The organism is Hymenobacter sublimis (assembly GCF_023101345.1).
GTDB lineage: Bacteria > Bacteroidota > Bacteroidia > Cytophagales > Hymenobacteraceae > Hymenobacter > Hymenobacter sublimis.
Genome location: NZ_CP095848.1, coordinates 247,501 through 708,873, shown reverse-complemented (window position 1 = coordinate 708,873; position 461,373 = coordinate 247,501). Strand labels below are relative to the sequence as shown.

The 461,373-nt window shown below is 57.8% G+C and carries 389 protein-coding genes, 3 tRNA genes, 2 rRNA genes, 1 other RNA gene and 2 pseudogenes (2 of these 397 cut by a window edge); 192 read left to right on the top strand and 205 right to left on the bottom strand.

Annotated elements, in window-relative coordinates; translation table 11 throughout:
• The 3 genes from MWH26_RS03070 to MWH26_RS03060 form a co-directional block, all read left to right on the top strand.
• Positions 1 to 94, top strand: partial view of a hypothetical protein gene (locus MWH26_RS03070; RefSeq protein ID WP_247976002.1) — the 3' portion only. 911 nt of this gene lie to the left of the window's left edge; 94 of the gene's 1,005 nt are visible here — the last part of the coding sequence; its start codon lies off the left edge, out of view; it ends in the stop codon at positions 92 to 94.
• A 189-nt stretch (positions 95 to 283) separates the two neighbouring features.
• Positions 284 to 1,351, top strand: coding sequence for an SDR family oxidoreductase (locus MWH26_RS03065; protein WP_247976001.1), 1,068 nt, complete (start codon positions 284 to 286; stop codon positions 1,349 to 1,351).
• A gap of 177 nt (positions 1,352 to 1,528) precedes the next feature.
• The gene (locus MWH26_RS03060; protein WP_247976000.1) at positions 1,529 to 1,936 is read left to right on the top strand and encodes an ACT domain-containing protein; all 408 of its coding nucleotides are present in this window, start codon (positions 1,529 to 1,531) and stop codon (positions 1,934 to 1,936) included.
• A gap of 130 nt (positions 1,937 to 2,066) precedes the next feature.
• Here MWH26_RS03060 and MWH26_RS03055 read toward each other — a convergent pair whose 3' ends face one another.
• Positions 2,067 to 2,483 carry a TerB family tellurite resistance protein gene (locus MWH26_RS03055; RefSeq protein WP_247975999.1) on the bottom strand — a complete coding sequence of 139 codons (417 nt, stop codon included), beginning with the start codon at positions 2,481 to 2,483 and terminating at the stop codon, positions 2,067 to 2,069.
• Positions 2,484 to 2,679: 196 nt separating this feature from the next.
• On the opposite strand from MWH26_RS03055, the gene MWH26_RS03050 reads away from it, so the two are divergent.
• Positions 2,680 to 3,096, top strand: a complete 417-nt coding sequence (locus MWH26_RS03050; RefSeq protein WP_244695171.1) for a hypothetical protein — start codon at positions 2,680 to 2,682, stop codon at positions 3,094 to 3,096.
• 33 nt (positions 3,097 to 3,129) lie between these two features.
• Here MWH26_RS03050 and MWH26_RS03045 read toward each other — a convergent pair whose 3' ends face one another.
• Positions 3,130 to 4,101: a pectinesterase family protein gene (locus tag MWH26_RS03045; RefSeq protein WP_247975998.1), complete on the bottom strand. Its 972-nt coding sequence runs from the start codon at positions 4,099 to 4,101 to the stop codon at positions 3,130 to 3,132.
• A gap of 210 nt (positions 4,102 to 4,311) precedes the next feature.
• On the opposite strand from MWH26_RS03045, the gene MWH26_RS03040 reads away from it, so the two are divergent.
• A complete protein-coding gene (locus tag MWH26_RS03040; RefSeq protein ID WP_247975997.1) occupies positions 4,312 to 5,520 on the top strand; it encodes a porin in 1,209 nt (402 codons plus the stop codon).
• Between the two features lie 12 nt (positions 5,521 to 5,532).
• On the opposite strand, the gene MWH26_RS03035 is transcribed toward MWH26_RS03040, so the two are convergent.
• The gene (locus MWH26_RS03035; RefSeq protein ID WP_247975996.1) at positions 5,533 to 6,483 is read right to left on the bottom strand and encodes a pectinesterase family protein; all 951 of its coding nucleotides are present in this window, start codon (positions 6,481 to 6,483) and stop codon (positions 5,533 to 5,535) included.
• A 315-nt stretch (positions 6,484 to 6,798) separates the two neighbouring features.
• Positions 6,799 to 8,136, bottom strand: coding sequence for a CYP152 family fatty-acid peroxygenase CypC (cypC, locus tag MWH26_RS03030; protein ID WP_247975995.1), 1,338 nt, complete (start codon positions 8,134 to 8,136; stop codon positions 6,799 to 6,801).
• Positions 8,137 to 8,252: 116 nt separating this feature from the next.
• Here cypC and MWH26_RS03025 point away from each other — a divergent pair, with 116 nt between their 5' ends.
• On the top strand, positions 8,253 to 8,864 hold the full coding sequence (locus tag MWH26_RS03025; protein WP_244695167.1) for a DUF3885 domain-containing protein: 612 nt from the start codon (positions 8,253 to 8,255) through the stop codon (positions 8,862 to 8,864).
• Positions 8,865 to 8,919: 55 nt separating this feature from the next.
• Here the strand turns inward: MWH26_RS03025 and MWH26_RS03020 are convergent, their stop codons facing one another.
• The 8 genes from MWH26_RS03020 to MWH26_RS02985 all read right to left on the bottom strand — a co-directional run bounded on the left by MWH26_RS03020 (position 8,920) and on the right by MWH26_RS02985 (position 17,179).
• Positions 8,920 to 9,750, bottom strand: coding sequence for an enoyl-ACP reductase FabI (locus MWH26_RS03020; RefSeq protein WP_244695166.1), 831 nt, complete (start codon positions 9,748 to 9,750; stop codon positions 8,920 to 8,922).
• A gap of 131 nt (positions 9,751 to 9,881) precedes the next feature.
• Positions 9,882 to 11,555, bottom strand: a complete 1,674-nt coding sequence (recN, locus tag MWH26_RS03015; protein ID WP_247975994.1) for a DNA repair protein RecN — start codon at positions 11,553 to 11,555, stop codon at positions 9,882 to 9,884.
• 151 nt (positions 11,556 to 11,706) lie between these two features.
• Positions 11,707 to 12,636 (bottom strand): type IX secretion system protein PorD, encoded by a 930-nt coding sequence (gene porD / locus MWH26_RS03010; protein ID WP_247975993.1) that lies wholly within the window; start codon positions 12,634 to 12,636, stop codon positions 11,707 to 11,709.
• Complete coding sequence (locus tag MWH26_RS03005; protein ID WP_247975992.1) at positions 12,629 to 13,279, bottom strand: phosphopantothenoylcysteine decarboxylase domain-containing protein; 651 nt, start codon at positions 13,277 to 13,279, stop codon at positions 12,629 to 12,631. The genes porD and MWH26_RS03005 overlap by 8 nt, the downstream gene beginning before the upstream one ends.
• 131 nt (positions 13,280 to 13,410) lie before the next feature.
• Entirely contained in the window at positions 13,411 to 13,962 is a 552-nt protein-coding gene (locus MWH26_RS03000; protein WP_375374028.1) for a flavoprotein, read from the bottom strand.
• A gap of 150 nt (positions 13,963 to 14,112) precedes the next feature.
• Entirely contained in the window at positions 14,113 to 14,460 is a 348-nt protein-coding gene (locus MWH26_RS02995) for a DNA-directed RNA polymerase subunit omega (protein WP_247975991.1), read from the bottom strand.
• A gap of 121 nt (positions 14,461 to 14,581) precedes the next feature.
• Positions 14,582 to 15,409 carry an outer membrane protein assembly factor BamD gene (locus MWH26_RS02990; RefSeq protein ID WP_244695164.1) on the bottom strand — a complete coding sequence of 276 codons (828 nt, stop codon included), beginning with the start codon at positions 15,407 to 15,409 and terminating at the stop codon, positions 14,582 to 14,584.
• An 87-nt stretch (positions 15,410 to 15,496) separates the two neighbouring features.
• A complete protein-coding gene (locus MWH26_RS02985) occupies positions 15,497 to 17,179 on the bottom strand; it encodes an OstA-like protein (RefSeq protein WP_247975990.1) in 1,683 nt (560 codons plus the stop codon).
• Between the two features lie 178 nt (positions 17,180 to 17,357).
• Between MWH26_RS02985 and tilS the strand changes: the two genes are divergently transcribed.
• Positions 17,358 to 18,686, top strand: a complete 1,329-nt coding sequence (gene tilS / locus MWH26_RS02980) for a tRNA lysidine(34) synthetase TilS (protein ID WP_247975989.1) — start codon at positions 17,358 to 17,360, stop codon at positions 18,684 to 18,686.
• 146 nt (positions 18,687 to 18,832) lie between these two features.
• The gene (mdh, locus tag MWH26_RS02975; protein ID WP_247975988.1) at positions 18,833 to 19,774 is read left to right on the top strand and encodes a malate dehydrogenase; all 942 of its coding nucleotides are present in this window, start codon (positions 18,833 to 18,835) and stop codon (positions 19,772 to 19,774) included.
• 75 nt (positions 19,775 to 19,849) lie between these two features.
• On the opposite strand, the gene MWH26_RS02970 is transcribed toward mdh, so the two are convergent.
• From MWH26_RS02970 to mutL, 4 genes are all read right to left on the bottom strand, one after another.
• Positions 19,850 to 20,425 (bottom strand): DUF4468 domain-containing protein, encoded by a 576-nt coding sequence (locus MWH26_RS02970; protein WP_247975987.1) that lies wholly within the window; start codon positions 20,423 to 20,425, stop codon positions 19,850 to 19,852.
• A 109-nt stretch (positions 20,426 to 20,534) separates the two neighbouring features.
• On the bottom strand, positions 20,535 to 21,434 hold the full coding sequence (locus MWH26_RS02965; RefSeq protein WP_247975986.1) for a rhomboid family intramembrane serine protease: 900 nt from the start codon (positions 21,432 to 21,434) through the stop codon (positions 20,535 to 20,537).
• Between the two features lie 109 nt (positions 21,435 to 21,543).
• A complete protein-coding gene (locus MWH26_RS02960) occupies positions 21,544 to 22,329 on the bottom strand; it encodes a rhomboid family intramembrane serine protease (protein ID WP_247975985.1) in 786 nt (261 codons plus the stop codon).
• A gap of 112 nt (positions 22,330 to 22,441) precedes the next feature.
• Positions 22,442 to 24,496, bottom strand: coding sequence for a DNA mismatch repair endonuclease MutL (mutL, locus tag MWH26_RS02955; RefSeq protein ID WP_247975984.1), 2,055 nt, complete (start codon positions 24,494 to 24,496; stop codon positions 22,442 to 22,444).
• Positions 24,497 to 24,814: 318 nt separating this feature from the next.
• Between mutL and MWH26_RS02950 the strand changes: the two genes are divergently transcribed.
• Together MWH26_RS02950 and bshA are read left to right on the top strand one after the other, a co-directional pair.
• A complete protein-coding gene (locus tag MWH26_RS02950) occupies positions 24,815 to 27,766 on the top strand; it encodes a serine hydrolase domain-containing protein (protein WP_247975983.1) in 2,952 nt (983 codons plus the stop codon).
• A gap of 248 nt (positions 27,767 to 28,014) precedes the next feature.
• The gene (bshA, locus tag MWH26_RS02945; RefSeq protein ID WP_247975982.1) at positions 28,015 to 29,157 is read left to right on the top strand and encodes an N-acetyl-alpha-D-glucosaminyl L-malate synthase BshA; all 1,143 of its coding nucleotides are present in this window, start codon (positions 28,015 to 28,017) and stop codon (positions 29,155 to 29,157) included.
• 214 nt (positions 29,158 to 29,371) lie between these two features.
• Here bshA and MWH26_RS02940 read toward each other — a convergent pair.
• From MWH26_RS02940 to MWH26_RS02925, 4 genes and pseudogenes are all read right to left on the bottom strand, one after another.
• Positions 29,372 to 29,713 (bottom strand): annotated as a pseudogene (locus tag MWH26_RS02940) (5' nucleotidase, NT5C type); the annotation flags it as partial.
• Between the two features lie 15 nt (positions 29,714 to 29,728).
• Positions 29,729 to 29,902: an HAD family hydrolase gene (locus MWH26_RS02935; RefSeq protein WP_247975981.1), complete on the bottom strand. Its 174-nt coding sequence runs from the start codon at positions 29,900 to 29,902 to the stop codon at positions 29,729 to 29,731.
• 3 nt (positions 29,903 to 29,905) lie between these two features.
• Positions 29,906 to 30,295 (bottom strand): Imm63 family immunity protein, encoded by a 390-nt coding sequence (locus MWH26_RS02930; RefSeq protein WP_247975980.1) that lies wholly within the window; start codon positions 30,293 to 30,295, stop codon positions 29,906 to 29,908.
• 30 nt (positions 30,296 to 30,325) lie between these two features.
• A complete protein-coding gene (locus tag MWH26_RS02925) occupies positions 30,326 to 30,862 on the bottom strand; it encodes a DUF7935 family protein (RefSeq protein WP_244695153.1) in 537 nt (178 codons plus the stop codon).
• Between the two features lie 267 nt (positions 30,863 to 31,129).
• Here MWH26_RS02925 and MWH26_RS02920 point away from each other — a divergent pair, with 267 nt between their 5' ends.
• The gene (locus MWH26_RS02920) at positions 31,130 to 31,483 is read left to right on the top strand and encodes a HesB/IscA family protein (RefSeq protein WP_244695152.1); all 354 of its coding nucleotides are present in this window, start codon (positions 31,130 to 31,132) and stop codon (positions 31,481 to 31,483) included.
• Positions 31,484 to 31,592: 109 nt separating this feature from the next.
• Here the strand turns inward: MWH26_RS02920 and MWH26_RS02915 are convergent, their stop codons facing one another.
• Positions 31,593 to 31,946: a hypothetical protein gene (locus MWH26_RS02915; RefSeq protein ID WP_244695151.1), complete on the bottom strand. Its 354-nt coding sequence runs from the start codon at positions 31,944 to 31,946 to the stop codon at positions 31,593 to 31,595.
• 137 nt (positions 31,947 to 32,083) lie between these two features.
• Here MWH26_RS02915 and MWH26_RS02910 point away from each other — a divergent pair, with 137 nt between their 5' ends.
• Positions 32,084 to 34,279, top strand: a complete 2,196-nt coding sequence (locus tag MWH26_RS02910; RefSeq protein ID WP_247975979.1) for a penicillin acylase family protein — start codon at positions 32,084 to 32,086, stop codon at positions 34,277 to 34,279.
• 68 nt (positions 34,280 to 34,347) lie between these two features.
• On the opposite strand, the gene MWH26_RS02905 is transcribed toward MWH26_RS02910, so the two are convergent.
• The 6 genes from MWH26_RS02905 to MWH26_RS02880 form a co-directional block, all read right to left on the bottom strand.
• Entirely contained in the window at positions 34,348 to 35,232 is an 885-nt protein-coding gene (locus MWH26_RS02905) for a 3-keto-disaccharide hydrolase (protein WP_247975978.1), read from the bottom strand.
• 201 nt (positions 35,233 to 35,433) lie between these two features.
• Entirely contained in the window at positions 35,434 to 36,831 is a 1,398-nt protein-coding gene (locus MWH26_RS02900) for an alpha-amylase family glycosyl hydrolase (protein ID WP_247975977.1), read from the bottom strand.
• A gap of 109 nt (positions 36,832 to 36,940) precedes the next feature.
• The gene (locus MWH26_RS02895) at positions 36,941 to 39,046 is read right to left on the bottom strand and encodes a glycoside hydrolase family 97 protein (RefSeq protein ID WP_247975976.1); all 2,106 of its coding nucleotides are present in this window, start codon (positions 39,044 to 39,046) and stop codon (positions 36,941 to 36,943) included.
• A gap of 100 nt (positions 39,047 to 39,146) precedes the next feature.
• Positions 39,147 to 40,004, bottom strand: coding sequence for an alpha/beta hydrolase (locus MWH26_RS02890; protein ID WP_247975975.1), 858 nt, complete (start codon positions 40,002 to 40,004; stop codon positions 39,147 to 39,149).
• A 61-nt stretch (positions 40,005 to 40,065) separates the two neighbouring features.
• Positions 40,066 to 40,986 (bottom strand): MBL fold metallo-hydrolase, encoded by a 921-nt coding sequence (locus MWH26_RS02885; RefSeq protein WP_247975974.1) that lies wholly within the window; start codon positions 40,984 to 40,986, stop codon positions 40,066 to 40,068.
• A gap of 63 nt (positions 40,987 to 41,049) precedes the next feature.
• Complete coding sequence (locus tag MWH26_RS02880; protein ID WP_247975973.1) at positions 41,050 to 41,496, bottom strand: GNAT family N-acetyltransferase; 447 nt, start codon at positions 41,494 to 41,496, stop codon at positions 41,050 to 41,052.
• A gap of 132 nt (positions 41,497 to 41,628) precedes the next feature.
• Between MWH26_RS02880 and MWH26_RS02875 the strand changes: the two genes are divergently transcribed.
• A complete protein-coding gene (locus tag MWH26_RS02875) occupies positions 41,629 to 43,251 on the top strand; it encodes a glycerol-3-phosphate dehydrogenase/oxidase (protein ID WP_247975972.1) in 1,623 nt (540 codons plus the stop codon).
• 96 nt (positions 43,252 to 43,347) lie between these two features.
• Here the strand turns inward: MWH26_RS02875 and MWH26_RS02870 are convergent, their stop codons facing one another.
• Complete coding sequence (locus MWH26_RS02870) at positions 43,348 to 43,983, bottom strand: hypothetical protein (protein ID WP_247975971.1); 636 nt, start codon at positions 43,981 to 43,983, stop codon at positions 43,348 to 43,350.
• A 48-nt stretch (positions 43,984 to 44,031) separates the two neighbouring features.
• Positions 44,032 to 44,415 (bottom strand): winged helix-turn-helix transcriptional regulator, encoded by a 384-nt coding sequence (locus MWH26_RS02865; protein ID WP_247975970.1) that lies wholly within the window; start codon positions 44,413 to 44,415, stop codon positions 44,032 to 44,034.
• Between the two features lie 85 nt (positions 44,416 to 44,500).
• Here MWH26_RS02865 and MWH26_RS02860 point away from each other — a divergent pair, with 85 nt between their 5' ends.
• Positions 44,501 to 45,133 carry an NAD(P)-dependent oxidoreductase gene (locus MWH26_RS02860; RefSeq protein WP_247975969.1) on the top strand — a complete coding sequence of 211 codons (633 nt, stop codon included), beginning with the start codon at positions 44,501 to 44,503 and terminating at the stop codon, positions 45,131 to 45,133.
• 53 nt (positions 45,134 to 45,186) lie between these two features.
• Here MWH26_RS02860 and MWH26_RS02855 read toward each other — a convergent pair whose 3' ends face one another.
• From MWH26_RS02855 to MWH26_RS02795, 13 genes are all read right to left on the bottom strand, one after another.
• Positions 45,187 to 46,068, bottom strand: a complete 882-nt coding sequence (locus tag MWH26_RS02855) for a ChaN family lipoprotein (protein ID WP_247975968.1) — start codon at positions 46,066 to 46,068, stop codon at positions 45,187 to 45,189.
• 196 nt (positions 46,069 to 46,264) lie between these two features.
• Positions 46,265 to 47,014 (bottom strand): hypothetical protein, encoded by a 750-nt coding sequence (locus tag MWH26_RS02850; RefSeq protein WP_247975967.1) that lies wholly within the window; start codon positions 47,012 to 47,014, stop codon positions 46,265 to 46,267.
• A gap of 18 nt (positions 47,015 to 47,032) precedes the next feature.
• Positions 47,033 to 48,403, bottom strand: a complete 1,371-nt coding sequence (locus MWH26_RS02845) for an ABC transporter permease (protein WP_247975966.1) — start codon at positions 48,401 to 48,403, stop codon at positions 47,033 to 47,035.
• A gap of 56 nt (positions 48,404 to 48,459) precedes the next feature.
• Positions 48,460 to 49,401, bottom strand: coding sequence for an ABC transporter ATP-binding protein (locus MWH26_RS02840; protein ID WP_244698966.1), 942 nt, complete (start codon positions 49,399 to 49,401; stop codon positions 48,460 to 48,462).
• Between the two features lie 79 nt (positions 49,402 to 49,480).
• Complete coding sequence (locus MWH26_RS02835; protein ID WP_247975965.1) at positions 49,481 to 50,110, bottom strand: hypothetical protein; 630 nt, start codon at positions 50,108 to 50,110, stop codon at positions 49,481 to 49,483.
• Positions 50,110 to 50,583 (bottom strand): RNA polymerase sigma factor, encoded by a 474-nt coding sequence (locus tag MWH26_RS02830; protein ID WP_247975964.1) that lies wholly within the window; start codon positions 50,581 to 50,583, stop codon positions 50,110 to 50,112. The genes MWH26_RS02835 and MWH26_RS02830 overlap by 1 nt, the downstream gene beginning before the upstream one ends.
• Positions 50,584 to 50,828: 245 nt before the next feature.
• The gene (gene dnaJ / locus MWH26_RS02825; protein WP_247975963.1) at positions 50,829 to 51,971 is read right to left on the bottom strand and encodes a molecular chaperone DnaJ; all 1,143 of its coding nucleotides are present in this window, start codon (positions 51,969 to 51,971) and stop codon (positions 50,829 to 50,831) included.
• 148 nt (positions 51,972 to 52,119) lie between these two features.
• A complete protein-coding gene (locus tag MWH26_RS02820; protein ID WP_247975962.1) occupies positions 52,120 to 52,707 on the bottom strand; it encodes a nucleotide exchange factor GrpE in 588 nt (195 codons plus the stop codon).
• A gap of 159 nt (positions 52,708 to 52,866) precedes the next feature.
• A complete protein-coding gene (gene obgE, locus MWH26_RS02815; protein ID WP_247975961.1) occupies positions 52,867 to 53,865 on the bottom strand; it encodes a GTPase ObgE in 999 nt (332 codons plus the stop codon).
• 225 nt (positions 53,866 to 54,090) lie between these two features.
• Positions 54,091 to 54,714, bottom strand: coding sequence for an adenylate kinase (locus MWH26_RS02810; protein ID WP_244695137.1), 624 nt, complete (start codon positions 54,712 to 54,714; stop codon positions 54,091 to 54,093).
• A gap of 121 nt (positions 54,715 to 54,835) precedes the next feature.
• Positions 54,836 to 55,375: a hypoxanthine phosphoribosyltransferase gene (gene hpt, locus MWH26_RS02805; RefSeq protein WP_247975960.1), complete on the bottom strand. Its 540-nt coding sequence runs from the start codon at positions 55,373 to 55,375 to the stop codon at positions 54,836 to 54,838.
• A gap of 129 nt (positions 55,376 to 55,504) precedes the next feature.
• Positions 55,505 to 57,721 carry a sodium-translocating pyrophosphatase gene (locus tag MWH26_RS02800; protein WP_247975959.1) on the bottom strand — a complete coding sequence of 739 codons (2,217 nt, stop codon included), beginning with the start codon at positions 57,719 to 57,721 and terminating at the stop codon, positions 55,505 to 55,507.
• A gap of 202 nt (positions 57,722 to 57,923) precedes the next feature.
• Positions 57,924 to 58,838, bottom strand: coding sequence for a M20/M25/M40 family metallo-hydrolase (locus tag MWH26_RS02795; RefSeq protein WP_247975958.1), 915 nt, complete (start codon positions 58,836 to 58,838; stop codon positions 57,924 to 57,926).
• 111 nt (positions 58,839 to 58,949) lie between these two features.
• Here MWH26_RS02795 and MWH26_RS02790 point away from each other — a divergent pair, with 111 nt between their 5' ends.
• Together MWH26_RS02790 and MWH26_RS02785 are read left to right on the top strand one after the other, a co-directional pair.
• The gene (locus tag MWH26_RS02790) at positions 58,950 to 60,203 is read left to right on the top strand and encodes a tol-pal system protein YbgF (RefSeq protein ID WP_247975957.1); all 1,254 of its coding nucleotides are present in this window, start codon (positions 58,950 to 58,952) and stop codon (positions 60,201 to 60,203) included.
• Between the two features lie 22 nt (positions 60,204 to 60,225).
• The gene (locus MWH26_RS02785) at positions 60,226 to 61,590 is read left to right on the top strand and encodes a hypothetical protein (RefSeq protein ID WP_247975956.1); all 1,365 of its coding nucleotides are present in this window, start codon (positions 60,226 to 60,228) and stop codon (positions 61,588 to 61,590) included.
• Here the strand turns inward: MWH26_RS02785 and MWH26_RS02780 are convergent.
• Positions 61,542 to 62,609, bottom strand: coding sequence for a glycosyltransferase family 4 protein (locus MWH26_RS02780; protein ID WP_247975955.1), 1,068 nt, complete (start codon positions 62,607 to 62,609; stop codon positions 61,542 to 61,544). The two genes, MWH26_RS02785 and MWH26_RS02780, sit on opposite strands and share 49 nt — an antisense overlap.
• Before the next feature lie 158 nt (positions 62,610 to 62,767).
• On the opposite strand from MWH26_RS02780, the gene MWH26_RS02775 reads away from it, so the two are divergent.
• Together MWH26_RS02775 and rffA are read left to right on the top strand one after the other, a co-directional pair.
• Complete coding sequence (locus MWH26_RS02775) at positions 62,768 to 63,703, top strand: glycosyltransferase family 2 protein (protein ID WP_247975954.1); 936 nt, start codon at positions 62,768 to 62,770, stop codon at positions 63,701 to 63,703.
• Positions 63,700 to 64,869, top strand: a complete 1,170-nt coding sequence (gene rffA / locus MWH26_RS02770; RefSeq protein ID WP_247975953.1) for a dTDP-4-amino-4,6-dideoxygalactose transaminase — start codon at positions 63,700 to 63,702, stop codon at positions 64,867 to 64,869. Before MWH26_RS02775 ends, rffA begins: the two co-directional genes overlap by 4 nt.
• On the opposite strand, the gene MWH26_RS02765 is transcribed toward rffA, so the two are convergent.
• The 21 genes from MWH26_RS02765 to asnB all read right to left on the bottom strand — a co-directional run bounded on the left by MWH26_RS02765 (position 64,870) and on the right by asnB (position 90,329).
• A complete protein-coding gene (locus MWH26_RS02765) occupies positions 64,870 to 66,009 on the bottom strand; it encodes a glycosyltransferase family 4 protein (protein ID WP_247975952.1) in 1,140 nt (379 codons plus the stop codon).
• 27 nt (positions 66,010 to 66,036) lie between these two features.
• On the bottom strand, positions 66,037 to 67,275 hold the full coding sequence (locus MWH26_RS02760; RefSeq protein WP_247975951.1) for a glycosyltransferase: 1,239 nt from the start codon (positions 67,273 to 67,275) through the stop codon (positions 66,037 to 66,039).
• Between the two features lie 46 nt (positions 67,276 to 67,321).
• A complete protein-coding gene (locus MWH26_RS02755) occupies positions 67,322 to 68,416 on the bottom strand; it encodes a glycosyltransferase family 61 protein (RefSeq protein ID WP_247975950.1) in 1,095 nt (364 codons plus the stop codon).
• A 115-nt stretch (positions 68,417 to 68,531) separates the two neighbouring features.
• Positions 68,532 to 69,437: a glycosyltransferase family 2 protein gene (locus MWH26_RS02750; RefSeq protein ID WP_247975949.1), complete on the bottom strand. Its 906-nt coding sequence runs from the start codon at positions 69,435 to 69,437 to the stop codon at positions 68,532 to 68,534.
• 50 nt (positions 69,438 to 69,487) lie between these two features.
• A complete protein-coding gene (locus MWH26_RS02745; RefSeq protein WP_244695121.1) occupies positions 69,488 to 70,387 on the bottom strand; it encodes a glycosyltransferase family 2 protein in 900 nt (299 codons plus the stop codon).
• 12 nt (positions 70,388 to 70,399) lie between these two features.
• Positions 70,400 to 71,434, bottom strand: a complete 1,035-nt coding sequence (locus MWH26_RS02740) for a glycosyltransferase family 4 protein (RefSeq protein WP_247975948.1) — start codon at positions 71,432 to 71,434, stop codon at positions 70,400 to 70,402.
• Between the two features lie 275 nt (positions 71,435 to 71,709).
• Positions 71,710 to 72,909 (bottom strand): glycosyltransferase family 4 protein, encoded by a 1,200-nt coding sequence (locus tag MWH26_RS02735; RefSeq protein ID WP_247975947.1) that lies wholly within the window; start codon positions 72,907 to 72,909, stop codon positions 71,710 to 71,712.
• Between the two features lie 67 nt (positions 72,910 to 72,976).
• Positions 72,977 to 74,470 (bottom strand): ABC transporter ATP-binding protein, encoded by a 1,494-nt coding sequence (locus tag MWH26_RS02730; protein WP_247975946.1) that lies wholly within the window; start codon positions 74,468 to 74,470, stop codon positions 72,977 to 72,979.
• An 857-nt stretch (positions 74,471 to 75,327) separates the two neighbouring features.
• Complete coding sequence (locus tag MWH26_RS02725) at positions 75,328 to 76,290, bottom strand: glycosyltransferase family 8 protein (RefSeq protein ID WP_244695116.1); 963 nt, start codon at positions 76,288 to 76,290, stop codon at positions 75,328 to 75,330.
• Between the two features lie 293 nt (positions 76,291 to 76,583).
• Positions 76,584 to 77,510 (bottom strand): glycosyltransferase, encoded by a 927-nt coding sequence (locus MWH26_RS02720; protein WP_247975945.1) that lies wholly within the window; start codon positions 77,508 to 77,510, stop codon positions 76,584 to 76,586.
• Between the two features lie 45 nt (positions 77,511 to 77,555).
• A complete protein-coding gene (locus MWH26_RS02715) occupies positions 77,556 to 78,659 on the bottom strand; it encodes a DegT/DnrJ/EryC1/StrS family aminotransferase (RefSeq protein ID WP_247975944.1) in 1,104 nt (367 codons plus the stop codon).
• A 150-nt stretch (positions 78,660 to 78,809) separates the two neighbouring features.
• Complete coding sequence (locus MWH26_RS02710; RefSeq protein ID WP_247975943.1) at positions 78,810 to 79,766, bottom strand: glycosyltransferase family 8 protein; 957 nt, start codon at positions 79,764 to 79,766, stop codon at positions 78,810 to 78,812.
• 239 nt (positions 79,767 to 80,005) lie between these two features.
• A complete protein-coding gene (locus MWH26_RS02705; protein ID WP_247975942.1) occupies positions 80,006 to 80,992 on the bottom strand; it encodes a glycosyltransferase family 8 protein in 987 nt (328 codons plus the stop codon).
• 184 nt (positions 80,993 to 81,176) lie between these two features.
• Complete coding sequence (locus MWH26_RS02700) at positions 81,177 to 82,682, bottom strand: glycosyltransferase family 39 protein (RefSeq protein WP_247975941.1); 1,506 nt, start codon at positions 82,680 to 82,682, stop codon at positions 81,177 to 81,179.
• 36 nt (positions 82,683 to 82,718) lie between these two features.
• Complete coding sequence (locus MWH26_RS02695) at positions 82,719 to 83,666, bottom strand: glycosyltransferase family 2 protein (RefSeq protein WP_247975940.1); 948 nt, start codon at positions 83,664 to 83,666, stop codon at positions 82,719 to 82,721.
• A 163-nt stretch (positions 83,667 to 83,829) separates the two neighbouring features.
• The gene (locus tag MWH26_RS02690) at positions 83,830 to 84,777 is read right to left on the bottom strand and encodes a hypothetical protein (protein ID WP_247975939.1); all 948 of its coding nucleotides are present in this window, start codon (positions 84,775 to 84,777) and stop codon (positions 83,830 to 83,832) included.
• Entirely contained in the window at positions 84,762 to 85,169 is a 408-nt protein-coding gene (locus MWH26_RS02685) for a sugar 3,4-ketoisomerase (RefSeq protein ID WP_247975938.1), read from the bottom strand. The genes MWH26_RS02690 and MWH26_RS02685 overlap by 16 nt, the downstream gene beginning before the upstream one ends.
• 17 nt (positions 85,170 to 85,186) lie before the next feature.
• Complete coding sequence (locus tag MWH26_RS02680; RefSeq protein ID WP_244695101.1) at positions 85,187 to 86,173, bottom strand: UDP-glucuronic acid decarboxylase family protein; 987 nt, start codon at positions 86,171 to 86,173, stop codon at positions 85,187 to 85,189.
• Between the two features lie 45 nt (positions 86,174 to 86,218).
• Positions 86,219 to 87,556 (bottom strand): UDP-glucose dehydrogenase family protein, encoded by a 1,338-nt coding sequence (locus MWH26_RS02675; protein ID WP_247975937.1) that lies wholly within the window; start codon positions 87,554 to 87,556, stop codon positions 86,219 to 86,221.
• Positions 87,557 to 87,612: 56 nt separating this feature from the next.
• On the bottom strand, positions 87,613 to 88,344 hold the full coding sequence (locus MWH26_RS02670) for a glycosyltransferase family 2 protein (RefSeq protein ID WP_244695099.1): 732 nt from the start codon (positions 88,342 to 88,344) through the stop codon (positions 87,613 to 87,615).
• 74 nt (positions 88,345 to 88,418) lie between these two features.
• Positions 88,419 to 90,329 carry an asparagine synthase (glutamine-hydrolyzing) gene (asnB, locus tag MWH26_RS02665; protein ID WP_247975936.1) on the bottom strand — a complete coding sequence of 637 codons (1,911 nt, stop codon included), beginning with the start codon at positions 90,327 to 90,329 and terminating at the stop codon, positions 88,419 to 88,421.
• A 127-nt stretch (positions 90,330 to 90,456) separates the two neighbouring features.
• Here asnB and MWH26_RS02660 point away from each other — a divergent pair, with 127 nt between their 5' ends.
• Positions 90,457 to 90,990, top strand: a complete 534-nt coding sequence (locus tag MWH26_RS02660; protein ID WP_244695097.1) for an acyl-CoA-binding protein — start codon at positions 90,457 to 90,459, stop codon at positions 90,988 to 90,990.
• A gap of 142 nt (positions 90,991 to 91,132) precedes the next feature.
• Here MWH26_RS02660 and MWH26_RS02655 read toward each other — a convergent pair whose 3' ends face one another.
• The gene (locus tag MWH26_RS02655) at positions 91,133 to 92,542 is read right to left on the bottom strand and encodes an FAD-binding oxidoreductase (protein WP_247975935.1); all 1,410 of its coding nucleotides are present in this window, start codon (positions 92,540 to 92,542) and stop codon (positions 91,133 to 91,135) included.
• A gap of 153 nt (positions 92,543 to 92,695) precedes the next feature.
• On the opposite strand from MWH26_RS02655, the gene MWH26_RS02650 reads away from it, so the two are divergent.
• From MWH26_RS02650 to MWH26_RS02635, 4 genes are all read left to right on the top strand, one after another.
• On the top strand, positions 92,696 to 93,268 hold the full coding sequence (locus MWH26_RS02650) for a C40 family peptidase (RefSeq protein ID WP_244695095.1): 573 nt from the start codon (positions 92,696 to 92,698) through the stop codon (positions 93,266 to 93,268).
• Positions 93,269 to 93,411: 143 nt separating this feature from the next.
• Entirely contained in the window at positions 93,412 to 96,936 is a 3,525-nt protein-coding gene (locus MWH26_RS02645; protein WP_244695094.1) for a TonB-dependent receptor, read from the top strand.
• A gap of 141 nt (positions 96,937 to 97,077) precedes the next feature.
• A tRNA-Ala gene (locus MWH26_RS02640) sits at positions 97,078 to 97,151 on the top strand.
• 36 nt (positions 97,152 to 97,187) lie between these two features.
• Positions 97,188 to 97,261: transfer RNA gene (locus MWH26_RS02635), tRNA-Ala, on the top strand.
• Positions 97,262 to 97,398: 137 nt separating this feature from the next.
• On the opposite strand, the gene cysK is transcribed toward MWH26_RS02635, so the two are convergent.
• Positions 97,399 to 98,319, bottom strand: coding sequence for a cysteine synthase A (cysK, locus tag MWH26_RS02630; RefSeq protein ID WP_247975934.1), 921 nt, complete (start codon positions 98,317 to 98,319; stop codon positions 97,399 to 97,401).
• A gap of 88 nt (positions 98,320 to 98,407) precedes the next feature.
• Entirely contained in the window at positions 98,408 to 99,244 is an 837-nt protein-coding gene (locus MWH26_RS02625) for a serine O-acetyltransferase (RefSeq protein WP_247975933.1), read from the bottom strand.
• Between the two features lie 172 nt (positions 99,245 to 99,416).
• Between MWH26_RS02625 and MWH26_RS02620 the strand changes: the two genes are divergently transcribed.
• Entirely contained in the window at positions 99,417 to 99,758 is a 342-nt protein-coding gene (locus MWH26_RS02620; protein WP_188558863.1) for a cupin domain-containing protein, read from the top strand.
• A gap of 80 nt (positions 99,759 to 99,838) precedes the next feature.
• Here MWH26_RS02620 and MWH26_RS02615 read toward each other — a convergent pair whose 3' ends face one another.
• Complete coding sequence (locus tag MWH26_RS02615; RefSeq protein WP_247975932.1) at positions 99,839 to 101,824, bottom strand: peptidylprolyl isomerase; 1,986 nt, start codon at positions 101,822 to 101,824, stop codon at positions 99,839 to 99,841.
• A gap of 167 nt (positions 101,825 to 101,991) precedes the next feature.
• On the opposite strand from MWH26_RS02615, the gene MWH26_RS02610 reads away from it, so the two are divergent.
• The 5 genes from MWH26_RS02610 to MWH26_RS02590 all read left to right on the top strand — a co-directional run bounded on the left by MWH26_RS02610 (position 101,992) and on the right by MWH26_RS02590 (position 106,633).
• Positions 101,992 to 102,291, top strand: coding sequence for a hypothetical protein (locus MWH26_RS02610; protein WP_247975931.1), 300 nt, complete (start codon positions 101,992 to 101,994; stop codon positions 102,289 to 102,291).
• 80 nt (positions 102,292 to 102,371) lie between these two features.
• A complete protein-coding gene (locus MWH26_RS02605) occupies positions 102,372 to 103,748 on the top strand; it encodes an ATP-binding protein (protein WP_247975930.1) in 1,377 nt (458 codons plus the stop codon).
• Between the two features lie 49 nt (positions 103,749 to 103,797).
• Complete coding sequence (locus MWH26_RS02600; RefSeq protein ID WP_247975929.1) at positions 103,798 to 104,196, top strand: response regulator; 399 nt, start codon at positions 103,798 to 103,800, stop codon at positions 104,194 to 104,196.
• The gene (locus MWH26_RS02595) at positions 104,186 to 105,232 is read left to right on the top strand and encodes an adenylate/guanylate cyclase domain-containing protein (protein ID WP_247975928.1); all 1,047 of its coding nucleotides are present in this window, start codon (positions 104,186 to 104,188) and stop codon (positions 105,230 to 105,232) included. The genes MWH26_RS02600 and MWH26_RS02595 overlap by 11 nt, the downstream gene beginning before the upstream one ends.
• Positions 105,233 to 105,403: 171 nt before the next feature.
• Complete coding sequence (locus tag MWH26_RS02590) at positions 105,404 to 106,633, top strand: TPR end-of-group domain-containing protein (RefSeq protein WP_247975927.1); 1,230 nt, start codon at positions 105,404 to 105,406, stop codon at positions 106,631 to 106,633.
• Positions 106,634 to 106,645: 12 nt separating this feature from the next.
• Here the strand turns inward: MWH26_RS02590 and MWH26_RS02585 are convergent, their stop codons facing one another.
• The 3 genes from MWH26_RS02585 to MWH26_RS02575 form a co-directional block, all read right to left on the bottom strand.
• A complete protein-coding gene (locus MWH26_RS02585; protein ID WP_247975926.1) occupies positions 106,646 to 109,333 on the bottom strand; it encodes a cyclic nucleotide-binding domain-containing protein in 2,688 nt (895 codons plus the stop codon).
• 203 nt (positions 109,334 to 109,536) lie between these two features.
• A complete protein-coding gene (locus MWH26_RS02580) occupies positions 109,537 to 110,601 on the bottom strand; it encodes an MJ1255/VC2487 family glycosyltransferase (protein ID WP_247975925.1) in 1,065 nt (354 codons plus the stop codon).
• Positions 110,602 to 110,728: 127 nt separating this feature from the next.
• Positions 110,729 to 111,679 carry a hypothetical protein gene (locus tag MWH26_RS02575; RefSeq protein ID WP_247975924.1) on the bottom strand — a complete coding sequence of 317 codons (951 nt, stop codon included), beginning with the start codon at positions 111,677 to 111,679 and terminating at the stop codon, positions 110,729 to 110,731.
• 315 nt (positions 111,680 to 111,994) lie between these two features.
• Between MWH26_RS02575 and MWH26_RS02570 the strand changes: the two genes are divergently transcribed.
• The 4 genes from MWH26_RS02570 (at position 111,995) to MWH26_RS02555 (ending at position 117,433) form a co-directional block, all read left to right on the top strand.
• On the top strand, positions 111,995 to 113,437 hold the full coding sequence (locus MWH26_RS02570; protein WP_247975923.1) for an FAD binding domain-containing protein: 1,443 nt from the start codon (positions 111,995 to 111,997) through the stop codon (positions 113,435 to 113,437).
• A gap of 184 nt (positions 113,438 to 113,621) precedes the next feature.
• The gene (locus MWH26_RS02565) at positions 113,622 to 115,943 is read left to right on the top strand and encodes a xanthine dehydrogenase molybdopterin binding subunit (RefSeq protein WP_247975922.1); all 2,322 of its coding nucleotides are present in this window, start codon (positions 113,622 to 113,624) and stop codon (positions 115,941 to 115,943) included.
• Entirely contained in the window at positions 115,892 to 116,389 is a 498-nt protein-coding gene (locus MWH26_RS02560; protein WP_244695081.1) for a hypothetical protein, read from the top strand. The genes MWH26_RS02565 and MWH26_RS02560 overlap by 52 nt, the downstream gene beginning before the upstream one ends.
• A 48-nt stretch (positions 116,390 to 116,437) precedes the next feature.
• Entirely contained in the window at positions 116,438 to 117,433 is a 996-nt protein-coding gene (locus MWH26_RS02555; RefSeq protein WP_247975921.1) for an XdhC family protein, read from the top strand.
• A 242-nt stretch (positions 117,434 to 117,675) separates the two neighbouring features.
• On the opposite strand, the gene MWH26_RS02550 is transcribed toward MWH26_RS02555, so the two are convergent.
• The 4 genes from MWH26_RS02550 to MWH26_RS02535 all read right to left on the bottom strand — a co-directional run bounded on the left by MWH26_RS02550 (position 117,676) and on the right by MWH26_RS02535 (position 121,601).
• Positions 117,676 to 118,278 carry a DUF4136 domain-containing protein gene (locus MWH26_RS02550; RefSeq protein ID WP_247975920.1) on the bottom strand — a complete coding sequence of 201 codons (603 nt, stop codon included), beginning with the start codon at positions 118,276 to 118,278 and terminating at the stop codon, positions 117,676 to 117,678.
• Between the two features lie 108 nt (positions 118,279 to 118,386).
• On the bottom strand, positions 118,387 to 118,863 hold the full coding sequence (locus tag MWH26_RS02545; protein ID WP_247975919.1) for a GNAT family N-acetyltransferase: 477 nt from the start codon (positions 118,861 to 118,863) through the stop codon (positions 118,387 to 118,389).
• A 364-nt stretch (positions 118,864 to 119,227) separates the two neighbouring features.
• Entirely contained in the window at positions 119,228 to 119,623 is a 396-nt protein-coding gene (locus MWH26_RS02540) for a putative quinol monooxygenase (RefSeq protein ID WP_244695074.1), read from the bottom strand.
• A 100-nt stretch (positions 119,624 to 119,723) separates the two neighbouring features.
• Entirely contained in the window at positions 119,724 to 121,601 is a 1,878-nt protein-coding gene (locus MWH26_RS02535; protein WP_247975918.1) for an ABC transporter ATP-binding protein, read from the bottom strand.
• Positions 121,602 to 121,725: 124 nt separating this feature from the next.
• Here MWH26_RS02535 and MWH26_RS02530 point away from each other — a divergent pair, with 124 nt between their 5' ends.
• Positions 121,726 to 122,913, top strand: coding sequence for a thioredoxin family protein (locus MWH26_RS02530; protein WP_247975917.1), 1,188 nt, complete (start codon positions 121,726 to 121,728; stop codon positions 122,911 to 122,913).
• A 24-nt stretch (positions 122,914 to 122,937) separates the two neighbouring features.
• On the opposite strand, the gene MWH26_RS02525 is transcribed toward MWH26_RS02530, so the two are convergent.
• Complete coding sequence (locus MWH26_RS02525; RefSeq protein ID WP_244695069.1) at positions 122,938 to 123,198, bottom strand: hypothetical protein; 261 nt, start codon at positions 123,196 to 123,198, stop codon at positions 122,938 to 122,940.
• 198 nt (positions 123,199 to 123,396) lie between these two features.
• On the opposite strand from MWH26_RS02525, the gene MWH26_RS02520 reads away from it, so the two are divergent.
• Positions 123,397 to 124,947, top strand: a complete 1,551-nt coding sequence (locus MWH26_RS02520) for a hypothetical protein (protein ID WP_247975916.1) — start codon at positions 123,397 to 123,399, stop codon at positions 124,945 to 124,947.
• A gap of 185 nt (positions 124,948 to 125,132) precedes the next feature.
• Here MWH26_RS02520 and MWH26_RS02515 read toward each other — a convergent pair whose 3' ends face one another.
• Positions 125,133 to 126,806 carry a catalase gene (locus MWH26_RS02515; protein ID WP_247975915.1) on the bottom strand — a complete coding sequence of 558 codons (1,674 nt, stop codon included), beginning with the start codon at positions 126,804 to 126,806 and terminating at the stop codon, positions 125,133 to 125,135.
• A 207-nt stretch (positions 126,807 to 127,013) separates the two neighbouring features.
• On the opposite strand from MWH26_RS02515, the gene MWH26_RS02510 reads away from it, so the two are divergent.
• From MWH26_RS02510 to MWH26_RS02490, 5 genes are all read left to right on the top strand, one after another.
• A complete protein-coding gene (locus tag MWH26_RS02510) occupies positions 127,014 to 128,216 on the top strand; it encodes an MFS transporter (RefSeq protein WP_247975914.1) in 1,203 nt (400 codons plus the stop codon).
• Between the two features lie 95 nt (positions 128,217 to 128,311).
• Positions 128,312 to 130,348: a DUF3858 domain-containing protein gene (locus tag MWH26_RS02505; protein WP_247975913.1), complete on the top strand. Its 2,037-nt coding sequence runs from the start codon at positions 128,312 to 128,314 to the stop codon at positions 130,346 to 130,348.
• 175 nt (positions 130,349 to 130,523) lie between these two features.
• Positions 130,524 to 132,572: a DUF3858 domain-containing protein gene (locus MWH26_RS02500; RefSeq protein ID WP_247975912.1), complete on the top strand. Its 2,049-nt coding sequence runs from the start codon at positions 130,524 to 130,526 to the stop codon at positions 132,570 to 132,572.
• The gene (locus MWH26_RS02495; RefSeq protein WP_247975911.1) at positions 132,572 to 134,533 is read left to right on the top strand and encodes a DUF3857 domain-containing protein; all 1,962 of its coding nucleotides are present in this window, start codon (positions 132,572 to 132,574) and stop codon (positions 134,531 to 134,533) included. The genes MWH26_RS02500 and MWH26_RS02495 overlap by 1 nt, the downstream gene beginning before the upstream one ends.
• 250 nt (positions 134,534 to 134,783) lie before the next feature.
• Entirely contained in the window at positions 134,784 to 138,353 is a 3,570-nt protein-coding gene (locus tag MWH26_RS02490; protein WP_247975910.1) for a reprolysin-like metallopeptidase, read from the top strand.
• 122 nt (positions 138,354 to 138,475) lie between these two features.
• Here MWH26_RS02490 and MWH26_RS02485 read toward each other — a convergent pair whose 3' ends face one another.
• From MWH26_RS02485 to MWH26_RS02475, 3 genes are all read right to left on the bottom strand, one after another.
• Positions 138,476 to 140,587, bottom strand: coding sequence for a helix-hairpin-helix domain-containing protein (locus MWH26_RS02485; RefSeq protein ID WP_247975909.1), 2,112 nt, complete (start codon positions 140,585 to 140,587; stop codon positions 138,476 to 138,478).
• The gene (locus MWH26_RS02480) at positions 140,584 to 141,480 is read right to left on the bottom strand and encodes a hypothetical protein (protein WP_247975908.1); all 897 of its coding nucleotides are present in this window, start codon (positions 141,478 to 141,480) and stop codon (positions 140,584 to 140,586) included. The genes MWH26_RS02485 and MWH26_RS02480 overlap by 4 nt, the downstream gene beginning before the upstream one ends.
• Before the next feature lie 137 nt (positions 141,481 to 141,617).
• Entirely contained in the window at positions 141,618 to 143,912 is a 2,295-nt protein-coding gene (locus MWH26_RS02475; RefSeq protein WP_247975907.1) for a S46 family peptidase, read from the bottom strand.
• A 134-nt stretch (positions 143,913 to 144,046) separates the two neighbouring features.
• Here MWH26_RS02475 and yidD point away from each other — a divergent pair, with 134 nt between their 5' ends.
• The 3 genes from yidD (at position 144,047) to fbaA (ending at position 146,749) form a co-directional block, all read left to right on the top strand.
• Positions 144,047 to 144,268: a membrane protein insertion efficiency factor YidD gene (gene yidD, locus MWH26_RS02470; protein ID WP_244695047.1), complete on the top strand. Its 222-nt coding sequence runs from the start codon at positions 144,047 to 144,049 to the stop codon at positions 144,266 to 144,268.
• 338 nt (positions 144,269 to 144,606) lie between these two features.
• Entirely contained in the window at positions 144,607 to 145,491 is an 885-nt protein-coding gene (locus tag MWH26_RS02465; RefSeq protein WP_247975906.1) for an SdiA-regulated domain-containing protein, read from the top strand.
• 169 nt (positions 145,492 to 145,660) lie between these two features.
• Positions 145,661 to 146,749: a class II fructose-bisphosphate aldolase gene (fbaA, locus tag MWH26_RS02460; protein ID WP_244695045.1), complete on the top strand. Its 1,089-nt coding sequence runs from the start codon at positions 145,661 to 145,663 to the stop codon at positions 146,747 to 146,749.
• 96 nt (positions 146,750 to 146,845) lie between these two features.
• Here the strand turns inward: fbaA and lgt are convergent, their stop codons facing one another.
• The 5 genes from lgt to MWH26_RS02435 form a co-directional block, all read right to left on the bottom strand.
• Entirely contained in the window at positions 146,846 to 147,844 is a 999-nt protein-coding gene (gene lgt / locus MWH26_RS02455; protein WP_247975905.1) for a prolipoprotein diacylglyceryl transferase, read from the bottom strand.
• Between the two features lie 165 nt (positions 147,845 to 148,009).
• The gene (gene nadE / locus MWH26_RS02450; RefSeq protein WP_247975904.1) at positions 148,010 to 149,944 is read right to left on the bottom strand and encodes an NAD(+) synthase; all 1,935 of its coding nucleotides are present in this window, start codon (positions 149,942 to 149,944) and stop codon (positions 148,010 to 148,012) included.
• A gap of 190 nt (positions 149,945 to 150,134) precedes the next feature.
• Positions 150,135 to 150,884 (bottom strand): ribonuclease III, encoded by a 750-nt coding sequence (rnc, locus tag MWH26_RS02445; RefSeq protein ID WP_188558829.1) that lies wholly within the window; start codon positions 150,882 to 150,884, stop codon positions 150,135 to 150,137.
• Positions 150,884 to 152,137 (bottom strand): beta-ketoacyl-ACP synthase II, encoded by a 1,254-nt coding sequence (fabF, locus tag MWH26_RS02440; protein WP_247975903.1) that lies wholly within the window; start codon positions 152,135 to 152,137, stop codon positions 150,884 to 150,886. The genes rnc and fabF overlap by 1 nt, the downstream gene beginning before the upstream one ends.
• A gap of 185 nt (positions 152,138 to 152,322) precedes the next feature.
• On the bottom strand, positions 152,323 to 152,559 hold the full coding sequence (locus tag MWH26_RS02435) for an acyl carrier protein (RefSeq protein ID WP_019948606.1): 237 nt from the start codon (positions 152,557 to 152,559) through the stop codon (positions 152,323 to 152,325).
• Positions 152,560 to 152,721: 162 nt separating this feature from the next.
• Between MWH26_RS02435 and MWH26_RS02430 the strand changes: the two genes are divergently transcribed.
• On the top strand, positions 152,722 to 153,150 hold the full coding sequence (locus MWH26_RS02430) for an IPExxxVDY family protein (protein WP_244695042.1): 429 nt from the start codon (positions 152,722 to 152,724) through the stop codon (positions 153,148 to 153,150).
• Positions 153,151 to 153,310: 160 nt separating this feature from the next.
• Positions 153,311 to 154,750, top strand: a complete 1,440-nt coding sequence (gene pyk / locus MWH26_RS02425) for a pyruvate kinase (protein WP_247975902.1) — start codon at positions 153,311 to 153,313, stop codon at positions 154,748 to 154,750.
• 209 nt (positions 154,751 to 154,959) lie between these two features.
• On the opposite strand, the gene rpsT is transcribed toward pyk, so the two are convergent.
• Positions 154,960 to 155,217: a 30S ribosomal protein S20 gene (rpsT, locus tag MWH26_RS02420; RefSeq protein ID WP_073287339.1), complete on the bottom strand. Its 258-nt coding sequence runs from the start codon at positions 155,215 to 155,217 to the stop codon at positions 154,960 to 154,962.
• Between the two features lie 212 nt (positions 155,218 to 155,429).
• Positions 155,430 to 156,185, bottom strand: a complete 756-nt coding sequence (locus MWH26_RS02415; protein ID WP_247975901.1) for a DUF4142 domain-containing protein — start codon at positions 156,183 to 156,185, stop codon at positions 155,430 to 155,432.
• Positions 156,186 to 156,464: 279 nt separating this feature from the next.
• Between MWH26_RS02415 and MWH26_RS02410 the strand changes: the two genes are divergently transcribed.
• Positions 156,465 to 157,451 (top strand): YheT family hydrolase, encoded by a 987-nt coding sequence (locus MWH26_RS02410; protein ID WP_247975900.1) that lies wholly within the window; start codon positions 156,465 to 156,467, stop codon positions 157,449 to 157,451.
• An 80-nt stretch (positions 157,452 to 157,531) separates the two neighbouring features.
• Here the strand turns inward: MWH26_RS02410 and rsmG are convergent, their stop codons facing one another.
• The 3 genes from rsmG to MWH26_RS02395 form a co-directional block, all read right to left on the bottom strand.
• The gene (rsmG, locus tag MWH26_RS02405) at positions 157,532 to 158,167 is read right to left on the bottom strand and encodes a 16S rRNA (guanine(527)-N(7))-methyltransferase RsmG (RefSeq protein ID WP_244695038.1); all 636 of its coding nucleotides are present in this window, start codon (positions 158,165 to 158,167) and stop codon (positions 157,532 to 157,534) included.
• 333 nt (positions 158,168 to 158,500) lie between these two features.
• The gene (locus MWH26_RS02400) at positions 158,501 to 159,118 is read right to left on the bottom strand and encodes an RNA polymerase sigma factor (RefSeq protein WP_188558823.1); all 618 of its coding nucleotides are present in this window, start codon (positions 159,116 to 159,118) and stop codon (positions 158,501 to 158,503) included.
• Positions 159,109 to 160,266, bottom strand: coding sequence for a glycosyltransferase (locus MWH26_RS02395; protein WP_247975899.1), 1,158 nt, complete (start codon positions 160,264 to 160,266; stop codon positions 159,109 to 159,111). The genes MWH26_RS02400 and MWH26_RS02395 overlap by 10 nt, the downstream gene beginning before the upstream one ends.
• Before the next feature lie 174 nt (positions 160,267 to 160,440).
• Between MWH26_RS02395 and tgt the strand changes: the two genes are divergently transcribed.
• The 4 genes from tgt to MWH26_RS02375 all read left to right on the top strand — a co-directional run bounded on the left by tgt (position 160,441) and on the right by MWH26_RS02375 (position 164,424).
• On the top strand, positions 160,441 to 161,571 hold the full coding sequence (tgt, locus tag MWH26_RS02390; protein WP_247975898.1) for a tRNA guanosine(34) transglycosylase Tgt: 1,131 nt from the start codon (positions 160,441 to 160,443) through the stop codon (positions 161,569 to 161,571).
• Positions 161,529 to 162,278 (top strand): hypothetical protein, encoded by a 750-nt coding sequence (locus MWH26_RS02385; RefSeq protein ID WP_247975897.1) that lies wholly within the window; start codon positions 161,529 to 161,531, stop codon positions 162,276 to 162,278. The genes tgt and MWH26_RS02385 overlap by 43 nt, the downstream gene beginning before the upstream one ends.
• A gap of 10 nt (positions 162,279 to 162,288) precedes the next feature.
• Positions 162,289 to 163,365, top strand: coding sequence for an LptF/LptG family permease (locus MWH26_RS02380; RefSeq protein ID WP_247975896.1), 1,077 nt, complete (start codon positions 162,289 to 162,291; stop codon positions 163,363 to 163,365).
• 123 nt (positions 163,366 to 163,488) lie between these two features.
• On the top strand, positions 163,489 to 164,424 hold the full coding sequence (locus tag MWH26_RS02375; RefSeq protein ID WP_247975895.1) for a DMT family transporter: 936 nt from the start codon (positions 163,489 to 163,491) through the stop codon (positions 164,422 to 164,424).
• A gap of 287 nt (positions 164,425 to 164,711) precedes the next feature.
• Here MWH26_RS02375 and ispE read toward each other — a convergent pair whose 3' ends face one another.
• Positions 164,712 to 165,524, bottom strand: coding sequence for a 4-(cytidine 5'-diphospho)-2-C-methyl-D-erythritol kinase (ispE, locus tag MWH26_RS02370; protein ID WP_247975894.1), 813 nt, complete (start codon positions 165,522 to 165,524; stop codon positions 164,712 to 164,714).
• 85 nt (positions 165,525 to 165,609) lie between these two features.
• Here ispE and MWH26_RS02365 point away from each other — a divergent pair, with 85 nt between their 5' ends.
• The 3 genes from MWH26_RS02365 (at position 165,610) to MWH26_RS02355 (ending at position 168,211) form a co-directional block, all read left to right on the top strand.
• Positions 165,610 to 166,266 (top strand): sugar transferase, encoded by a 657-nt coding sequence (locus MWH26_RS02365; RefSeq protein WP_247975893.1) that lies wholly within the window; start codon positions 165,610 to 165,612, stop codon positions 166,264 to 166,266.
• A complete protein-coding gene (locus MWH26_RS02360; protein WP_247975892.1) occupies positions 166,263 to 166,958 on the top strand; it encodes an acetyltransferase in 696 nt (231 codons plus the stop codon). The genes MWH26_RS02365 and MWH26_RS02360 overlap by 4 nt, the downstream gene beginning before the upstream one ends.
• A 104-nt stretch (positions 166,959 to 167,062) precedes the next feature.
• Positions 167,063 to 168,211, top strand: a complete 1,149-nt coding sequence (locus MWH26_RS02355; RefSeq protein WP_247975891.1) for a DegT/DnrJ/EryC1/StrS family aminotransferase — start codon at positions 167,063 to 167,065, stop codon at positions 168,209 to 168,211.
• A 174-nt stretch (positions 168,212 to 168,385) separates the two neighbouring features.
• Here the strand turns inward: MWH26_RS02355 and MWH26_RS02350 are convergent, their stop codons facing one another.
• From MWH26_RS02350 to atpD, 3 genes are all read right to left on the bottom strand, one after another.
• A complete protein-coding gene (locus MWH26_RS02350) occupies positions 168,386 to 169,507 on the bottom strand; it encodes a trans-sulfuration enzyme family protein (protein WP_247975890.1) in 1,122 nt (373 codons plus the stop codon).
• A gap of 113 nt (positions 169,508 to 169,620) precedes the next feature.
• Positions 169,621 to 169,860: an ATP synthase F1 subunit epsilon gene (atpC, locus tag MWH26_RS02345; protein WP_188558813.1), complete on the bottom strand. Its 240-nt coding sequence runs from the start codon at positions 169,858 to 169,860 to the stop codon at positions 169,621 to 169,623.
• Between the two features lie 104 nt (positions 169,861 to 169,964).
• Complete coding sequence (atpD, locus tag MWH26_RS02340) at positions 169,965 to 171,470, bottom strand: F0F1 ATP synthase subunit beta (RefSeq protein WP_244695026.1); 1,506 nt, start codon at positions 171,468 to 171,470, stop codon at positions 169,965 to 169,967.
• Between the two features lie 266 nt (positions 171,471 to 171,736).
• Between atpD and MWH26_RS02335 the strand changes: the two genes are divergently transcribed.
• The 4 genes from MWH26_RS02335 (at position 171,737) to pth (ending at position 174,544) form a co-directional block, all read left to right on the top strand.
• Positions 171,737 to 171,809: transfer RNA gene (locus MWH26_RS02335), tRNA-Gln, on the top strand.
• 94 nt (positions 171,810 to 171,903) lie between these two features.
• Positions 171,904 to 172,833: a ribose-phosphate pyrophosphokinase gene (locus MWH26_RS02330; RefSeq protein ID WP_188558811.1), complete on the top strand. Its 930-nt coding sequence runs from the start codon at positions 171,904 to 171,906 to the stop codon at positions 172,831 to 172,833.
• A gap of 372 nt (positions 172,834 to 173,205) precedes the next feature.
• Entirely contained in the window at positions 173,206 to 173,778 is a 573-nt protein-coding gene (locus MWH26_RS02325; RefSeq protein ID WP_188558810.1) for a 50S ribosomal protein L25/general stress protein Ctc, read from the top strand.
• Between the two features lie 196 nt (positions 173,779 to 173,974).
• Positions 173,975 to 174,544, top strand: coding sequence for an aminoacyl-tRNA hydrolase (pth, locus tag MWH26_RS02320; RefSeq protein WP_247975889.1), 570 nt, complete (start codon positions 173,975 to 173,977; stop codon positions 174,542 to 174,544).
• Positions 174,545 to 174,912: 368 nt separating this feature from the next.
• On the opposite strand, the gene metG is transcribed toward pth, so the two are convergent.
• Complete coding sequence (metG, locus tag MWH26_RS02315; RefSeq protein ID WP_247975888.1) at positions 174,913 to 176,958, bottom strand: methionine--tRNA ligase; 2,046 nt, start codon at positions 176,956 to 176,958, stop codon at positions 174,913 to 174,915.
• Positions 176,959 to 177,259: 301 nt separating this feature from the next.
• Here metG and MWH26_RS02310 point away from each other — a divergent pair, with 301 nt between their 5' ends.
• On the top strand, positions 177,260 to 177,907 hold the full coding sequence (locus tag MWH26_RS02310; protein ID WP_247975887.1) for a hypothetical protein: 648 nt from the start codon (positions 177,260 to 177,262) through the stop codon (positions 177,905 to 177,907).
• 94 nt (positions 177,908 to 178,001) lie between these two features.
• On the opposite strand, the gene MWH26_RS02305 is transcribed toward MWH26_RS02310, so the two are convergent.
• The 3 genes from MWH26_RS02305 to msrB all read right to left on the bottom strand — a co-directional run bounded on the left by MWH26_RS02305 (position 178,002) and on the right by msrB (position 179,969).
• Positions 178,002 to 178,352 carry a hypothetical protein gene (locus tag MWH26_RS02305; RefSeq protein ID WP_244695022.1) on the bottom strand — a complete coding sequence of 117 codons (351 nt, stop codon included), beginning with the start codon at positions 178,350 to 178,352 and terminating at the stop codon, positions 178,002 to 178,004.
• Positions 178,353 to 178,427: 75 nt separating this feature from the next.
• Entirely contained in the window at positions 178,428 to 179,222 is a 795-nt protein-coding gene (locus MWH26_RS02300; RefSeq protein ID WP_247975886.1) for a DUF3050 domain-containing protein, read from the bottom strand.
• Positions 179,223 to 179,396: 174 nt separating this feature from the next.
• The gene (msrB, locus tag MWH26_RS02295; RefSeq protein ID WP_247975885.1) at positions 179,397 to 179,969 is read right to left on the bottom strand and encodes a peptide-methionine (R)-S-oxide reductase MsrB; all 573 of its coding nucleotides are present in this window, start codon (positions 179,967 to 179,969) and stop codon (positions 179,397 to 179,399) included.
• A gap of 252 nt (positions 179,970 to 180,221) precedes the next feature.
• Between msrB and typA the strand changes: the two genes are divergently transcribed.
• Both typA and MWH26_RS02285 read left to right on the top strand, forming a co-directional pair.
• Positions 180,222 to 182,030 carry a translational GTPase TypA gene (gene typA / locus MWH26_RS02290; protein WP_244695018.1) on the top strand — a complete coding sequence of 603 codons (1,809 nt, stop codon included), beginning with the start codon at positions 180,222 to 180,224 and terminating at the stop codon, positions 182,028 to 182,030.
• A gap of 164 nt (positions 182,031 to 182,194) precedes the next feature.
• Positions 182,195 to 182,575, top strand: coding sequence for a hypothetical protein (locus MWH26_RS02285; protein ID WP_247975884.1), 381 nt, complete (start codon positions 182,195 to 182,197; stop codon positions 182,573 to 182,575).
• A 124-nt stretch (positions 182,576 to 182,699) separates the two neighbouring features.
• Here MWH26_RS02285 and MWH26_RS02280 read toward each other — a convergent pair whose 3' ends face one another.
• Together MWH26_RS02280 and MWH26_RS02275 are read right to left on the bottom strand one after the other, a co-directional pair.
• Positions 182,700 to 183,032, bottom strand: a complete 333-nt coding sequence (locus MWH26_RS02280; protein WP_247975883.1) for a DMT family transporter — start codon at positions 183,030 to 183,032, stop codon at positions 182,700 to 182,702.
• A gap of 2 nt (positions 183,033 to 183,034) precedes the next feature.
• Positions 183,035 to 183,316: an acylphosphatase gene (locus MWH26_RS02275; RefSeq protein ID WP_247975882.1), complete on the bottom strand. Its 282-nt coding sequence runs from the start codon at positions 183,314 to 183,316 to the stop codon at positions 183,035 to 183,037.
• A 365-nt stretch (positions 183,317 to 183,681) separates the two neighbouring features.
• Here MWH26_RS02275 and nagA point away from each other — a divergent pair, with 365 nt between their 5' ends.
• Positions 183,682 to 184,812 (top strand): N-acetylglucosamine-6-phosphate deacetylase, encoded by a 1,131-nt coding sequence (nagA, locus tag MWH26_RS02270; RefSeq protein WP_247975881.1) that lies wholly within the window; start codon positions 183,682 to 183,684, stop codon positions 184,810 to 184,812.
• A 248-nt stretch (positions 184,813 to 185,060) separates the two neighbouring features.
• Positions 185,061 to 185,627 carry a hypothetical protein gene (locus MWH26_RS02265; RefSeq protein WP_244695014.1) on the top strand — a complete coding sequence of 189 codons (567 nt, stop codon included), beginning with the start codon at positions 185,061 to 185,063 and terminating at the stop codon, positions 185,625 to 185,627.
• Here MWH26_RS02265 and MWH26_RS02260 read toward each other — a convergent pair.
• Positions 185,593 to 186,399, bottom strand: coding sequence for a TrmH family RNA methyltransferase (locus MWH26_RS02260; protein ID WP_247975880.1), 807 nt, complete (start codon positions 186,397 to 186,399; stop codon positions 185,593 to 185,595). The genes MWH26_RS02265 and MWH26_RS02260 overlap by 35 nt on opposite strands.
• Before the next feature lie 147 nt (positions 186,400 to 186,546).
• Here MWH26_RS02260 and MWH26_RS02255 point away from each other — a divergent pair, with 147 nt between their 5' ends.
• From MWH26_RS02255 to MWH26_RS02205, 11 genes are all read left to right on the top strand, one after another.
• Positions 186,547 to 188,031 (top strand): sensor histidine kinase, encoded by a 1,485-nt coding sequence (locus MWH26_RS02255; RefSeq protein ID WP_247975879.1) that lies wholly within the window; start codon positions 186,547 to 186,549, stop codon positions 188,029 to 188,031.
• A gap of 250 nt (positions 188,032 to 188,281) precedes the next feature.
• Positions 188,282 to 188,692 carry a response regulator gene (locus MWH26_RS02250; protein ID WP_244695009.1) on the top strand — a complete coding sequence of 137 codons (411 nt, stop codon included), beginning with the start codon at positions 188,282 to 188,284 and terminating at the stop codon, positions 188,690 to 188,692.
• 29 nt (positions 188,693 to 188,721) lie between these two features.
• The gene (locus MWH26_RS02245) at positions 188,722 to 189,123 is read left to right on the top strand and encodes a hypothetical protein (RefSeq protein WP_244695007.1); all 402 of its coding nucleotides are present in this window, start codon (positions 188,722 to 188,724) and stop codon (positions 189,121 to 189,123) included.
• A 261-nt stretch (positions 189,124 to 189,384) separates the two neighbouring features.
• Entirely contained in the window at positions 189,385 to 190,338 is a 954-nt protein-coding gene (locus MWH26_RS02240; RefSeq protein WP_247975878.1) for a hypothetical protein, read from the top strand.
• Positions 190,339 to 190,440: 102 nt separating this feature from the next.
• A complete protein-coding gene (locus MWH26_RS02235; RefSeq protein ID WP_247975877.1) occupies positions 190,441 to 191,181 on the top strand; it encodes an endonuclease III domain-containing protein in 741 nt (246 codons plus the stop codon).
• 95 nt (positions 191,182 to 191,276) lie between these two features.
• The gene (locus tag MWH26_RS02230) at positions 191,277 to 191,477 is read left to right on the top strand and encodes a hypothetical protein (protein WP_247975876.1); all 201 of its coding nucleotides are present in this window, start codon (positions 191,277 to 191,279) and stop codon (positions 191,475 to 191,477) included.
• Positions 191,478 to 191,480: 3 nt separating this feature from the next.
• Positions 191,481 to 191,759, top strand: coding sequence for a DUF167 domain-containing protein (locus MWH26_RS02225; RefSeq protein ID WP_247975875.1), 279 nt, complete (start codon positions 191,481 to 191,483; stop codon positions 191,757 to 191,759).
• A gap of 106 nt (positions 191,760 to 191,865) precedes the next feature.
• A complete protein-coding gene (locus MWH26_RS02220; protein WP_247975874.1) occupies positions 191,866 to 192,666 on the top strand; it encodes a ZIP family metal transporter in 801 nt (266 codons plus the stop codon).
• Between the two features lie 92 nt (positions 192,667 to 192,758).
• The gene (locus tag MWH26_RS02215) at positions 192,759 to 194,159 is read left to right on the top strand and encodes an ATP-binding protein (protein ID WP_247975873.1); all 1,401 of its coding nucleotides are present in this window, start codon (positions 192,759 to 192,761) and stop codon (positions 194,157 to 194,159) included.
• A gap of 18 nt (positions 194,160 to 194,177) precedes the next feature.
• Complete coding sequence (locus MWH26_RS02210; RefSeq protein WP_247975872.1) at positions 194,178 to 195,383, top strand: tetratricopeptide repeat protein; 1,206 nt, start codon at positions 194,178 to 194,180, stop codon at positions 195,381 to 195,383.
• Between the two features lie 42 nt (positions 195,384 to 195,425).
• On the top strand, positions 195,426 to 196,634 hold the full coding sequence (locus MWH26_RS02205; RefSeq protein WP_247975871.1) for a tetratricopeptide repeat protein: 1,209 nt from the start codon (positions 195,426 to 195,428) through the stop codon (positions 196,632 to 196,634).
• A gap of 144 nt (positions 196,635 to 196,778) precedes the next feature.
• Here the strand turns inward: MWH26_RS02205 and MWH26_RS02200 are convergent, their stop codons facing one another.
• The 3 genes from MWH26_RS02200 to MWH26_RS02190 form a co-directional block, all read right to left on the bottom strand.
• Positions 196,779 to 198,161, bottom strand: a complete 1,383-nt coding sequence (locus tag MWH26_RS02200; protein ID WP_247975870.1) for an ammonium transporter — start codon at positions 198,159 to 198,161, stop codon at positions 196,779 to 196,781.
• A gap of 434 nt (positions 198,162 to 198,595) precedes the next feature.
• Positions 198,596 to 199,792, bottom strand: coding sequence for a threonine synthase (locus MWH26_RS02195; RefSeq protein ID WP_247975869.1), 1,197 nt, complete (start codon positions 199,790 to 199,792; stop codon positions 198,596 to 198,598).
• Between the two features lie 65 nt (positions 199,793 to 199,857).
• Entirely contained in the window at positions 199,858 to 200,763 is a 906-nt protein-coding gene (locus MWH26_RS02190; protein WP_247975868.1) for a LysR substrate-binding domain-containing protein, read from the bottom strand.
• 260 nt (positions 200,764 to 201,023) lie between these two features.
• Between MWH26_RS02190 and MWH26_RS02185 the strand changes: the two genes are divergently transcribed.
• Both MWH26_RS02185 and MWH26_RS02180 read left to right on the top strand, forming a co-directional pair.
• A complete protein-coding gene (locus tag MWH26_RS02185) occupies positions 201,024 to 205,532 on the top strand; it encodes a DUF2339 domain-containing protein (protein ID WP_247975867.1) in 4,509 nt (1,502 codons plus the stop codon).
• 270 nt (positions 205,533 to 205,802) lie between these two features.
• Complete coding sequence (locus MWH26_RS02180) at positions 205,803 to 206,162, top strand: hypothetical protein (protein ID WP_247975866.1); 360 nt, start codon at positions 205,803 to 205,805, stop codon at positions 206,160 to 206,162.
• Between the two features lie 120 nt (positions 206,163 to 206,282).
• On the opposite strand, the gene MWH26_RS02175 is transcribed toward MWH26_RS02180, so the two are convergent.
• The 3 genes from MWH26_RS02175 to MWH26_RS02165 all read right to left on the bottom strand — a co-directional run bounded on the left by MWH26_RS02175 (position 206,283) and on the right by MWH26_RS02165 (position 208,634).
• Complete coding sequence (locus MWH26_RS02175; RefSeq protein WP_247975865.1) at positions 206,283 to 207,263, bottom strand: M28 family peptidase; 981 nt, start codon at positions 207,261 to 207,263, stop codon at positions 206,283 to 206,285.
• A gap of 92 nt (positions 207,264 to 207,355) precedes the next feature.
• Positions 207,356 to 207,880: an RBBP9/YdeN family alpha/beta hydrolase gene (locus MWH26_RS02170; RefSeq protein WP_247975864.1), complete on the bottom strand. Its 525-nt coding sequence runs from the start codon at positions 207,878 to 207,880 to the stop codon at positions 207,356 to 207,358.
• 112 nt (positions 207,881 to 207,992) lie between these two features.
• Positions 207,993 to 208,634, bottom strand: coding sequence for a hypothetical protein (locus tag MWH26_RS02165; protein WP_247975863.1), 642 nt, complete (start codon positions 208,632 to 208,634; stop codon positions 207,993 to 207,995).
• A 113-nt stretch (positions 208,635 to 208,747) separates the two neighbouring features.
• On the opposite strand from MWH26_RS02165, the gene MWH26_RS02160 reads away from it, so the two are divergent.
• Positions 208,748 to 214,369 carry an alpha-2-macroglobulin gene (locus MWH26_RS02160; protein ID WP_247975862.1) on the top strand — a complete coding sequence of 1,874 codons (5,622 nt, stop codon included), beginning with the start codon at positions 208,748 to 208,750 and terminating at the stop codon, positions 214,367 to 214,369.
• A 226-nt stretch (positions 214,370 to 214,595) separates the two neighbouring features.
• On the top strand, positions 214,596 to 215,372 hold the full coding sequence (locus MWH26_RS02155; protein ID WP_247975861.1) for a protease inhibitor I42 family protein: 777 nt from the start codon (positions 214,596 to 214,598) through the stop codon (positions 215,370 to 215,372).
• Positions 215,373 to 215,470: 98 nt separating this feature from the next.
• Here the strand turns inward: MWH26_RS02155 and MWH26_RS02150 are convergent, their stop codons facing one another.
• A complete protein-coding gene (locus MWH26_RS02150; RefSeq protein WP_247975860.1) occupies positions 215,471 to 218,218 on the bottom strand; it encodes a S8 family peptidase in 2,748 nt (915 codons plus the stop codon).
• A 344-nt stretch (positions 218,219 to 218,562) separates the two neighbouring features.
• Here MWH26_RS02150 and pbpC point away from each other — a divergent pair, with 344 nt between their 5' ends.
• The 5 genes from pbpC to MWH26_RS02125 all read left to right on the top strand — a co-directional run bounded on the left by pbpC (position 218,563) and on the right by MWH26_RS02125 (position 228,297).
• Positions 218,563 to 220,881, top strand: coding sequence for a penicillin-binding protein 1C (pbpC, locus tag MWH26_RS02145; protein WP_247975859.1), 2,319 nt, complete (start codon positions 218,563 to 218,565; stop codon positions 220,879 to 220,881).
• Positions 220,882 to 221,237: 356 nt separating this feature from the next.
• Complete coding sequence (locus MWH26_RS02140) at positions 221,238 to 222,590, top strand: TolC family protein (protein ID WP_247975858.1); 1,353 nt, start codon at positions 221,238 to 221,240, stop codon at positions 222,588 to 222,590.
• 66 nt (positions 222,591 to 222,656) lie between these two features.
• Positions 222,657 to 223,808 (top strand): efflux RND transporter periplasmic adaptor subunit, encoded by a 1,152-nt coding sequence (locus tag MWH26_RS02135; protein WP_247975857.1) that lies wholly within the window; start codon positions 222,657 to 222,659, stop codon positions 223,806 to 223,808.
• A 170-nt stretch (positions 223,809 to 223,978) separates the two neighbouring features.
• Complete coding sequence (locus MWH26_RS02130; RefSeq protein WP_247975856.1) at positions 223,979 to 227,200, top strand: efflux RND transporter permease subunit; 3,222 nt, start codon at positions 223,979 to 223,981, stop codon at positions 227,198 to 227,200.
• A 182-nt stretch (positions 227,201 to 227,382) separates the two neighbouring features.
• Entirely contained in the window at positions 227,383 to 228,297 is a 915-nt protein-coding gene (locus MWH26_RS02125; RefSeq protein ID WP_247975855.1) for an alpha/beta hydrolase, read from the top strand.
• Here MWH26_RS02125 and MWH26_RS02120 read toward each other — a convergent pair.
• Entirely contained in the window at positions 228,294 to 228,599 is a 306-nt protein-coding gene (locus tag MWH26_RS02120; RefSeq protein ID WP_247975854.1) for a hypothetical protein, read from the bottom strand. The two genes, MWH26_RS02125 and MWH26_RS02120, sit on opposite strands and share 4 nt — an antisense overlap.
• Before the next feature lie 200 nt (positions 228,600 to 228,799).
• Here MWH26_RS02120 and MWH26_RS02115 point away from each other — a divergent pair, with 200 nt between their 5' ends.
• The 3 genes from MWH26_RS02115 to MWH26_RS02105 all read left to right on the top strand — a co-directional run bounded on the left by MWH26_RS02115 (position 228,800) and on the right by MWH26_RS02105 (position 231,667).
• On the top strand, positions 228,800 to 229,330 hold the full coding sequence (locus MWH26_RS02115; protein WP_244694971.1) for a YMGG-like glycine zipper-containing protein: 531 nt from the start codon (positions 228,800 to 228,802) through the stop codon (positions 229,328 to 229,330).
• Between the two features lie 98 nt (positions 229,331 to 229,428).
• Positions 229,429 to 229,905, top strand: a complete 477-nt coding sequence (locus tag MWH26_RS02110) for a DUF4440 domain-containing protein (protein WP_247975853.1) — start codon at positions 229,429 to 229,431, stop codon at positions 229,903 to 229,905.
• Positions 229,906 to 230,431: 526 nt separating this feature from the next.
• Positions 230,432 to 231,667 (top strand): MFS transporter, encoded by a 1,236-nt coding sequence (locus MWH26_RS02105; RefSeq protein WP_247975852.1) that lies wholly within the window; start codon positions 230,432 to 230,434, stop codon positions 231,665 to 231,667.
• A 162-nt stretch (positions 231,668 to 231,829) separates the two neighbouring features.
• Here the strand turns inward: MWH26_RS02105 and rfbD are convergent, their stop codons facing one another.
• The 5 genes from rfbD to MWH26_RS02080 all read right to left on the bottom strand — a co-directional run bounded on the left by rfbD (position 231,830) and on the right by MWH26_RS02080 (position 236,343).
• On the bottom strand, positions 231,830 to 232,690 hold the full coding sequence (gene rfbD / locus MWH26_RS02100; protein ID WP_247975851.1) for a dTDP-4-dehydrorhamnose reductase: 861 nt from the start codon (positions 232,688 to 232,690) through the stop codon (positions 231,830 to 231,832).
• Positions 232,691 to 232,769: 79 nt separating this feature from the next.
• A complete protein-coding gene (locus MWH26_RS02095; RefSeq protein ID WP_247975850.1) occupies positions 232,770 to 233,738 on the bottom strand; it encodes a TIGR03915 family putative DNA repair protein in 969 nt (322 codons plus the stop codon).
• A 134-nt stretch (positions 233,739 to 233,872) separates the two neighbouring features.
• Positions 233,873 to 234,739 carry an alpha/beta fold hydrolase gene (locus MWH26_RS02090; RefSeq protein WP_247975849.1) on the bottom strand — a complete coding sequence of 289 codons (867 nt, stop codon included), beginning with the start codon at positions 234,737 to 234,739 and terminating at the stop codon, positions 233,873 to 233,875.
• A 56-nt stretch (positions 234,740 to 234,795) separates the two neighbouring features.
• Positions 234,796 to 234,981, bottom strand: a complete 186-nt coding sequence (locus tag MWH26_RS02085; RefSeq protein WP_244694960.1) for a hypothetical protein — start codon at positions 234,979 to 234,981, stop codon at positions 234,796 to 234,798.
• 93 nt (positions 234,982 to 235,074) lie between these two features.
• A complete protein-coding gene (locus tag MWH26_RS02080) occupies positions 235,075 to 236,343 on the bottom strand; it encodes a putative DNA modification/repair radical SAM protein (RefSeq protein WP_244694959.1) in 1,269 nt (422 codons plus the stop codon).
• Positions 236,344 to 236,555: 212 nt separating this feature from the next.
• On the opposite strand from MWH26_RS02080, the gene MWH26_RS02075 reads away from it, so the two are divergent.
• The 4 genes from MWH26_RS02075 to MWH26_RS02060 all read left to right on the top strand — a co-directional run bounded on the left by MWH26_RS02075 (position 236,556) and on the right by MWH26_RS02060 (position 241,123).
• Positions 236,556 to 238,460 carry a BamA/TamA family outer membrane protein gene (locus MWH26_RS02075; RefSeq protein ID WP_247975848.1) on the top strand — a complete coding sequence of 635 codons (1,905 nt, stop codon included), beginning with the start codon at positions 236,556 to 236,558 and terminating at the stop codon, positions 238,458 to 238,460.
• 279 nt (positions 238,461 to 238,739) lie between these two features.
• Positions 238,740 to 239,573 carry a CvfB family protein gene (locus MWH26_RS02070; protein ID WP_247975847.1) on the top strand — a complete coding sequence of 278 codons (834 nt, stop codon included), beginning with the start codon at positions 238,740 to 238,742 and terminating at the stop codon, positions 239,571 to 239,573.
• A 250-nt stretch (positions 239,574 to 239,823) separates the two neighbouring features.
• Positions 239,824 to 240,495: an NAD-dependent epimerase/dehydratase family protein gene (locus MWH26_RS02065; protein WP_247975846.1), complete on the top strand. Its 672-nt coding sequence runs from the start codon at positions 239,824 to 239,826 to the stop codon at positions 240,493 to 240,495.
• Between the two features lie 58 nt (positions 240,496 to 240,553).
• On the top strand, positions 240,554 to 241,123 hold the full coding sequence (locus MWH26_RS02060) for a hypothetical protein (RefSeq protein WP_247975845.1): 570 nt from the start codon (positions 240,554 to 240,556) through the stop codon (positions 241,121 to 241,123).
• A gap of 165 nt (positions 241,124 to 241,288) precedes the next feature.
• Here MWH26_RS02060 and MWH26_RS02055 read toward each other — a convergent pair whose 3' ends face one another.
• The 7 genes from MWH26_RS02055 to MWH26_RS02025 all read right to left on the bottom strand — a co-directional run bounded on the left by MWH26_RS02055 (position 241,289) and on the right by MWH26_RS02025 (position 247,042).
• A complete protein-coding gene (locus tag MWH26_RS02055) occupies positions 241,289 to 241,573 on the bottom strand; it encodes a hypothetical protein (protein ID WP_247975844.1) in 285 nt (94 codons plus the stop codon).
• 355 nt (positions 241,574 to 241,928) lie between these two features.
• Positions 241,929 to 242,585, bottom strand: a complete 657-nt coding sequence (locus MWH26_RS02050) for an OmpH/Skp family outer membrane protein (protein ID WP_247975843.1) — start codon at positions 242,583 to 242,585, stop codon at positions 241,929 to 241,931.
• 116 nt (positions 242,586 to 242,701) lie between these two features.
• The gene (locus MWH26_RS02045) at positions 242,702 to 243,784 is read right to left on the bottom strand and encodes a succinylglutamate desuccinylase/aspartoacylase family protein (RefSeq protein ID WP_247975842.1); all 1,083 of its coding nucleotides are present in this window, start codon (positions 243,782 to 243,784) and stop codon (positions 242,702 to 242,704) included.
• A gap of 172 nt (positions 243,785 to 243,956) precedes the next feature.
• The gene (gene rimK, locus MWH26_RS02040) at positions 243,957 to 244,901 is read right to left on the bottom strand and encodes a 30S ribosomal protein S6--L-glutamate ligase (protein ID WP_247975841.1); all 945 of its coding nucleotides are present in this window, start codon (positions 244,899 to 244,901) and stop codon (positions 243,957 to 243,959) included.
• A gap of 80 nt (positions 244,902 to 244,981) precedes the next feature.
• Positions 244,982 to 245,443: an ATP-dependent zinc protease family protein gene (locus tag MWH26_RS02035; RefSeq protein WP_244694941.1), complete on the bottom strand. Its 462-nt coding sequence runs from the start codon at positions 245,441 to 245,443 to the stop codon at positions 244,982 to 244,984.
• Between the two features lie 124 nt (positions 245,444 to 245,567).
• Positions 245,568 to 246,695 (bottom strand): PQQ-dependent sugar dehydrogenase, encoded by a 1,128-nt coding sequence (locus MWH26_RS02030; RefSeq protein ID WP_244694939.1) that lies wholly within the window; start codon positions 246,693 to 246,695, stop codon positions 245,568 to 245,570.
• Between the two features lie 62 nt (positions 246,696 to 246,757).
• Positions 246,758 to 247,042, bottom strand: a complete 285-nt coding sequence (locus MWH26_RS02025) for a 2TM domain-containing protein (RefSeq protein ID WP_244694938.1) — start codon at positions 247,040 to 247,042, stop codon at positions 246,758 to 246,760.
• 211 nt (positions 247,043 to 247,253) lie between these two features.
• Here MWH26_RS02025 and MWH26_RS02020 point away from each other — a divergent pair, with 211 nt between their 5' ends.
• Positions 247,254 to 247,823, top strand: coding sequence for an O-acetyl-ADP-ribose deacetylase (locus MWH26_RS02020; RefSeq protein ID WP_247975840.1), 570 nt, complete (start codon positions 247,254 to 247,256; stop codon positions 247,821 to 247,823).
• Here MWH26_RS02020 and MWH26_RS02015 read toward each other — a convergent pair.
• The 6 genes from MWH26_RS02015 to MWH26_RS01990 form a co-directional block, all read right to left on the bottom strand.
• Positions 247,815 to 248,609 carry an alpha/beta fold hydrolase gene (locus MWH26_RS02015; RefSeq protein WP_247975839.1) on the bottom strand — a complete coding sequence of 265 codons (795 nt, stop codon included), beginning with the start codon at positions 248,607 to 248,609 and terminating at the stop codon, positions 247,815 to 247,817. The genes MWH26_RS02020 and MWH26_RS02015 overlap by 9 nt on opposite strands.
• A 159-nt stretch (positions 248,610 to 248,768) precedes the next feature.
• Positions 248,769 to 249,323: a DUF502 domain-containing protein gene (locus tag MWH26_RS02010; protein ID WP_247975838.1), complete on the bottom strand. Its 555-nt coding sequence runs from the start codon at positions 249,321 to 249,323 to the stop codon at positions 248,769 to 248,771.
• Positions 249,324 to 249,467: 144 nt separating this feature from the next.
• Positions 249,468 to 250,352, bottom strand: a complete 885-nt coding sequence (locus tag MWH26_RS02005) for a 4-hydroxy-3-methylbut-2-enyl diphosphate reductase (RefSeq protein ID WP_247975837.1) — start codon at positions 250,350 to 250,352, stop codon at positions 249,468 to 249,470.
• Between the two features lie 135 nt (positions 250,353 to 250,487).
• A complete protein-coding gene (gene cmk, locus MWH26_RS02000) occupies positions 250,488 to 251,204 on the bottom strand; it encodes a (d)CMP kinase (RefSeq protein ID WP_247975836.1) in 717 nt (238 codons plus the stop codon).
• 41 nt (positions 251,205 to 251,245) lie between these two features.
• Positions 251,246 to 251,638: a hypothetical protein gene (locus MWH26_RS01995; protein WP_247975835.1), complete on the bottom strand. Its 393-nt coding sequence runs from the start codon at positions 251,636 to 251,638 to the stop codon at positions 251,246 to 251,248.
• 10 nt (positions 251,639 to 251,648) lie between these two features.
• A complete protein-coding gene (locus tag MWH26_RS01990; RefSeq protein WP_247975834.1) occupies positions 251,649 to 252,299 on the bottom strand; it encodes a hypothetical protein in 651 nt (216 codons plus the stop codon).
• Positions 252,300 to 252,599: 300 nt separating this feature from the next.
• On the opposite strand from MWH26_RS01990, the gene ade reads away from it, so the two are divergent.
• Positions 252,600 to 254,255: an adenine deaminase gene (gene ade, locus MWH26_RS01985; protein ID WP_247975833.1), complete on the top strand. Its 1,656-nt coding sequence runs from the start codon at positions 252,600 to 252,602 to the stop codon at positions 254,253 to 254,255.
• A 226-nt stretch (positions 254,256 to 254,481) separates the two neighbouring features.
• Here the strand turns inward: ade and MWH26_RS01980 are convergent, their stop codons facing one another.
• Positions 254,482 to 254,901: a response regulator gene (locus MWH26_RS01980; protein ID WP_188558738.1), complete on the bottom strand. Its 420-nt coding sequence runs from the start codon at positions 254,899 to 254,901 to the stop codon at positions 254,482 to 254,484.
• A gap of 52 nt (positions 254,902 to 254,953) precedes the next feature.
• Positions 254,954 to 255,928: pseudogene (locus tag MWH26_RS01975) on the bottom strand (PLP-dependent cysteine synthase family protein); the annotation flags it as partial.
• Positions 255,929 to 256,420: 492 nt separating this feature from the next.
• Between MWH26_RS01975 and sucD the strand changes: the two are divergent.
• On the top strand, positions 256,421 to 257,302 hold the full coding sequence (gene sucD, locus MWH26_RS01970; RefSeq protein ID WP_244694929.1) for a succinate--CoA ligase subunit alpha: 882 nt from the start codon (positions 256,421 to 256,423) through the stop codon (positions 257,300 to 257,302).
• 173 nt (positions 257,303 to 257,475) lie between these two features.
• Here the strand turns inward: sucD and MWH26_RS01965 are convergent, their stop codons facing one another.
• Positions 257,476 to 258,120, bottom strand: coding sequence for a hypothetical protein (locus tag MWH26_RS01965; protein WP_247975832.1), 645 nt, complete (start codon positions 258,118 to 258,120; stop codon positions 257,476 to 257,478).
• Between the two features lie 225 nt (positions 258,121 to 258,345).
• On the opposite strand from MWH26_RS01965, the gene MWH26_RS01960 reads away from it, so the two are divergent.
• Positions 258,346 to 259,746, top strand: coding sequence for a mercuric reductase (locus MWH26_RS01960; RefSeq protein ID WP_247975831.1), 1,401 nt, complete (start codon positions 258,346 to 258,348; stop codon positions 259,744 to 259,746).
• A 9-nt stretch (positions 259,747 to 259,755) separates the two neighbouring features.
• On the opposite strand, the gene MWH26_RS01955 is transcribed toward MWH26_RS01960, so the two are convergent.
• The 7 genes from MWH26_RS01955 to radC all read right to left on the bottom strand — a co-directional run bounded on the left by MWH26_RS01955 (position 259,756) and on the right by radC (position 267,233).
• Positions 259,756 to 260,439 (bottom strand): hypothetical protein, encoded by a 684-nt coding sequence (locus tag MWH26_RS01955; RefSeq protein WP_247975830.1) that lies wholly within the window; start codon positions 260,437 to 260,439, stop codon positions 259,756 to 259,758.
• 213 nt (positions 260,440 to 260,652) lie between these two features.
• Positions 260,653 to 262,350, bottom strand: a complete 1,698-nt coding sequence (gene rny, locus MWH26_RS01950; protein ID WP_244694923.1) for a ribonuclease Y — start codon at positions 262,348 to 262,350, stop codon at positions 260,653 to 260,655.
• A 134-nt stretch (positions 262,351 to 262,484) separates the two neighbouring features.
• Positions 262,485 to 262,775: a cell division protein ZapA gene (locus MWH26_RS01945; RefSeq protein WP_188558731.1), complete on the bottom strand. Its 291-nt coding sequence runs from the start codon at positions 262,773 to 262,775 to the stop codon at positions 262,485 to 262,487.
• Between the two features lie 32 nt (positions 262,776 to 262,807).
• A complete protein-coding gene (locus MWH26_RS01940) occupies positions 262,808 to 263,107 on the bottom strand; it encodes a hypothetical protein (protein WP_139924494.1) in 300 nt (99 codons plus the stop codon).
• A 103-nt stretch (positions 263,108 to 263,210) separates the two neighbouring features.
• The gene (gene pheT, locus MWH26_RS01935) at positions 263,211 to 265,646 is read right to left on the bottom strand and encodes a phenylalanine--tRNA ligase subunit beta (RefSeq protein ID WP_247975829.1); all 2,436 of its coding nucleotides are present in this window, start codon (positions 265,644 to 265,646) and stop codon (positions 263,211 to 263,213) included.
• A 145-nt stretch (positions 265,647 to 265,791) separates the two neighbouring features.
• Positions 265,792 to 266,433, bottom strand: a complete 642-nt coding sequence (locus tag MWH26_RS01930; RefSeq protein WP_247975828.1) for a DUF1684 domain-containing protein — start codon at positions 266,431 to 266,433, stop codon at positions 265,792 to 265,794.
• A gap of 47 nt (positions 266,434 to 266,480) precedes the next feature.
• Entirely contained in the window at positions 266,481 to 267,233 is a 753-nt protein-coding gene (radC, locus tag MWH26_RS01925; protein WP_247975827.1) for a RadC family protein, read from the bottom strand.
• A 113-nt stretch (positions 267,234 to 267,346) separates the two neighbouring features.
• Between radC and MWH26_RS01920 the strand changes: the two genes are divergently transcribed.
• From MWH26_RS01920 to MWH26_RS01900, 5 genes are all read left to right on the top strand, one after another.
• Positions 267,347 to 268,594: a metallophosphoesterase gene (locus MWH26_RS01920; RefSeq protein ID WP_247975826.1), complete on the top strand. Its 1,248-nt coding sequence runs from the start codon at positions 267,347 to 267,349 to the stop codon at positions 268,592 to 268,594.
• Between the two features lie 164 nt (positions 268,595 to 268,758).
• Complete coding sequence (locus MWH26_RS01915; RefSeq protein ID WP_244694917.1) at positions 268,759 to 269,424, top strand: hypothetical protein; 666 nt, start codon at positions 268,759 to 268,761, stop codon at positions 269,422 to 269,424.
• A 152-nt stretch (positions 269,425 to 269,576) separates the two neighbouring features.
• The gene (locus MWH26_RS01910; protein WP_247975825.1) at positions 269,577 to 270,248 is read left to right on the top strand and encodes a carboxypeptidase-like regulatory domain-containing protein; all 672 of its coding nucleotides are present in this window, start codon (positions 269,577 to 269,579) and stop codon (positions 270,246 to 270,248) included.
• Between the two features lie 152 nt (positions 270,249 to 270,400).
• Positions 270,401 to 271,309 (top strand): UV DNA damage repair endonuclease UvsE, encoded by a 909-nt coding sequence (gene uvsE, locus MWH26_RS01905; protein WP_247975824.1) that lies wholly within the window; start codon positions 270,401 to 270,403, stop codon positions 271,307 to 271,309.
• Positions 271,310 to 271,333: 24 nt separating this feature from the next.
• Positions 271,334 to 271,684, top strand: a complete 351-nt coding sequence (locus MWH26_RS01900) for a hypothetical protein (RefSeq protein WP_244694912.1) — start codon at positions 271,334 to 271,336, stop codon at positions 271,682 to 271,684.
• 70 nt (positions 271,685 to 271,754) lie between these two features.
• Here MWH26_RS01900 and MWH26_RS01895 read toward each other — a convergent pair whose 3' ends face one another.
• The 6 genes from MWH26_RS01895 to MWH26_RS01870 all read right to left on the bottom strand — a co-directional run bounded on the left by MWH26_RS01895 (position 271,755) and on the right by MWH26_RS01870 (position 281,489).
• The gene (locus MWH26_RS01895; RefSeq protein ID WP_247975823.1) at positions 271,755 to 272,132 is read right to left on the bottom strand and encodes a hypothetical protein; all 378 of its coding nucleotides are present in this window, start codon (positions 272,130 to 272,132) and stop codon (positions 271,755 to 271,757) included.
• A 337-nt stretch (positions 272,133 to 272,469) separates the two neighbouring features.
• A complete protein-coding gene (locus MWH26_RS01890; protein ID WP_375374027.1) occupies positions 272,470 to 273,684 on the bottom strand; it encodes an aldose epimerase family protein in 1,215 nt (404 codons plus the stop codon).
• 72 nt (positions 273,685 to 273,756) lie between these two features.
• Positions 273,757 to 275,412 (bottom strand): family 43 glycosylhydrolase, encoded by a 1,656-nt coding sequence (locus MWH26_RS01885; RefSeq protein ID WP_247975822.1) that lies wholly within the window; start codon positions 275,410 to 275,412, stop codon positions 273,757 to 273,759.
• Positions 275,413 to 275,465: 53 nt separating this feature from the next.
• A complete protein-coding gene (locus MWH26_RS01880; RefSeq protein ID WP_247975821.1) occupies positions 275,466 to 276,530 on the bottom strand; it encodes a glycoside hydrolase family 43 protein in 1,065 nt (354 codons plus the stop codon).
• A 159-nt stretch (positions 276,531 to 276,689) separates the two neighbouring features.
• A complete protein-coding gene (locus MWH26_RS01875) occupies positions 276,690 to 278,294 on the bottom strand; it encodes a RagB/SusD family nutrient uptake outer membrane protein (RefSeq protein WP_247975820.1) in 1,605 nt (534 codons plus the stop codon).
• 36 nt (positions 278,295 to 278,330) lie between these two features.
• On the bottom strand, positions 278,331 to 281,489 hold the full coding sequence (locus MWH26_RS01870; RefSeq protein WP_247975819.1) for a SusC/RagA family TonB-linked outer membrane protein: 3,159 nt from the start codon (positions 281,487 to 281,489) through the stop codon (positions 278,331 to 278,333).
• Between the two features lie 467 nt (positions 281,490 to 281,956).
• Between MWH26_RS01870 and galK the strand changes: the two genes are divergently transcribed.
• Complete coding sequence (gene galK / locus MWH26_RS01865; protein WP_247975818.1) at positions 281,957 to 283,123, top strand: galactokinase; 1,167 nt, start codon at positions 281,957 to 281,959, stop codon at positions 283,121 to 283,123.
• A 204-nt stretch (positions 283,124 to 283,327) separates the two neighbouring features.
• Positions 283,328 to 284,392 carry a UDP-glucose--hexose-1-phosphate uridylyltransferase gene (locus MWH26_RS01860; protein ID WP_247975817.1) on the top strand — a complete coding sequence of 355 codons (1,065 nt, stop codon included), beginning with the start codon at positions 283,328 to 283,330 and terminating at the stop codon, positions 284,390 to 284,392.
• A 257-nt stretch (positions 284,393 to 284,649) separates the two neighbouring features.
• Here MWH26_RS01860 and MWH26_RS01855 read toward each other — a convergent pair whose 3' ends face one another.
• Positions 284,650 to 285,705, bottom strand: a complete 1,056-nt coding sequence (locus tag MWH26_RS01855; RefSeq protein WP_247975816.1) for a glycoside hydrolase family 43 protein — start codon at positions 285,703 to 285,705, stop codon at positions 284,650 to 284,652.
• 138 nt (positions 285,706 to 285,843) lie between these two features.
• Complete coding sequence (locus tag MWH26_RS01850) at positions 285,844 to 286,941, bottom strand: cellulase family glycosylhydrolase (protein WP_247975815.1); 1,098 nt, start codon at positions 286,939 to 286,941, stop codon at positions 285,844 to 285,846.
• Positions 286,942 to 288,240: 1,299 nt separating this feature from the next.
• Here MWH26_RS01850 and MWH26_RS01845 point away from each other — a divergent pair.
• From MWH26_RS01845 to MWH26_RS01835, 3 genes are all read left to right on the top strand, one after another.
• Entirely contained in the window at positions 288,241 to 289,314 is a 1,074-nt protein-coding gene (locus MWH26_RS01845) for a glycoside hydrolase family 43 protein (protein WP_247975814.1), read from the top strand.
• Positions 289,315 to 289,503: 189 nt separating this feature from the next.
• Positions 289,504 to 290,529 (top strand): LacI family DNA-binding transcriptional regulator, encoded by a 1,026-nt coding sequence (locus MWH26_RS01840; protein WP_247975813.1) that lies wholly within the window; start codon positions 289,504 to 289,506, stop codon positions 290,527 to 290,529.
• Between the two features lie 217 nt (positions 290,530 to 290,746).
• Entirely contained in the window at positions 290,747 to 293,335 is a 2,589-nt protein-coding gene (locus tag MWH26_RS01835) for a PAS domain-containing protein (protein WP_247975812.1), read from the top strand.
• A gap of 192 nt (positions 293,336 to 293,527) precedes the next feature.
• Here the strand turns inward: MWH26_RS01835 and ssrA are convergent.
• Positions 293,528 to 293,898: a transfer-messenger RNA gene (ssrA, locus tag MWH26_RS01830) on the bottom strand.
• A 256-nt stretch (positions 293,899 to 294,154) separates the two neighbouring features.
• On the opposite strand from ssrA, the gene dnaX reads away from it, so the two are divergent.
• The 7 genes from dnaX (at position 294,155) to MWH26_RS01795 (ending at position 309,081) form a co-directional block, all read left to right on the top strand.
• Positions 294,155 to 296,332, top strand: a complete 2,178-nt coding sequence (gene dnaX / locus MWH26_RS01825) for a DNA polymerase III subunit gamma/tau (RefSeq protein ID WP_247977050.1) — start codon at positions 294,155 to 294,157, stop codon at positions 296,330 to 296,332.
• A 280-nt stretch (positions 296,333 to 296,612) separates the two neighbouring features.
• Entirely contained in the window at positions 296,613 to 299,582 is a 2,970-nt protein-coding gene (locus tag MWH26_RS01820; protein ID WP_247975811.1) for a M16 family metallopeptidase, read from the top strand.
• Between the two features lie 169 nt (positions 299,583 to 299,751).
• Positions 299,752 to 301,014, top strand: coding sequence for an NADP-dependent isocitrate dehydrogenase (gene icd, locus MWH26_RS01815; protein ID WP_247975810.1), 1,263 nt, complete (start codon positions 299,752 to 299,754; stop codon positions 301,012 to 301,014).
• A gap of 891 nt (positions 301,015 to 301,905) precedes the next feature.
• A complete protein-coding gene (locus tag MWH26_RS01810; RefSeq protein ID WP_247975809.1) occupies positions 301,906 to 303,093 on the top strand; it encodes a DNA/RNA non-specific endonuclease in 1,188 nt (395 codons plus the stop codon).
• A 47-nt stretch (positions 303,094 to 303,140) separates the two neighbouring features.
• Positions 303,141 to 307,454 carry a T9SS type A sorting domain-containing protein gene (locus tag MWH26_RS01805; RefSeq protein ID WP_247975808.1) on the top strand — a complete coding sequence of 1,438 codons (4,314 nt, stop codon included), beginning with the start codon at positions 303,141 to 303,143 and terminating at the stop codon, positions 307,452 to 307,454.
• Positions 307,455 to 307,622: 168 nt separating this feature from the next.
• A complete protein-coding gene (locus MWH26_RS01800; RefSeq protein WP_244694878.1) occupies positions 307,623 to 307,922 on the top strand; it encodes a DUF3817 domain-containing protein in 300 nt (99 codons plus the stop codon).
• 304 nt (positions 307,923 to 308,226) lie between these two features.
• Positions 308,227 to 309,081: a M12 family metallopeptidase gene (locus MWH26_RS01795; RefSeq protein ID WP_247975807.1), complete on the top strand. Its 855-nt coding sequence runs from the start codon at positions 308,227 to 308,229 to the stop codon at positions 309,079 to 309,081.
• Positions 309,082 to 309,238: 157 nt separating this feature from the next.
• On the opposite strand, the gene MWH26_RS01790 is transcribed toward MWH26_RS01795, so the two are convergent.
• The 3 genes from MWH26_RS01790 to MWH26_RS01780 form a co-directional block, all read right to left on the bottom strand.
• Positions 309,239 to 310,102, bottom strand: a complete 864-nt coding sequence (locus MWH26_RS01790; protein WP_247975806.1) for an SDR family oxidoreductase — start codon at positions 310,100 to 310,102, stop codon at positions 309,239 to 309,241.
• Between the two features lie 68 nt (positions 310,103 to 310,170).
• On the bottom strand, positions 310,171 to 310,605 hold the full coding sequence (locus tag MWH26_RS01785) for a hypothetical protein (RefSeq protein WP_247975805.1): 435 nt from the start codon (positions 310,603 to 310,605) through the stop codon (positions 310,171 to 310,173).
• A 105-nt stretch (positions 310,606 to 310,710) separates the two neighbouring features.
• Positions 310,711 to 311,244: a DinB family protein gene (locus MWH26_RS01780; RefSeq protein ID WP_247975804.1), complete on the bottom strand. Its 534-nt coding sequence runs from the start codon at positions 311,242 to 311,244 to the stop codon at positions 310,711 to 310,713.
• 208 nt (positions 311,245 to 311,452) lie between these two features.
• On the opposite strand from MWH26_RS01780, the gene MWH26_RS01775 reads away from it, so the two are divergent.
• The 3 genes from MWH26_RS01775 (at position 311,453) to MWH26_RS01765 (ending at position 314,016) form a co-directional block, all read left to right on the top strand.
• The gene (locus MWH26_RS01775) at positions 311,453 to 312,649 is read left to right on the top strand and encodes a pyridoxal phosphate-dependent aminotransferase (protein ID WP_247975803.1); all 1,197 of its coding nucleotides are present in this window, start codon (positions 311,453 to 311,455) and stop codon (positions 312,647 to 312,649) included.
• 225 nt (positions 312,650 to 312,874) lie between these two features.
• Entirely contained in the window at positions 312,875 to 313,363 is a 489-nt protein-coding gene (locus MWH26_RS01770; RefSeq protein ID WP_247975802.1) for a hypothetical protein, read from the top strand.
• Positions 313,364 to 313,398: 35 nt separating this feature from the next.
• Positions 313,399 to 314,016 (top strand): hypothetical protein, encoded by a 618-nt coding sequence (locus MWH26_RS01765; protein ID WP_247975801.1) that lies wholly within the window; start codon positions 313,399 to 313,401, stop codon positions 314,014 to 314,016.
• A 67-nt stretch (positions 314,017 to 314,083) separates the two neighbouring features.
• Here the strand turns inward: MWH26_RS01765 and MWH26_RS01760 are convergent, their stop codons facing one another.
• Positions 314,084 to 315,124 carry an NAD(P)-dependent alcohol dehydrogenase gene (locus MWH26_RS01760; RefSeq protein WP_247975800.1) on the bottom strand — a complete coding sequence of 347 codons (1,041 nt, stop codon included), beginning with the start codon at positions 315,122 to 315,124 and terminating at the stop codon, positions 314,084 to 314,086.
• A 133-nt stretch (positions 315,125 to 315,257) separates the two neighbouring features.
• Between MWH26_RS01760 and MWH26_RS01755 the strand changes: the two genes are divergently transcribed.
• Positions 315,258 to 315,932, top strand: coding sequence for a cytochrome b/b6 domain-containing protein (locus tag MWH26_RS01755; RefSeq protein WP_247975799.1), 675 nt, complete (start codon positions 315,258 to 315,260; stop codon positions 315,930 to 315,932).
• A gap of 41 nt (positions 315,933 to 315,973) precedes the next feature.
• Positions 315,974 to 316,915, top strand: a complete 942-nt coding sequence (locus MWH26_RS01750) for a multidrug resistance efflux transporter family protein (RefSeq protein WP_247975798.1) — start codon at positions 315,974 to 315,976, stop codon at positions 316,913 to 316,915.
• Positions 316,916 to 316,924: 9 nt separating this feature from the next.
• Here the strand turns inward: MWH26_RS01750 and MWH26_RS01745 are convergent, their stop codons facing one another.
• Positions 316,925 to 317,650, bottom strand: coding sequence for a DUF1990 domain-containing protein (locus tag MWH26_RS01745; protein WP_247975797.1), 726 nt, complete (start codon positions 317,648 to 317,650; stop codon positions 316,925 to 316,927).
• Positions 317,643 to 318,212 (bottom strand): peptidylprolyl isomerase, encoded by a 570-nt coding sequence (locus MWH26_RS01740; protein WP_247975796.1) that lies wholly within the window; start codon positions 318,210 to 318,212, stop codon positions 317,643 to 317,645. The genes MWH26_RS01745 and MWH26_RS01740 overlap by 8 nt, the downstream gene beginning before the upstream one ends.
• Before the next feature lie 125 nt (positions 318,213 to 318,337).
• Between MWH26_RS01740 and nfi the strand changes: the two genes are divergently transcribed.
• The 3 genes from nfi (at position 318,338) to MWH26_RS01725 (ending at position 324,335) form a co-directional block, all read left to right on the top strand.
• Positions 318,338 to 319,024, top strand: a complete 687-nt coding sequence (nfi, locus tag MWH26_RS01735) for a deoxyribonuclease V (RefSeq protein ID WP_247975795.1) — start codon at positions 318,338 to 318,340, stop codon at positions 319,022 to 319,024.
• 481 nt (positions 319,025 to 319,505) lie between these two features.
• Complete coding sequence (locus MWH26_RS01730) at positions 319,506 to 322,649, top strand: SusC/RagA family TonB-linked outer membrane protein (RefSeq protein ID WP_247975794.1); 3,144 nt, start codon at positions 319,506 to 319,508, stop codon at positions 322,647 to 322,649.
• Positions 322,650 to 322,670: 21 nt separating this feature from the next.
• A complete protein-coding gene (locus tag MWH26_RS01725; protein ID WP_247975793.1) occupies positions 322,671 to 324,335 on the top strand; it encodes a RagB/SusD family nutrient uptake outer membrane protein in 1,665 nt (554 codons plus the stop codon).
• Positions 324,336 to 324,443: 108 nt separating this feature from the next.
• On the opposite strand, the gene MWH26_RS01720 is transcribed toward MWH26_RS01725, so the two are convergent.
• The gene (locus MWH26_RS01720) at positions 324,444 to 325,349 is read right to left on the bottom strand and encodes a glutamate--tRNA ligase family protein (RefSeq protein WP_247975792.1); all 906 of its coding nucleotides are present in this window, start codon (positions 325,347 to 325,349) and stop codon (positions 324,444 to 324,446) included.
• A 33-nt stretch (positions 325,350 to 325,382) separates the two neighbouring features.
• Positions 325,383 to 325,721: a winged helix-turn-helix transcriptional regulator gene (locus MWH26_RS01715; RefSeq protein WP_247975791.1), complete on the bottom strand. Its 339-nt coding sequence runs from the start codon at positions 325,719 to 325,721 to the stop codon at positions 325,383 to 325,385.
• 157 nt (positions 325,722 to 325,878) lie between these two features.
• Here MWH26_RS01715 and MWH26_RS01710 point away from each other — a divergent pair, with 157 nt between their 5' ends.
• The 9 genes from MWH26_RS01710 (at position 325,879) to MWH26_RS01670 (ending at position 334,357) form a co-directional block, all read left to right on the top strand.
• Positions 325,879 to 326,592: a pirin family protein gene (locus tag MWH26_RS01710; protein WP_247975790.1), complete on the top strand. Its 714-nt coding sequence runs from the start codon at positions 325,879 to 325,881 to the stop codon at positions 326,590 to 326,592.
• A gap of 197 nt (positions 326,593 to 326,789) precedes the next feature.
• A complete protein-coding gene (locus tag MWH26_RS01705; protein WP_247975789.1) occupies positions 326,790 to 327,368 on the top strand; it encodes a nitroreductase family protein in 579 nt (192 codons plus the stop codon).
• Between the two features lie 4 nt (positions 327,369 to 327,372).
• Positions 327,373 to 328,083, top strand: a complete 711-nt coding sequence (locus MWH26_RS01700) for a pirin family protein (RefSeq protein WP_247975788.1) — start codon at positions 327,373 to 327,375, stop codon at positions 328,081 to 328,083.
• A gap of 200 nt (positions 328,084 to 328,283) precedes the next feature.
• Positions 328,284 to 330,731 carry an alpha/beta hydrolase family protein gene (locus MWH26_RS01695; RefSeq protein WP_247975787.1) on the top strand — a complete coding sequence of 816 codons (2,448 nt, stop codon included), beginning with the start codon at positions 328,284 to 328,286 and terminating at the stop codon, positions 330,729 to 330,731.
• Between the two features lie 190 nt (positions 330,732 to 330,921).
• Positions 330,922 to 331,215 (top strand): YMGG-like glycine zipper-containing protein, encoded by a 294-nt coding sequence (locus MWH26_RS01690; RefSeq protein ID WP_247975786.1) that lies wholly within the window; start codon positions 330,922 to 330,924, stop codon positions 331,213 to 331,215.
• Between the two features lie 153 nt (positions 331,216 to 331,368).
• Positions 331,369 to 332,301: a D-2-hydroxyacid dehydrogenase gene (locus tag MWH26_RS01685; protein ID WP_247975785.1), complete on the top strand. Its 933-nt coding sequence runs from the start codon at positions 331,369 to 331,371 to the stop codon at positions 332,299 to 332,301.
• Positions 332,302 to 332,380: 79 nt separating this feature from the next.
• Positions 332,381 to 332,896, top strand: a complete 516-nt coding sequence (locus MWH26_RS01680) for an LVIVD repeat-containing protein (protein ID WP_247975784.1) — start codon at positions 332,381 to 332,383, stop codon at positions 332,894 to 332,896.
• A 19-nt stretch (positions 332,897 to 332,915) separates the two neighbouring features.
• Positions 332,916 to 333,680 carry an LVIVD repeat-containing protein gene (locus MWH26_RS01675; RefSeq protein WP_247975783.1) on the top strand — a complete coding sequence of 255 codons (765 nt, stop codon included), beginning with the start codon at positions 332,916 to 332,918 and terminating at the stop codon, positions 333,678 to 333,680.
• Entirely contained in the window at positions 333,680 to 334,357 is a 678-nt protein-coding gene (locus MWH26_RS01670) for a hypothetical protein (protein WP_247975782.1), read from the top strand. Before MWH26_RS01675 ends, MWH26_RS01670 begins: the two co-directional genes overlap by 1 nt.
• 159 nt (positions 334,358 to 334,516) lie before the next feature.
• Here the strand turns inward: MWH26_RS01670 and MWH26_RS01665 are convergent, their stop codons facing one another.
• From MWH26_RS01665 to MWH26_RS01650, 4 genes are all read right to left on the bottom strand, one after another.
• The gene (locus MWH26_RS01665) at positions 334,517 to 334,657 is read right to left on the bottom strand and encodes a hypothetical protein (protein WP_247975781.1); all 141 of its coding nucleotides are present in this window, start codon (positions 334,655 to 334,657) and stop codon (positions 334,517 to 334,519) included.
• 101 nt (positions 334,658 to 334,758) lie between these two features.
• The gene (locus MWH26_RS01660; RefSeq protein ID WP_247975780.1) at positions 334,759 to 335,529 is read right to left on the bottom strand and encodes a DUF72 domain-containing protein; all 771 of its coding nucleotides are present in this window, start codon (positions 335,527 to 335,529) and stop codon (positions 334,759 to 334,761) included.
• A gap of 3 nt (positions 335,530 to 335,532) precedes the next feature.
• The gene (locus tag MWH26_RS01655; RefSeq protein ID WP_247975779.1) at positions 335,533 to 336,030 is read right to left on the bottom strand and encodes a DUF2243 domain-containing protein; all 498 of its coding nucleotides are present in this window, start codon (positions 336,028 to 336,030) and stop codon (positions 335,533 to 335,535) included.
• Entirely contained in the window at positions 336,023 to 336,259 is a 237-nt protein-coding gene (locus MWH26_RS01650) for a hypothetical protein (RefSeq protein WP_247975778.1), read from the bottom strand. The genes MWH26_RS01655 and MWH26_RS01650 overlap by 8 nt, the downstream gene beginning before the upstream one ends.
• Before the next feature lie 323 nt (positions 336,260 to 336,582).
• Between MWH26_RS01650 and MWH26_RS01645 the strand changes: the two genes are divergently transcribed.
• On the top strand, positions 336,583 to 336,933 hold the full coding sequence (locus MWH26_RS01645; protein ID WP_244694841.1) for a hypothetical protein: 351 nt from the start codon (positions 336,583 to 336,585) through the stop codon (positions 336,931 to 336,933).
• 316 nt (positions 336,934 to 337,249) lie between these two features.
• Here the strand turns inward: MWH26_RS01645 and MWH26_RS01640 are convergent, their stop codons facing one another.
• Positions 337,250 to 338,011, bottom strand: a complete 762-nt coding sequence (locus tag MWH26_RS01640) for a DUF72 domain-containing protein (RefSeq protein WP_247975777.1) — start codon at positions 338,009 to 338,011, stop codon at positions 337,250 to 337,252.
• A gap of 198 nt (positions 338,012 to 338,209) precedes the next feature.
• Here MWH26_RS01640 and MWH26_RS01635 point away from each other — a divergent pair, with 198 nt between their 5' ends.
• Together MWH26_RS01635 and MWH26_RS01630 are read left to right on the top strand one after the other, a co-directional pair.
• Complete coding sequence (locus MWH26_RS01635) at positions 338,210 to 340,333, top strand: prolyl oligopeptidase family serine peptidase (RefSeq protein ID WP_247975776.1); 2,124 nt, start codon at positions 338,210 to 338,212, stop codon at positions 340,331 to 340,333.
• A gap of 90 nt (positions 340,334 to 340,423) precedes the next feature.
• Positions 340,424 to 340,825 (top strand): NUDIX hydrolase, encoded by a 402-nt coding sequence (locus MWH26_RS01630; protein ID WP_247975775.1) that lies wholly within the window; start codon positions 340,424 to 340,426, stop codon positions 340,823 to 340,825.
• Positions 340,826 to 340,900: 75 nt separating this feature from the next.
• Here MWH26_RS01630 and MWH26_RS01625 read toward each other — a convergent pair whose 3' ends face one another.
• Positions 340,901 to 341,287, bottom strand: coding sequence for a DUF3037 domain-containing protein (locus MWH26_RS01625; RefSeq protein ID WP_247975774.1), 387 nt, complete (start codon positions 341,285 to 341,287; stop codon positions 340,901 to 340,903).
• Positions 341,265 to 342,056: a HipA family kinase gene (locus tag MWH26_RS01620; protein WP_244694832.1), complete on the bottom strand. Its 792-nt coding sequence runs from the start codon at positions 342,054 to 342,056 to the stop codon at positions 341,265 to 341,267. The genes MWH26_RS01625 and MWH26_RS01620 overlap by 23 nt, the downstream gene beginning before the upstream one ends.
• 218 nt (positions 342,057 to 342,274) lie before the next feature.
• Here MWH26_RS01620 and MWH26_RS01615 point away from each other — a divergent pair, with 218 nt between their 5' ends.
• Complete coding sequence (locus tag MWH26_RS01615) at positions 342,275 to 343,228, top strand: 1-phosphofructokinase family hexose kinase (protein ID WP_247975773.1); 954 nt, start codon at positions 342,275 to 342,277, stop codon at positions 343,226 to 343,228.
• A 125-nt stretch (positions 343,229 to 343,353) separates the two neighbouring features.
• On the opposite strand, the gene MWH26_RS01610 is transcribed toward MWH26_RS01615, so the two are convergent.
• Positions 343,354 to 343,605, bottom strand: coding sequence for a hypothetical protein (locus MWH26_RS01610; RefSeq protein WP_244694830.1), 252 nt, complete (start codon positions 343,603 to 343,605; stop codon positions 343,354 to 343,356).
• 470 nt (positions 343,606 to 344,075) lie between these two features.
• Between MWH26_RS01610 and MWH26_RS01605 the strand changes: the two genes are divergently transcribed.
• The 7 genes from MWH26_RS01605 to clpB all read left to right on the top strand — a co-directional run bounded on the left by MWH26_RS01605 (position 344,076) and on the right by clpB (position 352,845).
• Positions 344,076 to 345,665 carry an ABC-F family ATP-binding cassette domain-containing protein gene (locus MWH26_RS01605; RefSeq protein WP_247975772.1) on the top strand — a complete coding sequence of 530 codons (1,590 nt, stop codon included), beginning with the start codon at positions 344,076 to 344,078 and terminating at the stop codon, positions 345,663 to 345,665.
• 131 nt (positions 345,666 to 345,796) lie between these two features.
• On the top strand, positions 345,797 to 346,732 hold the full coding sequence (bla, locus tag MWH26_RS01600) for a subclass B3 metallo-beta-lactamase (RefSeq protein WP_247975771.1): 936 nt from the start codon (positions 345,797 to 345,799) through the stop codon (positions 346,730 to 346,732).
• Positions 346,733 to 346,813: 81 nt separating this feature from the next.
• On the top strand, positions 346,814 to 347,389 hold the full coding sequence (locus MWH26_RS01595; RefSeq protein ID WP_247975770.1) for a hypothetical protein: 576 nt from the start codon (positions 346,814 to 346,816) through the stop codon (positions 347,387 to 347,389).
• Between the two features lie 50 nt (positions 347,390 to 347,439).
• Positions 347,440 to 347,895: a hypothetical protein gene (locus MWH26_RS01590; protein ID WP_247975769.1), complete on the top strand. Its 456-nt coding sequence runs from the start codon at positions 347,440 to 347,442 to the stop codon at positions 347,893 to 347,895.
• A gap of 282 nt (positions 347,896 to 348,177) precedes the next feature.
• Positions 348,178 to 348,789, top strand: coding sequence for a hypothetical protein (locus MWH26_RS01585; protein ID WP_247975768.1), 612 nt, complete (start codon positions 348,178 to 348,180; stop codon positions 348,787 to 348,789).
• Between the two features lie 75 nt (positions 348,790 to 348,864).
• A complete protein-coding gene (locus MWH26_RS01580) occupies positions 348,865 to 350,091 on the top strand; it encodes an ATP-binding protein (protein ID WP_244694820.1) in 1,227 nt (408 codons plus the stop codon).
• A 135-nt stretch (positions 350,092 to 350,226) separates the two neighbouring features.
• Positions 350,227 to 352,845 (top strand): ATP-dependent chaperone ClpB, encoded by a 2,619-nt coding sequence (gene clpB, locus MWH26_RS01575; RefSeq protein ID WP_247975767.1) that lies wholly within the window; start codon positions 350,227 to 350,229, stop codon positions 352,843 to 352,845.
• A gap of 174 nt (positions 352,846 to 353,019) precedes the next feature.
• Here the strand turns inward: clpB and MWH26_RS01570 are convergent, their stop codons facing one another.
• Entirely contained in the window at positions 353,020 to 353,841 is an 822-nt protein-coding gene (locus tag MWH26_RS01570; protein ID WP_247975766.1) for a hypothetical protein, read from the bottom strand.
• 295 nt (positions 353,842 to 354,136) lie between these two features.
• Here MWH26_RS01570 and MWH26_RS01565 point away from each other — a divergent pair, with 295 nt between their 5' ends.
• The 7 genes from MWH26_RS01565 to MWH26_RS01535 all read left to right on the top strand — a co-directional run bounded on the left by MWH26_RS01565 (position 354,137) and on the right by MWH26_RS01535 (position 364,647).
• Positions 354,137 to 355,105: a gluconolaconase gene (locus MWH26_RS01565; RefSeq protein ID WP_247975765.1), complete on the top strand. Its 969-nt coding sequence runs from the start codon at positions 354,137 to 354,139 to the stop codon at positions 355,103 to 355,105.
• Between the two features lie 339 nt (positions 355,106 to 355,444).
• A complete protein-coding gene (locus tag MWH26_RS01560; protein WP_247975764.1) occupies positions 355,445 to 359,461 on the top strand; it encodes a T9SS type A sorting domain-containing protein in 4,017 nt (1,338 codons plus the stop codon).
• A gap of 174 nt (positions 359,462 to 359,635) precedes the next feature.
• On the top strand, positions 359,636 to 360,241 hold the full coding sequence (locus MWH26_RS01555) for a HupE/UreJ family protein (RefSeq protein WP_247975763.1): 606 nt from the start codon (positions 359,636 to 359,638) through the stop codon (positions 360,239 to 360,241).
• A gap of 219 nt (positions 360,242 to 360,460) precedes the next feature.
• Positions 360,461 to 362,821: a M1 family metallopeptidase gene (locus MWH26_RS01550; protein WP_247975762.1), complete on the top strand. Its 2,361-nt coding sequence runs from the start codon at positions 360,461 to 360,463 to the stop codon at positions 362,819 to 362,821.
• Between the two features lie 196 nt (positions 362,822 to 363,017).
• Positions 363,018 to 363,758 carry a hypothetical protein gene (locus MWH26_RS01545; protein WP_247975761.1) on the top strand — a complete coding sequence of 247 codons (741 nt, stop codon included), beginning with the start codon at positions 363,018 to 363,020 and terminating at the stop codon, positions 363,756 to 363,758.
• A 58-nt stretch (positions 363,759 to 363,816) separates the two neighbouring features.
• Positions 363,817 to 364,191, top strand: coding sequence for a PH domain-containing protein (locus MWH26_RS01540; RefSeq protein ID WP_247975760.1), 375 nt, complete (start codon positions 363,817 to 363,819; stop codon positions 364,189 to 364,191).
• A 72-nt stretch (positions 364,192 to 364,263) separates the two neighbouring features.
• Entirely contained in the window at positions 364,264 to 364,647 is a 384-nt protein-coding gene (locus tag MWH26_RS01535) for a hypothetical protein (protein WP_247975759.1), read from the top strand.
• 76 nt (positions 364,648 to 364,723) lie between these two features.
• Here MWH26_RS01535 and MWH26_RS01530 read toward each other — a convergent pair whose 3' ends face one another.
• The 3 genes from MWH26_RS01530 to MWH26_RS01520 form a co-directional block, all read right to left on the bottom strand.
• Entirely contained in the window at positions 364,724 to 366,763 is a 2,040-nt protein-coding gene (locus MWH26_RS01530) for an alpha/beta hydrolase family protein (RefSeq protein WP_247975758.1), read from the bottom strand.
• 333 nt (positions 366,764 to 367,096) lie between these two features.
• Positions 367,097 to 368,479: an NAD(P)/FAD-dependent oxidoreductase gene (locus tag MWH26_RS01525; RefSeq protein WP_247975757.1), complete on the bottom strand. Its 1,383-nt coding sequence runs from the start codon at positions 368,477 to 368,479 to the stop codon at positions 367,097 to 367,099.
• 319 nt (positions 368,480 to 368,798) lie between these two features.
• Entirely contained in the window at positions 368,799 to 369,482 is a 684-nt protein-coding gene (locus tag MWH26_RS01520) for a carboxypeptidase-like regulatory domain-containing protein (protein WP_247975756.1), read from the bottom strand.
• A gap of 123 nt (positions 369,483 to 369,605) precedes the next feature.
• Between MWH26_RS01520 and MWH26_RS01515 the strand changes: the two genes are divergently transcribed.
• From MWH26_RS01515 to MWH26_RS01500, 4 genes are all read left to right on the top strand, one after another.
• Positions 369,606 to 370,004 carry an ArsR/SmtB family transcription factor gene (locus MWH26_RS01515; RefSeq protein ID WP_188559456.1) on the top strand — a complete coding sequence of 133 codons (399 nt, stop codon included), beginning with the start codon at positions 369,606 to 369,608 and terminating at the stop codon, positions 370,002 to 370,004.
• 42 nt (positions 370,005 to 370,046) lie between these two features.
• A complete protein-coding gene (locus MWH26_RS01510; protein WP_244694804.1) occupies positions 370,047 to 370,373 on the top strand; it encodes a (2Fe-2S) ferredoxin domain-containing protein in 327 nt (108 codons plus the stop codon).
• Positions 370,374 to 370,451: 78 nt separating this feature from the next.
• Positions 370,452 to 371,147: a YjjG family noncanonical pyrimidine nucleotidase gene (locus MWH26_RS01505; protein ID WP_244694803.1), complete on the top strand. Its 696-nt coding sequence runs from the start codon at positions 370,452 to 370,454 to the stop codon at positions 371,145 to 371,147.
• A 143-nt stretch (positions 371,148 to 371,290) separates the two neighbouring features.
• Complete coding sequence (locus MWH26_RS01500; protein ID WP_244694802.1) at positions 371,291 to 371,839, top strand: hypothetical protein; 549 nt, start codon at positions 371,291 to 371,293, stop codon at positions 371,837 to 371,839.
• Positions 371,840 to 371,901: 62 nt separating this feature from the next.
• Here MWH26_RS01500 and MWH26_RS01495 read toward each other — a convergent pair whose 3' ends face one another.
• Positions 371,902 to 372,903: a glycoside hydrolase family 43 protein gene (locus MWH26_RS01495; RefSeq protein ID WP_247975755.1), complete on the bottom strand. Its 1,002-nt coding sequence runs from the start codon at positions 372,901 to 372,903 to the stop codon at positions 371,902 to 371,904.
• A 205-nt stretch (positions 372,904 to 373,108) separates the two neighbouring features.
• On the opposite strand from MWH26_RS01495, the gene pruA reads away from it, so the two are divergent.
• Positions 373,109 to 374,779: an L-glutamate gamma-semialdehyde dehydrogenase gene (pruA, locus tag MWH26_RS01490; protein WP_247975754.1), complete on the top strand. Its 1,671-nt coding sequence runs from the start codon at positions 373,109 to 373,111 to the stop codon at positions 374,777 to 374,779.
• A 60-nt stretch (positions 374,780 to 374,839) separates the two neighbouring features.
• On the opposite strand, the gene MWH26_RS01485 is transcribed toward pruA, so the two are convergent.
• Both MWH26_RS01485 and MWH26_RS01480 read right to left on the bottom strand, forming a co-directional pair.
• The gene (locus tag MWH26_RS01485; protein WP_262921990.1) at positions 374,840 to 375,199 is read right to left on the bottom strand and encodes a Uma2 family endonuclease; all 360 of its coding nucleotides are present in this window, start codon (positions 375,197 to 375,199) and stop codon (positions 374,840 to 374,842) included.
• Between the two features lie 6 nt (positions 375,200 to 375,205).
• On the bottom strand, positions 375,206 to 375,433 hold the full coding sequence (locus MWH26_RS01480) for a Uma2 family endonuclease (RefSeq protein WP_247975752.1): 228 nt from the start codon (positions 375,431 to 375,433) through the stop codon (positions 375,206 to 375,208).
• Positions 375,434 to 375,566: 133 nt separating this feature from the next.
• Between MWH26_RS01480 and MWH26_RS01475 the strand changes: the two genes are divergently transcribed.
• The 12 genes from MWH26_RS01475 (at position 375,567) to MWH26_RS01420 (ending at position 386,622) form a co-directional block, all read left to right on the top strand.
• Positions 375,567 to 375,959 (top strand): NADH-quinone oxidoreductase subunit A, encoded by a 393-nt coding sequence (locus MWH26_RS01475; protein ID WP_244694798.1) that lies wholly within the window; start codon positions 375,567 to 375,569, stop codon positions 375,957 to 375,959.
• 69 nt (positions 375,960 to 376,028) lie between these two features.
• Complete coding sequence (locus MWH26_RS01470; RefSeq protein ID WP_308428074.1) at positions 376,029 to 376,583, top strand: NADH-quinone oxidoreductase subunit B; 555 nt, start codon at positions 376,029 to 376,031, stop codon at positions 376,581 to 376,583.
• 93 nt (positions 376,584 to 376,676) lie between these two features.
• Positions 376,677 to 377,240 (top strand): NADH-quinone oxidoreductase subunit C, encoded by a 564-nt coding sequence (locus MWH26_RS01465; protein ID WP_247975751.1) that lies wholly within the window; start codon positions 376,677 to 376,679, stop codon positions 377,238 to 377,240.
• Positions 377,241 to 377,258: 18 nt separating this feature from the next.
• Positions 377,259 to 378,527, top strand: coding sequence for an NADH-quinone oxidoreductase subunit D (locus tag MWH26_RS01460; protein ID WP_247975750.1), 1,269 nt, complete (start codon positions 377,259 to 377,261; stop codon positions 378,525 to 378,527).
• 22 nt (positions 378,528 to 378,549) lie between these two features.
• Positions 378,550 to 379,119 (top strand): NADH-quinone oxidoreductase subunit NuoE family protein, encoded by a 570-nt coding sequence (locus MWH26_RS01455; RefSeq protein WP_247975749.1) that lies wholly within the window; start codon positions 378,550 to 378,552, stop codon positions 379,117 to 379,119.
• Between the two features lie 111 nt (positions 379,120 to 379,230).
• Positions 379,231 to 380,571, top strand: a complete 1,341-nt coding sequence (nuoF, locus tag MWH26_RS01450) for an NADH-quinone oxidoreductase subunit NuoF (RefSeq protein ID WP_247975748.1) — start codon at positions 379,231 to 379,233, stop codon at positions 380,569 to 380,571.
• A 138-nt stretch (positions 380,572 to 380,709) separates the two neighbouring features.
• Positions 380,710 to 381,711, top strand: coding sequence for an NADH-quinone oxidoreductase subunit G (locus tag MWH26_RS01445; RefSeq protein ID WP_244694794.1), 1,002 nt, complete (start codon positions 380,710 to 380,712; stop codon positions 381,709 to 381,711).
• A 92-nt stretch (positions 381,712 to 381,803) separates the two neighbouring features.
• Positions 381,804 to 382,886: an NADH-quinone oxidoreductase subunit NuoH gene (nuoH, locus tag MWH26_RS01440; RefSeq protein WP_375374026.1), complete on the top strand. Its 1,083-nt coding sequence runs from the start codon at positions 381,804 to 381,806 to the stop codon at positions 382,884 to 382,886.
• 59 nt (positions 382,887 to 382,945) lie between these two features.
• Complete coding sequence (locus MWH26_RS01435; protein ID WP_244694793.1) at positions 382,946 to 383,521, top strand: NuoI/complex I 23 kDa subunit family protein; 576 nt, start codon at positions 382,946 to 382,948, stop codon at positions 383,519 to 383,521.
• A 70-nt stretch (positions 383,522 to 383,591) separates the two neighbouring features.
• Positions 383,592 to 384,104: an NADH-quinone oxidoreductase subunit J family protein gene (locus MWH26_RS01430; RefSeq protein ID WP_247975747.1), complete on the top strand. Its 513-nt coding sequence runs from the start codon at positions 383,592 to 383,594 to the stop codon at positions 384,102 to 384,104.
• A 71-nt stretch (positions 384,105 to 384,175) separates the two neighbouring features.
• Positions 384,176 to 384,703, top strand: a complete 528-nt coding sequence (locus MWH26_RS01425) for an STM3941 family protein (protein WP_247975746.1) — start codon at positions 384,176 to 384,178, stop codon at positions 384,701 to 384,703.
• 164 nt (positions 384,704 to 384,867) lie between these two features.
• Positions 384,868 to 386,622, top strand: a complete 1,755-nt coding sequence (locus MWH26_RS01420; protein WP_247975745.1) for a serine hydrolase domain-containing protein — start codon at positions 384,868 to 384,870, stop codon at positions 386,620 to 386,622.
• A 58-nt stretch (positions 386,623 to 386,680) separates the two neighbouring features.
• Here the strand turns inward: MWH26_RS01420 and MWH26_RS01415 are convergent, their stop codons facing one another.
• The 3 genes from MWH26_RS01415 to MWH26_RS01405 all read right to left on the bottom strand — a co-directional run bounded on the left by MWH26_RS01415 (position 386,681) and on the right by MWH26_RS01405 (position 388,353).
• Entirely contained in the window at positions 386,681 to 387,058 is a 378-nt protein-coding gene (locus MWH26_RS01415; RefSeq protein ID WP_247975744.1) for a DUF1682 domain-containing protein, read from the bottom strand.
• Between the two features lie 63 nt (positions 387,059 to 387,121).
• A complete protein-coding gene (locus tag MWH26_RS01410) occupies positions 387,122 to 387,727 on the bottom strand; it encodes an RNA polymerase sigma factor (protein WP_244694788.1) in 606 nt (201 codons plus the stop codon).
• 152 nt (positions 387,728 to 387,879) lie between these two features.
• A complete protein-coding gene (locus MWH26_RS01405; RefSeq protein ID WP_244694787.1) occupies positions 387,880 to 388,353 on the bottom strand; it encodes a MaoC family dehydratase in 474 nt (157 codons plus the stop codon).
• Between the two features lie 272 nt (positions 388,354 to 388,625).
• Between MWH26_RS01405 and nuoK the strand changes: the two genes are divergently transcribed.
• The 5 genes from nuoK to MWH26_RS01385 all read left to right on the top strand — a co-directional run bounded on the left by nuoK (position 388,626) and on the right by MWH26_RS01385 (position 394,222).
• Entirely contained in the window at positions 388,626 to 388,958 is a 333-nt protein-coding gene (gene nuoK, locus MWH26_RS01400) for an NADH-quinone oxidoreductase subunit NuoK (RefSeq protein WP_045687923.1), read from the top strand.
• A gap of 107 nt (positions 388,959 to 389,065) precedes the next feature.
• Positions 389,066 to 391,021 (top strand): NADH-quinone oxidoreductase subunit L, encoded by a 1,956-nt coding sequence (nuoL, locus tag MWH26_RS01395; protein WP_247975743.1) that lies wholly within the window; start codon positions 389,066 to 389,068, stop codon positions 391,019 to 391,021.
• A gap of 4 nt (positions 391,022 to 391,025) precedes the next feature.
• Positions 391,026 to 391,295 (top strand): superinfection immunity protein, encoded by a 270-nt coding sequence (locus tag MWH26_RS20225; protein ID WP_375374025.1) that lies wholly within the window; start codon positions 391,026 to 391,028, stop codon positions 391,293 to 391,295.
• Positions 391,295 to 392,764, top strand: a complete 1,470-nt coding sequence (locus MWH26_RS01390; protein WP_247975742.1) for a complex I subunit 4 family protein — start codon at positions 391,295 to 391,297, stop codon at positions 392,762 to 392,764. The genes MWH26_RS20225 and MWH26_RS01390 overlap by 1 nt, the downstream gene beginning before the upstream one ends.
• Before the next feature lie 51 nt (positions 392,765 to 392,815).
• Complete coding sequence (locus MWH26_RS01385; protein ID WP_247975741.1) at positions 392,816 to 394,222, top strand: NADH-quinone oxidoreductase subunit N; 1,407 nt, start codon at positions 392,816 to 392,818, stop codon at positions 394,220 to 394,222.
• 77 nt (positions 394,223 to 394,299) lie between these two features.
• On the opposite strand, the gene MWH26_RS01380 is transcribed toward MWH26_RS01385, so the two are convergent.
• Together MWH26_RS01380 and aspS are read right to left on the bottom strand one after the other, a co-directional pair.
• Entirely contained in the window at positions 394,300 to 395,640 is a 1,341-nt protein-coding gene (locus tag MWH26_RS01380; protein WP_247975740.1) for an OmpA family protein, read from the bottom strand.
• Between the two features lie 476 nt (positions 395,641 to 396,116).
• A complete protein-coding gene (gene aspS, locus MWH26_RS01375) occupies positions 396,117 to 397,880 on the bottom strand; it encodes an aspartate--tRNA ligase (protein WP_247975739.1) in 1,764 nt (587 codons plus the stop codon).
• A 313-nt stretch (positions 397,881 to 398,193) separates the two neighbouring features.
• On the opposite strand from aspS, the gene MWH26_RS01370 reads away from it, so the two are divergent.
• The 6 genes from MWH26_RS01370 (at position 398,194) to MWH26_RS01345 (ending at position 403,489) form a co-directional block, all read left to right on the top strand.
• Positions 398,194 to 398,646 carry a T9SS type A sorting domain-containing protein gene (locus MWH26_RS01370; RefSeq protein ID WP_244694781.1) on the top strand — a complete coding sequence of 151 codons (453 nt, stop codon included), beginning with the start codon at positions 398,194 to 398,196 and terminating at the stop codon, positions 398,644 to 398,646.
• A 123-nt stretch (positions 398,647 to 398,769) separates the two neighbouring features.
• The gene (locus MWH26_RS01365) at positions 398,770 to 399,387 is read left to right on the top strand and encodes a hypothetical protein (protein WP_247975738.1); all 618 of its coding nucleotides are present in this window, start codon (positions 398,770 to 398,772) and stop codon (positions 399,385 to 399,387) included.
• Between the two features lie 102 nt (positions 399,388 to 399,489).
• A complete protein-coding gene (locus MWH26_RS01360; RefSeq protein WP_247975737.1) occupies positions 399,490 to 399,936 on the top strand; it encodes a nucleoside deaminase in 447 nt (148 codons plus the stop codon).
• 109 nt (positions 399,937 to 400,045) lie between these two features.
• On the top strand, positions 400,046 to 400,654 hold the full coding sequence (locus MWH26_RS01355) for a superoxide dismutase (protein WP_244694778.1): 609 nt from the start codon (positions 400,046 to 400,048) through the stop codon (positions 400,652 to 400,654).
• A gap of 262 nt (positions 400,655 to 400,916) precedes the next feature.
• A complete protein-coding gene (locus MWH26_RS01350) occupies positions 400,917 to 402,200 on the top strand; it encodes a nucleoside permease (protein WP_247975736.1) in 1,284 nt (427 codons plus the stop codon).
• 212 nt (positions 402,201 to 402,412) lie between these two features.
• Complete coding sequence (locus MWH26_RS01345) at positions 402,413 to 403,489, top strand: AAA family ATPase (RefSeq protein WP_244694777.1); 1,077 nt, start codon at positions 402,413 to 402,415, stop codon at positions 403,487 to 403,489.
• A gap of 187 nt (positions 403,490 to 403,676) precedes the next feature.
• On the opposite strand, the gene MWH26_RS01340 is transcribed toward MWH26_RS01345, so the two are convergent.
• Positions 403,677 to 404,096, bottom strand: coding sequence for a nucleoside-diphosphate kinase (locus MWH26_RS01340; protein WP_110978668.1), 420 nt, complete (start codon positions 404,094 to 404,096; stop codon positions 403,677 to 403,679).
• A gap of 264 nt (positions 404,097 to 404,360) precedes the next feature.
• Between MWH26_RS01340 and MWH26_RS01335 the strand changes: the two genes are divergently transcribed.
• The 7 genes from MWH26_RS01335 (at position 404,361) to MWH26_RS01305 (ending at position 410,326) form a co-directional block, all read left to right on the top strand.
• Positions 404,361 to 405,404 (top strand): DHH family phosphoesterase, encoded by a 1,044-nt coding sequence (locus tag MWH26_RS01335; protein WP_247975735.1) that lies wholly within the window; start codon positions 404,361 to 404,363, stop codon positions 405,402 to 405,404.
• 47 nt (positions 405,405 to 405,451) lie between these two features.
• On the top strand, positions 405,452 to 406,501 hold the full coding sequence (locus MWH26_RS01330) for an FKBP-type peptidyl-prolyl cis-trans isomerase (protein ID WP_244694776.1): 1,050 nt from the start codon (positions 405,452 to 405,454) through the stop codon (positions 406,499 to 406,501).
• 98 nt (positions 406,502 to 406,599) lie between these two features.
• Positions 406,600 to 407,103, top strand: a complete 504-nt coding sequence (locus MWH26_RS01325; RefSeq protein ID WP_247975734.1) for an FKBP-type peptidyl-prolyl cis-trans isomerase — start codon at positions 406,600 to 406,602, stop codon at positions 407,101 to 407,103.
• 109 nt (positions 407,104 to 407,212) lie between these two features.
• Positions 407,213 to 408,118 (top strand): FKBP-type peptidyl-prolyl cis-trans isomerase, encoded by a 906-nt coding sequence (locus MWH26_RS01320; RefSeq protein WP_247975733.1) that lies wholly within the window; start codon positions 407,213 to 407,215, stop codon positions 408,116 to 408,118.
• Positions 408,119 to 408,167: 49 nt separating this feature from the next.
• The gene (locus MWH26_RS01315; protein ID WP_247975732.1) at positions 408,168 to 408,731 is read left to right on the top strand and encodes an FKBP-type peptidyl-prolyl cis-trans isomerase; all 564 of its coding nucleotides are present in this window, start codon (positions 408,168 to 408,170) and stop codon (positions 408,729 to 408,731) included.
• A gap of 1 nt (position 408,732) precedes the next feature.
• On the top strand, positions 408,733 to 409,224 hold the full coding sequence (locus MWH26_RS01310; protein WP_247975731.1) for an FKBP-type peptidyl-prolyl cis-trans isomerase: 492 nt from the start codon (positions 408,733 to 408,735) through the stop codon (positions 409,222 to 409,224).
• Between the two features lie 130 nt (positions 409,225 to 409,354).
• Complete coding sequence (locus tag MWH26_RS01305; protein WP_247975730.1) at positions 409,355 to 410,326, top strand: FKBP-type peptidyl-prolyl cis-trans isomerase; 972 nt, start codon at positions 409,355 to 409,357, stop codon at positions 410,324 to 410,326.
• 94 nt (positions 410,327 to 410,420) lie between these two features.
• On the opposite strand, the gene recO is transcribed toward MWH26_RS01305, so the two are convergent.
• The 4 genes from recO to MWH26_RS01285 form a co-directional block, all read right to left on the bottom strand.
• Complete coding sequence (recO, locus tag MWH26_RS01300; protein ID WP_247975729.1) at positions 410,421 to 411,143, bottom strand: DNA repair protein RecO; 723 nt, start codon at positions 411,141 to 411,143, stop codon at positions 410,421 to 410,423.
• A gap of 169 nt (positions 411,144 to 411,312) precedes the next feature.
• Positions 411,313 to 413,664: a type IX secretion system anionic LPS delivery protein PorZ gene (porZ, locus tag MWH26_RS01295; protein WP_247975728.1), complete on the bottom strand. Its 2,352-nt coding sequence runs from the start codon at positions 413,662 to 413,664 to the stop codon at positions 411,313 to 411,315.
• Positions 413,665 to 413,782: 118 nt separating this feature from the next.
• Entirely contained in the window at positions 413,783 to 414,406 is a 624-nt protein-coding gene (locus MWH26_RS01290; protein WP_247975727.1) for a thymidine kinase, read from the bottom strand.
• Positions 414,407 to 414,675: 269 nt separating this feature from the next.
• Positions 414,676 to 414,999, bottom strand: a complete 324-nt coding sequence (locus MWH26_RS01285; RefSeq protein ID WP_244694762.1) for a 2Fe-2S iron-sulfur cluster-binding protein — start codon at positions 414,997 to 414,999, stop codon at positions 414,676 to 414,678.
• A 34-nt stretch (positions 415,000 to 415,033) separates the two neighbouring features.
• Between MWH26_RS01285 and MWH26_RS01280 the strand changes: the two genes are divergently transcribed.
• Positions 415,034 to 416,245 carry a DUF8457 domain-containing protein gene (locus MWH26_RS01280; protein WP_247975726.1) on the top strand — a complete coding sequence of 404 codons (1,212 nt, stop codon included), beginning with the start codon at positions 415,034 to 415,036 and terminating at the stop codon, positions 416,243 to 416,245.
• A 189-nt stretch (positions 416,246 to 416,434) separates the two neighbouring features.
• Positions 416,435 to 417,511 carry a hypothetical protein gene (locus tag MWH26_RS01275; protein ID WP_247975725.1) on the top strand — a complete coding sequence of 359 codons (1,077 nt, stop codon included), beginning with the start codon at positions 416,435 to 416,437 and terminating at the stop codon, positions 417,509 to 417,511.
• Here the strand turns inward: MWH26_RS01275 and MWH26_RS01270 are convergent.
• The 7 genes from MWH26_RS01270 to MWH26_RS01240 form a co-directional block, all read right to left on the bottom strand.
• Positions 417,483 to 418,838, bottom strand: a complete 1,356-nt coding sequence (locus MWH26_RS01270) for a hypothetical protein (RefSeq protein WP_247975724.1) — start codon at positions 418,836 to 418,838, stop codon at positions 417,483 to 417,485. The genes MWH26_RS01275 and MWH26_RS01270 overlap by 29 nt on opposite strands.
• Before the next feature lie 44 nt (positions 418,839 to 418,882).
• Entirely contained in the window at positions 418,883 to 420,181 is a 1,299-nt protein-coding gene (gene rodA, locus MWH26_RS01265) for a rod shape-determining protein RodA (RefSeq protein WP_247975723.1), read from the bottom strand.
• A 35-nt stretch (positions 420,182 to 420,216) separates the two neighbouring features.
• On the bottom strand, positions 420,217 to 420,582 hold the full coding sequence (locus tag MWH26_RS01260) for a four helix bundle protein (protein WP_247975722.1): 366 nt from the start codon (positions 420,580 to 420,582) through the stop codon (positions 420,217 to 420,219).
• 38 nt (positions 420,583 to 420,620) lie between these two features.
• Positions 420,621 to 422,459 (bottom strand): penicillin-binding protein 2, encoded by a 1,839-nt coding sequence (gene mrdA / locus MWH26_RS01255; RefSeq protein WP_247975721.1) that lies wholly within the window; start codon positions 422,457 to 422,459, stop codon positions 420,621 to 420,623.
• 160 nt (positions 422,460 to 422,619) lie between these two features.
• A complete protein-coding gene (locus tag MWH26_RS01250; RefSeq protein WP_247975720.1) occupies positions 422,620 to 423,132 on the bottom strand; it encodes a hypothetical protein in 513 nt (170 codons plus the stop codon).
• 20 nt (positions 423,133 to 423,152) lie between these two features.
• The gene (gene mreC / locus MWH26_RS01245) at positions 423,153 to 424,079 is read right to left on the bottom strand and encodes a rod shape-determining protein MreC (RefSeq protein ID WP_247975719.1); all 927 of its coding nucleotides are present in this window, start codon (positions 424,077 to 424,079) and stop codon (positions 423,153 to 423,155) included.
• 90 nt (positions 424,080 to 424,169) lie between these two features.
• Positions 424,170 to 425,195, bottom strand: a complete 1,026-nt coding sequence (locus MWH26_RS01240) for a rod shape-determining protein (protein ID WP_188559408.1) — start codon at positions 425,193 to 425,195, stop codon at positions 424,170 to 424,172.
• 272 nt (positions 425,196 to 425,467) lie between these two features.
• On the opposite strand from MWH26_RS01240, the gene MWH26_RS01235 reads away from it, so the two are divergent.
• Positions 425,468 to 426,844 carry a PAS domain-containing protein gene (locus MWH26_RS01235; protein WP_247975718.1) on the top strand — a complete coding sequence of 459 codons (1,377 nt, stop codon included), beginning with the start codon at positions 425,468 to 425,470 and terminating at the stop codon, positions 426,842 to 426,844.
• A gap of 101 nt (positions 426,845 to 426,945) precedes the next feature.
• Here MWH26_RS01235 and purH read toward each other — a convergent pair whose 3' ends face one another.
• Entirely contained in the window at positions 426,946 to 428,481 is a 1,536-nt protein-coding gene (gene purH / locus MWH26_RS01230) for a bifunctional phosphoribosylaminoimidazolecarboxamide formyltransferase/IMP cyclohydrolase (protein WP_247975717.1), read from the bottom strand.
• 422 nt (positions 428,482 to 428,903) lie between these two features.
• Here purH and MWH26_RS01225 point away from each other — a divergent pair, with 422 nt between their 5' ends.
• From MWH26_RS01225 to MWH26_RS01215, 3 genes are all read left to right on the top strand, one after another.
• On the top strand, positions 428,904 to 430,085 hold the full coding sequence (locus tag MWH26_RS01225; RefSeq protein ID WP_247975716.1) for an acyl-CoA dehydrogenase family protein: 1,182 nt from the start codon (positions 428,904 to 428,906) through the stop codon (positions 430,083 to 430,085).
• 84 nt (positions 430,086 to 430,169) lie between these two features.
• Positions 430,170 to 430,922 carry a PIG-L deacetylase family protein gene (locus MWH26_RS01220; RefSeq protein ID WP_247975715.1) on the top strand — a complete coding sequence of 251 codons (753 nt, stop codon included), beginning with the start codon at positions 430,170 to 430,172 and terminating at the stop codon, positions 430,920 to 430,922.
• Between the two features lie 37 nt (positions 430,923 to 430,959).
• Positions 430,960 to 431,571, top strand: coding sequence for a class I SAM-dependent DNA methyltransferase (locus tag MWH26_RS01215; RefSeq protein ID WP_247975714.1), 612 nt, complete (start codon positions 430,960 to 430,962; stop codon positions 431,569 to 431,571).
• A 3-nt stretch (positions 431,572 to 431,574) separates the two neighbouring features.
• Here the strand turns inward: MWH26_RS01215 and MWH26_RS01210 are convergent, their stop codons facing one another.
• The 8 genes from MWH26_RS01210 to MWH26_RS01175 form a co-directional block, all read right to left on the bottom strand.
• Positions 431,575 to 432,741: a glycosyltransferase family 2 protein gene (locus MWH26_RS01210; RefSeq protein ID WP_247975713.1), complete on the bottom strand. Its 1,167-nt coding sequence runs from the start codon at positions 432,739 to 432,741 to the stop codon at positions 431,575 to 431,577.
• A 206-nt stretch (positions 432,742 to 432,947) separates the two neighbouring features.
• Positions 432,948 to 434,207, bottom strand: a complete 1,260-nt coding sequence (locus tag MWH26_RS01205; RefSeq protein WP_247975712.1) for a BamA/TamA family outer membrane protein — start codon at positions 434,205 to 434,207, stop codon at positions 432,948 to 432,950.
• A gap of 181 nt (positions 434,208 to 434,388) precedes the next feature.
• Positions 434,389 to 435,300 carry a geranylgeranylglycerol-phosphate geranylgeranyltransferase gene (locus MWH26_RS01200; RefSeq protein WP_247975711.1) on the bottom strand — a complete coding sequence of 304 codons (912 nt, stop codon included), beginning with the start codon at positions 435,298 to 435,300 and terminating at the stop codon, positions 434,389 to 434,391.
• A 143-nt stretch (positions 435,301 to 435,443) separates the two neighbouring features.
• Entirely contained in the window at positions 435,444 to 435,638 is a 195-nt protein-coding gene (locus tag MWH26_RS01195; protein WP_125421751.1) for a cold-shock protein, read from the bottom strand.
• A gap of 109 nt (positions 435,639 to 435,747) precedes the next feature.
• Positions 435,748 to 436,254, bottom strand: coding sequence for a KdsC family phosphatase (locus tag MWH26_RS01190; RefSeq protein ID WP_247975710.1), 507 nt, complete (start codon positions 436,252 to 436,254; stop codon positions 435,748 to 435,750).
• Between the two features lie 54 nt (positions 436,255 to 436,308).
• A complete protein-coding gene (iscX, locus tag MWH26_RS01185) occupies positions 436,309 to 436,545 on the bottom strand; it encodes a Fe-S cluster assembly protein IscX (protein WP_125440131.1) in 237 nt (78 codons plus the stop codon).
• A 94-nt stretch (positions 436,546 to 436,639) separates the two neighbouring features.
• Positions 436,640 to 436,969 (bottom strand): 2Fe-2S iron-sulfur cluster-binding protein, encoded by a 330-nt coding sequence (locus MWH26_RS01180; RefSeq protein WP_247975709.1) that lies wholly within the window; start codon positions 436,967 to 436,969, stop codon positions 436,640 to 436,642.
• Positions 436,970 to 437,032: 63 nt separating this feature from the next.
• Positions 437,033 to 437,848 carry a Rossmann-like and DUF2520 domain-containing protein gene (locus MWH26_RS01175; protein WP_247975708.1) on the bottom strand — a complete coding sequence of 272 codons (816 nt, stop codon included), beginning with the start codon at positions 437,846 to 437,848 and terminating at the stop codon, positions 437,033 to 437,035.
• 361 nt (positions 437,849 to 438,209) lie between these two features.
• On the opposite strand from MWH26_RS01175, the gene MWH26_RS01170 reads away from it, so the two are divergent.
• On the top strand, positions 438,210 to 440,927 hold the full coding sequence (locus tag MWH26_RS01170; RefSeq protein ID WP_247975707.1) for a T9SS-dependent choice-of-anchor J family protein: 2,718 nt from the start codon (positions 438,210 to 438,212) through the stop codon (positions 440,925 to 440,927).
• 269 nt (positions 440,928 to 441,196) lie between these two features.
• On the opposite strand, the gene ccsA is transcribed toward MWH26_RS01170, so the two are convergent.
• From ccsA to MWH26_RS01130, 8 genes are all read right to left on the bottom strand, one after another.
• Positions 441,197 to 443,800, bottom strand: a complete 2,604-nt coding sequence (ccsA, locus tag MWH26_RS01165) for a cytochrome c biogenesis protein CcsA (RefSeq protein WP_247975706.1) — start codon at positions 443,798 to 443,800, stop codon at positions 441,197 to 441,199.
• A 66-nt stretch (positions 443,801 to 443,866) separates the two neighbouring features.
• Positions 443,867 to 444,868, bottom strand: coding sequence for a hypothetical protein (locus MWH26_RS01160; protein WP_247975705.1), 1,002 nt, complete (start codon positions 444,866 to 444,868; stop codon positions 443,867 to 443,869).
• Between the two features lie 9 nt (positions 444,869 to 444,877).
• On the bottom strand, positions 444,878 to 445,306 hold the full coding sequence (locus tag MWH26_RS01155; protein WP_247975704.1) for a cytochrome c maturation protein CcmE domain-containing protein: 429 nt from the start codon (positions 445,304 to 445,306) through the stop codon (positions 444,878 to 444,880).
• Between the two features lie 194 nt (positions 445,307 to 445,500).
• Entirely contained in the window at positions 445,501 to 445,749 is a 249-nt protein-coding gene (locus MWH26_RS01150; protein WP_244694734.1) for a CcmD family protein, read from the bottom strand.
• Positions 445,730 to 446,401 (bottom strand): cytochrome c biogenesis protein, encoded by a 672-nt coding sequence (locus tag MWH26_RS01145; protein ID WP_244694733.1) that lies wholly within the window; start codon positions 446,399 to 446,401, stop codon positions 445,730 to 445,732. Before MWH26_RS01145 ends, MWH26_RS01150 begins: the two co-directional genes overlap by 20 nt.
• A 120-nt stretch (positions 446,402 to 446,521) precedes the next feature.
• Entirely contained in the window at positions 446,522 to 447,163 is a 642-nt protein-coding gene (locus tag MWH26_RS01140; RefSeq protein ID WP_244698940.1) for a heme exporter protein CcmB, read from the bottom strand.
• A 221-nt stretch (positions 447,164 to 447,384) separates the two neighbouring features.
• Entirely contained in the window at positions 447,385 to 450,738 is a 3,354-nt protein-coding gene (locus MWH26_RS01135) for a TolB-like translocation protein (protein WP_247975703.1), read from the bottom strand.
• Positions 450,739 to 450,747: 9 nt separating this feature from the next.
• Positions 450,748 to 451,860: an NAD(P)/FAD-dependent oxidoreductase gene (locus tag MWH26_RS01130; RefSeq protein WP_247975702.1), complete on the bottom strand. Its 1,113-nt coding sequence runs from the start codon at positions 451,858 to 451,860 to the stop codon at positions 450,748 to 450,750.
• 220 nt (positions 451,861 to 452,080) lie between these two features.
• Here MWH26_RS01130 and MWH26_RS01125 point away from each other — a divergent pair, with 220 nt between their 5' ends.
• The 5 genes from MWH26_RS01125 to MWH26_RS01105 all read left to right on the top strand — a co-directional run bounded on the left by MWH26_RS01125 (position 452,081) and on the right by MWH26_RS01105 (position 460,176).
• The gene (locus MWH26_RS01125; protein ID WP_247975701.1) at positions 452,081 to 452,716 is read left to right on the top strand and encodes an MBL fold metallo-hydrolase; all 636 of its coding nucleotides are present in this window, start codon (positions 452,081 to 452,083) and stop codon (positions 452,714 to 452,716) included.
• 58 nt (positions 452,717 to 452,774) lie between these two features.
• Positions 452,775 to 453,467 (top strand): CDP-diacylglycerol--serine O-phosphatidyltransferase, encoded by a 693-nt coding sequence (pssA, locus tag MWH26_RS01120; protein WP_247975700.1) that lies wholly within the window; start codon positions 452,775 to 452,777, stop codon positions 453,465 to 453,467.
• Positions 453,468 to 453,698: 231 nt separating this feature from the next.
• Positions 453,699 to 457,634, top strand: coding sequence for a type IX secretion system sortase PorU (gene porU, locus MWH26_RS01115; protein ID WP_247975699.1), 3,936 nt, complete (start codon positions 453,699 to 453,701; stop codon positions 457,632 to 457,634).
• A 57-nt stretch (positions 457,635 to 457,691) separates the two neighbouring features.
• Complete coding sequence (porV, locus tag MWH26_RS01110) at positions 457,692 to 458,879, top strand: type IX secretion system outer membrane channel protein PorV (protein ID WP_247975698.1); 1,188 nt, start codon at positions 457,692 to 457,694, stop codon at positions 458,877 to 458,879.
• Positions 458,880 to 458,892: 13 nt separating this feature from the next.
• Entirely contained in the window at positions 458,893 to 460,176 is a 1,284-nt protein-coding gene (locus tag MWH26_RS01105) for a M16 family metallopeptidase (RefSeq protein ID WP_247977048.1), read from the top strand.
• A gap of 333 nt (positions 460,177 to 460,509) precedes the next feature.
• Here the strand turns inward: MWH26_RS01105 and rrf are convergent.
• A 5S ribosomal RNA gene (gene rrf / locus MWH26_RS01100) occupies positions 460,510 to 460,621 on the bottom strand.
• Positions 460,622 to 460,716: 95 nt separating this feature from the next.
• Positions 460,717 to 461,373: ribosomal RNA gene (locus MWH26_RS01095) — 23S ribosomal RNA — on the bottom strand (it continues 2,245 nt past the right edge of the window).

Here is a 461,373-nt window from a genome sequence, read left to right as displayed (position 1 = left end):
GGGCATGGCCGCTTACCAGGGTGGATATTTCCTGATTAACGACAAGTACGGCCCCTCCAACCAGTCGACCTTGCTGTACCTGCGCAAGAAGTAGGCGGAGCCGGGTAGCGCAGTCAGGGAATTTAGCCGCGAAATTGCCCTTACGCCTAAATAGCTGACCTACCTTGTTTTGGGTAGACCCTTCCGGCAAGCAAGCTCGTCCGGACGGGCCTATTTTGCTTTTCGCCTGTTGTAGAGGCTTCCGCCGCATTACCTGCGGCTTCCTGAAACCTGATTCTGCAACATGGAAAAAATTGCCCTGATAGTTGGTGCTACTGGCATCATTGGCAGCAACCTAGCCCAAGAGCTGTTGGCTCATGGCTGGACCACGTACGGTTTGGCCCGTAATCCGCGCCCCGATGCTGCGGGCCTGCTGCCCGTAGCCGCCGACCTGCTGAACCCGGCCGGTTTGCAGGCAGCCCTGGCCGACCTCGCTCCTACCCACGTGTTTCTTACCACCTGGATGCGGCAGGACACTGAAACTGAGAACATCCGGGTGAATAGTGCCCTGGTGCGCAATATGCTGGAGGCCCTGAGCCCCAAAAAATCGGTGCGGCACGTGGCCTTAGTAACGGGCCTCAAGCACTACCTCGGGCCGTTTGAGGCCTACGCCAACGGCGGCGCACTGCCGCCTACTCCGCTGCGGGAAGAGCAACCCCGCCTACCCCTCGACAACTTCTACTATGCCCAGGAAGATGAAGTATACGCCGCCGCCGAGCGGGACGGGTTTAGCTGGAGCATTCATCGGCCCCATACCATCATCGGTAAGGCCGTGGGCAACCTAATGAACATGGGCACAACCTTGGCCGTGTACGCTAGCATCTGCAAGGAAACCGGCCGCCCGTTCCGCTGGCCCGGCTCAGAAGCCCAGTGGCACGGCCTCTCCGACGTGACAGATGCCCGCATCATTGCCAAGCAACTGCGCTGGGCCGCTACCACCGAGGCGGCCCGCAACCAGGCTTTCAACATCACCAACGGCGACGTATTTCGCTGGAGCTGGCTGTGGCCCCGCCTGGCCGCGTGGTTTGGGGTAGAAGCCGCGGGGTTCGATGGCACTGTGCACCCTTTGGAAGCCGAGCTAAGTCAGGATACGGCGGTGTGGCGCGAAATAGCCGAGCGGCACCAGCTTACCGAGCCTGATCTGAACCGGCTGGCGTCGGCCTGGCACACCGACCTGGACCTGGGCCGTCCCATTGAGGTCATGACCGACATGAGCAACAGCCGCAAGCGCGGCTTCCTGGAGTATCAGGCAACGGAAGACTCATTTTTTGATCTGTTCGAGCAATTACGCGCCGACCGGCTGATTCCGTAACCACCAAACCGCCAGCAGCTCTGTACTACTGGGGCTCACTGAACTTCATCAGCGCCTGAGTGGCCAGTACTATGCGGGGTAGTGGGGCGCTGGTGGAGTTTGGGTTGGGTAGCGCCTGGCCTTCCTGGCCAGGCGGCTACCTGCAGTCAAACTCCGTGTACTTCCAACCCAAACCCTATGCCCGGCGAGACCGACCTCACCCGCCTTCTGCGCACCATGCAGCCTGAATTGCAACCGGGCAACTACGTGTTCTGCACAGTAGCTTCTCTGGATGGCTTGGCGGTAGCCGACATGGTTGGCCTGTTCCGCGAGCGGGAAGGCCTAACCGTTATTCTACCCCAAGCCACCGCCGACCGACTGCAGCTACCTTATTCCTTTGTGGCAGCTTGGCTCACGCTTATGGTGCACTCTTCCCTAGAGGCCGTGGGCCTGACGGCGGCCGTTGCGCGCGTACTAGCGCAGGCCGGGGTGAGCTGCAACGTGGTAGCTGCCTATTACCACGACCATATCTTCGTGGCCGCCACCGATGCCCACAAAGCCCTGGGCCTGCTGCAGCAACTAGCTGCTACCGGGGAAGCAGAATAGCCGTCTAGAAACCGACTTGGCTGCTACCTGCCCCTCCCCCGACACCGTGCTGGTACAAGTAAACGAGCTACCGTTGCGCAAACAGTAGCTCGTTTCTCGGTGCTTTACTGGGCCTGATCTGGAGAGTAACTTAGCTTACCGTGGGCGGGTTGCGGTTGACAACGGGTCCCGCCCCGGCCAGCTGGCTAACCATGTCATCCAGAATGTCTTTGCTATAGCCGATACGGTTGGCGTACTCCATGCACAGGCCGTACTCGCGGGGGTCAATTTGCCCGTCCTGGAGCATCATTTGCACCAGGGTCTGCAGCTCCAGGGTGCGCTGTAGGCCGTCGGCGGGTACAATAAAGCTCAGCACGCTCAGGTTGTCGGCAATGGGCTGCACCTGCTCGGAGGTAAGGCCCAACCGTTGCCCGATTTGCAGCAGAAACGCGCTTTCGTTCTGGTCTAGCTGCCCGTCGGCGGCGGCCAACAGAATCAGGTTCTGGTAGAAGGCCAGCTTTTTTTGCTCGGTATTTAAAACGTCTTCGAGGTTGTGTTGCGCCTGCATATGCGTAGGAAAGGGTGGTGGCGAAAAAAGCCCGTTAAAGGCGGTAGCCTGTTTCAACGCGGCCCCCACCGGAAGGTTATTCCCAGCTTGGCACAGCCAAGCTCCCAAAACAATACCAGTAAGAAGCCGTTAATTGCGGCGTCCTTCGCGGCGGAGGGCCTTTTACCCAACCTCATTTCTTCTTACTTATTTATTCATGGTTACTTCGTTGCGTCGGGGAGATGACAGTACCTACCTGACGGTAGAGCGGAACGTACGCGAGAACTGGATTCATGCCCGCTGGTATGGCCGCCAAACCCTGGGCACGGTAATGGACGGGGGCCTAACGTACTTGAACATGCTACGCGAGAAGCCCTGCCCCTACCTACTCAACGACCACAGTGAACTAGTAGGCACGTTTACCGAAGCCAATGAGTGGATTCAGCAAGTCTGGACGCCGCTTATCATGGGGGCCGGTTTGCGCTACATTGCCCAGGTAGTGTCGCCGGATATTTTCGGGCAGCTGTCCATCGAAAATCTACAGAGCCGCATTGCTGACCAGCTCGATCTGCACTTGTTCGAGGACGTGGCCGCGGCCCAGCAGTGGCTACGCACCCGGGCCCAGGAAGAATAGTTTGTTCCCGCCCCTACCGCGCCACGGGCGCCTCTAACGGCGTGCCGGGTGCCAGGTGGGCGTCCCGGCGAAAAGGTGGCGTAAGGTGTAGCGCCGCGCCTCCCGCGCTGGCAACTGTCGCGCCCAGACTACTCGCTGAGTGGGAGTTGCGCCCGGGCCAGTCGAACGGTACTCGGCGTAGCGGGCCGTTTTTTCGCTTTCGGGCTTTTTCCAGTTGTCCCAGCCGGAGGACCGGATGTGGCGGCCCATGTAGGTGTGCAGGTAGGCCACGTGGGCGTGTGGCTGCCAAGGCCGGCCCAACGACACGTTGGTGGCCAACGTGGTATCGGCTGTGAGCCGGCAATGCCGAAAAACAAAGCCGTAAGCTTGATCTGGAGGCGTGGCCGCGGCCGTAATGTGGGAGTTCTTCTTGCTGCGAATGGTGCAGTGGTCGAACACGGCCGTGCTGCTGCCGAAAATAAAATCGGTGGTACCCTCAATGAAGCAATGCCGGAAATACTGACGGGTGTGACCAGTGGCCAGAAACAGCGTGTCCTGGTCGCCGAGGATGCGGCAGTTGCGGAAAGTGCACCGGTCGGCGGCTACGTGCAGGGCCACGGCCTGGCCGGCGGTACGGCCCGCCGTATTCTGGAAGGTGAGGTTCTCGGCCGTAAAATCAGCCCCTTCCACCAGCACCGAGTAGGATGTGTAGGTGTTGATAGCGCCCTTGCCGCTGTGGTCATCAAAGGTTAAGATGGTGTGGTCCCGGTCTTCGCCCCGCAGGGTGAGGTGGGTTTTGCTGGCCGGCACCACCAGCTTTTCCCGGTACGTGCCCCGCCGGATGCGAATCACCACTGGCCGCCCCGACTGCGCGGGCGCCGCATCAATGGCCTGCTGCACCGTCCGGAACTGCCCGCTTCCATCTTTGGCTACTACTAGTTCCGCACCCATTGCCCGGCCCACCACCAGCCACAACATGCCCATCAGAGCCAGGCACAAGCCCTGTATCGTCTGCCGAGTAAACATGCTGACAACTTACGCTGATGGCCGCTAGCTACCACTGCTAGCCACCGGGAATTTCTGCGCAAACGATGTCGGCAACGTTGCCACGCTGCCTGCTACGGCGAGGCGGACCCCTACCGCCGGGTAATTTCGGTCATTGATAACATTGTCGTAATACGTAGGTAACATTGAAGTAACATCCAATGCCGCACTTTGCGTCAGCATTATCATTCTATGAAAAAATTGTTAACCAGCCTGTTGTTGCTGACAATGGGATATGCCCAGGCTCAGTCGGCTGACTCCCTAGCGAAGCCGAAACCTGAGGCGAAGAAATGGTTTGAAACGTTTGCCATTCGGGGCTACGTGCAGGCGCGCTACAACCGGCTGCTGGAAACCAACCCCGACCTCACCTGTGAGCAGTGCGACCGGTCCTGGGGCCGTAATGGCGGCATTTCTCTGCGGCGCGTTCGGATAATTTTCTACGGGCAGTTGCATGAGCGGGTATATTTCTACTTGCAGCCCGATTTTGCCAGCACGCCCAGCGGCAGCACTTCCCTGCAATTTGCCCAGCTCCGCGACGCCTACCTCGACCTGGGCCTCGACAAAGCCAGCCAGTTCCGAATTCGGGTGGGGCAGAGCAAGGTACCGTTTGGCTTTGAGAACATGCAATCGAGCCAGAACCGGCTTCCCCTCGACCGGAACGATGCCCTTAACAGCGCCCTCTCGAACGAACGAGATTTGGGCGCTTTTTTATACTGGGCGCCTACCTCCGTACGACAGCGCTTCAGCCAACTCGTGAAAGACGGCCTGAAAGGCTCCGGCGACTACGGCATTGTGGGGCTCGGCGTCTTCAATGGGCAGACGGCCAACCGCCCCGAGCTGAACAACCAGCGCCATGTGGTAGCGCGCATAACGTACCCACTGGCTATTGGCGGCCAGGTGCTGGAGCCGGCCCTGCAAGCCTACACCGGCGAATACGTGGTAGGCAAAGACCAGCTTTCCAACGGCGTCAAGCACCGGCCCGACCTGCGCTACCCCGACCAGCGCGCGGCTGCTACGCTGGTGCTCTACCCCCAGCCCTTTGGTATCCAGACGGAATACAACGTAGGCCGCGGCCCCGAATTCAACTCGGCTACCGACAGCATTGAAACCCAACGCCTGCACGGGGGTTACGTGTTGCTAAACTATCGGGTGCGCTACCAGCAGCAGCAGTTTTATCCCTTCCTGCGCATGCAATACTACAACGGAGGCAAGAAGCACGAGCGGGACACGCGCAGCTACCACGTGCGGGAGGCTGAATTGGGCGTAGAATGGCAACCCGTTCCTAGCTTCGAGCTGGTGACCATGTACACGCTTTCCTCCCGCCGCTTCGAGGATTTTCAGAAGCCCGATAACCGCCAGCGCGGCGGCCTGTTGCGCCTACAAGCGCAGCTGAATTTTTAGCCGGCTGCTGCCTTAGTCCTTAGTTGGGTCCCAGCCGCGCAGCACGGTTTGCAGGGTGTAGTGTTGGGCTTCGGCATCGGAAAGCTGGCGGGCCCACCCCACGCGCTGCCGGGGGGCCGCGCCGGGGCCGCGGCTCTGGTACTCGGCGTAGCGGGCGGTTTGCTTATTGGTTTCCTTGTCCCAATGGTCCCAGCCCTCGGACCTGATCTGCTTGCCCAGCTCACAGCACAGGTACACCGTTTTGGCGTAGGGCCGCCAGGGCCGCCCCAGGTAGAAGCTACCCGCGGGCGCGTCGCCGGTGATGCGGCACTGATTGAACACGTAGCCGTAGCGGGTGGTATCGGGAGTAGAGGCAGCCGTGACAAAGCCCCCCGTTTTGCAGAAGATGGTACAGCCTTCAAACCACGCCGTGCTGGAGCCAAAAATAAAATCGACGGTGCCTTCGATGTAGCAGTTCTGGTAGTATTGGCGGCTGCCGTAGCCGTAGGTATACAGCGTATCCTGAAACCCCAGGAAGCGGCAGTTTCTAAACCGGGCCTTGTCGCCGGCTACCCACAGGGCCACGGCCTGCCCCACGGGTCCGGAGGAGTTCTGAAAGGTCAGGTTTTCGGCCGTGAAGTCGGAGCCGTAGATGTAACAGCTAGCCGAGCCCGAGGTACCCTTGTCTTCCCCAAAGATGTTTTTCTTCTGGTTGTAGTCGTCGTAGGTCAGAATGGTTTTCTCGCGGTCCTCCCCGATAAGCGTTACCAAGTTTTTGGAACCGGCCAGCAGCAGCTTTTCCTTGTACACGCCCTTCTTGATGAAGATGGTAGTGACTTTCTTCCGGAAATCAGGCACGGCGTTGAAGGCTTCCTGCACCGTGCGAAACTGGCCGCTTCCGTCCTGGGCCACCACAAAATCGTAGCCAAAGGCGCGGCCCAGCGTCAGCCAAGCAAGCAGGAAGAAAAGCAGAACAGGTTTCATGGCAAGCGGGCGGGTAGGCTGGCAACTTATCCCTATTCTGCTGAACTCGGCCGTTTTCGCCCACCTATCTCCGCGCAAACGTTATCGGGAACGTTGTCACCCACTGCTTCTTATAGCATATGCAAACCACTCCCTATGCTTAAGCAATGGCCGAAAACTGAACTGTCATTCCGAGCAGCGCGAGGAATCTGGATTTAGCTTCTAGTATGTAACTCAGATTCCTCGCGCTGCTCAGAATGACAGTTTGGGAAGCACTTTTTAGATACCAGCCGGTAGCGCTAGAACTTGATGCGGTTACGACTAGAGCGGCACTTACTACCCCTTATGATGAAACGGGCAGCTCATAGCTGCGGCGCTCTGGCGGCTACCGGCGGCCGGCATGGGTAGTACGGCCAGGGCACCTTTGCCGGTGGCACGCACGTTCGTCATCACGAAGCCGCTGGCGGGTAGGGTTGGCATTCGGGTGAGGTCATAGGTGAGGTCTTGGGCGGGCACATCGTAGCGGATACCATCGTTAAGGAAGGCCACGGCCTGCTTCAGGGCCTCAATAGTAATCCACTCGCCGGCGCAACGGTGGCCGGTTAGAAACTCGCCCCCACCCTGGGGAATAAAATCGTAGGGGCTCCGCTGCCACTGCCGGAACCGCTCGGGCCAGAACACCTCCGGGTCTTGCCACCACCGCTCGTCGCGGTTGGTGCCGTACACATCCAGCAGCACCAGCGTACCCTTCGCAAACTCAAAGCCGTGCCAGGAAAAGTCTTCGCGCACCAGGGCTCCAACAAACGGCGTGAAGGGAAAGTAGCGTCGCACTTCCTGCACGAACAGCTCGGGGTAATCTTCGGCCGGGTTGCGGAGTAGCTGCCGGTACGGCGGATACTCGTGCAGGGCTAGGGCTGCGAAGGTGATATAGGTAGCAATAGCCACGATGGGTCGGATGGCGTTAACCAGCTCGATGGCGGCCATCTGTACATCCAGCAGTTCGCCGTTGGGCTCCCGGTGCCAAGCCACGGTGTGGGCGGCTGTGCCTTCCTGCACAGGTAAAGCTCCTTTCCGGATGGCGCGAATAATGCCCCGCATCCACTTCTCGCCCCGGCGGCGGGCCTGCTTGCCGCGCCAGTGCCGCGGCCCTACCCCTCCAAACCCGTCCACCATGGCCCCAAAGTCGCGGGCGCGCTTGCTGACTTCTGGTTCCGGCAGCGGCACCTCGGCCCACGCGCAGGCCGCCCGGCACAGGATTTCCTGGGCTTCCCGAAACAGCACCACCCGGTCTTGCTGCTCCCAGCGGTGGGCGTAGCGCTGCCACTGCTCCGCCAGCAGGCTCATCAGCCGCTCCCGGCTCTCTGGCCCCATCAACGACATGAACATTTCTTTGCGGCAGCGGTGCTCCCCATTGTCACGGGTTTGAATGGCATCAATTCCCATGAGGGTAGTCTGCACCCGGCGCGGCACGGCTCCCTTCCGGACAAAGAGCCTGGGGTTGTAGAAGAGCTCAGCGGCCTCGGCTCCGTGCAGGCAAATGGCCTTCAGGCCCATCAGCCGAATCTGGAAGATATCAGAATTGAAGCGCTGACTGCGGCAGTAGAGGAAGGGGTAGCCTTCGCGCAGCACGTCCAGGGTGCTGTCGAAACTTGGGTCGCGAAAAATCTGGGGCATATCGGGTAGTAGTCGAATAGGTCGCCAAAATGAATGCCTTTACCTTACGGCTCGTTGACACGGAGGATATTGTGGAGCCGGTAAAAAGGTCTACTTTACTTAGTTACTGATAATCAATGACCTCAGCCTTAACCCGCTTTCTACAGCAGCATTATCCAAGCCTGACAACAGCCAAGCCTTTATTCGACTGCTGGCTTATCTCACTCCGATTTAACTTACAAAAGGACACCCTTTCTACTTCTGATGAGGCTTACTTCCAAGAGGTAGTTCATAGAGCTTCTTTGTTATTCCGAGCCGTTTTTGCGCCCGATGAGCCTGCTTTGCTTGTATATGAGCAATGGAGGTCCAAACGGCATCGGATTAGAAGCAGCAATTATTTGCTGCGTCAACTTCCGGTTTCCCAAACAGCTATCCACTTTCAGCGAATAACCAACCCCTATTCAGATACCCTGAAATGGATGAGAATGCACTTTCCCACCATTTCACAAATACCTTACACTGAAATTTTAGCTGCTATCAGTAACCAAGATTTTGGAAGAAGGCCCGCCCTCCATGGCCGCCTATTCTTTCTCAATCAACGCACGGGTCTTGCGTTTCACATGTACGACGATCGGGGATTGGACATCATCGGCCCTGACGTAGCATCTCTTCGCTACCTATATGAGGAGTTTAATGAGTTGATACTGGACTACGACCGGCCACATATTGACGCATTATTTGCTACATAAAACGAAAAAAGCCCGACCTGCAGGCCGGGCTTTTTGTAAGCAGAGAAGAACACACCTACGAGTTCTGCGACATGCTGGCGGTAATGGCCTCCACAATCTCCTCCGAAATACCGGTGGTGCTGAAGCCACCGTCGTGCATGAGGTTCTGCATGGTCACGTAGCGGGTCAGGTCCGAGAACAAGCTGATGCAGTAGTCGGCGCATGCTTCGGCGGGTGCGTTACCCAGGGGGGAAAGTTTGTTGGCGTACTCGTAGAAGGCATCGAAGCCGCTGATGCCGGTACCGGCCGTGGTTTTGGTGGGGGACTGGCTGATGGTGTTCACGCGTACTTTCTTGAGCTTACCCAGGCGCTGACCGTAGCTGCGGGCAATGCTTTCCAGCACAGCTTTGGCCTGCGACATGTCGGTATAATCAAGGAAAGCGCGCTGAGCGGCAATGTAGCTCAGGCCCACTACCGAACCCCATTCATTCAGGGCATCCTGCTTTTCGGCTACGGCCAGCATCTTGTGAAATGACAAGGCCGATACGTCCAGCGTCTTCTGAAACCACTCATAGTTCAGCTCGCCGTAGTGCTTGCCCTTGCGGATGTTGGCGCTCATGCCAATGCTGTGTAGCACGAAATCAAGCTTGCCGCCGAGCTGCTCTTGGGCGCCGCTAAACAGCTTCTCCAGGTCCTCCATGGAGGTAGCATCGGCCGGAATGATGGGCGCGTTGCACTGCTCCGACAGCTTGTTGATTTCGCCCATGCGCATGGCCAGCGGGGCATTAGTGAGCACAAAGCGGGCCCCTTCGGCGTGGGCTTTCAGGGCTACTTTCCAGGCAATGGAATCCTCGTTCAGCGCGCCCGAAATGATGCCGACTTTGCCAGCGAGTAAGTTATTAGACATAGGGTGAGAGGTGAAATGGTGAAATGGTGAGTTGATGTTCTTGACTCCACTACACCGTTTAGAACTCCAGGTTAGCGGCTGGCAAGTTAGCTATTCACAACGCACAATTTCACCATGTCATAATTTCGCCCCTACCCTACCAATTCCTCGCCGCGCATGGCTAGCAGCTCGCGGGCGCTTTGGTAGGCGTGCTGGCTGGGGTTGGCGCCGGAAATCATCTGGGCAATTTCCTGAATTCGCTCCTCTAGGTTCAGCACCCGTATATTGCTCACGGTGCGGTCGGCGCGGTCTTCCTTATACACGAAGTAGTGCGCGTCGCCGGCAGCAGCCATCTGGGGTAGGTGGCTAATGGTAATGAGCTGGTGCTTGCGGGCCATCTGCTGCATCATGCGGCCTACTTTCACGGCAATTTCGCCACTAATGCCCGTATCGATTTCATCGAATACGATGGTCGGCAGGGCAGTTTTATCGGCCAGCATGTACTTGATGCACAGCATCAGGCGCGAAAATTCACCCCCCGATGCGGCTTTGCTCAGGGTTTGAGGCTGGGCGCCTTTGTTGGCCGTGAACAGGATGCTTATTACATCAATGCCACTGGTAGCGGGCGGGCCTTCCTGGTGCTGCACCACAACGCGCGAGTTGGGCATGCCCAGGTCAGCCAGCAAAGCCACCAGTTCCTTTTCGAACTTCGGAAACACCTTGCGGCGGGCCTCGGAAAGGCGGCCCGCCTGCTTTTTCACGGCCGATAGGGCTCCTTCCGCGTCGCGGCGCAGGCGGTTGATTTGCTTGTCTAGGTTCAGGACGGAGCCTACCTTGTCGCGCAGGTCGGAGCGCACGGCTAGCAGGGCTACCACGTCGCGCACCTGGTGCTTGCGCTGCAAGTTGTAGAGCACGTTCAGACGGCCCTGTAGCTCATCAATGCGGGCGGGGTCACCTTCGGTGCGGCGCTCCACTACCTCAATTTCGTCGGCAATGTCGTGCAACTCAATCAGGCAGCTGTCGAGGCGGTTTTTCAGCTCCCGGGCTTGCTCCGAGTAAGAAGTAATCTGGCCGAGCAGGGTGGCAGCTTCCTTCATAGCGCTGGTGGCGCAGTACTCGCTTTCCGTCAGACTCTGCAGGGCCGAAGTCAGCTTGAACTTGATTTCTTCGGCGTGCTCCAGCTCTTTTACTTCCTGCTCCAACTCGTCCTGCTGCTCATTATCGAGGCGGGCGTCCTCCAACTCACTGAGCAGAAAGCTATGGTAGTCCAGCTCCTTATTGGCTTGAGCCACCTGGTCTTCCAGCGCTTTCAGGTCGGCTTCCAGCTTGCGGTACTGGCGGTAAGCATTGCTGTACTGGGCGCGGGTAGGCACTAGGCCAGCGTACAGGTCCAGCAGGTTTAGTTGAAAAACAGCATCCCCCAGTAGCAGCGTGTCATGCTGTGAGTGAATGTCCATAAGGTTGGCCCCGATGTTCCGCAGGGTTTCCAGCGTCACGGGCGTGTCGTTCACAAAGGCCCTGGACTTCCCGGCTGGGCTAATTTCGCGGCGCAGAATGCACTGGGTGTCGTAGTCGAGGTCTTCGGCTTCGAAGATATCCTGTAGTTGGTAGCTGCTGATGTCAAATTGGCCCTCAATCACGCACTTCTTTTCCGTGTCGAAGAGCATGCGCGAATCGGCCCGGTTGCCGAGCAGCAGGCCAATGGCTCCGAGCATAATGGACTTGCCCGCGCCAGTCTCGCCGGTAATAATATTGAGTAGGGCCGAAGGTTGCAGCTGTAGCTGCTCAATTAGGGCGTAGTTTCGGATGCGCAGGTCAACGAGCATAGCAATCCAAGGTGAAGGCCGAACAGCCGGCCGTAGCAAACAAAAGGGAAACGCTACGGTCCAGGCGCAACCTAGTCTAGTAGCTTTAGCAAAGCTACTAGCTCACTTAGTTAATTGCTAACTATTTTCGCTGAATCTTTTTCAGGGCTATTTACGGCTGCCGTAAAATTGCCTGGTACTTAGCCGAGTTCGTCGGATCGGTTTCCGACAGGATGGTAACCACTTGCGTCTTCTGCTGCTGATCGGGGCTGGTGCGGAAGATGTTGGCTATTTCGTCGGCTTTGGTGGTGAAGAAGGCGCGGGCCAGTAGCGTACCCGGCCGGCGCTGCACGGCTTGTTGCACACCTTGTAAGGCGGTAGTAATGGTGGTGCGGGCTTCCTCGGGCTTGGTAATGAACACGTCCATGCCTTGCCGATAGTAGGCGTACATGCCACTGCGAAAGGCTTCCAGCTGTGGGTCCTGCAGGTTGTTAAGCAGCCAGTAACGGTTGCCGTTGTTGCCGTCCTTCCAGCCTTCGTCGGCTTCGTTGGTCACGTTCTGGGACGAGGCGTTAGTCAGGATATTACGGGCTCGGTCGTAGTAGACAGAGCCACTCAGGGGCGAAAAGCTGTCCTGATCCATGCCAATGATGATGTAGGCGTAGAAGGCCAGCAACGACGATAAATTTCCAACGAAGGTATTCTCGGAGTAGTCAATCGGGTTCTGGGGCGAATAGTTGAAAATCCAGCCCCGATCGGCAAAGCTGAGCACGTTGGTTTCGTAGCCGGTGCCGTACACCGGCCGCGTGCTCAAAACGCGCACCGTAGCCCGGTAGGTGCCGTTCTGCGGAATTTCGGTGATACCCACGAAAAACTTACACCGAATTCGCTCCTCGGGCCGGTAGGTTTGGTTGGTGAAGGAGCGGGTGTTCAGGAAGGCCTGCATGTCGTTGCGCATCTGCTGCACCAGCTGCCGGTCGGCAATGGTCACGTTTTCCGTCGAAATGGCTACCTCCGCCTGCAGCTCCTGGGCTTGGGCAGAACGGGTCAGCAGCAACGCGGGTAACAGAAGCAGAAAAGGCAGCAGGATAAGGTTACGCATGGCGAGACAGGCGGGCTAAAACGGTTTGCACAATGTCGTGGGCTACTTCGGTTTTGGGCTTCAACTCAAAAGTAGTTACGCTTCCGTCGGCTTCCAGCAGGGTTATTTTATTGGTGTCATGGCGGAAACCAGCCCCGGCGTCGCGCAGGGAATTGAGGACCACCAGATCAAAGTTCTTACGCTGCAGCTTTTCCAGGGCGTGCGCCCGCTCATTGTTTGTCTCCAACGCAAAACCGACGGAAAATTGTTCGGGCCGCTTGCTTTTGCCTAGGATAGCGGCAATGTCCACGTTTTTCACCAGTTCCAGGGTAAGCGTGTCGCCAGCTTTCTTGATTTTGTTTTCTGCTACCTGCGCCGGCTTATAATCTGCCACTGCCGCTGCAAACACCCAGATATTGGCGGTGGGTGCCAGGGCAGCGGCAGCGGCGTACATCTCGTCGGCCGTTTGCACGCGCTGCACCCCAATGTTTGGGGAAGCTGGGTCGGGTAGGCTGGTAGGGCCGCTGATTAGGTCTACTACCGCACCGGCCGCAGCAAAGGTTTCGGCCAGCGCGTAGCCCATTTTACCGGTGCTGTGGTTCCCGATAAAGCGGACGGGGTCCAGGGGTTCGTAGGTAGGACCGGCAGTAATCAGAACGCGCATACCAAATGGGTTGGAAGGAGGCGAAGGAGTAAGGTACTACCCCCTGTCAGACCTTAAAGGTAAGGGCTCCTTGATTTGCTACCCCTACCACAGCCGTGAACTGGCCCAAGCAGGCAGGGCTATCGAGAGTTCTAACTAAAAAACTGCGCCAGCTCGACCACAATCTGCTCGGGTTCCAGCATACGGCCCGGACCGCTCAGCCCACTAGCCAGTTCCCCGGCCGGCGACTCCCATACCGTATTACCGTACTCGCATAGGCGGCTCAGGTTAGCCTGGGTAGCGGGGTGCTGGTACATATCAAGGTCCATGGCGGGGGCCAGGAACACCGGGCAGCGGGCCGAGAGGTAGACGGCATCAAGCAGGGTGTCGCAGAGGCCGCCGGCGAGGTGGGCCAAGGTATTGGCTGAAGCGGGGGCTACCACCAGGGCATCGGCCCACAAGCCCAGGTGCACGTGGTTGTGCCACTCCCCGCCCCGCTCATCCTTCAGAAAACCTTGTAGCACCGGATTTTTCGATAAGGTAGCCAGCGTAAGCGGGGTTACGAAGGCCGTGGCCGCAGGTGTCAGAATCACCTGCACTTCGGCCCCAGCTTTCACCAGCAGCCGCACCAACGCGGCCGATTTATAGGCGGCAATGCTTCCACTTACGCCCAGCAGAATCTTACGTCCTTGCAGTTCAGCCATGAAAAAGGAAGGCTACATACCATGAAAGCGCCATGCTGAGCCCGGGAAGCCCGGCGCGCAATCGTCGGAGGGGGTTTCCAACGAGGCGGGCACAGGGCTTCCCGGGCTCAGCATGGCGCTACTTATCGTGTCGTGCGAAACAGAAGCGGACTACTCGGCCTTGCGGGTCTCGGGCAGCTGCTCTTCTTCGGCGGGCGTGCGGAAGTGCACTTTGCCTTCCAGGAACTCCTCAACGGCCAGGTTGGTAGGCTTGGGCAGACGCTCGTAGTGCTTCGAAATTTCGATTTGCTCGCGGTTTTCGAACACTTCTTCGAGGTTGTCGACGGTGGTAGCAAACTCGGCCAGCTTGCCGTTCAGCTCCTCTTTCAGCTTCACGGAAATCTGGTTGGCGCGCTTCGAGATGATGGCAATGCTCTCATACACGTTGCCAGTCTCGTGGGTGAAGTCCGACATGTTGCGGGTCACGATAGAAGCGGGTACGTTGTTCGGAGTCTTCATCTTATGGTAAGTAGTGAATGTGCAAAATGGAGAAAAATGCAGACAATGAAAGAATACCCCAATAGGCTTGCCCGGAGGGCTACTGACCGTTCCGGCTATTCCTTCTTCTCTGCCGGGCAAGTTACTTAGCAGCCGTTGATTCCGCGGGCTTGAGCTTGGCTACTGCGTCGCGGGCCGTGTCGTACATACGCTCGGCATCCTTCAGGTTTTTGCTCTGCGGGAAGGCGTCAATGAAATTCTGGTAGAAGGCAATGGCTTCGAGGTACCGCTCGCGCTGCTTCTCCTCTACGCTTTCCGTGGCCAAGTCAAACTGAGCGCTGAGCTTGAGGAAAGCGGCCTGCTCGCCGAAGGCCGAGGCCGGGTACTGCTGCTGAAAGCCCGTGAAGGCCGTTACCGCCGACTGGTAATAGCGCAGGTCGTAGTAGAGGCGGGCGCCACGGAAGGCCTTGTTTTCCAGTTTCTTCTGCAGCTCCTGCGACATGCCGTCGGTTTCAGCCCGGAAGCGGCTTTCGGGGAAGCGATTCAGGAAATCCTGAATGACTTCCAGGGCCGAGTAGGTGTTGGTTTGGTCCAGCTGGAAATCCGGGGAATCCCGGAACAAGGACTTGGCCTGCATAAACGCAGCTTCCTCCGCGAACGAGGAGTTCGGGTACGTCTCGTAGAACGTTTTAAAGTAGTAGGCGCTCAGCGTGTAGTTGCGCTGGCGGAAGTTGGTGTTGGCAAAGTAGAACTGCGCCTTTTCCGCTTCCGGGCGGCCTTTCAGCAGCGGAATCAACTCTTCGAGCAAGGTACCAGCCTTGAAAAAGTCGCCTTTCTCATAGTACTGAATAGCAGCTTCGTACTTCTTGTTCACGTCGGTGCTCTTGAGCAGCTTCTGGTAGCCAGTGCACGAGCCGAGTAGCAACGTGCTTAGCAGCAGAACAAAGAAGGTAGGGCGAAAAGACAGCATAAGGGGCGCAAAGGTAAGGATAATCAGTGAGGCAACGAGTACCGCGGCTTGAGCAAGTAAAACTACTACCCTTCAGGCCACTGGTAGCTACTTTTTCACCACCGGCTTTTGGGCGGCAGGCGCCGCTTTTTTCTTTGGTGGCGCTGCTTTTCGGGGAGTAGCGGCGGGCTTCTTTTTGGGGGTTGCTTTCTTCTTGGGCTTGACCGGCAACGCGAAGTGCTTGCCTAACGTCTGGCGGCGGGTAGGGCGTTCCTTGGGCCGCCACCGGAAGTCTTTCAGCTTGGCATCTTCAGGCTTAAGTTCGTTGGGCGGGATAAAGCTGGCTTCGGGGTTGGTTAGGAAGCTGATGGTCTGCAGCTTGCTGTCGGCAAACCGCAGGGCCATGGTCGCCGAAACGGATTTGTTGACCCCGGATACAGCCGTGTCGCCCTCAAGAGCATAGTAGAGGCTCTCGGCGTTGCCAAGCACGTCAATTTTTTTTATCGACTTATCCCGGAAGTAGGCCACCATGTAGCGCCCCTTCACCTGGTTGAAGTTTAGCAGCGTGTCCTGCCCAATGCTGAAGGCGTGCCCGTACAAGCGCATCTGGTCAATCTGGCCCTTACGCTGCTGAATCTGCATGGAGTCGGCGGTGAGCTGGTTTTTGTTGTTCCAGAGCACCGGGTCGTGGCTGAGGTAGATGACGGAGTCCTGCCGGTCGTAGGTCAGTGAATCGCAACGGCCCTGCAAATCGGCGCGGAAAATGCCCACCTTGCGGTAGGCGTAGATAACGCCGGCCTTGTTCTGGGGCGGGCGGCCCTCCAGGCTTACCAGCGTATCGGCGGTGAGGTAGAGTGTGTCCTTGTCGTTGATATTGCGCATCACGGGGCGGCTGCCGTACACCTTGGCCCGGCCCTGGGCGCGCCAGTAACGCCCCACGTCGCCCCGGATTTCAATGTTGTCCTTCTTCGAGGTCATCGAAACGTGGCCGGTAGCCACGCCGTACTGCCGGGCTTCGTCGTAGAAAATCTTGTCGCCGCCGAGCAAGTAGTTAGGGGTTTCAATTTTGGCGTTGCGGGCAAAGTTGGAAACCTTAGTAATAGTGTTGTAGGTGCCGTTTTCGGCGTAGAGGTTGCCCTGCTTACCCCGGATGCGCGTCGGCCCGAAGAAGTAGGCAATTTTGCTGATGGTGTTGTACTGCAGCGTATCCGTATCGATGTTGTTTTCCTTGGTCACTAGCTTCACGTTGCGCTTGAAGCTAAACACTTTGCTCTGGGTGTTGTAGTAGCCAAACTGACTGTCGAGCGTGTTTTCGGGGTCCTGGAGGTGGCCGCCGGTGCTGTAGTAGGCCAAGTTGCGGTTCAGGTCGTAGTCGAGCAGCTGGGTAGTCAGGGTCATGCGCGGGTCGCGCATGGTCACGTTGCCGGTCATGCGGGCCTTGCGGGTGTCGCCGTCGTAGGTGCCCCGGTCGCCGGTAATCGTGATGGTGTCGTTCTGAATGATGCGCACGTTGCTGAACGCTTCCAACGCATTTCGCTCAGTGTACTGGTAGGCTGAGTCACAGTAAAGCAGCGTGGTACCCTGCTTGAAGCTCACGTTGCCAATCAGCTTACGAATTTCGACTCCGTTAAACGTGCCGCCTTGCAGCCGCCCAGCGCCGAGTAGCTCGATGCGCTGACCTTGTGTAGGAGTAGGCTGCGCGCCGGGGCGGTCGGCGGGGCGTTGCTGAGCCCAGGTGAGGGTAGGCAACAGCAGGAGCAGAAAGAGAAAAAGAGGCTTTGGGAACGACATTTACTAGCAAAGGTACAGAAGGGCCGTTGCTAACGGTTTTCTTTGTGGAATATTGAAGACAGCTGCTAGCCGATAGCAAATTGCTGTTAGCTATGACCCGTTAACAGCTCCCGTCTCCTTAATGCTCCCGTACCCAGGCGAATAGCCAGTAGCTACTTGCCAGTTGCTTTTTAACCTCATGCTCGACCGAATTCAAGCCTATATTCAGGAACACGCCCTCTTCTCCCCCACCGATAAGCTGCTGGTAGCCGTCAGCGGCGGCCTCGATTCGGTGGTCTTGGCCCACGTGCTGCACAAGCTGGGCGTGGAGTTTGCCGTGGCTCACTGCCACTTCGGGCTGCGGGCCGAGGAGGCAGATGCTGATGAGGAATTCGTGCGCAAGCTAGCGGGGCAGTACAAGGTGCCCTACTTCGTGGAGTTCTTCCAGACCAAGCAATTTGCTGAGCAGGAAGGCATTTCGACCCAGATGGCCGCCCGCACCCTGCGCTACGAGTGGTTTGAGCGCATCCGCCAGACCCAGGGCCTCGACTACATTGCTACCGCCCACCACCAGCGCGACACGGCCGAGACCATGCTGCTCAACCTCACTCACGGCACCGGCCTGGCTGGCCTGCACGGCATCCGGCCCAAAGCCGGCTACCTCGTGCGGCCCCTGCTGGCCGTAAGCAAGCCCGACCTGTACGATTACGTGGTAGAAAACCGCTTGGTCTGGCGTGAGGACGCTAGTAACGACTCGCCCGTGTACCAGCGCAACCGCCTGCGCCTGGAAGTACTACCCGTGCTGCGCGACATCAACCCCAACCTTGATCAGACCCTGAGCATCACGGCCGAGCGCGTGGGCGGGGCCGAGGAAATTGTGCGCCGCTACGTGGAGGAAACCGCCGCCCAAGCCCGCCGCGACGAGCCCGAGGCGACCTATCTTGACATCCGGATGCTGCAAAAAACGGCCGCTACCACCGTGGTGCTGCACGAGTTGCTCCGGCCCTTCGGCTTTTCCTACCTCGTGGTAAAGGATATTGTGCTGAGCTTCGGGGCCGAATCGGGCCGCCGCTTTGAGTCGCCAACGCACCGGCTGGTCAAGGACCGGGAGCAGCTGGTCATTACCCCGCGTACGCTCACCAAATTTGGCACTCACCAACTGCAAGCCGGCCAGGAAGCCCTTAAGATAGACGGCCTGCACCTGCGCACCGAGCTGGTGGAAATACCCGAAGGCTACGAGGTGCCCCGGGGCAAGGCCGTAGCCGCGCTGGACGCCGATGCCCTGAAGTTCCCGCTCACGGTGCGGGCCTGGCAGGAAGGCGACTGGTTTATGCCCATCGGCATGAAGGGCAAGAAAAAGCTCTCCGATTTCCTCATTGACCAGAAAGTACCCCTCAACCTCAAGGACAACGTGCAGGTACTAGTATCGGCCGATGGCAAAATTGCCTGGGTTATCGGCTTCCGCCCCGATGACCGGTTCAAGGTAACCGAAGAAACCGAGCGGGTACTGGTGGTGAAGCGCATGTAGTGCCCCGCTTTGCAGCTGGGCAAACTTGCAGCCAAGGGAATCAGATGGGCGGCCCGAGCGAAGTTTCGCCTTTTTGGGTTTGCCAGAAAGCGTTTTGGGTTAGCTTTACGACCTCATCCCATAGTTCACACCCAATTCCTCACCCAATGAAAGTTACCGTAGTTGGAGCCGGCAACGTAGGGGCAACCTGCGCCGATGTACTGGCCACCCGCGAAATTGCCAACGAAATTGTGCTGGTTGACATCAAGGAGGGCTTCGCCGAAGGCAAAGCCCTCGACATCTGGCAGAAAGCCCCCATTATCGGCTACGATTCCCGCACCGTAGGCGTCACCGGTGACTACGCCCGCACCGCCGATTCGGATGTGGTAGTAATTACCTCCGGCCTGCCCCGCAAGCCCGGCATGAGCCGCGACGACCTGATTTCGACCAATGCCGGCATCGTGAAAACGGTAACCGAGCAGGTAGTAAAATACTCGCCCAACGCCATCATCATCGTCGTTTCGAACCCACTGGACGTGATGACCTACCAGGCCCACCTCACCTCGGGTCTGCCCCGTGAGAAGGTGTTCGGCATGGCTGGCATCCTGGATACGGCCCGTTACCGCGCCTTCCTGGCCGAGGCCCTCAACGTAAGCCCCAAAGACATTCAGGCGGTGCTCATGGGTGGCCACGGCGACACCATGGTTCCCCTGCCCCGCTACACCACGGTAGGTGGCATTCCGGTTACAGAACTGATTGGCAAAGCTGAACTGGACGCCATTGTGCAGCGCACGGCCGTAGGTGGCGGTGAGCTGGTGAAACTGATGGGAACATCAGCTTGGTATGCTCCCGGCGCCGCGGCTGCTCAAATGGTAGAAGCCATTGTGCGCGACCAGCGCCGCGTATTCCCCGTGTGCATTGAACTGCAGGGCGAGTATGGCATCAATGGTGTGTACCTGGGCGCTCCGGTTATCCTCGGCCGCAACGGCATCGAGAAAGTTATCGAGCTGCAGCTGAACGACGAGGAAAAGGCTCTGCTGGAAACCTCCCGCGGCCACGTGAAGGAAGTAATGGAAGCCCTCGACAACATGAGCAAGGCTTCGGCTTAATTCTCCCTAGTAAAAGAAATACAAAATGGCCTTTCTACTGCGGTAGAAAGGCCATTTTGTATGGTATGGACAGGGTTACCAGGTAACCGTTTTGTTTACCCGTCCGTAGGTCATGGCCCCGTCCAGCGAGCTAATCAGCTGCTTAATCTGCTCGTCGAGGTATTTCGCCCGGTCCTCCACGTAGTAATTCTGCCGCAAAGTGTACAGGTGCTCAATGGGATGAGTAGTTGGACCGTGCACTACCTGTCCGCCGATATTCATCGTGCTGGACGTCCACTGAATCTGGTCAATTCGATATTTGTACTTCCCATCTTTTACCTGCACAGTGCAGGTATAGGCGTAGCTGTTGGGGTCCTTGAATGCCCCAATGGGTGGTTGTTGCAACAGGCCGTGTACTACCAGCGTACCGGCCGCGGCATCACGCGTGCGGGTAGTGTCAGAACTGCCGGTTACTACGCTGTTGGCCCACTGCCGAGCCCGGGCGAACAGCTCCGCCTGACTGATGTCAGCTACCGGCATCACATTAGTATACACCACCTTACCCTCGACGAGAGGCAGGCGGTTATAGGCATATACTTTCTCACTTTTCTGCGCCAGGCAGGCGCCACTGCTAGTTAGTAACAGCACGAGGAATACGTAGAATGCTTTCATGGCCGCTAGATACACAAAGGGTTTTGAGTGTGCAGCATTGTTGTTGAGCTTAGGCTCATAAAAAAAGCCCACCGACTTTTCGGTGGGCCACATTGCGGAGTTGCTTTCACTACCGTTGGCTGGCTCGAAACAGTTTCTGTTTCTCGTCTTTCGACAAACTCTCATAGCCGGAGCGCGAAATTTTGTCCAGGATGAGGTCGATTTCGTCTTGCTCTGGTTTCGCCAGTCCGCCTTTTTTGGGTGCAGCCGCGGCGGGAGCGGCCGTTGCGGCCCCGCCCCGCGTCACGCGCAGATTGGGCCGGCCGGTAGCTAACCGCGTCACCCAATCACCGACGGCTTGCACGGGTCGGCCCAGGTCGCGGCCCGCTTGGAGCTGCTTAATGAATAGAAAGCCTAGTAGAGCCCCGCCTAAGTGAGCAATTTCGCCGCCCGGGTTACCCCCATTGATGCCGGCAATACTTAGCAGCACCACCACGGCCGCTATGTACTTAATGCGGACCGGTCCAATCAGAATAATGCTGAATGTATAGTCGGGTAGGAGGGTAGCGGCGGCCAGAATAACGGCCGTTACACTGGCGGAGGCCCCGTACAGAATAGCCGGCGAATCGCGGAAGGCGGGAATCAAATTAAACGCCAGCACATACAAGATGGCCCCGGCACAAGCTCCCAGCACATATAAGCTCACCAAGCGCCGGTCGCCGAGGTATTCGCGCACCAGCGACCCGAACCAGTACAGGTTCAGGAGGTTAAAGAGGATATGCAGAAACTCAAAGTGGATGAAGCTGTAGGTGAGCAGCGTCCAGGGGCGGGTGAGCAAGGTGCCGGGCACTGAGGGTACGGCCAGCCATTCAAGCACCGGCAAGTGCCCGTTGCGGTCCTTGGTAAGGATGAACAGCACCGTCCGCAGTAGAATAAAGCCAATGAACACCAGCACGTTCAGCAGCAGCAGCTGGTTCAGGGCATTGTCCCGCTTACTAAAGGCCGTGCGGATGTCGTTGGCAATACTCATGGGTAGGGCAGATTTGGAACTAGACCGGTGCAGTAACAGCGCGCCGGCGCCGGGCGGTAATTTCTACAATTTTCAGGCAAGCTTCGTGCCCCCTGCTACCACCTGACACTTAGTACAGGCGGGTGCGGTTGCGCTGCCAAATCAGCAACACCACGAGCCCAACCAACATTCCGCCCAAGTGGGCAAAGTGCGCCACATTGTCGCCCGGTACGCGGTGCACCCCAAAGTAGAACTCGTACAGCCCGTACAGCAGTACAAAATACTTGGCTTTGATAGGAATGGGGATAGGGAAAACCATCAGCTCGGTATTGGGAAAGAAGAAGGCAAAGGCCAGCATAATGCCGAAAAGTGCCCCGGAGGCGCCCAGCATCGGGTAACGTAGGTTGTCTTGGTAGCCTTGCTCCATCGACGTCAGTATCCCCTGGATTAACTGCTGATCTTCGGGCGTTTTGTGCAACTGGCTGATAATGGGGTCGTAGGCCTGGGGATTTTCCGTCACGTTGTGCTGCACGTAGTCCTGCAGGTGCAGGTCGGTGGGCTCCTGGCGAAACACCTCCGTATCGTGCTGCATCCGGCGCAGCTCGTAGGTGCGCAAGCCGTTGTAGAGCATGCCCGCCCCCAGCCCGCAAATCAGCCAGTACGTCAGGAAGCGCTTGGCCCCCCACCGCTGCTCCAGCATAGGCCCCAGGGCCATCAGCCCCAGCATGTTGGAGAAGATATGGCCAATGTCGGCGTGCATGAACATGTGGGTCAGAAACTGCCACGGTCCGAACAACCGGTTATCAATGGGATACAAGGCCAGAAAAAGCAGGCGGTTGCTCACTAGGGTACTCAGAAAAAACACCGCCACATTGGCGATAAGCAGGTTGCGGACCGCAGGGGTAAGCTGGAACATGAAGGGCAGGTTGGAACGAAGTAATAAGCGCAGGGCAGAACCCAGGCTCCGACGGCAAAGAAACTACGTAAGTGGCGCCAACACGGCTATACCAGCTCACCGCGCTTTTCAGCTACCGGCGGAACAGCTCCTGCACCTGGCCCAGCTCTAGCAGTACAATGGTGCGGCGGCCATCGGGGGTGTAGTTGGGCACCTGACAGGCGAAGAGCTTGTCAACCAGGGTAGTCATTTCCAGCTCCGAGAGGCGGGCGCCGGCCGCCGTGGCCGCCACGCGCCGGGCCAGTACCCGGGCCATCTGCTCGCGGCGGTCCAGCTTCATGGGGCCGGCGTGGGTACGGAACTGCTCAATGAGGCCCTCCAGCAGCTCTTTCTCGTCGCGGGCGGGCACATCGGCCGGAATACCCTCCACGGCAATGGTATGCTTGCCGAAATCGGTGAAGCGGAAGCCCAAGGCCCGCAGGGGTTCTTCTACCTCCCGCAGAATGGCGAAGTCCTGGGGCGTGAAGGTGATGGTGCGCGGAAACAGCAGGGTCTGGGAGGCGCTGGTGTCGCGCTCCAGGTTCTGGGCGTACTGCTCAAACAGAATTCGCTCCCGCGCCGCTACCTGGTCAATCAGCATCATGCCTGACTTCACGGGCACCAACAAGTACTGCTGGTGCAGCTGCAGGACCTTGTTGCCCGGCCCCGTGGACGACTCACGCAGGGGCAACTCGGGGGTTGCCGTAACCGGGGCCGCTATAGGTTCTACCAGCGCGGGCGGAGTAGCAAAGGCAGCGGCAGCCGGTAGTTCCGGAGCTGGCGCGGCCGTGGCTTCCGTCGGCAATTCGGGCGCCGCCGGGCGAGGCCCTACGGCCGCGGCGGAGGGTACGGGCACTCCCGCCGCCGTGGCCTCGTGCTCCACGTCGGGCACACTAATTTGGCTTAAGCTCTTGTAGAAATCTTCTAGCTCCCGCTTGGCTTGCTCGGTAGGCCGGGGCGGTAGCTGCCGCTCGTAGGCATCGGAGCGGGGCGTTTTTTCCTTGGAGGTAGCCGGGCTGCCCGCCGCCCGAGCCGCCGCCGAAGCCAGGGCATCGGGCTTGAAATCGTCGGCGAAGGGGTTGCGCTCCTGGCCCGAAAGGCGCAGGGGCTGAATAGGGGCAAAATTCACGTCGCCATCAAAATCCAGGGAAGGAGCCATGTTATGCAAGCCTAGGCTTTGCTTTACAGCGGCTCGCACAATGGCGTACACGGTCTTCTCGTCCTCGAACTTGATTTCCGTTTTGGTGGGGTGCACGTTAATGTCAATGGCCTTGGGGTCGAGCTCCAGGAACAGCACGTAGAACGGATGCGTGTCCTTGGGCAACAGGCCCTCATAGGCTGCCAGTACGGCGTGATTCAGGTAGGCCGAGCGGATGAAGCGGTTATTAACGAAGAAAAACTGGTCGCCCCGGCTTTTTTTGGCTGACTCCGGTTTGCCGATAAAGCCCTTCACGCTGATAAACGGCGTTACTTCCTCTACCTGCGCCAGCTGTTCCTTGTAACCATTGCCCAGCAAACTCACAATGCGCTGACTGAGCTTGCCGGCCGGTAGGTTGAACACTTCCAGGTCGTTCTGAAACAGTGAGAAGCTGATCTGCGGATTGGCCAGGGCTACGTGCTGAAACTCGTCGAGAATGTGGCGCATTTCCACCGCATTGCTCTTGAGGAAGTTGCGACGGGCTGGCACGTTAAAAAACAGATTCTTAACGCTGATGCTGGTGCCGTCGGGGCAGGCTACGGGCTGCTGGCTGCTCACCTGCGAGCCTTCCACCAGCAGCAAGGAACCGGTATCCTGGTCGCGCTGCTTGGTCCGGATTTCTACCTGGGCCACGGCGGCAATAGAAGCCAGGGCCTCGCCCCGGAAACCCAGGGTGCGGATGCGGAACAGGTCGTCGGTAGTGCGAATTTTACTGGTGGCATGGCGCTCCAGGCTCATGCGCGCGTCCGTCGGGCTCATGCCCGAGCCGTTATCGACTACCTGCACCAGCTGCTTGCCCGCTTCCTTCACGATGAGCTGCACCTGGGTAGCGCCAGCATCCACGGCGTTTTCGAGCAGTTCTTTCACCGCCGAAGCGGGCCGCTGTACTACCTCGCCGGCGGCAATCTGGTTGGCTAAATACTCGGGTAGCAGCTGAATAATATCGGCCATATACTATCAAAATCAAGGCAAAATCAACGAAAAAACCGGTCCCGCTTCCGGGCCCTCCCGCGGTGCTATCGGCCTGATAACAACCAGCGTCGGGAAATTATCCGTAAGTTTGCGGCCAACTTTTGTGTGTGCAGCGTGAGACGTATTACCCGTCTTGTGCGTTGGAAGGTGAGGAAGGCAACAAGGCAAAGGCCAGCATGAGCGGCCCGTAGCGTGGCCTACCTCAGTAGCCGGCACCGTTTTTGGAACCGCAAAAGTAGGGCTTTTCACCTCGCCTTCCTCTTACCTATCACCCCTCAGCACGAACGACCGGAGCCGATGCTCAAAGACTTTCGGATTGGAATATTCCTGCTAGTACTGGCCATTACGGGTCTGCTTATTTCCTCAGCGACCCCGCGCGAGGAAGGCGCGCGGCCCATGTCCGTGGCCGAGCAAAATTGGGTCGACAGCGTATTCAATTCGCTTACTCCGGATCAGCGCCTCGGGCAGCTATTTATGGTGGCGGCCTACTCCAACAAGGACCGCAAGCACACGCAGTACACGGAGTTCCTGATCAAGAACTATAACATTGGGGGGCTGATGTTCCTGCAGGGCGGCCCGCGGCGGCAGGCCAACCTCACCAACCGGTACCAAGCCGCCGCCAAAGTGCCGCTGCTGGTGGCCATGGACGCCGAGTGGGGCCTGGATATGCGTCTGGATTCCTCCATGCACTTTGCCAAAGGTATGACCCTGGGCGCCATGGACGACGACCAGTACGTGTACCAGATGGGCCGCGAAATTGCCCTGAAGATGAAGACGTTGGGCGTGCACGTGAGCTTTTCGCCCGTCATCGACGTTAACTCCAACCCCGATAACCCGGTGATTGGCAACCGCTCCTTCGGCGAAAACAAGGAGCAGGTAGCCAAGCGCGGCGTGAGCTACATCCGGGGCCTGCAGGACCACGGGGTGCTGGCTGTGGTGAAGCATTTTCCCGGCCACGGCGACACCGACGTGGACTCGCACGTGGCCCTGCCCGTTATCAACTCCGACCTGGCCCGGCTGATGAACGTGGATCTGTACCCGTTCCAGAAGGCCATTGACCAGGGCGTGATGGGCGTGATGGTGGGGCACTTGTACATGCCGCTGTTCGATACAGTGCGTACCCTGTCGGCTACCATTTCCAAGAACCTGGTAACGGGGCTGCTCAAGGAGAAGATGAACTACCGGGGCCTCGTGTTCACGGATGCCTTGAACATGAAGAGCGTGTCGAGCCTGTATAAGCCCGGCGAGCTGGATGCCTTGGCGTTGGCCGCCGGCAACGACGTGCTCTTGTTTCCGGAGGACGTGCCCATGGCCGTGCAGAAAATCAAGGAAACGATTGAGGCCGGTAAAATTGACCAGGCCGACATTGACCTGCGGGTGCGCAAAATGCTCCGGGCCAAATACTGGGCGGGCCTGAACCGCTACCAGCCCATCGACGTGCCCAATCTGATGACCAACCTGAACCGGCCTTTAAGCCGCATGGTGCAGCAGCAGATTTACGAGCACGCCACCACGGTAGTGAAAAACGAGGACGACCTGCTCCCCTTCCACCGCTTGGACACCTTGCGCATTGCCTCGGTAACCATTGGCTCAGATGCGGCTACCTACAAGGAAATTATGGGCAAGTACCAGAACGGCCCGGTGTACGCCGTGCCCAACCGGTACGCCGTCGACTCGACCTTCGCCCGTATTGCCGGCAGCCTGACGCCCTACAACGTGGTAGTGGTCAGCCTACACAACATGAACAACACGCCCACCCACAACTACGGTATTGGGGAGGGCGCCCTGAAGTTCCTGAAGGAGCTGCAGGCCAATAAGCGCATCAAGACGGTAGTGGTAGCCTTTGGCAACGCCTACGCCCTGAAGTTTTTAGAAGGCAGCCGCAACTTAGTGTGCGGCTACGAGGACAATTACGCTTCCCAGCTGGTGGTCCCGCAGGTGCTATTTGGGGCGCTGCCAGCCAAAGGCCGCCTGCCCGTCACGGTGTCTGAGAACCTAAAAGCTGGTATGGGCCTGCCTACCCCCGACTTCCGCCGCCTGCGCTACGGCACGCCCGAGGAAGCTGGCCTCGACTCCCGCATCCTGTCCCAGATTGACAATGTGGCCCTAGAAGCGGTAGCCTACGCCGCCGCGCCCGGCTGCCAAGTGCTGGTGGCCAAAGATGGCATGGTGGTGTTCGACAAAAGCTACGGCTACTGCACCTACGACAAGTCGCAGCCCGTCAATAGCAGCACGCTCTACGATTTGGCTTCCGTAACGAAGGTAGCAGGCACCCTGCAAGCCATCATGTACCTCAAGGATCAGGGCAAACTTAACCTCGACGAAAAGGTAGCCGGTTACCTGCCCGAGCTGAAAAGCACCAACAAGAGGGACATGACGGTGCGGGAGGTACTCATGCACCAGGCTGGTCTCAAGCCGGGCATTCCTACCTGGGAACGGACCATCACCAAATCCGGGCCCAAGCCTACGTTCTACGCCAGCATTGAGTCGCCGCAGTTTTCGCAGGAAGTAACCCCGCAGCTCTACAGCATCTCTACTTCCGAGGATTCCGTGTGGGCGTGGGTACAGCGTTCCTCCCTCCTACCCAAGGTCAAGGGCAAGTACCCAGTGGAGTATTCTGACCTAAGCTTCATCATTCTGAAGCGGGTAGCGGAGAAAGTGCTCCAGCAGCCCATTGAGCAGTTCTTGCAGAAGAATTTTTACCAGCCCCTGGGCCTGGGCACCATGACCTACAATCCGCTGGCGAAATTTCCGAAGTCGTGCATCGCGCCCACGGAAAACGACACCTACTTCCGGCGCACCCTGCTGCAAGGCACCGTGCACGACCAGACGGCTGCCATGATTGGGGGCGTAGGCGGGCACGCTGGGCTGTTTTCCAACGCCAACGACCTGGCTATTCTCATGCAGATGAATCTGCAGAATGGCCGCTACGGCGGGCAGCGCTACTTCCAGACGCCTATTGTCACGGAGTTTGCCCACAGCACGGAGGCCGGCAACCGCCGTGGTTTGGGGTGGGACAAGGGCGACCCAAGCAAGCCTGAAGGCCCCACCAGCAACCTCTCGCCGGCCAGCACGTTTGGGCACACTGGCTTCACGGGTACCTGTGTGTGGATGGACCCCGAAAACAAAATCCTCTACATCTTTCTTTCTAACCGCGTGTACCCCGACGCTGGCAACAACAAGCTGCGGCAGTACAACATCCGAACCCGTATTCACGACGTGATTTACAAGTCGTTACAGAAAACATGATCTGTTGTCCGGCTTTTCTGCTCTCTTGAACCGCCCTGGCGGCAAGGCATCCGAACGGGGTGACTTGCCGCCGGTTTTTTTATAGCTGGTCCCAAAAACCGGTGGTTCGTAACCAAAATTTAACGCGGAGCTTCGCGGCGCCCGCAACGGTTCTGCTCAGGTAGTGTCCGTTGCATATCCCTTTGCTTCCCCATTGTTCTCCCCTCCTATCCGTACCGTAATTGGTACGGCCTCAGCTGAAGCCACCCATGAACATCGGCATTGTTTGTTACCCTACTTTCGGCGGCTCGGGCGTCGTGGCAACTGAACTAGGCAAGGCGCTGGCTCTGAAGGGCCACCGGGTCCACTTTATCACGTACAGCCAGCCAGTTCGCCTCGACTTCTTCAACGAGAACCTGTTCTACCACGAAGTTTACATTCCGCCCTACCCCCTGTTCCAGTTTCCACCGTATGAGCTAGCCCTGGCTAGCAAGATGGTGGACATTGTGCAGAATGAGAAGCTGGATGTGCTGCACGTGCATTACGCCATTCCGCATGCCTCGGCGGCCTACATGGCCAAGCAGATTCTCATCACGAAGGGTATTCGGGTGCCGGTTATTACTACCCTGCACGGCACCGATATAACCTTGGTGGGCAAGGATGCCAGCTACGAGCCAGTGGTAACGTTTAGCATCAACCAGTCGGATGGTGTGACAGCCGTTTCGGCCGATCTGCGGCGGGAAACCTACGAGTACTTCGCCATCGAGAAGGACATCGAGGTTATTCCGAACTTCATTAACCTGGACCGTTTTCAGAAGCAGAACAAAGGCCACTTCAAGGCCGCTATTGCCCCGGATGGCGAAAAGCTGCTCGTACATACCAGTAACTTCCGCTCCGTAAAACGGGTGGAAGACGTGGTGCACATCTTCGATGGCGTGCGCAAGCAGATTCCGGCCAAGCTCCTGCTGGTAGGCGACGGGCCGGACCGTCCCCGCATCGAGAAAATCTGCCGCGACCTGGGCCTACTTAGCAACGACGTGCGTTTCCTGGGCAAGCTGGAAGCCGTGGAGGAAGTCCTGAGCGTGGCCGATCTGTTCCTGATGCCGTCCGAGAAGGAAAGTTTTGGCCTGGCCGCCCTGGAAGCTATGTCGTGTGAGGTACCGGTTATCAGCACCAACGCCGGCGGTATTCCTGAGCTGAACGAACACGGCATCACGGGTATGGTCAGCAACATCGGCGACGTGGAGGACATGGTCAAAAATGCCCTCTACGTGCTCAGCGACGAAAACCTACCCCGCTTCAAAGCCGCCGCCCGCGCCCACGCCGAAACCTTCGCCGTAGAAAAGATTGTGCCTCTCTACGAAGCCTGCTACCAGCGCGCCATTGATGCTACCTTGGTAGCCACGGTGTAGCTGTAAGTTCTATCTACCGCAAATGAAAAAGCCCTGGCAAGTGCCAGGGCTTTTTCATTTGAACAGCTGTAGAGACGCGACACTTCGCGTCTCGTCGTTGAACGATCTGTAAGGCGCGGTTATAACAACCTCAGCAACGATTGAGACGCGAGGTGTCGCGTCTCTACAGCTGTTCTGCCGAAGCAGATGCTTGTGAGAGTACTCAAGAGCGGTCCTACAAAAACAACTCCCCTACCTCCTGCCAGTTGTGCACCCGGCGGTGGCGGGTTTCGTGGGCGTTGTGGGGGGCATCGAACAGGATGCCTTCGCCGCGGAAGTTGTCGAAATTAAAGGCGTTGTCGTCGATGAGGTAGTCGGCGTTGAGGATGCTTTTGTCGCCGCAGAACACCACGTTGCGCCAGGGAACAAAGGGGAAGTGCCGCCGAAGCCACTCGTACTTGTCGAGGAAGAAATTCGGGAATTCCATGGCGGCCGAGGCAATGAACAGCTCGTAGCGCTGGTTGATTTCGCGCAGTACGCGCTGGCTGTCAGCAATTACGGTCAGGTCTTTGAAGAAGCCCGGACGATTGGGTTACTCCCGCAGTGCCGCTTGGTGCTCGGGCGCTACTGCCTCGTGAAAGTTTTTACCACGCAGTTGGTCCAGCGTCATCGTCAGCTGAAAACCAACTCCATACCATTCCCGAAAGCGGGCAATGGAATCGGCAATAACCTCATCCATGTCCACGGCAATGCGCTTTTTCGTCATGTGCTAGTTGTCAAAGTCAGTTGGTCTCTTCTGCAGAAGCTTCTGCAGCCGCGCCTCCTGTTGGTGAGCAAATACCGGGTCGATCTGCTTTAGCAACTCGACTTGTTTTGCAAACAGCAAGATTCGGCAATCCTGCCGTTCAATCCGGTTCTCTAGTTCGTACTGACCCGCCATTGAGAAGGTCACTCCCTTGAATATCCACAGCAATAGCTCCCGCAAGTCAAGCGTAATGGCGTGCTGTAGCTCTTGCCCACGCTCCACTATTATGAAATGATAGCCAGCCGCATCAACTCGAACTTCGGGGCGGGCAAAATCCTCGTTGTAACCAAAGGTAGGCAACAAGTAAGGAGGCGCCAGAATCAGCTCCCCCAGGCTGCGAACAAGTGCCTCCACGGCGCGTAGTGTCAGCACCTTTCGGTCTGCTTAAAACATAGCCACCGCCTCGCGCTTTACGGCCAGCAAGGCCGCGGCGGTGGGGTCGAACTGATTGGTCATGAGGCCTTCCAGAATATGACGCGCTAGCTCTGGGCCGCGCGCTTCCTGGTGATTGGGCAACGCCTGATAGTGGGTGCTGATCAAATTTACGACGGTTTCCTGAGCCTGCTTCACGGCGGCCCAGGTTTCGGGCTGCATGTAGAGCTGCTGGCTCAGGTTGTGCTCTACCTCGGCCCGCACTTCCTGCAGGAGCAGACGGTGATAGTCGGCGGCGGAGAGGCCGGCGCTGCTCACACGCACCAGCAGGTTGTTGGGCGTAATGCGCTCCAGCAGCATGGTAACGCGCTCCAGAGCCTGCAGCCGCAGGGGTAAGGTAGTTTTGCTGGATTCCAGACGCATTTCAATTAGGCGGCGCTGCTGCTCTTTCTCCAGGAATTGCTGAAAGAGAAAATAAATGGCACCAGCTACAATCAGAGCGGGCAGAATAATTTTGAGCAGGTCGAAAAAATATGCGGATGAATCCATGAAGAGCAGATTAAGCGGCAAAAAGGTTGGCAGAAAGAGCCAGCCGGATGGCAGGCATACCAAGGCACAAATGGATACGCAACTACGTGGCCTTGCGCTACCCTGGCTGGCAAATATAGGTCGTGAACCGCGGGGGCCCAGCCGTTGTTATACTGCCAAACGACGCTACGGCTCGGTGTAGTACGGCAGTTGCCCCGCGGGCAGCATGCTACTACTACCGCTGACTTCGTATCTTTGTCGCCTTACTTTCCTAACGACGAACACACTATGGCAACGGCCGTCTCCACGAAACTTGCTCCCATCAGCCTCACTCCGCGTGCACTGGAAGAGGTTCGGAATATTCTGATTGAGAAAAACGTGCCCGCCGAGTACGGCCTGCGCGTCGGGGTTCAGGGCGGAGGCTGCTCCGGCATGAGCTACCTGCTCGGCTTCGACAAAGCCAAGGACCAGGACGAAACCTTCGACCTGGACGGCGTTCTGCTCATCATGGATAAAAAGCACGCCATGTATGTGCTGGGCATGGAGGTCGATTTCCAGGATGGCCTCAACGCCCGAGGCTTCGTTTTCAACAACCCTCAGGCTAAGAGCACCTGCGGCTGCGGCTCTTCCTTCTCTTCCTAACCGTGTAGCGTATACGGACTTCTGTTTGCGAAGGCCGCAGTTACCGAAAAACAAAAGCCCTGACTTAATGGTCGGGGCTTTTTGTTTTTCGGGGGTTGCTGGTAGTGCCTTAGGCGCGGGCGGGGCTCAGTAGCTCCATCACGGCGGCCGGATTCTCCACCTCGATAATTAGCTCGTTGTACTCATCGTGTTCCAGCTCGATGATGAGGGCATTTTCAGCGTGGTGCACATCCCAGAAGATGCGTTTGCCATCCTGCAGGAAAGTACCCGCCGCAATAAGGCCGGGAACGTGGGTGCCGGGCATCCGAAACCCCTTCCACCATCCTTTCAGAATCTCGGGGTCTTGCCGGATATTCTTGATGTGGCTGAGCGGAATTTGCAGCTGACTTTTGAAAGCCCACAGCTTGTGCAAGCCCTTGACATTGAACAAAACGGTGTTGCCCTCTTTCGTTACTTCAACCATGATACTTTTTTGTATTACTAGGATGGAAGATATTGGCGGTAAGTTAGCATTTCGGCCGAACCAGACGCGGAGCCAATAGCCCGTAAGCGGCCACCACTCCCGCCCGACATGACGAGCTTCCACCCTACCCCTTTCCCATGCGTTACCGTGTTCTTCTAGGCTTACTGCTGCCGGCTGCCGGCGCCCAGGCGCAGGCGTTTACTCCCGCTGAAATTGCCCGTTGGCAGCAGCAGGCCAAGCAGGTGACCATCACCCGCGACACCTGGAGCGTGCCGCACGTACAGGGCAAAACCGACGCCGACGCCGTATTCGGGCTGCTGTATGCTCAGTGCGAGGACGACTTTCCGCGGGTAGAAACCAACTACCTCGATGCCATTGGGCGGCTGGCCGAAGTGGAGGGCGAATCGGCTATTTACCACGACTTGCGGGCCCGCCTGTTCATGGACAGCACCCAGGCCATCAGTCTCTACAAAAAGAGCCCGGCTTGGATGAAGCAGTTGCTCAACGCCTTTGCCGACGGCACTAACTACTACCTCTACTCGCACCCAGCTGTTAAGCCCCGGCTACTGCGCCGCTTCCAGCCCTGGATGCCACTGATGTTCAGTGAGGGCAGCATTGGGGGCAACATCAGCGTGGTACCCCTGGAGCGCCTCAAGAATTTTTACGCCAACCGCAAGTCTACCTCTTGGCAGCGGCCCGACTTTGAAAAGGCAGAGCGGGAGCCGGTGGGCTCCAATGGCTTTGCGGTGGCGCCAGCTAAAAGCGCCAGCGGCCACGCCCTGCTGCTGATTAATCCGCACACGTCGTTCTACTTCCGCCCCGAGGTGCAGGTAACCAGCCAAGCTGGCCTGAACGCCTATGGTGCCGTGACTTGGGGTCAGTTTTTTGTGTACCAGGGCTTTAACGAACACTGTGGCTGGATGCACACCTCCAGCCAGGCTGATTCCATGGATGAATACCTGGAAACCATTGAGCTGAAGGACGGCAAGCCCCACTACCGCTACGGCGCCAAGCTGCGGCCCGTGCAAGTAGCTACCATTTCCATTCCCTACCTGCATGAGGGCAAGATTCAGCGCAAGCAGTTTACTACCTACCGCACCCACCACGGCCCCGTAGTGGGCCAGCAGGCGGAAAATAAGTGGGTGACGGTGCGCATGATGGACACCCCGCTGCAGGCGCTGGAGCAGTCGTTCCTGCGCACAAAGGCCACCGACTACGCCAGCTTCCAGAAGACACTTAAGCTCAACGGCAACGCCTCCAACAATACCGTATTTGCCGACAGCAAGGGCACCATTGCCTACTGGCACGGCAACTTCATGCCCAAGCGCAACTCGCAGTTCGACTGGAGTCAGCCGGTGGACGGTAGCAACCCCAAAACCGAGTGGCAAGGCCTGCACAAGGCCGCCGAGCTGGTGCAGGTGATGAACCCGGCCAGCGGCTGGATTCAGAACTGCAACTCCACGCCTTTCACCGTTTCGGGCCCGAGCAGTCCGGCCAAGGAAAAGTATCCGGCCTACATGGCTCCTGATGCGGAAAACTACCGTGGCATTAACGCCGTGCGCGTGCTCAGCCGCAAATCAGTTTTCACGTTGGACACGCTGATTGCCGCCGCCAAGGATCCGTATCTGGCCGGTTTTGAGGAGTTGATTCCGGCGCTAGCCAAGGACTTTCAATTCGTGGTGGACAGCCCAAACCCGCCGGAGGGCGAGGTAGTGGAAGCTATGAAGGTGCTGCAAGCCTGGGACAAGCGCTACGCGAAAGCCTCCGTTGGGCAGACGCTGGCCACGTACTGGGGCGAGAAAATACTGCGCTTGGCCCGCCCCCGGGTGCCCGCTAACCAGACGCTGGACTACATCAGCCTGACCAAATTCGCCATTGCCAACACCACTCCACAGGAAAAGGTAGCGGCCCTAGAAGAAACCATTGAGGAGCTAACCCGCGACTTTGGCACCTGGCAGAAGCCTTGGGGCGAGGTGAACCGTTTCCAGCGCCTCACCGGCAACATTCAGGAAACCTACGATGACCAGAAGCCCAGCCTGCCCGTCGCCTTTACCTCTTCGGCTTGGGGCTCCCTGGCCGCCTTCGGCTCCCGCGCCTACCCCGGCACCAAAAAGCGCTACGGCAGCGTCGGGAACAGCTTTATTGCGGTAGTCGAGTTTGGCCCCCGGGTTAAAGCCCGGTCCGTACTGGCCGGCGGTAATAGCAACCAGCCCGCCTCTGCTCACTTCACTGACCAAGCCGGCTTGTATGTCGAAGAAAACTTCAAAGACGTATTCTTTTACCCCGAGGACATCAAACAACACACCGAGCGCACGTACTCGCCAGGGCAGTAACCCTCTCTACTACAGCAAAAAGCCCCAGCTACGTAGCTGGGGCCTTTTGCTGTAGTAGAGAGGGTTTTCTACTTGAAGTATCTGGCATACTGGGCGGGCATGGCATCCAGTGGCTTGATCATAATGTCCTTATAAAACACCTCGGCGGCCTCGCTTTGCAGCTGAATTTTGCCGTGGGTAAGGGGCTGGCGCTGCCCATTCACGACAGCGGCGGAGTTGTTTAGGGCCAGCACTACGTGGCCGTTCACGATGTGCACACTTTGGCCGTTCACGCTGATAAGCTCCAACTCATTCCACTGTCCGTTCGGCACTTCGTAGTTACCAGATGCCTGGCAAAACCCCGGTCCGCCGCGGCCCATAGTTATGGGAGCGGCGGCAGGGTTGTAGCGTAGGGTATCCTTGGTTGGGTTATAAGCGGCGTTGATTTCGGCGGTGGAGTTGGCAATACACCAGAAGTCGCCCATGGCATTGCCCCGCTGCCCCTCCGATACCTGAAACTCCTGGCTCAGCATCCAACTGCGCCAATAGTCCACGCCGCACTCGCCCTGACTGTTGTAGAGGATGCCGCTGTCCAGGGGCTCATCTAGCCGGGGCACCCACTTTTTCGTGCCCCATTTCACCTTCAGCTTCAGGTCGTAATTGCGAAAATCCTGCTTGGTGAACACGCACCCGTAGATTTCGCCGCTGATGCGCAGTACTGGTTTGCCCTCCTGCATCAGCACCGAGAAAACGTTTGCCTCGTTCTTGTTGTAGCCAATGGGCGGCAGCGGTTGGCCCTGGGCATCAGTGGGCGGCTGCCCTTTGTAGCCGAGCTGATGACGGTAGCTCTGATAAATCTGCCACTTACTCAACTTCTTATCAAGAAGGGGCTCCCAACCCCTAGGAGCAACCGACGATGAGGTAGCCGTGAACAGCAGGGTTGCTCCGCACACAAGGGCAGGTAGTTTTCTCATTGCTTGAACTGGATAGTTGGTTGGGTAGCGGCTCCCAATCTAGTCATTTCAAGCAATGATTTTACGGCGCCCAGCGCCGGCCCTACTTCCCTACGGGCTTGATACTCACCGCCGCCCCGCCCCCCGCAGCTAGCTACAGCTTCACGGTGTACGAGCGGACTTGCTTGCTTGGGATGAAGCTCAGGCCGCCTTCTTGCTACCTTATTTCTTCAAGACCACATACCCGTAAGCGGGCAGCGAAATCTGGGTGCCCAGCGTGAGGGAACCTCCTTGCAGGGCATTGGTCCAGGTAGTGTTGGCTAGTGCGGCAGGCAGCACGTACTGCTTGGCGCTGTTGCGCACATTTACCAGCACTAGGGCCTGCTCAGTACCGGCCGTTTTGGTGAAGGCGCATACGTCCGCCGTGCTGTAGGCCGTGGGCATGCCCCGCCGCAGGGCCGCACTGCCGGCGCGGGCGGCCAGTAGCTGCTTGTAGGCTTTGGTTACATCGGGTTGGCTACCCCAGTTCACTTTCACGAAGGTGAATGGAAAAGGAATGGCCGTGGTCATGCCTACTTCCTGACCATTGTAGATCATAGGCACTCCTTTGTAGCAGGAGGCAATAACGAATGCCGACATGGCTCCGGCTTTGCCGCCGAACAACGCTACGGGGGTGCCATCGGAGCCGTTTACATCGTGGTTAGTGATGTAGCGCACTACCTGCTGGGTACCCATAGCTCCCGCATATTCGCTGGTATTAAGCTCATCGAAGGTAGTGGCGGCAGCGTTCCGGCGATATACATCCCAGAAGCCGCCGTAGAAATTGAAGCCGAAGGTATAATCGAAGCCCGCCGAGAAGTTGGCGTTCCGGTTGCCTTCGGCCAGCAGCAGCAGCTTATGAGACTTCACGTTGCGCAGCGTATCCACGGCTTGCTTCCAGAAGTCAAGAGGCGGCGCATCGGCATAGTCGAAGCGGAAACCATCGACGTTGGCCGTGTATACCCACGATTTCATGGCCGCAATCATGGCTAGGCGCATGGGGGCGCTGGCAAAATTGAGCTGGGCTACGTCGGTATAATTGGTATTGGGCGGGCTCTGGATGACGCCGGTGGCATTGCGCAGGTACCACTCCGGGTGCTGCGTAACCCAGGCATTATCCCAGCTGGTATGATTTGCCACCCAATCCAACAGCACACTCAGGCCCCGACTGTGGGCGGCGTCAACCAGCGTCCGCAGGTCGGTGAGCGTACCAAACTCGGGGCTCACGGCGGTGTAGTCCTTTACGGCGTAAGGCGAGTTCACGCTTCGTACATCCCCAATCGGATAAATGGGCATCAGATACACCACGTTTGCGCCCAATGCCTTAATGGAATCCAGGCGGGCTGTTACGCCCGCGAAGTTGCCGCTTTGACTAAACGCGCGCATGTTCACCTGGTATAGCACGGCATCCTCGCGGTTAGGCACGCCCGTAAAAGGAGTCCCGTATTGTGGGGGCGTAGTGGCTACGGGCGGGGTAACGGGCACTGGCGCATCCGGCGTATCGGATTTGCAGCTAGTCAGCAGGCCAGTAGTAAGGAATACAGCCAGGCTGCGTTTGAAAGCTGTTTTCAAAAAAGACATTACGTGATAATTACACTAGGTACAAAGGGGTAGCAGCAATATACCGAACTGGTTTCCGCCGCTGGACACTGCTGCTTTCTCAGCGTTCAAGGGGTTGCTTAAGTCTAAGCTATTTCCCTACGGGCTTGATACTCACCGCTGCCCCGCCCCCCGCAGCTAGCTGCAGCTTGAGCACCGACTTGCTATCCACTTTCTGCTTGCGGATTTGGTAGGCCATGGGGTTCTTGTCCCAGGAGGCACTTTTAGCGTCGGCATAAATGGTGGCTTCGTACCGGGTACCGGGGGTAAGAAAGTCTAGCTTCACGGTTTGGGTGCGGGCCTGTTCGTCGGTGATGGAGCCTAAATACCACTCCTCCTTGCCCTTGGCTTTGCGGGCCGTGGTGAGGTAGTCGCCGGGCTCGGCCAGCAGAATGCGGGTGTCATCCCAATCCACGGCTACGTCTTTGATGAACTGGAAGGCGTCGAGGTGTTGCTCGTAGGCTTCGGGCAGATCGGCGGCCATTTGCACGGGGCTGTAGAGCGTTACGTAGAGGGCCAGCTGCTTAGCCAGGGTGGTGTGCACTTGCTTGCCCTGGTTGCGCTGCGGGTTCCAGCCTTCCAGCTTGATTTGGAAGATACCGGGGGTGTAGTCCATGGGGCCGCCCATGAGGCGGGTAAAGGGCAGAATGGTTTCGTGTTCAGGTGGGTTGCCCGTGCTCCAGGCGTTAAACTCGTTGCCCCGGGCCGCTTCGGAGGCTAGCCAGTTCGGGTAGGTGCGGTGCAGACCCGTCGGGCGCACCGACTCGTGCATGTCCACCATGATCTGGTTTTCGCCGGTTTTCTGGGCGGTGCGGTTGTAGTGGTTGACCATCCACTGGCCGTCGTGATGCTCTCCGCGCGGGATGATGCGGCCCACATAGCCGGTTTTTACGGCCTCGTAGCCGTACTGCTTCATGAAGCGGTAAGCGGCATCCTGCCGACGCTCATAATTAGTGACGGAGGAGCTGGTTTCGTGGTGCATCATCAGCTTCACGCCCTTGCTGGCGGCGTACTGCTGCAATTCCGGCACGCTGAAATCGGGGTAGGGCGTTACAAAGTCGAATACCTCCTCCTTCCAGTTGCCGGCCCAGTCCTCCCAGCCCACGTTCCAGCCCTCCACGAGCACGCTCTGCAAGCCATGCTTGGCGGCAAAGTCGATGTAGCGCTTTACGTTCTGGGTGTTAGCGCCGTGGTGGCCGTTGGGCTTGAGGCGGCTCCAGTCGGTGCCAGCCAACTTGATATTGCTGGTATCGGCGTAGTTCCAGCTGGCTTTGTTGACGTGCATCTCCCACCACACGCCCACGAATTTCTGGGGCTTAATCCAGGTGGTGGTGGCGAAGGCAGTGGGCTCGTTCAGGTTCAGAATCAGCTTGCTGGCCAGTACCTCGGTCGCCTTGTCACTTACTACAATGGTGCGCCAGGGCGTATGCTCCGGCGCTTGCAGGTAGGCGGCTGCGCCGGTAACCGAGGGCACTAGGTGGCTACGCAGCCCAAAGGTTTGGGTGTCCACGTCCAGCATCATAGCTGGGTAATTGACCAGGGCCGCCTCGTGCAGGTTCACGTACAGCCCATCATCAGACTTGAGCATGAGCGGGGTTTGCACGCGCTTCGGGTCCGACTTCAACTGAATGGCCTCGATGGGGGCGCTGTTGACCTGGCTGAGGCGGGACGTGGTATAGGTGTACTCGTTGGAGTCGTAGTCGCCAGGAATCCAGAAGGTCTTGTGGTCGGCGGGTAGGTTAAACTCGGTCAGTTCCTGTTGCACCACAAAGTAGCTCAGGCCCGGTTGCTGCGGAAACTCGTAGCGGAACCCTACCCCGTCGTCGTAGAGGCGAAAGCGCACTACTACCCGGCGGCCGTTGCTGGCGGGCTGTTGCAGGGTCACGGCCAGCTCTTTGTAGCGGTTCCGGATGTGCTTGACCTCGCCCCATACCGGCTGCCAGGTATCATCGTGCTGGCTGGAATCAACCCGCGCAATGGTCAGGCCCTTGTCCAGAGCCGGCTGCCCCTGCAAGAGCATTCCGAGGCGGCTGGGCTTGAGCACGGGTTTCGCCCCGAACCGTACCTGGTAAGTTGGCTCGCCGCTAGGGCTGAGTTGAAAGTTGAGCGTAAGCTTGTTTGTGGGCGAATGAACGGTTTGGGCCTGAGCAGCAGTACCCATGAAGCCCGCAAGCAGCAGGAAGGAAAGTCGTTTCATAAACCGGCAAGAATGAACGGGAAAGATACGCCGTCCTTCTCCACGTCTGCTAGGCCGGTGTTGCCCGCTACTGGTCTTGTATTGGCCAACGGCTACGCGCTTATTTCGGCTTCTTATACAAGGTTTCGAATGCTTTGTATACTGCCCGGTGCAGAATGGTCGCGTGGGTTTCTTCCGGAAAGGGCACGTACGCAACGCGGCCAGCTCTGGCCGGTGCGGCCCGCAGAAGGGCAACCATAGCCTCCGTGGCCTTCTTCATCTCAGGTCCTTCGTTGCCGAGGGCCACAAACACGTTGGCCGGGGTAGTAGGAGCAGCTTGCTTCAGCAAGGCAGGGGCCTGGGTTACCAGTGATTCATTGTCCCACCACAGGCTGGGGCTAGCAATGATGTAGGTGTTAAACAGTGCCGGCTTTTTTAGCAGCACTTCCGTGGCCAACAAGCCGCCCAACGACTGGCCGATAAGGGTTTTCTGGCCGTTGGTGCGGTAGGTTCGCTCCACGTACGGTTGTAGGTCCTGCTCGATAAAGCGCATAAAAGCCGCCGATTTGCCCGTGGTCGGGAAGTCTTGCAAGTCTTTTTTGTTGCGAGTTGGGAAGGTGAAGTCTCGCCTTCTGTCAACCGTGCCAATGCCCACCACAATGGACTTGGGTAGCACATCAATCCAGGGAAACGTGAGGTATTGCACCAGGCCCACGATGTGGATGAAGTCTTCGTCCGCGGACCCATCTAGCAGGTAAATCACGGGGTACGTGACTTTCGGATCATTGGCGTAACCCTCTGGCAGATAAATATTCAGCACGCGCTCCTCCTGCAGCTGAGTCGACTTAATACGGTCAGTGTGACCGAGCACGAACGGCTCCTTTTGGGGCGGCTGACTTTGGGCGTAAGCTGCCGGGGCGAGCAGCAGGAGCAGCCAGCCATAGCGCAGGGCTACGTTGCACAGGTGGAGTAAAGCCATGGCGCTAAGCTAGTACGGTTGGAACGAGTGGTGCGAGAAAGTCTACCTGCTGAACACATCTTCAGAACTCCAGCCGCTGCCCTTGCTCCGGAAATAGTAGCTGTAGGTGGAGCTTGTTGGCGTCGGTGAGTTGCTGTTTGATGGCGGCTTCATTGCCGGGCGAAGGCTTGAGATGGGTGATGACCACCGGCAGCCCCCACAAAGCCGCTGGGCCGGTCAACTGACTTAGCACCTGCATTTCCTGCATGAGCAGCGCCGGAGTGAGGTGGCCAAACAGTTGTTTTACTGGCTGAGAATTCGGGTAGGAAGCTTCGATGAAGATGGCCTTGAGCTGGCGGGCTTTAACCAAGGGCTGCACGGCCTGCCACACCGCGCGCAGATGCTGGCTTTGCTCCACTGCATCGGCACCGGTGTCGCCGAGGTAGAGCAGGTAGCTACGGCCGTTGCGCACCAGAAACGCCGCACTTTGGTAGGGTTGGCCGTGACTGAGCGCAAAGGCCTGCACCCGGAGCGGCGTGTTTTCAAGGGCCGTTTCCTGCTGAAGTGGCAATTCTCGCAGCTGGTATTTCTTCAGGGCCGGCGGGCTGCCCCCGTCGCCGAAGTTGGGCCAGGCCCGCCAGTTGAAGTAGTCATTCTGTAAGGTGGCCAGGCAGCTTGGCAAGCCATAAATACTTTTCGGCGTGTCGTCGGGGGCCCCTAGCAGCAGGCCGGCTATGTGGTCGAGGTGGGCATGGGAAATGAGGTAGGCTCGAATCTGAGTGCGCACTACCTCGCCGGCAGGAACAGAGAACACCCGGTTGCTGATGGCTTTTTCTACGCCGCTATACACTGTTCCGGCATCCAGGCAGACGTAGGCACTCGAGCCGGCCGCTGCCACCAGGTAGGCCGAAAGGTTGTCCTCCTGCAAACCACCTTTTACGCCTAACGGTACCACAGTGAAGCTGGATTGAGCAATGCCCGAGTGGCTTAGCAGTAGTGCCAATAGCGGTAACAAGTAACGGCTCATAGCTTGGTTCATCTCATTGGTTTGTGGAACTCACAAAGGCTATAGAGGCTTTCGATTATTCCACTCACCTACCCCCATTTCAAACCGCACTTCTCCGCTTGTCGTCCGTCCGGTATTCTGCCAGCCTTGACAGTGATAAAACTCTTCGGCGCGGGTGCCGGGAGCCGTGCTGAGCCAAACGGTTTCGGAAGATTGGGCAAAGTACCAGTCTAGCATCAGCTCATGCAGCTTTTTACCAATGCCTAGCCCGGCAAACTCCGGCTGCACGAATAGGGCCCAGATACTGTGGCCCAGCAAGTCGGCAATTCCGAAGCCTACGATGGTCCCGTTGACCTCACATGCCCAGCCTTTGCCGCGCCGGGTAAGGTAGTCCACGTAATCCGGGCCCGTAACTAGTCTAGGGTCGGATAAGCGGTTTTCCTGCACGGCCAGGCGCACCACCGTGAGTTGGGGAATATCTGCTACCTGGGCCTCGCGAAACAACATAGGGTGGGCATTCATAGGGCGTTAGCGCAGCGTGCCAATAGTCGGGCACGGCTGAAATTATCTATTTCGGCGGCAATCCGTTGATGCAAGGAAAGTAACCTGGACCGTTGAGCTAGGGTTACGGCCACAGCTATGCAGCACAACCACCCTGAACTCCTCTTCCAGCGTGAGCACTTAATCCGGCAGCTTACCGCGCAACCACTCTGGGACTTACTTATAATTGGCGGCGGGGCCACGGGCCTGGGCATCGCCCTGGATGGCGCCAGTCGGGGCTATAAAACCCTGCTGCTGGAGCAGATTGATTATGCCAAGGGCACCAGCAGCCGCAGCACCAAGCTGGTGCACGGCGGGGTGCGCTACCTCGCGCAGGGCGACGTAGGCCTAGTGCGCGAGGCCCTGTATGAGCGCGGCCTGCTCCTGAAAAACGCGCCCCACCTCGTCAAGAACCAGAACTTTATCATTCCAAACTACAGCTGGTGGGGCGGTCCGTTTTATACCATTGGGCTGAAAATGTACGACTTGCTGGCCGGGGAGCTTAGCCTAGGCGCCTCAAGGCACCTGAGCAAAAACGAAACCCTGCTGCGCCTGGGCAACTTGAAAGCCGCCGGCCTGCGCGGGGGCGTACTATACCATGATGGGCAGTTCGACGACGCCCGCTTGGCTGTCAACCTGGCGCAAACGGCTATTGAGCAAGGTGCGGTTCTGCTTAACTACTGCGGGGTGCAGGGGTTGCTAAAGGATGCGCACGGCCAGGTGGTGGGCGTGCAGGCTACCGACCACGAAACCGGCACTACCTATGCGCTACGGGCGAAAACCGTGGTGAATGCTACCGGCGTTTTTGTGGATGACATCCGGCAAATGGACCAGCCCGGTGGTCGCAAGCTGGTGCGGCCCAGCCAGGGCGTACACATTGTGGTCGACAACTCGTTTCTGCCCGGCAATGATGCCCTCATGATTCCGAAAACCGAGGACGGCCGCGTGCTATTTGCGGTGCCCTGGCACGGCCGCGTGGTGCTGGGCACTACCGATACTCCCCTCCACGAACATAGCCTAGAGCCCCAGGCCCTGGAAGAGGAAATCGACTTCATTTTGCGTACTACGGCCCAGTACCTCACCCACGCGCCCCAACGGAGCGACGCGCTGAGCATCTTCGCGGGGCTGCGGCCCCTGGCGGCTCCGCAGAGTGGGTCTGAAAAGACCAAAGAGATTTCGCGCAGCCACAAAATTCTGGTTTCCCCGGCTGGCCTCCTAACCATTACGGGCGGCAAATGGACTACCTACCGCCGGATGGCCCAAGACACCGTCGATAAAGTTATTGCACTTGGCAAGCTCGCTCCGGCCCCCAGCCAAACCGCCCACCTTGCCCTTCACGGCGCCCAGCCTACCCCCGACCGGAGCAGCCACCTCTCCGTTTACGGCTCCGACCTACCGGCTCTGCAGCAACTCATTGCCCACCGGCCCGAACTTAGTCAGAAGCTAGATGAAAACTTGGAGTTTGTGTGGGCGGAGGTGGTGTGGGCCGCCCGCTACGAAATGGCTCGCACCGTAGAAGACGTACTGGCTCGGCGGGTTCGGGTGCTGTTTCTGGATGCCCGCGCCGCCCTGCGCATGGCCCCCACGGTAGCGGCACTGCTGGGCCAGGAGCTAGGAAAAGACCAGCAGTGGCAACAGCAGCAAGTAGCGGCTTTTACCGCAGTAGCGCAGCAGTACGTACTAAAAGACGCACCGGCAACAGCGCCAGCAACGGCTACCTGACTCAGTAACTCCTCAAGGCCGCTCTGCTGGCGCTGGCGTCCGCGGACCTCAAGCATCCTCTACCTTACAGGGGCACTTAAGTAGAGCTCCTTAGCCTTAGCTGAAATTGTAGGGGTAGCCAATGGCCTGCAGGTCAGCTTCCAGCTGCGACCAGTCTTCCAGCGGGTCTATCAGCTCCTGTACCAGTTCTCGGGTCAGGGGCTCGTGCTGGTAGATGCGGGCTACGGTAGCTTCATCAATCGGGTCCCGGTCGGTTTCATCAATGAAATACTCGTTGGCCCATTCCGTATAGGTAGCGGGCCGGCCATCGAAGATGAAGAGCAGCTCTTCCGAACCGTCGTCCTCACTTTCCACTACCCCCGTTTGCCAGCCGTGCGCGGGCGTGTACCACAGGCAAAAGGTAGTGCCAATGGAATTTACCGGCTCGCCGAAAATAAACTCATCGAAAGCCTCCGGGAGTCCGCGCGTTACCTGGGCCTTGTCGGGTTGGTCGTACCCCTCCAGGTAGCCGTTGATGCAGCAGCCTTCCGGCCGAAACAGCACCAGCATTTGGTCGCCCTCACCGTCGCTCATCTCGAAAAGCGCCTCGTTTTCATCCCAGTTAGGATTGTATGTATAATAGCGGTACTCCAGATCCTGGGAGTTAACGGCGTCCAGCACGGCCAATGATTGGCATAGGCGCTGCAAGGCGGCAGCATCGGGTAGGGCAGTATAGTTGAGGGTGGAAATCATGGCGAGCTATACGTTAGAAGGAAGACAAGTCAGACGAGTCAATGGAAGTTATTCCTTCGCCGGGCCTGGGGGTAGCAACTGGTGGTCTGGGCTCTGGTTATGGGGCAGGGTACGCAGGTAATGCTGACCGAAGGTGGCAGCGGCGGCTACTAAGGGTAGCGCGGCCTCGCCCGTGGGCGTTAGGGCGTACTCCACGCGGGGCGGCACCTCGCCGTAGTTACGCCGGCTAAGCAAGTCAGCATCCGTGAGCAGACGCAGCTCCTGCACCAGCATTTTTTCGCTAATACCCGGCAGCAGGCGCTTCAACTCGCCAAAACGTAGGGGCCCGCCGCTCAGTTGGTGCAGCACTAGCAGGCGCCATTTGCCGCCTACCAATTCCAAGGTAGTCCGGATGGGACAGCGCGGGGTGATGGATACGGGCAAAGGCGTCATTTCTTACCTGAAGGTTAGTACCAGCCATGGCAACCAGTACCCCGAAGCTACGGTTCTTTGCCTGAAACATGCTGTTTTTGCGCTTATGAAACGTATTGCCCTCTTTGGCGGCTCCGGCCTCACCGGCCAACAATTCTTACCTCTGGCCCTGGCCCAGGGCTACTCGGTGCGCGCCCTGGCCCGCAACCCGGCTAGCATCCCGCAACAATCCGCGCAGCTGGAAGTGATTCCCGGCGACGTGCTCAACGCCGCCGACGTGGCGCGCACCCTGCAGGGCACTGATGTGGTCGTGAGTTTATTTGGACAGGTGAAAAACTCGCCCAAAGACGTGCAGACGCGCGGTACAGCTAATATCATTGCCGCCATGCAAGAACAGGGCATCCGGCGTATCATCAGCCTTTCGGGCGGGGGCCTCCCCTACCCCGCCGATCAGCCCAAGCTAGCCGACAAGCTCATTCGGGGCATCATGCGCCTAGCCGTACCTCACGTACTAACCGACGCCCAGGGCCACGCCGACGTGTTGCAAGCCAGCGGCTTAGACTGGGAAGTGGTACGAGCCCCCCGCCTGACCACCGGACCCGCCCGCGGCCAGTACCGCGTAGGTTGGGTAGGCGTAAACGCCAGCACCAGCATTAGTCGCGCCGATTTGGCCGACTTCATCCTCAAGCAAGTAGAAAGCGAGGAATTCGTGGGCCAAATGCCCTTCGTGAGTTACTAGACTTGATCTGCACAGCCGTTCTAACGGTTTCCCGTCCGACATTTAGCGGCAGCCTAGTAAGTCTTAATCATGTCGGTGGGCACGACAAGCACGAAATCTGCTTTCTGCGCATTATCCGGGTCCAGCCGGCTTAACTGCTCCTGCGAAACAGTGCTGATGGTCAGCACCTTCAGCTTAGGGTTTTGCTGGCGCAGGTAGGCCAGAATGCCGTCGTGGTTGTCGGAGTGGTAGGCGCCGTTAAGGTGGAGCAGCAAATGGCCTTCGGGGCGGGCCTGGTTGAGGAAGTAGGCCATGGTGGCATCCTTTAGCGCCTGGGCCTGAATAATATGCTGCACCCCTGCCGCGTGGGCAGCGTCGCCCCCGAACATCTTTGCCATGTTTTTATAGCCGGGCAGTTTGTAGTCTACCGTTAGGGGTAGCGGCGCGAGCCAGGCTTTTTCCGCGGCAGGTAACTCGCTTAGGCTTGCTAGGCTGCCTTTTGCTACCTGGGAAGCGTAGCGGCGCGGTACATTGGTACCTACCACCCGAAATTTCTGCTGCTTAGCCAGTTGCAGCAAGGGCTTGTAGTCGGTACTGTAGTTGGGCCAGGGGCGGCTTTGCTCCTCAAAGGCCTGGTCCGATAACTCACCCGTTGTGTACTGATCGACCAGGGGCTGCACGTCGCGCTCAAACATCTCCAGGCCCAGCACCAATTGGCCCTGCCGCAGGCGCAAAAGGTCTTTGGTAACTTGCAGCTCCAGCCAGTGGGCCAGGGGGTCGTTGTGCTGCTCCCCGAAAAACACCACATCGGCAGCGGCCAGCTCCTTGAGCATTTTGTCGTAGGTGGCAGCCTTGCCAGCGGCCGTGAACAGCCGATACGCGGGTTTGTCGGCGGCGCGCAAGGGTAGGCTCAACAGCAAACAGAACAGCGGCAGAAGCAGAAATTTTTGAGTCATTTGATTCATGGGAAGAAAGCCAGCTTTTGGCACTACGAGAAAACGACGGACTTCATTAACGGTCGAGCATCCGAAAAAGCCCATCGGCCAGGCGTCAGCTGACGCCTGGCCGATGGGCTTTTTATAAACTGACTTGATGGAAGTTGGTTTCGATTACGCTGTCCAGTCAGCACTTTCCGGCCTGAAGTCTACTCGTTCACAGGCTTCCTGCTGCTAGCCTGCCTACCGGTACCGTCGCCCGCATCAGTTGCCGCAGTGCCACCAGATGCCCAAACAACACCAAAGGCACCACTACGCTGGGCAGCCACACGAAGGGAAATTTTAGCACGGCTACATTAGGTTGGTCGAAGGCAACCTGCTGCAACGGTAAGGGTGAGGCCATAATAGCCCAACCCACAATGTTCAGGAGCAGCAGTAACGCGGCGCCATGCCACAGCAGTAAAACAGGGCGCAGCAGCCGACCTCGGGTGAAGCCCCAGAAACCTACTAGCGGCGCCGTTAGCCCGGCCAGCATATCGGGATTACGACCAGTAAATGTCATGAGCTCCGGTACTTGGCCCGAGATATACAAGCCGTACAGCACCAGTTCTACCGGTACGCGCACCACATTTAGGTAGGTGAGCGAGCCTAGCGGCAGAGCATCCACGAAGCGACGACCCCGCACCGTAGCAAATATGCCCCCTATGACTAGCAGCGTTGGCAGAATACCTAGCAGCAACAGGTACGGCGGCCGGGCCTCAAGATGAAGGTAAAGGCCTTGAACAGTCAACCCAGCCTGTATTGCTAGCCAAGTCAGTAGGCCTAATAGGATGCTTCCAGAGCGGTGCGGCATGGCTTGACGCGCAGCCCGCCAAAACCATATTACCGTTACCAGGGTGGTCAAGCCAAACGCTAAGGCCAGGCCCAGCGGCGGCGCATCATAGAGGTGGGAAGGAAGCAGGGCCATAAGTTGAAACCGACTGCCCTACCCTTTATAGAACATCCACTTCGACAGCTCTCCGTAGGTTACTTTCTTGCCGTACATCAGAATGCCGACGCGGTAAATGCGGGCTGCCACCCACGTGGTGAGTACGAAGCCGGCTACTAGCAGCGCCCCGGAAAGCAGCAGCTGCCACATCGGAACGCCAAAGGGCAGGCGCATGACCATGGCAATGGGCGAGGTCAGCGGAATCATGGACAGCCAGAAGGCAAGCGGGCCGTTCGGGTCCCCGTTGATGATGACATTGATGCTTACGATGTAGCTCAGAATCAACGGAATTGTAATCGGGAACATGAACTGCTGGGAATCGGTCTGGTCATCGACGGCGGCCCCGATGGAGGCAAACAGCGCCGAATACAGCAAGTAGCCGCCCAGGAAAAAGAAGAGGAAGCCGCCAATAATAGTGCCCACGGGCAGGCCGCTCAGAAAGCCCCAGGGGCTGGCGGTAGCCGCGGGGGCTACAGTGGCGGCATCATCTGAGGTGGCCGTAGCGGCGGCCGGAGCCTTGTCGTAGGTAGTGGCCTGCTGCATGCCTGTTACGGCCGCTGCGGGCGGCGACTTCACATTGGACTTCATCAGCAAGGGAGCCGCCAGGGTAGTTAGGCCCCAGGACAGCACCATCCAGAGGGCAAACTGCGTGAGCACCACGGCAGCAATACCCAGAATCTTACCCATCATCAGCTGGAAGGGCTTCACCGAGGAAATCATTACCTCCATAATGCGGCTCGACTTCTCCTCCCCTACCCCGCGCATCACCTGCACGCCATAGATGAAAATGAACATGTACACCAGAATGGAAAGGAAGTAGGCGGCGGCGGTGGTAGTGCCCACGTTGTTTTTGCGCCCGCCCTGCTGGGTCAGGTCCACGGCGTCCAGTTCCACCTTGGCCTTAAGGTTGTCGATGGTGGTTTGGTTGAGGCCGGAGCGGCTCAGTTTCAGCTCACCCACGGCCTTTTCCACGGCTTTCCGGATTTTGCTCTGCCGATTCAGGCTCACGTTGCCATTGGCCAGCAGCTGAATGCCCGTGCTATTGTCCAGCGTAAAGCTCGGTGGGAAGTACAGCAGGGCGTCTTGCTTGGGCTTAGCTTTTTTGAAAGCTGCCGTAGCGGCCGCCAGGTTAGTACCAGTGGCCGGCACAAAGCGCACTTCCTCCGTGGCCGTCAGGTGCTGGAGCATCTGCTGGGCACTGTCGTCGCGTACGGCTACCACCTGCGTTTCTGAGGAGCCCGAGAATTTGGCGATGCCCACCAGGCTGCCCGCCAGCAGCAGCGGCGCCAGCAACGACATGATGAGGAAGCTTTTCTTGCGCACCCGGGTTAGGTATTCGCGCTGAATGATAAGCCAGATTTTATCCATGAGAAGGAAGCCGTAATCGTGCGTTCAAGTTGATGGAAGGTTGCAAGGGTAGGGCGCTAAGCAGAAACTGGTTCCACTAGGCTTTCGGGCATGGTTTCGCGCACCCGCCGGATGAAGATGTCGTTGATGCTCGGAATCAGCTCCCGGAAGGCGTGTACCTCCACGTTGCTGATCAGGTAGCGCAGCAAATCGTTGGGCGTGGTGCCCGCGTGCAGCCGAATTCGGTCGTAGAAGTGGCCGTTTTCGCGCTCCTTGTGCTCTAGCACCTCAAAATCGGGGTGCATTACCATCAGGCGGCCCTTGCCTTCTACCTCGTAGGTCTGGGTTTTGAACTGGTCTTTGATGGCACCCACGGGTCCGTCGAGCACTTTGTGGCTGCGGTTAATCAGGGCAATACTGTCGCACATCTCCTCCACCGACTCCATGCGGTGCGTTGAGAAGATGATGGTAGCGCCCCGCTCCCGCAAGTCCAGAATTTCGTCTTTGATGAGGTTGGCATTGATGGGGTCGAAGCCCGAAAATGGCTCATCCAGAATAATCAGGCTGGGTTCGTGCAGCACGGTAGCAATAAACTGCACTTTCTGCTGCATGCCCTTGGAGAGGTCCTCCACGTTTTTCTCGGCCCAGGGCTTGATGTCGAAGCGCGTCAGCCAAGCCTTGATGCGCTCCGTGGCGTCGGCTCGGCTCATGCCACGTAGGCGGGCCAGGTAGAGCAGTTGCTCGCCTACCTTCATTTTCTTGTACAAGCCGCGCTCCTCGGGCAGGTAGCCAATTTCGGCAATGTGGGCGGGCTTGAGCCGCTCACCCCGGAACCGAATTTCGCCTTCGTCAGCGGCCGTTATCTGAGTAATAATGCGGATAAGCGACGTTTTGCCGGCTCCGTTAGGGCCGAGCAGGCCGAAGATGCTGCGCTCCGGAATATCGAGGCTGACACCGTCGAGGGCAACGTGCTGGGCGTAGGCTTTGCGCACGTTCAGGGCTTGAAGAATAGGTTGCACGGCAGGTGAATTGGTTAGGTGGCAGCAATGTAGAATTTTTACTATGCTCGGAATCTGGTATTTCAACCAACCGGCTGCTTTACTCCCCCAACTCCCGCAGGGCCGCTTCCAGCCGGTCGAGATGCTGGCCGTAGAGTCCGTACAGGTAGCGTTTAGCCAACCAGCGCATAAGCAGGAAGGCTCCGTACCCAAGTATAGCATAGAATACCACCGATGCACCAAAAACCACCATTTTCCGGTTGGTGGCCATTTCCCGTGCTAACCCTACCAGGGAGAAACTCATAGGGATACCCAATGAAATTACCAGTGACCACAAGGATGAACGCAAAGAGAGACGCAGTACCTCGCGCACACGTTGAAGCTGGTGCGTTAATTGGTCACGCACCGATGCTTCCGCCGTTCTCATGTCCCCTAGTCCTTTCAGCAAATAGCGGTGGTAAGACACAATGCTGACCACGCATAGAAGAACCATCCACCCCATCACTAAGCGGTCAACCAGCCTTTCGGCGTACAGGAAACCGGTGATGCCTGCAGCCAAGATTAGAATGCTAAAGCCAATTTCCAGCCTCGCGTTGTGCAGCATAGTGGCCACGGAGCTTCGGGAAGCCTGCTTGAGCAGCTGAGCCAGGGCAGCCGCCTCCAGGGCGCTTGGTTGCTCCGTAGCCACGAGCTGCTGCTGCCACTTCCGGCGAAAATCATCGAGTTCCATTAGGCAAGCTGGGTTAGCAGGTGGCGAAGCTTCTCCTGGATGCGGTGCATCTTGACCCGCACATTGTTTTGGGTGATGCCGAGGATGTCGGCCATTTCCTCGTAGGTGCGCTCTTCCAGATACAGCAGCACAAAGGCCTTTTCCACGTCTGAAAGCCGCGCAATGGCCCGGTGCAGCAACCCCAGGTCGTCGGCATCGGGGCCCAGGTCCGGCGGCGCAGCTACCTCGGGCAGCATGGAGCCAAGACGCTGGGACGTGGGCTGACGGGTGCGCTGGCGCAGGTCCGAAATGGCTATGTTCAGGGCAATGCGGTAGAGCCAAGTGCTAAACGAGGCCCGGGCCTCGTAGCGAGGGTAGGCCCGCCACAACTGCAGCACCATTTCCTGGTACAGATCCTGCCGGTCGTCGGCATCGGGGCAGTACATCCGGCAGATGCGCAGCAGCAGGGGCTGATGGGCATTGATGTGAGCCACGAAGGATGCGGAAACAGCGGAAACAACCACGAGACCAGGCCAAGATTTAACTACACTGCATTAGTCGCCCATTGTGGATTTGCATTACAGCCTAACCTAAAATTATTTTCCACGCCGAGGCTCACGCTGGTTCCGTTTGCCCTTTTTTTTCTACCCCTTATCCTCCTGCTCTAACTTTCCGCTACGCAAAAAGCCCGCTTTCCTTCGAGGAAAGCGGGCTTTTAGAGATAATAACTCGTACCGGCTTACTGGAAGTACTCCTTTACTTTCTCAAAGAAGCCTTTGTCGTTTTTGCCGGGGTTGGGGGTGAAGTTGCGCGAATCACGCAGTTTTTCCAGCAGCTCGCGCTCCTCGCCCGTCACGTTTTTCGGCGTCCAGACGTTGAGGTGGATGAGCTGGTCGCCGCGGCCGTAACCGTTGATGTCCTTGATGCCTTTGCCGCGCAGGCGCAGGATTTTGCCGGGCTGGGTGCCGGGGTCTACCTTAATCTTGACCTTGCCTTCAATGGTCGGCACCTCAATGCTGGCGCCCAGCGAGGCATCCACGAACGAGATGTACTGCTCGAACATGATGTTGTTGCCGTCGCGCTTGAGTAGCTCGTGCGGCTCCTCCTCAATCTGAATGAGTAGGTCGCCGGGTACGCCGCCGCGCTCGGGGTAGTTGCCTTTGCCGTTCATGCTCAGCTGCATGCCCTCGGCTACGCCCGCCGGAATGTTGATCGGAATAACCTCCTCGTGCAGCTGCCGACCTTCGCCGTGGCACACATCACATTTGCTGGTTACTACCTTGCCCTCACCCTCGCAGGTAGGGCAAGTAGAGGCGCTAACCATCTGGCCGAGCATGGTTTGCACCACGCGCTTCACCTGACCCTGGCCGTTGCAAGTGCCGCAGGTTTTTAGGTCAGTGCCGTTTTTGGCGCCGGTGCCCGAGCAGGTGTTGCAGGCCACGTAGCGCTTCACCTTGATTTTCTTCTCGACGCCGTTGGCCACCTCTTCCAGGTCCAGCTTCAGCTTGATGCGCAGGTTGGAGCCCTTGCGCACGCGCCGGCCGCCTTGCTGGCCGCGGCCACCGCCCCCGAAGAAGCCCTCGAAGCCGCCGCCCCCGAAAATGTCGCCGAACTGGGAGAAAATGTCCTCCATATTCGGGCCGCCCCCGTTACCGCCGCCAGCCTGGTGGCCAAACCGGTCGTAGCGGGCGCGCTTCTGTTCGTCGCTCAGAATTTCGTACGCCTCAGCAGCTTCCTTGAACTTGTCTTCGGCGGTGGGGTCGTCGGGGTTTTTATCGGGGTGATACTTGATGGCCACCTTGCGGTAGGCCTTCTTAATCTCGTCGCCCGAAGCGTTTTTGGCTACGCCCAGCACCTCGTAATAATCTCGCTTCGTTGCCATGATCTTACTATACTTGGCTGTCATGCAGAGGCGCAGCCGAAGCATCTCGCGTGCTGACGTATGGAGTTACTGTGTTAACGATGCCACGCGAGATGCTTCGGTCACTCGCTTGATGCGCGACATGCCTCTGCATGACGTTCTGGTTTTTCTACTGCCCCAGTACCACTTTGGCGTGGCGAATTACCTTGTCGCCGAGGTAGTAACCTTTCTCCACTTCATCTACAATCTTGCCCTTCAGGTCTTCCGAGGGAGCCGGAATCTGAGTAATGGCCTCGTGCAAATCAGGGTCAAAGGCGCCACCTTTGGCTTCCATCGGGGCCAGGCCCTTCTGGTTCAGAGTCTTCTGGAGCTTGTTATGAATGATGTCGATGCTTTCCCGCACCGTGCCGGCATCCTCGGTATCCTTGGTGTGGTGGCGGGCCCGGTCAAAGTCATCCAGCACGGGTAGCAACGCCACCATCAGCTCCTGGTTAGCGGTTTTGAACAGGTCGGCGCGCTCCTTAGTGGTGCGGCGCTTGTAGTTCTCGAACTCCGCCACTAGGCGCAGGTACTTATCTTTCAAATCAGCCAACTCAGCATCTGTCTTCGAGCCAGTCGTGGCGGTAGTGGCACCTTCTACTTCCCCAACCTCGGGGGCAGTGGGCTCTTCCGTCAACTCGCCGGCTACGTGGTCGGCGGCAGCGTCCGTCTGGTCGAATTGGGATTCGTTGGATTGGGGGGTTTTATCGTCAGCCATTTTCGCTTGGAATCGTCGGAATGGGTTGAATCGGGAAGACATACAGCCGGGTTCGGGCACAAGGAACCTGCCAAACCCTACTTGGCTGTCATTGTGGCACTGAAACTTCAGTTGCCAGGTAGTTAGTTCAGCCGTCTTGGCGGACCAGGATGTGTTGGCCTACTTTTCGGCGTGCAGGGCCTGCCAGATCATATCCTTCAGGGGCTGAATATTCTTGTTGGTCAGGCTGGAAATGAAGATGGTGGGCAGGTCGGTGGGTAGCGTTTCCCGGATTTCCGCTTCCAGCTCCTCATCCAGCATGTCGGATTTGGTAATGGCCAGCAGGCGCTTCTTGTCTAGCAGCTCCGGATTAAACTGCTCTAACTCACTGAGCAACACTTGATATTCGGCATTTATATCCGGCGAGTCGCAGCTGATCATAAACAGCAAAATGGAGTTCCGCTCTACGTGGCGCAAGAAGCGGTGCCCCAGGCCCCTACCCTCCGCAGCTCCCTCAATGATGCCCGGAATATCCGCCATCACAAACGACTTATAGTCGCGGTAGGCTACTACCCCCAAGTTGGGCGTGAGGGTGGTGAAGGCGTAGTCGGCAATCTTAGGCTTGGCCGCCGATACTACCGAGAGCAAGGTGCTTTTGCCGGCGTTCGGGAAGCCCACCAGGCCCACGTCGGCCAGCAGTTTCAGCTCCAGCACTACCCATTCGTCAATGCCGGGCTCACCGGGCTGGGCGTACTGGGGTGCTTGGTTAGTGGCGGATTTGAAGTGGTCGTTGCCGAGGCCGCCGCGGCCGCCGGGCGTCAGAATCAGGCGCTGGCCGTGCTCCGTAATTTCCAGCTTTTTCTCGCCGGTTTCGGCGTCGCGGGCGATGGTGCCGAGCGGTACCTGAATGATGATATCGTCGCCCTGAGCGCCGGTGCGCAGGTTTTCGCCGCCGTTTTCGCCGGCCTGGGCAATCAGGTGCTTTTGATACTGCAGGTGCAGCAGGGTCCAGAGCTGAGAGTTACCCTCCAGGATGATGTGGCCCCCGCGGCCCCCGTCGCCGCCGTCGGGCCCGCCGTTGGGCAAGCCTTTGGCGCGAAAGAAATGGTGCGAACCTGCCCCACCCCGCCCCGAACGGCAATTTATTTTTACGTAGTCGATGAAGTTATTAGAAGCCACTTGTTGAATGAAGAATGAAGAAGTAGGAATGAAGAACGAACATTCTTCCTCGTCCCTGCCTCTGCGGTGGGGTAGTAAAACAACTGTCATCCTAAGCGTAGCAAAGGACCTTATTCCGGAGGCACGAGTCGTAAAACGAACATCGCCCTAAGGGGATAAGGTCCTTTGCTTGAGCTCAGGATGACAGATGATTCTGCCGCTACCGATGGGGTAGCAGCCGCAAAGTTACGCTTTTACTTCGTCGGTAGCCTGCCGGCTGCTTTCCGTAGTGGCGGGCTGGTGCTTGTCGAGAATGGCACAGATCTGGCCGAAGATGTCATCAATGGCACCAATGCCGTTTAGGGAATGGAATTTCTGCTGCTCGGCGTAGTAGCCGGCTACCTGGGCGGTTTCGGTGTTGTATACCGTCACGCGCTTGCGAATTTTCTCCTCGTTCTGGTCGTCGGGGCGGCCCGAGGTTTTGCCCCGCTCCAGCAGGCGCTTCACCAACTCCTCCTCCGCTACCTCCAGCGCCACCATGCACGACACGCCGGTATCGTGCTGGGCCAGCAGTTGGTCGAGGCTGGCGGCTTGGGGCACGGTGCGCGGAAAACCATCGAAAATAAAGCCCGCGGCCTGTTTATTGTCGCTGAGGGCACTGTTGATCATGCCAATTACCACCTCATCGGGTACCAACAGGCCTTCGTCCATGAGCTTTTTGGCGCGCAGGCCAAGTTCCGTGCCCTGCGTAATCTGGGCGCGGAGCAGGTCGCCGGTGGAGAGGTGAACCAGATTATAGCGGGCAATAAGCTTCTGGCTTTGCGTTCCTTTGCCGGCACCGGGCGGGCCGAAGAGCACGAGATTCAGCATGAGTAGCGGGGAGTTACGCGGGGGAAGGAGAAAACGGGTGGTTTTGGAAATATAAGCAACGAACGGGAAAGCCTCTACGCAGGCCAGCGAATTTTAGCTAGCCTCAGGCGCAGGACTCTTCCTACACGGCTTTGTACACATCAGGGTAATTACGGCCCAGTCCGTCGTAATCGAGGCCGTAGCCCACAATAAAATCGTTGGGGATGCTCAGGCCTACGTAGCGAATTGGCAGCTCGTACTGCAGGCATTCGGGCTTTAGAAACAGGGTAGCTACCTCCAAGGAAGCCGGCTGCTTTTCGGCCAGCGTGTCGAGCAGCATGCGCATGGTGTGACCGGTATCCACAATATCCTCCAGAATAACCACGTGGCGGCCCGCTAGCTCTTCGGTGAGGCCCAGCACTTCCTTCACCTCGCCAGTGCTGCTAGTGCCCTGGTAGGAGGCCACCCGAATAAAGCTCACCTCACAGGGCAGCGTTATTTCCTTGAGCAAATCGGCGGCAAACATAAAGGAGCCGTTGAGCACGGCCACGAACAGAGGAGTTTGGCCGTGGTAGTCGTGGTTGAGACGAGCGGCTACCTGCTGGATGGCACTGGCTAGCTGAGCGGCCGACAGGTAGGGCTCAAACTGCTTGTTATGCAGCGAAATATGGTCCGGGGTCATCCGTTTGGGGTTGGGCCGTAGGTGAGCGGGCGGGCAAAGGTAGCAGAAAAAAGCCGCCCTCCTGGGGAAGGAAGGCGGCTTTCGTGCCTATCTGGTTTCGGCAAGTTGCTGCCGGTGGCTCCGCACAGCTCACCGCACACGGTTGAGCGGCAGCTGGGCGGTAGCAAGCGCAGCTTCGGGGTTGCTACCGCTCAGCTGCTGCTCAACCGTGCGTGCTGGCGCCGTAGTTAGGGCGCGCTCGGGGGCAGCAATGTGGGGCGCAATAACCAGGGAAACGATGCTCATGAGCTTGATGAGGATGTTCATGCTGGGGCCAGAAGTGTCCTTGAACGGGTCGCCGACGGTGTCGCCTGTGACGGAGGCCTTGTGGGCGTCGGAGCCTTTGTATTCCATCTTGCCGTCAATCATTACGCCTTTTTCAAACGACTTCTTGGCGTTGTCCCAGGCGCCGCCGGCGTTGCTTTGAAACATGGCCATCAGCACGCCCGATACCGTAACGCCAGCCAGCGTGCCACCCAGCACCTCGGGACCAAACGTGAAACCTACTAGCACCGGCACTACCAGCGCAATAGCTCCCGGCAGCATCATCTCCCGAATGGCGGCTTGAGTGGAAATAGCCACGCATTTCTCGTATTCCGGGCGGCCGGTGCCTTCCATAATGCCCGGAATTTCCCGAAACTGCCGCCGCACTTCCTGCACCATGGCCATGGCCGCGCGCCCCACCGCCGAAATAGCCAGGGCCGAAAAGATGAAGGGAATCATGGCCCCCACGAACAGGCCGCCCAGCACCCGGGCGTCACTGATGTCAATGGAGCTAATGTTGGCCGTGCCCATAAACGCGGCAAACAAGGCCAGGGAAGTCAGGGCCGCCGAAGCAATAGCAAAGCCTTTGCCCGTAGCGGCCGTGGTGTTGCCCACGGCATCCAGAATATCGGTCCGCTCGCGCACTTCTTTGGGTAACTCGCTCATTTCGGCAATGCCGCCGGCGTTATCGGCAATGGGCCCGAAGGCATCAATGGCCAGCTGCATGGCGGTGGTGGCCATCATGCCAGCGGCGGCAATGGCTACCCCGTAGAGACCCGCGCACTCGAAACTCAGGATGATGCCGGCCGCCAGCACAATAATGGGCAGCACGGTGCTTTCCATGCCCACAGCCAGGCCGCCAATTACGGTAGTAGCGTGTCCCGTGCTGCTCTGACGCACAATGCTCAGTACGGGCCGCTTGCCCATGGCCGTGTAGTACTCCGTGATAATGCTCATTAGGGTACCAACTACCAGCCCCACCAGCACGGCATAAAACACGTCCATCGAGTCGAAAGTGGTACCTCGAATGGTCAGATCCTCGGTGGGTAGCATCCAGCGGATGATAAAGTAGGAAGCCACTGCCGACGCAATGACCGATACGTAGTTACCCAGGTTCAGAGCGCCCTGCACGTTGCCGCCTTCTTTCACCCGCACCATCAGAATGCCGATGAGGGAGGCGATAATGCCCATGCCGGCAATTACCATGGGAAGCAGAATGGGCGAGAGACCCTCAAACTGGTCGCCGCGGGCCACTACCTCCCGGCCCAGCACCATGGTAGCCAGAATGGTAGCTACATAGGAGCCGAATAAGTCGGCGCCCATGCCGGCCACGTCGCCCACATTGTCGCCCACGTTGTCGGCAATGGTGGCGGGGTTGCGGGGGTCGTCTTCCGGGATGCCGGCCTCTACTTTGCCTACCAAGTCAGCGCCTACGTCGGCTGCTTTGGTGTAGATGCCGCCGCCTACCCGGGCAAAGAGGGCAATACTTTCGGCCCCGAGCGAGAAGCCCGTCAGCACCTCCAGGGCCCGCTCCATGTGCACGTCGTTGGCTGTGCCGCCAGCATTCACCACGAAGATTTTGTAAAACACCAAAAACAACGAACCTAACCCCAGCACGGCCAGCCCAGCCACGCCCATACCCATTACCGAGCCGCCGGAAAACGACACGTTTAGGGCCCGGCTCAGGGAGGTACGGGCGGCCTGGGCCGTGCGCACGTTGGCCTTGGTGGCAATCTTCATCCCAATAAAGCCCGCCAGCGCCGAAAACACGGCCCCGATAATGAAGGCTATTACAATGATGGGACTCGACTTTTCGCCGGTGCTGCCCAGGTAAAACAAACAAGCTGAAGCAATAAGCCCAAAAATGGCTAGCACGCGGTACTCGGCCCGGAGGAAGGCAATGGCGCCGTCGGCAATGTAGCCGGCAATGGTGCGCATCCGCTCGTCGCCGGCATCCTGCCGACTCACCCAACCCGAACGCAACCACGTGTATATTAAAGCCAGCACCCCCAGGGCCGGCACTACGTACAGAATGTTCATCATAAGCGGTGGGAATAGGTTAAGGTGGTTGGGAAAGAGAAAGGTGAGAAAGAACGATTGGTGGGGTAAAATAGAATTTATTAGCTAATAGTCAAGCAGTAAGCTGTAGCAGTGCCGACGCCATAGCACAAAAGCCGGGCGGCCAACACGCAAGATTCACGCATTGACCGCCCGGCTTTCTCCGGTTCTTGAGCTTGAGTTCTGACTAGAGCTTGCGCATCAGTTCCTGGTACAGAGCTAGCATGCTTTCAATGTCCATTTTGGCCACGATTTCGTCGGGGGAGTGCACGTTATCTTCGGGCGCCCCCACAAAGCACCAATCCCAGGGTTGGGCGCTGAGCTGCAGTTCCTTGGCATCGGAGCCTCCGCTGGCTTCTACCTCTAGTTGATGCGCAATACCAGCTTCCCGGGCGATGCGCCGGATGCGCTCCACGTAGCTGCGGCGCGGAATCAGGGAGTCGCGCAGGGAAATAGCCACGCCTTGGCCCGGCCGAACCCCTTCCGTCACCCACGTAATGTCAGAAATTAGGGCCTGTCGCACGCCGTAGGTTTCGTAGATGTGGCGGGCCAGGTACGCCACGGAGCCCCCGCCGTGCTCTTCCCAGCACGAGAAAGCCACGATGCCATCCTGCAAGGTTTCGCACAGACGCAGGGCGTTCCAGACCCCCAGCCGATTGTCGAGATAGCAGCTTTGCACGGTGGTTTCGGTTTCCCGAAAGTCACACCGGAAGGTCAGCTCTGTGCCGCGCTCAATCTCGCGGTGAAAATCGTAGCTCAGGGCCCCCGTTTCCTCGTTCACCTGCAACGTGCACTCAATCTCACCCTGCGCGTCGCGGCCCACTAGGCGGTACCCGGTTTCAGCGTCGGGGCCGCCGATGCGCACCAACTGCTTGCCGTAGCGCACGGTAAAGCCTATACTGTCAAGGTGGGCAAAAACCGCCGTGCGGGGCTTTCCAAATATAAGAATAATGCAATCTTGGAACTCACCGCCTGCTACTACGGTTGGCAGGGTGCGCCAATTGGCTTGGTGCTGCTGTATGTACCGGAGCAAGAATTCTGTTAGAGGAGCTTCATTACCAGAAGGGGCCGCTATCTGGCACAGGGCTTGTAAAAGCTGCATATGGTGTATCTTATTTGTCCAAAACTAGGCCAAATGTTCTACTTTAGCTGTTGCAATGCATAGTATGGGACATTTGTTCAGTCGTGTTTGAAGCCGCAATTCGTTATTCTTATGTTTAAACGACTCCAATTTGTCCTGTTGCTGCTCCTGCCCTTAGTGGGGCTGGCTCAGCAACCCGACACGGCCCGCCCGCCCCTTCTTCAGGACTCATTGCGGCAGGTACAATTGGAAAACGTAGATGTTGCTCCCGGTGCCATTGACACCAAAGGATGGCTCCTGCTTGATAAAGACATTCAGACAGAGCTAGAAGGAGCCGTTTTTAACCTCTACAACTTCAAGTACGACAAGGCCGAGCGGCAATTTCGCAGCTTACGCCGCCGCTACCCCAACCACCCCATGCCCTACTTTTTGCTGGGGCTGAGTACGTGGTGGAAGATTATGCCGGCGGGTATCCAAACTACGCAGTACGACAAGCTTTTCTTTGCCTACATGGATACGGCCATCACCAAGGGTGAGGCCCTGTACAAGGCGGATAACAGAAATTACGAAGCGTGCTTTTTTCTGGCGGCGGGTTATGGTTTTGATGCCCGCCTGCACGCCGAGCGTCATGACTGGCGCAAAGCCACGGTAGGCGCCAAGCGCGCCCTAGACTACCTCGATAAAAGCAAGGAAGCCAATGGGCTAAGCCCAGAGTTTCTGTTCGGACAGGCCCTCTTCAACTACTACGCCGTCTGGATTCCTGATAATTATCCGCTACTCAAGCCCGTGCTGCTGTTTTTCCCCAAGGGCAACAAGCAGTTGGGGCTGCAGCAGCTGCGCAACGTAGCCGACAACGGGTTTTACGTGGGCCCCGAAGCCCGAGTGTTTCTGATGCGCATTCTTATCAACGAGGAGGACAAGCCGGAACAGGCCATGCCCATTGCCCGCTACCTAGCCACCACCTACCCCGATAACGGCTACCTCCAGCGCATTTATGCCAACGCCTGCTTTCGGCAGGGCGAGTTCCGGGAGTGCGAGCGGGTAAGTCGGGACATGTTGGACAAACTAAACCGAGGCCTGCCGGGCTACGAAGCCAACAGCGGCCGCTACGCCACGTACTTTCTGGGCTACTTGATGCAGAATCGCTACAAGGACTTAGCTAAGGCCAAAGAGTATTATCAGCGCTGCATCGTATTCGCCGAAACCAATGGCGAAACTAAATATGGATTCTACGTTTTTGCTAACCTGGCTCTGGCCCGCCTCGCTGATCGAGGCAAAGATGTAACGGCCGCTCGGCGCTATTACAGCGTAGTTCTTGATAAATCCGACCATAATTCGGAACAATACAAGGAGGCCAAAACGTACCTTAAGACGAAACGGAAGTAGGGAAGGCTACCGCGCACTGTGTATGGAACTCAAGGACCTGTTTTTAACTCCACTCTACCTCGGGATATTCTACGGGATAGCCTTCGCCGTGCGCAAGCGGTTCACCAACCCTCTAACCAGGAAGTATTTCATCCCGGCTTTATCGGTAAAGTTTCTAGGCGCCATTGGCCTGGGCTTGATTTACCAGTTTTACTACGGCGGAGGAGACACGTTTAACTACTTTTCGCACGTAAAAGTAATATACCGGGCTTTCGGCGACTCATTCAGCACAGGGGTAAAGCTGTTGTTAGGAAAACACCCTGCTGACGCGGACATGCTGCGCTATACTGGCCAGATGTATTGGTATGATGCTCCAACGGAGTACTTCGTGGCCCAGGTAGCTAGCGTATTTGCCCTCATCGGCTTTGGCAGTTATACTGTCATTGCTCTCGGCTTTGCCTTTTTGAGTTTTTGCGGCATGTGGGCTATGTATGTCACATTCCTACGCATATATCCTCTGGCTTATAAGAAACTGGCTATTGCCGTTTTCTTTCTACCATCTGTTTTCTTCTGGGGGTCGGGGCTGATGAAGGACTCCTTGTGCATAGGAGCCTTAGGGTGGACTTTTTACGGGTTTTATCACGCCCTTATCCTAAAAAAGAATATACCGACCGCCGTAGTGCTTGGTACTCTAGGTGCCTACATCCTCCTTTCTGTAAAGGTCTACATTTTGCTTTCCTTCTTGCCCGCAGCTCTGTTGTGGGTGTTTAATGAAAACAACCAACGGATTAAGTCAGCGGCTTTGCGCATGCTGCTCAAGCCCTTGTTCCTCCTGCTAGGAGCTGGAGCTGGCTACCTAGGAGCCACAGGCTTGACTGCCGGCGACGAGAAGTATGATGTTGAAAAATTGGGGGAACGGGCCCGCATCAATCAGCAGTACCTAACTACCTATGCAGCTAACGGCTCAACCTATAACATTGGGGAGTTCGACGGTTCATTGAGCTCTACTTTGAAAGTAGCGCCACAAGCCATCATAGTCTCTATTTTCCGTCCTTTCCTATTCGAGGTAAGAAACCCAGTAATGCTGCTCTCCGCCCTGGAAGCCTCCCTGTTTATTTGGCTGACAGTTAGCCTTTTTTACAAAACTGGACTCGGAAAGGGTTTTGCCTTGATTCTTGGCACTCCCATTCTGCTCTTTTGCTTTCTGTTTGCCATCATCTTTGCTATCGGGGTAGGTATCAATAGTGGCAATTTCGGCACGCTAGTGCGCTACAAAATTCCCCTAATGCCTTTTTACTTAGCAGCACTTTACATTATGCAGGCCAAGGCGCAGCCAAAACGGCGCGTAGTCGCCAAGCCTCAACTAAATAGCGCCAGGAAGTTCTCGCGGTTAGCTACCACGGAGTAACGAGCTTCCACTGTCTGGCGGGCTGCTTGACCCATGCGGGACCGTACCGCTGGGTTGCTAAGTAGGTTGCGCAGGGCCGCCTCCCATTGCTCGGGCGTGGCACATACGTTCCCATTCACATCTTCCTGTACTACTTCCGTGTTCATACCCACGGGCGACACTAGCGCGGGCTCACCTAAAGCCATGTATTGCAGGGCTTTAAAGGCGCATTTACCTTTCGCCCAAGGGTCATCTTCGAGCGGCATTAGCCCCACGTGAAACCTGAGTAAATCTGCTATTTCAGTTTCCTTTTGCCAAGGCTGATACACTAAGCTGCGCAGCGGCAATTCTGGCGGCTGATTGGAAATCACCCGGAACTCGAAATCGAACTCCTGCTCCAGCTTCGCTAGCACGGGTACTACCTGCTCAATATATTTCAGGGTTGAGTGCGTACCCGTCCAGCCGATAACCAGTTTCCCGGGGGCTTGCTGGTCGCGCACTTGGTTGTGCAGATTGACTGTATCAATGGTGGTAGGGTTCACAACTGCCTTCTGGTTGAACTGCCGGGCATAGTCACGCAGGTAGGCGTTGCCGCAACTAACCTTATAGGCCCAGCGGCAGATGCTGCCCACTTTGTGGTGCCACTTTACCCCGGCCACTATCTTGTTGGCCTCCGAGGTGTTCGGAATCCAGATGGCATCGTCGAAGTCATAGATAATCTTCTTACCCAACACCTTGGAAATCAGCCACTCAAATACGGGCGGGCCAATGGGAGAAGCTTCGCGGTGAATGAACACGTAGTCGTACTTCGGCACCACGAAGAGCAGCCCAAACCGGCGCAGAAATCCACCCAAAATGCCGGCTACTTTTTGCAACTGATGCCCTGGCTTGTACAGAATGGCCCAGGTAGCTTCCGAAATAAACGGGGCGACCCAGTAACGGTGGCCGGCGGCCGTCAGGAAATCGAAGTATTGTTCAAAACGGAACCGTTGGGAAGGAGCCTTACCCGTAGGATAGGGCACCAGGAAAAGAATCTGCATACGGAAAAGCTAGGGAATGTCGGGCGAAGGAGTTGGCGCCACCTTCTGCCAGCCGCAAAGGTACACTGACCAGTTGCTTCCCGTACTTACTACGCACGATTCAGCTATTATCTTTGGTGGCTTTTATTTCTCGGCCGGCTTGCTCCATTGCTTACCTTATGCCTTTTACTACCGCCCTGCCCCTGCTTTCGGTTGTTAGCCCGGTCTACCAGGCTAGCGCTGTGCTGGACGAGCTGGTCAGACGTCTGGAGCACACGCTAACCGCTTTACCGGTTCGCTACGAAATCATTCTCGTCGATGACGGTAGCGCCGATAGCAGTTGGGAGCTGATTTGCCGGCAGGCGGCCCGCACCCCGTGCGTACGCGGCCTCCGCTTATCCCGCAACTTCGGGCAGCACCACGCTATTACAGCCGGCTTGGAGCAGTGCCAGGGCGAGTGGGTGGTGGTAATGGATTGCGACCTGCAGGACCAGCCCGAGGAAATTACGCGGTTGTGGGCCAAGGCTCAGGAAGGCTACGAAGCCGTGCTGGCCCGCCGGGGCCGCCGGACCGACTCGGCGTTTACCGTGTGGCGGGCCCGCGCCTTTTACGCCGTGCTGGCCTACCTGACGGGCCAAGCCCAGGATGCGGAAGTTGGCAACTTTGGCGTGTACCACCGTCGCCTGATTGATACCGTACTGCAACTGCGCGAAAGCACTCGCTACTTCCCTACTATGGTCCGCTGGGCCGGCTTTCGCCAAACCTCCCTGCCCGTAGCGCACGGCCACAGCGGCCGCGCTACGTCGTATTCCTTATCGCGCCGCCTGCAACTCGCCCTCGACATCATCCTGACCTATTCCGACAAGCCCCTGCGGCTGACCGTGTATTTTGGTCTGGTGCTGGCTTTTATAGCATTCGGACTGGGTTTGGTGATGCTGATTCGGGCGTTACGGGGGCAGATTGTGGTACTGGGCTACGCCAGCCTCATTGTTTCGCTCTGCTTTTTCTGCGGCGTTATCATTACCGTCCTGGGGGTAGTAGGCTTGTACGTCGGGAAGACCTTTGAGGGAGTGCGGGCCCGCCCCCTGTACGTGGTTGCCGACCGCACCGTATGATTCCCTCTCCCCTCCCCCCCGATTTTATTCCTTTCAACCGGCCCCATTTGGCCGGGCCCGAACTGGAGTATATCCGCCAGGCAGTAGCCGCTGGTAAGCTGTCGGGCAATGGCGAGTTCACGCAACGCTGCCAACGGTTTCTGGAGCAGCGCTACGGCTTACTCAAGGCCCTGCTCACCACCAGCGGCACCGATGCGTTGGAAATGGCCGCGCTGCTGCTGAACCTGCAGCCCGGCGATGAGGTCATTGTTCCCAGTTACACCTTTACTTCTACTGCCAACGCTTTCGTGCTGCGCGGAGCCCGCATTGTTTTCGCCGATAGCCATCCGGATTATCCCAACCTGGATGTACGCCAAGTGGCGCAGTTGCTGACGCCACGGACGCGGGTTATTGTGTTGGTACACTATGGTGGGCAGCCAGCTGAGCATATGCTAGAACTGCTGGCGTTGGCAGAGGAGCACGGTATTTGGGTGGTAGAAGATGCGGCCCAAGCCATTGAGGCGCGGTTTCAGGATCGTCCGCTCGGCACCTTCGGGCACCTAGCGGCATTCTCCTTCCACGAAACCAAAAACATCAGTGCCGGTGAAGGCGGTATGCTGGCTATCAACGACCCGCGCTTTGTGGCTCGGGCGGAAATCATTTGGGAGAAAGGCACCAACCGGGCGGCATTCTACCGGGGCGAAGCAGCCCGCTACGAATGGGTTGACCTGGGTTCTTCTTTTCTGGCCTCGGAGCTGAATGCCGCCTACCTCTGGGCCCAACTCGAAGCCATTGATAGGATTCAGGCCCGGCGCCGCTACCTCTGGGAGAGGTACGCGGCAGCCCTTGCCCCATTAGCGGCTAGTGGTGTCTTTGATTTGTTGCCTCAGCTGCCTAACGCCCAACCGAACTGGCACCTGTTTGTCTTGCTCTGCACCGATGAAACGAACCGGGACGCGCTGCTAGCCTACTTGCGTCAGCGGCACATTCTGGCCGTATTCCACTACCTACCGCTGCACCTGAGCCCCTACTACGCCACTCAGCACGACGGGCGGCAGCTACCCCACGCGGAGCGCTATGCCCAAACGCTGGTACGCTTACCCCTGTTTCATGACCTCACCGATGAGCAGCAGGACCGCATCATCAGCGCAGTGCAGACTTTCTTCCGCCTCCGCCTTGGCAGCTAGCTAGACCTTAGCCAGAACTTCGTGGTAGAGCTGACCCAGCCGGTTGTAGGTAGCGGCCGGCTGAAACTTGTTGCGCACGAACGCACGACCGGCAGCCGCAAACCGTTCCCGCATTTTTGCATCGGCAGCCAGGGAAGTAATAGCCAAGGTCATGGCCGCTACGTCACGGTTGGGCACCAGCAACCCGGAACGGCCGTTTTCAAACAGCTCCGCCGGGCCACCGCAGTCCGAAACAATGAGAGGGGTGCCAAAGTACAGGGCATCGAGACAGGTAAGGGAAAACGATTCTGACTCGGAGAAATTCAGCAGGATATCGGCGTCCTTGATGGCCCGCTCCACGTCGGACACAAACCCTTGAAAGCTAACTACCTCTACCAGCCCAGCTTCTTGCACCCTGGCCTCCAGCTGCTGCCGAAACTCCCGGTTCTTGGCCATGCCCATGTCGCCACCCACAAACTTCAGACGTAGCCGGTTGTCCTGGGCATACGCTTTTTGGAACGCCTCGACAGCGAAATCCTGCCCCTTCCCTTGAATGTAGTTGCTCAGGTAGAGGAGCTGCACCGTATCGTCGGGGCGGGACGCTGGCACTACCGGAGCCGGGTAGCGCTCCGCCCCCGGAATGGGGTCAAATACCACCTGCACGTTGGCCGCCCCGCCGAAGTAGCGACGCACCGCCTCGGAAACGCATATTACTCGGTCGGCATACCGCTCGCCCAGCCATCGCCACGTACGGGCCAGGGGCTGCATCAGGCTTTGGGGCAAAAAGCGCACGTGCGTTATTACCCGCAAGCGCCCCAAGCTCAGCGCCTTAGCTACGTAGCCCGTCAGGTTATAAAAGTCGTTCAGATCGATAACCTGAGCACTCCGCTGCCGGGCCAGGCGGTATAGGCGCCAACCATTCAGCAGTAGCATGGGCCCGTAGCGCAGCAAGTCGCCCTTGCGCCGGCTGATTTCCACGAAAGGCAACTCGTGCACCACGTAACCGTCCTGCTCTAGCACGGCGCGGGCCGTACTACCTGTTGGCACCACATATTCGAAGGCAAACTGCTCGCGCAAGGGCCCCGTAGCGTGCCGCATGGCATTCAGTGCCCCCGTCACGGCCCGGGAATTGTCTACTACAAGAATTAGAGGCTTTTTCACCAGAACCTTTCCTTAAACGTACGCTGCCTACTCAGCTAGTACCTCGTCGATTAGCTTCTGCCAGCGGCGAAAGGTATTGGCGTGGGTAAAATCGTTGGAGCGCAGGCGGGCTGCCTCACCTAGTTGCGTGCGCTTAGCAGCATCTGCCAATAAGGTATGCAGGGTTGAGACCCACATTGTTTCATCCGCTGCCAGTGTGGCGGCATTAGTCAGCATGGGCATCAAAATGCCGTAGTCAGCCCATTCCGCTGCCCGGATGGGGTGCGTCGGCGTGGCGGAGCCAGGGGCTAGCATTTCGCGAGGGCCGGTAGGGCAATCGGTGCTTACTACCGGCACCCCACAGGTCATGGCCTCGCCGAGAGCCAGCGGAAAGCCTTCCCAGGCGGAGGGAAACACGAAGGCAGTAGCTGGACGAATGTACTGAAACGGGTTGTGCTGCAGCCCCACGAAATACACATCAAAGTCCGGGGTCAACGGCACGTCAGCCCAGGCTTCGTACACGCGCAACCCCAGACCGCGGGCATGTTCCACTAACTCAGTCCGCAGTTCGCCGTCGCCGATGAACACTAGCTTGGCCGGCTGAGTTTTGCGAAGCTCAGCGAAAATAGACAGCAGGGGCTTCTGGTTTTTCTGAATGGCTAAGCGGCCGGAAGTAACCAGAATAGGCGCCGACGCATACACGGTCTGCATAGCAGCCGGCAAGGGCTCCTGCGCTTTTTCCCATACACTTTCCACTTCGAAGGAATTATTAATGGCGCTTAGCTTGCGGCGGTCTACGCCGTAATCTTCTACCATTTCGGGAATAATATCCCGGCTGACGCACACAATTCGGTCGGCCCGCTTGTAGAGCAGAGGCATTAACACGCCTTTGCGCAACCAACCAGTTAGGCCACTGATGTTGCGGTCGTGCGACTTGGAACCCTGAATTAGCAGGATTACCTTTTCCCGGCCCTTGCTGAGCAAATTCACATAGTCCGCCCCTTCCAGATGGCTAATGCAGATATCAGTGCCTAAGCGCTGCTTGAGCTGCTTAAGCTGGCTGACCCGCTTAAAGAAGTTTGACACTTTCTGCATAGGTCCGCCGCCCCCCGTTACCTGTAAGCTCTCCAGACGGTTGCCAGAGGGATACAGATTTTCAAGGTCGAGGTCGAACACAGCTTCCGTGACGTCGTAGTATTTGCTTAATTCCACACTGTGGTCGTGAAACGCTCGTTGAGCGCCTCCCAGCCCTAGGTTAGGAATTACCATTAACAGCTTCTTACGCATAGATTTTCAAGAAAAACTGAGTTTGCCTGTTGGAAGCAAAGCGAATCTACACCTGGGTTAGGAGCGCGTGCATGCGCTGGCGGAACTCTTCCGGCTTCACGTAGAACCCACCTGAGTATTTGTTCTGGCTAGGCTCCCCAATCAGGCTATCATACTGATAGCCATGCTGGGCCGCCATCAGCATGTAGTGGAACGGGTAATATTCGCCGGGCGGGAATATCTCAAGCAAACCCATGGGTTGGCTCCCCCGAAACATCATGTTCACCAGACCAGCACCGTGAATGCCCAATACGTAGCGTGATTCGCTCAGCATGTGAGCTTGTTGAGCTAACGTCATGGTATCAAAGTCCACTACCTCAAAGCCTTCGGCCTGACAAATAGCTTCTATTTCGGCGCTATTCTCAATGAAGCGTAGCCGCTTTGGGCTGCGGGTGATAAAGATCCGGCGCTGCCCGCTGCCAGCAGGCGCTAGGTCCTGCGGCTGTACCATCTGGCGAATCCGCTCATAGTAGGACGCCGTATGGGTAAGCGGTTTGCAGAAATAAGTCTTCTTACTCCGGATGTACTCGTTTTCTTTTTGAATAACCCAGGTACGGTTTTTCAGATATGGATGCTGCAGGAAGTACTGGAAAAAGGATTTTTTGTACAGTGCCTCTGCAATAAGTAGGGGCGTTTCGTACGGCAGTTGCAGCTTTTCTTCCAGGAAAAAAAGCTTGGCCAGCACGTCATTGTAGAAGTGGTAGTAATTCTCCTCCCCCGTATCACGCAACGACACCAGCACCTCATGGGCAGGTAGCTTGTCAAGCTGCATCTTCCGAATCTGAGTAGAGGGCTTGGGCAGATAAGAAACGCGGCTGAAACCTAAAGAGGGATAAATCAACTGCTTGTCAGCTGACATGGCCCAGCCGTACTTAGGCTCAATAATGCACTCCTTGTCGTACACCAATAGGTACTCGTCCTGAGTCCAGTTTTCATAGAGTGAAATTTGGTGCTGGAGCCGGGCATCCAAGTGGTCCTTCCGCACGGGAGTTATCCGGAAAGGATAATCATCCCGCTTTATAACGAAATCCTGATCAGCAAACTGCTTTTCCGGAAACAAAACTCTGTCAATTGTATTGATGCGCAGTATGTTATACTGCAAATGCGCTTTTTTAAGCAATACAACAGGAAATACTTTTTTTAATATCTTTTTCAAGGCCTGCAATACAAAAAGTTAAGCGGGTACTCTTTTACTGGCAAACTAGGATGATGGCTATTTAAAGCAGATGCTTGACCGATGCCAGAAAACGCCGCCGCCATAAAACTGTTGGGTCTTGTTGCACCGCTTTCCACAGATAGCGCATAGTTTCAGTACGGTGCTGCTTGCTCAGAGCTAGCGTTAAAGAAATAAAGGTGTACCGGTCGGCGACAAACTGCCCGGTCCGATTGGGGAAACGGCGGGCGAAATCTGGGTTACGCTTAATCAACTCAGCAAACAGCTCGTCCCGTCTCCGAACGGCTTCAGGCGCAATGGTATTCAGGCTTCGCCCGTCATGCTCGCGCAAGCAGAACGTCTTTCTTCGGATGGGATGAAAAGTGTATTTGCTAGCTAAGCGCACCCACAGTTCCCAGTCTTCGGCGGAAGCCAGGCGGCGGTCTTCCTCAAACGGATTGGCTAGGGCAATATCGCGCCGCACGAACACCGTATTACACGCCAGCGGATTGTCGTGTAGCAGTACCTCGTTAGTACTTTCCTTGAACTCATACACCTCGCTAATGACGCGGTCTTGTCCGTCGAGGCGCTCGTACCCGGTATGCACGACTTCCACTTGCCCGTTCTGGTCGAGAAACTCCTTCACCACTAGCAGGTGGTTTGGGTACATTTCGTCGTCGGAATCGAAGAAATTAATATAGGAGCCCCGGGCTTGCCGGGCGCCGTAGTTTCGGGCCGCGCCCCGCTCACCGTTTTCCTTGTAGAAGTACCGGACCCGCGGATCGGTGACCGTAGCTACTACCTCCCTGGTATTGTCCTTACTTCCATCATCCACCAGCACTAGCTCAAAATTCTGATACTCCTGTTTGAGAACGGAGTTCACGGTATCCAGCACAATGTCAGCCCGGTTGTAGCAGGGAACTACAATGGTGAAAAAAGGCGATGAGGAGACGAAAGTGTCCACGGACATACTGATACTGAAAAGAAAAGTGAAAGGCGGGCAGCAGAAAGCCGCAAAAATCAAAGGGCTTTGCCGCGCAGCAGCTTACCATACTGCTGCAACATGTGCTGCCGGTGCTCAGAGTTGCCGCGCATTAGCAAAAAATTAGCCATTTTAGCCAGGTAGTACACTTTGGTAGTAGCCCAGCCATACTCGCGGTTCAGGAAAATGTCTTCGTTCTGCAGAATCATATTGCCCTGATTCAGCCGCTTTTCCTTTTTGGTGCTTTGCGAGAAATGGTGCATTACCCGCGCTTCGGGCACGTATTTGATAGTATACCCCAGCTTGCGCACGGTGTAGCTCCACTGCAGATCCTCGGCGTACATGAAGAAGTCATCGGCGAGCTGCTGGCCGGGCATTTTCTCAATCACCTCCCGCTTGATGTGGAAGTAAGTGCCCCATACCCAGTCGGGGTAGAGCGGTTTGTCGTAGGTAAAGAAAGCACCCTGCAAAATATTGCCGCGCTGTTCTGCCGACATAAATTTCTGCAGCCGCAGCAATTCAACCAGCTGCAGATTAATAGACGGGAAACGTCCGCAGGAGTGCTGCACGCGGCCGTCAGGATATTCCAATCTAGCTGTGGTTAGGCCTACTGTCTTATTCGCTGCCAACTCCTGGTACGTCAGCGTCAGGGCATCGTTCAGGCAGGCCGCGTCACTGTTAAAGAGCAGAATGGTTTCCCCAACAGAGTGTTGAATACCCAAGTTGTTGCCTTTAGCAAAGCCCGAGTTATTGGGGTTGCGCACCAGCTTAATAGAGGGAAAACGTTGCTCAAACAGGCCAGGGTCGCACTCAGTGGAGGCATTATCTACTACAATAATTTCGTAGCTAACGCCGTGCGTGTGCTTGATAATGGATTCAACCGCCTCGCTAGTAAGCTGAAAGGTATTGTAGTTGATGATGATAATGGAAACCTGCATTACTCTGAGTGGTTACTTCGAAGAAAACAGCACCTTGGTGTATAACTGCTCATGGGCCTGCACGAACTCCTCTACGTCAAACATTTTACGAATCGAGAGGGCGGCCTGGGCGTGCTCTTCCCACAGCTCAGGCTGGGTAACGTAGGCCTCCATATTCTTCAGCAGGCTGGCAATCCGGGGAGTCAGGTCTTCTTCCATTTCAATCAGCAGGCCGCCCGGCTCGTGGTTGGCCGGAACTATTACCTCCGGAATACCGCACAGGTCGCTGGCGATAACGGGCACCCGGTGCTCGAAAAACTCTACAATCGTTAGGGGTAGCCCCTCGTTAAAGCTGGAGGGTACCAGCCCTACCCGGCAGGCCGACATGTAGTAGTGGGGGTTCTGCACATTGCCCAGAAATATGATATCGGGGGCAGTATCTCCCAGCTCATGCTGCATAGCCGTCAGACACGGGCCTTCCCCCATGCACAGCCAGGCAAACTTACGGGTTGGGTGCCGCTGCTTTAGCTGCTGGTACGCCGCCAAGGCATAGTGCCACCCCTTCTGCTCAGTTCCCCGGCCTCCCATTCCAAACACAAAGCTCCCCGGGGCAATGCCTAGTTCCTGGTGAATTACCTCAGGCGGCGGCAACGTACCTTGGTGCCGTAACACCCCATTGTAAATTGTGGCGACCGGTACGGTCAGCGGCTCATCCTGACCAGTAGCTAGCTCTTTGTGCTTTAACGTTTCGGCTTCCGTATGATAATCGGAGGCAATGATTTTCTGGCCCAGCGCCCGCGCCTGCTCAGATACCCCGCTTTGGTCGCCATAAAGCAGAGCTTTCGCTGCGTACTCCGAGACGGCAATAATTGCTCGGGCTTTATTGGCGTAGGGAATAAACGAGACGTCCTGCACTTTACGAAGCATTGTGTACCCACTATGATCTGTAACAACAATGGGCACGGACAGAAATCGTAGCACGGCATTGAGGCGCGACTGTTTGGTTAGGATTTCATGGCTATGCACCACCTCAATCTTGTGGCGCACGATGGTGTATAAGAACATCATCGTTTTGCAAGCCTCGTGAAAGCCAGCGTACCCAGTAAGCCGCTGCAACAAGCCGTTTAACTTCCAGGCCAGCTTATTTACCAATGGATAGCTGTTCATGTCCACTAGCTTCACCTTTGGCGACAGGTACCGGTCGACCATGCCCTGGTCGACTAGCTGTTCGCCTTGATTAAAGAAAAAAGCCTCATGCCGTTGCGCAATTCCGGAAGCAAGCGTTAGGGCTACTATATGAGAGCCGGCCTTCTCCAAGCAGAAGGTTGTAAATAGCACCTTCATTATGTAGCAGAATTAACAGTAGAATGTAAAGCGGCGCTAAAGGCCTGTTCGTAGTGCTCGGCGCAGGCGGCCATGGAAAACTCTTGGCTGGCCTGTCGGCAGTGCGCCGCGTGAGCTGCGTACAGGACTGGCTCGGTGCAGTACCGGACCATAGCCTCCGTAAGCATGCGTAGCTTGGGAGTGTAGGTTTCGGCTTCTATATCCACCAGCTGCCCCGTGTGCCCCGCGCTGGGCTCCAGCAGTTCCGGAATACCACCGACGCGGGTAGCAATGGAGGGTTTGCCGCTCACCATGTACTCGATGATAGCCAGTGGCAACGCCTCTGCGCGGAAATAGGTGGGCAACAGCCCCACATCAAAGCCTGCCACGTAGAAATCCGGGTTAGGCACTTGTCCGGTAAAGATAATATCTGGGTCCGTCGCGTACTCGTCGGCCAGCGTTTTCAGGTAGGGACTGCCTCCCACCAACACCAACCGCAGGGCGCGAGCTGGCAGAGCGGCTTTCACCTGCTGAAACGCTTGTACGGCGTACCGCCAGCCTTTGTCCTCAATCCCCCGCGCCACCATGCCGAATACAAATGCTTCGGCCGGAATAGCCAGCGCACGACGAGTTGTCTCGGCAGCATGAGCTTCCGTAATAACGCCATTGTACACTGTCTGCACGGGGGGTAGGCTCGGGAATGCCCGTTCCAGTTTGTGGCGGCAGTAGTCAGATACAGCCAGAATTCGCTTTGCTACCTGAAGTACCGGCAAAAAGTCCCGACGACCTTCCTGCAGAAACTTGGTGTATTCGCCGTGCTCGGTAATAACCAGGGGTAGGCCGAGGCGTTCAACAACGGGGGCACAAATGTCATCCGAGACGGTAGCGTGGCTGCTAACTACATCAATCTTGTACCGCAGCAGGCACTCGACCAAGTACGCTTGCTGCCGCTGGTTGTAGAAGGTTGCCGGCCGGCCCAGCAGACCTTGCAGGGCATTTATCTTGTAGGCCCAGAACGTGCTTTTCGGGTTATCAGCCATCGAAAGAACCTTCACTTGCGGGGGTAACAAGCGAGCTACCAAGTCATGATCAATCAGCTCAGCCCGCTGATTGAAAACATATACTTCATGCCCCCGGCGCTGCAGTTCTGCCGCCAGGTTCATGGCCAGCACTTCGCCCCCGCCTACCTGCAACGACCATGTAGAAATTAGAATTCTCATTGCGCTTGTACTACTATTGACATCTCATGCCGCTACGTGGCCAGCCGGTGAGTGCTAGCCTGTAGCTTTATACGTGCCGGGCAATTAGCTCGTCGTACGTATGCACAGCAACAATGCGTCCGTCTTTCAGCTCGTAAATTCGGTCGCATTGACGCAGGGTAGTAATCCGGTGCGCAATGATGAAGATGGTAATGTCCGTGGCCGAAAGCTTGTTGATGGCTTCGCTGACTTCTCTTTCTGTTTGGGTATCCAACGCGCTAGTGGCTTCGTCCATCACCAGAATCTGCGTCTGCTTATATAGAGCTCGGGCAATACCGATGCGCTGGCGCTGACCACCCGACAAACGAGCCCCCCGCTCTCCTGATACTGTATTCAGCCCTTCCGGCAGCGAAGACACAAAATCGGCCAGGGAGGCTTGCTCCAGCGCGTACTGTAGCCGTTGCGGATCAGGGTTGGTTTCTCCGAGGGTGATATTGTCCTGCAAAGAGGCCTGCATAAGGAAAGTATCCTGCTTCACGTAACCTACCAGCCGGTGCCAGGCTTCTGTATTCTCCAACTGTAGCGGTACACCATCAACTAGGATTTCTCCTGTCTGCTGGCTGTAAAAACGTAGCAGCAAGTTCATCAGCGTGGTTTTACCAGATCCGGAGCTGCCGATAAATCCTATTTTCTCTCCTTTACGAACGGTAAAGCTTACTCCCCGCAACACTGGGGTATCACTTCCTGGGAAGGCAAAGCTGAGGTTATTAAACTCCACCTGGTGGTGAAAGCTAATAGCAGGAACTTGCTTTACCTTATGCTCCTGCCATTGCGACTCCTCATACGCTTGCAGGGCCTCCAGCGTGTACAAGTGCTGCTTCATAGTGACCATACTGGCCAGAATCCGATTCACGGAGGGCATCAGCTTATAGGCGGCGGCGGCAAACAAGCCCACAATAGTTACCAGGCTGGCCGTGTCACCGGTAATAAGCAGCGCGTACAGAATAATAGTGATAACGGCCAGGATGGACACCATCTCAATGATGCGCACGGGCAGCAGCCCGTATACGTACGCCTTGGCATCCAGGCTTTGCATCAGTGCCTGATTGGTGTTGATTCGCTGGCGGAACAGTTGCAGCTTATGAGCTAGCTTTAGCTCGACATAGCCGGCAAAGGTGTCGCTTACAATGCCGTACGCTTTCGGTGCCTGCAAATCCCGCTCGTGGCCTAGCTGCTGAGCCCGGTTACGCAGGACTTTGTAGGTGATTACGGTAGCCGGAACCAGAGTAACGGCCAGAATTACGAACAGCATGGGCTGGTAGAACAAGATGCCCAGCACCACAATCAACACGATAATTATTTCGGAAAGCACGACGAATACCTGCCGTATTATCCCGTTCAAATAGGCATTGGGGACAGTCAATACTTCGTTCACTACTTCAAACGTGCCGATTTCTTGAAACTTCCAGAAAGGAAGACCAATGTATTTTACGTACTGGCTATCAATAATTTTAAGAGCAACCTTAGCCGTAAATCGAACCTGCTTGTAGTTTATCCAGCTGATAAACAAATTCTTAGCCAAGAAAAACACAAATATTGCTAAGACGGCAGACACGAAGAATGCAGTTTCCGATTGAAAGCCCAAGCTTTTATATAGGAAGGCAGACCACTTATGCTCCTGCACTGCTCCCGGTCGCGAGGCCAGGGTAACCACCGGAATGAGCGAGGCTAACCCAAATACATCCAGGAAAGAAGCAAATATCTGTAGCAGGAACATAACTGTTGCCTGTTTCTTCTCCGCCGGCGACAGATACCGCAGAATACTTTTGATGGATTCTGCTACTATGTTACCTGTTAGCATTTTAAGCTGGAAACTTGATGGAAAGCGCCTAGAAACGAGCGACTTGCACCGCATTCGTTTCTATACGCCATTGATTAAGGCTGCAAAGGTACGGGATAAATGCTTGAGATATTCTGGTCAGCAATTTGGTTATTACTCAATTACGCAGTAGTGACTACTACCATTCGTTCCGTTTAAACTACTTAGTAATCAACCTTTCCATCTTGCAGCAGCGCAGCATCTAACTCAGACCAGAAAAGCTCCGGGCGGTGCGCTGGCTTGCTCTGCTAGGTTGCATTTTTGCTGATGCTGGATGCCGTACTTACACCGCAGCCGACCTGCATTTGTACAAGTCGGCTGCGGTGTAAATCTGGACGTGAACTCGCTCCAGATAGAAGAATAGACAAGTGGTATAAATCAGCGGCGCCCAAGCAGGTGCTGCGCCTTCATCACGGCGCTACCCGGTATACCCAGCCGGGCGCACATATACAATACCCAGCTCGTGAGTGAACGGTCATCCTGCCACCGTACCCGTAGCCAGTGCGCCGCCTGCGGACTGCCGATTTGGTAGAGCAGCGTTAGTCTCTATAAATAGCACTTTAGGGGTTGCCGTTTAATTTAGGCACAATGGCGCGTTTTATCTTACCTAGATATGGCCTATTTAAATAGGCTTTAAGTGCATGCTTATAAATAAACGTTTTAATAAAGCTTTTAGAGAATTTGACATCAAAATATTTAATAAATGATTTGACCGGAGACATCTCATAGTACTCGAACCACTTATATCGATAGACATGGTTACAGTCAGTGAGCATGTTCCAGGGCTTAGGTCCACTGAAGTGAATTATCACCTTGTCCCTTAAGTAATCTTCCAATATAGTCTTATCGTTTGTTGAAGGACAATGTACCCCTGTTAAATTATAACCCACATCCAACTTATACCAGTCGTTGAGCAACACCATATTCAGAGCATCTTGATCAGGGAATTGCTTAATTCGCTCGGGATAGGTCATAATGACTTCCGTCGTGCGTTCGGTTACTCGCTTCTGGTTCCATTTAGGAATATTAATAAGCGTCACTCCTGAATTAAAATACTGACCTTCCTGAGTGATTCCTAGCTCTTTACGAATAGGCATCCAATCGTCGGCTACGGCTGCTAGAGGGTGCCCACCTATATCTAGACTGGATAGGCTGCCTAGGTCTCCTACAACTATCGTATCGATATCCATATAAATAATGGTTTCGACCGAGGCAGGTACAAGCTTGGCAAAAAATAGACGATAAAAAATTGTCTCGGTAAAATAGCTACCCGCATGATCTGGTAGCACAAAGTCTTGCACTAAGGAGGGCTCTACGACATAGAAAAAGATTCTACCTCCATTTCCCTCCACATATTGTACTAATGCATCCTTATCAGCTTCCGTTATGCCTGTAGCAATAGCGTGTATCACAATGCTATGAGCACGGTTATGATGAAATACGGAAGCTAAAAGCACGTAAAAGGGTGGAAGATAACCCTTATCGAAACAAAAGCCTAAATGGATAATAGAAGAGGTGGACATGCTTGAAAAAGCGAGTAAGAACTTTATTTATAATTAGTCTTTTAACTTTCTGTTATTAGTTTTTAAACTGAAACAGTAAAGCAAGTGCATCTTGCAGGCAGAAAGTAAAGTCTATCCCGGGTAGCCTTAGGTCCACCTTTGGCTCTGCAATTTAGTAGCGTATGATGGGTCTGTGCAAACTTATAGTAGAGCTTGGGTAAATTATCCTTTGAGTCGCATGCTCATCGTCTTGTAATTTACTCGAATGGATAGAATAGCCTTGGCCCGTTTAATATTGCAACAGTCATTACGAATCAGCGGCGCCCAAGTAGGTGCTGCGCCTTCATCACGGCGCTACCCGGTATACCCAGCCGGGCGCACATATACAATACCCAGCTCGTGAGTGAACGGTCATCCTGCCACCGCACCCGTAGCCAGTGCGCCGCCTGCGGGCTACCAATCTGGTAGAGCAGCTCCGAACGCAAATGCGTCTGACGAATAATAGCAGCGTCAGCCTCTGAGCTTACTCCCCTATTTTTGTTTAGGAGCATCAAGGAGCCTTCCTCCATTTGACGGCGGCGCGAATTAAACACGGCATTAGCATGCCGACGATACCGAGCACTAACTTTAGGAGAATATAAAAACTTGTATTCCCTAGCTATGCGCAACCACATATCCCAGTCCTCGAAGGGCAAGCTTTCATCATAAAGGCCAACCCTCTCATAGCAAGAACGCCGCACCAATGTACTCATGGCCGCAATGACGCAAGAGTTAAGCAAGGTCACGTACACTTCTTCGGGATGCGGAATAGCAAAATCATCCGGCTGAGGAATGGTATTGCCTTCACTGTCCATAAACTCGATGGCGCTGGTAATTACTCCTACCTCGGGCGGGGCGTTGAGCAGCAAGGGCACCTGCACGGCCAGCTTGTCGGGCAGATACACGTCGTCCGAGCCGATAAGGCAGATGAACTCCCCCTGGGCCTGGGTCACCAGCGTGTTGCAGGCCGGGCAGATGCCGCGGTTGGTCGGATGTTCAATGAGCCGGCCCCGTACCTGCGGATGCTCCGCCAGCCAGGCCCGGGCCACGGCCGCGGAGTCGTCGGTGGAAGCATCATCCACGATGAGCACCTCGACATTCGGGTAGGTCTGCCGCCGGATGCTCTCTAGCGTCTCGCGCAGATACGATGCATTGTTGTACGAAAGAACACCTACCGTTACTACAGAAGCTTCTTGAATCACGCTACCAACAGTTTGCGAACTATCTTGTGCCACTTTAGCATCCATTTATCTGAAGTAGGTTTGCATACCTTTTACTACGGCAGCAACGTGCTCTTCAGTCATACCAGGCCACATGGGCAGACTTAAGCTAGTATTTGCCAGGTCCTCCGCAATAGGATAAGCTCCCTTCATAATACCCATGTGGGCGTATGCCTGCTGCATATGCGGAGGCACGGGGTAGTGAATGAGGGTCCCGATTCCTGCGCTGGTGAGGTGCTGCTGAAGCGCGTCTCGCTGAGTTGTGCGCACTACATACAGATGGTAGACGTGGGTGCTACCTTCTACCGTCACGGGAAGCTGCAAATCGCCAATGCCTTGCAGGTGTTCATCGTACCAGCGTGCTACCTGCTGACGCTGGCGTGTCCATTCGGGCAGGTACTGCAGTTTTACCTGTAACACAGCGGCGTGCAATTCGTCCAGCCGTGAGTTGTAGCCAATTACCTCGTTGTAATACTTCTGCTGCGAGCCATAATTGCGCAACGTCTGAATTTTCTTAGCTAGCGCCTCATCATTGGTCGTTACGGCTCCGGCATCTCCTAACGCACCCAGGTTTTTGCCCGGGTAAAAGCTAGTGCCATTGGCATGGCCAAAGCTACCCGTGACACCTCCATCAGCCGTAGCGCCCTGAGACTGCGCGTTATCTTCTACCACAAATAGGTTGTGTCGGCCGGCAATTTCCATAATAGCCGTCATCTCGCAGGCTTGACCATATAGGTGTACGGGCATGATGGCCTTCGTGCGCGGCGTAATGGCAGCTTCTATCCGGCCCGGATCAATATTATATGTTGCCGGATCGGGCTCCACCGGTACGGGAGTTGCGCCTACGTAGGAAATAGCTAACCAGGTGGCAATGTATGTGTTGGATGGTACGATTACCTCATCGCCAGGCCCAATACCCAGTGCTACCAACGACAGGTGCAAAGCATCAAGTCCATTAGCGACGCCTATACTGTACCGTGAGCCTGAAAAGGTGCTATACGCCGCCTCAAAGTCGCGCACGTGCTGACCAAGTACATACCATTGTGCATCATACACCTGACCCAAAGCGGCCATAACTTCCTCACGAATGGGTTCATGCTGAGGAGCGAAAGAGAGAAAAGGAACCGTCATACCACGTATTGGAAGAAAATATCGATGCCCCAAAATTAGGGAATGTTCTCCAGTATCATTTTAGAGCCCACTGAGGTCATAACAGGGTGCTTGCTGCCCCTGCCATCCTACTATTATTCATCCGCACGCTGTCTTCTTGATATGTTCCCTCTACTCTTTGCCTAAAGCACCTTTCACCCGACGCCACACCCTTCCCACTTCTGGATAGTTAAAGTAGGTTTCCAACACGCGGCTACACAGAAGCTTTTTCATTTCTAGCCGTGTCATGGGCTTAGGCACGAACTGCGCTTGCTTTGCCCGGGGTGATTGACGCAAATATTCAAGGTATAAGAATCTCAGCTTATTCTCACAGGCACGGTGCCAGGGTTTGTTGCGGCCATTGTAATGGATGATGACCTTGTCGGCTAGGAACCGGCGGTAGTCGCGCTTGGCCAGGTCATGGGGAATGTAGGCCTTCATCAGGTTGTAGCGGCAGTCCAGCCGGTGCCAGCGGCCCTGGAAATGCATATTTAGCGCATCCTGGTCACAGTACTCCAGTTTTTCCGGGTGCGCAGCAATAATTTTCATTATCTGCGCGGTGGTGCGTTGCTCCCGCCACTGGGGCAGATTTATCAGCAGGATGCCCGCGTTGAAGTAGTCTTCGAGCCGGTATATACCCAACTCTGTGCGTAAGGGCATCTCAGCTTCCATCACGGCTCCTATTACGGCAGAACCAATGTCGGCTTGGTAAACTTCGGTTAGGTCGCCAACTACCAGCGAATCAATATCCAGATACAACAGGCGCTCAACATCCGGGGGCGCCAACTGGGCGAAGAAAAGGCGATAGTACGTGGCCAGAGTAAGCCATGCTTCGCTCTTATCGGGCACGGGAAAATTCCTGGTGGTGTCGGCGTCAAGCTCGTAGTAATGGAGTTGTGCGCCTTGCTGGCGAACATACGCGGCTATAGCTTCCTTATCGGCGACGGGCACGTCGGAAGCAATGGCATGCAGCTCTATCTGCTGACCAGCGTTATGATGGAAGATGGAGGTTAACAACACATAAACTGGCGTGATGTACCCTTCATCAAAGGCAATGGCCAAGTGTACGGTTGGTTTCTGCTGTTCCATGTGCAAAGCAGTTTTGAGTAAACAAAATCACTTTAGTAACGGCCTGAAAAACCAGAACGTATATAGTGCCCCCAAGCTCGGAACCAAAAAATGGCGAATGGTTCTGCTTGTAAAGCAGAACCATTCGCCATTTAACCCGCAGACAGCCAGTTTGTTGCTTATATTATAAAAGCCATATTAATTTCTTGTGTCAAATTTCAATCGGCACGCGACACTGCTGAGCTAGCCCCTTGCCCAGGCTAGTTTACCAAGCCAGTGTTATTATCTCTCGTGCGCCGTCTTTTAACCCGGCGCCATAACTGCCCTACCTCCGGATAGTTGAAGTAGGTTTCCATAATACGGCTATGAAACAGCTGCTTAAGCGCCTCACGGGTAGGAGGCTTGGACATATACTGGCCAAAACGGGCTACCGGCGACCTGCGCAGGTAGTACGGATACAGGAAGCGCAGGCGGTTTATGCAGGCACGGTGCCAGGGTTTGTTGCGGCCATTGTAATGGATGATGACCTTGTCGGCTAGGAACCGGCGGTAGTCGCGCTTGGCCAGGTCATGGGGAATGTAGGCCTTCATCAGGTTGTAGCGGCAGTCCAGCCGGTGCCAGCGGCCCTGAAAGACAACGTTCAGCGCATCCTGGTCGTGATATTGCAGAACATCTTTAGGCGTGCGTACAATGACCTCAATGGCACGCTCGGAAATGCGCTGAGCACGCCACGGCGGCAAATTCATTAGCAGCATACCCGAGTTGAAGTAGTCCTCCAGGCTGCGCATTCCTATTTCGGAGCGTAACGGCACTTCGGCTTCCATCACAGCGCCAACCGCAGTGTCACCTAAGTCAGCCTGATACATTTCCGCCAAGCTGCCAACTACCAGCATATCAATATCTAGATACAACAGATGCTTGATATCCTGAGGCACTAAGCGCGGAAAGAACAGGCGGTAGTACGCCGCCATTGTAATGTAGGCCTCCGGCTCATCGGGCCCAGGCACCGGAAAGCCCTGCGTTACCTCCGGACTAATCACGTAAAAGTGCATATCGCCCCCCTGCTGCCGGGCATACTCTACCATGCGCGTCTTTGCAGCTTGCGGTACATCGGTGGCAATGGCGTGCACCTGCACCTGGCAGTCCCGATTGTTCAGGAAGATAGAAGTTAGCAATACAAAAACGGGGTTCACATACACCTCATCAAAAGCTATGGCAATGTGAATTACGGTAGAACTGGTTGACATGAATTACGAAGCTGTGCACACTGTCTAAGTAACCTAATATGCAAGAATTAATCCGGACTATAAATTTTATCTATGATATCAGGTATTTATATATCACAACCAAATCATAATAAAATCAATTTTCTTGCACTGATAGTCGATATTCGCCAAAAATTTAAGATTACGGCTTACTGCGCAGTATTTACTATATATTATATATATTTACAAAACCATGATTTTTGAAGTACACACCAATATACTTTAAAGTAATGGCAAAATTTATTAACATGAATGGGTAAGCTACAGCAAAATACCTTTGCTCAGGTTGCTGAAACACAATACCTATAATAATTATTGTATACAGCGGCACGATTTTTACAAGTATATTTTTTTTCTTATCATGTTTCCAAATGAATAAAACAGAAATAAAACCTAACCCTACTGTCAACACATAGAATATGTATGAGAGTACTTTAAAAATTCTATGAATCATAGGCAGGTCACTAAATGATCTAGTAAAAATAACTGCAACAGCATTCTTAAATACAAGAATATAAAGTATCTTAATTCTATTGATAATATGGTATCTGACTGGTTTTTCTTCTTTATAAGAGTCCTTGTAAGCATTAATTCTATTAACTAACATAGAATCTTGACGGTGTTGGATTCGATTTTGTTTAGACGGAAGAGGTAAATTTCTATACGTTTCTTTTATAACCTGCAAAGTATCCATATTATACAAACGAGTGAAATCGTTTTGACTCCAAACGAATTTAGGGTTAGGTGAGCTATAACCTACGAACCAATCCATCGCAGAATTTCTCTCCCAAAAGGCAGCTTCGTAGCCAAGCGAGGTACAGAGACCCACTAATGATTTATAGCTTTCCTTTGTATCATATCCAGCCCATACAGTGGACTGCAACGGTATGATCCTTTTATATATTGGCCAGTTTCGCGCTACCCAAAGTGAATCTAAAATGATAAAAGGCAAAGAAAAGATTGATAACATAAGCAAAATACGCTTGACATCTTCTCCAAGAGTATGGAAATGCCAGATAAGATAAAAACCTACTGCTGGGAAAATCAAAACCAAAAAAGGCCTAAAAAATACAGCTATTGCTAACGTGACACCTATAAAAAAAACATATGTTAATCGTCGATTATTTAATACTTTGCATATAAAATAAAAGCTTGACAATACTGTGATTACCGCAAAACTTTCACCCAAAACAACTACGTCATATTTTAACAAAAAGGTACTCAAAGCAAAAAGCATCATAGCAATGAAAGCATAATATTTTCCGTAATCTAGCCTTAACATAATTTTACCAACCAGATACATACTAACAAATGAGCACAAATACTGAGCTAAACAGTATGCAACCATTGAGTGCAAGGGATTCAAAAACAACCTAAAACACAAATAAACAGCTCCAACTGCAGGCATACGGCCTGCATAAGAGTCAATAAGTTTCTTATCACCTACATAGTTTCCATATTTTAATAAGTTGTCGATTGGCTCTGTATAAGACAGTGTATCACCTTCTATAAGAAAGTATTTCCCATCTCCAAAATACATATTAGTTCCATAAACAAAGAAAGAAATTATTATTTTTATAAGACAGCAAAACAAAAATGCTTTCGAAAACGGAATTAGCTGTATTTTTTTCTTGACAGAATCAAGCAGCAACAAAGTCGTTATTTTTTTCATGTCTATAAAACCAATCATTATCTTATAAAGCAATACTTAAGATTTACTCTTTGTGAAACCATAAATTTCACTGACAACATACAAGGGGCGACTACGGGCAGCATCCATAGAGCGCCACACATATTCACCTATTATACCTAGCGCGACCATTTGAAAGGCAGATATAAATAGCACAACCACCATTAATGTGGTCCAACCTTGCGGGCCTTGAGGATCCAATATTTTTAATCCTATAATGTATATACCATAGATTAGAGCAATAACTCCTAGCCCTAAACCAGTTACAGAAATAGCACGTATTGGAAAAAAGGAAAAAGAAAGCAGTGAATCAATTAACAGCTTTATTTTTTTTGAAATAGTCCACCGTGAAGTTCCTATTTGGCGTTTGCGACGCACATACGGAATGTTAACGTATGCGAACCCTAACCAAATCATGAGGTAGAACACATTGCTATTGCGTTCATGCATCTTAGTAACCTCGTCGGCTACTTGCCGATCAAAGAATACAAAATCAAACCCGCCGTCTGGAATATTGCTTAAGGCTAATCGCTTCATCAGCCAATGAAAGGCTTGAGCAAACCACTTGGAAAAGCCAGTTTCCTCTCGGTCTTGTCGGTTACCTATCACCAGTTTGAAACCCTTTTGCCAATAGTCATACATCTGTACCATTAACTCAGGTGGATCCTGCATATCGGCAGTAATTACAGATAAACAATCGCCAGTAGCATGAGCAATACCGGCAACAATAGCGTTGTAAGAACCAACGTTGCCAGCTAATTTTATCACTCGTATGCGGTCAGGATATTGATCGTGAGCCGCTATCAAAGCCTGTAGCGTCTGGTCGCCCGAACCATCATCCACGAATATGTATTCAAATTCTACCCCAGTTGGAAAACGGACTTCATTGTCGATTAACTCTTTGACCGTAACGGGCACATTTGCCTCATTATAATAACAAGGGATGATTACTGACAACTTGGGCATGAGCTTTTTTAGTGGCCGTATGTTGGCTAAAACAGATGAATAATGACGGTAAGAAAGACGGATGTACTTATTGAGCTAGTGAATAATTTGTACATAGCACAAAGAATAATATAAGACATAACAGCGACGTCACATTTCCTGCTAACAATAAGCTAGATTATTGTTAAAAAGAGCAAGCCAAAACACAGCTTGAGCCCCCAAGTTTAAAGCCAAGTTTCTCGCTAGTGCGAAACACAGCCCGATTGGTGACCTGAGTAGTCATCAAAACGTACTCCACTTCCTTTTGTCGAGCCCGCTGCACAGTTTCCGACACCAGCTTCAGGTGCCAGCCCCGGTTAGAGGGGCCTACGGCGGTGAGCACTACACGTGACAAACCAGTGTTGAGTTGCTGGCCATGTGCCTGCAGATCGCTGATAGCTAAGAAGGAATCGAGGGGCAAACCGGCCTCATTCGGTACCAACACGGCGTCGCAATAACCTTCGACGGAAGCCGAAGCATAACGCGCCAGAAACTGGTCACCTAACTCATCACCGAACCACCGGTCAGCGTGAAAGCGGTCGTATTCATTGCGGGCCGCTGCCGAAATTTGACCTATGGCAGCGGCTTCCTCAGGCCGGGCCACGCGAACGGGATAGCGGGGCTGATTAAAAGAGGCTACTTCATCGTGAAAGAACAACAATCGAGTTTCTATCAAGCGCCAGCCCGTGTCGCCCAGTGCCTGAGCGACACGGGTATCTTCAGCGGGCAGTTCAGCAAAACAGTAGGCGGCTCCTTGCTGTCGAAGGTGTTGGCGAAACGCATGCCCGGCGACAGCTAAAACCGCAGCTGAAACAGTATTAGTAAAAAGAGCTGTAAATACCTTATATATCTCCGCTTTGAAAAATGCACTGTCCCAGGCCAGATAGGCGTACAAAAATTGAACAGTAACTCCCTGATGTTCAAATTCGAAAATACGATGCGACGCGTCAGTAGCGTACTGCTCGGCTAAACCGGTACCGAACAGCCGCTGCTGCGTATCTACATCAAGCTTGCGCAGGAAATTGTAAGGCGAATAGAAGAAGAGCTTATCAGCCCGGGCCGCTATTAGGTCGACCCTTACTTGTGGCCCCATATCCGCTTAAAGTCTTCGTATTGGCGGATATAATCATGCTCTTGGTAAGAGGTAGAGGCAAATACTACTTGTACGGCGGTATGTGAGTACTGCATAGTGTGCCAAGCATTGGGGGGAATGTACACGCCTACATGTGGCGACTCTAGCACAAAAGTTTGCACTTCGCCGTCGGGCATTTCCGTCGTGACAATAATCCGCCCAGCTACTGCAATAAGTACCTGTTCGGTCGCATGGTGTGCATGACGGCCTCGTACAATATTCTCAGGTGTAAAGTAAGTCCAGAAAGTACGTTCTATTGGGAACGGAATAAGCCCGTTAGCTTCCCCAACGGAAATGTAGCCGATATCGGAGGCACCCAGCTTTGGAAACTCAATTAGATGTGGCTTCTGCATAAACGTCGGGGAAGGCTCTAGAACGTGCGTGGGGTGTTATTTACCTGACCAGTAATCACACCGGGCACATGCTCCCGGAAGTACTCTAAAGTACGACGCAACCCTTCCGCACGGTCTACCTTCGGCTCCCAGCCCAGCACCTCTTTGGCTTTGGTGATGTCAGGCCGGCGCTTCATAGGGTCGTTTTCCGGCAGAGGCCGGTAATCGGGCTTGAACTCCACGCCAGTAAGGCGGGCAATTTCCTCGCCGAACTCCTTAATGGTGATTTCCGACGGGTTGCCAATGTTCACAGGCAAGTGATAGTCGCTCAGCAGCAGACGGTAGATGCCATCTACTAGATCATCCACGTAGCAGAACGAGCGGGTTTGCGAACCATCGCCGAATACCGTTAGGTTCTCGCCACGCAGGGCCTGCGAGAGGAAAGCCGGCAATACGCGACCGTCGTTGAGGCGCATGCGCGGGCCATAGGTGTTGAAGATGCGCACAATGCGGGTCTCCAGGCCATGGTGGTTATGATAAGCCATGGTGATGGCCTCCTGGAAGCGCTTGGCTTCATCATAGCAACCGCGGGGTCCCACGGGGTTTACGTTACCGAAGTATTCTTCAACCTGGGGGTGAATTTCTGGGTCGCCGTACACTTCCGAGGTGCTGGCAATTAGCATCCGGGCACCCTTTACACGGGCTAAGCCCAACAGGTTATGGGTGCCTAGTGAGCCCACCTTCAGCGTCTGAATGGGAATCTTAAGGTAGTCAATGGGCGAAGCAGGTGAGGCGAAGTGCAGAATGTAATCCAGCTTGCCGGGTACAAATACAAACTTTGATACATCATGATGATGAAACTCAAAGTTCTCTTTGCCAAACAAATGCTGGATGTTTTCTAAATCACCCGTCACGAGGTTATCCATGGCAATGACGTGGTAGCCTTCCGCCAAGAACCGGTCGCAGAGGTGGGAGCCTAGAAAGCCTGCCCCGCCGGTGATTAATACGCGTTTCTTATCTGACATGTAAGTAAGAAGTAACCGAGGTAAAAAAAGATGCTTATCCGCAGATTAAGCGGGCTCGTGGTGAGCCGTTTTGATGCCGATGCAATGGTAAGCGTAACCAGCAGCCCGCAGTTCAGCGGCATCGTAAATGTTGCGTCCGTCGAAGATAACCTTCTGTTTCAGCAAGCGGCTCATTACATCGAAGTTTGGCACGCGGAACTCAGGCCACTCCGTAACCACGAGCAGAGCGTCGGCATCAATCAAGGCCTCCATTTGGTCCTTGGCGTAAGTTATCCGGTCGCCGAGGGAGTGCTTGGCCTCTTCCATAGCTACTGGGTCATAAGCTGTAACTGTGCAGCCCTCAGCTAGCAACTTGTCGATGATTACCAAGGAAGGTGCTTCGCGCATGTCGTCCGTTTTGGGCTTAAACGACAAGCCCCAAATGGCTATTTTCTTTCCGTTCAGGTCGCCGCCGAAGTGGTTTTTTACCTTATTAAACAGTACCTCCTTTTGGGCTTCGTTGACACCTTCTACGGCTTGCAGCACTTGCATTTGGTAGCCATTTTCTGCGGCGGTTTTAATCAGAGCTTTTACGTCCTTAGGGAAGCAAGAACCACCATAGCCGATACCAGGGTAGATGAATTTGGTGCCAATTCGGGCATCAGAGCCAATACCCTTGCGGACCATGTTCACGTCAGCGCCCATGATTTCGCACAGGTTGGCGATGTCGTTCATGAACGAAATTTTGGTAGCCAGCATGGAGTTGGCCGCATATTTCGTCATTTCAGCCGACGGAATATCCATGAAGATAATGGGATGACCATTAAGCAAGAAGGGCTTGTACAGGCGGCTCATTACCTCCTCAGCCCGCTCCGACGAAACTCCTACTACAATGCGGTCAGGCTTGAGGAAGTCGTCAATAGCAGCACCTTCTTTTAGGAATTCGGGATTAGAAGCAACATCAAATTCGATGTTTTCGCCGCGCTTAGCTAAGGCATCTTCAATTTCCTTGCGCACCTTGGCAGCCGTGCCAACCGGCACCGTACTCTTGGTCACGATAACGCCGTAGCTGTTCATGTTTTCACCGATGCTGCGAGCCACGGCCAGTACGTACTTCAAGTCAGCCGAACCATCTTCGCCAGGAGGCGTGCCTACCGCAATAAAGGCCACATCGCAGCCTTTGATGGCCTCGCTGATGTTAGTGGAGAAGTGCAGGCGGCCTGCAGCCACATTGCGCGACACCATTTCTTCCAGGCCCGGCTCATAGATGGGCAAAATACCTTTGTGCAGGTTGTCAATCTTGCGCTGATCAATGTCGATGCATGTCACATCGATGCCTACCTCGGCAAAACAAGTGCCTGTTACAAGGCCGACATAGCCGGTGCCTACTACTGCGATTTTCATATGAAGAAGAGGTATGTAAATTTTAGAATGCTACTGTGATGAGAGGGCGTGTAGGGTTACGCAAACAGGCCGTACTTGAGAATGCAGTAGATGGCACGAAACCCGTCGCGCCACCCTATTTTTTTACCTTCGGCGTAGGTCCGGCCGTAGTAGCTGATGCCTACTTCGTAGATGCGCACATTGGGCACCCGCGCCATTTTGATGGTTACTTCCGGCTCGAAGCCGAAGCGCTTTTCTTCCAGTTGAAGTCCCTGTACAATATCGCGCCGGAAGAGCTTGTAGCAGGTCTCCATATCGGTTAGGTTCAGGTTGGAGAAGGCATTGCTGAGCATAGTTAGCCAGTGGTTGCCGATGCTGTGCCAAAAGAATAGAATCCGGTGCGGCTTACCGCCAATAAAGCGGGAGCCATACACCACATCTGCCACGCCCCGTAGCACGGGACGCAGTAGGACGTTGTATTCCTCCGGATCATACTCCAAGTCAGCGTCTTGGATGATGATGTAGTCACCGGTGGCTTTTCGAATGCCGGTATGCAAAGCCGCGCCTTTTCCCTGATTTACGTCGTGCTTATAATACTGTATTGCCAGCTCTGGGTTGCTAGCTACGTAGCGCTGAACCGCTTCTTCTGTGTTATCCCGGGAGCAGTCGTTTACAATCAGCACTTCTTTGGTAAAGCCTCCCAACAATTGCACCTGCTTAATCTGGTCCAGAATAAGGTGGATAGTTGCTCCCTCGTTGTAGGCCGGAATGATGATGGAAAGCTTACGCGCGGGGACTGTTGGAGCCATACTCAGAAACAAGGAGAAACGTAGTGCGATACAATAACGCTAGGTGACAGATTCAAGAGAGACTGTATAAACTACTAGGCAGCCATCATATGCTTTTTCCACCACCACTGGAACACAATCAGGGCCCAAATGCGGGCGTGCACGTCGCCGGGGCTGGAGGAGAAAAGCTGCCTCTTCAGCCCGCGAATAGCTTCGACATCGAACACGCCTTGGGCCTCAATGAACCCGTCGGAAAGCAAGTCGTCCTCAATTAAGGGGCGAAGCTCCCCACGAAACCACTTTAGCAATGGTACCTCGAAGCCGTGCTTAGGCCGCTTGTACAACTCCCCGGGCAGCATAGGCCGGAAGGCATCCTGCACAATCTTCTTTTTCATCTTCCCATCGATTTTGCTGGAAACGGGGATGGAAAAAGCGAAGCGTACGACATTAGGGTCGAGGAAGGGCGGGCGCACCTCCAGGGAATTAGCCATGCTCATCAGGTCTACCTTGGTGAGCATGTCGTAGGGTAGCACCAGCTTGGTATCCGTGAGCAGCACCTCGTTCAGGTCGCCGTCGGCATGCAGATCTTCAAGAATATCTTTCCGGCGCTTCTCAGCCAGCTTCTTGCCAACTTTGCGTTTGGCTGCTGGGCTCAATAGGGCGCGCGCATCCTTCTCGGACGCAAACGAAGCCCAATCCCAGTACCGGTCCTTGGGGCCAGACAGCATGCCGCGCGAGAAGCGCTGAAACTGCCGCACTTTGTTGCCAAAAAATGAATTGCGTGACTTAGGTAGCACGTCCCACAGCAGGTTTAAGCCTGTTACGGCTTCGGCCTTAAAGCCGCCCTGACGCACCTGAAACTCCCCCATGTGCTTATTGTAGCCGCCAAACAACTCATCAGCCCCGTCGCCCGACAACGCTACCGTGGCTTTTTCCCGGGTGCGCTTGCTGAGGATATACACGGCCAGCGCCGAGGAGTCGGCGAAGGGCTCGTCGATGTAGTTCAACACATCGAAAATATGGTCGTAGAGGTCCTGGTTAGTCAGGGAGAAGACCGTATGATTGGTCTTGTACTTATCTGCTACGAGCTTGGCGTACTTGGTTTCGTCGAAGAAGGGCTCGTCGCGGTAGCCAATGCTGAAGGTGTTTAGGTGTTGGGTGTGGCGCGTGGCTAGGGCCACGATTACTGAGGAGTCGATGCCGCCACTAAGGAAGGCGCCCACGGGCACGTCGGCTACGAGGCGGCGGGCCGTGGCATCGTCGAGCAGGTCTACCAGTTTGGCTTGCTGCTGCTCATAGCTGAGCTTGTTCTTCTCGGCTTTCTTGGCGTCGTAGGGAATCTTGTACCACCGCTTGCGCACTACCTTCTTGCCCTTCACGTACAGGTAGTGGCCAGGCAGCAGCTTCTTTACGCCTTTGAAAATAGTGGCGGGACCCGGAATATAGTTGAGCTGAAGGTAGTGGCTCAAGGAAACGTAATCCAGCTTGCGCGGCACGCCCAAGGCTAGCAATGACTTCATTTCGGAGGCAAACAAGAGCTTGTCCTCGTCGCGGTAAATCAGCAGGGGCTTCTCCCCCATCCGGTCACGGGCCAAGAAAATAGAGTCCTCTTCCTTGTCGTAAATGGCGAAGTCGAAGAAGCCATTCAGCTTTTTCAGGAAGTTGCGGCCCTCGGAAATATAGAGGTGCAGCACTACCTCCGTGTCGGTTTGGGAGTGGAAGCGGTGTCCCTTGCTGACTAACTTTTGGCGCAGCTCCTTGAAGTTGAAGATCTCGCCATTAAAGACAATCGTGTAGCGGCCCGACTCATCGGTCATGGGCTGGTTGCCGTCGGCGGTCAGGTCAAGGATGGCGAGCCGCCGAAAACCAAGACCACACCGCTCGTAAGCAAAGTGGCCCTGCGAATCAGGACCACGGCTAACGATGGCGTCGGTTGAGGCGCGCAGGGAGGCCAACGAGTTGCGGCCTGCATCAGTAAAAGCAAATACTCCGGAGATTCCACACATAAGGCGGGCAAAAGTACGAACTATCGGGACTTGAGTTTCTAAAAACTACAAGGCCGCGCCCGCAACCAAAGCCGTGCCACGTTAGTACACAAGGCAGGAATAGTTGTTTCCCCAATCTTGCCCCACCATGAATCTACAAGATCAACTAAGTCTTCAGCGAGAATTTGAAGCCGCCGTATCCCGCGTTGACAATATGCCTGGCGACCAAGCGGCCGCTCACATGACTGACCTCTACGGCCTCTATAAACAAGCTACCGAAGGTGACCACGACACGTTGGACCCACACAATGTAGGCGACGATACGCCGGACGACCCCAGCGGTAAGCCCGGTATGTCACAGGCCCAGTGGGATGCCTGGAGCAAGTTTAAAGGTGTTAGCCAGGACGATGCCCGTCGGCAGTACATTCAGAAAGTTCAGGAAGTAGCCGGCCCCGTCGGCGAAAAGGCAACCATCATTACAGGCAATGGCCAGCCCGCAACTGGTTCCCAGGTAGGCGGCGCAGATGCTGCTTCCGGACCTGAGGTGCAAGCCAACGACAATACAACGCTTGCGCAACAGCCTACTACCCAGCCGGGCGTTTCGCAGGGAGGCCTACGCGGTGATATTACGGCCGGCGCACCCTACGGCGGTGAGGATAAACTGAAAGGCGACCAAAGCTAAATCCCGGATTTAACCAAATTAATCAGATTCAACAGCAAAGGCCACTACCCTCAGGTAGTGGCCTTTGCTGTTGGTAATTAGCATGAGTGAAACCGAGCTAAGGCGGTTGGCTATTCTGAATGTTGCTTGGCTTGATCCGTGACTAAAATATTTTGCCTGGATTCATAATGCCATGCGGATCGAAAACTTGCTTAATGCCCCGCATCAGATTAAGTTGGGTTTCGCCGATGGCAATACCAATGAATTGTTTCTGCACCAATCCGATGCCGTGCTCCCCACTGATGGTGCCACCTAGCTTCACGCACAGCTCAAAAATCTCCCGGATTGGCTGGCGCAGACCCACATTCCATTGCTCATCGGTCAGTTCGCCCCGGATGATATTCACGTGCAGATTACCGTCGCCGGCATGACCGTAGCATACGCTTTTGAATCCGTAGCGGGCCCCAATTTCCTTGACACCTTTAAGTAGGGTGGGCAGCTCGGCCCGGGGCACAACGGTATCCTCCTCTTTGTACACCGAGTTATAGCGGACTGAATTACCAATGTTGCGCCGAATCTTCCACAATTCATCTTTCTGGGTAGCGTTGTCGGCTAGCAGAATCTCGCCCACGTCGTAGCGTTCTAGTACGGCATACACTTGTTCGGCTTCCTTATACAGCTGCTCCAGGTCCTGCCCGTCCAATTCAATGAGTAGGTGAGCCAAGATGTCCTCGGGCAAAGTGAGTGGAATTTTCAGGTAATCCGACGACCAGGCAATTGCTTCCCGTTCCATGAACTCCATGCCGGAAGGAATAATACCCGCCCGAAACACCGCCGATACCGCTTCGGCAGCCTGCGCCTCCTGCCGGAAAGGCACCAGCATCAAAATGGTGTGCTGGGGGTAAGGCAAAAGCCGGAACACTACTTTGGTGATAATCCCGAGTGTGCCTTCCGAACCAATCATCAGCTGGGTGAGGTTGTAGCCGGTGGAGTTTTTCAGGGTGTTAGCTGCCGTCCAGATGATGTCGCCCGTGGGCAGCACTACCTGCAAGTTCAGCACGTAGTCGCGCGTGGTACCGTATTTCACGGCTTTGGGGCCGCCGCTGCTGTGCGCCAGATTACCTCCCAGAAAGCAGCTGCCTTTACTAGCCGGATCCGGAGGGTAGAACAACCCAACCTCTTTTACGGCATTTTGAAACACTTCATTAATCACGCCCGGCTCCACGGTAGCCTGCAAATTGCGCTCATCAATTTCAAGAATGCGGTTCAGCCGCTCCGTACTCAGTACCACTCCGTTATGAATGGGCAATGCCCCGCCGCTTAGTCCGGTACCGGCTCCGCGCGGGGTAACAGGAATGTGGTTTTCGTGGCACAGGCGCATAATAGCGCTGATCTGCTCGGCGTTAGCGGGGCGCACTACTACATCGGGAGCAAAGTGCAAGTCTTCCGTATGGTCGCGGCCATAGTCGGCATATACTTCCGCCTCCGCCCGCTGAGCCGTTAGCAGGTGCTGAACGCCTACTACTGCTTCAAGCTCAGCTAGCAAGGCCGGAGTCAATACTTGGTATTCCATATATACAAGGGTGAAATGACCACTTCGCTTATCTTTGCCCCGATGCGGGAACACGTTACGAAGGTACGGCATTCGGCGCAGTGGCAGCGGCCACTTCTAGTAGCCTTATGGTTGATCTTAGGAAGTTGGCTGGTGGCTTGTAGCAGCAGCAAGGTGAATTACCGAAACGGGCGTTACTACTCGGCCCGCGACATGGCGCGCATGAAAGCTGCGGACCGCCGCCGGGGCGCTAGCCCTGCGCTGGTCAAATCTAAGGTCAAGACATCAACACCCGCCGGAAAAAGTAAGGTAGTGGCCCGTCGGCCTACCCCGGCTCGCCCCCTGCCGGCCAACGTACCCCGCCAGATGGCTATGGTCATTGAAACGGCTCGTTCCTTCCAAGGCACTCCGTACAAGTTTGGTGGCACCACAAGGCTAGGCATGGACTGTTCCGGACTGCTGCACGAGTCTTTTGCGGCTATTAACGTGGCTATTCCCCGCTCCAGCAACGAGCAAGCCGTGTGGGGTGAGCCCATCAGGCCGCAAGATTTGCGCGCCGGCGATTTGGTATTTTTCGGAGCTTCACCTGGCAGCCCGGTAATTACCCACGTGGGGTTAGTTACTGAAGCCTCAGCGGAAAGCGTCCAGTTCATCCACTCCTCCAGCTCTTTAGGTGTTGTGGAGAATGCCTTAGAAACTGATTACTACTTAAGCAGATTCATTAAGGCAGTACGACCAATATTGTGAATTTCCCCCTTACCTTTGCGGCGGAAAGTGGCGGCAGGTCGGTTGGCTTTAATAACACTGACGTAACACAACCCGGTTATTGAGACCGTAATTTTGTACCTCGTTTTTCTCAGCACACCCCTTTTTTTCACCAATCCCCCTTTATGAGACGCAATCTTTACGCCTCTGTAGCCTTAGTGCCGCTGGCAGTTTTGTCAGCACACATGAGCTGGGCGCAGGGCACCACCACGTCGGCAATGAACGGTGTCATCACCGACAAGTTGGGTGAGGGCTTGCCCGGGGCTACGGTCATTGCCGTGCACACGCCCACCAACACGCAGTACGTGGCGCCTACTAACTCGGAAGGTCGCTTCAACCTGCAGAATATGCGTGTAGGGGGGCCCTACACCATTCGGGTGTCTTTCGTAGGCTATAAAGAGGCCGTGCGTGAAAACATCTTTTTGACCTTAGGTCAGAACCAGCGCCTCGATATCAACTTGAGTGAATCAGAGCAAACGCTGGGTGAAGTAGTAGTAACTGGTCGTCAGGATCCGGTTATCAACGCCGGCCGCACCGGCGCAGCTACTACGGTGCAGCGTGAGCAGATCGAACGCCTTCCTACTCTGAACCGTTCGTTTAATGACTTCACGCGTCTCACTCCCTCGGCCAACGGTCAGAGTTTTGGCGGTCGTAGTGGTGCATTCAACAACATTACTATCGACGGGGCGATTTTCAACAACTCGTTTGGTCTTTCATCTACAGTAGGTGGCCAAGCTGGGGCGCAGCCCATCTCGCTAGATGCTATTGACCAAATTCAGGTAAGTATTGCGCCTTTCGACGTTCGCCAGGGTTCCTTTACAGGAGCTGGCATTAACGCCGTAACCCGCTCGGGCACTAACAAAGTACAGGCGTCTATCTATGGTTTTTACCGTGACCAGAACTTGGTAGGTAACAAGGTAGGTGATGTAGAATCGGATTATCCTAAGTTTGATCTTAAGAACTATGGCTTCCGAGTTGGTGGTCCCATTATCAAGGACAAACTATTCTTCTTCCTAAATGCGGAGAAAGAAACTCGCAATGACCCACCCAGTGGCAACTTCATTGCGCGTCGTCCTGGTCAAACACCTGAGCCTGGTGGCAACTCGCAGACTTCCCGTGTTTTTGCGTCCGACCTGAATACGCTTAGCACTTTCCTGCAGGAGAAATATGGCTTTAATCCTGGTAGCTACGAGGGCTACAAGCAGCGCTCGAACAGCGAAAAAGCAACGGCGCGCTTAGACTGGAACATTTCCAATAACCACCGCCTGAACATCAAATACAACTACCTCCGTTCGTTGTCAGATGTTCCACCTAGCACTTCTAATGCTATTGGCGGGGTTCGGGCACAAACCCAATTTGGTCTTCCTTTCTTCTCGTCGTACTATACTATCAACAACAACCTCGACTCCTATATTGCTGAGTTGAACAGCACGTTTGGAAGCCGATTCTCCAACAATTTCACTGCTGGTTACTCTCGTTTCCGTGACTTCCGTGAGAGTTCCGGTGGCATTTTCCCGCTGGTTGATATTGGTAATGGCGACAACTTGAGCACGGGTAACAACTTAGCGGCCATTACTGCTAGCAACACGCTTACGTCGTTTGGTTACGAGCCGTTCTCGGCTTTCAACATTCTGAACTCCGATGTGTACCAGTTCGGTGACAACTTCACCGCATATCTAGGTAAACACAACGTGACGGTGGGTACCTATAATGAACTGTACGAGTTCAGCAACGGTTTTGCGCCAAACTACTACGGTAACTACCAGTTCAACTCTCTCGCCGACTTCTATGCTTCGGCTCGCACGGCGGAGGCTCCAAATGGGTACGCCATAGTGAATGGTGTTCCTACCCCGCGTGCTACCGGTGCAGGTGCACCTCCTTTGCAAGGCCCTCAGCGCTACCAGTTGCAGTATTCGACTAGTCCTGATGGTTCCTTCCCATTCGCGGTGACAAAGGCAGCCCAATTCGGCCTGTATGCGCAAGATGAATGGTCACCACTCAATAACCTCAAAATAACCGTCGGCATCCGCGGTGACCTGCCGGTTATCTACTCCGATATTGCTCGCAACGAAAACGCAGCCAATCTAGTCTTCCGTGATGGTGTACGGTTAGAGACGGATAAGCTTCCTAACCGCACTGTGCTACTTTCTCCTCGAATCGGCTTCAACTGGGACCCGAACGATGATAAGAAAACACAGGTCCGTGGTGGTACGGGCATCTTCACTGGCCGTATTCCTTTCGTGTGGTTGTCTAACCAAGCAGGCAACAATGGTGTGCAGTTCGGTTCTTTCGACCGCCGGGGCGCAGTAGCTACCACTACGGGCACCACAACAAACCCGAACAACTCTGTTTTCCCCTTCGATCCGAATGTAGATGCTTACCGTCCGGTTGGTGGAGCTGCTAACACCCAGTATAACTTGGCTGTTACTGACCGAGACTTTAAATTCCCGCAGGTTTGGCGTTCTAACATCGCCATTGACCAGGAATTGCCCGGTGGCATCATCGGTACGATTGAGGCCCTTTACACCAAAGACCTCAACGCCGTGTACCAGCAGAACGTAAACCTGCCTGGTACTGAAGCTGCACCTTTCGCCCGATCCAACGGTGCTGACACACGTCCAATCTTCTATACCTTTAGCGGCACTCCGTCAAACGGCGTAGTTGTATCCACGGCTAATAACCGCATCTACGGCTCTGTACCGGCAGCGCAAGGTGGCAACACGGCAGCTCGTCCGAATATCACCGATGCTATTCTGATGAAGAATACCAACAAGGGTTATTCGTACTTCGTGACTGGCCAGTTGCAGAAATCATTCGCCGGTGGCTTCTACGCCAGCGCCGCGTACACTTACTCGGACGCTCGTTCGGTGAATGATGGTGGCTCAATTGCTCAGTCTATCTGGCGCGACCGTCAGGTATCGGGTGACCCCAACGCCAATGTACTAGGCTATTCAAACTTCCTGCAGCAGCATCGAGTAGTAGCTTCGGCTTCGTACCGTCGGGAGTACCTGAACCACTTGGGTACGACTATCTCGTTGTTCTACGAGGCTGCTCCAGCTGGGCGTTTCAGCTATGTGTACTCGGGTGACATGAATGGTGATGGCCAAAACGCCAACGACCTGATGTACATTCCTCGCAACCAGAGCGAAATCAACTTACGTCCAATTACTACCAACGGGGTAACATACAGTGCAGCGCAGCAGTGGGCTGACCTGGATGCTTATATCAGCCAAGACAAGTACTTGAGCAAAAACCGTGGTCAATATGCTGAGCGTAACGGGGCATCTCGTCCGTGGCAGAATCGTTTGGATGTGCGACTGTTGCAAGACATCTTCACCAACATTGGTCAGAACCGCAATGCGTTGCAGATCAGCATTGATATTTTCAATGTTGGTAACCTAATCAACTCTGACTGGGGCACTTTCCAGACGGCTAACCGGGTAAACCCGCTGACTTGGGCTGGGTACAATGCGCAGGGTCAGCCGGTATTTGAGTATCGTTATCTGACGAATCCCGCTACTACTACCACTGGAGGCGTTACTACCGTGGTAACGCCCGGAACCCCGCTGTCGAGAACTTTCCGCGACGACACTGGTGGTATTGGTTCACGCTGGCAGGCTCAGGTAGGGCTGCGCTACCTGTTCAACTAATTTTCAGCCACTTATCCACCTAAAAGTGGGCTGCCGATATCGGCAGCCCACTTTTTTTTACCCGTTTACTTGTAGAATCGAAAACCTACCGTACTTTTGCCAAACCAAATACAAAAGGTTGTTTGGTATTAACTGTGTCTTGGGGGATTAGCTCAGCTGGCTAGAGCGCTTGCATGGCATGCAAGAGGTCATCGGTTCGACTCCGATATTCTCCACTGCTACTCATAATTGATGAGTGGTTTTTACCTGTCGGGGGATTAGCTCAGCTGGCTAGAGCGCTTGCATGGCATGCAAGAGGTCATCGGTTCGACTCCGATATTCTCCACTCCCATTTATAAAAGCCTGACCTGCCGGTCAGGCTTTTTTGTTTTAAGCTTTATCTACTTTTTGATAGTGAAAAAGTAGAAGGCCGCTTCCATTAGCGGGAAGCGGCCTTCGTGTTATCAGGAGGCTAGCTATTGTTTATACAAATAACCCTTCTACCGAGAGATACCGCTCGCCGGTATCGTAGCAGAAGGTAAGTACGCGCCCCCCTTGGGGTACTTCAGCGAGCTTCTTGGCAACAGCGGCCAGGGAGGCGCCGGAAGAAACACCAATGAACAGGCCCTCCTCCCGCGCTGCGCGTCGGGCGTACTCAAAGGCTTCCTGCTGGCTTACTTGAATGGTGCCGTCCAATATTTCGGTGTGTAGGTTATCGGGGATGAAACCTGCTCCAATGCCTTGGATGGGGTGAGGGCCGGGCGCGCCGCCGCTGATAACGGGCGAGAGTTCCGGCTCCACGGCAAAGGTTTTCATCTGGGGAAAGTGAGGCTTCAGAACTTCCGTTACGGCCGTGATGTGGCCACCGGTGCCTACCCCCGTAATGTGAAAGTCAAAGCCCTCGGGGGCATCACGTAGGATTTCTTGGGCAGTAGTATCAGCATGCACTTTGATGTTGGCGGGGTTGCTGAACTGCATGGGCATCCAGGCGCCGGGCGTATCACGCACCAGTTCGTGGGCTTTTTCAATGGCGCCCTTCATGCCTTTTTCCCGAGGGGTAAGCTCTAGGTTAGCGCCGTAGGCAGCCATCAGGCGCCGGCGCTCAATGCTCATGCTTTCGGGCATCACCAACGTCAGCTGGTAGCCTTTTACGGCCGCTACCATGGCCAGGCCCACGCCCGTGTTGCCCGAGGTAGGCTCCACAATCATACTATCGGGCGACAGGATACCGTCTCGCTCGGCCTGCTCAATCATGCTCAGGGCAATCCGGTCCTTGATGCTGCCGCCGGGGTTGGCGCGTTCCAGTTTGACCCAGACCTCCACGTCGGGGCGGTGGGCGAACAATTTGTTCAGGCGCAGCAGCGGCGTGTTGCCGATGGTATCCAGAATGGAAGTGGCTTTCATGGTAGTTAAGAGAAGTAAGGAGGAAAGAAGAAGCTCGCTACTACAGTCTAACATAGCGACTGCTAAGTGGCCAACTGATGAAGGTTCGTTAAATCGAAAAGGTGATGTCTTCGGTGGGGTCTTGGGAGCGGGTGACGTGGATGTGCGCCTGGTGGTAAACGCGCGAGTGCGAGGGTACACTCTCAGTTAGCCACACGTTGCCGCCAATGATGCTATGGCTGCCTACCGTGGTGCTGCCGCCCAAAATAGTGGCTCCGGCGTAAATCACGACGTTATCTTCGATGGTAGGATGGCGCTTGATGCCCTGCAAATGTTTGGCTACGCTTAAGGCTCCCAATGTCACGCCCTGAAAAATTTTGACGTGGGCCCCAATTACGCAGGTTTCGCCAATGACCAGGCCCGTGCCGTGGTCGATGCAGAAGGAAGGCCCGATGCGGGCGCCGGGATGGATATCAATGCCCGTGCGCTGGTGGGCGTATTCGCTTAGGATGCGGGGTACGCGGGCAATGCCACGCTGGTGCAGCCCGTGGGCGAAGCGGTGCATGGCAATGGCGTAAAAGCCCGGATAGGTTGCTACTACCTCAGCCAAACCCTGGGCGGCCGGATCGGCGGCCAGAATAGCGGCGGCATCCTGGAGCAGCATAGCACGCAGAGCCGGCAGGGAGTTCATCAGGTTGCCGGCCAGCTCGGCTGCGGGTTCGGGGGTAGGCACGGCCCGGAGCAAAGCCGTCAGATCGTTCTGGAGTTGGTCGAGGGTAGCAGCTACAGCGTCGGGGTTGCGCAAGGGACGGGCCGAGCGCTCCGGGAACAGTACCTGCAACAGGTGTTCGGCTAACTGGCAAAAGCCCTCGGCAGGCAGGGGCACCGCTGTGTGGGCGTGGGCCTGGGTCAGGGCCTGAATAAACTGGTGGTTGGCAGAAAGCATGGGCAACGTGGGCCTGCGAGCAGGCGGCAAAGCGGCGGGCAGCACCGAGCCGCGACATTTTTCAACCGCCGACGGGACGGAAGGTTTAGGATTCGGGCAAGGTAGTAACCCGACCTCAATTGGCCGCGTTAGCAAAGCAGTTACCCCTCTTTCACTTTACCTTTCCTTTCTCATGGCTGATACCACCATCACTAAAGTTGATTCCCGCTTCTCCCCTACCGGCGCCGATGGCGAAAAATACCTGGCTTCTGGCGTACACGTGGCCATGCGCCTCTGGGAAGACGAGCAGCCCAGCGAGGCCAAAGAGCCCAGCGCCCGCCCTTACGAAACCGTTGGCTATGTGCTGAAAGGCCGGGCCGAGCTGCACATTGAGGGCCAAATGGTGGTGCTGGAACCCGGCAACTCCTGGGTAGTGCCCAAGGGCGCCTCGCACACCTACAAAATACTGGAAGCCTTTTCTGCGGTGGAAGCCACTACCCCGCCCGCTCAAGCCCACGGCCGCGACGAGGAGTAATTCCTACTAGCAGCTATACCAACGGCCCCCACTGCATGGCGCAGAGGGGGCCGTTTTTATTACGACTGGCCTACCGTGACTCATTTAATCAGCTCTACTCGGTCAATTCGGTCCCCAATGTCGAGGCGGCTGACAACATCCATGCCTTGTACTACCTGCGCGAAAATGGTGTAGCGCCCGTCTAGGTGGGGCGTGGGGGCGTGAGTGATAAACCACTGGCAACTCTCGGTGTCCTTGCCGGCCGAGGCCAACCCCACGGCCCCTTCCCCATAGCGCACATCAGCAAACTCGGAGCGTAGGTTGTAATCGGAGCTACCCCAGCCGTCGCCGCGGGGGCAGCCGCCCTGGGCCACAAAGTTGGGCACGACGCGGTGAAAGTTTTTGCCATTATAAAAGCCCCGTCGGGTAAGCTCCACGAAGCTAGCCACCGAGCCGGGGGCCTGCTCCACCAGCAAGCGTAGCACCACGTCGCCCTTGCTGGTGCGCACTGCCACCCGCTGCCCGGCCGGAATAGTGCTGACGAGGGCCCAATCAATGGGGTGCGTAGCGGCTTTGGCTACAGGGGCAGTAGTGGCGGGCTGGTTCTGCAGAAAGTCGATGGTTTGCTGCAAGGACTGCCAGGCCTCCAAATCTCGGGGTAAGGTCAGTTGGTCGCGGGCTTGAATCAAAAAATCAGGGCTAGGCAGCAGCTTGCGCAGGTTCAGCTTTGGGTCGCGGATGGCCTCGGCGGCCGTGCCCATTACGGCTACATCTCGGCTGAGCACTCCCCGGCGCAGGGCCAGGGCCAGATCGGGGTAGCGGCCGGCCGGGAAGGTAGGCTGCCGGCTCATAGCTACCAGGGCTTCCATGCCGTAGGTACCCACCACCAGGGGTTGCCCTGGGGTGAAGGTGGCCCGCTGCACGAAGTCGAATGCCGCCGGGTCTTCGCCCAGAGCTTTCAGCAAATAGCCTTTCTCGTAGGGGTCCGGGGTGGCAGCGTAGCGTTCCTGCACTGCCCCCCGGATGGCAGCCTGCTCCGGGCTGGACTGGTGCAGGGCAGCCGCTAGCAAGGTAGCCCGCACCCGCCACTGCTCCAGCCGGTTGGCTTTTCCCAAAAACATGGAGCCCGGCTCATTCGTGGCGTGGGTCAGAAAGAATTCGGCGGCCGACAAAGCTACCTGGGCGTTAGAATCCGTCAGGGCCTGCCAGGCGGCTTCTTTTACCGGGGCGTACATCTGCGCATTCATGGCCCGCAGTGCACTCACCCGCACCCGGTAATCTGGGTCGCGCCGGGCCAGGGTGGCCAGCAGAACTGGCACGGTGGGCGCGGTAGCGGCTTTGCTGAGGGCAGCCGTAACGGCGCTGCGCACCGCATAGTGGGCATCTTGCTGGGCCACCGTGCCAAGGGTAGCGGCATAAGAAGTTAGGTTGATGCCGCGGGTGCGGGCCAGGGCATTGGCCGCGGCCAGCCGGGAGCTTACCGGGTTGCCGCGCCCTACCAGCTGCACCAGCCGGCTAACGGCCGCCTCCGAAGTCAGGCCCCGTAAGCCGGCCCGGTACAGGCCCCAGGCTTGCCCACTGAGGGTGGCCGTGTCGGTGGCCAGCGCGGGGGGTAGGCGAGTGAGCGTCAGCAGCCCCGCCCGGGAGGTGCAGCGCCCCAGGGCCTCCAGCACGTAGCGGCGTACTACCCCGTCGGGCTCGGTGCTGATGCGTTGGGCAAGGCCGGCTTCCGCCGTGGAATCAGCGGTTTGCCCCAGGGCGTAGGCGGCTGCCCGTCGCACGGTAGCATCCGCATCTTCGCGCAGCCGGGTGAGCAGTGGGGAGGTAGCCTCCTTGCTCTGGACTGAGGCCAGGGCTTCGGCGGCGGCGCGGCGGTAGGTGGCCTCGGGGCGGTTGAGGTAGGGTAGCAGCGCGGCCGCGCGGCGCTCATCCTGGGCCGTGGCAATGCGACGCAGCACGCTGTCGGCGGCAAACTGGTTGAGGGCAACCGGACTGGTAGAGGAAAGAGTATGGGGCGCGCAGGCAGTAAACAAGTAGCCGCTGGCCGCTGCTGCGGCAGCGGCTCGGCACAGGGCGAAGTAGGTCATGGTCGGCCTAAGTTAGAAATTGCAATGACAAGCAACTACACCGCGGCCCTCGGCATCTGCATAGTACTGGCCTCCCTACCCATGCCTGCTATGGCCCCGCTATTTCCGCATCAGCATGTAGGGAAACCTATTTATAGTAGCATCTTTACGGCAACACTACCTTATCCATGCCCGGCTCTAAACCATTCCTACTGGCCTGTATTCTGCTGCTGAGCGCGGGAAACAGCTGGGCCCAGAGCCGGCCACCGGAGCCTTTACCCGCCAGCTCCACGCAGAAGGAGCTTACTGTACGCGTAACGCTGCCAACCGTTGTAGGCGTCATTGGGGAGTACGCGGGCATTCTTTCTTCTCGGGAGAAAGGCAAGCTCAAAACACTTGCTACCCCTAGCAAGGCCCGCACCAGCAATCCGGTATTGATTCTGACCATTCCGCTGCCCAAAATCTGGGCCGACCGCAAGCCGAAGTAAACCGACCAGGCAGCTTGCTTTTCTTTGTCTGACTTCTACCTTTCACCCCTCTTCCGGCCCTCTCCGAACTGCTTTTGCCCATGGATCTTAATGCGGACGTGTTGTTGAGCGTGGTGGTGGCGTTGTTTATCGCGCGCGGGTTGCGCCGGTTTCTGGATTTACCTACCCGGCTGCCTCGCATCAACCGCCTGCTCAACTGGATCTGGGCCCCGGGCCTGGCCCTGTTCGTGGTGGCGCGGGCGGTGCACTGGAAGTCCGACCAGCTGGATGAGCTGTATATGCTCTTTGTGCTGGGGGTCGTAACAGTTATCCTGAGCAATTTGCGCCACTACCGGCCCGCCCGTACGCTGCTGCTGGCCGTGGCTCCTTTCGTGCTGTATTCGGTTCTGGAGTTGCTGCTCCCGGCCCTGAGCAGCAGCATTCTGGAGGAGTACGACGACACGTTTGAAAACTCCAAGGGCTTTGCCTTTATCTGGTTGTTTACGTTCCTGCTCATTGCCCGCAGCCAGAAAAAGCAGTTGGAAAAGGAGCGGTTGGAGCGGGAAGAAGAGGAAAAAGCCCGGCAGCTGATTGCGGCCCACAACCAGGAGCTGGAACGGCTAGTTGCCGAGCGCACCGCTACCCTCACCCAACAAGCCGAAGAACTGCGCGAGGCCCTGACGGAGCTAAAAACCACTCAGGCCCAACTTATTCAAGCCGAGAAAATGGCTTCCTTAGGCGAGCTGACCGCCGGCATTGCCCACGAAATTCAGAACCCGCTCAACTTCGTCACTAACTTTTCTGATGTTAGCGCAGAGCTGATAACGGAGCTGGAAGAAGAACAGCAGCGCCCTACCCGCGACCCGGAGCTGGAAGCCGAACTGCTCGTTGACCTGAAGCAAAACCTACTGAAAATCACCCACCACGGGCAGCGCGCCGCTAGCATCGTGCGGGGCATGCTGGAGCACAGCCGGGCCAGCACCGGCGAGCGGCAAGCCACCAACCTGAACGGGCTGGCCGACGAGTACCTGCGCCTAGCTTACCACGGCCTGCGGGCCAAGGACAAGAGCTTTAACGCTACCCTCGTCACGAACTTTGACCCCAACCTTGGAACCGTAGAAGCTGTGTCGCAGGACGTGGGGCGGGTATTGCTCAACCTGTTTACCAATGCGTTTTATGCCGTGCAGAAACGCAAGGAGCTTAACCAGCCCGGCTACTCCCCCATCGTGACGGTGAGCACGCGCCACTTGCCCAACGGCGACGTAGAAGTACAGGTGCGCGACAACGGCATGGGTATTCCGCGGGCCGTAGTAGACAAAATATTCCAGCCATTTTTCACTACCAAACCCACGGGTGAGGGCACGGGCCTGGGCCTTTCCCTGAGCTACGACATCATCACGAAAGGCCACGGCGGCACGCTCACGGTAGAAACCACCGAGGGTAGCGGCACTACGTTTATTATCACGCTGCCGGCCTAGGCCCGCGCGGCGGCTTCCCTCCTTCCCGATTCTGCTAGCTTTGTTTCCGATGAAAATACTGGTTGTAGACGACGAGACCGACGTGCGGACGCTATTTGAGCAGCGCTTCCGGCGGGAAATCCGTAGCGGGGTGCTGTCCTTTTCCTTTGCCTACTCCGGCGAGGAAGCCCTGACCTACCTGCACGAGCACGCCTCAGAAGTAGTGCTGATTCTGTCCGACATCAACATGCCCGGCATGAGTGGCCTGGAGCTGCTCAAGCACATCAAGCAAGAGTACACCGCGCCCCCACCTCCCGCCTCGCCCCTGGTCATGATGATTACGGCTTACGGCGACACGGAAAGTCGGGAGCAGGCCCTGGCCCTGGGCGCCAGCGACTTCCTGACCAAGCCCGTAGATTTTGCGGCCCTCAAGGACAAACTTCTCGTACTGGCTAGCCATGAAAACTAAGATTCTGGTTGTGGATGATGAAGCCGATTTGGAGCTTCTCATCAAGCAGAAATTTCGGCGTAAGATCCGGGAGAATGTGTACGAATTCGTGTTTGCCAGCAATGGGGAGGAAGCCCTGACCAGCGTGCGCAACCACCCCGATCTGGACATCATCCTCTCCGACATCAACATGCCCGTGATGGACGGGCTTACGCTGCTTACCAAGCTGCAGGAAACCAACCCGGTGCTGAAAACGGTCATGGTATCGGCTTACGGCGACATGCAAAACATCCGCACGGCCATGAACCGGGGCGCTTTCGACTTTGTCACGAAGCCCGTGGATTTTCAGGACCTGGAAGTAACCATGGAGAAAACGGCCCACCACGTGCAGCAGCTGCGCCAAACCCTACGGGCCATCCAGGAAAACAACATTCTGAAGATGTACGTGGACGAGACGGTGCTCAACTTCGTCGGCCGCCCCGATTTTGAGAACACGCTCATGGCCAGCGAAACGGTGGAAGCCACGGTAGTTTTCATCGACATCTGCGGCTTCACCTCGCTTTCGGAAGTACTGCCGGCTTCGGCCGTAGTAACCATGCTCAATACCTACTTCGACCAGATGGTGAAGGAAATTATTGCCCAAGGCGGCTACGTAGACAAGTTTATGGGCGACGCCGTCATGGCCGTTTTCCGGGGCGAATACCACCTCGACCGCGCCGTGGACGCCGCTCTGGCCGTGCGCGCCGTGGTGCAGGCCAACCAGCATACCCTGCCCAACGGCCAGGCTTACCAACCCGAGGTCAGCATTGGCATCAACACCGGCGAAATGGTATCGGGCAACATCGGCTCAGCCTCGCTTAAGCGCCTGGATTACACCGTTATCGGGGATAATGTCAACGTCAGCCAGCGGCTGCAGTCCGTGGCCCAGCCCGGGCAGGTAATTGTTACGGAGGCTACCTACCAGCACCTGCGCGAGTCGTTCCAGTGCCGGCCCATCAAGGAAGTAACCCTGAAGAACAAGGCCCAGCCCGTCATGATTTACGAGGTGGTAGCCTAGCCCTTTCCGGTTCTTGCGCCGACGTTGTCCTGCCAGCAGGTTTTCCAATGCTAGCAGGACGACGTCGGTGTAGTATTACCTAAATATTTATATTCGAAGGCGGCAGGCAATTGATGCCGAAACGGGCTCATCCTTTACTTACTTATTTCCTTCGCTTATAGAATATTGCGCATGAAACGCTTCTTAATCGTACTGCTTGGTTTGCTGCTAGGTGGCTCGGGGCTGCGGGCCCAGCAGGCTACTACCCCCCAAGAGTTCCAGGCGTACTCGGCCGGGATGCACGCCAAAATCAAGCCCCTGACGGCCGCCAAACAGTATCAGCAGGCGCTGGTTTTGTACGGGCAGTGGCACCAGGCCTATGATGCTCTACCCCAACCTACCAAGCAGGAGTTCCGCGGACTGAAGGCCAACCTGTACTATAACGAAGCCTGCTATAATTCCCTGGCCAAAGACCGGGCCACCGCGGTAGCCAAGTTTCAGGGCGCCGTGGCAGCTGGCTATCAGAACTACGCCCACGCTAGTTCCGATACTGACCTTGATTTTATCCGGGCGGACGAAAGGTTTCAGCGGGCTTTGCTGGCCGTGCGGGAGAAGGGCGACTACCGCTACATTCTGCAACAAACGCAGGGCTACGCTACCCAGGGCGGCCCCGCGCTACCGGCTTTCCGCTACCAAAGCGCCGGAGAAGCGCACTTGGCTCAGCTGCGCAAAACGTATAAGCTAGACTCGATTGCGGGCGCCGGCACAGACGTATCGCAGATGATTAACCTGATGCACTGGGTGCACGAGCTGGTGCCCCACGACGGCAACCACGAAAACCCGCGCCTGCGCAACGCCCAGGATTTCATTACGGTCTGCCAGCGGGAAAAGCGCGGGCTCAACTGCCGGGGTCTGGCCACGGTACTGAACGAGGCCTACCTGGCCATGGGCTTCAAGGCCCGCTTTATCGGCTGCCTGCCCAAAGACACGGCCGATGTGGATAGCCACGTCATCAACTCGGTGTACTCCGTGAGCCAGCAGAAGTGGCTGTACATGGACCCTACCCACGACGCCTACGTGATGAACGAGCAAGGCAATCTGCTCAGCATTGAGGAAGTGCGTGAGCGGCTGCTCAACGGCAAGCCCCTGCTGCTAAACCCCACCGCCAACTGGAACCACAAGCAAACCACGACCAAGGAGGAATACCTGTACAGCTACATGGCCAAAAATCTCTACCAGCTAGAGACGCCCGTGAGCAGCGAGTACAACGCCGAAACCCGCGCCGACGGCAAGCGCATCGAGTACATCCGGCTGGTGCCGCTCAGCGCCAAACCACAGCCGCTCAGGGCTATGCAAGTCAATAAGACCACCCTTACCACCTACGCCACCAGCAATGCGGCTGCGTTCTGGCAGAAGCCCTAAGCACTGCTCTCCTCAGGCCTGCACCTTTTCGTTTTGCAGGCGCAGGCGCTGGCAGAGCACGCGCAGAATGTTACGTAGCACTTCGCCACGCTCCTCCATCACGTCGTAAAAGTCTTCCTGATCTAGGCGGAAGGCTACCACCGGAGTTTGCGCTACAGCGGAGGCCGAGCGAGGCTCCGCATCTAACAGAGCCAGCTCACCGAAAAATTCGCCCTTGCGGAAGGTAGCCAGCTGCTGGGAGCCAGTAAAGATGCCTACCTCGCCCTCGTGCACAATAAAAAGCGAAGTACCCAGGTCGCCCTTGGCGAAAATCTGGTGGCCCGCCGCAAACTCCACCTCCTTCATGATGGGCACAATGCTGCTGAGCACGTTGGCCGGGGTGGCCGCAAATAAGGCGGTGCGCTGCAGCACGGCTACCCGCTCAGTGGCCGGTATATGCGCGGTGGTAGTAGCGGAATGGCTCATAAGCGAAGAGGCAAGGTCAGGGTGATGGGCCAATAAGTGCGTATGCGCTGCGGGTTGCTGCTGGGCCAGCCTGGCCAGCACGCCCAGCGCCGTTTCCCGGATTAGCAGGTTAGGGGTGTGCAGGTGAGGTAGCAGCAGCGTTGTCGTGGCGGCAGTGGGCTGCCAGTGTTGCAAAGCCAAACTGATGGTCCAGTCGGTGAAGGCGGCTTCTCCCCGCTGGATAATGGTGATGGGCAAGGGCTGCGGAGCGGCGGGCGGGCCCAGCAAGGCATCAAAAGCGCGGGCTTTTTCCGCGACGGTGGCTACCTCCAACAGGATTTGCAGGCCCTGGTACACGGGCCGCGGAATCAGGTTGTCGAGTACCTCCAGGGCGTTGGCCTGCCGCTCCCGGGTAGCGTGAGCTACGCCGCGCTGGGCATCAGCAATGAGGTGGGGCGGGTACAACTGCTGGAGCAACCCGAACATTCGCTGCTGCACGCGGGCTACCTCGTAATCCAGGCTGGCCCGCACGGCTTTGTCGTGGGTGGCGGCCAGGCCGTGGAGCAGCTGTTGGGCGAGGCGCAATTCCTCCTGTACGAGGGCCTGAAAAATGGGCGCATCGGCGGGGGCTGGCGCAAAGCCCCGCAGAACCCGCAATGCCGCCTCGCGCCGGAACAGGTGGGGCTGCCGGGCCAGTGTTACCAGCCCCCGCCGGCTGGCCGGCAGCCGCAAGTGCCCGCACAACTGCGCTACCCGCCGGATAGTCGTTTCATCGGTGCTGGTTTGCAAGGTTGCCAGCAGCTCCGGCAGGGCCTGCTCCCCCAAAGTAAGCAGAGTGTCGGTGGCTGCCGCGCGGGTTGCTTTATCGGCCAGGGCCGCAATGTGCAGCTGAATATCCGCGGAAGTTACTACCGCTTGGGTTCCATTCAGGGGCGCTTTCTCCTTGATGTCCAATCCATCTTCCGCCGCGCCAAACCGGCGACTAACGGCATGTTGCAGTTCAGCCAGGTAGTGGCCGTAAGTGCGGTGCAGAAAAAACAGAGCCACCAGCACCAGCAGGCCCATCCAGCCGAAGGTAAGGCCGCGCTGGTTGGACAGCAGAAACAGCAGCACCCCAGCTAACCCCATGCCCAGCGGCTCATACAAGCCCTTGGCCAGGGTATGGGCTTCGAGGCGCTCCGCTGCGGGCAGAGGCTGAAACAGCACCAGAAACACCGGATCGAAGACGGCGCGGCGCAGCACTTCCAGCGTGATAAACAGGCCGCAGAAATACAACACCAACGTATCGGGTGCGGCGGAAGGCAGCAGGCCAAACAGACCCAAGCCAGCCAGTAGCACTGCCGGCAGGGCCAGTAACACCCCGCGCACCCCTACCCTATTCAGTACCTGACCGGTTAGCAGCAGCTTTACCACCAGGGCCAGCAGATAGGCCACAGCCAGCACGCCGCCCACGTAGCGCATTACCAGGGCTTGGTCGTGGAAGCGGTGCTTTACATTCACAAAAAACGAGTACTCAATGCCCGTAGTAACGGCCGCCAGCGCCAGCATGCTCAGGCACATCGTCAGGACCAAGCGGCTGCTCCCGAACCAGCGCTGCAGGCGCGGGGCCACGGCTTCGGTGCGCAGGGCGCGGGCCGCCGAGCGAGCTTCTACTAAATGGGAGCGGTTGGTTTGCTGTAACACCAGCAGAGCGCCCATGTAAGCTCCAAAAGCAGTCAGTAGCAGCCACAACAGCTCCGTATGATGATGAATCAGGATGGCTAGCACGGCCCCGAGGGCCTTGGCGGGCATGTCGCCGGAGCTGATGACACTGAACAGGCGCCGGCCCTGGCGCACATCGAACACCACCGCCGACACCCCCCAGAATTCCAGGTTAGTCAGCAGGTAAATCACGCGGTAGCCCGCCATAATCACTACGGCGGCCAACACGGAGTGGCCCACCGCCACCAGCACACCCAGCACGGCTGTGAGGGCTACCACGGCCAGCAGCACCCGCACCGCTACCCGTTGCAGCCCCAGGTGGTGCTCAAAATGGGCGTACAGTTTGCCGGCTGCAATCATGAGCACGGCAGCCGCGCCGTAGGCCAGGGGCAAGTTGCGCTCCGGGTGGTTTTCCAGCAGAATGACGTTGGCCGAAACGTACACCAGAATGGTACCGATGCCCAGCAGGAAGTTGTGCAGAAAGAACAACCCCACCGTGCGGCCTTCCTCAGGACGAATGCCCAATAACTGCTGCCAGCGTGCAAGTAGTGTCATTCCAAATTCGAGGGTAAGAACTAGAAGCCGCAAGATAGAACCCTGGCGCGGCACAACATGGGTTTTTCGGGTGGTGAGTTTATATCGGAACAGCCGAAATCAGCCCAGTTGTCATTCCGAGTGCCGGGAGGAATCGGGGTTAATGGTTAAGAAGCTGAACCGGATTCTTCCTGCGCGCGAAATAACAGCGCAAAAGCACTGGCTTACGGCTCCACCAGCACCTTGGCCAGCACGTGTTCCAGGGCCTCGAACAGCTCCTCATTACCCTGTTGCGCGTAGGTACTCAGCGCGGCCTCAAAGCGGTTGATATCATACAAAAACGCCTTCAGGTTGTCGGGGGTAATGGCGTCGAAGTGGCGGCCATAACCGAGCTTTTGCACTTGGGCGGCGTTCAGAAACTGCTCAAACTGCGCCGGAATGGGCACAGCGCAGATGGGCTTGTGCAGGTACACGGCCTCGCTGATCAGGGAAAAGCCCCCGTTGGTTACTACGGCGCGGGCACTGGCCAAATCTTCTAGGAAGCCCTGCTCGCTGAAAGCCCGGAGCTGCACGTTGCCGTGGTTTTCCTCTTTGTTGAAGCCGTATACCCGAAACTCCTGGTCGGGCAGCTGCTGCAATTGGGCAATGAGGTCTTTTTGGGTGGTAGCCGATTGATACACCAGCACATGAGCGCCGCGCGTGGGCTGGAGCGCCAGCACCTCGGGCCGCAGAATGGGCGCTACCAGCGTGGTGCGCTCCTTACTCAGGGGCAGGCGGAAGAAGGTGGAAACTAGGTAGTGGCGGCTGCCCGGCAGCTTGGCCCGCACAATCTGCCGGGCCAGGGCCAGGTTTTGCCGCTCCTGGGGCGGCACCGGCACATCTAGCTGGGCTCGACTGATAATCTGCATGTTATCAATGCTGATAACGGGTAGGCCCTTCCACTTGGCAAACAGAAAGCTGAACGACTCGAAATCGGAAATAACCACCTCGGGCTCGAAGTCGCAGAGTAGCTCCCGGTACTTGCGAAAGTTCACCCGCAGGTTCTCAGGGGCTGAGCGCAGGGTAAGCGTCGCCGTGCGCGACTTAGACACCGTCAGGTCTTTATAGGCCAGGTGGAAACCCCGGATTTCGTGAACCCGGCCGGGAAAGTTGGCCGCTAGCATGTGGTAGGCCCGCGAGCTGCTCACCACGCACACGTTGTGGCCCTGGCTGAGCAGGTGACCGATTACTACTTTGCTGCGGGTGGCATGGCCCAGCCCTTCGCCGGGCACTCCGTACAGAATATTCATTGCGTAACTCCTAATATGATGCAGCGAAAGTACTGCAACCGGGGTAGAGGTAGGGAAGCGGCGCCGATGAGTTGTGCACAAAAAAGCCCGACCAGTAGGCCAGGCTTTTTTGTGCGCCATAAGGCCGTTAGCGGCGGCCCGAGGGCACACGGAACTGCAGGCCCAGGCTCGGAATGAAGGTAAAGCCGCTGAGCTTGGTGGTTTTGTTGTTCAGCAGCTGGAACTCGCCGTAGTTCTGGTAGTACACCGAAAGGGCCGGAATGACGTAGGCGTAGCGGTAGCCCAACTTGGCATTAAAGAAGGCCCCGAAGGAGCTGAAGTTGCGCCGGGCCGTGGGCAGCTCCGGCACTTTGCCCGTCACGTAGCTGCTGCCGGGGCCGTTGTAAAGGTTGCCCGGCGTGAGTCCGTAGCGTAGAAACGTATGCGCGTACACCAGCCCGTAGGAAATAGCCCCAATTTCCTCTTCCACGCCCAAGGATTTGCTAAATACCAGTGGCACCAGCACATCGTGGCGGGTAGCCTTGAAGCCGAGGAGCGTGTTCACATCATCCAGAAACGGGATGTTGGGCAGCTTGGCCCGCTGCGTGGCGTACTGCAGGCCAATGCTGCCGTAGGTGGCGCCCGCCTCCCGGCTGCCGGGATTTTCAGGCGTGCCCGTGGGGCCCATAAACTGATACATGGCGTCGAAAACGTGGGAGCCGAAGGCATATTTGTAGCCCACATCGATGCGCTCGACAACCCCGTAGCGCAGGTAGAGGTCGGAGGATGGCCGCACTGGGTCGAGGGCGTAGGCAATGGCGGCCACCTGCAGCTTTTCTACCGTCTGGTTGTAGTTTACGGTGTCGTTAGCCGCTTTATTGGCCAGGTTCTCGGCGGCCGATTTTAGGGTTGATCCTACCTTGCCAATGGTTTGGGTAGGAGCGTTAAAAGAAACGTTGCCGCCCACCCGGAACTCGCCCCGGGGCGTTACCTTACCCGTACTCACGATGGCGCGCGGGGCAGTGCAGGAGGCGGAAAACAGCAGGCTGGCCCCGGCGGCCAGGCTCAGGGCGGAGCGGAAGGAGGAGAAAAAATACATAGGGCAGAAAGGCTAGACGCGACGAATGCTGGCTCAGGGCCAAAACCAAGCCGAAAGTAGACAAAAGAGCCCGAGGTAGAACGCAAGCATGAGGAACACTGACTCGCTACGGGTTTCTGCCGCTCTTCTTCGCTCCCTGCGCTTTGGCCACAGCCAGGGTGTAGAGCCGGCGGCGCGGGCCGAAACTGAGCTCGCGCCGCTCGAAACACCAGCTTCAACTACCTGCGCGAATACTGCCCACCCTGTTACCGTAATGTTACACCACCGGCCAAAAAACCGTAACTTTCCTGTCCGTTTCTAGCTTTCGGTGCCTCTATGCTCCACTTTTATCTCAACAACCAGCTCATCCAAACCACCCAGCCTGCTGGTAGTACCCTGCTGGATTTTGTGCGCTACAACCAGCACCTGACGGGTACTAAAATTGGGTGCCGCGAAGGCGACTGTGGGGCCTGCACGGTGCTGGTAGGAGAGCTGACGCCGGGCGCCGATATAATCAGCTACCAGTCGATGACCTCCTGCCTGACTCCGCTCGGCAATGCTCATGGCAAGCACGTGGTAACGGTGGAGGGCATTAACGCGGCGCGCGGCGCGCTTACGCCCGTGCAGCAGGCTATTGTGGCGGAAGGCGGCTCCCAGTGCGGTTTTTGCACCGTGGGTTTCGTCATGTCCCTGACTGGCCACGCCCTTAGCCCCAAGCCCAGCACTCCAGAATCGGTGCGGGCGGCCATGGACGGTAACATCTGCCGCTGCACCGGCTACAAAAGCTTAGAACGGGCCGCTCAGCACTTGCAGGAGCAGCTAACCCAGCGCCCGGCGGCTACCTCCCTACCCTGGCTAGCGGCCCAAGGCTTCGTGCCCTCCTACTTCGCCGACATGCCCGGCAAACTTGCCACTCTGCGCGACTTAGCCGCGCACGGCAACGGCGCAACGCCTACCCCAGCGCCAACCGGGCCCGCTGGCCAAGCCGAAACCCGGCCCCAACTGCTAGGCGGCGGCACCGATTTGCTGGTGCAGCGCCCGGAGCAGGTGCGCGCCGTGCCGGTGGAGTTGCTGTACAACCAGCCAGCCCTGCGCGGCATCCGGCGCACGGAGGCAGGCACCATAGTGCTGGGAGCCGCCACCACGGCCCAGCAGCTCCTGGAGTCGGAGGTGATGCTGGCGGCGCTGCCGGCCCTGCCCCGCTTTCTGAAGCTGGTCAGCAGCACTCCTATTCGGCAGATGGGTACCGTGGCGGGCAACTTCATTAACGCCTCTCCCATCGGCGACCTGACTATTCTGTTTCTGGCTTTGGGCGCTGAAATCGAACTGGAAAATGCCACGGGTCAGCGCCGAGGCTTGCCGCTGGCGGAGTTGTACCAGGGCTACAAGCAGCTGGCCAAAGCCCCCGACGAGCAGGTGCGGGAAATCCGGTTTGTGGCCCCTACCCCCACCGATGTATTCAACTTCGAGAAAGTATCGAAGCGCACTCACCTGGATATTGCCAGCGTAAATACCGCCGCCTGGCTGCGGATTCAAGACGGCGTTATCCGGGAGGCGCGGCTGTCGGCCGGCGGCGTGGGGCCCATTCCGCTGCTGTTGCGCCGCACCAGCGAGTGGCTGGCGGGCCAACCTCTATCGGCCGAGACGGTGCAACAAGCCCTGGCGCTGGCCCAACAGGAAATCAGCCCCATCAGCGACGTGCGCGGCACCGAGCACTACAAGCGCCTGCTGCTCCGGCAGTTGCTCACCGCCCACTTTGGTGAGATAGTGAATGAGTGACTGAGTGAGGTAGATCAATCATTCTGAGGCGGTAGCCCAAGGATCTTACCGCGCGTGAACATGTCGTTGTACCGATTATCGTGCTGCCGTAGCAAGGTCCTTCGCAGGCTCGGGATGACAGCTGGTTGATCTACTTTACTCAGTCACTTATTCACTGCCTTACTCATTCACTATTTCACCGTCCATGAACCACCTCGATCCGGCCCGCCACGTGCGCGGCGAGTCTCAGTACCTCGATGATATTCCGGTGCAGCACGGCACCCTGTACGCGGCGGTGGTAGAGTCGCCGGTGGCACATGGGCAGCTGCTGAGCGTTGATGTAGCGGCCGCGCTGCAGCAGCCCGGCGTGGTGCGCATCATCACGGCCCAGGACATTCCGGGCGAAAACCAGATTGGTGGTATCGTGCCCGATGAGCCCCTGCTGGCCGAGGGGCACGTGCACTTCCGGGGCCAGCCGGTGGCCCTGGTGCTGGCCGAATCAGAACACGCCGCCCAGGCCGCCCTGCCCCACATCCGGCTAGACATTGCGCCCCTGCCCGTGACCGTTGACCCGCGCACCGCCGCCGCCCAGGGCGAGCTGATTGTGCCGCCCCGTACCTTTCGCCTCGGTGACTCCGGGTCCGCCTGGGCCGGGTGCGCGCACGTGTTTGAGGGCGTGGCCGAATCGGGTGGGCAGGAGCACTTGTACATTGAAACCCAGGGCGCTTACGCCTTCCCGACGGAAATGGGCGGGGTGCGCATCGTGTCCTCTACCCAGGGTCCCACGGCCGTGCAGCGCCACACCGCGCGCGTGCTGGGGGTAGGCATGCACCAAGTGGAGGTCGACGTTACCCGTCTCGGGGGCGGCTTCGGCGGCAAGGAAGACCAGGCCACGCCCTGGGGCGCTCTGGCTGGCCTGGGCGCTTTCGTGGTCCGCCGCCCCGTGAAGCTGGTGCTGGACCGCATGGCCGACATGCGCATGACCGGCAAGCGCCACCCCTACTCCTCCGACTTTAAAATCGGGCTGGATGCCGACCTGAAGATTGTGGCCTATGAGGCGACTTTCTTCCAGAATGCCGGCGCCGCCGCCGACCTTTCCCCGGCCGTGCTGGAGCGCACCCTGTTCCACGCCACCAATACCTACTTCATCCCGAACGTGACGGCTACGGCCTACAGCTGCCGCACCAACCTGCCGCCCAACACGGCCTTTCGGGGCTTCGGTGGGCCGCAGGGCATGTTCGTTATTGAGTCGGCCATTGCCTGCGCCGCCGAGCAGCTGGGCCTGGCCGCCAGCGAGATACAGCGCCGCAATTTGCTGCGCGAGGGCGACCTGTTTCCGTACCGCCAGCCCACCGAAGGCTGCCACGCCGAGCAGGCCTGGGACACGGCTGCTACGCTCTACAACTTGCCTACCCTGCGCCGCGAGGTGGAAGAGTTCAACCGGGCGCATAAGCTGGTGAAGAAGGGCCTGGCTGTGATGCCCATTTGCTTTGGCATTTCCTTTACCAAAACGGCCATGAATCAGGCCCGGGCGTTGGTGCACATTTACACCGATGGCTCCGTGGGCGTGAGCACCGGGGCGGTAGAAATGGGCCAGGGCGTGAACACCAAAATTGCGCAGGTAGCGGCCCGCACGCTGGGCATCTCCGAGAGCCGCATCAAGGTAGAAAGCACTAATACTACCCGAGTCGCCAACACGTCGCCCTCGGCCGCCTCCGCTACCGCCGACCTCAACGGCAAAGCTACTGAGCTGGCCTGCCTAGCTCTGCGCGAGCGGCTGCTCCGCCTAGCGGCCACCGAGCTGAAACTGGATTACGAAGGCCTACACATCGAGAACGAGCAGGTGCTGGCCGCTGGCCGGCCCGCCGACTCAACCTGGGAGAAACTGGTTTCGGCGGCGTATTGGCAGCGCATCAGCCTGTCGGAAAACGCGCACTACGCTACCCCTGACCTGCACTTCAATGCCGACACGAACCAGGGCTACCCCTTCGCCTACCACGTATACGGCACGGCCCTGACCACCGTGCGGGTTGACTGTTTGCGCGGCACCTATGAGGTAGAGGCCGTGCGCATTGCCCACGATTTCGGCCAGAGCCTCAACCCAGCCATCGACCGGGGGCAGATTGAGGGCGGCGCCGTGCAAGGCATTGGCTGGATGACTCTGGAGGAGCTCGTGTATAACGAGGAAGGCCGTCTGCTAAGCAACTCTTTGAACTCCTACAAAATCCCGGACCTGTATTCGGCGCCTAAAGTGCTGGATGTGCATTTTCTGGATACGCCCGGCCACCCGCGGGCCGTGCTGCGCTCCAAAGCCGTGGGCGAACCGCCGCTCATGTACGGCATCGGTGCGTATTTCGCCCTGCGCGACGCCGTGCGAGCCTTCCGCCCCGACGCTCCTTTGCCTTTTTCGGCCCCCATGACGCCCGAAAAAGTTCTTCTTAATCTGTACCCCGACGCCCCTAGTACCCCCGCCGCTTGGACCTCACTCGCTCAACCCAACTACGCAACCACCTCCGTGGATTCCTGATTTACGCCGCCGGCGACACGGCCGCGGCGCTTTTACTACACGAGTTTTCCTGGGGCCGCCTGCTGGGCATGGCCCTGGTTGGGGGCCTGCTCTATTCCTGGGAAGTGCCCGCCTATTTCCGCTGGCTCGACCAGCGCATTCCCGCCAGCGCCTCCGCCAGCCTAAGCGCCAAATGGATGCGGGCGGCCTTGTCGTTGGCCTACTTTAATCCGCTCTGGATTGCCCGCCACTACGTGTTTCTCCGGTTTTTTTCGGGCCAGCCGGAGCAGATTACCTGGGACCTGGTGCCGCTGGCTACCCGCTCGTTTGTGCTGAATATTCCGGTTTCGCTGGTGGTAAATTACTACATCCAGAACCGAGTATCGGCGGAGTGGCGCTTTGTAGTTAGCGCAGTATTTTCCGGGGTAATGGCCGTGTACTACGCCCTCAGCGCCGCCTGGCTCTAGAGCGGCCGCTGCTTGGTTGCTCCTATTTTCTGTACTTTTTCCACCCTAATGATTTCTGCTGCTGCTTCCTTCGCCTCCGTTCCCCGCGACTTGCCGGTGTGGGAGCACGCGGCCGCCTGCCTGCGGCAGCAGGTAGGGGTAGCACTGCTCTGCGTGCTTGACAGCCAAGGCAGCAGCCCCGGCCGGCAGGGGTTCAAGATGGCGGTAACGGCCGATATGCTGGTTGGCTCTATTGGTGGAGGTATTATGGAGCACAAGTTCGTGGAGCTGGCCCGTACCTTGCTCGTTACTCCTGAGGCGAAACCTGTACTGCGCCACCAGATTCATCGGAAAGAAGCTCCCGCGAACCGCTCCGGGCTTATTTGCTCTGGCGAGCAGTGGGTGCTCGTTTTTCCGCTCCGGGCAGCCGACCTAGAAACGTTGGAACGTACAGTACGCGCCCTGCGCACTCACGCGGGCGGGCAGCTGCAGCTTTCGGCCGGCCGGGGGCTGGAACTGCATCCCACTACGTCCGTCGCCGACTTTCACTTTACCAGCAACGGCCCCGATTGGCAGTACACCGAGCGCCTCGGCTTCCGCGACCACGCCATTCTTGTGGGGGCTGGGCACGTAGGGCTGGCCTTGTCCAGGGTGCTGGCTACCCTGAATTTTGAGCTGACCGTTCTTGACGACCGGCCCGGGCTAAACACCCAGTTGCAAAACCCTTTTGCGCATCATAAGCGCACGATATCCTATGAAAGACTGGCCCAGGAAATCCCGGAGGGCTCCGCGCAGTACGTGGTGCTGATGACCTTTGGCTACCGCACCGACCTGATAGCACTGCGGCAGCTCTTGCAGCGGCGGGTGCGGTATGTGGGCGTAATGGGCAGCGCGGCCAAAATTCAGGAGCTGCTAACCACGCTACGGGCCGAAGGCGTACCCGAGAACGTGCTGGCGCGGGTGCACGCTCCCATCGGCCTGCCCATCCATAGCCGTACGCCCGAAGAAATAGCCATCAGCATTGCCGCTGAGCTGATTCAGGAACGCAACCGGCCGCTTGGGTAGTAGCACGAGGGGTATGTTAATAGTTTTGCTGGGGTTCTGCCATGCCGAGCCGGAGGCGCAGCATCTCGCGGGCTGACGTTGCAATAACAAGCAGACGACTTCATGCGAGATGCTTCGCCTCCGGCTCGGCATGACGTGCTGATATACTTTATAAGCCCTGACTGTTCACACGATCTGGCTACCAGGGTTGGCGTTATTTTAGCGCCGTAACAAACGCGCATGAGCAGCCTCCTGCGGGTTGTTTAGTTGCCTTCCTCAGCCGCATTATTGCCCTGTAGGTAGCCAGCCGTGAATACGTGGTATTGGTCGAAGATAGACCGCACGGAACGGCGAAGCACGATTTCACCCTGCGGGCCAGACGGTACGCTCACGCCCGAAGCATAGCCATTCCACACGGCCCGGTTCGTGCGGTTATCAATCAGGGTAACTAGTAGGGTGCCTTCAGAGAGGAGTAACCGCACGGGCTGGTAGCCTTTGCGGGCGTCCTTGGGGGTGTCCTCATCTTCCGTGTTGCCGTTTTGCACCCACTTCGTGAAGTCATCTTGGCTGTAACCCCGAAAGCGCATATCTCCCTCAAATAAGCGGAAGTTCACTAGCAGGTCGGGGCGGCGGCGGGTGGGGCGGTACCCCTGAATCTTCATGCGCGTGCGAATGGCGTCGCGGACGGCTTCGCCCAGCCGGCTGGAGTCGGAGTTGATTCCATCCCCGCTGATAAACTCGTAGGTCCGATAATGCCGGAACTGGCCGGCGTAGCTGTAATCGGATTCTACGCGCGCCTCCCGCGACATAAGGCACCCCGACAGCAATAGGCTGCCGCTGGTCAGCAGAGTAACAAGCAGTTTCATAGGCCCAGAAAAGTTAAAGCATCGCAGCCCTAAAATACGAAACCTAGTGCGCTTGTCTACTGCTAGTTAGTTTAAAATTATGGGTCGGGTTCCAAAACCCCGCGGCCGTTACAATCCGCGGCTTTCAGCCGGCAGAATACTTTTCTCCAGCACGAGCGTCAGGCCCCGCTCGCCCTGCACCGTTCCTACAATATCGAAGCCGGCATGCAGGTTCAGCAGCAGCATGGCCCGCCAGCGGTTCAGCGTCTGAGTTCGGATGGAACGGTAGCCGCGCTGCTGGCACCAGGCGTGCTGCCGTTGCATTAGCTCCTGGGCCAACCCCCGCCGCCGGAAGTCCGGGTGCACGCCGCCCAGCCAGCTGTAGTAGTGCCCGGGTTTTCGTTCGTAGCCTAACTTGCAGGCTACTAGTTGTTCCTCGGCCCATGCCAACCAGACTTGCACGGGCTGCCGATTCTGCTGGTACTGCAATTCGGCAGCCAACTCGGCAGTAGGAGTATCGGGAAATACCTGGTGCAGCAACTCCGCCAACGTGCTTTGGTCAGATTCGGCAGATAAGTCGGCTAGCAGTTGAAAGGTATGGTTCATGCGCAGCAAGGTAGACGCAGCAACCATAATACGCCGCGTACTAGAATGGCTATTCACTATTCTAATAATTCCAAAATAGACAATACTTGTTTTTCAACAAATACAGGAGTACAGACTCTTTATATCGTTATTTAATTATATCATATAAAATAACATTCCTAAGCATAACCAGACCGTCATGCAGAGCGCAGCGAAGCATCTCGCATGGTATCGTTGCAGTCGTCAGCACGCGAGATGCTTCGCTGCGCTCTGCATGACGGTCTGATTAGTTACATTGTTTACTTAGTTCGATTTACAACATACAATTAATATTTACTTATAAGATAATCATTTAGACTAATAATAGCTACACAAATCACAGATCTCACTTTTTCATCTTTCGAAACACTTCAGACATAGTTTCTGGGTCTATGGCTTCCATATCGACAAGCTTTAAGGATTTAACCATATTGAGTGTTGTAGTTTTATATGTTTGAAAGTGAGGTGTTTTTAAGTGCGCCTGGTAAGCTTCTTTGCTAGCGTATATCTCTAGTATTCTTACCTGTGTAGAATCACTCTTCTGATACATTGGATAAATTGAAATAACACCTGGCTCTAATTTTACGGATGCGCGCGATTCTTCTCTGAGAATACTCTTGTATTCTTCAAGATATTTTGGGTAAATTTCTATTTCTGATAAACGAATTATCATAGCGTTTTTCTGAGCAAAAGCACTACTGCATGACAGCAGGAAACCTAGTATAAGCAAGTGCATTTTCATGAGATTTACTTTTACGATTCAGTCAAAAACCCTAGTGCTGTTTATCAGCAAGCTACTGCTAAATTAGCATGCTCTTGAAGTCAAATATACTTCACTTATTCTATTGGTAGCCAGCAGCTTGTAGCTGAAACAGCTCAGCGTAGCGGCCGCCACGCTCCAGCAGTTCTTGGTGGCTCCCAATTTCCACGAACTGTCCGTTTTCAATAACCAGAATCCGGTCGGCCATGCGTACGGTGCTGAAGCGGTGCGAGATAAGCACAGCGGTTTTGCCCTGGGTTAGGTCTTTAAAGCGCTGGAACACCTCGTATTCGGCGCGGGCATCAAGGGCGGCGGTGGGCTCGTCGAGGATAAGTAGCTGAGCGTCGCGCATGTAGGCGCGGCCCAGGGCAATTTTCTGCCACTCGCCCCCGCTCAAGTCTACGCCGCCATTGAAACGGCGGCCAATCATCTGGTCGTAGCCCTGGGGTAGCTTGGCAATGACGGAATCGGCTAGGCTTTGAGCGGCGGCCTGCTCAATGCGCGGCTGATTGTCCTTCTGCTCAATGCGGCCCACGGCCAGGTTCTGGCCCGCCGGCAGCTGGAAACGCACAAAATCCTGAAAAATCACTCCGATTTCCTGACGCAGCTCGGCCGGATCATACTCGCGCAAATCGTAGCCATCAAGCAAAATCCGACCTTCAGTGGGGTCGTAGAGCCGGGACAGGAGCTTGACCAGGGTTGTTTTGCCGGCCCCGTTTTCGCCAACTAGGGCCAGTTTTTCGCCGGCTTGCAGCGTGAAGTTGAGGTTACGCAGGGCCCATTTTTCGGCGTTGCGGTACTTAAAGCCCATGTTCTCGAACCGGAAGCCTTCCCGAATGGGATGCGGAAACGGCCGCACCGGCTGGGTTTCGTCGCGGCGGATGCGGGGCTGGAGGTGGAAAAAGTCGAAGAAGTCCTGCAGGTAAAGGGCCCCTTCTGCTACCGAGCTAAAGCGGCTCAGAATGCCTTCCAGCAGCCCGCGCATGCGGCCAAACGAGCCGGCCAGAAACGTGAGCTGCCCAATGGAAATCTGCCCGCGCACGGCCTGGCTGATGATGTAGACGTAGGCGGCGTAGTAACCGCCTGCCCCCACCGCTGCGAAGAAAGCGCCCCAGCCCGCCCGGCGCATCACCAGGGACTTGTTCTGCTGGTAAAACTGATCTGACAGCGTCCGGAACCGGTCAATGAGAAAGCCCGACAAGCCAAAAATCTTGACTTCTTTGGCCGTTTCATCGGAAGCACCGGTTTGGCGCAGGTAGTCCAGCTCGCGCCGCTCGGGCGTCCAACCATGCACCAGGGAGTAGCTACGCTCATTAAAGTGCGACTCGCCCAGGAAGGCGGGCACCACCGCCACCAGCAGCAACAGCAGCAGCCAAGGGTTGAACGCCGTGAGGCCTACGGCCAGAAAAACCATGGTAATGAAGTCCTGGGCCTGACTGAGCACCTGGGCCATGAGCACCGTGCGCGACAACGTCTGGCGGCGGGCTCGTTCCAGCTTGTCGTAGAAGGCGCTGTCCTCGAACTGGTCGAGGTCCAGTTCGGCCGCGTGCTGCATAAGCCGCACCGAGGTTTGGTTGGCAAACAGGTCACCTAGCAAGGAGTCCAGCAGGGCCACGCCGCGTCCCAGCGCATCCGAAAGAATGGCCAGCCCAAACTCCAGGGCTACCAGGGTGAGAACCGGCGTAAGAATCCGCTCGGAGGCTGGCTGCCGACTCAGCTGCACTACCGTGTCGAGGATGAGCTGCCCCACGTAGAGCATGGCTACTGGCAGAGCCGCCCGCAGTAGGCGCAGCCCCACGTTGCCTAGGGTAAGCGCCGGGCTGGTCTGCCAGATCAGGCGCAGAAACTCCGGCAGATTTTTAAGAGCCGAAAACCGCTCTTTTACCGTCAGACTGGGCTTGCCATCGGGACGCGGCTTTTTGGCCGATATAGTGGAGAGAAACGAATCAGAACGAGCCATAGATGGGCTATACGTCACACTCCGCGCCGAAGTGCCGAGGCCGCCGTTTTGGCAGAACAACGGTTAACCTCTATATTTCAGCCGTTACAATCACTATCTGTCTGTTATTCATTTATTTATTAAGATGAAAGTCCTGCTGCTCACTATCCTTCTCTGCTTTTGCTATGGCCTTACTCAGGCCCAAAACCAAGGCATATCGTTCCGGAACACTTCGTGGGAAACGGTGCTGGCGCAGGCCCAACATGAACGCAAGCCCATTTTTGTGTACGCTTACTCCCCCGAATGCCATTTCTGTCAGGAAATGGCTGCTACTACTTTCCGGGAATCTAGCGCTACCGCATACTACAACGCTACGTTCGTCTCTTACCAGGTGGATATTACCGCTGACACGGCTTTTGCCAAGTGCCACGATATCGTTTCCTTTCCTACCTATCTGTACTTCGATGCTACGGGAAAGCCCCTGCACCGCAGCTTAGGCGCTAAGCCCGCGGCCGAGTTTATTGCTGATGGCCAGGCAGCCTTTCACCCGAAACAGGCTTTCTATACCCTTCAGCGCCGATACAACGCCGGCAACCGCTCGGTCAGAACGCTGTATGCCTACAGCACGGCGCTTACTTCCTCCTCCCAGAAACAGAACCTGCAGGCCCAGGTGATAGACGAATACCTGGCTACCCAATCGGCAAAACAGCTCCGCTCCGAGCGAAACCTGCGCTACATCTATACGCACGCCAGCCCACGAACCGACTTGTTTCTGATCCAGCACCAGGACCTGTTCCAGCCGTGGTACAAGTCGCTTGAAATTCAGAAGAAGGCGGAACGCACACTTACCAACATGGCTTTTACGGCCGGGCGGGCCAATGATACCGCAACACTCCGCCGGGTAAGGCAACTAGTGTTGGCCAGCTTCCCTGACACTGTCCGCGCCAATAGCTTAGCAACCATTAACTTCCTGGAAGGCCAGCGCAATTGGGTGTCTTACGCGCGGGCTACGTTGCGTTTTGCCCAGAGTCCGCACGCCGATTTATACACGCTGCGCAAAACGGCTACCTACGTAAAGTACTTTGGCAAGGAACAGGGCCCAGCACGTGAGCAGGAGTCGTTACAGCTGGTAGCGGAACTACTGCCCTTGCTTCTGCAGCGGCAGAAAGACTACCAAAACACGCTGCTGTACGCCCAGGTTTTGCATTTGCTACACCAGGAAACGCAGGCCCTATCCGTGGTTCAAGAGGCCCTGCGGTTGGCCCAGGCCGAGCAGGAGCCAGCGGAAGAAGCCAGTACGTTATTGGTCGAAATACAAGCCGCTCAGAAGTAGCCGGCTGCCGTTCAGGCTCGGGCCTCACGCATTCATGATCTTACCCTGGTTGTCCCAATGGCTGTGCTTTACTACCATGCTGCCCGGCTCCCGCTTGATGGTGCGCGTGAACCGCTCGCCTACAATCTTGCCATCGGGGCGGCGCTTGCCGAAGAATAGGGTGACTGGCTCCCCGTTTTCATTGGTTAGAAAGGTGATGTCGTAGCCTTTGAACACGTCGTTGATGGTAGCGGAGGGCTCGTAAATCTTGCTTAGCTTCTTGTCGAGTTGTTCGTGGAGGGGCATGGTCGTGCGTAGGTGGTTTCAGGAAAGTGTACGGGTGATTTCAGCAAGCGGTATAGTGTTGAGGTAGCCGCCCAGCTCAGCAGGAGCAGCACAAAGGAGGCTAACAGAAGCGGCAGCACGTTACTTTACGGCACAAATCAGCTGCTTTGCGTACCTAGTGGTTCGGCTTGCGTTATCAGCAGCCTAGTTGCATTTCCCATGCTGCATAGCCTTCTACTCTCTTCTTTCGATGATTCAGCGCGCCGAGCGCAATACGAAGCCGTGCAGGCTGCCTTGGAAGCGGAGCCCACTACCTTCCCTACCATTCTGCTCGGCAACTTCGAGGTAGAAGGCGAGGTAGTGGACGCGCTGGTGGTGCGCCCGCACAGCATTACGGTGCTGCTGTTTGTACCCCAAGGAGGCCTGTTAGATATTGCCCCTTCGCAGGAAGGCGCTTGGCAGCTGGGCCCCTACCTGCTTCAGGGCGACGAGCACGCGGCCAATCCCTTCGAGCAGTTTTTGCGCCAGCAAGAGGCCGTAGCTACCTGGCTGAGTGGGCAGCTTCCCACGCCGGCAGTGCCTCCGGAGCTAATTACCGGGCTGGTATTGTTTGCTGGTCCTGTGCAGTTTGGGCCCGGCGTGGAAACCTACCTGCGTCGTCAGCCCGGAGCCGAGAACTTTCAGCTGCTCAGCGCCCTGGCCCAGCTACCGCGCCGCCTGCGCCAGCTGCACAACCCAGAAATCAGTTTTGCAGCCGACGACCTGCTGGCCTGGATTCAGACGCTGACCATTTCCCCGGCTTCAGCGGAAGCTCCGGAAAACGAGCCGCCCGTGGGCGAGGGCAACTACTGGGAGCAGAAAGCCCGGCAACTGTGGCGCTGGCTTGGGGCCGAGGACATTCCGCACGATGCCCCTTACGGCTCGGCGGCCGAGGCGGTAGCGGCCAGCCAGCAGGAAATGCAGCGTCTGGAGCAACTCAGCCAGCAAGTGCGCACCGAGCTAACCCAGCAGCGCCAGGAAATGGAAGCCCGCGAAGCCGAGCGGGAGCACCGCATTGAGCAGCTCCGGGCCCAGCTGACCCAGCCTCCAAACGCGGCGGCTGAGGTAGCAGCCCTGCAGGCGCGCTTAGCCACCGAAACCCGGGAGAAAAACCTGCTGGAAGATGCCATCCGGGCAGCCCAACTGGAGTCGGCGACGCGCAACCAGGAGATGGACGCCCGGATTCAGCAACTAAGCCACCTGATTCAGCAGCTGCAAGCGCAGCCCGCGCCAGCCGCCCCGGCAGTGGTAGCTGCTGCCCCTGCGGCGGCACCCGTTACGCCAGCTCGCGCCGCGCTGCGCCCGGCTCCCACCCCAGCCACCCAGCCCCCTAGGCCTACGCCGCATACGGGGCGGAATCTACTGGACCGGCCTTCGTGGCGGGTGCAATGGCCCCGGGTGGCCGTCGTAGCGGCGGTTATTCTGGGCGGGGGCTTGGGCGTGTGGGGTCTGGTTCACGTGGTAAGCCGCCGCTCTGAACCTGAACCCACTACCCAAGCTCGGCCCAACCGCTCCTCCGACGCCGAAGAACCGTTCCAAGCCCAGGCACCTACCCTTACCGACATTCAACCGGACACGGTGGTGCTGGAGCAAGACACGGAAGACCAGGAAACGCAGATGATGGCCGATTCTCTAGACCAGGTTGCTACCACGCCTCCGGCCGAAGAAATCGATTCGACCGACGTCTCCGTACCTACCACTACCGACTCAACAGGCACGCAGACGCCCTAACACCCTTCCTGCTTCACATAAGCCGCGCCGGCGCTGAACGCAACAAGAATGTACACTTCGCTACCATTCTGTCAGCCGTTTACTATGCTGCCGCCCATATGCCTCAGGTGTAGCAGAGAGAACAAAAAAAGACTCCAACCACAATGGTTGGAGCCTTTCTTATGGCGTCACGGTACTTGTGTTAGTTAGTACGGCTTGGCTTCGTGGCCTACTGCTTCGGCTTGCGCCACGGCGTCGGCTGCTTTGCTTTGGTTGTACTGGTTGCCACCTTCAGGCGTCTTGCCGCTGCGGGCTTTCTGCAGGCCGTCGGCTAGGCGCTGGCCCCAGTCCGGGTCGCAGTTAGTGCACAGCTCCACCATCTTGTCGCTCACCTTGCGGTCAGCGTCGGCCAGGGCACCCACCATGTTGCTGATCAGGTCGTCACGCTCCCAATCCTCGTGCAGGCGGTACCGTTCACCGGCCTGCTTGAAGTTGTTGGTACGGTCCAGGGTCTGGCGAACCAAGCGGCCAGTATAGAGCGGCGTGTGCTCGGGAGCCGTGCGTGGGGCTTCCTTCAGGCCGTTCAGGCTGCTGGGCTCGTAGTTGATGTGCGCGTTCTGGCCCGGAGCCGTATCAACGTGGTAGGCCATCTGGCCGTCGCGCTGGTTGGTGGCCACGTGCTTTTTGGGCGCGTTAATGGGCAGCTGCAAGTAGTTGGTTCCCACACGGTAACGCTGGGTATCCGAGTACGAGAAGGTGCGGCCCTGCAGCATCTTGTCGTCGGAGAAATCGAGGCCATCGACCAGCACCCCGGTACCAAACGCCGACTGCTCTACCTCGGCGAAGTAGTTTTCGGGGTTCTTGTTCAGGGTCATTTTGCCCACGGGCAGGAAGGGGAACTGATCCTGGGGCCAAATCTTGGTGTCATCCAAGGGGTCGAAGTCCAGCTCAGGGTGCTCATCATCCGACATAATCTGCACACACAGCTCCCACTCGGGGAAGTTGCCGGCCTTGATGTTGTCGAACAGGTCCTGGGTAGCGTGGTTGAAGTTCTTGGCCTGAATGGCTTCGGCTTCCTGCGCTGTCAGGTTTTTGATGCCTTGCAGCGGCTCCCAGTGGTATTTCACCAGCACGGCCTGGCCCTGGGCGTTAATCCACTTGTAGGTATTTACCCCCGAGCCCTGCATCTGGCGGTAGTTAGCCGGAATGCCCCAAGGCGAGAACAGGAAAGCCACCATGTGCATGGCCTCCGGCGTGTTCGAGATGAAGTCGAAGATCCGCTCGCCGGTCTGGCGGTTGTGCACCGGGTCAGGCTTCTGAGAGTGAATCAGGTCCGGAAACTTCATGGCATCCCGGATGAAGAACACCTTCAGGTTGTTGCCTACCAGGTCCCAGTTGCCGTCTTCGGTGTAAAATTTCACCGCGAAGCCGCGCGGGTCGCGCAGGGTTTCGGGCGAGTGGCCGCCGTGGCCTACCGTGCTGAAGCGCACGAATACTGGGGTCTGCTTGCCGGCCGTGTTGAACAGCTTGGCACGGGTATACTTTTCAATGGGCTCGTCGCCTACCTTACCATAGGCTTCAAACACACCGTGGGCACCAGCGCCCCGGGCGTGTACCACCCGCTCCGGCACCCGCTCCCGGTCGAAGTGGCTGATTTTCTCCAGAAACTGGTAGTTCTCCAGCGTAGCCGGACCACGGTTGCCTACGGTACGCAGGTTTTGGTTGTTGGTGAGTGGGTGGCCCTGGCGGGTGGTAAGGGTCTGGGCATTTTCGCCTTCGGCCGTACGCTGGTCATGCGACGTTCCGGCGCCGGTGACGGCCGTCCCGGTACCGTTGCCGGAGGTGCCGTTCTGGGCTTGATTCTGCTGGTCTTGTGCCATACCTGATAACGTGTAAGTGATGGGTGTACTACAACGAAGGTACACGGTTGGTTGGTGCTAGTGGAGAATTTTTCTCCGAAAGAATTTTGGCCTTTTTGCTTTCGCTCTCGCGTGCAGTCCTTGCACATGCTTGCAACGCGGCGAGTATCAGCATATTTACCCTCTGGTAGGGCCGGGCCGCACTCCTGGGGCTACCTTTGCCTTTCCATGCTTGTACCTTCCGCTACTGCTCCCGCCCGGGTGTACACTCCCGGCTTCTGGCTGATGTGCCTTTCGTCGCTGCTCTTTTTCATGAGCTTCAACATGCTGCTGCCCGAGCTGCCCGACTACCTCACGCGCCTGGGCGGGGCCGAGTACAAGGGTTTCATTATTGCTTTGTTCACGCTCACGGCTGGCCTTTCGCGCCCCTTTAGCGGCAAGCTGGCTGATACCGTGGGCCGGATTCCGGTAATGGTGTTTGGCTCATTAGTGTGCTTTGTGTGCGGCTTCTTCTACCCTTTCACGGCCACCGTGGCGGCATTTTTGGGACTGCGCCTGCTGCACGGCTTCAGCACGGGCTTCAAGCCCACGGGCACCGCCGCCTTTATTGCCGACATCATTCCGTACGCTCGCCGTGGCGAGGCCATGGGGTTGCTGGGGGTAGCCGGCTCCCTGGGCATGGCCGCGGGCCCCATGCTAGGGTCCTTCCTGGCCGAGCAGTTTTCCCTAAACACGATGTTCTACTGCTCCTCGGGCCTGGCGTTGCTGAGCTTGGTGGTGCAGGGCACCATGACGGAAACCCTACCTCCCGACCAGCGCCAGCCTTTCCGCTGGAGCCTGCTGCGCCTTGATTGGAGCGAGGTGCTGGAGCCGCGAGTACTCAAACCGGCCCTCGTGACGCTGCTGTGCTTGTTTCCATTTGGGGCCGTGCTCACCGTCATTCCCGACCAAAGCCGCCTGCTAGGCCTCACGCACGGCAGCAAAGGCCTGTTCTATACCTGTTACACCGGCGCTTCCCTGGTGGTGCGGCTGCTGGCCGGCCGGGCCTCCGACCGTTACGGCCGCGTGCCGGTGCTCATTGGCTCCTCGGCCCTAATGGCGGTGTCACTGGCCCTGATGGCGCTGGCGACCTCAACGCCGGTGTTCCTGGGTTCGGCCATCCTGTTCGGACTAGCCACGGGCCTGAATTCGCCTACCCTCTACGCCTGGACCGTAGACCTGAGCCACCCGGAGCGGCGGGGCCGGGCCGTGGCCACCATGTACATCGCCCTGGAAGCTGGTATTGGCTTGGGGGCCCTGCTGGCCGGTTGGCTGTACGCCAATGAGCCCGCCCATCTGCCCTTCGTGCACGCGCTGAGCGCCCTGGCTGTAACTGCTGCCTTGCTCTACCTGCTTGGGCAGCGGCATACTGCCGCGCCAGTAGAAGAATAGCCACAGTTGGTAGCTCGACGGCATTTCAATAGTTTTACTACGCTGCCGGGCTGCCCGGCCGGTTTATTACTTGGTAATTAGTTATTCGTAGTCGAATGATTACTCGTGTTGTGCCTGCCCATTGGTGGGGTGCAGTGGCAAGCCTGCTGCTTTGCTTTCCGGCGCTGGCCTGGGCTCAGGAAGTTCCCGTTCGTTTTGGCAAGCTGGATGCGCAGGAAGCGGCCCAGCTTCTGGCCCGCCCGGCTCCCGATTCGGCTACGGCCGAAGTGGTCTGCGACTTTGGGCAATCAACCATTAAGGGCGGGCAAGATGGGTTTGAGCTGCGGTTTGAGCGCACGGCCCGGCTACTGATTCGGCGGCGGCCGGGGTATGAGCACGCTACCGTGCGCGTGGTGCTTTACCACGACCCCAAAAACGGCAATCGGGAGCAGATTCAGCAGCTGAAAGGCATTACCTACAACCTCACGGGCAAGGAGCTGAGCAAGGATTTGCTGCGCACGGAGGCCGTGTTTAGCCGCAAGCTCAACGACCGTCTCGATGAGTATGCTTTTACCTTGCCTAACGTTCGGGAGGGCTCCATTCTGGAATTTACCTACGTCATCCGCTCCCCGTTTCTGTTCAATTTGCAGGACTGGCAGTTTCAGCAGGAAATTCCGGTGCGCTGGAGTGAGTATCGGGTCCAGATTCCGAGCTTCTACCGCTACAAGGAAATGACCCGCTCCTACTGGCCCTTCGCCGTGAATACGAGCGGCGCGGCGCCTTATACCACTACCTACCGCGAGAAAGTACAAGACTCATATGGCGCAATCAGTGCCGGTAGCGCCGACAAGTCTTATCAGATCAGCACCCAGGCCCTTACCCGGCGCTGGGTTCAGCAAGATATTCCGGCGTTCCGGCCCGAGCCTTTCCTGACCACGGAACACGATTATCTGAGCCGCGTTGACTTCGAGCTAGAACGCATTCAGTTCAACCCTGAACGGGACCCGCAATTTGTAGTAAGCTCCTGGGCCCAGATTGAAAAGGAGTTGCTCGAGAAAGAAGACTTCGGGCAGTATGTAGCGCAAAATTCTGCGCTGGCTACGGCGGCAGCCGCCCTGCGTTCCATCCCGGATCCAGGAGCCCGCGCGGCGGCGGCCCGGCAACTGGTGCTACAGGCGGTGGGATATAGCGGTACGGCTTCGCTTTACGCCCGAGCTACCCCCAAACGGGTGCTGGAAACTCGCCAGGGCAACGCGGCCGAAATCAATTTGCTGCTGGTGCGCCTGCTGCGCGAAGCCGGCCTGGAGGCCCAGCCCTTGCTGCTGAGCACCCGCAGCCACGGCCGTATTCAAACGGAGCTACCTGTGCTAAGCCAGTTTAACTATGTAGCGGCCCACGTGATTCTACCCGGCAACAAAGAGCTGGTGCTGGACGCCACCGACCCGACCCTACCCCCAGAGCTGCTGCCGGAAAACTGCCTGAACGACCAAGGCCGACTGCTCGGGCCGGCGGGGCGCTGGGTTTCCCTTACAACGGCGGTTCCGCACTTACGCTACACGCACGCTCGCCTCACGCTCGCTGCCACGGGCGCCTTGCAAGGAACTGTGCGCCAGGAATACGCGGGTTACGCTGCTTCTGAGCACCGCCAACCCGTGGCAGCTTTGCGTCAGCAGTGGCAGCAAGCCCACCCCGACTGGCAAATTGAAAAAGCGGAAGCCGTAGCCGATGACCTAACCCGCCCCGTGGCTCTCACGGTGGCAGCCCGCCTGCCCGGGGCCGAGGCCCCAGCCGCTACGCTCTACGTGCGCCCAGCTGCACAGCTGGGGCTGCCAGCTAACCCCTTTCGCCACCCCGACCGCCTCTACCCGGTGGACATGGCCAGCACCCAGCGGCTGGAGTACATGGTGGAGCTTACCCTGCCCGAGGGCTACACCGCCGCTGAACTACCGGCTGCTACTAGCCTGGCGTTACCCAATGAAGGTGGCCGCTTTGTTTTTAGCGTAAGCCAGCCCACGGCCCAAACCCTGGCTATTACCAGCCGTCTGCATCTAGCTAAAACCCATTATTCGGCCGAAGAATACCACGCGCTTCGTGAGCTGTACGCCCGGGCACTGGCCAAAATGACTGAGCCTATTGTAGTGCAGCGCCAATAATCTGTACGGGGCCATTTGTTTGGGCAGCGCCGAATAGTGATATTTCGATTCCGTTTCTTTACCCTGTTGCAACTGTAGTATTTCTCCCTTCTTGGCGCTGGCTGCGGCCAGGCAGTCCAAAGCTCGGGAATAGCTATTCTCCATTCGTCACGTTACTACACCTACCCCTGTTGGTATGATTCAACCTTTACTCCGCCGGCTGTTTCTGGCCGGTATTTGCTCTGGCGCGTCCGTATCACTGGCCCACGCCCAGGCTGACCCCATAAAGTTCGGTAAGATTGACGAGCGGGACCTGACAGGCCAGAACTTCGTGGCCGACAGCGCCGCGCCGGCCGTGGTACTCTGCGACTTCGGCCGCTCCCGCTTCGATTACAGTGAGGGCGGATTTCGTGTGATATTTGAACGGGTAGCGCGCATCAAAATCCTGAAGAAAGCCGGTTACGACTACGCCACGGTGAAAGTACCGCTCTATCACCGGGGCACCAACGAGGAAAAACTCACGGCCTTGCGCGGCTTCACTTACAACCTGGTAAATGGGCAAGTAGTCAAGGAAAAACTCAATTCTGAGTCGATATTCCGGGAGGAAAGCACGCCCAACATCACCATCCGCAAATTCACGATGCCCAACGTGCGGGAAGGCTCCATTGTGGAGTTTACCTACTCAGTGGCCTCGGAGTTCACCTTCAATTTTCAGGACTGGACCTTCCAGTCGGACATTCCAGTGCGCTGGAGCGAGTACCGCGCCGCCATTCCGGAGTACTTCGACTACAAGATGCTGATGCAGGGCTACGAACCCTTAGAAGTGCAGGAGCGCACGGAAGGAACTACCCAGTACACCATCCGGTGGTCCTCGTCTATTGAGGCGGGTATGCAAGGTGGCCGGCAGCCGGGCGGCTCAGAGACGATTACGCCCCGCGTGACTAATTACCGCTGGGCCATGAAGAACCTGCCCGCCATGCGCGAGGAGCCCTACATGACCACCACCAACGACTACATTGCCAAGATTGACTTCGAACTGGCCGGCACCAAATGGCCCAATGAACCTTATAAAGCAGTAGCCAATTCCTGGGAGAAAATTGACCAGGAATTACTTAACGAGGACAGCTTCGGAGCCCAGCTCAGCCGCGGCAGCTTTCTGAAGGAGCAGCTCGCGCCCCTGGTAGCCCAACACCCGGACCCCGCTACCCGCGCCGCCGCCGTGCACGATTTAATCCGGCGGGCCGTGAAGCATAACGGCAACAACGGCGTAACCTCCTCGGGGAATATCCGGCGGGTGTACGAGCAGAAATCGGGTTCAGCCGCCGACGTAAACCTGCTGCTGATTGCCGCCCTGCGCGAGGCCGGCCTGAATGCCAACCCCGTGGTGCTGAGCACCCGCACCCACGGCCGCATGGAAACCAATGTGCCCCTAATGAGCCGTTTCAATTACGTGGTGGCCCACGTGGCCCTGCCTGAAGGCAAAGAGTTGCTGGTAGATGCCACCGAGGAGCTGGCACCTTGCGGCATGCTGCCCTACCGTTGCCTGAATGGTGTAGGTCGCCTGGTGCTGCCCAAAGCTGGTGAGTCGCGGTGGGTGGAGCTCAAGCCCGCTGACCGGCTCGTGACCTACCGGCAGATTAACCTGACGGTGGATGAGAAAGGTAGCCTCAGCGGTAAGGTGCACCAGGAGCACGGCGGCTACCTGGCCCTGAACCAGCGCGAGAAGCTGCGCAAGCTGGGCGAGAAAAAGTACGTGGAGGAAATCGTCACCGACCACGAGGGCTGGAGCATTCCGAAGTACACCTTCAAGGAGCGCGACAATCTGCACAAGCCCCTGATGCTGGACTACGAGTTTGCCACTACGGGCGGAGAAACGCCGGTAGGCACTATTTACCTGAACCCCCTACGCTACTTCGGCACCGACAAAAACCCTTTCCTGCACGAGGATCGGCGCTTTCCCGTGGACTTCGGCACTGCCCTGGATGAGACCATTCTCCTGACCATTTCGCTGCCTGCCGGCTACGTGCTGGAAGAAACCCCCAAGGGTATGTCAGTGGAGCTGCCCGAGGGCGGGGGCCGTTTTCTCTACAACGTGCAGCCCGGCGAAGGCACCATTCAGATTATGAGCCGCATGAGCCTGGCCCGGCCAGTTTACTCGGCCGAAGAATACGCTTACCTGCGGGAGTTCTTCACCCACGTGATGACGAAACAGGGAGAGAAATTGGTGCTCAAGAAGAAGGCCTAATGCGTAGCTACCTCCTCGCCTTTGTAGCCGGTTGCGCGGCCTGGCTGAGCGTAGCGGCCGGTCCGGCCTGGGCCGCCTACGGCCCCGCGCCCAAATACGCGGTGGCTGCCCTGCCCGGCGCCCTGCGCGAAAACGCCCACGCCGTAGTGCGCCGCCACGAGGAAACCCTGCTGGTAAAGTCGGTGGGCCGCACGGTAGAAACAGTACGTCGGGCCGTTACGGTGCTCGATGAGGCTGGGGCCCGGTGGGCCACGGAACTAGTGTACTACAGCCAGCTCAACAGCATCAGCTACTTCCGGGGCAGCGTGTATGACGCCGAGGGCCGACTGCTGCGCCAGCTCCGCCCGGCTGACATCCACGACATTAGCCTCTCCGACGGCTTTAGCCTGGCTTCCGATGCCCGCGGCCGGGTAGCCGATTTAAGCCAGCCCTCCTACCCCTACACGGTGGAGTTCGAGTACGAAGTCGTATCCGATAACCCACTGTTCTACTCTACCTGGCGGCCTCAGCCTGTGGAACAGCTTAGCGTGGAGCAGGCCTCGTTTCGGGTGCTGATGCCCACGGGCTTGGCCTTGCGCTATCAGGAGCTGCACCTGCCGGCCGGGGCCGCGCAGGCCCGCCGCGCCCAGGGCAGTCAGGAAGTGTATGAGTGGCAGGTGCACGATTTGGCCGCCCGCGAGGAAGAGCCCGACGGGCCCTCCATAGCCGACGTGACGCCAGCCGTGCTAACGGCGCCTACTGAGTTTGAGGTGGAAGGCCACGCCGGCAAACTTACTTCCTGGGCCGACCTGAGCCGCTGGACCTACGAGCTGAACGCCGGCCGCGACGCGCTGCCGCCGGCCTTGCAAGCGCGCATGGCTGCCCTGATGCAAGGCGAAACCGATGAGCGGGCCCGCATCCGGAAGGTGTACGAGTTTCTGCAAGCCAACACCCGCTACGTTTCCATTCAATTGGGCCTGGGCGGCTGGCAGACGTTCCCGGCGGCCTCCGTGGCTGCCAACGGCTACGGCGACTGTAAAGCCCTGACCAACTACTGCAAAGCCCTGCTGGGCGCGGCCGGCATCACGGCCCACGCCGCCCTGGTGCGCGCCGGCTCCGATGAGCAGGATATTCGTACGGACTTTCCCAGCTCCCAATTCAACCACGTGGTACTGTGCGTGCCCCTGGTGAAAAGCACCCGGCCCGATACTGTGTGGCTGGAGTGCACCAGCCAAAGCAACCCGTTCGGGTACATGGGTGGGTTCACGGGCAACCGCCACGCCCTGCTGCTACTGCCCCAGGGTGGGCGCCTGATTGCTACCCCGCGCTACGGCGCCGCCGAAAACCGGCGCGAGCGGCTGGCCGACGTGTACCTGGACGCCCAGGGCAATGCCACGGCTACCTTGCGTACCCTGCGCACCGGCCTAGAGTATGACGCCGTAGCTTCCTTACCGAGCCTAGACTTGGCCGAGCAGAAAAAGCACATCAGCAGCCGGCTTCCCTTGCCCAACTTCACCCTGACCAAAGTGGCCCTGCGGCCTACGCCCCCCGGCGCGGCGGTGCCCGGCCTCACGGAAAGCCTCGCCCTGACCCTGCCGGCCCTGGCCCCACCCAGCGGCAAGCGTGTGTTCCTGACGCCCAATCTGCTCAGCCGGCTTTCGGCCCCGGCCGCCAGCGTGGGCGAGCGGCAAACCGACCTCTGGCTGGACCATGCCCTCACCCAAACCGACACGGTGCGCCTGCACGTACCGGCCAGCTTGCGGCCCGAGCAGCTGCCCGCGCCCGTGCAACTGAGCACCCCGTTCGGCACCTACTCCAGCCAGCTGCAAACCCTGCCCGATGGCACCATCCAGTACATCCGCCGGCTGCAGCTGCCGCGCACCCGCTTTGCCCGCACCGATTACCCCGCGTACCTAGAGTTTCGGCGCAAGATTAGCGCGGCAGATAAAGCCCAGCTAGTGTTGCTGAAAACGGACGCGTAAAGGCCCCTGGCTTATGCAGTAGCGCGCCTACCCCGGCTGGGGTAGGCGCGCTTTTTTTGTGCCTGGCCCCTGGCCGGGCGCGGGTTGCAATTCCTGGCGAATAAGTACTTAGGGTCACATTTCACGCTCCCGTTCCGGGCTGGCGGAGTCCACAATTATATGCTCTTCGGTGAAGAGCTTCGGTAGGAAAACTGCCTACCTTAGGGCTTCACCTTTTTGCATTTCCTCGACTTTACTTTGCCTGTCTGCTATGCCTGAACCCTCTACTACGCGCCGGCCGTGGCACTGCTTTCTGACCGGTGGCCTCTTGGCGGCGGCCCTGGGCGCTACCATTCCCACGGCTGAGGCGCAGCGGGTCCTGTGGGCCGATGCTCCCGCGCTGTCGGCAGCGGCCCGGCCCGCGGCGCAGCCCCTGGCCCACTTCCGGTCGGTGAGCTTTCAGCTGACTACCCTGCGGAGCGTGTTGCAGAGCGCACCGGCGGGGCGGGGCGGGGCCGCGGCCACGTCGGCTACCGTTATATCCTTGCCCCTGCCCGATGGCAGCTCCCAACGGTTTCGGGTGGTGCAGGCGCCCGTCATGGCCCCGGAACTGGCCGCTAAATACCCAGCTATTCAGACCTACGCCGCCCAGGGCATTGACGACCCCACGGCCACGGCCCGCCTGGATATCAGCCCCGATGGCTTTCACGCCCTGATTCTGGCTGCTGATAAGACGGTGTACATTGATCCGGCCGTGCGTGGTACGGAGGCACATTTGGTGTTTGAGCGCCGGGCCATGAACCGGGCGGCGTTTCCCTTCGTGTGCGCTACCCCTTCGGCCGAGGCAGTAACAACGCAGGCCCGCGCAAGCCTCGTCGCCCGGCCGGCAGTAGCCAATGGCACCACCCTGCGCACATACCGGCTGGCCCTGGCCTGCACCGGTGAGTACGCAGCCTTCCACGGCGGAACCAGGGCGGGCGCGCTGGCTGGTATGGTGGCTTCCATCAACCGGGTTAATGCCATTTATGAGCGGGAGCTGGCCGTGCGGCTCGTGCTGGTGCCCAACAACGACCGGCTGATTTTCCTCAACCCAACCACCGACCCGTACTCCAATACCGATGGGGAGGCCATGCTCGAAGAAAACCAGACGGTGGCTGACTCCCTAATCGGGCCCAGCAACTACGACATCGGGCACGTGTTTAGCACGGGCGGCGGCGGCATTGCCCAGCGGCCCTCCGTGTGCATCGACGGCAAAGCCCGCGGCGTTACCGGCTCCCCTTCCCCAATTAACGATGCTTTTGATGTGGATTACGTGGCCCACGAAATGGGCCACCAGTTTGGGGCTGACCACACCTTTAACAGTACGGCGGATTTCTGCAGCGGCAACCGGGAGGCTTCCTCGGCTTACGAGCCGGGCTCGGGCTCTACCATCATGGCCTACGCGGGCATCTGTGGGGCCGATAACCTGCAGCCGAACTCCGACCCCTACTTCCACTCCCACAGCTTCGACCAGATTGTGGACCACATTACGGGCCAGGGCAACTGCTCCGGGAACACCGCCACCGGGAACACCCCGCCCGTAGTGAATGCCGGCCCGAGCTACGCCATTCCTGTTCGCACGCCCTTCGTGCTGACTGGCTCGGCCACTGATGCCAACGCCGACGCGCTTACCTACGTGTGGGAAGAGTACAACCTAGGGCCCAACGGGGCCCTGAACGCGCCCACCGGTGATGCCCCCATTTTTCGGTCCTTTACGCCTACCCCCAACTCCAGCCGCACGTTTCCGCGGCTGTCGGACCTGCTCAACAACACCCAGACGCCCGGCGAATTGCTGCCTACCTACGGGCGCCGCCTGATCTTCCGGCTGGTAGCCCGCGACAACCGCGCTGGGGGCGGGGGCGTCGATTACGACTCCATGCAGGTGGTGGTGGTGCCCACGGCCGGGCCCTTTGTGGTGCGCAGCCCCAACAGTGCTACCTCCTGGCTGGTAGGCGCTCCGCAGCAAGTCATTTGGGATGTGGCCAACACCACCCAGGCGCCCATCAACGCGGCCACGGTCAACATTCTGCTGTCCACCGATGGGGGCCTGACCTACCCTACGGTGCTGGCAGCCAACACTCCCAACGACGGGTTCGAGGCCGTGACGGTGCCTGCCAGTGTAGCGGCAACCTCCTCGGCCCGGGTACGGGTGCAGGCCAGCACTGGCATCTTCTTCGATATTTCGAACCAAAACCTAACATTAACCGCCCCCTCCGGCCCCACTTTTTTCCTGCAAACGGCTGACGCGGCCACGCTGGCTTTTTGCCCGGGCAACTCAGCTACGATTCCCGTCAGCCTGGGCCAGCTGCAAGGGTTCAGCGGCAACGTAACGCTTTCCGCCACCAACCTTCCGGCCGGAGTTACCGTCACGTACGCGGCCAACCCCGTAGCGGCGGGCGGGGCTACCACGGCTACCATTGCGGCCGATGCTAGCACAACGGCCGGCACCTACACCCTGCAACTGACGGGCACCAGCGGGGGCGTGACGCGGGTACTGGATGTGTTACTGACCATTCGGCCCTCCGCTACGCAGGCCGCTACGGTTACTACCCCCGTTGCGGGCGGAATATCTACGCTGCGGCCCCGCATTACCTGGACTGCCGTGCCAAATGCCATTTCCTACGAGGTGCAGGTAGCCACGGATGCGACGTTCACCAACCTGGTCGTCAACCAGACGGGCATCACGAGTACTACCTTTACTACCCTGCTGCTGCAGCCCACTACCACCTACTACGTGCGCGTGCGCGGAGTAAGCGCCTGTGCAACGGCGCCTTACTCCGCTACCCGGCAGTTACTGACGGGCACCCATACCTTGCGCACAGCCACGGCTACTCAAGTGCCCCGCCCCATTGGCAACACGGCCGGCGCTACCACTACGTCCACCATCGTTATTGGGAACACGGAGCGGGTATCTGACCTTCGCATCCGGGACCTCACCCTCACGCATCCGGATATAAGTGAGCTGGAAATCACGCTCACCAACCCCGTCCGTCGCCAAACGGTGCTGCTGGCCCAGGCTTGCCCCGGTACCAATGGCCTAAACCTGAGCTTCGTCGATGACGGCATAGCCCTTGCCTGTCCGCCCGCCGCGGCGGGCACAGTGCGCCCGGCGGGCTACCTGGGTGATTTGTTGAACGACCCGGCTTTTGGCAACTGGACGCTGAGCATTCGCGACACGAGGGCGGGCAACGGCGGAACCCTAACGGGCTGGAAGCTGGAGCTTTACACCCTGAACGAACCACCAGCAGCCCCCACGGGCCTGAGTGTACTGGCCCCCGTCGTGACCAACAATATGGCCAGCCTGGATTTGGTATGGCTAGACAATTCGGGCACTGAAACCGGCTTCGAGATTGAGCGCGCTCAGTTCGGAAGCCCTTTCACCCGCATTGCCACGGTAGGCGCCAACGTCACGGGGTATACGGATCAGGTTCGCCTTAACGGCACGTATTGCTACCGGGTGCGGGCCATCAACGCCTTTGGGGCTTCGGGCTACTCCAACGAAGGCTGCCAGACAGTTTCTACGGTTACTGGCCTGGCCAGCGCGGCGTTGCTGCAGGGCGTGGAAGTGTACCCCAACCCTAGCACCGGACTGTTCAACGTGAAAATCGACAACGCCCACCGCGGCCCCATCACGCTGCGGGTGACGGATGGGCTTGGCCGCAACCTGTCAACCCAAACGCTTAAGAAATCCGCCGCCCTGCTTCAGTGCCCTCTCGACGTAAGCCTGCTGGCCCCCGGCGTCTACACGTTGCACCTGGACATGCCCGATGGTTCGGCCGTGGTGCGCTTGCTGAAACAATAACCCCTGCCCAAACAAGTGGCCTCGAAAGGCGGCTCTCATAATTGAGAGCCGCCTTTCTGCTTCTCTAACATATTCTTTACCAGCCAACTAGACTGCATAATATTTAAATAAACGGGCCATGATTAGAACCGGTAGCGCAGTTGCGCTTTTACCTCGGAGCGGGTGGCGCCCTGAATTTCTTCCAGCCCGGAGCCGATGGTGCGCTGGTGGCGGTAGTGGGTAGTGGCGTAGCGCAGCCACAGGGTAAGGTGGCGGTTGATGTCGAATTGGGTTAAGAGGTAGGCGCGGGTGCCCTGGCCCGATAAGGCCGGCACGGAAAAGGCATACAGCACATCCTGCTCGAACACGTACTGGCGCGTGTCATAATCATCAGTGTCAAAGAGGGCGTAGCGGGCCGAGAGGCGCAGGCGGCGCAGGGGCTGCACTGTCACGTCCTGGGCCAACACGTACCCGCGGCGGGTGGGGCGGCCGTCATCTTCCCGGTAGCTGGTACCCTGCACGCGGGTGCGCAGACTGAGCGCCGACGTGGGGCTGGCATCGTAAAACAGTAAAATGCTCTGCCGCCGGGTAGGTACGAGCAGGGGCGCCGGGCGCAGCGTGTCGGCGTTGTAGGCTTTGGTGCGCTGGCGCAGCTGGGCGTAGAGTAGGCTGGTTTTGGTGGGGCTGAAGGTGACGCGCACCAGCCAGTCGTGGCCGGGGCTGGGGGCGCCGGCTTGGTAGCGCAGCCACGGAAACCGGAACCGGTCGTAATACGCCGACACCTCCCAGCGGGCCACCGGCCGCACTTTCAGCCCCAGGTACACCCCGTTTTCGTTGATGTTGCGGGTATTTTCGCCCAGCGCATTGCCGTACAGCGTATGGAAATTCCGGTCGTAGCGGCGGTACAGCAGGGCGGCGTCTACGGTCGGGGCCAGGCTGGCCAGTAGGCCGTTGACGGTGCCTAGACCTCCGCTACTGCTGCGCGCCGTTTCACCGAACAGCAATACGTTGTGCCATACGTAGCTGTAGTGAGCCCCTAGCGCCAGGTTGCGCCGGCCCCGCAATTCAAAGGCGTTGTAGGGCTCGTCGCGCCGCTGCAGGGGTTTGTCGAACTGAGTGTGCACGGCGGTAGCGCCTACCTGCAGGTCGCCGCCGGAACTATTGTAGCTGACGTTACCGCCCAGCACGGTTTCGCCCAGGGCCTGGCGGTTGGCCAGTTCGGTGGGGGTGCGGTGAAAACCCGTCAGGAGCAGACCGGAGGAAAACTCGCTGAAATCCGCCAGTGAATCCGAGGCCTGCTGCACGGAGGCATCAATGCGTTTGCGTGACCCGAACGCCGTGGCCCGGACCGCTGTGGTAAGAGCCACAGTGGCGGCAACTCCGCGAAAAAACGTGTTTTCCAGCACCGAGGAGTAGGGCCGCACGCCCACCGAACTGCGGCGCAGGGTGGTAATGGTTTCGGCCCCCTTCCCCACGGCTAGCCCTGAGGACAGCAGCAAGCCTTGCCCGAACTGCAACTGGTAGTCGCCCAGAGCCAGAGTTTTCAGCCGGCCTCGCTCCTGCACTACCAGGTGGGCCGAGTAGAAGTCGGCGCCGTAGCGGCGGGTAGTGGGGTCCCAGCGGAACTGCTCGCCGGCATCTTTTTCGGCCGTAAACCCCAGGCTAAAGTCCTTGCTGTGGCTGACCCGGTAGCGCACCAGCAGCTTATCGGGCGAGCCCAGGTAGCGCGTGGCGGGCCCACCGGTGCGGGTAGTATCGGGCGGGGCGTAGCCGGGTCGGCCCTGCAGTACCCGCTCGTAGCGCAGGAATAAGGCGTTATTTTCCTCGCGGGCTATGCGCTGCCAGAGGTTGCCGCGGCCGGCGTTGGGGTTGGCAGTAGTCGCCGCCACGAAAGGCGCGGCGCGGTAAATTGTGCGTAGGTCGAAGCCCTCAACGCTTTGCAGCTCATACAAACTCAGCAGTGGGCCATTGCGCTGGCGGTGTTCCAGCAGGCTGGTTATCTGGGTTTCCGAAAGCAAGAGCAGGCCCCGCAGCTCCTCGCGGGAAGCGGTATTGAGGTTGAGCGGCGTCTGGTAATACTGCAGCAGCGTTTCGTAGAGGTCTTCGTAGGGCACCTGGTCGCTCTGAATCTCGGCGAACAACTCCTGGGTTAGCCGGTCGAGGTCGGGCACGGCGGGGCGCGGGTACTCCTGAGCCCGGGCCGACAGGGCTGCCGCCAGCCCAACCACTACCCCCAACAAATACTTCAGCTTCATGGCTGCTTGGCTTCCCAGTGCCAAGCCACGCTCAGCTGCTGGCTTAGCCCCAGCGCCTCGTGCCAGGCGGCGGCATAGTCCAGCTGAAACTGTCCGGCCCGAAACCCGGCTCCACCCGTGAGCTGACTGGTTAGGGAGGACAGCCCAATTCGTAACGCTAGCACGGATATAGGCTGGTATTCCAGGCCCGCCTTGAAGTCGGCAGCCTGCTCCACATCCTTTTCGGTTTCGGCTAGTAGGAGCACTTTCTCGGCGGCCCGCCACGCCAGCCCGGCCCGTAACACAGTAGGAAGTCGCTCATCCTGGTAACGGGCCAGGCGGGCTTGGTTGAGATTGTAAAGAGTAGCGCCGAAGGTGAGCTTGCGCGGAATAATATCGGCCTGTCCTCCCAGGGAAGCTGCTACCACCCGCCGGCTCCCCAAGCCTTCCAGGCTGGTTTGCAGCACTTCTACCCGGGCCCCTACTCTCACCGTGCCCAGCCGGTAGCCGTACCCCAGCCCCAGCCGCTGCTCTGAGTAAAGCCTCCCTCCAAAGCGATGCGCCGTGAGGCCCACTACCCCATAGCGCGGCGCATCGGGGGCGGCTACCGCGGCCGGCACATTCGGCACGGGAGCCACCGAAGCCCGGTACCCCAGCGGCACGGCAGCCGCTACCGATACCGTATTTAGGGTCGGCAGCAGGTAGCGGTTTTCGGCCCCGAACCCAACCGTAGGCTGTTGCAAGCTACCCAGAGCCGCGGCGTTGTTGGCCCCGGCCCATACGTCGTCTTCCAGTACGCTCCCAATCTGCCCCAGGCCGGCGCTACGGGCTCCCCATAAGCCCGGACCGTTACCCTGGGCACACACGCATTTACTACCTAATAAAATAGCCAACCAGAAGTATATTTTCACCATACGCAGGATATATCACATGTATACTATCGAAAGATAGGGCGCCCCTTGCAGCGCGCCAAATTTCCTAGTGTATGCTCACGAAAAAGCCCCGGCACCATATGGTACCGGGGCTTTCAATAGGCGCTACAGGCCAGTTCTTACAGCATGGCCGCGTCCTTCTTTTTCTTGATTTTGACTTTGCCGCCTTGCTCGGTTTTAACTTTCATCTTCTCCACGTCACTCATATCGGTGCCGGAGGAGGCGGCCGCAGCGGGGCCCACGCCGGGGTTCGGGCCGTTGTTGACGATGGTCATTTCATCGACGAGGTGCTTGGCGCCGCCCAGCTTCTCCACGCACCAGAGCACGTAGCGAATATCGGCGTTGATGCAGCGCTTCAGCTCGGGGTCGTAGGCCAGGTCACCGGTCATGGCTTCCCAGTTGCCGTCGAAGGCCAGGCCAATCAGCTCGCCGCGGCCATTAATGACGGGCGAGCCGGAGTTGCCGCCGGTAATGTCGTTGTCGGTGATGAAGGCCACGGGCAGGTTGCCCTGCTTATCGGCGAAGCGGCCGTAGTCCTTCATCTTCAGCAAGTCTAGCTCCTTTTGGGGCACCACAAACTCGGGGTTGGTGGCGTCCTCTTTCTCCAGAATGCCCTGGGCCGTGGTTTTGTAGTCGTAGGCTACCGCGTCGCGGCCGCGATAGGGGCGCACCGTACCGTAGCTCAGGCGGATGGTGGAGTTAGCATCAGGCGAGTACACCTTCTGGGAGTTCTTCTCGCGCAGGGCGGCCACGTACAGGCGGTTGGCACGACCCAGGCCAGCCTGCAGACCTTGCAGCTTGGGCACAATGTTCTGCACGTAGTTCTGGTACACCGACTGGTAGGTTTTGTAGCCGGGGTCAGCCTCCAGCTTGGCCAAGGTAGGCGCGGCCAGGAAGGCGTTCAGTTTGGCTTCCGAAGCTAGAAAGGAGTTGCTGAACACGTAGTCGGCGTACTTTGGCATGGAGCCGCCGTACTGTTTCTGCACCGTCTGGAACACGTCGGGCTGCTGGTCTTTGGGCACATCCTGCATGTAGAGCGCCATCAGGGCCGCGAATACCTTCTTGTCGGTGGGGGCGCTGTAGTCCTTGAAGTGGTCGGCTAGCGGGCCTTTCAGGTCAGCTACGGCTTTATCAACGGCGGCTTTGTCATTGGCTTTCAGAGCCGTAGCTAGGGGCATCAGGCGGGCAGCCAACGGAATGATTTCGGTGCCAAAAGCCGCCTCGTTCACGTACTGGGTGCTCAGGTTGTACTGCCGGATGCCGGCGTACGACTGATTGATGACGTTGAGCGCGTCGCCGTACTGCTGGGCGCGGGCGGGGTCTTGGGCAATCCACTGCAGCAGGGCGTTTTCTTCGGCCTTCTTGGCGTCCACCGTTTTCAGGCGCTTCATACCTTCGTTCTGCCCGATGTAGTACTTCCAATAGTTGGCAATGCCGGCGTACTTGGAGGCGTATTTCAGGCGCAGGGCCGCGTCCTGGTCCATATCCTCTTTCCAGAGTTTCAGGCGGGTGTCGCGCAGCTTAATGCGGGCGGGGTTGGTTTGGTCGAGGGTGAGCTGGAGGCCGGCGGCGGGCAGGAAGCGCTGGGTGCGGCCGGGAAAGCCGAGCACCATGGCAAAGTCGCCCTCACTGACGCCCTGCAAACTCACGGGCAAGTGCTTTTTGGGTACGTAGGGTACGTTGCCGGGCTGGGGGGTAGCGGTGGGCTGGTTGTTTTTGTCGGCGTAGACGCGGAACATGCTAAAGTCGCCGGTGTGGCGGGGCCACATCCAGTTGTCGGTGTCGCCGCCAAACTTGCCCACGGCTTCCGGCGGCGCGCCTACTAGGCGCACGTCGCCAAAGCGCTGGTAGATAAAGAGGTAGTACTCGTTGCCCCCGAACATGTCGCGCACGTAGGCCACGTACTTGCCGTTTTCCTTGGCGTTATCGGCTAGCTCGCGCTGGCGCTTTTGCACGGTAGCGGTACGCTCCTGCTCGGGCGTGGTGGGCGTAATGCCCTCCAGCACTTTGCCGGTTACGTCCTCCATGCGCACCAGAATATCCACGAACAGGCCCGGATTCTGCTTTTCTTCCTGGCGGGTAGCGGCAAAGAAGCCGTTCTGCAGAATGTTGTTCTGGGGCGTGCTGTGGCTCTGAATGGCGTCGTAGCCGCAGTGGTGGTTGGTTAGCAGCAGGCCCTGGCTGCTCACGAACTCGCCGGTGCAAAAGCCGCCGAGCTGCACCACGGCATCCTTCAGGGAGGCATTATTGACGTCGTAAATTTCTTCGGCCGTGAGCTTGAGGCCTTTCTTCTGCATGTCGGCCTGGTTGAGGCGCTTCACGAAGAGGGGCAGCCACATGCCTTCGTCGGCGTGGGCTGCCAGGGGTAGGAGCAGCGTCAGCAGCAGGGCCTTGGCCCAGTGGGTAGTACGCATAAGGAGGGTGGAATTAAGGAAAGAAAACACGCCGATGGAATTGGTTGGCGAATTTACTAAATGCCGTGCAGGGTAGCGCTGTCAGGCTTTTCCCGGCGCAACCATTCCGCCGGCTTTTACGGTTCTTTGCAGGTATGTCGTACCTGTTTCGCCAGTTGCTGCTGGGTTTGCTCTGGGTGTACCGCCACCTGATTTCGCCGCTTACGCCGGCCAGCTGCCGCTACACCCCTACCTGCTCCGCTTACGCCGTAGAAGCCGTCACGAAGTATGGCCCCTGGCGCGGCGGCCAGCTGGCCCTGCGCCGCATCAGCCGCTGCCACCCCTGGGGCGGCCATGGCCACGACCCCGTACCGTGACGGTGATTCAGTGAGTTCGTGGAATGTGTCGATGTGTCATTGCGAGGAGGCACGACGAAGCAATCCTTCCTGGCCAACGTGCTACCTGTAGAAATGTGACAAGCCCTTACCTCCGTGCTGGAAGTAAGGGCTTGTCAGCATTAATAGACTTGTCACGGATGAGAGAAAGGATGGCTTCGTCCTGCGTCCTCGCCATGACAGAACGGCCAACTCACTGAATCACTGAATCACTCATTCGCCATTTCACCACCTCACCATCTCACCTTCCGTATAAGCCCAGGTATTGCTGCGGTGGCCCTTGGCTGCGGCAGCTTTTTTTTCAGCTAGTTACTGCCTGTATGCGCACGTTATCCTTTGCCGCCGCCGTGGTTGGCTTGCTGCTTAGCAGCTGTTCGGAAGCCCAAACCAAGGAATCGGCGGGTGAGCCCAAACAAGAGAAATCGGGGAAGAAGAAAGGAAAGAAGGGCAAAGGGGCCGCCGATATTGCCAACCTCACTCGCCTGGGTTCTATGAACGATGTGCCGGAAAGCTCCGGTTTGGCCCTGGCCGAACAAGCCGGCACCTTTTACACCCACGGCGACGAGGGCGCGCGCCCTACCCTATATAAGGTTGACGCTACCGGCCGCACCCTCGCGGAACTGGAAGTACCCGTGCAAGGCGACGACTGGGAAAGCATCACCCGCGACACCCAAGGTAACCTCTACATCGGCGACGTTGGTAACAACAACAACCACCGCCGCGACCTGGTCATCTACCGCCTCAACCCACGCAACGTGCAGCAAGTGCAGGAAATCAAGCTGAAGTACTCCGACCAGCAAGATTTTCCGCCCGCCAAGCAGGACCAGAACTTCGACTGTGAGGCTACGCTTTGGCACGCCGGTAAAGTGTACCTCTTTACCAAAGACCGAGGCCAGAGCCAGACCAGTAAAGTGTACACTGTGCCCGACCAGCCCGGCACTTACACGGCGCAGCTCCTCACCAAACTGGCCATTCCGGGCGAAGTAACCGACGCCGCCCTCAGCCCCGACGGGCGCCGGCTGGTGCTGCTGGCCCGGCAGGAAATGTTTGTGCTGGAAGGCGGCAGCCTAGCCGAAGCCCTAAAAGCAACGCCCCGGCAAATTTCCTTAAAAGGAGCCGGCCAGACGGAAGGAGCTACCTTCACCGATAACGGCACGCTCTATATCAGCAGCGAGCAGGGCGCCCTGTACAAATACACTTTCTGATACTAGCCACAGAAAAACGTCTGGGAGGTGCGGTGCTGAGCCGTATGCAGCGAATTTTCGCCAGGATAAAACTTACCTGTGGGTAGGCCCTGTTCTTTTCCTTAAGTTTGGCCTACGATTCCGAAACCCGGCGCGGCCTTTCCTTAACCACGTCATTACTACCCAGCAAATGGCTGAACAAACCACTCTCACCGGCCTGCGCGCCGGCGTGCTGCACGGCGACGAAGTGCAGCAGCTCTTCGACCACGCCAAAGCCAATGGCTACGCCCTACCTGCCGTGAACGTAACGGGCACCGACACGGTAAACGCCGTACTGGAAGCCGCCCGCGACCTGAACTCGCCGGTTATTATTCAATTCTCGAACGGTGGTGCTCAGTTTTTTGCTGGCAAAGGCCTGCCCAACGATAAGCAGCAGGCCAGCATTGCCGGTGGTATTTCGGGGGCTCAGCACGTGCACCTGATGGCCGAGGCTTACGGCGTACCCGTCATTCTGCACACCGACCACGCCGCCAAAAAGCTGTTACCCTGGATTGATGGTTTGCTGGAAGCCGGCGAGAAGCACTTCGCTCAGTACGGCCAGCCCCTGTACTCTTCTCACATGCTGGACCTCTCGGAGGAGCCAATTGAGGAGAACATTGAAATCTGCAAGCAGTACCTGGAGCGCATGGCCAAAATGGGCATGACCCTGGAAATTGAGCTGGGCGTAACGGGCGGCGAGGAAGACGGCGTAGATAACTCCGACGTGGATTCCAGTAAGCTCTACACTCAGCCTTCGGAAGTGGCCTACGCCTACGAGGAACTGAGCAAGGTAAGCCCGCGCTTCACGGTGGCCGCTGCATTCGGCAACGTGCACGGCGTGTACAAGCCCGGCAACGTGAAGCTGCAGCCCGTTATCCTGAAAAACTCCCAGGATTTCGTGAAGCAGAAGTACGCGCTGCAGGCCGAGCGGCCCATCAACTTCGTGTTCCACGGTGGCTCGGGCTCCTCGCAGGAGGAAATCCGTGAGGCCATCAGCTACGGCGCCATCAAGATGAACATCGACACGGACTTGCAGTGGGCGTTCTGGGACGGTATTCGCGGGTACTACCAGAAAAACGAAGGCTTCCTGCAAAGCCAGATCGGCAACCCTACCGGCGAGGATTCGCCCAACAAAAAGTACTACGACCCGCGCGTGTGGTTGCGCAAGGGCGAGGAAAGCTTCATCACCCGTTTGAAGTCCGCTTTCGAGGATTTGAACGCCGTAAACCGCCGCTACTAGCCGCCCGGGTTACTTAAGCTTAAAAAAAGCCCCGCTCTCGGCTGAGAGCGGGGCTTTTTCATGTCATTCCTCGCTCGGCTCGGAATGATGCAGCATCTACTTGCGGGGGCTAAGGGTAGCAGCGGCTGCGGCCGGAGATTCCTCCAAGTCGCGGGGGGCATAGCCGTAGGGGTTCTGGGGGTCCTTGCCGGCACGCCACACTACCCACAGGCCCACAAAAATCAGCGGGACGCTGAGCCACTGGCCCATGTTCAGGCTCATGTTCTGCTCAAAGGCTACCTGATCTTCCTTCAGAAACTCCACCAGAAAGCGGAACGAGAACAGCAGCACTACAAACAAGCCGAATAGCTGCCCGCGCGGGGTGCGCTCTTTGGTGCGGTTCCACATGCCGTAGAGCAGCACAAACAGCACCACACAAAACAGCGACTCGTAAATCTGGGTGGGGTGGCGGGGCACGGCTACCTCAGTGCCGGGCACGATGGTAGCGCCAACGGGCTGGGTATCAAACCGAACCTGGCCATCAGACTCCCGGGTGCGCTGCACGGCTACGGCCCCGGCCGGCACCAGGCTAGTGGTGGCTTCCTGCAGGTGCTCTACGTCGCGCGGGAACACGAAGGCCCAGGGCACGTCGGTGGGGCGACCCACAATCTCGGAGTTCATCAGGTTACCGATGCGGATCAGGGCTCCGCCCACGGCCACCACCAGCACAATCCGGTCGAGGGTCCAGAGCCAGTCGAACTTATTATTGCGGCTGAACAGCCACACGGCGAAGATGATACCAATGGTGGCACCGTGCGAGGCCAAACCACCGTGCCAGATTTTCAGGATTTCCCAAGGCTGGTCCTTGTAAGAAGCCCAGTCGTAGAAGAACACGTGCCCCAGGCGCGCGCCCAACACCGTGCCCAGCAGCACATAAATCGTAATAACGTCAACCCAGCGCGGCGACACCTTCTCGGATTTATAAACGTGGCCCAGGATAAAAGTACCCACCACAAAGCCCGACATAAACAACAGCCCGTACCAGCGCAGGGTAAGCGGCCCAATTTCCGCCAGGATGGGATTGGCAGTCCACAGTATAGCGCTCAGCAAACTCATAAGCAGAAGAAAAAAATGAGAGCCCGAAAGTACGGAAAGGGTTTTAGCCTTACCTAACGGCACGTGTCATTCTGAGTAGGGCGAGTAATTCGAGTTACTTGTTCGAAGCCAACGCGGATTGCTCGCCCTACTCAGAATGACACGTGCTATTGAGCAAAGTGCCTTTTACAGGCTATTGAGCTCTTCCGTAAAACCGCCGCTCAGAATGGGAAAGCGCAGCCAGGAGCGAGGATCCACGTTGTAATCATCGAGGTGAAAGGCCGGAGCAAACCGTTCCCGCTTCCACTGGTTGCGGCTCCAGAGGCTGTAGAAACGCTTCACGTAGGTTTTCAACTGTTCGGCATCAATGGTGGTTTCTTCTTGCGTTAGAGCGGCTAGCACTGCCTTCGGGCTGAGGCGGTTGTAGAAGGCCAGGCGCTCAATGCGGTTCAGCAAGGGGTAGGGCATCAGGTCCCGCTCGTCGGTTTGCTTGTCTTCCAGGGGGCGCAGTTCGGCGGTGGGCTGCAGGTTGTTCACGTGGCGCAGCGCAGGGTAGTTCAGTTCTGTTTCGGCCCAGCGCAACCACTCTTTCACAAACGCCTTGTCCACGCCGGCAATGGGCGAGATAGAGCCGGCCGTGTCGCCATCCATGGTACAGTAACCCACGCTGGCTTCCGAGCGGTTAGAGGTCGTTAGTAGCAGGCAGTTCTGCACGTTGGCCAGCATCCAGATGGCCGGGGCGCGCACCCGGGCCTGAATGTTCTGCAAGGTCAAATCGTCCGTTTTCCAGGTTAGCTCCCGGCCCAGCGCGTGTTCGATCTTACCCACGTAGCCGGTCACCTCGTCGTCAATAGTCCAGCTGTAAAATACGGCACCAATAGAATCGGCTAGCTCCTTGGCCGAGTTGAACGTATCGTCGGAGGAGTTGACGGTACCCTGGTAGGCGCAAGTTAACAGGCGCCCCGTCAGCTCTTTATTGATGGCCACTTGCTCGGGGCTGGGTTCCGTGTTCGACGCATCTTTCGGGCCGGGTGTAGCTTGGTCGGGAGTTGGCACTGCCGGACCGGCGAGGCGCTCAATGTCGTCCGTGGTAAAGCAACCGGCCCGCCGCATAAACTCGGCCGTACCAATTTCGGTGGTGCCCAGGCGCACTAATTCTGCCACGGCCACGGCGCACATCACCGAGTCGGCCCCGCCGCTGAGGCTGAGCACGAAGCCCCGGCTGCGGGCCTTGCGCAAGTAGTCAAACAAGGCCAGGCTTAAGGCTTGGTTTAGTTCCCGGTACTCGTCGGGGGTAGGCAGGGGCTGAATTTCTTCGGCGCGGACCTGCTCCGTAGTGAAATCCACATCCACACATTCCATGTCTACTTCCTTGAAGCTCATGAGCTGGTTGCGCAGCAGCAGGTGGCCGTTGCGCGCCACCAGAATCTCGCCGTCGTACACAATGCGGCCGGCTTCATTGCCCAGCAGATTGGCGTAGAGGTAGGTGCAGTTGAAGTTGCGCGAGGCGTTAAGCACCAGCTTGTAACGTAGGTCCGTTTTGCTCATGGCAAAGTGGCTGGCCGAAGGATTCACAATTAAATCTACCCGACCGGCCAGCCGGGCCGCGGGCCGCAGGTCATCGGGCCGCCAAGCATCCTCACAGATTTCAAAGCCGAACTTTACACCCTTATGCTCAAAAATCATGTCGCCCAGGGGCCACTCCTCCCCTTCCCACTGCACGGTAATAATTTTGCCCGCAGGCCAAGGCGTAAAGAAGCGCGGCTCGTAGTGCACACCGTCATTGGCTAGAAACTGCTTGGCCGCGAAACCCAGAATCTGCCCGTCGCGGAGCACAGCGGCGGTGTTGTAAGTGCTGTGATTCAGCCGTACTGGCAGGCCCACGGCCACGCAGATTCCCTCGGTCCAGGGCCGAATTTGCTGCAAATGGGCCAGCGCCGACTCGGGCATCCAGTCACTTAAAAACAAATCTTCGCAGCCGTAGCCCGTGAGGCAGAGCTCGGGCAGGCAGAGCAGCTCCACGCCGGCTGCTTTGGCCTGTTCAATGGCCTCGCGGATGGTGCGCAGATTATGGGTCCAGTCAATGGGTATTTGGTTGAGGGCGGCGCCGGCTATTCGCATGAGTCAGGAAGGAAGTTTGTTTCGCAAATCAACTCCATTTCTCTGGTTCAGGTTGCCCTTTTGTTGTAGCTATTACTGAAGTCCCATCCCCTTTCACAGGAGTAGCCTGTGCCCGACAACGCCATAAGCTCCTAACACCAGAATGGGCATCAGGAGCTTGACAACTACATTAACTTAGGTAAGCGGCGGCCTATACTCCCAGCACTTCTAGTGCCCGCTCAGCAGCGAGCTGCTCCGCTTGTTTTTTGGAGAGGCCCATACCCGTAGCCACCGGACTTTCATCGACGATGACCGTGGCCGAAAACTCCATGACGCCGCCCGGCCGAGGCTCCCCGGTCAGGTCGTAGCGCATGATTTTGCCGTTACGCTGAGCCCATTCGATCAACTTGCTCTTGAAGTTGGTAGTCGTTTGGGTCATGGCCTTCACATCCACGTAGGGCTTGATCAGGCGGTGAAGCACAAACTTGCGGGCCGTTTTGTAGCCTTGGTCCAGGTACACGGCGCCCACCAGGGCCTCCAGGGCGTTGCCGTTCACGGAGCGGGACCGGGCGGCACGGCCCTGGCCGGCATCCAGCTGCACCAGCTTATCGAGGCCGATTTTCAGGGCAATGGCGTTAAGGCTTTCCCGGTTCACGATGCGGCTGCGCATCTCCGTCAGGAAACCCTCCTGCTCGTACGGAAACTTACGGAATAGGTATTCCGCTACCACCGTGCCTAGCACGGCGTCGCCGAGAAACTCCAACCGCTCATTACTTTGGTGACGGGCCTGCTCGCCCTGCTGGCGCACCACGGAGGAGTGGGTAAACGCTAGCTGGTAGAGCCGCACGTTATCGGGCGTGTGGCCGGTAAGCGTGGCAATGGCTTGCCGGAAGGCCCGGTCACGACCCAGCAGTCGGCGGAAAAAGCCGAACAACGGCAGGGGCTGACCGGGCCTGGGCATTAGTCGCGGAGTTTACGGAAGATGACCGACGTGTTGTGGCCCCCAAACCCGAAGGTGTTGCTCATGGCTACGTTCACCTCGCGGGCCTGGGCCTTGTTGAAGGTGAAGTTTAGCTTGGGGTCCAGCTCGGGGTCGTCGGTGAAGTGGTTGATGGTAGGCGGCACGATGTTGTGCTGCATAGCCAGAATGCAGGCCACTGCTTCAATAGCACCGGCCCCACCCAGCAAGTGCCCCGTCATGCTCTTGGTAGAGCTGATGTTGAGGTTGTAGGCGTCTTCGCCGAACACTTTCTGGATGGCTTTCACCTCGGCTCCGTCGCCCAGCGGGGTGCTGGTGCCGTGGGTATTGATGTAATCCACGTCGGCGGGCGAAATACCGGCGTCGCGCAGGGCGTTTTGCATCACCAGCACTACCCCATTGCCTTCCGGGTCAGGAGCCGTGATATGGTAGGCATCCGCTGACATGCCGCCGCCAATCAGCTCGGCGTAGATTTTGGCACCACGGGCTTTAGCGTGCTCGTACTCTTCCAGAATTAGCGAGGCCGCGCCTTCACCCAGCACAAAACCGTCACGCTCCTTGTCGTAGGGGCGGGAAGCCAGCTCGGGCGCGTCGTTCCGCTCGCTCATGGCCTTGAGGGCGTTGAAGCCGCCTACCCCCGACTCGGTGATAGCTGCTTCCGAGCCCCCGGTCACGACCACATCGGCCATGTTCAGGCGGATATAGTTGAAGGCCGAGATAATAGAGTCAGAAGATGAGGCGCAGGCTGAGGTAGTAACGAAGTTGGGCCCGCGGAACTTGTGACGAATGGAGATGTTGCCCGACGCGCTGTCGGCAATCATCTTCGGGATAAAGAACGGATTGAAACGGGGCGTACCGTCGCCGTTGGCGAAGGCAATGCACTCCGCCTGCAAGGAGGTCAGCCCCCCAATACCGGAACCCCAAATAACGCCGACCCGGTCTTTGTCAACACCTTCTTCATCCAGACGGGCATCTTTGATGGCCTCATCGGCCGCAATCAGAGCGAACTGGGTGAAGATGTCCATTTTCCGGCCTTCCTTGGTGGGGAAGTACGTGTCCGGGTTGTAGTTCTTTACTTCGCAGGCGAAGCGGGTCTTGAACTTGCTGGCATCGAATCGGGTGATGGGGGCGGCCCCACTCACGCCGGCTTGCAGGCCTTCCCAATAGGTAGGGGCGGTGTTGCCCAGCGGGGTAATGGCACCCAGGCCGGTCACGACAACTCTCCGAAGAGACATAGGCTGGCTCAGAGAAGCGAAAGAAAGGAATCAGTAAAAAAGCAAAACGGCCGGCGGCAGGCCGGCCGGTAAGCAAAAAGTAAGGCGCTCAGTAGCGAGTACAGAGTAGATAGTATTGAGTAATGAGGTAGCGGGTATTTCCTGCGGCGGCTAACTACTCAATACTAAATACTCGATACCTACTACTACTTAGCGTGCTCTTCGAGGTAGCTGATGGCCTGGCCCACGGTACCGATATTCTCGGCCTGGTCGTCGGGGATAGACACGTTGAATTCTTTTTCGAACTCCATGATGAGCTCAACGGTATCCAGCGAGTCAGCGCCCAGGTCGTTGGTGAAGCTAGCCTCCGGAGTAACTTCCGAAGCTTCTACGCCGAGTTTATCAATGATGATGGCCTTTACTTTTTCTGCAATTTCAGACATTTCCGTGGGGGTTTAAGGAAAACTCGGCACAAATAACACCATCTTCGCTAACATTGTCAAACTTCCTCCCCCGATTCTTCCCAGTGTAAGATTATGGCCCCGGAAGTTCCGTGGGGGTACTGCGGTGCCTATTTTTGCGTTTCCTTTCCTTTGCCGCCGCCCATGAAAACCCTTACGCTCGATGTGGAATACGACTGCGAGTTCGACCTGTTCGGTCTCGTTTCGTCGACGCGGGAGCACACGCTGGCCTGGATTCTGAACCGCACGCTTAACCTGCGGCTGGTGAAACAGCAGGACCTAATTTACGACCTGTTCAACAAAGGCCGGCTCGTCATTAGCAACTACCTCTACGCCACCGAGCACTTCACGCTTCGTTTGCTGCGCAACCGGTCCGTGGACCCCTCGCCCCTGAAAAAGCCCTTCCTGGCCCCTGATATCAAGGAGTACGATTATTTGCTACAGGTCAGCAACGGCACGGGAGCCCTCACGCCGGAGGAGCTGCTGGTGCAGCTAACGGCCCTGCCGGAAGTTCAGTTGGTTAGTCAATTCGACCCTAATGACCTTAAATTCAAAGAAAATCTGCTCTTTTGAGGCTACGAACTCGCTTTCATCCTGAGTAGCGCGAAGAATCTTCCCAAAGCCAAGGCACGTGGTAACACGTTTGCTGCTCGCTCGCCGGAGGCTCATGCGCCCGCTCAGGATGACTGCTGTTTACGCTTGTAACTAAGAATTTCCGAACCAAAATCGTCCTATGGAATCTCGACCGCACTTTAATAGAACCAAGATCATTGCCACCGTGGGGCCCGCCTCCAACACCTACGAAAAGCTGGGCATGCTCATGCGAGAAGGTGTCGACGTGTTCCGGCTTAACTTCTCCCACGGCAGCCATGAGGACCACCTATCAGTAATCAACACCGTGCGCCGCCTCAACAAGGACATGCGTATGAACGTGGGGCTGCTGCAAGATTTGCAGGGCCCTAAAATTCGGTTGGGTGAGGTAGAAGGCGGCGGAGTAGAAATCAAGGCCGGCGATAAAATCAAGCTGGTTTGCGGTGAGAAGGAGATTACCACTGCTACCCGCCTGAGCACGATTTACCTAGGGTTGGCCCGCGACGTGAAAGCCGGCGACATGATCCTCATCGATGACGGCAAAATTGAGCTGCGCGTGCTGGCTACGGACCGCGACAAGGAAGTAGATGTAGAAGTAATTTATGGCGGCTTGGTAAAGCCCCGTAAAGGCATCAATCTTCCTGACTCCGAGGTGTCGGCCCCGTCCATGACGGAGAAGGACATTGAGGATTTAAAGTTTGGGTTGGAAAACGAGGTAGACTGGATTGCTCTGTCGTTTGCCCGCCGGGCCGAGGATATCCGTTTCATCAAGAGCCTGATTGCGGAAAGCGGCAAGTCGGCCCGCGTGATTGCTAAGATTGAAACCCCGGAAGGCCTCCGCAACCTCGATGAAATCATTGCCCTCACCGACGCCGTAATGGTTGCCCGCGGCGACCTAGGGGTGGAAGTGAAGATGGAAGAGGTGCCAATGGCCCAGAAAATGATTGTGGAGAAGTGCAATAAGGCTGGCAAGCCCGTTATCGTAGCTACCCAGATGATGGAGAGCATGATTACGGCCCCCCGCCCCACCCGCGCCGAAACCAGCGACGTAGCCAACGCAGTAATCGACGGCGCAGATGCCGTCATGCTTTCCGCCGAAACGGCCGTGGGCGCCTACCCCGCCGAAGTAATTCGCTCCATGGTAGGCACTATCACGAGCGTGGAGAGCCGCATGCCTAGCCTGTACCACCACTGGTACCCCATCACGCCTGACTCGCCTACCTTCATGGTTGACAGCGTACTGTCGGCGGCCTGCCACTTGGCCAAGAACACGGGGGCTAAAGCCATTACCGGCATGACGCACCGGGGCTACACGGCCTTTCAGATGGCGAAGTATCGGCCCAAAGCCAACATCTTCATCTTCACCGATAACCGTGCCCTGCTTACTACCCTAAGCCTGATCTGGGGGGTGCGTGGCTTCTACTACGACCGGATGGTCAGCACTGATAGCACCGTATCGGATATTAAATACGCCCTGACCACCACAGGCCATTTGCAAAAAGGCGACGTGTTCATCAACACGGCCTCCATGCCCATCAACGAGAAAGGCAAAACCAACATGGTGAAAGTAAGCGTGGCATAACTGCTACCTAACTCCTTGCTCTACCACTAAAAAGGCCCGTGCAGTTGCTGCACGGGCCCTTTTATGCACCATCAGGTTAAGCTGGGACTTTACAGCTGAGCAAGAACTGTGCGCAGCCATAAGTAAAGTACCCATTTATTCAACGAACTAAGGCCCCAAGCATAAGCTCAGGGCCTTAGTTACTATAGAGCAGAGTGCCGGTTGACTACTTAAGCAGCCAGCGACTTCACGAACTTAGCCAGCTTCGACTTATTGTTAGCGGCTTTGTTCTTGTGAATGATGTTCTTCTTGGCCAGACGGTCCAGCATCGACGATACTTTCTTCAGCAGCTCCTGAGCAGCCGTAGCGTCGGTGGTGCCACGCAGCTTCTTGATAGCCGTGCGGGTAGATTTAGCCTGGTAACGGTTCAGCACGCGCTTAGCTTCGTTGGAACGGATGCGCTTGAGGGCCGACTTATGATTTGCCATGGGGTATGAAAATGGTCTTCTGCTCGAATTCAGTTCAATTGGGGAGTGCAAAGGTAAAGCTTTGCTTTGAAATAGCAAATAGTGTGTAAAAGGTAGCAGCGCATTAACAGCCTGGCAGCGCCCTTCTCGCCTGTACTCAGCAAAAAGGCCCCTCGTAATTACGAGGGGCCTTGTTTTGGATTGCAACGTTATTTCGTTGCCAAGCCAGAAGGTTAATCGACCTTCTTCTCCACTTCGCTAGCCATCTTTTCGTGGGAGCGAAGCATGGGTAGCGTTTTCGTAGCAAAGGCTTTTACCGTGGGGGTTTCGGCAGCGTTGCTTTTTACTTCGAACATGGCAATGTCCATCTTATGCGCCGTTTCCATGGCATCCATATAGTCCTCGTCGAAAGCTTTACCGGATTTCGCCATTAATCGGTCGGCCATAGCCTGATGGACGGGCATCATGGTTTGAGGTAGCGTTACGCCCAGCGGAGTAGCCACTGTTTTCAGCTCCTGCGTGGCGCGGGTGTGGTGGTCTACCATCATCTGACCAAACTTTTTCACGTCGGCATTTGATGCTTTTTGGGTTGCCATTTGCCCCATTTGTATCTCTAGCAGATTGCTGCTAGCCGCCGTCATCAGGAATACGGGGTCTTGCATGGTAGAGAAGGTGGCCATAAAGGCAGTCATATCAGCAGCTCCACCGGTACCGGCCGTGGCATTGCTACCGCCCGTACCGCTAATGGTGGCCGTGCTGCTAGTACCAGCCGAGCCAGTAGCCCCAGCGCTACCAGACGACATTCCGGCGCTAGAGCTAGTACCCATGCTGCCACTGCTCCCGGTAGCATCCATGCCTGAATTGCTACCCATACTGCTACCGGAGGTAGTACCGCCGGCGGAGGTACCTGTGTTGGTGCTGCTACAAGCGGTAGCGGCCAGCAAAGAGCCAGCGGCAAAAAGGCTAAAAAGTGCTTTTGTCGTTTTCATAGTAGTAAATGTGGGATGGAGTCACTTTTATACGCAGCTCAGGCAAATCGTTTTACTTTTTTTGTCTTTTAGCGGATGTTTAATTCCAAGCTCAACTATTGACAGCCAATCAATTAGCACAGCATTCACCCTCGTTCACACACCAATTACGCCCAATAGTGCTAGGCATATGAGCTCGTGTTTCTAGAGAAGGAGAATGAGACGAACGTATGCATGCCTACTTGTTTTGGCGTATATTTAATTACCAAAACAAGCGTCCTCCTTTTTGCTTGTTGCCCTATGCCTCTTGTTTCGCACTCTTCTTATCAGCCGCCGTTCTACCTCTTTAATGGCCACCTGCAGACAATCGTACCTAGTTTATGGCGCTCCGTGCCGGAGGTGCGCTACCAACGGGAGCGAGTTGAAACGGAAGACGGTGATTTCCTAGACCTAGACTGGTCCCGCCCGCCTGCCGAGTTACCGACTGATACCTTAGCCATCGTTTCGCATGGTCTGGAAGGAGATGCCAGCCGACCCTACGTGCGCGGTATGGTGCGCGCACTCAACCAGGCCGGCATGGATGCCCTGGCTTGGAACTACCGCAGCTGCAGCGGCGAAATGAACCGCCTGCTTCGCTCCTACCACCTCGGCGACACCGACGACCTGGACTTTGTGGTGCGCTACGCCTTGGGCACTACCCGCTACCGTCGAGTCTTCCTCACGGGCTTTTCAGCTGGAGGGAATGTTACCTTGAAGTACCTGGGCGAAAATCCAGACCGAGTGCCGCGGCAGGTGCAGCGGGCCGCTGTTTTCTCGGTACCCACTGACTTAAAGTCCAGCTCCTACCACATTGCCCGCCCAGAAAACCGCATCTACCTCAAACGGTTCATGAAAACCCTGCGGGCTAAGATGCGCCAGAAAGCAGACCTTCTCCCCGGGCAGGTTGATCTCACAAACATCGACGCCTTGCAAGATTTCCCGCAGTTCGATGACCGGTTCACGGCTCCCATGCACGGGTTCACGTCGGCGGATGAGTATTATGAGCATGCCAGCTCTGGTCGCTACCTGGCTGGTATTCAAATTCCTACCTTACTGGTTAACGCCCTAAACGACCCCTTTCTGCCTCCCTCCTGCTTCCCGCGGGAGGTAGCAACCCGCAGTGCCTTCGTGTACCTAGAAACGCCGGCCGATGGTGGTCACGTGGGTTTTGGAGAGGGCAGCCCCGATGGCGCCTACTATTCGGAGCGCCGAGCCGTGGAGTTCCTGACGGCAGAGGTGCCCGCCTAGCCCTAACTGTTACTAAAACGAGTGCCCTGCTTACCGAACAATAAGCAGGGCACTCGTTTTTAAAGCAACTACCTGTTTGTTCAGCGGCCGCTATAAGTAGCCGGCACTACCACTACTTTTTTCGTTTCGAAAAACTCTTCTGTGTAGAAATCATGTAAATCAAGCACGGTTGCCTGCAGGCCCGATTCTTCTATCTCTTCGGCTAAGTCGCCTCCTTTGAGGTAGTAAAGGCCGCTGTTGGGAGCGGCTTCGTTGCGGGGCTTAAACCGGTGGGCAATCCAGGTGTGGAAGGTAGCCAGGCGGGCCACAGCGCGACTTACTACGTAGTCGTATTTCGGGCGAAGTTGTTCGGCCCGGGTTTGTTCGGCGGTTACGTTGGGTAGGTGCAGGGCGTGGGCCATTTCCTGCACGGCCCTGATTTTCTTGCCGATGCTGTCAACCAAGTGAAACTTTACCTCCGGAAACAGAATGGCCAGTGGCAGCCCCGGCAAGCCACCTCCCGTGCCCACATCCAACACCGACGAGCCGGGCGCAAACTCCACTACCTTGGCAATACCCAGCGAATGCAGAAAATGCCGCTCCGCAAGGTTGTCGACATCCGTACGGGCCACTAGGTTGAGGCGCTCATTCCAGCTCCGGAACTCGGTTTCGAGCTGCTGAAACTGCTGGCGCTGGTGGTCGGTAAGATTAGGAAAGTAGTGGGTGATAATATCCATGGTAGCGCAAAGGTAGCGGCACTACGTTCAGCCCATGAATACTTATTACCTTTTGGGACAGAAAGAATTTATTATTGATCAGCTTCAGTAAACGCTAAGTGCTAATAACTAGCAAAGAGATTAATCAGTGTGACGAATGCACGAGCCTGTTTTTCGCTGGCTCCTCCGTGATGCGTGGGCTATGTACTGAGTGCGCTCATCATTTGTATGGGTACCCAAACTGTCAGCACATTTTTGAAAACGGCAGATGTACGAAATGCCATTGGGACGGTAGCACTACCTACTTCATAGAAAGTCTTAAATAAAAAAGCCCGCCTGGCGGCGGGGCTTTCACTAGATGATTTCCTTTTTGTTCTTCACCATGTCATAGAGCAGCTCCCGGGCGCGGTGCAGCTGAGCTTTCACGGTACCGAGTGGGGCTTTTAGCTCCTGGGCAATTTCCTCGTAGCTCAGTTCATCGAAGTAGCGCAGGGTTACGAGGCGCTGGTATTTCTCGGGCAGCCGCGACACCACGTGCTGCATAATCTCGATTTTCTGATTCTTGATGGCTGACTCCTGCGGGTTCAGGTTCTGGTCGCGGAAGTCAATGGTGATTTCGTCGCCGTTGTCAATCTTGATGGCCGAGTCAATCGACATCGTCTTGATTTTATTCTTGCGAATAAAGTCAATGCAGTTGTTGGTGGCAATGCGGAACAGCCAGGTGCTGAAGGCAAACTCCGGGTTGAACTTGTGCAGGTTGCGGAAGGCTTTGGCAAAAGCCTCAATGGTGAGGTCCTCCGCGTCGTCGGGGTTGCGCACCATCTTCAGCACGACGTGGTACACCGGCTTCTTGTAGATCTGCATCAGTTCGGCGTAGGCTTTTTCGTCGCTCTGCTCAACGGCGGCCCGAATCAGCTTGAAGTCGTGCTTGGCTTTGGCGGAGAACTGTTTTTCCTGATTGTTTACTTCCATCGGAGGGTACGGTAGAGGAACAGCGACATTCCCAGAGCGAGATAATAAAAAAAATACACAGCGTCGAGGACGGGTAGCCACGCCAGCGGCAGCCGATCCTCGAGCCGACGACCGAGCTGGTAGTACACGGCCATCATCGCCACGGTGCGCACGAGCCACACTGCGGCCAAAGGTACCCAGTCGGGGCGGGAAAACAGCAGGCCGATTGCCGTGCTGTAGAATAGCAAATTTACGCCAATAAATGTTCCAATCCGAAGACGATCTACGAACCGGTATTGCCGGCCCGCGGAAAGGTGCCGGCGCTTTTGGCGCCACCACTCGCCCCATGTCTGGGCTGGTTCACTAAGAGTATGGGCTCCCGGGTCGGCTATTACGGCTACCCGGGCCCCGCGGGCCACGGCGTCCTGCACCAGCAGGTCGTCGTCGCCGGAAAGGCTGCGGATGTGGGAAGCGAAACCTTTAGTCAGTTGAAAGACCTGCCGGGTATACCCAAGGTTGCGCCCCACCCCCATGTAAGGTTGGCCGCGCCACGCGAACGACAAATACTGTGCCCCCGTCAGGAAGGTTTCAAACCGAATCAACTTATTCAAAAAGCCGTTTTCCTCCGCGTAGGCCGAATACCCCAGCACCACATCGGCCGGTTTATCGAAGCCGCGTTGCATGTACCTGAGCCACTGGTTAGTGGCCGGAATGCAATCTGCATCGGTAAACACCATGCGCTCGTAGCGGGCTACTTTAATACCGAGCGTAAGAGCGTATTTTTTGGGTGCCAATCCGTCAGGTGTCTTATTGACGGTAACCAGCCGCACGTGGGGGTAGTACTGGGTGAGCTGCTGCACGAACAGGTACGTATCGTCCTCGGAGCGGTCATCAATGAGCAGTAGCTCGAAGCCAGCGGGGTAGTCTTGCTGCAACAGCAGAGGTAGCAAACGACGCAGATTTTCCAGTTCGTTGTGGGCGCACACCAGCACGGACACGGGCTCCGCGTCGGGGCCGTTGGATGGCTCCGGGGGACGGCGGGCGAAGGGCAGAAAGTAGTAGGCCGCGTAGAAAAGCTGTATCAGCCCGCAGGCCAGCAGCAGCCACAGAGCCGGAGAAAGATGGAAAGGCAAGGCGCAGGTCGTGAATCGAGTTGCAAAAGTAGGCATTCGGGGTGGGGCGAGTACCTTTGTAAAGAGAAGCCAGGAGGTAGGAGCCAGAAGCCAGGAGGTAGAAGTATAGAGTTGTTAGCTCAGACGCAGTTCTGACTACCTATTTTACTCCTAGCTTCTAGATTCCAACTCCTATTTCTTGGCTTCCAGCTCCTAGCTTCTTCCCGCAGAATGACCTTCGACCTCATAGCCAACGACCCCCATAGTAAAGCCCGCGCCGGCGTCGTACACACCGACCACGGCGCCATTGAAACGCCTATTTTCATGCCTGTGGGCACGGCCGGCACCGTAAAAGCCGTGCAGCAGCGCGACCTGAAAGACGATATTCAGGCCCAGATTATCCTCGGCAACACCTACCACCTCTACCTGCGCCCGGGCCTGGAGGTGCTTAGCAAAGCCGGCGGCTTGCACAAGTTCAACGGCTGGGACCGGCCAATTCTGACCGACTCAGGTGGGTACCAGGTGTACTCGCTGTCGGGTACGCGCAAAATCAAAGAGGAGGGCGTGAAATTCCGCTCCCACATTGATGGCTCGCAGCACTTATTTTCGCCCGAAGGGGTCATGGACATTCAACGCACCATTGGGGCCGACATCATCATGGCCTTCGACGAGTGCACGCCCTGGCCCTGCGAGTACGACTACGCCGCCCGCTCCCTCGACATGACCCATCGTTGGCTCCAGCGCTGCATCCAGCGTTTCGACAGCACCGAGGGCCACTACGGCTACTCCCAAACCCTTTTTCCGATTGTGCAGGGTAGCACTTTCAAGGACCTGCGCGTGAAATCGGCGGAGTTTATTGCCGAGCAGGGTCGCGAGGGCAACGCCATTGGCGGCCTGAGCGTAGGCGAACCGGCCGAGCTCATGTACGAAATGACCGAGCTAGTCTGCGACATTCTGCCCCAGGACAAGCCGCGCTACCTCATGGGGGTCGGCACGCCGGCCAACATTCTGGAAAACATTGCCTTGGGCGTGGATATGTTCGACTGCGTGATGCCCACCCGCAACGCCCGCAACGGTATGTTGTTCACTACCCAGGGCATTATGAACATTGCCAACAAGAAGTGGGCCGACGACTTCACGCCGATTGACGAGGAGCTGGGCGGCTACGTCAGCACGTTTTACTCCCGCTCCTACGTGCGCCACCTCTTCCACAGCAAGGAAATGCTGGGCCCTCAAATTGCTTCCATTCATAACCTGACCTTCTACCTCTGGCTAGTAAAGCAGGCCCGCCAGCAAATCCTGGCCGGCACCTTCCGGGAGTGGAAGGACCGGATGGTAAAGCAGGTGATGACGCGGTTGTAAGCCCCGAGAAAATGTCAGGTTTTGCTAATCGGCTAGGATGCCTTGGCCTGTGGTGGTTGTTAATAGGCTTCCCAATCATGTATTGCTTGCTGTTTATTGCAAGTGACTTCGGCCATACGTTCGGGTGGCCCTCATCCAATTCATTTGACATATATATTGACGGTCAGCCATTGGATATTCAGGAACAAGCAGCTGGTGCTCATTATAACTCGTGGCAGTCTTTTTTAGCAGTGTCCTTCACATTACTTGTACGCCTCTACCCAATGTGGATTGCGTTTGTAGTAGCAGGTGTGTTATTGCTGTTAGTGACCGTAGTGGCGCGACAGACCGAAAAGAATTTTCTATTTAAACCTGCATCATCTCTCAGACACCTAACCGTTGAGTTAGTCAAAGTTTTGCTGGTAGCCTATTTTTTGGGCTGCATCGTTCACATTATCTCCTACCCTGTGTTTCAGGCGCTAGACCATTCAGGCCTGTCAATGCCTTTTAAGCCTGAATATTGGTGGCCTTATTATGGGTGGCCTGTGCCGGATTCAAGTTTACAAGGCTGGACTATTTATCCACCATTAGGCATTATGCCTATGTTGCCTGGAGCAGAGGCTGCCTGTGTAAAGCTGGGTGCTTTATTGGCCGTATTATCGGCCCGGCAGATGTGGCTCCGACGGCAGCGCACGTTACGTATGCGACATCCGTTGAAACAGCAGTAATATGCCACTCATGAAGCTGCTCGATAAGTACATTATAAAGAAGTTTCTCACTGCGTTTTTCTTCACGGTGGTGCTGCTGGTGTCGGTTATCTGCGTGATTGACTTCACGGAGAAAAACGACGATTTTCTGAAGCACGACCTGGGCGCCTGGCAGATTGTATCGGAGTACTATGTGAACCTGTTTCCGTACTTCGCCAACTTGCTCTCCCCCATCACGGTGTTTATTGCGGTGGTGTTCGTGACGGCCCAACTGGCCTCGCGCACGGAGGTAGTGGCCATGCTGGCTTCGGGCATCAGCTTCAAGCGGTTTTTGCTGCCCTACATTATGGGTAGCGCCATTTTGGGAGTGCTGACCATGGCCATGACGGGCTGGCTAATTCCGATTGCCAACAAAACCCGGGTGCAGTTCGAGAAGGCCTACATCAAAAATCCCTACCGCTTTGATGCGCGCAACGTGCACATCAAAATCGGGCCGAAGAGCTACGCCTTCATGGAGAGCTACGACAACGTGAACAACGTGGGCTACAAGTTTGCGCTGGAAACCATTGAAGGCACGCTGCTCAAGCGCCGCATGACGGCCGAAGCCATCACCTGGGACTCCACCAAACGGGCCTGGAAGCTCACGCCCCAGGTAATCCGCACTTTCAACGGCGACAAAGAAACCCTGCAGAGTCTGCCCGCCCGCGACACCACCCTCAACCTCTACCCCAAGGACTTTGCTAGCACCTACCGCCTGGCCGAAACCTTGACCCTACCCGAGCTCAACCGCTACATCAACCAGAAAATAGCCCGCGGCGCCGACGATACCCAGGTGTACCTCAGCGAAAAATACGAGCGGTACGCCTACCCCTATGCCATGTTCATCCTGACGGTGATTGGGGTGATTATGAGTGCGCGCAAGAGCCGGGCCGGCGTGGGCGGGCAAATTGCGTTGGGTTTCGTGTTGGCCTTCGTGTTCATCATTTTTGTGATTCTGAGCCGCAACCTGGCCGCCGTAGGTACCCTCTCGCCATTGCTGGCGGCCTGGGTGCCTAGTTTAGTTTTCACCCTGATCGGGCTGTTCCTCTACCGGGTAGTTCCGCGCTAACGGTGAACTGGTGAGATGGTGAACTGGTGAGTTTGATGTTTTGTCGGCGCTATCGGCGCAGGTAGCGCCAACCGCACGTCAAACTCACCCTTTCACTATCTCACCAGTTCACCACCTCACTATATGCTCAAAGACTACCTCCGCCTGCATTTTATAGTATTGCTCTGGGGCTTCACGGCCATTCTGGGCAAGCTCATTTCCCTGCCGCCGGTAGAGCTAGTGTTCTGGCGCACATTGCTGGCGGCCGCGGGGCTGGCCGGATTGGTTGTGGCGCGGCGGCAGTCCCTGTGGATGCCGGCCGGCGAAGCCCTGCGCCTGCTGGGTATAGGGGCGCTGGTGGCCACGCACTGGATTACTTTTTTCCTCGCGGCCCGCATGTCGTCGGTGAGCGTGTGCCTGGCGGGTTTGGCCACGCTGGCCCTCTGGACTTCCCTGCTGGAACCCCTGCTGCTGTGGCGGCGGGTGCGGTTTTACGAGGTAGGGCTGGGGCTGCTAACCATGGTGGGGCTCTACCTCGTGTCGCAGGCCGAGCTGGACCAGTTGGCGGGCCTACTGGTGGCCATTGTTTCCGCGGGACTGTCGGCATTGTTCAGCGTGTTTAACTCTAAGCTGGTAAAGCGCCACACCCCGCTCCGCCTGACCTTGTACGAAATGACCGGAGCCTGCCTGAGCATTGCCCTGTTTATGCCCCTGTACGGGCGTTATTTCACGGAGGGCCGCGGCGTACAGTTGGCACTTTCGGGCTTGGACTGGCTGTGGCTGCTGGTGCTGGCCGGCGTGTGCACGGTGTATGCCTTTTCTACTTCCGTGGAGTTGATGAAGCGCATTTCGGCCTTCGTAGTGAACCTGACCATTAACCTGGAGCCGGTGTACGGCATCATCCTGGCCGTGCTCATGTACACGCTGCGCATTCCCGGCTTCGGCCAGGAAAAGCTCTCCACCAAATTCTACCTGGGCACTGTCATTATTCTACTGAGCGTGCTTATTCACCCCATCATCGAGCAGTGGAACCGCCGCCGCATTCGCCCCAAAGAAGCCGCCGACGTGCTGGTAGGGTAGGCGGTGAGTTGGTGAATGAGTGCAGCGGTGCAATGTTCTGGCGAGGAAGCCCGACGCCGCCATCCGTCCTGGCAAGTGTACTACCCCTACTAACGTAATAAGTCCTTACCCCCAGCACGGACGTAAGGGCTTGTCATGTTGGTAGGTTGGCTAGAAAGGAAAAAAGGATGGCTTCGTTCCCCTCGCCATGACACTTCACTCACTCACCGCTTCACTATTTCCAGAGGGTAAGGCGACTAGCGGAACGCAGCACGAGAGCAAATTTCTTCACGCAGACGCTGTGCCTGTTACAACTGCCCGTCCCAGACCTGGTACCCGGCTGGCAGCTGCATAGTGGGTGGCACCTGTAGGCCCGGAAACAGCCCGTACACCGCCGATCCAGAGCCCGACAGGCTGGCGTAGGCTGCGCCAGCCGCGTACAGCGCCGACTTAAGTTCACCGAGCACTGGGTAGTGTGGCGTCAGGGCCTCTTCAAAATCATTACTGACGGTAGCGCGCCAGGTTTCCAGGGGCTGAGCCAGGGTCGCACGTAGGTCGTGGCGTGGGGTGCGAGCTTGTACGCGGGCGTAGGCTTCGGCAGTGCTGATGTGCAGGCCGGGGTAGATGACTTTACAGGCCGTACCGCTCAGGTTCAGGCTGATTTCCTCGAACACGTCGCCCTTTTCGTAGGCAAAAACCGGCTTATTGCGAACGAAAAAAGCACAGTCGGAGCCCAGGCGGCGGGCGTAGCTTTCCAGTGCCTCGGGGGGTAGGCCCAACTGAAACAGGTCACTTAACGCCCGCAGCGCAAATGCGGCATCAGCAGAGCCGCCGCCCAATCCGGCCCCGATGGGCACTACTTTATGCAAATGCAGGTGTACCGGCGCCAGGTTGAAATCGGCGCGGAGCAGCTCGTAGGCCCGCAAACACAGATTGGTTGCCGGCTCACCGGGAATAGGAATTCCGGTGAGCGTCAGGGTAGTTTCGGGGGCGGGCAGCACTTCCAGCGCGTCGGTCCAGGGTAGGGGCACAAACACCGATTCGAGGTTGCGAAACCCGTCGGGGCGCTGGCTGGTGATGTAGAGGCCCAGGTTGAGCTTGGCGTTGGGGAAAACGAGCATACGGGAAGGCGGAATATAGCGCAAGCTAAAGCCCTGGCCGGCGAGAAGTCAAACGCCTACTACAATTCCCCGTATTTTCGTCCTTATGTCTGCCGCCGCAACTTCCTCCTGGTACGCCCGCCGCGGCAAGCGCCTGCTCGACGTGCTGCTGGCCGCGCCGCTGTTGCTGTTGGCCGTGCCCGTGCTCTTGCCGCTGGCCGCCGCCCTGGCCGCACAGAACCGGGGAGCCTGGCTGTTTCGGCAGCGCCGACCGGGGCTGCACGGCCGCGTGTTTCTGTTCTACAAGCTCCAAACCATGACTGGGCAGCGCGATGCTCAAGGCCAGCTGCTGCCCGATGAGGCGCGCCTACCCCGCCTGGGCCGCTGGGTGCGGGCCACCTCTCTGGATGAGCTGCCCCAGCTCTGGAACGTGCTTCGCGGCGACCTAAGTCTGGTGGGCCCGCGGCCGCTGCTGGAACAGTACCTGCCGCTGTATTCGCCAGAGCAGGCGCGCCGCCACGCCGTGCGGCCGGGCATTACAGGATGGGCTCAAGTGAACGGCCGGAATGCCATCAGCTGGGAGCAGAAGTTTGCCTATGATGTCTGGTACGTCGACCATTTGTCGTTTCGCCTTGACATGCGCATCCTGTGGCGTACTTTTCGGCGGGTGCTGAGTGCCCACGGCGTTACCGCGGCCGGCCAGGCCACTACCACCGCTTTTACGGGCACTGCCGTTTCTCCTGATCATCCGCCTGCCGCATGAGTACTGCTTCCGCTGCTTCCGCTCCTACTTCGTTGCCTACCCAGTTGCCGCGCTTAGCTATTGTGGGCGCGGGCGGCCTGGGCCGGGAGGTAGTGGTGCTGGCCCGGCAGATTAACGCCGTGCGCCCCCACTGGCAGCTAACTGGTTTCTATGATGACCGCGCCCCCGCTACCCCTGCGGTGCACGGGCTACCCTACCTCGGAACCATTGCGGCCCTGAATGCAGAACTCGAGCCCCTACACGTAGTCGTGGCCGTGGGTAATAGCCGCAGCCGGGCCGCTGTGGTAGCCCGGCTCACCTCACCAAGACTCACATTTCCGATCCTCATCCACCCTGGTGTGGCGCTGCAGCCGGAGCAACGGGTGCAGATCGGGGCCGGCAGCATTATTAGCCAGGGCTGCATCCTGACCTGCGACATTGTGCTGGGCCGGCACGTGCTGCTCAACCTGGGCTGCACCGTGGGGCACGATGCCGTGCTGGAAGACTTCTGCTCCTTGATGCCCCACGCCAATGTGGGCGGAGAAGCGTACCTGGAAACGGGCGTGTACTTGGGCACCAATGCTACAGTCATTAACCAAGTACGAGTGGGAGCTAACGCCATTATAGGAGCCGGAGCAGTGGCTGTGCGCGATGTTCCCGGGAATTGCACGGCGGTAGGGGTGCCGGCCCAAGTAATCAAGTGGCATGAATAGTTGCCGTTCATGCTCGGCATCATGTCTGGTCCGGTTTTTTAACCGTTCTTTTGCGCTAGCGAGTTCTGGCTGCTTTGCCAGCGGCCGCTTTTCCTTCTTTCCTTATGCGCAGTCAGGATTACGACCGATTATTCCTCTCTCCTCCCCACCTCGGCCGTCATGAGCTTAACTACCTGCATAAGGCTATAGAGGATAATTGGGTGGCTCCCGCGGGCCCCAACCTAGATGGGTTTGAGCGCGACATCTGCGAGTTTACCGGGGCCCAGCACTGCGTAGCCCTCACCTCCGGCACGGCCGCTATCCACCTGGGCTTGCGGCTGCTGGGCGTAGGCCCTGGCGACGAGGTGCTCTGCCCGTCCTTTACATTCGTGGCCACGGCCAACCCTATTCTGTATCTGGGTGCTACGCCCGTTTTCATCGACAGCGAAGCCGAAACCTGGAATATCTGCCCCCAGCGGCTGCGGGAAGCATTAGAAGAACTACGCCGCCAGAACCGTCGGCCCAAGGCCCTTATCCTGGTGCACCTCTACGGTATGCCGGCCCGGCTGCGCGAGGTGCTGGCCATAGCCGCTGAATTTGAAGTGCCCGTTCTGGAGGATGCTGCCGAAGCCTTGGGCTCCCGCTACGAGGGGCAGCCTTTGGGCACTTTCGGGCAGGTAGGCGTTTTCTCCTTCAATGGCAATAAGATTCTGACGACCAGTGGTGGCGGTGCCTTGGTCACGAACACCTCAGATTGGGCCCGCAAAACCCGCTTTTGGGCCACGCAAGCCAAAGATGTAGCCCCCTATTACCAGCACTCGGAGCTCGGGTATAACTACCGCCTTAGCAACTTGCTCGCGGGCATCGGCCGGGGGCAAATGGAGTTGCTGGAAGACCGAGTAAAAAAGCGCCGCGAGATTTTCGCCTGGTATCAAAAGCACTTAGCCAACATCCCAGGCCTGCGTTTCGGGCCGACTGAACCCGCTGGCGGCCGCTCCAACCGCTGGCTTACTACCCTGCTACTCGACCCCGAAGAAACCAGCGTCACGCCCGAACAACTGCGCCTGCACCTGGAAACGCACAACATCGAAAGCCGCCCGCTTTGGAAACCCCTGCACCAGCAGCCGCTTTTTGCGGCTACCCCAGTTTTCGGCGGAAGCATTAGCGCTGACCTCTTTGCGCGGGGGCTGTGCCTGCCCTCTGGTACGGCCATGATAGATGCCGATTTACAACGGGTAAGTTCTGCTATTCGGGCCCTCTTCGAAGCTAGTTAGACCAGCCCAAATGGTATATAAAGTTCAATGCACAGTATTTAACGCACAAAAGCTGAGTGGAGTAGTATAAAACAAAATCTCAGGAAAACGTCTGCCTTAGCCTTGCGCGGGCCTTTTCCAGAGATTTTGATTCTAGCAGCTTGCTAGGCTACCTTCTTTTTAACTATTTATACCCTACCGAAGGGCTTGTTCCAGATCAGCCAGCAATTCCTCTACCGGCTCTATACCTACTGACAACCGTACTAGCCCTGGGCTGATGCCTAGTTGCTGCTGCTGTTCCGGCGTCAGGTAGCGGTGCGAGGTACCCAGGGGGTAGGACATGGATGAGTCGACTCCCGCCAGGGAAGGCGCGAAGGGGAAGCGCTGGCTCCGGTGCATGAAGCGGTTTACTACCTCAGTCTCATCGGCTAGCAGGATGGAGAGCATGCCCCCAAATAATCCGCTACCCTGGGCCAGGGCCAGGGCATGCTGTGGATGGTCGGGTAGCCCGGGGTAGTAAACGGCCCGCACAACTGGCTGCTCTTGTAAGAACTGAGCAAGGGCGAGGGCATTGTGACTGTGCTCACGCATACGCAGGCGTAGGGTTTTCAGGCCCCGTACGGCCAGCCAGCTTTCCATTGGGCTTAGAGTCAAGCCGTAAAGTATGCTGATCTGCTTTAGCCGCGCGGCCAACTCGGGGTCAGTGGCTACCACTACCCCAGCGGTTACGTCGGAGTGGCCAGCTATGTATTTGGTTACGCTGTGCATCACTAAATCAGCGCCCAGGGCCAAGGGGCGAGTCAGCACCGGAGAGGCAAAGGTGTTGTCAACAACCAGCTTCAGCCCGTGCTGATGACACTCAGTAGCAAGCCGCTGCAAGTCTGCCACTCGCAGTAGCGGGTTGCTGATGGTTTCGGCCAACACCACCCGCGTAGTAGGCTGCACGAATTGCTCCAACTCATACAGCTGCTCAAACGGCACATACGTCACAGTAATGCCCATGCGGCTCAGTTCCTGATTCAGCAGCGACGAGGAGCCCCCGTAAATGTCGGCGGCACACAGCACATGGTCGCCCGCCTGGCAGCACGCAGCTAAGGCAGCGAAAATGGCAGCCATTCCGGAGCCAGTAGCAATGGCCCCGGCTCCACCCTCCCACTGGTTTACCGCCTCCGCTAGCTCATCGGAGTTGGGGTTGCCGTTGCGCGAGTACATGTACCGGCTGCCTGGCTCCCCAAAGTACTGTTCCAGCTCGTTCAGGTCTTCGAACTTGAACACGGAAGTTTGGTAAATCGGGGTGATTTTGGGGTGGATGTGCATGAACGGAGCAGGCTGGGTGGGCCGTAGAGAAAAGGAGGTGGGAAGGGATGTACTTGAAAAAGAAAAAGCCTTTCCCGCAAAGGAAAGGCTTTTTCTAGAGGAGTTTGCCAGCGTTACGCCGAAGCGCCTTCAGCCAGCACAATTACGTTGTTGCGCAGCACTTCGACTACCCCGCCTTCAATGCGAAAAGTAGTAGCGCCGCCGTTCAGCACGATGTCGCCAGGCTGCAAGGCTGAAATAAGCGGGGCGTGGTTGTTGAGAACCTCAAACAGGCCATCGGCACCCGGAAACCGGGCCGACGTAACCTCGCCTTCAAACACTTTCCGGTCCGGCGTGATGATTTCCAGATGCATCTTTTTGGAATTATAAATTAAAAATGAAGAATGAAGAATTGACGGTTAAAGCTCGTTCGACCATCCGTTCTTCATTCTTCATTTTTAATTCTTAATTGATAATTCTACTTGGCTTCCGACATCAGCTTCTCGCCTTTCACCACGGCATCCTCAATGGTACCAACCAGGTTGAAAGCCGCCTCGGGCAAGTGGTCGTACTTGCCGTCGATGATTTCGTTGAAGCCTTTGATGGTGTCTTTGATGTCAACCAGCACACCTTTCAGGCCGGTGAACTGCTCAGCTACGTGGAAGGGCTGCGACAGGAAGCGCTGCACGCGGCGGGCGCGGGTTACCGTCAGCTTGTCTTCTTCGGAGAGTTCGTCCATACCCAGGATGGCGATGATGTCCTGCAGTTCTTTGTAGCGCTGCAAAATCTCCTTTACGCGCTGGGCGGTACCGTAATGCTCCTGGCCTAGTACCTCTACCGACAGAATGCGCGAGGTCGAGTCCAGCGGGTCTACTGCGGGGTAGATGCCCAGCTCGGCAATCTTACGCGACAGTACGGTGGTAGCGTCCAAGTGAGCAAACGTAGTTGCCGGAGCCGGGTCAGTCAAGTCATCGGCTGGCACATATACTGCCTGCACCGACGTGATGGAACCGCGCTTGGTAGAGGTAATGCGCTCCTGCATGGCACCCATTTCGGTAGCCAGCGTGGGCTGGTACCCTACGGCCGAAGGCATCCGGCCCAGCAGAGCCGATACTTCCGAACCCGCCTGGGTAAAGCGGAAAATGTTGTCGATGAAGAACAGGATGTCGCGGCCAGCACCGGTGCCATCACCGTCGCGGAAGCTTTCGGCTACCGTCAGGCCCGAGAGGGCTACGCGGGCCCGGGCTCCGGGGGGTTCATTCATCTGGCCGAACACGAGGGTAGCCTTCGAGTCTTTCAGGGCTTCGGCGTCCACTTTCGTGAGGTCCCAGCCACCTTCTTCCATCGAGTGCTTGAAGCCTTCGCCGTACTTAATTACGTCCGACTCCAAGAATTCGCGCAGTAGGTCATTGCCTTCGCGGGTACGCTCACCCACGCCAGCAAACACCGACAGACCACCGTAGGCCTTGGCAATGTTGTTTACCAACTCCATGATGAGTACGGTTTTGCCTACGCCGGCACCCCCGAACAAACCAATTTTGCCGCCCTTTACATACGGCTCGAGCAAGTCAATTACTTTGATACCCGTGAACAGTACTTCCGAGGAAGTAGCCAGGTCTTCGAAAGCCGGGGCATTGCGGTGGATGGACAGGCCACCCTCGCTCTGGGGCTGCTCGATGCCGTCGATGGCATGACCAATCACGTTAAACAGACGGCCGCGCACACCTTCGCCGGTGGGCATGGTGATGGGCGAGCCGAGGTCACGAACTACTGCGCCGCGGGTCAGGCCCTCGGTCGAGTCCATGGCGATGGTGCGCACACGGTCTTCGCCCAGGTGTTGCTGACACTCCAGGATAACTACCTGGCCATTGTCTTTTGTCACTTCGAGGGCGTCGAGGATGTTGGGAAGCTTGGAGCTTTCACCCGCGAAGCTTACGTCCACGACGGGACCGATAACCTGGGTGATTTTGCCGGTATTCGCCATTGCGTTTTGTATATGGGGATGGGTGCAACGTTTCAGGACGCAAAAGTACAGCTTAATCCCGGCATTGCCAAAGCGGGTTAAAACCCAGCTTCGCCAACTTTTTTTTCCGGCTCTGAATACCTGAAAATCAGCCAAAAAACTCTGCCCTTGCCGAATCAGAGGGCTACTTGAAAGAAAAATTTTCTCCCAGAAATTTGCCTTGAATAAAAGCTGCTGTACATTTGCACAACCAAACGGCACACCCACACCGGTTACTGCTTGGAAATTGTCCGATGGTGTAACTGGCAACACGCTTGATTTTGATTCAAGAAAGTCCAGGTTCGAGCCCTGGTCGGACAACCGACAACCCCAACGCGAAAGGCGCTGATTCTTCCTGCATCGGAAGAGTCAGCGCCTTTCGCTTTTTCCATTTCCTCCCTCTTCCCTTTCCGTCATGTCACAGCAGGTAAAGATTTTTGCGGGTAATGCTTCCCGAGAACTGGGCGAACAGATTGCAGCCGCTTACGGCACTCCCCTCGGCGACCTGAGTATTCAGCGCTTCGCCGATACGGAGCTGGGCCCCAGCTTCAACGAAAGCATCCGGGGCTGTGCCGTATTCCTGATTCAGAGCACTAACCCGCCCGCCGAAAACCTGATGGAGTTGGCCTTAATGGTGGATGCGGCCAAGCGGGCTTCGGCCTATAAAGTCAACATCGTGATGCCCTATATGGGCTACGCCCGCCAGGACCGCAAAGACAAGCCGCGCGTGAGCATTGGCGCGAAAGTGGTAGCTAACATGATTCAGAGCGTGGGCGCTGACCGCATGATGACCTGCGACCTGCACGCCGGCCAGATTCAAGGCTTCTTTGATATTCCCGTGGATCATCTGGATGGGGCTACCGTCACGGCACCCTATATCCAGTCTCTGAACCTTGACAACCTCATTTTTGCCTCGCCCGATGTAGGCGGGGTAGTACGCACGCGGGCTTTTGCCAAGAAGTTTGGGGCCGAAATTGTCGTCTGTGACAAGATGCGCCTGCGAGCCAATGAAATTGCTTCCATGCAGGTTATCGGCGACGTAGCTGGCATGAACGTAGTGCTCGTGGATGACATCGTGGACACGGCGGGTACCATCTGCAAGGCGGCCGAGTTGCTCATGGAGCGGGGCGCCAAGTCAGTACGCGCCGTTATTACCCACGGCGTACTCAGTGGCCCAGCCCACGAGCGAATTCGCAATTCCGTTTTGGAAGAGCTTGTAATTACCGACACGATGCCTCTAAAGGAAGAGAATCCTAAAATCAAGGTGATTTCCGTGGCGGGTCTGTTTGCGCAAGCTATTCGTAATGTCGTAACTCACGAATCCATCAGTTCGCTGTTTGTGTAAAAGCCAAAGTCTGTTTCGTTATTCCTGATTATATGGTATTACTATATGGTGTGTCGCCTCTTATCCTCTTCTACCCCTTTATCCTGGCTATTCTGGCAGTAGCCGGGTTCCTGGCCTTGCGTTGGCTGAGTGCAGTTACTTCTCTGCGGGAACTGGCCCGACGGCTACTTATTCTTGCCGCGATTTGTGGCGCCTTCTACTGGTCAATAATCGGCTTGGTGATATGGTCTAACTGGTAAGTTAACAACAGTTGCCGGTCCGCTCTTTCACTTTTATTGGTGTAAGGCAAGTAGAAAATCTATGATAACATCTTATCTTTGCGGCCCGTTTACCTGCTGTGGGTAAGCGTTTTTTCTTCAAAAGAACACGTTTATGAAAAGCCTCGAGATTGTAGGGTTTAAAAGAGCGAATCTCGGTAAGAAGGATGCCAAGGCCCTGCGCCTAGAGTCCTACGTACCGTGCGTACTGTACGGCGCTGGTGACCAAGTGCATTTTTCGGCCCCGGCCATCCTGTTCCGCGAACTGCTGTACACCCCCGAGGTGCACATCGTAGAGCTGAACATCGAAGGTGACATCCGTCGCGCCATTGTGCAGGACTCGCAATTCCACCCCGTGAACGAAATGCTGCTGCACGTTGACTTCCTGGAGCTGCAGGAAGGCAAAGAAGTGAAAATGGACGTTCCCGTGAAGTACGTTGGCGTATCGCCGGGCGTACTGGCCGGTGGTAAGCTGGTAAGCAAGCTGCGCAAAATCCGCGTGAAGGCTTCGCCCGAAAACCTGCCCGACTACGTGGAGGTTGACATTTCAGACCTGGGCCTGGGCAAATCCATCAAGGTGAACAAGGTTGAGCCCAAGGGCTATTCCATCCTGACCAACCCGCTGGCTCCCATTGCTACCGTAACCATCCCGCGTGCTCTGAAAGGCACCCTGCAGGCTGACAAATAAATCACGGATTCAGACGGATTTCTCGGATTACACGGAGTTCGTGCTGAGTAATACCGTCCATTGAAAAGCCGTCCTGCTGGCAGGACGGCTTTTTTTGTGAGCCGACCTACCGTGTTTAGTGCGGCTCGAGCAGCGGGGCTGAATATATTTCGGCCCCAGAATTTGTGTGAATTCGACTTTTAATCCGCGACAATCCGTGAGCAAGTTTCTTGTGCTGTGCCTGGGCAACATCGGGCCGGAATACGCCGACACCCGCCACAACGTAGGGTTTATGGTGGGCGACTACCTGGCCCGCAAGCACGAGGCCGCGCCGTGGGCGTTGGGGCGTCATGCCTTTACCACCGAAATCAAGCATAAGGGCCACACCTTCGTGCTGGTAAAGCCCACTACCTACATGAACCTCAGCGGGAAAGCGGCCGCGCACTGGCTTAGTGCCCTCAAGCTGACTAAGGAGCAGATGGTGGTAGTAACCGACGACCTGGCCCTACCCTTCGGCAAGCTCCGGTTGAAAGGCAAAGGCTCCGCGGGCGGGCAGAACGGCCTCAAGCACATTCAGGAAACACTAGGCACCGACGAGTACGCCCGCCTGCGCTTCGGTATTGACTCCAGCTTTAGCAAAGGCCGGCAGGTAGATTACGTGCTCAGCCCTTTCTCCGCGGATGAGCAAATTGACCTCGAAGGCCGTCTGGAAAAAGCCGCCGAAGCAGTGCTGCTGTTCGGTACAGTAGGCTTGGAGCGGGCCATGAATGTGGTGAACGTTAAATAAACAGGCTTAAGACAGGAAATTAATCACTTTCACTACCCCTACCACTACGTAGACTGACAGTAATAATAACAGCATAACACCAAGGAATCTGGTTATCAATTGGTGCCTTTGTTCGTCGTTGGAACGCAATAGTTTGACACCACCCCATATTATCACTATTGGTAAAATCAAGTATAAAAGGATTACTAAGATCACAGCAATCAAAAACGACCCTGCTTCCATTGTAGCCAGTAACAATAAGATGGTGTTTAACTGATCTGTTTTAATAGAACATAGTCAAGTATCGTAACCCAATCCGTTCATAAAAAAGCCGGTCGCCAAGTTGAATACCTCGGCGACCGGCTTTTTTATAAGCTTAAACGGTAGAACTATGCCACGCCCGAACCCGGCCGTACGTGGCTGCTCGGCTGCATCAGGCTTAAAGAGCCATCGGCGTTTTCGGCCATTAGGAGCATGCCTTGGCTTTGGATTCCCTTGATTTCGCGGGGAGCCAAGTTGAGCAGCACTTGTACCTGCTGGCCCACCAGGGCTTCGGGCAGGAAATGCTCGGCAATGCCCGACACGATGGTGCGGGGCTCTTCAAAGCCTAGATCAACGCTGAGTTTGAGCAGCTTCTTGGTTTTAGCGACTTTCTCCGCAGCCACAATGGTACCGATGCGCAAGTCCATGGTCTGGAACTGCTCGAAGCTGATGTCGTCCTTGGCCGGGGCCGAAACGGCAGCGGCTAGCTCGTTGGCTTTCTTGGTATCTAGCAGCTTTTGCACCTGGGCTTCTACAGTAGCGTCTTCGATTTTGGTGAACAGCAAAGCAGCCTCCGCTAGCTGATGACCAGCAGCTAGGTTCTCGAGGCGGCCAGCTTGCTGCCAAGTACCTTTTTCGATGTTGAGCATGGTACCGAGGCGGCTGGCGGCTGTGGGTAGGAAGGGCTCTAGCAATGTTACGAGGCTAGCGGCCAATTGCAGAGCGACATGCAGCACCGTACCCGTGCGCGCCTCATCTGACTTAATTAGCTTCCAGGGCTCCATATCGGCGAGGTACTTATTGCCCAGGCGCGTCAGGTTCATCAGCTCGTTTAGGGCGTCGCGGAAGCGGTAGTTGTCGATCAGCTCCCCGATGCGTTGCGGAAACTCCTGGAGCTGGCGCAGCACGTCCTCATCTTCGGTAGTAAAGCCCACGGCGGCGGGCACTTTTCCCTCAAAGAACTTGTGCGTCAGCACCACGGCCCGGTTCACGAAGTTGCCCAGGTTAGCCACCAGTTCGTTGTTGTTGCGGGCCTGAAAGTCCTTCCAGGTGAAGTCGTTGTCCTTGTTTTCGGGAGCGTTGGCGCAGAGCACGTAGCGCAGCACATCGGCCTGGCCGGGGAAATCCTGCAGGTACTCGTGCAGCCACACGGCCCAGTTGCGGCTCGTGCTGATTTTGTCGCCTTCCAGATTCAGAAACTCATTGGCGGGCACGTTGGTCGGCAGAATATAGTCGCCGTGGGCCTTGAGCATCGCCGGGAAGATGATGCAGTGGAATACGATGTTATCCTTACCGATAAAGTGCACTAGCTGCGTGCCTTGGTCTTTCCAGTAGGTTTCCCAGGTGTCGGGTAGTAGGTCTTTGGTGGCGGAAATGTAGCCGATGGGCGCATCAAACCACACGTAAAGCACCTTGCCTTCCGCCCCTTCCACCGGCACGGGTACGCCCCAGTCCAGGTCGCGGGTAACGGCGCGGGGCTGCAGACCCTGGTCGATCCAGCTCTTGCACTGGCCGTACACATTGGTTTTCCAGTCCTGCTTGTGACCTTCCACAATCCACTCGCGCAGCCAGGGCTCGTACTGATCCAGGGGTAGGTACCAGTGTTTGGTTTCGCGCAGCACGGGCTGGTTGCCCGAGAGCATGGAGCGCGGGTTGATCAGCTCGGTGGGACTGAGCGAGGTGCCGCACTTCTCGCACTGGTCACCATAGGCGTTGTCGTTGCCGCAGTTCGGGCAGGTGCCCACGATGTAGCGGTCGGCCAGGAACTGGTCGGCCTTTTCATCATAGTACTGCTGCGAGGTCTGCTCAATGAACTTGCCTTCCTCGTAGAGCTTCTTGAAAAAACCGCTGGCTACCTCGGCGTGCGTTTGGGAGGAAGTGCGGGAGTAGATATCGAAGGAAATACCAAAGTCCCGGAACGAGTCGCGGATGATGGCGTGGTACTTATCCACTACCTGCTGGGGCGTGACGCCTTCCTTCTGGGCCCGAATAGTAATCGGTACGCCGTGCTCATCAGAGCCGCAAATGAATTTTACGTCGCGCTGCTGGGCGCGTAGGTAGCGGGCATAAATGTCGGCCGGAATGTACACGCCAGCCAGGTGGCCGATGTGTACCGGACCATTGGCGTAGGGCAGCGCGGCCGTAACGGTGTAGCGTTGGGGAGCAGAGGGCATATCGAGTAAAAACTATTTTTCAGGAAGCGCCCGGTAGTACCTACCGGACAAGGGGAGTGCAAAGGAACAAGTAAAATGAGGAAAGATGCTGCGGCAGCGTGATTCCGTGGACGTCAGAATGCGGCCGTTTACATCAGGTGAGCGGCTTATGTAGCCGCAAAATTCGGGGTCCTCTACGGAAATAGCTACGAGCTTCTCTTTTCAACAAACAAGTCAGGCTATAAATCCTTCTATATTTAGGCTACCTACTGTAGCGTTCCACCGTATTTGAGCTAGCACTTCTCTCCTCATTTCTGCAGTCATGAAAAACTCCGATCAGGAACAGCCCGCCAAAAAGGCTAAAAAGGAAAAAGACCCCACTGAAAAAGCGCAACGCAAGGCGGCCAAAGCTGCTAAGTCGGCCACTTCGGTTATTACTGATGCGCGCCCCAGTAAAAAGGCGACTCAGAAGAAAGCACTCAAAATTGCCGCCAAGCAACTTCAGAAGCAGCTTGACAGCCGCATTGACGAGGTAGTAAAACGGATTCGCAAGGAAACGAAAGCCAAGCTTAAGGAGGTAGTTCAGGATGCTACCCGCCGGCTGGATGTAGACATGGAGCAGCTATTTGAGCAAGCCTTGCACACCATCGTTCGTCATCATGAGGGCGGTACGCTCGCCGCTTCCGACAGCGTTTCTACTTTCTCGGATTCACTCACGTCGGAGTCCGCCCCTGCTGCTACCCCTTCATCAGGGGTTGGGGCCCGCCCCACCGCACCACGCGCCCCCCGGCCTAACGGAGCGGTAGCAGCTAACGGCTCAACTACCCAAGCCGCTGCGGCCCGACCTAACACTAAAGTAGCGGCCGTACGACCAGCGCCGACCCGCTCGCGCCCTGCCGTGAAAAAAAACGCACCTAACGCTACCCCCGCTCCAGACTCCGACACGAATTCTGATGGAGTAAGCCTGTAAAAATCTGATTTCTACACCGAAAAGGCCCTGCAACTAAACTGAAGTGCAGGGCCTTTTCGGTGGGTGTACTGGCGTGTAGTAGCCTTTTTCCGGCTCACTGCCGGGGCAGGCGCAGGGTGTCGGCTGGGGCGCCGTTGAGGCGGCGCAGACGGGTTTCCGGCGGGGTTGTGTTGTTGTCGTTGGTATTCAGGCTTTCGGGGCGCTTGCGCGAATTGATGCCACTGGCCTGCTCCCGAATGGCTACGCGGCCGGGAGTGGCATCGGGGACGGAGCCACCGTAACCGGCATTGCTGTTGTAGGCAGCCTGGCGGTCGGCATCGGTTACAATGCGGGTAGGTGGCCGTTGCACGGCGCTTTCCTCGCCGGTAGTTTCCTGGGAGGCAGTGCAAGCCATCAGCAGGGTTAGCAGGGGTAGTAAATAGCGGCTGGAGGCAGACAGGTTCATAACAAAAAGCAAAGAAGCCCGCCTGGCATAGGTGGACTTCTTTGCTAACGAACTAGCGGCCGGGAAGTTGACCCGCTACCCCTGAGTTGCCGCTAAGTCGGCCTGAATTCCGTTCCAGAGGGCCACGCGGGCCTGCATACAGCGCGTAGCCACCGTGGCAGCTTCCTGCCAGCGTTGGGCATCATCACCGCACAGCTCGCGCACCATCTGTTGGGCCAGTGGAGTGTGCACTTCCTCGTCAAGCTGAATATGACGGTCGAGGTAGTAGGTGAAGGTATCGAGCTGACCGGGGAAGCGCTGGCGCAAATCGTGCACGAGATGACGGAACATATCCGGAATTACATCCTCGCGGCCAAACGTAAAGGCGGCTGCCACCGCGTGGGGCTGGCCCGAACTGATAATGCGGAAAGTGTCCAGCACAAACTCCCGGACCGAAGAGGGCGCCTGAGCCTGCTCTAGGGCCGCCGCCACGGAAGCTCCCTGGGCCAACGCCGCCAGCAGCCGTTCAATTGGGGCCGTATCGGCGCCACATTCACGCATGGAGCGCAAGTACAGCTCAAAGTGGCTGGTCGGGTTGCCCTCGGGGTCCACGTCAGTTTCTTCCTCCAATACAATGTCGTTGATCAGCCGACGGGTAGCGGGGTTGCCGCGCGGTACCCACGGCACGTTCACGCAGGTCAGCTCCCGCTGCAAGGCCTTCAGTAACGACATGAAATCCCATACGGCAAACACGTGGTGCTGCATAAACACGCGCAAGTCGCTTAGGGAATGCAGCGACTGGTAGACGCCGTGTGCAACAAGCTGCGCGCGGGCCGGGGCCAAAGTCTGCTGCAAATCAGCAATAGAATCAGAGGAAAGTTGAGTTGACATGCGTAGAAGAAATTGGGCGGAGCTGCCGCCTTGGCGCCCAAACAAACGAAATGGCCCGCTGGCTTGGATTGCCAACGGGCCACTACAAAAGTACCGGAAGCGGCAGCCTTGGGGTATAAGGATGGGTAGTCGGCCGTTTTGCAGTCTTGCCGACTGCCAGCCCGGGTTCATTTTTTACTTCGTCTTTTCGAACACCATGCCATCGGAGTCCATGCAGTAGCGCTGGCCGGTGGGCTTAGGGCCGTCGTCGAACACGTGGCCTAGGTGGCCACCGCACTTGGCGCATACCAGCTCGTCGCGGCTCATGCCCAGGGTGTTATCGGCGGTTACTTTCAGGCTATTTTCGGTGGCGGGGGCCCAGAAGCTCGGCCAGCCCGTGCCCGATTCGAACTTGGTTTCTGACGAGAACAGCAGGTTGTGGTCGGCGGCGCAGTAGTAGTTGCCCTTCTCGTGGTTGTTGGCATACTTATTCACGAACGGCCGCTCCGTACCCTGCTGGCGCAGAATAAAGTATTGGGCCGGCGTGAGTTGGGCCTTCCACTGTGCATCGGTTTTCCGAATGGGAAACTCATCGGGCTTGCCGGTTACGAGCCGAGGCTTGGGGTAGGCTTTACCGGCTGCGGAGGCCGTGGTAACGGGCCGAGAAGATTCGGCTAAGTCCATTTTCGCGTCGCGGCTTTTTTTCTGGGAACAAGCCGAGTTCAGCGTCAGGAAGGACAACAGCACAATTAAAAGGGAGGAGCGCATTAGCAAAACAAAGTGAGGTGTAAGCAAGCCGCCTACCCCCGTGGGCAGGCTGACAACACAACATACGCAGCTAGCCTACGGTTCGGTCTTACGGCCGGGGCAAGCGGATGAAATAAGCCGGGGCGGAACCTCAGCAGCCCAAGGAGTTGTCTGTCTTCTCACCACCTGTTTCTTCCCCTCTCAGTAACAATTAATTACTGTCAGTTTTTTGCGCTAAACATTCCGTACCTTTGCGCCCGGAAAAACCTTTGTATGCAGAACATTCGGAATATCGCCATCATTGCGCACGTTGACCACGGCAAGACTACGCTCGTGGACAAGATCATTCACGCCTCGAAGCTTTTCGACGAGCACCAGCAGTTCGACGACCTGATCCTCGACAACAATGATCTGGAGCGTGAGCGGGGCATTACTATCGTTTCCAAGAACGTATCCGTACGTTACAAGGACGTAAAAATCAACATCATCGACACGCCTGGTCACGCCGACTTCGGCGGTGAGGTGGAGCGGGTACTGAAGATGGCCGACGGCGTATTGCTGCTCGTTGACGCCTTCGAAGGTGCCATGCCCCAGACCCGCTTCGTACTGGGCAAAGCCATTGACCTGGGCCTGAAGCCCATCGTGGTAGTCAACAAGGTAGACAAGGAAAACTGCCGCCCCGACGAGGTGCACGAGCAGGTGTTCGACCTCATGTTCAACCTGGGCGCTAACGAAGACCAGCTGGACTTTGTGACCCTGTACGGCTCCTCGAAGCAGGGCTGGATGAGCACCGACTGGAAGGAAAAAACCGACAGCATTATTCCGCTGCTCGACGCCGTAGTGGCTTCCATTCCGCCCGCTCCCCAGCTGGAAGGCACCCCGCAAATGCAGGTTACCTCCCTGGACTACTCCTCGTTCGTAGGTCGTATCGCCATTGGCCGTGTGCACCGCGGTACGCTGAAGGAAGGCGCCAACATGAGCCTGATTAAGCGCGACGGCACCATCAAGAAGGTGAAGATCAAGGAGCTGCAGGTGTTCGAAGGCCTCGGTAAAAACAAGGTTTCGGAGGTTAGCTCCGGCGAAATCTGCGCCGTAACCGGCATTGAAGGCTTCGATATTGGCGACACCCTCGCCGACGCCGAAAACCCCGAGGCGCTGGCTACTATCAGCATCGACGAGCCGACGATGAACATGCTGTTCACCATCAACAACTCGCCTTTCTTCGGTAAGGAAGGCAAGTTCGTGACCTCGCGCCACCTGCGCGACCGTCTGTTCAAGGAAACTGAGAAAAACCTAGCCCTGCGCGTAAAGGAAACTGACCGTGAAGACACCTTCCTGGTGTACGGCCGCGGCATTCTGCACTTGTCGGTACTCATCGAGACCATGCGTCGCGAAGGGTTCGAGTTGCAGGTAGGCCAACCCCAGGTTCTGTTCCGCGAAGACGAGAACGGCAACCGTCTGGAGCCCATTGAGCACTTGGTAGTTGACGTGCCGGAGGAAACGGCTGGTAAGGTTATCGAGCTGGTGACCATGCGCAAGGGTGAGCTGACCATCATGGAGCCCAAGGGCGACCTGCAGCACCTGGAGTTCAACATCCCGGCCCGCGGCCTGATCGGCCTGCGCAACAACGTGCTGACCGCCACCGCTGGTGAGGCCATCATGAACCACCGCTTCTCGGCCTACGAGCCCTACAAAGGCGTGATTCCGGGCCGTATCTCTGGTTCGCTGATTTCGATGGACACCGGTGCCGGTACCGCCTACACCATCGACAAGATGCAGGACCGCGGCGAGTTCTTCGTGGATCCGGGCGAGGAAGTGTACGCTGGCCAGGTTATCGGCGAGCACACCCGTCCTAATGACCTGACCATCAACATCCAGAAGGGCAAGAAACTGACAAACATGCGCGCTTCGGGCTCGGATGAGAACGTGAAGATTGTGCCCAAGCGTCAGTTCTCGCTGGAGGAAGCCATGGAATACATCCAGAAGGATGAGTACCTGGAAGTAACCCCGAAATCGGTGCGGATGCGCAAGATCCTACTCGACGAAAACGAGCGTCTGCGCTCAGCCAAGAAAGTCGACTAAACTCGCGGATGCTAACGGGTGGCTCGCCGCTTAAAATGGGAGCCATTTGTCGAATCACGTACGGAAAAAGGCGCGGCCCCAGGGTCGCGCCTTTTTGCTTATGGGCCTCATCGAATGCTAAGCCGGTTCCGTATCTTCGCTAACTGACTATCTATCTACTCCCTATGGATTCTGAAAACCGCAATAAGCGCGACATACCCGAAGTAGTAGCCGACATCCTGATTACGTTGGACAAGATTTCCGTGCGTCAGGATAGAATGGAACAAGAACTAGGCGGCCTGCGCCAAGAAGTGGGCGGTCTGCGCCAGGAAGTAGGCGGCTTGCGCCAGGAAGTGGGTGGCCTGCGCCAAGAGATGAACCACGGCTTCACGCGCATGGAGAGTGCCTTCAACAACATGACGACGGCCGTGCTGGATGCCATGAACCGACAGACCGACCGTTACGACAAAGTGCAGACCACGCAGGGCACCCAAGAGGCCGAGGTACGGGAGTTGCGGCAGCGGTTAGAAAACCTGGAAAAGGTGGTATACAACAAAGCTAGCTAGAGGAACAATTACCGAATTCAATGAGCAGGGCGCGGTGCAAGCTGCGCCTTTGTGCTTTTGGACAGTATCGGATGACAAGTAACGCTAAATTGCCAGGCGCCCGATGTGGTAGGGGGTAGTACAACTAGTGCGCCGAGGTTTTGGAGAAGAGGTTGATTATAATAACGCCAGCTAAAATCAGCCCGAGCCCTAACAGGGCGGGGGCATCCGGAATCTGCTTATAAAATACTACCCCGGCTAAAGTAATCAGCACGATACCGATACCTGACCACACGGCGTAAGCAACGCCCACCGGAATGCTTTTCAACGTCAGGCTCAGAAAGTAGAATGCTACCCCATACCCTACCACAACCACTACGCTCGGCCAAAACCTCGTGAATTGGGCCGAGGCCTTAAGCGCCGTAGTAGCTGCCGTTTCAGCCAAGATAGCCAACAACAGAAAACCCCAGTATTTCATGGCTAGCCGCGTTGAATAGCAAATTCCTTATAGCCCTGCACCGAGCCGGTGCTGACTACTACCTGCTCCACCCGCGCTGCTGGCGGCCCCTGTCGGCACCACACTTCCAGCGCATCTAAGGCGGCGGCTGGTCCTTCGGCTTCGATGGTTACGGTGCCGTCCTTGTTGTTACGGACGTAGCCCGTCAGTCCTAGCCGGCAGGCTTCCGTGTAAGTACTTTGCCGGTAAAAAACGCCCTGTACTACTCCAGAAACTTGAAAAGTTCGGTGTTTACTAGCTGACATAGAAGAGTACGGTTGTAGAGTTTGGCAGCAGATTTCAATGTCCCACGCCGGGCAGTTTTATCAGGCCCCTCCTGCATACGCCCGCCTTTGGTAGGCGTTGCTGCTAATGGCTGGTTAGGCCCTATAAGCGAGAGGATAACGGCGGCACTTTGCCCTACTCATCATTGCCCAGGTCAGGGCAACAAAATGGGGTAGCACTACAAACAAAACTGCCTCGCAGGTGGCCGCCGGGGCAACTTGTACCAGCAGGCAGGGTCTAAGCCGCTTCTGCAGGTGCTTACGACAACAGAAGTCAGTGTGCGTACCCTGAGCAGGCCAGCTGCCGTACCTTAGCGTCCTTTCACGCCTCATTACTCCCCTGCTTCGTGCGTTATTTGCTCCGCAATTGCATTATCCACACCGGTCTTACCTTGTTGCGTCATCATGCACTACTCGTGGCCGATGGTCGTATTGAAGCCGTTGTTCCTGAGGTAGTTGCTCCCGACGATGTACCCGTTGTAGATGGGCAGGGACTGAACGTGGCGCCGGGGCTGCTGGATCTGCAGGTGTATGGGGCCGCCGGTAAGCTTTTTTCGGTAGAGCCCAGCCTGGAAGCTCTGCACGCCCTGACGGACCACGCGTTTCGGCAGGGTACCACGGGCGTACTAGCCACCATGCCAACTAACTCCCTCGGCATGATGCGGGCCGCTTTGGAGGCGGGCCGGGAGTTTCAGCGGCAGTGGCCGGGCCTGCTGGGTATTCACCTGGAAGGCCCCTACATCAACCCCGCCAAGAAAGGGGCGCACCAGCAGGAGTTTATTCACGCGCCCTCGGTAGCAGAGATTGACACGCTACTCAAGATGGCCGATGGGGTGTTGAAAATGATGACGCTGGCCCCCGAGGTGGCCACGCCCGCTGTGGTAGCGCGGCTGCGCGAGGCGGGCGTGGTGCTGTCGGCGGGGCACTCCAACGCTACCTACTCGCAGGCAGCCGAAGGTTTCCGCGGCGGCTTCGCGGCGGCAACCCATTTGTTTAACGCTATGTCGGCGCTGCATGGGCGCGAGCCAGGCCTAGTAGGCGCCATTTACGACGATTCAGCGGCCCAGGCCAGCATTATTACCGATGGCGTGCACTGCAGTTTTGCCGCCGTGCGCATCAGCAAAAAGCTGCTGGCGGAACGGCTGTTTCTGATTACGGATGCCGTAACTGAAAGCCAGCAGGGCGCCTACCGGTTCCGACGGCAAGACAACCATTTCGTGGACGAGCAGGGCACGTTGGCGGGCTCGGCCCTTACCCTACCCCTGGCCGTGCGTAACTGCGTGGAGCAGGTGGGAATCCCCCTAGCCGAGGCCCTGCGCATGGCCTCCCTCTACCCCGCCCGCGTGCTAGGCCTTGACGACCAACTGGGGTACTTGGAAGCCGGCTACACGGCTGATTTCTGGCTGTTTGATGACCACCTGACCTCAATGGCTACGGCCCGGGCCGGGGAACTAGTTTGGCACCTGGAAGGCCAATAATTATTGGCAGCCTCCTCAGGTTCAGCCCAGCATCCACATGCTTCCTACTCTTACCTACTACCCAATTTTTACGGTTTGCAGAGTGGCCCTACCCCAACTTCAGCTTCTTGGCCAGTTGGTGACATGCTGAGTTGACGACCATATTGCACAACAACAAGTAGTCTGGTACTTTTGAAGGAAGAGTTCGGTTCAGCAGTCCAGGAGGAAGCTGGCTGAACTCACTTTATATACCTACTGCTGAATTGCCGGTGCTACAACGTGTACTCGCTAGTGCTACCCTTAGCTTTCTAATCAGCCTGACGGCCGCCCAGGCCCAAGATGCCGCTGCTACGGCCGCGGCCATGACGGACAAACCTGGGCAGTACGAATATCGGCTTTCGGAGCTGGGTTTCGAGGAAACCTTTGGTTTCAACGATACGGCCCGGGCGGTTATTCGACTCTACTACGCCAAGTGGAAAACCGGCCGCCAGATTATGCAGTTTGCTGGCGCGCCGATACCCATTGTAAGCGTGCTGGGCAAGCACTACAACCCCGATCCGCGCACGGGCGGCGTGGCTCCCAACTACAGCTCCTACTACTACGACCCCTGGGTAGCGCCGGTAGCGTACAGCCTGTTGGGCGTATCGGCTTTTGGGCTGGTGAAGGCTACCGTCTGGAACCGCAAGCAACTCTACCACACCATTCGCCAGTACCGGGCCAGCCGGCAGCTACCCTCGCAGGTGACGCCCGCTTTGCTCGCGCCCTACCTACGGGCCGTAGCTGAGGAAGATAACCGCCGCCTTACGCCTCCCGTTGCCGTACCGCCTCAAAAGTAAGAATGGCTGTGGCCGTGCTTACGTTCAGTGAGTCAATGGCCCCGCGCATGGGAATAATGATGGTTTGGTCGCAGGCCTGCAGCAGGGCGGGAGTCAGCCCATCGGCCTCGGTGCCCATCACCAGCGCGGTAGGCCCCCGGAAGTCGCAGGTGGTGTAGGCCACGGCCCGCTCAGTCAGAGCCGCGGCGTAGGTCCGGATACCGTGGCGGCGGCACCAGCCCAGCAACTCGTCGCGGGTGGTGGCAATGGTGGGTACCGTGAACGAGCAGCCAATACTGCTGCGAATGGCATTGGGGTTGAACAGGTCCGTACGCGGGTCGCAGACGATAACGGCCGTAGCCTGGGCCGCGTCGGCGGTGCGTAGAATGGCGCCCAGGTTGCCAGGTTTCTCCACGGCCTCCAGTACCAGCAAAAGGGGAGCGGCGGGCAGGGGTAGCTCTTCCAGGGTCAGGCGCGGGGGCACGGCCAAGGCCAATACTCCGTCGGAACCTTCGCGGTAAGCAACCTTCTCGAACACGGCCTTCGATACCTCAAACCACTCCGTAGCCCCGCCCCCAAACAAGGTGCGTAGCTCCTGCTGCCGCCCGGCGCCGGCCAGCTCGGGGCACACAAACAGCGCCGGCACGGCTACCCCCGCACCGTGGGCAATGGTCAGCTCCCGCAGGCCCTCAATAATGGTCAGCCCCTGCGCGCGCCGCTCCGAGGATTTTTGCTGGAGCTTAAGCAGGTTTTTGATGCGCGGATTCTGGGGGCTGGTTATCAGGTCGGGCATGAGTGCAGGGTAAGGACGAGCGGAAAGCCGGGCCCCCCGGGGAACCGGTCTTTCGCCGCGAAGATACGCACCGAACCCACCGCGGGCTGCGTACCGGCAGAGCCCGTACCTTGCAAGCCCCTACCCTTCCCTGCCGAATCAGTCTTTATGAGGCTTAAGCTAAACACCAAAATTGTTCTGGGCTTTATCATTGCCGTGGGCGTGCTGCTGCTTACCTCCGCTGCCTCCTGGTACTGTATCCAGCAGCTGGCTTACTACACCCAGCGCGTAGAGCATACCTACCAGGTGCTGCAGGGCACGGCCAACATGCGCTCTAACATCCGCGACGCGCAGAGCCACATCCGCAGCTACCTGCTGCTTAACGATACGGCCGCCCTAACCAGCTTCCGCAAGACGTTGCCCGAAATTCATACCAACTTCGAGTTGCTGCGGCAGCTTACCCTCGACAACCTCAACCAGCAAAGTCGCCTCGATACGCTGGAGCTGGCTACGGAAAACGAAATTGCCTACCTCACTACCTGGACGAAGCGCCTGCCCGGCACGGCGGCGGTGCGGGAGTTGGTTCTCGGCGACCGGGACCGGCAGTTGCAAGTACGGGCCCTGCTAGAGCGGGTGCGCCAGGAGGAAGAAACGCTGCTGCTGGAACGGCGCCGCCGCCAGGATTTCTTTGAAACCACTACCCCGGCCGCCATTGTGGTATCGGCGGTGCTAGCGGCTATTATTGTGCTGTGGCTGTTCACCAAAATAACGCGGGAAGTGCGGGCCAACGAGGAGTTGCAGCGCGAACTGGCCTACAACAACGAGCAGGTCGCGCACCGCATCCGCATCATTGAGTCGTTGGCTAATAAGGTAGTGCAGGGCGACTACACGGTGAAAATATCAGACCAAGAGCAGGACAGCCTGGGCAACCTGGCCACGGCGCTCAACCACATGACCCAAACCCTGGACACCAGCTTCACGGCCCTGGAAAACCGTAACCGGGAGCTTGACCAGTTTGCTTACGTGGCCTCCCACGATTTGAAAGCGCCCCTGCGCGGGGTTGTTACGGTGGTTAAATGGATTGAGGACGAGCTCAGCCAGGAGCTCAGCCCCCAGATGCGCCAGTACTTGGAAATGATTAAGGGCCGGCTGAACCGACTCGAGGACCTGATTAATGGCCTGCTGGCCTACGCCCGCGCCGGTCGCACAGAGCAAAAGCTGGAAGAAGTGTCCGTCGGTCAGCTGGTGCAGGACATCACGGAGCTGGTTGTGCCGCCTACCTTCCGGGTAGAAACGCCTACCCCACTGCCCACCTTTGTTACCGACCGCCTGAGCCTGCAGCAGGTATTCACGAACCTGATGGGCAATGCCACCAAGTACCACCACCGCCCCGACGGCCTGCTGCGCATCAGTTGCCGCGACTTGGGTGAATGCTACGAGTTTCGGGTGCAGGACGATGGCCCGGGCATTGCGCCCCAGTTTCACCAAAAGGTGTTTCTGATGTTCCAGACCTTGCGCGACCGAAACTCGGCCGAGAGCACCGGTATTGGGCTCAGCATCGTAAAGCGCATCGTCGAAGAAAAGAAAGGCACTATTCACATCGAGTCTGAGGAAGGCAAAGGAGCCGCCTTCATCTTCACCTGGCCCAAGTAAGTGAATGAGTAATTGAGTGAATGAATGAGGGGTTATAGCGAGGTGAAGTGTAGGCCATGGTTCTTTTCTTTTGCCTCAACGCTCATTAACCCAACACGCTCTTACGCCAGCACGGACGATGAGGGCGTGTCACATGCCAGAGGGCAGCACGTTGGTCAGGAAGGATGGCGGCGTGCCTCCTCACTATGACAATTCACTCAATCCGTCATCCACCAGCTCACTAGTTCACCGTCTTACCATTACCTTCCTTATGCGTTCTGTACTGCTCGTTGAAGACGACTTTTTCGATACCATGACGGCCCAGAAGGCCTTCGAGAAATTCAGTGTGCCGCACAAGCTCTACACGGCCTTTAATGGGCTAGAGGCGCTGGATTTGCTGCTGGGCACGAATGGTGTGGAGCCCATTCGGCCGCTGCCCGAAGTGATTCTGCTGGATTTGAACATGCCTAAGATGAACGGCCACGAGTTTCTGGCCGAAATCCAGAATTTCCCCGAGCTACGCGCAATTCCCGTGTTCGTCACAACCACCTCGGGCATGGACGTCGACCGGCTGAATGTCCAGCATTTGGGCGTGCGCGGCTACATTCTCAAGCCCCTGGACTTTGAAACCAGCCCGGATATGGTAGACAGCATGAATCTGCTGGAGAAGCTTTTGCGTTAGCTTTCTTTTACTACCCCCTGAGCTTGCGCATGGAACTGGCTTTTGAGAATCCTTACTGCCACATCTATTTTGATCCGGCCGGTCCCATGCTGGTCCAGACCTGGAAGGGCTTTGTGGCGGGGGAGCCCCTGCGGGAAGCGCACGAGGCCACGCTCCGGCTACTCCAGCAGCACGGGGTCGGGAAGGTGCTGGCCGATACCCGGCTCATGCGCGTCATTCCGCCCGCCGACCAGCGCTGGATTGCCGACAGCTTTCTGCCACGGGCCCGGGCGCTGGGGTATCGGCTGGTGGCCGTAGTGCTTTCCGCGGACATGTTTAACCAGATTTCCGTGCAGAACATCCTGGCCCCACTGGCCGAGGAAAACACCCTAACGGTGGAATATTTCGGCAACCTGGAAACGGCCCGCGCCTGGTTGCTTAAGGCGCGGTAGCGTAGTGGTTGCTTGGGGGCGTGCAACCAAAAATAAGCGGGCGGAATCAACAGTAGTAGCGCAAGAATTTCTCCCTCCTGTGGCAGCCCAGAGCCGAACATACGGGCGAAACGGATTATTTCGTTTGCTTAGCAGGCCGGGCACCTTCAGGGGGTTTCCCCTGTTGGCAAATCCGGGCACTAGCCGGCGCGAGAAGGACCTTTCACGGCCTGCTCACGCCCAAAAACTGCTCTTCCCGACCACTCTGCTTTACTAGCTTATATGCTGATTCGTTCTCTCTCCCTCTTCCTACTTTGCGCGGTAGCCGCTCCCAGTCTGGCCCAACAAACGCCGCGGGAGCTAAACACCCTGCCCGGCGCACCTGCTCCCACACCGGCGCCCGCTCCTACTGCACCCCCCGCCCCGGCCGCGGTAGTACCTGCCAGCCCTGCCGATACTACCCGGCGCGCGCCCCGGGCCCTGGCCGCCCCGCCTACCGTCCCTGACTCAGCCCGACGGCGGCCGGCGCAAGCCCAGCTGCCACCCGCCAACACCACCCGTTATGCCGTGGGCCTGAAAAGCGGCCAGGTAGTGCGCGGCTACGATGTGGAGCTGAAGCAGCCCCTGCTGGGCCGCACCTTTGTGCTGGTAGATGGGCAGCAGCGCTTCGAGCTAAACGACGTGCGGTACTACGAAGACGAAACCGGCTTTTATGTGCGCACTACCCTGCCGGGCCGCTCCAAGCGCGAAAGTACCCTGCGCCGCGACCGGGTAGGCCGCATCAGCCTGTACTCCATCACCAATCAGCAGTACGTGAACAACCCCTACGGCTACAGCCCCTTCGGCTACGGCCGGTATGGGTACGGCAATCCGTACGGGGGCTACGGGGGGTATGGCGGCTACCGCACGGTGCGCCAGGAGTATTTCAGCAAGGACAATGGCCCCATCGAGGACCTGAGCATCCGTAACTTGCAACTGGCCACCACGGACAGCCCCGGGGCCCAGCAGCTCCTGGCTAATGCCCGCCGCTACCAAACCTTTACTACCCTGAGCTACGTGGGTGCCGGAGGCCTGCTGCTGGCCGGGGTGCTGTCCAGCTTCAGTGGTAACAATAGCTTTTCCGTCTCGCCCCTGATGTACGCCGCTATTCCCCTGGCCATTGTGCCGCTGGTTATTGGCGGTAAGCAGCAGAACAACATCAAGCAGGCCATTCTGCTCTACAACCGCGGGCAATAGCCATTGGCTTGGCTGCTCTTATACAAAGCCCTGACCGGTCTGGTCGGGGCTTTTTTGTGGGCCAACTTAACCTCGGCAGCGGCAAGTTGCGTAGGCGTAAGCGTGACTGCTTCCCTCCTACCTCCCGCTCCCGACCCTAGCCTGGCTGCCCGCCGGGAGCTGGCGTTGTGGGCGCACGAACGCCTCTGCGCTGAATACGGGGCTCCTTTCCCGTTCTTCAGCTCCAAAGATCCGCTCAGTGAGCTTATTAGCTCCATGCTTTCCCACCGCACCCGTAACCAAGACTCGCACCGCGCCTACCAGCAGCTGCGGGCCCGCTTCCCGACGTGGGACCAAGTGCGCGAGGCCCCTACCGCCGAGGTGGAAGCTGCCATCAGCCCGTGTACCTGGCCCGAGCAGAAGGCCCCGCGCCTGCAACAAGTGTTGCAGGAGGTAAGCCAGCGCTGCGGTGGCCCCTGCGACCTGCAGTTCCTGGCTGAAATGCCAATTCCGGAAGCCCGGGCCTGGCTGGAGCAGTTGCCGGGGGTCGGCCGCAAAACCAGCGCCGCTGTGCTGCTGTTCAGCACCCTACGCCGCCCCGCCATGCCCGTCGACAGCCACCACCACCGGGTAGCTCAGCGTTTGGGGTTGATTGGTCCAAAGGTAGGCGAGGCTGCCGCCCATGCCTTGCTGGAGGATTTATTGCCGCTTGGCTGGGATGCCCAGCAGGTATACGACCACCACGAGGCCCTGATGTTTCACGGGCAGAAGTGCTGCTACTTTCACACCCCAGCCTGCGGGCGGTGCGTGGTACTGGCGCGGTGCCCCTTCGGGCAAGCCCGCGTGGGAAAAGTAGCGGAGTAACACAGGGGCTGAATAACCGTTTTGGCAGGGCTGAAGGTAGCCGCTCTGCTAGCTGCTTTTTTGCCATCTTACCGGCCTACCCTTATTGCTTTGCTATGAAAATGACGTACGGTTTGCCCGCTTTGCTTTCCGCCTTCTTTCCCGGCCTGGGCCAATTAGTGAAAGGCCAAATTCTGAAAGCCATTGTGATTTGGATTGTGGGCGGAGCCATTGGCTTTTTACTAGGCTGGACGATTATTGTGCCCGTAGCCCTCTGGGCCTGGAATGTGTACGATGCCTACAACGACCCCGCCTAAGCCGTGCCCGTTCTTCACCTGAAAGCCAAGCCCAGTGGCCGACGCAATCAGCTGGAACTAGCCCCCGACGGCAGCGTAACGGTCCGGCTGAACGCGCCCGCCCAAGATGGCAAGGCCAATGCTTACCTGCTCAGCTACCTGGCCGAGGTGTTTGGGGTAGCAAAATCCAGCCTAACGCTGCTGAATGGGCACGCGGCGCCTTTCAAAAAAGTAGACGTAGGTGGCCTTTCACCCCAGGCATTCCACATGGTGCTGGAGCGGTTTCGGGTTACGAAGGAGTAGCCCGGAGAGGTAGCAAGCACATCCTTCAACAGGGAGGTTGCGTTGGGCAGTTTAGCCCTAGCGTTGCATTAGCGCCGACTGCTTCAGCTCTTTTCTTTACTTCAATATGATGCATTTTCCTACCTGGGCCGTAGCTGGCTTTTGGGGGCTGGTATCGGGCTCCGCCCTGCTGCTGGGTGCCGCCGTAGGCTACTTTGCCCACGTTCCGCAACGCCTGATTGCCGCCGTTATGGCCTTTGGCAGCGGCGTCCTGATTTCTACGCTCTCCTTCGAGTTGATGGCGGAGGCGTACGAAAAAGGCGGCTTCGACTCCACGGCCATCGGCTTTGTGGGCGGCGCAGCGGTGTACACGCTGGCCAATTGGCTGCTGGCCCGCCACGGAGCCAAACACCGCAAGCGCTCCGGTGAGCACCAGAGTCAGGAGCGGGCCGCCGTGCAACAGGGCCAAAAGGAAGCCAGCAGCGCCGGCGACGATAACGGCATGGCCCTAGCCATCGGGGCCCTGCTCGATGGCATACCGGAAAGCATTGTCATTGGCCTGAGCATGCTGGCCGGAGGCGGCGTGAGTGTGGCGGCGGTGGTAGCCATTTTTATGAGCAACTTACCTGAGGGCCTGAGCAGCGCCGCCGGCATGCGTAAGGCCGGCCGCACGCCCACCTACGTGCTGGGCCTTTGGGCCAGCATTGCCCTTATTTCGGGCCTGGCTTCCCTGGCGGGCTACTCCCTGTTCAGCGGTTTTTCGGCGGAGGTAGTGGCCGCTACCACGGCCGTGTCGGCGGGGGCAGTACTGGCCATGATTGCCGACACCATGATTCCGGAAGCGTTTGAGGTAGCCCACAATTTCACGGGCCTTATCACCGTACTCGGCTTTTTGGTATCGTTTGTACTAAGCAAAATGGGTGGGTAACACTGCGGATTTTCGGCAAGAATCAAGGCCTATACGTCTGCTACGCGCGGTAAATCTGCGTAGCTTGCAGCTACCGTCTACTTCGCTTGCATATGTCCGCTACCCCCAACTCGTCCGCTATTCAACCGCTACTGGAAGCCCTATCCTTCTCGCCCGATAACCTCCCCTTGCGCAAGCACGTGGCCAGCCTGCTCACCCAGGCCGGGCGCTTTGCCGAGGCCGAAGAACTATACCGCACCGGCCTGCGCCAAGCCCCCAACGACGCCGAGTTGCAGTTGGGTTTGGCCGAAGCATACGCCGAGCTAGGCAAATCCTCGGCCGCCTTTGTGGTAGTAGAGGAGCTGTTGGGCACCCACCCGGAGCACGCCCGAGCCCACCTACTCCACGCCCGCCTGCTACTAGCCGCCGACCAGCTGCCGGCTGCCCGCGAGGCCTACGCTACCGCCCTTACCTACAACCCCACCCTGGAAGACGCCGAGCTAGCCAGCCGCTTGCGGGGGGGCCAAACGGCGCAGCCGGCCCACGGCGGTGCACCCGCTACTTTTCCGGGCGGCCTGGGCAGTACTACCCCTGAAGACGACGACTTCAGTGCCATTGAGCACACCCTGTTCAGCGGACTGGAGCGGCCCAAAATTACGTTTGCCGACGTGGGCGGTATGGAAAGCATCAAGGAGGAAATCCGGCTGAAAATCATTCATCCGCTGCAGTTTCCCGAACTGTACAAAGCCTACGGCAAGGCGGCCGGTGGCGGCATGCTCCTGTACGGCCCGCCCGGCTGCGGCAAAACCTACCTGGCAAGGGCCACGGCCGGCGAGGTGCAGGCCAGCTTTATCCACGTCGGTATCAACGACATTCTGGATATGTGGCTGGGCAATAGTGAGCGAAACCTGCACCAGCTATTCGAGCAGGCCCGCTTGCAAGCGCCGTGCGTGCTGTTTTTCGACGAAGTGGACGCCCTAGCCGCCAACCGCCACGATTTGCGCCAGAGTGCGGGCCGCACCGTCATCAACCAGTTTCTTTCGGAGCTGGACGGGGCTACCCGCTCCAATGAGGGCGTCCTGATTCTGGCCGCTACCAACGCCCCCTGGCACCTCGATTCTGCCTTCCGCCGCCCCGGCCGCTTCGACCGGATTCTGCTGGTTACGCCCCCCGATGAGGCGGCCCGCGAGGCTGTGCTGGGCGTATTGTTGCAGGGTAAGCCGGTAGCGCCATCCGTAAACCTGCGCAAGCTGGCCGGCCAAACCGCTGGCTTTTCCGGCGCCGACTTGCAGGCCGTAGTAGACGTAGCCATTGAAACCCGCCTGCGCGAATCGATGAAGGCCGGCAAGCCCCTACCCCTCGAGCACGCAACCTTAGCTGAGGCAGCCGGCAAAGTGAAGCCCAGCACCCGCGAGTGGTTTGCCACGGCCAAAAACTACGCGCTGTACTCCAACGAAGGTGGCATCTATGACGACATTCTGGTGTATTTGGGCATCAAAAAGCCCTCGGCATAGCTGCAGGACCAGAAAGCCATGAAGCACGCCGAGCATACCCGGTGGCAGGAAACCGTACAGCACCTACTAGCCGTGCGCCGGCCGGAGCAAGCGGAGCAACTCTTGCGGCACCGGCTGGCCATCAACCCCCAGGAAGCTGCCGCGCATGAGTTGTTGGGCCTAGTGCTACTCAACCAGCGTAACCGCAACGCGGAGGCCCTGGCCGCTATTCGGGAGGCTATTGCGCTTGACCCGCAACAACCCGACGCGCATTACTTCCACAGCGTCTGGTTGCTGCGTAACGAGCAACCATTCGAAGCCTTGCGGGCTATTGAGGAAGCACTGCGACTTAATGCCCGCAATGCCACCTATTTAGGGTACAAGGCAGTTATTCTGAATGCAAGGCAGCACCCAGAAGCGGCGCTTGAAACAACTGCCCAAGGCTTATTCCTAGATCCGGGCCACGTTGAATGCCTCTACCAACGCATCCGGGCGCTCAAAGACCTGGGTCGTTATGAATTAGCCGTTGTTACGTTACAGCAGCTAGTGCGCTGGCATCCTAACCTAGCAGTAGCTCACGCACAGCTCGGCGAGGAAGCGCTTCGGACCCACCAATTAAAGGTAGCAGAGGGCCATTTTCGCGAAGCCATTCGCTTGAATCCTACCAATGAACGCACTCAGCGGAAGCTACTGCCGCTACTAGCACAACTAGGCCAGGAAGCTCAGCGGCAGCGGAAGCCGGATGAAGCGCGCCGGTATTTTCTGGAGTTATGGCGGCTTGCGCCCCATGAGCCAGCTGCCCACCACGGCTTGGAGCAACTGGCGAAGGAAAGCTTTTGGCTGAAACGGCAGCTGCTGCGCCTTGATGCGTGGTCGGAAGCGGTGCAGCAGGATCTGAAAAAGGGCCAGCTGCGCGCGTTTCTGCAGCTGTATCTGGTCATGGTACCGCTGATGGCCCTGTTTTGCCTGCCCTTGCTCCTGGTTATGCTTTATGCCACCCTGCAGTGGCGTCTGCATCCTGACGTACAGCGGCTGCGGCAGCACTCGCGCCAGGCAACTATTGGCCGGGTGGCTGTGGAGGTGGGAGTAGGACTACTTGGGCTAGGGCTGATTGTGGCATTACGGCTGTGGCTTAATACCGTATCGGATGAGGTTATCCTGGTTCTGCTGGGACTGCTGGCCGTTAGCGTAGGCGTCAACGTGCTCCGCCAGCGGAGAAAAGCTTCTTCCTCTCTACCCAAATAACGTTTCTCATTTTTATTACTCCCGACGCTCCCTACTCTTTCCATGGAACAAGCCAACTGGCCCGACCGGATTTTACTGCTACTGCGCCAGGGCCGGGCGGCCCAGGCTGAGCAGGAGCTGCGCCGCATTCTGCACCAGGAGCCCAATGATGCCCTGGCCCACGCTTGGCTCGGCATGGCCTTGCTGGATTTGGGACGACTGCCGGAGGGGCAAGAACACATTGAAACAGCCATTGGCCTGGCTCCCGAGTTCGACTTTGCCTACTACCTGCTGAGTTTGGCTCACCAGCGCCAGCAGCGCCTACCGGAAGCGCTGACGGCCATTGAGCAAGCCCTGGCCCTCGACCCAACCGACCCAAATTACCACCACACCCTGGGCCTGATCCGGTTTCAGCGCGGCCAGTGGGAAGGCGCCCTGCGCTCCGCCGAGCTAGGCCTGGCCTACGACCCCGAGCATGTTGATTGCCTGGGGCTGCGGGGCCGTTGCCTGGCTCGCCTCGGGCGCGCCCAGGATGCGGCCGATTCGCTGGAAACCGCCCTGCGCCACGACCCCGACGATGCCGGCACCCACGCCGACGCCGGCTGGGTGGCCCTGGAAGCCGGCCGGCACCAGCAGGCCCTCCACCACTTCCGCGACGCCCTGCGCCGACAGCCTACCTCCAACTACGCTCGCGAAGGACTGGTAGAATCATTGAAGGCTCAGTACTGGCTGTACCGCGCCTTTCTGCGCTTTACCGTCTGGACGGAAAAGCTGGGCGGGGCCACCCGGCGCCTGCTCTTCATTGGGCTGTACGTGCTGGTGCGGTTCGTACCCGTGCTATTACCCATTTACCTGCCTCTGGTGTTTATGAGCTGGTTTTCTGACCCCATGTTCAACGGCTTGCTGCTGCTGAACCCCTACGGTCGGCATGCTCTTTCAGCAGCCCAGCGGCGGCAGGCCCTGGTTTTTGCCGGCGTTCTGCTAGCCGCTACCCTCCTGCTGACTGCGGCAACTTTCGCTCACCTGGCGGGGGTAGGCGTGTTAGGCGGCAGCTTGCTGGCGGCCTTATTTCCGGTTACGGTAGCCCTGCGGCCCTACAGCACCCGCAAAGCCCGTGGGTGGGCCGTGGCAGCCACCGTGGTGCTAGTAGGGCTAGGGCTGGCCGGATTGGTGGCGGGGTTGTTTTTTCCGGAAGAAAACCTGCAAAAGGGAATTGTGGGGGCGCTGTTCGTTACCTGGCTAGCCTACCTCTGGTCTACAGCCTTGCTGTAAAACTTACCGCCGAAAAGCAAAAAGGCCACCGGATTCCCCGCCGGTGGCCTTCACGTAGTTGCCTCTCATTCCTTCTAAACTCACCTGCTACTTGAGAGGCACCCCGGGGTTTTCAGGCCCGAAGCACGAATAGCAGGTGTTGCTCTACGCATTTTCCGGGGCAAACTCCCGCCGATACGTGCGTTCAAATTCCTCGTCGATGTGGTAGGTTGATTCCTCGTGCTGGCTTAAATCGAGCCCCAACTCTTCTTCTTGAATTTTTACGCGCAAGCCGAAGATGCGGTCGGTAATTTTCAGCAGAATCCAGGCGCCCACGAAAGAATAGGTAATAACAATCAGCAGGCCCAGCAGGTGGTAGCCGAAGGTGGTGAAAGTGCCGTGGATTAGCCCAACTTTATCAGCAAACACGCCCGTCAGGAGCATGCCCACAATGCCGCCCAGGCCGTGGCAGGGAAATACATCCAGGGTATCGTCGATGGTGGTGCGGGAGTTTTGCCAGTGCACGGCGGCGTGGCTGATTAGGGCGGCCAGCACCCCGAACAGGATGCTTTGCCCGTACCCGATGTAGCCGGCGGCCGGGGTAATGGCCACTAGGCCCACCACAGCACCGGTGCAGGCACCCACGGCTGTGGGCTTGCCACCCCGGGCTACCTCAATGAGGACCCAGGCAATAAGAGCCGCTGCCGAGGCTAGGTTGGTGTTCACGAAGGACAAGGCTGCCAGCTCGTTGGCTCCCAGGGCCGAACCCGCGTTGAAGCCAAACCAGCCAAACCACAGCAAGCCCGTACCGAGTAGTACGTAAGGCACGTTCGGGGTTGAAAAGGAGGAGGTACGCAGATTGGCCGAGCGGCGCCCCAGCACCATGGCCCCGGCCAGGGCGGCCACGCCCGCCGAAATATGCACCACGGTGCCGCCCGCAAAATCAAGCACGCCCCATTTGCGCAGGAAGCCTTCGGGGTGCCAGGTCCAGTGGGCCAGGGGGCAGTAGATGAACAGGCTGAACAGCACCATGAACGCCAGATACCCCTTAAAGCGGACCCGCTCGGCGAAGGAGCCGGTAATTAGGGCCGGGGTGATAATGGCAAACTTGAGCTGAAAGGCGAAGTAGAGGATGAAAGGAATGGTGGCAGCAAAAGCTGGGTTGGGCGCCGTGCCTACGTTGCGCAGGAGGGCAAACGTGAACGGGTTACCAATCAGTCCGTACCAGGAGTCGCCGTAGCAGAGCGAGAAACCTACGAAATAGAACAGTACGGAAATAACGCCCAGGGCCACAAAGCTTTGCAGCATGGTACTGATAACGTTTTTGGGCCGCACCATACCCCCGTAAAAAAACGACAAGCCTGGGGTCATAATCAGCACGAAGGCCGTGGCCGTGAGCATCCAGGCTACATCGGCGCCGTTGAGCGAGCCGGGAGTGGCGGCGGGGTGTGGCACGTCCACAAAAGCGGCAACAAGGGCCAGCACCAGTAGGACACCTAGCGTGAACAGGCTGAAACCAGGATGAAAGGGAGCTACTTTAGAAGTCATATTGTCTTTTTCAGTATACCACTGTTATTTCTAGGGTGAATATACTGAAAACGTGTACTTATTTTCAAATCACACCTTCACACGAATAGTCTTTTTTGGTTTACAAACATGTTTTATCATGAAATGACATCCAAAACTACAGTCTAGCATAACATCAGTTTACTGCATAATAAACCCTTCGATTTCCTTCACTATCGGTGGGAGAAATCGAAGAGCATAAGACAAGCACCAATGCGGATCGACGTTGGGCAACTGCGGGGCAGTGACTATTAAGCCGTCATTCCGAGCGAAGCGAGGAATCTGGGTTAGCCTCTCGTGAGTAACCTAGATTCCTCGCTTCGCTCGGAATGACAGCTGTTTCTTAATTGTTTTTTTGAGGCAGCTTAGCCGGTTAGCTACGCTGGCATGCGTAGCAGGCGCAAGCGCCTCGCTGTTTAGGCTAGGCCAACAATGTTTTCGAGGTACTTCTGGGCGGAGCCGGTATTCAGCAGGAGCACCTGCTCCTCAGGGCGAATCCAGCCGGTGCGTAGCAGTTGACGGGCGGCCATCCAAACGGCGGCACCTTCCGGGGCCACGAATAGCCCTTCTTCCTTACCCAGCTCCCGGAGCCCTTCCAGCATCTGCTCATCGGTAATTGCCAGGGCTAACCCTTCCGATTCATCCAGCACGTCCAGCATTAATGGCTCGCCGAGGGGGCGGGGCACAGCCAAGCCGTTGGCAATGGTGGGCTTGCCTAGGTAGGCCTGGCAGTTAAGCTGGCGGCCTTCCCGCGTTTCAACCAAGGGGCAGCAGTTGGCAGCTTGCACAGCCACCATGCGCGGAAGCTGGGCCGTAGCGGGCAGCCACCCCAAGGCCTGCATTTCGCGCAGGGCTTTCCAGATGCCGATGAGGCCGGTGCCGCCGCCGGCCGGATACAGCAGCACGTCGGGCAGGCGCCAGTTGAGCTGTTCGGCCAGTTCGTAGCCCATGGTTTTCTTGCCTTCGAGGCGGTAGGGCTCCTTTAGGGTAGAAACATCGAGCAGCTCTCCGGCCGCATTCAGCTCCCGCACCCGGGCGGCGCAGTCGTTGATAAGGCCATCCACGAGGTGCACCTCGGCCCCGTACCAGTAGCATTCCTCCCGGAAGGCCTGGGGCGTGTGGCGCGGCATAACTACTACTGCCCGCAACCCGGCCCGCGCGCAGTAGGCAGCCATAGCTACCCCAGCATTGCCGGCGGTGGGAATAATACAGCCCGTAACGCCCAGTTCCTTGGCCTTAGAAATGGCCATGCTCAGCCCACGGGCCTTAAACGAGCCCGTTGGGTTCTGACCTTCATCCTTGAGGCGCAGGTCCTGGAAACCGTAATGGGCCGCCAGTCGGGGCAGAGCCAGCATCGGGGTCCAGCCCTCGCCCAGACTGACGCGGTTAGTCTCGTCGAGCAGGGGTAGCAAGGAGGCGTAGCGCCACATGGAGTTTTCCGTGGTTTGAATGCCGGCGGCACGGGTGAGCGGCTCACGTAGGTCGTAGTCGGCTACGAGGGGCTGGGCGCAGCAGCTAGAAACCCGTTGCAGCGAGAAGGCCGAGTACGGGGCGTGGCAAGCGGCACAATGCAGCTGCTGAAGACGGGAGGCGGTAGCGAGGAGGGTTGACATAGTGCGGAGTTCAACGCAAAACTCCCCGTCAGCTATTCCAAACCCAAACGGCCATTTGGAATAGGCTATTCCGTTTTGGAATAATGGCGCCGGGCAAACTGCACAAAACTCTTATAAGGCATGTTGTTTTCGGTGCCTTTGCGCTGCACAAAATCGAAGTGGCGGACCAGGTTTAGGCCGTGTACGGGCACTTCTACCAGCTCGCCAGCCGCCAGCTCTTTCATTACGGACTGTCGTGGTAGGAAGGCCAGGCAGGTATCTACTCGCACGAAGTTTTTGAGGGCTTCGGTGCCGCCCAGTCGCACTTTTACGGGCAGATCAGCGAGGCGAATTCCTTTCGCGGCCAGGGCTTCTTCCAGCACGGCCAGTGTGCCGGAGCCAGCTTCGCGCAAAGCCACCGGAATCCGGCGCAGGTCCTGGGCTGTCAGCTCCTGCCGGTGCAGGGGGTTGCGCCCGGAGCAGACGGCCACTACCTCGTCGGTCAGGAGGGGCGTGTAGGTAACGTTGCTGACTTTGTGAATTCCCTCAATGATGCCCAAGTCAATTTCGTGCTCCAGCAAGGCTTTGAGGATGTTCTCACTGTTACGGTTTTTGAGCGTCAGTTGGGTATGCGGGTACTGGCCGAGGTAGGCGGAAAGCACCGGCGGAATAACATAAAGCGAAATGGTAGTGCTGGCCCCAATAACCATGCGCACCTGGGGCGAGAAATCGGGGCTGAGGGCCGTGAATTCCTGGTGCAGCTCGTGCTGGAGCTGGCGGGCCACGAGCAGCTTCTGATAGAGCAGTTCCCCGGCCGGCGTGAGCTGAATGCTGTTGCCCAGGCGCTCAAACAAGCCCGTTTTGTAGTGCTCCTCTAAGGCCTTCACCTGCTTGCTCACCGCCGATTGGCTCAGAAACAGCGTGTGGGCAGCCTTGGTGAAGCTAAGCTGCCGGGCAACTTCCAGAAATACTTCGTGCGGGTGGGAAAGCATGCCGACAAGGTAACGAGGTAGGCGGTTAGGGCAAGCAGGCAAAACGGCTTGCAAGGCCTGAAAAACGCCAATAATAAAAATATGTGTAAAATTTTGTCATTCATTTGGTAGTTATCCGCCGAGCAATCTGTATGTTTCGGTCCCTATGCTACTGTGGGCTAGGGGCAGCGGCCTGTAGGTTATCCGCCGCGCCCCGCCCACGCCATTATGGGTCGCTTGCCGGCGGCCGGTTGTGTTTTATCACTTAATCAATCATCTCTATGGGTACTTCCCTGTTGGTGCTGGTCGTCGTTGTGGTGGCCATGCTGTACCAGGACCTTACCAAGCGCGTGCGGGAGCTTAGCCAGCGCCTGCAGCAGCGCGAGGACGAGCACCAAGCACTTCAGGCTACCGTGGAACGCCTGCGGCAGGAACTGCAGCTACCACATCCTGACTCACCGCCTGCAGCCGCTGCTCCTGCCCCACCTCCGGTAGCCGCGCCGGTACCGGCAGCACCACCTACGCCACGAGAGTGGTACCGGGCATCGGCCCCGGCTGCCCCCCCGGCTGCGGCGGCCGTACCGCCAATGGCCCCAGCTAGTGCCCCGCCGGCGGTAATTCCACCGGCCCCAGCGCCGGCCGCTCCTCCGGCCCAGACCGAGGCGGCTTTACCTACACCGGCGTCACCCCTACCGCCCGTGGCCGCTCCCACTGCTACCCCGGAGGCAACCCCAACAACGCCGGAAACAGCGCCAGTCCCGCAGCCATTCCAAGCCCCGATAGCGCCAGAGCCAAGGCTAGTTGCACCGCCCACAACCTCAGCGACTTCAACTACCCATTCTCAGCCTGCAAGCCAAGCTCCGGTCCGGGCCACTTCGGTGCCGGCGGAGGCAGCACCGGTAGGTTCCTCACCGGTAGCTGCTTTCACTACGCCTGCTGAACCGAAGGTAGGGCCAGTTAGCCCGCCCGTGCCTCCGCGGCGGCCGCCGTTGCCCCAAGAGACGGAGCCCAGCGGCCCTACCTGGTGGGACCGAGCCGAACAAATGATTCTGGACAACTGGACCGGTATTCTGGGGGCAGTGGTGCTCGTAACGGGTATTGGTTTTCTGGGCGTTTATGCCGCTTTGCGGGTAAGCGCGCCGCTTCGCTTCGGCATGATAACGTCCTTTGCGGGGCTGTTGCTGGGGCTGCATTATTACCTGCGGCCTAAGCCTTTTGCGGCCCGGTTGCACGTGTGGCTGCAAAGCAGCGCGGCGGCGGTTTTTCTGTTTGCTTGCGTGGGCTCCGTGAGCGTGCCGGGCCTGCAGTGGGCCGAAGCGCCGCTCAGCTACCTGCTGTTGCTGGCCGGCGTGGCGGCCAACCTGTGGCTGGCCTGGGACGCCAGCCGCGAATCGGTGGCGACCTTGCACGGGGTGCTGAGCTTGGTAGCCCTGGCGGTACTGCCGCCTACCCTACTCCCCCTGGCAGCGGCGGCGGGCGTAACTGCGTTCAGCATCGGCATTACCTACCGGCAGCGCTGGAAGTATCAGCTGCTGTTGAGCATTCTCAGCTTTTTCGTTTTTCACCAGTACTGGCACTACTCCCTGGCGGCTACAGGTCCGCTCGGCAACAGTCTGCGGCTGAGCGCTATGGCCCTGGTATTGCTGACAGGAGTAGCCGCCGCCGTGGTGCAGTACCGCAAGGTGTACGCCACTACTCGTTTTGACGGGCTACTGTTCTCGGCGCACGTGTTGAACTGGACCTGCCTGGGCATCAACCTCTACCAGTACAGCACTGGCTCGCCTTGGAAAACCGTACCGCTGGGGCTAGGAGCCCTACTAACGTTCGGGGTGGCCCGCCGGGCCCGGCAGCTTGGTATTCCGTGGCTTTTCCGCACCGATAGTATCATTTCCTTGGCTCTGGCGCTGTTTGCAACCTTCTCCTTGCAAGGCTGGCACGCTTCGGGCAGCCTGATTCTGCTCTTTATGCTACTGGAAACCCTACTCGTGGCCTTTATCATGACGCGGGAGCAGGAAAAAATTGTGTCGCAGGTGGCTATGGTTGGGGCGCTAGTGGCGGCGGGGTGCCTGTTAGCCCTCAATATTGGTCAAATCACGGTGTATTCGCCCGCTGAGCTGCACCGTAACGCCTTTCTGCTGCTGCTTTCCGGTTTGCTGGGCGCGGGCTATTTCTACCTGGTGGGGCAGCAGCTTCGCCCCGATGAGGAGGGTAGCTTCGCTGGCCGAGAGTTGCACCAGGGCTTTGGCGGTATGGTGGGGGGCCTGTATGCTGGGGCGGCGCTGCTGCTGTTGCGGGCCTTATTTGGGGTTCTGAATCCGCCGGTAGCGGCGCTGCTAAGTGGCACGCTGGCGGCATCGGGCGCCTTATTCGGGGCAGCCTGGTGGCTGCGCCGCTCTCCGGGCTGGTTTCGCAGTCTGCACTTTCTTAGCGGGCAAGCGCTGCTCATGGTTACCATCGTAGGGTTACACAAGGCCGGTTTGGGCTGGCCCGCTACCACGGCCCTGCTGTACCTAGAAACCCTGCTGCTGGCCGGGGCACTGGGCTGGCTTGGCGAGCTACTGCTTTACCGGGTGCTGGTCAGCGTTTCTCTGGTGGGAGGAGGCTGGTTTCTGCTCATCACTACCCACGCATTTCGCCTACTGCCGGCGCCGGAGCTACACGGGCGGCTACTGCTACTGGTAGTGCTGGGCGTAAGTAGTAGCGGCCTGCTGAGCCTACCGGCGCGACTGGCCCGCTTCACTGCGCTGCTGGCTACAACTTCCCAGCGGGGTTTGCATACCGCTTTGCAGCTATTCACGGTGCTGGTATACCTGACCGGGACCGGGCTGCTTGCTCAGGCTTTGTTTGGGCTGGCGCAGCCGCCGGTGGGCCTCTTACTTGCTGGCGCTGTGGGAACGGCAGCCGCGCTGGGCAGCCTAGCAACGGGGCTGCTGGGTAGGGCCGGCTGGTTTAGGGCGGCTCATCTTCCACTGAGCCAACTGCTGCTGCTGGTCGCCATACTCGGGCTGCACGAAGCGGGCGTATCATGGCCCGCAGTTAGCACGCTGCTATACGCGGAAGTGCTGGCATTTGCCTTGTGGCTAGCGTGGCAGTCCGAATCGGGGCTGTACCGGGGGCTGGTGTACTTCGCCCTGGCGCTGGGGGCCGCCTTGCCGGCAGTTGTGTACCAGACTGGCTACCTGCCAGATTCGTGGCGGGCAGCGCTGCTCGTAGGAGCCGCACTAGCCTCCCTTGGAACTCAACTGCTCCTGAGCTGGCGCCAGGCTCCGGCCCACGATGTTCTTCCCCTTTCCTACGTTGCCATTTACCGGGTGCGCTTGCTGAGTTTGCTGGTAGGCGTGCAGATGCTGGCCGCGGGTGGGCTGGTGTATGAGCATACCTGGGCTGGGTGGCTGGCGGCCGGCTTAGGCGGCGCCCTGCTGCTGGCGCGGCGGACGCTGAAAGTTCCGGGCCTGTGGTTAGGAGTGGTGGTGGCCGCCGTGGGGTATCAGGGGTTGCAGTGGAGCCAGGTGCTACCAGCGGGCAGTGCGTTCCGGCCAGGCTCGGTGCTTGTATACTTGCTACCCTTGCTGGCGTTGCCGATGGTAGGCCTGTTCTGCTCCTGGTGGGAAGGGCGGCAGCAACACGTGCGCTGGCCGTGGCTGTATTTAGGCGGCGCCCAGTTGCTGGTGGCCGCTTGGGCAGCACTGGCCCCGCGCTCCGAAGCCCTCCCCATGCTGGCCTGGACGCTGCTAGCCGCCGGGCTAGCCTGGGCGGCGCAGGTAGTGCGAGGTCGTTTTGCCAGCGCCGAAGCCCTCATCCGGGCCGGCTCGCCCGACCGATTCCTGCTTCACCTGACCTACGGGTTGCTTTCTCTGGCTTTGCTGGGGCACTTCACGCTGTTGGCGACTGATTCCGTTGACCTGCTGGCGGGCATCCCGGCGCGCCGGTTCACGGCGGGGGCGCTGCTGCTAGTGCTGGCTGGCTGGGCCGCATTCCGCCCGCCCGCTACGGCTCCCGTGTACACTTCTTGGCGTTACCTGCACCCGCTGCTGCCGGAAGTTACCCTGCTTTTTGGCAGCTTCACGGTGTGGGATGAGGTGCAGCTGGAGTGGCACTCCCTGCTCTGGATTGCGGCGGCTTTCACGCTCACACTGGCGGGCCGAACACTGCCGTTGCGCCTACGACGGCTGCGGGTGTACGGGCTGCTGTTTTTCGGGGCGGCCGTGGTGGCGGGAAGCTACGTAGCCCTCACCCGCCTCGCGGAAGGACAACTGCTCACGCTAGCGGGCCTCACAACAATGGCCACAACCATTGGACTTTTTGCGTACTCAGCGGTAGCCCTGCAGCACTTCCCTAGCAACCAAGCCGCTACCTGGCCGCGCCTGCTGGCCCCACTAGCCGCCCTGGGCCGCCTACCGGCTCGAGTACTTATCCCTGTGCTGCTGTACCCGTCCTTCACCCTGCTGACCCTGCTGCTGCTACAATCCTTCGACCGGTCGGTGCTTACCGTGCTGCTGATGCTGGAAGTGGTGGCCGCCTTTATCAGTAGTCTGCTGCTACGGCGCCAAGATTTACGCTATGCGGCTCTGGCGGGCACGGCGCTATGCTTCGGCCGCCTGCTACTGGTTGATTTAAAGCAGCACGGCACCATCACCCGGGCCATTGTTTTCATTCTGATGGGGGTGCTACTGCTGGGCATGAATGCCCTGTATGCGCGCTTTAAAAGCCGCTTCGCACCCTTGCCTCCCGATGAGGAGGAGCCGGAACCCACGGCCTCAGAAGAGAACATAGCGGATTCACTGACTTAGCGCGGGCCGTTACCACAGTAGTAGCCGGGGGCGGAAAAGCAGCTTGCTTTTCTGCCCCCGGTGTGCTGGCTGGGTTCAACCTTTTGTTCACGATGCGCACCCAGTATGGCAGAACAACGTCGTGCGGAGTTCATTTTGGCAGCTTACTTACGGTGGGCCCCAACGGGTGTGGGTATACTCGCTTAATTTTTCTCACCCCGAAAAGTGCAAACATGCGGCAACTTTTCGGAACCTGCTTATCTTAGCCACAATCTATATTCTTCACGATTTATGGAAGTTACCGAACAGCACTCTGTTGAACAGGTGTACGAATATGCGGCTAAACTTATGGCGCAGGGAAAAACCGACGAGGTTATTCAGGCGGAGCTTATCGACCAGGGCCTTGATTCGGAAAGTGCAACTATCGTCACGCAAAACCTCCGCGACCAGTTCCAGCACCTGCACCGGGAGGAAGCTAAGAAGAACATGCTCCACGGCGGGCTCTGGTTGCTAGGCGGCTGCGCTGTCACGGGAATTACCTTCGCCCTGGCCTCCGCCGGAGGAGGTGGGTACATCATGACCTGGGGCGCCATCATTTTTGGTGGTTTTCAGCTACTGAAGGGCATCTACCAATATTACCGCCTGAGCTAACGTCTCCTTCTCCGCTCCTCTTTCAGCCCACTAGCGCCCTGCGCTACTTCACTGTTCCCAATCGGGGGCACGAGGTAGCACGGGGCGCTAGTAGTTTCCCGATGGCGCACCCTGGCCGCGCTACAATCCTAGCAGCACGGCGTACACCCCGTTCACTACCTCAGCCATGCGCCGGAAGTCCAGGGTGTCGATGGTGTCGGAGGGTAGGTGGTAGTTGGGGTTGCGCAGGAAGGCCGTGTCGTTGATCATCAGGGCTTCGTAGCCGTATTTCCAGTAGCTGCGGTGGTCCGAAAGACCGGCCAGGCCCATTTCCGCGGGCAGATTGATGCGCTGCACATCTACGTCGGCCTTGGTTTGCATAAGCGCTTGCACCTGCTGGGTGAAGGCTTCCTGACCAGTGCGGCCTACTACCGTAATAAAGTTGCCGGTGTTGGGGTAGCGCGCCGCCAGCTGCTCATTAGGGAAGCGTTGCGAGCCTGGCTCGTCGCGGAAGTAGCCAATCATTTCGTAGCAGAGCATGGCCCGCACCGGCACCTTGGCTTCATACAACGACTTGGCGTGCACGGCGCTACCCATGTACTCGGTGGCGAAGTACGGCGGCTCCTCGTTGGGATAGGCCACCAGCTCCACCCGGTACTTGAGGTTGGAGCCGAGCTGCTGCAACAGGCGCGCGGTTTCCAGCAGCCCCGCCACGGCGCTGGCGTTATCATCGGCCCCGGGCGTATCGCCGCACACGTCATAATGCGCGCCCACAATTAGCCGGGGCGCATCAACGGAGCCGAAGGATACGATAATGTTGCGGTACTGCCGGCCATCGGCGCGGAAGGGCTGTTCTTCCACCCGGCCGTCATCCAGCTTCTCAAATTCGGTTTTGATATAGTCCGCCGCTTCGTTCAACGACTTCAGGTTGCGGTAGTGGCGCGCGGGCTGCAGCGAGGTCAGAAACTTTACGTCGGCGTAGAGGCGGTTTTGGTCGGCACCCATGGGAGCAGTAGCGTTAGAAGGGGAAGCAGCCGGCGGCGTAGCGCGGCGGGTATCGCAGGCCCCCAGGCTTAGCAGGCTCAACAGCATCCACCTTGTACTGCTTCGGAACAGAGACATAGCTTCCTAAACGGCTCCGCGCCCCGGAGGGTCATCGGATACTGACTTTCTTTCCATCACTCTACGAGCCGTTCCGGTGCCAGCTCAGCCCTCTAGATCAGCTCCCGCAACAGTTCTTGCCCCTGTGGCCACTGCCCCAGCCCAGAGGCCGAGTTGATATGCCCCCGCGGCCCCATATTCACCAGCCGGCTACCCCAGGCGTGGGCAAATTGCTGGGCCCGCGCCAAGGTCACGTACGCATCATCGGTACTCGCTACCACGATGCTCGGAAACGGCAGGCGCGCCAGCGGCATGGGCGCAAAGCCCGTCACTTCGGGCGGAAGGTCGGGCCGGTCCACGTCGGCGGGCGCTACCAGCAAGGCCCCTTTGATAGGGTGCTGCGTAACGCTGGCCCAGTGAGCAATGGTGGCGCAAGCCAAACTATGCCCTACCAGTACCACCTCCGGAACCGCCGCAGCCACGGCCGCTTCAAGTGCTGCTACCCACTCCGAGCACACCGGATTATGCCAGTTGCGCTGCTCTACGCGCCGGTAGCCGTACTGCTGTTCCCAGCGGGTTTGCCAGTGCTCCGGGCCGGAACCGCCTAGGCCGGGCACGGTGAGGATGGTAGGAGGCATAGAGCAAATGGTTATCCGGCGAAAGTAGCACCGGCACGTGTCTTTACTACTGCGAGAAGAGCGTGACGGTGTACGTGCTGCAGGACGGCCGCTACCAAGTGCGCGGCGAGTTCTACACGCCCGGCCTCATCCCGGTGCACACGTTACCGGAATTTGGCATTAAGTGGGCGGAAGTGTTTGAGGGGGTGTAGAGGCTGTTATTTTTCCTAAACAACGCCTCAAATCCTTTGCACAAAGCATCAAAGGATTTCGTGTATCTATTTGAAGGGTTCAGAGTCCCTACTGTTATTTCAACATGACTGTATCTGGTTTGCATGGCCATTCTTCCATAACCATATGCATCTTCTGGCCAAAGATTCCCCGGCTTGGGCTCTGCATAAACAGTATCAATATTCGAAACTACTACAGATTCGAACATTGCTTTTGCCAAATTGAACAAGCTATCAGCTTGATGCTTTGAAACTACCACCTCTACAGTATCATGTGAGTACCCGGAGCTATTCCCCTTTCTAAATCCGCTTGTTATATAGTACGCATACATTGCAGCATCCGGCCGGGCAGGTTGTTTCATAAACCTCCTATTTCTTCTTGAAACAGGCACCACCTCGAAATTGTCACTACCCATCATATATGATAATGACACTTTAATAGAGAAGGCGTAATTACGCTCCAATGTAAAATCAGGGCGGCATTCGGTGAGTAGTGGTAGCAAAATGATTGATAGTAGCGGTAGATACCGGCGGATCATTTTCATATTAAAGAGCATTTCCAATAATTAAATATCTCCTCTCCCCAAACCTATACATAACATAGCAGAAACGCCGTTTTTCTATACCTTCCGGCGTCCCTTTTAGCTCCTCCCTATCCATGTTACTCCGCACTCTTTCCCGCCTGCCGTTGCTGGTGTTGCTGGCCTTGCTATGCGCTTGTTCTAAGTCGGGCTCTGATGCCGGCCAGGACCCCAACGGCGAGGAAATTGACCCCTACCAGAATCTGGTGTTTCAGTTTGCAGATGCCGTGGCCGACAAGGACCAGCAGGACCGCTGGGATACGGTGCAAGTGGTGAAGTTCGAGCCGGCCGTGCGCGGCAAGTTCAAATGGACTTCGGATCGGGAGTTGATTTTCTCGCCCAGCACGCCCTTTAAGCCTAGCACTGCTTTCAAGGCCACGCTACATAAAGAGGCGCTACCGGAAGGCAAACGCAACGTGGAGCTGCCCGAGAACCGCCAGAAATTCCACACGCCTTACTTGCAGCTACAGGAACCGCAGGCTTTTTGGGGCCGCTCAGAGCGTGCGGCAGGCACGGCCGAAATGCGCGTGGAGTTACCCTTCAACTACCCCGTAAAGCCCGCTGACGTAAAGCCCCTGCTGCGCGTGACGCAAGATGGGCAGCCCGTAGCCTTCGAGGTGAGCGGGGAGCCGGGCCAGGTGGTGCGCGTGAGCCTCAACCAGCAGGTACGCCCCGGCTCCCCCCTGACGGTGGCGCTAGCCCAGGGCCTGCGCGCCCAGGGCAGCGACCAAGCCTCCACTTCCGACTACGAAAAGCAAGTGCAGGTTCCCGACCCGGAGGCCCTGGATGTGCGCTCCATCACAGGCACCCTGCAATCGGCCGACCCTGTCATCACCATCCTAACCAACCAACCGGTCACCACTACTGATTTGCAGAGCGCCTTGTCGATGTCGCCGCAGGTAGCCTACGAGGTGGAGGAGTTGGAAAGCGGCTTCCGGCTCAAGGGTGGTTTCGAGGTAGGCAAGAGCTACCAGGTGAGTCTGCGCCAGGGGCTGCGCGGCAGCTTAGGTGGGCACTTAAACGAGAACTTCACCCAGACGGTGAGCTTCTCCGATGAGCGGCCGACCATCAGCTTTGCCAGCGCCGAGAAGGCCATGTACCTTGATGCGCTGGGTTCCCGCAACCTGGGCGTGCGCATCAACGAGGTAGGCCAGGTGAAAGTGACCATTGCCAAAGTCTACGCCAACAACATCCAGCAACTTCTGCGCAGCGGCACCCAGTACGACTACCCCAGCTACGACGGCGAAGATTCCGGCGAGGAAGAGCAGGACGAAAACGGCGAATACGTGGACCGCTCCTACCAATATTACGACGTAGAAAACCTGGGCAACGTGCTCACGGAGCGCACCTACACCGTGTCGGGGCTACCGAAGGCGCAGGGGCTGCGGCTGCTGAATCTGAACCTAAAGGACCTGGAATTTGCGGGTGGGTTGAAGGGGCTGTACATCGTGAAAGTGCAGGACACGGAGCGCCAGTGGCTGCAGGTGAGCAAGCTGGTGGCCGTGTCGGATATCGGGCTAATTGTGAAGCAGGGCAAGGCCGGCAGCACGTTGGTGTTTGCCAACTCCATTCGCAACGCCAAGGCCCTGAGCGGCGTGGAAATGCGCTTTATCAGCACCAATAATCAGGTGATGGGGACCGGCCTGACCAACGGGGATGGGGTAGCAAAATTCGATAGCACCGCCCAAAACGGCCGCTTCCGCCTGGGCATGGTGATGGCCCAGCAGGGCAACGATTTCACTTTCCTCGACCTGAGCCGCAGCCGCGTAGAAACCTCCCGCTTCGAGGTGGGCGGCCTCCAAAGCAACGCCGCCCGCTACCAAGCCTTCCTCTACGGCGACCGGGACCTGTACCGCCCCGGCGACACCATCCAGACCAATACCGTCATCCGGACCGAGGACTGGCAGGCGCCGCCCAAGGGCTTGCCGGTGAAAATCAGGCTGCTGCTGCCCACCGGTAAGGAGTACGCCAGCCTGCAAAAAACCCTGAATGCGGCCGGCTCTTTCGAGGCGCGCTTCCTCCTACCCCCCGCCGTGATGACCGGCCTCTACACGATGGAAGTACTCACCGGCAATGATGTACTACTGACCTCACGCCAGATTTCGGTGGAGGAATTCATTCCGGACCGCATGAAGGTGACCGTGAAAGCCTCTAGGCCAGTCGTGAAGCCCGGCCAGACTATTTCGGCGCAGATTACGGCCCAAAACCTATTCGGTCCGCCCGCTGCTGATCGTAAGTTTGAGGTCGAGTTTTCGCTCAAGGAAAAACCCTTCACCCCAAAAAACTACGCCGATTACACTTTCGCCATCAACAGCGGCGACAAGCAGCGCGGCACCTACGGCGACCAGGTTTCCACGCCTATTTCCGACCGTTTCGAGAAGACCACCCGCGAAGGCACCACCGACGCCGCCGGCCGCGGCACTGCCACCTACGAGGTACCCGATTACAGTGACCTGGGCATTCTGGAAGGCGCAGCCTTTACGACGGTATTCGACGAAACTGGCCGCCTGGTGAACCGCCTGGCTACCTTCGAGGTGCAGACCCAGCCGGTGCTGTTTGGGGTGAAGAATATGGATGAGCTGGTGCAAACCCGCCAAGCCCTGCCGGTGCGGCTGGTGGCCCTCACGCCTGCCGGTACACCCACCTCGGCCCAGGCCACGGTGCGCGTGGTGCGCCTGCTCTGGGAAACCGTGATTGAGCGCCAGGGCGGCCGCTACATCTACAACTCGCAGAAGCGGGAGCAGGTAGTCCTAAGCCGCACCGTGACGGTAGCCAGCGGTGGCTCCGATGCCGGCCTGGGCTTCACGCCTACTTATTCCGGCGAGTATGAAATACGGGTTTCCAGGCCCGGGGCCGTGACCTACGTGGCCCAGCGCGTGTATGCCTACGGCTACGGCGACACCCAGAGCAACTCGTTCGAGGTGAACAACGAGGGCGAAGTGACCATTGAGGCCGACAAGCCCAAATACCAGCCCGGCGAAACCGCCAACCTCCTGCTAAAAACGCCCTTCCCCGGCCGCGTGCTCGTGACGGTGGAGCGGGACCGGGTGCTGGACCACTTCTACGTGAACACCGACGAGAAATCGGCCCGCGTGAGCATTCCCATCCGCACCGGCCACGTGCCCAACGTGTACGTAACGGCCACCGCCATCCGCGAAATCAAGGACAACCGCCTACCCCTCACGGTGGCCCGAGGCTTCGTGCCACTGACGGTAGAAAAGCCCGGCGCCAAGCTGCAGGTAGCCATCAAAGCGCCTGCGCAAAGCCGCTCCCAAACTGCCCAAACCATTGAAGTCACCACCGCCCCCGGCGCCCAGGTGACGCTGGCCATGGTGGACGAGGGCATTCTGCAGATGAAGGACTACCGCACGCCCGACCCCTACGGCTACTTCTACCAGAAGCGCGCCCTGGAAGTGCAGGCCTACGACGTGTACCCCTTCCTGCTGCCCGAACTCGGGACCAGCTCCACCGGCGGCGACGGCTACGACCTCTCGCGCCGCACCACGCCCGTGCCCAACCGCCGCGTAAAGCTGCTCGCCAAATGGAGCGGCGTGCTCACCGCCGATGCCAGCGGCAAGGTGCGCTACAAGCTGCAAGTGCCCCAGTTCAGCGGAGCCGTGCGCATCATGGCAGTGGCCTACAAGAACGACGCCTTCGGTTCCGCCGAGCACACCATGCGCGTCGCCGACCCAATAGTAATCAGCACCGCCCTCCCCCGCTTCCTCAGCCCCGGCGACACGATTGACGTGCCCGTAACGCTAACGAACACGACAGATAAGATTATTTACGTTGCCGTAAGCCAAGTGACGGAAGGCCCTATTAGATCTACGGAACAAAGTCCACCACCGCCGCGCCTAACAGGTCAAGATAAATCTACTGACCAACCTGTCCCTAAACCGTCATACTCTAATGCCTCTGCACCTATTTTGGGGACAATAGAGCGAGTTAGAAAGATTGCAGCCCATACGGAGATTCGAGAGACATTCGGATTTACTACAAAAGGGATAGGCAATAGTAAAGTTAAAATAGTTGCGAAATGGCTTTCTGGCATGGATGGTAAATCGGAGAGAAAAACCACAGAAACCTTCACCGAAACCATTGAGCTTCCCATCCGTCCTGCTTCGCCGCTGCAGAAGCGCACGGGAGCGGGCGTGGTGGCGGGTGGCGCTGCCCAGCAGTTGAACCTGCGGACCGACTTCCTGCCTTCGTCGCTGCGGAGCCAGCTGGTGGTGAGCCGCTCCCCAATGACGGAGTTTGCCAAGGACCTGCGCTACCTGCTGCAATACCCTTATGGCTGCCTGGAGCAAACCGTGTCGGCCGCTTTCCCGCAGCTGTACTACGGTGATTTAGCCGCCACGCTAGGCCAGAAAACCGGTAAGCCCGGTAAGTCAGGCCTGTTTAATCCCAACTACCATGTGCAGGAAGCCATCCGGAAGGTGGAAGCCCAGCAGATGTACAACGGCTCCCTCAGCTACTGGCCCGGCGGCGACTACGACAACTGGTGGTCCACCGCCTACGCCGCCCACTTCCTGCTGGAAGCCCAGCAAGCTGGCTTCGATGTAAACAAGAACGTCCTCGACCGGGTGCTTCGCTACCTGCAAGCCCGCGTACGCAAGCGCGAAACCGACACCTACAATATCATCCAGACCGGCGGCGTGATTCAGCCCGTTACGTTGGCCAAGAAGGAAGTGGCTTACTCGCTCTACGTGCTGGCCCTGGCCGGCCGTCCCGATGCCGTCGGCCTCAACTACTACAAAGCCAACCGCCCCCAACTGGCCGAAGATTCGCGCTACCTGCTGGCGGCAGCCTTCGCCCTGAGCGGCAACCAGCGCGGCTACCAGAGCACCGTGCCCACCCGGTTCGGCGCCGCGCCCCGCATTGCCGGCCGCCAGCTCGACGGCGCTTTCTCCTCCCCCATCCGCGACGAAGCCCTGGTGCTCAACGCCCTGCTCGCCGCCGACCCCGCCAACCCGCAGGTAAGCACCCTGGCCCGTCAGCTCAGCCGCCAGGTGAAACAAGCCGGATGGCTCAACACCCAGGAGCGGGCGTTTGCCCTGCTGGCCCTGGGCAAGCTGGCGAAGAAAAACGCCGGCAGCACCGTAGTAGCTAGCCTGCTGGCTGATGGCAAGGCTATCGGCAACTTCTCGGGTAAAGACCTCACGGTAAGCAACGTGGCCAACCGCCAGCTGCAGCTGCGCACCAGCGGCAAAGGCAGCCTGTACTACTTCTGGGAAACCGAGGGCATTTCGTCTACCGGTCAGGTCCGTGAGGAGGATGCCTACCTGCAAGTCCGCCGCCAGTTTCTGGACCGCAACGGCGCGCCCGTAGGCAGCACCAGCTTCAAGCAAAACGACCTAGTAGTAGTCAAAATCACCATCCAGTCAGCTGAAACCGCGGGCGAAGTCAAGAACGTGGCCATTACCGACCTGCTGCCCGCCGGCCTGGAAATCGAAAACCCGCGCATCGGAGCCGTGCGCGACCTGACCTGGGCCACCGACGCCGCCCAACCCGACTACCTCGACGTACGCGACGACCGGATCAACCTGTTTACTACCGTTACGCCCCAGCCCAAGTCGTTCTACTACCTCTGCCGCGCCGTGAGCAAAGGCACCTTCAAGCTCGGCCCCGTCATCGCCGACGCCATGTACAACGCCGAGTACCATAGCTACGCCGGCAGCGGCGTGGTGCGGGTGCGGTAGAGGCACCTATTTGTTTCTCTCGTTGCTGAAGTCGTTTGTGGGGTGCTGTGCTAGGCCGGTACAATTCTCGGCCAGCGGTTCGTCGAAGAGACACAAGCAGGTGGCTCTATAGCTCAACCGCAGCTTTTCCCTTGTCACCTCGTACACTTCCTTTACCGCTTTTCGCGCAGCCGGCACTTGTTAAGTAGCCGGCTGCGTTGCTATTACACACTTCCGTTACGAGACGATGAAACTGACTTCACTGACTGCTGCCGTATTGCTGCGCTTTTCCATACTACTGCTGCTTGGGGTAACTTTCTTAAGCCCTACTTCCGCCCGCGCCGATATCGTTACGCTCACTGCTAATGACAACGGCAAGCAGGTACAGCTCAATGTGGGTGACCAGCTCACCATCCGCCTGCCTACCATCTCGCCGCGCTTTGGCTGGCGTCTGACCCAATCGTATCCGGGGCAGCTAACGGTGACGACTACCAACGTGCTGCCCGGCATCAGCAGCGGCGTACCGGGTGCGCCAGCTACCTTCGAAATTCACTTTCAGGCCACGGGTACGGGTGGGCTAGACCTTGCCTTGGTGTCGGCACAACCGGGCACGGGCTACTCCACGCTCGGCGGCTTTTTTCATGTATTTGTTACCATCGACAAGCCCGGCGTAGCCAAGAACGTGAACATCACGGAGTACGGCAACCACAGCCAGGTGAAGGTAAACCAAGGCGACCAGCTGCAAATCCGGCTCGACAACACGGCTGGCTCGCAGTACACCTGGGAGGTTATGCCCATAGCCAACAATGTAGTTCAGTTGGTAACGCCCTCCCCCACCCAGCCCGCCAAGAAGGCGAAGAGGAAAGCTAAAGCGGGTAGCGACGAAGACATTACGTTTCAATTTCAGGCGCTGAACCCTGGTAAAACCACGCTCCGCTTCCTCTACCGCAACGCCGCCAACAACGAAGCCCCACCCAAGCGCGACTTTGAGCTGGAAGTAGAAGTGCCTGAGCCTCCCAGATAAGCAGTAGACGGCATGCCTCCGTTACTCAAGCCACCCAACAACAAGGGGCCTGCTCTATAGAGCAGGCCCCTTGTTGTTGGGTGCCAAATAAGCTAGACTTATTGCAGCATGAGGCGCTGCGTGGTGACGGCTGCACCGCTTTTTATTTTGAACAGGTACGCGCCACGGGCCAGGTTATCGGCCTCAAAGCGCACCTGATGCAGGCCAGCTTCTTCCGTGCCGGCTACTAAAGTGCGCACTTTCACGCCCATTGTATTATACACCTCCACGCTCACTGGGCCGGCCTGGTTTAGGTGGTAGCTGATGGTGGTAGCGCCGCTGAAGGGGTTGGGATAAGCCACGGTGCTGCGGTCCAGCAGGGCGGCTGTAGCTGGGGCGGCGGTGGCAGTAGTAGCGGCGGCGGTGCTGGTAGCGGTGGGCTGGGTTACAGCGTCGTACTGCGGGAAAGTGCGGCTCACGATGACGGCAAAATCAGCCCGGGTTACATTCTGGGTAGGCTTGAAGGTGGCGTGCAGAGTGGGTTGCAGGTCGTATGGCCCCTGCTTCAGGGTGTAGTAAGCGTTGATTAGGTTCAGCTCCAGGGCAATGCTCACGTAGCCCTTCAGAGCCGCCGGAATGCTGGCAGCATCATCTACCGGAAGGGTCTGTCCATTCACCTGCACCGTAAGCGGCTGGTTGTTGCGGGCCAGAGCCTGCCGCTCGAAGCCCAGGCTTTGCACCAGCGAATAAGCCAGCGAAGCGCGGTTTACCAGGCCACTAGGCGAGAAGGTGCCCGAAGCGGTGGGCAGCATCACGCCGCCGGCCTGATGGAACCGGTCGCGCTGGGCCGCACCCTTTGCCACTACTGATTCCGTCAGGAGCACCTCAGCGGCCGAGGATACGTCGGAGAAGGAACGGGCGCCGCTGAAGGGCAGCAACTGCCGGATACCCTGGCCCATGAGCAAGTAGTCGGCCAGCTGAATGCGGGTAAGCGGGGCATCGGGGCGGAAGCCGTTGCTCAGGCCATCAACCAGGCGGTTGGTCACGGCCAGCTTAATGGAGGCTTCAGCCGGATGGCCTGCAATGTCGTTGAGGTTGGTAGTACCGGCGGCCGTCAGCGCGGAAATGTTGCCGGCAATGGTTTCGGGTAGGGCTACTCCTTGCAGGCCTTCCACTTTCAGCGTCCAGGTGCCGGCTACCGGCGCGGCTACCGCCACGCTACGGTCCGTGGTGAGCGTGAACGTAACGGGAGTACCTGAGCGGTACTGGGTGCCGTTGGGGTCAATCAGGATGAGATTGGTGGGGTTGCCGGTTTCACCCAGCAGGCCCCGGGAGGAAATTTTCACCTCCAGGCTGTTGGTGCCGGTGCTTACCGGGAAGGTAAACTGGTTGCCGGCGGCCAGCGCGGGGTTGTAGTTGATGGTGAAGGGCACCGTAGTGGTTTGCGCATTCACGCTGCTATTGAAGCGGCGGCTGGCGTTTACCGTGGAGCCGTAGGTGGTGGAACGGAATGCCTGATCTACGGCGGCGTAGGCATTTACGTAGCCGGCTCCTACCTCCCACGACTCGCGGCCGGGCATGTTGGTAGCCGTTCTCTGCAACAGCTCTTTCACCTGCGCCGGGTTCAGCGTTGGTTTGGCTTCCAGCAACAAGGCCACAATGCCGGCTACGTGCGGCGTCGCCATGGAGGTGCCGCTGCTGTGGGTGTAAAACGGAACCTCGCCGGGCTGCAGCAATTCAACATCCTGCTGGGCTCCCAACGATGATACCGGGGCAATGGCGCGGGTAGAAACGACATCTACGCCGGGCGCCACAATAACGGGTTCATTCTTATAGGTCCAGGTTTCGCCATCCACGGTGAAGGTACCCTGCTCGCCGCGTACGCCGCGCGAGGAGAAGTCAGCCAGAAGCCCGTTCCGGTCACCGGCACCCACCGAAATAGTCCAGGGCGCAATAGCGTAGGGATTGTGCGTGTCGGCGCCGGGACCTTCGTTGCCGGCCGCAAATACCACTACCATGCCCCGGTCGTAGCACTTTTTAGTGGCCACGTTCAACGGGTCGTTGGGGTCGAAGTCGCCGCTGCTGCCAAACGAGTTGCTAATAACCCGGATGTTGTACTGAAACTGGTGGGTAAGGGCGTAGTCAAAACCACCCATGGCATCGAGCACCAGCAAGGCGCCGCCGGAGCCGTAGCCCAGCAACGAGGCACCGGGGGCTACCCCCTCATACTTGCCGCCGGAGCGGGCTCCAGTGCCTCCTACCGTGCCGGCGCAATGGGTACCGTGCCCGGAGTTGGTATCCGTGTTCGGCACGCCCTCTAGGTACGTTACTGGCAGCAGGGCGCTAAGCGAGTTTAGATTGGTGGAGCCCAGCGTGTTCTGCACTAGGTGCGAGCCAAACTTGATGTCCTCGTGGGTACCATCCACGCCACTGTCGTTGATGAGCACGCCCACTCCCTTGCCCGAAACTGGCAGGCCGCCGTTACGGGCCGTCATCTGCTGATCGGTGCGCAGGCGCTTTACGCCCGTCAGGTGCGTATCGTCGAAGTTGTAATAATCCAGCCGCTTATTAATGTAGAGGGAGCGGACTTCCGGATTCTGCGCCAGTGAATTTACCTGCGCGGCCGTGGCAATAACGCCGGCTACTGGCAGGGCCCGCAACGTAATGCCGCGCGTAATGCCTAGGCGCTGCAATAGCCCTAGTTGGGCCAGACCGGGCGCCCCATTCCCCTTGAAGGTGACAATGACCTGAGCCGTTGGGTTGGTGCTCAGGGCCTTGCGCAATTCGGGGTCAACGGTAGCTTGCCCAAACGACACACTGATGCTAGCACCAGCCAGCGCAAGCGTGAGAATAAATTTGCTTTTCATGTAGCGGTTGTGAAATAAGGAAGGGATTAGGATGAGGTCGGCAGCGGAGTGTACTTGTCGGGGAGAGAGTGGCCAGCTACAATCCACGACGGTTACCGCTCCTGCTGCTTGGTTTACCTACTTACGCACACCAGAAGCCAGCAGATTTACCCATTTTGAAATAATTGCAACCAAATTTGGAATATGTTGCCAGTTCTTTATTTAAATCATTCATATACCACCATTTAGGCAATTATATTTTCTTTTACTGTAAACCTTAGCATAGTGGCACGCCCACAGGAAGCGGTTATTCCTGCCCATGGGGTAGGCGGCAGAATCTGTTAGCAGCCGGTATATTTGAGTACATGAACCGGCGTGTTGTTTTGCGTATTCTAGGGGCTGTGGGGCTGGTGATGCTGCTTTTCACTGGCCTTGACCTCGCCTTTCCGCTGCCGCCTACCCCGCAGTACTCGCCCATTGTGCTGGCCCAGGATGGCTCCGTGCTGCACGCCTACCTCAATCCGACCCAGAAATGGCGGATGAAAACAGAACTGCGCGAAATCACGCCGGTGCTGCGTAAGGCTATTATGGCAAAAGAAGACCGGTGGTTCCGGTGGCATTTTGGGGTGAACCCCGTGGCGCTGGTGCAGGCCGCGGGGCGCAACGTGTTTGGTGAGGGCCGCACCACTGGCGCCAGCACGATTACGATGCAGGTGGCGCGGCTACTGGAACCCAAGGAGCGTACGTTGGGCAACAAGCTGCTGGAAATGCTGCGGGCCACGCAGCTAGAGCTGCATTATAGCAAGGATGAGATTCTGCAGCTGTACTTGAACCTAGTGCCCTACGGCGGCAACGTAGAAGGCGTGAAGTCGGCTGCTCTGCTCTACTTCCAGCAAACGCCCGACTACCTTTCCCTGGCCCAGACCGTGACGCTGGCCATCATTCCGAACCGGCCGCGCGGACCAGTGCTGGGTAAGAACAACGCGGCCGTGCTGCAGGAGCGCAACCGGTGGCTGCGGCGTTTCGGGGCCGCGGGCCTCTTTCCGAAGCAGGATGTGGAAGATGCCCTGCTGGAACCGCTGGACGTGCAGCGCCACGCCGCGCCCACCTTGGCTCCGCACCTCGCGCGCCGATTGGTACGACAGTTTCCGCGGCAGGCCATTATCCGCAGCAGCTTGCAGCGCAGCAAACAAAGCAAAACTGAAGACCTCACCCGCAACTACGTGCGCCGCCTGCATGAACTGGGCATCACGCAGGCCGCCGTACTGGTAGTCAACAACCGCACTCGGCAGGTGGAGGCCTACGTCGGCTCGGCTGATTTTCGCGACTTCGGCAGCCAGGGCCAGAACGACGGCGTGACGGCCGTTCGCTCGCCGGGTAGCACGCTCAAGCCCTTTCTGTACGCGCTGGCCATGGACCGGGGCTTGGCCACACCCAAGCTGCTACTGCCCGATGTGCCTACCAACTTCCAGGGCTACCGCCCCGAGAACTTCGACAAGCATTGCAACGGCGAAGTGACCCTGGAGCGGGCCCTGGCTTACTCGCTCAACATTCCGGCCGTGCGCGTGCTTAACCAGCTCGGTGTGCCCACCTTCACCGACAAGCTTCGTCAAGCCGGCTTCCAAAACGTGACGCGCAACCGCTCCCGGCTGGGTTTGAGTAGCATTCTGGGCGGCTGCGGGGCTACTTTGGAGGAACTGACAAACCTCTACGCAACGCTGGCCGACGGGGGCCGGTACGCGGGGCTGCAGTTTACTTCACGCCCAGAGAGGGGGGTAGGGGGTGAGGCCCCCACCCCCCTCATTTCGGAAGCAGCTGCTTTTCTTACCACCGACATCCTGTCCCAACTCACCCGCCCCGATTTGCCACTTGGCGCGGCCAGCAGCCTGCGCCTGCCCAAGGTTGCCTGGAAAACCGGCACCAGCTACGGCCGCCGCGACGCCTGGAGCATTGGCTACAACCGGGAGTATACCATAGGCGTGTGGGTAGGCAACTTCAGCGGCCAGGGCAGCCCGGCTCTTACCGGCGCCGATGTGGCCACTCCCCTGCTGTTCGACCTGTTCAACGCCCTGGCCTATAACTCGCCTAATAAGTGGTTTGCCCCACCGGCCACCCTGGATTTCCGTTTGGTATGCGCCGAAACTGGGTTGGTACCGGGCGAAAACTGTCCCAATCAAATTATCGACTATTTCCTGCCTACCGTGAGCAGCGGGCAGCGCTGCCAGCACCAGCGCGAGGTGCTGGTAGCAGCCGATGGCGGCTTCACGTACTGTCGGGCCTGCGCGCCGGCGGCGGGGTTTCGGCGGGAGCTGTACCCGAACCTGCTGCCGGAGGTGGCGGCCTATAAGGAAGCCCAGGGCATCCCGTACCGTCGCCTACCCCCGCACAACCCCCAATGCCAACTGGTACGCACTGATGCGGAGCGGGCCCCCAGTATTACCTCCCCTACTGCTAACACCGAGTACGTTCTTAACCGCCGCGAAAAGCAACAGCTGCTGCTCAGTTGCACAACCCCCAGCGAGGTGCGCCAGGTGTATTGGTACGTTAATGATACGTTCTTGCGGACCGCAGCAGCTACGGAGCGCGTATTTTTTCAGCCCACGCCCGGGCCACTTAAAATTTCCTGCGCCGATGACCACGGGCGCAACGCCGATGTGCTAGTAACCGTGACGGAGCTGGAATAAGCCTTTCTGCCCCAGCTGCCTGGGCAAGCTACACACCAGTAAAAAGGCAGGACGTTGAGGGGTATGGAGAGCAGGCGGCAAACTTTCTTTTACTTCTACGCTAACATTTCTGTCAGGGCCCGGTTTACCTGCCTTGGAATCTCCGGACAAGACTCTGGTTCAGCCTGAATCGTCCGGGCCGGGTACCAAGCTGACGGCCAGCCGGTCAGTCTTTTTTCACGAATAGCGCACCTGACAGGCAGCGCGAGCCAGGATGAACGTGTCCTTGCGCCTGATGTCGGAACCAGTGACTGGTAGTCCGGAGGGTAGCCAGTGGTGCTTTAGTTACCGGGTGTGGTAGCTGCTTTTACTAGGATATGAAACAGATAAAACGGGTGCTACGGCTGCTTCTCAGTCTTACCCTGCTTGCTCCTGCGTGGGCACAGGCTCAGCCCACAACTCCTCCCCCACCTAGCAGTCAGCTAACCCTGGAGCAGTGCCTGCAGTATGCCCTGCAAAACCAGCCAGTGCTGCGGCAGGCCCGCCTTGATGAGGAAACCAACGAGGCTACCATTCGCATTGGGCTGGCCGGCTGGCTGCCCCAAGTCAACCTCAACGCCACGGGCCAGCACTATTTCCAGCTACCCTACACCGTGTTTCCGAATGCGGAAGGCGTGAACGTGCCCCGTCAAATTGGCCTGAAAAACACCTCCACCGTGGGCTTGGCTGGCACCCAGGCCTTGTACAACAACGATGTGATGCTGGCCTTGCGTAGCGCCCGTCCGTCGCGCCAGTTTTACCAGCAAAACACCATTGGGGTGCGCATTGACGTGGTGACCGACGTGAGCAAGGCCTTTTACGACGTGCTGCTTTCCCAGCGCCAGCTGGATGTGCTCAACGAGGACATTGTGCGGCTCCAGCGCAGCCTCAAGGACGCGCGCGCCCGCTACGACGCCGGTATCGTCGACAAAACCGACTACAAGCAGGCCGAGATTCTGCTCAACAACTCCATTGTAGCGCGCAAGCAAGCCATTGAGGCCATCAAGGCGAAGTCGGCGTACTTGCGGGAGCTGATGGGGGTAGCCGGCCAGCATCCTCTCACGCTCCAGTACGACACGCTACGCCTCATGCAGGATGCCTTCGTGGATACCACCGTCACCCTGGACCCCACCAACCGCATCGAGTTTCAGCAGCTCCAGACCCAGAAGGCCCTGCAGTCGGCCCAGATTAGCTACTACCGCTGGGGCTTTTTACCGGCGGTTTCGGCCTTTGGCAACTACAACGCGGTGTTTCAGAACAACAACTTCGGCGACCTTTACGGCCAGCGTTTTCCCAACTCCTTTGCCGGTTTGCAGCTGAGCCTGCCCATTTTTCAGGGCACACGCCGCCTGCAAAACCTGCGGCGCGAGCGGCTCACCGACCAGCGCATCGACCAGGATATTCTGGCCACCCGCAACCGCATCAACACCGAGTTTGAGCAGGCGTTGGCTACCTACAAAGGCTATTACACCGACTACCTTTTCGGGCAGCGCAACCTGGCCCTTTCCAAGGAAGTGTACTCGGTGGTAAACCTGCAGTATCGGGAAGGTATCAAAACCTACCTCGATGTGATTGTGGCCCAAACCACCCTGCGCACGGCCCAACTCAACTACTACAGCGCTCTGTTTCAGGTGCTCAGCAGCAAGGTTGATCTGCTCCGCGCCCAAGGCAACCTGCCCGTTTCCTACTGATCATTTGAGAGTGAGGCCCGCTTTGCCTTCCACACTCCTTTCCTTCCGCCGCTCTGCTACCTTGATATGAAAAAAACGATTCTTGTGCTTTCTTACGCTGCCAGCCTGTTTGCCTGGGCGAGCTGCGGCAAAAAAGAAGAGGAAAAAGCGGCCGGTCCGCCACCCGCCACGCCCGTTACGCTCGTCGCCGCCCAAGCTACTGAGGCCGTGTACTACGACGAGTATCCGGCTACCGCAGTGGCCCTCAACAACGTGGAGCTGCGCAGCCAGGTAGCCGGCTTTATCACCCAAATCTTCTTCAAGGAAGGCGAGGTAGTAACCAAAGGCAAGCCGCTCTACGAAATCGACCGGCGCAAGTACCAGGCGGCCTATCAGCAGGCCCTGGCCAACCTGAGCGCCACCCGCGCCACCGCCCAAAACGCCCAAATAAACCTGAACCGCTACGAGCGGCTGCTGGAGCAGGATGCCGTGGCCCGCCAGCTAGTCGACAACGCCCGCACCAGCTACGCCACGGCCCAAAGCCAGATAGCCGTGGCCCAGGCCGGGGTAGCCGCCGCCCGCACCGACCTGGATTACTCCCTGATAAAAGCGCCATTCACGGGCCGTATTGGCATTTCGCAGGTGCGTCTGGGCTCCCAGGTTAGCCCCGGTTCTACCCTACTCAACACCATCAGCGGCGAGGACCCCATGGGCGTTGATTTCGTTATCAGTGAAGCCAACCTAGGCTTGTTTCGGGACATACAGCGCACTGCCGGCGGCGCAGAAGACTCCACGTTCATGCTCGAGTTGCCCGACGGCACGCGCTACAACCAGCCGGGCAAAATCCTGGCTATTGATCGGGGCGTGAGCCAGGGTACCGGTACCGTCCAGATTCGGGTGCAGTTCGCTAATCCCCAGCGCGAACTGAAGGATGGCATGAGTACCGTGCTGCACGTGCTCAACCGGCAGTCGGGCCACCGCATTGTGGTGCCTTACAAGGCTATTGTGGAGCAAATGGGCGAAAACTTCGTCTTCGTGGCCGGCGACAGCAGCAAGGCCTACCAGCGCAAAGTGCAGCTAGGTCCCCGCCTTCGCGACCGAATTGTGGTGATGGAAGGTATTAAAGCCGGCGACCAGGTAGTAACCGAAGGCCTGCAGCGCCTCCGCGACGGCGGCAAGATTCAAACCGGTACGCCCGCCCAGGCCAGCGGCCCGACCCAAGGAAGCGCCGCGAAATAAGCAGCAAAAGAATACGAAAGGCCGTCATGTCGAGCCTGTCTAGACAGCTCGCGTGCTAACGGCAAAATAGTACGCCATAATCAGCATGCTAGATTCCTCGCGGGGTCCGGAATGACACGTCATGAACAGTAGCTAACGGCCACTGGCTAGCAGCTAATAGCTATAACCCGATGATTGCAGAAACCTTTATCCGGCGCCCCGTCACGGCCATTGTCACCTCCCTGGTGATTGTGATGGTGGGGGTGCTGGCCATCCTGAACTTGCCCGTGGGGCAGTATCCGGAAATCACGCCGCCTACTGTATCGGTGAGCGGGACCTACACCGGCGCCGACGCCCAAACCGTGGAGCAGACCGTAGCCACGCCCGTGGAAGTGCAGGTAAACGGCACGCCCGGCATGACCTACCTGCAAAGCAACAGCACCAGCAACGGGCAGATGAGCATGACGGTCAACTTCGAGGTAGGCACCGACATCAACATTGCCGCCCTGGATGTGCAAAACCGCGTGGGCATTGCCCAGCCTACCCTGCCGCAAGAGGTGCAACGCCTGGGCCTGGTAGTGCGCAAGCGGAATCCCAGCATCCTGATGCTAGTGGCCCTGTACGCGCCCAAAGGCTCGCACAACACCACCTTCCTCGACAACTACGCCAACGTGTTCATCAAGGACGCCTTGCTGCGTACCAAGGGAGTAGGCGACATCGTGAGCCGCGCCGATGACTTCTCCATGCGCGTGTGGCTCAACCCCGATAAACTGTCCCAACTGGGCGTCACGGCCCAGGAAGTAACGGCCGCCATTCAGGAGCAAAACGCCCAGATTGCAGCCGGCTCTATTGGCGCCCCCCCGGCCCAAACTGGCCAGACCTTCGAGTACATCGTCTTCGTAAAAGGCCGCCTCACCAACACCGAGGAGTTCGGCAATGTCATTGTGAAAACCCGGCCCGAAGATGGCTCGGTGGTGTATCTGAAGGACGTGGCGCGGCTGGAGCTGGGCAAGTTCAACTACGCCAACAACTCCTTTGTCGATGGCAAGCGCGCCGCCTACCTGCTCGTGTACCAGGCCCCCGGCGCCAACGCCCTCGAAACCTACGAGAACGTAAATGCCACCATGGAACAGCTCAAAAAGCAGTTCCCCGCCGACCTTGACTACGTGGTGCCGTTCGAGGCGGCCTCGGTGGTAAAAGTGTCCATTGAAGAGGTGCTGCACACGCTGGTAGAGGCCCTGCTGCTGGTGATTGTGGTAGTGTACTTGTTCCTGCAAAGCTGGCGCTCTACGCTCATTCCGGTGCTGGCAATTCCGGTGTCCATCATCGGTACCTTCATCCTGTTTATCCCGCTGGGCTTCACGATTAATACGCTTACCATGTTCGGTTTCGTGCTGGCCATCGGTATTGTGGTCGATGACGCCATTGTGGTGGTGGAAGCCGTGGAGCACAACATGAACGAGCGGAACATGAACCCCCTGGACGCTACCCTGGCGGCCATGCGCGAAATTTCGGCCCCGGTTATTGCCATTGCCCTGATTCTGGCGGCCGTGTTCGTGCCGGTGGGTTTCATTCCGGGCATCACGGGGCGCTTGTATCAGCAGTTCGCCATTACCATTGCTATTTCGGTGCTGATTTCGGCCTTCGTGGCGCTTTCGCTGACGCCGGCCTTATGCGTGCTACTGCTCAAGCCCCACAAGCGCGACGAGAACTCCAAGGGTCTCGATAAGCTGTTTTTCAAGTTCAACACCTGGTTTGACAAGGTGACGAGCAAGTACGGCAACGGCGTGCAGCGCGGCATCAAGCACTCCCGCTTCGTGGTGGTGATTCTGGTGTGCATTGTGGCCGGTACGGGGTTGCTGTTTGCCAAAAAGCCCTCCAGCTTCATTCCTACCGAAGACGAGGGCCGGATTATCGTGACCTTCAACTTGCCCGAGGCGTCCTCCACGGAGCGTACAGTCAGCACCCTGCGCGAGATTATGAAGGAGCTGGGCCAGATCAAGGGTATCCGGCACTACGCGGGTCTGGGTGGTCTAAACGCCGTAAACTTCTCCTCCAAATCGAGCAGCGGCACGGTGTTTTGCCAGCTGGAGCCCTGGGAGGAGCGCAAAGACAAGGAAGTGCAGTTGCAGGGCCTGATTGCTACCGTGCAAAAGCGCCTGAGCCGCCTCAAGGAAGCTAACATCGTGGTGATTTCGCCACCCGCTATTCCGGGCCTTGGCAACACCGGCGGCTTCAGCTTTATCCTGCAGGAGCGCGAAGCCGGCGGCGACATCAAGAACTTCGACGCCCAGTTGCAAAACTTCCTCGGCGCCCTGCGCAAGCGCCCCGAAATTGCTGCGCCCTTCTCCTTCTTCACGGCCAATACGCCCGGCTATCAGCTAACCATCGACCGTGAAAAAGCCAAGAAACTCGGCGTTTCTATCTCCGATATTGGCACCGCCCTGCGCACCTACTTGGGCTCGGCCTACGTGAACGACTTTACGGTGTATGGCCGCAACTTTAGGGTAGTAACCCAGGCCGACTCCATGTACCGCGGCGACATCTCGAACCTGGGGCAGTACTACGTGCGCAACAGTCAGGGCGGCATGGTGCCCCTGAGCACGCTCACCAGCTACCAGCGCACCGAGTCGGCCCCACTGATTTCCCACTACAACCTATTCCGCTCCGCCGAAATCAACGGCAATGCGGCCCCCGGCTACTCCTCCGGCGACGCTATTAAGGCCCTGCAGGAAACGGCGGCCCAATCCCTACCCCAAGGCTACGGTTTCGAGTTTTCAGGTCTGACCCGGGAGGAATTGCTGGCCGGCGGGCAGACGGTGTACATTTTTGCCTTGTCCCTGGCTTTCGTGTTTCTGTTTCTGGCGGCGCTGTACGAAAGCTGGTCGGTGCCGTTCTCGGTGCTGCTGGCCGTGCCGGTGGGCGCTTTCGGTGCCATCCTGGCCCTGACCTTCCTGCCCAAGCTCACCAACAACGTCTACGCCCAGATCGGCTTAATTACCCTAATTGGTTTGTCAGCCAAAAACGCCATTCTCATTATCGAATTTGCCAAGGAACGGGTTGATAAAGGCATGCCGCTGGTGGATGCCACCCTGGAAGCCGTGCGCCTACGCCTGCGCCCCATCGTCATGACCTCGCTGGCCTTTATCCTGGGTGTGCTGCCGCTAGTGTTTGCCTCCGGCGCCGGCGCCCAGAGCCGCCAGACCATCGGCTGGACGGTACTCGGCGGTATGCTCTCGGCTACCTTGCTGGCTATCTTCATCGTGCCGGTGCTGTATGTGCTCATCACCCGCTTCGCCTACGGCAAAGAGAAGCTGGCCGAATTGGAAGCCAACTACCAACCCGACGAGGAGCACGGCGGCCACCCAGATGCACCCGGCCAGGGTCAGCACCCCGCGCCCAGCCCAGCGTAGGTAGCTAAATCAGGTTGCGTGAACAGGTAAGAACAGGAACGTCATGCAGAGCGCCGCGAAGCATCTCGCATGCTGAGGTTGGAGTCACTACCTAACGTCAGCACGCGAGATGCCCCGCAGCACTCAGCATGACGGTCTGCTTTTCTCTCTATTCCATCCTAGTGGCTTCTCCCCTACCCACTATGCGCAAACTTCTCTTCTTCCTACTCTGCCTTCTTATTGTGACGTTCGCTCAGGCCCAAAACCAGCCGGTCATTCCGCTTTACTCCGGCGCTGTTCCCAATTCCAAGGCCAGTAGCATCCAGGAAGTAGTGGATAAGCAAGCCAACGGTAGCATCCGCATCTCTAACGTGGTGACGCCGACGCTGACGGTATATAGGCCTGCCAAAGCCAACGGCACGGCCGTTATTATTTGTCCGGGTGGAGGATACGCGCGTTTGGCTATGGACCACGAGGGCTACGATGTGGCCCGGCGGCTCAATGAAATGGGCATCACGGCATTTGTGCTAAAATACCGCCTACCGAATGCCCAGAGCCAGACCGATAAATCTGTAGTACCCCTGCTCGATGCCCAGCAGGCTATTCGGCTGGTGCGGCAGCGCGCCGCCGAGTTCGGCGTAAACCCCAGCCGGGTTGGGCTGATGGGCTTTTCGGCGGGCGGACACCTGGCTTCTACGGCCGGCACGCACTTCGCTACCCCCGTCGGCGATACTAAAGAGAAAACCTCCGTGCGGCCCGATTTTCTGATGCTGCTGTACCCGGTTATCAGCTTCTCCGACGAGCTCATGCACGCTGGCTCCCGCACTAGCCTTATCGGCGAGAAGCCCGCTACAGACCAAATCAGGCGATATTCCAACGAATTGCAGATAACCGCCCAAACGCCGCCTACCTTCCTGGTGCACGCTGCCGATGACCAGACGGTGAAAGTGCAGAACAGCCTAGCTTTCTACGAGGCCTGCCTGCAGCACCAAGTACCCGCTGAAATGCACCTCTACCCCCAAGGCGGCCACGGCTTTGGCATGCTCAACAAAACCACCAAAGACAACTGGACCGACCGCCTCCAGAATTGGCTGGATGCCGGCGGCTGGCTGCGCTAAAGCAGCTCCTCCCAGCCTACCTCCTCCCCGCCCCACCATACTTCGGTGCCCACTGGCACGGGGGCGGCACCTTCCTGGGTGAGTAGCAGGGCGCGCACGGCGGACTCCTCGGCGCGGTCTATTTCCTCTACCGTCGCCACGGCGGGCTCCCGGTGGCCGGCGGAGTAGTGCAGCAGAAGCCGCAGAGACGTGTGCAAGGCGAGTTTCTGGAGTTCGGGCACCTGCTTTTCAGGTAGTAGCAGTACGCCCAGCCCAGGTAGTGAAAAATTTTTATCAACCCGGAATAATAACGTTTGTTCCATACCTGGCTGTACGCAAAAACCTTGATAACGAAGAAATAAAGCACATTTCCAGCAAATGACTCAGGGTAGAAAAAAGCGCCGTCTTCGCCTACTGTTGGGCTAAACCTGGGGTTGATTCGGTTCGTATTGGCATGGTGCTTGTAAAACTGAGTTCAGGGCTACTGCTTAACCAGCCCACTGAACCTTAAACTTCTCTCGCCATGAAAAAGGTAAGTTTGCTTCTCGCCCTCGTGATGTTCTTCACTACCATCGCCTCCAGCTTTGCCCAGGACCGCAAGGTTAGCTCCAGCGCCAAAGGTGCCATTATTGGTGGTCTGGGTGGTGCCGCAGCCGGTGCGCTTATCAACAAGCGGAACCGCGTAGTGGGTGGTGCCGTGGGTGGTGCCGCTGGTGCCGGTCTGGGCTACAGCATCGGTCGGACCGCCGACAACAAACGCCGCGCCGAGGCAGCCCGCGTAGCCGCCGCCAACCGTGCTGAGCAGCGCCGCGCTGCCGCTTACCGCGCCGGCATTGCCCGCGGCGAAGCTAAAGCTCGCGCCAACAACAACGCCGCGCTGGCTGCTGCCGCCGCTGCTCCGGCTGCCGCTCCGGCCATGATGAACAGCTTCGGCGCTCCGGCCGCTGGTGCTCCTACCTCGCTGGCTATGAGCTCGGCCTACCTGCCTAACAACAACTACGGTGCCCGCGACGCCGCTTATCCGACCTCGGAAGTACGTCGTAAGAGCTGGTAGTCCCGCTTTTTCCTGTAGCTTCAACGCCCAGGCCCCCGGGCCTGGGCGTTTTGTTTCCTTCTTTTCTCCCCGTTCTGCCTCACCTAACCTCTGTTCCCATGAAACCTCTTGTTGGTTTTCTGCTTGGGAGTGCCGCACTGCTGGCCTCCTCCTGCTCGGCGCCTAAGCCTGATGACGCCGCTGCTGCTGTTGATGTAAAAAGCCTCAACCAGCAATTCATCGGCGCCTGGAACGCCAAAAACACGGCCGCTCTCGATACGCTGCTGGCCGACGACGTGCAGTACGCCCAAGGCGCTACCCGCTTTAATGGCAAATCAGAAGTATCGGATAAGTGGGTGCGCGCTACCATGGGCACGATTGCCGACCTGAAACTCTACGGTACTAGCGCCGGCACCGACGCTAATACGGCTTACGAGGCCGGCACTTTCTCCACGGAGGTGCTACCCGAAGCTCCTGGCCAGCCCAGCGGCGAAGGCGAAGGCAACTTCATTCTGCTCTGGAAGAAAAACAAGAAAAACGCCTGGAAGCTCAGCTACGTGCAGCTCGAAGGCCTCCCCGTGAAAGTCAGCAACTAGCCCTAGCCTGATAAGGCTTCTTTAGCATTGCTAGATAAAGCCTGCTTTAACTCCTCCTTAAAAACAGCAACAAGCTCTGACCAGTAGGCCAGAGCTTGTTGCTGTTTGTGTAATAATAACAAAACAGTACGCCCCGCTGCACTTGCCCAGGCCTTTTGCTTGCCACTTACAGCACCTAGCTTCGAGCGCCGCAAAGAACTTTTGCCCCTAATTACAGCCTTGCCATAAGACTTATTTCCGCGTGATGAAGTCTGCCGCTTTGCGCTGGAGATTGAGCTTGAATGGTCATAATCGGCAACTGTCTCCGTGCGGGTTTCAATAATGCTTCTCTGTTTTAGAAGCTGTTCTGCCAGCTGAAGGCTTTGCGCCGGACCTATACAAAAAGCAGTACGCGGCAGGTTAAGTTGACTTCGCTGTTTGGGGGTAGCTACCAGTCCCTCTTAAAAGTAATACAACCTTCCGCTCCGGAAAGCTGTTAGCTGAGGCCACCCAAGCGGCCTTAGTTAAGCCGCCGCGCGTTACCCGTATGAGAGAAGCAGTAGCGGCTGAAGCTCAGCCCGTGATAGAAGACGCTCGTCCTACCCCTTCCCACCCTCTGGCCCCGGCCCTGGTTTGGCTGATGGCCATTACCTGCGGGCTGGTAGTGGCTAACATCTACTACAACCAACCGCTGCTAGCCGAAATCGGGCGCACGTTTGGGGTGGCCGAAAGCCGGGTGAGCCTGGTGGCTACCATTACCCAAGTGGGCTACACCCTGGGCCTACTGCTGGTAGTGCCCCTGGGCGACAAGCGGGAGCGGAAAAGCCTGATTCTGACCCTGCTACTGTGCGCCGCCGGGTGCATGGCCGGGGCTGCCTCTGCGCCCACCTTTGCTTTGCTGGCCACTGCCAGCTTGCTAATCGGCATTTTCTCGGCCGTGCCACAGCTGCTGATTCCCATGGCGGCCTCCCTAGCCAGCGACGAAGAGCGCGGCCGCGTGGTGGGCAAGGTGATGAGTGGGCTGCTGATTGGCATTCTGCTCTCACGCACCATCAGTGGCTACGTGGGGCTGCACTTTGGCTGGCGCACCATGTTTTGGGTTGGTGCCGGGGTAATGGTGGTGCTCACGGGTACTCTGGCCCGCATGCTACCACGCAACCAGCCCCAGTTTGCGGGTAGCTACGGCAGTCTGCTCCGGTCATTGGGCACGCTCACGCGGGAGCTGCCGGTGCTGCGGCGCTCGGCGCTGGTGGGGGCCTGCATGTTTGCCGGCTTCAGTGCATTCTGGACTACCCTCGTGTTCTTCCTGGAAAGCGACGCCTACCACTACCACGCCGACGTAGCCGGTCTGTTTGGCCTTATTGGCGCCAGTGGGGCCTTTGCCGCTTCCTTCGCCGGTAAATCAGCCGATAGCAAAGGCGCTGACTACGCCCTCAACCTCGGCATACTGTTGTTTCTGGGTGCCTACCTGCTGCTGGGCTTTGGGGGTTATTACTTACTCGGGCTCATCATCGGGGTCGTGATTCTGGATGTGGGCCAGCAGATGACCCACATTTCCAACCAAGCCCGCATCTTCACGCTCCGCCCCGAAGCCCGTAGCCGCCTTAACACCGTGTACATGACGGCCTGCTTTATTGGGGCCTCCGCCGGTTCCTTAATCGGCGGTATAGCCTGGTCCCATGTTGCGTGGCCGGGCGTGTGCGGCGTTGGGCTGGGGTTTGTGGTGCTGGCGTACATACTGAATCGGTTTTATGAGCGGGGCACAGCACCAGTTTCGCGCTAGTTTGCGGGCCGTTTGCTCTTTCAATTCGTAGCCGGCCCTCCTGTTCTCCTCTTGCTCACCATCATCCAGACAATTCTGTCGGTTGTCTACTACAGCAAAAAGGCCCTGCGACGCGCAATACGTGTCGCAGGGCCTTTTCCGGCTCAGTATCTTAGGATAAATCTACGCCTCTAGGCGGCTCAGACACACCTTCAAACTGTCGCGCCAGTGCGGAATGGCCACGCCAAGCTGGGTTTTGGCCTTGGTCTTGTCCATGACGGAATAGGCGGGGCGGGTGGCCTTGGTGGGGTATTCGGCGGTACGGATGGGAAGGGTGCGCACCGGCGTATTGCTCAGCTCGAAAATGGCCACGGCGAAATCGTACCAGGAGGTCAGGCCCTCGTTGCTGTAGTGGTAAATGCCGTACTGTTGGCTCTGGCTTTCGATGATGGTGAGGATGCAGCCGGCCAAGTCAATGGCGTAAGTAGGCGTGCCGGCTTGGTCCCAGATAACCTTCATTTCTTCCCGCTCCCGACCAAACCGAAGCATCGTTTTTACGAAGTTACCGGCGTATTCTGAGTACAACCAGCTGGTACGCAGGATGAAGTATTGGCTGGTGTGGGCCGGAATTACCTGTTCCCCCTCCAACTTGGTAAGGCCATACACACTAATGGGCGTAGCCTCGTCGGTTTCCAGCAGGGGCGTGTTGCCAGTGCCAGCAAACACGAAATCGGTGGAAATGTGGATAAACGTGGTGCCATGCTCGCCGCACAGCCGGGCCAAGTTCTCGGCTCCGTCGCGGTTTACTTTGCGGGCAATATCCACCTCGTCCTCGGCCTTGTCCACGGCGGTGTAGGCAGCGCAGTTGATGATGTAAGCCGGCTGGTATTGGGCAAACACGGCCTGCAGGGCCTCCACGTTCAGGATGTTGGCTTGGTCTTCGGGCAGGAAAACCAAGTTGGTTAGGTTGCGCTCCTTGGCAACGTGTTGCAGGCACTGGCCTAATTGCCCGGAGGCTCCAAAAACGAGCGTAGTAGAACCCATAGAATAGGTAGTAAGGCGGAGGAAAGGCAAAGAATTTCAGAGCCCAAAAACGACAACTTGGGTCTGGAATGGGTGCAAATTAGCCTTTTTCCTCCTGCGGCGCACTACTCCCACTGCCTAGGGCTGGCCCACCGGGCTGCACTGGCCGCTTGTTCTTGATGGGTTCGAAGCGCTGCTCCCGGGGCTGCTTTTCGCTGAGGTAACGCCAGTAACGCAAGGGTATATGGCGCCGGTGCAGCTTCATGTTTTTGCGCTCCGGAATGTTCACGTGGTCAAAGTACGACTGCCACAGAAGCTTGAACAGGGGCTCCCGCTCGTCGAGGACGGTAGCGGAAATGTCGGTGGTCCGCTGCGGGGTAGTTGTTTCAAATTGCACCACATCAGTGCGGGTCAGGTCGTAGTACAAACCGTAGCGGCGGCGGCGGTCGAAAATCAGCCAGCGCTGGTCGGAGTAGCGCTTGGTAAAATGAGGGGCAATCAGCGGCAGCACATCAAAGTCGGGGTCGATGGTGGCGTGAAACAGTCCGTCGGAGGTTTTTTCGAAGCGCACGAAGGCTTCCATGCGGTGCTTTTCGCGGTACATCTGCTGGGCAATGCCGGCAATGCGGCGCACATTGTCGTCGGCGTAGTTGTCGGAAATGTCGCGGCCGGCGCGCATGGCCAAGTCGGCGTAGCGGAAGATGAGTAGCTCCCGATCAGGCTGTTCACTTAAAAACGTGTGAAACAAGCGGGTGCGCGCTTCTTGGTCCATGTGGCGTAGCAGGCCTTCCCATACCCGCGCCGCCGTGGCCTCGTGGGTATCAATCTGGACGGGCTGGGCAAACAAGCCACCCTGCACTGCCCCAAGCGGTTGAATGCTATTGGGCGCCGCCTTCCGGTCGTAAACGTTAAACAGCACCGTCAGCAACCCCTCAAACGAGCCATCATAGGCGTAATCTAGCGGCGGGTTAGTCAGCTGCACCACGGCGCGGCGCGGTGCTACCGAGGCCGGCGCTTTCGTAGTTGGAACACCTTTGCGAGAACGAATGGGCTGAAGCGAACGGCTCATGGCAAGATGAATGGGATTGGAAGTAATAGCGTACGCGCGGGCGTCTTGTCGTAGTCAGAGATATTGCTGCAGGTGCCTCAGCAGCCAGGCCCATACGGCCTGTAATACCTCGGTGCTGACGGTAGGCTGCGCTTCTACGGCCGCTGCAGAAACTCTAGTAGCAGCTTATTTACTGCTGCGGGCTCTTCTTGGTGCAGCCAATGGGTAGCGCGGTCGAAATACGTCAGCTCTCCTTGCTCGCACATTTCCAGGCTTAACTGAGCTAGCCCAGGTTCCAGGAAGGCGTCTTGCTTACCCCAGAGTAGCCGAACAGGAATGGTAATCCGGCCCGGCCGGCCCGTTTGGCGGGCGTTACGAAATGCGGCGCGGTACCAATTAATCATGCCAGTAACGGCCCCCGGCTGGGCCCAGGCCTCCGTGTACATGCGCAGGTCCGCGGTAGTAAACGTACCTGGCCAACTCGTGCCGCGCAACGCACCGCGGCCAAACCGAAACCCGCGCCGCCGAAACAGCTGCTCCGGTAGCCAGGGCAGTTGAAAAAAGAAGATGTACCAGCTTTTCACCAATTGGCGGGGTGTGCGGCGCAGGGCCCGGCCAAGTACGGCCGGATGAGGAACGTTGAGGATGGCTACCCGGTGTAGGCGCTCGGGATGGTGGGCCGCCAGCCACCACGTTACGGCCGCGCCCCAATCGTGCCCTATTACTACGACTTTTTCCTGGCCGGCTGCATCCAGAAGGCCCAGCATGTCGGCTCCTAGTTGCCCAATGCGGTAATCGGCCACGCGGGCTGGTTTGTCGCTGAGGTTGTAGCCGCGCTGATCGGGGGCCCACACGCGGTAGCCAGCCGCCGCCAGGGCCTGAAGCTGATGCCGCCACCCGTACCAGAACTCCGGAAACCCGTGCAGCAGCAAAACCAGAGGTCCACTGACGGGGCCACACTGCACCACGTGTAGCCTAATGCCGTTGGTTGGAACGTGGTGGTGTTCAAGGGTGAAAGTCATACGCTTCCTACCCCGCCCACCGCCGCAAGGTTACCGCTTCAACTTTCACATGTTGCTTACGCCGCCTCCGAACGTCGCCCGCTGCGGGCGGCATTGGTGCGGGCTACCTCGCGGTGAAGCTGCTGCACCAGCGGCAACAGATCCGAAAGCTTACAGCAGCAGGCAATACGGGCAACTTTCATGGATTTGGCGGTTTCAGCGGAGGCGGCCGACGCGACGGCAGCGCGGTGAGAAATAGTCATGAGGCTTGGAGTTGAGCTATCAGGTAGTAGCTGCTAATAGTTCGAAGAAAGGTTCATCATCTTGACAGTCAGCAGCTACTACCTAACCGCTACTTAAGACGCTTGCGCGAAAAGGTCGAGCTGCTGGGTAACCAGGGCCGAGCGCACGGAGCCGGCTCCAAACAGAATCTGGCGGCGAATAGTCTGCTCGTCGTAGTCGCGTTTTTCCAGAGCCTGACCCCGACAGGTCAGGAAGAACTTGGCTCGCTTGAGCACCACCCCAAACTTGTGCAGGTGGTCCAGCGTGACGGGCGCGAACCGGCGGGCGGCCACAATGCGCTTGGCCGAGCGGGCCCCTACCCCCGGAATGCGCAGAATCATTTCGTAGTCGGCGGTATTCACGTCCACCGGAAACACGTGGCGGTTGCGTAAGGCCCAAGCCAGCTTCGGGTCAATTTCCAGGTCGAGGAAAGGGTGCGCGGGGTCCAGAATTTCATCGGCCTGGAAGCCGTAGAAGCGCATCAGCCAGTCGGTTTGGTAGAGGCGGTGCTCCCGGATCAGGGGCGGCTGCGTGACCTGGGGCAGGCGGGCGTCGTCGGTGACGGGGATGTAGCCCGAGTAGTACACGCGCTTCAGCCCGTAGCCTTTGTAAAGCGAGTCGGTGAGGCTGATGATCTGCAGGTCGTTTTCCGCCGACGCGCCCACAATGAGTTGGGTGCTTTGGCCGGCGGTGGCAAACTGCGGCACTTTCTTAAACAGGGCCTTTTCGTCCTTATTCTGCTGAATACCGTCCCGAATCTGAGCCATCGGCGTCAGAATCTCCTGGTAGTTCTTTTCGGGGGCCAGGTTCTGCAGGGCCATTTCCGAGGGCAGCTCAATATTCACGCTCAGACGGTCGGCGTACAGGCCAGCCTCCTGAATCAGCTCTTCAGAAGCGCCGGGAATGGCCTTCACGTGAATGTAACCGTTGAACTTGTGCTCCGTGCGCAGCTTTTTAATAATGCGCACCAGCCGCTCCATGGTATAGTCGGGGGAGGAGAAAATACCGGAACTCAAGAACAGCCCTTCGATGTAGTTACGACGGTAGAAGTTCATGGTCAGATCCACAACTTCGTCCACGGTGAAGGCGGCGCGCTTTACGTCGTTGCTGCGGCGCGAGACGCAGTAGGCGCAGTCGAAAATGCAGTGGTTGGTCAGCAGAATCTTGAGCAGGCTCACGCAACGGCCGTCCTCGGTATAGCTGTGGCAGATGCCCATGCCTTCGGCGTTGCCTAAGCCTTTGTCCTCATTTTTGCGCTTGCCGCCGCTGCTGGAGCACGATACGTCGTACTTCGCGGCATCTGCCAAAATACTTAGCTTTTCCTGAATACGCTGGTCGTTCATCGGGCCGGTTTCTTGGCTTAAAAATAGAATATTACGCGCGAATACGCATCATCTTATAAGGCTAATTTCTTTGGAAATGTTCCTTCACTAGAGATTTTCACTCGGCCAGTAATCCGCTCGTTTGCTCCTTATTTCCTGCCCGTTTACCCCCAACTACACGCCGCGCGAAATGCATTTGCGCTGTATCTTGCCAAGACTGGCTAATCGTAATTATGAAGTACCTGGTGTGGATGTGGGTAGTAGTGCTGGGGCTTGCTCTGGCCTCCTCGGCATGGGCCCAAACGCCGGCCCTCCCCTCCCCCGATACGACCCGTTTGCCGGGCGCCCGCCCCGATTCCTTGCGCCGCCGCTTCGACCAGGAGCGCATGCTCAACAGCCTCAAGGCGTACACCAAGCGCAAAACCATAGCGGGAAAAGCCGCTTCAGCTCTGTTCAACTTTACCGAGCGGCGCGAAGACCAGGCCGGGCTGGATGCTACCCTGCTCGACCGGCAGTACGACCGGCACAACTACAAGGTCATTCGGCGCATTGACGTGCGCACGCTGGATGCCTTTGGGTACAGCATTTCCGACTCCACCCGCATTCCGCGCAACATTCTGGAAAAAGCGGGCAACACCTTCCACATCAAAACCAACAAGGCGCGGGTGCGCCAGGTGCTGCTGTTCCGGGAAGGCGACGAGTTGGAGCCCCAGGACTTGGCCGAATCGGAGCGCCTGTTGCGCCAGACCTCCGAGATTCTTGACGCCCGCGTGTTTGTGAATGAGCGCACCAGCTCGGCTGACAGTGTAGATGTGCTGGTCATCACCAAGGACGTTTTCAGCCTTAGCGGCACGTTTCAGCTGCGTGATGTGGAAGCCGGCATCATTGGCTTGCGCGACGTGAACTTCCTGGGTCTGGGCCACCAGTTCCGGAACCGCTACGAGTACGGCCGCAGCTTCAACGGGCCTGGGGGCCAAACCTGGCGCTACGACGGTAGTTACTTGGTGCCGTTCCGCAACTTCGTGTACGGGCAGGCGCGCTACCGCAACGAAACCCGCAACCGGGAAGCTGGCGTGCGGTTCAGCCGCGACTTTTACTCCGTGAACACCCAGTACGCCGGGGCGCTGAGCTACGATTTCGTGGACCGACTGGTAGCTACGCGGGGAAGCGGCACGGCCGAAGACCCGTACGTTTTCGATCCGCTGCGCTACAACATGCAAGATGCGTGGCTGGGTAGGGCCCTGCGGTTGAAAAGCTACGATTTGGGGTACGAAAACCCGGGCCGCGTCATTGTGTCGGGCCGGGTTATCCGCACCAACTACGCCCAGAAACCCACGGTTGATTATTTCAACGCCAATCTGGTGCTGGGCACCGTGGGCTATAGCATACGGCGTTACTATAAGGATAAGTACTTGTTTGGCTTTGGGCGCACCGAGGACATCCCAACGGGCACGCTGCTGAGCTTAACTACCGGCTACGAGTTTAATGAGGTGGCCAACCGCCGCTACTACGGCCTGCGGATGGCCTACGCCGGCTACCACCCGCAACGGGGCTACCTGTACCTGAACGGGGAATTTGGCTCCTACCTGCGCGGGCGCGACAACGACTGGCAGCAGGGCTTGGTGAGCGGGGAGCTGCTGTATTTCACGCGCCTCTACCACACGGGCAACTACCAGTGGCGGCACTTCTTTTGGCAGCGCAGCAGCCTAGGTCTGAACCGGCGGCCGGGGGAGCAGCCGCTCAGCATTGATGGCGAAAACGGCCTGCGCGGCTTTCAGCCCCAGGGCCTGCTACTGGGCACCAGCCGCGTGACGCTCAACTACGAGGCTACCCTGTTCACGCCCGTTTCGTTTTTGGGCTTCCGGATGGCGGGGGTGGCCTTTGCCGACGTAGCCTGGCTGAACGCCCGCACGCCCCGCCAGGTGCTCCCCTTCCAAGAGGCGCCCTACACCGGCTTCGGGCTGGGCCTGCGCTTTCGCAACGAGTATGCGGCCCTGCGCACCTTCCAAATTACCTTCGGCTTTTACCCCCGGGGCATGAGCGCGCCCAATGGTATCCGCGTGTTTGAAAACTCCCGGCCCTACTACGACTTCAGCGACTTTAGCTTCGGGCAGCCCGGGGTAGTGCGCTATCAGTAGTGAGGAATTGGGAATGAAGAACGAGGAACGAAGAATTAAAAATTGTTGGCCAGTAGCTTCTTCGGACCTTTACCGCGCGTAGAACCTGTTGCCTTTCCTACCAGGCCAAGCGAAATAACGTTGCTTTTATCATCTGACTCCTCTTTTCCTTTATTGGAGGAAGGGGCCGGGAGTGAGGCAACCCGCTTGGACAACTCCCCTACAAGAGGACAGGATACTGCCCCTAGGCCTTGGGCCAGCGTTATTCTTCACTCCTCATTTCTCATTCTTCATTGACATATGAATCTTGGTGATTTCAACGAGCTGGAAGTAGCCCGCGAGGTAGACTTTGGCATGTACCTAACCTCCGACGACGGCGACCTGCTGCTCCCGCGCAAGTACATTCCGGCTGGTACGCACGTAGGCGACGTGGTGCGCGTGTTCGTGTACCGCGACTCGGAGGACCGGCTGATTGCCACCAACCTGGAGCCCTACGCGCGGGTAGGCCAGTTTGCCGCTCTCACCGTGCGCGACGTGACGCCCACCGGCGCCTTTCTGGATTGGGGCCTGGAGAAAGACCTGCTCCTGCCCTACCGCAACCTGCGCCGCACCCTGCGCCCCGGCGAGCGGGCCACCGTGTTCGTGTACTTGGATGAAGCCACCGACCGGATTGTGGCCTCGGCTAAGTGGGAGTGGTTTCTGAGCTCCGACCCGTTCCCGGGCAAAGCCGGCGACGCGGCCGACCTGTTCGTGGCCGAGGAAACAGACATGGGCTACAAGGTAATTGTGGATGGCACCCACCAGGGTCTGCTCTACCACAACGAGGTGTTCAAGCCCCTGCGCCTCGGCGACGTGCACACGGGCTACGTCCGGCAGGTGCGGTCCGATGGCAAGCTCGACCTCAGCCTGCAGCGCCCCGGCTACGACGAAGCCGTGGCCGCCGCCGAAACCCTCCTGGCGGCCTTACGCCAGGCCGGCGGCACCCTACCCCTCGGCGACAAAAGTGAGCCGGATGATATTTACCGCCGGCTGGGTATGAGCAAGAAAATATTCAAAAAAGCCCTGGGCTCTTTGTACAAGCAAGGAATGGTGGAGTTGGAGCCCGAGCAAACCCGGCTGGTGCCGGGCAAGTAAGCCACCTTGTTTCGCCTTTGCCCTGGTTTTTCCGGTGCTGCTCTATAGCTAGCAGTGCCGGGAAAACCAGGGCATTGTTTTTCTTGGTGCCAGCAGGCCCTTGCGCATGCGAGGTTCTTGGTAACGGGCAACCCGGGGCGCGACCCGCGCATCTGCGCTCAGGAAAGGCAGCGTTTCAGCCAGCGGCACGTACCAGAAAAGGCGCCTTTTTTATTGCTCTCATTTTTTGCTGGCCCGTGACCCTCACCTTATGCAAAAAACTGCACTCATAGTCGGGGCCAGTGGCCTGGTGGGTAGCCAGTTGCTACCCTTGCTCCTCGTTTCGGGGCGGTACAACCGGGTTATTGCAGTTGGCCGGCGGCCGCTCCCGATCATGCACCCCAAACTGGAGCAGCGAATAGTAGATTTTGACCACTTGGAGGACCACCGCCTGCAGCTTATTGCCGACGACGTGTTCTGCTGCCTGGGCACAACGATGCGTCAGGCGGGCTCCAAGGAGGCATTTTACCGCGTCGACTACCTGTACGTGGTGAAGCTGGCGGCTCTTACGGCGGCCAACTTTGCGGCCCAGCTGCTAGTTGTTTCGGCCATGGGAGCCGACTCCCGTTCGCGCTTCTACTATAACCGGGTGAAAGGCGAAATGGAGGAAGCCGTGCGGCAGTTGCCGTTCCGCGCCATTCATTTCTTCCGGCCCTCCTTGCTGCTGGGCCCCCGCCCCAAAAAGCGCACGGGTGAGCAGTTTGGGGCGCTACTGCTGCGCGTGCTACGGCCGGTGCTGGTGGGGCACCTACGCAGCTACCGGGCCGTGCCAGCTAGCGCCGTGGCTCAGGCCATGCTAAAAGCTGCCCAGCAGGAGGGCCACGGCCCGTACGTGCATCTTTCTGATGCCATTGCCGAAGAAGGCTACGCAAGGCCGGTTTAATCCGGTCAATCTTGTACTTTTGCGGGACGTTTAACTATTTACTAGTTTCTTTTTCCGCATGAAGCGTTTCATTTTTGGTTTAGTAGCCCTAGGGCTGTTGGCAACTTCGGGAGGAGCCCAGGCGCAGAGCAAGAAGAAAAGTGGCGGCAGCGGCGCCGGCTACGAAACGGCCATTGGCCTGCGCGGCGGCGGCTGGTCGTCGGGCCTCACGTTCAAGCACTTCTTGAGCGGCAAGAACAACGTAGCCTTCGAAGGACTGCTCACACGCGAATACCAAGCCCGGGGCGGCCGGCTCACACTGCTGCTGGAAAAGCACCTTCCCGTCTCTGATTTTAAGGGCCTGCAGTTTTACTATGGCGCGGGCGGCCACATTGGCTCCTACGCCGGCCGCTACTACGTGCTGGATGGGCGCTACGTTCGAGGCAAGAAAAACGACTTCTACTACGCCTACTACCGCGACGACCGGAACTACATCGTAGGCGGGGCCGACCTGATTCTGGGCTTGGAGTACAAAATGGAAGATTTGCCCTTCACCGTGGGCGTCGACTATAAGCCCTTCTTCGAAGTATTTGATGGCTACACCGGTTTCTATAATGATGCGGCCCTGAGCCTGCGCTTCGCTTTCTAAGTACTACCGACATCGTTACAGCTCTAGTTAACCCGGTTCCGCTGATGGTGGGGCCGGGTTTTTCTGTACCCAGTCCTTTGCCAGCCCCCATATGCGGTAGTGTTTGCACAGCAACGCCCCACCAGTACGTTGGCAGGGCGTTGCTGGAAAGGAAAGCGGAGCCGGTTACCGCACCCGGATGTAGCGGTGCGGGCGCACGTTGTAGTACGGACGGGGCGCCGGTACTACCACCCTTCGGCGCGGCTCTACTACTACCACGCGAGGCGGTACCGGGCGGTAATAAGGACGCGGACGGTAGTACGGGCGGGGCCGGTAGCCAGGGCCATAATAAGGTCCCGGCTCGGTAGCTACTACTACTCCCGGCTGAGCGGTAGCCACGCAGCTTGGCAGCGCAGCAGCGGCCAGCAGCAGGACCAGGAATAAGGCAGAGAATTTCAGGAGCTTCTTCATAAGAACGAAATGCCACCTATCAGCGGCTAGTTTCCTCTTAGAAAGGCATCAGTACCAAAGGTTTAATCCAGCACCGACGCCCTGCCGCTGTTTCCGGCGCGGCTGCTTTCTATTTCATGCGCGCCACATGCAGCCAGAGCCTCTGCAAAAGACCATCATGCCGGGCATTCTGCGCGTCAAGCAGAGCCGGAGTATGATGGTCAGTATTGTACTGAAAACAACCTCTTTTTCCTGTGCATGGCCAAGCACAACTGCCACGCCGAGCAAACTAGCTTATAGCAAAAACGCCGGCTTCCTTTTCGGGAAAGCCGGCGTTTCAAGATTTATATTCGCCTTGCGACGGGTAGCAGGCTGCTTACTTTTTAGCGCCGCGGTACTCGTCGTTGAGGTGCTTGAGGACTGGGGCGGTGATGTCGAGGTCTTCGCGGCCGTAGGCAATGGTGCCGCTGGGCGCAGCAATGAGAATCAGGCGGTAGCCATTTTGCTTACCGTATTTCTCCACCTGCTTGTTGATGCGCTCCAGCACTTGCTGAGTCATTTTGGCTTCCTCCTCCTGGGCTTGGCGCTGTAGCTTTTCTTGCTCTTGTGCAACCTGAACCTGGCGGCCCTGCAACTGCTGCTCCGTGGAAGCGCGCTGTTCCTGGGTCATACCCTCGGCCTTTTGTTGATACTGCTGCACGGCCGTCTGGAAGCCTCGCACCAGCGTTTGGTTCTGAGCTTCCCAGCGGCGGGCTTTGGTTTCGAAGCTCTTGCGGGCGTCCTTCATGCCCTGGTAGCCATCCAGCAGCTTACCCGATTCTACGTAGGCCACTTTGTTGGTATCGGCTACGGCTACCACGTCGGCGGGCTCATCCGTGACGGTGGCGGCGCTGGTAGTATCGGTGGGGGTAGCAACTACGGCCACTGGCTTCTTGCCGGCCGCGGCAGGTTTGCTGGCAAAATGCAGGTAGAAAAGCACGGCCACCGCCAGGGCCAATACCACGTTGATGATAAGTTGAACGGAGTTTTTCATTCAAATAAAAAGGAAGAAGACAAAGCACCGCAGTACGGCCAGTCAAAGTAAAGCAAAATGCCGGGAGATACCGGAACAAGCCTTACCGGGTAGTTGGCATGCAGAAACTACAGGCCCTACTCCCCGTCGCGCAACATCTCCTCCCCGGCTTCCTCGTCCTCTTCTTCCGTTTCGAGCGGATTCATGGGCTTTTCCTCAAATGGAGCGCCCAAATCAACCCGGCTCGGCGACAAATCGGTACGGCCTACGTGCACCAAGGCGTCGCCCTGATTAACCACGGGCATATGATTTACCCCAATGATGTAGCCCGCCACCGGCGACTCCAGCCGCACAGAATTTTCCCCGTAGGGGTCAGCCACGGAGCCAAACACCTCGCCTTTCTCAATGTACTGGCCCAGATGCACCAGGCTGCGGAACAGCCCCGCGTACTTGGCCCGCAGCCAGGTAGAGCGCATGCACACCACCGAAGGCCGGGCCGGCGGCGGTACGCTAGGCACCATGCCCAAGTGGTGCAACACCCGCAACGTACCAGCAATGCCCAGGTCAATGCCTTCCTCATCGAGGCGCAACGACTCACCGGTTTCATATACGATGATGCGGCGGCCCTCCTGCATGGCGGTTTCGCGCAGGGAACCGGGGCGCAGGCCGGCGTGCAACGTGAACGGGGCCCCAAACGCTTCCGCCAGCGCGTCGGTTTCCGCATCCTGGTGCAGTAGGCATCGAATCTGCGGAATGTTGGCCCGGGCTGCCCCGCCCGTGTGGAAATCAATGCCGTAGTCAATCAGGGGCATGATTTCACGCATGAAACGGTGGGCTACGCGGCTAGCCAGGGAGCCGCGCGGATTGCCCGGAAATGAGCGGTTTACGTCTTTGCCGTCGGGCACCTCCCGCGAGAAATTCAGGAAGCCGTAAATATTGAGGATAGGAATGGCCAGAATGGTACCGCGCTGGGGCTGCAGCATCCGCCGCCGAATCAGGCGCCGAATGGTTTCAATGCCGTTCACCTCGTCGCCGTGCAGGCCCGCCATCAGCAGCACCGTGGGCCCCGGCTCAGTAGCCCGGAACACGTGCACCGGAATGTCAATTACGGTCCCGGAAGGCAGGCGCGAAATCACAAGCCGCGTCAGGACTTGCTCGCCGGGGGCAATGGTTAAGCCATTCAGGTATAAGTCGGCGGGTGCGGTGGTGTAGGTAGGCAAGGCAGTGCGGAATAACTTGATTTCTACGGGTCTACAAAAACCCGGCCGACCCTGCTTCGGCGTAAAACAAACGACCAGACTCCCCCTAAGGAAACCTGGTCGTTTGCGCTGCCTTCAGGTCCTAGCTACCAGGGCAAGCCGCCGAAGCAAGGCTGAAAATGAAGTTGAGGTGCTAGTCCGGCTGATTATCGGGTAGGGCTTCGGGCTCGGCGGGCTTGACCATGGGTTTCGGCCGCTTTTTCTTTTCCGATAGTTGCTCAGTGTACTCAATGATTTTGCCGGCAATGTTCAGGCCGGTGGCTTTTTCAATGCCTTCCAAGCCGGGCGAAGAGTTAACCTCCAGCACCAGGGGGCCACGCTTGCTCTGGAGCATGTCCACGCCGGCAATGCCCAGGCCTAGGGCCTTGGTAGCCAGTAGGGCGGCGGCTTTTTCGGCGCGGGTCAGCTTGACGAGGGTACCGGAGCCGCCACGGTGCAGGTTGGAGCGGAACTCACCCTCCTTGCCCTGGCGCTTCATGGCTCCCACTACCTCGCCATTTACCACGAAAGCGCGCAAATCGGCGCCCTTGCTTTCGGCAATGAACTCCTGCACAATGATGCGGGCCTTCAGGTTGTGAAACGCCTCGATGACGGACTGGGCCGCCTTAGCCGACTCGGCCAGCACCACACCCAGGCCCTGAGTGCCTTCCAGCAGCTTGATAATGACGGGCGCCCCGCCTACCTGCTGAATCATTTCGGGTACTTCGTCGGAGTAGTTGGTGAAGGCGGTTTTCGGCATGCCTACCCCGGCCCGACTCAAAATCTGCATGGAGCGGAGCTTGTCGCGGCTGCGCACAATGGCTTGGCTCTCCACGGCCGTGCGCACTTTCATCATCTCAAACTGCCGCACCACGGCGCAGCCATAAAACGTCACGGAAGCCCCAATGCGAGGAATAATGGCGTCGAAGCCTTCCAGCTTCTGACCCTCGTAGATGATGCCAGGCTTGCCCTTCTCCAGCACCAGATTGCAGTGCAAATGATCCACTACCACGGCCTCATGCCCACGCTGTTCGGCGGCTTCTACGAGGCGGGTGGTAGAGTATAGCTTTGGCTCACGCGACAGAATCGCCAGTTTCATTGGATGCAGGATAGGTATGAAAGAATAGGGGCAGACGCGCCGGGCAAAGATAGGCGACCTAAACCGCAAGCCGGCCCGGGTTAGCGGGCGGCCAGCTTATTTTTATACGACAGGTTGCGCCGGGCCACATCTACCACCAACCGGGCCTCGCGCAACAGTACCCGGCCGATTAGTACGGGATATTTCATGTCGGAGCGGTCAGAAAGCGAAAATTCTGTTTCGAAATCTTCCCCAAACAGCCGCACTGCCGCCCGGATAACGTACCGCTCCTGCACCTCCCCGTTGGAGCTGCGAATGTCGCGCAGCGTGAACTCATCAAACTGCAGGGGCAGGCCATTAAAATCGGGGTGCGGCGCGTCCAGGAGCTGCACGTGCAGGCGCGGCCGGCCATCGGTGCCGGTTTCCACGCGAATGTTAGAGCAGTGAATGGCGCCGGTGTAGGCCCCGGTATCCACCTTGGCTTCCACTCCCCACACCTGGAAATGCGGAAAGTCTACTAGTTCCCGCCGCCCCACTGTCCGCTTCGGTCCGCGCTGCTTCATAAGTGGTGAAATTGTGAACTTGTGAAATGGTGAGTTAGCCATTCTTTGCCCTGCAAGCGCAATATGCGCTATAAAGCCATTTCGAACACCAACTCACCATTTCACAAGTTCACAATTTCACCACTTAACCCTTGTAGCTGATGCGGTACACAGCATCATTCTGGTCGTCGGAAACCAGCAAGGAACCGTCGGGTAGCACCAGCAGGCAGACGGGGCGGCCCCAGGGCGTTTGGCCTTGCAGCCAGCCCTCGGCAAAAGTTTCGTAGCTGCGGGCTTGCTTGCCGGTGGCATCGAGGCGCACGAGGCTGATGCGGTAGCCGATTTTGTTGCTCCGGTTCCAGGAGCCGTGCTCCGGAATGAAAATCTGGTTGCGGTACTGGGCCGGAAACTGCTTGCCGGTGTAAAACTTCATACCCAACGCCGCCACGTGCGCCCCCAGCTTGCGGGCGGGTTTGATGTAGGTACTAGCCGATTTGCCTTTGCCAAACTCGGGGTCGGGCACGTCGCCGGCAAAAAAGTATGGGAAGCCGAAATGCTGACCGGGGCCGGCCGAGCGGTTCAGCTCATCAGCGGGCAGATTGTCGCCGAGCTGGTCGCGGCCGTTATCCGTGAACCACAGGGCTTTGTCCTGAGGGCTCCAGTCGAAGCCGACCGTGTTGCGCACCCCGTAGGCGTACGTTTCCAGCCCCGTGCCGTCGGGGTTCATGCGGTTGATAGTGGCGTAAATCGGTTCTTCGGGCAGGCAAGTGTTGCAGGGCGCTCCTACCGGCACGTAGAGCTTGCCATCGGGGCCAAAGGCAATGTAGCGGTAGCCATGCCACTCCTTGGTTGGGAGCTTGCCATATACCACCACGGGCTTGGGCTTTTGCTTTAGGCGGGCCGCAATGTTGTCGTAGCGCAGAATTCGGTTGATTTCGCCCACGTACAGGGCACCGTTGCGCACGGCTACCCCGTTAGGTGCGTTCAAGCCGGTGGCCACGGTAACCACTTCATCGGCCCGACCATCCTTGTTGCGGTCGGGCAGGGCAAATACCTTGTCGTCTTTGGTGCCCACGTATACCGTACCGTCGGGGCCTACGGCCAGCTCCCGGGCGCTTTTCACACCTTTGGCAAAGTAGCTGATGGTAAAGCCAGCCGGCAGCTTAATTTTACTCAGATTGACATCCGGAGCCGCGGCAACCGGTGCGGGCTTGGGTGCCGAAGAGGTCAGAGCCAGCGGGGCTAGGGCCAGCAAGGGAAGGAAGTGGCGCATATTCATACTGCCACAAACCCCGGGCCCGGCGGTAAGGTTGCAGTTTCGGCCTTTGCTCGCTTTTACACCCGATTGGCCCGCTCGCGCACCAGCCGCTCATATTCCCGCTCCGAAAGCTGCGCCCGTCCCATGCTGCCGTAGGTGGAAAAGCCCTGGATGGCAACCCCAATGCCCCAGAACACGGTGGGCCACACGGGCCAGGGCAAGGGCGTAGCGGGCCGGCCGGTCAGGAGCCAAATGGTCCAGAGCAGGGCGTTGACGGTGATGTAGGTGAACAGGTGAGATTTGAACTTGGCGCGGTCTTTCGCCATGCGCCATAGTTGAGGGTCGCGCTGGGAGGTTTCCATGAGTGCGTAGGGTTTCGGGTTGTTGGATGCTCAAACGTAGGACGCCGATCAATATACGCAAATTCATATCTACTCAAACCGACATTTTCGGGGGCTGAACCGTAAAAAAAGACTCCCGAGCCGATAGCACGCCAGCGTCGCTGAGCCCTTTAAAGCAGCAACGGTTGCCGTGCCGAGGCCGTACCTGTGCCGAACCCCTACCCCCACGGCCATGCCCGGTACCTCCCCTCCCTCGAACTGGCGCGCGGAAGCGCAGCGCTTCGGCCGCATTCTACTTTACCGCGGCAACATTACGCACCTGGATACTGACGCCGTGGTAAACGCCGCCAATTCCAGCCTGTTGGGCGGGGGCGGCGTTGATGGGGCCATTCACCGCGCCGGCGGACCCGAAATTCTGGCTGCCTGCCGGGCTCTGCGCGCTAGCCACTACGGCAGCGGGCTTGCCACCGGCGAGGCCGTCATCACGACGGGCGGTAGGCTGCCGGCCCGCCACGTTATTCATACGGTAGGCCCGGTCTGGAACGGCGGCCACAAACACGAGCCGGAGTTGCTGGCCAACTGCTACCGCAACAGCCTGCATTTAGCCGAGCAACACAGCTTGAGCAGTGTGGCTTTTCCGGGCATCAGCACCGGCATTTACGGCTACCCCAAGGCGGAGGCAGCAGAAATTGCCACCCGTGAGGTGCGGCAATTTCTGCAAGAGCATGAGTTTCCGCAGGAGGTCGTTTTCGTGGCCTTCGACGATGAGGGAGTTGAGCTGCTGGCCCGCGCGCTAGGCTAGGCGCAGTTCGGGGTGGCGGCGCAGGTAGGCCGCAACATCATAGATAAGCCCGGCGTGGCCTGCCTCCAGCACCACCGTATGGGCTGCTCGTAGGGAGGCAATAAACCCTTGCAAACCCGCGTGCGGAATCACTCGGTCGTGGCGGCCCAGAAAGAACGTAACGGGCGTGGGCCGGTGGTTAAGGGTAACCGCCAGCTTGCTTAGGTCGAAGGTCAGCTTGCGAAACCCGGTCCAGCTTCGGTACACGCGCAGGCGCTTTTCCCGACTATCAAGTTGCCACTGGGCAAAGCGAATAAGGTTGGCGTCGAGGAGGCGCCGTTGGTGCAGGGTATCGAGGAAGCGAAGGATACGCTGGGGCCGCAGCACCGCCCGGCCCAATACCCCGCGCATCCAGGGTGGGTAAGTGGCCAGGGCGTACCAGAACTGGCGCTGCAGGCCATCGGGCGCAATCAGCCACACCTGCTCTACCTGCTCCGGAGCCCGCTCGGCCAGGGTAAGGGCGAATTTGGCGCCCATGCTGAAGGCCAGCAGGCTGAATTTCTCAATGTTCTGAACCCGCAAAAACTCACTCAGTAGCTCACCGAGGCGCTTTTTGGTGAGCGGCGCATCAGCTTTGGCTAGCTTACTGCGGCCGTGGTAAAACAGGTCGAAGGCGTACACCGTGACATCCGGGCCTAGCGCCTGGATAAACGTGCGCCAGTGGCCTTCTCCCTGCCCGTACCCATGAAATGCCAACACTACCCGCGGCCCTGCGCCATACTTCTGAACATGCAGGTGGGTTTTCATAGTGAATCGGTGAGTGAGTGAATTGACATAGTACGTCATCCTGAGCGCAACGAAGGACCTCGTCACGCCAGCACGAGTCGTTGATTGACTGCCGTTCAGGCGTAATAAGGGTCTTCGGCTACGCCTCAGGATAACGTACTATATCAATTCACTCATCTCTTATCCCAGCCTCGATACGCCGCCCGAGACGATGAACTTCATGACTTCACTGCTGGGTAGGTCGAGGTAGGTAATGTTCTGGACCGGCACCAGCACCAGCTCCCCGGAGAAGTTATAGGAATGGGGAAAGTATACGGCCAGCAGATCGTCGCGGTGAATGGCAGCCATGGTAGGCTGGGTTACGAAGCCCATCTTGTAGGTCTGCTCGGCGGCACTCATGCGCACCAGCACGGGGCGGTTAAACTTCTGATTGTCGCCCACAAAGGCGTCAAACAGGTCCTTGAGGCTGGAGTAGATGATGCTAACCAGCGGAGTACGGTGCAGCAGACGCTCCGTGATAATGAGGAAGGGCCGCACCAGAAACGACTTCGCCACGAACCCCACGGCTGAAATCAGCAGGATGGCTACCACGAGGCCCAGGCCCGGCACATCAAAGCTCAGCCCCGCAAATAGGTCGTTGAGCCAGCGCAGCAGCGCGTACAGGATGTAGATGGTTAGGCCAATCGGGGCAACAATCAGAAACCCACTGAGGAAGTAGTTAAGCAAACGGCGCATGGCGCGAAGATATAGGCCCGTACGGAAGCTACCCTTCTAAACCTGTCATTCCGAGCGAAGCGAGGAATCTGAGGTTACCCTTGTACGGATAAGCCAGATTCCTCGCTTCGCTCGGAATGACAGGTTTAACGGATGTGAGGTAAGCTATACGGCGTGGGCGGCTACCTCTTCAATCCGGTCTTTTACCCGCTGCATCAGCCACATAGGCGTGCTGGTTGCCCCGCAGATGCCCACGGATTCGGCGCCGAGAAACCACTCTTCATCTAGTTCCTGCTCGTTTTCCACGAAGTAGCTGCGCGGATTGGTTTTGTTTACTACCGAGAACAGGGCTTTGCCATTAGAGCTTTTGCGGCCGCTCACGAAGATGATAACGTCGTGCTGCACGGCAAACTTAGCCAGCGCCGGCTCCCGGTTGCTCACCTGCCGGCAGATGCTGTCATTGGCATCAAACGCTTCTAACGAGCCGCCGGCCGCGCTGATACGGCGCTCTATCACCTCTTTCATGTGGTAGAAGCCGGCCGTGCTTTTGGTAGTCTGGCTGAACAGGGTCACGGGGCGGGAGAAATCCACCTGGTCGAGGTCTTGCTCCGTCATGACGATGATGGCCTCGTTGCGGGTCTGGCCCGTCAGGCCAATTACCTCGGCGTGGCCGGGCTGACCATATATAACTACCTGCCCGTTCTGGCGGGTAGTGGCGTCAAAAGCGTGCTTCACTCGGTTTTGGAGCTTAAGCACCACGGGGCAGGAAGCATCAATGAGCTCAATGTTGTTGCGTAGGGCCAGCTCGTAGGTTTCCGGCGGCTCGCCATGAGCACGGATGAGCACCTTGGCATTGTGCAGCTCCTCCAGTTGCTCCCGGTCGATGATGCGCAACCCCAGCGCGTGCAGGCGCTCTACCTCCATGCGGTTGTGCACAATGTCGCCGAGGCAGTAGAGCGTTTCCTGCTGGCCCAGCTCGTCCTCGGCCATTTGAATGGCAAATTCAACGCCGAAACAGTAGCCGGAATTCTTATCGATGGTGACGTTCATGGACTCTAAAATGTGACGCTCGGGCTTGCGCAGCAGCCAGAGTGTCGGCGCGCACGATTCGCTGACCACGAATCGAATAGCTGGTAGACCTACAACAATTCTGCCGCACTTTTGCTCCTGGCAGCGGCTACCTTCTTATTTCTGCTCGTGGCCCTGCCAGCTCGTGGCGGCCAAGGAAAACAACGACGCCGACACCCGCTCCAGCACAAAGTCCACCTGCTCGTCAATCATCATGTGGGTTGTGTCGAGCAGGACGGCGTCGGCGGCGCGGCGCAGGGGGCTTTCGGTGCGGGTAGAGTCCAGGTGGTCGCGCTTGCGCAGGTTTTCCACAATATCTTCCACCGGCACGTGCTCATCTTTCACGGCCAGCTCTTCTTGCCGGCGTAGGGCCCGGGTCATGACGTCGGCGGTCATGAATATTTTCACTTCGGCATCGGGGAAAACCGTGGTGCCAATGTCGCGCCCGTCCATTACTACCCCCCGCTTGCGACCCATACGCTGCTGCTGGCGCACCATGGCGTGGCGCACCGCCGGAATAACCGATACCTCGCTCACGGAGTTGGAAATGCGCATCTGCCGAATTTCATCTTCCCGAATTACACCATCGAGGCAGAGCTCATTGCGGCCGGTTTTGCGGTTGCGCTTGAAGGCAATGTGCATGTCGTGCAAGGCCTGCTCCACCCGCGGCAGATCGTCGAAGCTGATGTTATGCTCCAACAAGTACAGCGTGACGCCCCGGTACATGGCGCCGGTATCAATGTAGGCGTAGCCCAGCTCCGCGGCCACAGCTTTGGCCGTCGTGCTTTTGCCACAGGAAGAGTAGCCGTCGATGGCAATGACGATTTTTCTCATGGCAAGGTCGGTGCTAGGCTCGAGCGGACTAAAAGGACTCACTAAATCCAGGATTTACGGCCCGGCTTGGCAGCCAGGCGCTCAGGTACACCCGCAAAAAAAGTAGCAACCGACTGGGCTTCTCCCTTGGCCAATTGCTCGCTTACGCGGTAAAAAGGATTGAAAAACGAAGTTTGATTGATGCCCACGCCGGTAGTACCATCGGGGCCCTGGGCCCAGGTGCCGCCGTAGGTGTTTACTAGGCACTGGCCCAAAAAGCACCCCAACGCTGTAATAACGCCCTGACGGTCGGTTTCTTTTATGGTAGGGCGCTGGCCTTCAATGAACTCAGCCAGGCGCGCAACGGCGTCGGCATCAAAGCTATTCACCTGCAACTGCTGGCGCACGGCTTCGGCGGCAGCTACCAGGGAGGCAAGCGGATTGGAATCAGGCATAAAGGGGTAGTTAGTTAGAAGTTGGCAGCGAATTGAGTTTTTGCCAACTGGCATACGTCTGCAGAATCTGCCGCATATGCTGACGTCCTACTTTTCCTTTTGTGATTTGGGCCGCCAGCTCCGGACAGTCGCCCACCAGTGGCAGCATAGTCCTAATAAACGCCGCGCGCCCAGCCGGTACAACTACCGCGTCGCCGGTAACGGGTTGCAAAACCAAATCCATAGCACCCGTCGGGGCAACGAGTTCATCGCTAAAGCCCGGACCACTCGCGCCCGTGTACCGATGGTCAAGCTTGAAGGCAGCCAGTTGGCCGTACTGATACAGCTTCTGAGCAAATGCAGCCGACAGCCGTTGCGACGGCATGCTTACGTTGCGTACCACCCCAAATGTGTCTGTTTTCAATACGAATGCTTTTAGCTCTCCCGCTTGATAAACATTGGCCTCGCCTCCGGTAGGCTGCACCCGCAGGTGCCCGGATGGCTCCAACCGCAGTTTTCCGCTCTGCCAGCTACCATCTAATAGCTGGTAAGCACCCTGGCCGCGCAGAGCATGAGGGTCACCCGTACTGTAGTTCCACACGGGTACTTGCCCGTACACGGTACCCGCGCTGAACAGCAACCCTGTAAGCAACAGCAGCCCAGGCCAGAGAATGTATTTCACGAGTACAAATAGAACTTGACGTAAAGAAACAAACTGCTCTTACTGTTGTGCTGCCAGCTAGTGACTATCGCAGGGACAAGGCGCCTTGCCGGATTTGGCTTTGCGCTTGTATGAGGCCGTTTTTTTCTGCTGCGGAGTGCGGGCCGCGCAGCCAGTTGACGCCAGGCCAGTGCCCCCAATTAAGGCGGCCAGTAGCAAAGTCACAATCTTTCTCACGGCGCAGATTTTCGGCAAATATACGGTTCTTTACCCGTTAGCTGCCTGCCTACCTCAACTTTACCTTTGCTTTCTTCCTGGCCTATGCCCGCTACTTTTCAGCTCCGAGCCAATGTTATCGACCTGTTTGCCAATACCATACGCCCCGCCACGGTTACGGTAGCAGACGGTCGTATTCAGGCCGTTGAGGCCACCGGGGCTACCTCCCCAGATGCGGCCCTGCCCTACGCCCTACCGGGTTTTGTGGATGCGCACGTGCACGTGGAAAGCTCCCTGCTGGTACCCTCCGAGTTTGCCCGGCTGGCGGTGGTGCACGGCACCGTGGCTACCGTCTCGGACCCGCATGAGATTGGCAATGTGCTGGGCGTGGCCGGCGTGAAGTACATGCTGGAGAACGGGCAGCAGGTGCCATTTAAGTTTTGCTTTGGGGCGCCTTCCTGCGTGCCCGCTACCCCGTTTGAAACCGCCGGGGCCGAAATAACAGCCGCCGATATTGAGCTGCTTTTCCAGCAGCACCCCGAAATCGGCTACCTCGCAGAAATGATGAACTGGCCGGGCGTGCTCCACCGCGACGAGCTGGTGATGGAGAAAATCCGGCTGGCCCAGCAGTACGGCCGCCCAGTAGATGGCCATGCCCCCGGCCTGCGCGGGGCTGATGCCCGCCAGTACGCCGCAGCCGGCATCAGCACCGACCACGAGTGCTTCACGGCCGAAGAAGCCCTGGACAAACTAGCCGTGGGCATGAAGATCCTAATCCGAGAAGGCTCGGCCGCCCGCAACTTCGAAGCCCTGATTGACTTGCTGCCCGAGTACTACGAGCACCTGATGTTTTGCTCCGATGACAAGCACCCCGATACCCTGGTGCTGGGCCACATCAACCAGCTGGTGCAGCGCGCCGTAGCCCGCGGCCAGGATGTGCTAAAAGTACTGCGCGTGGCCTGTCGCAACCCTGTGGAGCACTATACGCTACCCGTAGGCCTGCTGCGCGAAGGCGACCCAGCCGATTTTATTGTGGTTGACAATCTCACAGATTTCACGGTGCAGCGCACTTACCTCAATGGGGAGTTGGTAGCCGAAAACGGCCGTACGCTCATTCCGGCCGTGCCCGTGGCGGTAGTAAATAACTTTGCTACCACCCCCGTCAGCCCCCAGGATTTTCAGCTCCCGGCCCCGCAGCCGGCGGCTACAGTTCGGGTAATGGAGTGCTTCGACGGGCAGCTTATTACGGCCCGCCACGACGTACCGGCCCGCGTAGAAAATGGCTTGGTGCAACCTGATGTGGCCCGAGACATCCTTAAGCTCACGGTAGTAAACCGCTACCACGCAGCCCCACCGGCCGTGGCCTTTATTCAGGGTTTCGGGCTGAAGCGGGGCGCCTTGGCCAGCAGCGTCGGCCACGACTCGCACAACATCACGGCCGTAGGATGCGACGACGAGAGCCTGACCCGGGCCGTAAATCTGGTAGTAGCAGCGCGCGGAGGCCTAGCCGTGGTGTCACCCGATGGAGAGGAACTGATTCTGCCCCTACCCGTGGCGGGCCTGATGTCAGACCAGCAGGGTCCGCACGTAGCGGAAGCCTACGCGGCCGTGGATGCGCTGGCCAAGCAGCTTGGCTCCCCATTGCAGGCCCCGTTTATGACGCTTTCCTTTATGGCCTTGCTCGTAATTCCCAGCCTGAAGATCAGCGACAAAGGCCTGTTCGATGGCGAAGCCTTCCGCTTCGTAGAGGCAGTCGTGTAGTGCAGCAAGTAAGATTTGCCTAACGCAAAAGCTGCGGTGTTGTCATTTCGAGCCGCGCGAGAAATCTGGATTAGCTTCCAGAGTTCAACCCAGATTCCTCGCGGCTCGAAATGACAGCAGTTGTGGATAATTACATCAGAAACACTCTGGTTGTCTTATCCGGTTAACGCAAAAGCCCGGCATTATATGATGCCGGGCTTTTTGTTGGGGTTGAAGCAAGTTAAGCTTACACCGTTACGAAACGCTTTTGCAGCAGCTTCTGCATCTTTTCCTCCGTTAGGGGCTTGGCTAGGTATTCCACGCCTTCGTACTGGGCTACGCGCGCAGTGTCGGCGGCGTGCATGGAGGTAGTCAGCACGGCCATAACGGTCTTTTCCCGGACGGCCTCGGGTAGAGAACTGTAGAGTTTCAGGAACTCGAAGCCATCCATGCCGGGCATTTTCAGGTCCACGAACACCAGGTCGGGGGCTTCGTCGCTGGGCTGCTCGCCCTTGCTGCCGCCCCAGATCTGCTGGTAGGCCTGCTCGGCTTTGGAAAAGGTATGCACCTGGTCAGCCACGTCGAGGCGGCTGAGCAGACGGTTATTCAGGAAGCTGGTGGTTTCATTATCATCCACCAACACCACGTTGCGCAACTTCTTTGACATGATACCAGGAGGTTAAGGTTAGAAGTAGGAAGCCAACCGGGCTAACTGATTAAAGCCAGCCCTGCTCGCGCATCCAATCATCATTATAGATTTTGCCGAGGTAGCGGGTGCCATGATCGGGCAGGACGATGACCATTGTATCATCTTCCGTTAGGTGCTCTTTTGCGTACTCCAGGGCTCCGTACACGGCCGAGCCACAGGACCACCCAACAAACAACCCTTCCTCTTTAGCAAGCCGACGAGTCATGATGGCAGCGTCCTTGTCCGTGACTTTGATGAAGAGGTCAATCAAGTCAAAGTTAACATTCTTAGGCAGAATATCTTCGCCGATACCTTCGGTTTTGTAAGGATAGATTTCGTTTTCGTCGAAAATGCCCGTTTCCTTGTACTTCTTGAACACCGAGCCGTACGTGTCCAGGCCTACCGTTACAATGGCCGGGTTCTGCTCCTTAAGGTATTTGGCCGTGCCGCAGATAGTGCCGCCCGTGCCTACCCCGCAGGCATAGTGGGTGATTTTACCTTCCGTCTGAGCCCATAGCTCGGGGCCGGTAGTTTCGTAGTGCGCCGCCGAGTTGGAGGGGTTGTCGTACTGGTTGGGGTAAATGGAATTGGGAATTTCCTGGTTGAGCTTCCGGGCCACGGAGTAGTAGCTGCGCGGGTCGTCGGGAGCTACGTTGGTGGGGCACACGATAACCTCCGCGCCTACGGCCCGCAGAATATCCTGCTTTTCCTTGCTCTGCTTGTCGCTCATGGTGAAGATGCATTTGTAGCCCTTCGCAATGGCAGCCAGCGCCAGGCCCATGCCCGTGTTGCCGGAAGTACCTTCGATGATGGTGCCACCGGGCTTAAGCAAGCCTGCCTGCTCGGCATCTTCAACCATTTTCAGCGCCATCCGGTCTTTCACCGAGTTGCCGGGGTTAAAGTATTCCACCTTGGCCAGCACGGTGCCTTTGATGCCATCCGTGACTTTATTGAGTTTTACCAGCGGGGTGTTGCCGATAGCCTCAATGATGTTATTTAGATACATGGGTGAGAGGTAGGTAGTAATGGAGAGAGGACCGCAAAGGTACGGATTTGCCGCCGTAGCCCGAAGGAGCAGGCCATTACCTCTGTAGCGGGCCCGTAAGTCGAGAAAGCAATTCCTTGGTGTGCTGAGGTAGCTTCGGTGGCGGCTGCGAGGTTGCAATTACCCTCATGCACCCGGCGCGGCTGTTTAACCTTGTTCAAGCAGAGCGGAGCCGGCTTGGGGTGGGTGCTTTGCAGAAAAGGCTGCTGGCAGCATCGTAGGGGTATTCTGAAGGGGCGGCCCAGGTGGGCATAATTCGGAGGTGAACAGCGCGGGTAGCTGAACTAGTTTCGGCCGGGGTGGGTAGTGGCTGGCTCGGCTGCCCTGGTCCTTTGCCCGAATCCGGCAGTAGCTTGCCGCGCCCCCAAAAAAGCCTACTTTTGCACGCCGCTGCCGTATTGGCGGGGGCTAGTTCCCACCCGCAACCCGCATCTTCTTTTTAACCCCGCTTCTATGAGTGTTCTGGTCAACAAGGATTCCAAAGTGATTGTGCAGGGCTTCACCGGCTCCGAGGGCTCATTCCACGCCCAGCAGATGATTGAATACGGCACCAACGTAGTAGGTGGCGTAACGCCTGGCAAAGGCGGCACCCAGCACCTGGACCGGCCGGTGTTCAACACCGTGGCCGAAGCCGTAGCCCAGGCCGGCGCCGATACCAGCATCATCTTCGTGCCCCCGGCTTTTGCCGCCGACGCCATCATGGAAGCCGCCGACGCTGGCATTAAAGTTATCGTGACCATCACCGAGGGCATCCCAACCAAGGACATGATTGCGGTGAAGGAATACCTCAAAGGCCGCGAGGATCTGCGCATGATTGGGCCGAACTGCCCCGGCGTAATGACAGCCGGCGAGTGCAAAGTAGGCATCATGCCGGGCTTTATCTTCCAGAAAGGCCGCGTAGGCATCGTCTCGAAGTCGGGCACGCTGACCTACGAGGCCGTTGATCAGCTAACTAAGGCGGGCCTGGGCCAGACCACGGCCATCGGCATCGGCGGTGACCCCATCATTGGTACTACCACCAAGGAAGCCGTGGAACTGCTCATGAACGACCCCGAAACCGAGGGCATCGTAATGATTGGCGAAATCGGCGGCGGCATGGAAGCCGAAGCGGCTCGCTGGATCAAAGAAACCGGCAACAAGAAGCCTGTAGTAGGCTTCATTGCCGGTCAAACGGCTCCTCCCGGCCGCCGCATGGGCCACGCCGGTGCCATCGTAGGTGGTGCCGACGACACGGCCGCTGCTAAAATGGCCATCATGCGCGAGTGCGGCATCCACGTAGTAGATTCGCCCGCCGAAATTGGCGACACGATGCTGCGCGTGTTGGGCAACAAGTAATTCCTTCTAGCTACTGATAAATAAAAAGCCCTGGCTTGCGCCAGGGCTTTTTATTTGCGCCAAACCAAACGGTCTGAAAGTTTTAATTTTTATACTTCGTAGCCCTTGGGTAGGATGGGCTTGGATAGTCGCCGAAATTTCCAATGCGGGTATCAGAGCTATTTGCTACATCACTACTTCAGGCCGCTCTGCCCGCCTACGTTCACAATCAGCCCGAACTGAAACACCGAGTTGGCAGCCTTCAGGTACTTGCGATGCTTTAGGCCGAAGTTGCTGCCACTGATTAGCTGAAAATCAACGGGGCCTACCAGGTTGATGCGGGTGTAGGTAATGGGTTCCAGGAAGATGTTGTCCTCGGAGGCGCGGGCTTGGTTGTCGAGACGGAAGTTGCTGAGGTTGACGTAGCTCAGGCGCAGGGCGGTACCGTAGGTAACGGGCCAGTCGCGGCCGAGCACGTGGTAGGTTTTCTTGTCCTTGGAGGTGTAGTTAGCCTGGGCAAAATACTTAGTCAGGTTACCTTCTAGGGTGCGCGTGATGCCTTCGGCGGGGGTGCGCTCCACCCGCTTGGTGTGGCCCAGCCCGTAGCCGCCGTAGAACTCCAGCACGCGCTTATCCCGAATGCGGGTGAAATATCCGAGGCCCAGCTCCGCGAAATCGTGGTCCTCGGCCCGCTTCTTTTTATCGGTGTGCAGAAAAGACGCCGAGCCCATTACGCCCAGATGGTCAGCAAAGGCGTAAGCACCCTGCACCGACGTGTTCTGGCTGAAATTGGTGTGAATGCCCCCACTCCACTCGCCTTTCTGGGTGAGGAGCGGCACCTGAGGCGGGGGCGGAAAATAAAGGGAAGAACAACTTGCCAGGAACGGGAGCAGAAGCGGCAGAAGACAGCGGCGAAGCAAAAGCGGCATAGGCAGCAGAAATGAGCGGTTGGAGGCAGAACGTGGGAACGGCGCTTTCGTTGTGTTAGGCAGCGGGGCGGCGCTTTACCTGGTTGGCGCGTATACCGCTACCGTTGGGCTTTCGGCCCCTTACTCTTGCTCTCTATGGCTACTTCTGTTCGTTACGATGCGCTTATCATTGGCTCCGGCCAGGCCGGCAACCCCTTGGCTACAGCCCTGGCCAAGGCCGGGCGCAAGGTAGCCCTCGTTGAGAAACACTACCTCGGCGGCTCCTGCATCAACTATGGCTGCTCGCCGGTGAAGGCCATGCTCGCTTCTGCCGAACGGATGCAGCAGGTAGCTACGGCCGCCGACTACGGAGTGAAAGCCAGCGCACCCCGGCCCGACTTTCGCGCCATTGTAGCGCGAAAAGATGCCATCATTCAAGCCAAGCGGGAAGGCGTAGAGAAAAATCTGACGGAAGAGCAACCCGGCATTACCGTACTCCACGGCCACGCGGCCTTTATCAGTCCGCGCACCGTGCGCATTGCTTTGCTTACCGGGGAGCAGCAGGTAGTAAAAGCCCCGCTTATCTTCATCAACACGGGCACCCGGGCCGCCGTACCCCCCATTGACGGGCTGGCCGAGAGCGGGTTCATGACCAACGAAGAGCTGCTGGACCTCAAGCAATTACCCGAGCACCTGCTGATTTTGGGCGGGGGGTACATCGGGCTGGAATTTGGGCAGATGTTCCGCCGCTTTGGCAGCCGCGTTACCATTGTAGATGAGTCTGCTACCCTGCTGGAGCGCGAAGACGATGACGTGTGCGAGGCCCTGCGCGGCCAATTGGAGGCCGATGGGGTTGAGTTTGTTCTCGGTGCCCGGGTTCGGCACGTGTCGCGCAACGCCGACGGCGTGTATACACTTACGGCTACTACTGCTGCCGGCGAGCGGCGCCTACGTGGCTCCCACTTGCTGGTAGCCGTAGGTCGGGAGCCCAACACCGACGACCTAGGCCTGGAGGCGGCCGGCATCGACACCAACGACAAAGGCTACATTCTGGTAAACGAGCGGCTGCAAACCAATGTGCGCGGCGTGTACGCCCTTGGCGACGTCCATCCCGGCCCTCAGTTCACCCACCTCAGCTACGACGACTACCGCGTAGTGCGCGACAACCTGTTGCACCGCAAGCGCCGCTCGGCCAAATCCCGCCCCCTACCCTACGTGGTGTTCACCCAACCCCAACTCGGGCGCATCGGCCTTTCCGAAACGCAGGCCCAGGAACAGCAACTCGACTACCGCGTGGCCACCATGCCCGTGCGCGTAGTGGGCCGTGCCCAGGAAACGGGCCACAGTGCGGGCTTTATGAAGGTGCTGGTGGATGCGCGGGACCACCTCATTGGGGCCACTGTTTTCTGTGAGCAAGGCGGCGAAATCATGTCCATGATTCAGTTAGCCATGGCCGGCAACCTTACCTGCGACCAGCTGCAGAACATGGTATTTGCCCACCCTACCTGGGCCGAATCATTAAACAACCTGTTTGCCAAACTAAAGAAGGCAGATTAACCAGATGTCTTAATCCTTAAACAAGTGCGGGTAGATAACCAGCCCGAAGGAAGTAAAAAGCCGTCCTTCCTTGGTGTCTCTGATAGCCTCATTGGCCGAAAAAATCCGGCCGTCTGCTGGCATTGACAAACTGGTGGCTACCTGCCCTTGCAGCCACGGAATACGCCCTTGCCCACCGAAACGAATAAACAGCATGGGTTCAAGGCGTGTCATGCGCCGCAGTGGTACAGGAACCCCACGGTTTGTAAGAGAGGCGAACCGCACCTGCGAAAAGCGACAGGCTACCCCAAAAGTAGTCCAGCCCGCATCATTCGCCACGTAAGCTTCCGCGAAGAGCTTGCGGAAACGAGCCGCATACTCGTTGCTCAGTACGGAATCCTGGAAGATAGACTCAAAGCCGTCGCGGTAACGTCGGCTGCTCTGCCCACTGCCATACCCCATCATTCCCCCCAGCAACCATTGCTCATCGATATAGTGGTAAGTGCCGATTCCAGCCTCCAGCTGCCGAATGCGGAAGTAAGTGGAGTCACTGCCGTCGCTGCGTAGGCCGCCGGCTGCGCGCACGATGAGGTGTTTGGCCGGTGAGTAGGCAGCGGAGCCCTCCAGCCTCCCCGTGAGGTAGGCGCTGGCAGCTACTTCGGCCTCACCTTTTTTGTGTACCAGCGGAGCACTGGGCTGCAAGGGAGCGTACACCGAGCAACTCACTAGCAGGCTTCCAATTGCGGCGCTGCCCGCTTTTCTAAGAATAGATAAATAAGCTACCACCGTTTGTATTAGTCTTTTCGATAGGTCAGTTGAATGAGAGGGTTTGCTGCAGGAGCCACACAACACGGCCAGCGTTGCATAACGCATAAAAAAGCCCGCCGCAACAACGGTTGCAGCGGGCTTTTTTATTTGCCTAGTTGGCTATTTGGCGTAGGCTACGGCGCGCATCTCCCGGATAACCGTGATTTTGATTTGACCAGGGTACTGCATTTCCTTCTCAATTTTCTGGGAAATCTCGTAGCTCAGCTCCGCGGCGCGCTCATCGGTTACGTTTTCGGCGTCTACCATCACGCGCAGCTCGCGGCCGGCCTGAATAGCAAAGCACTGGTTAACACCTTTGAAGCCGTTGGCCGTTTCTTCCAGTTGCTTGAGACGCTTGATGTAGCTTTCCATCATCTCGCGGCGGGCACCGGGGCGCGAGCCGCTAATGGCGTCGCAGGCCTGCACCAGGGGCGAAATCATGGCTGTCATCTCAATTTCGTCGTGGTGGGCGCCGATGGCGTTGACTACGTCGGGATGCTCCTTGTACTTCTTGGCCATTTCCATGCCTAGGATGGCGTGGGGCAGCTCGGGTTCCTCGGTGCTTACCTTGCCGATGTCGTGCAAGAGGCCGGCGCGCTTGGCGTGCTTCACGTTCAGGCCCAGCTCGGCGGCCATAGTAGCGCACAGGTTGGCTACCTCGCGGGAGTGCTGCAGCAGGTTCTGCCCGTAAGAGGAGCGGAAACGCATGCGGCCTACCATCTTGATCAGCTCGGGGTGCAAGCCGTGAATGCCCAGGTCGATGATGGTCTTCTCGCCGATTTCGACGATTTCCTCATCAATATTCTTGCGGGTTTTAGCCACAATTTCTTCGATGCGGGCCGGGTGAATCCGGCCATCCTTCACCAGCAGGTGCAGGCTTAGGCGGGCTACCTCGCGGCGCACCGGGTCGAAGCCGGAAATGATGATGGCTTCGGGCGTGTCGTCCACAATGATTTCCACACCAGTAGCTGCTTCCAGGGCCCGGATGTTACGGCCTTCGCGGCCAATAATCTTGCCCTTCACGTCGTCCGACTCGATGTTGAAAATGGACACGCAGTTCTCAATGGCGTGCTCGGCGGCGGTGCGCTGAATAGTTTCCAGCACTACCTTTTTGGCGTCTTTGGTGGCCGTGAGCTTGGCCTGGGCTACTACGTCTTTGATGTAGCTGGAAGCCTGGATCTGAGCTTCGTTTTTCAGCGACTCCACCAGTTGCTCGCGGGCTTCGGCGGCGGTCAGACCCGAAATATTCTCTAGCTGCGTGGTTACCTGGTGCAGCTTGGTGCTCAGCTCCTGGCCGCGCTCCTCCAACTCCTCTTCTACTTCCCGCTCGCGCTGTTCCAGCTTGGCCAGTTGGTTTTCCAGCACCGTGCGGCGCTTTTCCTCCTGGGCATCCAGCTTTTCACGCTGCTGCAGGGCCTGCGTTTCTATTTTCTCGCGGGTTGCTTCCAGCTCTTTTTCCTTGCGCTGAATCTGCTCCAGCTGCTTTTGGGTAGTAAGGGTTAGTTGCTTGATGCTCTGCTCCTGCTCTACTACGGCGGCGCGGCGCTCGGTCAATTCCTGTTCTAGGGCCTGCTTCTGGCGGCGGCTTTCCTGCTCGAATTCCTGCTTAAGGGTGCGAAATTTATCCTTGGACTGCTGAATCCGCTCGTCGCGGGTGCGGGTGGCCTGGGCTTCGGCTTCGGCCAGCAACTGCTGGGCGCGCGCCTTAGCGTCGGCTTCGTGGTCCTGCCGGGCTTTGCCAGCCAGCAGGCGCCCCAGTACCACGCCAACCACAAGGGCCAGCACGGCTGCCAGGACAATATAAAGAGATTCGGACATGAGCTATGAAGGGGTTTTAGGAAGGAAGAAACCCATAGCTCCGGCAGAAACACCAATGTCCGCGCAGGTAGCGGGGCCGATTACCCCGCCCTGCTCGGGCTTACGCTTCGCGCTGCTGCTAACCGCATAACTGGCTAGACCAGCACCACTCCCGACAGCAGCTCATCCAGGCGCGCAAGGCGCTCGGTCAGGGCCGCGTCGGTCCCGTCCTTTTCCTTGCTGACCTTGAGTTGGTCAGCCATTGTTGATAACGCAATCATGGCTAGCAAGTCCTGCTTATCCTGAATGCCGTACCGGTCACGAAATTCCTTCAGCCGCTCGTTTAGCAGCCGGCCCGCGAGGCGCAGGCGTTCCTCATCCTGGGGGCTTACCCGCATGGGGTAATCCCGGTCAGCAACGCGGATTTTGATGGATAATTCGGACATCAGTAGCCAGTAGGCGGTGGGTTAGGTGGTGGTTACTCCCTCAAATAGGCAAGGCACTTATCTATTTCTCGGATGTATTCGTTGAGGCGAAGTTTCAGCTCGTTAACATTGGCCGGTTCTGCACCAGCTATGGTATTGACAAGTTTAGTGATATTCTCCTGATTCTGGAAATCCTTCAGCTGCCGCTCCCGGTCGCGCACGTCGGCCCGGAGCTGCTGGATGGTGGTGTGGGCATCGGCCAGCTCCTCGCGCAACTGCTGATAGGCAGCCACTAACGTGGTTACCTGCCGCTCCATGCGGTCTAGTTGAGCAAGCTGCTGGGTAGAGGCCATTTTTTGATTTTAGGTTGGTGATGATTGGCTGCTTTTAGCAGAACGTCATTTCGGAGTTCTGATTAGCAACCCAATTAGCAAAAACCGCTAACCAAAAACCAAGTTACTTCCGAATCAGGGCCCCGGCGTGCTGCTCAAACTGCTGAATCAGGCGCTGCATAACGCCGTCAATAGCTTGGTCGGTGAGGGTTTGGGTAGGGTCCTGGAGGAGGAAGCTCACGGAGTACGATTTTTTATCGGAGCCCAGGTTTTCGCCTTCGTACACGTCGAACACGTTCACCTGCTGAAGGAGTTTCTTTTCGGTGCGGCGGGCAATCTGCTGGAGCTGGTCGAAGGTGATGGTTTTGTCGACTACCAGGCTTAGGTCGCGGCGTACTTCCGGGAACTTGGGTAGCTCGCGGGCTACCAGGTTGTTTTTGTACTTGCGCATCAGCCAGTCCCAGTCCAGCTCGGCGTACCACACCGGCTGCGACACGTCGAGCTTCTTCAGCACGGCGCCCGACACGGCCCCGAGCTGGGCTACCGGCTGGTTTTGAGCCAACAGCGTGAGGCCACCGGCCAGGTAGGGGTGTTGCACCGGCTGCGAGGTGGGCTGCGGGAAGCCCAGGAACGCCAGCACCTGCTGCACTGCGCTGGCCAATTGGTGGTAAGTAGCCTTTTCCGACTTCTGCTGCCAGGTTTCAGCGGCCGTATTGCCAGTTAGGTATATGACGAGCTTGTTCTTTTCCTCGTACTGGCCATCAGCCTGCTGGCGGTAAGTTTTGCCGAACTCGTAGAGCTTCAGGTCGCGCTGGCGACGGTTTACGTTGTGGCGCACTACTTCTAGGCCGCTGTGCAGCAGCGTAGGCCGCAGCACGTTCAGCTCAGCGCTATTGTAGTTAAGCAGGCGTACCAGCGCGGCATCCGCTTCTCCTTCCTTCTCGAAGTAAAGCGAGTTGGTAATGGAGTTAGTGATGATTTCCGAGAAGCCCTGCCCGCTCAGCAAGCGCGCCGTATTCTGACGAATAATCTCCGGATCAGGATTCGGGAATTTAGCGAGGTAGGAAGCGGAGTTATGGGGACGCAGGGCCACGTGGTTGTAGCCGTAGATGCGCAAAATTTCCTCGATGACGTCGGCCTCCCGGGTCACGTCCACCTTGTGCGGGGGCACCGACAGAATCCACTCGGCGTGGCCGGCTTCGTTGGTTAGCTCCTCCGCAATCAGAATATCCAGGTCGGTCAGGATTTGGCGAATCCGCTCGGGCGCAATGAACTGGCCCACTAGCTTCTCCACTCGCGGCAAACGCAAGCGCACCAACGTGTGGCTGATGTGCGTGGGGTACTCATCTACCACCGGGGCGGCCACCGTAGCGCCGGCCAACTCCTGAAGCAGCAGGGCAGCGCGCTTGAGAGCCACCGGCACCATGTGCGGATCAGTACCCCGCTCGAAGCGGAAGGAGGCGTCGGTTTTGAGCTGGTGAGTCTGGCCGGTTTTACGTACCACGGCCGGCGCGAAGTAGGCGCTTTCCAGGAACACGCGGGTAGTAGCTTCCGACACGCCGGAGGTTTTGCCCCCGAACACACCCGCTAGGGCCATGGGCGTGCCGTTGGCATCGGCAATAACCAGGTCCTCGGCGCGTAGGGTGCGCTCTACCCCATCCAATGTGGTGAACTTCTCACCAGCCTCGGCCCGCTTCACCCGGATGTGGCCGCCGGTAATTTGGTCGGCATCGAAGGCATGCAGGGGCTGGCCCAACTCATGCAGCACGAAGTTGGTGACGTCTACCACGTTGTTGATGGGCGAGAGGCCAATGCTGCGCAGGCGGCGCTGCAGCCACTCCGGCGAGGGGCCTACCTGCACGTTTTCCAGCAACAAACCAGCGTAGCGCGGGGCAGCGGTAGCGTCCTCCAAGGTTACCTGGATATTTTGCGCTGCTTCGGCGGGGGCGTGGAAGTGGCTGACGTCGGGTAGGTGGCAGGGCTGGCGCAGCAGGGCGCGCAACTCGCGGGCTACCCCGTAGTGCGAGGCGGCATCGGCCCGGTTCGGAGTCAGGCCAATTTCGAACACGGAGTCGGAGCCCAGGCCGAAGTAATCGGCGGCAGGCGTGCCATTGGGCAAGTCGGTGTCCAGCTCCATGATGCCGGCGTGCGAGGTGCCCAGGCCAATTTCGTCCTCGGCGCAAATCATGCCCTCGGAAGCTGCCCCGCGAATTTTGGACTTCTTAATCTTGAACGGCTCGCCTTGGGTGGGATAGAGCATGGCGCCTTCCAGGGCCACGACTACCTTCAGGCCGGCGCGCACGTTGGCGGCGCCGCACACAATCTGACGGGGGGTAGCGTCGCCCACATCCACGGTGGTTAGGCTGAGCTTGTCGGCGTCGGGGTGCTTTTCGCAGGTGAGCACCGTGCCTAGCACCACGCCGCGCAGGCCGCCCGGAATGCTTTCCAGCTCCTCAATGCCTTCTACCTCCAGGCCCGAGCCCGTCAGCAGCTGGCCAAGTTCCTCGGCGGGTTTGTCGGTAGGAATGAGTGTGCGGAGCCAGTCGAGGGATATTTTCATCTGTTGCCAGTTGTCGGTTGTCGGTTACCAGTTGCGGCGGTTCTGTTTCAGGTGGCCGCATTACACCGGCAACCAGCAACCAACCACCGCCAACTGATTCGCGGCAAAGGTACGGATTCGGGCGGGCGGCGGAAAGCGGCCCGCTTTAGTGGTTGTGGCCGGTATGGTCGGTTTCTGGAAAGGCCATTTCCCCGGCCCGAACTTCTACCGCCAGCCGGTTTTCCTGGGGCGGTACGGGGCAGGCATAGGCGGTGCCGTAGGCGCAGAATGGGTTGTAGGCCTGGTTGAAATCGAGGGTAAGCTCGTCGTCGCCCTCGGCCGGCAAGTCCACATCGAGGTAGCGCCCGCCGCCGTAGGTAGTGAAGCCGTTGGTTTTGTCGGCGAAAGCCACGAAGAGCTTGCCGTCTTTCTCATCGGGCCGGAGCAGGAGCACCAATTGCTGGGGCGCATCGGCTAGCTCAAAGGAAGCCCGGCCCCAGCGCAGGTAGGTATCGGCCTTGCCATCGGTCAGCGGAATCTGAACGGTTTCGGGTTTGGCAAACCGCTCTACCTGAGCGTTTACCCGGTAAGTTTTGTCAGGCGCGAAGTAGCGCAGGCTGTCGAACTCGTTGCGCTGCTCGGCGGAAAGCGGCGAATCGGTGGCCCGGCGGAAGGAATCGTTTTTCTCTTTACGAGCCTTGGCCACGCCGGCCACGTACTGGTTGTCGCCCAGCACAAGGTCTTGCAAGGAATAACCTAACACCAGCAGCAGCCCGAGGCCGATAAATAACTTGGGATTGATACGCATACGGCAAAGATACGCCGGCCGCGCCAGCGGCCAGAGTCCGTGGGCTACTACAGCGTGCCTTCGTCGGCGAAGCTGTAGTAGCCCGCATCGGTGTAAATGAGGTGGTCGAGGATGGGTAAATCCAGAAAGTGGCCGGCCTCCTTGAGCTTGCGGGTCAGGGCAACATCGGCGGCGGAGGGGCTGCGGTTGCCGCTGGGGTGGTTGTGCACTAGAATGATGGATGAGGCCAGCTGCTCCAGTGCTTCCTTGAAAATCAGCTTCGGATCAGCCACGGTGCCGGCCACGCCGCCCCGACTGACGGCCACGGTGCGCATGACCACGTTGGCCCGGTTCAGGAGTACCACCCAGAACTCTTCGTGGGGCAAATCCTGGAGGTAGGGCCGCACTACGCGGTAAATATCGTGGGAGTTGGTGATGGTAGGCCGGGCGGGCACGTCGGCCTCTTTGCGGCGCCGCCCCAGCTCCAGAGCCGCCACAATGGTAATGGCTTTGGCCTCGCCGATGCCTTTTTGGCGCATTAGCTCCTTTACCGAGAAGCGGGCCAGGGCGTTCAGGTCGTTGCTGGCGGCATTGAGCACTAGCTTGGCTACATCCACGGCGGAAAGCTTGGTGGTGCCGGAACCAAGTAGAATGGCCAGCAGCTCGGCGTCAGAGAGGGCAGCCCGGCCCTTTTGCAGCAGTTTTTCGCGGGGTCGGTCTTCTTCGGCCCAACTCTTGATGCCGAAGGCCGTTGGAGTTTCGTAGCGGACGGGGGTAGGCAGATTGGATAGATTTTCAGTCAGATTGTCAAACTCTTGCATAGGGCACCGTTGTTGTAACGCCCGGAATTTAAAGCAAAAACCCCGCATCCGCGTCTGTTAGTGCAGCCGCGGCGTCCGAACCAACCTGTCCCGCGCGGGGTAGCCCTTCTACTATGTCAAGATCCGTTCTTCCCTTTATCTTCTTTGCCCTGGTAATTGCCGGGGAGTGGTACGGCTTTCAGGCCGTGCGCACCATGGTGCAGCACGCTTCCCCTGCGGCCCGCCGCACTACCCACGCCGTGTACTGGGTCCTGACCGCCCTGATCTGGGGCTTGGGCATCTGGGCCATGAGCAACCGCCGGGAGCACGCTTCCTTTAAGTCCTACTTTGGTGGCCTGCTGCTGGCCATGGTAGCGGCCAAAATCGTCATTATCATTCCGCTGCTGCTAGAAGACGTGGTGCGTGTGGGCCGGTGGGCCGCGCGGGCCATTTCCCGGCCGGCCGGCAGCACGGAGGGCACGGCTATTTCGCGCAGTGAGTTTCTGAGCAAGTTGGCGCTGGTGGCAGGCGCCGTACCCTTTGTGGCCCTGATTTGGGGTATGGTGAAGGGCGGCACCGACTACACCGTGAAGCGCGTGACCTTGCGCTTCCCCAACCTGCCTGCCTCGTTTGACGGCTTCAAAGTGCTCCAGATTTCTGACCTGCACACCGGCTCTTTCCAAAGCAAGGAACCCCTGCAACGGGCCGTGGCCCTGATCAACCAGCAGCAGGCTGACTTGGTGTTTATGACCGGCGACCTAGTGAACAACTTCGCGCACGAGGTAGAGGAGCACATCGACACGCTGGCCGGCATCCGGTCCAGCCTGCCCATCTACTCGGTGCTAGGCAACCACGACTACGCCGACTACGTGAATTGGGAAGAGCAAGGCGGGGCGCAAGCTAAAGCGGCCAACCTGGCCCGCATCAAGGCCAACCACGCTAAAATTGGCTGGGAACTGCTCCTGGATGAGGCCCGCACCGTGGAGCGCAACGGCGAGAAAATTGCCATTCTGGGGGTACAGAACTGGGGGGCCCGCGGCTTCGCCCAGTACGGGCAGCTCAATAAGGCCCACGCCGCCGCCGACCCTACCGTGCCGTTTAAAATCCTACTTTCCCACGACCCCTCACACTGGGATGAGCAAGTACACGCCTACGAGGACATCGACCTGACGCTCTCAGGCCACACCCACGGCATGCAGTTCGGCGTAAACCTGCCCTTCCTGAAGTGGAGCCCCGTGCAATACGCCTACAAGCAGTGGGCGGGCCTCTACCAGCGGGGCCGCCAGTACCTCTACGTAAATGCTGGCCTGGGCTTTATCGGCTACCACGGCCGGGTGGGCTTCCTACCGGAAATCACCGTTTTTGAGCTGCGCCGGGCCTAGCAACGGGCACTTGCTACCTACCTGAAAGCCACCGTGAAAACTCGCGGTGGCTTTTTGTTTGCCGACTGGTAACCGCTACAGTAGCAGCGCCGTATAGGTGCCATTAGAATTCTCCAACTCCCCTCTCTCCCATCCATTTTTCTCTCACTGAACTCCTCTCTCTAATGAAAAAGTCCCTGCTTCTGCTTTCGGCCGCCGCGGCCTTCTCGTTCGCTTCGTGCTCGGAAAATAAAACGGCTGACACCACGGCCACTGACACGACCACCACAACTTCTAGCACCACGACTCCATCCATGGCTACGGCCTACTCGGAGGAAGCAATTCAGCGCCGCGCCGACCGGATTGCCGCTGACATGGCCGCTAAAATGAAGTTCGATGACGCCACCCGCACCAAAATCCGGACGGTGTACCTGACTCGCGGCCAGCGCATTGCTGAGTTGCAAAGCAAGTACGCTACCGATACCGCGGGTATGTCGGCGGCCATGCGCGACGTGTATAACAACTCCGACATGGAGATGAAAACCGTCCTGACCGACCCAACCCAATATTCGGCCTACGAGTCGAGCCGTGTGGAGTACATGGATGACCGCTACATGGAAGACGACACCAACATGGCTACCTCCGACATGAGCTCTTCGGACATGAGCACCTCCAACTCTACGAGCATGGAGTCGGGTAGCGGCTCGGTTGGCACGGATGGCAAAGTGAAGGTAAAGCGTGATGGCGACATCAAAATCAAGGACAGCCAAGGCAACAAGGCCAAGATTGACGCCGATGACGCGACCATGAAAGCCAAGCCCGTAGACGGCGAAAAGATCAAGGTGGAGTAGTCGAACTGCTTACTACCTAGTTATTGGAAAGTCCGCACCTGCAACGGTGCGGACTTTTTTTGTCTCTGTTTGGTGTTGTTCCGTCGATAATAACCCGTTGCCGGTAGGTTCTGCTGGCTTTCCACGCCGCTGCTGCGTTAGTTTACCCTGTAATGATTCGTCGCTTCGGTTTTTTGCCGGTTTTCTGGCTGTTGCTCATCGGTGTTCTCTTGGCTGCGGGGGCCGCCACAGCCCAGGTACGCGTAACGGGCAGCATTTCCGACGCCAGCACCCGCAAAGTTATTCCGGGCGCTTCGGTGGTAGTACAGCGCACCCGGCTGGGGGTAGTGGCCAACCAGGAGGGCGACTTCAACATCACGGCGGCCAGCACCGATACGCTGGTTTTTCGGGCCGTGGGCTTCAAGGCTCAGCGCCTACCCTTGGGCGGCTCGGGCCTGTCGCAGCTGATTGTGCACATCAAGCTCCAGCAGGACACCGTGATGCTGGGCGAAGTGCGCGTGACGGAAGGCCGCCCCGACCGGGCCACCATCAACAAGGCCCTGCGCAATATCAAGCGACCCAGCACCGCCCCAAAAAGCTACGTAAAGCGCCCCCCGGCACCTAAACCCCTGTTTGCCGTCGACTCGACGGCGCCCAAAGCCCCCACGCCTACCCTGGCTAGCCCCGTCAGCCTTATTTATGAGCAGTTTTCGCGGGCCGGCAAGGAGCGCCGGAAGATGGAGGAAATTCAGGCTGAGGAAGCCGCTGCCAAAGCGGCGGAGCAAGCTCGCCAAGCCCGCCGCCGCTACAACGCTAACTTCAAGGACAACCGCGGTTATGAATAAGCGGAAGCCCAGTGACTCAGTGAGGTAGCAATTCAGTGAGTGGCAACAGGACGAGCAATTAAGTGTGTAACAAACAATGCTTGATGAACACACCAAACGCCTGTCATTCATAACTCAATCACCATTTTCCAACTTCTCACGTAAGCTAGTCTATGAGAATAGGCTATCCTTGCGTTAACGAGTCGTTAGACTGTACTTCGACCAGCACTTTCCGGCTGGCTTCTTACTCCGATGAGCGGGTAGAACTGGCCGCAGGCAACAATTTGGCGTGTTTACAGCGCATTCTGGTGTGGAATGTGGCTCAACACCTGCTGTTTTTCCGGATTGGCTCGGGCATTGTCCCGTTCGGTTCCCACCCCGTTAACACCTTTCCCTGGCAGACGCGCTTTGCGGCGGAATTCCGCAGTGTAGGCGACTACATCAAGGCCAACGGCATGCGGGTTTCCTTCCACCCCGACCAGTTTGTGGTGCTAAACTCGCCCGACGCGGGCATTGTAGAGCGCAGCGTGCAGGAACTGGTGTATCAGGGCTCCATGCTGGACTTGATGGGGCTAGACAGCACGCATAAGCTACAAATCCATGTGGGCGGCTTGTACGGCGACCGGGAGCTGGCAATTTCCCGCTTCATTGCTACGTATCGTGTTCTGCCCGAAGCCGTGCGAGCCCGCCTTGTCATCGAAAACGACGACCGGCTCTTCAGTCTCCAAGATTGTTTGCGGGTTCATCGGGAGGTAGGAATTCCCATTCTCTTTGACAACTTCCACCACGAGTGCCTGAACCACGGCGAGCCCATGGCGGAAGCCCTACGCCTGGCCGCTGCCACCTGGCTCCCTACCCGCGACGGCGTGATGATGATGGACTACAGCTCCCAGGCCCTGGGCGAACGGCGGGGCAAGCACACTACCTCCCTGGAGGAAGACCTGTTCCAAGGCTTCATAACCGAGCTCGGCGACCTAGACGTGGACATCATGCTTGAAATCAAAGACAAAGAGGCCAGCGCCGGCCGTGCCTGTGGCATTCTGCGCGACCTGGGCCGTATTGTGGCCGCTCAAACCGCATAATCAGCATCTTATTCTTTCCGCTTTATGGCCCTTACTGACCTCCTAAACACCACCACCCAATCTCTGAGCAACGGCATTACCGGTCTGCCCCTGAGCACTGCCATGGACACCACCGAAACCTGGCAGCAACACTTTCTGCAAAGCGGCGACCCCACCCTGCAGAACATTGCCCGCGAAATTGGTAACCTGCAATCCTTGTTGAGCAGCGAAAAAACTGCCGGGCTGGATGGCGCGGCCATTGGCCGCTCGCTCAGCATGCTGGGCTCCCAAACCGCCGAGGTGGCTCGCACGGCTTCTGCCGAAATCCGAAGTGGCCTTACTGCCCTCTCCGATCAACTCCTGAAAGCCGGAGGACAGCTCGAAGACCAATCCTAGATTTCATTTCTATCAAAAAAGGAAGCCCGCTTAGCATTGCTGAGCGGGCTTTTTTTTGATAACAGTAGGCCTAGGGCCGGGTTGTGTTAGCAGGGGTAGCGGAACGGCGGGGCTGCGTAGATTGGGGCGTGGCTCGGCGTTTATTTTCGGGAGTAGCGCGCGAGGCCGGGGTTGTCTGGCGCATGTTCTGCTTGATGGTAGTGGTGGTCTGGGCGGGTAGTGGCCGCTCATCGATAGTCCCTATTACTCGCTGTTGGGGCGGGTTTGCCCGCGTGGGTGTGCTCTGGGAAATGGTGCCGGGGTTATTGGCACTGGCCGGATTAGTTGGCGGCAGGGTAGTTTGGTTAACGCTGCCACTACGTTGAGGGGCATCGGGGCTGATTTGGGCAGTAGCAACCGTAACAGAACCTAGTAGGAAAGCAGCGGCTAGCAGGAATTTCGTTTTCATGGGAAAGGCAGGTTAACAAACGGCGCCAACGCAGCGCCCATGCGCTACTATACGCCTTGCCATACTGCCCAGTTGGGGGCGTCACAATTTTATTTGCCAGCAACCTTCTGTTTGACAGTCCTTTACTTGGCGTATAGACGATAAGAACGCCTTCTACCGCTCGTGAACTAAAGCTCACGGGCAGTAGAAGGCGTATTACGGGGCAAGGATTTCTGTACCGAGGCGCAGCTTCACGACCAGCGTTCAACCCACCAGGCCGCAATTAGTGCTTGCCCACTTGAAGTCCTTGTATTTCGCTCGGGTGCAGTATAGCCACTGTCGAAGAGAAGCTAGGCGCCTATTTGCGCACTCCAAACCGGTATTCCGTAGTGGAGTGGAAGGTCTGGCCGGGCTGGAGGATGGTGCTGGGGAACTTGGGCTGGTTGGGTGAGTCAGGGAAGTGCTGGGTTTCCAGGCAGAAGCCGTAGTTCTTCACGTAGGCGGTGTTGCCTTTACCCTTCAGGTTGCCTTTAAGGAAGTTACCGGAGTAAAACTGCACGCCGGGCTGGTCGGTGAGCACCTCCATGGTGCGGCCCGAAACGGGTTCGTACACGGTGGCCGCTACTTCTGGCTTGGTACGCAGCTTATCGGCCAGCACCCAGTTGTGGTCGTAGCCGCCGGGCGCCTTGCCGGGCACCTGGGCAATTCGCTCCCCAATGGCGTGGGGCTGGCGGAAATCCATGGGCGTGCCCTGCACCGGCCGCAGTTCCCCGGTCGGAATCAGGGTAGCATCAACCACCGTGAAGCGGTCGGCATTCAAGGTCAGCACGTGGTCGAGGGCGTTTTTGGCTTGGCCGTGGTTGAGGTTGAAATAGCTATGGTTGGTGAGGTTTAGTGGGGTAGCCTTGTCAGAGGTGGCAGTATAGTCGAGGCGCAGCGCGTCGTCGTTGGTGAGCGTGTACACCACCTTCACGGTGAGGTTGCCGGGGTAGCCTTCCTCACCGTCTTTGCTCAGGTAGGTGAGCGTCAGCGTCTGTCCGTCGGCGGAGGTGCCGGGTTGAGCCTGCCATATTACCTTATCAAAACCCTTTTTACCCCCGTGCAGGGTGTTTGCGCCGTTGTTCTTAGCCAGGGTGTACTCTTTGCCATCGAGGGTGAACTTGCCCTTGGCAATGCGGTTGCCGTAGCGCCCAATCAGGGCTCCGAAGTAAGGACCTTCTTTGAGGTAGGACTCACTGGTGTAGCCTTCCAGGTTGTCAAAGCCCAGCACTACGTCGCCGAGCTGGCCATTTTTGTCGGGCGTGAGCAGGCTGGTGAGCGTGCCGCCGTAGTTCGTGATGGTGGATTTCAGGCCGTGGGCGTTCGTGAGCGTGTAGAGCTGTACTTCGGTGCCGTCCTGGGTGGTACCGAATGAGGTGGAGGTGGGCATAGCGGTGGTGGTGGCAGCTTGGGTTGAATCGGGGATGGCAGTGGTACGGGCACTACCGGCGGCCTGTTCAGAAGCAGAGGGCTGATTGCAAGCCGCTAGTAGCAGCAAACCGGCTAGGGCACCGTTCCGGGGGAAATCCATCATAAAACGCAAAAAATAACGGGAGGTAACAGAGAGGGATGTTGGCAGGCAGAGAGGCACACGGTTTACGTCGGGCTATTTGCCCGCTGGCGCATTGCCCCCGGCCTGGGCAGAGAGCAGCTGGTTTTCCAGGCTAAAATCTTCAAAAGCCACGGTAGCCGTAGCGGGCCCTTTAGCTAGCACCCCTACCCGCACGCCCCGGTCCCAGGGTGGCAGGTAAGCACCGCTGATGGGGCCACTGCCACCCGGCAGGCTCTGCCAGGTTTTCCCTCCATCGGCGCTCCAATCAAAGCGGAACTGCGTGCTGTTCTGCGCCTGCAGGCGCAAGGTCAGGGCTGTGGCGGCTGGCAGCTTTACTTCGCCAATATTCTTCTGCTTGCCTTTCTCGAGTTGCCAGAGCTGGAGCTTGCCGCCGCCGGCCGTGAGGGCCAACGTGTTTTCCGGGTCGCCGTGGGCGGCAATGCCCGCTACGGTGCCCGCAGGCAGTTTGGCGGGGTTCAGCAGGGTAGTCGTGGCGCTGTAGTCGGCGGAAGTGGTGTGCTGGCCGAGCACCGCGCCGCTGTGCTGGGGCCGGGCCGTTAGCTCTAGCCGGCCGCTACGCACGGCCACGGTGGGCCGCTCCTCCACTGGCCACTGCCAGGAAGGTAGCAGGGTAGTTTGGTTGAACTCGTCGCGGAAAGTACGGGCCGTGGCCACGGGAGCTTTGGTGGCGGGCATCGAGCTACCCCCCCGGAACTCGGGCCAGCCGCCGGCCGTCCAGGCAAACTCGCTGATAACGCCCTGCCGGCCCACAAACTCGAAACTGCGGGTGTCGTAGGCGTGGTGCAGCATGTACCAGCGGTTGCCGCGGTTGAACACGGTGCCGTGGCCGGGGCAGGTCCACTTCTCGCCCTTGGTCAGAATGGGGTTCTTCTCATACTTTTCCCAGGGACCCAGCAGGCTTTTGGAGCGGGCTACCCCAATGCCGTAGGTGCAATTATGCCCGCAGCAGCCGTTGCCGGCATAAAAGGCGTAGAAGTAGTCGTTGCGCTTGACCATGCTCACGCCCTCCACCAGGTTGCCTTCCCAAGGGGCCGTGTTGCGGAACAACTCTTTTTTCTCGCCGATTAGAGCCGTATGCTCCTCGTTCAGGCGCTGGGCCCAGATGGGGGTAGGCTCGTTCACGCTGTTACCATCTTCTTTCCAGATTAGGTACAGCTCGCCCTTTTCATCACGCATCGGAAACCCATCGATGGAGCCGTGAGGCTGACCCACCAGCGGCCCCAGGTCGCGGTACGGACCGGCGGGGCTGTCGGCTACTGCAATGCCCACGGCCAGGTTGCCGCCCTTTTTGTGGGCCGTGTAGTAGATGTAGGTTTTGTCGCCTTCCTGGCTGATTTCCGGGGCCCAGAAGTAGTAATCGGCCCAGGCAGGTAGCTCGTTCGGGAATACGTGGCCGGCCAGCTCCCAGTCAGTCAGATTCGTGGATTTGAGCAGGGGAAAGACTGGCCCCCAGTTCGAGGACGTAGCCGTGGCCCAGTACGTGTCGCCTACTTTGGCGATGGACGGGTCGGGAAAGTCGCCGGGTAGCACCGGGTTGGTAATGGAAATAGCTGGGGTTTCCGCCTCCGCCACGGTTTCGGCGGTAGTAGCTGTGGGCGTGCTGACGCTTGTAGTGGTGGCAGACTGGCAGGCGCCCAGCAGGCTCAACGCCAGTCCGGCCACTAGGTGGGTTTTCGTTTTCAGAACCATAGATCAGGAAGCTACAATCGGGTAGGTGGGATACTCAGCGCTAAAGTTGCCGATTATTCGCCGGCGGGTTTCGGCAGGGCCGTGCCTAGGGCCACGGGCGTCCCAAAATCGGGCGTGCCGTCGGCTTTCCAGGTAAACTTCTGCATGCGCGGGCTCCGGTTGTCGCCGCAGCCCTGGCCGGCTTGGGGGTTGGCATGGTAAATAATCCAGTCCTCGGTGCCGTCTTTAGACTGGAAAAAGCCGTTATGGCCCGGCCCAAAAGCGCGGCCCGCGGGGTTCTTCACGAATACGGGGGTGGGCGTTTTGGTCCAGGAGCTAAGCTTCAGCGGGTCGGCGGTAGCGGAAGCCGTGAGCAAGCCCAGGGCGTAGTCGTCGGTGCTGCAGTGGCTGGCCGAGTACACCACAAAGGTTTTGTCGCCGCGCTTCAGGATTTCCGGCCCCTCGTTCACATCCGGGTCACCAAGCTGCTCCCAGCTGAACTCGGGTTTCGAGAGCTCCACCCGCGGCCCTACCAGGGTCCAGGGGTTGCTCATTTCGGCTATGTAAATGCGCTGGGTTTGGGCGCGGGCTACTTCATGGCCCGACCACAGCAGGTAGCGCTTACCGTTCTGCTCCAGTACAGTACCATCAATGGCCCACAAATCCTGACCCGGCACGGCAATGCGGCCCTTATCAACCCAAGTGCCTGTGGTAGGGTCAGCAGAAGAATTTTCCAACACGAAAATACGGTGCCCGTCGCAGCAGAGCGGGTTAGCCGAGTAATAGATGTACCACTTCCCGTCCAGAAAGTGCAGCTCCGGGGCCCAGATTTCAATTTGGTTGATGCCAGCCTGCTGGGGCGTCCAGACCACGGTGCTCACGGCCGAACCCAGCTCCGACATTTTTGCCGTCTTGCGGATGACCAAGTTGCCGCCCGTCGTGCTCATGTAGTAGTACACGTCGCCCCGGCGCACCACCCACGGATCAGGCCCCACCGACAGCAGTGGGTTCGTGAAGGTGGTAGTGGTAGGCGCGGTTGGCGGGGTCGGGGTGGGCGTTACTGATGGAGAGCTTTTGGAGCAAGCCAGAGTGCCGACCAGCAGCAGGGAAGCCCAGAAGGAGGAACGGAGAAACAACATAACGACAGGCGGGAATGGAAAAGAAAACCGGATAGTAGCAATAAAAGGCCAAGCAGAGAAGCCATAGTAGCGTTACCCTACCCCTTCACTTTAAGCCAAACAGCCGCTGCACCGGAAGGTACAGCGGCTGTGGTACACTACCCAGTCAGTAAGGTAAGCTTACCATCCGGGGTTTTGCTTTAAGCGGCCCAGGTCCACGTCGCTCTGCACTAAGGGGAGCAGGCGGGATTTGCCAATCACGAAGTTGTTGAAGTCCGAGTCGCGCGCCTTCAGCAGATTGAGGCCCGTCTGGTTGTCGAGCAGGCCCCAGCGCTGCAAGTCGAACCACCGGACGCCCTCACCCGTCAGCTCCGTTACCCGCTCGTGCATGAGTTGGGTACGCAGGGAGGCCTGGGTAAAGCTACCGGCCGAAAGTGGGGCTAGCCCGGCGCGCTGCCGCACCTGGTTGATCAGCGGGATGGCGGCGGCCATCTGCCCCTGCTCATTCAGGGCTTCGGCTTGCAGCAGGAGCACATCGGCGTAGCGCATTACCCGGTGGTTAATCGGGGAGTCGAAGTCTTCGAAGGTGCGGTAGTAGTCGGTGGCGTATTTGCGCCAGTACACGCGGGCCCGGTTGCGCACGGATACGGCAATTGCCTCTGGCTTGCTGTCAGCCGGCTTGGTACGGTTCAGGAATCCTATTCCATAGGCCAGAGTGTCGGCGTCAACCGGCAGGGTAGTAGAAAATTGGGCTTGGTCGCGGCGGTTGTAGAAGGCCGTTGCCGCCAGCCGAGGGTCGCGCTGTCCGGCGGCAGTGGGCTCTTGCAGCATTTCCCGTACTACCCAGGGCCGAATTTCACCATCGTTGAAGCCGGCACCCGGCACACCCCAGAATTGGGAACGTTGGCCGCCCTGCGAGGAGGTAGCATCGGGGCCGTTGCCAGCATCGTTACCGCCTTTCTTTTCATCCGTAAACTGTACCTCAAAGATGGACTCTGAGTTGTTCTCGGTAGTGTGGCGGAAGTTATCGGTGTAATCGGCAGTTAGCCGGTAGGTGCCGGAACTAATAACCTGGGCAAACTGTGCCTGCGCATCGGCCCACCGCTTGTTCTGCATGTAGGCTTTACCGAGCAGCGTGGTTGCGGCGCCTTTGGTAGCCCGGCCGACATCGTTGCCGGTGTAGGCAGTGGGTAAGTCGGGCTGGGCGGCCTGCAGATCGGCAATTACCTGAGCCCACACTTCAGCCTCCGTGCCCTGCGGATATACCTGGTCCAAACTGGTAGGCGGGGCCAGAGCTAGGGGTACGTTACCATAGAGCGAAACGAGGTTGAAGTAGCTCAGGGCACGCAGAAACCGAGCCTCGGCTAGCACCCGCTTCTGCAAGGTAGCATCCATGCCCTGAATGGCGGGCACATAAGCTAGCACCTGGTTGCAGCGGTAAATTGTGCGGTAGTGGTCGCGCCAGATGTTCTGCGATACTTCAAAGTTGTAGTTCGTTTGCACAAAGCGCGTGAAGTCGGCCAGTTCACCCCAGGGGCTTTGGCTGAAACCGGTGTCGTCGCGTAAGTCAAAAGCAAAATTGAGCCAGCGGCGGTACATGCCCAGCCCTTGCAGACCGGCATAAGTGGCCGTGGAAGCCCTCACGGCATCGTCGCTGCTTTTCCAGGATGATTCCGTGGTAGGAAGGTTTGGGTTTACTTGGTCGAGTAAGTCTTTTTCGCAGGCTGTGGCACTAATTAGCAGTGCTCCAGCCAAGCCCAGCCGGGTTAAAAAAGCGGATTTCATATCGGTATGGTATGGAAGTCGGAAAAGAGGAAGGGCCTAGAAACCGGCCTGAATACCTAGCGTGAACGAGCGCAGGTTGGGGTAAGAGCCTTCATCAACGCCGCGGGCCAAGTTGTTGCCCAAGGTATTGAAGGCCCCGCTACCCACCGTTTCGGGGTCATAGCCGCTGTAGTCGGTGATGGTGAACAGGTTCTGGCCCGTAGCGAAGATGCGCAGGGAGGCCACGTACTTGGTGCGCTCCAGCAGGGGCTTGGGCACCGTGAAGCCCACTTGCAAATTTTTCAGGCGCAAGTAGGAGCCGTCTTCCAGCCAGCGGGTAGTATTAAACAGGGCGTTATTACCAGGAGCCCTACCCGAATTACCGCCCGCTATCAGGGCACGGGGGGTGGTAGTAGAGGGATTAGTGGGCGTCCAGGGGCTGAAATCAGCCCGGTAGTTTCCGTTGTCGTCGGTCCGGTCCAACCAGTACTTGGTCGTGTTGAACACGTCATTGCCCTGCACGCCTTGGAAGAAGGCCGTCACATCAAAGCCGCCGTAGCCCAGGTTCAGGTTCAGGCCATACTGGAGTTTTGGGAAGACATTGCCTACGTGGGCTCGGTCGAAGTCATTAATGGTACCATCGCCGTTGATGTCCTTATAGCGCACATCACCCGCCTGCAAGCCAGCCGGAATATTGGAGTCGCCGCTCTGATAAATGCCATCAAACTGGTAGAGGTAGAAAGAACCAATCTCGTGACCTACCTCGGTGCGGGTAATACCATTAGGTCCGCCATTGAAGAAGTTGGTAGCTCCCGTAGCTTCGCCGCCTACCGTGCCCAAATCGAGCACTGTATTTTTAATAGTAGTCAGGTTGGCGCTGGCTCCGTAGCGAAACTTTGTGCGGTTTTCGTTATAGCCCAGTTGCAACTCAAAGCCTTTATTTTCCAGCTTACCTAGATTCCGGAACGGATTAGGGCCGGCGTTGCCGAAAGTCAGGGGCAGATCAGGGTTAATCAAGGCGTTGTACGTCTGCGACACGTAGTAATCGGCCGACAGTATCAGGCGGTCTTCCAGGAAGCCCGCGTCGAAGCCAACGTTGGTGGTGCGCCGGTCTTCCCACCGAATATTGTCGCTGGCGTAAGTCGTTTGAATAGCCCCGTTGCCGTTCACTACCGAGCCGTTCAGAGCGTAGTTGGCGTTGGTGTTAATAAAGCCTTGCGATAGGTAGGAACCGCCATACGCCCCGTTTACTAAGTCGTTGCCCAGGCGGCCGTAGGAGGCTCGCAGCTTCAGATCGGAAATAGCAGTTACACCTTGGAAGAAGTTCTCCTTCGAAACGCGCCAGCCCAGGGAGGCCGCGCCAAAATTGCCCCACCGATTATCCGGGTCAAAGCGCGAGGAGCCGTCACGGCGGAAGGCGGCCGTAACCAGGTAGCGCTGGTCGTAGTCGTAGGTGAGCTGCCCGAAGAAGGACTGCTTAGCCCAGACGTAGGACGAGCCGATGGCCTGTGGGGTCTGGCTGCCGGCGTCCAACGCCCAGTAATAAGTAGGTCCGGTGCCGTACCCAAAGTTGACGCCACGAGTAAACTCCTGGCGGAAACGCTGCTGGCTGTAGCCTGCTACGGCCGTCAGGTTGTGCTTGCCAAAGTCCTTGTCGAAGGTAAGCGTGTTTTCGGCCATGCCGAACAGCTCATTGCCCTGGCTTTCGCCGAAGTTGGAAGGGTTAGTGGCGTCGTTGCGGCGCCAAATGCCGAACTGCCGCTTCTGCTGGTCATGGAACCCGTGGTATTCGGTAGCCAAGTTCAGGCGGTAGCGCAGGAAGTCGAAAAGGGATAATTCACCGTACACATTGCCCTGCAGGCGGTTGGAAGTGCCGGTATCGTTGAGCAAGGTTTGCAGCGCAATGGGGTTGGTGCCAAACGTAATGGCGTTATCGTTGCCAATACCAAAGCCTCCGGGCGTGGTAGCATCATACACTGGAATCACCGGCAGCATCCTCACCACATCAATGAAGGGCAGACCGTTGAGGCGGGTTTGGTTGGTACGCGTGAGCAAAGCGTTTTGGCCGAATTTCAGCCGTCCGCGCGTAAAGCCCGTGTTCACGCGCAAGCTGTACCGCTCGAACTTGGGCCCCCGCACGGTACCATCTTGCTTAAAGTAGCCCCCCGACACGTTGAAGTTTGAATTAGGTCCGCCCCCAGAGAAGCCTAAGTTGTAGTCCTGAATGGAGCCGCGCTTGAAGAAGTTCTCATTCTCTTTAAACAGCTCGGCTTGCCAGTCAGTATCAATACCAGCGGGCGGGTTGGCCGCATAGGGCTGAGGTGCAAGACCGGCATTTTGATAGGCCTGCCGGTTGATGGCGGCCCATTCGGCGGCATTCGTCAGGTCCAGCGTGTTCACCAGGCGTTGCACCCCACCGTTGGCACTAAAAGAGATGCTGGGAATCCCGGCCTTGCCCTTTTTGGTCGTAATAATAATTACTCCATTAGCACCCGAAGCGCCATAAGGCGCCAAAGCCGCCGCATCTTTCAATACCTGCACCGATTCCACGTCGGCGGGGTTGAAGTCGCGCTGTCCGCCCTGTCCTTGCACCCACAGTCCGTCAATAACGTAAAGTGGGCCGCTACCACTGGCAATAGTGCCCAGGCCACGAATGTTAATGTTTGGAGCCTGGCCCGGGGCGCCGGAGTTGGTAACAGTTACGCCCGGCAGACGGCCCTGAATGGCCTCCCCTACCGAGGCAACCGGCGCGCGGCGCACTTCTTGGGCGCCTACGCTGGCTACTGAACCGGTTACATTCTGACGTTCTTGGGTGAGGTAGCCGACTACTACTACCTCGTTGAGGGCCTTTGAGTCGGGGGCGAGGCTGATGTTGACGCTAGTGCGGCCACTAACAGGTACCTCTTGGGTGAGGTAGCCGACAAAGGAGAAAGTAAGGGTAGCATTGTCGGCTACGGTGAGGGAGTAGCGGCCATCGGCATCGGTGGTGGCACCGTTGGAAGTGCCTTTTTCCAGCACCGTAACGCCGGGCATCCCCTGTCCTTTCTCATCAATAACTCGACCCGTAATGGTTTGGGCAGCAACCCCGTTGCGGCGAATATCAACCTTGGGCAACTCAGCAGACACCGCCCCGGTGCTGGCCAAAGCCGAAAGAGGCAGAATACAGCGCAACGCCAGCTCGGCTGGTCGGCGCAATCTGAGGTAGGAATTTTTCATGGGAAAATAGTGAGGTGGGAATTTGGTGGAGGTACTCACTGCAAACGTTTGCGCCACTACACGGCAAGCAAACGTTTGCGAGGAAAGTAAAGACCTAGAAACGCAAAAGTCAAAAACCAGTAAATCAGGCTTCCAAGGCGGATTTAGAGCACAACAGGCCGCTATTGCTCTTTACGAAACCCGGAATGGCAGCGTAAGAATAAGCACGATTTCAGGAAATGCCAAGAAATTAATAAGATTAGTTGTCACCATCATGCACATCATATCCAACTACGTACCGTCTAAATTCTATTTTAATCGGGTTATCGTTGAGCCTGGCGCACACCGTTTTTGCGTATTTAGTCAAGTGAAGGTTACTATTTCCAAAAACTAGGCGTATTGTTGCAAACGTTTGCGCAATTGCACAGCAGTTCCAACTCTATGGTTTCTGGTCGGCGCGGCTTATCCTGCCTCTTTTCTTCTACCCTATGCTACCTGATATACTCGCCGCTGCCTTTCAGCAGCAGTTCCATTATGCGCCTCTGGTGGTGCGTGCGCCCGGTCGGGTAAACCTGATTGGCGAGTATACTGATTACAACCACGGGTTTGTGCTGCCCGCAGCCATCAACAAGGCTATTTTCTTTGCGGTGGGGTTGAATGGCAGCTCTGCTATTCGTCTTTATTCCCACGATAAGCAGCAGCTCTACACTACGGAAGCCGACTCCATACAACCTTCTACCCTCTTGTGGGCCAACTATTTGCTAGGCGTGGTGGCGCAGTTTCAGAAGCGAGGTATTGCGGTACCGGGCTTCGACTGTGTATTCGGAGGCGACATTCCAATGGGAGCCGGGCTCTCGTCCTCGGCGGCGGTGGAGTGCGGGCTGGCCTTTGCCCTGAACACGCTGCTGCACACCCACCTGGACCGGATGACGTTGGCGCACATGGCCCAGAAAGCCGAGCACGAATTTGCCCTGGTACAGTGTGGGCTGATGGACCAGTTTGCTAGCTTGTTCGGCCAAGACGGGCAGGTAGTGCGCCTGGACTGCCGTTCCCTGGACTACGAATACTTCCCCTTCGATACCCGCGCGGCCCAGGTCGTGCTCTGCAACTCCGGCGTGAAGCACTCGTTGGCCAGCTCCGAGTACAACACCCGCCGCCAGGAGTGCGAGCAGGGCGTGGCCGTACTGCGGGGGCACTACCCCCAGCTGCAGAGCCTGCGCGATGCCACGCTAGCGCACGTGGAAACCCACCGGGCTGCATTGGGCGACGTGGTGTACCGGCGCTGCCGCTACGTAGTGGAGGAAAACCTACGGGTAGAAGCAGCCTGCCAGCACTTACTGGCCGGCGACCTGCGCGCCTTCGGCCAGCAAATGTACGCCTCTCACGCCGGGCTGCGCGACGATTACCAAGTAAGCTGCCGCGAGCTGGACGTGCTGGTGGCCGCGGCCCAGCAGGCGCCGGGTGTGTTCGGGGCCCGCATGATGGGCGGCGGCTTCGGCGGCTGCACCATCAACCTGGTAGCCCCGGACCAGGTAGAGCAGTTCATTGCCCACCAAACCGCCGCTTATCAACAGCAGTTGGGCCTACCCCTGGAAACGTACACGGCCACCATTGTCAGTGGAGTAGACACGCTGGAACTGGTAGCGCTCCACTAATATCGGTTGTTTCGGGCCCGGCCGCTGGATGGGGGGAGTGGGAACCGCCGCATCTGGCCGGGTCTGGAGCAGCCTTAGCGCGGCGCCCGTAAGGCGGCCGCACGACCAGGAATACCCAAAAACCGTTAGAGTGAGCTGCGAACCTGTTTCGCAGAGAATTTCTCCTGAACTGGCACTCTGGTTTCTCACTTTTTGACTTTTCGCATGGCCTCATTTGACCTCGCCCAGCAGCCCCACCGTCGTTTTAACCCACTTACTGGCGAGTGGCTGCTCGTGTCGCCGCACCGGGCACTGCGGCCCTGGCAGGGCCAGCAGGAAGCGCCCGACCGCACCCAGCGTCCCGCTTACGACCCAACCTGCTACCTCTGCGCCGGCAATACCCGCGCGAACGGGGCAGTGAACCCGGCCTACACGGGCACCTTCGTATTCGACAATGACTTTGCCGCCCTTACCCCCGATGCTCCGGCCGGTACAGTGGAGGTTGGGGGGCTGCTGCGGGCCGAAGCCGAATCAGGGGTAGGACGGGTTATCTGCTTCTCCCCGCGCCACGACTTGACCCTGCCGGAAATGAGCACGGCCGAAATTCGAGGGGTAGTGGACGTGTGGGCTGAAGAGTTTGCGAGCCTGGGCGCCCGCCCAGATATCAACTACGTACAGATTTTCGAGAACAAGGGTCAGGTGATGGGCTGCTCTAATCCGCACCCGCACGGGCAGATCTGGGCCCAGCGCACCGTGCCCGGCGACCCGGCCAAGGAAACCGTGCAGCAGCACGCCTACTTCCAGCAACATGGCCGCAGTCTGCTTGCCGACTACCTCGACATTGAGCTGAAAGAGCAGCAACGGATAGTGCTGGAAAACGAGCATTTCGTGGTGCTAGTGCCGTTCTGGGCCGCCTGGCCCTTCGAGACGCTGGTGCTGCCGCGCCGCGCTGTACAGGACGTAACTCAGCTCACGGACGCGGAGCGCGACAGTTTCGCGGATGCCATCCGCCGCCTCACCATTCGCTACGACAACCTGTTCCAGACCTCCTTCCCCTACTCAGCGGGCCTGCACCAGCGCCCCACCGACGGGCAGGAGCATCCGGCGTGGCACCTGCACATGCACTTCTTCCCGCCCCTGCTACGCTCGGCCACCGTGCGCAAGTTCATGGTGGGCTATGAGCTGCTGGCCAACCCCCAGCGCGACATCACCCCCGAGTACGCCGCCCAGCGCCTACGCGAGCTACCGGAGGTACATTATAAGGAAACAATAGCGCAGGAAGGAGTGTAAACGGGCTGCTCAATTGTACTGACCGCGCCATCTGTCTTGCTCTGGCATTGGGGTGCATCACGTCATGCTCTTTTGCATAATGCTCGTTTCCCATGATAGCCCAAAGCCTATCATTCTGAGCTTATGAAAGATGCTACCACGCCTAATCGAGCTGTTAGTACAGTGTCATCCTAACGTGACGAGCAGAACGCGTAGTAGCCCACACGACAACGCCCCGCCAGTTTACATGGCGGGGCGTTGTCGTGTTGCAGGCTTTCTTACTCGCCCGAAGGGCGGGCCAAGAGCTGGCCGGGTGGTATTGGCTTGCCAAAGTTGGGCGTACCATCGGGGTTCCAGGTGAAGGGCTGGGCCCGGGGCGAGCGGAACCTGCCGCACCCCTGGCCGGGCTCGTCGTTGGCATGGTAAAGAATCCAGTCCTGCGTGCCGTCCGGCGACTTGAAGAAGGAGTTATGACCGGGCGCGTACACCTTAGCCGCCGGGTCCTGCTGAAACACCGGCACCGACGACTTAGCCCAGGAACCGGGCTGGAGCAGGTCGCTGTCGGCGGAAGCTGTGAGCATGCCCAGGGCGTAGAAATCGGTCCAGCAGCCACTGGCGGAGTAAATGAGCACCAGTTTGTTGCCGTGGCGCAGTACCTCGGGGCCTTCGTTTACATCGACGTGGGGCGGGTCCTGAGGATTGTTTAGGTCGCCGTTTCGCTCCCAGCTATACACCGGCGTCGAAACCTTGAGGCGCGGGCCATCCACGGTCCAGGGGTTTTTCAGCCGGGCCAGATAAATGTCCTGGCGACCATTTTCGTCCCCTTCCCACCCCGACCACACGAAATAAAGCTGACCGTTGTTCTCGAACACGGAGCCATCAATAGCCCATTTGTTGGTGATGTCTCGCACTTGGCCTTTGTCAATCCAGGTGCCTTCCAAGGGGTCCGCGGAGCTGTTCTCCAGTACCCAAAGCCGGTGCGTTTGGTTAGTACCCGCGTCGGCGGCGTAGTACAGGTACCACTTGTTGTTGATGCGGTGCAGCTCCGGAGCCCAGATGTCGCGGGAGTTAGGGCCGGTGGCGGGCGGCGTCCAGACTACTTTGTGCGGGGCCGTTTTCAGCTGGCTCAGAGACGTGGTTTTCCAGAGCGTGATGTTGCGGCCCGTGGTGTGAGTGTAGTAATAGTAGCCCTCATGGTAGATGCTCCACGGATCGGCCCCGGAAGGTAGCAGGGGGTTAGAAAAGGTAGTAGCCGAGGTCGTCTGCTGGGCCCAGGCTGGGGCGGCCTGCAGCAGCATGAGGCCAAGCAGCCATCCGAAGTAAGGTTTCTTCATAGAACTCAAAGCAGAAAAGTAGGTCACGTTAGCGCTACGCTGCCAAGGAAGCAAAAGGAACAACGCCCAGCGTTACTAACAAGCACGTACTGCTTCGGCGGCGCTCAGCAGCACGTGCTTGTGAAGAGCACAAAAAGCCTACCGGCCATTGAGCTTCTTGATTAAATCGGTTTCGTTTGGGTGGTAGGGCGTGCCGTCGCGACGGAAGACCTCGTGGAACCACTCTACTGGCTCGCCCCCATCGGCAATGGGTACCTCCCACTGGTACTTCGTGTTGGTTTTGCCATCGACGAGGCCCCAGTTGATGGCGCCCACGTTCTGCTTTTTAAGCAGAGGCAGAATGGTTACGAAGCGAGAGTTGCGGGGCCGGGCCATGTACTCGGTGCAAATGAGGGGGCGGCCGTGGGTTTCCAGCAGCTCAATCACGCGCTGGTGAGCAGCTACATCGTCGTAGTTGTGGTAGGTAATGACGTCAGAGTGCAGGGCTTGGTACTTGTTCAAGGCTTCAAAATCCCAGTTCCAGAGGCCCACGCTCAGGGGCTGGTCTGGGTTCACCTCGCGGGCCCAGGCAAACACGTTGCGCACCAAGGGCAGGGAGGAGGTTAGCTTACCATTGTTGCCGGGCTCATTGTACAAGTCCCAGAGCAGCACCCGCTTATCGGTGGCGAAGCTGCGCATTACATCCTGCACGTAGGGCTTGAGTTTCACGAAAGTAGCCGAGTCGCGGGAGGCGGGGTCGCCGGGATCCTGCAGCCACCCCGAGTTGTGAATGCCGGGCTTGGGCGCCGGCTGGGGGCCAATTTTCGACTCTTTGTTCCAGCAGTCATCGAAGAACACCAGAATGGTTTGGATACGATGCTTGTCGGCTAGGCCGAGGTAGGTATTTAGGCGCTCCTTGAAGCCCTTAGGATCCTGCTGCCAGGCCAGGCTGTGCAAAAACACGCGCATGGTGTTAAAGCCGATACCCTCAGCCCAGCCCAACTCCCGGTCGATGGTAGTGGGGTCGAAGGTGTCGGCCTGCCACATTTCCAACTGGTTGATGGCGGTGCTGGGGGTGAAGTTGGCCCCCGTCATCCAGGGGTGAGCCTTATACCAGGCAGTAGCTTTTTCAGCCGACCAGCGCCGTTCTTGCAGAGCGACCGTGGCGGCCGGTCCCTTGGTTTTGATTTTAGTTTTCTGCGCAAAGGAGCCGGTAGTAGCACCGAGCAGCAGCAGAAAGAGCAACAGATTCTTCATGCGAAAATGAAAATTGGGAGAGGAAGTAGAAAGCGAAATGTAAAACGAATGCCCGGCAGCAGATGACCTCGTAAAGCAGCTAGCTTATCACTAGAGAGCTCAAGCTGGAGTTATTGCAAAAACACGGCACCTCGAAGTTGGAGAAGAAGTTGTCGTGGCTCTACACAAAGAGTAGGGCGCGGACTGTACTACTAATACACCTACCGTTGGAAGCTGCTTTAACCTAGCGGCCGGTAGATAGAGTAGCGGCCGTTGATATAGTGCAGCCCTAGTTTGGCGTGTGCTTCATGGGTATAGTGGTAATTAGTTGGAAAGAATTGGACTGGAGAGGTACTTAGGTGTGATAGTAACAAGGCACTTCACAACTCTCAAAACCCGCAGATGCAAACGTTTGCATCTGTTGGTTATCATAACCTGAATCATAGGCATAAGCTGATCCGAAGTCATAGGATAACTTATTTGAAAGGAGAAAATAATACAAGCCGGCGAAGATTAACCAGGCGTCATAGTGCTAAGGTATACAGCAATTCTTGTTTACCTCCAATTCTTATGGTTATTTACCTACTTGGTAATAGGGAAATAGAACTGCAATAAGTAGTACCTAACACATATTAGCTAGGACTGGACGTTAAACACAATTCACTTTTGTATCCTTTATCATGCAAACGTTTGCAGGTTTCTCCGCATATTGAGACTTGGTTCCTGCGCTACTTGCTCTCGCTTCTACTCCTACCCTGCTATGACTCATATCTTATGCCACCTGCTTCTGCTGCTGTTGCTCAGCATGCCAGGCTTTACCTGAGCCCAAAAATTCAATGGCCTCGGTACAGAGATAGGTAACCTATACCGGCTAAAACCTGGCGCTACAACGGCCGCTACTTGCCCCGGCAAGACGATGTGGCCTCCGTGGCTTACTGGTACCAAACCAAGCCCCACGCCCCTTCCCCACCCTACCTTCCAAGGATGACTTGGAAGTAAACCTCGGCCCGGCCCGCTAGCTAGTTTCCGGGCCTGCGCCGTGGTAGGCAGCTACTTTGTTATGATGCTAATAAAACAACTGAACTAGCACTCGAAGCCATGAATAGCAAGCCTGTATTCGTGCTCGACCAAACTTGCAATGTCCCGCAGCATCAAACAGATAATTCGCTTCACTCTGCAAGATGTTCTCTGTTAGCAATTTAACACCATAGATGCTCCGGCCCTACGGACATCAAATCAAGCAGAACATGGTCCAGCAAAGTCAGAGCTACTACCTCCTTCTTCTATCTTAGCTTCTACTCAACCTTACTTCTTCCCAGTATGCCTTCCCGTCGTCATTTCCTGCAACAGGCTACCGCTGGCCTGGCTTCCCTCGCGCTGATGCACCAGGCCGCGGCCCAGGCGGCGGCTCGCACGTATACCAATCCGGTGTACGCCGGACAGTTTCCCGACCCATTTGTGCTGCGCCACCAGGGCCGCTACTACGCTTTTGGCACTACGGGCACGGGCCGCACCCCAGACGGCCGCATTTTCACCCTGCTCACCTCCACCAACCTAGTCGATTGGAAACAGGCTGGCGGGGCTCTCACACCGCCTGCCGGAGCCGAGGGGGCAGATTTTTGGGCGCCCGAGGTAATATTCCACAACGGCACATTTTACATGTACTACTCCATGGGCGGTGGGGCCATTGGGGCCACGGTGGGCCACCGCTTGCACGTGGCAACCAGCAAAACTCCGCAGGGGCCCTATACGCAAGTGGCCCTGCTGGATGTGCCGGATAGCAAGTTTACCATCGACGCCCACCCGTTTCAGGACACCGACGGGAAGTGGTACCTGTTTTACGCCCGCGACTTTATCGATTCGGACAATGGCTACCGCCCTGGCACCGGCCTAGTAGTCGACCGGCTGCTAGATATGACCCGCTTGGCTGGCGAAAGTCGCACCGTCATGCGTGCCCGCCACGACTGGACGGTGTTCGAGAAAAACCGCACTATGCCGCTGTACGGCGGCAAAACCTTTCCCGAGTGGCACACCCTGGAAGGTCCATTCATGCGCAAACGCAACGGCAAGTACTACTGCTTCTACAGCGGCGCCAACTTCCTGACTTCCCGCTACGGCGTGGATTATTGCGTGGCCGATTCCATCATGGGTCCGTACTCCGACGCCGGAGCCAACAAGGGTGCCCGCGTCCTGCACGCGGTAGAGGGCCACGTACGCGGCCCAGGGCACCACTCCCACGTGCTTAGCCCCGATGGCAAAACCGAATACCTCGTTTACCACGCCTGGGACAAGGCCATGAAGGAGCGGCAGTTGTGCATCGATAAACTAGCCTGGACGGCGCAAGGCCCGCGTTGCCAGGGTCCTACCTACACGCCACAGCCCTTGCCGCGCTAAATGGGTGAGCGTGCGGCCCAAGAAAGCTGCCCCGCCTCACGCTGAAGTGGAGAAAGGTTGGATGGGCTTGTGAGTTGCTAGCTTTTGCGCAAAAACTGGATGAGGTTTGCTGCAATTGGTCAAGTATTTGCGTCAAATTTGCGCATATTGTTGTTTACCCATCTCCTTTCATTTCAATACCACGAGATTTTGGCCCGCGCAAAAGCTTCCATTTCTGATCTGGCTCAGCAGCTAGGGGTTTCCGTTTCCACCATTTCCCGGGCCCTCAGCGACCATCCTAGCATCAGCGACGCTACCAAAAAGAGGGTCTGGAAGCTGGCCAAGGAGTTGCATTACCAGCCCAACCATCTGGCCGCGGGCTTGCGCAAAGGACGTAGCAATTTGCTCGGGGTTATTGTGCCGCACATTGATGGACACTTTTTTACGCTGGTGGTCAAAGGCATAGAAACCGTAGCCACCAAGGCGGGCTTCAACGTGCTGATCTGCCAGTCGAACGAAGATGTGGCTCACGAGCGCAAAAATATCGAAACGCTGCTCAGCGCCCAGGTAGAGGGCATTCTGGTGTCATTGGCGCGTACTACCCGCGACTTCAAGCACTTCGAAAAGGTGAATAAACAGGAGATTCCGCTGGTGTTTTTTGACCGGGTGCTGGATGGGCTCAACGTTAGCGCCGTGGTCCTCGACGACCGGGAGGGAGGCTACCAATCTACCAAGCACCTAATTGCGCAAGGCTGCCGCCGGATTGCTCACTTCTGCGGACCGCTTCATCTGAACATCTACAAGAACCGCCGGCTGGGCTACATTGATGCCCTGCTTGAGCACGGCCTACCCGTGGAAGAAAACCTCATCTTTCACTGCGACATGACGGTGGAGGATGGCGTGCGCGGCATGCAGCAGCTTCTGGCCCTCCGGCAGCGGCCAGACGCCGTGTTTTCGGCCAGCGACTTTTCCATCGTGGGAGCCTTGCAGGAGTTGAAGCGACACAACTTGCGCGTACCCCAAGACCTTGCCCTGGCCGGCTTCAGCAACGAAACCTTTACTTCCCTGACCGAGCCCATGCTGACCTCCGTGGATCAGCGTTGCGAGCAGATGGGCCAGTCAGCGGTGCGCTTGTTTTTGGAAATGCGCGAGGAGCGCGAGGCCAATTTCTCGCCCCGTCGCATTGTGCTGCCCCCCGAGTTACTTATCCGGGCCTCCTCCCAGCGCCCCAAATAACGGCTGGGGTGGTTTGCCGGCCGCCATGCAGAAAGTGTTACGCAGTTAGTTGCAACCCATTGTCCTACCCTACTCCAGCTGGTTTACTGCCTGAGCAGGACTTTTCCTAGGTTGTTACAGAAAGCACGAATCACGACGACAACTTTTTGCGTAAAGGCACGGTTCGTCCGCTTCCTGCTCTTGGGGCGCAGCTTCCCTTTCCGCCTTTCCCCTGCGTATGCCGCTACCTGACTCCCTGCTGCCCCTCTTTCATGCCTTGCCCGACGCCTATCTGCTGCTCTCCCCCGACCTGCGGATTGAGGCAGCCAGCGACGCCTACCTGGCCGCAGTTCTGATGGAGCGTGGCCGTTTGGTTGGGCGGCCGTTGTTCGACGTTTATCGGGCTACGGCTGATGCGCCGGACGCTGGCTTCGTGCGCGACTTGCAGGCCTCCCTGGCACAGGCCGCCGCCACGGGGCAACCCCACCAGATGGAGCGCCAGCGCTACGACGTACCCGACCCGAACCGCCCCGGCCACTTTGTGGAGCGCCACTGGGCGCCGCGTACTATTCCCATCCTCGATGAGGAAGGCCGGCTGCTGTACCTGCTGCATGTGGCGCAAGACGCAACACCCCAGATACGCCACGAGGCGCAGCTACGTTCCAGCCAGACCCGGGAGCAATCGGCTCGGGATACGGCCGAAGTTCAGGACCAACTCCTGCACAATGTGCTGCACCAGGCCCCCGTTGCCATTGCATACTTAGAAGGCCCCGGTTACCTAATTACCCTGGCCAACGCTACCGTGTGCGAGATTTGGGCCCGTACCCAGCAGCAAGTTATGGGGCTGCCCCTGCTAGAGGCCCTACCCGAGTTGCAAGGCCAGGGAATTGATGAACTGCTGGATGGCGTACGGCGCACGGGCACACCCTACGTTGGCACCGAGCTACCCGTACAGTTGCTGCGCCACGGCCACATCGAAACCATCTACTTCAACTTTGTCTACCAGCCCCAGCGCTCCGGGCAGGGAGAAATAACGGGGGTGTTGGTGGTTGCCAACGACGTCACGGAGCAGGTGATAGCCCGCCAGCAGATGGAGCAGCAGGAGCGCCACACCGCCCACCTCAACGAGGAGCTAGCCTCCATTAATGAAGAACTCACGGCGGCCAATGAAGAAGTGCTGGCTAACAACAACGAGTTGGTTCGGGCCCAGCTTGAGCTTCAACACCTAAACCAGATACTTGAAGCCCGCGTGGCCGAGCGCACCGCCGCGCTGCTGCGGGCCCAGCAGAAAGCGGAGCATCAACAGCAGCGTCTGGAGCGGCTTTTTCAGCAAGCACCAGCCGCTATTTGCATGCTCAACGGCCCCGAGTTGGTGTACGAGCTAGTGAACCCAGCGTATCAGCAGCTGTTTCCGGGTCGCAGCCTGCTAGGCAAGCCCCTGCTCGAAGCCTTGCCTGAACTGGCGGGCCAGCGGGTTTGGCAAACTCTGCGCAAGGTTTACCAAACGGGCGTATCGCACGCGGAAATGGCCATCCGGATTCCGGTAGCCAAGTACGAAGGAGCCCCGCTGGAGGACTTCTACTTCAACTACATTCAGCAGGCCCGCTTTGATGAGCACGGCGCCATTGACGGGGTAGTAGTTTTTGCCTTTGACGTCACGGCCCAGGTGCAGGCCCAGCACGCCAGCGCCGCCACGGCCCGGCGCCTGCAGGTTCTTACTGATTCTCTGCCCGTGCTCATTGGCTACCTCGACCAGGACCGGCGCTACCAATTTGCCAACGAGGCCTACCGGGCGTGGTTTCGGCAAGACCCTGCCAAGTTACTAGGCCAACCCGTCCGCGAAATAGTGGGGGAAAAGGCCTACGCGGTAACAAAGGGCTACATGGACCGAGCCCTGGCCGGCGAGCATCTGAGCTTTGAGGCCCAAATGCCCTACCGCCAGGACTTAACCAAGCACATTCATACCAGTTACGTGCCCGATGTGCGCGAGGGTCAGGTGGTGGGTTTCTACACTCTGGTAACCGATATTACGGAACAGGTGCAGGCCCGCGAGCAGGTCCAGGCCCTGAATGAGGAACTGGCTGCCATCAACGAGGAGCTAACGGCCTCCAACGAGGAGTTAAGCGAGACCAACCAGCAGCTTACGCGCACCAACCAGGACCTTGATAATTTCGTGTACGCTGCCTCTCACGACCTCAAGCAGCCGGTGAACAACTTGGCCGGACTGTTTGCCGAGGTGCGCCGGGGCGTAACTTTCCACGACCCCGCCGAGGAGCAGCTGCTCGTTCCGCTCATCGACGGCGCCCTGCATCAGCTCAGCGCCACTATCGACGACTTGGCGGCCCTGGGCCAGACCCAACAAGTTTTGGCCCCCACCGAAAGGGTAGCGCTGAGCCGCGTGGTAGAGGAAGTTCTCCAGACGCTAAAACCGCAGATAAAAGCCACCCAAGCCCGTATTACCACCGACTTTGAGCGTCTGCCCACCCTGAAGTACGCCCGAACCAACCTGCGTACCATCCTGCTTAATCTGCTGGGCAACTCGCTTAAGTACGCGGATCCGACCCGGCCGGCCCGCATCCAGGTCACGGCGTGGCTGGAGGCCAGTCAGCCCGTACTTATGGTTCAGGACAATGGGCTGGGCTTCGATGCGGACAAGCATGGTCCGGAGCTGTTTCAGCTTTTCCGCCGCTTTCACACCCACACGCCCGGTACCGGCGTGGGCCTTTACTTAGTTCACCGCATTGTACAGGCCCAGGGCGGCCACGTTGCGGTAGAAAGCCGGGTTGGCGAAGGCGCGACTTTCCGCGTTGCCCTGGGTCCGGCCTAGCCTGACCGGAGTTGACCCGGCTCCTGACTTCCGGCGCTTTCTTACTTCCCTCTCCCGGCCACTACGTGCTAGCACCTAGCATCATGCCCGCCCCGCTACGCGGCTTTGCAATCATAACAAAGGCGTAGTGTATTGGCAACACTGTTGGGCAGAAACTAAAAATCCCGCCCTACGATATCGTAAGGCGGGATTCAGTGGAGCTGCAGGGATTCGAACCCTGGTCCAGACAAGGAAGCCGTCGAGCTTTCTACGTGTGTATCTATGCTTGAATTTTCGAGACATTCCAGGCGCACATCAGGCCCTTGGTTTGTCCTTATCTGCTTGAGTTTCGCCTTGGAGTCGCAGCGCCCCCAAGACTATCCTAATACTTACGACGCCCCGAACTCACCCGTGAAAAGGAAGACGGATGCGGGACGATGGCAATTACCTAATACCTAGATTAGGCAGCCATGGCGTAGCTATACTCGCCGGTTGTTGTTTGGACGACTTTTTAACGGGAGATTCATCCAACTCCCGACACGCTTACTCGCGACCTGCACAAGCTGTCAATTCCGGTCAGCCCCAATTTTTAAAGAACGGTTCCCGCCACAAGTAGCGGGGTGCAAATGTACGCACATCAGCAGAAAAACGTTGTGTAGGGGCAAAATTGTTCCCGTTTTCACCTGTCATTCCGAGCGGAGCGAGGGATTAGAGTGCCTAAGCGGAGGCTAGCCCCGTTTGCTTTCTACGATAGGCATGACAGTTGTATTTCCTGCCGGCAACCTACCCACTTCGTCCTTCCAAACCCCGGCTTTTCGGGGTATCTTTGTGGCTAGTCGTATGGAGAATTTCGTTGTTTCAGCCCGCAAGTACCGGCCCGCCACGTTCCGCAGCGTAGTGGGGCAGCAGCACGTTACTACCACCCTGCAGAATGCCATTGTCAGCCAGCACCTGGCCCAGGCGTTCCTGTTCTGCGGGCCGCGGGGCGTGGGCAAAACCACCTGCGCCCGCATTCTGGCCAAAACCATCAACTGCGAGTTTGTGGAGGAGCACGTGCGCAAGGGCCGCCCGGTTTCGGAGCTGCTGCAAACTCAGCCTGGCATCGTGCCCGACGCTCTGCAGAAGGCCGCTGACCCTGATAATACACCCTTCGAGCTAGAGGCTTGCGGCAAGTGCTCATCCTGCCGCGCCTTTCAGGAAAACGCCTCGTTTAACGTGCATGAGCTGGATGCGGCCTCCAACAACTCCGTGGAGGACATCCGCAGCCTTGTGGAACAGGTGCGCTACGCTCCCCAGCAGGGCCGCTTTAAGGTGTACATCATCGACGAGGTGCACATGCTCTCGAATGCGGCCTTCAATGCCTTCCTCAAAACCCTAGAGGAGCCGCCTTCCTACGCCATTTTTATTCTGGCTACCACTGAGCGGCACAAGATTATCCCCACCATTCTTTCGCGCTGCCAGATCTTCGATTTTAACCGGATTCGGGTCGATGACATTCGCGGGCATTTGCGCTACGTAGCCACCCAGGAGCAGATTCAGGCCGAGGACGATGCCCTGCACCTACTGGCTCAGAAGGCCGACGGCGGCCTGCGCGACGCCCTGAGCATGTTCGACCAAATGGTCACGTTTTCGGGTCACAACCTGAGCTACAAAGACGTCATCCAGAACCTGCACATTCTGGATTATGAGTACTACTTCCGGCTAATAGATGCCTTGCTGACCGAAAACCTATCGGGCACGCTGCTGCTACTGGAAGAGGTAATGCAGAACGGCTTCGACCTGCACAACTTTGTGGTAGGCGCGGCCGAGCACCTGCGCGGCCTGCTCGTGTGCAAGGACCCCGTGACGGTGCAGCTACTGGAAGTCTCGGACAATATCCGGCAGAAGTACGTGCAGCAGGCCCAGGCGGCCCCGCTACCCTTCCTGCTCTCGGCTTTGAACCTGGTAAGCCAGTGCGACCGGGAATTCAAGCAGGCCAAAAACCAGCGCCTCCACGTGGAGCTGATGCTCATGAAGCTGGCCTACCTCAACAGCGCCGTGCAGTTTGCCCGCGACCTGAGCGCCGCGCCGGCTGCTGCTGCCAGCACCCAACGGGCATCGTCGGATAACGGCGAGGCGAAAAAAAAAAGTAGCGTAACTACTTCTCCGGTTCCCGCCAGCAGCCCGCCTGCCCCCACTGGTAGCGCTGAAGTGCCGGTTACCTCTGCCCCTGGGGCAAGTGGCACCGTTCCGTTACCCGCAACGCCGGCACCCACCCCGGTCCCGGCCGCTAGTTCGCAGCCAAAATCAGCTCCTGCTGACCCTGAGCCAATTGTACCCATTGAAAGCGGGGTAGAAGAGTTGCACGGTACTCCCAGCATCGAGGACGAAGCGGCTACCCAAGTGCCCCCTACGCCCCAGCTCCGCGACTCGGTGCCCCACGTGGAAATTGGCAAGCCCAGCGTAGCCGGCCACGAGCCGGGCCAGCTGCCGGTTACGGCCGCTCCCCTACCCCCGCCCCGCCCCGGCATGCCCACCGGCAAACCGATAGGCCTGGGCAGCAAGTTGCCAGGCTTGGGCAACCTAGCGGCCATGAAGGCTCAGCTAGAACAGCAAGCCGCCGCCGGTAAAGCGGCCGTTGATACAGAGCCCAGTGGGCCCGTTACGGGCTTACCAGCCATCAACGATGAGGTGCTGCAGCGGGTATGGAAAGAGCTGACCGAGGAACGGAAGGCCATCAGCATGATGCACTACAGCCTGCTGAACCGGCCAGTGCAGGCCAACGAAAACCACCTCATCATGCTCCGGGTGGACAACCCGGTGCAGGAGGACCAGTTCAATGAGTTCCGGGCCGAATTCTTAGGTGAGCTGCGCCGCCGCACTGGCTACCCTCGCCTCAACGTGCAGGCCGAGGTAGTGGAGCGCATCGAAACGGGCCGCAAGCTCTATACCTCCAACGACAAGCTGGAATACTTAATGGAGAAGTACCCCATGCTCACGGCCATGAAGCAAAAGCTGGGCCTGGACGCGGATTTTTAACCGTAAGGCTTTCCTGATAAATCAATAGAGAACTGTCATTCCGAGTGCCGCGAGGAATCTGAGCTGATCCATTGAATAGCTACCTCAGATTCCTCGCGGCACTCGGAATGACAGTTCGTGGCTTGGCTGAATCATCTTGATCAGCAGTTCTTACAACTTCTCATACGCAAAAATCCGCACTTTGAGGCTGCAGCGGCTTCGTCAAGCTTTTTATTCCCAGGGGGGCCGCCTATCTTTGGCTTCTTGTCCTTTCTGCTTTGCTTTCCGCGCTGGCCTTCCTGTGAAAAAAAACCACTTGCTTTTGATTCCGGCCCTGGCCACCCTGGGCCTGACCCAGTGCCAAACCAGTAAGCCCACTGCCGCGGTAGCTCCCCCCACTACGGCTGCCGCGCCAGCTCCTCAGCAGAAAGAATATACCTACCAGACCGTAGAGGGCGACCCGCTGAAAGCGCGCATCTACACCCTGGACAACGGCCTGACCGTTTACCTCTCCGACTACGACGACGCCCCACGCATCCAGACCTACCTGGCCGTGCGCGCTGGCTCCAAGAACGACCCCAGCACCGCTACCGGCCTGGCGCACTATCTGGAGCACATGGTGTTTAAGGGTACTTCCCGGCTGGGCACCCAGAACTGGGCCGCCGAGAAAGTGGAGCTAGACAAAATTGAGGCCCTCTACGAGCAGTACCGCGCCCAGCGCAACGACCCCGCCGCCCGCAAGCGCACCTACCACCAGATCGACTCGATTTCCAGCGTAGCGGCCAAGTACGCCGTGGCCAACGAGTACGACAAAGTGATGGGCGCCATTGGGGCCAAGGGCTCTAACGCCTACACCTCGGTCGAGCAGACGGTATACCAGGAGGACATTCCGAGCAACCAGCTGGAGAAATGGGCCGCCATTCAGGCCGAGCGCATGCAGGAAATGGTGCCGCGCCTGTTCCACACCGAGCTGGAGGCGGTATATGAGGAGAAAAACCGCGGTCTGGACTCCGACTTCCGCAAGGAGTTTGAGGCCATGAACAGCAGCCTGTTTCAGAAGCACGAGTACGGCACCCAGACCACCATCGGGACCATCGAGCACCTGCAGAACCCCTCCATTACCGAGATTAAGAAGTATTTCGGTCAGTACTACGTGCCGAACAACGTGGCTCTGTGCTTGAGCGGTGACCTGGACTACGACCAAACTATCCGCATTATCGACCAGTACTTCGGCAAGCTGCAGAGCAAGCCGGTGCCGGCCTTTACTGCCGCCCAGGAAGCGCCCATTACGGCGCCTATTGTGAAGGAAGTGCTGGGCCCGGACGCCGAAAATGTAATGGTCGGGTTCCGCTTCCCTGGCACGGCCACCCGCGACGCGCTGGTGCTGCGCATGGTAGATAAAATCCTGAGCAACGGGCAGGCCGGCCTCATCGACCTGGACCTGAACCAGAAGCAGGCCGTACTGAGTGCCGCCTCGTTCACGGACCTCAACAACGATTACTCCACCCACATCCTGTACGCTACCCCCCGCCAAGGCCAGAGCCTTAATCAGGTGCGCGACTTGCTGCTGGGCGAGCTGAACAAAGTAAAAAAGGGTGATTTTCCGGAGTGGCTGATTCCGGCCATTATCAACAACGAGCAGCTGCAGCGCACCAAAAGCTACGAGAGCAACGAGGCCCGCGCCGGCGCTTTCGTGGCGGCTTTCGTGGCCCGCGAGGACTGGAAAGACTACCTCAAGCAGTTCGATGACTTCGCGACCATCACGAAAGAAGAAGTGATGCGCGTGGCCAACCAGTACTACGGCCCCGGCTACGCCCTGGTGTACAAGCGCACCGGTAAAGACCCGAACACGGTGAAAGTGGTGAAGCCCGCCATTACGCCCGTACCGGTGAACCGCGAAGCGGCCTCCGACTTTTACAAGCAGGTCACCAGCATGACCTCGCCGGAGCTGCAGCCGGTGTTCCTGGATTATAAGAAGGACATTCAGGAAACGAAGCTGGCCTCGGGCCTACCGGTGTACTACACCCACAACGCCGAGAACAACCTCTTCAACCTGTACTACGTGCTCGACCTGGGCACGAACCACGACCCCAAGCTGGGCCTCGCCACCGATTACCTGCAGTACCTGGGCACCGGCAAGTACAACGCCGCACAGCTCCAGCAGGAGTTCTACAAGCTCGGCTGCTCTTTCTCGGTGCAAAGCGGCCAGGACCGCACCTTCGTCAGCCTCTCCGGCCTCGACAGCAACTTTGAGCAAGCGTTGCAGCTGTTTGAAAGCCTGCTGGCCGCGCCCAAGCCCGATGCGGCGGCCCTTAAGAACATGGTAGCAGGTGTACTCAAAGCCCGCCAGGATGCCAAGTTGAATAAAGGCGTAATTCTGAATCAGGCTTTGGTAAACTACGCCAAGTACGGTGCGAAAAACCCCTTCACCAGCCAGCTCAGCGAGAAAGAGCTGAAGGCTCTGAAGCCCGAGCAGCTCACCGCCCTCATTCAGAAACTCCCGACCTACCAGCACCGTGTGCTGTACTACGGGCCGCGCAAGACCGATGGGTTAGCTTCTACGCTAAACACTACCCACCGCGTACCCGCCAAGCTCACACCCGTACCCGCCAACAAGGACTTTGCCGAGCAGCCGATGACGGACCGCAAAGTGTACTGGGTGGACTATAACATGGTGCAGGCCGAAATCTTGTTCCTGAGCAAAGGACCCGTGTTTGACAAAGGTCTGCTGCCGACGACCAGCCTCTACAACGAGTATTTCGGGGGTAGCATGGGGAGCATTGTGTTCCAGGAGCTGCGCGAGTCCAAGGCGCTAGCGTACTCGGCTTCCTCGCGGTTTGCCTCGGCCGATAAGGTAGGGCGCAGCTCCTACAACCTCAGCTACATCGGCACCCAGAGCGACAAGCTGCCCGAGGCCATGGCCGGCATGAATACCCTGCTCAACGACATGCCCGTGGCCGAAGCCAACCTGCAGATTGCCAAGCAAAGCATTCGCAACAGCATTGCTACGGAGCGCATCACCAAGTCCGACATTCTGTTCAGCTACGAGCGGGCCAAGCGCCTCGGCCTCGACTACGATGTGCGCCGCGATGTGTACGAGCAGACCTCCAACATGAGCTTCCAGGACCTGCAGAAATTCCAGCAGGCCCGCGTGAAAGGCCAGCCCCAAACGATTCTGGTTATCGGTTCCAAAGACCGCCTCAACTTTAAGGAGTTGGCCAAGTACGGCCAGGTCCAGCAACTCACGCTGAAAGAAATCTTCGGCTATTAGTGTCCCATGTGAACGTCATGCTGAACGGAGCCGAAGCATCTCTCCCGCTTCGTTGTTAGACCTTCTGATTATTAGAGGTAGAGATGCTTCGGCAAGCTCAGCATGACGGCCAGATGGCTTTTTCTACTCAACCACAACAACCCTAAGTACCCAAAGTACCTTTTCAACAATGGCAGAGAAAATCACCATCAAGAACGGCAAGCTGAATGTGCCGGACCAACCTATCATCCCGTTCATCGAAGGCGACGGCACGGGTCCGGACATCTGGGCGGCTTCCGTCCGCGTATTCGACGCGGCTGTAGAGAAAGCCTACGGTGGTTCGCGCAAGCTGGAGTGGAAGGAAGTAATGGCCGGCGAGAAGTCGTTCAAGCAGACTGGTAACTGGCTGCCCAACGAAACCCTGGATGCTTTCCGCGACTACCTCGTGGGCATCAAAGGCCCCCTGACTACCCCCGTGGGTGGCGGTATTCGTTCCCTGAACGTGGCCCTGCGCCAGGAGCTGGACCTATACGCCTGCGTACGCCCCGTGCGCTGGTTTGAAGGCGTACCCTCGCCGGTGAAGCAGCCGAACCTGACCGACATGGTGATCTTCCGTGAGAACACCGAGGACATCTACGCTGGCATCGAGTACATGAACGGCACGCCCCAGGCGCAGAAAATGCTGGAATTCCTGCAGGATGAGATGGGCGTGAAGAAAATCCGCTTCCCCGAGTCGTCTTCTTTCGGCATTAAGCCCGTATCGAAAGAGGGCACCGAGCGGCTGGTACGCGCGGCTATTCAGTACGCCATCGACAACAACAAGCCTTCGGTGACCATCGTGCACAAAGGCAACATCATGAAGTTCACTGAGGGTGCCTTCAAAACCTGGGGTTACGAGCTGGCGGAGCGGGAGTTCGGCGACAAAGTGTACACTTGGGCTCAGTACGACAAAGTAGCGGCCAAGCAAGGCCAGGAAGTAGCCGATGCTCAGCAGAAAGCGGCGCTGGAAAGCGGCAAGATCCTGGTGAAAGACAGCATTGCCGATGCTTTCCTCCAGCAGATCCTGCTCCGTCCCGCCGACTACTCAGTAGTAGCTACCCTGAACCTGAACGGCGACTATATCTCCGACGCCCTGGCCGCCATCGTGGGTGGTATCGGCATTGCGCCCGGTGCCAACATCAACTACGTAACCGGCCACGCCATCTTCGAAGCTACCCACGGCACCGCGCCCAAGTACGCTGGTCTCGACAAAGTGAACCCCGGCTCGGTTATCCTCTCGGGTGCCCTGATGCTAGAGCACCTGGGCTGGCAGGAAGCCGCCGACCTGATCTACAAAGGCCTAGAAGCCGCTATTGCCTCGAAGCGCGTAACCTACGACTTCGAGCGTCTGATGGACGGTGCTACCCTGCTGAAGTGCAGCGAATTCGGCGACGAAATTATCAGCCGGATGTAGTAGCTTGGCACTAGCCAACTAAACCACGAAACCCCGCGTTGGCTGCAAGGCCGGCGCGGGGTTTTGTGGTTTAATTAATTAAGTCACGAGTGTATTCTTACATTACAGCAAGTAAGTGTACCGAATGGGCGCAACTACATTCCTGTATGTACCTTACTTACCAACTACAGCTGCGTTTGTGTAGCATTCAACAGCACCCAAATTTGCTTACCCACAACCATACTGAGTTAGTGGCGTGCAAACCACTCACTTCCTGAAGCTCCGGTTGTCCCTGCAGCCGGGGCTTCGTCTTTTCAAATAACAGGTTGCGTGTGAGATAACGACCGTGCGAGTAGTCCGAGGGCAGGCCCTACCATCACATCTTGAAGGTATGTGAGGCAGCATCCAGTTACTGACGGCTCCATAGGTGTAGTAATGGTCTCTAGAACAGACAGGAGGATGTACCAAATAAGGCACCATGCATAATTCAATAATTTTGCACTATTCCTTTTAATTATATCAATTATATTACATTAAAACTATATAGAATTAACTTCCTTTTAAACGGCTTGAGCTAGTGTTGTTGGCGGTAATGATGGTTTGACGTACTAGAATATCCTGCAGGGATGTAGCATTACTCAGAGCTTATATGTTGCACTATTTACATATATTATATTTATGACAGCATTTTATTAACAATTTAGAAATAAAGTAGTCCTAAAACAGGCGTATTTTTGCGAATCTGTAGGGCCGGGATTTAGTCTGGAACTTGTTTTCTTGTTTTCTTCTTGCGGGTATATGCCAAAAATTTTACGACGTGCTTTGCACGCTTGGTTGCTATTGCCGTGCCTGGCGCTTCAACCTCTTCTGGCTGCGGCCAACGTTCAAGAACCTTTTGACACTGGCACCAAGTTGGCCTACCCTGCTGGCACCGTAAGCCTCACCTCTGGCGACTGGATTCTGACGGATGCCGTGCTCGGCAGCGCGGAGGCCGACCGTAAAAATGGAGCGCAAGCCGTACGCCTGCAGCAGAACGGAACGCTCAGCATGGCCTTCTTCCTGCCTAATGGCGCCAATACGGTAACCGTGCAGCACGCCATTTATGGCACCGACGCCAGCAGCAGCTGGGAGCTGTGGGCGCAATCGGAGGCCTGCAACTGCAACAAGTGGACGAAGGTGGGCAACACCGTATTCACGACCACTGCTACGCTGCAAACGGCGGCCTTTACGGTGAATATTCCGGGCAAGGTGAAGTTTGAGATTCGGAAAACGTCGGGTGGGGCGGCTCGCCTGAATCTGGACGATTTTGCCGTTACTGACTACGGCGTTGCCCAGCCCTCCCTCGACAACGACCACTTGGCCCTGGGCAACCCCAGCGGCGCTACCGCCGACCCCAGCTACCCGAACAACTACCTGTTGCTCAAGCCCCAATTTGCCGTGGGCTACAACCGCGACCAGGGCAAGCCCAACTGGGTAAGCTGGCACCTCGACATCTCGGACCGTGGTAGCAGCGACCGGCAGGACGACTTCCGCAACGATACCTCCCTACCCCAGGGGTGGTACCAGGTGCAAAGCACCAGCTACTCGGGTTCGGGCTTCGACCGGGGCCATAACTGCCCCAGCGCCGACCGCACTTCTTCGGATGAAAACAACTCGGCTACCTTCCTGATGACCAACATGATGCCCCAGGCCCCGCAAAACAACCAGGGGCCCTGGGCTACGCTGGAAGGCTACGCGCGTACTTTCTTACCCAACAATGAGGTGTACATCGTCTGCGGCAGCTACGGGGTAGGCGGCACCGGCAGCAACGGCGGCCTGACCACTACCCTCGACCAGGGCCGCCTCACGGTGCCTAACCGTACCTGGAAGGTGATTGTGGTTCTACCCGTGGGCGACAATGACGTGGCCCGCATTACGGCCGCTACCCGCGTCATTGCCGTGGATATGCCCAACATCAACACCCTGAATCAGGACTGGAGCACCTACCGCACGACCGTGGACGCCATTGAGGCCGCCACTGGCTACGACCTGCTCTCGAAGCTCCCGATAGAAGTACAGACGGCCATCGAATCGAAGGTTGATGCCGGCCCGGTCCTGTAGTCTTCAGTCCTACTTTCTCATTGATTTTGCGGCGTTTCCGTCACTATATGAATTACATTTCTAAGCACCACGTTGCCGGGCGGGTAAGAAAGCTGATGACTGGGCTTCTGACAGGCCTAGCAACAGCAGGACTCCTAACCACTGCTACCACCGCGCAGGCGCAACTCATTCTAACCAACGCCACACCGGTTACCGAAACCTTTGACGGCCAGGGCAACGCCGCGGGTGCCGTTCCGGCAGGCTTTGTGCTGGCGGCCGGCACAACGAACATCAACTACTTCAACGCGGCCAATGTGGCCGTTACTACCCGGGCCAGCGGCACTGTAGCCCCCGGCGCCCTGGCTAGCAACTCTGCCGGCGCGGCCTACAATTTTGGCAACGGCACCACGGCTACGGCCACCGACCGGGCCTTGGGTTTCCTGTCTTCCGGTAGCTACTTAGCGCCGCGCCACTTGCTGCTGGCCGTGCGCAACAACACGGGCGCTACCATTACGGAGCTGGCCGTGGCCTATGATGTGGAGAAGTACCGCACTGGTACTAACCCCTTCGAGTGGCAGTTTTACACCAGCCCCGATGGTGCTACCTGGACTCCTCAAACCAGCCTGACGGTAACCTACGGCTCCGATGGCGCCAATGCGGTTGTCAATCCGCCGAGCAGCACATCCAAGAGCACAGTCCTGAGCGACCTGAACCTAGCCAACGGGGCGACTACCTACCTACGCTGGTCGTACGTGGGCACCCTGGGCAGTGGCAACGCCCAAGCCTTGGGCCTCGACAACCTGAGCCTTACTCCTACCCTCTCGGGCACCGCTAACCCAGCGCCAGCCGCAACTATTACCACTGGCAGCGTGCCCAGCGCCGCTTTCTGCGTGACGAGCACGGCGGGTAGCACTGCTTTTCCTGTGGCCTATACCAGCAGCGGCACTTACACTGGCAGCTACAAAGTGCAGCTTTCTGATGCCAACGGCGTTTTCGCGGCCAGCACCTCTACAGGCATCATCGGGACGGGCACTAGCTCGCCAATTTCGGCTGTAATTCCGGCCGGTACGCCTAGCGGTAGCGGCTACCGCTTGCGGGTGCTGAACGATGCGCCGGCTACCTTCGGCTCCGATAATGGCGCTAACCTGAGCGTTAGCTTGACGCCGGAAGCCAGCCCCGTTACCGTTTTTCCCGCTTCCGTTCAGACGCTGCCAGTTAACGGCACGGGGGCCACGCTTACCGCTTCGGGGGTCGCTGGCGCTACGTTCACCTGGCAGTACGGCACCAGCGACACTGGGCCCTATACTAGCATTGGGGGCGCAGCCTCAGCCACGTATCAGCTGAAAGGCAGTGACTTCCCGAGCGCCGGAAGCTACTTTGTGGTGGCACGGGCTACCGTTATTACCTCCTGCGGCACGGTAAGCAGCGTTAGTGCACCCGTTGCCGTGACGGTAGCGGCGCCGGTGGTTCCGCCGGGTGTACAAGTTTCGCAGTCCAGCCTACCTGCATTTGGCGCCGTGGAAGTTGGCGCGGGTAGCCAGCCGAAAAGCTTCACCGTGAGTGGCAGCAACCTAACCAGCAGCCTCACCATTACGCCCCCGACAGGCTTTGAAATCCGGACCGGTAACAGCCCGTTTGCCTGCTGTGCCATTGTGCTGGAGCCGGTGGGCGGCACCGTGCCCAGCACTACCATCGACGTTCGGTTTGCCCCTACCACTACTCAGGCGGCGCAGGCGTCTATTCCGGTTGCTACCGCTGGCCTACCGGAGCAAGCCGTAACGGTTTCCGGGACGGGCAGAGTAGCTGCCTACCCCGTTACCCTGAGCACGACGGCAGTATCTGGCCTTACGCCTACCAGCGCCACAACCGGCGGTAGCGTGGTTTCTGATGGTGGTAGCGCCATTACGGCCCGCGGCGTAGTGTGGTCGAAAACGGCCAACCCCGTGCTGGGCATCACCAAAACCGAGGATGGCGCCGGCACTGAGGCTTTCACGAGCACCATCAGCAACCTGCTGCCCGGCACTACTTATTTCGTGCGGGCCTATGCCACCAACGCGGCCGGTACTGCCTACGGCGAGGAGCTTTCCTTTACAACGGTTACGGTGCCGTTGGCTCCCGAGCCCACCGTTGCCGGCACGCTTACTGCCAGCCAAGTAACCACTACCTCGCTGCAACTAACCCTAGCGGGCGACAATGCCACCAAGCGCCTGGTAGTAGCCCGCCTGGGCAGCGCCGTTGATGCCGAGCCCGTTGATGCCATTACCTACGCCGCTGACGCCGCGTTTGGCGCCGGCAAGCAGCTAGGCAAGGGCAATTATGTGGTGTATAATGGCACCGGCACTAACGTTACGGTCACGAATTTGCGGCCGAATACGCCATACTATTTCACCGTTTTCGCCTTCAACGACAACGGCACGCCCTACGCCGAGAACTACCTGACAACCACGCCCGGCACTCTCACCCAAACCACGCCTGCAGTTCCGGTAGCCCTGTTGCTGGAAGAAAACTTCGAGTACACGTCTGCGTCTTTGCTGACCGCCAACTACTGGTCGGCCCACAGTGGCGCGGGTTCCAAGCCGGTGGCAGTAACGGCAAGTGGCCTTTCCTACCCCAACTACAGCACCGGAACTGGTAAGGCCGCAGCCCTGACCGCCAGCGGCGAAGACGTAAACCGTTCCTTCGAGCCCGTATATGGCCGCACGCCGGTGTACGCCTCCTTCCTGGTGAACGTCTCCAACGTTTCCGCTGCCGGCGACTACTTCTTCCACTTGGGCCCGAAAGTTATTGGTACCACGTTCCGCAGCCGCGTGTTTGTGCGCAAAACAGCGACGGGCAAGCTGCAATTTGGTATTAGTGGCTCCGGCGCCGCTACCTACGCCCCGGGAGAATACGAGCTAAACACGACCCACTTGGTGGTGGTGAAGTACTCGTTTGATGAGACCGGCAGCGTCAGTCAGCTGTTCCTCAACCCTACCACTACCCTCGCGGAGCCAGCTACGGCCTCGGCCAGCTCCACTGAAACCGGCACCACTCCCGCTGCCCCCAACGACAACATCGGTTCAGTGGCTTTGCGCCAGGGCTCGGCTTCGCCGGTGCTGGTAGTTGATGGCATACGCGTGGGCACCTCGTACCGGGCCGTGAAAACCGGCGTGGCCTGCACCGACCCGGAGCTGACTGTGCCCACCCTGGCTACGGTGCAAACCAGCGCTACAGAATGTGGTGCTTCGGTGGCGTTTGCCGCAACGGCTACCGGCGTTCCGGCGGCTCCCATTACCTATTCTATTGTGAAGGATGGCGTTGCTACTCCTATTACCTCGCCCTACTTCTTTCCGGTAGGGACAACCACCGTTACGGCTAGCGTCACGAACCCCTGCGGTACTGACACCAAGACATTTGTGGTGACCGTAGAAGACAAGCAAGCCCCCATTGTACAGACGCAAAACTTAACGGTAGCCCTCAACGCCGGCTCTGCCACCATCACGGCCGACCAGGTGAACAACGGCAGCTCCGATGCCTGTGGCATTGCGTCGATGGTGCTAAGCCAAACGGCGTTTAGCTGCGAGAACATAGGAGCCAACACCGTAACCCTGACCGTGACTGATACGCACGGCAACATCGCTAGCCACACGACTACCGTAACGGTTACCGGCACGGTACCAACACCCGCTATTGCCATCATTCCGGCTTCCAAAGTGTACACCGGCGGCGTGGCTTCTACCCTATACTTGGGTTACGGACCGCAAAGCGCAACGCTTGCCGCATCGGGCGGCGACAGCTACAGCTGGAGCCCAGCGGCTGGCCTCAGCAATGCGGCTAGTGCTAACCCCGTGTTCACGGCCCAAACGGCTGGTACGTTCACGTATACGGTCACCGTGACTTCTGCTTCCGGCTGCACGGCCACCAAGAGCATAACCCTGCGCGTAGTGGATGCCCGCTGCGGCAACAAGAACGATATGGTGAGCGTGTGCCACAACGGCAAGGCCCTCTGCCTTTCCGACAATGCCGTAGCGGTACACCTTGCCCACGGCGACCAGCTTGGCGACTGCACAACCGCTTCGCTAACGGCTACGAACACTTCTTCGGCTCAACTGGCCGAGGCGTCCGAACCTACCACTACCCTGGAGCCGGTGTTCGAGGCTTACCCCAACCCCTTCACCGAACGCACTGTCATTCGCTTCCGGGCCGGCAGCACGGCTCCGGCCCAGCTGCAGCTCTACAACCCGCTTGGCCAACTAGTGAAAACGTACTACAACGCCACCGCTCAGCGCGGCCAGGTGTACGAGTTTACGGTAGATGGCACCAACCTCACGTCGGGCCTCTACATCAGCAAGCTGCTACTCGACGGCAAAGTGCAAACTTTGCGCATATTGCTGAATAAGTAGCTTTTCGGGGTTACTGCACAAACAAAAGGGAAGCTCGTCAGGGCTTCCTTTTTGTTTGTGCAGTAGCCGTTGGCTGCCGAACAGCTGCGTTACCCGCCTCCCTAGGCAGTGCCACTATTGCCTTAGCCGACCGCAGCGTAACTTGCCACTTCATTGATGGTTCATCCTATGCTTTCTTCGTTGCTACGCACTTCGTTAGGCCGCTTACGCGCGGTGGGTTTCCTAGAGGGAGTTTCCTTCCTGGTGCTGCTGGGCATTGCTATGCCGCTGAAATACTTTTTCGGGCAGCCGGCGGCAGTGCGCATCGTGGGCATGGCCCACGGGGTGCTTTTTGTGGCCTACGTGCTGCTGGTGCTACAGGTGAGCCTGGAGCGGAGCTGGTCGTGGCGGAAGGCCCTGTTGGCCCTAGCCCTTTCGCTGGTACCGTTTGGCACGTTCTGGGCCGATATGAAGCTGTTTCGGGAGTAGCGCTGTAGTGCCTGCCCCTTGCTTTATGCCACCAAAAAAGGCAGCCGTTCCTGGTAGGAACGGCTGCCTTTTTTGCTATTGACCTAGTCCACTATCTGCCTTCTGAACCCATCAAAGAGGCAAATAAAAATAGCTTTACTCGTCTGGGCAGTTTATTAAACTTATAATATATAAGCACTTTTAATAAAAATAATACATCTGTTGTGGTATAGTTTTGAATTATTGATACTACTTTGCTCGCATTATGGAAGAAAGTATTTGACTTTCTTGATGTCCCTTCTACCACAACCAAAACCCAATTTGCATGCGCGCACCCCGTTTCTCTCGCTTGGCTTTCTTGGCTACTCTAGGCACTTTTTCGGTTTTTAGCTGCAGCAAAGACCAGGAGTCGGCGGCTGTACAGCCAGTCGCTAGCCACCAGCAAGACGCAAAAGTAGAGCAGGCCTACCCCGGCCAGACCGGCGAAAGCCAGGCGGGCTACCTCGGCGGCCAGCCTATTGAATACCGCAGCATTAACGGCGAATTGATTTACGAAGGCGACATTATTCTGACGGCCGACCAAGTGGCAAAGTCCACCGGAACGGCCCGGCCGGAAAGTGCTGGTCGCACCTCAGGCCGGTGGCCCTCGGCGGTTGTGTACTACACCATTGACGCCGCCCTTCCCAACCAGGCCCGCGTAACCGACGCTATTGCCCACTGGCAGGCCAACACGCCTATTCGCTTTGTGAAGCGCACCACCCAGGCCAACTACGTTACCTTCCGGGTAGGTTCGGGCTGCTCTTCCAACATTGGAATGGTAGGCGGGCGCCAGTACATCAACCTGGCCTCGGGCTGCACTACGGGTAACAACATCCACGAAATTGGCCACGCCCTAGGCCTGTTCCATGAGCAGACCCGCAACGACCGGGATACCTACGTAAACATCCTCACCCAAAATATTCAGTCGGGCTACGAGAGCAACTTCTCGAAGTACTCGGCGCTGGGCTACGGCGGCACCGATTACGGCATGCTCGACTTCGGCTCCATTATGATGTACGGTTCCTTCTCGTTCTCCTCGAACGGGCAGCCCACCATCACGAAAAAAGACGGCTCCACGTTTAACATCCAGCGCACGGGCCTCTCGGCCGGCGACAAGACGGGCATTGATGCCATGTACTAGGAGTTGTTATCAGGTAGCTCAACGATTGTCGTGCAGAGCATTCTGCCACGCAAATGCTCTACCTGTTCGCACGACTTAGGCCTGTAATAGTCTATACTAATAAAAAAGGGCACCCGGTTTCGGGTGCCCTTTTTTATGCGATACGCCTTACCCAATATTAGGTATTGAGCACCTCGCCCCCATTCGGGTGAATGGCCTGGCCCGTGATATAGGAGGCGTCTTCGGAGGCCAGAAACACGTAGGCGGGCGCTACCTCGGAGGGCTGGCCGGGGCGCTTCATGGTGGTATCCTTGCCGAAGGAGGCGACCTTTTCGGCGGGGAAAGAGGCCGGGATGAGCGGCGTCCAGATGGGGCCGGGCGCCACCGAGTTAACCCGGATTTTCTTCTCGGCTAGCTGCTGGGCAATGGAGCGGGTATAGGCCGTAATGGCGCCCTTGGTCGAGGTATAATCCACGAGCTGCTGGTTGCCACGGTAGGCGTTGATAGAGGACGTGTTGATGATGGAGTCGCCCTCTTTCAGATGAGCCAGCGCAGCTTTGGTCACGCGCACAAAGGAGAAGAAGTTAACCTGGAACGTGTCCAGCCACTGCTCGTCCGGTATGTCGGCCACATCCTGGTTCACGAACTGTTCGGCGGCATTGTTCACCAGGATGTTGAGCTGGCCCAGCTCCTGCACCGTCTGGTCCACGATGGACTGGCAGAACTGCGGGTCGCGCAGGTCGCCGGGCAGCGTCAGGCAACGGCGGCCTTCGGCTTCCACCAGTTGGCGGGTTTCGTAGGCATCCTGCTCTTCCTCGGGAAGATAGGTAAAGGCCACATCAGCACCTTCGCGGGCAAAGTGCACGGACACGGCCCGACCAATACCGGAGTCGCCGCCCGTAATCAGGGCTACTTTGCCTTGCAGCTTCTCGCTACCCTTGTAATTAGCCCGGATGTATTCCGGCTGGGGTGTCATTTCCTGTTCAATTCCCGGTTGCTGATCTTGCGCTTGCGGGGGCAGGGTGGTTGGTTTATTTTCCATAGCAGTGGTAAAGGATTGAGCTCTACCCAACGCCAGGAAGGCCCCAGGGGTTATGGTGGAGTCCGGGTTTAGAGTTGCTTTTCAGCTACTTGCTTCGCTTGTAGCCACGCAGTAGCTTCCTGCTCGGCCGTGAATTTTCCCATCTGGAAGGATTGACCTTCGTACGCTTCATCGGCCGGAACTAGCCCGCTCGCTGCCAGCTCGCGCTTCAGGTCTGGGGCCAGCAGGTAAGCCAGGTACACCGTGCCACCTAGCGCCAAAGGCAACTCCGGGTAGTAGCTACCTACCAGCCACTCCACATTGGCAGAATCTACCCGCGGACGCCGCCGGATATCCAGCAGCCAGAACCGGGCGTGGTGCTGGCGCGCCGCTTCTAGCATACGGGTGTACCCCTTCCTTGACTCCTCCAGGGTAATAGGTCGGGTCCAGCGGCCCAGCAAAATCAATAAATCATCGCGGTAGTGCAGCTCTAGAAAATCGGGGGATGAAAGCGGAGTAATCATAGCGGACAACTGAGGATGGGGCAACGCGTACTACTGCAACCTACCCAGAAATTATCCAATGATCAAGCCGCTTCAGAGTAGCATAACTGAATAAGCGGCTTCTTTTTACCCTACTCCTACCCCAGTCCGTACCACCTGGACCGTTACCAGCAGCTGGCCCGTGTGGCGGGTGGTGTGCTCCGCAGCGTGCACCAGCAGCCCGATTACGGTGCTGGGCAGCCCGGCCCGCCCCACCGGCCGGAACTCCAGCAGCGTGCTCTCAGAGGTAGCGCGCAGGGTAGCCAGCATAACTTCTACTTGCCGAGAAAACGCCTGGAGCAAATCCTGGGTGCTTTCTGGCGGTACGGAGCCTTCTTTTTCCGCGGCGAGAAACGTGAACTGGGCTTCCGTAAGCGGCTGGTGGCGGGCGTAGGTCTGCATCCGGTCGAGCACGCCGGCCAAATGGCGCAGGTGAAACCCTACCGACGCTACCCCAGCCGGCTGGACCGACAGCAGCTGGTCGGGAAAATCGAGGAGGATGGCCTGGAGTTCCTCGCGGGCCTGCAGCAGGGCGTGGGCTACGGGCTGGAGCAAGGGCGGTACATCGGGCAGCGGGCCACGCAGCCACACTTCCGGCAGATTAGCAGCGGATGCAGTCATGGCAGCATAACCGGCTAGCAGGCCACGGAGTTTGGCCCGTGGCACCCGCGGAAGGCTGCTTACCTGTCATTGGCCCCGCAGCACCCTGCAATTTTTCGTTTTCAACTGCCTGAAAATGACACTTTTTGCTTGGTTATGAGGAGCTACTAGGCTGTCGAGAACTTGCAAATAAGTGGGGCTTCTAGCCCGGAGGCTTATCTTTAAGCCCATGCTTCAGATTTCGCAGCGTGGGCTGGCTCTGCCCCCCTCTCCTTACCGCCGACTCACTCCTTACGCCGACGCGGCCCGGCAGCGCGGCATCACGGTGCATCCGCTCAACATCGGTCAGCCCGATATCGAGACGCCCCCGGCCATGCTGGCAGCCGTGCAGCAGGCTGATATTCGGGTGCTGGAATACGGCCCCACGGCCGGCAACCTCAGCTACCGCCAAAAGCTGGCCGAGTATTACCAGCGCCTGGGCCTACCCGTAGCCGCCGACGATATATTGGTTACTACTGGGGGCAGCGAATCCATTTCCTTTGCCCTGCTAGCCTGCCTAAACCCCGGCGACGAGTTCATCGTGCCCGAGCCATTTTACGGGCCGTATCAGGCTTTTGCCATTTCCACGGGTACGCACGTAGTGCCGGTTGCCGCGCACCTGGAGCAAGATTTTGCCTTGCCCCCCATTGCTGAATTTGAGCAGAAAATTACGCCCCGTACCAAGGCCATCCTCATCTGCAGCCCCAACAACCCGACCGGCTACGTGTACAGCCGCCAGGAAATGGAGCAGCTCAAGGACCTGTGCGTACGCCATAACCTCTACCTGCTTTCCGACGAAGCCTACCGGGAGTTTTGCTACGACGACGCGTACACCAGCGCCCTACACCTGCAAGGTGCTGATAACCACATCGTACTCCTCGACACGATTTCGAAGCGCTACAGCGCCTGCGGGGCCCGTATCGGCTCCTTGGTCACGAAGAACAAGGCTCTGCGCGACGTTATTTTCAAGCTGGCTCAACTGCGGGTTTGTCCGCCGGGCCTGGGCCAGCTGCTGGCCGAAGCCGCTGCCGACTTACCCGAGGACTATTTCGACTACACCAAAGCCGAATACCAGGCCCGCCGCGACCTAATGGTACGCCGCCTGCGGGCCATGCCGGGCGTGCAGTGCCCCCTACCCCGCGGCGCATTTTACGTTCTCTGCCATCTCCCCGTTGATGATGCCGAGCGCTTTGCTCAGTGGCTACTGGAGGAGTTTCAGTACCAAGGACAAACCCTAATGGTGTCGCCGGCGGCAGGTTTCTACGCTTCTGCCCACCTAGGCCGTCAGCAGATGCGCCTAGCCTATGTGGTAAATCAGCACGTCATCAACCAAGCCATGGACTGCTTGGAGGTAGCCCTGCAGCAGTACCCCGGCCGGCCGGAGTAAACCAGTTTAGGCCTGACGCAGAACAGGTAGCGGCCGTGAGCTACCACTAAACTCAACCCGCCGATCATCCTGATGAAGGGAGAATGACCGGCGGGTTGCGTTTACAGGTTGGTAGGATATGGAAAGATTCAGACCAACGGCGGTTAGCCAAGGCTGGACAGCTAATTGCTACCCAACGCCTTTTTTCAGTATCTTCTGGGCTGATTCTTGCCTTTTCGTGGCCCAATGAACCGCTCCCTACTTCTTCTGCTACTTCCGCTGCTGGGGCTAGCTCCCAAGCCCGGTCGCCTTACCCCCGACTCGGCCCGCCTACTTACCCTGCGCATCAACGGGCAGTCAGTACAAACGGACACTATTAGCTCCCGCTTTTACTTGGGCGCCGACCGGGCCCTGCGTCTCAACATTGTGCGGGCTGATGACCCCGATGGAGAAGGCCTGACCATCATTATCGACCGGTTCCCGATTCAGGCGGGCACCTACAGCTTCCAGGAAATCCTGAGTGGCCGCAACCGCGACGCCTCCTACCGCTACGGCAGTACCGCCGCCTACTCCAAATCCTGCCCCGACAACCCCGGTTCCGTAACGATTACCGGCGTCAATGCGGCTCGCCACTGGCTGATGGGCACTTACCGCTGCCAGGTCTGCGAGTCGGGCCGCGGCGGCAAGCGCCTGACCTTGGAAGGCACGTTCCGGTATCCGGTGGAAAAGGAATAGGACGTTGATGATACCTGTTAAACCTATTATTGCTTATGCTGTATCAGCTAAACTCGCCTCTAGCTATTCTGATTATTGCTGCAGACTTTCTCATCGTGGGCCTACTAGCCACATTGCTTTTGAGGCCGCGTAGGCTATTGGTCAAGTGGCCTGTTATTCTTACCCTTATCGTACTGGCCATACCGCTAACCGGAATTAAGCTTCTGTTAAGCTCACCGGGTACAGCGGCTTCTACGCCTGGTTCGGTTATAATCAAAAACCCGGAGTACCACATGAACAAGCTGTATTTCCTTCGGCAATACCCTAAAGGAACATGGCAGGTAGATTGGATAGAGTATTTGTTAACTTCTGACAAGGAAATAGTTCTGGAAACAGAAAGTCAAAATGGTTTGGAAGTAGCTTACCAACACAGTGGCAAATGGCACTACGCTCCTATCGAGTTTAATGACTCTTACCAGACCGAAATCATTTTTCCACAAGACTTTACCGCCGTAGATATGTCTGGCCGCATTGAGGCCGCTGTAGCGGGCTATACGCTTAATGAACTGGGTAGCTGGCTTTCTAATATGCTCACAGTCAGCAGTATAATCTTACTCGCCACGCTATTAGGCCGCCTCTTCTCGTTGAAAAACCACCTTGCGACAGCTAGCTAGAGTATTCTTCAGCAAAAAGCCCGACTACCTTATGGCAGCCGGGCTTTTTTATTCTAGCTCATGTCAACTAGATAGTCGCCAAATCCAGCACGAAGCGGTACTTCACATCGGACTTAAGCATCCGCTCGTAAGCCTCGTTGATGTAGTCCATACGGATGAGCTCAATGTCGCTCATGACGTTGTGTTCGGCGCAAAAATCCAGCATTTCCTGCGTTTCCTGAATGCCACCAATTAGGGAGCCGGCAATGCGGCGGCGCTTGGCAATGAGGTTGAAGGCATGCAGTTGAGGCGCTTCTGGCGGTACGCCTAGCAGCACCATGGTGCCATCCACGCGCAGGGTGTTGATGTAAGGGGCCAAATCCATAGGTGCCGATACGGTGTTGATGATCAGGTCGAAGTAATTCGACACGGATTTCATCGACTCCTTATCCTTGGTTACCACAAACTTGTGGGCGCCCAGGGCTTTGGCATCGGCTTCCTTGTTAGGCGAGGTGCTGAACACGGTTACCTCGCAGCCCATGGCGGCGGCGAATTTTACGGCCATGTGGCCCAGGCCGCCCAGGCCCATTACCGCTACCCGGTCGCCGGCTTTGGCATTCCACTGGCGCAGCGGCGACCAGGTGGTAATGCCGGCGCACAGCAACGGGGCCACGCGGGCCAAATCCAGCTTTTCGGATACGTGCAGCACGAATTTTTCCGTCACTACAATGCTGTTGGAGTAGCCGCCGTAGGTTACCGTGCCGTCGCGGTCAGTAGCGCCGTAGGTACCCACGAAGCCTTCGTCGCAGTACTGCTCTAGGCCTTGGTTGCACTCGGGGCAGTGCTGGCAGGAGTTGACCATACAGCCTACGCCGGCCAGGTCGCCGGCTTTAAAGCCTTTCACGTGGGCGCCTACCTCGGTCACGCGGCCCACAATTTCGTGGCCGGGCACCATGGGGAATACTGAGCCGCCCCACTCGTCGCGCACCTGGTGCAGATCAGAGTGGCAGACGCCGCAGAACAGGATTTCGATGCGCACATCGTGGGCGCCAACCTCGCGGCGCTGAAAATCAAAGGGGACGAGGGGAGCATTTACTGCCGGAGCAGCATAGCCTTTTGCTTCTGCCATAAGAGAAGGGTTGGTTGTAGAGGATTAAGACGCGAGAACGAACCGCAACAACGGTTTCAGGGGCTGATTGTTTAAGAAGCTGTTGGCAAGCGCTACCTTACGGAACCTACTATCCGCCCTCTTTTACTGCTCCATGACTCCGCAAACCGAACAAGCCCCACTAGCTACGGGCCCGAAACGCAACTCCTTGGGCCTGCGCCTCTGGCATTGGGCCAACACCGCCGTTGTCAGTGGCCTGCTGCTCACCATCCTGTTTCTGTTCGTTATTGTGCAGATGAAGACGGTAGGCTCGGAGTTTCAGAAGGTGCTGGCCGCAGAAGGCGTTACGTTTTCGCGGGAGCAGGTGCGGGGCCTGACGCGCATCGTGTCGCACCGCATCTGGGACTGGCACATTGGGCTAGGTGTGGCCCTTACGGTGTTGCTGGTGCTGCGCATAGTGGTGGAAGTGGTGCAGAAGGGCGGGCAGCGCTTCGGCGTGAAGCTAGCCGTAGCGCGCCGCGTTTTCCAGCAGCGCGGCCCCGAGTTGCAAGACTCTCGCCACTCCCTGCTGGTGAAATATTCCTACCTCGCCTTCTACCTGATGCTGGTCGTGATGGTAGTAACCGGGCTGGTGCTGCTGTACGCCGACGACGTAGAAGTCCTCCACCGGATTGAGCACACCACGGAAGAAGTGCACAACATCACGATGTACCTCGTGCTGGCTTTTACCGCCGGCCACCTAGCGGGAGTTGTTTACGCCGAGCTGACCAAGAACCGGGGCATCGTTTCGGATATGATTCATGGGGGCAGCCCCGCGGAGCAAGCGTAGGGCGCTACCTTGCGGCAGCGGCCGCAAGCCGTTTCTCACGTATGAGTTCCTCGCCTCCCGCTGCTGCCCTCCCCTACCGCGCTATGCTACTGGCAACGCTGGGAGCGGTGCTGTTTTCATCTACCTTCTTGCTTAACCGCCTCATGGCCACTACCGGTGGTCCGTGGGTCTGGACGGCGGTGCTCCGCTACGCTTACACGGCCTTGCTGCTGGTGGGGTGGCTGCTGGTGCGCCGGGAGTGGGGTCCGTTCTGGCTGTTCTGGCGGGGCTCCTGGCGGATATGGGTGCTCTGGGGGAGCGTGGGTATCGGTGTCTTCTACTCCCTCATTGCTGTGGCGGCGCAGTTTAGCCCGGCCTGGCTGATAGCGGGTTCCTTTCAGCTCGTGCTGCTTTCAGGCCTGCTACTTACGCCCGTCATTTACACTGACCACCGGGCTGCACTCAACTTCCCGGCCATGCGGATGGCCGGGCTGGTAGTGATAGGGGTACTCTTGATGCAGGTGCCTAACCTAGTGGAGGGGTTCTCGGGCCGGGCGCTACTGGGCTTTGCGCTGGTGGTGCTGTCTACTGTTCTCTACCCCTTGGCCAACCGCAAGGTGCTGGTGTACTTGGAAACAACGGGCGCCCGGATTTCCGCCGCGCAAATGGTGCTGGGCCTTACCCTGGGTAGCTTGCCCTTCTGGGCGCTCCTGAGCATCTGGGGCAGCCTGAGTGGCCCCGGCCCTACCCCCCAGCAGTGGGGTTATACCTTTGTGGTGGCGCTGCTAGCGGGCGTGCTGGCCACGGGGCTATTTTACTACGCCTTGGCGCTGGTAGGCCACAACGCCACCCACCTTGGAGCCGTGGAAGCAACCCAAACCGTGGAGCTGTTGGCTACTGTAACCCTGGAAGTCACCTTGCTTGGGGCCCCATTGCCGCCAGTTATCAGTTGGGTTGGAATGGGCCTGGTGGTAGTAGGCATTGTGCTGTACAGCCGCCTGTAGCCGCTCGGGTTACCCTCCGGCCTTGCGAAGCTGCTCCTGGGCGCTGGGCTGACTAGATACGGACTGCACCGGCGGGCCAGCCTGCGCGGCTGGGGCCCGCCAGCCCTTGCGCAGCATTTCCGTCACCTGCGCCTGCATCCGCTTCAACGACTCCGTGGAGAACTTGCGCTGCAGCCGTCGCCCAAACAGCTTGAATCCCAACCAGTAAAACGGGTTACTAATGCGGCCCGTTTGGGAAAACGCGTGGATGTGAAACCGGACCCGGCCCGTGGTGAGGTTTTTATGAATGGTAAAGTCGATTTGGCCCCGCTCAAAATGTCCTTCTAAGGTGCGGTAATTATAGCCCCACACGTGTTCCTGCTGCCCGTCTGGGAGCGTACGCACCTCGTCGGTCACGCCCCCGATGCGCACCCCAAACCAGAAAGTGAACAGCAGAAACCGCCCCCGCAACACCATCACGCGCTGCTCCAGGGGCTGGTCGGGCAGGAAAATGCCGGTAATCAGGTCGGGCGGCGGAAAGGTATAGTTGCGCAGTACTTCCCGGGCGGCGGCCCAAGAACCGTGCGCATCGGGTGGGCCGGGCGCCTCCAAGGGTAGCTCCGTTTCGTAGTCATCCACGCGCCAACCATTCTCGGGGGTGTACTCGGCCGTGCGCGTTAAGTCAAAGTTGTAGTTCGCCTGGGTGTAGGCCGCCAGCCGAGTTTTCTGCAGCTCATGCGGCGGTAGCTTAGGCATCGTGGCTGACGTGGGTTCCGGCACTACCCTGCTTGATGGTTTCAACCTGCACCGGCACCAGCTGCAGGCCGCCGCTGTGCTCGGCTACGCGCTGGCAAAATGTTTCCCAGGTCTGCTGCTGCACTTTCCGCCCAATGCCCAGCGTGTCGTAGGTCAGGGCTACCAGCCCGTCGCGGGAGCGGGCCCGGGAGTGAATCTCAAACCGCAGCGTGTCGGGTAGCCCTTCGTGGGGTCGCAACGAAAAGCAGATTTTACCGGCTTCCGGGTGGTTTTCCAGGGTAGTCAACTCAAAATAATCCGAGCCAATTTCCGTCACGCGTACCTCTCCGTTCCAGGGGCCCAGAATCTTGATCCGGAATTCGTCGCCTACTTGCAGATTACCAGCCGCGCCCTGCTTTTTCTCGAAATCGGCCAGCAAATCGGGTGAGTATTCGGGTAGGTGGTACTTGATGTGTTGCAGCAACTCGGTCGCCGGTTGGCGCGGGTGCTGCACATCAACCCAGTAGCGACGCTCGAAAAACGGGCCGCTGCCAGTGTGGGCAGGTTGCTCAGCTTTAGACATAATAGGGAAGAATAGTTGGTAAACTAACGTACCGAGCCCACGCGGGTTGTAGCCCCTCACCGGCCAGCCTACAACCCCACCAGCACTGGGCTAGTACAAGTAATCTTCACCTTGCCCTTCTCCTGATGGCCTATTACCGCCCGCCCGGCCCACCCGCCGACCCCATTATCGTCCGCGACCTTACGCGCCAGCAGGATGAGCTGCGCACCCAGGTTCGCCTGCAACCGCTCCCCCAAGAGCCCCAGCTCATTGCCGGCTGCGACTCCTCTTTCCCCACGCCGGAAACTGTATTATCTGTTTTTGTGGTGTTGCGGTTTCCTACCCTGGAAATTGTAGAGAAAGTGTACCACACTAGCCCGGTTACGTTGCCTTACATTCCGGGCTTGCTGGCTTTCCGGGAAGCTCCTAACCTGTTACTAGCCTACGACAAGCTCCAACGGAAGCCCGACGTAATTATGGTAGATGGTCATGGCATTGCGCATCCGCGCCGCGTGGGCATAGCTGCCCACTTAGGTGTGCTGCTCGATGTTCCCACGTTTGGAGTAGCCAAACAGCGGCTCACTGGCACTTACCAAGAACCTGCTCTGACGAAGGGTAGCATCACCCCCCTCACCGAGAAAGGTGGGGAGCTACTAGGGGAAGTAATTCGTTCCAAGGACAAGGTGAATCCGCTCTTCGTGAGCCCTGGCCACCGCTGCGACCAAGCCACCTCTACCCGCCTCACGCTGGCCTGCCTGCGCGGCTATAAACTCCCGGAGCCCACCCGCCTAGCCGACCATTGGGCGGAGGAGTTTAAAAAGGAGTTGCGGTAGTGCTGTAGAGAATAACCAACAGCTACACTTGTATGCAGGAAAGTTTATGTGTTTCATAGTTTTCAACCGCTCACAGTTCATAGTTACGCCTTGGACTGAAGCTGTAACTCGATTACTACTGCTGAACCAAATGAGCTACTAAGGTTTTTGTGCTAGTAACTGTTTTGCGTGATTCAATATGTACAATTTTTTAAAACACTAATTTTATAACTATTCTAATTATACACTATTTAGCATGATTTTAAAATCACAGACCATCCATGTTTGAATTAGTTATAACATGTCGTTCGCGCATTTTCTTTGCTTCAAAAGAAATTGTCAAAGAACGATTCATATTTATAACTATTTTAATAATCACCCTAAATTATATAAAGTAAGATTGGGTTGGATGCATAAATATTAACAATAGCACCCTATTTTTATCGACACATAGACGCAATGTTTACTTCATTGCAATAGTCACTCAAACACTCCACTTTCAATGAGAAAATCATTACTCATGGGTATCCCTCTGGCTGCACTGGTTGTTGTGCAGGGGGTAGCTCAAACCCGGAGCCTATCTGGTCGAGTTACAGACCGCTCTACTGGCGAAGGTCTGCCGGGAGTAACAGTTTTAGTTAAAGGCACCACAAATGGTGTTTCTACTAACTCTGATGGTACGTATACACTTACGGTACCCGCGGATGGTGGCACACTAGTTTTCTCCTCCGTTGGTTACGTCCCCCTGGAACGGGCCATTGGATCTGACAACTCCCTAAACATTGGTCTGGCCTCTGACACGAAAGCTCTGAGCGAGGTAGTAGTTACGGGCTATGGCACGCAGGAGCGCCGTGATTTAACGGGCTCTATCACCACAGTACAAGGTGAGGCTATTGCCAACTTGGCTACCCCCAGCTTTGCTCAGCAGTTGGCGGGGCGCTCAGCCGGTGTTAACGTACAGACTCCTTCGGGCTTGCTTGGGCAACAGCCTCGCATCCAAATTCGAGGAACCAACTCTATTTCCTCGGGTTCATATCCGCTGGTTGTTGTGGATGGTCAGCCGATTTTCACGGGTAATACTAGCGCCTTTGCTAACGGCTCAAACCCTTTGGCTGATATTAACCCTTCGGATATTGAATCTTATGAGGTTCTGAAGGACGGCTCAGCTACTGCAATTTATGGCTCGCGTGCTGCCAACGGGGTAATCCTGATTACTACTAAGCGCGGCCGTGAAGGCAAAGCGGTAGTTACCTACGATACCTACTTGGGTGTTGCTAGAACACTGAAGCGTTACGACGTACTCGGTGCCCAGGATTTCATCACTATCAGTAACGAGAAGGACCGTAATGCTGGTGGTGCTGGAACTATTGCAGCCCCTTTATTTGAGAATGGTAATTTGGTAGAAACGGATTGGCAAGACGAAATCTTTCGCACGGGCTTCCAACAAAACCACGTAGTCTCAGTATCAGGCGCTTCGGCAAAGACTAACTACTACTTTTCGGGCGGTTTTACCGATCAAAAAGGAGTAATTAAGAGCAACGAATTACAGCGTCTGAGCTTCCGCTCTAACATTGATACGGAGGTAAAGAAGTGGCTGCGTGTGGGCCTTAGCTTAGGTCTAACTCGTACTCGTACTTTCGGCTTGAACACAAGCGTAAATGGTCTTTCTGGCAACGTAGCCGGGGCCTTGGCTCTTTTCCCGAACGTGCCAGCCCGCAATCCTGATGGTACCGCTTATGTGAATGCCGCGGGTATTATCGGCCAGGGTAACAATACTTCCGGTATTGCTTTTAACTACCCAAACATTATTTTCCCGCTGGAGAATAACATATACCGCTCCGTCAGTTACCGCATTCTGGGTAGTGGCTACTTGGAAGTGGAGCCCGTGAAGAACGTACGGTTGCGCACCACGCTGAGCACCGACTCTCAGTTGCAGGATGACTTCCAGTACCTAGATCCGCGCCAAGGCGACGGGCGGGGCGTTAATGGCTCAGTATATCAACTGTTCGGTCCTAGCATCCGCTGGAACTGGGTTAATACGGCCACTTACAGCAATGTCATCGGCGAAAACCACAAAATCAATGCGGTAGTAGGTGCTGAATATCAAAAGACCACTACCTCTTATTTCTCTGCCAACGGTACGGGTATTTCAGACCGTACGTTGGGTGAAAATGGCATCATTAGCTCTACGCTGGCTACTCCTAGCCTTGGTGGTGATTTCCAGGAGAATGGACTGCAGTCGTACTTCGGCCGTTTAAACTACTCACTCAAAGATCGGTATCTGTTAAGCTTTACGCTCCGTTCAGACGCCTTGTCTTCCCTACCGGCTGCCAACCGCCGAGGCTTGTTCCCAGGCGGTTCTATCGGCTGGCGTATTTCGGAGGAACCCTTTTTCAAAGGCCTAGGCCTGTCGAGCACACTGACGGATTTCAAACTGCGGGCGTCGTATGCCCGGGTAGGTAACGTTGACATCGGCAACTTCCCTTACGTAGGCGCTTACTCGCCGGCACAGTACGCCTCGCAAGCTGGTATTGCCTACGGTCGTTTCGGCAATGATCAGTTGAAATGGGAGACGTCAAAGAAAACCGACTTCGGTGTTGACTTAGGTTTCTTTGGTGGACGGGTGAACTTCACCGTTGACTACTACAAGAATAACGTTGACGACCTGATTCTAGGCGTGCGGACGCCATTGTCGATTGGGGTACCCAACAACCGCTACAGCGATAACATCGGCTCCCTGTATAACAGAGGTTTAGAGTTTACCCTAACGACGGAAAATATTCGCAAGGATAATTTTAGCTGGACAACCAACTTTAACTTGTCCACTAATAAAAATGAAATCACGGCCCTCAATAATAACGAGGATATCATTGAGACTTACAACATTACGCGCGTAGGCGAATCAATCGGCGCTCTATTCGGTTTCGAATATGTTGGGGTAAACCAAGCCAACGGTAACCCAATCTACCGCAAAGCTGATGGGGCAACGCTAGTGCAAGGTAGCACGGCCGCTTCGGGTGCCACCCAAGGTCGCTATTACCTCTATGATGCAGCTAATCCGGGTGCCGCCCTCGTGGCGGCTAATGAGAGAACACTGACAGTTGCAGATAAGAAAATTCTGGGGCAGACCAACCCAAAAATATTTGGGGGATTCGGTAACACCGTATCGTACATGGGTTTTGACCTGGACGTGTTCTTCCGCTACAATTTTGGTAACAAAATCATGAACGTAACGCGTCAGCAATTGCTGCGCACCGACTTCTTAAACAATGGTACCGAGATCTTAGGCCGTTGGCAGTCGCCAGAAAACCCAGGTGATGGACAGACGCCGCGCATTGCGTCCGGCACCAGCGCTTTCGTAAATCAAGACAACAACGCTTCGACGCGTTTTGTGGAAAGCGGTGACTTTGTTCGTCTGCAAAATATCACGTTGGGCTACAGCATTCCTACCCGTTTTATTACCCCCATTAACCTGAGCCGAGTACGCATCTTCGTACAAGCCCAGAACGTGGCCACCTTTACTAAGTACAAAGGAGTAGATCCAGAGGTGAACACCAACTTCACCACCAACACTCAAATTGGTGTTGACTATAACAGTAACCCCCAACAGCGAGTGTTCACGGGCGGTATAAACGTTGCCTTCTAATTCCTCGCTTTCGCTGCAACCATGAAAAATTTTCTAACTGTGTTTGCTCCTAACCGTCAGCGCGTACTAGCGTTGGCCTTTCTTTCTACTCTAGGTTTCAGTTCGTGTGAGGTTACAGACTTACAACCTCAAAACCAGCTGTCTGAAGCCGCTGTTTACAATGACCCTGCCCGCATTGCATTAGCTGTAGCTGGGGTATATAACGCTGCTCAGTCGGGTTTTTACGATCCGCTAAACGGTAGTGGACTGGCCGTACGGGGCTATCCTTTTGGGGCCGCTACTAACGCATTAGATGATGCCCGCGGAGAGGACGTTTCGGATATGGCAGGTTTCTTTGGTCTGGTATTTCAGAATCAGATTACTCCTTCTAGCCCGAACGTTGTGAATATGTGGTCGAACTGTTATGCAGTAATCAACCAAGCCAACGTAACGCTCGAAGGAGTACGTCAAGCCGCCGCTGCTGGAGTTATTACTGCAGCGGTAGCTCAAGTGTATGAAGGAGAGTTGCGTTTCTTACGAGCCCTCTCGCACCACGAGTTGGTCATCCATTTTTCACGGCCTTATACTGACAACAACGGATCTAAACCGGGCGTGCCCTACCGCGATGTAGCAGCCAACACCATTGCTGGCGTAAATGCCGGTCGTGAAGTAGGCCGGGGTACAGTGGCCGATGTTTATACCAAGATGTTGGCTGACCTAGATTTTGCAGAAAACAGCCTACCCGCTACTCGCTCCATCACTGGAGCAACGGCTCCATCCGTAACACGTGCTACTAAAGGCGCGGTTATTGCCCTTAAGCAGCGTCTGCGTCTACACCAAGCCAATTGGACTGCTGCTGCTGCCGAAGGCAACAAGCTAATTTCGGGCACTACAGCTCCTTTTACCAGCCCAATTGGTAGTTATGCATTGGCCGCGACTCAAAGGGCTGCTTTCCCAGGTCTAACTGGTGTAACAGCCGAAAATATATTCTCCGTCGAAAACAGTAACAATGACAACCCGGGGGTGAATGGCGCGTTAGCAAACGTTTATGGCTCGTCGGCCAGCCCTGCAAACGGAGGTATCAACGGTCGGGCACTACTGGCAGTAAGCCCCAATCTGTACAACGCTCCTTTCTTCACCTGCGGCGACCTACGCCGTACGGTGATGATGCAGCAAGACGGAGTCCGTCCGGCCTACGTGCTCCGCAAGTACACTGACGCAGCCACTAGCTCTGACTTTGCGCCCATCATCCGTTACGCTGAGGTGCTGTTGAATCAAGCTGAGGCTATTGCTCGCGCTGGTACTAACGATGCACTAGCCTTGCAACTGCTCAATGCCGTTCGTAACCGTTCGGTTACCACTGCTGCTGACCAGTATGCTGCTGGCTCGCTCACTGGTGCTGCGTTGGTGCGTGCTATCCTCAACGAGCGCCGCATTGAGTTCGTGGGTGAAGGCAAGCGCTGGGGAGACATTTCCCGCCTGTCGCCAGATCCTGCTTACAGCCCGGGAGGCATCCCTGCTAAATTTAGCGGCTTGGTTTCAGGTCAGGTAACCCTGGCTCGTTATGCCTGCAACAATACTACTGTTCTAGCAACGCCCTCGGTAACCGCTGTACCATATAGTAGCAGTCTGTTCCTGTGGCCCATCCCGGCTATTGAAGTGGCTAACAACCCAACACTAGCTAGCCAGCAGAACCCTGGTTACTAACCCTTAAGAGTACAATTGCAAAAAAGCCTGACTGACTCCAGTCAGGCTTTTTTTATTAACCCAACTATCCAATCACCAACGCATTACTGCTGATAAGGTATTGTAGAGTTAAAGTTGTAACTCATGTAACATAGAAAGCAATGACTCCCCAGCTGCTGCGGGTAGAGCCAGTAACTGCGCTACTGCCTGGTATACTACTTGCGGAGTTCCTACTTCCTCCATCACTCCGCGCTGCTCTCCGGCTTGGGTTGATTTAGATAATTTCTGACCGGCTGCGTTCAGGACTAGGCCGTGGTGGACAAACTGAGTTGCCGCGAAGCTTTCTTGCCCAGGCAGATATTGCGTTAGCCAGAGTTGGGCCGCGGTGCTAGGCAGCAGGTCTAGCCCTCGGATGATAAGCGTAGTACCCAGGCGCACATCGTCCACGACGGAGGCGACCTGGTAGGCGGCCGCGCCATCCTTTTTGCGCACCACAAAGTCGCCCAGGCTTTCGTCCAGCCGGAGTGACACTGGGCCTTGTAGCCCATCGGGGAAGTGGACGGGGGTAGGCGTGGGTACGTGGGCCCGCCAAGCCGTGTTGGGCCTTGTAAGGGGTAGTGGCTGATGCTGGCAGGTGCCAGGGTAGCGGCCGTCGGGTAAGGCCAGGCGGGCGAGTTCGGAGCGGGAGCAGCGGCAGGCGTAGAACACGGCGGGGTGGGCCTGTTGAGCGGCCTGCAACACGGCCTCGTAGTCGGCCAGAAAATGACGCTGTGAGAAATACCGCTCGAAGTCATCGGGGCCCGTGGGGCCGTGGTCATAGTAGAGGCCCAGCCACTCCAGAGTACGGAAGATATTGTCGAGATAGGCGGGCCGGAACCGGGCCCGGTCTAGATCATCAATGCGGAGGTGCAGGGTGCCGCCGGCCTGGCGGGTGAGCAGCCAGGTCAGGGTGAAGTTGATGGCGTTGCCCAGGTGCAGAAACCCGCTAGGGGTAGGCGCCAACCGCGAAACAACTGGAAAATTAGGCAGGTGCATGGGCGAGAATCAAGAAAGCAACACCCTACCCTGCTAGGCAGCCCGCAGCACGGCCTTGTTCTGTTCGCCCCAGGTCCGGATGGCCTCGATGACGGGGTGCAGGCTTCGTCCGCAGTCGGTGAGGGAGTATTCTACGGTGGGTGGCACGGTGGCGTAGGGCTGACGCCGTACAATGCCGTGGGCCTCCAGCAGCTTCAGCTCCTTCACCAGCATGCGGGCCGTAATGCCGGCGACGTCGCGCTCCAACTCCTTGAAACGCAACACCTCGTGCTGAAGCAAACTGTCGATGATGGCAAACTTCCATTTGCCCTCCAGCACATCCAGCGTCTGGCGGAATGCGCACTGCGGAAATTCTTTTGCGCGAGTAGCCATGGTATCTGCTTGATTTTCAGCAAAGGTTACAATAAGGATATTAATATACAGGTGTGTGCCTACTTGCAAAAGTATAGTAAGAGGTGAATCTTTGACACACAATCCATGTATGTACATATGATTGTGCGTTTCGATTCACTTTACTCCTTTACTTACCATGCAGACCTTGCTTCATACGGCCGCCTCCCGGGGCCACGCTAGCCACGGCTGGCTTACTTCCTACCACACATTCAGCTTTGCGGGGTACCAGAACCCGGAGCGGGTGCATTTTGGGGTGCTGCGCGTGCTCAATGATGACACCGTGGCGGGCGGCATGGGCTTCGGCACCCATCCCCACGACAACATGGAAATCATTAGTATTCCTCTGTCTGGCACGCTGGAGCACAAGGACAGCGCCGGCAACCACGGCATTATCCGGAGCGGCGACGTGCAGGTGATGAGCGCCGGCACGGGCATTGCCCACAGCGAGAAAAACCACAGCCGGCAGGAGGAAGTGAAGTTTCTGCAGATTTGGGTGTTCCCGAACAAGCGCAACGTTACCCCGCGCTACGACCAGCAGACCTTCCGGGTCGAGGACCGCCACAACCGCTTCCAGCAAGTGTTGTCGCCGAACCCCGACGACGCAGGCGTGTGGATTCACCAAGACGCCTGGTTTCACTTGGCTGATTTCGATGCGGGTTTTGCCGCTGCGTATCAAGTGAAAAAGCCCGGTAACGGCGTGTACGTGTTCGTGCTGGAAGGCGACGCCACGGTAGGCGGGCAGGCCTTGCACCGCCGCGACGGATTCGGCATCTGGGACACGGATTCTTTCACAGTACAGGCTGACTCTACTACCCGTCTGCTGCTGATGGAAGTACCCATGACGCTGTAAAGCCACGCAGAGGCCTGCATCATTCCGGCGGGCCGGCGCGTAGGCTTCACCAACAAAACAGCGGCGTCTGCCGACTCCCCGTTGGGGGTCGGCGTGCTCGTTCTACATTCACTGCTACACACCTGTTTTTGCCTACTTCCCGCTCTTTGTTTTGCCTCGGCCTAAACAATGGCGGGAAGTACGGTTTACTAGCTACCATGAAACACGCCCCCACTACTTTCCCCGTGCAGGAAACCATCCGCAAACGCTGGAGCCCGCGGGCCTTTGCCAGCTACCCCGTGGCCCCGGAAACGCTTCAGCAGGTGTTTGAAGCCGCCTCTTGGGCCGCCAGCGCCATGAACGAGCAGCCCTGGCGCTACATCTACGCCCATCACGCCAATCAGGAGACCTTCCAGAAGATGGTGGACTGCCTGCTGCCGGGCAACCAGCCCTGGGCCCAACATGCGCCCGTCCTGATTCTGGCTCTGGCCAAAACTCACTACGACAACGGCAACCCCAACGGCGCCGCCCTCCACGACCTGGGCCTGGCCAACGCCAACCTTATTCTGGAGGCTACTGCCCTGGGCCTGCACGGCCACTTCATGGGCGGCTTTGACGCGGCCAAAACTCGGGAGGCCTTTCAGCTTCCGGAGAGTTTGCAGCCCGTGACGTTCATTGCCCTAGGCTACATGGGAGCGGCCGAGCAGTTGGAGGAGCCCTTTTTGAGCCGGGAAAAAGCCCCGCGCCAGCGCAAGTCGCTCAGTGAAATTGTGTTCCACGAAAGCCTACCCGCCTAACGTTATGCCCTTTCGCCTCACCCGAGCCGCCGACCGCGGCCTGAAAGACATTGGATGGCTGCAAAGCCATTTTTCCTTGAGCTTCGGCCCCTACGCCAACCCCGAGCGTGCTGGCTTCGGGCTGCTGCGAGTATTCAACGATGACTTTGTGCAGCCTGGCAACGGCTTCGGGCTGCATGCTCACGCCAATATGGAAATCATTTCCGTGATGCTGGCCGGGCGCATGAACCACAAAGACTCGTTGGGTTACTCCGAGGAGGTAGGCCCCGACTCGGTGCAGATTATGAGCGCCGGCAGCGGCCTGCGCCACGAGGAGCACAACATTGGCGAGGACCAAGTGAATTTTCTGCAGATCTGGATTGAGCCCAAGCTTCAGAACGTGACGCCCCGCTACCAGCGCCGCTCCTTCCCCCGCGAAAAACGTCGTAACCAGCTCACTACCATTGTCAGCAACGAGGAAGGCACCGCCCACTGCTGGATTAACCAGAACGCCCGGCTCAGCCTAGGGTTTTACGACGCTGGACAGCACCTGGAGTACCGCCTGAACCCGGTGAATAAGTGCGTGTTTGTATTCGTAATGGAAGGCCAGCTCACCGTAAATGGACAGACCATAGCCGCACGGGAAAGCATTGGGCTGTGGGAAACTGACTTGGTGGCTATTAAAGTGGAAGCCGCTAGTCACTTTGTCCTGATTGAAGCGCCCATCAATCACTAAGCCTTTAGAAGCCAGCGCATTCCCTAAAAATGCGCACTGCACGAACAAAGCCTCTGCCCTTGGGTGGGGGCTTTCTTGTTTGCGGCCGAATAAGAAAGCTCGGCGCTACGTGGTAATGAGGCAAGGAGTTGTACATCCTTTAGAAAATCTGCCGGATTGTACCGTCCTTTGTAGTAATTTTCTGTTGCTTACCTCTTTCTATGAAAATATTTCGACTCACCCTGGCCTTGTGCGTGAGCACACTGAGCCTGGCTACGGCGCAAGACTTGCCGTACCAAACGCCCCCCAGGGCCATTGCCGCGTTGGCCGATGCTGCCCCTACCCCGCGGGTTAGCTTTGCCTCCAACGGGCAGTGGATGCTGCTAATGGATGTGCGCGACATGCCGTCTATTGCCGAGCTAAGCCAGCCGGAACTGCGTCTAGCGGGCTTGCGCATCAACCCGCGCACCAACGGCCCCAGCCGGGCGGCCTACGTTTCTTCCCTGCGCTTGCGCAAGCTACCCGATGGCAAGGAACTGCTGGTTACGGGCCTGCCCGCCAACGCCCGCATCAGCGACGTGCAATGGTCGCCGGACAACACCAAAATTGCCTTCACCCACACCACCAGCAACCACGTGGAGCTGTGGATTGCGGATGTAGCTTCGGCCTCGGCCCGGCTGGTGCCCAATCTGTTTTTGAACAGCGTTTTCGGCACCCCGTTCGAGTGGGTTTCTGACAACAAAACCATCATTGCCCGCGCGGTGGTAGGCGGCCGGGGGGAGGCTCCCAGCGCCACTGAAGTACCCAAAGGCCCGGCTATTCAGCAGAACATCGGCCGCACTGCCGCCGCCCGCACCTACCAGGATTTACTGAAAAGCCCGACCGACGAGCGGTTGTTTGATTACTTTGCCCTGTCTCAGGTAGTAAAGGTGGGCCTTGATGGCCGCATGGCGCCGCTGGGTCAGCCCGGCATGATTCAGCAGGCCGTGCCTTCCCCGAATGGCCGCTACGTGCTAGTGCGCACCCGCCACCGTCCTTACTCCTACACCCTGCCCGTAAGCAGCTTCCCGCAGCGGGTGGAAGTACTGAATTTAGAAGGGCTGGTAGTAAAGGAGCTAGCCGAGCTGCCCTTGGCCGATAACGTGCCTACCAGCTTTGACGCCGTGCCTACCGGGCGCCGTCAGTTTGGCTGGCGCGAGGATGCCCCCAATACCGTGTTCTGGGTGGAAGCTCAGGATGGCGGCAACCCCAAAACCGAAGCTCCGGTACGTGACAAGCTTTTCGCCCTGCTGGCCCCCTTCGACGGGCAGCCCCAGGAGTTAGCGGCCCTGCCCCTGCGCTTCCGCAACATTCACTGGGGTACCGACAAGCTGGCCCTGGTAGAAGGCTACCGGTGGGCTGACCGCAAGGAAACCACCTGGACCCTGGACTTGGCCACCAAAACCTCGCTCACGCCCCTGTTCGAGCGTTCTTCCCAGGACACCTACACCGACCCAGGCACCCCGTACTTGCACCGCAACAGCCAGGGCCGTCAGGTACTGACTACCGATGGAGCCGGCGACGTGGTGTACTTCATTGGGGCGGGTGCCTCACCCGAGGGCGACCGGCCGTTTATCGACGAGCTAAACGTGCGAACGAAGAAGAGCGCCCGGTGGTGGCGTTCTGAGGCGCCTTATTACGAGATGCCCGTCACGATTTTGGACCCCGGCAAGCGCACGTTTGTAACCCGGCGGGAGTCAGCTCAGGAGTCACCGAACTACTTCCTGCGCGACGCCCCAAGCCTGAAGCTTACCCCGCTTACCAAATTCCCGAATCCCTACGCTAGCCTCGGCAACTTGCAGAAGCAAGTGCTGAAGTACAAGCGCGCCGACGGGGTAGAGCTGACGGCCAACCTCTACCTGCCCCCGAACTACAAGAAGGAAGACGGCCCGCTGCCGACCCTGATGGAGGCCTATCCGGTAGAGTTCAAGGACAAGAAGGACGCCAGCCAGGTAAAAGGCTCGCCCTACACTTTTGCCCGTTTGAACTGGGGCTCGCCGGTGTACTGGGTAACCCAGGGCTACGCCGTGCTGCAAGGCACTAGCATTCCAATCGTGGGCGAAGGCACGAAGGAGCCCAATGACACCTATGTGGAGCAGCTCACGGCTTCGGCTAAGGCGGCCATCGACGAAGGGCAGCGCCTGGGTGTGGTGGACCCCAAGCGGGTGGCCGTAATGGGCCACAGCTACGGAGCGTTCATGACGGCCAATTTGCTGGCTCACACCAACTTGTTTAAGGCGGGTATTGCCCGGAGCGGCGCTTATAACCGCACCCTGACGCCCTTCGGGTTCCAGGGCGAGGAGCGGACTTACTGGCAGGCCCCGGAGGTGTACAACACTATGTCGCCTTTCAACTTTGCTGACAAGATCAAAACCCCTATTCTGCTGATTCACGGGGAGGCGGACAACAACTCCGGCACCTTCCCCATTCAGAGTGAGCGGTTCTATAACGCCCTGAAGGGCCACGGCGCTACCGTGCGCTACGTGGTGCTACCTGCCGAGTCGCACGGCTACGCGGCCCGCGAGTCCATCATGCACATGCTGTGGGAGATGAATATCTGGCTTGACACCTACGTGAAGAAAGCCAGCACCACGCCCGCCGCGGAAAATACCAAGGCCGACGTTCGGTAAGCGCTGCTTTTCGTCGCGTACACTACCCCCGGACCGTCGGTTCGGGGGTATTTTTTTACGGTTACTGCATATAGCTTTTTATATACTATACAATACCTAATTGTGTAAAATTTCATCCAGTATGAAACCCGGGTTTTAGTGCTTCGTTATAAAGCTAAAATTCATCCATTCAGGATTTATCATACTGACCATGAAAACGTTCAAGCTATATGCGGCCATGCTTTCGGCCCTTTTCGTGATGGAAAGCACTGTGGTAACGTCAACTGCCGAGGCGCAGACCACTCCCAGAAAAACCTGGAGCAAAAAAGCTAAGGGTGCCGCCATTGGCGGTGGCGCCGGAGCTGTAACCGGAGCCGTAATCGGCGGCGGCAAAGGTGCCGTACTAGGCGGCGTGGCCGGAGCAGCGGCCGGCGGCATTATCGGTCGTAAGAAAGACAAGAAAAAAGACCCCGTTCGCTACGACCAATACTCGCGTAGAGACTAATGACAATGTTGCTGTAGCAACCTTACAAAGTCCCGAATCACCCGATTCGGGGCTTTTTTGTGGGCAGGCCAGCCGCCTACGCTGGCACCGTACCAATCAGCTACCAGCCCCTCCGCGTGCAACCCCCGAGCGGAGTTAGCGAGTATGGCTACTATGCACGTATTCGTTTATTCTGACCTGAACCCCGAAGCGCAAGCTCGCCTGCTGGCGCAACTGCCCCCAGATGTTACCGTTTCCTTCCGCTCTGAACTGGCCGCCTCGGCCCAACAGGAAGAATTGCAGGCGGCGGACGTACTGCTAGGCAACCCACCGGCCGCATGGCTGACGCCCGCACCATCCCGGCTCCGGTTCTGGCAGATTGATTCGGCCGGAATTGAGCGGTATCAACAGCTGCAGCTTAGCTGCCCGGTTGCTAACATGGGCGACTTTTTCGCCTGGCCCTGCGCCGAAACAATGGTAGCGGGCCTATTAGGGCTGCTGCGCTACGTGCCCGAGCTGGCAGTATTACAGGACCAGAAACAGTGGATAGGTGGCCCCTTGCGCCCGAAGCTAGGGTTACTCCGCGGCAAGCGCGTCCTCATTCTGGGTAGCGGCGCCATTGGGCAAGCCGTGGCTCAACAACTCACAGGTTTCGGGTGCGCCGTGCAGTTTCTGGCTCGCACCGATCCGCAGGCCCACCTGCATTCCAAGGAAGAACTGCGCGCTGCTTTGCCCACTACCGACATAGTGGTGAATTGCTTGCCGGGTAGTGCCGAGGGGTTTTTCTCCGCTGACCTGATTGCTACCATGCCCCCGGAGGCCCTCTACGCCAGCGTAGGCCGCGGCAACACCACCGATGAGCCCGCCCTAATTGCCGCCCTGCGAGCGGGCCGGCTCGGGGGTGCTGTGCTGGATGTAACGGCCCAAGAACCGCTGCCTACCAACAATCCCCTTTGGGATTTGCCGCGCGTGCTGCTCACGCAGCATAGTGGCGGCGGTCAGCCCGGCGAAGATGAGGGTAAAGTGGACGTGTTCCTACGCAACCTTGACCACCTACGCCAGCAGCAGCCCCTAGAGAATCAGGTGGATTTGCGGCGGGGCTATTGAAGTTGCTATTCTTGCGTTGCAGTGCAACCATTTCGCGGGTGGGAATACTCTTGCCGTTACCCACTCTTTACTGTTTGCTATGCGCCAACTGTACTCCCTCCTAGTAGGCGGCACGTTTCTGCTGAGTCTTACGGCCTGCCCCATGGTGGAGCCGATTGACCGGGTGCCGCTCCCCTCCTATAAGCCCCTGCTGATGGCCCGAACTCAGCTGGAGCAAGCCGTGGCCGTGCTGCCGCCCCAGGAAATGCACAATACCGGCAAAATCTATCTGCGCGACCCGTACATCCTTATTAATGAGCAGTATCAGGGAGTGCACATTATCGACAACCACGACCCCAGCCGTCCTCAGCCGGTAGCCTTTTTGCGTATTCCGGGTAACGTGGACGTGGCCATGAAAGGCAATTTGCTGTACGCCGACAGCGGCCCGGACCTGCTCACCTTCGACCTTGCCAACGTGCGAGCTGCCCGCTTGCTCCACCGCGTGCGCGAGGCCGTGCCGGAGCTACCCATGCCCGAAACCGCCCAGGTACCCGCTGAATACCAGGTAAAAAACCGTCCCGCCGATGCCGTAGTCGTCGGCTGGCAGAAGCTATAATCCTATTTTCTCTGCCACTATGCGTCTACTTTCTACTCTTATATCTACTGCCCTGGCCGGCATTTTCGGCTTAGCGTTGAGCGGATGCTCGGCGCAGAACGACGCCAGCCCCACTAGCGCCGACGGGGGCGACGGCAAAGGTGGGTCCCTGGCCCGCTTTACCGTGCTCAACAACACGCTCTACGTCGTCGACAACCAGAGCCTGCGTCTCTTCGACCTGACCACGCCCACTACCCCGGTCCGCAGCACGGTAGTGCCTCTGGGTTTTGGCATTGAAACCATCTACCCGCGCGCGCCCTACCTATTTCTGGGCACCCAGCGGGGCATGTACATCTTCGATGCCAGCCAGCCGGCCCAGCCCCAGCAGCTCGCTTTCTACCAGCACGTTATCAGCTGCGACCCAGTGGTAGTGGACGACCGGTATGCTTACGTAACCTTGCGCGACGGCCGCACCTGCGGGGGTGGCCCCAACCAGCTCCAGGTTATCGACCTGAACAACCTACGCGCCCCACGTCTGGCCCAGTCCTACCCCATGACGCACCCGTTGGGATTGGGCGTGGATAGTACGTTGCTATTCGTGTGCGATAAAGACCAACTGAAAGTGTTCAGCACCCGCACGGCGCCGGTGCTACCGTCCCCGCAAACGTTTAACGTCAGCGTGTCCGACGTTATTCCGCACCGTGGGCTGCTGCTAGCCATTGGGCCCGGCGGGCTGTACCAATACCGCTACAGCGGCAGCACGCTCACCCGTCTGAGCCACCTACCCATTATCCCGACCAACTAATGCGCGGCTTGCTTATGTGGGGAGTACTGGGTGCGGGGCTGCTGCGCCTGAGCACTATGGCAGCGGCCCAGTCGGGGGCACCGGGCCAGCCGGCGCGGCTGCACAGCGTAAAGTTAGGCATGACTCCTGTGGCAGCCGGAGGGTTTCATATTAGTGGGGAGAAAATGTGGGGGCCTACCTCCCGCAACGCGTGGGTAGTTACACCCCAACTCTATTACGGTCCCGTTTCCGACTTCACTTCCGACCTGAGTGAGGGACCACAGGACCGGGTGCGTGGCTACGGCCTGGAGGTGCAGCACCGCATCTACCTGGGTGAGCAAACCGCTGGGGTCGAGGGCTTTTACGTAGCCTACGGCCCGAGTTACCAGCATTTTCGTTTGGCGTTCGAGAGTCGCAGTTGGGCGCCGGAACTGGCAGCCAACGGCCTCACCTACTACGAGTACCGTTTGCGCCCCCAAACTGAGGTAATTGACCGGTACGGGATATGCGCCGTGGTGGGCACCCAAGCATTTTTGCCCCGCACACCTCTTTTTATTGACGCTTTCATTGGCATAGGGCTGCGCAAGGCATCCTCCCGCTCTACCGTAAACGGGCCCCGTTACGCGAGTGGCATGAGCGACTATGGCCATGAGGGAAGCTACATTCCGCTGGGTTTCCGGATTGGCGCCGCCTGGTAACGCGCGCCGTGCTGTAGTCCGTGCTCCGACCAGGTACGACAGGAAACGGGCTCCGCAGCTTTCGCGTAACGGCAGGAACAGCAACGCTGCGCCGGTTTCTAGCCGGGCGGTGCGTTACGCTACCGGGAACCCGCTCCTGGGTTCGTTTTGTGGTAAAGACTAGTGACCGGGGATGATGCCCGTCAGGCGCATTACCCAACCCAGCAGATAGACGCCTATGATTACCAGCACGTAGGCCCACCAGGGCATGTGCGTCAGGCGGTAGCCCATGCCCATGTATCGTCTTGGTCTTGTTTCCATGGTGTATCTGGTTAAGTGCGTGCCTGTTAAGATATATTTTTCACCAGACAAATCCTACCCCAACCACCTTATTATAACCTACCTAAAGCTACTGCTACCCGCTACTCGTTAGCTGCCCCGACTACTCCCTGCATCTGGCGGGCGTTGCCGATGGCGGAGGCGTCGATGTCGTTGTTGAAGTAGAGGTAGGCTTCCCTTACTTGTCCGGCGGCCTGAATCTGGCCCAGCACCCGGCGCAGAAATTCCTCCGGATACGGCGACTTATACAGCTCTGGCACGCCATGGAAGCGGTAGTACACCACTTCCGTGTTGGTTACTACCTCGTCGGGTAGGGCCGGGTGGCTTTGGCCTACAAAGGCAATGCGCCGCCGGGCCAGCTCCTGGTACACGTGGCCCAGCCACCAGCTAGGGTGCCGAAACTCCACTACGTTGCGGAAGCTCGGGTCGAGGCTTTCCACGATGCGCGCCAGCCGCTCCTCCGAGTACGTGAGGCGCGGGGGCAATTGAAAGAGCACAGGCCCCAGCTTTTCGCGCAGACCCTCCTGTACCGTACCATAGAAGTCGGCGAGCAGTTGGGCGCAGTCGTGGAACTGCTTGTAGTGGGTAATTAGGCGGGGCGCCTTCACCGAAAACCGGAAGTCTGCGGGGCTTTGCTGGTACCAGCTTTCTAGGGCTGAAAGTTGAGGAAACCGGTAAAAGGTCACGTTCAGCTCCAGGGTGCGGAAGTGCTGGTGGTAAAACTCGAACCAGCGGCGCTGGGGTAGCTTTTCGGGGTAGAATACGCCTTTCCAGTGCTTGTAGTGAAAACCCGAGCAGCCAATGTGGTAGGTGGTTGAAGGTGGCGCAGCAGCGCCTGAAGAAAGCATCGGCATACCTTAAGCCTGGTAAGCGGTGCGCGGCCTAACATCCCGGCGGCCCGCCCGAATGAAGCCCCAGCCCGCCAGCAGCAGCAAGGCCCCAAAAGCCAGGAAAGCCATATCCCAGGGCAGCTTCTCATCGGTGTACTCATACACGTGATGGAGCCCGAGCAGGGTGTGGTCAATCAGGCCTTCCACCACATTGAACAGGCCCCACCCCAGCAGCAGCCCACCCACCAACGTGCGCCCCGACCATGCTACATCCAGGCGCCGGCTGGCGGCCCACAGCACCCGCAGCCCGATGGCCGTGAGCACCCACACCGCCGCGTGAAATACCCCGTCCCAGTACATGTTTACTTTAGCGGCTACCAAGGTGTTGGGCGGCAATTGGTTGGAGAGCATGTTGTGCCACTGCAGAATTTGGTGCAGCACAATGCCATCCACGAAGCCACCCAGCCCAGCCCCCATCAGCAGGCCGGCGGCAATTAGAGGGGTACGGTGTAGGGGCTCAGTCATGGGCGGAGGGAGAAGTTAGGCGAGCTTTGAGGGTCGGAGCGTAGAACAAGCCCAACCCTACGAGGAGCACTACCGCCACGGGCAGCAGCAACAGGAGTAGGTTGGCGGTGTACTCGGCGTTGTGAATCCCGGCGTGCACCCGGGGGCGGCACACCTGGCAGGCCCAGGCCGCCGGGCCCGTCAGCAGAAGTAAACTGGCAAGCCAGGTAGCAACTACCCGTTTCATCATGGCCGAACAGATACGTAAGGGTACCTGAAGCGTACGTAGCACCCGGGCCGGAAAGTTATGTCGAGCTAGCCGCGCCCGGTGCCTACCCATACCGGAGGGCGCCAAACTGCCGCTGCTTACGTAGCGCGAAGCCAGATCGACGGTTCCCCAAGTTCGCCTATCTAACCCATTGATTAACAACAGATGAGCTTAACAGTACTGCCGTGGGTTTTTCCGCTCCTAACGCAACTGCGCCTGCCGGGCAGCGTACCACTAACGGGCCCGACGCTGGAATTAACGGACTGGTCTGTCGGCCATATTCCCACCACCTAATCCTTACGAGCATGTCTAAGCAATCTGGAAAACGCAGCCAGCACGACCCCAACTCCGGGGCCAACGCCAACGACAAAATCAGCAACCAGTCTTCGGAACAGGCCCAGCACCTAGGCTCCACCGATCAGGACCGGTCGGTGCGCAGTGGCTTGCCGGGCCAGGCCAGCCAGCCCCACGTAGCCGTGGGTAACCGACCTGAGTCCTTTGAAAACCAAATAGCCGGCGACATGAATAGTGGTACTGGCATGACGGCTCCTACTGAGAAAGGCAACCGGGCCGGCATGAAGAGCGGCGAAGGCCAAACCGGTGAAACTGCTATGAACACGTCCTCTGGCAAGAATCCCACCGCAGGAAACGACTAAGCTGCGCCTCTCGACGCCGCTACCCGCCGTGCCTTCTATACGCCAGCAGAAAATATCCTACTACCAGGGTATAGAAGGCACGACGGGTGACCTACCGCTAGACGGCAACCGCACTTTTCTACCTGTCATCCTGCGCAGCGCGAAGGACCTTATCATGTTTGAACGAGCCCGTTATTACGAAACTTGTCCAGGCATGATAAGGTCCTTCGCGCTGCGCAGGATGACGTGTTTTTGGGGTACAGGTGGGCTTCTTCAGTTCCGGCTGAAATAACGCGCTAGAAAGTATGTCGGGGCGTTTTAGGGTAGCAAACGCCCGTCAATTTGCGCACGTGGCCTGTTCCTGGGTGCTCTGCTTGAACAGCTGCTGCATCTGCTGGGCATTCAGGGCTCCTACCCCACCGATGCCGTTGTTGAAGTAGAGGTACACTTCCTGCGCTTCCGGGGCCGCGGCAATTTCGTGGGCTACCCGCGTCAGAAACTCCGGGCTGTACGCCGACTTATACAGATCCGGCACGCCGTGAAAGCGGTAGTACACCCGCGGCGTGTTGATGATTACCTCATCGGGCAGGGGTAGCGGGTGGCTTTGGCCCACAAAGCTGATGCCGTGACGGGCCAGCCGCCGAAATACTTCCCCATCCCACCAGCTTGGGTGCCGAAACTCGATGACATTGTGAAACTCCGGGTCGAGCTGCTCGATAATGCGGGTTAAGTACTCCTCGGTGTAGGCGGCTTTGGGTGGCAGCTGAAACAGTACTGGGCCCAGCTTCTGGCCCAGTCCTTCCCGGATAGTTGCGTAAAACTCGGCCAGAATAGGCTCCGCTTCCGGCCCGAACTTCTTGTAGTGCGTTACCTGCCGGGGCGCTTTCACGGCAAACTGGAAGTCCTCCGGGCTCTGCTGGTACCATTGTTCAAAGGCCTTGAGTTCGGGCATTCGGTAGAAGGTCACGTTCAGCTCCAGGGTGTTGAACTGGGTGCAGTAGTAGGTAAACCACTTGCGCGGGGGTAGGTCGGTGGGGTAGAACACGCCTTTCCAGTCGCGGTACGAAAAGCCGGAGCAGCCGATATATATGGTGGGCATATAGCAAAAGGAAAGGCGTGCGGCTAAAGTAGCCGGCCCTGGGCCTACGCAGGGCACCTGGCTTGGGGTTCTGGGGAAGCGGCTTTCCGCTAGAAGCAACGGCTGGTGTAGCGCAGACTGGACGCAGCTTTCTTATCTTGCCTGTGACAGTTCACTTACCCCGAAGCACATCTTCTTTCTGCACCCTACTTCCTCACGATGAAAAGACTGTTTCCTTCCCTGGCGGTTCTGCTGGTAGGCTCCCAAGCCGCCGCCCAAGCGCCCATCAAAACCCAGCCCTACCCCCAAACCCGGAAGGTAGATACCGTTACCACCTACTTCGGCACCAAGGTAGCCGACCCTTACCGCTGGCTGGAAAACGACCAGGCCCCCGACACCAAGGCCTGGGTGCAGGAGGAAAACAAGGTGACCCAGGGCTACCTCGCCCAGATTCCTTACCGGGAGGCCATCCGGAAGCGGTTGGAAACTCTGTGGAACTACGAGAAGTACGGCGCCCCCTACAAGGAAGGCAAGTACACCTACTTCAGCAAAAACACGGGCCTGCAAAGTCAGTCGGTGCTGTACCGGCAGGTGGGCAACGGGGCGCCGGAAGTGTTCCTCGACCCGAATAAGTTTTCCAAGGACGGCACTACCTCGCTGGCGGGCATCAACTTCACCAAGGACGGCTCACTGGCCGCCTACCAGATTTCGGAAGGCGGCTCCGACTGGCGCAAGGTCATCGTACTGAAAACCGCTGACAAGAGCATCGTGGGTGATACGCTCAAGGACGTGAAGTTCTCGGGCCTGGCCTGGAAAGGCAACGACGGCTTCTACTACAGCTCCTATGACAAGCCCACCGCGGGCAGCCAGCTAGCCGGCAAAACCCAGATTCACAAGCTCTACTACCACAAGCTGGGCACCAAGCAAAACACCGATAAGCTGGTGTTCGGGGGCGAGAAAACACCGCGCCGCTACATCGGCGCTTCCCTGACCGAGGACGAGCGTTTCCTGGTTATCAGTGGGGCGAATACCACCACCGGCAATGAGCTGTACATCCAAGACCTGAGCAAGCCGGGCAGCCCCATTGTGCAGGTAGTGGACAACGAGAAAAGCAATGTGGACGTGGTGGACAACGTGGGCAGCAAGCTCTACATCTTCACCAACCTGAATGCGCCCAACAACCGGGTAGTAACCGTGGACGCGGCCAACCCCAAGCCCGCCAACTGGAAAAACCTGATTCCGGAAACCCAGAACGTGCTGAACGTCAGCACCGGCGGTGGCAAAATCTTCGCCAACTACCTCAAGGACGCTACCTCTCTTATTGAGCAGTACGATATGAACGGCAAGAAGGAGCGGGCTATTACGCTGCCTTCGGTGGGCACGGCTGGTGGCTTCGGTACCAAAAAAGAGGAAAAGGAAACCTACTACACCTTCACCTCCTACATCTACCCGCCCACCATCTTCGAGTACGACATTGCCACCGGCAAATCCACCGTCTACAAGAAGGCCGGCGTGCAGTTCGACCCCAGCAAGTTCGAGTCGAAGCAGGTGTTTTACACCTCCAAGGATGGCACCAAAGTGCCGATGATTATCACCTACAAGAAAGGCTTGGTGATGAACGGCAAGAACCCGACCCTGCTCTACGCCTACGGGGGCTTTAACTCCAGCGTCACGCCCGGCTTCAGCACCAGCAACATCATTCTGCTGGAGAATGGCGGTATCTATGCCGTGCCCAACATCCGGGGCGGCGGCGAGTACGGCGAGAAGTGGCACCTGGCCGGCACCAAGCTGCAGAAGCAGAACGTGTTCGATGACTTTATTGCCGCCGCCGAGTACCTGACCAAGAACAACTACACCTCTAAGGACTACCTGGCTATTTCGGGCGCTTCGAACGGCGGTTTGCTGGTGGGCGCTACCATGGCTCAGCGCCCCGAGCTGTTCAAGGTAGCCTTCCCGGCCGTGGGCGTGATGGACATGCTGCGCTACAACCAGTTTACGGCCGGCGCCGGCTGGGCCTACGACTACGGCACGGCCCAGGACTCCAAGGAAATGTTTGAGTACCTCTACAAATACTCGCCCTACCACGCCCTGAAGCCCGCCGCCTACCCCGCCACCATGGTAACTACCGCCGACCACGACGACCGGGTAGTGCCGGCCCACTCCTTCAAGTTTGCTTCCAAGCTGCAGGAAAGCCAGCAAGGCCCCGCTCCGGTGCTCATCCGCATCGAGACGAAAGCCGGCCACGGCGCCGGCCGCTCCACGGCCCAGGTTATCAGTGAGCAGACCGACAAGTGGGCCTTCTTGTTCCAGAACATGGGCGTCCCCTATCAGGCTGTAAACTAGCCTACCTCTAGCTGCTCTTGTACTAGCTTGCCGGCCTTCTAAGGGTCGGCAAGCTTTTTTATAGCCCGTTCCGAGTTCAACCGTTTGCTCATGGCCCTCATCGACAAAATTGCCTGGCTGCACCTGCACGAAGGCCGCCTGCTCAGTACGCGCAGCCGTGGCAAAGACCGGTACTACATTCCTGGCGGCAAGCGCGAAGCTGGCGAAACGGACGCCCAAACCCTGCTGCGAGAAATCAAGGAAGAGTTGACCGTAGAGCTGGATGCGGCTACTCTGGTACACGCTGGCACCTTCACGGCGCCCGCCCACGGCCACGCGGAGGGCATTCTGGTGCAGATGACCTGCTACTACGCTACGTACGCTGGCACCCTGCAGCCCGCCGCTGAAATTGAGGAAGTCGTGTGGCTTACTTACGCCGACCGGCCCAGGGTTTCAGCCGTAGACCAACTGATTTTCGACTGGCTCCGCGAGCAGCAGCTTCTGACCGATTGATACGAACAACAAACACTGTAATCAACCCTCAAGCACAGCCACACAAATGCAGCAGTAGCACCACCCTGCGCCTGGCTATTGCACCAACTGGGCATGCAGCCGGGCTAGGGTGTCGGCGGCGTTTTCGCAAAGGCCGGGGTGCACGGGCGAGGTTTGCACGACGGTGCTGCGGGTAGCCGTGAGCCAGCGGAAGCGCGAGGCCAGCGGCAGCTGCCCGATGGGGCCGCCCTCCTTCCGGCCCCGGCAAATTCGCTCGAAGGATTGCAGCCGCTCGGTCAGGTCGGTTAGGTCAAGCTGGTCGCCGGTAAAGGCACGCAGCCGGGCCTCGGGCACCTCGAAGCGGGCCTGCAGAAACCCCTGCGCCGAGCAATACACAATCACCCCGACATTCAGAAATTCTTCGCGCTCCACGCGGGGCACTACGCGCAAAACGGCGTACTCAAACAAGTGCTTTTCGGGCATTTTCGGCTTCCTGAACAAAGGTTTCTGATGCGGCGAGCCGGGCGGTAAGAAACCGCACATAGTTCTGGCGCTGCTCTTCCACGGTCACGGAGGGCTCGGCTAGCCAATCGGCGGGCACGGCATCCACAATGGCCTGGATGCGCTCGGGCGTGAGTAGGGCGCGGCCTTCGGCGTCGGCGGCGGCCAGCTCCTTAGCCTGAGGGAGTAGCACGTGGTCTTTGATTTGGGCGAAGGGCCGGGGCCGCGGCTCGGCCCAACCGGGGCCGGCGTGGTGCACGTACAGGGCCGCACCGTGGTCAATCAGCCACAATTCCTTATGCCACATAAGCAGATTGGTGTTGCGGGCGGTGCGGTCCACGTTCAGCGTCAGGCAGTCCAGCCACACAATTAGGGAAGCCAGCCGGGGCTCAATGGTGGTTACTAGGGGGTCGTAGGTGCTGGCCCCGGAGAGGTAGTGAAGACCCAGGTTTTGGCCGGTGCTGAAGCGGAGCAAATCCTGAATTTCCTCGTCGGGCTCGGTGCGGCCGAAGGCTTCATCGAGTTGGCAAAATACCAGCTCTGGGATCCGCAGGCCTAAGGCTCGCGCCATTTCGCCCACAATTAGCTCGGCAATCAGCGCCTTCAGCCCCTGGCCCGCCCCCCGGAATTTCACCACGTACAGAAAACCGTCGTCGGCTTCCACCAGGGCCGGCAGAGAGCCGCCTTCGCGCAGCGGGGTGACGTAGCGCGTCACGTCAACGGTTCGGAGGGAAAGGTCACTAACCTGCATAGAGCACAAAAAAGAAGGAAATAGGCCCGCAAAGGACGAATAATTCCGGCAGTTTTTGCAGTTGCCGCCGGCTGGCACCCAGCGGCCGAGCCGGCGGAGCCTAGCGGCAGTAGGCCGGGCCTTCGCGCAACCAAGTGCGCGACTACCAGTACATACGCGTATTACCTCGTTGGTAGCCGATCCTTATCCGGTCCCACTCATTTGCTACTGCTGCTCCCATGAAGCCTATTGTCACCCTGACCCTGAACCCTACCGTCGATAAAAGCACCACCGCCGACCAAATTATTCCCGACCAGAAGCTGCGGTGCGCGGCCCCGAAATTCGAGCCCGGCGGGGGCGGCATCAATGTTTCGCGGGCCCTTAAGCGGCTCGGCGCCGATTCAGTAGCGGTATTTCCGGTGGGCGGCCCCAGCGGTGCGCTGCTGCGGGAGCTGTTGGAGCAAGAACACATTCAGCAGCAGCCGGTTGAAACCGTGAGCCGCACCCGAGAGAATTTCATCGTGGTAGATGCTACCACCAGCCAGCAGTACCGCTTCGGTATGCCCGGCACCCCGCTTTCCGTGGAGGAGCAGCAGCAAATTCTGACTACCCTAAAAGGCCTGGCCACGGTACCCGAGTTTCTGGTTATCAGCGGTAGCCTTCCCCCCGGAGTAGAACCCGATTTTTTAGTGCGCATTGTACGGGCCGCCAAAGGGCTGGGCATCAAGGTGGTCATTGATACCTCGGGCCCAGCCCTGCACCAGGTACTGGCCGAGGGTGTATACTTGGCAAAGCCCAACGTGGGCGAGCTAAGCAAAATGGCCGGGGTTGATGAACTGGACAGCGAAGCCGTGGCCGAGGCCGCCCACAAGCTGGTGCGGGAGGGCAAATGCGAAATTGTAGTTACGTCGTTGGGTCCGCAGGGTGCCTGCGTAGTTACCCAAGATTTGGTAGACCACGTGCCGGCTCCGGCCGTGAAAAAGCGCAGTACCGTAGGGGCCGGCGACAGCATGGTGGCAGGCTTGGTGTACGGGCTGTCTACGGGCCTTTCGGTGCAGGAAACGGTGCGCCTGGGCGTGGCTTGCGGCACGGCCGCGACCATGAATCCCGGCACCGAGCTGTTTCGCAAAGCAGACGTGGATAAGCTCTATCAGTGGCTGCTGCAGCAAACCATGCCGGCAAAGGCAGCCTAATTACTGGGTTAGTGTTGCCTCCCAGAATAGTACGAATACGGGCCCGGTACAGTGCGTACCGGGCCCGTATTGCGTGTAGGGCCTCGTGTCTGAGTAGGTAGCACGGTTACAGCTACCCTAATGAATTATGCCGCCGACCAATAGTCGCGCAACAGGGCTTGTAGGTTCGCTAGCGTCAGCAAGGAAGACCGGAAGTGAAGCAGCGGGGAATGCACCGGTCCTACTAGCACTTCAATTTCGGAAGAGTCAGAATACCACAGCACGCTGATTAAGGCTCTGTCGAAGTGCCGGCAGATTACGCGCCCTTTGTCCTGCCAGGCAGGTGGGCACTCCGAAGAATCACGAAAGCCTAATTCCAGTAAATCAGCAAGCAACATGAGCAGAAATGGTACGCATTAAGAAAATTATAGAGCAAATTTATCAGCTAGCGCCCTGGACTCCAAAGAAATAAGCATTAGCCAGCTGAATACTACCCCCGGGCTTCCCGCAATGGCCTGCCCAATTTGAAAAAGCTGATTCGCTTCTTTCGCGCCTCGCCTCTGCCAGACGGTTATATACAAGGCAAAAATCCTGACTGCGCTTATGACCTAGTGAGTCATTTCACAGTCAAATTTTCTTCTCACTACTTCTGTCCTTGCCTGGCCTTTCTTGGTTAACGCTTGCTATTCAGCCTATTGACACGTATTTGCTTCGGGTTGGCTCCGGCAGTGGCATTGCGTGAAAAACTGTACATTCGCCTTCGTTAGCAGAAAACACCGGTTTATGTAATAGCTGATTTCTTTCGAAAGTCGAGTAGCTACCCCGTTCCGTGGGCGGCTATATCTGGTTGCTTTTCAAGAAAGAACTTATGCTACTTCTACAAAACCTCGGGTACGCACACCCCAATAAAGACGTGCTCTTCGACCAACTGAATCTGGTAGTAAATCACCACCAGAAGATGGCGCTAGTTGGCAACAACGGCGTTGGGAAGTCTACGCTGCTTCAACTTCTTGCGGGCACTGTACTACCGTCCGGCGGGCTAGTGCACGCCAGTTCCCAGCCGTACTACGTTCCCCAGCATTTCGGGCAGTTCAATAACCTTACCGTAGCCCAGGCCCTCGGCATCCATGATAAAATCAGGGCCCTGCAGGATATTCTGGAGGGTCAGGCCACGGAAGCCAACCTGGCGGTGCTGGATGACGACTGGACTCTTGAGGAGAGAAGCCAGGAAGCCTTGCAACAGTGGGGTCTGGCGGCGCTACACCTAACCCAGCCGATGGCTAGCCTCAGCGGGGGGCAGAAGACCAGGGTTTTTCTGGCCGGCGTAGCCATTCATCAGCCTGGCATCATACTGCTCGACGAGCCCAGCAACCACCTGGACGGCGCCGGCCGGCACCAGCTCTACGAGCTTATCCGGACTACCCCCAGCACCCTGCTGGTAGTAAGCCACGACCGGAAACTGCTGAACCTGCTCGGCTCAGTTGCGGAAATAAGCCGGCGCGGCATCACTCTGTACGGGGGCAATTACGACTTCTATGCCGAACAAAAGCAGTTGGAACGCACTGCGCTCAACCAGGACGTGAAGAGCCGCGCAACTGCCCTGCGCAAAGCTAAGGAAACCGAGCGCGAAGCCCTGGAGCGCAAGCAGAAGCTGGATGCCCGCGGCAAGAAAAACCAGGACAAAGCTGGCCTACCCACCGTTGTGCTAAACCTGATGCGCAACAGTGCCGAGCAGAGCACGTCCCGCCTCAAAGGCATTCATGCCGAGAAGGTAGGCGAGCTTTCTCAGGAGCTAAGCGAACTACGTAGGGAACTGCCAGCCACCGACAAAATCAAGCTCGACTTCGACAACTCTACCCTGCACAAAGGCAAGCTACTCCTCGCCGCTCAGGAGCTTAACTATGGCTACGGTACCCGCCTGCTGTGGCCGGCAGCCCTCACTTTTCAGATACACAGTGGCGAACGAGTGGCACTGCACGGGCTGAACGGCTCGGGTAAAACCACGCTCATTAGGCTGCTGCTGGGCTACCTGAAACCAACGCTCGGGACGATAGCGCGGGCGGCAAACAAGGCCGTGTTCATCGACCAAGAATATTCTCTGCTCACCGACCACCTTTCCGTGTTCGAGCAGGCCTGGCAATTTAATAGCTCGGGGCTGCAGGAGCACGAAGTAAAGATTCGCCTGACCCATTTCTTGTTTACCAGCGCCACCTGGAGCAAAGCCTGTGGCACCCTGAGCGGGGGCGAGAAAATGCGGCTGCTCCTGTGCTGTCTGATGATTGGTCAGCAAGCGCCAGACCTGATTATTCTGGATGAGCCCACCAACAACCTCGACCTACAGAATCTGGAAATTCTAACCACCGCTCTTCACGACTACCAAGGCACGCTGCTAGTGGTGTCCCACGACGAGGTATTTCTGGAGCAGTTGGGCGTGGAAAGAGCCATCCGGCTGGGGTAGGTTGCTACCCTCTGGTACATAGGGCAAAGAAAATTTATTGGATTTCGCTTGCTTGCTTTGAAAAACAAAGTACTTTTGACTGCGTACTACAACAAGCAGCGTCTCCTCTAAAAATCTGCGGGTCTGTACCCATGAAAAGCGCAGGGAACACAAAAAACGGCACGGGCCGAAAGCGGAAAATTCTAGCGGGTATTGCGGTGCTGCTTGCCGTGGGCGTGGGATTTCTCTTGAGCAAATGGAAGGAAGCCTCAGACCATGGCGGCCAACTGCCCCGGGAGCCATTTCGCATTGCGGGCAACCTGTACTACGTGGGTACCCGGGATGTAACGTCCTTTCTGCTTACTGGCCCGGTAGGCCATGTGCTGATTGATGGGGGCTACCCCGGTACCGCCCCCATGATTCTGAAAAGCATTGCTACCCTGGGTTTTGCTATTAAGGATGTAAAAGTCCTGCTCAACTCGCACGCCCACTTCGATCATGCTGGTGGTTTGGCCGCCCTGCAAAAGGCCTCGGGAGCCACGCTATGGATTCATGAGCGGGATGCCGACATTGTTGCCACCGGTGGGGCCACCGACCCAACCATTGGGCCCTTCCGGATTCTGGCTGCCGTGGGCCTCCTCAAGTATCCGCCCCCTCGCATCGACCACCAGTTCAAGGACGGCGCCCAAGTACAGCTCGGGCCTATTCGCCTGACGGCGCATGCCACCCCTGGTCACACCCCGGGTTGTACTACCTGGGCATTTCCTGTGCAGCATGGTGGCCGCGAGCTGCTTGCCGTGCTTGCCACCGATATGGTGCTGCTCCCGACTGCCTCACTCGTGGAACCCGAGAGTTACCCCGGTATTCGGGCCGATTTCGAGCATAGCTTTCGTGTACTGCGCAGCCTTCCTACTGACATCTACCTGACTTCTCATGCGCGCGCCTTCAGCCTGAAGCGCAAAGCGCAGGAACGCGCCACGGCCCCGGACCCGGTGCTGCCATTCATCGACCGGCAGGGGTATATCGAAGACATTACGAAGGCAGAGGCCGCCTTTCGCAAAGCGCTCAAGGAGCAGCAACAACAATAGCCGCCTACCCTTTTGGCAGCACCACATACTACCCGTAACAACAGCATTTTCTCTACATCTGACCTCAAAAACCCATTAGTCATGACACTCACCAAAAGCATTCTTCGCGTTGCGCTGGCCACGGGCCTGTTACTACTCATTCCTCTCGTGGCCATGCAGTTCACGCACGAGGTAAACTGGACGTTTTCGGATTTCGTCTTCGCGGCGGTTATGCTGTTCGGCACGGGCCTGACGTACGTGCTCATTGCCCGCAAGTGGAACAACCTCACCTACAAGCTAGCGGTAGGCGTGGGCGTTGTCGCCGGGCTCATGCTGATGTGGGCCAATGCCGCAGTGGGATTGGTTGGGAGTGAAGATAACCCGGCTAACCTGCTCTACCTCGGGGTACTAGCAGTGGCCCTGATTGGTGCTTTTGCCGCGCGCTTCAAGCCGCTTGGCATGTCGAACGCCATGTTTGCGGCGTCTTTTACCTACGTGATGGTCACTGCCGTTGCACTGTTCATCTGGACACCCACGGGCGCGGCTGCCGAGCCCCAAGTGCGGTTAGTGAATGTGTTGGTAGCCAATGGGGCTTTCGCCGCCATCTGGGCCGTATCGGGGTGGTTGTTCCGCCGCGCCAGCACCATTGGCTCTAATCTGAACCAACGCCTAGCCTAAAAGTGCCACGTACGAAACACATCATTCTTACCTTTTACCTACCTGCTCCTATGGCCACATCTCATCTTGTAATGGCGGGCATCCTGCTGCTTGTCTTGGGGCTCCTATACTTGCTGGTAGCCAGCTGGGGCCGCAGCGGTGCGTATAAACTGGCCGTGGGCGTAGCGGTAGCGGCTTCCCTCCTGCTCGTGTGGGGCAACCTGGCCGTGGGTTTCATTGGCAGCGAAGACAACCCCGCCAACCTACTTTACGCCGGTGTACTGGCCGTGGGCTTCATCGGGGCCATTCTGGCGAAACTTCAGCCGCAGGGCATGGCCAAGGCTATGTTTGCAACCGCGCTTGCGCAGTTCGCCGTTCCGTTCGTGGCAATGGCTATCTGGCGGCCCGAGCTGAACCTGGGAGTGTTGTGGGTGATTGTGCTGAATACCATTTTTGCCGGGTTGTGGGTAGTGGCGGGGTGGCTGTTTCGGCGGGCAGGTTTGGCTGGCGCGGGTTTGGGCCGGTAGTGAGGAAATTACTAGATGAATGTTGCTACTTTCAGCCTCTATGCAATAGCTGAACCCAAGAATTGCCTATATCGTTAAGCCCTTGATAGCAACTACTTTTTGCAGACAATTAGGTAGCTTTGTTCTAATGAAAAACCCAACTTCCACCTCTGCTTGCACCCCAAAGCTGGTTACGCAGCTTAATGCTCCTAAGGCTACGGCTCCTGTGCAGCCGGTAGCCTTCCGGCCAGTACAGCCGGAGGATTTAGCATCTAAGCGCCGTAAGGCTTATCCCTACCTGTTTTGATTCCCGCTGATTTTCCGGGTAATGCTTACCCATTTCGCTTTATTCGTGAAGAGCCGCCCTACTCCCCGGGCGGCTTTTTGCTTGAGCGGTTTATCTGTCCCTTCAAAACCAGAAAGGGACGGCACTACATTATCCAAGTTGAGCAATACCAACACCACATCTACGTGCTTAAGTTTTACCTAAAGGCACACCGTTACCAGCAAGACCCGGAACCTAAGTACTACTTCCAAACCAACGATGGCCCCGCTGAAGCCATCCGTATCCTCAATACCTGCTTGTCGGTGATGCTGTATCTGCTCAAGCGCGACCCGCTAGCTTCCGGCGGCTTTATTGGTACTCCCAAACCCGAGGAAGGAGCAAACGCCACCAACGGCCAACGCTTCCGCATCTACTCCCAACTGGCCCGCGACTTTTTCCCGCCCGAACGCTGGGAGCATCAGCATAGCCCGGAAACCAACGCGTATCTTTTGCTTAACAAAGCCGCGCTAGGCCACTACCCCGACTTGTTGCAGCAAGCTCAACTTATGTTTCAGGCACTCTACCCCGATTTCTCCAACGCCCTCAGCGACACCTTGCGGCCCGTGGTTCCGCCGATTCGAATTGGATAACCAGCTTTTAACCACTGTCTTCAACAAATTACTTGTACTCACGCTGCAAAAATCATTTAATTAAACTCAAATCCTATGAGCAAGCTTAAGTTAATGACTAAAGAGGATAAATTATTGAAGCTGGATGATGTATTCAGTCCTACCGCTCCTATTGAGAAAAGGGATTTGTTTTATGGTAGGATTGGTCAACTTAGTGATTTGTATAGTGCAGTAACTCAAAGAGGAGCACATGCTGTTCTTTATGGTGACAGGGGCGTTGGAAAAACCTCCCTTGCCAATATGGCCACTACGATGTTTCCCGATGTAGTGGCGACTAAAGTAACATGTAACAGGACTGAGGATTTCAAAACTATTTGGCAGGAAGCTCTGAAGAAAATAAGATTCTACTCAAGCTCCAAGAGCATAGGTTTTAAGGCTGAAATCAGACAAGAGGCTGTTCAGCTTGATTTATTTCTACCTCCTAAAGATGAAATTGATTCATCTGATATTCTTCAGGTGTTCGAAAATTTATCAACTAAGCTATTAATTATTTTTGATGAATTCGATAGTATAACAGATGAAAACATTCGCACAAGAATGGCTGATACGATTAAAGCGTTATCCGACAATGTTCCGAACGTAACTATTTTAATCGTTGGAATTGCAGATAGTGTTGGTGCTCTACTTGGAGAACATCCTTCATTAGAAAGATGCTTGATGCAGATTCAAATGCCAAGAATGTCCGATGAGGAATTGAAAGAAATAATCGATAATGGATTAAAGAAACTAGAGCTAGAAATAATAGACAATGTCAGAGATAAGATAATCGAGTATTCTTCAGGCTTTCCACACTATACGCATGCTATATGCAAATCTTCTGCTTGGTATTCAATCAATCAAGATGTTAACACTATATCCTTACAGCATTTTACCTATGCGGTGAAGAGAGCAATACATGCCACGGCACAGTCTTTAAGAAATTCTTATCAAAAAGCTATAATAAATTCTAAAGGACCTTCACACTTTGAGGAAGTATTAGCTGCATGTGCTTCAGCTAAACTAGATGAATATGACTGCTTCACCAATAGTGCGTCTTTAGCACATTTCAAAGGCAAGAAAAAAACTAAATCAAATATGACGACTAGTGATTTTAGATATTATCTAGATGCTTTGTGCAAGAATGAGAAAGGTCCGATTTTAGAGAAAATTGGGCAGGGTGTTAACCTTAGATACAAATTTATTAATCCAATGATGAGAGCGTTTATCAGGCTTAAGGTTTATGAGAAACGACATGAGTCCAATAAAGTATTCGAGCAAAACTAAGACACTTTGTCTATATGTCATTTTCAAATTACACAAAATAGAGACAAAAAGTCCGTTAAAGTTCTTCTGCACCCCGTTTGCTAAGCATCTCGTAGAACTTCCTAACCCGAAGCACCTACCTAGATCTTAGCGACCATGAACTTTAATAATTATACGATCAAGGCACAGGAGGCCGTGCAGAAAGCCACTGAAATTGCCGGGGGCAACCAGCAGCAGGCCATTGAAACCGGCCACCTGCTGAAGGGCCTCTTCCAGAGCGACGAGAACGTGCTGTCGTTTCTGGCCAAGAAGCTGGGCGTAAACCTCAACATCCTCACGCCCCGCCTCGATGCACTCGTAACGGGTTACCCCAAAGTAAGCGGGGGCTCGCCCTACCTCTCCAACGAAGCCGCCGCGGCCCTGCAGCGCGCTACCGGCTTTCTGAAAGAGTTCGACGATGAATATGTGTCGGTGGAGCACCTGCTGTTGGGGCTGCTGGGCGGCAAAGACGCCGTAGCTACCCTGATGAAGGACGCCGGCTTCAACGAGAAAGATCTGAAAGCGGCCATCAGGGAACTGCGCGGAGGCCGCAAGGTAACCTCGCAGACCGCCGAAGACCAATACCAGAGCCTCAACCGCTACGCCCGCAACCTCAACGAGCAGGTGCGTACCGGCAAGATGGACCCGGTTATCGGCCGCGACGAGGAAATCCGGCGGGTACTCCAGATTCTGAGCCGCCGCACCAAGAACAACCCTGTGCTGCTGGGGGAGCCGGGCGTCGGTAAAACCGCCATTGTGGAGGGCCTGGCCCAGCGCATCGTGGCCGGCGACGTGCCCGAAAACCTTCAGGACAAAATCATCATGTCCCTAGACATGGGCCTGCTCATTGCCGGCGCCAAGTACAAGGGCGAATTCGAGGAGCGCCTCAAGTCCGTCATCAAGGAAGTAACCGACTCCGAAGGCCAGATCATTCTGTTCATCGACGAGATGCACACCCTGATTGGAGCCGGCGGTGGCGGCGAAGGCGCCATGGACGCAGCCAACCTGCTCAAGCCGGCCCTGGCCCGCGGCGAGCTGCACTCCATTGGGGCCACTACCCTCAAAGAGTACCAAAAGTACATTGAGAAGGACAAGGCTTTGGAGCGCCGTTTCCAGGCCGTGATGGTGGACGAGCCCAGCATTGAGGACGCCATCAGCATCATGCGCGGCATCAAGGAAAAGTACGAGCTGCACCACGGCGTGCGCATCACCGACGACGCCGTAATTGCCGCCGTCGAGCTCAGCTCGCGCTACATCACCGACCGGTTCCTGCCTGATAAGGCCATCGACCTGATGGACGAGGCCGCCGCCAAGCTCCGTATCGAGTTGAACTCCATGCCGGTGGAGCTGGACGAGGTGCAGCGCCGCATCATGCAGCTAGAAATTGAGCGCGAAGCCATCCGGCGCGAGGAAAATCACGACCGGGAAAATGTGCTCAACAAAGAGCTGAGCGAGCTGACCGCCAAGCGCGATTCGCTGAAAGCGCAGTGGGAAAACGAGAAATCGGCCCTCACCAGCATTCAGACTGAAAAGGAGAACATTGAGCGCTACAAGCTGGAGGCCGACCAGGCCGAACGCCAGGGCGACTACGGCCGCGTGGCGGAGCTGCGCTACGGCAAGATTCAGGAAGCCGAAGCCAAGCTGAAGGAACTGCAGGCCCAGGCCGAAGCCGATAAAGGCAAGGACGGTGGCTCGATGCTGCAAGAGGTAGTGACTTCTGAAGATATTGCCGAGGTAGTAGCCAAGTGGACCGGTATTCCGGTAAGCAAAATGCTGCAGTCGGACCGCGAGAAGCTGCTGAATCTGGAGCAAGAGCTGGGCAAGCGTGTAGCCGGCCAGACGGAAGCCATTGCGGCCATTTCCGATGCCGTGCGTCGTTCGCGGGCGGGCCTTCAGGACCCCAAGCGGCCGATTGGTTCGTTTATCTTCCTGGGCACGACCGGCGTGGGTAAAACCGAGCTGGCCAAGGCTCTGGCCGAGTACCTCTTCAACGATGAGAACAGCATGGTGCGCATCGATATGAGCGAGTACCAGGAGCGCCACGCCGTGTCGCGGCTGATTGGGGCGCCTCCCGGCTACGTGGGCTACGACGAAGGTGGTCAACTGACGGAAGCCGTGCGCCGCAAGCCGTACTCGGTGATTCTGCTCGACGAAATCGAGAAGGCTCACCCCGATGTGTTCAACATTCTGCTGCAAGTGCTGGATGATGGCCGCCTCACCGACAATAAAGGTCGGGTGGCGAACTTCAAGAACACCATTATCATCATGACCTCGAACACGGGCGCCGACATCATTCAGAAGAATTTCAAAGAGCTGAATGAGTACAACCACGACGAAGTGGTAGACCGCACCCGCGAGGAAGTGGTGGAGCGCCTGAAGCAACACATGCGCCCCGAGTTCCTGAACCGCATCGACGAAATTGTGATGTTCCAGCCGCTGAAGCGCCGCGAAATCCGCAAGATCGTGGACATCCAGTTCCGCCAGATTCAGCAGCGCCTGGAAGAAGCCGGCATCCGGCTGGAGGCCACCGATGAGGTGCTGGACCACCTTGGCGAGCAAGGCTTCGACCCGCAGTTTGGCGCTAGGCCCTTGAAGCGCGTACTGCAGCGCCTAGTGCTGAATGAGCTGTCGAAGGACATCCTCTCGGGCCGCGTGAGCAAGGACGCCGTGGTGGAAGCCGTGCTGGAGGACGACCAGATTCGCTTCGTGAACGTGGAACTCCCGACCGTAGGGTAACCCCGGAGTGCAAACAGTAGAAAGCCCCGCTGGCAGAGTGCCAGCGGGGCTTTTGTATTTAGCGAAATAGCTTCTTGGCCGCCAACCTGTTAAATCGAGGGCATTCCGTTACCCGACTTCGGCAGATTCAGCGCCTACTATCCAGAGCCCCTTGCACCAGTGGGCGGTACCCTACTACAAGTAGCCGCCCAGCACGAGGTACTGAATGGCATCTTGCTGAGCAGCGGCCACGCCCCCTACTGCCGAACGGTTATGATACTTGTTGTCCTTCTTCACCAGCATCTTGTATGTAATGTCGCGGGCGCCGGGAGAGTCGGCCATCCAGGCTTCAATAGTTACTTCCGCAATGGAGAGGCCGTCTGGTAACACGATAGCCCAGTTGGAGCGGCCCGATTCGTTGCTTACCGGGTTGAGGTAGCCGATTACTTTGTCGCCCTGCACGATTTCGGTGCGTTTAGTACGCTTGTTATAGCTGATGCCCGCCTGGTTGCTACGGGAGCGGTCAACCGTTTTGTATTCTAGTGGCTTCGTGTTGTTCTGCTTCTCGGTTTCGGCGGCATATTTGGCGGATAGCTTCTCACTGTAGGCTTCGCGGAAGCGCTTGATACCATCCGGGTTGGGCTGCCCGTCGCGCATCACCTCGTTTTTCACTAGAGCTTCGGCTAGCTGCTGGGCGAAATTCAGACCGGTTTTGCTCATTTCGGCTGTTTCGCCGCCGGGTTGAAACGTCATCATGTAATAGATGAAGGTTTCGTTATTCGGCAAGGCGGTAATGTTGCCTTTCGCCTTCATCACCTCTTTGTCATCCAGCGTCAGCAGAGTGTAGTCTTTCATCAGCATGCTTCCGCCTTTGGCCAGCTTAGCGTAGGGCTTCTTGTCTACGGTGATGACGTCGCCCTTGATGGCCACGTTTTGGGCATGCACGCTGAGCGAGAGTAGCATCAGTAGCATGACTGCGCCTAAGCGGCTGGTAGTGCGAATAAAGAGGGTAATCATGGTTTTTAGTAGTGAAAGTGAAGAGAATGCAGCGTACGATAATTTCGAAAATCTCTGCAAGGTAGGGCGCCGCCTGACTCATTCCTAGTCCTATACTTGGTGAGGCTTACGCCAACTCCCGGAAGCCAACCTTCCTGCTACCACTCTGCCGAAAGAGCTATTTACTGCCCTGAAAGTAACGCTGGGCGTAGTCTCTTCTGGCCGAGGCACGTATGAGTAGCTACCTGATTTGTTGACCTTTAACTTAGCTCGTATGCTTGGCTTTACTACTTCCCTTACAACTGCGCCGCGACCTTTGGCACAATATCTTCGGCTGGCAACTCTGGTGCTTGGCCTGACTGGCATGTTGGCAGGCTGCTCTGACGATGAGGATGACACAGCTGCCGAGCCGGCAGCACCTACCCGCATCAATGTGGCCCAGGCCGGCTTGCACCCCGAAGGCATCCAGTATGATGAGGCCAACAAACGGTTCCTGGTCAGCTCCCGCACCAAGGGGCAACTAGGCAGCGTGCGCGACGACAGCACCTACACGCTATTCGCCGATGATGCCTGGTTGATTTCCACCATTGGCCTAAACCTGGATGCCAGCCGGCAGCGTCTGCTGGTGGCCGTGTCGGATAATGGCGCTAATACCAGCCGCTCCACGGCCGCTACGTTGCGTAAGCTAGCGGCCGTGGCTATATATAATGCCAGCAGTGGCAGCCTGATTTCCTACGTCGATTTGGGCGGTCTGCGGCCAGCTGGTAACCATTTCGCCAACGACATAGCCGTGGATGGACAAGGCAATGCCTACATCACCGACAGCCTTTCACCGATTATTTATAAGGTAGATGCTCAGGGCGTAGCTACAGTTTTCCTGGAGAATGCGCAGCTTAGCGGCGGCATGGGCTTTGGCCTGAATGGCATCGTGTATCACCCTGATGGCTACCTGCTGGTGGCTAAATCCAATGACGGCACGCTGTTTAAGGTACCGCTGAGCAACCCCAGCAGCTTTTCCCGCGTGACCAGCGCCCAGAGTTTGGTAGGAGCCGATGGCTTGCTGCTGCTCAATGCCCAAACCCTGCTGGTCGTGGCAGGTAGCCAAAGCACCGTGTTCCGACTAACTAGCTCCGACGCCTGGGCTACGGCAGCCGCCGCCGGCAGCTTTGCCACCGGAGCCGTTAGCCCCACCACCATCACGCGCCGCAACCAGTCGGATGCTTACGTGCTGTATCCTTACCAAAGCACTTCGCCCCGCTTCGCCATTGTGAAAGCCACTTTTTAAACTTCCTCAGCTGGCGCAGAACGTAGCTGTAGGGCAGTGCGGGTTGGTGCAGAATTGCGGCTACTCTATTGCATGCAGAGCCCCGTTGCTAGCCTGGCAACGGGGCTTCTGTGTTAGGATGCCCTATGAATAAATGCTGTTTTTTCTGGTAAATGCGCTAGGTGAGCAGGTCTTTTTCAATACCTTTAGATCAATAGTATCCGGAAAAAATATAACGCTGTTTTTTTCTGGGGGCAAGTCTCCGTCATCTTTATTAATAGCACGTTTCAAGTCAGAACTTCTGGCTGAGTTACACTTCTTTTTCCTTTCCTTATCGTTCCCACCCTTACTTCCATCCCTATGATGCGAACAACTACCATGACCAGCCTCGGCCGGCCACTTGCCGTGGCGTTGCTGGGGCTGTTGTCTTTTACCGAGGCAGTAGCACAAAAACGACCTGTTCCGGCGGCAACCGGCACACACTACCGGCCCACTACCCCGCAGGCAGCCATCAGCTCTACCGCTACCGGCGGCAACTGGAGCGACGCTGCCACCTGGACGGGCGGCGTAGTACCCACGGCGGCCGACAACGTGACCATTGTAAGCGGGGCAACGGTAACGCTGGACGTGAATGCGGCCTGCGCAGCCCTGACGGTGGCTACGGGCGGCTCCCTGCTGACCTCGGCTACTACCGCTTATCAGCTGCTGGTAGCCGGCAACCTCACCAACAACGGCACGCTGGACTTAAGTAACCCATCCGGGACGAGCACGGTTGGCTCGGAACTGCGCTTTACGGGCAGTGGCGACGCCAGCTTCAGCGGCACGGGCACCACTGATCTGCAGAGCCTTTCCTTGGGCAAAGCGGCCGCTACGGATGTAGTAAGCCTGGACCTGCCTACCCTGCAAGTACAAGGCGCAGCCGGCACGGCCACCACGGGCACAGGTTTTCTGCTGACGCGAACCGGCTCACCCGCGGCCGACTACATGACGGGTATTCTGAAGCTAACGGGCACTGCCACGCTCACCAACAAAGTTTTTCAGACTGTTTCCTACGTCATTCCCGCCACCGGAGGCATTTGGCTCAACAACCCCAATTTCACGGTAGTAGGACAAGGGGGCTCCCCCATTAACAACGGGCTGCTGCGCGTATCGGCGGGCACCTACACCATTGGTTCGGGCATGGGCAACTCTCTCAGCTTCGGCAGTGGGGCGGCCCTTACCGTGGAGGGCGGGGCCCTGAACGTGGCCGGCCGCTTAAACGCCGCCGCCTCGGCTCCCATCACCTTTACCCAGAGCGGCGGCACGATTAGCGTAATGACGCAGACGCCGTCGCCTAGCGCTTTTGCCTCGTTTGGCTTGCTGAGCAACGATGCCGGCAGCGTCCAGAATATTTCGGGCGGCACCATCATTCTGGTAAACCGCAACGGGGCCTCTCCTCCCAACAACGACTACAATGTGCTGGGCACGATGAACTACACGGGCGGTACGCTGCAAGTGGGTTCGGGCGCCACGACTACTAACTTCGATTTCCGGATTGGGGGTAACGTGCCGGGTTTGGTTATCGATAATACAACCAACGCCAAATCAGTTACCCTCGGGGCTCCTACCACGGTGTACGGTCCGGTAACTATCAACTCTGGTACTACGCTGGATGCCAGCGTGCTGGAGCTTACTCTCCGGGGGCCAAGCCTTACCAATAACGGCACCCTGACTGCCTCGTCGGGCCGGTTAGCCTTCACTGGCACCGCAGCCCAAACCCTGAGCGGCTCGGGCACCTTCTCCCCGGTCTCGACGCTTACCCTTAATAACGCCGCGGGCCTGACCTTGGGCACGCCCCTCACCGTTAGCGGCAACCTGGTTCTCACCAACGGCAAGCTCATCACTTCGGAAACAAACCTGCTGACCCTGCAAGCCATCAACCCGCCTACCGGCTCGGCGACCAGCTACGTACAGGGCCCTCTGGCGGTGCAAGTGAATAGCACTGCTCCGGCGGCGCGCACCTTTGCCGTGGGTGATGCTACGGCCTGGCGCCCGGTAGTACTCAGCGGCCTGACCACCTCGGGCACGCAAACCTTCACGGCTACGGTTATCAGCGGTACCCCTACCGCCACGTTGAGCAGCCCCCTCACCTTGGTCAATTCGGTTCGCTACGCCCGCGTGCAGGGTCCGCTCCCGACTACAGCTTCCGTGCAGCTTAGCTACGGCGCCGATGACGTCATTGGCAACTTGTCTTCGGCGGTAGTGGCCCAGGCGGCGGCCCCGGCTGGCCAGTACGTTTCGCGGGGCGGAGCGCCGGCCACTACTCCCACCACCGGCTTGTTCTCGACCCTGGACCTTGCCAGCGGCGCGGAGTACTTTGTTTTGGCTAACACCCAGCAGGAAGGGGGCGTGCTGAGCACCAGCGTGGCCAGCGGCTGCCCCGGCATTTCGGGCACGCTCACGTTGTCGAACTACAGCGGCACTATTCAGGGCTACCAGGTGAACACCGGCTCGGGCTTCCAGGCCGTACCCGGCACCAACACCTCTCCTACCCTGGCCTTCACCAGTCTAACCCAGACTTCTACTTTCCAGGCTGTTCTGCTCACCCCCGACGGACGCACGGTGTTTTCCCAGCCCGTTACGGTAACCGTGACTCCGGCCCCCGATGCTACCCTGACGGCCACTTCAGCTACGACGTTCTGCGGCTCCGGCACGCTTACGCTTACGGCCCCGGCCGGCACGGGCAGCTTGTTTTACCAGTTTCTGCGCAACGGCCAGCCCATTGCCGGCGCTACTTCCGCTACGTATACCACCACGGTTACGTCCAGCGCATCGTACTCCGTAACGGTTAGCAACACCAGCGGTTGCTCGTCTACTTCGGCCCCCATCCAGGTGACGGTAAACCCGGCCACCAGCGCGGGCTTCAGCTACGCCAGCGCCAGCTACTGCACCTCGGGCACGACCAACCCCACGCCTACCCTGACAACGGGGGCCACGGCTGGCTCATTCAGCAGCACTACCGGCCTAGCCCTGGATGCGGCCACCGGTGTCATCAATCTGTCCGCCAGCACGCCCGGCACGTATACCGTTACCAACTCGGTCGGCGGCACGTGTCCATCCAGCGCTACCTTCCAGGTAACCATCACGACTCCGGCCACCGCAGGCTTCAGCTACGCGACGTCCACGTTCTGCACGTCGGCCAGCGGTACCGTAACGCCCGCGTTGGCTACCGGCGCCTCAGCCGGCACCTTCACCAGCACTGCCGGGCTAACCCTGGATGCCGCAACGGGCGCTATTACGCCCGGCACCAGCATGCCCGGCACGTACACCATCACCAACACCGTAGCAGCGGCCGGCGGCTGCGCGGCGGCTACCGCCACGGCCACCGTCACGATTACTACTCCGGCCCTTGCCGGCTTTAGCTACCCGGCTACCAGCTACTGCACTTCGGGCACAACCAACCCGACTCCGGTACTGGCCAGCGGTGCTTCAGCAGGCACGTTCTCGTCTGCAACTGGCCTGAGCATTGACGCGGCTACGGGCACAATTAACTTGGCGGCCAGCACTCCGGGCACCTACACGGTAACCAACACGGTGGCTGCCGCCGGCGGGTGCGCCGCCGTTACGGCCACGGCTACCCTCACGATTACGGCCCCGGCTACGGCAGGCTTCAGTTACGCCAGTACCTCGTTCTGCTCCGGTGATGCGACCAACCCCATGCCTGCCCTGGCAACGGGCGCTACGGCCGGCACGTTCAGCAGCACCCCTGGCCTGACGATTAACGCTACCACGGGTGTTATTACCTTGTCTTCGAGCACGCCCGGCACGTATACCGTGACCAACACGGTAGCCGCCGCCGGTGGTTGCTCGGCCGTAACGGCTACTACCACCGTAACCATCAATGCTACCCCGGCTCAGCCTACGGTAACGGCCTCCTACAGCGGCGCCACCACAACCCTGACCAGCAGCGCCACAACGGGCAACCAGTGGTACCTGAACGGCACGGCTATTCCCGGTGCTACCAACCAGACGTACGTGGTAAGCGCGGCGGCCCAGTACGGTAACTACACCGTGGTAACCACCTCGGCACAGGGCTGCGCCTCCCTGCCCTCGCAGCCGCTGGTGGTAACTACCAGCCAGAAGCCGCTGGCCGGCTCCTCGCTTACTATTTACCCCAACCCTACCCCCGACGGCCGCCTGACCCTGAAGCTGCAGGGCTACACCAAGGCCGTTGAGCTGACGGTGTTCAACGCCGTGGGCCAGCCAGTGCGCACCCTCACGGTGCCCGCCGGCCGCCTAGACCAAGCCCTGGACCTGAGCCAGCTGCCCAGCGGCGTGTACATGCTGCGCGCCCGCACCGAAGGTGGTCTTGACGTCCGCCGCATTGTGAAGGAGTAATATTTCACGAAAGCCCATTCAAAAAGCCCCGTCGAGGATTCGGCGGGGCTTTTTTATGCTGTAAGCGGCCGGCTCAGTTACCGGGTCACTTCTTCTGCTCGGCTCGGCACTACCTCCGTAGTACAGAGTAAGCCCGACTTTACGCATCCGCCCGCTATCTGCTAGATTTGCCCGATGTCGTCCTCTGTCTTCACTACGTATCTGCAGCTTGGGTTCCACCACATTTTCAACCTGCAGGCCTACGACCACCTCGTATTTCTGCTGGCCTTGTGTGCGCCCTACGTATTGCAGGACTGGCGCCGGGTAGTGGCCTTGGTTACTAGCTTCACGGTGGGCCATTCCGTCACGCTGGCCCTGGCTACGCTGAACGTGGTGCGCTACTCACCCGCGCTGATTGAGGTGTTAATTCCCATTACCATTGTGCTGACCTGCCTGCTGAACCTGGCGCGGGCCGGCCGCGCCGCCTCCCGCCCAACTACCCGCCGCGAGTCAACTTACCTGCTGCTGACACTACCCAACCTGCTGGCAGCCTTGTTTGGGCTGATTCACGGCTTAGGCTTCTCGAGCTACCTGCGCGAGCTGCTGGGCCAGCAGAGTCGGCCGGTGCTGGAGTTACTGAGTTTTAACCTGGGCGTGGAGTTGGGCCAGCTGCTGATTGTGGCCATCATTCTGCTGGTAGGGCTGGTGCTACTGCGCGCCTTCAACGTTGCCCGCCGCGACTGGCTGTTGGTTACGAGCGGGGCCGCTTTGGGCATTGCGCTGACTTTGTTAGTAGGCTAAGTGGTGAAATTGTGAATTGGTGAGTTTGATGTTCTAACTGCGTGTATGGAGCAGTTCGTACGATCAGAACATCAAACTCACCGATTCACCATGTCACAATTTCACCACTTGACTTGCAACCCACCGAGCCCGTTTGTGTCTTTCGCCGCACGCGGCGGAGGCCGATTTTTGGACCCGTCGTTTTAACCTGATTTGCTCTCTTCTCTTCGTTCTTCCTCTATGCTAAAACCTACTCTGCTGGCCGCCGGGTTGGTGGCGCTGCTGGCCCTACCGGCAGCGGCCCAGTCCACCAACTCCGGCACCGATAAATTTGCCCAGCTGGAAACCCTGCTGCCTACCCCCAATACTTACCGGACGGCCTCGGGCGCGCCCGGCAACGAGTACTGGCAGCAGCGCGCCGACTACAACATCCGGGTAAAACTGGACGACACGAAGCAGTCGATTTCCGGCGACGAGGACATTACCTACACCAACCTCTCGCCCGATGTGCTGACCTACCTGTGGGTGCAGCTCGACCAGAACGTGATGGACAAGAACTCCATTACCACCGCCACGGAAGTCGGCCAGATTCAGCCGCGCATGTCGTTTCAGGCCCTGGAATACCTGCAGCAAAGTGAATTTGACGGGGGCTTCAAGATTTCGGAAGTAAAGCTGAAGGGCGGCAAGGCCCTGCCTTACGTTATCAACCACACCATGATGCGCGTGGACCTACCCACGCCCCTGCGCCCGCGGCAAGCCGTAACGTTCAGCATCAAGTGGGCCTACAACATCAACGACCAAACCAAAATCAGCCAGCGCTCGGGCTACGAGTATTTCCCGGAGGACAAGAACTACCTCTACGAAATTGCGCAGTTCTACCCCCGCATGGCCGTGTATTCTGATAATCAGGGTTGGCAGCACAAGCAGTTCCTGGGCAACGGCGAGTTTGCCCTGCCCTTCGGCGACTACCGGGTGAGCATTACGGCTCCCGCCGACCACGTAGTGGGTGCCACTGGCACGCTGCAAAACCCCAACGACGTGCTGTCCTCGGTTCAGCGCCAGCGCCTCGAAAAAGCGAAGAACTCAACCAAACCGGTCCTGATTGTGTCGCCGCTGGAGGCGGAGCAGGCCGAACAGAAGCGCGCCACAGGCACCAAAACTTGGACGTACGCCGCCAAAAACGTGCGCGACTTCGCCTGGGCTTCCTCCCGGAAATTTATCTGGGATGCCATGGGCATCAAGCAGGATGGCACGCCCGTGATGTGCATGAGCTACTACCCCAAGGAAGGCAATCCGCTCTGGGGCAAGTATTCGACGGAAGTGGTGGCCCACACCATCAAAACCTACTCGAAGTTCACGATTCCGTACGCTTACCCGGTGGCTATTTCCGTGCACGGTCCGGTGGGCGGCATGGAGTACCCGATGATCTGCTTTAATGGCGGCCGCCCCGAGAAGGACGGCACCTACTCGGCGGACCGGAAATACGGGATGATTTCGGTGATTATCCACGAGGTAGGCCACAACTTCTTCCCGATGATTGTGAACTCCGATGAGCGGCAGTGGACGTGGATGGACGAGGGCCTGAACACCTTTGTGCAGTACCTCACGGAGCAGGAATGGGAGCGTAACTACCCCTCTAAGCGCGGCGAGCCGGCCAACATTGTGGCCTACATGCAAACCGACAAAACCCTGCAGACGCCCATCATGACCAACTCGGAATCGGTGCTGCAGTTTGGCAACAACGCCTACGGCAAGCCCGCTACCGGCCTGAACATTCTGCGCGAAACCATCATGGGCCGCCAGCTCTTCGACTACGCTTTCAAAGAATACGCTACCCGCTGGGCCTACAAGCACCCTACCCCCGCCGACTTTTTCCGGACCATGGAAGACGCCTCGGGTGTAGACCTGGACTGGTTCTGGCGCGGCTGGTTCTACACCGTGGACAAGACCGACCTGGCCATTGAAAGCGTGAAGTGGTACACCGTGGACTCCAAGAACCCGGAAATTGAAAATGCCCGGAAGCGCGAAATCATCAACAAAGCGCCCCAGAGCATTTCCCAGCAGCGCAACCTCCAGGACATCAAGAAAACCCTGGTGGACGACAAGCCCGAGCTGAAGGATTTCTACAACAACTACGACCCGCTGGCTACCACCGAGGCCGACAAGCAGCGCTACCAGCAGCTGGTGAAGGGCCTGAGCCCCGAGCAGCAGCAGCGCCTCAACAGCGGCCTGCACTTCTACGAGGTAAGCCTGAAAAACCGCGGCGGCCTGACCATGCCGGTTATCGTGCAAATGACCTACGAGGACGGCAAGCAGGAAATCATGAACATTCCGGCCGAAATCTGGCGCAAGAACAACGCGGAGGTAACCAAGGTATTCATTACCGAAAAGCCGGTGGTAAGCTTCGTGCTGGACCCCTTCCTGCAAACCGCCGACACGGACCTCTCCAACAACGCCTGGCCCCAGAAAGCCGCACCCTCGCGCTTTGAGCTGTTCGAGCAGCAGCAGCGCGCCCAGCCCAACCCCATGCAGCAGCAGTCGGCCCTGCAGCAAAAGGAGCAGAAGCCAGTGAACAGCACTACCTCGGGCGGCACCAACTAAGCATTGCTACTTTTGCAGTAGATTTCAGCAGCCGACCCCAATAGGGTCGGCTGCTTTTTTATGGTCAGACTTAGCTCGTTAGAACTTAGCACGAAGTACCGGCTTACAACCATCAACCAATATCTTGGCGTTGCGCCGCAACGAGGCAATTATTGTAAATAGCCGCTGGCTTCCGTTCCGTTATTGTTTAGCCATTATGCCACATTTTCGCTTCGGGCCGAAATTCAATTTCTGGCCGCTCTATACTACTATTCAGCAGTATTATCCATTGGGCCTGGCGGTTCCAGAGTATGATGATGACTTCCGCCGACGCTACCCGGGCCACGAGCAGCTGTGGAACATCTGTACTGACCGCATAGAGAATTACCCGGCTTTCCGACAGCGCTGGAAACCGTTTCAGAACCACCTGAAGGCCGTGTTTAAGCGCACGGTGTACCAGTCGGGAGGGGTGGCTCCATCCTACGCCGGCCATTTGGTTGTGCAGAAGCCAAAGCCCCCGGCCTTGGGCCACCGGAAAGAGTTGCACTTTGCCATCAGCCTGCTGGGACCCTACTACACGATTTACGGCCTCGATACTTCCTGGGTGGAGCTGCCCGAAACCCGGTACGCCATGGGTCATCCGGAGCCGAATACCCAGCCAGTAATGCGCTCGGCCATTCACGCCCTTACCATCTCGCCCTATGAGGAGTACGCTGACCTGTTTGTACGTCTGGAAGCGGCCATCCGAGAGTGGTTTCCCGAGCATCGGCTGGTGCCCTTTGCCATCGGCCGCCAAGCGCTGGCGGGCTTAGTTGTGGAGGGCTGCTCTGCGCAGCCCGCCTGTCTGCACGCGGCCGTGTTTCACACCGAAATACCCTGGCAAAGCTTAGGATTCCAGCACCACCGCGGCGACGAGCACTACGGCTATGACCAGTGGCTGACTGAGCCAGCGACGTAGCGTATGCGGAAGAAGTGTAGCTTCCCTTATCCTTTCCACTCCTAAACTTCCTACCCCTATGGGACTTCTCGATGCCCTCCTCGGCAATGCCGCCGAAACTGACGCCCAAGACATTCAGCTGGAACTCAGCCAGCTGCTGGCGCCCGGTGAAACTGTGCGCATTGCCTACGCCGTAGTGCGCGACCTGATGGTGTTTACCTCCAAGCGCCTGATTCTGGTGGACAAGCAGGGCGTGACGGGCAAAAAGCGCGAGTACCTGAGCATTCCCTACCGCAGCATCGAGCGGTTTTCCATGGAAACTACCGGCCATTTCGACCTAGATGCGGAAATAAAAATCTGGGTGCGCGGCCAGACCGAACCCATCAGCAAGAACTTCCGCAACGACAAGAACATCCACGATGTGTACCGCGCCCTGAGCGAGTTTGCGCTCTAGCGCCGGGGTAGGCGCATGCAACCTTTTGTCAGGGAAGGAGGCTCCCAGTGTCACATTCTGATTACATCTCGCATGACACGAACCATACTTTCTCTGGGGTTAAGTGGCTTTTTGCTGGCCGTACTACTAGGTAGCTGCCGGAGCAACGAAGAAGCGGCGGAGCCTGATCTGTCCTGTATTAGCGGCCAGGTAGTAGGGCCGAGCTGCAATGGCACACTCATTCAGCTTCCGGCTGATGTGGCACTGGGCAACACCATTTCCTACGCTGATACGTTGCGCTCGAACGTCATTGGAACGTATTCCGAATTGCCGGCGGGCGTGGGCCCAGGCGACAAGTTCACCTTCAGTCTGCGTAAGCCTACCAAAGCAGAGGCTACCCCTCGCATCTGCCTTGCTATCTATTCAACCTTCGATGTGCCGCAGATGGTAGTAGAAGGGCCAAGGTGCCAGAGGTAGTCATCGTATTCCTATCTCAAAAAAAGCCCATCGCAGATTTGCGACGGGCTTTTTTAAATTCATAATCAGTGTTCCATTACTGACCGCCGGCAGTAGCAGTTCCCGTCTTCAGATACTTGTCGTACCAGGCCAGGTACCGCTCGTAGCGGTCCTTCACGTAGCTAGGCTTGCTGATGCCATGGAACTGGCCGGGGTAAATGATAAGCTGAGTGGGCACTTTCAGGCTTTGCAGGGCCTGGTACATCTGCTCGGTGTTGAGTAGGGGCACATTAAAGTCCTTCTCGCCGCACAGAAACAGGGTGGGCGTGCTGATTTGGCCGGCGTGGAAAAAGGGATAGGAAATGCGCATCCACACGTCGGTATGCTCCCAGGGCGTGCCCAGCTCGGTTTCGTAGTCGCGGATGTACTGGTCGGTGCCGTAGCCGGCCAGCACGTTGGCAATGCCTGCCCCGCTAGTGGCAGCCTTGAAACGCTTGTCGCGGGCGATGAGGTGGTCGGTGAGGATGCCGCCGTAGCTCCAACCGCCCACCCCGAGGCGGGCCGGATCGGCAAGGCCCTGCTGCACGGCGTAATCGACTACGGCCAGAGCATCGTCGGAGTCTTTGTTGCCCCAGTCGGCGTAGATGGCGCGGCAGTACTCCAGACCACGGCCCGAGCTACCACGCGGGTTGCTGGCTACTACCGCGTAGCCGCGGGCGGCCAGCACCTGCCACTCCGGCGAGAAGCTGTAGGCAAACTGCGAAACGGGCCCACCGTGAATCCGCAGCACGGTGGGGTACTTCTGGCCCGCCTGGTAGCCCACGGGCTTTACCAGAAATCCGCTTACCTGCGTGCCGTCTTTGCTCTTGGCCTGCAAAGGCTCCACGGCCCCGAGCTGTACAGTTTTCAGCCAGGCGTCATTCTGTTTGGATAAGGGGCGCAGGCTTTTCTTCTCGAAGGCAAACACCTCGTCGGGCAGTAGCGGCTCGCTGTTTACTACCACTACCTGCCCTTTCGGACCCAGCTCAAATTCCGTGATTTCGCGCTGCCCGTCCAGCACCCGCTCTACCTTGCCGCCCGTAGCCGGCACGCGGGCCAGCACCTGGGCGCGGTCATCTTCGAGCAGAAAATACAGGCTCTTGCCATCTTTGGACCACTGGGGTTTCAGCGTGTTCCGGTCGAGGCCTTGGGTGAGCAGCTTGGGCGTGCCGCCGGCAGCCGGAATGACGGCTAATTGGTGCAGGCCGTACACCAACTGCTCTTTGGGGGCACCTTCCACGAAGGCAATTTGCTTGCCATCGGGGCTCCAGGCGGGGCGGCCGCTCCAGTTGCTGGGGGCGCTGTCGGCTACATCAGTTGTCGTGAGTTGGCGCGGCTGGGCCCCGGGCGTGACGTCGATGGCGTAGAGGTCGAAGTTGTCGTGGCGGTCGGGGTCTTCGCCGCGCTTACTCACGAACACTAACTGCCGGCCGTCGGGGCTCCAGGCGGGGGCGTACTCATCAAAGCGGCCGGGCGTGAGGTTTACCAACTTGCGCGTGGCCACCTCGAATACGTACAGGTGCTGGCGCTGCTTGTTGAGGTAGCCATCCACGTCCTGCTTAAACTGAAACCGGTCGAGGACAATAACCGGAGGCGTTTTCTTGCGGGCCCGCTGCACCTGCGTCAGTGAGTCCGGGTCGGCGTCGCGGATGATAAGGGCCAGGCGCTTGCCGTCGGGGGCCCACACGTAGTCTTGCACGCTGCCTCTCAGCTTGGTGACTTTCTCGGCCTCCCCCCCGTTGCGGTTTAGCAGCCAGAGTTGAGCTTTGCCTTCCTCGCCCTCGCCGCGGCTGGAGAGAAAGCTCAGGTAAGTACCATCAGGGGAGAAACGGGGGCTGGTTTCGTTGTCGGGGCTGGTAGTGACGCGCAAGTTGCGGGTGCCGTCGTAGCGGGCCATCCACACGTCGGCGTTGTTTTTATCGGCGGCGGTATCAGCCTGACTCACCACGTAGGTAACCCACTGCCCATCAGGCGAGAAGTGAGCGTCCCGCACGTCACGCAGTTGCTGCAGGTCGCGGGCCGTGAGCGGGTGCGGAACCGTTTGCGCCGCCACGGCGGCCGGAGCCAGCACGCCCAGCAGGAAGAACAGCTTTTTCATATAGAGGGGTAGAAAAGAATGCCAACAAGGACAAGGAGCCGCCGGAGAGGTTGCCCCCACTTCTTCCTGAAGATACAACGCCGCAGGGGCCTTCTCCACGGATGAGGTACAAAAAAGACCCCGCCGGGTGGGGCGGGGCCTTTTCATCAACTGCGTTATCAACTGTCATTCCGAGAAATGTGCGCATCCAGCAGCGACGAGGAATCTGGATTAGCCTCTCAACGACTTGGCTCAGATTCCTCGCTCTACTTGGATTGACAGATTAAACTACATGAGCAACAACGCGAGCAGTAGGTCAGTCGAGCTAGGTACCGCGTCTCTACCATCCTTTTACTACCCCCCAACTACAGCAGCAGTAGGCGTGGGCACCGAGGGGTTATACTGGGGAGTGGAGGCGTTTTGCTGGGCAGAGGGTTTGCCCTTGTCGTCCTTGAAATCGTTGCGCTTATAGGGCCGGATGATAAGGCGCAGGGCTTTGTCGGAGCTGAAATAGCTGATGGCCCAGCCTACCAGCGTCACCACCTTGTTGCGGAACCCGACCAGTGTAAGCAAGTGCACGAATAGCCAGGTGAGCCAACCCAAGAAACCGCCAAAGTGCCGGTTGCCAGGCAAATCAACCACGGCACGGTTGCGGCCCACAATAGCCATGCTGCCTTTGTTGAGGTACTTGAAGGGCTTCAAGGCTTCGCCCTGGAACAAGCGCTTGAAGTTGTCGGCCAGCTGTTCGGCCTGCTGGATAGCTACCGGAGCCAACATGGGGTAGCCGCGGGGCATTTCCTCCGTCACCATGTTGGCCACATCCCCGATGGCGTACACGTTCTGAAAGCCTAGCACCCGGTTTACGGTATCCACGTTGATGCGCTTGTTGCGGGCCACGGCCGCTTCCGGCAGGCCCTCCACGGCGGCCCCGTTCACGCCGGCTGCCCAAATCAGGTTTTCGGTGCGGATGTACTCCGTTTCGGAATAGTAGAGCTTGCCGCTCTCAAACCGTTGGGCTTTCATGTTCAGGCGCACGTGAATACCCATGTCTTCCAGGTATTGCTTGGCCTGCACCTGCGAGTCCTTGGACATGGGCCCTAGCACTTCCTCCCCCGATTCGACCAAGTAAATTTCCATCTGCTTCAAGTCGAGCTCGGGGTAGTCTTGGGGTAGTACGTCCTTGCGCATTTCGGCCAGGGAGCCGCAGATTTCCACGCCCGTGGGGCCGCCGCCCACCACCACCACGTTCAGCAAGGCTTGGCGCTGGGCCGGGTCTTCGGTCAGCAGGGCCTTTTCAAAGTTCTGAAACAAGTAGCTGCGCAGGTTCAGGGCGTTGGGTATGCTCTTGATTTGCATGGCATTGCGCTCAATGCTGTCCAGCCCAAAGTAGTTGGTTAGCGAGCCGGTGGCTACTACCAGGTGGTCGTAGCGGATTTCGCCGATGTTGGTCACTACTGTGTTGCGGCCCGTATCTACCCGCTCCACATCGGCCATGCGGAAAAAGAAGTTCTGCTGACCAGCGAAGATTTTACGGATGGGATAGGCAATGCTGTCGGCTTCCAGGGCGCCGGTGGCAACTTGGTAAAGTAAGGGCTGAAAATTGTGGTAGTTGTTACGGTCGATAACCACCACTTGCACGGGCGAGTCGGCCAGGTCTTTGGCCAGCCGCAGCCCAGCAAAGCCACACCCAATAATAACAATGCGCGGTTGGGAGGTAACCGGAAGATTGGTATCCATAAAACAGTACAGGAAATTGCGCCGCAAGCAGCGCCGCAAACCAAGGCAACAGTGCCAAAATCCTGTACCGAAAAATGCCGGTTGAGGTTGTGAATCGGTGAACTAGTGAAATGGTGAGATGGTGAGTTCTGTCAGGGCGATGTACGACGCCATCCTTCCTCTCTACTGCTGTGACCACCCCAATAAAATAGCAAGCCCTTATCCTCGTGTAGAGAATAAGGGCTTGTCACGTCTCAAGGGGTAGTGCTACGTGGAGGAAGGGTAACGTTGCGCGGCTCGCCCTAACAGGACTTACCAGTTCACCATCTCACTAGTTCACCTAGTAGTCTACCCCTTCTTTTTTCTTGAACTCACCGTCTTTCACCTGTTTGATTAGCTGCAGCCAGCTGAACGGGTTGAGCAGGGGGTTGTTGGTAGCGGGGGTGGGGCCCATGCCCATACGGCGCTGCTGATCGTACTGCTGGTTTTGCATGGTTTGGCGGTAGTTACCCATGCTGGTTACCGGTAGGGTATTAAACATGCGGCGCATTACCTGCTCGTTCAGCTTGTCGGCAGGCGTCCGGTCACTTTCCGTGGGGGCTTTCATGGCCAGGAAGGCTTCCTTGAAAGCTTTTTCGGTGGCGTAGGGGAAGATGCGCACTTCGGGCAGCACGGTGGCGTCTTCCTTGAGCTGCACAATAACGGAGTAGCTCTGGCGCTGATAGTCTTCCGGAATGATAACGTACTGGTTACGGTAGCCCAGGCTCCGAATAACGATACTGTCGCCGGCCAGCACGGGTAGGGAAAAGTAGCCGTAAGGGTTGGAGGCCGTGCCCCGGCCCGCCTTGGGCACGAAAATGGCCGCACCCGGCACCCCCAGCAACGAATCGCCAGAGGCCACGATGCCAGTGAACTGCACCACCCGGCGCTGGCCCTGGGCCCGTGCCTGGCCCGGCACCAGCAGCAAGGCTACCAGCAGAAACCCAAGCAGGGCGGGTAAGAAAGAAATACGAATTCGAGCCACAGCAGACATACAAGGCATTACAGACGACAAAGATACGGCACTTTCAGGGGCCGCTGCCCGGTTTAGCCTAAATTCGGGCCCGCCCCAATTGGTTCGGTCCTCCTTCCCTGCTTTTGTCTAAAGATGCGCCTCAAACACTTTACCGTTGCATTTGGCCAGCAACTATTCAAGGCCCTGGGCGATGAGAGCCGGGTGCGCATCCTGCATTTGCTCTGGCGCAACCAGGAAATGTGCATTTCCGACCTGGAACAGGTGCTGGATTTCACCCAGACCAAAACCTCCCGGCAACTAGCGTACCTGAAAAATGCCGGCCTGGTAAATTTCCGCCGCCTCGACAACTGGGTGTTTTATTTCATCAAGGACGAGGCCCAGGATTTTCTGCACCAACTGCTGGGCTACATGGAACGGGACCCGCAGCTGGTACAGGATCAGAAGATTTATCAAACGCTCTGGTCGAACCGGGAACTGGCCGCGTATAAGCTGCAAAACCGCCGCTGGACCGGCTCGCCCGAACCCCGCTAAGCTGGGGCGCAGGCTTCTCTCTTTTCCTGGCTTTTTTAGTGTATGAAATCTGCTTCCGCCGTTACCCGCCTGTTTGTTTGTACTGCCCAGAAAGATGAAATTGGAAAGGATGTAGCGAAGGCGCTGAAGATTGAGCTTAAAAAGCAGGGCCTCAAAAAACTCTTTACCGGCGGCGAAAAGCTCAAAGTACGGGTGCAAACCTGCAACTGCCTCGACCTCTGCAAGCACTGCAAAAAAGGACCCGGGGCGGCCATCATTCTGCATCCGGAAGGCACCGTGTACGGCGACGTAAAACCCAAAGACGCAGCCGACATTGTGCGGGAACATCTGGGCGAGGGCCAGGTTGTCAAGCGGTTACGAATAGAATAAAAGCTCACATACCGGACCTTCAGCCTAGCTCCAGTGCCATCCGCAGCTCTATCCTCATTTTTAATTCTCAATTTTTAATTGAAAACGTACCGCCATCTTTTCTTCGACCTGGACCACACGCTCTGGGATTTTGAAGCCAACGCCGACGAAACCCTGCGCCACCTATTCACGCAGCACGAGCTGAGCCGGCACGGCATTACCGCGGAGGATTTTATCCGGGTTTATTCCGACATCAACCACGGGCTGTGGCGGCTGTATCAGGGCGGCAAGATTACCCAGCAGCAGCTACGGGTTACCCGCTTCCCGCGCACGTTCGTGAAGCTGGGTTTGCAGGAAACCGATTCGCCCGAGGCCATTTCAGCCCAGTTCACCGAAATTCTGCCCCAGAAAACCGCCGTGTTTCCCTACACCTACGAGGTGCTGGATTACCTGCGCGACAAAGGCTACGCCCTGCACCTAATTACCAACGGCTTCAAGGATATTCAGTACGTAAAACTTAACTCCTCCCGGCTCACCGACTATTTTCAGGAAATCGTGACGTCGGAATGCTGCGGCCACCTCAAGCCCGACGCCCGCATTTTTCAGCACGCCTTGGAACGCACCGGTGCTACCCCGGTTGAGAGCCTGATGATTGGCGACAACCTAGAGTGCGACGTGCTAGGCGCCTTCAATGCGGGTATCGACCAGGTATATTTCAACCCCGACAAGCGCCGTCATTTTGCGCAGACCACTTACGAAATCAGCTGCCTAAGTGAGCTGAAGAGCATTCTGTAGCTGTGTCTTTCTGAAACAGCCATCCTAAGCAAAGCCAGAAAACTGAGTTTCTTCCTTACGAGCCCAGTCAACACCCTACCCGCGCTCGGCACATGACAGCTCCACCCAGGACCTAACCCGGCGGGCTCCTTACCTTTGCGGTCATGATACGACTCATTGGCTTTTCGGGGCGCCGCGGCAGCGGCAAAGACACCATCGCCCGCCTGTTGCAGCAGTTGCAACCAGAGCGCCGATGGCATATTCGCTCCGTGGGGGAGCCCATTAAAGCCGTATGTGCCGCACTGGCAGGAGAAGGCGTGGCGCCTTACTTTTCCCAGCAGGGCAAAGCGGAGCGCCTGCCCGCGTTTGGCCGCACCCGCGGCGAAATGCTGCAGCAGGTAGGCCTGGCCCTGCGCCACTGGGAGCCGAACATTTGGGTGCAGGCTTTCTTCTCCCACCTACCGGCGGAGCAATGCACCCTGATTCCGGATGTGCGCTTTCCCAACGAGGCCGACCTGATTCGTAGCCGCGGCGGGCTGATGCTGCGCGTGGAAGGCGACCCGCTCCAGCAGCGCGGCGACGGCACGCGCGACGACCTGCACCTCAGCGAAACTGCCCTCGACGACTACCCCCACTTCGACGCCACCATCCTCAACAACGGCTCATTTCAGGAGCTGGAGCAACAGGTGCGCGAGTTGTTGGAGCGGGTATGAAGTATTTGCTGCAAAGACAAACCACTTGCTAGCAGCCTCTGCTGAGCTAAATAGTCGTTTACTCACCCACCTACCGGCCCTGGCTGCACCTGCCACGACGGCGTGCCGCCCGTCACGAGCCGGGGCCAGCCAGCCACGTATTCCAGCCGGTCTAGGAGCAGCACGCGGCGGGAGAAGCCTTGCTCGTCGTCAATGGCATCGAAGGTGGGTTGCCGGGGGTCGATGGCATGGTAGGCCAGCCAATCCTGCCCCGCGGCATCGGTGATAACGCAGTTGTGACCGGGGGCGTGCCAGTGCTGGTTGCCTTCTAGCAGCGTGACGTAAGGGTTACCGGTGACGTCGGCTAGCGTTTCGAAGGGACCAGTAGCGGCCCGGGACCGGGCTACCAGCACGCCATAGTGGGCATCGGGGCCGCAGCAGTTGTTGCCAGAATAAAATAGGTAGTACCAGCCCTGGCGCAGCACCACCCAACTGCCTTCCAGTAGCTGGTCGTAGCGGTGCGGGTCGCCGGCTCCGGCGGGCGTCAGCAGCACGATTTCCTGGCTGCCAGAAGCAAAAGACAGCCGGTTCTCCGCTAACTCCCGCACCCGAATGGGGCCAAAGCCGGAACCCCAGTAAAGCAGACGCTTGCCGGTGGTGGGGTCATCGAAAGCCATAGGGTCGATTTCCAGAAAGCCCGCGCCGCGTTGCAACGGTGCGCCCACATCCACGAACGGGCCGGCGGCAGTAGCGGAAGTAGCCACGGCCAGGCATAGGCCCGCGCCGGTATCGGGTTTGGCGGAGTAATAAAGGTAATAGATACCGTTATGCTCACTTACGTGCGGGGCCCAGAACTTCTGGGTTGTGCTGGCCCAGAGCGGCTTCTGCGGCAGTCCTTCGCCTAGGTAGTCCCAGTGCACCAAATCGGTGGAGCGGGCCACCTGCAAGTTGACAATAAGGTTGCCAGGGCGCTTGGTTTGGGTGCCGTAGGCGTAGTAGAAACCATCCGAAGCCCGGATAATAGTGGGGTCGGGAAAGTCGAAATCCCAGACGGGGTTGCGGTAGGTAGGGGCAGCTTCAGGCATCTTGTAAAACCAAGTAGGACAACTCCTAAGCAAACGAATTCTGGCCAGCTTGGATGCAGAAGAAGGCCGTGAGTAAGCCTGAGCGCAGAACATCACGTGGCCTGGCGCGCATTAGCGGCCTTAAGCAATAATCTATTTTCCGGTTGCTGGCTACCTTTGCCTCTCCCCCATCCACCATCCACGCACCCTAAAACTAGTCATCAGCATGGCCAACGGCTTTTTCAACGTTCCTATTCCTATTAACGAGCCAGTTAAGGCGTACGCCCCCAACTCGCCCGAGCGCACCGAGCTGCTCAAGACCCTGAAGGAGCTCAAGCAGCAGGAGCGCGACATTCCCATGCACATTGGCGGCCAGGAAGTACGCACGGGCAAAACCCAGCGCATCTTCCCGCCCCACGACCACCAGCACACGCTAGGCTTCTTCCACGAGGGCGACGCTTCGCACGTGCAGCAGGCCATTGACGCCGCCCTAGCCGCTCGCACTGCCTGGGCTGAACTGCCCTGGGAGCAGCGCGCCGCCATCTTCCTGAAAGCCGCTGAGCTGCTGGCTGGCCCCTACCGGGCCCGCCTCAACGCCGCTACCATGCTGGGCCAGAGCAAGAATGCGTTTCAAGCTGAAATCGACGCAGCCTGTGAGCTGATTGATTTTTTCCGCTTCAACGTGCACTTCATGCAGGAGCTGTACGGGCAACAGCCCCAGAGCCAGCCCGGCATGTGGAACCGCCTAGAGCACCGCCCGCTGGAAGGCTTCGTGTTTGCCCTCACGCCCTTCAACTTCACCTCCATTGCCGGCAACCTGCCTACTTCCGCCGCCCTCATGGGTAACGTGGTGGTATGGAAACCCGCCAACACCCAGATTTACTCAGCCCAGGTGCTGATGGAGTTGTTTAAGGAGGCTGGCGTACCCGACGGCGTTATCAACCTAGTGTATGTAGATGGCCCCACCGCTGGTGAGGTTATTTTCTCTCACCCGCAGTTTGCCGGCATTCACTTCACCGGCTCCACGGGCGTGTTCCAGAACATCTGGCAGACCATCGGTCAGAACATCAAGCGCTATAAGAGCTACCCCCGCATCGTGGGCGAAACTGGCGGCAAGGACTTTATTTTGGCTCACCCTTCGGCCCACGCCAAGGCGGTAGCCACAGCCATTACCCGCGGCGCCTTCGAGTACCAGGGCCAGAAGTGCTCGGCCGCCTCACGCGTTTACCTGCCCAGCAATTTGGCCAGTGAAATCCTGGGCTACGTGAAGCAGGACTTGGCCTCGTTTAAAATGGGCGACGTGGAGGATTTTTCGAACTTCATTAACGCCGTTATCAGCGAAGCTTCTTTCGATAAGCTGGCCAAGTACATTGATGGTGCCAAGGCTGATGCCAACGCTGAAATTGTGGCCGGCGGCGGCTACGATAAGTCCAAGGGCTACTTCATTGAGCCCACGGTTATCGTGACCAAGGACCCGAAGTACGTGACCATGTGCGACGAGCTGTTCGGCCCGGTGGTAACGGTGTACATCTACGAGGAAGCAGAGTTCGAGCAGACCCTGGAGGTAGTGGATTCCACCTCGCCCTATGCCCTCACCGGCGCCATCTTCTCCCAGGACCGCTACGCTATTGAGCTGGCCTCGAAGAAGCTGGTGCAGGCCGCTGGCAACTTCTACATCAACGACAAGCCCACCGGCGCCGTGGTAGGACAGCAGCCCTTCGGCGGCGCCCGCGCTTCCGGCACCAACGACAAGGCTGGCTCCCTGCTGAACCTGCTGCGCTGGGTGTCGCCGCGCGCCATCAAGGAAACCTTCGTGCCGCCCGTTGATTACCGCTACCCCTTCATGGGCGTAGAAACCGGCGAAAACCTGAACGTAACCGGTCAGGGCGGTTTCTAAACCAATACTGATTAATTGCAAAAAGTCGCTTCAGTTGTTCTGAAGCGGCTTTTTGCTTTACTAGGTACGGGGCTTGTCTAGTTGAGGCACCATGTCCAGCTCGGTGTAGATATCGGCCAGGGGTAGGACAATACCCAGCTCCGAAATGGTCGCGGCATCGTCCTGACTGGCCAGAGGCGTATACGACCACACGCCCGAGGGCTCCCGTCGGTACCACTCCACCAGCCAATTATTGACCGACACCAGTAGATAATGCTGCAGAGAAGACAGCTGGGTGTAACGGCTGAATTTCCACACCCGGTCGTGGCTTTCCGTGCCCGGCGAAAGCACTTCAATGAGTAGGACTGGGTGGTGCATCATCACTTGGTCCAGCGAGTCATTGGGGTGGCAGGTCACCATCACGTCGGGGTAGGTGTACAGTTCCCCTTACAAGACGGCTAGGCGCACATTTTCCGCGTACACGCGGCAGCCTTTGCCTCGAAGCGAGTTACGTAGGCTCATGACACAGTTTGACACCGTGAGGTTGTGCCCGTCTACCCCACCGGACATGGCGAACACTTCCCCGCGGTAAAACAGGTGCCGTTCTTCCGAGGCCTCTTCCAGAGCAAAATATTCTTCCACCGTGTAGCGCCGGGTAGTGGCAATTTGTTCCATACCAATCAGCAAGGGGGTTTCCTTCAAAGATACGCCTTTCTCTTCCCGCCTGATTTCACCTTTGTTCCCAACTGCCCAAGCGCTACCTTTGCCTCCCATGCCGTTTCTGAGCGGCTTTACTTTGTCGATGCCTATGCTTCTCGCTGTTCCGACCCAATATCAACCCGCTGACTTTCTGCCAATTATTGTGCAGTTTGTTTTAGCCATAGCCTTCGTAGCTTTTTCCATGGTAGCCTCCCACTTGCTGGGGCCGCGCCGCAAGAGCGTAGTAAAGGACGAGGCCTTCGAGTGTGGCATCGAATCGGTGGGCAACGCCCGCACCCCGATTTCGGTGAAGTACTTCCTGACGGCCATCCTGTTTGTGCTCTTTGATGTGGAGGTAATCTTCATGTACCCTTGGGCCGTGAACTTCCGCGCCCTGGGCAAGGACGGCTTCATTCAGATGATTGTCTTCCTGGCTCTGTTGATGGCAGGCTTTGCCTACGTCATCAAAAAAGGCGTTTTGCGCTGGAATGAAGCCCGTTAGGGCAACCTTTAGCCGCTGGCTAGTGTTGCCTACCTGAAGCCTTCTGCTTCCCCAAACTGACTGATCCTCATGGAAAATAGAGCTCCTGAAATCAAAATGGTAGACGCGCCTGATGGCCTGGAAGGCGCGGGTTTTTTTGCTACCTCCCTGGAGAAAGTGGTGGGCATGGCCCGCGCTAACTCGCTCTGGCCCCTGCCCTTTGCTACTTCTTGCTGCGGCATTGAGTTCATGGCAACCATGGGTGCCCGCTACGATATTTCGCGCTTTGGCTCTGAGCGGCCTTCTTTCTCGCCCCGGCAGGCTGACCTGCTGATGGTGATGGGCACCATTGCCAAAAAAATGGCGCCCATTGTAAAGCAGGTATATGAGCAAATGGCTGAGCCCCGTTGGGTGCTGGCCATGGGTGCCTGTGCCTCGTCGGGTGGTATTTTCGATACCTACTCCGTGCTTCAGGGCATCGACCGGATCATCCCGGTTGATGTGTACGTGCCCGGTTGCCCGCCTCGCCCGGAACAGGTACTGGACGGCCTAATGCGCATTCAGGACCTGGCTCGCAACGAATCTACCCGCCGCCGCAATTCGCCTGAGTATCAGGCCCTGCTGGCATCGTACAACATTAAGTAAGCTGTTGGCTGTTGGCTATTGGCTGTTAGCTTCTCTTCTGGAGGCACAGCCAACAAGTCAATAGCTAGCAGCCAACAGCTAATAGCTTACAAAATGGCTGATCAAAACGAATCCCCGGAGGCACAGGAAATGGCCGCAGCTCAAGACCCGGCAGCGCAGAAAAATGCTCAACTCCTGGGCTTACTGCACCGCTTGTTTGGGGCCGAAACCTTCACCGACGTAGAAGAGCCCTACGGCCTGCTGACGGCTACCACCACGCGGGAGCGGATTCATGACATCATTGCTGGCTTGCAGCAGGATCAGGAGTTACAGCTTAACTTCCTGACTACTATGTGCGGCATGCACTTCCCCGAGCGGGAAGGCCAGGAGTTGGGCATGGTGTACCACCTGCACAGCCTGACTCAGAACATCCGGTTACGGCTGAAGATCTTCTTCCCTATTGCCGACCCGGTAGTACCTACCCTGACTGACCTCTACGCCACCGCAAACTGGATGGAGCGCGAGGCATATGATTTTTACGGCATCATCTTCCCCGGCCACCCCAACCTTATTCGCATCCTAAATGTGGAGGACATGGACTACCACCCCATGCGCCGCGAATACGCCTTGGAAGATGGTACTCGTGAGGATAAAACTGACCTTTTCTTCGGCCGCTAGGCCCCTGATACCTTTATCATGGCAGTAAACGACACGCTGGAAGGCACCCGCAAAATTGTGGAAGAAGCCGAGGTGCAGAGACCTAATCTGCACCCGCTGGCGCCTTCCGTCAACGACTTTAACCAGGAACTCACCACCCTGAACCTGGGCCCGACCCACCCCGCTACCCACGGCATCTTCCAGAACATTCTGCAGATGGACGGGGAGCGGATCGTGTCGGGTGTTCCGACCATTGGCTACATTCACCGCGCCTTCGAGAAGATTGCCGAACGCCGGCCTTTCTACCAGATTACGCCCCTGACGGACCGCATGAACTACTGTTCGTCGCCCATCAACAACATGGGTTGGCACATGACGGTAGAAAAGCTGCTGGGTGTAGAAGTGCCCAAACGCGCCCAGTATATCCGGGTTATTCTGATGGAGCTGGCCCGCATCACCGACCACCTGATCTGCAACGGCATTCTGGGGGTAGATACCGGCGCTTTCACCGGCTTCCTCTACCTGATGGACGAGCGGGAGAAGGTGTACGAAATCTATGAGGAAGTAAGCGGCGCCCGCCTGACCACCAACATGGGCCGGGTAGGCGGCATGGAGCGCGACTTCAATGACGTGGCTATTGCCAAGCTGCGGGCCTGGCTGAAAACCTTCCCGGCCGTGATGGCTGAGTTCGAGAAGATGTTCAACCGCAACCGCATTTTCATGGACCGCGTGGTTGATGTAGGTGCCATTTCGGCTGAACGGGCACTGAACTACGGCTTCACCGGCCCCAACCTGCGCGCCGCTGGCGTCGATTACGACGTGCGAGTAATGAACCCTTACTCTAGCTACCAAGATTTCGAGTTCGACATTCCGGTAGGCACCAAGGGCGACACCTACGACCGGTTCATGGTGCGCAATGAGGAAATCTGGCAGAGCCTGCGCATTATTAAGCAGGCCCTGGAAAACCTGCCCGAAGGCCCCTACCACGCCGACGCGCCGCATTACTACCTGCCGCCCAAGCAGGCCGTGTACAAGAACATGGAAGCCCTCATCTATCACTTCAAGATTGTGATGGGCGAGATTGAGGCGCCGGTTGGCGAGGTGTATCACTCGGTAGAAGGCGGCAACGGGGAGCTAGGGTTCTACCTGGTTTCCGACGGAGGCCGCACGCCTTACCGCTTGCACTTCCGCCGCCCTTGCTTTATTTACTACCAGGCTTACACCGAAATGGTAGTGGGCCAAACCCTCTCCGACGCCATCGTGACCCTATCGTCGATGAACGTTATTGCCGGCGAGCTGGACGCGTAGTTTTTTGCTGAATTTGCCCCTTATGGAGACGACTGCCGTCAAGCCACAATTTTCCGAAGCCGCTCAGGCTGAAATCAAGCGTCTGCTTACCCACTACCCCGACGAACGCCGAAAGTCGGCTTTGTTGCCCGTGTTGCACATTGCGCAGGCTGAGTTTGGCGGTTGGGTAAGTCCCGAGGTTCAGAACCTAGTAGCGGAAGTGTTGGACATCAAGCCCATTGAGGTGTACGAGGTTTCTTCCTTTTACACCATGTTCAACCTCAAGCCGGTCGGCAAGCACGTGCTAGAAATCTGCCGCACGGGTCCTTGCATGCTGCGCGGTTCCGACGAGCTGACGGCCCACCTGGAGCGCATTACGGGGGCCAAAGTGGGCGGTCCGGCTTCGGCCGATGGCTTGTTTACCTTGAAGAAGGTAGAGTGCCTGGCAGCCTGCGGCTTCGCTCCTATTGTGCAGGTGCGCGAGAAGTACTACGAGCAACTGGATACGCCGGACGCCGTGGATGCTATGCTCTCGGAACTGCGCAACCAAGTACACCGCCCAGCCTTGCCTTGGGAAGAAACCGGCCTGCCGAACGCGCTGGCCAATAATTAGGCTGCTGGCTATTAGCTATTAGCTAACAGCCCTTCTGCCCCGAGTAATTTTGTTGGTCGGATTCATTCTGACAGCCTACTTACCTAGCTAACAGCTACTAGCTCCAAAGACATGGGACGCAAACTGCTGACCGAACATATTAACGTTGAAGGCATTGATACCTTCGAGGTGTACCGCAAACACGGCGGCTACCGCTCGGTGGAGAAGGCCATCAAAACGATGACCCCTGATGAGGTGGTGGAAGAAGTGAAGAAGTCGGGCCTGCGGGGCCGCGGCGGCGCTGGCTTCCCTACCGGTATGAAGTGGAGTTTCCTGGCCAAGCCCGAAGGCGTGCCGCGCTACCTCGTCTGCAACGCCGACGAATCGGAGCCGGGTACCTTCAAGGATCGGCAGTTAATGTCGAAGCTACCCCATTTGCTTATCGAGGGCATGATTACGAGTTCGTACGCGCTGGGCGCCAACACCTCGTACATCTACATCCGCGGCGAGTTATTGTACGTGCTGCGCATCTTGGAAAAAGCCATTGCCGAAGCCTATGCCAACGGTTTCCTGGGCAAGAACATTCTAGGTTCGGGTTACGACCTGGATCTGCATGTGCACCCCGGTGGGGGCGCCTACATCTGCGGCGAGGAAACGGCCTTGCTGGAGTCTTTGGAGGGTAAGCGTGGCAACCCGCGCAATAAGCCACCGTTCCCGGCCGTGCAAGGTTTGTACGCCCGCCCGACAGTAGTAAACAACGTGGAATCCATTGCCGCCGTGCCCGTCATCGTGAATGAGGGCGGCGACGAATACGCTAAAATTGGCGTGGGCCGGAGCACTGGCACCAAGCTGATTTCGGCCTGTGGCCACCTCAACAAGCCAGGTATCTACGAAATTGAGTTGGGCCTACCCGTCGAGGAATTCATCTACTCCGACGAGTACTGCGGCGGCATCTGGAAAGGTCGGGAATTGAAGGCAGTAGTAGCCGGTGGTTCTTCCGTGCCGATTCTGCCCAAAGAACTCATTCTGAAAACGGCAGCTGGTGAAAACCGCCTGATGACCTACGAGTCGCTTTCCGACGGTGGTTTCGTGACGGGTACCATGCTGGGCTCCGGTGGCTTCATCGCCATGGACGAAACGACCTGCATTGTACGCAACACCTGGAATTTCTCTCGCTTCTACCACCACGAGTCGTGCGGGCAATGTTCGCCCTGCCGCGAGGGTACGGGCTGGATGGAAAAGGTACTGCACCGCCTAGAGCACGGCCACGGCCACATGGAAGATATTGACCTGCTGGTAAGCGTAGCCAAGCAAATCGAGGGCAACACCATTTGTCCGCTTGGTGAAGCCGCCGCTTGGCCAGTTGCCGCTGCCGTGCGTCACTTCCGCCACGAGTTTGAGTGGCATGTGACGCACGCCAAGGAAGCAGCCCAACCGGGTGCCGTGTACCGGGCTAACGCCGTGCTGGTGTAATTTCTTAGTAGTAGAACGTCATGCTGAGTGCAGCGAAGCATCTTGCGTGGCAGCGTTGTAATAGTAATTCTAACGTCAGCACGCGAGATGCTTCGCTGCACTCAGCATGACCGACGACTTTAACAGTCTTCAACCTAAATGGCTAAAATAACTTTCGACGGCGTTGAGGTAGAAGTTCCGGACGGAACTACTATCCTGAATGCAGCCCGCCAAATTGGGGGTAGCATTGTGCCCCCGGCCATGTGCTACTATACCCCGCTGAAAGGCTCGGGCGGCAAATGTCGCGCCTGCCTCGTACGGGTAGCGGCCGGCTCGGCTAAAGACCCGCGCCCCATGCCCAAGCTAGTGGCTTCGTGCGTGACGCCGGTACAAGACGGCATGGTGGTGGAAAACACGACCTCCGAGCAGGTGCTGAACGTGCGCAAGGGCATTGTGGAAATGCTGCTCATCAACCACCCCCTGGACTGCCCCGTGTGCGACCAGGCCGGGGAGTGTGACCTGCAGAACTTTGCTTTTGAGCACGGCGTGAGCACCACCCGCTACCAGGAAGAGCGTCGTACCTTCGAGAAAATCGACATTGGGCCACTGATTCAGCTGCACATGACGCGTTGCATCCTGTGCTACCGTTGCGTGTACACAGCCAATCAGATTACCGATAACCGCGTGCACGGTGTACTGGGCCGCGGCGACGCGGCCGAAATTGGCACCTACATTGAGAACATCATTGATAATGATTTCTCCGGCAACGTCATCGATGTATGCCCGGTAGGAGCCCTGACCGACAAGACGTTCCGCTTTAAATCACGCGTGTGGTTCACCAAACCAGTGAATGCTCACCGCGACTGCCCTAAGTGCTCTGGCAACGTAGTGCTCTGGTACAAAGGCAAGGACGTGCTACGCACCACGGCCCGTAAGGACCAATACGGCGAGGTAAAGGAGTGGATTTGCAACGAGTGCCGCTTCGAAAAGAAGGAAACCTCCGACTGGACGATTGAGGGCCCCGCCCATATCGACCGTTCTTCGGTGATTTCGGCTAACCACTACGAGCTACCCGTGCTGAACCAGTCCGTTATTGCTGACCTGCCCGAAAGCACCCAGCGCGAACTGGCCCAGAATCCGCCGCTTAAATTAGGCTCATAAGTTAGCTAATAGCTGCTAGCTGTTAGCGTCTCTTCATTCCATTCCGAACAAAAGCTATTAGCTACCCGCTAGTAGCTAACAGCTAAAAAAGAATGATTGAACTACCCGCATTAGGCTGGCAATCCATTGTCATCTTCGTTGTTTTCGCGCTTTCGCTGCTGATTGCAACCTACTGCACCTACGCTGAGCGCGTTATTGCAGCCTTTCTCCAGGACCGCGTGGGTCCGGACCGTGCCGGTCCTTACGGCCTAGCCCAGCCCCTGGCTGATGCCGTGAAGATGTTCACGAAGGAAGAATTTTTTCCGGGCGGCGCCAATAAGGCCTTATTCATTTTCGGCCCCTGCTTGGCCATGATTACAGCCCTGATGTCGTCGGCGGTAATTCCGTTCGGCAACAACATGAGCTTCGGCAACAATGCTTTTTTTCTGCAGGGCATTGAGGTTAACATTGGGATGCTGTGGGTGTTTGGCGTCGTTTCGCTGGGTGTTTACGGTGTCATGATTGGGGGCTGGGCCTCTAACAACAAGTTTTCTTTGTTAGGAGCTGTTCGGGCTGCTTCCCAGAACATTAGCTACGAACTGGCCATGGGCATGGCCCTAATTGCTGTGCTGATGATTTCAGGCACGTTGAGCCTGCGCGACATTACCCTGCAGCAGTCGGTGGCGGGTGAGTGGCACTTCTGGAATATTGTGAAGCAACCCTTGGGTTTCATCATTTTCTTGGTGTGTGCCTTTGCTGAAACCAACCGTACGCCCTTCGACTTGCCAGAATGCGAAACCGAGCTGGTAGGTGGGTATCACACGGAGTACTCCTCCATGAAGCTGGGTCTTTACCTCTTCTCGGAGTACGTGAACATCTTCGTAGTATCCGCCGTGATGAGCGTGCTTTACTTCGGCGGCTTCAACTTTCCGTTTCAGTATGAGTTACGCGACTGGTTGGTAAGTAACCACGGCTGGGAGCTGGCTTCGGCTCAGAACCTGATTACCATACTTGGCACGGTTGGCCTATTCCTGAAGATTTTTGCCTTTATTTTCTTCTTCATGTGGATTCGCTGGACCCTACCGCGCTTCCGTTACGACCAGTTGATGCGCCTGGGCTGGACCATCCTGATTCCGTTGGCAGTAATCAACATCCTTATCACCGGCGGGCTCATCCTGTTTGGAGTGATTAATTAACTTTCCTTGCTACCGCGTCATCCGTACCGCTACGGTAGAATGACACTTGGTCTGACCATATGCAACTCACGAATAGAGCTAAGAAACTAGAAAAGAAGCCCATGACCCTGGCCGAGCGGGCCTACCTGCCGGCTATTTTCCAGGGTCTGAGCATCACGATGCGTCACTTCTTCATGAAGAAGGCGACGGTTCGTTACCCAGAAGAAGTTCGTCCCTTCGCCCCCATTTTCCGGGGCTTACACGTGCTTAAGCGCGATGAACAGGGCCGGGAGCGGTGCACCGCCTGCGGCTTGTGCGCCGTAGCCTGCCCCGCCGAGGCCATTACCATGGTAGCCGGCGAGCGGAAAAAGGGCGAGGAAGGCCTGTACCGAGAAGAGAAGTACGCCATCAGCTACGAGGTGAACATGCTGCGCTGTATTTTCTGCGGTCTATGCGAGGAAGCCTGCCCCAAAGCAGCAGTCTACCTGCAAGCTGATAAAATCGCGCCGCCTCGTTACGAGCGGGACGAGTTTATCTACGGCAAGGACCGCCTCGTGGAGCCCGTGTCGCCGGATGAGCGCTCAGTGCGTGGCATTCAGCTGACGCCGGAGCAAGCCGATGCGCTTCGCAATAAGCTAGCCCAGCAGCCGGCGTAACCTACTTATTCATGGGAAGGAGCAGGCGGGAAGCCTCGCCAGTTCCTTCTGCATGGCAAACTCCTTGTTTATGTCTCCTCTTTTCCTCTTCCTGGCTTTTGTGGCGCTGCTTAGCGCATTGGGTGTGGTTTTCGCCAAAAACCCAGTGCACAGCGTGCTCTTCCTAATTCTGACGTTCTTCGCTTTGTCAGGTCACTACCTGCTGCTGAACGCACAGTTTTTGGCGGCGGTAAACATTATTGTGTACGCCGGCGCCATCATGGTTCTGTTCCTGTTCGTGATTATGTTCCTGAACTTGAATGTGGACACGGAGCCGCATAAGCCTGCCCTGGCCAAGATTGCCGCCGCAGTGGCTGGGGGGTCCTTGCTGCTGATTTTGGTAGTGGCCTTGAAGGATGTGTTACCTACCGGTGCCCCCATCGACGCTACCTTCGACTCACAGATTGGGATGGTAAATCGCCTGGGCCTGGTATTGTACAGGGAGTATTTGCTGCCCTTTGAACTGGCCTCGGTGCTGTTCTTGGTTGCCATGGTAGGAGCCGTTATGCTCGGCAAGCGTGAGGTAGGCGAGCGAAACTTCTAGCATGACCCTGCCGAACCGGCAGAACAGAAAGCGGCTACTGAACCATCAGTAGCCGCTTTTTTTATGTTTGCATGATGGAAGTAAAGCTATACAAGTCTCGGTGGCGCGCCATAAAGCTGCTGATTGGTTGCTCAGGTTTCGTTGCGGTAGGCTGCGGACTGTTGATTAAGGGCACTACTCCGCAGTGGGGAGCGTGGGCGTGCATCCTGTTTTTTGGGCTGGGCTATCCAGTGGGCATCTACCATTTGCTGGACCGCCGGCCCCAAATCATCCTGAACGAAGCCGGTATTTTCGACCGGATGGCGCATAACGTGTTCATCAACTGGCATATTATCGAGGATGCCTACTTGGCTGAAGTACACGGGCAGAAGTTTATCTGCTTGGTTGTGCGGCCCGAATTGGAGCCGTCGCGCGGAAAAGGAAAGCTAGCCCAAAAGCTAGCCCCAATTTCAAAGCACTTAGGTTTTCAGGAACTCAATATTTCCTTAGGCCAGATCAACGTTGATGAGGTGAGGCTGCTTGAGTTTATCCTGCTCATGTCGAAAGCTAGCGCTGATGTGCGCGTACCTTTGCTTGAAGACTTTTACAAGAGAGCTTGATTTGCAATATCAGTGATTAGCTTGTCAATTTCTTTTAAAAATTAAACTTTATCCCGCAATCTACTTACCAAATTCTCCATATTATCTAATAAAATTGTAAGTCTGCTAGAAGACTGCAGCAGCTGTATTTAGCTGTTATAGAGACTATTTATCAGGTTGGATTTGTGAAGAAGTTGCTGGCCCTACTGCTGGGCTTGCTGGCCTACCCGGCCTGGGCGCAAACGGGTGCATCGGCGCCCGAAACGGCACCGTGTGATGCCGTTATTCAAAAGTTCATGACTCGCTGGAAGCTTCCCGGTGCTTCCGTGGCCATCAGCCGGAACGGCCAGCTGGTGTACGTCCGCGGCTTTGGCTACGCCGACCTGGCTAAAAGTCAGCCCGCGACGCCCGCCACCCTGTTTCGGGTGGCCAGCGTGTCAAAGCCCGTAACCTCTGTAGCCATTATGAAGCTGCTAGAAGAGGGCCGCCTTGATCTTCAGCACAGAGCTTTTGGCCCCCAGGGCTACCTCGATAACCCCTATTACACCAGCGTCATCACCGACCCGCGCATCTATACCATTACGGTGCGCCAGCTACTAGAACACACCGCGGGCTGGAACCGCGACGCAGGCGTGGATGGCTTTAGCAGCTCCGACCCCATAGACTTTCCGGTCCATGTGGCGCAGGTAATGAACGTGCCCAATCCAGTTGGCGACTCCACGTTAGTACGCTACCTACTGAGCCAAGGGTTAAACTTCACGCCCGGCAGCCGGTTCGCTTACTCCAACATCGGTTACCTGATTCTGGGTAAAATCATCGAGAAAGTAACCGGGCAGCGCTATGAAACGTGGGTCCGCACCCACGTTCTGGCTCCTAGTGGTATTCGGGAGGCTCACCTGGCCCGCAACCTGCGGCCGGATAAGCAGGAAAACGAGGCGGAATATTTCTGTCCGCTCATGGGTGAATCGTGCTATGGCACGGGTAAGCAAGTGCCTTTTGCCTACGGCGGGGCTAATCTGGAAGCCATGAATGCCCACGGGGGCTGGCTTTTCACGGCCCGGGATTTGGTGCGGCTGCTACTTTCAATCGATGGCTCCCCTACCCGCCCCGACATCCTGCAGGCATCCACTCTGGACACTATGACGGCCCCTTCCCAGGCAACCCGGCGCTACGGCAAGGGCTGGATGCTCAGCAAGCGCGGGGTGTGGTGGCATACCGGTTGCCTCAACGGCTCGACCAGCCTGGTAGCCCGCACATCCGATGGCTACACCTGGGCCCTGCTATTCAACGCCTGCCCCAACACCAACCGCTTCTGGAATGACGTGGAGGAATTGGGCTGGGACTGCGTGAATAGTACCAACGCGTGGCCATCCGTTGACCTATTTCCGCCCGAACAACACGCCACTCGGCTCCGGGTGAAGCGAACCGCCGCCAACTCAGCTACTCTGGCCTGGAGGAATGGCAACGGCACGCACCGGCTGGTAGTAGTGCGCGAAGGCGCCCCGGTCAATGCTTTTCCGCTGGATGGCCGTACCTACGCCGGGGGGCGCATACTAGGTAACGGGGCCACCCTGGGCCACGGTAACTACGTGGTAGCCGCCGGCCCCGACAGCACTGTGCAGGTAAACGGCCTGCTGCCCGGGCGCACGTATTACGCCCGCGTAATGGAGTATCGGCTGGGTGAGCAGACGGGCATGCAGCCGGTGTACGCCTTCGACGGGAACCCGAGCATTCACTTCCAGCTTCCTGAGTCGGCTCCGCTGGCTAAAGCAAAGGCCCGGGGTACTTCCTACAAGAACACCTTGGCAAGTAAAGTGCGAGCCAAAAGTTCTCGGGCGGCCCCGCCCGCCCTACCCTCCCGGCCTAAGGCGCAACCTACCTCGGAGCAGACCTCTTACCTGGGGCGCCTACGCAGCTTGCTCAGTTGGCACAAGGAATAAGAAGTTACGTGTATTTCAATAAAAAAGGCCCTGGGTGAATAACCCAGGGCCTTGTTGTTTAGAGTGAGGAAGTGGACGGTTCTTCTGCGGGGGAGCGACGCATCCAGGCCGGGCCACAGCTGGCGCGCATCTTCTGCCGGAACTTCTCCTGCTCTTCCGGGGTTAGGCCCGCCATCCGAGACTCCATCTTTTGCTTCCACAGGCGCCGCCGCTGGGCCCAGGCTTGGCCCCGGCCCCCGCGGCCCCACCCGCCAAACAGGATGCGGGAAAGCAGCAATAGCCCTAGGGTTTGCCAGAACGTGATGGTGGGTCCGTGGAACAAGGCTGGCACCAGCCAATTCCACAGGTACATAGTTAGGTAGCCGGCTACGGCCACGAACAAGGTACCAAAAAGTATGAATTTGAGGCCGCCAAGCAGCCAAAAGGAGCGGTTCATGTTATGTAAGTCAAAAGCAGAGAAGAAAGGAAAGACAACGCCTTGCCGTACTTTTCAGATGAGTTAGTCAGTAAACAACTCGGTATAGAGCGTTTGCAGGCGCTTGCGCAGGTGCTGCACGGCGTAATGCTTGCGCGAAATCAGGGTTTTTAGCGGAACGCCGGTTTCCTCTTCCATTTCGCGGAAGGTTTTGTCTTCCAACTCGTGCCAGATGAATACCTGCCGCTGGGCTGCTGGTAGCTCCGCCAGCGCGTCGGAAAGGGCCTCCATGAGCGTCTCGCGCAATAAGCGGTTTTCCGGCGCATCGTCGGGCGCGGGCAGGATGTCGGCCAGCAGTAGCGTATTTTCCTCCCCGTCGGCCGCATATAGGGCCATTTCATCTTCCAACGAAACCGGCTTTTTGCGGCGGTACAGGTCCGTAATTTTGTTGCGGGCTACGCGAAACAGCCAGGCGGCCGCCTGCTCCACCGGTTTCAGCATCCGGTAGCTCTCCACCAGTTCCGCAAACACGTCCTGGAGCACGTCTTCGGCCTCGGTTTCATCGGGGATGCGGCGGCGAATAAAGGCCAGCAGGCGTGTGCGCTGGGTGCGTACAGCTTCCTGAATTTGCAGGTCCTGGTGGCCAGCCGTCATCAGTGAGGCGTCGAGTGGGTAGGCAATAGTTTCCATTCTACTCCGGCAGACGCGGGAGCCTTCTGAATACTTTATCCTAGGTAGTAATTATTTAAGGATGCCCTCAGCCCGCACGAATTCAAAAAACGCCCTGGCAGCCGAAGGCTCTCGTTAAGCTGGAATTGCTAAGAGGGAAATACTAGCGCCCTTTACTGCGCCGGATTATCGAAATGATACAGGAAGGTGATAATGCCTGTATACGCGGGTTTACGGCTGCCTTCAATATTCAGTGCTACCTCGATGCGGGCCTTGGCAATGCCGCGCAAATCTTTCACCGACAGTAGCTTAGCCCGCAGCTGCACCTGGCTATCCACCGTTACAGCTTGGTTGAAGCGTAGGCTCTCGATTTCGTAGTTGACCTGCATCTTCAGGTTCTCAATGGCTACAATCTGGTTCCAGAGGTAGGGCAGCAAAGCTACCGTGAGGTAGCCGTGGGCAATGGTAGCCCCGAAAGGCGACTCCGTTTTAGCGCGCTCAGCATCCAAATGAATCCACTGAAAATCGAGCGTGGCGGCCGCAAACTGGTTGATTTGCTCCTGCGTGATGCGGTGGTAGGGCGAGATTCCCAGCTCTTGTCCTTCGTACTGCAACAACTCGGTCAGGCTGCCAATGGTAATGCTCATGCGGGTAGAAAATTGGGGTGAGGATACGAAGGTAGGAAACGGGCGCCAGCGGCCCGGCCTGCAAAGATGGGGTTCAGGCGGGAAATGAAAACTACCGTTACTAGCTGCCCAGCCCCATCCGGCGCCCCGCCGGCAGCGAATCTTCGCCTCGCGCCAGCCCAGAAAGGGTCAGATTTTGCCGTGGCGTTTTCCAATTTTCAGGATACCTTTGCCGGCTAGTTGTCCTGAACTCCTCTATAGTTCGGGCGTCCTTTCGCCGTCAGCCTTCCCGCATGGACCAGAACATACCGCAGGTCATCCAAACGGTACCCCTTCAGTACTACGTTTTCTTTGCCACCGCCTTGTTTTCCATTGGGGTGCTCGGAGTACTAACCCGCCGAAATGCCATTATCATCTTTATGTGCGTGGAGCTGATGCTCAATGCCGTGAATGTGCTGCTGACGGCTTTTTCAGCCTACCGGGCCGACGCGAACGGGCAGATTTTTGTGTTTTTCATCATGGCTGTGGCCGCCGCGGAAGTAGCCGTGGGCCTGGCCATTATTGTGATGATTTACCGCAACCTGCAAAACACCGACGTTAATCTGCTTAACCGACTGAAGTTCTAGGTTTGAGCCTCAAGAGCTTAAGGCCTTGGATGCCCGGCTTTTCTGTTGAACGGAAGTAGCCAATGCAAGCCAAGCCGTTGAGCCCTAGGCCCCAAGACCCCATTCATATGCAAGAACAAGTATTACCCGCTGCCAGCGCCCCGTACGCCACTTTTCTGTACGTGCTGATTCCGCTGCTGCCGTTTCTGGGTTTTCTCATCAACGGGCTGCTAAACCGGCGGCTTTCCGGCACAGTAGCCGGCCTGATTAGCTCGGCGGCTGTACTCGGCTCCTTTGCTATTTCCGTGTTCCTGTTCCTGAATTTTCAGTACCAGTACACCGTCACGCTCTTCGACTGGATTTCGGTAGGCTCCCTGCAGATTCCGTTTTCCTACCAGATTGATCAGCTCAGCCTGATTATGCTGCTGCTGGTAACGGGCGTGGGCTTCCTGATTCACGTCTACAGCATCGGTTACATGCACCACGACGAGAACGTGGGCAAGTTCTTTAGCTTCCTGAATCTGTTCGTGTTCAGCATGTTGGTGCTGGTGCTGGGGGCTAACTTCGTGATTCTGTTTATCGGCTGGGAAGGCGTGGGGCTCTGCTCCTACCTGCTGATCGGCTTCTGGAACAAGAACCACAACTACAACAACGCCGCCAAGAAAGCCTTCATTATCAACCGCATCGGTGACTTGGGCTTTCTGTTGGGCATTTTCCTGATCTACCTCACCTTCAACTCAGTGCAGTTTGGGGAGGTATTTCAGAAGGCGCATTTGGGCCAGTTTGGTCCCTACACCGTGAGCATCGTCACGGTGATTACCCTGCTGCTTTTCGTGGGCGCCACTGGTAAATCGGCCCAGCTGCCGCTCTATACCTGGCTGCCCGACGCCATGGCAGGCCCTACCCCCGTATCGGCCCTGATTCACGCCGCTACCATGGTTACGGCGGGCATTTACATGATTCTGCGCGCCAACGTGCTGTTCACGCTGGCCCCCGATACACTCGAAATCATTGCCATTATTGGGGCCGCCACGGCCCTGTTCGCCGCTACCATCGGGCTGGCCCAGAACGATATCAAGAAAGTACTGGCCTATTCCACCGTTTCGCAGCTGGGCTATATGTTCTTGGCTCTGGGCGTTATGGGCTACAGCACTTCCCTGTTCCACGTCCTGACGCACGCCTTCTTCAAGGCCCTGATGTTCCTGGGCGCGGGCTCCGTGATTCACGCCATGAGCAACGAGCAGGACATGCGCCGCATGGGCGGTTTGCGTAAGGCGCTGCCCATTACGTTTATCACCTTCCTGATTGGCTGCCTAGCCATTGCCGGCATCCCACCCTTCTCGGGCTTCTTCTCCAAAGATGAAATTCTGCTGCACGCCTACCAGCACAGCAAGGCCCTGTACGCGGTAGGCCTATTTACGGCTTTCCTGACGGCTTTCTACATGTTCCGGTTGCTGTTCCTGACTTTCTTCGGTGAGTTCCGCGGCACGGAGGAGCAGAAGCACCACCTGCACGAGTCGCCGGCTTCTATGACGCTACCGCTCATCGTGCTGGCTATTCTGGCTGCTGTGGGTGGTTTTATGAATGCGCCACTGCTGCTGGGCGAAGGCAACGGCTACCTCGCTAATTACCTTGCACCTCTCTTTACTTACTCCAAACAGCTAAACCCCGAAGCATTCGGAGTTGAAGTCGACCACGCCACCGAGTACATGCTCATCGGCCTTTCGGTGGGAGCCGGCGTACTGGGTATCATCTTCGCCTACGTGCAGTACGTAAGCCGTGGCGTACGTCCCGCCGAAGATGAAGCCCACCGTTCGGCCCCGGAAAATGTGGTCTACCACAAATACTACATCGACGAGCTATACAACACTTTGTTCGTGCGCCTCATCATGGGCCTCTCGCGCGGGCTCTACCGCTACGTGGAAAATGGCATCATTGACCCGGTAGTGAACGGCTTCGGCCGCCTGACCATGGGCGGTGGGCAACTACTGCGCTACGTGCAAACTGGTTCCGTGGAAACCTACCTCATCTTGATGGTAATAGGCATTGTGCTGGTGCTGGCCTTGAACTACGTGAAGTTTTAGGTACATGCAGGGCGCATTACTCCTAGCAGATATACTCGAACCAGGCTTTTCCTCCACCGGAGCCTTGTTCATGCTGACGTGCTACTTAATGCCCGCCCTTTTCGGTCGTGACCAGCAGAACGGTCGGACCATATTCTTCCTGAATCTGCTTTTGGGCTGGACCATCATCGGGTGGTTCTACGCTCTTCATCTTGCGCTCAAACTGTCGCCTGCTGATCGGGAAGCTGCCGCTTCACACGGCTTTTGGCGTCAAAAGAACAACCTGATTAGCTAATGCTGACTGTCCTTCTCCTACTCTGGCCCGTGGCGGCCGCTCTGCTGCTGCACTTCTTCAAAGGGCGCACGGCCCGGGTCGCGGCCTTTGGCGCGGCGCTGGTTGAATTTGTGTTGGCGGCCTACGCGGCCTTCATCTTCAACGCCAACAACTCCGGTCAGTTCTCGCTGAACCTACCCTGGATTGCCTCCGCGGGCATCAACTTCCACGTGGGCATGGACGGTTTGAGCTTGCTGCTAGTGCTATTGACGGCTTTCCTGGTGCCGATTATTCTGCTGGCCGCTTTCCGCCGCAATTTCGAGAACGAGTCGGTGTTCTACGCCCTGGTCTTGTTTATGGAAACCGGCCTGATTGGCGTCTTTACCGCTCAGGATGCGTTTCTGTTCTACTTCTTCTGGGAGGTAGCCCTCATTCCGATTTACTTCCTGGCCGGTGTATGGGGCGGCGCGAATCGGGCCAAAGTCACGTTTAAGTTTTTCTTGTATACCATCGTCGGCTCCTTGTTCATGCTGGCCGGCTTCGTGTACCTCTACTTCCAGACCGGCCCCGCGGCCAACGGGCTGGCGGCACACAACTCCGACCTGGCTTCCTTCTACAACCTGAACCTACCCGCCGAAACCCAGGCCTGGCTGTTCTGGCTGATTTTTGCGGCCTTCGCCGTGAAGATGCCCATCTTCCCCTTCCACACCTGGCAGCCCGACACCTACACCGAAGCCCCCGCACCGGCTACCATGCTGCTCTCGGGCATTATGCTGAAGATGGGTATTTACGGTTGCATGCGCTGGCTGCTGCCCGTGGTGCCCCTGGGCGTCGATCGGTGGCAGAATCTAGTGCTCATCCTGGCCGTTATCGGTATTATTTACGGAGCCATCATTGCCATCCGTCAGCAGGACGTGAAGCGCCTGATTGCGTACTCCTCCCTCTCGCACGTAGGGCTGATGATTGCCGGCGTGTTTTCGCTGACGCAAATGGGCTTGCAGGGCGCTAGCATTCAGATGCTGGCCCACGGCGTAAACGTAGTAGGTATGTTCTTCATTGCCGATGCTATTGAGCGCCGCACCGGCACTCGCAGCATTGCCGACCTGGGTGGCCTAACCCGTCAGGCGCCGGTGCTTACGGTGTGCTTCCTGGTGTTGCTGCTCGGTACAGTGGCCCTTCCTTTGACCAATGGATTCGTCGGTGAGTTTCTGCTGCTGGCCGGCGTGTACCAGTACAATGCCTGGATGGGCGCCGTGGCCGGCGTGACCATCATTCTGGGCGCGGTGTACTTGCTACGCATGTTCCAGCGGGTGATGCTAGGCCCGGATTCCTCTTTCACCGCTACCTTCACTGACCTGACCGGCGCGGAACTGGCCTTGCTGGTGCCACTTATCGTGCTGGTATTCTGGATTGGCTTGTTCCCGAACACCTTCCTGCACCTGTCGGAAGGCAGCGTACTGAGCATTCTGAACGAGGTAGTAAAACGCTAAACTGACGGTAGTTCGCGGCGGCTTCCGCCGTGGCAACTCCCTCCTACGCTAATGAATTCAATCATTCTACTTTCCGTTCTGGGCCTGGGCAACCTGTTTCTCGGGTTTCGCCGCTCCAACCGGTTGCTGCTACCTGCGGCCATGCTCATGCTGGCCGTGGTATTCGGGGTAAATTTCCTGGACTGGGGCACTACAGAGTCGTTTTTTAACGACATGCTGGTCGTCGACAACTTCTCGGTAGCCTTCACTGGAATTGTAGTCCTGACGGCCCTGCTGCTGCTACCCTTCTCTCAGAAGTACGTGCACGACGGCGAAGCTAACCTTGCAGAGTACTACTCTCTGCTGCTTTTCTCGCTGGTAGGCGCCATCATGATGGTGTCGTATAATCACCTGCTGATGCTGTTCCTGGGGATTGAAACCCTGAGTATTGCTATGTACGTGTTGGCGGGTTCCGATAAGCGCAACCTGCGCTCCAATGAAGCGGCCCTGAAGTACTTCCTGATGGGAGCCTTCGCCACCGGTATTCTGCTCTTCGGCATGGCTCTGGTGTACGGTGCCACTGGCACTTTCGTGCTGCGCGACATCAGCTTTGCGGTACAGAACCCCGTCAATGCCTCGCTCACGCCCATGCTCTACATTGGCATGCTGCTCATGCTGATTGGCATCGGCTTCAAAGTATCGGCCGCGCCCTTCCACTTCTGGACCCCCGATGTGTACGAGGGCACGCCTACCTTCTTCGCGGCTTTCATGAGCACGGTGGTGAAGACGGCGGGCTTTGCGGCCTTCCTGAAGCTACTGGTGCAGGCCTTCCCGGCCGCTGCGGCCCAAGGTCTGTGGCTGCCTACCCTCACGGCCATGTGCGTACTTACCTTGCTAATTGGCAACGTAGGAGCCGTAGCCCAAACCAGCATCAAGCGGATGCTGGCCTACTCTAGCGTATCGCACGCTGGCTACCTGCTGATTGGCCTAGTAGCCTTCAACGGACAATTGGAAGGAGCTTCCGCTAACGGCGTTTTCTTCTACTCCCTAGCTTACTCCGTCGCTACTGTGGCCGCTTTCGGGGTACTCAAGTTGGTGGCTGATGCGCGCATGCGCGAGGACTATAACGGCCTGAATGGCCTGGCCAAAACCAACCCGCTGCTGGCCTTTGTATTGACGGTGGCCATGCTGTCGTTGGCTGGAATTCCGCTTACGGGTGGCTTCTTCGGCAAGTTCTTTGTGTTCTCGGCCGCCGTAGAGAACGGCTACATTGGTCTCGTGGTGTTTGCCGTGGTGATGTCGATGGTTAGCATTTACTACTACCTGCGGCCCATTATTGCCATGTACATGAACGACCCTGATGCTACCACCGCCGAGCCAGTGCCGGTTAGCGCATTCCAGTCGGCGGCCCTGCTGCTGCTGGCCTTGCTAACGGTAGTACTCGGTGTACTACCGGGCCTGGTGAGTGGCATCTTATAAGCGCCGTAGCGTAACAATCGACAGCACATAAAAAAAGCGCAGCCCAAGGCTGCGCTTTTTTTATGTGCTGTCGATTGTTACTTCTTCACTACCCGAATGCTGATGCGCCGGTTTAGAGCCCGGCCCTCGGCGGTATTGTTGGGCGTAACAAAGTATTTGCTCCCGTAGCCTTTGGCTTGCAGGCGGTTCAGGTCTACGCCCTCGCTGGCTAGCACTAGCATGGCAGTTTTTGCCCGCTCCTCACTTAGCCGGAAGTTTTTGAGGGCATTACCGGTACTGTCAGAGTAGCCGCCAATCTTCACGACTGAGTTAGGGAAGGTTTTCAGGATACTGGCTACGTTGCGCAGTTGCTGATACGACTCATCGGTGAGCGTGGTCTGGGCCGTCTCAAAGTACACCCGGTCGAAGTTGATCCACCCGTTGGTGCGGTTCACGGAGTCAACCTGCATGCGGGGGTCGGCCAGGAAGGTGTAGAGGCGGTTTTCTGTGGAGCTGGCTCCTACTTTTTGGGTGGTACCATCAGCCAGCCGTAAAATCAGAGGCTGCCCCGTGTCATAGATGTACTTATCATTGATGGGGTCATAGCGGCCAGCTGTAGCAGCCTTAGCAGGTGCGCTAGCCGCTGCCGTGCTGGTAGGTACCAGCCCCGCCGTGGCGCCGTTCTGCGGATTCTCTCCGGAGTCATGACCAAAGAAGTAGCCCAGGCCAACTGCCGTCAGTAAAAGCACGCCCCACACCCACGGCTGGCTGGCAATTTGGGTAGCAGTGGAAGGTGCAGGCGGTGCGGGCGTAAACGTGCGGCCCCCGCCTACCGCGGCCCAGGAGCCGGCAGTAGTTGCCATTTCGGTGCCTACCCCCAGGGCTACTTCCGGTAATGGAGTAAGCTCCCGGCCGGTTTCGGCGGGAGTAGGCAGGCGGGTACCTCCGGCCAGCAGCAGCCGGCGAAACGTGGCCTCATCCTGTTGCAACCAATGCGCCAGTCCCGTCACATCAAACTTCTGTTCCTGGCTGTACTCGCCGGCTACGCCTAGTGCCGCTACCGCCGCCACGCTGAACAAGTGGTGTACCGCCGATGAGTTGATGTTGGCAGCAGAAGCTATTCGCAGGCTGGTTATGTTGTAGGATTCCCCCATGAGACCCCGCATCAGGGCCTCGCCCCGTTGCAGCCATGCCTCCTGGCCTGGCTCCAAGATGGTTTCGGGCACGTTGGCACCGTAGGCTTCCCGGCTCAGCTTCCACACTGCCTCAGGTCCATCAGGACCACTGATGCGCCCTACCAGCGCGTGTACCACCGTCGGGACTATTTGGCCCAAAGCCACCCAAATACCAGCTTGGCTTTCCTGAGTTTGCTCGGCCAGCCGATCTACAACCTTACTGGTGAAAAATACTTGTGAAGTGTGCGTTACGGTGTGTTCCATAATAATCCATTCCCTTACAGTCCAACATGACACAAAGTACAATTATTTATAACAATAATTACGTAAAATGATTAAATCTTACACCAACTGCTTGCACCAAAAGCTTGTCGCCTTTCCTTGAGCATCAGAAACTTAGCAGTACTATCTAGCCCAAATACCCTACTATCAGCTTGCTTTCGATAGAAGAATGCTTGTAAAGTATCCTGCACCTGCCGAAGCCTAATTCTACAGTCAGTGTATGCCACGCTTCGTCGCTGTAGCACTCATCCCAATGCAATTCTTGGAGCAAACGAGCTATAGTAACTATGTCCTTAAGCTGGTACCAGCGTGTGGAATTATACCGGAACACACTTCAGCGCCACTACTTATAACGCGACGTTCCACCTCCCCGCACGTTCGCGCCACACAGCAATACCATCGGGTAAACTGCATGTGGTGCGGACGTGCGCAGAGGTGGAACCTCGCGTTACGATTACTTACTTCCCAACAACCGCCGTAGCAATGCTCAGTTCCTTTAATTGAGCATCTGAAATGGGCGAGGGCGAGTCAATCATGACGTCGCGGCCGGAGTTGTTTTTCGGGAAGGCAATGAAGTCGCGGATGGAATCGGCGCCGCCGAAGAGGCTGCAGAGACGGTCGAAGCCGAAAGCAATGCCACCGTGGGGCGGGGCGCCGTACTCGAAAGCGTCGAGCAGGAAACCGAACTGGGCTTTGGCTTCTTCATCGGAGAAACCTAGCAACGAGAACATACGGGCCTGCACCGCGCGGTCGTGGATGCGAATGGAGCCGCCTCCTACCTCTACCCCGTTGATAACCATGTCGTAGGCGTTGGCGCGCACTTCCCCGATGGTTTCGGGCGAGTCGAGCAGGGCTACGTCTTCGGGTTTGGGCGAGGTGAAGGGGTGGTGCATGGCGAAGTAGCGGCCTTCTTCCTCATTGTATTCCAGCAGCGGGAAATCGACCACCCACAAAGCCGAGAAGGTGTCCTTGTCGCGCAGGCCGAGGCGCTGGCCTATTTCCAGGCGCAGTTCCGAAAGGGCTTTGCGGGTTTTATTCGGCTCACCGGCCAGCACCAGCAGCAAGTCGCCGGGCTGGGCGTTGAAGGCGGCTTTCCACTGCTGCAGCACTTCCTGGGAGTAAAACTTATCCACCGACGACTTCACGGAGCCATCGGCTTCCACGCGGGCGTACACGAGGCCGGTCGCGCCAATCTGGGGACGTTTCACGTACTCAGTCAGCTCATCAAGCTGCTTGCGGGTATAGCTGGCGGCGCCGGTGGCGTTGATGCCCACTACCAGGCCGGCAGCCTCAAATACCGGGAAGCCGTGGCCTTTTACTACCTCGCTGAGCTCCACGAAGCGCATTTCAAAGCGCGTGTCGGGCTTGTCGTTGCCGTAGTAGCGCATGGCGTCGGCGTACGTCATGCGGGGCAGCTGGCCGATTTCCAGGTTCTTCACCTCCCGGAAGAGGTACTGCACCAGGCCCTCAAAGGTGTTCAGGATGTCTTCCTGCTCCACAAACGACATTTCGCAGTCAATCTGCGTGAATTCGGGCTGGCGGTCGGCGCGCAGGTCTTCGTCGCGGAAGCACTTTACAATCTGGAAGTACCTATCAAAGCCCGACACCATCAGCAACTGCTTGAACGTCTGGGGGCTCTGGGGCAGGGCGTAGAACTCGCCGGCATTCATGCGCGAAGGCACCACGAAGTCGCGGGCGCCTTCCGGAGTGCTTTTGATGAGCACGGGCGTTTCTACCTCAATGAACTCCTGCCCGTCGAGGTAGCGGCGGGTAGCTTGGGCCACGCGGTGGCGCAGCATCAGGTTCTGGCGCACGGGTGAGCGGCGCAAATCGAGGTAGCGGTACTTCATCCGCAGGTCGTCGCCGCCGTCGGTGTCGTCCTCGATCAGGAAGGGCGGCAACTTGGCCGGATTTAGCACCTCCAGCTTCTCTACCCGAATTTCAATGCTCCCGGTGGGCATCTTGTCGTTTTTGGAGTGGCGCTCGGCCACCCGGCCCGTAACGGCCAGCACAAACTCGCGGCCCAGCTGGCGGGCCTGCTCGCGCACCTCGGCGGTTTCTACCCCTTCTTCCAGGGCCAGCTGCGTGAGGCCGTACCGGTCGCGCAGGTCAACCCACAGGATGCCGCCTTTGTCGCGGGTGCGCTGAACCCAGCCGCAGAGCGTAACGGTTAAACCAATGTGTTCGGGGCGCAATTCGCCGCAGGTATGAGTCCGGAGCATGAGGTAGAACTGAGAAGTGAGAGCCTAGAACCGAGAAGAAAGGGAATAAGCAAGCCCCATTAAGGTTCGCTTTTCTCACTTCTGACTTCTCAGCTCTGAGTTCTATTAATAGGGCGAAGGTAGGCAGGAAAATCAGTCGAATGCTGAAAAAACCTCGACTTGGGAACGGGACTTACCGGGGCCATAGTTGAGGAAAACTAGGATTTACCGGATAGAGGCTCCTTTTTTGCAGGCCCGGCCCAAATCCGGCACGGAGTATGCAAACTACCCCATACCAACCATTCTTTACGTGCCACAACCTTCTTTTACCCATATGAAACGCCCCGTTCTGCTCGCCCTGGCCGCTACGCTCTTGTCTTTCTCCGCTGCTCAGGCCCAGACCAAGGTTAAAACCAAAACCAAGTCCGACAACGGCACGGAAATCAAGACCAAGTCGGAGGTGGAGCCCGTGACCCTGAACGGCCCCATCAAGCGGGTTGAAACCCTTTCGGGCATCGACGTATTTCCTTCCTCCAGCGGGCAGAGCATCATGCTCAGCTTCACCCAGCAGTTCACCAAACCCGGCACGCTGGTGATGACCAACTACAAAAAGCAGCCCGTGTACACTACCGAGCTCGACCCGCAGAACAACACCGGCGAGCCAGTGGACCTGGGCCGCATTCCTGCGGGCACCTACCTGATTGAAGCTAAAACCGGCAACTACGTGTACTGGAAGAAAGTGAGCATCAAGTATCCGTCGGTGTCGGTTTCGAAAAAGCGCCGCTAAACCACAGATTAAACGGATTGGTCGGATTGCCCGGATTCGTTTTGGCTATGCTGTGCGCGTAGCAGATTTTTTTGCGCTCCGAAGTCGTTGTGGCTTCGGAGCTTTGCATTTGCAAGGTATCGTTTGCCGCTCCCGCCCCGCTGGGGCACGGCTCCTACCTCCTTTCTTCCCTTGATGATGATGACGCCCCGATTTTTCCGCCTTGCTTCCTTGCTGTTCGTATTCGGAGCCCTGGTGGCCTTTGCTGGCCCCAAGCTGAAAAAAACTCCCATTGGCCAGAATATTACCCTGGGAGTGCCTGAGGGCTTTGCGGCTCTGCCCGACGATGGTATTGCCGCCAAGTATCCGGCCGCTCGCAAGCCCCTGGCCGTGTTCAGCAACCCCAGCGGCCGCATCGACCTGAGCGTGGCCCAGAAGCCGACCACCTTCAGCAACCGCGACTACGCTCTGCTGCTGAAAATTTACAAGGCCAGCATTCAGAACATGTACTCTAAAGTGCAGTTTCTGCAGGAAGATATCCGCACGGTAAATAAGCGCGACTACGTGGCCCTGGAGTTTGTATCGACGGTTACGGACAACCGCCGCGGGGGCAACCTGGCCCCCATCCGCAAGTACCAGTTCGTGCAGTACGCCATCGAAGGCGACCAGCTTTACGTCTTTACCTTCGTGGCCCCGGCCGAAGAACAGGCCCAGTGGCAGCCCATTGCCAAGGCCGTAATGAGCAGCGTGACAATGAAGTGAGTTGGTTAGCTGGTGAACTAGTGAGTTTGATGTTCTATTTGTACCCTTGAAACCAGCCGAACATCAAACTCACTAGTTCACCAGCTCACTATCTCACCGCCCATGACCCTGGCCCTTTATTCCGACGAGCAGTACATGCGGGAGGCGCTCAAGCAGGCGCGCTACGCTTTCGAAGAAGAGGAAATTCCGATTGGGGCGGTAGTCGTGCTGGATAAGCGCATTATTGCCCGGGCCTACAACCAAACCGAGAAGCTCCAGGATGTAACGGCCCACGCCGAAATGCTGGCCCTGACGGCAGCGGCCAACCACTTGGGCAACAAATACCTCACCGACTGCACCCTGTACGTAACCGTGGAGCCCTGCGTGATGTGCGCCGGTGCCACGGCCTGGTCGCAGGTGCGGCGGGTAGTGTATGGGGCCTCGGAGCCGAAGTTTGGGTTTCGGCGCCACGGCAACCTGCTGCACCCCCGGGCTGAGCTAGTGAGCGGCATCCTGAGCAACGAGAGCGAAGAGTTGATGCGGGAGTTCTTCGCGCAAAAGCGGAAATAGTCTACTTTTGGCCGCTTCCGTAACCCTGAGGCCACCGCGGCGGTTATAGCTGCAAGTACCCCGGAGCGGATGCGTCCCTTCCTCTTTCCACCAATCAACCCCTTCTGTTATGGCCTTCGAACTGCCCCAACTGCCTTACGCCTACGATGCCCTGGAGCCGCAAATTGATGCGCAAACCATGGAAATTCACCATACCAAGCACCACCAAGCCTACGTCACCAACCTCAACAATGCCATTGCTGGCACCGAGTTGGAAGGCAAAAGCCTGGAAGAGCTGATGCATAACATTGCCGCCGCACCGGCCGCTGTGCGCAACAACGGTGGGGGTCACTGGAACCACTCCTTGTTCTGGACCATCCTGGGTCCCAACGGTGGCGGCGAGCCTACTGGCCCCATTGGCGAAGCTATTACCAAGGCGTTCGGCAGCTACGAGAAGTTCAAGGAAGAATTCACGAAGGCTGCTACTACCCGTTTCGGCTCCGGCTGGGCCTGGCTCTGCAAGCAGGCCGATGGCTCGGTGCAAATCTGCTCCACTCCCAACCAGGACAACCCCCTGATGCCCGATTCCGGCTGCAAAGGCACTCCGGTACTGGGCCTGGATGTGTGGGAGCACGCCTACTACCTCAAGTACCAGAACCGCCGCCCCGACTACATTGCGGCCTTCTACAACGCCATCAACTGGGACGAAGTAAACCGCCGCTTCTCGGAGGTAGCGTAATTGCTGCGTTTTCTGCTGTATCTGGAAAGGCTACCACTTTGGTAGCCTTTCTTTTTTGGCTTAGCCTTGGCCACTACGGCTGCTGGGAGCTAACACCGGCCTTTACTATCGGTTCAGCGGCCCAAATCCTGCAGCCCCAGGCTGAATCTGCTGAGCCGTTGGTTTTGCCCGCGCCGGAACTTACCTGCCCATTTCACCGGACGGATTTCTTGTATCTTTAGGTTCAAAATTCTGTTCCCCTTCCTTTCTCAACGGCATTTGCATGAGTACCAAGCTGCGTCTCATTATCCTGAGCTTTCTACAGTTTTTCATCTGGGGTTCCTGGCTGATAACCATCGGGGCGTACTGGTTCCAAACCAAGCAGTGGTCGGGGGCTCAGTTTGGGGCCATCTTCTCCACCATGGGCATTGCCTCCATCTTCATGCCTTCTATCATGGGGATTATTGCCGACAAGTACGTAAATGCCGAGAAGCTGTACGGTATTTTGCATATTCTGGGCGGGGCAGTCCTGTGCACAGTACCTCTGGTAACGGATCCGGGCACCTTTTTCTGGGTGATTTTGCTGAACATGGTTTTCTACATGCCCACGCTGTCCTTATCTATTGCCGTATCCTATTCGGTGCTCAAGCGCGAGGGCCTGGATGTGGTGAAGGACTACCCTCCCATCCGGGTATGGGGCACTGTCGGCTTCATTGCGGCCATGTGGACGGTGAGCGGCTTAGGCTTCGAAAAGTCAGCTAACCAGTTTTACGTAGCAGCGGCCGCAGCTTTTGCCCTGGGCCTGTACTCGTTTACGTTGCCCGCCTGCCCGCCGCCTTCTAAGGGTACTCCGAGCCGTTCTTTGGTTGATGCGTTGGGGTTGAAGTCGTTTGCTTTGCTGCGCGATACGAAGATGCTCACGTTCTTTTTGTTCGCGTTGCTGCTAGGCGCCGCCCTGCAGCTCACCAACGCTTACGGCGACACGTTCCTGCATGATTTTGACAAGGTGCCGGCCTACCAGGACACATTTGCCGTGAAGTACCCGGCCGTAATCATGTCCATCTCCCAGATTTCGGAAACGCTGTTCATCCTGGCCATTCCGTTCTTTCTGCGTCGTTTCGGTATTAAACAAGTAATGCTGTTCAGCATGATTGCTTGGGTGTTACGCTTCGGCCTGCTGGCTTATGGCACGCCCGACCACCCCGGCATCTGGCTAATTATCCTCTCGTGCATCGTGTACGGCATGGCCTTCGACTTCTTTAATATCTCCGGTTCACTATTTGTAGAAACCCAGACGGCTTCCTCCATTCGGGCCAGCGCCCAGGGTCTGTTCATGATGATGACCAACGGCTTCGGGGCGGTGCTAGGCTCCTCTGTCAGCGGCATCGTCATTGAGAAGTACTTCACCAACCCCGTTGACCAAACCAAGGACTGGCATAGCATCTGGCTAACCTTTGCGGCCTACGCGCTGGTTATTGCCGTGCTATTTGTCATCCTGTTCAAGCACAAACACAGCTCGCAGGAAGTTGAGGCTACCCACGCCGAGCCCTTACTCGCGGTAGAGTAAGTCAGCCTTCTTTTTTCAGCACAAAAGCCCCGGCGGTATCTTTTCGTCGGGGCTTTTTGCATCTGTTTCAACCTGTTCAACTAGTTATAGAGAAGTTCGTCGGGGCATATATCTGGCTGCTTTATCCTGCCAATTCGCCCCTAATTGCCTATCTATGCGGAAAGCCTCGCACTACTTTGGAAAAACAAGCTACCGCGCCCCCCTCCCCCGCCATGGTATCAGGTCTGGAGTCAATGTTTGACACAGCCTTCTACTTTCAGCCCGTTCGTTATTTCTACCAGCGCTACGGCAAGCTGCCGCGCCGCCTGAACTTTCAGCTTTCCGGAAAGGCTGACCGCCAAACCCTGCTCACGGAGCTAGGTACTCTCTATAACTTAGAAGCTTCCCTAGTAGCCCACACCCAGTCGTATGAGAAGGCAGGCGAAGGGCCGGAGGTATTAACGACGGCCCTGCTGCTGGCGCCGGAGCTACTGCTGCTTTTCGGCGACCGGAGCGGCTACGGCGACCGGGGCGCCTTCGTGTTTTATTCTCCTGACACCGACCGGCAGGAGTTGGAGCGCGTAACCAAGGTGCTTACCAGCTTGCTTGATGCGGGCGAGCAGGAGCGCCACCGCATTCATGTGTTGCGCCTAGCATTCAACGACCTGGAGTTTACGCCCCTGAGCATAAAGATTCCGGAGCTGGACTTGGCCACGCACTACAACGATGACCTACTGCAGGCCCACGAAACCATTGTGCAGCGCCTGCGCCAGCCCCAGGACAAAGGCATCGTGATTCTGCATGGGCAACCGGGTACGGGCAAAACCAGCTACATCCGCCACCTGTGCGGCCTCACCGACAAGCCCAAGCTGTTCATTCCGCCTAACCTGGCTCCGCGCATCGCCGATCCAGAATTCATCAATCTGCTACACGACAATACCAACTCCGTGCTCCTCATTGAGGATGCGGAAGAACTCCTGCTCAAGCGCGACGGGGGCCGCGGTAGTAGCGCCGTCAGCAACTTGCTTAACCTCTCGGATGGCTTATTGGCCGACTGCTTCCACATTCAGATTGTGTGCACGTTTAACACCGATCTGGCCCGGATTGACAATGCTTTGCTGCGCAAGGGCCGCCTGATAGCCGCGTATCACTTCCAGCCGCTAGTGCAAGAAAAGGCCCAGGCCTTAGCGGCCTCCCTAGGGCAAATGGAGCCCGTTACTACCCCCCTAGCCTTAGCCGACATTTACAACCGTGACGCTCCCATCTTCGAGACGACTGTAAATGGGAACCGTATTGGTTTCAGCCGCTAGCCTCTTCGCCTTTAAGTTTTAAATTGGTATAAATCTAGTCTATAAACAGTCTGTTTGTAGCACACAAAAAAAACCGCTTCACAGCATTGTGAAGCGGTTTTTTGTTCTTTTCGCTAGGAGTTTTTTGTTCTTTTCGCTAGGATAAAAGTCGTTAACGGACTTACCAGCGAGCAGGCGGCAGAAAAGCTTAGAATTGCTCGTCAGCAGTGAAGAAGAAGTTGCCTTCGATCTGGGCGTTTTCGTCGGAATCCGAGCCGTGCACAGCGTTGGCTTCAATGCTTTTGGCGTACTTTTTCCGGATGGTACCTTCGGCAGCCTGGGCAGGGTTAGTAGCACCAATCAGGGTACGGAAGTCAGCTACGGCATTGTCTTTCTCCAGAATAGCCGCTACAATAGGGCCCGAAGACATGTATTTAACTAGGTCGCCGTAGAAAGGACGCTCCTTATGTACTTCGTAAAACTGGCCGGCGCGCTCGGGAGTCAGCAGTACTTTCTTCAGGCTAACGATGCGGAAGCCGCCTTCCTCAATCATGCTCAGGATGCCACCAATGTGGTTTTCCTGGGTAGCATCGGGCTTAATCATCGTGAACGTGCGGTTCGTGGCCATGGGCTCTGTCGTATGGTTGGGGGTTGAAATGAGTTCTGCGCGCGAGGCACTGCCTGTTTGCGGGGGCAAAAGTAGCGGGTTTAGCCGGCATTGCGAGGTGGAACTGAAGCATTCCACAAAAGTGTCTTGCTATTCCAGGGCGCATAGACCGCCTTAAACGCACCTTTCCAAAAGGTGTTTTGTTGGAACCCAGATTATTTACGACTTTTGCCGCCTTTGTACGCGGCCTAATCGACCGAAATTCAGTCACCTACCCCGTAGGCAATGTCCACAATATCTGAGCTGAAGGAGCTGCTGGCGCAACCCCGACAGATTTTCATTACTACCCACCACAAGCCCGACGCTGACGCCCTGGGCTCGTCGCTGGGGCTGGCCGGGTACCTGCGCAAGAAGGGCCACTCCGTTACGGTCGTGACGCCTTCGGACTACCCGAACTTCCTGGCCTGGATGCCCGGCAACGACGAAGTAGTTGTGTATGAGCCACGTGAAAACGACGCGCAGGTCCGCGACATCATCGGGACGGCTGAGGTGCTCTTCTGCCTCGACTTCTCCTGCCTAGGCCGCATCAACGAGCTGGGCGAATACATTCGGAACGCCCCCGGCACCAAGGTCCTAATCGACCACCACCAGGAGCCGGAGCAGTTCGCCGATTTGGACTACTCTAATTCCAAAGCCGCCGCTACCGCTGAGCTGGTGTTTGAAGTAATCCGGGACTTGGGCGACCAGAACCTGATTGACACCGGCATTGGGGAATGCCTATACGCCGGCATCATGACCGACACGGGTTCCTTCCGCCACCCGAGCACCTCCCGTAACGTGCACCTGATTATTGCTGAGCTGCTTAGCGCCGGCATCAACCTCTCAGACGTGCACCGCCGCATCTACGACTCGCACTCCGAGGAGCGCCTACGTTTCCTGGGTTTCGTGCTGAAGGACAAGCTCACGGTTTTGCGCGAGTACAACACGGCTTACATTGCTATTACGGCCGATGAGCTGCGCCAGTACCACTCCAAAACCGGCGACACAGAAGGGCTGGTCAACTTTGCGCTCAGCATCGAGGGCATTGTGTTTGCCGCCATTCTCATCGACCGGCCCCAGGCAGTAAAGATTTCTTTCCGCTCGGTAGGTGATTTTTCGGTGAGCGAGTTTTCACGGCGCCATTTTCAGGGCGGCGGCCACCACAACGCTGCTGGCGGCATCAGCCACGACCCCTTAGAAGACACCGTGCAGCGCTTTTTAGGGCTGCTCCCCCACTATCAAACCCAACTGGTAACGGCCCCACTGGCCATTACGCCGCCATCGGTATAATTCGGTGTAACTTGGGCCCACATTCCGTTTTAACGCTAAACCCTTTCATGCTCCTTCAACGCAACTTTTTGAGCCTGGCCCTCGCTGCCGGCGTCCTGGGCCTCGCCTCCTGCAACAAAGGCGGTGATTTCAGCAAGACGAAATCGGGGATTGAATACAAAGTTTTTAAAGGCACTAACGGCAAGTACGATGACCGCGAGGTTAGCGCCGAAGGTGATCCTACCTACAAAGATCGGGTAGGCAAAATCATGGCTTTGCACGTGGAATACCGCACGGCCAAGGATTCTATCCTGTTTAACTCGCGCAAGCAGCAGATGGGCTTCCCGGTGCGTGTGCCCCTGGACTCGGTGCGCAAGGAGCAGCGCGGCGGTTTGGAAGAAGCTATTTCGCTGTTGCAGCCCGGCGACTCGGCCGTGTTCCGCTTCAACGTGGACACCATCTTTGCGAAGTCGTTCCGCCAGCCGGTGCCGCCCTTCATGAAGAAAGCCGGCAACACGATGACCATGTACGTGAAGGTGGACAAAGTCCAGACCCGCGACGAGGCCATGGCCGACGTGCAGAAAATGCAGGTGGAGCAGCAGCAGAAAATGCAAGCCTACGCCGAAACGCAGCTCAAGAAGGACGACGTAACCCTGCAGGACTACATCAAGAAAAACAGCCTGAACGCCCAGAAGGACGCCTCCGGTGTGTACGTAGCTGTAACCCAGCCCGGCACCGGCCCCAAGCCCAAGCAGGGCCAGGTGGTATCGGTGCAGTACAAAGGCACCCTGCTCGACGGCAAGGAGTTCGACTCCTCGGCCAAAGGCAACCAGGGCAAGCCCATTGAATTCCCGATTGGTGTGGGCCAGGTTATTCCCGGCTGGGACAAGGCTATTCCCCTGCTCAATAAGGGCTCGAAGGCAGTGCTGCTGATTCCTTCTTCCCTGGCCTACGGGCAGCGCGGCGCCGGTGCCAACATTCCTGCCGATGCTATTCTGCGTTTTGACGTGGAGTTGGTAGACGTGAAAAACGCGCCGGCAGCTCCTGCTGGCCAGCCTAACGCCGCTGACATTCAGCGCCAGCTGGAAGAGATGCAGCGCCAGCAGCAGGGCAAGTAAGCCCGCTGGTTAACGCCTCCAGAAAAGCCCCCGGTCCGGTGCAACCGGGCCGGGGGCTTTTTGCTCTTGTTGACAACACCGCTTTTATTCCGTTGCGTATGTACACCGCTTTTTTCCGCACCCACCTGCCCCGGCTACCCCTGCTGCTGAGCCTGTTTGCCTTGCTGCTGACTGCTTGCCAGAAAGAGGAAGAAGATACCACCGACTACGCTGCTCGCGACGAGACTAGCATTCAGGCCTATATTGCTGATAACAAGCTCACTGGTTTCCAACGTCAGCCCTCGGGCTTGTACGTAGCTATTACCCAGCCTGGTACCGGCGCCACTGCCAAAGCCGACCAAACCGTTTCGGCCAAGTACAAGGGCACTACCCTCGACGGAAATGTGTTTGACAGCAATATGAGTACGTTGGGCTCGTTTTCGTTTGTACTCGGTAAAGGCCAGGTTATTGCGGGTTGGGACCAGGGCTTCGCGCTGCTAAACAAGGGTAGCAAAGCCATTCTGCTGATACCGTCTGATTTGGCCTATGCCGGACGGGCAATGGGCACTATTCCGGCGCATTCCATACTGCGCTTTGATGTGGAAGTAACCGACATTAAGTAAAGATGAGGCAACTCTCGGTGCGGGCAGATTGGTTTTCTGGTTGTTTTCGCCGCGTACTACCACGCTAGCACCTTGTAGTAGTTGCAAACCCCGCCTTTTATATCATACTATGTCCAACGCTTTTTTCCGCTCTCGGTTAACCCAACTGCCCCTGTCCTTACTGGGCTTGTTTATGTTGCTGCTCAGCGCTTGCCAGAAGGAAGATAATACTGATTACGCCGCTCGTGACGAGGCTAGCATTCAGACCTATATTGCCGATAACAAGCTGACGGGATTTCAGCGCCAGCCTTCGGGCCTGTACGTGGCTATTACCCAGCCCGGCACCGGACCAACCGCTCAAAAAAACCAGCTAGTGTCGGCGAAGTATAGCGGCAGCTTTCTTAACGGGACGGTGTTTGACAGCAACACTAGCTCCTACAGCTTGCTGGACTTTCCTTTGGGGCAGAATATCATGATTCCGGCCTGGGAAGAGGGCTTTACCTTATTGAACAAGGGCGCCAAAGCTACTTTCCTGGTTCCTTCTGCTCTGGCTTACCGGGAGGTAGGAGCTGGCCCGATTCCGCCCAATACGGTGCTGCGCTTTGATGTGGAGGTTGTGGACATTGCCACTACCATTGACTACGCGGCCCGCGACGAAGCAACCATTCAGAAATACATTGCCGACAAAAAGCTAACTGGCTTCCAGCGTCAGCCCTCCGGGCTATATATAGCCATTACCCAGCCGGGCACCGGCGCTAACGCCAAAAAAGGCCAAACGGCCGCAGCCCGCTACACCGGCACTACTCTGGACGGAAAAGTGTTTGACAGCAATACCTCGGCTACTAGTCCATTCTCGTTTGTGGTAGGCAACGGCCAGGTCATAGCCGGCTGGGATGAAGGATTCACCTTGCTCAACAAAGGCAGCAAAGCTATTCTGCTGCTTCCCTCTTCGCTGGCTTACGGCAACAGAGCGGTCAGCACGATTCCGGCAAATTCCATTCTGCGTTTTGACGTAGAACTGGCTGACATCAAATAAATTAAAACAGGACGAAATAGCAGTAGTCCGTTACCTTTTGCGTTTTCCCATGAAGAAGTTTGCGCTGGCCCTTTCCCTGTTGATTTTGCCGCTCCTTACCGTGCCGGCCCTTACCAGCTGCAACACCGAGCCTGATTATATCAAGCAGGTCCGTCAGCAGGAAGAGGATCAGAAAAAAGCGGACGACGCTACCATTCAGGCCTACCTCACCCGGCATAGCATCACCAACTATACTCGCCTACCTTCGGGAATTTACCTGGTACCGCTGGTCGACGGGCCTACCACTAATTCGCTGATTAAAGCTGGTAACAAGGTGACTACTAATTTTGTCAGCAAGTACATTGGTGAGACTAATGAAGGACAGGTACTTGTTGCCTCAAGTTCTAATCGTACTCCGTGCGGATGTATCTCCTTCTATGCAAATCAACCTACGCCAGAAGCACCAACTGGCTATCAGCAAGGAGTGCTACAAATGCGTAAAGGCGACCGAAAGCAGGTAATTATCCCTTCCTTTCTACTAGTATATGGTGGGGGTAGCTACTATCAGAGCTTGGTGCCTAATACGCCTCCTACGCCACTGCTATTTGATATAGAAGTCACTGAAGTTCAGTAACGTGCACCTTTCCACGCGGCACTCCTACCTTGGCATTCTGGGCTTGCTGCTGAGCATTGCTCCCTTCTGGGTGCAGGCTCAGCAGGTCTTGCCTGTCGCCGTACCCACTACCACCGACAGCCTGCTGGCGCGGGCCATTACTACCCCTTCCGGGCTGCGTTACCTGATTCGACAGCCGGGCTCTGGTCCGGCGGCCCGCGCCGGGGAGAAAGTGACCGTGCACTACACGGGCTTTCTGATGGATGGGCATATTTTCGACGCTTCAGTAAAACAGGGTGGGCCGCTGAAAGTGCGGGCGGGCCGTGGGGAAGTGGTGCCGGGTTGGGACGAGGTGCTGCTGCTGCTACCCCAGGGGAGCCGGGCGCGGGTCTGGGTTCCGGCCGCTCTGGGTTACGGCCCCGAAGGCCGTCCCGACCCGGACAACGAGGAGCGTTACCTGATTCCGCCCAATGCTGACTTGGTGTTCGAGCTGGAAGTGTTGAAAATAAAATAAGGACCGGCCCAATAGTAGCGCACTGTTGGGCCGTTTGTTTTGGGCAAACCGGCTGCTGATCTGGTGCTACCCCATACCCCGGCTTGCCCGTAAGCCCGTATCTTAAGCCGCTGAATTCCTTTCCATCCGTATGCAATTTCTTTTATCCCGCTTGCCCCTGCTTGCTTCTGCCCTCTTCATGGCGGCCGGTCTGATGAGCTTTCAGGGAGAACCCGCCCCCTTCAGCAAGCTGCGCTCCGGCCTGGAGTACCGAATTTATCGCCGGGAAAATGGGCGGTACGTGCTGCGCCCGGCCCTGCCTGCTACCGGTGACCCCTCCTACGCCACCCGCGTGGGCCGCATCATGAGCCTGCACCTAGAGTTCCGGACGGCCACGGACTCCGTGCTGATGCACTCCCGGCGGCAGGGCGGCGGCCAGCCCGTGCGAGTGCCCCTGGATACAATACGGCGCGGACAGGCGGGCGGGGTTGAGGAAGCACTGTCGTTGCTGCAGCCCGGCGACTCGGGCGTGTTCCGCCTGAACGTGGATACGGTCTTTGCCAAGTCGTTTCGCCAGCCGGTGCCGCCGTTTGTGCGGCGGGCGGGCGCAACACTGACGGTACTGGCCAAGGCTGAAAAGGTGCAGACGGAGGCCGAGGCCATGCAGGATGTGCAGCGGCAAATGCAGCTGGCCCAGGAGCAAGCTAAAAAGCAGGCTGCCCAGCAGAAACTCAAGGACGATGCCCGCATTCTAGCCTACCTCAAGCAAAACAAGCTGAAGGCTTTGAAAACCCCGAGCGGGGTGTATTACGTTGTGACCAAGGCCGGCACGGGCCTCAAGCCCAAGAAGGGACAAACCGTTTCAGTGCTCTACAAAGGCCTGTTGCTCAACGGTAAGGTTTTCGATTCTTCGGAGCGAAATGGAAATAAGCCCATTGAATTTCCGTTGGGTACGGGCCAGGTGATTCCCGGCTGGGACCAGGGCATTGCCCTCCTCAACAAGGGTAGCAAAGCCATTCTGCTAATTCCTTCCGGCCTGGCGTATGGTCCGCGCGGCGCCGGCACCGACATTCCGCCGAATTCTGTGCTGCGCTTTAATGTAGAGCTGGTAGGCGTAAAGTAACCCCTCGAAGCTCTCATGCCTCACTTAAACACACGGGCCCGACTCAGCAACTGAGTCGGGCCCGTGTGTTTAAGTGGAAGAGATAGTAGTTACCCTACAGCTCGGCCAGCACCTCCGAAAGAACGGCGAGGGAGCGGATGTCGCCTAAGTGCTCCACGTGGAGCTGGTAGTAGCGAATCAGCACACCCAGCAGCTCCCGGCGTACGCGCCCATTAGGAACGGTAGCGGTAGCAGGCTCCCGAAGTAAAGCGTCAAAATGCTGCTCAAACTCCTGAAAACGCATGGCCGTAGCGCTAGTGCTGACTGCGCCGCCCGGTACTTCGGAGGCAAAAGCCACCTGAGTAGTAATCTGCTCCCCATTTTCGGGACCGAAACCTAGGTAGTGGCTGAGCCCCAGCAGAAACACCAAGGCAAAGTTCTCAAAGCCTTCCTCCTGCCGGTCGAAAGCCAGAATGGAATCGTGCAGAAATGTAAATAGAGGCTCATTCTTTTCTTCCTCCTGCAGCACACGGCCCGTAATTTCTGCCAGAAACAGAGCAATGCTGCTCTTACGTACATCGTAAGGCAGGGTGCGGAACGGCTCGGCGCACCGGTACTCCGAGAGGCGAGTGAGGCCGCCGCTACGGGAGGTATAGGCCACCAGCTCCAGTGGCGTGAATGGCTGAAACAGGGCAATTCGGCCTGGGGGTTTGGCCTTGCGCACTCCGTTCACAACGTAGCTCTGCAGCCCCAACTGCTCGGTGTAAATGCGCGCAATGATGCTGGTTTCGCGGTAGCGCATGTAACTCAGAACGATACCACGGGTTTTTATAAGCATGAAGCAAAAGCTACTGATGAATAATAAGCCGGCTTAGGTGAAGGCAGCGTGCCGGGCGGTGCTATGGCACGCGGGCGGACTCCCGAAACTTCGGCTCTGATAAAGCAGAACAAATGCAAAGGCCTAATTAACTCCTCACCGCGCCGCAAAATTCAGGCAGAATTGAGCTCTAGCGCTCTACTACGGCTACTTTGCTAACGCAGCCATTCTTTCCGTCGGCATCCGATGACAGTACTAGATACACGCCCGACTGCACCCGGCGGCCGTTGTAGTCGGCCAGGTTCCAGGTAACAGTGCCGCCATTGGCGCGGGTTTGATACACGAGGCGGCCTGCCACATCCGTGATTTTAACAGTGGCGTTGTTAGCCAGCCCAGAAATACCTACCTGACCCGTAAAGTCCGTGCGAACTGGGTTGGGGAACACGCTGGCGCAGCTAGGCTTACCCTCCGTGACGGTAGCGCCCCCGCGGTAAGACACCACCCCGGCATCGGTTACCACGAATACCTCGCCGGTTTTGTCATTCACTTCCACGTCCACAATCCGGTTGGAGGGTAAGGGGCTGTTTTCGGTGGTGAAGTGAGCCAGGGCTTCATCACCATCTTCGTTGAAGAGCCACAAGCCCCGGTCAGTGGCAAACCACTTGCGGTTACCCCCATCCACGGCTATGGCGCGGATTACCTCGTCTCGCAGCGCAGCAAAGCCCGTGCCTTCGCCACGCTGCACGATAGGTGTGGTAAAGCCTAGCCCTAGCGAAAGGTCGAAAGCTGAGCTGGGGTCGGTAAATACCGCTGGGCCTAACTTGGTGGCCACCCAGATATTCCCGTTACGGTCTTTCACAATGTCATACAGCTCTCCGGAAGGCAACCCATCAGTAACACCGAAGTAGCGGTTCTCGTTGGTAGTCAGGTTGAATGCATTCAACCCCAGAGTGGTACCCTCCGGAGCGCGGGACCGTGTTACCCACACGCCTCCCACGTCGTCATGGACTAGTCGCTCCAGGTTGTCACTACCATTGAAATAAGGAACAGTTGTCCAAGTAGAAGCAGCTGGATCGAAGATGAACAGGCCCGATTGTCCGGCTACCTGGTGGCGGTTCACTACCCACACTTTTCCGTCAGTATCAGCCTTTACATCGGTTACCCGCGTGTAGTTAAGATCGGCAATAGCGCTACGTAGGGGGTTGGGCAGACTAGAAGTAGGATTGAATAAGCGAAAGTTGCCGGGACCTTTCCACTCCAGCAGCCCGTTGCCGTAGCTAGCCACGTAAAGTGTGCCATCGGGAGTGCGGGTCCCACGGGATACGTCCTTGGGGTTAGGGTACTGGGCGGACGACAGCGTAGCGCTTGTGATGTTGTCCCACTGCCCATTTTTGTACTCAAAAAATCCCCGGTAAAAGTCTTGCTGTTTGAATCGCTCTTCGTAGCCTCCGCTGAAGATGTCCACGGTGTTGGTGCGGGCGTCAGCTAGCACACTGTAGGCCTGGGCCTGGGCTGGCGCGTTGGTAATGAACTGCTCTGCCTGCTGTCCGTTGGTTGTTTTCAGCAAGCCGTTAGAAAAATCAGCCAGGAAGTAGGCGCCGTCCCGGGTGCGTAGGGCGGCGCGCGGGTCGCGCAGATGGGCCGGCCGTAGCGTGGCCGTTACTGCGCCGGTGGCCGCGTTCAGCACCGATACCTTGGTGTTATCTGTCACGAGTAAGCCGGCCCGCGAAGGCGTCAGCTGCCGAAATTCCACGCCCCGCAGGGAAGCAGCCACGGGTTGCCAGCCCGTAGTGGGGGTAGCCGGGTTGTAGCGGTACAGTTGGTCGCCGATGCTGCCGGCAAATACCTGCCCGTTCTGCACCGCCACCGTACGAAAGGAGTCGCCGCGGTTAGACAGGTCGGTGGTCCAGGCGCGGTAATCGAGCAGGTTGGCGGCCAGGGGGGCACGCATCAGGCCATTGGAGGTAGCAGCAACCAGCTGGTTGCCGGCCACGGTCGTGGCGTACACCTGCACTACCGTTCCACCCGGCCCAATATTGGTGTATGTATCCCGGATTTCGAGGCGGGCCAGATCCAGGGCTACGATTCCGAAGCTGCACGAGAGGTAGGCCGTTTTACCCGCCACGTGAATGTGGTTGATGGTTTTGGTGCCACTGATTTCCTTGCGCAGAATATCCGGCAGGTTCAAGATAGCCCCATCCTTCAGGCGCAGAATATCCAGGTTGGTGTTGCGGTAGGCCACCACTACCTGCTGGCTGACGGAGTCGTAGGCCAGGGCGTTGACGCCCACGTCGTGCAGGCCGTCGCGGCGCGACAGAAGCCGGGTGGTGTTCAGGCTCTTATCGAAGTAGAAGAAGGCGTCCTCAGCCGCCACGTACACCCGGTCGCCCGCTTCGGCCAGGGCCTTGGCCCGGTTGGTGGGTAGGTGCAGCTGCCAGTCGCCGTAGCCGGCCGTCGACTGGGCGCGGGCAGCGGAAGCAAAAACGGTCAGGAAGAAAGCCGCGAGGATAGCCCCCCGGCGCAGGCGTAACATTAGAGTCATCGGCAAATACGTACGGCACCCTACAAAGTGCAGTGGCAAGATAACGCCGCCGGCGGGGCTTTAGTGCTGCCCTGAGGCGCGGGCACTCGCGGAGCCTGCCCCGAGGCTCGCTCTTGGCTTAGCGTGCTTCGGCCTGGCTGCTTGGCTCGGTTGCTTTTTCGCGCATGCCTTCCTGAAAACAGTAACGGCAGCGGGCTTCGTAGGCGTCGGTTTCGCCCAGCAGAATTTTGCTTTCGGAGGCAGCAACCCGGAAGGAATAAGAGGCTATTTCGCCGCAGCATACGCACACGGCGTGCACTTTCGTAACAAACTCCGCCACGGCCATCAGGGCGGGCATGGGACCGAAGGGCTGGCCCATGTAGTCCATGTCGAGGCCGGCCACAATGACGCGGGTGCCCCGGTTGGCCAACTGCACGCACACCTCCACCAACGACTCGTCGAAGAACTGCGCTTCATCTACGCCCACTACGTCGCAGCCAGCGGCCAGCAGCAGCATTTCCTGGGCCACGGGTACAGGCGTGGAGCGGATGCTGTTTTGGTTGTGCGACACCACGTCCTCGGCGTGGTAGCGCGTATCGAGGGCGGGCTTGAATATCTCGACCCGCTGACGAGCAATTTTGGCCCGGTTCAGTCGCCGAATTAACTCCTCCGTTTTGCCGGAAAACATGGAGCCGCACACAACTTCAATCCAGCCCTGGCGGGCAATATCACGGCCGGTACCGACGCGGGGTTCGATAAACACAGGAGAGTGGGTAAGAAGGTGAGCAAATACGGGAGCGAGCAAGCCGGTGGGCCAGCGCGGTACCGAAATTACGAGTTTGCTTCCGGATACCAGCAACCAACCAGCCTGGCTACTGCTGCGCTGGCTCGCTCCGCCCAACAGTTTCGTTAGGCTTAACAGCTCATACTCTGCGTGGTAGGCTAGCTTAATTTTCTCGCCTTTTTCCGGGGCCCGCTGAAGCTGGTCGAGAATGAGTACTGCTACTAATGACGCCCGGGCGGCGCGCCGTTTTACTCCACATACTGAACGTGGGGCAACTTGGTAGCTTCCGGCACGCGGCCCGTGACCTCGCCGGCGGGTAGGCGCGCCTGGCAGGTGAGACGCTCGGTGGGCAACAAGCGGCCGGCCGCCCGGTAGCGCAACTCCGGCTCAGTGGGCGGCGTTAGCAGGTCCGGGCCGCTTACTACCTGCAGGCGGCAGGTAGTGCAGCGCCCCCGGGCCCCGCAGGCATGGAGCCAGTCGTGGCCGGCGGCCTGTACGGCGGCTAGCAGGGTAGCGCCGGCGGCCACCGGAATAGGCCCGCCGGGCAGATTTTGCACAAGTAGAGTGGGCATCTTTCCCTAAATTGCCCGTTGAATCAGGCTTTTCATGAAGACCAAATATAGCCACGCCAAGCGTGAACAATACGGCCGCCTGCTGGCCTCGCTGCTCTGCGACCAGCACTTCGGGGCCCGCCCCACGGCTACCCTCGATGGGCCGGCAGTACTGCGCTTCACCCCTATTCGGCAAGTCAACCTGTTCGTCGTGCAGCAGCTGCTGGGCAAGTGGACGGCCGAAATGACCAAGCTGCGCAGCCCCTACTTCGACTTCGAGGACGCTGATGTGCGGCAGGCCCTAACACAGTTCATGAACATTCTTTCGCGGCGCATTAAGCTTAGTCGGCCCGTGTTTGAGCCCCTGCTGGCCCAGGCCATTACCGATACACTCGGCGGGGCCCTAGCTCCCACGGAGATGTTTACCCATAAGCTGCTGGGCGAAGCTACCACCTGCACGCCGGAGCAGCTGCGCGAAGGCCTGCGCTACCTCGACCTGAACAAGCCCGTCTTCGAAAGCTTCCTGGCCACCTTACCGGCCCAGCAGGAACAGGAGCGCGACTACCTGGTGAGCCGCTTCCGCTTGCACGAGGAGACCTGCGCCGCTGAGCTGCAGCCGCTGGCTTCTGTGCTGGAATCGTTTAACGTGCTGCTTCCTCTCTCTGAAAAAGAGTTGTACGAGGAGCCCGCGGCCCCGGAGGCAGCGCCCCCCGCTCAACCAGTGTCGTCTGGGCCGCTTGTTCAACCGGCCCCACCAGCACCCGCTGCCCCCGCTCCTCCCGCCCCAGCACCCGCCGTACCGGAACCCGCACCAAGTCCCGTGTCCTCGGCCGCACCCGCCGTACCAGCTACCCCAAAGTCTACCCCCGAAATACCAGCGGAACCTCGTCGGCCCCTGGCGGATTCGGTGGCCGGTGGGGCAGTACCGTTGTATGAGAAGCTCAAGGCTGAACAGCCGGCGGCGCCCAGCCTGAGCGAAACGCTGCGGCAGGAGCGGGTCAGCACCACGCTGGCCGAGAAAGGGCCCCGGGTGGAATCTTTACGCGAGGCCATTTCCATTAACCAGCGCTTCAGCTTTATCAATGAGCTGTTCAACGGGGAGAATATGGAGTACCACGCCGCCATTCAGCACCTGGATACCTTGCCCGACGCCAGCACCGCCAAGCGCTACGTTACGGAGAACCTGACGGAGCAGTACGGCTGGGTGCGCAAGGATGAGCACATCAACAAGCTCCTGAAGCTCATCGACCGGAAGTTCAGCAACTAGAGTCCTACCCTACTACCGGGAGGCCGCAGCTTCGGCAGCATCAAGGGGCTCCCAATTCAGGCCTCACGACCCCGCAGCGGCCGGTTGGCATTACGTCGGCCGGCCGCTACTGAATTTAGGAGAGCGGCGAGAAGTAGAATAGGAGTTTTATTTTTTTAGGTGGAAGTCGCCAGCCCTTACACGCCATGTATGTTGCCTGATTTGCCTGCTTCTCGCTCCTGGGCTTTGCGCTGGCCCCGGTGGCTGCTGGTGTATGTGCTGGCCCTGGGGCTAGTGGCTGGACCGGCCTACACCATGTACGTGCACTACGACTTCTCCCACTCCCTGGACACGCGCAGCTATCTGCGAATTGCGCGCGGGGAGTTTGCGGGCGTGAGCATTACCCGGCGCTACCGGGTGCTGGTACCGTGGGCAGCCGCAGCCGTGGCCTGGCCTCTGGAGAAAGTGTACGCCCGCATCTGGCCCCAGCGGGCAGCCAGCGAATGGCCCCTGCGCTTGGGGTTTTACGTGGTTAACTGCCTACTTATGGCGGGCTTCGGGTTGGTGCTGTTTCGAACCTGCCTGCTGTACGGGGCCGCGCCGCCAGCCGCCGCCCTGGCCGTAGCGGCCGTGCTAACGAGCCGATGGGCCGTGTACACGGCCGGCCTACCCCTGGTAGACAGTTTGTACCTGCTCGTGTTTGCCCTGGCTTTTCACGGGGCGCGCAGTGGCTCAGCAGCAGCTTTGGTAGCGGTATTCCTGCTGGGGCCGCACGCCAAAGAGTCGTTTGTGTTTCTGGTGCCGTGGCTGCTAGTGTTTGGGCAGCGGGCTTTGCGCTGGCCGGCCCAGCTAGGGTGGCTAGCCGTAGGCAGTGCGGTAGCGCTGGGCCTGCGCCACTGGATTGAAGCCCAAGTAGGCGCCCCACCCGCCGAAAGCCTGCACAACGCCCTGGCTCACCTGGAAAACCTACTGTATTCCTTGCGGCGGCTGTTTTCGGTGAAGGGAGCCGGGGAAATCTTCAGCATTTTTGGCTTCTGCAGTTTGGCGCTACTTGCTGGGTTGCGCACCCAGGAAGCGCGCCGCGCCTGGCTACCCTCCCTGGGCTGGCCGGCGGCGGGGCTGCTAGCCGTGGTGGCGGCCCACATGCTCCTTTCCGGCGACTTGGGGCGCATGGGCTACGTAGCGGCGCCGGTTTTTGCAGTAGCGTTTAGTCTGATTGTAACCCACCTGCCACTTTTTCATTGGCTAAGCCGCTCGTCTACCGACGAAGTTCTGCCGGCGAATTAGCGCGGCCCTGGAGCCCGGCTCCGGCGGCAGCTAGTAGCAGAGGTAGCACCGGCACTGCAAAGCGGGAAGCACCCAGCGGCCCCGTTAGCAAGGCAACGTACCCAATAATGACCACCAGCAGCCAGCGCGCCGGGCTGCCCGCGTTCCGCCGCAGCAGGAAGCGCAACGCCAGAATCAGCCGCGCACCATTAGCCAGCAGTACCAGCAGCAAGCCCGCTACTAAGCCCGCGGGTAGCTGAGGTATATACCCAAGGATGGCGCGGTAGCCGTGCTCATTGAGCTGTTGCAGCAGACCCATGCCCGCGGTATCTGGCAAACCCAGAAAGTATACCAAATCAAACCGCCCCGGATCCAGGAAAAAGCTGATTACACCGCGTAGGTGCTGGGCGGCGTAGGCCACCGGGTGCCGCCGGAGCGCGGCTACGCTGGCCCGCTGAATGTAGTGCTGCTGTTCCCGGAAGGTAGGCAGGTGCTGGCTGGCCGCTACCGTACTGCGCACGAAACGCTCCGCTACCGCGGGCCCCTCCGTGGCCTGAAGTACACCCCGCGTGTTGTAGCGCAGCAGATTTATTTCGGCAATGCTGGAAAAGTGGAAGTAGCCCGTGCGCGCCTCATTGCGTCCCATCCAGAGTAGGGCTACCAGCAAGGGAACGGCCCCCCAGAAAGTTAGCACCGGCCGCCGCTGCTGCCACCCTACCACCATTCCCAGCCCCAACATCAATGCGGCGGCGGGAAAAAAAACCGGCTTAATCAGTAGGGCCGCCGCCGCCGCCAGGGCCGCCCCAGCGAAGTACCGCGTTGGGCGAGCAGGCTGCCAAAACGCCACCAAAGCCGCCCAGAGAAGCACAATGGTGGTCTGCAGCAGTACCTCGCTCATTACTACGTTGGCGTAGATAACCTGCGCCGGAGCTGTACTAACGAGCAGCAGTACCAGGGCCCACTGCCTGCGGCTAAGGCCCCGCTGGGCCAGCCAGCGGAGCACCATCCCCAAGTTAATCAGACTCAATACGTTCTGCAGCAGTAACGTAGCTATTGGCAACGAGGTAGCCGCCCGGGTGCCACCGGTAAGCAGCAGCAGTACCGGGTAGCCCGGCGGGCGGATACTATATTCCTGAACTCGCAACGGCGCCGCCGGCAGCGGCTCTGCGTACAATACGCCGCTGGTTTGCAGGTTGCGTGCCGCCTCCACGTACCGGCCGGAATCAGGAAAGAGGGGCTGCTGGTGGTGCAGCTGCCACCCCAGGGCCGCGGCGTGCAGCACCAGCAGCCCGGCCCACACCCACGCGGGCACGCGGCCAGTAGTACGCGGGGAGGCGGTTGACTTCATGGGTGCAAGTTGTTACGGCTGAGCCACGGAAGCAACGCTACCCGTTAATAGCGCTCCAGGTCCTGCTTGCGGTAGGCATCAAGGGCCAGCAGGATGAAAAGCAGAGTAGTGAAGGACCAGAGCGAGGAGCCCCCGTAGCTGAAAAAGGGTAGCGGAATGCCCACCACGGGCGCCAAACCGATGGTCATGCCGATGTTGACGCAGAAGTGAAAGAAGATAATGCTGGCCACGCAATACCCGTAGGTGCGCCCAAACACCGATTTCTGCCGCTCCGCCACGTACACAATGCGCACCAACAAGGCCATAAAGAGCACTACTACTAGCGTGGTACCCAGCCACCCCCACTCCTCGCCTATGGTGCAGAAGATAAAGTCGGTGCTTTGGGCCGGCACGAAGTCAAACTTGGTTTGGGTGCCCTGCAAAAACCCTTTGCCAGCAAAGCCGCCCGAGCCAATGGCAATTTTCGACTGCGTGACGTTCCAGCCTACCCCCAAGGGGTCGGCGGAAGGGTTGATGAGCACTTCGATGCGTTTGCGCTGGTGGGCTTGCAGCACGTTGTTGAAGAAGAAATCAACCCCGAACACCATGCCAATCACCACGACCCATATACTCATTGACAAGGGCAGATGGTGCCGCCAGAGCTTGGAGTTGAAGGCAAACAACAAACCCAGCACCAGGGTAAACGCGCCCACCAGCCACAGCTTGGGCACCAGCAGCGCCAGAATAAGAATAACCCCGCCAGCAGCCAGAATCACCAGAATCAGCGGCGACATGCCCTCCCGGAAATATGCCAGCAGGAAGGCGGCGAATACCAGCGCCTGCCCGGTTTCATTGGCCGCCAGGATAAGCAGCGGGGGCAACAAGGTGATGCCCGCCAGTACCAGCTGGTCGCGGAAGTTTTGCTGGCGCAGATTGATGCTTGCCATGTAGCGTGACGCCGCCAGGGCCGTCACGAACTTGGCTAGCTCAGCCGGCTGCAGGCGCATGGGCCCCAGCTCCAGCCACGACCGGGACCCCCCGATGGGCCGGGCGATAAATGGGGTAATGACCAGCAGCAGAATCATGCCCCCGTAGAGCACAAAAGCAAAGGTGTCGTAAGCCTTGTAATCAACCACCAGCAGGATAACAATTAGCACTACGGCGGTGGCTACCCACAGAATCTGCTTAAACCAGTCGTAGGCCATCAATTCCTGAAAACTCAGGGAGCTGAGCGGACTGGCCGGCGCGTCGGGCGAGTAGCTGGCCGCATACACGTTCAGCCAGCCCAGCCCTACCATCAACAGGTAAATCAGGACCGTTGGCCAGTCGATGCTGCGCGAATACCGGGCGGGAGAAGAGTTCAATTAAAAATTGAGAATTAAAAATTAAAAATTCGCTTCTACTCTGGCTTGGTGTTCTGGCGGGATGAAAGAATTATAGCTGCCAACAGCTTTTTTAACTCTTCGGCTTCTTCCAATAAAGAGTCGGCTAATCGTATTTCCAAACAATCCGTGTCACGCAACAGACGCAACCAAAAGTGTGTTTCTCGCGCTTCTTTATAAGCAATACTGCACTTGGCCACAAAGTTGCGTTTGGAAAATCCACCCACTGCTTCTTCTACATTAGCACCCACTGCCGTACCACTACGAAGTACTTGTCCGGCCAAGGGTGGCACTTCTCCCTGCTGTCGTAAATGCTTATATAATCGAACAATTCGCACCGCAAAGGCATAACTCTTTAATAAAACTGCATTATCCTGTTTCACCGATTTTTAATTTTTAATTCTCAATTCTTAATTATCTTCTAACGGTGTCGGACGAATTTTTCGGCGGGGCCCTGGAGCCAGAACTCCCAGCGTTTGCGCCAGGGGGCAATGTTGCCCCGAAGGTATTTTTCCATCATTAGGGCGGCCATGGGGGCGGCGGAAGTGCCCCCGAAGCCGGCATTTTCGATGAAGACGGCAATGGCAATCTTGGGGTCCTCGGCCGGGGCGAAGGCGGCGAAGGTGGCGTGGTCGTCGCCGTGGGGGTTTTGCACTGTTCCGGTTTTACCGGCCACTGAAATGCCAAATTCGGCCAAGGAAGCTAAGCTGCCCGTACCGCCGCGCCCGTCTACTACCGCCTGCATGCCCGGAATCAGGGCCTCGAAGTGCATTGCATCAACGCCCACAGTGTGCCGCTCCCGAAACTGCGGCAGCGGGCCGCCCTGTCCTACGCTTTTTACGAAGTGGGGCGTGTAGTAGTAACCGCGGTTGGCAATGGTAGCCAACACATTAGCCATCTGCAGGCCCGTAATACCAATTTCGCCCTGCCCAATACTGAGGGAGTACACCGTGCGGTAGTTCCAGCGGTGAAAGCCGTTGCGTTTATCGTAGAAATCAGGCGAAGGAATCAGGCCTTTCTTTTCCTGGGACATGTCTACCCCCAGCCGGTCGCCGAGGCCGAACTTCATTACCTGCCGGCGCCACTCGCCCAGGCCCAGGCGGGCATCCTCGAAGCGGTTGGTGGAGCGCCCGCGCATGACGGCGGCCCGCATCACCTGGTAGAAGTAGGGGTTGCAACTGTTCTTGATGGCAATGCCCACGTTGCTAGGGTGCTCGTGGTTGTGGGTGCAGCGCACCAGCCGCTGGTTGCACGGGAAGCCGGTGTTAGGCAACACCACCCCCATCTGCAGGGCTACCAGTTCATTGACCAGCTTAAACACCGAGCCGGGCGGGTAGGTAGCCATAAGGGGGCGGTTGAACAGGGGCCGCTCGGGGTTGTTGAGCAGCTCCATGTAGCGGTTGCCCATGCCCTTGCCTGAAAGCGTAGCCGGATCAAACATCGGGGCCGATACGAAGGCCAGGATTTCGCCGGTTTTGGGGTCCAGGGCCACAATGGAGCCCCGCTTGCCCTGCATAAGCAGCTCCCCGTAGGCCTGCAGTTCCGAGTCGATGCTCAGGTGCAAGTCCTGCCCGGCCACGGACAGGGTGTCGAACTCGCCACCGCGGAAGGCGCCTTTCTCAATGCCGCGCACGTTCACCATGCGATACTGCACCCCGCGCCGGCCCATCAGCTGCTCTTCGTAGTACGACTCTAGGCCGGTAATGCCCAGAAACTCACCGGGCTGATACTTGGCGTACTTAGGCTTTTCCAAGAAGGCCGGCGTGATGGAACCCACGTAGCCCAGGGCGTGGGCCATGGAGTGGGTGTTGTACGAGCGAGCCATTCGCGACTTGATGCTGAAGCCGGGAAAGTCGATGAGGTTGTCCTGAATGGCAGCCAGCTCGGGCGTACTCAGGTTTTGGAGCAGCGGCGAGGCCTTCACCCGGCTGAACGCCCGGGCGGCTTTCATGACGGCGCGCACTTCTTCCAGGGGCAGCTGGAGCAACTGAGCAAAGCGTACGGTATCCAGCTGCTTTACTTCCCGCGGGGTTACCATCAGGTCGTACACGGGCGTATTCTGCACCAGAATCTGGCCCTTTCGGTCGTAGATGAGGCCCCGGTAGGGCGTCTGAACAATGCGCTGCAGGGTGTTGCGGTCGGCGGCCAGCTTGTAGCTGCCGTCCAGCACCTGGATGTAAAAGAGGCGCGTCGCAAACACCAGCGCGACGGCCAGGAAAATTGCCTGGACTACGTACTTGCGGCCTTCGAGGTATTGCAAAGCAGAAAAATCTGAGAGGTAATCAGTTCCGGCTTCCGCGCCGGATTTACAAAGATACGACGCAGTAAAATAGTGAGATAGTGAAATGGTGAGTTGATGTTCGGCCGGCGTGGTTTCGAGCCGGCCGAACATCAACTCACCATTTCACTATCTCACTATTTTACCTATTCCGGCGGCGGGTGGGGAAGAATACTAGCTGGATGATCAGCAGCGTAAGGCCGGTATAGAGGGTGCTGACTACAATTTTTGCCAGCGTGATACCCGGTACTTGGAAGGAGCCGAGCTCCAGCAGGAAGAAAGCCGCGTGGTGCATGGCCGTTAGCATGGCCAGGTACACCACCATCCACTGCCAGCCCATCTGGTGAATGTTCACTGAATCCTGGGTATCGTAGCCATCGCGGGGGGTGAGCAGGCGCAGCACCCAGGGCCGCAGGTACATCAGCAGCACGGCCGCGGCGGCGTGTACCCCACCGGTATCAAAGAAGATGTCCAGCGTAACACCCGTAACGAAGCCCAGCAGTAGCTGCACCACAATAGGGGTAGCAATGGGTAGGAACAGCAAAAAACCCAGGTAAATAAAGCACCAGCCCAGGTTAAACAGCACGAAATCAGTGCCACTGATCAGGAGCACGTACAGGGCAATGTAGCCCACGCCGCGCAGCAATTGCCACACAATACCTAGTACGCCGCCTCTCATGGCTTCACCTCCCCTTCCGGCAACACGCCTGCCCGCGCCTCCACCGTGTCGCGTTCTACTTTGGGCCGGCTCGTGACTAAGTACACGTAAATCAGACGCGAAAAATCCACGGCCAGCTTCACCCGTACCGTCCAGAAGTTTTTGTCTGGTTCCTTCACAAACGAGTCGATGGTGCCAATGAGCACGCCTTCGGGAAACACGGCATTGTAGCCCGATGTCACCACCGTGTCGCCGCGCACGAGCTTGTTTTGGCGGGGCACTTCATCGAGCAGCACGTGGGTAGGGTCTTCGCCCAGCCAGCGGATGGTGCCAATGGTACCGTCGCGCTGGATACGGGCAGAAATGCGCGTTTTGGAGTGCAGCACGGACGTAATGGTGGTGTAATGCTCGGAGGCCACCTTCACGCGGCCTACCACCCCGGCCGCCGATACTACCCCCATGCCTTCTTTCACCCCGTCCGCAGTACCCACGTTCAGGGTCAGGTAGTTATCAACCCGGCGCAGGGTACCGCTCACTACCCGGGCGGGCAGCAAGGGGTAATCGGGGTCGTGGGCGGGTAGCTGGCGCAACCCCAGCAGCAGGGAATCGGGGCGGCCCACCTGGACCAGCCGCGCCTGGGTTAGGCTGTCTTTACTGACGGGCAGCGAATCGGCCTGGCGGGCACTCAGGTCGGGGCGGTAGAGCTGCTGCCGCAGCTGGGCGTTTTCCTTCATCAAGCCCTTGTTCACCTCAATCAGCCGAAAATAGTCCTGCACCTGAGTACGCCAGTCCAATACCTGCCCGATGTAGGCATTCGAGGAGTTAAAAAACGCCGCCCGCTGGTAGGTGCTATTGCGAATCAGCAGGTATAAGCTCGCCACCTCCAGCACCGCAAACACGAGGATACCCCGGTAGCGAAACAGAAAGGAGAGGAGATTATTCATGGAAGGAGAAAATGAGGAATGAAGAATGAGGAATGAGCAGTCGGAAATTCCGGCCAATGCTCATTCCTCATTCTTCATTCCTCATTACAATTACGTCAGCAGGACGCTGCGGAAGGCGGGAATATTCTTGATGGCGGCGCCGGTACCGCGTACCACGGCGCGCAAGGGGTCCTCGGCAATGTGAATAGGCAGCTTGGTTTTGGCCGCCAGGCGCTTGTCGAGGCCGCGCAACAGGGCGCCGCCGCCGGTCAGGTGAATGCCGTTCTCGTAGATGTCGGCTGAGAGTTCGGGCGGGCTGATTTCCAGGGCCTTCAGTACGGCTTCCTCAATTTTGGCCACCGACTTATCCAGGGCAATGGCTATTTCCGAGGACGTCACCTTGATTACTTTCGGAATGCCCGTCATTAGGTCGCGGCCGCGCACTTCAAAGTCGGCGGGAGTTACTTCCAGCTCCGTGAGGGCGGCACCGACCTCAATTTTGATGCGCTCGGCGGAACGCTCCCCAATCAGTAGGTTGTGCTGGCGGCGCATGTAGTCCAGAATATCCTGGTTGAACACGTCACCGGCCGTTTTGATAGACTGGTCGCAGACAATACCCGACAGGGCAATTACCGCGATTTCAGTGGTGCCCCCTCCAATGTCGATGATCATGGAGCCTACGGGCTGCTCTACATCAATACCAATGCCGATGGCGGCGGCCATGGGCTCCTGAATCATCCAGACTTCCTTGGCCCCGGCGTGCTCGGCAGAGTCGCGCACGGCGCGCTTTTCTACTTCCGTAATGCCCGACGGGATGCAGATGACCATCCGGTGCGAGGGCTGAAACAGCCGCGTCCGGGTGTCAATCATCTTGATCATGCCCTTAATCATCTCCTCAGCGGCGTGGAAATCGGCAATTACGCCGTCCTTTAGGGGCCGAATGGTTTTGATGTTGTCGTGGGTTTTTTCGTGCATCTGCTGCGCCTGCCGCCCCACGGCAATTACCTTGTTGGTCGTACGGTCTTTGGCAATGATGCTCGGCTCATCCACCACGATTTTATCGTTGTGAATGATGAGGGTGTTGGCCGTGCCCAGGTCAATGGCAATGTCGCTAGTCAGAAAATTAAAGAAACCCATCGAGTAACGGCAAGTAAATGAGAACGGGCTGGTTGCGCCCGTCAAAAGTGGGGGCAAAAGTAAGCAAGTTTCAGCGAAGCCCGATGCCCCCTTCCCCGGGTTAGGCAAATCAGCAAGCGGCACAGCACCCCGCAGGGCAGGCCTAACGTACACAGGGCTAACCTTCGTACAGTTGCTGCTAAATTCTGCCTACCTCAGCGCTGTTTTATTATCTGATTTATTCTATATTATAAAGAAGTTTCAACGCGCCGTTTCCCCGAATCTCGTTGGCTTTGAGCCACTTGCTCCTGTCTCACCTGCTCCATCCTCTCCGCCAGCCACAACTTGCCCAACTACGCACCCGTGGTCTGCCCCCTCTAGTTTATGCGTCGCACTACCTCCTCTCCCCCGGCCAGTCTTTTGCCCGCCGCTGCCCCGGCTACTGCTTCCGCCCCCACGAGGGGCTGCTGTCGTATGCGGCGCTGGCGGAGCGCTATGAGCAGTTGCGGCACACCTGCGCCGAAGCGGAGGCGGCCCAGGCGCACTACCGAAGATTATACGAACAGGCGCCAGTAGCCTACTGTACTCTCAGTGCCGACGGCTCCATTGTGGAGCTTAACTACCAGGCCGGCGTGCTGCTCGACCAGGACCCGAGCCAATTAACGGGAATTGCCTTTGCTACCCTGGTGGAACCGATTCAGCGCTGGGACTTTTTGTACTTGTTTGGGCAATTGCTGACAACTAGCCTGCCGCAAAGCGGGGTAGTGACGCTGCGCACGGCCACCGGCAAGGCCCTGACGGTGCAGCTGGAGAGTACGCTGCTTACTTCCGCGGCGGGCAAGCAGCAGTGTTTGCTGGCCTTACTCGATGTTACGGAGGCGCGGCAGGTAGCCCTGGTACTGGCCGCCAGCGAACAGAAATTCCGGCGCTTGTTCGAGCAGAGCACCGATGCCGTGGCCCTAATGCAGAACGAGCAGTTTGTAGACTGCAACGCGGCCGTGCTGCAACTACTCGGCGCCACGGATAAAAATCAGATTCTGGGCCACTACCCTTGGGACCTGGCCCCGGAGGAACAGCGGCCCGGCTTGCGCTCGGCTACCTATTTCCGGGAATCCGTAACGGCAGCCCTGAAATCGGGTTCCAAGCGCTGCGAAGGCGTGCTTTGCCGACTATCCGGGGAGTACATGTGGGTAGAAGCCGTACTCACGCCCATCAAGACGGAAGGAGAACTGCTGCTGCACGTGTTGTGGCGGGACATTACCAACGAAAAGCGCGGGCAGCAGCAGCGCCACGAGTGCGAGGCGCAGTTGCAGTTGGTGCTGGACGCCACCAGCACCGGCCTGTGGTGGTGGGACGTTGTAACCAATCAGTTTCACTGCAACGCGCACGCGCGGGCCTGCTTCGGCTGGCCGGCCACGGAAGCAGAAACGCTAACCCTGGACCTACTGCTGACGGCTATTCATCCCGACGACTGCGCTACCTTCCAGGCAGCATTGGAGCAGGCTACCCAACACGGCGACCTGCCCGCCCACTCCTTGCGCGCCCTGTGGCCCGATGGCACTATACACCCCGCCGTGCTGAGTGGCAAGCTCATTACCAATGAGTTCTATCAGCCCCAGCGCATTCAGGGCGTGGTGTATACGCCGTGTGCGCAGGTGCTGGAACAGTAAGCCCGCCACGAATCAGCCGCCGGTAGCTACCGTCCGTTTTGCGGGGTAACTACCGGCGGCTGATTCGTGGCGGACCGGAAAGATTCGCTTACGCGGGAGAATTAGTGTTTGAAGTGCCGCACGCCCGTCAGTACCATAGCCATGCCGAGTTGGTTGGCGGCCGCAATGCTGTCCTGGTCTTTGATGGAGCCGCCGGGCTGCACCACAGCTCGGATGCCAGCCTCGCCAGCAATTTCCACGCAGTCGGGGAAGGGAAAAAAGGCGTCGGAGGCCATAACCGCTCCCTGCAGATCAAAGCCGAAGGCGCGCGCCTTATCAATGGCCTGGCGCAAAGCATCTACCCGCGAGGTTTGACCAACCCCGGAGGCGAGCAACTGCCCAGCGCGGGCCAGCACAATGGTGTTGCTTTTGGTATGCTTGCAGATTTTGAGGGCAAACTCCAGCGCCGCTACCTCCTGGGCCGTCGGTGCTGATTCCGTAACGGTCCGGAACTCGTGGGCTCCTTCTACTACTTGGTCGAAATCTTGCTCAATAATGCCATTGAGCAATGTTTTCACTTGCTTGGCGGGGAAAGCAACGGGCTTCTGGCGCAGCAGAATGCGGTTCTTCTTGCTTTGCAGAATGGGTAGCGCGTCGGGGGCAAACTCGGGGGCAATCAGCACCTCGAAGAACAGCTTGTTCAGCTCCTCGGCAGTAGCAGCATCCACGGGCTTGTTCACGATAAGTACGCCCCCGAAGGCCGATACCGGGTCGCAGGCCAGGGCGTTGAGGTAGGCCTCGCGCAGGGTTTCGGCCTGGGCTACTCCGCAGGCGTTGGTGTGCTTAAGGATGGCGCAGGCGGCGGGACCCTCCGCCTGGAATTCCTGCATGAGCAGCACGGCCGCGTCTACGTCCACGAGGTTGTTGTAGCTGAGTTGCTTGCCGTGGAGCTGGTCGAACAGGGCCGTTAGGTCGCCGTAGAAGGTGCCGGCTTGGTGGGGGTTTTCGCCGTAGCGCAACGGGGTAGCCGGCTTTTCGCTGAGCTTAAGGCTGGCTCCGCTAAGCTCCGTGCCCTGGGCCATGTAGCGGAAAATCTGGGTATCGTAGTGCGAGGTAGCCTCGAAGGCGGCGGCGGCGTAGTGGCGGCGGTCCTCCAGGTCGGTGGCGCAGCCTTTCGCCTGCAGCAGCTCGGTTACGGCCGCGTACTGGTTGCGGCTGCTGACTACCAGCACGTCGCGGAAGTTTTTGGCGGCGGCCCGCAGCAACGAAATGCCGCCGATATCAATTTTCTCAATTACTTCCTGCTCGGCGGCTCCGCTGGCGACGGTTTCCTCGAAGGGGTAGAGGTCCACAATCACTAAGTCGATGGGCGGAATTTGGTGCTGCTCGGCCTCCTGCAAGTCGCTGGCTTCGTGGCGGCGGTGCAGAATGCCCCCGAATACTTTCGGGTGCAGGGTTTTCACGCGCCCCCCAAACACGGCCGGGAACCCCGTCAGGCTCTCCACGGCCGTAACTGGCGCGCCCTGCTCCTCAATAAACTGCTGGGTGCCCCCCGTTGAATATATGGTCACGCCGTGCTCTTTCAGCAGCGCTACCAAGGGCTCCAGGCGGTCTTTATAATAGACGGAAACAAGGGCGGAACGAATAGGCTGCGACATGACGAGCTAAGAGTTGGTGAAGAAGTGAAACGCGCCGCGAAGGTAGGCACGCCCCTGCAGAGGGAGGTTACGGAATTGTTACGGGCGGGGCGGCTGCCGTATTCAAGCCCGGAAAGGGTAGCAGGCAGGGAAGCCCGTAGCAGGTACGCTACGCTTAGTATTTCAGTACGAAGGGCCGCCAATGATCCGCACCCGGCCCGCACGCAACCAGCAGCACGTTGTATCCTCCAGTTAATATTCTGTAAATCAAATTAGTAACAATAACATAGACTAATTGCTAACCACTGTATTTCGGCAGATTTCCTGGCTTTTCTAGCTGCCTGAGTCAGACAAGGCGGAGGCGTTTTTTACCTACTGACAACAAAACGCAAACTCAACAATTATAGTAGGTAGAGCTCAACTGTATCCGTAAGTGCCATTTTATGCCTACCTCAACTCTAGCCGCCTCGCCTAAACAACGGCAGCAAACGCCGGTAACTGCGGAAGCGGCTGCTCTGGCCCTTGCCCCGCGCCTTTTTCAGCAGGCTCCTTACTCTGACTATGAAGGCGGGTTCCCGACGGAGGAGTTTGAATGGTTGCGTGAGGCCGGCCTGCTGGCGGCCCCCCTGGCTACCACCCTGGGCGGGAGCGGCCTGGGCGAGGCGGAGCAGGTATACGCCCTGCTGAGCACCCTGCGTCACATTGGGCGGGGCAACCTGGCGGTGGGCCGCCTCTACGAAGGACACGTAAATGCCCTGCAGCTTTTCCAGCGTTTTGGCCGGCCCGACCAGATCAGCCACTGGGCCGCCGATGCGCTGGCTGGGCACTTGTTTGGCGTGTGGAATACGGAGGCGGAGGATGGAGTTCGGCTGGAGCCCTTACCCAATGGCCGGTTTCGCCTGCAGGGTAGCAAAACGTTTGGCTCGGGGGCCGGACACGTTACCCGCCCCCTGCTCACGGGCGCCCTGCCGGATGGCGGCTGGCAAATGCTGATTCTCCCACTTGACTTGCAGCAGCCCGAGTACAACACCAGCTTCTGGCAGCCCCTGGGGATGCGCGCTTCGGCTAGTTTCCAGGTGAACCTGAGCGGCCTGGAAATTGAGGCCACCGATTTGCTGGGCAAGCCCGGCGACTATTACCAGCAGCCGTGGTTTAGCGGCGGGGCCATCCGGTTTGCCGCCGTGCAGGTGGGCGGAGCGGAAGCTATTTTCGACGAGACAACCCGGTTTCTACGCGCGGTAGGCCGAACCGATGACCCCTACCAACGCCAGCGCCTCGGTGAAATGAGCATGCTCATTGCCACGGGCCAACACTGGCTGCGGGCGGCGGCCGAGTTTGTGAAGCGCCCAGGAGCCGCCACCAGCCCTACTCTGCCCAGCTACGCCGAAGCCACCGTGGCCCACGCCAACCTCATGCGCTCCGTGGTAGAAGACCTTTGCCTGCGCTTGCTAGCCCTGGCCGAGCGTTGCGTAGGAGCCCGCGGCCTGCTCCGGCCCGAGCCTTTCGAGCGCCTCCACCGCGACCTGACCCACTACTTGCGCCAACCCGCCCCCGATGCGGCCCTGGCCGACGCGGGCCGGTACGCCCTGGCCCACGACATACCCGCTCACCGGCTCTGGACGTAGGTAGGTAAGCCACCCGTTGCGTACTAACACCCGTACAGCTTCCTTCCACTTACCCGTGGGTCGGCCCCTTCTTCTGCTTCTCTCTTGACTGCTACTACCGCTTCTCCCTTCTCTTCCTACCCCATCCGGCTGGCGGCTACGGCTGCCGCACTCGGGCCCACGGTGGTGGTAGCGCCCCACCCCGACGATGAATCCTTGGGCTGCGGCGGGCTGCTGGCCTTGCTACGGGAGGCGGGGCAGCCCGTGTGGTGCGTGCTGGTCAGCGACGGCACCATGTCGCACCCGAATTCGCAGGCATTCCCGCCCGCGGCCCGGCAGGCCTTGCGCGAGCAGGAACTGCGCGATGCCCTGAGCATTCTGGGGGTAGAATCTACCGCCCTGCTCACGTTGCAGTTGCCCGACAGCCAGGTGCCGCTACCGGATACCCCCGCCGGCTTCGCGGCTGTACAGCAGCTGCAGGAGTTTCTGCGGGAGCACCAGCCAGCCACTCTACTAGTACCCTGGCGCCGCGACCCCCACCCCGACCACCGGGCTACCAGTCAGCTAGTAGCCGCCGCGCTGGCAGGCCTACCGGCGGCTCCGCAGCGGCTGGAATACGTGGTGTGGGCCTGGGAACGAGCAACGCCCGCCGAGTGGCCCCACCCCGAGGAAGTGGTTGGCTGGCAGCTCGATATCCGCTCCGTGCTTGAGCAAAAGCAGCGGGCCATTGCCGCTCACCGCTCCCAGCTGCCCGGCTCCCCCATTCAGGACGACCCAACAGGCTTCATGCTGGCGCCTTCCATGCTTGCCCACTTCCAAGCTCCCACGGAAGTATATCTGGAGGCCCCACACCCGTAAGGCGCCGCTTTTTGGGTGCTACCTTTTACCCTACCCCATGCTTCCTAATCCAAACCAACCCCACACCCTTCCGCCCGATTATTTTGCCGAGGTATACCGCGCCAACGCCGATCCGTGGCATTTTGAAACTAGTCCGTACGAGCGGGAAAAATATGCCACAACCCTGGCCGTCTTGCCTCGCACGCACTACCAGCGCGCCTTTGAAATAGGCTGCTCCCTGGGCGTACTCACGGAGCAGTTGGCTACCCGCTGTGCTCATTTATTAGCGGTTGATGTGGCCGAAGCGCCGCTGGCCCGGGCCCGACAGCGTTGCGCCCACCTGCCCCAGGTAGAATTTCAGCGCCTGCGGGTACCCGAAGAATTCCCCGCCGGCGCCACCTTCGACCTCATTGTGCTGTCGGAGGTAGGGTATTACTGGAGCCCAGCTGACCTGGAGCGGGCGGCCGCACAGTTGCTAGCTTCCCTCACAGCGGGCGGACAACTGCTGCTGGTTCACTGGACCCCACCGGTCCACGACTATCCCCTCACGGGTGACGATGTACACGAGTTTTTCTTGCAAGCAGCCCAGCCCAACGGCCCCCTGCGGCACGTAGCAGCCCAACGGCACGAACAGTACCGCCTCGACTTGCTAGAGGTGACGAAGAGGTAGGCGCTACGTGCAAAGCTGGCCCGCCACCACCGCCGACGGGCGGCTATCCAGAGCGGCTACTTGCTCCCGCAGCATTCGAATGGCCACTGACAGAGGAACGGCCGGCCAGCGCCTGGTGGTGTGCACTAGAAACCGGCCCCTTATTTTTTCCCACAGCTGCCCGAAGCTGCTGGCACGGGTTAGCTCCCGGCGTAGGGCGGCGCGGCTCAGCCCAGCTGCCGCCGGCCACGAAGGCAATGGCAGCAGAGCGCCGGACGTGGCGGCGGAACTATACTGTTGCCACGTCTGGCGAAGCTGCGCGCGAAGCTGCCACTCCGCTAGCAAGCGCTGGGGGTTATCAACTAAAGGCTCGCGCTGCGTTTGTTGCAACTCGGCCCACTGCCGCAGCTGCCACGACAGTCCCACGGCCACCCGCCCCTGCTGCCGGCCGGAGGTGAATACCTTTACGGTAGGGCTGTGGCGCACCCGCAAGTCGTGGCGAACCAAGCTTTGCACCAGGGCCTCATCCTCTAGGTAGGGCACCACCGGTAGGCCTCCCACGTGGCGGTAAGCCCGCGCCGTTAAGGCCAGGTTGGCGCCAAAGTGCTGGTGGTGGCGCGGCCAGGGGTCGTAGGGCGTGGGGTCCAGGTGGTCTTCCAGACGGGCCCGCAGCAGGTAGTAAGCGGCGTCGCGCAGTTGGCAGCGGCGCACTGGGCAAGTGGGGTCGGCGTTGTCCATCAGAATGCGCCCTCCTACCGCATCAACCCCAGTAGCTAGCTCCGCCGCAATGGATATCAGCCAGGTAGGCGATACGCGCGTATCGGCATCGGTGCTGGCAATGAAGGCCCGCGGGTGCCCTCCCTGCTCCAGCCGGCGGCAGGCCTCATCCATGAGCAGGCGCCGGGCCTGTCCCACGTGGGCCTGCGCCTTGGGCAGTTTTATTTCGGCCACGTGCAGGCGCAGCCGCGGGTGCCGCGTAGCAAATTCGCGCACTACCCGCGCTGTCTGGTCGAGGCAATTATTAGCCAGCACCAGCACTTCAAAACTGTGGGGCAGCAAGGCTTGCCCGTGCAGATCCGTTTGAGCGGCTAAGGCAGCTAGAGTGGCCGGCAGGTTTGTGGCTTCATCCTTAGCCGGGATGATTACGCTAGCCTGCACACCCCGGGCGGGCGGGGGTAGGGAGTGCCACATTGCCCGGGTATCAGCTTTCCGAAACGAACCGGTCTGGCTGGCTCGTCCCGGTTTTTTGCTCGTGGGAACAACGCGTACGGCTGTTTTGGGAGGAAGTGGGGCCATGATCAAAGAAGACGCCTCCGGCCGGAACCAACCAGCGGCGCAGGAAATGACATCCTGCCTATGCCCACGGGCTGGCCCCGGCCGGAGGCGCGGGCAAAAAGTTAGAAGGCCTCGCCAACGGCGAAGATGATACCGGAGTTACCGCCCGAGCCCACGCCATAATCCAGGCGGATGTTGAGCCGGTCGCGGCGGTTGAAGCGGAACCGGATGCCACCGCCGCCAGCGTACTTCATGTCATCGAAGGTATAGTCGCCGAGGCGGGGTGCCACCTGGCCCACGGCCCCGAACAAGGCCCCATCAAAGCGCCAAAACAGCTTCTGCCGAAGTTCAGCCTGGAACGTGGAGAACTGCCGGTCACGGAAGCGAGCTTCGTAAATCCCGCGCATCAGGTAGGCATTGTTATAGAGCGAACCGCCGAGGGTAGCGCCCATGCCGCCCAACTCGCGGAAGGGTACGCGACCCGTGTGGTACTGCCCCAGAAACTGCGCTGCCAGAATGCTGTTGTTGGAGCCAAAGAGCGGAATGAAATGGCGGGCATCCACCATGTAACGGGTAAACTTGTAGTCGCTACCCAGGCCACCGCCATTAAACAGCATGTGGGCATCCACGAAGCTGCCACGGTAGGTAGCCAGCACGTTGTCGCGCCCATCGTAGAGCAGGGCCGGACCGACTCCGGAGGTAGTGTAGCCGTTGCGCTCCTTAGAAGTTAGGGCGTAGTAGGGTGCCGTATTTCCTTCGTTGTCTTTGAGCTTTACTTCACCCAGGTTGGTGAACCGGTAGCGCACCCCCACGAACAGGTTCGGTACTACCTTAATCAAGGCTTTTTCGTCGAACACCCACAACGGATACTGAATATGCGACTCGTTGCTCTTGCGCGTGTCGTTGCCGATGCCGTAGTAGTTGAACGCCAGATCATAGTAGCTCAGCTCGCCCGAGAAAAAGAACTTTTCCTCCTTGGTGAAGATGGTGTGAGTGAGCTGAACGGTAGTCTGCTTTTTCTGGGAAATCCAGGCAATCAGGCGGGCGTTGGATTTGCGCACCGTGGTATCGTCGCCGAAGCGCCACACCGGCAGAATGGCAGCGCCGCCAGCAAAGCCCGTTTCCTGCTGGTAAAAGGCAATCGGAACCGGAATAAAGCTAGGCTTATCGGGGTCGTCAGGGGTAAGCTTAATGGGCGCTACGGGTGCCAGGGCACGGTTCAGGCCCACCGGTGCACTAACAGAAACTTCATCCTGTTCGGGTGCAGTTGGAGCCAAAGCAACTAGAGAAGCGGCTGAATCGGGAGTAGCGGCAACGGACTGCGCCTGGGCAGTGGAGGCGGCTAGCGTGCTGAGGGCTAGCAGCGGGTAGAGAAAGCGCATACGTGGATGGCTGGGGTCAAGAATAGGGTTCGGCAACCAACATATACCGGCTGTTAGCCAGCGGTATGGGCTGGTTAGGCGACCAGCCGTTATCGGTAAGAAAGCTAACGGAACAGTAGCCCCTGCGGTTGTCTTGGCCCTGAGCAGGTTACATGGCCCCTACTATTTTACGCGCCAACTCTTACTTGCTTATCACCATCATCGACAGCACGCCAGCCAGCATAATCCACTTACACCACGCGCTGAGGTGGGTGAAATCACGCTTGCGGTCTGCTCGTCGCAGCTTGTACCCTAGCCCAACCAGCGGTGCCAACACCAGCCCCAGCAGCCAGGTTGCTAGTAGAAACCGGTTGGAAACCACGGCGTTGTAGCTAGCTCCCAGCAAAAGCAAGCCCAGGCACCCCAGAAAAAACCCTACCACCCATTTCGTGCGGGCCACTCCCCAAACAATGGGCAGCGTGCGGCAGTCGTGCTGAGCGTCGCCGCGCATATCCTCCACATCCTTGACAATCTCCCGCACTGTCGTGAGCAGAAAGGCCGCCAGCGCATAGGCCCACACGGCGCTAGTGCCCGTCCGGATTTGTAACTCGGGAAGGAGCACCAAGGCAGCCGTGAGCGTTGCAATGCTGATGTTACCAACCAGCGCTACCCGCTTGAACCGCACTGAATAGCCCCAGAGCAGCAGGGCCGAGCCCAAATTAACCAGGCCTAACAAGGGCGACAAGGCCCCGCTCACGACTACTCCCAGACCCGAAAGCAACACATGAGCCAGCATGGCGTGGCGGCGGTTTACTACCCGGCCCACCACCAACCGCCCGGGCCGGTTAATGGCGTCGATCTTGACGTCGTAGTAATCATTGATGATGTAGCCGGCGGCGCCTACGCTCAGGGCGGCCAGTACGAGCAAGCCAAATGAGGGTGCCAGCACTTGCCGCCACGGCGCAGCGGGCAGCAGCAGGCAGGCGCGTACCAGCACCAGGCACAGCCCCATAATCAGGAGGTTGGGCAGGCGCACCAGGCGGGCCAGCTGCTGCCAGGTGCCCGGCTCCGGAGCCGATGACGGGCCCAGTAGGGCACGGAGAGCAGAACTCAAGGAAGCAGACATTCTTGGAAACCCAGCAACACCACAGGCCGGCGCGCAAAGATGCACTACCCCCACGAAACCCACATAAGAAAGCCCCTCCCGAATTCGGAAGAGGCTTTCCAGGTATGCTAAAAACCTAAGTAAACGTGCGTTTACAGTTTCTTCACATTTACCGCGTTAACGCCCTTACGGCCTTCCTGAGTGTCAAACTCTACGCGGTCATTCTGTTGGATCTGGCCCCCGTTAAGGCCGGTAATGTGGACGAAGAAATCTTCCTTCGTACCGTCTTCCGTAATGAAGCCGTAGCCCTTCGACTCATTATAGAATTTTACGGTTCCTGTTTTCATGTAAAAAAGAAAAAAAATAAGGTGAAAGATGGTTGGGGTAAATATAGAGGGATTTTAGAAAAGCACAACTCCACTCCCGTGAAGTGCAACTATTGCTATAAACATAAACTTACAGCCACGTATTTTGGGCTTTGAGGACGGCTTCAATTAGCTCCCGCACGGCCCCGTGGCCACCGGGCCGGGCGGCGGTGTAATTGCTGATGGCGTGCACATCGGCGGCAGCATCGGCGGGGCAAGCGGCCACGGCGCACCGGCGCATTACCTCCATGTCGGGTACGTCGTCGCCCATATAGGCTATGTGGCTGGGGTCGAGACGGTAGGTGTTGATGTAATTGTTAAAGATTTTCATCTTGTCATCAACTCCCAGAAAGATGTCGCGCACATCCAGGGACTCCAGGCGCTTGCGGACCCCTTCCTCTTCCCGGCCCGAAATAACGGCAATCCGGTAGCCCTTGGCCAGGGCGTGGCGCACGGCAAACCCGTCGCGGATGTGGAAGGTCCGGGCCTGCTCCCCCGAGTTCAGGGCCAGCAGGGTGCCGTCGGTAAACACCCCGTCCACATCGAAAATAAACGCCTTAATGGCCGATAAGTCGGGAGGGGTAGCAAGTGATGTCATACTAGCAAGAGGAAAGCAAAGAGGGGTATGCACGCCGCAGCGGCAGCGCGGCGGCTATTGGTTGTCGCGCCACTCGTATACCCACTTGGCCTGAATTTGCTCCAGGTGGCCTTCGGTGGCTTGTTCGCGGGTGCCCTCAAAGTTGGGCAAGCTCAGCACCCACTCCAGCAGCTCCGTGAAGCGAATACGGTAGATTTTGGCCTCGCTGAAGTCGTCGCCAAACTTCTCGTACAACGCCATGGCAATATCCTCATGGTCGCTCCACTTGATGGGGGGCTCGAAATGGTTCATCTGGAAAAGGGTGAAGAATGGGGAATAAACTGCAGGTGAAACTACCGGTAGGCGTATCTCCCCCAGCCGCTTTCACTTACAGCCATCTTAAAACTTAGTGGCCTAAAAACTCCTGAGCCGGGATGAGGACTACTACATCCTGGTTGCCCTGCACTACGCATTGGCAGCCCAGGCGGGAATTGATGCGCGGGTTTACGGCCCGGTCAATAAAGTCTTCTTCTTTGTCCGAAATTTCGGGCAGGTCGTTTTCGCCCTGCAGAATATACACGTGGCAAGTGCTGCACCCGCACACCCCACCACAGTTGTGCTGGAGCTGAATATCGTTGTTGAGGGCTACGTCCAGTACCGATTCGCCTTGAGCGGCCACATGGGTCTGGTCGGGCTGGCCGTCCTGAAACTTAAAGGTGATGTTTACGGCTTTCACGGCGTAACGCTAGGAGAACGAGGCAAAAATGCGGGTGCGAAGGTAGTCATACGGCCACCCGAATCAAAGCTGCAAGCCCGTCTCATTGTTTGCCGCGGGCCCGGTCGCCGCTTGTTGTATACTATCCGTCAGGCGCTTATATAACCCCTGCCACTCCGGGTGGCTATTCAGGGCCGCTTCGTGCCGGGCCAGCGTAGCCCGGTCGTGGCGGACAGCTGGCCCGGTTTGTACGCTGAAGGGCGGGTGAACTAGGGCTTTGGCCATGGTTTCCTCGATGAGTGGCCGAAGCAATTCCCAAGGTAGACCTGCTTCCGTAAGCAGGGTGTGGCTGATGCCGAGCAAATGGTTGGGAAAGTTGCAGGCCCAAACGGCCGCCACGTGCAGTTGCAGGCGCTGCTCGGAGTTCACCCACCGCACATCTTGGCTCAGCGAAGCGGCCGTGTTTTCCAGCAGATCAGCATCGGCCGCATCTGCTACCTCCAGGCACAGAGGCACTGTTTTCCAACTGATCTGTCGCCCCGGACTAAAGGTTTGCAGCGGGTACAGCACCCCGCCGCGCACGTAAGGGTGAGGTGCGAATACGGCTAAGTCTAGCGCCCCCGCCGTGTGCACAACTAGCGCCCCAGCAGGAAAGGTAGCGGCAGCTAGCAGCTCAGGCACGGCGCCATCTGGCACGGCTACCAAGTACAGGTCAGCGGAGGGTAGGGCCGCGGCATCAGTACCGGCCGTTGCGCCCGGAATGCGGGCAGCTACCTGCTGGGCGGCGGCCAGTGTCCGGCTCCATACGTGCACCACGCGGTGGCCAGCTGCCGCCAGCGCCGGACCTAAGTGCTGCCCTACCCGGCCCGCTCCCAATAAGACAATCTTGTAAGCTACCATGGACTTGCTGAGCAAAGTAAACAACCCGCACGCCGGCCAGCAACGCTGCCAGCAGCTGAGTTACAGTGGCCAACGCGGCAACGAAGAACGTAGCTGCTGCCGCTTGCAAGCGGGCACATAACCAAACCGGTCAGGACGAAACTAGGTAATCTGGCCGGGGTATTTGTCTTGTCGGATGTGAGGCTATTTCAATTAAATGCTTTGCCAGGCACATAATTGGCAGTTTACGAACCAGAAATAAATAAACATTACATCAGATGTCGCCAAAAATGGGTTTACTTTGAAAAGGGAAGGCTTCTAACTCCCTAGGCTTTTGCCACACGTTCCTGTCCTCCTCATTTTCACACCTTATTTTCTCTTCATGTCGAAATTTTACCCGAATCTGCTCACTGCAAAGAAGTTGGCTTTCGCCGCTTTGCTGAGTGTGAGCACGTTGTCGGCTCAGGCACAATTTGCCTATACGACTCTCTCGAGCCTTTCCGGCCAAGGTACTTACACGGACCTAGCAAGCACTGGGACCGTTATTGCAACGCCCAACACGGATGACGCTAATTCGGCTGCTACGCCAATTGGCTTTTCCTTCCAGTACAATGGCCAGACGTTCACGGATTTTGTGCTCAATACCAATGGCTACCTGAAGCTGGGAACCACTGCACCAATAGCTCCCTATTACTACGACGGGCCGCAAAGCCCCTTTAAGGGGCCCTTGGATAACGACGCTGAAACAAACCTGATTCTACCGTTCAACCTGGATCTGGAAGGTTCAGCAACTACGGAGTATCGGGTGTTTACTACCGGTACAGCGCCTAACCGCATCTGCACAATTCAGTGGAAAGATGTAAGCGACAAGGCTTTGGGCAGTGTTACCAAGCAGTATGCTACCGCTAATTTTCAGGTGAAGCTGTACGAAACCCTCAACCGGGTTGATTTTGTGTATGGCACCTTCACAGCTAACCCTAATGCAACTGACGCCCTGCGCACGGCTGCCGTGGGTCTGAAAGGCTCCGGCCCAGCGCCAGGCCAGGCCCTTGTGGTTCGCAAAACCTCTACTACTGCCTGGGCCAGCGCCACCTTTTTGGCGGGCAACTACATTGGTGACGTTTTCAACGTGCGCAGCACTTCACGCCCGACCTCAGGCTTTATATATCGCTTCAGCGCCTCCCAGCCCCAGGATGCCTCCGTACAAACCATTCACACGCTAGGAAAGCTGGCAACGCCTTACTCCTTGCCTCACTCAGTAGCAGCCGCTATCCAAAACCGAGGCCTTAATACGCTTACCAACGTGCCGGTTACTTTAACCGTGGCAGGGGCCAATACTTTCACCAGCACCAAGACCGTAGCCATCCTAACCCCAGGCGCTATAGCTACCGTCACGTTTGACCCGTATCCAGCCACTCTGACCCCCGGCACCAACAACCTGACCGTGGCCGTAGCCAACGACGACAACAATGCTAATAACAGCCTTCCTTACACGCAGGTAGTAACGACGGGTAGCATAGGGTACGTGGATGATACCCGCGCCTTTAACACGGCCGGGGTAGGAGTTGGGGCAGCTGGTGGCTTGCTAGCAGTTAAGTATAATGTAAGCCAGCCTACCTATGTTAATGAGGTGAAAGTCAAGTTTGCAGCATCCGCTGGCAATGTGGCCTCCTACCAACTCGTGCTGCTGGATGCGACCGGAGCCGGTGGTACCCCCAACGCTGTTCTATACTCAACCCCAGCCCGGGCTCGGACGGCAGTAGTCAGTGATGTTACGTTACCCGTACCAAGCATTCGTGTGACGGGAGCCTTCTATGTGGCGATTCGAGAGCTTACAACCAACGCGTCTGTTGCCTATCAGGTAGAAGACCCGTTGCGGGCATCTACTTTTTACTTTCAGGTGCCGGGGGGAGGGTGGACCGCCGTAAACACAACTGCGCTCCGGACACGCATTGCCTTGGATGCAACCGTTGGCACTCAGTTGAGCTGCCCCATCGTAGCGGATGCTACTTTCTCTGCTATTACCGGCACCTCAGCTACTCTTACTTTATCGGGCGTACCTAGCACTGGTACTGGCTACACGGTTATTTACGGGCCATCTGGCTTCGACCCCGCCTCCGCCGGAACTACGATAACTGGTACCGGACCAACCTTCTCCCTAACGAGCTTAACAGTCGGTACAACTTACGACGTATATGTGCGCAGTGCTTGTGGCTCTACTGATCAAAGCGCTTTAGTTGGTCCCTTCAGACTTACTACGCCATTCCCAGCTATTACCACTTTCCCCTATAAAGAAGGGTTTGAAGGGGTAGCTGCTGGTTCTCTACCAAATGGAATGACGGTAGCCAATGTCAATAATGATGCACAGACTTGGCGGGTAGCATCTTCTTACCTGGAAGGTACTACCAGCCTCCCCCTTGGTGATGCTTCCACAAATGCTATGCTTTACCGCTTTAATGCTGCAGCGGCCGCCGATGATTGGTTCTTTACGCCTGCGCTATCATTACAGGCAGGGACGCGTTATCAGTTGTCTTTCCGGTACGGCATGTATAATATTTTCAATACCGTGTATCCTGAGCGGATGGAGGTGAAATATGGTACAAGTGCAACCCCTGCTGGTCAGACCAACCTGTTATGGAATAATGATAACATCGTCATTCCGTACGTTAATAACTCTCCTTATCAAACTGCAAATGCCACTAGTACGCCTAGTGTAGCTACCATTACACCCACTACTTCCGGCAACTATTATATTGGCTTCCATGCTAAAAGCACAGCTAATCAGTACTTGTTGATGGTAGACAACATTGAAGTAGCAGTTTCCACCGTTACAGCTTCCTCCGAGGCCCTAACGCGCGCCATTACGATGTTCCCGAACCCAACTGCTGGCGAATTGGCTATTGATGTGCGGGGCGCGAATACGAAAGGCGCTCTGCAAGTGGAGGTGCTGAACATGCTTGGGCAGCGCGTGCACACGGCCAGCATCCGGAATAACTTCGAGAACAAGGTGAACCTCTCGAACCTGGCCAACGGCATGTACATCGTGAAGATTCTGGCGGGCAATGAGTACATGGTTGGTAACGTGACCATTCAGAAGTAGCACTACCTTCTTTTTATCAACAAAAAAGGCGGCCTTCTTGGCCGCCTTTTTTGTTGCTTGCTTACTACCGCCAGGCACCGCCTACGACTGGCTGGCCCCGTTGCTGGTATCTCTTGCCCGTTCTGGCTTGGCCAGAACACGTAGCCAAGCAGATACTACCCTGCATGCCAGCTAGTAACCTCAATCTACTTTCGACTTGAACTGTCTAGATAACAGCAACGCCCCGACCACACTGGCCGGGGCGTTGCTGTTATTGCCTTGGAATAAGCTTAGGCAACCTGCCGGGTTTTGGGTCGTGGCTGCAGCGTTGGCACTGCCTCAGCATCGGTGGGCTCAAGCGCAGCTTCGGTTTCGCGGCGGCGCTTGTAGATGGCCATGCCAAAACCAACAGCCATTAGCAAGGTACCACTCCAAAGCAGGTTGATAAAGGGTTTTTCCACGGCCTTCAGGATGATGTAGTCCTTCTGAGTAGTGCTTACGCCGAAAGTAAACTTACCCTTTTGGGGGTCTACATTCAAGAAGCTTAGGCGCAGGCCCAAATCTTCTACCTCATCCGGCACGCGGCCAATTAGGCGGTTGCGCACCACAAACACCGGGTGTACGTGGTACTGCTTTTTCTCACCAAATACGAGGAAGTCGCCTTGAATGGCTAGGTCGCCTTTGGTCAAGCCTAGGCCGGCGGTTTGGTGGGCCGGCTCTACGCCGCGGAATACGGCAAAATAATCATTGAGGAAAATGGTGTCGCCAACGCTGAGCACGTGCTCCTTTACCTCGCTCCAGTCCTTCTCCTTGTCGGGTGGGGGCACGGCGCTGATGTGGGAGTAGATGTCGTGGTCAGCGAACCGCTTGATGTCTGGGGATGCGAGCAGGCCCTCTCCCATTTCCTCATTTACCTGGCCGCGCGGGTAAAGTACGAAGGCCTCCCCGGTTTTGCGGTCCTTATACTCCACGCGGTAGTAGGTGTTTTCGGGCAGAATATCGACGGTGTCGCCAGCTTTATAGTACACCTGGTCGCCGCGTTTGATGTCGGCGCGGGCTAGGGCTTTGTATTCATCGGCGGTGCGGAAGAGCAGTTGCTTGTCTACGTAGCCGGGCACGCCGGGCGCATCCAGATACTGACCGGTATAGCTTACATCGTACTTGCCCATGGGGGCCTTATCGTTGCGCCAGAGCAGGACGTTGTCGCGGTTGGTGGTTTCGTCAAACTCGCGCGAGTACAACAGGCCCGAGACGTTCTGGCTGATGATGTTGGAGTAGCCAGCCGAAGCCAACACCCCCAGCAGCATCAGGGCAATACCGATGTGAGCAATGCCGCCACCGGAGAGGCTCACCTTGCGCTTCATCAAGGTGAATACCATTCCGAGGTTGGCCAGCACCCCGAAGAGGGCCGTGGTCAGCAGCACGATATAGCTCACCTCCATTTTCAGTCCATAGTACTGCACCAGCAGAATCACGAGGGCAGCTCCGAGCAACGTCAGGATGCCGGGCACGGTCAGGGAGCTAGTCAAAGACTCCTTGTTATTCTTCTGCCACCACATCACCTGGGCTAGGCCCGAGAAGAAAGCCACCCCTACCCCCATCCAGAGCTGGATTTTGGTGTAGTGCTGAATCTGGTCGGCGGGCAAAGCCAGGTTGGATTTGATACCAATAAAGCCCAGGAAAGCATTGTACACCGGAATACTGGTAGTAACCAGCACCTGGAAAGCACCGAGGCAGAGTACGGTAGCGCCCACGAATACCCACAGCTCGGCATTGTAAGTCGTCAGCTCTTTCGGTGATATTGGAATTTGCTTCCAGCGCCACACTAGCAGGCCAATAGCTAGTACCACAAAGGCCATCAAGTAAATGATGAGCTGCCCGGAAAGGCCCAGGTCGGTGAAGGAGTGTACCGAGGCATTACCCAGCACACCGCTTCGGGTCAGGAAGGTAGCATAGAGCACCAACAGGAAGGTGGCAATAACCAGCACAAAAGAAGTGCGCAGAGCCGTGCGACTCCGCTGCCACAGCACCAGACCGTGCAGGGAAGCCACCAGCACCAACCAAGGGATATACACGGCATTTTCTACCGGGTCCCAGTTCCAATAGCCTCCGAAGTTCAGGGTTTCATAAGCCCAATAAGCACCCATCACGATGCCTACACCCAGCACGAGGCCGCCCCAGAGCGTCCAGCGCATGGCTGGGCGCACCCACTTGGTTAGCTCGCCCTTCCAGAGGCCGGCAATGGCATAGGCGAAGGGTACCAGGGTCAGGGCAAAGCCGAGGAACAGGGTCGGCGGGTGAATCACCATCCAGTAGTTCTGAAGTAGGGCGTTCAGGCCGGTACCGTCCTTGGGTACGAAGTCAGGATTGAGCTTGAAAACCGGAAGGTCCGGCATAAAGTCGCGCAGCAGAATGAAGGGCGAGGAGCCAATCTTTAGGTCGCCGAGCACTACCCCCAAAATCATGGAAGTCAGGAACAGCTGCACGCCGGCGAAAATGCTCATGACGGGCGCCTCCCAACGACGGCTGTAGCGCATCAGTATAAAGCCAATGAGCACATGCCAGAAAATCCAGAGCAGAAAGCTTCCCTCCTGCCCTTCCCAGAAGCAGGAAATCATGTAGTACACTGGCAGGTGGTTACTGCTGTGGCTCCAGGCGTAGTAGTATTCGTAGCGGTGGCCGTGAATAATACCGAACAGCGCCCCGATAATGACGAACACCGCCAAACCGTGCACGGCAAAAGCCACCCGTCCGATCCGGAGCCAAGAGGCATCCGTGTCGCCGAGGGTCCGGCCCTGCGCCGCCTTATAGTAGGAGTACGCCGCTACCGTAGCCGCCACAAATGCCACGATGACACTCAGGTGTCCAACGTCGCCGATTACTGTATTCAACATGTGCTACTGCGTTGAAGAGGAAATGTTAGCCCGACGGTATACTACCCGGCCAACACGAACTTGTTTTTAAGTGTTAGGGTGCCGCTGCCCAGCCAGGCGTTTCATCCGGGCCCGGTGGCCGCGCCGCTCCCAGCTTTGCTGGGCTTTGGCGGCCCGTTTAGCTCCTTCGGCGGCAGCCTGTACCTTGTTTTTGTCGGACTGCAGCAGGGGTAGACTGTAGGCATACCATTGCTGCTGCACCACGGCTGGTGCCGTGCCGTCAGCAGCCTTCGTAATTACCTGGTAGAGGTAGCGGCCTGGGGCACTGAGCGTATCGGTCCAGACATACTCGGGGCTGGTAGTGCCGTAAGTAGTGCGCTGCACCGGTACGGTGGCAACCTCCGAGGCCCGGAAAGCAGCCGCTTCGCGCCGCAACACCCGGAACTGCTGGACAGCGCCCAAAGAATCGGGCAAGGTCCAGCGGAGGGTGAAGCTGCTGCTCACGGTGGGCGCTACGGAAGCCAGCGCCGGCGCAAGTTGGGCGGGCACACCCTGCGCTTTGTCACTGACTGTCAGACTGAATTGACAGAAGTCTTTGAGGTAGCCATCCACATCCAACAGGTAGGGCTGCCCGGCGCGCAAGGAATCCAACGTCACAAACACATCATCCTGGCTACCCAGCGACGTGCAGGAAAGCACCCGGTAAGTGGCTGGCTGGCAAGGCTGCCCCGTCAGCACGACAAGCTGCACCCCGCGGGTGTCCCGGCATTTCTGCCCGCCAATGTTCACGTAGTACCGGCCCGAGGTGCGGGGTGTAAACTCAAACCACTGGTCGTTGTGGTATTCTATGCACTTACCAGTAAGCTTTTCGTCTACGCAGGCCCACTGCACAGTGCAGTCGGTGGTGCTAGACACAACAGCTTCGTTTAAACTTAGTACCCGCCGCCACTCAATGTCGTCGTTGGGCACCTGGGCTTTGGCTGCCAGTAAGGAACCCGGCAGTAGAAACAAGTTGCCAATAACCACGCGCCACCAACGGGGAAACTCTCCCCGGGTAGTTGCAGTGGCTGTTGGCAGCTGGTTTCTCATGCGGTTGTATTAGTTAACTGAAGCGGTAGCGCCCTTGATATCTTTCTCCACGTACTTGGAGGGGCACTTGAGCAAGATCTTATCGGCCACGAACAGGTTGTTGCGCATGGCGCCAGTAATTACTACCTGCTCCGACTTGTCGAAATCCTGGGGCTTGGGATTGAAGTACACCACGCGCTGGGCAATGCGGTTGGTGTCGACCAGAGTGAAGGCGAAGTAATTGGGGTCGAGGGTAGGATTGTACTCCAGACCTAAAATGTTCTGCTGCCCGTCGCGGGGTAGGCGGCCGACTACGTGCACTTTCGTGAGGTTTCCATCGGCGGCTCGCTCCCGGGCTTCCTTAAAGGAAACATACACGCTGGCATCACCGGCAGCACTCATAATGATGCCAATAGCCACGGCAATGACAGTAATGGCGAGAATGTGGGCTTTTTTCATGTCGGGGTACAACAGGCTGGCTCCACCCGGAGCCGAGGACATTCAGAACAACAAAAACAACGGCAAAGGTCCACTAAAAATGGTGAAATTGTGAGATGGCAAACTGATGAGATATCGGTTAATAGGCCCTACCAAGGCCGCTTGTGCATACAGCTCATTAAACTCATCATTTCACTATTTCACCACCTTATTGCTTAGTCCTTTACCTCTTTTTCCAAGCGACTGAGCTTGCGGTCTAGCGAAATCAGGAAAAGTAATAGGCCCGCCAGCACTACCGTGATGACGGCAACTACCACGTAAATCTTGCCGTTCTGGCGCAGGGCATCGGCCATTTCGGGTGTGTCTGCGGTAGTGGTGGCTTGGGCAGCTACCCGCAGGGCCGGCAGCAACAGCGTCAGCAGCAGGAGCAGCGCGGCGCGGAGCTTAGGCAAGCTGTTTTTCATATACTTTCAGTTTAAGCAAGGAAACGCGGCTAGCTAGTTGCGCCAGCCAGAAAGCCAGTAAAGTCCAGCCGATTACGGCCGGGTAGAACACCATGCGCATGTCGCTGTCAAGGTCGTACCGGGCAAAAGCTGGGTTGCCGCCGGCCCCGGGATGTAAGGAGTCCGTGAGGCGGGGCAGAATGTAAAACAGCGGCATGGCCGTAGCAAAGGCGAAGATGTTGTAAATGGCCGAAATTCGGGCTCGCTGCTGCTCATCAGTGAAAGAAGAGCGCAGTACAAGGTAAGCCCCGTATATAAGCATGGCAATGGCCGCACCGTTGAGCTTGGGGTCATTGGTCCACCAGGCACCCCAGGTGTACTTGGCCCAGATGCTACCGGTGGCCAGCCCCACGCAGCCCATCAGAATGCCAATGCGCGCCGACTCGTGGGCGCGGATGTCCAGCTCGGGGGCAGGGGTGCGCAGGTAACGCACGGAGTAGTACACGGAGGCAATCAGGATGAAGGTCATGCCAAACCACATGGGCACGTGGAAGTACAAATTGCGGATACTCTCGTTGAGAATGGCCAGGCGCGGCACCGGCATCAGGAGCCCCGCCACGGCTACGTACAGCAGCAGCACCACACTCAGGGCTTTCCACCAATTGTGTTTCATAAAGCTGTAAGCTACTAGCTGTTGGCTGTTAGCTTCGTAAGGTGAAATGTATTAATTACCAGAGAACAGAAAAAGCTAGAAGCTACTATACTAGCCATCAGCTAGTATAGTAGCTTGACATTAGCTTCGCCACAGGAAAGGGAACAGCAAATAGGACACGGCCCCTACAATCATGTTCAGGGCAACCAAGGTAAGCAAGGAGCTTTGGCTGGCCTCGAATTCCAGCCCATCCAGGGCGTTTTTGGATACTTTGATGAGCAGCAGCAGCATGGGCACCATCAGCGGGAAGCCGAGCACGGCCATCAGGGTGCTACTGTTGGTGGCTTTGGCCGCAATGCCCGATACCAAGGTTAGGGTGCTGGCGAAGCCCACGGCCCCTAACAACACGTTGCCCATGAACAGCGGCGTATCTTGAACGGGGTTGCCCAGCACCACCGCGTACAGCCCAAATGCTACTAAGGCCAGGCCCAGTAGCAATAGGGCGTTGTACCCAATTTTGGCCAGAATTACGGCCTGGGGCCGTACTACCGTGTAGTAGTACAGCATACGGCCCCGACTTTCCTGCAAAAACCCTTTCGCTACGGCATTCACTGCCGAAAACAGCAGCACAATCCAGAACAGGGCATTCCAGGCCGGAGCCGGCAGTTGCCCACCGCGGAGCGAGAAGCTGAGGTAGCAGACAAAAACGGTGCTACCTACGTACAGGAGCATGCCGTTCAGGGCCGCGCGCTGCCGCCATTCCAGACGGAAGTCCTTCTGCATCAACACCCAAATTTCGCTGAGGAGCGTCACGGTAACACGGCTGGTAAAAGGACCGTAAAGATACAACCCAACTCCCGGATTACCCCGCATCGACCGGGGAATACCGCAACCTACCCGATCAAGCTTGCGTTGAAGGCACTTTTGGCTAAAAACCAGAAGGCCTTTCACTGATGCAGTGAAAGGCCTTCTGGTTTGATAAAGTAGTTGCTTACTGCTTTCGGCTAGAAGTCGTAACCCAGGGTTACGTAGAGCTTCGGTCCTTTTTCGGTGTACTGCTCCCGGCCCCAAGCCACGTCGCCCTTCACGTAGAAGCCCAGCATGGTAGTACGGATACCCGCACCGTAGCCGTACAGCATGGGATTAGCGAAATTGATAACCGTACCGGTGAAGCTGTTGCCATTGCCTAGGTTGCCGGGGTTCACCTGCGTATTGATGGAGTTATTGACACTGAATGGGTTAGCTCCCGAATACGTGGTACCCAAATCCCCAAAGGCCGTTAGCTGTAGGTTGCGGAAGAAGCCCGATTCAATAGGATTGCGCGAGAAGTACTGGATGATGGGCAGGCGTAGCTCCGTGTTCAACAGCACGTACTTCTGGCCCACCCGTTTGCTGTAGTCAAACCCGCGCAGGTTGGTGACGAACTGCTGGTAGAACATTTGGGTAGGCGACAGCCGGGCCGGGTCGGGGCTGTTGCCGTTGGAGTCGATGATTTGGTCGTCCTCGTAATCGTAATTCAGCCAGTTATCCATGCCGCCGAGGCGGAAGAAGGGCTGCGAGGAGCCGCCCCCGATGTACTGCCCAAAGCTCACGCGGTTGGCCCAAATCAGCTGACGGTGAATCTTCTGGTAGTGACGCAGATCCACGTAAATCTTGGTGAAGTCCTTGTCGCCGCCAGCCACGTCGTACAGGCGGGTCATGCCTATTTTCATACGGGTGCCCTGCAGCATGTTCACGCCCGTAGCAATGGAGTTGTCGAAAACTAGTTCGCCGGCGCCCCCGAGGTAGGTGATGGTGCTGTCGTTGGTTCCGTTCAGGTCCGTGAAAGTTTTGCGGCTTACGTTCACGAAGCGCGGGCCGCCGCGCACACTTAGGTTGTGCGTGAGCGGGTAGGCAATGGTAGGCGCTATTTCGTGGCGACCGAACCGCGTCCGACCCGTCGTCTCATTATCAAAGAAATAGGCCTGTTTCTGATACAGAATACTCCAATCGTAGCGGTGTTTCAGGTTCGTGTACTCCGCGAAGATGTTACTAGTCCGCAGGTCGGTCAGGCCAAAAATACCGGCCCGAATACGGTGGTCTTCCATCAGGTCCGACATGTTCACCTGTCCCATTAGCCCTAGGCCCAGCAAGGGGTCAGAGTAGAGGGAGGAAACGACGTTGTCGATGCTGAAGCGAGTATCGTAACGGAAGGGGCCGACTAAGGAAGCGGCCTCGCTGGGTGCGGCCTGGGGCAGGGCCACTACCGTAGCAGCGCGGCGCTTGACGGGGGTAGTAGGGTTGGCCCGTGAAACCGGAATGTCCTCGTCAAACTCGTAGTCGCTGGTATTGATGCGCCCACCGGATTTTGCCGGGGCCGTTGCCGGCTCCGTAGTGGCTGGGGCGGCTTCTCCAGTAGCGGGGGTTGTAGCGGGAGTTTCCGTTTGCTGAGTGGCGTTGGCAATGGTAGGCCCCGGCCGGGTAGCAGCTGGTACGGCGGCTTTGGCTGGTTTTGAGCGGTCTTCTAGGGTTTCCTGCCGGGCCGTTTTGTAGAGCGTCAGGTTGTCGGGCAGCGAGTAGCTCGGGTACAAATACACGTAGTCGCGCGCCTCGTTGGCGGCCACAAAGCCCAAGGTGCCCGTGGTAGCATTGTAGTCGTAGTCCTCGATGTTGGCCAGGAAGCTAGTAACGGGGCGATACTGTTTGGTAGCCAGCGTGAGGCGGTAGAGGCTACGCACCCCGCTTTCTTCGCTCAAAAACAGAATTTCCGAGTCAGAAATAGCCCGCGGGCGGCCTTCGTTGGAAATGGTATTAGCTAGCACTTCCACCGGCTGAGGCCGACCGTCGAGGTGGTACAGGTAGAGGTCGTAGTTATTGACAACGGCGCCAAAGCTTCCCTTCGCCGTACCGGCCGAATCAAGCCAGCGGTTGGAGCTAAACACGATGCCCCCACCGCCGGGTAGGAAGCTGGGCTCCACGTCGTCGAAGACATCGTTGGTCAGCTTTTCCGGCGTTCGGCTACCGGCTCGCAATAGGTACAAATCGTTTTGACCGTTGCGTACCCCACTAAACACCAACGACTTGCCATCGGGCGAATAGTTCAGGTCGGTAATCTGGGAGAACTGGGCAAATAGGGACGTAGAGCGGCCGAAGCTGGGTAATAGGCTTTTCAGGCGGCTCACCATATTCGAGACGACTCCATCGGCGTCGCGCAGCTGCAGCGTTAGGTTACCCTTGCTCATTTCGGCTACGGCCAGCTGGCCGTTACCGCGCCAAGCCATTACCGGCAAACGAGTTTCTACCTCCTGATCGGGGGTTTTGTACCCGCCCCGATGCACCACGTCGCGGCCACGGCCATTCTTGTCTACCACTACTACCCGGTAGCGACCCTGGTCATTTTGCACGTAGGCTAGGCGCTGCCCGTTGGGGCTGAGCACCGGCTGGCTGTAGATGGTATTTTTGCGGTTGTTGCGCACCACCCGCCGGGCCTCGTCGGCCTGCTGATAAGGCGTTTGCGGCTGGGAATTCAGCTGGCGGTAGTACCCAAGCCAATCTTTCAAAAACACCTTGTACGGCACGTTCAGAGAAGAGCTGATACCTACTTCCACGTCGCGGGTAATGCGCGTCAGGTTCAAGATGTTCTGCACGGAGGTGTAGCCGTAGCGCTCCGCAATGTAGTTCCAGATGCTCTGGCCGGCCAGCTCGGGGTTGCGCAGAAAGAACGGGGCCGTGCGGTTGCCCTCGTGCTCCTTGGTCATGGTGCGCATGTAGTCGTCCATTTCCACGCTCCAGCCCTGGGCCGCGTAGGCCGAGGCCCCGCTGATAAACCAGTTGGGCAGCTGAAGCAGGTAGGTGCTCTGGATGACTTCCTTGAGCGAGCCGCCGTACATCATGTCATTGAGCAGCACGCGGGTGATGCGGCTGCTCAAGTCTTGCTTAAAGCGGGTTTGCTGACCCTGGAAGGCTATCTGCACCTTGGTAGAGCGCACCAAGGATGTTTCGCCGCCGGTGGCGTACTTGTCCGTGTCGAGGCCCACGTTGCTCTGCCGCAGGTCGCCTACGGAGTTATAGAGCATGATGGTCGTCTTCGAGTAAGGGTAGTACCCGATTAGGCCGGTGATGCGCTGCAATTCCTTTTCGGCGTACTCAGCAGCGTGGCGGGCGTTGGCCTCGCCCCCAGCGTAGTAGTAAATATTGAAGTTCTGGGTGCTGAGCTGCAGCCAGTCGAAGTTCTTGTACTGAATCCGCACCCGCCCGAAGGGCTCCTGGGCCGTTTGCGCCCGCGCGGTTTCGCCGGAAAATGCCAGCCCCAGCAGCAGGGCCACCACGCCAGCCGGACGACCAACATGGCGCCGGGAAAGTAAGGATATGTGCTTCATAGGAGAAAGCTAGGAGCGGGGAGCAGGAGTAGCCAGGCCGGCCGAAGCTGGGCCCGGAGAATATAACGTAAAATACCGCCGAATATTGACTTCGGGCCAGGGTTCGATGCCTTTTTCCAGCCAATCGGCCAGCACCTGGGCCAGGCGAGGAGCCATCATGACCCCTTTGGAGCCCAAGCCGTTGAAAATATGTACGTTCGGCAGCGCCGGATGGGTTCCGAGCAGCGGCTTCCGGTCGCGTACGGCAGGCCGCACGCCGGCCCGCTGCCCCGTCACCCGAAACGACTGGTCGGTCATGTCGTGGAGGCGCTGACTGAGTTCCTGGCGGGCTTCGGCCGTTATGCCTTCGGCAAACGGAGGCCAGCGGTAGGTAGCTCCCACCCGAAACCGATGCTCCCCGAGCGGCACCACATAGGCACCTTTGTTGAGTACCTCCAGTTCCGGCAGCCCGGCGCATTCCACATCCAGCACCTCCCCTTGGTTAGGAGTTATCGGTAGCCACTGAAAATACGGGTTATGGACGGCTGCCGCACCTTCGCAACACACCACATGCTGGGCTTGCACGCGGCCGGCGTAGGTAAGGCTACCATCCGGCTGGGCAACAAGCTGGGACCAATCAAAAGTTTCGTGGCGCAGCCACCCTTCCCGCTCTCCTTCCGCAGCCAGCGCACTCAACAGTTCTTCCACCCGCACGTAGCCCCCGCGCCGAATGCGTAAGCCACCTAGCGCCTGCCGCACGCCCGGCCGGGCCGGCAGTTCGGCGCCCGGGTCCTCCACGAAGTCCTGCCAGGGTTGGTCGGCACTGCGGGCAATGATGGTGTTTTGCTCTCCTACCGAAGAAAAGAGTTTCAGAATGGGGAGCTCAAAGAAAAACCGTTGGCCTAGCCGCTGCTCCTGAGCCTGGTAAAATACGGCCGCGGCGGGCAAGAGCTCGTCGGCCCGCCAGGCCAGGGCAAAACGCTTACCAGCTACCGGGTTCATCAGGCCAGCCGCTACCCGCGAGGCCGAATCTGGCTGAAAAGTATCCAGCACGAGCACCTGGTAGCCGCGCGCCCGCAACTCCGCGGCCAGGGTAGCCCCGGCAATGCCGTAACCCACTAATAAATAATCAACGCGTGTCATTACGGGCAAGGTAAGGGAGAAACGCAGAACACTACCAGAGGCCACGGTACGTTACGAGCCCAACCTAGGGCTGGTGCGCCTGCCAGGTTCACGAGCCAATTACTGATCCGCTCCTGGCGCACGGCTGGGGCCGGTCACTACCCTTTCATTCGCAGCAAGACTCGTAACTTACCCTCCTAAATTGATTCCTGGCTACGGGCCGGCTCCTTTTCCTTTGCGCATGACTGTTTCTGGCTTTACCTTCAACGCCTTTTCTGAGAACACCTATTTACTGCACGACGCCACGGGCCAGTGCGTTATCATCGACCCCGGCTGCTACGAGCGGGCCGAGCAGGAAGCCCTGCGTAGCTTTATTGAGAAGCAGGGCCTGCAGGTGGTGTTGCTGCTGAATACCCACTGCCACATCGACCATGTTTTCGGTAACCAGTTTGTGGTGGACACTTATAAGGTGCCGTTTCTGATTCATGAGGCTGATTTGGCTACCCTGCGCTCGGTGCCGGCTTACGCTCCCAGCTACGGCTTTGCCCGCTACACTCCGGCTGAACCAACTGGCTTTCTGACGCCCGGCGAGCCATTGCGCTTCGGAGAAACAGAGCTGGAGGTACGATTTGCGCCGGGCCACGCGCCAGGCCACGTAATTTTCTACCATGCCCCAAGCAGCACCGTCATCGGGGGCGACGTGCTGTTTCAAAGCAGCATTGGCCGCACCGATTTGCCTGGCGGCGACCATGCGACTCTTATTGCCAGCATCAAAAGCCAGTTGCTAACCCTCCCCGACGAAACCGTTGTGTACCCCGGCCACGGCCCGGCCACCACCATCGGCCAGGAGCGCCGCACCAATCCATTTCTGAAGTAAGAAGCAGCTTTTGCTGCGCTTTTCTCCGCGTATTCCAAGGCATACTTTCCCCTCTCCCTTGAAAAAACATCTTCCTAACGCCGTTACCTGTCTTAATCTGTTTTCCGGCTGCCTGGCCCTCTGCCACATTTTCGCGGGCGAACTGGAAACGGCCGCGTACTTCGTGGGGCTAGCCGCAGTTTTCGACTTTTTTGACGGCTTGCTGGCGCGGGTCCTGCACGTCTCCTCCCCCATCGGCAAAGACCTCGATTCCCTGGCTGATATGGTATCCTTCGGCGTGGTGCCGGGTGCTTTCCTGTTTGATTTGCTGCGCCAGGCCGGGGCCGATCTGCCCACCTGGTTACCTTACGTAGGCTTTCTGGTCACGGTATTCTCGGCCCTGCGGCTGGCTAAGTTTAATAACGATACGCGCCAGTCCGACTCCTTTATCGGCCTGCCTACTCCCGCCTGCACCCTGGTAGTAGCTTCCCTGCCCCTCATCATGGCCCACGACGACTTAGGGATAACCAAGCTTATCCTGAATCCCTGGCTCCTACTCGCGCTGACGGTGATTTTGTCGGGCTTGCTAGTAGCGGAGCTACCGTTGTTTGCCTTGAAGTTCAAGTCTTTCCGCTGGCAGGATAATCAGGTCCGCTTTATCTTTTTGCTGCTGAGCGTGGGGTTGCTACTGGTGCTAGGTGCCGCCGCTATTCCGCTCATTATTTTGCTGTACGTGCTGTTATCCTTGCTCACACGGGCCAAAACAGCTTGAGGCTACCTGAGAGGAGGCTAGCATCCAACTCTTCAGTTGCTTGAGCCAGGAATGTTTGCCAATCCGAGTGCCCGCGCTACTGCGTTCATGAAAGCGTAATTTTCTGGTCTCAGGCCGCAATAATTCGTAGGCTCGGCAGTTACCTACTGCGCGCTGAACTGAGTTACTGTCTATCCTGTTGCCTGCCCAAAGCTGCGGCTTTTATATTGTCCTGATTTCTGCGCCTTGTCTATGCGGTTTTTTACTTGCTGGTTGTTGCTTTTACTAGGGATAAGCATGGGCGGCCCACCGGCCCGGGCCCAGGCAACGGAGCAAGTTGTGCGGGCCCGTATTGCCTGGACGGGCACGGAACCAGTGGTCATCCGGGGTCAGCAGCGGCGGGTCCCTTCGTTTCGGGGCGCTTTTTTCCGCCTGAACGAGCAGGTCGGCACTTATCAGCTCCGGCTACCTGGCACCGTAACCGAGGGCAACCTGCGCGAAACCGTTTATGAGCCCGTACCGGCCGCCGATGCGCGCCAGCTGGACCTAGCGGCGCTGCCTACTACCCCAACCACTGGGCTGGTAACCGGCTTAGAGCAACGCCAGCCCGTGACGCTATTGGCCCTGCAGCCCCTGCGCCGCAACCCCCAAACTGGCCAGGCCGAAAAGCTCGTTTCCTTCACTTACGCTTATTCTCGGAACGCAAACGCCCAACGGCCGGCCGCCGGCACCCGCACCTACGCCCGTTCTTCCGTTTTAAGTCAGGGCGACTGGTTTAAGATCGGAGTTCCGGGTAGCGGCATCTATAAGCTTGATAAGAAGGCTCTGGCTAGCCTGGGGCTCAACGTGCAGGCCCTGGATCCGGCCCGCCTGCGCCTGTATGGCAACGCCATGGGCACCTTGCCCCAGGCCAGCCAAACCTTCCGGCCCGATGACCTGGCCGAAAACCCCATTCGTTTCGTAGGCGACGCCAACGCTACCCTCGACGACAATGAGTACTTTCTGTTCTATGCCCGCGGCCCCCACACCTGGACGCGGGCCGGCGGCGCGGCGCGCTTTCAGCACCACCTAAACCCCTACACCGATACGGCCTATTACTTCCTGACGGTGGGTAATACTGCCGGCCGGCGCGTTGCCGCGGCTCCCGCAGTTACGGGTAGCGCCACGGCCCGTATCACCACGTTCACGGAGCGGCAGTTTTACGAACTGGAATTGGTGAACTTAGCTAAATCGGGGCGAGTGTGGCTGGGGGAGCAATTCTCAACTTCCGACCAAAAATCGTTTTCCTTTACCGTACCCGATCTGGTAGCCGGTACTACGGTGCAGGTAACGGCATCGGTGGCGGCCTCATCGGCGGCGGCTACCTTTTTTCAAAGCAGCCTCAACGGACAGTCCGCCACTACCCAAGTAGTGCCGGGCTACTATTGCACCGGCGGCTTAGGATGCTACCCCGAGGTAGCCAACACCAACCTCACTACGCTAAGCTACGTGGTGCCTGCTTCGGTGCCGGCCGCCATTAAGGTAGACCTCACGTACAACGGCAGCAATGACCCAGCCGCTAGGGGCTACCTGGACTACCTAGAACTTAATGCCCGCCGCCAGCTCCGGTTCGCAGGCAGCCAGCTGGAGTTTCGCTCCCTCGAAAACATTGCCCCCGGCGCCATTAGCCAATACGAGCTAGCCAATGCTACTGGCGTTACCATCTGGGATGTCAGCAACCCGCGCCGGCCGGCCGAGGTAGTGGCTCCTAGCGGCAGTTTTCTGGCTCGCACTGATACTGTCCGGGAGTTTGTGGCCTTCAGCGGCAGCAACTTTCCGGCCCCCCGCAACTTTGGCCGGGTTGCTAACCAGAATCTGCACGCGCTGAACCTGGACAGCAAGCTGGAGCTGGTTGTTCTGACCCACCCGGCTTTCCTAGCGCAGGCCAACCGCTTAGCAGCTCACCGCGCCGCGCACGATGGCCTAACCACCCAAGTAGTCACGACCAATCAGGTGTACAATGAGTTTGGCTCCGGTGGGCAGGATGTTACGGCCATCCGGGACTTTATGAAAATGGTGTACGACCGGGCCCCGGCCGGCAAACGCCAGTACCTGCTACTGTTCGGCGACGCTTCCTACGACTACAAGGCCGATCCTACCAACCAAGCCGATCAATTGCCTACGTGGTGGAAAAATCGGCTCCCGGCCAACGCCGACAAAATCAACCAAAACTTTGTGCCGGTGTACGAATCGGTAGAAAGCTTCGACCAGATCATGGGCGCGCGGCCGGGCAGCCAGGGCATTACGTACTCCTCCGATGACTATTACGGCCTGCTCGACGATACCGAAGGCAGCTGGGCTCCCAACTCCAACAACGAATTGCTCGATATTGGCGTAGGCCGCCTACCCGTACGAACTACCGACCAGGCGCGGCTCGTCGTTGACAAACTGCTTGCTTACGACTCGCCGGTCAGCTACGGAAAGTGGCGTAACCGCCTTTCCTTCGTGGCCGATGACGGGGACAATAACTTGTTTACTACTTATACTGAGCAGCTTACGAACCCACTCGATACGCTTGCTACTGCCCAGGGCTACAACGTGTATAAACACTACCTCGACATGTACCCTCAGGTAATTGTGGCAGCGGGTCAACGCTCCCCAGCCGCTGAGCAGTCCATTGATGAGGCATTTGAGCAAGGTTCGCTACTGATTAACTACATCGGGCACGGTGGCCCTAAAGGCTGGGCTGAGGAGCAGATTCTGACGAATTCTTCGGTGTTGCGGCTGCGGAACAGCAACCGTTTGTCCTTCTTATTCACGGGCACCTGCGACTTCAGCACCTACGACAACCCCGAGTTTACCTCGGCCGGCGAACAGTCCCTGACCGACATTGCAGGCGGCGCTATTGGCTTGTTTACTACTACTCGGGTTGTGTATGCTGACCGGAACCAGAACATGGCTGTAGAATTCTTCCGCGACCTGTTCACGCCGCTCGCCAACGGCAATATGCCCCGTATTGGCGACATCTGCCAGGCTACCAAAAACGCAGCTGTATCCGGCGACAATAACCGTAATTATGCCCTGCTCGGTGACCCTTCCATGCGGTTGGCCTACCCCGAGCAAGAAGCTGTGGTGACAGAGGTAAATGGCAAATCAGCATCCCTGGCTCAGCTTGATACCCTAAAGGCACTGCGGCAGGTAGAAATCAAGGGCGAAATCCGGCGCGCGGGGCAACGCAACGCCCGTTTTGCGGGTACTGCTCAGGTACAGATATTTGAGAAGAAGTCCACGGTCATGACCCTCGGCAATGAAGCAGGCGATAAACCGACGCCGATAGCCGTGCGGGAGAACGTGCTCTACGATGGTCCTGCTACGGTCAGCAACGGTCAGTTTAAGCTGCAGTTTGTGGTGCCCAAAGACATCAATTACCAAGTAGGGCTGGGCAAGATCAGCCTGTATGCGGCCGACCCCACGGCCCGCACTGACGCCCACGGTCAGCGCTTCATTCCCGTGGGCGACGCGGCTCAGCTGGCTTACCGCGACACTATTCCGCCGCGTATCCAGCTGTTTATGGACAACGAAACCAGCTTCGTGTTTGGGGGCCTCACGGGGACTACCACCACGTTGATTGGCAACCTGCGCGACGCCAGCGGCATTAATACTGCAGGCACCGGTATCGGCCACGACCTCACCGCTACCCTCGACGGCGACCCTTCGAAGGTTACCATCCTCAACGAGTTCTACACGGCCAAAGTAGACAGCTTCCAGGCTGGCCAAGTAAAATACCTGTTCAAAGACCTCAGTCCAGGCCCCCATGAGCTGCGCGTGAAGGCTTGGGATACCTGGAACAACTCGGCCGAGCGTGCTATTGAGTTTATTGCGGCGCCCACCGAAAAGCTAGCCCTGCAACACGTTCTTAATTATCCGAATCCCTTTGCCAGCGCGACCACTTTCCACTTCGATCATAATCGTCAAGGCGAAGAATTAGAAGTACAAGTGCAGATCTTCACGGTATCCGGCAAACTGGTTCGCACGCTGCAGGCCTCGGCACTTAGCAGTGGCCCCCACGTGGCTTCCATCAGTTGGGATGGCCGCGACGAGTACCAAGATCAGTTGGCGCGCGGTGTTTACGTATACCGCGTTAGCGTCCGCTCGCCACGTGACGGTTCTACAGCTTCCAAATTTGAAAAGCTAGTTTTGCTTAACTAGAAGCAAAAGCTTGCGCATTTCGCCTACCTTCCGCCTCTATTTTTTCTTCGTTCCCCTATGACACTGACGAAACTGACCTTGCGCTCCATGCTGTTGCCGGGTCTGCTAGGCCTGGCTGCTACCGCCCAAGCCCAGGACCGGGTTATTCCAATTACTACCGCTGTTCCCATCCTGACGGTTAGCCCAGATTCGCGCTCAGGAGCCATGGGAGAAGTTGGTGCTGCTATCAGCCCAGATGCCAACTCAGCGTATTATAACCCAGGCAAATTGGGCTTCGTGCGCTACCAGCACAGTGTTTCTACCTCGTATACTCCTTGGCTAGCCGGCGTGGCCAATGACATGGGCTTGGCTTACTTGAGCGGAACGACAAAAATAGGCGAACGGGCTACGCTTGCCGCCAACCTGATGTATTTCGATCTGGGAGAAATCCAGTACCGGACTTCAACGGGAGCAGCCAACGGCACCTTTAACCCCAAGGAATATGCCGTGAGTGTGGGCTATGGGCAGAAGCTCAGCGAAAAGTTTGGAGTAGGCATCAACGCCCGCTATATCCGCTCTAACCTTACGGGAGGCAATATTGACAGCAACCCTGGTAATGCGGTTGCCGTGGATCTTGGCGCTTATTACAATACAGACCTTACCATTGGCGCCGGGGAGTATAGCTTGGCTTTTGGTGGCGCGGTTTCTAACATTGGCAATAAAATCACCTACACCGACCCCAATCGTCCTGACTTTCTACCAACCAACCTGAAGCTAGGTACTGCCATCACGAAAGAGCTGGACGCTTATAATAAGATTACGCTGGCATTCGACGTCAACAAGTTGCTAGTACCCAGCCCTTATTTTGAAGATGAGGTACCTTCGACTGACCCACGTATCATAGCAGAAAATGTGGAGCGGGCTAACTATGGTATTGTCCGCGGTATTACAAGCTCCTTCAGCGACTCTCCCGACGGTTTTAAAGGAGAACTGCGCGAGATAAACCTTTCTGGCGGCCTTGAGTACACGTATAATGATTTGCTGATGGCCCGGGTAGGCTATTTCTACGAGAACCCTAATAGCGGGGGCCGTCAGTATCTGAGCCTCGGAGCTGGCGTCCGCTACCAAGTATTTGGGGTTGATGGCGCCTACCTGGTACCCAATTCCAGAGCTAATCCTTTAGCCCAAACATTACGCGTGTCGTTGCACTTTAACTTCAATGAACTGAGCGAAGCCTTCGGCAGCTCCGGCGACACGTCCAACTAACTTCTTCCTTTTGATGCTCGACCGCAAAGTCGCTCCTCCCGTTCAGCCGCTGGCCCGCGTAACGCTGCCCGCGGCTGACGTGTTTTCGCTCCTTAACGGAGCCCGTCTGCATGTACTGCGCAATGATGCCCAGCCCGTAGTCCGTCTTCAGGTAGTATTCAAAGCCGGCAAATGGTATGAACCAGCTCCCGGTATTTCGCTGCTCACGGCGCGCATGCTGCTCGAAGGCACCCGCACGCGCACAGCCCGCCAAATTGCCGATGAAATAGCGTTCTACGGAGCCTCCCTAGAATGTGAGCAAGGGTTTGATCGGGCTACACTCACCTTATACTGCCTAACTCGTCACCTGCCGAAGCTACTTCCCCTAGTACTGGATGTACTAACGGAAGCCACGTTCCCGGACCCAGAGCTTGAACAGCTAAAGACTCGCACAATCCAGAACGTGCGGGTTGAACGTCAAAAATCCAGTTACCTAGCCGCTGAGCAGTTTTCGCATAACTTGTTTGGCCCTACGTATCCCTACGGCGTTAAATTCAATGAGAATCTCTTCCGTCTAGTTACTGCTACTCAACTTCGGACGTTCCATCAGCAACGGTATCAGCTGTCACGGAGCGAAATATTCCTGTGCGGTGATGTTGCAGATGCAGACCAAAAATTAATTGGTGAATTGCTGGGAACAGTGGTGCTCTCGTCAGAAGTAAAGCCCACCCTACCTGCTGTAGTACTAGCAGCAAGCACGCTAGCCCAAGACTATGTGTTACTGAAAGGCAGCCTACAGTCCTCATTGCGCATAGGGAAGCTTTGGCCCGCGCTAAGCCACTCGCAGACGCACGAATTGCAAGTATTAGTAAAAGTGCTAGGAGGCTACTTTGGATCACGCCTGATGCGAAATATCCGTGAAGACAAAGGTCTGACTTATGGCATCTACGCAAGTGTGAATCCGCGCGAACATGCTTCCAGCTTTGTTATCGGCTCAGATGTCAATACTACTAACACGGAAGCCGCCATCAAAGAAATTCACTTTGAACTGAGCCGCCTGCAAACTGAGCGTATTCCAGATGACGAACTGCAAACCGTCAAGAACTACATGGCCGGTAAGTTTGCCAATGAGCTCAGCACAGTGTTCGAACAATGTGATAAGTATATGAACCTTGTTTTCCATGATCTTCCAACTGCTTACTATAGCGAGTTTGTCGAAAGAATTCAAGACGTCCAATCAAGTAGCTTATTGACTTTGGCCCAAGAGTACTTATCTATTAACTCAATGATAGAGGTGGTATCCGGACCAAGAGAATAAGAGCCTTACAATAAAGCACATACAAAAGGGCCGCTTGCATTAGCAAGTGGCCCTTTTGTATGTGCTTTAAACTGGAAATATTTGAGTGCACAGATTCAACTAAAATTTCATGACCCCTGCCATAGCCGTTTAAGCATTTTTTTGTCCTTATTATTTCATAACACTCTACTAAGTGACGTTGATCCAATTAAGAAGATACATACAGAACTGATTCCAACTGCTTCCCCTCCCTCTACCGGGGTGGAGGCAAGGGGGAGCATAGGGATAGGGGGATAACGCACGTCGGCCCCCCGCAGCACGAAGTCGCGGGGGGCCGAGGCACATAAATGATAAGGTTGGCGGCGACCGACTCTCCCGCCGGTGAAGGCAGTACCATAGGCGCTCCGGGGCTTAACGACTCTGTTCGGAATGGGAAGAGGTGAACACCCGGGCTAAAGCCACCATTATCAAGCCAGCATCCTGTCCACCGAAGCGGACAAGGGCTGTCGTATTTTAACATAGAGGCAGAGTAGGAAAAAGAAAGAGGTGAGCTACGTATGCTACAGAAGTGTTCGAGTCCTTAGTACCCCTCGGCTGTGCGATTTCGCGCTCTACACCTAGGGCCTATCAACGTTGTGGTCTCCAACGACTCTTCTATCGGATATCTCATCTTCAGGTGAGTTTCGCACTTAGATGCTTTCAGCGCTTATCTCATCCCAGCGTCGCTACCCGGCGCTGCAACTGGCGTCACAACCGGTGCACGAGCGGCTGGTCCAACTCGGTCCTCTCGTACTAAAGTCAGGTCCTGTCAAATATCCTACGCCCACCACAGATAGGGACCGAACTGTCTCACGACGTTCTGAACCCAGCTCGCGTGCCACTTTAATCGGCGAACAGCCGAACCCTTGGGACCTTCTCCAGCCCCAGGACGTGACGAGCCGACATCGAGGTGCCAAACCTCCCCGTCGATATGAGCTCTTGGGGGAGATCAGCCTGTTATCCCCGGCGTACCTTTTATCCTTTGAGCGATGGCCCTTCCATGCGGAACCACCGGATCACTATATCCGTCTTTCGACCCTGCTCGGCTTGTAGGCCTCACAGTCAAGCCCGCTTCTGCTATTGCGCTCTGCGTACGGTTACCAAGCGTACTGAGCGGACCTTTGAAAGCCTCCGATACATTTTTGGAGGCGACCACCCCAGTCAAACTACCCAGCAGAC

Coding starts and splice junctions, on each gene's coding strand:
- MWH26_RS03065 (WP_247976001.1), top strand. CDS start 284: ATGGAAAAAATTGCCCTGATAGTTGGTGCTACTGGCATCATTGGCAGC.
- MWH26_RS03060 (WP_247976000.1), top strand. CDS start 1,529: ATGCCCGGCGAGACCGACCTCACCCGCCTTCTGCGCACCATGCAGCCT.
- MWH26_RS03055 (WP_247975999.1), bottom strand. CDS start 2,483: ATGCAGGCGCAACACAACCTCGAAGACGTTTTAAATACCGAGCAAAAA.
- MWH26_RS03050 (WP_244695171.1), top strand. CDS start 2,680: ATGGTTACTTCGTTGCGTCGGGGAGATGACAGTACCTACCTGACGGTA.
- MWH26_RS03045 (WP_247975998.1), bottom strand. CDS start 4,101: ATGTTTACTCGGCAGACGATACAGGGCTTGTGCCTGGCTCTGATGGGC.
- MWH26_RS03040 (WP_247975997.1), top strand. CDS start 4,312: ATGAAAAAATTGTTAACCAGCCTGTTGTTGCTGACAATGGGATATGCC.
- MWH26_RS03035 (WP_247975996.1), bottom strand. CDS start 6,483: ATGAAACCTGTTCTGCTTTTCTTCCTGCTTGCTTGGCTGACGCTGGGC.
- cypC (WP_247975995.1), bottom strand. CDS start 8,136: ATGCCCCAGATTTTTCGCGACCCAAGTTTCGACAGCACCCTGGACGTG.
- MWH26_RS03025 (WP_244695167.1), top strand. CDS start 8,253: ATGACCTCAGCCTTAACCCGCTTTCTACAGCAGCATTATCCAAGCCTG.
- MWH26_RS03020 (WP_244695166.1), bottom strand. CDS start 9,750: ATGTCTAATAACTTACTCGCTGGCAAAGTCGGCATCATTTCGGGCGCG.
- recN (WP_247975994.1), bottom strand. CDS start 11,555: ATGCTCGTTGACCTGCGCATCCGAAACTACGCCCTAATTGAGCAGCTA.
- porD (WP_247975993.1), bottom strand. CDS start 12,636: ATGCGTAACCTTATCCTGCTGCCTTTTCTGCTTCTGTTACCCGCGTTG.
- MWH26_RS03005 (WP_247975992.1), bottom strand. CDS start 13,279: ATGCGCGTTCTGATTACTGCCGGTCCTACCTACGAACCCCTGGACCCC.
- MWH26_RS03000 (WP_375374028.1), bottom strand. CDS start 13,962: ATGGCTGAACTGCAAGGACGTAAGATTCTGCTGGGCGTAAGTGGAAGC.
- MWH26_RS02995 (WP_247975991.1), bottom strand. CDS start 14,460: ATGAAGACTCCGAACAACGTACCCGCTTCTATCGTGACCCGCAACATG.
- MWH26_RS02990 (WP_244695164.1), bottom strand. CDS start 15,409: ATGCTGTCTTTTCGCCCTACCTTCTTTGTTCTGCTGCTAAGCACGTTG.
- MWH26_RS02985 (WP_247975990.1), bottom strand. CDS start 17,179: ATGTCGTTCCCAAAGCCTCTTTTTCTCTTTCTGCTCCTGCTGTTGCCT.
- tilS (WP_247975989.1), top strand. CDS start 17,358: ATGCTCGACCGAATTCAAGCCTATATTCAGGAACACGCCCTCTTCTCC.
- mdh (WP_247975988.1), top strand. CDS start 18,833: ATGAAAGTTACCGTAGTTGGAGCCGGCAACGTAGGGGCAACCTGCGCC.
- MWH26_RS02970 (WP_247975987.1), bottom strand. CDS start 20,425: ATGAAAGCATTCTACGTATTCCTCGTGCTGTTACTAACTAGCAGTGGC.
- MWH26_RS02965 (WP_247975986.1), bottom strand. CDS start 21,434: ATGAGTATTGCCAACGACATCCGCACGGCCTTTAGTAAGCGGGACAAT.
- MWH26_RS02960 (WP_247975985.1), bottom strand. CDS start 22,329: ATGTTCCAGCTTACCCCTGCGGTCCGCAACCTGCTTATCGCCAATGTG.
- mutL (WP_247975984.1), bottom strand. CDS start 24,496: ATGGCCGATATTATTCAGCTGCTACCCGAGTATTTAGCCAACCAGATT.
- MWH26_RS02950 (WP_247975983.1), top strand. CDS start 24,815: ATGCTCAAAGACTTTCGGATTGGAATATTCCTGCTAGTACTGGCCATT.
- bshA (WP_247975982.1), top strand. CDS start 28,015: ATGAACATCGGCATTGTTTGTTACCCTACTTTCGGCGGCTCGGGCGTC.
- MWH26_RS02935 (WP_247975981.1), bottom strand. CDS start 29,902: ATGACGAAAAAGCGCATTGCCGTGGACATGGATGAGGTTATTGCCGAT.
- MWH26_RS02925 (WP_244695153.1), bottom strand. CDS start 30,862: ATGGATTCATCCGCATATTTTTTCGACCTGCTCAAAATTATTCTGCCC.
- MWH26_RS02920 (WP_244695152.1), top strand. CDS start 31,130: ATGGCAACGGCCGTCTCCACGAAACTTGCTCCCATCAGCCTCACTCCG.
- MWH26_RS02915 (WP_244695151.1), bottom strand. CDS start 31,946: ATGGTTGAAGTAACGAAAGAGGGCAACACCGTTTTGTTCAATGTCAAG.
- MWH26_RS02910 (WP_247975979.1), top strand. CDS start 32,084: ATGCGTTACCGTGTTCTTCTAGGCTTACTGCTGCCGGCTGCCGGCGCC.
- MWH26_RS02905 (WP_247975978.1), bottom strand. CDS start 35,232: ATGAGAAAACTACCTGCCCTTGTGTGCGGAGCAACCCTGCTGTTCACG.
- MWH26_RS02900 (WP_247975977.1), bottom strand. CDS start 36,831: ATGTCTTTTTTGAAAACAGCTTTCAAACGCAGCCTGGCTGTATTCCTT.
- MWH26_RS02895 (WP_247975976.1), bottom strand. CDS start 39,046: ATGAAACGACTTTCCTTCCTGCTGCTTGCGGGCTTCATGGGTACTGCT.
- MWH26_RS02890 (WP_247975975.1), bottom strand. CDS start 40,004: ATGGCTTTACTCCACCTGTGCAACGTAGCCCTGCGCTATGGCTGGCTG.
- MWH26_RS02880 (WP_247975973.1), bottom strand. CDS start 41,496: ATGTTGTTTCGCGAGGCCCAGGTAGCAGATATTCCCCAACTCACGGTG.
- MWH26_RS02875 (WP_247975972.1), top strand. CDS start 41,629: ATGCAGCACAACCACCCTGAACTCCTCTTCCAGCGTGAGCACTTAATC.
- MWH26_RS02870 (WP_247975971.1), bottom strand. CDS start 43,983: ATGATTTCCACCCTCAACTATACTGCCCTACCCGATGCTGCCGCCTTG.
- MWH26_RS02865 (WP_247975970.1), bottom strand. CDS start 44,415: ATGACGCCTTTGCCCGTATCCATCACCCCGCGCTGTCCCATCCGGACT.
- MWH26_RS02860 (WP_247975969.1), top strand. CDS start 44,501: ATGAAACGTATTGCCCTCTTTGGCGGCTCCGGCCTCACCGGCCAACAA.
- MWH26_RS02855 (WP_247975968.1), bottom strand. CDS start 46,068: ATGACTCAAAAATTTCTGCTTCTGCCGCTGTTCTGTTTGCTGTTGAGC.
- MWH26_RS02850 (WP_247975967.1), bottom strand. CDS start 47,014: ATGGCCCTGCTTCCTTCCCACCTCTATGATGCGCCGCCGCTGGGCCTG.
- MWH26_RS02845 (WP_247975966.1), bottom strand. CDS start 48,403: ATGGATAAAATCTGGCTTATCATTCAGCGCGAATACCTAACCCGGGTG.
- MWH26_RS02835 (WP_247975965.1), bottom strand. CDS start 50,110: ATGGAACTCGATGATTTTCGCCGGAAGTGGCAGCAGCAGCTCGTGGCT.
- dnaJ (WP_247975963.1), bottom strand. CDS start 51,971: ATGGCAACGAAGCGAGATTATTACGAGGTGCTGGGCGTAGCCAAAAAC.
- MWH26_RS02820 (WP_247975962.1), bottom strand. CDS start 52,707: ATGGCTGACGATAAAACCCCCCAATCCAACGAATCCCAATTCGACCAG.
- MWH26_RS02810 (WP_244695137.1), bottom strand. CDS start 54,714: ATGCTGAATCTCGTGCTCTTCGGCCCGCCCGGTGCCGGCAAAGGAACG.
- hpt (WP_247975960.1), bottom strand. CDS start 55,375: ATGACCCCGGACCATATTTCGCTGCATAACAAGCAGTTTGAGCCCTAC.
- MWH26_RS02800 (WP_247975959.1), bottom strand. CDS start 57,721: ATGATGAACATTCTGTACGTAGTGCCGGCCCTGGGGGTGCTGGCTTTA.
- MWH26_RS02795 (WP_247975958.1), bottom strand. CDS start 58,838: ATGCAGCTTTTACAAGCCCTGTGCCAGATAGCGGCCCCTTCTGGTAAT.
- MWH26_RS02790 (WP_247975957.1), top strand. CDS start 58,950: ATGTTTAAACGACTCCAATTTGTCCTGTTGCTGCTCCTGCCCTTAGTG.
- MWH26_RS02785 (WP_247975956.1), top strand. CDS start 60,226: ATGGAACTCAAGGACCTGTTTTTAACTCCACTCTACCTCGGGATATTC.
- MWH26_RS02780 (WP_247975955.1), bottom strand. CDS start 62,609: ATGCAGATTCTTTTCCTGGTGCCCTATCCTACGGGTAAGGCTCCTTCC.
- MWH26_RS02775 (WP_247975954.1), top strand. CDS start 62,768: ATGCCTTTTACTACCGCCCTGCCCCTGCTTTCGGTTGTTAGCCCGGTC.
- rffA (WP_247975953.1), top strand. CDS start 63,700: ATGATTCCCTCTCCCCTCCCCCCCGATTTTATTCCTTTCAACCGGCCC.
- MWH26_RS02760 (WP_247975951.1), bottom strand. CDS start 67,275: ATGCGTAAGAAGCTGTTAATGGTAATTCCTAACCTAGGGCTGGGAGGC.
- MWH26_RS02750 (WP_247975949.1), bottom strand. CDS start 69,437: ATGTCCGTGGACACTTTCGTCTCCTCATCGCCTTTTTTCACCATTGTA.
- MWH26_RS02745 (WP_244695121.1), bottom strand. CDS start 70,387: ATGCAGGTTTCCATTATCATCATCAACTACAATACCTTTCAGCTTACT.
- MWH26_RS02740 (WP_247975948.1), bottom strand. CDS start 71,434: ATGATGTTCTTATACACCATCGTGCGCCACAAGATTGAGGTGGTGCAT.
- MWH26_RS02735 (WP_247975947.1), bottom strand. CDS start 72,909: ATGAGAATTCTAATTTCTACATGGTCGTTGCAGGTAGGCGGGGGCGAA.
- MWH26_RS02725 (WP_244695116.1), bottom strand. CDS start 76,290: ATGTCCACCTCTTCTATTATCCATTTAGGCTTTTGTTTCGATAAGGGT.
- MWH26_RS02715 (WP_247975944.1), bottom strand. CDS start 78,659: ATGACGGTTCCTTTTCTCTCTTTCGCTCCTCAGCATGAACCCATTCGT.
- MWH26_RS02710 (WP_247975943.1), bottom strand. CDS start 79,766: ATGGAACAGCAGAAACCAACCGTACACTTGGCCATTGCCTTTGATGAA.
- MWH26_RS02705 (WP_247975942.1), bottom strand. CDS start 80,992: ATGTCAACCAGTTCTACCGTAATTCACATTGCCATAGCTTTTGATGAG.
- MWH26_RS02700 (WP_247975941.1), bottom strand. CDS start 82,682: ATGAAAAAAATAACGACTTTGTTGCTGCTTGATTCTGTCAAGAAAAAA.
- MWH26_RS02695 (WP_247975940.1), bottom strand. CDS start 83,666: ATGCCCAAGTTGTCAGTAATCATCCCTTGTTATTATAATGAGGCAAAT.
- MWH26_RS02690 (WP_247975939.1), bottom strand. CDS start 84,777: ATGGGGCCACAAGTAAGGGTCGACCTAATAGCGGCCCGGGCTGATAAG.
- MWH26_RS02685 (WP_247975938.1), bottom strand. CDS start 85,169: ATGCAGAAGCCACATCTAATTGAGTTTCCAAAGCTGGGTGCCTCCGAT.
- MWH26_RS02680 (WP_244695101.1), bottom strand. CDS start 86,173: ATGTCAGATAAGAAACGCGTATTAATCACCGGCGGGGCAGGCTTTCTA.
- MWH26_RS02675 (WP_247975937.1), bottom strand. CDS start 87,556: ATGAAAATCGCAGTAGTAGGCACCGGCTATGTCGGCCTTGTAACAGGC.
- MWH26_RS02670 (WP_244695099.1), bottom strand. CDS start 88,344: ATGGCTCCAACAGTCCCCGCGCGTAAGCTTTCCATCATCATTCCGGCC.
- asnB (WP_247975936.1), bottom strand. CDS start 90,329: ATGTGTGGAATCTCCGGAGTATTTGCTTTTACTGATGCAGGCCGCAAC.
- MWH26_RS02660 (WP_244695097.1), top strand. CDS start 90,457: ATGAATCTACAAGATCAACTAAGTCTTCAGCGAGAATTTGAAGCCGCC.
- MWH26_RS02655 (WP_247975935.1), bottom strand. CDS start 92,542: ATGGAATACCAAGTATTGACTCCGGCCTTGCTAGCTGAGCTTGAAGCA.
- MWH26_RS02645 (WP_244695094.1), top strand. CDS start 93,412: ATGAGACGCAATCTTTACGCCTCTGTAGCCTTAGTGCCGCTGGCAGTT.
- cysK (WP_247975934.1), bottom strand. CDS start 98,319: ATGAAAGCCACTTCCATTCTGGATACCATCGGCAACACGCCGCTGCTG.
- MWH26_RS02625 (WP_247975933.1), bottom strand. CDS start 99,244: ATGCTTTCTGCCAACCACCAGTTTATTCAGGCCCTGACCCAGGCCCAC.
- MWH26_RS02620 (WP_188558863.1), top strand. CDS start 99,417: ATGGCTGATACCACCATCACTAAAGTTGATTCCCGCTTCTCCCCTACC.
- MWH26_RS02615 (WP_247975932.1), bottom strand. CDS start 101,824: ATGACCTACTTCGCCCTGTGCCGAGCCGCTGCCGCAGCAGCGGCCAGC.
- MWH26_RS02610 (WP_247975931.1), top strand. CDS start 101,992: ATGCCCGGCTCTAAACCATTCCTACTGGCCTGTATTCTGCTGCTGAGC.
- MWH26_RS02605 (WP_247975930.1), top strand. CDS start 102,372: ATGGATCTTAATGCGGACGTGTTGTTGAGCGTGGTGGTGGCGTTGTTT.
- MWH26_RS02600 (WP_247975929.1), top strand. CDS start 103,798: ATGAAAATACTGGTTGTAGACGACGAGACCGACGTGCGGACGCTATTT.
- MWH26_RS02595 (WP_247975928.1), top strand. CDS start 104,186: ATGAAAACTAAGATTCTGGTTGTGGATGATGAAGCCGATTTGGAGCTT.
- MWH26_RS02590 (WP_247975927.1), top strand. CDS start 105,404: ATGAAACGCTTCTTAATCGTACTGCTTGGTTTGCTGCTAGGTGGCTCG.
- MWH26_RS02585 (WP_247975926.1), bottom strand. CDS start 109,333: ATGACACTACTTGCACGCTGGCAGCAGTTATTGGGCATTCGTCCTGAG.
- MWH26_RS02580 (WP_247975925.1), bottom strand. CDS start 110,601: ATGAATATTCTGTACGGAGTGCCCGGCGAAGGGCTGGGCCATGCCACC.
- MWH26_RS02575 (WP_247975924.1), bottom strand. CDS start 111,679: ATGTATTTTTTCTCCTCCTTCCGCTCCGCCCTGAGCCTGGCCGCCGGG.
- MWH26_RS02570 (WP_247975923.1), top strand. CDS start 111,995: ATGCTCCACTTTTATCTCAACAACCAGCTCATCCAAACCACCCAGCCT.
- MWH26_RS02565 (WP_247975922.1), top strand. CDS start 113,622: ATGAACCACCTCGATCCGGCCCGCCACGTGCGCGGCGAGTCTCAGTAC.
- MWH26_RS02555 (WP_247975921.1), top strand. CDS start 116,438: ATGATTTCTGCTGCTGCTTCCTTCGCCTCCGTTCCCCGCGACTTGCCG.
- MWH26_RS02550 (WP_247975920.1), bottom strand. CDS start 118,278: ATGAAACTGCTTGTTACTCTGCTGACCAGCGGCAGCCTATTGCTGTCG.
- MWH26_RS02545 (WP_247975919.1), bottom strand. CDS start 118,863: ATGAACCATACCTTTCAACTGCTAGCCGACTTATCTGCCGAATCTGAC.
- MWH26_RS02540 (WP_244695074.1), bottom strand. CDS start 119,623: ATGAAAATGCACTTGCTTATACTAGGTTTCCTGCTGTCATGCAGTAGT.
- MWH26_RS02535 (WP_247975918.1), bottom strand. CDS start 121,601: ATGGCTCGTTCTGATTCGTTTCTCTCCACTATATCGGCCAAAAAGCCG.
- MWH26_RS02530 (WP_247975917.1), top strand. CDS start 121,726: ATGAAAGTCCTGCTGCTCACTATCCTTCTCTGCTTTTGCTATGGCCTT.
- MWH26_RS02525 (WP_244695069.1), bottom strand. CDS start 123,198: ATGCCCCTCCACGAACAACTCGACAAGAAGCTAAGCAAGATTTACGAG.
- MWH26_RS02520 (WP_247975916.1), top strand. CDS start 123,397: ATGCTGCATAGCCTTCTACTCTCTTCTTTCGATGATTCAGCGCGCCGA.
- MWH26_RS02515 (WP_247975915.1), bottom strand. CDS start 126,806: ATGGCACAAGACCAGCAGAATCAAGCCCAGAACGGCACCTCCGGCAAC.
- MWH26_RS02510 (WP_247975914.1), top strand. CDS start 127,014: ATGCTTGTACCTTCCGCTACTGCTCCCGCCCGGGTGTACACTCCCGGC.
- MWH26_RS02505 (WP_247975913.1), top strand. CDS start 128,312: ATGATTACTCGTGTTGTGCCTGCCCATTGGTGGGGTGCAGTGGCAAGC.
- MWH26_RS02500 (WP_247975912.1), top strand. CDS start 130,524: ATGATTCAACCTTTACTCCGCCGGCTGTTTCTGGCCGGTATTTGCTCT.
- MWH26_RS02495 (WP_247975911.1), top strand. CDS start 132,572: ATGCGTAGCTACCTCCTCGCCTTTGTAGCCGGTTGCGCGGCCTGGCTG.
- MWH26_RS02490 (WP_247975910.1), top strand. CDS start 134,784: ATGCCTGAACCCTCTACTACGCGCCGGCCGTGGCACTGCTTTCTGACC.
- MWH26_RS02485 (WP_247975909.1), bottom strand. CDS start 140,587: ATGAAGCTGAAGTATTTGTTGGGGGTAGTGGTTGGGCTGGCGGCAGCC.
- MWH26_RS02480 (WP_247975908.1), bottom strand. CDS start 141,480: ATGGTGAAAATATACTTCTGGTTGGCTATTTTATTAGGTAGTAAATGC.
- MWH26_RS02475 (WP_247975907.1), bottom strand. CDS start 143,912: ATGCGTACTACCCACTGGGCCAAGGCCCTGCTGCTGACGCTGCTCCTA.
- yidD (WP_244695047.1), top strand. CDS start 144,047: ATGTCGTACCTGTTTCGCCAGTTGCTGCTGGGTTTGCTCTGGGTGTAC.
- MWH26_RS02465 (WP_247975906.1), top strand. CDS start 144,607: ATGCGCACGTTATCCTTTGCCGCCGCCGTGGTTGGCTTGCTGCTTAGC.
- fbaA (WP_244695045.1), top strand. CDS start 145,661: ATGGCTGAACAAACCACTCTCACCGGCCTGCGCGCCGGCGTGCTGCAC.
- lgt (WP_247975905.1), bottom strand. CDS start 147,844: ATGAGTTTGCTGAGCGCTATACTGTGGACTGCCAATCCCATCCTGGCG.
- nadE (WP_247975904.1), bottom strand. CDS start 149,944: ATGCGAATAGCCGGCGCCGCCCTCAACCAAATACCCATTGACTGGACC.
- rnc (WP_188558829.1), bottom strand. CDS start 150,884: ATGCCCAGGCCCGGTCAGCCCCTGCCGTTGTTCGGCTTTTTCCGCCGA.
- fabF (WP_247975903.1), bottom strand. CDS start 152,137: ATGTCTCTTCGGAGAGTTGTCGTGACCGGCCTGGGTGCCATTACCCCG.
- MWH26_RS02435 (WP_019948606.1), bottom strand. CDS start 152,559: ATGTCTGAAATTGCAGAAAAAGTAAAGGCCATCATCATTGATAAACTC.
- MWH26_RS02430 (WP_244695042.1), top strand. CDS start 152,722: ATGAAAACCCTTACGCTCGATGTGGAATACGACTGCGAGTTCGACCTG.
- pyk (WP_247975902.1), top strand. CDS start 153,311: ATGGAATCTCGACCGCACTTTAATAGAACCAAGATCATTGCCACCGTG.
- rpsT (WP_073287339.1), bottom strand. CDS start 155,217: ATGGCAAATCATAAGTCGGCCCTCAAGCGCATCCGTTCCAACGAAGCT.
- MWH26_RS02415 (WP_247975901.1), bottom strand. CDS start 156,185: ATGAAAACGACAAAAGCACTTTTTAGCCTTTTTGCCGCTGGCTCTTTG.
- MWH26_RS02410 (WP_247975900.1), top strand. CDS start 156,465: ATGCCTCTTGTTTCGCACTCTTCTTATCAGCCGCCGTTCTACCTCTTT.
- rsmG (WP_244695038.1), bottom strand. CDS start 158,167: ATGGATATTATCACCCACTACTTTCCTAATCTTACCGACCACCAGCGC.
- MWH26_RS02400 (WP_188558823.1), bottom strand. CDS start 159,118: ATGGAAGTAAACAATCAGGAAAAACAGTTCTCCGCCAAAGCCAAGCAC.
- MWH26_RS02395 (WP_247975899.1), bottom strand. CDS start 160,266: ATGCCTACTTTTGCAACTCGATTCACGACCTGCGCCTTGCCTTTCCAT.
- tgt (WP_247975898.1), top strand. CDS start 160,441: ATGACCTTCGACCTCATAGCCAACGACCCCCATAGTAAAGCCCGCGCC.
- MWH26_RS02380 (WP_247975896.1), top strand. CDS start 162,289: ATGAAGCTGCTCGATAAGTACATTATAAAGAAGTTTCTCACTGCGTTT.
- MWH26_RS02375 (WP_247975895.1), top strand. CDS start 163,489: ATGCTCAAAGACTACCTCCGCCTGCATTTTATAGTATTGCTCTGGGGC.
- ispE (WP_247975894.1), bottom strand. CDS start 165,524: ATGCTCGTTTTCCCCAACGCCAAGCTCAACCTGGGCCTCTACATCACC.
- MWH26_RS02365 (WP_247975893.1), top strand. CDS start 165,610: ATGTCTGCCGCCGCAACTTCCTCCTGGTACGCCCGCCGCGGCAAGCGC.
- MWH26_RS02360 (WP_247975892.1), top strand. CDS start 166,263: ATGAGTACTGCTTCCGCTGCTTCCGCTCCTACTTCGTTGCCTACCCAG.
- MWH26_RS02355 (WP_247975891.1), top strand. CDS start 167,063: ATGCGCAGTCAGGATTACGACCGATTATTCCTCTCTCCTCCCCACCTC.
- MWH26_RS02350 (WP_247975890.1), bottom strand. CDS start 169,507: ATGCACATCCACCCCAAAATCACCCCGATTTACCAAACTTCCGTGTTC.
- atpC (WP_188558813.1), bottom strand. CDS start 169,860: ATGCATCTGGAAATCATCACGCCGGACCGGAAAGTGTTTGAAGGCGAG.
- atpD (WP_244695026.1), bottom strand. CDS start 171,470: ATGGCGAATACCGGCAAAATCACCCAGGTTATCGGTCCCGTCGTGGAC.
- MWH26_RS02330 (WP_188558811.1), top strand. CDS start 171,904: ATGTCACAGCAGGTAAAGATTTTTGCGGGTAATGCTTCCCGAGAACTG.
- MWH26_RS02325 (WP_188558810.1), top strand. CDS start 173,206: ATGAAAAGCCTCGAGATTGTAGGGTTTAAAAGAGCGAATCTCGGTAAG.
- metG (WP_247975888.1), bottom strand. CDS start 176,958: ATGCCCTCTGCTCCCCAACGCTACACCGTTACGGCCGCGCTGCCCTAC.
- MWH26_RS02310 (WP_247975887.1), top strand. CDS start 177,260: ATGAAAAACTCCGATCAGGAACAGCCCGCCAAAAAGGCTAAAAAGGAA.
- MWH26_RS02305 (WP_244695022.1), bottom strand. CDS start 178,352: ATGAACCTGTCTGCCTCCAGCCGCTATTTACTACCCCTGCTAACCCTG.
- MWH26_RS02300 (WP_247975886.1), bottom strand. CDS start 179,222: ATGTCAACTCAACTTTCCTCTGATTCTATTGCTGATTTGCAGCAGACT.
- msrB (WP_247975885.1), bottom strand. CDS start 179,969: ATGCGCTCCTCCCTTTTAATTGTGCTGTTGTCCTTCCTGACGCTGAAC.
- typA (WP_244695018.1), top strand. CDS start 180,222: ATGCAGAACATTCGGAATATCGCCATCATTGCGCACGTTGACCACGGC.
- MWH26_RS02285 (WP_247975884.1), top strand. CDS start 182,195: ATGGATTCTGAAAACCGCAATAAGCGCGACATACCCGAAGTAGTAGCC.
- MWH26_RS02280 (WP_247975883.1), bottom strand. CDS start 183,032: ATGAAATACTGGGGTTTTCTGTTGTTGGCTATCTTGGCTGAAACGGCA.
- MWH26_RS02275 (WP_247975882.1), bottom strand. CDS start 183,316: ATGTCAGCTAGTAAACACCGAACTTTTCAAGTTTCTGGAGTAGTACAG.
- MWH26_RS02260 (WP_247975880.1), bottom strand. CDS start 186,399: ATGCCCGACCTGATAACCAGCCCCCAGAATCCGCGCATCAAAAACCTG.
- MWH26_RS02255 (WP_247975879.1), top strand. CDS start 186,547: ATGAGGCTTAAGCTAAACACCAAAATTGTTCTGGGCTTTATCATTGCC.
- MWH26_RS02250 (WP_244695009.1), top strand. CDS start 188,282: ATGCGTTCTGTACTGCTCGTTGAAGACGACTTTTTCGATACCATGACG.
- MWH26_RS02245 (WP_244695007.1), top strand. CDS start 188,722: ATGGAACTGGCTTTTGAGAATCCTTACTGCCACATCTATTTTGATCCG.
- MWH26_RS02240 (WP_247975878.1), top strand. CDS start 189,385: ATGCTGATTCGTTCTCTCTCCCTCTTCCTACTTTGCGCGGTAGCCGCT.
- MWH26_RS02230 (WP_247975876.1), top strand. CDS start 191,277: ATGAAAATGACGTACGGTTTGCCCGCTTTGCTTTCCGCCTTCTTTCCC.
- MWH26_RS02220 (WP_247975874.1), top strand. CDS start 191,866: ATGATGCATTTTCCTACCTGGGCCGTAGCTGGCTTTTGGGGGCTGGTA.
- MWH26_RS02215 (WP_247975873.1), top strand. CDS start 192,759: ATGTCCGCTACCCCCAACTCGTCCGCTATTCAACCGCTACTGGAAGCC.
- MWH26_RS02210 (WP_247975872.1), top strand. CDS start 194,178: ATGAAGCACGCCGAGCATACCCGGTGGCAGGAAACCGTACAGCACCTA.
- MWH26_RS02205 (WP_247975871.1), top strand. CDS start 195,426: ATGGAACAAGCCAACTGGCCCGACCGGATTTTACTGCTACTGCGCCAG.
- MWH26_RS02200 (WP_247975870.1), bottom strand. CDS start 198,161: ATGACTTCTAAAGTAGCTCCCTTTCATCCTGGTTTCAGCCTGTTCACG.
- MWH26_RS02195 (WP_247975869.1), bottom strand. CDS start 199,792: ATGTCAACCCTCCTCGCTACCGCCTCCCGTCTTCAGCAGCTGCATTGT.
- MWH26_RS02190 (WP_247975868.1), bottom strand. CDS start 200,763: ATGCTTTCCCACCCGCACGAAGTATTTCTGGAAGTTGCCCGGCAGCTT.
- MWH26_RS02185 (WP_247975867.1), top strand. CDS start 201,024: ATGGGTACTTCCCTGTTGGTGCTGGTCGTCGTTGTGGTGGCCATGCTG.
- MWH26_RS02180 (WP_247975866.1), top strand. CDS start 205,803: ATGGAAGTTACCGAACAGCACTCTGTTGAACAGGTGTACGAATATGCG.
- MWH26_RS02175 (WP_247975865.1), bottom strand. CDS start 207,263: ATGTCTCTGTTCCGAAGCAGTACAAGGTGGATGCTGTTGAGCCTGCTA.
- MWH26_RS02170 (WP_247975864.1), bottom strand. CDS start 207,880: ATGCCTCCTACCATCCTCACCGTGCCCGGCCTAGGCGGTTCCGGCCCG.
- MWH26_RS02165 (WP_247975863.1), bottom strand. CDS start 208,634: ATGAAAATGATCCGCCGGTATCTACCGCTACTATCAATCATTTTGCTA.
- MWH26_RS02160 (WP_247975862.1), top strand. CDS start 208,748: ATGTTACTCCGCACTCTTTCCCGCCTGCCGTTGCTGGTGTTGCTGGCC.
- MWH26_RS02155 (WP_247975861.1), top strand. CDS start 214,596: ATGAAACTGACTTCACTGACTGCTGCCGTATTGCTGCGCTTTTCCATA.
- MWH26_RS02150 (WP_247975860.1), bottom strand. CDS start 218,218: ATGAAAAGCAAATTTATTCTCACGCTTGCGCTGGCTGGTGCTAGCATC.
- pbpC (WP_247975859.1), top strand. CDS start 218,563: ATGAACCGGCGTGTTGTTTTGCGTATTCTAGGGGCTGTGGGGCTGGTG.
- MWH26_RS02140 (WP_247975858.1), top strand. CDS start 221,238: ATGAAACAGATAAAACGGGTGCTACGGCTGCTTCTCAGTCTTACCCTG.
- MWH26_RS02135 (WP_247975857.1), top strand. CDS start 222,657: ATGAAAAAAACGATTCTTGTGCTTTCTTACGCTGCCAGCCTGTTTGCC.
- MWH26_RS02130 (WP_247975856.1), top strand. CDS start 223,979: ATGATTGCAGAAACCTTTATCCGGCGCCCCGTCACGGCCATTGTCACC.
- MWH26_RS02125 (WP_247975855.1), top strand. CDS start 227,383: ATGCGCAAACTTCTCTTCTTCCTACTCTGCCTTCTTATTGTGACGTTC.
- MWH26_RS02120 (WP_247975854.1), bottom strand. CDS start 228,599: ATGGAACAAACGTTATTATTCCGGGTTGATAAAAATTTTTCACTACCT.
- MWH26_RS02115 (WP_244694971.1), top strand. CDS start 228,800: ATGAAAAAGGTAAGTTTGCTTCTCGCCCTCGTGATGTTCTTCACTACC.
- MWH26_RS02110 (WP_247975853.1), top strand. CDS start 229,429: ATGAAACCTCTTGTTGGTTTTCTGCTTGGGAGTGCCGCACTGCTGGCC.
- MWH26_RS02105 (WP_247975852.1), top strand. CDS start 230,432: ATGAGAGAAGCAGTAGCGGCTGAAGCTCAGCCCGTGATAGAAGACGCT.
- rfbD (WP_247975851.1), bottom strand. CDS start 232,690: ATGGGTTCTACTACGCTCGTTTTTGGAGCCTCCGGGCAATTAGGCCAG.
- MWH26_RS02095 (WP_247975850.1), bottom strand. CDS start 233,738: ATGAGCCGTTCGCTTCAGCCCATTCGTTCTCGCAAAGGTGTTCCAACT.
- MWH26_RS02090 (WP_247975849.1), bottom strand. CDS start 234,739: ATGACTTTCACCCTTGAACACCACCACGTTCCAACCAACGGCATTAGG.
- MWH26_RS02085 (WP_244694960.1), bottom strand. CDS start 234,981: ATGACTATTTCTCACCGCGCTGCCGTCGCGTCGGCCGCCTCCGCTGAA.
- MWH26_RS02080 (WP_244694959.1), bottom strand. CDS start 236,343: ATGAACGACCAGCGTATTCAGGAAAAGCTAAGTATTTTGGCAGATGCC.
- MWH26_RS02075 (WP_247975848.1), top strand. CDS start 236,556: ATGAAGTACCTGGTGTGGATGTGGGTAGTAGTGCTGGGGCTTGCTCTG.
- MWH26_RS02070 (WP_247975847.1), top strand. CDS start 238,740: ATGAATCTTGGTGATTTCAACGAGCTGGAAGTAGCCCGCGAGGTAGAC.
- MWH26_RS02065 (WP_247975846.1), top strand. CDS start 239,824: ATGCAAAAAACTGCACTCATAGTCGGGGCCAGTGGCCTGGTGGGTAGC.
- MWH26_RS02060 (WP_247975845.1), top strand. CDS start 240,554: ATGAAGCGTTTCATTTTTGGTTTAGTAGCCCTAGGGCTGTTGGCAACT.
- MWH26_RS02055 (WP_247975844.1), bottom strand. CDS start 241,573: ATGAAGAAGCTCCTGAAATTCTCTGCCTTATTCCTGGTCCTGCTGCTG.
- MWH26_RS02050 (WP_247975843.1), bottom strand. CDS start 242,585: ATGAAAAACTCCGTTCAACTTATCATCAACGTGGTATTGGCCCTGGCG.
- rimK (WP_247975841.1), bottom strand. CDS start 244,901: ATGAAACTGGCGATTCTGTCGCGTGAGCCAAAGCTATACTCTACCACC.
- MWH26_RS02035 (WP_244694941.1), bottom strand. CDS start 245,443: ATGAAGCAGCGCGGACCGAAGCGGACAGTGGGGCGGCGGGAACTAGTA.
- MWH26_RS02030 (WP_244694939.1), bottom strand. CDS start 246,695: ATGCGCCACTTCCTTCCCTTGCTGGCCCTAGCCCCGCTGGCTCTGACC.
- MWH26_RS02025 (WP_244694938.1), bottom strand. CDS start 247,042: ATGGAAACCTCCCAGCGCGACCCTCAACTATGGCGCATGGCGAAAGAC.
- MWH26_RS02020 (WP_247975840.1), top strand. CDS start 247,254: ATGCCCGGTACCTCCCCTCCCTCGAACTGGCGCGCGGAAGCGCAGCGC.
- MWH26_RS02015 (WP_247975839.1), bottom strand. CDS start 248,609: ATGAAAACCCACCTGCATGTTCAGAAGTATGGCGCAGGGCCGCGGGTA.
- MWH26_RS02010 (WP_247975838.1), bottom strand. CDS start 249,323: ATGCGCCGTTTGCTTAACTACTTCCTCAGTGGGTTTCTGATTGTTGCC.
- MWH26_RS02005 (WP_247975837.1), bottom strand. CDS start 250,352: ATGAACGTCACCATCGATAAGAATTCCGGCTACTGTTTCGGCGTTGAA.
- cmk (WP_247975836.1), bottom strand. CDS start 251,204: ATGAGAAAAATCGTCATTGCCATCGACGGCTACTCTTCCTGTGGCAAA.
- MWH26_RS01995 (WP_247975835.1), bottom strand. CDS start 251,638: ATGCCTGATTCCAATCCGCTTGCCTCCCTGGTAGCTGCCGCCGAAGCC.
- ade (WP_247975833.1), top strand. CDS start 252,600: ATGCCCGCTACTTTTCAGCTCCGAGCCAATGTTATCGACCTGTTTGCC.
- MWH26_RS01980 (WP_188558738.1), bottom strand. CDS start 254,901: ATGTCAAAGAAGTTGCGCAACGTGGTGTTGGTGGATGATAATGAAACC.
- sucD (WP_244694929.1), top strand. CDS start 256,421: ATGAGTGTTCTGGTCAACAAGGATTCCAAAGTGATTGTGCAGGGCTTC.
- MWH26_RS01960 (WP_247975831.1), top strand. CDS start 258,346: ATGGCTACTTCTGTTCGTTACGATGCGCTTATCATTGGCTCCGGCCAG.
- rny (WP_244694923.1), bottom strand. CDS start 262,350: ATGTCCGAATCTCTTTATATTGTCCTGGCAGCCGTGCTGGCCCTTGTG.
- MWH26_RS01945 (WP_188558731.1), bottom strand. CDS start 262,775: ATGTCCGAATTATCCATCAAAATCCGCGTTGCTGACCGGGATTACCCC.
- MWH26_RS01940 (WP_139924494.1), bottom strand. CDS start 263,107: ATGGCCTCTACCCAGCAGCTTGCTCAACTAGACCGCATGGAGCGGCAG.
- pheT (WP_247975829.1), bottom strand. CDS start 265,646: ATGAAAATATCCCTCGACTGGCTCCGCACACTCATTCCTACCGACAAA.
- MWH26_RS01930 (WP_247975828.1), bottom strand. CDS start 266,433: ATGCGTATCAATCCCAAGTTATTTATCGGCCTCGGGCTGCTGCTGGTG.
- radC (WP_247975827.1), bottom strand. CDS start 267,233: ATGCAAGAGTTTGACAATCTGACTGAAAATCTATCCAATCTGCCTACC.
- MWH26_RS01920 (WP_247975826.1), top strand. CDS start 267,347: ATGTCAAGATCCGTTCTTCCCTTTATCTTCTTTGCCCTGGTAATTGCC.
- MWH26_RS01915 (WP_244694917.1), top strand. CDS start 268,759: ATGAAAAAGTCCCTGCTTCTGCTTTCGGCCGCCGCGGCCTTCTCGTTC.
- MWH26_RS01910 (WP_247975825.1), top strand. CDS start 269,577: ATGATTCGTCGCTTCGGTTTTTTGCCGGTTTTCTGGCTGTTGCTCATC.
- uvsE (WP_247975824.1), top strand. CDS start 270,401: ATGAGAATAGGCTATCCTTGCGTTAACGAGTCGTTAGACTGTACTTCG.
- MWH26_RS01900 (WP_244694912.1), top strand. CDS start 271,334: ATGGCCCTTACTGACCTCCTAAACACCACCACCCAATCTCTGAGCAAC.
- MWH26_RS01895 (WP_247975823.1), bottom strand. CDS start 272,132: ATGAAAACGAAATTCCTGCTAGCCGCTGCTTTCCTACTAGGTTCTGTT.
- MWH26_RS01890 (WP_375374027.1), bottom strand. CDS start 273,684: ATGATGGATTTCCCCCGGAACGGTGCCCTAGCCGGTTTGCTGCTACTA.
- MWH26_RS01885 (WP_247975822.1), bottom strand. CDS start 275,412: ATGGTTCTGAAAACGAAAACCCACCTAGTGGCCGGACTGGCGTTGAGC.
- MWH26_RS01880 (WP_247975821.1), bottom strand. CDS start 276,530: ATGTTGTTTCTCCGTTCCTCCTTCTGGGCTTCCCTGCTGCTGGTCGGC.
- MWH26_RS01875 (WP_247975820.1), bottom strand. CDS start 278,294: ATGAAATCCGCTTTTTTAACCCGGCTGGGCTTGGCTGGAGCACTGCTA.
- MWH26_RS01870 (WP_247975819.1), bottom strand. CDS start 281,489: ATGAAAAATTCCTACCTCAGATTGCGCCGACCAGCCGAGCTGGCGTTG.
- galK (WP_247975818.1), top strand. CDS start 281,957: ATGCTACCTGATATACTCGCCGCTGCCTTTCAGCAGCAGTTCCATTAT.
- MWH26_RS01860 (WP_247975817.1), top strand. CDS start 283,328: ATGGCCTCATTTGACCTCGCCCAGCAGCCCCACCGTCGTTTTAACCCA.
- MWH26_RS01855 (WP_247975816.1), bottom strand. CDS start 285,705: ATGAAGAAACCTTACTTCGGATGGCTGCTTGGCCTCATGCTGCTGCAG.
- MWH26_RS01850 (WP_247975815.1), bottom strand. CDS start 286,941: ATGAAGAATCTGTTGCTCTTTCTGCTGCTGCTCGGTGCTACTACCGGC.
- MWH26_RS01845 (WP_247975814.1), top strand. CDS start 288,241: ATGCCTTCCCGTCGTCATTTCCTGCAACAGGCTACCGCTGGCCTGGCT.
- MWH26_RS01835 (WP_247975812.1), top strand. CDS start 290,747: ATGCCGCTACCTGACTCCCTGCTGCCCCTCTTTCATGCCTTGCCCGAC.
- dnaX (WP_247977050.1), top strand. CDS start 294,155: ATGGAGAATTTCGTTGTTTCAGCCCGCAAGTACCGGCCCGCCACGTTC.
- icd (WP_247975810.1), top strand. CDS start 299,752: ATGGCAGAGAAAATCACCATCAAGAACGGCAAGCTGAATGTGCCGGAC.
- MWH26_RS01805 (WP_247975808.1), top strand. CDS start 303,141: ATGAATTACATTTCTAAGCACCACGTTGCCGGGCGGGTAAGAAAGCTG.
- MWH26_RS01800 (WP_244694878.1), top strand. CDS start 307,623: ATGCTTTCTTCGTTGCTACGCACTTCGTTAGGCCGCTTACGCGCGGTG.
- MWH26_RS01795 (WP_247975807.1), top strand. CDS start 308,227: ATGCGCGCACCCCGTTTCTCTCGCTTGGCTTTCTTGGCTACTCTAGGC.
- MWH26_RS01790 (WP_247975806.1), bottom strand. CDS start 310,102: ATGGAAAATAAACCAACCACCCTGCCCCCGCAAGCGCAAGATCAGCAA.
- MWH26_RS01785 (WP_247975805.1), bottom strand. CDS start 310,605: ATGATTACTCCGCTTTCATCCCCCGATTTTCTAGAGCTGCACTACCGC.
- MWH26_RS01780 (WP_247975804.1), bottom strand. CDS start 311,244: ATGACTGCATCCGCTGCTAATCTGCCGGAAGTGTGGCTGCGTGGCCCG.
- MWH26_RS01775 (WP_247975803.1), top strand. CDS start 311,453: ATGCTTCAGATTTCGCAGCGTGGGCTGGCTCTGCCCCCCTCTCCTTAC.
- MWH26_RS01770 (WP_247975802.1), top strand. CDS start 312,875: ATGAACCGCTCCCTACTTCTTCTGCTACTTCCGCTGCTGGGGCTAGCT.
- MWH26_RS01765 (WP_247975801.1), top strand. CDS start 313,399: ATGCTGTATCAGCTAAACTCGCCTCTAGCTATTCTGATTATTGCTGCA.
- MWH26_RS01760 (WP_247975800.1), bottom strand. CDS start 315,124: ATGGCAGAAGCAAAAGGCTATGCTGCTCCGGCAGTAAATGCTCCCCTC.
- MWH26_RS01755 (WP_247975799.1), top strand. CDS start 315,258: ATGACTCCGCAAACCGAACAAGCCCCACTAGCTACGGGCCCGAAACGC.
- MWH26_RS01750 (WP_247975798.1), top strand. CDS start 315,974: ATGAGTTCCTCGCCTCCCGCTGCTGCCCTCCCCTACCGCGCTATGCTA.
- MWH26_RS01745 (WP_247975797.1), bottom strand. CDS start 317,650: ATGCCTAAGCTACCGCCGCATGAGCTGCAGAAAACTCGGCTGGCGGCC.
- MWH26_RS01740 (WP_247975796.1), bottom strand. CDS start 318,212: ATGTCTAAAGCTGAGCAACCTGCCCACACTGGCAGCGGCCCGTTTTTC.
- nfi (WP_247975795.1), top strand. CDS start 318,338: ATGGCCTATTACCGCCCGCCCGGCCCACCCGCCGACCCCATTATCGTC.
- MWH26_RS01730 (WP_247975794.1), top strand. CDS start 319,506: ATGAGAAAATCATTACTCATGGGTATCCCTCTGGCTGCACTGGTTGTT.
- MWH26_RS01725 (WP_247975793.1), top strand. CDS start 322,671: ATGAAAAATTTTCTAACTGTGTTTGCTCCTAACCGTCAGCGCGTACTA.
- MWH26_RS01720 (WP_247975792.1), bottom strand. CDS start 325,349: ATGCACCTGCCTAATTTTCCAGTTGTTTCGCGGTTGGCGCCTACCCCT.
- MWH26_RS01715 (WP_247975791.1), bottom strand. CDS start 325,721: ATGGCTACTCGCGCAAAAGAATTTCCGCAGTGCGCATTCCGCCAGACG.
- MWH26_RS01710 (WP_247975790.1), top strand. CDS start 325,879: ATGCAGACCTTGCTTCATACGGCCGCCTCCCGGGGCCACGCTAGCCAC.
- MWH26_RS01705 (WP_247975789.1), top strand. CDS start 326,790: ATGAAACACGCCCCCACTACTTTCCCCGTGCAGGAAACCATCCGCAAA.
- MWH26_RS01700 (WP_247975788.1), top strand. CDS start 327,373: ATGCCCTTTCGCCTCACCCGAGCCGCCGACCGCGGCCTGAAAGACATT.
- MWH26_RS01695 (WP_247975787.1), top strand. CDS start 328,284: ATGAAAATATTTCGACTCACCCTGGCCTTGTGCGTGAGCACACTGAGC.
- MWH26_RS01690 (WP_247975786.1), top strand. CDS start 330,922: ATGAAAACGTTCAAGCTATATGCGGCCATGCTTTCGGCCCTTTTCGTG.
- MWH26_RS01685 (WP_247975785.1), top strand. CDS start 331,369: ATGCACGTATTCGTTTATTCTGACCTGAACCCCGAAGCGCAAGCTCGC.
- MWH26_RS01680 (WP_247975784.1), top strand. CDS start 332,381: ATGCGCCAACTGTACTCCCTCCTAGTAGGCGGCACGTTTCTGCTGAGT.
- MWH26_RS01675 (WP_247975783.1), top strand. CDS start 332,916: ATGCGTCTACTTTCTACTCTTATATCTACTGCCCTGGCCGGCATTTTC.
- MWH26_RS01670 (WP_247975782.1), top strand. CDS start 333,680: ATGCGCGGCTTGCTTATGTGGGGAGTACTGGGTGCGGGGCTGCTGCGC.
- MWH26_RS01665 (WP_247975781.1), bottom strand. CDS start 334,657: ATGGAAACAAGACCAAGACGATACATGGGCATGGGCTACCGCCTGACG.
- MWH26_RS01660 (WP_247975780.1), bottom strand. CDS start 335,529: ATGCCGATGCTTTCTTCAGGCGCTGCTGCGCCACCTTCAACCACCTAC.
- MWH26_RS01655 (WP_247975779.1), bottom strand. CDS start 336,030: ATGACTGAGCCCCTACACCGTACCCCTCTAATTGCCGCCGGCCTGCTG.
- MWH26_RS01650 (WP_247975778.1), bottom strand. CDS start 336,259: ATGATGAAACGGGTAGTTGCTACCTGGCTTGCCAGTTTACTTCTGCTG.
- MWH26_RS01645 (WP_244694841.1), top strand. CDS start 336,583: ATGTCTAAGCAATCTGGAAAACGCAGCCAGCACGACCCCAACTCCGGG.
- MWH26_RS01640 (WP_247975777.1), bottom strand. CDS start 338,011: ATGCCCACCATATATATCGGCTGCTCCGGCTTTTCGTACCGCGACTGG.
- MWH26_RS01635 (WP_247975776.1), top strand. CDS start 338,210: ATGAAAAGACTGTTTCCTTCCCTGGCGGTTCTGCTGGTAGGCTCCCAA.
- MWH26_RS01630 (WP_247975775.1), top strand. CDS start 340,424: ATGGCCCTCATCGACAAAATTGCCTGGCTGCACCTGCACGAAGGCCGC.
- MWH26_RS01625 (WP_247975774.1), bottom strand. CDS start 341,287: ATGCCCGAAAAGCACTTGTTTGAGTACGCCGTTTTGCGCGTAGTGCCC.
- MWH26_RS01620 (WP_244694832.1), bottom strand. CDS start 342,056: ATGCAGGTTAGTGACCTTTCCCTCCGAACCGTTGACGTGACGCGCTAC.
- MWH26_RS01615 (WP_247975773.1), top strand. CDS start 342,275: ATGAAGCCTATTGTCACCCTGACCCTGAACCCTACCGTCGATAAAAGC.
- MWH26_RS01610 (WP_244694830.1), bottom strand. CDS start 343,605: ATGTTGCTTGCTGATTTACTGGAATTAGGCTTTCGTGATTCTTCGGAG.
- MWH26_RS01605 (WP_247975772.1), top strand. CDS start 344,076: ATGCTACTTCTACAAAACCTCGGGTACGCACACCCCAATAAAGACGTG.
- bla (WP_247975771.1), top strand. CDS start 345,797: ATGAAAAGCGCAGGGAACACAAAAAACGGCACGGGCCGAAAGCGGAAA.
- MWH26_RS01595 (WP_247975770.1), top strand. CDS start 346,814: ATGACACTCACCAAAAGCATTCTTCGCGTTGCGCTGGCCACGGGCCTG.
- MWH26_RS01590 (WP_247975769.1), top strand. CDS start 347,440: ATGGCCACATCTCATCTTGTAATGGCGGGCATCCTGCTGCTTGTCTTG.
- MWH26_RS01580 (WP_244694820.1), top strand. CDS start 348,865: ATGAGCAAGCTTAAGTTAATGACTAAAGAGGATAAATTATTGAAGCTG.
- clpB (WP_247975767.1), top strand. CDS start 350,227: ATGAACTTTAATAATTATACGATCAAGGCACAGGAGGCCGTGCAGAAA.
- MWH26_RS01570 (WP_247975766.1), bottom strand. CDS start 353,841: ATGATTACCCTCTTTATTCGCACTACCAGCCGCTTAGGCGCAGTCATG.
- MWH26_RS01560 (WP_247975764.1), top strand. CDS start 355,445: ATGATGCGAACAACTACCATGACCAGCCTCGGCCGGCCACTTGCCGTG.
- MWH26_RS01555 (WP_247975763.1), top strand. CDS start 359,636: ATGTCGTCCTCTGTCTTCACTACGTATCTGCAGCTTGGGTTCCACCAC.
- MWH26_RS01550 (WP_247975762.1), top strand. CDS start 360,461: ATGCTAAAACCTACTCTGCTGGCCGCCGGGTTGGTGGCGCTGCTGGCC.
- MWH26_RS01545 (WP_247975761.1), top strand. CDS start 363,018: ATGCCACATTTTCGCTTCGGGCCGAAATTCAATTTCTGGCCGCTCTAT.
- MWH26_RS01540 (WP_247975760.1), top strand. CDS start 363,817: ATGGGACTTCTCGATGCCCTCCTCGGCAATGCCGCCGAAACTGACGCC.
- MWH26_RS01535 (WP_247975759.1), top strand. CDS start 364,264: ATGACACGAACCATACTTTCTCTGGGGTTAAGTGGCTTTTTGCTGGCC.
- MWH26_RS01530 (WP_247975758.1), bottom strand. CDS start 366,763: ATGAAAAAGCTGTTCTTCCTGCTGGGCGTGCTGGCTCCGGCCGCCGTG.
- MWH26_RS01525 (WP_247975757.1), bottom strand. CDS start 368,479: ATGGATACCAATCTTCCGGTTACCTCCCAACCGCGCATTGTTATTATT.
- MWH26_RS01515 (WP_188559456.1), top strand. CDS start 369,606: ATGCGCCTCAAACACTTTACCGTTGCATTTGGCCAGCAACTATTCAAG.
- MWH26_RS01510 (WP_244694804.1), top strand. CDS start 370,047: ATGAAATCTGCTTCCGCCGTTACCCGCCTGTTTGTTTGTACTGCCCAG.
- MWH26_RS01500 (WP_244694802.1), top strand. CDS start 371,291: ATGATACGACTCATTGGCTTTTCGGGGCGCCGCGGCAGCGGCAAAGAC.
- MWH26_RS01495 (WP_247975755.1), bottom strand. CDS start 372,903: ATGCCTGAAGCTGCCCCTACCTACCGCAACCCCGTCTGGGATTTCGAC.
- pruA (WP_247975754.1), top strand. CDS start 373,109: ATGGCCAACGGCTTTTTCAACGTTCCTATTCCTATTAACGAGCCAGTT.
- MWH26_RS01480 (WP_247975752.1), bottom strand. CDS start 375,433: ATGGAACAAATTGCCACTACCCGGCGCTACACGGTGGAAGAATATTTT.
- MWH26_RS01475 (WP_244694798.1), top strand. CDS start 375,567: ATGCTTCTCGCTGTTCCGACCCAATATCAACCCGCTGACTTTCTGCCA.
- MWH26_RS01470 (WP_308428074.1), top strand. CDS start 376,029: ATGGAAAATAGAGCTCCTGAAATCAAAATGGTAGACGCGCCTGATGGC.
- MWH26_RS01465 (WP_247975751.1), top strand. CDS start 376,677: ATGGCTGATCAAAACGAATCCCCGGAGGCACAGGAAATGGCCGCAGCT.
- MWH26_RS01460 (WP_247975750.1), top strand. CDS start 377,259: ATGGCAGTAAACGACACGCTGGAAGGCACCCGCAAAATTGTGGAAGAA.
- MWH26_RS01455 (WP_247975749.1), top strand. CDS start 378,550: ATGGAGACGACTGCCGTCAAGCCACAATTTTCCGAAGCCGCTCAGGCT.
- nuoF (WP_247975748.1), top strand. CDS start 379,231: ATGGGACGCAAACTGCTGACCGAACATATTAACGTTGAAGGCATTGAT.
- MWH26_RS01445 (WP_244694794.1), top strand. CDS start 380,710: ATGGCTAAAATAACTTTCGACGGCGTTGAGGTAGAAGTTCCGGACGGA.
- nuoH (WP_375374026.1), top strand. CDS start 381,804: ATGATTGAACTACCCGCATTAGGCTGGCAATCCATTGTCATCTTCGTT.
- MWH26_RS01435 (WP_244694793.1), top strand. CDS start 382,946: ATGCAACTCACGAATAGAGCTAAGAAACTAGAAAAGAAGCCCATGACC.
- MWH26_RS01430 (WP_247975747.1), top strand. CDS start 383,592: ATGTCTCCTCTTTTCCTCTTCCTGGCTTTTGTGGCGCTGCTTAGCGCA.
- MWH26_RS01425 (WP_247975746.1), top strand. CDS start 384,176: ATGATGGAAGTAAAGCTATACAAGTCTCGGTGGCGCGCCATAAAGCTG.
- MWH26_RS01415 (WP_247975744.1), bottom strand. CDS start 387,058: ATGAACCGCTCCTTTTGGCTGCTTGGCGGCCTCAAATTCATACTTTTT.
- MWH26_RS01410 (WP_244694788.1), bottom strand. CDS start 387,727: ATGGAAACTATTGCCTACCCACTCGACGCCTCACTGATGACGGCTGGC.
- MWH26_RS01405 (WP_244694787.1), bottom strand. CDS start 388,353: ATGAGCATTACCATTGGCAGCCTGACCGAGTTGTTGCAGTACGAAGGA.
- nuoK (WP_045687923.1), top strand. CDS start 388,626: ATGGACCAGAACATACCGCAGGTCATCCAAACGGTACCCCTTCAGTAC.
- nuoL (WP_247975743.1), top strand. CDS start 389,066: ATGCAAGAACAAGTATTACCCGCTGCCAGCGCCCCGTACGCCACTTTT.
- MWH26_RS20225 (WP_375374025.1), top strand. CDS start 391,026: ATGCAGGGCGCATTACTCCTAGCAGATATACTCGAACCAGGCTTTTCC.
- MWH26_RS01390 (WP_247975742.1), top strand. CDS start 391,295: ATGCTGACTGTCCTTCTCCTACTCTGGCCCGTGGCGGCCGCTCTGCTG.
- MWH26_RS01385 (WP_247975741.1), top strand. CDS start 392,816: ATGAATTCAATCATTCTACTTTCCGTTCTGGGCCTGGGCAACCTGTTT.
- MWH26_RS01380 (WP_247975740.1), bottom strand. CDS start 395,640: ATGGAACACACCGTAACGCACACTTCACAAGTATTTTTCACCAGTAAG.
- aspS (WP_247975739.1), bottom strand. CDS start 397,880: ATGCTCCGGACTCATACCTGCGGCGAATTGCGCCCCGAACACATTGGT.
- MWH26_RS01370 (WP_244694781.1), top strand. CDS start 398,194: ATGAAACGCCCCGTTCTGCTCGCCCTGGCCGCTACGCTCTTGTCTTTC.
- MWH26_RS01360 (WP_247975737.1), top strand. CDS start 399,490: ATGACCCTGGCCCTTTATTCCGACGAGCAGTACATGCGGGAGGCGCTC.
- MWH26_RS01355 (WP_244694778.1), top strand. CDS start 400,046: ATGGCCTTCGAACTGCCCCAACTGCCTTACGCCTACGATGCCCTGGAG.
- MWH26_RS01350 (WP_247975736.1), top strand. CDS start 400,917: ATGAGTACCAAGCTGCGTCTCATTATCCTGAGCTTTCTACAGTTTTTC.
- MWH26_RS01345 (WP_244694777.1), top strand. CDS start 402,413: ATGGTATCAGGTCTGGAGTCAATGTTTGACACAGCCTTCTACTTTCAG.
- MWH26_RS01340 (WP_110978668.1), bottom strand. CDS start 404,096: ATGGCCACGAACCGCACGTTCACGATGATTAAGCCCGATGCTACCCAG.
- MWH26_RS01335 (WP_247975735.1), top strand. CDS start 404,361: ATGTCCACAATATCTGAGCTGAAGGAGCTGCTGGCGCAACCCCGACAG.
- MWH26_RS01330 (WP_244694776.1), top strand. CDS start 405,452: ATGCTCCTTCAACGCAACTTTTTGAGCCTGGCCCTCGCTGCCGGCGTC.
- MWH26_RS01325 (WP_247975734.1), top strand. CDS start 406,600: ATGTACACCGCTTTTTTCCGCACCCACCTGCCCCGGCTACCCCTGCTG.
- MWH26_RS01320 (WP_247975733.1), top strand. CDS start 407,213: ATGTCCAACGCTTTTTTCCGCTCTCGGTTAACCCAACTGCCCCTGTCC.
- MWH26_RS01315 (WP_247975732.1), top strand. CDS start 408,168: ATGAAGAAGTTTGCGCTGGCCCTTTCCCTGTTGATTTTGCCGCTCCTT.
- MWH26_RS01305 (WP_247975730.1), top strand. CDS start 409,355: ATGCAATTTCTTTTATCCCGCTTGCCCCTGCTTGCTTCTGCCCTCTTC.
- recO (WP_247975729.1), bottom strand. CDS start 411,143: ATGCTTATAAAAACCCGTGGTATCGTTCTGAGTTACATGCGCTACCGC.
- porZ (WP_247975728.1), bottom strand. CDS start 413,664: ATGACTCTAATGTTACGCCTGCGCCGGGGGGCTATCCTCGCGGCTTTC.
- MWH26_RS01285 (WP_244694762.1), bottom strand. CDS start 414,999: ATGCCCACTCTACTTGTGCAAAATCTGCCCGGCGGGCCTATTCCGGTG.
- MWH26_RS01280 (WP_247975726.1), top strand. CDS start 415,034: ATGAAGACCAAATATAGCCACGCCAAGCGTGAACAATACGGCCGCCTG.
- MWH26_RS01275 (WP_247975725.1), top strand. CDS start 416,435: ATGTTGCCTGATTTGCCTGCTTCTCGCTCCTGGGCTTTGCGCTGGCCC.
- MWH26_RS01270 (WP_247975724.1), bottom strand. CDS start 418,838: ATGAAGTCAACCGCCTCCCCGCGTACTACTGGCCGCGTGCCCGCGTGG.
- mreC (WP_247975719.1), bottom strand. CDS start 424,079: ATGAATAATCTCCTCTCCTTTCTGTTTCGCTACCGGGGTATCCTCGTG.
- MWH26_RS01240 (WP_188559408.1), bottom strand. CDS start 425,195: ATGGGTTTCTTTAATTTTCTGACTAGCGACATTGCCATTGACCTGGGC.
- purH (WP_247975717.1), bottom strand. CDS start 428,481: ATGTCGCAGCCTATTCGTTCCGCCCTTGTTTCCGTCTATTATAAAGAC.
- MWH26_RS01225 (WP_247975716.1), top strand. CDS start 428,904: ATGCCTACCTCAACTCTAGCCGCCTCGCCTAAACAACGGCAGCAAACG.
- MWH26_RS01215 (WP_247975714.1), top strand. CDS start 430,960: ATGCTTCCTAATCCAAACCAACCCCACACCCTTCCGCCCGATTATTTT.
- MWH26_RS01210 (WP_247975713.1), bottom strand. CDS start 432,741: ATGTGGCACTCCCTACCCCCGCCCGCCCGGGGTGTGCAGGCTAGCGTA.
- MWH26_RS01205 (WP_247975712.1), bottom strand. CDS start 434,207: ATGCGCTTTCTCTACCCGCTGCTAGCCCTCAGCACGCTAGCCGCCTCC.
- MWH26_RS01195 (WP_125421751.1), bottom strand. CDS start 435,638: ATGAAAACAGGAACCGTAAAATTCTATAATGAGTCGAAGGGCTACGGC.
- MWH26_RS01190 (WP_247975710.1), bottom strand. CDS start 436,254: ATGACATCACTTGCTACCCCTCCCGACTTATCGGCCATTAAGGCGTTT.
- iscX (WP_125440131.1), bottom strand. CDS start 436,545: ATGAACCATTTCGAGCCCCCCATCAAGTGGAGCGACCATGAGGATATT.
- MWH26_RS01175 (WP_247975708.1), bottom strand. CDS start 437,848: ATGGTAGCTTACAAGATTGTCTTATTGGGAGCGGGCCGGGTAGGGCAG.
- MWH26_RS01170 (WP_247975707.1), top strand. CDS start 438,210: ATGTCGAAATTTTACCCGAATCTGCTCACTGCAAAGAAGTTGGCTTTC.
- ccsA (WP_247975706.1), bottom strand. CDS start 443,800: ATGTTGAATACAGTAATCGGCGACGTTGGACACCTGAGTGTCATCGTG.
- MWH26_RS01160 (WP_247975705.1), bottom strand. CDS start 444,868: ATGAGAAACCAGCTGCCAACAGCCACTGCAACTACCCGGGGAGAGTTT.
- MWH26_RS01155 (WP_247975704.1), bottom strand. CDS start 445,306: ATGAAAAAAGCCCACATTCTCGCCATTACTGTCATTGCCGTGGCTATT.
- MWH26_RS01150 (WP_244694734.1), bottom strand. CDS start 445,749: ATGAAAAACAGCTTGCCTAAGCTCCGCGCCGCGCTGCTCCTGCTGCTG.
- MWH26_RS01145 (WP_244694733.1), bottom strand. CDS start 446,401: ATGAAACACAATTGGTGGAAAGCCCTGAGTGTGGTGCTGCTGCTGTAC.
- MWH26_RS01140 (WP_244698940.1), bottom strand. CDS start 447,163: ATGCAGAAGGACTTCCGTCTGGAATGGCGGCAGCGCGCGGCCCTGAAC.
- MWH26_RS01135 (WP_247975703.1), bottom strand. CDS start 450,738: ATGAAGCACATATCCTTACTTTCCCGGCGCCATGTTGGTCGTCCGGCT.
- MWH26_RS01130 (WP_247975702.1), bottom strand. CDS start 451,860: ATGACACGCGTTGATTATTTATTAGTGGGTTACGGCATTGCCGGGGCT.
- MWH26_RS01125 (WP_247975701.1), top strand. CDS start 452,081: ATGACTGTTTCTGGCTTTACCTTCAACGCCTTTTCTGAGAACACCTAT.
- porU (WP_247975699.1), top strand. CDS start 453,699: ATGCGGTTTTTTACTTGCTGGTTGTTGCTTTTACTAGGGATAAGCATG.
- porV (WP_247975698.1), top strand. CDS start 457,692: ATGACACTGACGAAACTGACCTTGCGCTCCATGCTGTTGCCGGGTCTG.
- MWH26_RS01105 (WP_247977048.1), top strand. CDS start 458,893: ATGCTCGACCGCAAAGTCGCTCCTCCCGTTCAGCCGCTGGCCCGCGTA.